The sequence below is a fragment of the Actinacidiphila acididurans genome (assembly GCF_016918855.1).
GTDB lineage: Bacteria > Actinomycetota > Actinomycetes > Streptomycetales > Streptomycetaceae > Actinacidiphila > Actinacidiphila acididurans.
In genome coordinates this window covers 1-459,571 of the sequence record NZ_JADKYB010000005.1, presented here as the reverse complement: position 1 = coordinate 459,571, position 459,571 = coordinate 1, and the positions used below count along the sequence as shown (strand labels likewise).

At 72.1% G+C, this 459,571-nt stretch carries 377 protein-coding genes, 4 tRNA genes, 1 rRNA gene, 3 pseudogenes and 1 riboswitch (1 of these 386 cut by a window edge); of the genes and pseudogenes, 216 read left to right on the top strand and 169 right to left on the bottom strand.

The window, feature by feature from the left end:
• A protein-coding gene (locus tag ITX44_RS12190) for a helix-turn-helix domain-containing protein (protein WP_205357136.1) crosses the window boundary here: on the bottom strand, positions 1-4 show its 5' end (the start). The gene continues 1,655 nt to the left of window position 1, outside the view; the window shows 4 of its 1,659 coding nt (coding positions 1-4); the start codon lies at positions 2-4; the stop codon falls past the left edge of the window.
• Between the two features lie 473 nt (positions 5-477).
• Here ITX44_RS12190 and ITX44_RS12185 point away from each other — a divergent pair, with 473 nt between their 5' ends.
• From ITX44_RS12185 to ITX44_RS12175, 3 genes are all read left to right on the top strand, one after another.
• Positions 478-657, top strand: a complete 180-nt coding sequence (locus tag ITX44_RS12185; protein ID WP_205357135.1) for a hypothetical protein — start codon at positions 478-480, stop codon at positions 655-657.
• A 408-nt stretch (positions 658-1,065) separates the two neighbouring features.
• Positions 1,066-2,190, top strand: coding sequence for a ParB/RepB/Spo0J family partition protein (locus ITX44_RS12180; RefSeq protein WP_205357134.1), 1,125 nt, complete (start codon positions 1,066-1,068; stop codon positions 2,188-2,190).
• A 137-nt stretch (positions 2,191-2,327) separates the two neighbouring features.
• Complete coding sequence (locus ITX44_RS12175) at positions 2,328-2,681, top strand: DUF488 family protein (RefSeq protein ID WP_205357133.1); 354 nt, start codon at positions 2,328-2,330, stop codon at positions 2,679-2,681.
• Positions 2,682-2,837: 156 nt separating this feature from the next.
• Here the strand turns inward: ITX44_RS12175 and ITX44_RS43000 are convergent, their stop codons facing one another.
• Entirely contained in the window at positions 2,838-3,257 is a 420-nt protein-coding gene (locus ITX44_RS43000; protein WP_372440891.1) for an HNH endonuclease, read from the bottom strand.
• 536 nt (positions 3,258-3,793) lie between these two features.
• Positions 3,794-5,575 (bottom strand): ParB N-terminal domain-containing protein, encoded by a 1,782-nt coding sequence (locus ITX44_RS12165; RefSeq protein WP_205357131.1) that lies wholly within the window; start codon positions 5,573-5,575, stop codon positions 3,794-3,796.
• A 262-nt stretch (positions 5,576-5,837) separates the two neighbouring features.
• Here ITX44_RS12165 and ITX44_RS12160 point away from each other — a divergent pair, with 262 nt between their 5' ends.
• The gene (locus ITX44_RS12160) at positions 5,838-6,371 is read left to right on the top strand and encodes a hypothetical protein (protein ID WP_205357130.1); all 534 of its coding nucleotides are present in this window, start codon (positions 5,838-5,840) and stop codon (positions 6,369-6,371) included.
• A gap of 454 nt (positions 6,372-6,825) precedes the next feature.
• Positions 6,826-8,556 carry an ATP-binding protein gene (locus ITX44_RS12155; RefSeq protein ID WP_205357129.1) on the top strand — a complete coding sequence of 577 codons (1,731 nt, stop codon included), beginning with the start codon at positions 6,826-6,828 and terminating at the stop codon, positions 8,554-8,556.
• A gap of 71 nt (positions 8,557-8,627) precedes the next feature.
• Here the strand turns inward: ITX44_RS12155 and dndE are convergent, their stop codons facing one another.
• The 4 genes from dndE to dndB are packed head-to-tail and all read right to left on the bottom strand — an operon-like array spanning position 8,628 to position 13,626.
• A complete protein-coding gene (gene dndE, locus ITX44_RS12150; protein WP_205357128.1) occupies positions 8,628-9,005 on the bottom strand; it encodes a DNA sulfur modification protein DndE in 378 nt (125 codons plus the stop codon).
• Entirely contained in the window at positions 8,995-10,992 is a 1,998-nt protein-coding gene (gene dndD, locus ITX44_RS12145; RefSeq protein ID WP_205357127.1) for a DNA sulfur modification protein DndD, read from the bottom strand. The genes dndE and dndD overlap by 11 nt, the downstream gene beginning before the upstream one ends.
• Before the next feature lie 4 nt (positions 10,993-10,996).
• Entirely contained in the window at positions 10,997-12,499 is a 1,503-nt protein-coding gene (gene dndC / locus ITX44_RS12140) for a DNA phosphorothioation system sulfurtransferase DndC (RefSeq protein WP_205357126.1), read from the bottom strand.
• Positions 12,496-13,626: a DNA sulfur modification protein DndB gene (dndB, locus tag ITX44_RS12135; protein ID WP_205357125.1), complete on the bottom strand. Its 1,131-nt coding sequence runs from the start codon at positions 13,624-13,626 to the stop codon at positions 12,496-12,498. The genes dndC and dndB overlap by 4 nt, the downstream gene beginning before the upstream one ends.
• A gap of 83 nt (positions 13,627-13,709) precedes the next feature.
• Between dndB and dndA the strand changes: the two genes are divergently transcribed.
• A complete protein-coding gene (dndA, locus tag ITX44_RS12130; protein ID WP_307795222.1) occupies positions 13,710-14,852 on the top strand; it encodes a cysteine desulfurase DndA in 1,143 nt (380 codons plus the stop codon).
• Here the strand turns inward: dndA and ITX44_RS12125 are convergent.
• Entirely contained in the window at positions 14,844-16,295 is a 1,452-nt protein-coding gene (locus tag ITX44_RS12125) for a DNA phosphorothioation-associated putative methyltransferase (protein ID WP_205357123.1), read from the bottom strand. The genes dndA and ITX44_RS12125 overlap by 9 nt on opposite strands.
• Positions 16,296-16,608: 313 nt before the next feature.
• Between ITX44_RS12125 and ITX44_RS12120 the strand changes: the two genes are divergently transcribed.
• From ITX44_RS12120 to ITX44_RS12105, 4 genes are read left to right on the top strand one after another with little or no spacing between them, the layout of a single operon-like run.
• On the top strand, positions 16,609-17,949 hold the full coding sequence (locus tag ITX44_RS12120; RefSeq protein WP_372440887.1) for a putative antirestriction adenine methyltransferase: 1,341 nt from the start codon (positions 16,609-16,611) through the stop codon (positions 17,947-17,949).
• Between the two features lie 2 nt (positions 17,950-17,951).
• Positions 17,952-18,872: a ParB/Srx family N-terminal domain-containing protein gene (locus ITX44_RS12115; protein ID WP_205357121.1), complete on the top strand. Its 921-nt coding sequence runs from the start codon at positions 17,952-17,954 to the stop codon at positions 18,870-18,872.
• Positions 18,873-18,890: 18 nt separating this feature from the next.
• Complete coding sequence (locus ITX44_RS12110) at positions 18,891-19,424, top strand: hypothetical protein (protein WP_205357120.1); 534 nt, start codon at positions 18,891-18,893, stop codon at positions 19,422-19,424.
• Positions 19,421-20,914: a terminase large subunit domain-containing protein gene (locus tag ITX44_RS12105; RefSeq protein WP_205357119.1), complete on the top strand. Its 1,494-nt coding sequence runs from the start codon at positions 19,421-19,423 to the stop codon at positions 20,912-20,914. Before ITX44_RS12110 ends, ITX44_RS12105 begins: the two co-directional genes overlap by 4 nt.
• A gap of 29 nt (positions 20,915-20,943) precedes the next feature.
• Here the strand turns inward: ITX44_RS12105 and ITX44_RS12100 are convergent, their stop codons facing one another.
• A complete protein-coding gene (locus ITX44_RS12100; RefSeq protein WP_205357118.1) occupies positions 20,944-21,465 on the bottom strand; it encodes a DUF4062 domain-containing protein in 522 nt (173 codons plus the stop codon).
• Positions 21,466-21,625: 160 nt separating this feature from the next.
• On the opposite strand from ITX44_RS12100, the gene ITX44_RS12095 reads away from it, so the two are divergent.
• Positions 21,626-23,452 (top strand): hypothetical protein, encoded by a 1,827-nt coding sequence (locus ITX44_RS12095; RefSeq protein ID WP_205357117.1) that lies wholly within the window; start codon positions 21,626-21,628, stop codon positions 23,450-23,452.
• A 245-nt stretch (positions 23,453-23,697) separates the two neighbouring features.
• Here the strand turns inward: ITX44_RS12095 and ITX44_RS12090 are convergent, their stop codons facing one another.
• Positions 23,698-24,177 carry a SigE family RNA polymerase sigma factor gene (locus ITX44_RS12090; protein WP_307795221.1) on the bottom strand — a complete coding sequence of 160 codons (480 nt, stop codon included), beginning with the start codon at positions 24,175-24,177 and terminating at the stop codon, positions 23,698-23,700.
• Between the two features lie 179 nt (positions 24,178-24,356).
• Between ITX44_RS12090 and ITX44_RS12085 the strand changes: the two are divergent.
• Positions 24,357-25,351, top strand: a pseudogene (locus ITX44_RS12085) (epimerase).
• 148 nt (positions 25,352-25,499) lie between these two features.
• On the opposite strand, the gene ITX44_RS12080 reads toward ITX44_RS12085, so the two are convergent.
• Positions 25,500-26,402, bottom strand: a complete 903-nt coding sequence (locus tag ITX44_RS12080) for a YceI family protein (RefSeq protein ID WP_205357115.1) — start codon at positions 26,400-26,402, stop codon at positions 25,500-25,502.
• A 284-nt stretch (positions 26,403-26,686) separates the two neighbouring features.
• Between ITX44_RS12080 and ITX44_RS12075 the strand changes: the two genes are divergently transcribed.
• Complete coding sequence (locus ITX44_RS12075) at positions 26,687-27,565, top strand: helix-turn-helix transcriptional regulator (protein ID WP_205357114.1); 879 nt, start codon at positions 26,687-26,689, stop codon at positions 27,563-27,565.
• Between the two features lie 41 nt (positions 27,566-27,606).
• Here the strand turns inward: ITX44_RS12075 and ITX44_RS12070 are convergent, their stop codons facing one another.
• Positions 27,607-28,494, bottom strand: a complete 888-nt coding sequence (locus ITX44_RS12070; RefSeq protein WP_205357113.1) for an aldo/keto reductase — start codon at positions 28,492-28,494, stop codon at positions 27,607-27,609.
• 306 nt (positions 28,495-28,800) lie between these two features.
• Here ITX44_RS12070 and ITX44_RS12065 point away from each other — a divergent pair, with 306 nt between their 5' ends.
• Positions 28,801-29,247 (top strand): nitroreductase family deazaflavin-dependent oxidoreductase, encoded by a 447-nt coding sequence (locus ITX44_RS12065; RefSeq protein WP_205357112.1) that lies wholly within the window; start codon positions 28,801-28,803, stop codon positions 29,245-29,247.
• 732 nt (positions 29,248-29,979) lie between these two features.
• On the opposite strand, the gene ITX44_RS12060 is transcribed toward ITX44_RS12065, so the two are convergent.
• The 4 genes from ITX44_RS12060 to ITX44_RS12045 all read right to left on the bottom strand — a co-directional run bounded on the left by ITX44_RS12060 (position 29,980) and on the right by ITX44_RS12045 (position 35,235).
• The gene (locus ITX44_RS12060) at positions 29,980-31,254 is read right to left on the bottom strand and encodes a vWA domain-containing protein (RefSeq protein WP_205357111.1); all 1,275 of its coding nucleotides are present in this window, start codon (positions 31,252-31,254) and stop codon (positions 29,980-29,982) included.
• Positions 31,251-32,573 carry an AAA family ATPase gene (locus ITX44_RS12055; RefSeq protein WP_205357110.1) on the bottom strand — a complete coding sequence of 441 codons (1,323 nt, stop codon included), beginning with the start codon at positions 32,571-32,573 and terminating at the stop codon, positions 31,251-31,253. Before ITX44_RS12055 ends, ITX44_RS12060 begins: the two co-directional genes overlap by 4 nt.
• A gap of 364 nt (positions 32,574-32,937) precedes the next feature.
• Complete coding sequence (locus tag ITX44_RS12050; protein ID WP_205357109.1) at positions 32,938-34,371, bottom strand: hypothetical protein; 1,434 nt, start codon at positions 34,369-34,371, stop codon at positions 32,938-32,940.
• 225 nt (positions 34,372-34,596) lie between these two features.
• Entirely contained in the window at positions 34,597-35,235 is a 639-nt protein-coding gene (locus ITX44_RS12045) for a phosphatase PAP2 family protein (protein WP_205357108.1), read from the bottom strand.
• Positions 35,236-35,459: 224 nt separating this feature from the next.
• On the opposite strand from ITX44_RS12045, the gene ITX44_RS12040 reads away from it, so the two are divergent.
• Both ITX44_RS12040 and ITX44_RS12035 read left to right on the top strand, forming a co-directional pair.
• Complete coding sequence (locus ITX44_RS12040) at positions 35,460-35,603, top strand: hypothetical protein (protein ID WP_205357107.1); 144 nt, start codon at positions 35,460-35,462, stop codon at positions 35,601-35,603.
• 93 nt (positions 35,604-35,696) lie between these two features.
• Positions 35,697-36,095 carry a BlaI/MecI/CopY family transcriptional regulator gene (locus ITX44_RS12035; RefSeq protein WP_205357106.1) on the top strand — a complete coding sequence of 133 codons (399 nt, stop codon included), beginning with the start codon at positions 35,697-35,699 and terminating at the stop codon, positions 36,093-36,095.
• A 182-nt stretch (positions 36,096-36,277) separates the two neighbouring features.
• Here ITX44_RS12035 and ITX44_RS12030 read toward each other — a convergent pair whose 3' ends face one another.
• The gene (locus ITX44_RS12030) at positions 36,278-37,228 is read right to left on the bottom strand and encodes an undecaprenyl-diphosphate phosphatase (RefSeq protein ID WP_205357105.1); all 951 of its coding nucleotides are present in this window, start codon (positions 37,226-37,228) and stop codon (positions 36,278-36,280) included.
• A 737-nt stretch (positions 37,229-37,965) separates the two neighbouring features.
• Here ITX44_RS12030 and ITX44_RS43200 point away from each other — a divergent pair.
• On the top strand, positions 37,966-41,421 hold the full coding sequence (locus ITX44_RS43200; protein ID WP_205357104.1) for a discoidin domain-containing protein: 3,456 nt from the start codon (positions 37,966-37,968) through the stop codon (positions 41,419-41,421).
• A 12-nt stretch (positions 41,422-41,433) separates the two neighbouring features.
• On the opposite strand, the gene ITX44_RS12020 is transcribed toward ITX44_RS43200, so the two are convergent.
• Positions 41,434-42,375: a LysR family transcriptional regulator gene (locus tag ITX44_RS12020; protein WP_205357103.1), complete on the bottom strand. Its 942-nt coding sequence runs from the start codon at positions 42,373-42,375 to the stop codon at positions 41,434-41,436.
• Positions 42,376-42,535: 160 nt separating this feature from the next.
• Here ITX44_RS12020 and ITX44_RS12015 point away from each other — a divergent pair, with 160 nt between their 5' ends.
• The 4 genes from ITX44_RS12015 to ITX44_RS12000 all read left to right on the top strand — a co-directional run bounded on the left by ITX44_RS12015 (position 42,536) and on the right by ITX44_RS12000 (position 50,030).
• Positions 42,536-43,888 carry an MFS transporter gene (locus tag ITX44_RS12015; protein ID WP_205357102.1) on the top strand — a complete coding sequence of 451 codons (1,353 nt, stop codon included), beginning with the start codon at positions 42,536-42,538 and terminating at the stop codon, positions 43,886-43,888.
• 219 nt (positions 43,889-44,107) lie between these two features.
• Positions 44,108-45,790, top strand: coding sequence for an alkaline phosphatase family protein (locus ITX44_RS12010; RefSeq protein WP_307795220.1), 1,683 nt, complete (start codon positions 44,108-44,110; stop codon positions 45,788-45,790).
• 180 nt (positions 45,791-45,970) lie between these two features.
• Positions 45,971-48,127, top strand: coding sequence for a hypothetical protein (locus ITX44_RS12005; protein WP_205357101.1), 2,157 nt, complete (start codon positions 45,971-45,973; stop codon positions 48,125-48,127).
• A 349-nt stretch (positions 48,128-48,476) separates the two neighbouring features.
• A complete protein-coding gene (locus tag ITX44_RS12000) occupies positions 48,477-50,030 on the top strand; it encodes a CpaE/TadZ family protein (RefSeq protein ID WP_205357100.1) in 1,554 nt (517 codons plus the stop codon).
• A gap of 260 nt (positions 50,031-50,290) precedes the next feature.
• Here the strand turns inward: ITX44_RS12000 and ITX44_RS11995 are convergent, their stop codons facing one another.
• Complete coding sequence (locus tag ITX44_RS11995; RefSeq protein ID WP_205357099.1) at positions 50,291-53,365, bottom strand: SCO7613 C-terminal domain-containing membrane protein; 3,075 nt, start codon at positions 53,363-53,365, stop codon at positions 50,291-50,293.
• A gap of 141 nt (positions 53,366-53,506) precedes the next feature.
• Here ITX44_RS11995 and ITX44_RS11990 point away from each other — a divergent pair, with 141 nt between their 5' ends.
• From ITX44_RS11990 to ITX44_RS11980, 3 genes are all read left to right on the top strand, one after another.
• Positions 53,507-54,619, top strand: coding sequence for a collagen-like domain-containing protein (locus ITX44_RS11990; RefSeq protein ID WP_205357098.1), 1,113 nt, complete (start codon positions 53,507-53,509; stop codon positions 54,617-54,619).
• Between the two features lie 54 nt (positions 54,620-54,673).
• The gene (locus ITX44_RS11985; protein WP_205357097.1) at positions 54,674-55,507 is read left to right on the top strand and encodes a maleylpyruvate isomerase family mycothiol-dependent enzyme; all 834 of its coding nucleotides are present in this window, start codon (positions 54,674-54,676) and stop codon (positions 55,505-55,507) included.
• Between the two features lie 144 nt (positions 55,508-55,651).
• Entirely contained in the window at positions 55,652-56,512 is an 861-nt protein-coding gene (locus ITX44_RS11980; protein WP_205357096.1) for an LLM class F420-dependent oxidoreductase, read from the top strand.
• Between the two features lie 63 nt (positions 56,513-56,575).
• On the opposite strand, the pseudogene ligD reads toward ITX44_RS11980, so the two are convergent.
• A pseudogene (ligD, locus tag ITX44_RS11975) lies at positions 56,576-57,580 on the bottom strand (non-homologous end-joining DNA ligase); the annotation flags it as partial.
• A gap of 235 nt (positions 57,581-57,815) precedes the next feature.
• Between ligD and ITX44_RS11970 the strand changes: the two are divergent.
• The 3 genes from ITX44_RS11970 to ITX44_RS11960 all read left to right on the top strand — a co-directional run bounded on the left by ITX44_RS11970 (position 57,816) and on the right by ITX44_RS11960 (position 60,600).
• A complete protein-coding gene (locus ITX44_RS11970) occupies positions 57,816-59,189 on the top strand; it encodes an MFS transporter (protein WP_307795219.1) in 1,374 nt (457 codons plus the stop codon).
• 59 nt (positions 59,190-59,248) lie between these two features.
• Complete coding sequence (locus ITX44_RS11965; protein ID WP_236060391.1) at positions 59,249-59,863, top strand: TetR/AcrR family transcriptional regulator; 615 nt, start codon at positions 59,249-59,251, stop codon at positions 59,861-59,863.
• 260 nt (positions 59,864-60,123) lie between these two features.
• Positions 60,124-60,600, top strand: a complete 477-nt coding sequence (locus ITX44_RS11960; protein WP_205357095.1) for an SPW repeat protein — start codon at positions 60,124-60,126, stop codon at positions 60,598-60,600.
• Positions 60,601-60,686: 86 nt separating this feature from the next.
• Here ITX44_RS11960 and ITX44_RS11955 read toward each other — a convergent pair whose 3' ends face one another.
• Positions 60,687-62,339, bottom strand: coding sequence for an MFS transporter (locus tag ITX44_RS11955; protein WP_205357207.1), 1,653 nt, complete (start codon positions 62,337-62,339; stop codon positions 60,687-60,689).
• A 100-nt stretch (positions 62,340-62,439) separates the two neighbouring features.
• Complete coding sequence (locus ITX44_RS11950; protein ID WP_205357094.1) at positions 62,440-62,964, bottom strand: MarR family winged helix-turn-helix transcriptional regulator; 525 nt, start codon at positions 62,962-62,964, stop codon at positions 62,440-62,442.
• Between the two features lie 49 nt (positions 62,965-63,013).
• On the opposite strand from ITX44_RS11950, the gene ITX44_RS11945 reads away from it, so the two are divergent.
• Together ITX44_RS11945 and ITX44_RS11940 are read left to right on the top strand one after the other, a co-directional pair.
• Positions 63,014-63,796, top strand: a complete 783-nt coding sequence (locus ITX44_RS11945; protein ID WP_205357093.1) for a dienelactone hydrolase family protein — start codon at positions 63,014-63,016, stop codon at positions 63,794-63,796.
• A gap of 2 nt (positions 63,797-63,798) precedes the next feature.
• Positions 63,799-64,065 carry a DUF6295 family protein gene (locus ITX44_RS11940; RefSeq protein WP_205357092.1) on the top strand — a complete coding sequence of 89 codons (267 nt, stop codon included), beginning with the start codon at positions 63,799-63,801 and terminating at the stop codon, positions 64,063-64,065.
• 38 nt (positions 64,066-64,103) lie between these two features.
• On the opposite strand, the gene ITX44_RS11935 is transcribed toward ITX44_RS11940, so the two are convergent.
• The gene (locus ITX44_RS11935) at positions 64,104-67,010 is read right to left on the bottom strand and encodes an AfsR/SARP family transcriptional regulator (RefSeq protein WP_205357091.1); all 2,907 of its coding nucleotides are present in this window, start codon (positions 67,008-67,010) and stop codon (positions 64,104-64,106) included.
• 518 nt (positions 67,011-67,528) lie between these two features.
• On the opposite strand from ITX44_RS11935, the gene ITX44_RS11930 reads away from it, so the two are divergent.
• The 3 genes from ITX44_RS11930 (at position 67,529) to tatA (ending at position 69,506) form a co-directional block, all read left to right on the top strand.
• On the top strand, positions 67,529-68,041 hold the full coding sequence (locus tag ITX44_RS11930) for a SigE family RNA polymerase sigma factor (protein WP_205357090.1): 513 nt from the start codon (positions 67,529-67,531) through the stop codon (positions 68,039-68,041).
• Positions 68,042-68,092: 51 nt separating this feature from the next.
• Complete coding sequence (locus tag ITX44_RS11925; protein ID WP_205357089.1) at positions 68,093-69,016, top strand: hypothetical protein; 924 nt, start codon at positions 68,093-68,095, stop codon at positions 69,014-69,016.
• A gap of 196 nt (positions 69,017-69,212) precedes the next feature.
• On the top strand, positions 69,213-69,506 hold the full coding sequence (gene tatA, locus ITX44_RS11920) for a Sec-independent protein translocase subunit TatA (protein ID WP_205357088.1): 294 nt from the start codon (positions 69,213-69,215) through the stop codon (positions 69,504-69,506).
• Between the two features lie 121 nt (positions 69,507-69,627).
• Here the strand turns inward: tatA and ITX44_RS11915 are convergent, their stop codons facing one another.
• Complete coding sequence (locus ITX44_RS11915; RefSeq protein WP_205357087.1) at positions 69,628-70,245, bottom strand: MarR family winged helix-turn-helix transcriptional regulator; 618 nt, start codon at positions 70,243-70,245, stop codon at positions 69,628-69,630.
• A 115-nt stretch (positions 70,246-70,360) separates the two neighbouring features.
• On the opposite strand from ITX44_RS11915, the gene ITX44_RS11910 reads away from it, so the two are divergent.
• On the top strand, positions 70,361-70,915 hold the full coding sequence (locus ITX44_RS11910; RefSeq protein WP_205357086.1) for a YceI family protein: 555 nt from the start codon (positions 70,361-70,363) through the stop codon (positions 70,913-70,915).
• Positions 70,916-71,041: 126 nt separating this feature from the next.
• Here ITX44_RS11910 and ITX44_RS11905 read toward each other — a convergent pair whose 3' ends face one another.
• Both ITX44_RS11905 and ITX44_RS11900 read right to left on the bottom strand, forming a co-directional pair.
• Positions 71,042-71,446: a rodlin gene (locus ITX44_RS11905; protein WP_205357085.1), complete on the bottom strand. Its 405-nt coding sequence runs from the start codon at positions 71,444-71,446 to the stop codon at positions 71,042-71,044.
• Between the two features lie 150 nt (positions 71,447-71,596).
• A complete protein-coding gene (locus ITX44_RS11900) occupies positions 71,597-72,367 on the bottom strand; it encodes a DedA family protein (protein ID WP_205357084.1) in 771 nt (256 codons plus the stop codon).
• A gap of 115 nt (positions 72,368-72,482) precedes the next feature.
• On the opposite strand from ITX44_RS11900, the gene ITX44_RS11895 reads away from it, so the two are divergent.
• The 3 genes from ITX44_RS11895 to ITX44_RS11885 all read left to right on the top strand — a co-directional run bounded on the left by ITX44_RS11895 (position 72,483) and on the right by ITX44_RS11885 (position 75,532).
• The gene (locus tag ITX44_RS11895; protein ID WP_205357083.1) at positions 72,483-72,887 is read left to right on the top strand and encodes a BlaI/MecI/CopY family transcriptional regulator; all 405 of its coding nucleotides are present in this window, start codon (positions 72,483-72,485) and stop codon (positions 72,885-72,887) included.
• Complete coding sequence (locus tag ITX44_RS11890; protein WP_205357082.1) at positions 72,884-73,813, top strand: M56 family metallopeptidase; 930 nt, start codon at positions 72,884-72,886, stop codon at positions 73,811-73,813. Before ITX44_RS11895 ends, ITX44_RS11890 begins: the two co-directional genes overlap by 4 nt.
• 675 nt (positions 73,814-74,488) lie before the next feature.
• Complete coding sequence (locus tag ITX44_RS11885; RefSeq protein WP_205357081.1) at positions 74,489-75,532, top strand: DUF2786 domain-containing protein; 1,044 nt, start codon at positions 74,489-74,491, stop codon at positions 75,530-75,532.
• A 19-nt stretch (positions 75,533-75,551) separates the two neighbouring features.
• On the opposite strand, the gene ITX44_RS11880 is transcribed toward ITX44_RS11885, so the two are convergent.
• The 5 genes from ITX44_RS11880 to ITX44_RS11860 form a co-directional block, all read right to left on the bottom strand.
• Positions 75,552-76,625 carry a rod shape-determining protein gene (locus ITX44_RS11880; protein WP_205357080.1) on the bottom strand — a complete coding sequence of 358 codons (1,074 nt, stop codon included), beginning with the start codon at positions 76,623-76,625 and terminating at the stop codon, positions 75,552-75,554.
• Between the two features lie 139 nt (positions 76,626-76,764).
• The gene (locus tag ITX44_RS11875) at positions 76,765-76,977 is read right to left on the bottom strand and encodes a dodecin (protein ID WP_205357079.1); all 213 of its coding nucleotides are present in this window, start codon (positions 76,975-76,977) and stop codon (positions 76,765-76,767) included.
• 70 nt (positions 76,978-77,047) lie between these two features.
• A complete protein-coding gene (gene gad / locus ITX44_RS11870) occupies positions 77,048-78,448 on the bottom strand; it encodes a glutamate decarboxylase (RefSeq protein ID WP_205357078.1) in 1,401 nt (466 codons plus the stop codon).
• A gap of 133 nt (positions 78,449-78,581) precedes the next feature.
• Entirely contained in the window at positions 78,582-78,947 is a 366-nt protein-coding gene (locus ITX44_RS11865) for a YbjQ family protein (RefSeq protein WP_205357077.1), read from the bottom strand.
• Positions 78,948-78,988: 41 nt separating this feature from the next.
• Positions 78,989-80,452 carry an ABC transporter ATP-binding protein gene (locus ITX44_RS11860; RefSeq protein ID WP_205357076.1) on the bottom strand — a complete coding sequence of 488 codons (1,464 nt, stop codon included), beginning with the start codon at positions 80,450-80,452 and terminating at the stop codon, positions 78,989-78,991.
• A 245-nt stretch (positions 80,453-80,697) separates the two neighbouring features.
• On the opposite strand from ITX44_RS11860, the gene ITX44_RS11855 reads away from it, so the two are divergent.
• Entirely contained in the window at positions 80,698-81,426 is a 729-nt protein-coding gene (locus tag ITX44_RS11855) for a DedA family protein (protein WP_205357075.1), read from the top strand.
• Positions 81,380-83,011, top strand: coding sequence for a threonine/serine exporter family protein (locus ITX44_RS11850; protein WP_205357074.1), 1,632 nt, complete (start codon positions 81,380-81,382; stop codon positions 83,009-83,011). Before ITX44_RS11855 ends, ITX44_RS11850 begins: the two co-directional genes overlap by 47 nt.
• Before the next feature lie 276 nt (positions 83,012-83,287).
• On the opposite strand, the gene dacB is transcribed toward ITX44_RS11850, so the two are convergent.
• Positions 83,288-84,685 carry a D-alanyl-D-alanine carboxypeptidase/D-alanyl-D-alanine endopeptidase gene (gene dacB, locus ITX44_RS11845; RefSeq protein ID WP_205357073.1) on the bottom strand — a complete coding sequence of 466 codons (1,398 nt, stop codon included), beginning with the start codon at positions 84,683-84,685 and terminating at the stop codon, positions 83,288-83,290.
• Positions 84,686-84,772: 87 nt separating this feature from the next.
• Between dacB and ITX44_RS11840 the strand changes: the two genes are divergently transcribed.
• From ITX44_RS11840 to folE, 6 genes are all read left to right on the top strand, one after another.
• The gene (locus ITX44_RS11840) at positions 84,773-85,264 is read left to right on the top strand and encodes an inorganic diphosphatase (protein WP_205357072.1); all 492 of its coding nucleotides are present in this window, start codon (positions 84,773-84,775) and stop codon (positions 85,262-85,264) included.
• Between the two features lie 566 nt (positions 85,265-85,830).
• Positions 85,831-86,988 carry an Rv3626c family coenzyme F420 biosynthesis-associated protein gene (locus ITX44_RS11835; protein ID WP_205357071.1) on the top strand — a complete coding sequence of 386 codons (1,158 nt, stop codon included), beginning with the start codon at positions 85,831-85,833 and terminating at the stop codon, positions 86,986-86,988.
• A 168-nt stretch (positions 86,989-87,156) separates the two neighbouring features.
• Positions 87,157-88,152, top strand: a complete 996-nt coding sequence (gene tilS, locus ITX44_RS11830; protein ID WP_205357070.1) for a tRNA lysidine(34) synthetase TilS — start codon at positions 87,157-87,159, stop codon at positions 88,150-88,152.
• 21 nt (positions 88,153-88,173) lie between these two features.
• Positions 88,174-88,728, top strand: coding sequence for a hypoxanthine phosphoribosyltransferase (gene hpt / locus ITX44_RS11825; protein WP_307795234.1), 555 nt, complete (start codon positions 88,174-88,176; stop codon positions 88,726-88,728).
• 195 nt (positions 88,729-88,923) lie between these two features.
• The gene (gene ftsH, locus ITX44_RS11820) at positions 88,924-90,978 is read left to right on the top strand and encodes an ATP-dependent zinc metalloprotease FtsH (protein WP_205357069.1); all 2,055 of its coding nucleotides are present in this window, start codon (positions 88,924-88,926) and stop codon (positions 90,976-90,978) included.
• Between the two features lie 123 nt (positions 90,979-91,101).
• Positions 91,102-91,710: a GTP cyclohydrolase I FolE gene (gene folE / locus ITX44_RS11815; RefSeq protein WP_205357068.1), complete on the top strand. Its 609-nt coding sequence runs from the start codon at positions 91,102-91,104 to the stop codon at positions 91,708-91,710.
• 71 nt (positions 91,711-91,781) lie between these two features.
• Here the strand turns inward: folE and ITX44_RS11810 are convergent, their stop codons facing one another.
• A complete protein-coding gene (locus tag ITX44_RS11810) occupies positions 91,782-92,885 on the bottom strand; it encodes an alpha/beta hydrolase (protein ID WP_205357067.1) in 1,104 nt (367 codons plus the stop codon).
• Between the two features lie 218 nt (positions 92,886-93,103).
• Between ITX44_RS11810 and ITX44_RS11805 the strand changes: the two genes are divergently transcribed.
• The 8 genes from ITX44_RS11805 (at position 93,104) to ITX44_RS11770 (ending at position 99,510) form a co-directional block, all read left to right on the top strand.
• Entirely contained in the window at positions 93,104-94,966 is a 1,863-nt protein-coding gene (locus ITX44_RS11805; protein WP_236060389.1) for a phosphatidylglycerol lysyltransferase domain-containing protein, read from the top strand.
• Between the two features lie 16 nt (positions 94,967-94,982).
• Positions 94,983-95,861 (top strand): dihydropteroate synthase, encoded by an 879-nt coding sequence (folP, locus tag ITX44_RS11800; RefSeq protein WP_236060388.1) that lies wholly within the window; start codon positions 94,983-94,985, stop codon positions 95,859-95,861.
• The gene (locus ITX44_RS11795) at positions 95,858-96,337 is read left to right on the top strand and encodes a nuclear transport factor 2 family protein (protein WP_205357066.1); all 480 of its coding nucleotides are present in this window, start codon (positions 95,858-95,860) and stop codon (positions 96,335-96,337) included. The genes folP and ITX44_RS11795 overlap by 4 nt, the downstream gene beginning before the upstream one ends.
• A gap of 135 nt (positions 96,338-96,472) precedes the next feature.
• Positions 96,473-96,832 (top strand): dihydroneopterin aldolase, encoded by a 360-nt coding sequence (gene folB, locus ITX44_RS11790; RefSeq protein ID WP_205357065.1) that lies wholly within the window; start codon positions 96,473-96,475, stop codon positions 96,830-96,832.
• The gene (gene folK, locus ITX44_RS11785) at positions 96,829-97,470 is read left to right on the top strand and encodes a 2-amino-4-hydroxy-6-hydroxymethyldihydropteridine diphosphokinase (protein WP_307795216.1); all 642 of its coding nucleotides are present in this window, start codon (positions 96,829-96,831) and stop codon (positions 97,468-97,470) included. Before folB ends, folK begins: the two co-directional genes overlap by 4 nt.
• A gap of 59 nt (positions 97,471-97,529) precedes the next feature.
• Positions 97,530-98,030 carry a DUF3180 domain-containing protein gene (locus tag ITX44_RS11780; RefSeq protein ID WP_205357064.1) on the top strand — a complete coding sequence of 167 codons (501 nt, stop codon included), beginning with the start codon at positions 97,530-97,532 and terminating at the stop codon, positions 98,028-98,030.
• 452 nt (positions 98,031-98,482) lie between these two features.
• Complete coding sequence (locus tag ITX44_RS11775; RefSeq protein ID WP_205357063.1) at positions 98,483-99,010, top strand: cupin domain-containing protein; 528 nt, start codon at positions 98,483-98,485, stop codon at positions 99,008-99,010.
• 2 nt (positions 99,011-99,012) lie between these two features.
• Positions 99,013-99,510: a rhodanese-like domain-containing protein gene (locus ITX44_RS11770; RefSeq protein ID WP_372440883.1), complete on the top strand. Its 498-nt coding sequence runs from the start codon at positions 99,013-99,015 to the stop codon at positions 99,508-99,510.
• Positions 99,511-99,555: 45 nt separating this feature from the next.
• Here the strand turns inward: ITX44_RS11770 and ITX44_RS11765 are convergent, their stop codons facing one another.
• The gene (locus ITX44_RS11765; protein WP_205357061.1) at positions 99,556-100,713 is read right to left on the bottom strand and encodes an ABC transporter ATP-binding protein; all 1,158 of its coding nucleotides are present in this window, start codon (positions 100,711-100,713) and stop codon (positions 99,556-99,558) included.
• Positions 100,714-100,804: 91 nt separating this feature from the next.
• Between ITX44_RS11765 and ITX44_RS11760 the strand changes: the two genes are divergently transcribed.
• The 4 genes from ITX44_RS11760 to ITX44_RS11745 are packed head-to-tail and all read left to right on the top strand — an operon-like array spanning position 100,805 to position 104,472.
• Positions 100,805-101,614, top strand: a complete 810-nt coding sequence (locus tag ITX44_RS11760) for an ABC transporter permease (protein ID WP_205357060.1) — start codon at positions 100,805-100,807, stop codon at positions 101,612-101,614.
• Complete coding sequence (locus ITX44_RS11755; RefSeq protein ID WP_205357059.1) at positions 101,611-102,369, top strand: ABC transporter permease; 759 nt, start codon at positions 101,611-101,613, stop codon at positions 102,367-102,369. Before ITX44_RS11760 ends, ITX44_RS11755 begins: the two co-directional genes overlap by 4 nt.
• On the top strand, positions 102,366-103,382 hold the full coding sequence (locus ITX44_RS11750) for an ABC transporter substrate-binding protein (RefSeq protein WP_205357058.1): 1,017 nt from the start codon (positions 102,366-102,368) through the stop codon (positions 103,380-103,382). Before ITX44_RS11755 ends, ITX44_RS11750 begins: the two co-directional genes overlap by 4 nt.
• Before the next feature lie 55 nt (positions 103,383-103,437).
• Positions 103,438-104,472 carry a hypothetical protein gene (locus tag ITX44_RS11745; RefSeq protein ID WP_205357057.1) on the top strand — a complete coding sequence of 345 codons (1,035 nt, stop codon included), beginning with the start codon at positions 103,438-103,440 and terminating at the stop codon, positions 104,470-104,472.
• Between the two features lie 39 nt (positions 104,473-104,511).
• On the opposite strand, the gene ITX44_RS11740 is transcribed toward ITX44_RS11745, so the two are convergent.
• Positions 104,512-105,654 carry an NADH-quinone oxidoreductase subunit D gene (locus tag ITX44_RS11740; RefSeq protein ID WP_205357056.1) on the bottom strand — a complete coding sequence of 381 codons (1,143 nt, stop codon included), beginning with the start codon at positions 105,652-105,654 and terminating at the stop codon, positions 104,512-104,514.
• 384 nt (positions 105,655-106,038) lie between these two features.
• Here ITX44_RS11740 and ITX44_RS11735 point away from each other — a divergent pair, with 384 nt between their 5' ends.
• Entirely contained in the window at positions 106,039-107,016 is a 978-nt protein-coding gene (locus tag ITX44_RS11735) for an NAD-dependent epimerase/dehydratase family protein (protein ID WP_205357055.1), read from the top strand.
• 12 nt (positions 107,017-107,028) lie between these two features.
• On the opposite strand, the gene ITX44_RS11730 is transcribed toward ITX44_RS11735, so the two are convergent.
• Positions 107,029-107,964, bottom strand: coding sequence for an SAM-dependent methyltransferase (locus ITX44_RS11730; RefSeq protein ID WP_236060458.1), 936 nt, complete (start codon positions 107,962-107,964; stop codon positions 107,029-107,031).
• Positions 107,965-108,187: 223 nt separating this feature from the next.
• Between ITX44_RS11730 and ITX44_RS11725 the strand changes: the two genes are divergently transcribed.
• On the top strand, positions 108,188-109,177 hold the full coding sequence (locus ITX44_RS11725; protein WP_205357053.1) for a CBM35 domain-containing protein: 990 nt from the start codon (positions 108,188-108,190) through the stop codon (positions 109,175-109,177).
• 22 nt (positions 109,178-109,199) lie between these two features.
• Here ITX44_RS11725 and ITX44_RS11720 read toward each other — a convergent pair whose 3' ends face one another.
• From ITX44_RS11720 to ITX44_RS11710, 3 genes are all read right to left on the bottom strand, one after another.
• Complete coding sequence (locus ITX44_RS11720; RefSeq protein WP_205357052.1) at positions 109,200-110,135, bottom strand: 1-phosphofructokinase family hexose kinase; 936 nt, start codon at positions 110,133-110,135, stop codon at positions 109,200-109,202.
• A 91-nt stretch (positions 110,136-110,226) separates the two neighbouring features.
• On the bottom strand, positions 110,227-111,387 hold the full coding sequence (gene nagA, locus ITX44_RS11715) for an N-acetylglucosamine-6-phosphate deacetylase (RefSeq protein ID WP_205357051.1): 1,161 nt from the start codon (positions 111,385-111,387) through the stop codon (positions 110,227-110,229).
• Entirely contained in the window at positions 111,387-112,319 is a 933-nt protein-coding gene (locus tag ITX44_RS11710) for an ROK family protein (protein ID WP_205357050.1), read from the bottom strand. Before ITX44_RS11710 ends, nagA begins: the two co-directional genes overlap by 1 nt.
• A 304-nt stretch (positions 112,320-112,623) precedes the next feature.
• On the opposite strand from ITX44_RS11710, the gene ITX44_RS11705 reads away from it, so the two are divergent.
• From ITX44_RS11705 to otsB, 3 genes are all read left to right on the top strand, one after another.
• Positions 112,624-113,907, top strand: coding sequence for an extracellular solute-binding protein (locus tag ITX44_RS11705; RefSeq protein WP_307795215.1), 1,284 nt, complete (start codon positions 112,624-112,626; stop codon positions 113,905-113,907).
• 32 nt (positions 113,908-113,939) lie between these two features.
• Entirely contained in the window at positions 113,940-114,236 is a 297-nt protein-coding gene (locus ITX44_RS11700; RefSeq protein ID WP_372440882.1) for a DUF3263 domain-containing protein, read from the top strand.
• Between the two features lie 98 nt (positions 114,237-114,334).
• Entirely contained in the window at positions 114,335-115,183 is an 849-nt protein-coding gene (gene otsB, locus ITX44_RS11695; protein ID WP_205357048.1) for a trehalose-phosphatase, read from the top strand.
• A gap of 14 nt (positions 115,184-115,197) precedes the next feature.
• Here the strand turns inward: otsB and ITX44_RS11690 are convergent, their stop codons facing one another.
• Entirely contained in the window at positions 115,198-116,622 is a 1,425-nt protein-coding gene (locus ITX44_RS11690; protein ID WP_205357047.1) for an alpha,alpha-trehalose-phosphate synthase (UDP-forming), read from the bottom strand.
• A 184-nt stretch (positions 116,623-116,806) separates the two neighbouring features.
• Positions 116,807-117,772 (bottom strand): glucosyl-3-phosphoglycerate synthase, encoded by a 966-nt coding sequence (locus ITX44_RS11685; RefSeq protein ID WP_205357046.1) that lies wholly within the window; start codon positions 117,770-117,772, stop codon positions 116,807-116,809.
• Positions 117,773-118,023: 251 nt separating this feature from the next.
• A riboswitch (SAM riboswitch) is annotated at positions 118,024-118,155 on the top strand.
• Positions 118,156-118,174: 19 nt separating this feature from the next.
• Here ITX44_RS11685 and thrC point away from each other — a divergent pair.
• The 4 genes from thrC to groL all read left to right on the top strand — a co-directional run bounded on the left by thrC (position 118,175) and on the right by groL (position 122,499).
• On the top strand, positions 118,175-119,515 hold the full coding sequence (thrC, locus tag ITX44_RS11680) for a threonine synthase (RefSeq protein ID WP_205357045.1): 1,341 nt from the start codon (positions 118,175-118,177) through the stop codon (positions 119,513-119,515).
• Entirely contained in the window at positions 119,512-119,787 is a 276-nt protein-coding gene (locus tag ITX44_RS11675) for a MoaD/ThiS family protein (protein ID WP_205357044.1), read from the top strand. Before thrC ends, ITX44_RS11675 begins: the two co-directional genes overlap by 4 nt.
• Positions 119,788-120,257: 470 nt before the next feature.
• Complete coding sequence (locus ITX44_RS11670; RefSeq protein ID WP_205357043.1) at positions 120,258-120,461, top strand: cold-shock protein; 204 nt, start codon at positions 120,258-120,260, stop codon at positions 120,459-120,461.
• A gap of 415 nt (positions 120,462-120,876) precedes the next feature.
• Positions 120,877-122,499, top strand: a complete 1,623-nt coding sequence (groL, locus tag ITX44_RS11665) for a chaperonin GroEL (protein ID WP_205357042.1) — start codon at positions 120,877-120,879, stop codon at positions 122,497-122,499.
• Between the two features lie 190 nt (positions 122,500-122,689).
• On the opposite strand, the gene murQ is transcribed toward groL, so the two are convergent.
• Complete coding sequence (gene murQ / locus ITX44_RS11660; protein WP_236060387.1) at positions 122,690-123,619, bottom strand: N-acetylmuramic acid 6-phosphate etherase; 930 nt, start codon at positions 123,617-123,619, stop codon at positions 122,690-122,692.
• 269 nt (positions 123,620-123,888) lie between these two features.
• Positions 123,889-124,860 carry a MurR/RpiR family transcriptional regulator gene (locus ITX44_RS11655; protein ID WP_205357040.1) on the bottom strand — a complete coding sequence of 324 codons (972 nt, stop codon included), beginning with the start codon at positions 124,858-124,860 and terminating at the stop codon, positions 123,889-123,891.
• 87 nt (positions 124,861-124,947) lie between these two features.
• Between ITX44_RS11655 and ITX44_RS11650 the strand changes: the two genes are divergently transcribed.
• The 3 genes from ITX44_RS11650 to ITX44_RS11640 all read left to right on the top strand — a co-directional run bounded on the left by ITX44_RS11650 (position 124,948) and on the right by ITX44_RS11640 (position 126,486).
• Entirely contained in the window at positions 124,948-125,295 is a 348-nt protein-coding gene (locus ITX44_RS11650; RefSeq protein ID WP_205357039.1) for a DUF8819 family protein, read from the top strand.
• A 6-nt stretch (positions 125,296-125,301) separates the two neighbouring features.
• Positions 125,302-125,580, top strand: a complete 279-nt coding sequence (locus ITX44_RS11645) for a DUF4031 domain-containing protein (protein ID WP_205357038.1) — start codon at positions 125,302-125,304, stop codon at positions 125,578-125,580.
• Between the two features lie 99 nt (positions 125,581-125,679).
• Positions 125,680-126,486, top strand: a complete 807-nt coding sequence (locus ITX44_RS11640) for a hypothetical protein (protein ID WP_205357037.1) — start codon at positions 125,680-125,682, stop codon at positions 126,484-126,486.
• Positions 126,487-126,622: 136 nt separating this feature from the next.
• Here ITX44_RS11640 and ITX44_RS11635 read toward each other — a convergent pair whose 3' ends face one another.
• Complete coding sequence (locus ITX44_RS11635) at positions 126,623-127,297, bottom strand: HD domain-containing protein (RefSeq protein ID WP_205357036.1); 675 nt, start codon at positions 127,295-127,297, stop codon at positions 126,623-126,625.
• A gap of 112 nt (positions 127,298-127,409) precedes the next feature.
• Here ITX44_RS11635 and ITX44_RS11630 point away from each other — a divergent pair, with 112 nt between their 5' ends.
• Positions 127,410-128,120 carry a copper homeostasis protein CutC gene (locus tag ITX44_RS11630; RefSeq protein ID WP_205357035.1) on the top strand — a complete coding sequence of 237 codons (711 nt, stop codon included), beginning with the start codon at positions 127,410-127,412 and terminating at the stop codon, positions 128,118-128,120.
• 197 nt (positions 128,121-128,317) lie between these two features.
• Here the strand turns inward: ITX44_RS11630 and ITX44_RS11625 are convergent, their stop codons facing one another.
• Positions 128,318-130,405, bottom strand: a complete 2,088-nt coding sequence (locus tag ITX44_RS11625) for a HelD family protein (RefSeq protein WP_307795232.1) — start codon at positions 130,403-130,405, stop codon at positions 128,318-128,320.
• A gap of 460 nt (positions 130,406-130,865) precedes the next feature.
• On the opposite strand from ITX44_RS11625, the gene ITX44_RS11620 reads away from it, so the two are divergent.
• Positions 130,866-131,054, top strand: coding sequence for a hypothetical protein (locus ITX44_RS11620; protein ID WP_205357034.1), 189 nt, complete (start codon positions 130,866-130,868; stop codon positions 131,052-131,054).
• Between the two features lie 46 nt (positions 131,055-131,100).
• On the opposite strand, the gene ITX44_RS11615 is transcribed toward ITX44_RS11620, so the two are convergent.
• Entirely contained in the window at positions 131,101-132,768 is a 1,668-nt protein-coding gene (locus ITX44_RS11615) for a DNA repair helicase XPB (RefSeq protein ID WP_205357033.1), read from the bottom strand.
• 325 nt (positions 132,769-133,093) lie between these two features.
• Between ITX44_RS11615 and ITX44_RS11610 the strand changes: the two genes are divergently transcribed.
• The 4 genes from ITX44_RS11610 to ITX44_RS42140 all read left to right on the top strand — a co-directional run bounded on the left by ITX44_RS11610 (position 133,094) and on the right by ITX44_RS42140 (position 136,776).
• Positions 133,094-135,031 carry an LPXTG cell wall anchor domain-containing protein gene (locus tag ITX44_RS11610; protein WP_205357032.1) on the top strand — a complete coding sequence of 646 codons (1,938 nt, stop codon included), beginning with the start codon at positions 133,094-133,096 and terminating at the stop codon, positions 135,029-135,031.
• Between the two features lie 322 nt (positions 135,032-135,353).
• The gene (locus ITX44_RS11605; RefSeq protein ID WP_236060386.1) at positions 135,354-135,896 is read left to right on the top strand and encodes a VanZ family protein; all 543 of its coding nucleotides are present in this window, start codon (positions 135,354-135,356) and stop codon (positions 135,894-135,896) included.
• 133 nt (positions 135,897-136,029) lie between these two features.
• Positions 136,030-136,602: a Uma2 family endonuclease gene (locus ITX44_RS11600; protein ID WP_205357030.1), complete on the top strand. Its 573-nt coding sequence runs from the start codon at positions 136,030-136,032 to the stop codon at positions 136,600-136,602.
• Between the two features lie 51 nt (positions 136,603-136,653).
• Positions 136,654-136,776 (top strand): hypothetical protein, encoded by a 123-nt coding sequence (locus tag ITX44_RS42140; protein WP_265934204.1) that lies wholly within the window; start codon positions 136,654-136,656, stop codon positions 136,774-136,776.
• A 6-nt stretch (positions 136,777-136,782) separates the two neighbouring features.
• Here the strand turns inward: ITX44_RS42140 and ITX44_RS11595 are convergent, their stop codons facing one another.
• Entirely contained in the window at positions 136,783-139,377 is a 2,595-nt protein-coding gene (locus ITX44_RS11595; RefSeq protein ID WP_205357029.1) for a helicase C-terminal domain-containing protein, read from the bottom strand.
• Positions 139,378-139,794: 417 nt separating this feature from the next.
• Between ITX44_RS11595 and ITX44_RS11590 the strand changes: the two genes are divergently transcribed.
• On the top strand, positions 139,795-140,838 hold the full coding sequence (locus tag ITX44_RS11590; protein WP_205357028.1) for a hypothetical protein: 1,044 nt from the start codon (positions 139,795-139,797) through the stop codon (positions 140,836-140,838).
• Between the two features lie 196 nt (positions 140,839-141,034).
• Positions 141,035-141,652, top strand: coding sequence for an HAD family hydrolase (locus tag ITX44_RS11585; RefSeq protein WP_265934209.1), 618 nt, complete (start codon positions 141,035-141,037; stop codon positions 141,650-141,652).
• On the opposite strand, the gene ITX44_RS42595 is transcribed toward ITX44_RS11585, so the two are convergent.
• A complete protein-coding gene (locus ITX44_RS42595; RefSeq protein ID WP_307795214.1) occupies positions 141,631-141,966 on the bottom strand; it encodes a hypothetical protein in 336 nt (111 codons plus the stop codon). The genes ITX44_RS11585 and ITX44_RS42595 overlap by 22 nt on opposite strands.
• Positions 141,967-142,121: 155 nt before the next feature.
• On the opposite strand from ITX44_RS42595, the gene ITX44_RS42590 reads away from it, so the two are divergent.
• The gene (locus ITX44_RS42590) at positions 142,122-142,505 is read left to right on the top strand and encodes a cold-shock protein (RefSeq protein ID WP_205357026.1); all 384 of its coding nucleotides are present in this window, start codon (positions 142,122-142,124) and stop codon (positions 142,503-142,505) included.
• 147 nt (positions 142,506-142,652) lie between these two features.
• On the opposite strand, the gene ITX44_RS11570 is transcribed toward ITX44_RS42590, so the two are convergent.
• From ITX44_RS11570 to ITX44_RS11555, 4 genes are all read right to left on the bottom strand, one after another.
• On the bottom strand, positions 142,653-143,588 hold the full coding sequence (locus ITX44_RS11570) for a 1,4-dihydroxy-6-naphtoate synthase (protein ID WP_205357025.1): 936 nt from the start codon (positions 143,586-143,588) through the stop codon (positions 142,653-142,655).
• Complete coding sequence (locus ITX44_RS11565; protein WP_205357024.1) at positions 143,581-144,249, bottom strand: futalosine hydrolase; 669 nt, start codon at positions 144,247-144,249, stop codon at positions 143,581-143,583. The genes ITX44_RS11570 and ITX44_RS11565 overlap by 8 nt, the downstream gene beginning before the upstream one ends.
• Before the next feature lie 67 nt (positions 144,250-144,316).
• Entirely contained in the window at positions 144,317-144,805 is a 489-nt protein-coding gene (locus tag ITX44_RS11560; RefSeq protein ID WP_205357023.1) for a hypothetical protein, read from the bottom strand.
• Between the two features lie 132 nt (positions 144,806-144,937).
• On the bottom strand, positions 144,938-146,377 hold the full coding sequence (locus tag ITX44_RS11555; RefSeq protein ID WP_372440881.1) for an MFS transporter: 1,440 nt from the start codon (positions 146,375-146,377) through the stop codon (positions 144,938-144,940).
• 270 nt (positions 146,378-146,647) lie between these two features.
• Here ITX44_RS11555 and ITX44_RS11550 point away from each other — a divergent pair, with 270 nt between their 5' ends.
• Positions 146,648-147,730 (top strand): DUF3027 domain-containing protein, encoded by a 1,083-nt coding sequence (locus tag ITX44_RS11550; protein ID WP_205357022.1) that lies wholly within the window; start codon positions 146,648-146,650, stop codon positions 147,728-147,730.
• 213 nt (positions 147,731-147,943) lie between these two features.
• A complete protein-coding gene (locus ITX44_RS11545) occupies positions 147,944-151,117 on the top strand; it encodes a sacsin N-terminal ATP-binding-like domain-containing protein (protein ID WP_205357021.1) in 3,174 nt (1,057 codons plus the stop codon).
• A gap of 82 nt (positions 151,118-151,199) precedes the next feature.
• Here ITX44_RS11545 and ITX44_RS11540 read toward each other — a convergent pair whose 3' ends face one another.
• Together ITX44_RS11540 and ITX44_RS11535 are read right to left on the bottom strand one after the other, a co-directional pair.
• On the bottom strand, positions 151,200-153,605 hold the full coding sequence (locus ITX44_RS11540; RefSeq protein ID WP_205357020.1) for an HAD-IC family P-type ATPase: 2,406 nt from the start codon (positions 153,603-153,605) through the stop codon (positions 151,200-151,202).
• Positions 153,606-153,721: 116 nt separating this feature from the next.
• Positions 153,722-154,003: a DUF2530 domain-containing protein gene (locus tag ITX44_RS11535; RefSeq protein WP_205357019.1), complete on the bottom strand. Its 282-nt coding sequence runs from the start codon at positions 154,001-154,003 to the stop codon at positions 153,722-153,724.
• Positions 154,004-154,203: 200 nt separating this feature from the next.
• Here ITX44_RS11535 and ITX44_RS11530 point away from each other — a divergent pair, with 200 nt between their 5' ends.
• On the top strand, positions 154,204-155,658 hold the full coding sequence (locus tag ITX44_RS11530; RefSeq protein WP_205357018.1) for an NCS2 family permease: 1,455 nt from the start codon (positions 154,204-154,206) through the stop codon (positions 155,656-155,658).
• A gap of 385 nt (positions 155,659-156,043) precedes the next feature.
• Positions 156,044-157,063 carry a hypothetical protein gene (locus tag ITX44_RS11525; RefSeq protein WP_205357017.1) on the top strand — a complete coding sequence of 340 codons (1,020 nt, stop codon included), beginning with the start codon at positions 156,044-156,046 and terminating at the stop codon, positions 157,061-157,063.
• Here the strand turns inward: ITX44_RS11525 and ITX44_RS11520 are convergent.
• The gene (locus ITX44_RS11520) at positions 157,053-157,280 is read right to left on the bottom strand and encodes a hypothetical protein (RefSeq protein WP_205357016.1); all 228 of its coding nucleotides are present in this window, start codon (positions 157,278-157,280) and stop codon (positions 157,053-157,055) included. The two genes, ITX44_RS11525 and ITX44_RS11520, sit on opposite strands and share 11 nt — an antisense overlap.
• A gap of 189 nt (positions 157,281-157,469) precedes the next feature.
• On the opposite strand from ITX44_RS11520, the gene ITX44_RS11515 reads away from it, so the two are divergent.
• The 3 genes from ITX44_RS11515 (at position 157,470) to thpR (ending at position 160,133) form a co-directional block, all read left to right on the top strand.
• Complete coding sequence (locus ITX44_RS11515; RefSeq protein WP_205357199.1) at positions 157,470-157,847, top strand: MarR family winged helix-turn-helix transcriptional regulator; 378 nt, start codon at positions 157,470-157,472, stop codon at positions 157,845-157,847.
• A 195-nt stretch (positions 157,848-158,042) separates the two neighbouring features.
• Positions 158,043-159,470 (top strand): MFS transporter, encoded by a 1,428-nt coding sequence (locus ITX44_RS11510; protein WP_307795213.1) that lies wholly within the window; start codon positions 158,043-158,045, stop codon positions 159,468-159,470.
• A gap of 45 nt (positions 159,471-159,515) precedes the next feature.
• Positions 159,516-160,133 (top strand): RNA 2',3'-cyclic phosphodiesterase, encoded by a 618-nt coding sequence (gene thpR, locus ITX44_RS11505; protein ID WP_205357014.1) that lies wholly within the window; start codon positions 159,516-159,518, stop codon positions 160,131-160,133.
• A gap of 181 nt (positions 160,134-160,314) precedes the next feature.
• On the opposite strand, the gene ITX44_RS11500 is transcribed toward thpR, so the two are convergent.
• On the bottom strand, positions 160,315-161,310 hold the full coding sequence (locus ITX44_RS11500) for an aldo/keto reductase (RefSeq protein WP_205357013.1): 996 nt from the start codon (positions 161,308-161,310) through the stop codon (positions 160,315-160,317).
• Between the two features lie 66 nt (positions 161,311-161,376).
• A complete protein-coding gene (locus ITX44_RS11495; protein ID WP_205357012.1) occupies positions 161,377-162,057 on the bottom strand; it encodes a GDSL-type esterase/lipase family protein in 681 nt (226 codons plus the stop codon).
• Between the two features lie 47 nt (positions 162,058-162,104).
• On the opposite strand from ITX44_RS11495, the gene ITX44_RS11490 reads away from it, so the two are divergent.
• Positions 162,105-163,133 carry a hypothetical protein gene (locus ITX44_RS11490; RefSeq protein WP_205357011.1) on the top strand — a complete coding sequence of 343 codons (1,029 nt, stop codon included), beginning with the start codon at positions 162,105-162,107 and terminating at the stop codon, positions 163,131-163,133.
• Positions 163,134-163,225: 92 nt separating this feature from the next.
• Here the strand turns inward: ITX44_RS11490 and serC are convergent, their stop codons facing one another.
• The gene (gene serC, locus ITX44_RS11485; protein ID WP_205357010.1) at positions 163,226-164,344 is read right to left on the bottom strand and encodes a phosphoserine transaminase; all 1,119 of its coding nucleotides are present in this window, start codon (positions 164,342-164,344) and stop codon (positions 163,226-163,228) included.
• 222 nt (positions 164,345-164,566) lie between these two features.
• Between serC and ITX44_RS11480 the strand changes: the two genes are divergently transcribed.
• Positions 164,567-167,512 (top strand): FAD-binding and (Fe-S)-binding domain-containing protein, encoded by a 2,946-nt coding sequence (locus tag ITX44_RS11480; protein ID WP_205357009.1) that lies wholly within the window; start codon positions 164,567-164,569, stop codon positions 167,510-167,512.
• A 146-nt stretch (positions 167,513-167,658) separates the two neighbouring features.
• On the opposite strand, the gene ITX44_RS11475 is transcribed toward ITX44_RS11480, so the two are convergent.
• Entirely contained in the window at positions 167,659-168,759 is a 1,101-nt protein-coding gene (locus ITX44_RS11475) for a citrate synthase 2 (protein ID WP_205357008.1), read from the bottom strand.
• A gap of 331 nt (positions 168,760-169,090) precedes the next feature.
• Here ITX44_RS11475 and pdxH point away from each other — a divergent pair, with 331 nt between their 5' ends.
• A complete protein-coding gene (gene pdxH, locus ITX44_RS11470; RefSeq protein WP_205357007.1) occupies positions 169,091-169,792 on the top strand; it encodes a pyridoxamine 5'-phosphate oxidase in 702 nt (233 codons plus the stop codon).
• A 366-nt stretch (positions 169,793-170,158) separates the two neighbouring features.
• Positions 170,159-171,502: a PAS domain-containing protein gene (locus ITX44_RS11465; protein WP_307795212.1), complete on the top strand. Its 1,344-nt coding sequence runs from the start codon at positions 170,159-170,161 to the stop codon at positions 171,500-171,502.
• Positions 171,503-171,568: 66 nt separating this feature from the next.
• Here ITX44_RS11465 and ITX44_RS11460 read toward each other — a convergent pair whose 3' ends face one another.
• A complete protein-coding gene (locus tag ITX44_RS11460; protein ID WP_205357006.1) occupies positions 171,569-172,357 on the bottom strand; it encodes an SIS domain-containing protein in 789 nt (262 codons plus the stop codon).
• A gap of 139 nt (positions 172,358-172,496) precedes the next feature.
• On the opposite strand from ITX44_RS11460, the gene ITX44_RS11455 reads away from it, so the two are divergent.
• The 3 genes from ITX44_RS11455 (at position 172,497) to ITX44_RS11445 (ending at position 175,287) form a co-directional block, all read left to right on the top strand.
• Positions 172,497-173,189 carry an iron-dependent transcriptional repressor DtxR gene (locus ITX44_RS11455; protein WP_205357005.1) on the top strand — a complete coding sequence of 231 codons (693 nt, stop codon included), beginning with the start codon at positions 172,497-172,499 and terminating at the stop codon, positions 173,187-173,189.
• Between the two features lie 455 nt (positions 173,190-173,644).
• Positions 173,645-174,646, top strand: coding sequence for an alpha/beta fold hydrolase (locus ITX44_RS11450; protein ID WP_205357004.1), 1,002 nt, complete (start codon positions 173,645-173,647; stop codon positions 174,644-174,646).
• A 185-nt stretch (positions 174,647-174,831) separates the two neighbouring features.
• Complete coding sequence (locus ITX44_RS11445; protein WP_205357003.1) at positions 174,832-175,287, top strand: hypothetical protein; 456 nt, start codon at positions 174,832-174,834, stop codon at positions 175,285-175,287.
• 86 nt (positions 175,288-175,373) lie between these two features.
• Here the strand turns inward: ITX44_RS11445 and ITX44_RS11440 are convergent, their stop codons facing one another.
• Entirely contained in the window at positions 175,374-175,970 is a 597-nt protein-coding gene (locus ITX44_RS11440; RefSeq protein WP_205357002.1) for a CGNR zinc finger domain-containing protein, read from the bottom strand.
• Positions 175,971-176,073: 103 nt separating this feature from the next.
• On the opposite strand from ITX44_RS11440, the gene ITX44_RS11435 reads away from it, so the two are divergent.
• On the top strand, positions 176,074-177,330 hold the full coding sequence (locus ITX44_RS11435; RefSeq protein ID WP_205357001.1) for an MFS transporter: 1,257 nt from the start codon (positions 176,074-176,076) through the stop codon (positions 177,328-177,330).
• A 136-nt stretch (positions 177,331-177,466) separates the two neighbouring features.
• Here ITX44_RS11435 and ITX44_RS11430 read toward each other — a convergent pair whose 3' ends face one another.
• The 3 genes from ITX44_RS11430 to ITX44_RS40920 all read right to left on the bottom strand — a co-directional run bounded on the left by ITX44_RS11430 (position 177,467) and on the right by ITX44_RS40920 (position 181,047).
• Entirely contained in the window at positions 177,467-179,152 is a 1,686-nt protein-coding gene (locus ITX44_RS11430; protein ID WP_205357000.1) for a transporter, read from the bottom strand.
• Positions 179,149-180,072, bottom strand: a complete 924-nt coding sequence (locus ITX44_RS11425; RefSeq protein WP_205356999.1) for an ABC transporter ATP-binding protein — start codon at positions 180,070-180,072, stop codon at positions 179,149-179,151. Before ITX44_RS11425 ends, ITX44_RS11430 begins: the two co-directional genes overlap by 4 nt.
• 231 nt (positions 180,073-180,303) lie before the next feature.
• Complete coding sequence (locus ITX44_RS40920) at positions 180,304-181,047, bottom strand: bifunctional DNA primase/polymerase (protein ID WP_307795211.1); 744 nt, start codon at positions 181,045-181,047, stop codon at positions 180,304-180,306.
• Positions 181,048-181,291: 244 nt separating this feature from the next.
• Between ITX44_RS40920 and ITX44_RS11415 the strand changes: the two genes are divergently transcribed.
• Positions 181,292-182,671: an NsdA family TPR-like regulatory protein gene (locus ITX44_RS11415; protein WP_205356997.1), complete on the top strand. Its 1,380-nt coding sequence runs from the start codon at positions 181,292-181,294 to the stop codon at positions 182,669-182,671.
• 342 nt (positions 182,672-183,013) lie between these two features.
• Entirely contained in the window at positions 183,014-184,552 is a 1,539-nt protein-coding gene (locus ITX44_RS11410) for a hypothetical protein (protein WP_205356996.1), read from the top strand.
• A gap of 201 nt (positions 184,553-184,753) precedes the next feature.
• Here ITX44_RS11410 and ITX44_RS11405 read toward each other — a convergent pair whose 3' ends face one another.
• A complete protein-coding gene (locus tag ITX44_RS11405) occupies positions 184,754-185,890 on the bottom strand; it encodes an ABC transporter substrate-binding protein (protein ID WP_236060384.1) in 1,137 nt (378 codons plus the stop codon).
• Positions 185,891-186,176: 286 nt separating this feature from the next.
• Here ITX44_RS11405 and ITX44_RS11400 point away from each other — a divergent pair, with 286 nt between their 5' ends.
• Entirely contained in the window at positions 186,177-186,623 is a 447-nt protein-coding gene (locus tag ITX44_RS11400; protein ID WP_205357197.1) for an SCO4402 family protein, read from the top strand.
• Positions 186,624-186,776: 153 nt separating this feature from the next.
• Positions 186,777-187,652, top strand: a complete 876-nt coding sequence (gene purU, locus ITX44_RS11395; protein ID WP_205356994.1) for a formyltetrahydrofolate deformylase — start codon at positions 186,777-186,779, stop codon at positions 187,650-187,652.
• A 61-nt stretch (positions 187,653-187,713) separates the two neighbouring features.
• Here the strand turns inward: purU and ITX44_RS11390 are convergent, their stop codons facing one another.
• Positions 187,714-189,201 (bottom strand): maleylpyruvate isomerase N-terminal domain-containing protein, encoded by a 1,488-nt coding sequence (locus tag ITX44_RS11390; protein WP_205356993.1) that lies wholly within the window; start codon positions 189,199-189,201, stop codon positions 187,714-187,716.
• Positions 189,198-189,797 carry a sigma-70 family RNA polymerase sigma factor gene (locus tag ITX44_RS11385; RefSeq protein ID WP_205356992.1) on the bottom strand — a complete coding sequence of 200 codons (600 nt, stop codon included), beginning with the start codon at positions 189,795-189,797 and terminating at the stop codon, positions 189,198-189,200. Before ITX44_RS11385 ends, ITX44_RS11390 begins: the two co-directional genes overlap by 4 nt.
• A 268-nt stretch (positions 189,798-190,065) precedes the next feature.
• Here ITX44_RS11385 and ITX44_RS11380 point away from each other — a divergent pair, with 268 nt between their 5' ends.
• The 3 genes from ITX44_RS11380 to ITX44_RS11370 all read left to right on the top strand — a co-directional run bounded on the left by ITX44_RS11380 (position 190,066) and on the right by ITX44_RS11370 (position 191,797).
• Entirely contained in the window at positions 190,066-190,461 is a 396-nt protein-coding gene (locus ITX44_RS11380) for an STAS domain-containing protein (RefSeq protein ID WP_307795229.1), read from the top strand.
• A gap of 62 nt (positions 190,462-190,523) precedes the next feature.
• Positions 190,524-191,030 carry an O-acetyl-ADP-ribose deacetylase gene (locus tag ITX44_RS11375; protein WP_205356990.1) on the top strand — a complete coding sequence of 169 codons (507 nt, stop codon included), beginning with the start codon at positions 190,524-190,526 and terminating at the stop codon, positions 191,028-191,030.
• Positions 191,031-191,389: 359 nt separating this feature from the next.
• Positions 191,390-191,797, top strand: a complete 408-nt coding sequence (locus ITX44_RS11370) for an ATP-binding protein (RefSeq protein ID WP_205356989.1) — start codon at positions 191,390-191,392, stop codon at positions 191,795-191,797.
• A 99-nt stretch (positions 191,798-191,896) separates the two neighbouring features.
• Here the strand turns inward: ITX44_RS11370 and ITX44_RS11365 are convergent, their stop codons facing one another.
• The gene (locus tag ITX44_RS11365; protein ID WP_205356988.1) at positions 191,897-192,943 is read right to left on the bottom strand and encodes a GlxA family transcriptional regulator; all 1,047 of its coding nucleotides are present in this window, start codon (positions 192,941-192,943) and stop codon (positions 191,897-191,899) included.
• A 70-nt stretch (positions 192,944-193,013) separates the two neighbouring features.
• Here ITX44_RS11365 and ITX44_RS11360 point away from each other — a divergent pair, with 70 nt between their 5' ends.
• Positions 193,014-194,342, top strand: a complete 1,329-nt coding sequence (locus tag ITX44_RS11360) for an MFS transporter (protein ID WP_307795210.1) — start codon at positions 193,014-193,016, stop codon at positions 194,340-194,342.
• 81 nt (positions 194,343-194,423) lie between these two features.
• Here the strand turns inward: ITX44_RS11360 and ITX44_RS11355 are convergent, their stop codons facing one another.
• From ITX44_RS11355 to ITX44_RS11345, 3 genes are all read right to left on the bottom strand, one after another.
• On the bottom strand, positions 194,424-195,593 hold the full coding sequence (locus ITX44_RS11355; protein WP_205356986.1) for a flavin-containing monooxygenase: 1,170 nt from the start codon (positions 195,591-195,593) through the stop codon (positions 194,424-194,426).
• Between the two features lie 62 nt (positions 195,594-195,655).
• Positions 195,656-196,657 (bottom strand): trypsin-like serine peptidase, encoded by a 1,002-nt coding sequence (locus ITX44_RS11350; protein WP_236060383.1) that lies wholly within the window; start codon positions 196,655-196,657, stop codon positions 195,656-195,658.
• Between the two features lie 326 nt (positions 196,658-196,983).
• Positions 196,984-197,631, bottom strand: a complete 648-nt coding sequence (locus ITX44_RS11345; protein ID WP_205356985.1) for a TetR family transcriptional regulator — start codon at positions 197,629-197,631, stop codon at positions 196,984-196,986.
• A gap of 458 nt (positions 197,632-198,089) precedes the next feature.
• On the opposite strand from ITX44_RS11345, the gene ITX44_RS11340 reads away from it, so the two are divergent.
• Both ITX44_RS11340 and afsK read left to right on the top strand, forming a co-directional pair.
• On the top strand, positions 198,090-198,884 hold the full coding sequence (locus tag ITX44_RS11340; protein ID WP_205356984.1) for a VOC family protein: 795 nt from the start codon (positions 198,090-198,092) through the stop codon (positions 198,882-198,884).
• Between the two features lie 373 nt (positions 198,885-199,257).
• On the top strand, positions 199,258-201,702 hold the full coding sequence (afsK, locus tag ITX44_RS11335; RefSeq protein WP_205356983.1) for a protein serine/threonine kinase AfsK: 2,445 nt from the start codon (positions 199,258-199,260) through the stop codon (positions 201,700-201,702).
• A 406-nt stretch (positions 201,703-202,108) separates the two neighbouring features.
• On the opposite strand, the gene ITX44_RS11330 is transcribed toward afsK, so the two are convergent.
• Both ITX44_RS11330 and afsR read right to left on the bottom strand, forming a co-directional pair.
• Positions 202,109-202,324, bottom strand: coding sequence for a hypothetical protein (locus ITX44_RS11330; protein WP_205356982.1), 216 nt, complete (start codon positions 202,322-202,324; stop codon positions 202,109-202,111).
• A gap of 182 nt (positions 202,325-202,506) precedes the next feature.
• Positions 202,507-205,455, bottom strand: coding sequence for an SARP-family global regulator AfsR (gene afsR, locus ITX44_RS11325; protein WP_205356981.1), 2,949 nt, complete (start codon positions 205,453-205,455; stop codon positions 202,507-202,509).
• Between the two features lie 349 nt (positions 205,456-205,804).
• Between afsR and ITX44_RS11320 the strand changes: the two genes are divergently transcribed.
• A complete protein-coding gene (locus ITX44_RS11320; protein WP_307795209.1) occupies positions 205,805-206,638 on the top strand; it encodes an AMP-binding protein in 834 nt (277 codons plus the stop codon).
• Between the two features lie 66 nt (positions 206,639-206,704).
• Here ITX44_RS11320 and ITX44_RS11315 read toward each other — a convergent pair whose 3' ends face one another.
• Positions 206,705-208,225 carry a CehA/McbA family metallohydrolase gene (locus tag ITX44_RS11315; RefSeq protein ID WP_205356980.1) on the bottom strand — a complete coding sequence of 507 codons (1,521 nt, stop codon included), beginning with the start codon at positions 208,223-208,225 and terminating at the stop codon, positions 206,705-206,707.
• 301 nt (positions 208,226-208,526) lie between these two features.
• On the opposite strand from ITX44_RS11315, the gene ITX44_RS11310 reads away from it, so the two are divergent.
• From ITX44_RS11310 to ITX44_RS11300, 3 genes are all read left to right on the top strand, one after another.
• The gene (locus ITX44_RS11310) at positions 208,527-211,097 is read left to right on the top strand and encodes a bifunctional FO biosynthesis protein CofGH (protein WP_205356979.1); all 2,571 of its coding nucleotides are present in this window, start codon (positions 208,527-208,529) and stop codon (positions 211,095-211,097) included.
• A gap of 197 nt (positions 211,098-211,294) precedes the next feature.
• Positions 211,295-212,599 (top strand): phosphodiester glycosidase family protein, encoded by a 1,305-nt coding sequence (locus ITX44_RS11305; protein WP_372440878.1) that lies wholly within the window; start codon positions 211,295-211,297, stop codon positions 212,597-212,599.
• 451 nt (positions 212,600-213,050) lie between these two features.
• Positions 213,051-214,154, top strand: a complete 1,104-nt coding sequence (locus ITX44_RS11300; protein WP_205356978.1) for an ADP-ribosylglycohydrolase family protein — start codon at positions 213,051-213,053, stop codon at positions 214,152-214,154.
• A 146-nt stretch (positions 214,155-214,300) separates the two neighbouring features.
• Here the strand turns inward: ITX44_RS11300 and ITX44_RS11295 are convergent, their stop codons facing one another.
• The 5 genes from ITX44_RS11295 to ITX44_RS11275 form a co-directional block, all read right to left on the bottom strand.
• Positions 214,301-215,845: a sodium:solute symporter family protein gene (locus ITX44_RS11295; RefSeq protein ID WP_205356977.1), complete on the bottom strand. Its 1,545-nt coding sequence runs from the start codon at positions 215,843-215,845 to the stop codon at positions 214,301-214,303.
• Positions 215,846-216,175: 330 nt separating this feature from the next.
• Positions 216,176-217,363, bottom strand: a complete 1,188-nt coding sequence (locus ITX44_RS11290) for an aminotransferase-like domain-containing protein (protein ID WP_205356976.1) — start codon at positions 217,361-217,363, stop codon at positions 216,176-216,178.
• Between the two features lie 222 nt (positions 217,364-217,585).
• Positions 217,586-217,795, bottom strand: coding sequence for a DUF397 domain-containing protein (locus ITX44_RS11285; RefSeq protein WP_205356975.1), 210 nt, complete (start codon positions 217,793-217,795; stop codon positions 217,586-217,588).
• Positions 217,796-217,994: 199 nt separating this feature from the next.
• Positions 217,995-218,849 (bottom strand): helix-turn-helix domain-containing protein, encoded by an 855-nt coding sequence (locus tag ITX44_RS11280; protein WP_205356974.1) that lies wholly within the window; start codon positions 218,847-218,849, stop codon positions 217,995-217,997.
• Positions 218,850-219,351: 502 nt separating this feature from the next.
• Positions 219,352-220,053 carry a GOLPH3/VPS74 family protein gene (locus ITX44_RS11275; protein WP_205356973.1) on the bottom strand — a complete coding sequence of 234 codons (702 nt, stop codon included), beginning with the start codon at positions 220,051-220,053 and terminating at the stop codon, positions 219,352-219,354.
• 1,456 nt (positions 220,054-221,509) lie between these two features.
• On the opposite strand from ITX44_RS11275, the gene ITX44_RS40915 reads away from it, so the two are divergent.
• Entirely contained in the window at positions 221,510-223,003 is a 1,494-nt protein-coding gene (locus tag ITX44_RS40915; RefSeq protein ID WP_205356972.1) for a D-alanyl-D-alanine carboxypeptidase family protein, read from the top strand.
• A gap of 45 nt (positions 223,004-223,048) precedes the next feature.
• Here ITX44_RS40915 and ITX44_RS11265 read toward each other — a convergent pair whose 3' ends face one another.
• The 4 genes from ITX44_RS11265 to ITX44_RS11250 all read right to left on the bottom strand — a co-directional run bounded on the left by ITX44_RS11265 (position 223,049) and on the right by ITX44_RS11250 (position 227,855).
• Positions 223,049-224,236, bottom strand: coding sequence for a winged helix DNA-binding domain-containing protein (locus ITX44_RS11265; protein WP_205356971.1), 1,188 nt, complete (start codon positions 224,234-224,236; stop codon positions 223,049-223,051).
• Between the two features lie 160 nt (positions 224,237-224,396).
• On the bottom strand, positions 224,397-226,730 hold the full coding sequence (locus ITX44_RS11260; protein WP_205356970.1) for a heavy metal translocating P-type ATPase: 2,334 nt from the start codon (positions 226,728-226,730) through the stop codon (positions 224,397-224,399).
• 201 nt (positions 226,731-226,931) lie between these two features.
• Positions 226,932-227,144 (bottom strand): heavy-metal-associated domain-containing protein, encoded by a 213-nt coding sequence (locus tag ITX44_RS11255; protein WP_205356969.1) that lies wholly within the window; start codon positions 227,142-227,144, stop codon positions 226,932-226,934.
• Between the two features lie 171 nt (positions 227,145-227,315).
• Positions 227,316-227,855 carry a MarR family winged helix-turn-helix transcriptional regulator gene (locus ITX44_RS11250; RefSeq protein ID WP_307795208.1) on the bottom strand — a complete coding sequence of 180 codons (540 nt, stop codon included), beginning with the start codon at positions 227,853-227,855 and terminating at the stop codon, positions 227,316-227,318.
• Positions 227,856-228,244: 389 nt separating this feature from the next.
• Here ITX44_RS11250 and ITX44_RS11245 point away from each other — a divergent pair, with 389 nt between their 5' ends.
• Positions 228,245-230,758 carry an FUSC family protein gene (locus tag ITX44_RS11245; protein WP_205356967.1) on the top strand — a complete coding sequence of 838 codons (2,514 nt, stop codon included), beginning with the start codon at positions 228,245-228,247 and terminating at the stop codon, positions 230,756-230,758.
• A 106-nt stretch (positions 230,759-230,864) separates the two neighbouring features.
• The gene (gene panD, locus ITX44_RS11240; protein ID WP_205356966.1) at positions 230,865-231,287 is read left to right on the top strand and encodes an aspartate 1-decarboxylase; all 423 of its coding nucleotides are present in this window, start codon (positions 230,865-230,867) and stop codon (positions 231,285-231,287) included.
• Positions 231,288-231,371: 84 nt separating this feature from the next.
• Here panD and ITX44_RS11235 read toward each other — a convergent pair whose 3' ends face one another.
• Positions 231,372-231,575 (bottom strand): hypothetical protein, encoded by a 204-nt coding sequence (locus ITX44_RS11235; protein ID WP_205356965.1) that lies wholly within the window; start codon positions 231,573-231,575, stop codon positions 231,372-231,374.
• Between the two features lie 209 nt (positions 231,576-231,784).
• Here ITX44_RS11235 and ITX44_RS11230 point away from each other — a divergent pair, with 209 nt between their 5' ends.
• Entirely contained in the window at positions 231,785-232,591 is an 807-nt protein-coding gene (locus ITX44_RS11230; RefSeq protein WP_205356964.1) for a VOC family protein, read from the top strand.
• On the opposite strand, the gene ITX44_RS11225 is transcribed toward ITX44_RS11230, so the two are convergent.
• From ITX44_RS11225 to ITX44_RS11210, 4 genes are all read right to left on the bottom strand, one after another.
• Entirely contained in the window at positions 232,566-233,540 is a 975-nt protein-coding gene (locus ITX44_RS11225; protein WP_205356963.1) for a pseudouridine synthase, read from the bottom strand. The two genes, ITX44_RS11230 and ITX44_RS11225, sit on opposite strands and share 26 nt — an antisense overlap.
• 159 nt (positions 233,541-233,699) lie before the next feature.
• Complete coding sequence (locus tag ITX44_RS11220; protein WP_205356962.1) at positions 233,700-234,719, bottom strand: phospholipase D-like domain-containing protein; 1,020 nt, start codon at positions 234,717-234,719, stop codon at positions 233,700-233,702.
• A gap of 202 nt (positions 234,720-234,921) precedes the next feature.
• Positions 234,922-236,199: a permease gene (locus ITX44_RS11215; RefSeq protein WP_205356961.1), complete on the bottom strand. Its 1,278-nt coding sequence runs from the start codon at positions 236,197-236,199 to the stop codon at positions 234,922-234,924.
• Positions 236,200-236,451: 252 nt separating this feature from the next.
• Positions 236,452-236,524: transfer RNA gene (locus ITX44_RS11210), tRNA-Arg, on the bottom strand.
• A 247-nt stretch (positions 236,525-236,771) separates the two neighbouring features.
• On the opposite strand from ITX44_RS11210, the gene ITX44_RS11205 reads away from it, so the two are divergent.
• From ITX44_RS11205 to ITX44_RS11190, 4 genes are all read left to right on the top strand, one after another.
• A complete protein-coding gene (locus ITX44_RS11205; RefSeq protein WP_205356960.1) occupies positions 236,772-237,875 on the top strand; it encodes an LLM class flavin-dependent oxidoreductase in 1,104 nt (367 codons plus the stop codon).
• Entirely contained in the window at positions 237,872-238,543 is a 672-nt protein-coding gene (locus ITX44_RS11200) for an FMN reductase (RefSeq protein WP_205356959.1), read from the top strand. Before ITX44_RS11205 ends, ITX44_RS11200 begins: the two co-directional genes overlap by 4 nt.
• A gap of 285 nt (positions 238,544-238,828) precedes the next feature.
• Complete coding sequence (locus ITX44_RS11195) at positions 238,829-240,349, top strand: MFS transporter (RefSeq protein ID WP_205356958.1); 1,521 nt, start codon at positions 238,829-238,831, stop codon at positions 240,347-240,349.
• A gap of 125 nt (positions 240,350-240,474) precedes the next feature.
• Positions 240,475-241,335, top strand: a complete 861-nt coding sequence (locus ITX44_RS11190; protein WP_205356957.1) for an ABC transporter ATP-binding protein — start codon at positions 240,475-240,477, stop codon at positions 241,333-241,335.
• A gap of 17 nt (positions 241,336-241,352) precedes the next feature.
• Here the strand turns inward: ITX44_RS11190 and ITX44_RS11185 are convergent, their stop codons facing one another.
• Entirely contained in the window at positions 241,353-241,829 is a 477-nt protein-coding gene (locus ITX44_RS11185; RefSeq protein WP_205356956.1) for a MarR family winged helix-turn-helix transcriptional regulator, read from the bottom strand.
• 225 nt (positions 241,830-242,054) lie between these two features.
• On the opposite strand from ITX44_RS11185, the gene ITX44_RS11180 reads away from it, so the two are divergent.
• Together ITX44_RS11180 and ITX44_RS11175 are read left to right on the top strand one after the other, a co-directional pair.
• Positions 242,055-242,723 (top strand): TetR/AcrR family transcriptional regulator, encoded by a 669-nt coding sequence (locus ITX44_RS11180; protein WP_307795207.1) that lies wholly within the window; start codon positions 242,055-242,057, stop codon positions 242,721-242,723.
• A gap of 355 nt (positions 242,724-243,078) precedes the next feature.
• Entirely contained in the window at positions 243,079-244,587 is a 1,509-nt protein-coding gene (locus ITX44_RS11175; RefSeq protein WP_205356954.1) for an MFS transporter, read from the top strand.
• 160 nt (positions 244,588-244,747) lie between these two features.
• Here the strand turns inward: ITX44_RS11175 and ITX44_RS11170 are convergent, their stop codons facing one another.
• The 3 genes from ITX44_RS11170 to ITX44_RS11160 form a co-directional block, all read right to left on the bottom strand.
• Positions 244,748-245,359, bottom strand: a complete 612-nt coding sequence (locus ITX44_RS11170) for a hypothetical protein (protein WP_205356953.1) — start codon at positions 245,357-245,359, stop codon at positions 244,748-244,750.
• 20 nt (positions 245,360-245,379) lie between these two features.
• Entirely contained in the window at positions 245,380-246,162 is a 783-nt protein-coding gene (locus tag ITX44_RS11165; RefSeq protein WP_205356952.1) for a dioxygenase family protein, read from the bottom strand.
• Between the two features lie 116 nt (positions 246,163-246,278).
• The gene (locus ITX44_RS11160; protein WP_205356951.1) at positions 246,279-246,800 is read right to left on the bottom strand and encodes a GNAT family N-acetyltransferase; all 522 of its coding nucleotides are present in this window, start codon (positions 246,798-246,800) and stop codon (positions 246,279-246,281) included.
• A 214-nt stretch (positions 246,801-247,014) separates the two neighbouring features.
• Here ITX44_RS11160 and ITX44_RS11155 point away from each other — a divergent pair, with 214 nt between their 5' ends.
• Both ITX44_RS11155 and ITX44_RS11150 read left to right on the top strand, forming a co-directional pair.
• Entirely contained in the window at positions 247,015-248,010 is a 996-nt protein-coding gene (locus tag ITX44_RS11155) for a sigma-70 family RNA polymerase sigma factor (RefSeq protein ID WP_205356950.1), read from the top strand.
• A 116-nt stretch (positions 248,011-248,126) separates the two neighbouring features.
• Positions 248,127-248,873 carry a VIT1/CCC1 transporter family protein gene (locus ITX44_RS11150; protein ID WP_205356949.1) on the top strand — a complete coding sequence of 249 codons (747 nt, stop codon included), beginning with the start codon at positions 248,127-248,129 and terminating at the stop codon, positions 248,871-248,873.
• On the opposite strand, the gene ITX44_RS11145 is transcribed toward ITX44_RS11150, so the two are convergent.
• Together ITX44_RS11145 and ITX44_RS11140 are read right to left on the bottom strand one after the other, a co-directional pair.
• Entirely contained in the window at positions 248,834-250,063 is a 1,230-nt protein-coding gene (locus ITX44_RS11145; protein ID WP_205356948.1) for a low temperature requirement protein A, read from the bottom strand. The two genes, ITX44_RS11150 and ITX44_RS11145, sit on opposite strands and share 40 nt — an antisense overlap.
• Before the next feature lie 81 nt (positions 250,064-250,144).
• A complete protein-coding gene (locus ITX44_RS11140; RefSeq protein ID WP_205356947.1) occupies positions 250,145-251,311 on the bottom strand; it encodes a PLP-dependent cysteine synthase family protein in 1,167 nt (388 codons plus the stop codon).
• Between the two features lie 113 nt (positions 251,312-251,424).
• On the opposite strand from ITX44_RS11140, the gene ITX44_RS11135 reads away from it, so the two are divergent.
• A complete protein-coding gene (locus tag ITX44_RS11135; RefSeq protein WP_205357219.1) occupies positions 251,425-251,682 on the top strand; it encodes a hypothetical protein in 258 nt (85 codons plus the stop codon).
• Here ITX44_RS11135 and ITX44_RS11130 read toward each other — a convergent pair.
• From ITX44_RS11130 to ITX44_RS11110, 5 genes are all read right to left on the bottom strand, one after another.
• The gene (locus ITX44_RS11130) at positions 251,654-251,962 is read right to left on the bottom strand and encodes an MscL family protein (RefSeq protein ID WP_205356946.1); all 309 of its coding nucleotides are present in this window, start codon (positions 251,960-251,962) and stop codon (positions 251,654-251,656) included. The genes ITX44_RS11135 and ITX44_RS11130 overlap by 29 nt on opposite strands.
• Before the next feature lie 896 nt (positions 251,963-252,858).
• Positions 252,859-253,716, bottom strand: a complete 858-nt coding sequence (locus ITX44_RS11125) for an S-methyl-5'-thioadenosine phosphorylase (protein WP_205356945.1) — start codon at positions 253,714-253,716, stop codon at positions 252,859-252,861.
• Positions 253,717-253,823: 107 nt separating this feature from the next.
• Entirely contained in the window at positions 253,824-254,132 is a 309-nt protein-coding gene (locus ITX44_RS11120) for an FmdB family zinc ribbon protein (protein ID WP_205356944.1), read from the bottom strand.
• A gap of 66 nt (positions 254,133-254,198) precedes the next feature.
• On the bottom strand, positions 254,199-255,347 hold the full coding sequence (locus ITX44_RS11115) for an MFS transporter (RefSeq protein WP_372440875.1): 1,149 nt from the start codon (positions 255,345-255,347) through the stop codon (positions 254,199-254,201).
• A 363-nt stretch (positions 255,348-255,710) separates the two neighbouring features.
• The gene (locus ITX44_RS11110) at positions 255,711-257,204 is read right to left on the bottom strand and encodes a potassium/proton antiporter (protein ID WP_205357192.1); all 1,494 of its coding nucleotides are present in this window, start codon (positions 257,202-257,204) and stop codon (positions 255,711-255,713) included.
• 174 nt (positions 257,205-257,378) lie between these two features.
• On the opposite strand from ITX44_RS11110, the gene ITX44_RS11105 reads away from it, so the two are divergent.
• The gene (locus ITX44_RS11105; protein WP_205356943.1) at positions 257,379-260,108 is read left to right on the top strand and encodes a penicillin acylase family protein; all 2,730 of its coding nucleotides are present in this window, start codon (positions 257,379-257,381) and stop codon (positions 260,106-260,108) included.
• A gap of 63 nt (positions 260,109-260,171) precedes the next feature.
• Here ITX44_RS11105 and ITX44_RS11100 read toward each other — a convergent pair whose 3' ends face one another.
• Complete coding sequence (locus ITX44_RS11100) at positions 260,172-260,765, bottom strand: 5-formyltetrahydrofolate cyclo-ligase (protein WP_205356942.1); 594 nt, start codon at positions 260,763-260,765, stop codon at positions 260,172-260,174.
• A gap of 81 nt (positions 260,766-260,846) precedes the next feature.
• Between ITX44_RS11100 and galU the strand changes: the two genes are divergently transcribed.
• The 10 genes from galU to ITX44_RS11050 all read left to right on the top strand — a co-directional run bounded on the left by galU (position 260,847) and on the right by ITX44_RS11050 (position 271,052).
• Complete coding sequence (gene galU, locus ITX44_RS11095; RefSeq protein ID WP_205357191.1) at positions 260,847-261,755, top strand: UTP--glucose-1-phosphate uridylyltransferase GalU; 909 nt, start codon at positions 260,847-260,849, stop codon at positions 261,753-261,755.
• Positions 261,752-263,077 carry a molybdotransferase-like divisome protein Glp gene (gene glp, locus ITX44_RS11090; RefSeq protein WP_205356941.1) on the top strand — a complete coding sequence of 442 codons (1,326 nt, stop codon included), beginning with the start codon at positions 261,752-261,754 and terminating at the stop codon, positions 263,075-263,077. Before galU ends, glp begins: the two co-directional genes overlap by 4 nt.
• An 85-nt stretch (positions 263,078-263,162) precedes the next feature.
• Entirely contained in the window at positions 263,163-263,645 is a 483-nt protein-coding gene (gene moaC / locus ITX44_RS11085; protein ID WP_205356940.1) for a cyclic pyranopterin monophosphate synthase MoaC, read from the top strand.
• Positions 263,642-264,256 carry a MogA/MoaB family molybdenum cofactor biosynthesis protein gene (locus ITX44_RS11080; protein WP_236060382.1) on the top strand — a complete coding sequence of 205 codons (615 nt, stop codon included), beginning with the start codon at positions 263,642-263,644 and terminating at the stop codon, positions 264,254-264,256. The genes moaC and ITX44_RS11080 overlap by 4 nt, the downstream gene beginning before the upstream one ends.
• Positions 264,253-264,870 carry a GNAT family N-acetyltransferase gene (locus ITX44_RS11075; RefSeq protein WP_205357189.1) on the top strand — a complete coding sequence of 206 codons (618 nt, stop codon included), beginning with the start codon at positions 264,253-264,255 and terminating at the stop codon, positions 264,868-264,870. The genes ITX44_RS11080 and ITX44_RS11075 overlap by 4 nt, the downstream gene beginning before the upstream one ends.
• Before the next feature lie 122 nt (positions 264,871-264,992).
• Positions 264,993-266,039, top strand: coding sequence for a divisome protein SepX/GlpR (gene sepX, locus ITX44_RS11070; protein WP_205356939.1), 1,047 nt, complete (start codon positions 264,993-264,995; stop codon positions 266,037-266,039).
• Positions 266,040-266,123: 84 nt separating this feature from the next.
• A tRNA-Ala gene (locus ITX44_RS11065) sits at positions 266,124-266,197 on the top strand.
• A gap of 285 nt (positions 266,198-266,482) precedes the next feature.
• Complete coding sequence (locus ITX44_RS11060) at positions 266,483-267,115, top strand: GTP cyclohydrolase II (protein ID WP_205356938.1); 633 nt, start codon at positions 266,483-266,485, stop codon at positions 267,113-267,115.
• Positions 267,116-267,510: 395 nt separating this feature from the next.
• Positions 267,511-268,107, top strand: a complete 597-nt coding sequence (locus ITX44_RS11055) for a TetR/AcrR family transcriptional regulator (protein ID WP_205356937.1) — start codon at positions 267,511-267,513, stop codon at positions 268,105-268,107.
• Positions 268,108-268,406: 299 nt separating this feature from the next.
• The gene (locus ITX44_RS11050) at positions 268,407-271,052 is read left to right on the top strand and encodes a YfhO family protein (RefSeq protein WP_205356936.1); all 2,646 of its coding nucleotides are present in this window, start codon (positions 268,407-268,409) and stop codon (positions 271,050-271,052) included.
• Positions 271,053-271,172: 120 nt separating this feature from the next.
• Here the strand turns inward: ITX44_RS11050 and ITX44_RS11045 are convergent, their stop codons facing one another.
• The 5 genes from ITX44_RS11045 to ITX44_RS11025 form a co-directional block, all read right to left on the bottom strand.
• The gene (locus ITX44_RS11045) at positions 271,173-271,676 is read right to left on the bottom strand and encodes a methylated-DNA--[protein]-cysteine S-methyltransferase (RefSeq protein ID WP_205356935.1); all 504 of its coding nucleotides are present in this window, start codon (positions 271,674-271,676) and stop codon (positions 271,173-271,175) included.
• 75 nt (positions 271,677-271,751) lie between these two features.
• Positions 271,752-273,269: an AlkA N-terminal domain-containing protein gene (locus tag ITX44_RS11040; protein WP_205356934.1), complete on the bottom strand. Its 1,518-nt coding sequence runs from the start codon at positions 273,267-273,269 to the stop codon at positions 271,752-271,754.
• A gap of 256 nt (positions 273,270-273,525) precedes the next feature.
• On the bottom strand, positions 273,526-273,840 hold the full coding sequence (locus ITX44_RS11035) for a GNAT family N-acetyltransferase (RefSeq protein WP_205356933.1): 315 nt from the start codon (positions 273,838-273,840) through the stop codon (positions 273,526-273,528).
• Entirely contained in the window at positions 273,837-274,103 is a 267-nt protein-coding gene (locus ITX44_RS11030; RefSeq protein ID WP_307795206.1) for a DUF2630 family protein, read from the bottom strand. Before ITX44_RS11030 ends, ITX44_RS11035 begins: the two co-directional genes overlap by 4 nt.
• A 107-nt stretch (positions 274,104-274,210) precedes the next feature.
• Complete coding sequence (locus ITX44_RS11025) at positions 274,211-275,017, bottom strand: MerR family transcriptional regulator (protein WP_205356932.1); 807 nt, start codon at positions 275,015-275,017, stop codon at positions 274,211-274,213.
• Positions 275,018-275,200: 183 nt separating this feature from the next.
• Here ITX44_RS11025 and ITX44_RS11020 point away from each other — a divergent pair, with 183 nt between their 5' ends.
• The 4 genes from ITX44_RS11020 to ITX44_RS11005 all read left to right on the top strand — a co-directional run bounded on the left by ITX44_RS11020 (position 275,201) and on the right by ITX44_RS11005 (position 279,014).
• Positions 275,201-276,706, top strand: coding sequence for a flavin-containing monooxygenase (locus ITX44_RS11020; protein WP_205356931.1), 1,506 nt, complete (start codon positions 275,201-275,203; stop codon positions 276,704-276,706).
• Positions 276,703-277,731 (top strand): alpha/beta fold hydrolase, encoded by a 1,029-nt coding sequence (locus ITX44_RS11015; RefSeq protein ID WP_205356930.1) that lies wholly within the window; start codon positions 276,703-276,705, stop codon positions 277,729-277,731. Before ITX44_RS11020 ends, ITX44_RS11015 begins: the two co-directional genes overlap by 4 nt.
• Positions 277,728-278,630, top strand: a complete 903-nt coding sequence (locus tag ITX44_RS11010) for an SDR family oxidoreductase (RefSeq protein WP_205356929.1) — start codon at positions 277,728-277,730, stop codon at positions 278,628-278,630. The genes ITX44_RS11015 and ITX44_RS11010 overlap by 4 nt, the downstream gene beginning before the upstream one ends.
• Positions 278,631-278,735: 105 nt before the next feature.
• Entirely contained in the window at positions 278,736-279,014 is a 279-nt protein-coding gene (locus ITX44_RS11005) for a hypothetical protein (RefSeq protein WP_205356928.1), read from the top strand.
• A 115-nt stretch (positions 279,015-279,129) separates the two neighbouring features.
• Here ITX44_RS11005 and ITX44_RS11000 read toward each other — a convergent pair whose 3' ends face one another.
• Together ITX44_RS11000 and ITX44_RS10995 are read right to left on the bottom strand one after the other, a co-directional pair.
• Entirely contained in the window at positions 279,130-282,906 is a 3,777-nt protein-coding gene (locus ITX44_RS11000) for a S41 family peptidase (protein ID WP_205356927.1), read from the bottom strand.
• A gap of 165 nt (positions 282,907-283,071) precedes the next feature.
• Positions 283,072-284,742, bottom strand: a complete 1,671-nt coding sequence (locus tag ITX44_RS10995; RefSeq protein ID WP_205356926.1) for an FAD-binding dehydrogenase — start codon at positions 284,740-284,742, stop codon at positions 283,072-283,074.
• Positions 284,743-285,019: 277 nt separating this feature from the next.
• Between ITX44_RS10995 and gltX the strand changes: the two genes are divergently transcribed.
• The 5 genes from gltX to ITX44_RS10970 all read left to right on the top strand — a co-directional run bounded on the left by gltX (position 285,020) and on the right by ITX44_RS10970 (position 291,200).
• Positions 285,020-286,408 (top strand): glutamate--tRNA ligase, encoded by a 1,389-nt coding sequence (gene gltX, locus ITX44_RS10990; protein ID WP_236060428.1) that lies wholly within the window; start codon positions 285,020-285,022, stop codon positions 286,406-286,408.
• A 121-nt stretch (positions 286,409-286,529) separates the two neighbouring features.
• Complete coding sequence (locus ITX44_RS10985) at positions 286,530-286,934, top strand: cupin domain-containing protein (RefSeq protein ID WP_307795205.1); 405 nt, start codon at positions 286,530-286,532, stop codon at positions 286,932-286,934.
• Between the two features lie 302 nt (positions 286,935-287,236).
• Complete coding sequence (locus ITX44_RS10980) at positions 287,237-288,919, top strand: glycoside hydrolase family 6 protein (RefSeq protein ID WP_205356924.1); 1,683 nt, start codon at positions 287,237-287,239, stop codon at positions 288,917-288,919.
• A 252-nt stretch (positions 288,920-289,171) separates the two neighbouring features.
• Positions 289,172-290,347, top strand: coding sequence for a serine hydrolase domain-containing protein (locus ITX44_RS10975; protein ID WP_205356923.1), 1,176 nt, complete (start codon positions 289,172-289,174; stop codon positions 290,345-290,347).
• A gap of 4 nt (positions 290,348-290,351) precedes the next feature.
• Positions 290,352-291,200 (top strand): SDR family NAD(P)-dependent oxidoreductase, encoded by an 849-nt coding sequence (locus ITX44_RS10970; RefSeq protein WP_205356922.1) that lies wholly within the window; start codon positions 290,352-290,354, stop codon positions 291,198-291,200.
• 57 nt (positions 291,201-291,257) lie between these two features.
• On the opposite strand, the gene ITX44_RS10965 is transcribed toward ITX44_RS10970, so the two are convergent.
• From ITX44_RS10965 to ITX44_RS10885, 17 genes are all read right to left on the bottom strand, one after another.
• A complete protein-coding gene (locus ITX44_RS10965; RefSeq protein ID WP_205356921.1) occupies positions 291,258-292,895 on the bottom strand; it encodes a penicillin-binding transpeptidase domain-containing protein in 1,638 nt (545 codons plus the stop codon).
• Between the two features lie 161 nt (positions 292,896-293,056).
• The gene (locus ITX44_RS10960; RefSeq protein ID WP_205356920.1) at positions 293,057-294,031 is read right to left on the bottom strand and encodes an NAD-dependent epimerase/dehydratase family protein; all 975 of its coding nucleotides are present in this window, start codon (positions 294,029-294,031) and stop codon (positions 293,057-293,059) included.
• 371 nt (positions 294,032-294,402) lie between these two features.
• Positions 294,403-295,668 (bottom strand): tyrosine-type recombinase/integrase, encoded by a 1,266-nt coding sequence (locus ITX44_RS10955; protein ID WP_205356919.1) that lies wholly within the window; start codon positions 295,666-295,668, stop codon positions 294,403-294,405.
• Between the two features lie 83 nt (positions 295,669-295,751).
• Positions 295,752-295,991 carry a helix-turn-helix domain-containing protein gene (locus ITX44_RS10950; protein ID WP_205356918.1) on the bottom strand — a complete coding sequence of 80 codons (240 nt, stop codon included), beginning with the start codon at positions 295,989-295,991 and terminating at the stop codon, positions 295,752-295,754.
• A gap of 486 nt (positions 295,992-296,477) precedes the next feature.
• Positions 296,478-297,953, bottom strand: a complete 1,476-nt coding sequence (locus ITX44_RS10945) for an AICE element replication initiation protein (RefSeq protein ID WP_205356917.1) — start codon at positions 297,951-297,953, stop codon at positions 296,478-296,480.
• 2 nt (positions 297,954-297,955) lie between these two features.
• Positions 297,956-298,789 (bottom strand): bifunctional DNA primase/polymerase, encoded by an 834-nt coding sequence (locus tag ITX44_RS10940; protein WP_205357186.1) that lies wholly within the window; start codon positions 298,787-298,789, stop codon positions 297,956-297,958.
• Between the two features lie 112 nt (positions 298,790-298,901).
• The gene (locus tag ITX44_RS10935) at positions 298,902-299,759 is read right to left on the bottom strand and encodes a phosphoadenosine phosphosulfate reductase (RefSeq protein WP_205356916.1); all 858 of its coding nucleotides are present in this window, start codon (positions 299,757-299,759) and stop codon (positions 298,902-298,904) included.
• A 212-nt stretch (positions 299,760-299,971) separates the two neighbouring features.
• Positions 299,972-302,143: an FtsK/SpoIIIE domain-containing protein gene (locus ITX44_RS10930; protein WP_205356915.1), complete on the bottom strand. Its 2,172-nt coding sequence runs from the start codon at positions 302,141-302,143 to the stop codon at positions 299,972-299,974.
• 83 nt (positions 302,144-302,226) lie between these two features.
• Entirely contained in the window at positions 302,227-302,415 is a 189-nt protein-coding gene (locus ITX44_RS10925) for a DUF6257 family protein (RefSeq protein ID WP_205356914.1), read from the bottom strand.
• A complete protein-coding gene (locus ITX44_RS10920) occupies positions 302,412-302,804 on the bottom strand; it encodes a hypothetical protein (RefSeq protein WP_205356913.1) in 393 nt (130 codons plus the stop codon). The genes ITX44_RS10925 and ITX44_RS10920 overlap by 4 nt, the downstream gene beginning before the upstream one ends.
• 23 nt (positions 302,805-302,827) lie before the next feature.
• Positions 302,828-303,340, bottom strand: coding sequence for a hypothetical protein (locus ITX44_RS10915; protein ID WP_205356912.1), 513 nt, complete (start codon positions 303,338-303,340; stop codon positions 302,828-302,830).
• A gap of 20 nt (positions 303,341-303,360) precedes the next feature.
• Complete coding sequence (locus tag ITX44_RS42985; RefSeq protein ID WP_372440873.1) at positions 303,361-304,473, bottom strand: MFS transporter; 1,113 nt, start codon at positions 304,471-304,473, stop codon at positions 303,361-303,363.
• Positions 304,470-304,709: a hypothetical protein gene (locus ITX44_RS10905; protein WP_205356911.1), complete on the bottom strand. Its 240-nt coding sequence runs from the start codon at positions 304,707-304,709 to the stop codon at positions 304,470-304,472. Before ITX44_RS10905 ends, ITX44_RS42985 begins: the two co-directional genes overlap by 4 nt.
• The gene (locus tag ITX44_RS10900) at positions 304,706-305,044 is read right to left on the bottom strand and encodes a hypothetical protein (protein ID WP_205356910.1); all 339 of its coding nucleotides are present in this window, start codon (positions 305,042-305,044) and stop codon (positions 304,706-304,708) included. Before ITX44_RS10900 ends, ITX44_RS10905 begins: the two co-directional genes overlap by 4 nt.
• A complete protein-coding gene (locus ITX44_RS10895) occupies positions 305,041-305,340 on the bottom strand; it encodes a hypothetical protein (RefSeq protein ID WP_205356909.1) in 300 nt (99 codons plus the stop codon). Before ITX44_RS10895 ends, ITX44_RS10900 begins: the two co-directional genes overlap by 4 nt.
• A gap of 85 nt (positions 305,341-305,425) precedes the next feature.
• A complete protein-coding gene (locus ITX44_RS10890; RefSeq protein ID WP_236060425.1) occupies positions 305,426-305,854 on the bottom strand; it encodes a transcriptional regulator in 429 nt (142 codons plus the stop codon).
• Positions 305,855-306,182: 328 nt separating this feature from the next.
• A complete protein-coding gene (locus tag ITX44_RS10885; RefSeq protein ID WP_205356907.1) occupies positions 306,183-306,569 on the bottom strand; it encodes a RapZ C-terminal domain-containing protein in 387 nt (128 codons plus the stop codon).
• 861 nt (positions 306,570-307,430) lie between these two features.
• Between ITX44_RS10885 and ITX44_RS10880 the strand changes: the two genes are divergently transcribed.
• Positions 307,431-308,561, top strand: a complete 1,131-nt coding sequence (locus ITX44_RS10880) for a helix-turn-helix domain-containing protein (protein WP_307795204.1) — start codon at positions 307,431-307,433, stop codon at positions 308,559-308,561.
• Here ITX44_RS10880 and ITX44_RS10875 read toward each other — a convergent pair.
• The 4 genes from ITX44_RS10875 to ITX44_RS10860 all read right to left on the bottom strand — a co-directional run bounded on the left by ITX44_RS10875 (position 308,545) and on the right by ITX44_RS10860 (position 312,920).
• Positions 308,545-309,333, bottom strand: a complete 789-nt coding sequence (locus tag ITX44_RS10875) for a GntR family transcriptional regulator (RefSeq protein ID WP_205356906.1) — start codon at positions 309,331-309,333, stop codon at positions 308,545-308,547. The genes ITX44_RS10880 and ITX44_RS10875 overlap by 17 nt on opposite strands.
• A 71-nt stretch (positions 309,334-309,404) precedes the next feature.
• Positions 309,405-309,815 carry a hypothetical protein gene (locus tag ITX44_RS10870; RefSeq protein ID WP_205356905.1) on the bottom strand — a complete coding sequence of 137 codons (411 nt, stop codon included), beginning with the start codon at positions 309,813-309,815 and terminating at the stop codon, positions 309,405-309,407.
• Positions 309,816-309,822: 7 nt separating this feature from the next.
• Positions 309,823-310,938, bottom strand: coding sequence for a GNAT family N-acetyltransferase (locus ITX44_RS42585; RefSeq protein WP_205356904.1), 1,116 nt, complete (start codon positions 310,936-310,938; stop codon positions 309,823-309,825).
• Between the two features lie 242 nt (positions 310,939-311,180).
• The gene (locus ITX44_RS10860) at positions 311,181-312,920 is read right to left on the bottom strand and encodes a dolichyl-phosphate-mannose--protein mannosyltransferase (RefSeq protein ID WP_205356903.1); all 1,740 of its coding nucleotides are present in this window, start codon (positions 312,918-312,920) and stop codon (positions 311,181-311,183) included.
• Positions 312,921-313,198: 278 nt separating this feature from the next.
• On the opposite strand from ITX44_RS10860, the gene rsmI reads away from it, so the two are divergent.
• The 12 genes from rsmI (at position 313,199) to ITX44_RS10800 (ending at position 327,940) form a co-directional block, all read left to right on the top strand.
• Positions 313,199-314,080, top strand: a complete 882-nt coding sequence (gene rsmI / locus ITX44_RS10855; protein WP_307795203.1) for a 16S rRNA (cytidine(1402)-2'-O)-methyltransferase — start codon at positions 313,199-313,201, stop codon at positions 314,078-314,080.
• Positions 314,081-314,532: 452 nt separating this feature from the next.
• A complete protein-coding gene (locus ITX44_RS10850; protein ID WP_372440872.1) occupies positions 314,533-314,952 on the top strand; it encodes a hypothetical protein in 420 nt (139 codons plus the stop codon).
• Between the two features lie 283 nt (positions 314,953-315,235).
• A complete protein-coding gene (locus ITX44_RS10845; RefSeq protein WP_205356902.1) occupies positions 315,236-316,114 on the top strand; it encodes a TatD family hydrolase in 879 nt (292 codons plus the stop codon).
• Between the two features lie 113 nt (positions 316,115-316,227).
• A complete protein-coding gene (gene rsmA / locus ITX44_RS10840; protein ID WP_205356901.1) occupies positions 316,228-317,088 on the top strand; it encodes a 16S rRNA (adenine(1518)-N(6)/adenine(1519)-N(6))-dimethyltransferase RsmA in 861 nt (286 codons plus the stop codon).
• Between the two features lie 136 nt (positions 317,089-317,224).
• Entirely contained in the window at positions 317,225-318,154 is a 930-nt protein-coding gene (locus ITX44_RS10835; RefSeq protein ID WP_205357182.1) for a 4-(cytidine 5'-diphospho)-2-C-methyl-D-erythritol kinase, read from the top strand.
• A gap of 366 nt (positions 318,155-318,520) precedes the next feature.
• Positions 318,521-320,320, top strand: coding sequence for an ABC-F family ATP-binding cassette domain-containing protein (locus ITX44_RS10830; protein ID WP_205356900.1), 1,800 nt, complete (start codon positions 318,521-318,523; stop codon positions 320,318-320,320).
• Positions 320,321-320,664: 344 nt separating this feature from the next.
• A complete protein-coding gene (locus ITX44_RS10825) occupies positions 320,665-322,320 on the top strand; it encodes an outer membrane protein assembly factor BamB family protein (RefSeq protein ID WP_205356899.1) in 1,656 nt (551 codons plus the stop codon).
• 277 nt (positions 322,321-322,597) lie between these two features.
• On the top strand, positions 322,598-323,269 hold the full coding sequence (locus ITX44_RS10820; RefSeq protein WP_205356898.1) for a helix-turn-helix transcriptional regulator: 672 nt from the start codon (positions 322,598-322,600) through the stop codon (positions 323,267-323,269).
• A 374-nt stretch (positions 323,270-323,643) separates the two neighbouring features.
• Entirely contained in the window at positions 323,644-324,687 is a 1,044-nt protein-coding gene (gene galT / locus ITX44_RS10815; RefSeq protein ID WP_205356897.1) for a galactose-1-phosphate uridylyltransferase, read from the top strand.
• Between the two features lie 5 nt (positions 324,688-324,692).
• Positions 324,693-325,673, top strand: a complete 981-nt coding sequence (gene galE / locus ITX44_RS10810; RefSeq protein WP_205357181.1) for a UDP-glucose 4-epimerase GalE — start codon at positions 324,693-324,695, stop codon at positions 325,671-325,673.
• Positions 325,670-326,806, top strand: a complete 1,137-nt coding sequence (gene galK, locus ITX44_RS10805; RefSeq protein WP_205356896.1) for a galactokinase — start codon at positions 325,670-325,672, stop codon at positions 326,804-326,806. The genes galE and galK overlap by 4 nt, the downstream gene beginning before the upstream one ends.
• A 336-nt stretch (positions 326,807-327,142) precedes the next feature.
• Positions 327,143-327,940: a response regulator transcription factor gene (locus ITX44_RS10800; protein ID WP_205356895.1), complete on the top strand. Its 798-nt coding sequence runs from the start codon at positions 327,143-327,145 to the stop codon at positions 327,938-327,940.
• Here ITX44_RS10800 and ITX44_RS10795 read toward each other — a convergent pair.
• On the bottom strand, positions 327,899-328,396 hold the full coding sequence (locus ITX44_RS10795; protein ID WP_205356894.1) for a MarR family winged helix-turn-helix transcriptional regulator: 498 nt from the start codon (positions 328,394-328,396) through the stop codon (positions 327,899-327,901). The genes ITX44_RS10800 and ITX44_RS10795 overlap by 42 nt on opposite strands.
• A gap of 192 nt (positions 328,397-328,588) precedes the next feature.
• On the opposite strand from ITX44_RS10795, the gene ITX44_RS10790 reads away from it, so the two are divergent.
• Together ITX44_RS10790 and ITX44_RS10785 are read left to right on the top strand one after the other, a co-directional pair.
• Positions 328,589-329,500 carry a trans-aconitate 2-methyltransferase gene (locus tag ITX44_RS10790; RefSeq protein ID WP_205356893.1) on the top strand — a complete coding sequence of 304 codons (912 nt, stop codon included), beginning with the start codon at positions 328,589-328,591 and terminating at the stop codon, positions 329,498-329,500.
• The gene (locus ITX44_RS10785; protein WP_205356892.1) at positions 329,497-329,868 is read left to right on the top strand and encodes a VOC family protein; all 372 of its coding nucleotides are present in this window, start codon (positions 329,497-329,499) and stop codon (positions 329,866-329,868) included. Before ITX44_RS10790 ends, ITX44_RS10785 begins: the two co-directional genes overlap by 4 nt.
• Before the next feature lie 79 nt (positions 329,869-329,947).
• Here the strand turns inward: ITX44_RS10785 and ITX44_RS10780 are convergent, their stop codons facing one another.
• From ITX44_RS10780 to ITX44_RS10755, 6 genes are all read right to left on the bottom strand, one after another.
• Positions 329,948-330,424: a hypothetical protein gene (locus tag ITX44_RS10780; protein ID WP_205356891.1), complete on the bottom strand. Its 477-nt coding sequence runs from the start codon at positions 330,422-330,424 to the stop codon at positions 329,948-329,950.
• Between the two features lie 101 nt (positions 330,425-330,525).
• Positions 330,526-331,119, bottom strand: a complete 594-nt coding sequence (gene pth / locus ITX44_RS10775; protein ID WP_205356890.1) for an aminoacyl-tRNA hydrolase — start codon at positions 331,117-331,119, stop codon at positions 330,526-330,528.
• 158 nt (positions 331,120-331,277) lie between these two features.
• Positions 331,278-331,886, bottom strand: a complete 609-nt coding sequence (locus tag ITX44_RS10770; protein ID WP_205356889.1) for a 50S ribosomal protein L25/general stress protein Ctc — start codon at positions 331,884-331,886, stop codon at positions 331,278-331,280.
• 378 nt (positions 331,887-332,264) lie between these two features.
• Entirely contained in the window at positions 332,265-333,242 is a 978-nt protein-coding gene (locus tag ITX44_RS10765) for a ribose-phosphate diphosphokinase (RefSeq protein WP_205356888.1), read from the bottom strand.
• Between the two features lie 254 nt (positions 333,243-333,496).
• Complete coding sequence (gene glmU / locus ITX44_RS10760; RefSeq protein WP_205356887.1) at positions 333,497-334,960, bottom strand: bifunctional UDP-N-acetylglucosamine diphosphorylase/glucosamine-1-phosphate N-acetyltransferase GlmU; 1,464 nt, start codon at positions 334,958-334,960, stop codon at positions 333,497-333,499.
• Positions 334,961-335,156: 196 nt separating this feature from the next.
• Positions 335,157-335,228: transfer RNA gene (locus ITX44_RS10755), tRNA-Gln, on the bottom strand.
• 240 nt (positions 335,229-335,468) lie between these two features.
• Between ITX44_RS10755 and ITX44_RS10750 the strand changes: the two genes are divergently transcribed.
• Together ITX44_RS10750 and ITX44_RS10745 are read left to right on the top strand one after the other, a co-directional pair.
• Complete coding sequence (locus ITX44_RS10750; protein ID WP_205356886.1) at positions 335,469-336,491, top strand: acyl-CoA desaturase; 1,023 nt, start codon at positions 335,469-335,471, stop codon at positions 336,489-336,491.
• A gap of 108 nt (positions 336,492-336,599) precedes the next feature.
• Positions 336,600-337,202: a TetR family transcriptional regulator gene (locus tag ITX44_RS10745; protein ID WP_236060414.1), complete on the top strand. Its 603-nt coding sequence runs from the start codon at positions 336,600-336,602 to the stop codon at positions 337,200-337,202.
• A gap of 122 nt (positions 337,203-337,324) precedes the next feature.
• Here ITX44_RS10745 and ppc read toward each other — a convergent pair whose 3' ends face one another.
• The gene (ppc, locus tag ITX44_RS10740) at positions 337,325-340,060 is read right to left on the bottom strand and encodes a phosphoenolpyruvate carboxylase (protein WP_205356885.1); all 2,736 of its coding nucleotides are present in this window, start codon (positions 340,058-340,060) and stop codon (positions 337,325-337,327) included.
• Between the two features lie 298 nt (positions 340,061-340,358).
• On the opposite strand from ppc, the gene ITX44_RS10735 reads away from it, so the two are divergent.
• A complete protein-coding gene (locus tag ITX44_RS10735) occupies positions 340,359-341,738 on the top strand; it encodes a sensor histidine kinase (RefSeq protein ID WP_205356884.1) in 1,380 nt (459 codons plus the stop codon).
• Between the two features lie 314 nt (positions 341,739-342,052).
• Here ITX44_RS10735 and ITX44_RS10730 read toward each other — a convergent pair whose 3' ends face one another.
• The 5 genes from ITX44_RS10730 to ITX44_RS10710 all read right to left on the bottom strand — a co-directional run bounded on the left by ITX44_RS10730 (position 342,053) and on the right by ITX44_RS10710 (position 349,123).
• Complete coding sequence (locus ITX44_RS10730; protein ID WP_205356883.1) at positions 342,053-343,087, bottom strand: DivIVA domain-containing protein; 1,035 nt, start codon at positions 343,085-343,087, stop codon at positions 342,053-342,055.
• Between the two features lie 295 nt (positions 343,088-343,382).
• Positions 343,383-345,896, bottom strand: a complete 2,514-nt coding sequence (locus ITX44_RS10725; protein ID WP_205356882.1) for an SUKH-4 family immunity protein — start codon at positions 345,894-345,896, stop codon at positions 343,383-343,385.
• Positions 345,897-345,903: 7 nt separating this feature from the next.
• Positions 345,904-346,920, bottom strand: coding sequence for an HNH endonuclease (locus ITX44_RS10720; protein WP_205356881.1), 1,017 nt, complete (start codon positions 346,918-346,920; stop codon positions 345,904-345,906).
• A gap of 384 nt (positions 346,921-347,304) precedes the next feature.
• On the bottom strand, positions 347,305-348,039 hold the full coding sequence (locus ITX44_RS10715; RefSeq protein ID WP_205356880.1) for a hypothetical protein: 735 nt from the start codon (positions 348,037-348,039) through the stop codon (positions 347,305-347,307).
• 208 nt (positions 348,040-348,247) lie between these two features.
• Positions 348,248-349,123 carry a sensor domain-containing protein gene (locus tag ITX44_RS10710; RefSeq protein ID WP_205356879.1) on the bottom strand — a complete coding sequence of 292 codons (876 nt, stop codon included), beginning with the start codon at positions 349,121-349,123 and terminating at the stop codon, positions 348,248-348,250.
• Positions 349,124-349,436: 313 nt separating this feature from the next.
• On the opposite strand from ITX44_RS10710, the gene ITX44_RS10705 reads away from it, so the two are divergent.
• Together ITX44_RS10705 and ITX44_RS10700 are read left to right on the top strand one after the other, a co-directional pair.
• A complete protein-coding gene (locus ITX44_RS10705; protein ID WP_205356878.1) occupies positions 349,437-349,946 on the top strand; it encodes a YwqJ-related putative deaminase in 510 nt (169 codons plus the stop codon).
• A gap of 76 nt (positions 349,947-350,022) precedes the next feature.
• Positions 350,023-350,508, top strand: coding sequence for an SUKH-3 domain-containing protein (locus tag ITX44_RS10700; protein WP_205356877.1), 486 nt, complete (start codon positions 350,023-350,025; stop codon positions 350,506-350,508).
• A 58-nt stretch (positions 350,509-350,566) separates the two neighbouring features.
• Here ITX44_RS10700 and ITX44_RS10695 read toward each other — a convergent pair whose 3' ends face one another.
• Positions 350,567-352,225 (bottom strand): MFS transporter, encoded by a 1,659-nt coding sequence (locus tag ITX44_RS10695; RefSeq protein ID WP_236060378.1) that lies wholly within the window; start codon positions 352,223-352,225, stop codon positions 350,567-350,569.
• Between the two features lie 493 nt (positions 352,226-352,718).
• On the opposite strand from ITX44_RS10695, the gene ITX44_RS10690 reads away from it, so the two are divergent.
• From ITX44_RS10690 to mfd, 3 genes are all read left to right on the top strand, one after another.
• A complete protein-coding gene (locus ITX44_RS10690) occupies positions 352,719-353,528 on the top strand; it encodes an ABC transporter ATP-binding protein (RefSeq protein ID WP_372440889.1) in 810 nt (269 codons plus the stop codon).
• Positions 353,525-356,098, top strand: a complete 2,574-nt coding sequence (locus tag ITX44_RS10685; RefSeq protein ID WP_205356875.1) for an ABC transporter permease — start codon at positions 353,525-353,527, stop codon at positions 356,096-356,098. The genes ITX44_RS10690 and ITX44_RS10685 overlap by 4 nt, the downstream gene beginning before the upstream one ends.
• 471 nt (positions 356,099-356,569) lie before the next feature.
• Positions 356,570-360,136 carry a transcription-repair coupling factor gene (gene mfd / locus ITX44_RS10680; protein ID WP_205356874.1) on the top strand — a complete coding sequence of 1,189 codons (3,567 nt, stop codon included), beginning with the start codon at positions 356,570-356,572 and terminating at the stop codon, positions 360,134-360,136.
• Positions 360,137-360,175: 39 nt separating this feature from the next.
• Here the strand turns inward: mfd and ITX44_RS10675 are convergent, their stop codons facing one another.
• Positions 360,176-361,189, bottom strand: a complete 1,014-nt coding sequence (locus ITX44_RS10675) for a DUF5954 family protein (protein WP_205356873.1) — start codon at positions 361,187-361,189, stop codon at positions 360,176-360,178.
• A gap of 151 nt (positions 361,190-361,340) precedes the next feature.
• Between ITX44_RS10675 and ITX44_RS10670 the strand changes: the two genes are divergently transcribed.
• On the top strand, positions 361,341-362,267 hold the full coding sequence (locus ITX44_RS10670; protein WP_205356872.1) for a TolB family protein: 927 nt from the start codon (positions 361,341-361,343) through the stop codon (positions 362,265-362,267).
• 11 nt (positions 362,268-362,278) lie between these two features.
• Here the strand turns inward: ITX44_RS10670 and ITX44_RS10665 are convergent, their stop codons facing one another.
• Entirely contained in the window at positions 362,279-363,832 is a 1,554-nt protein-coding gene (locus ITX44_RS10665; RefSeq protein WP_205356871.1) for a DUF2079 domain-containing protein, read from the bottom strand.
• Positions 363,833-364,056: 224 nt separating this feature from the next.
• Positions 364,057-364,755, bottom strand: coding sequence for an Rv1352/Rv1906c domain-containing protein (locus ITX44_RS10660; RefSeq protein ID WP_205356870.1), 699 nt, complete (start codon positions 364,753-364,755; stop codon positions 364,057-364,059).
• Between the two features lie 231 nt (positions 364,756-364,986).
• Between ITX44_RS10660 and ITX44_RS10655 the strand changes: the two genes are divergently transcribed.
• The 17 genes and pseudogenes from ITX44_RS10655 (at position 364,987) to ITX44_RS10575 (ending at position 384,959) form a co-directional block, all read left to right on the top strand.
• Positions 364,987-367,035: an N-6 DNA methylase gene (locus ITX44_RS10655; RefSeq protein ID WP_205356869.1), complete on the top strand. Its 2,049-nt coding sequence runs from the start codon at positions 364,987-364,989 to the stop codon at positions 367,033-367,035.
• A gap of 128 nt (positions 367,036-367,163) precedes the next feature.
• The gene (locus tag ITX44_RS10650) at positions 367,164-367,730 is read left to right on the top strand and encodes a hypothetical protein (protein WP_205356868.1); all 567 of its coding nucleotides are present in this window, start codon (positions 367,164-367,166) and stop codon (positions 367,728-367,730) included.
• On the top strand, positions 367,727-369,259 hold the full coding sequence (locus tag ITX44_RS10645; protein ID WP_205356867.1) for a serine/threonine-protein kinase: 1,533 nt from the start codon (positions 367,727-367,729) through the stop codon (positions 369,257-369,259). Before ITX44_RS10650 ends, ITX44_RS10645 begins: the two co-directional genes overlap by 4 nt.
• Positions 369,260-369,395: 136 nt before the next feature.
• Positions 369,396-370,190, top strand: coding sequence for an HNH endonuclease family protein (locus ITX44_RS10640; RefSeq protein WP_205356866.1), 795 nt, complete (start codon positions 369,396-369,398; stop codon positions 370,188-370,190).
• Between the two features lie 162 nt (positions 370,191-370,352).
• Positions 370,353-371,009 carry a SurA N-terminal domain-containing protein gene (locus ITX44_RS10635; protein ID WP_205356865.1) on the top strand — a complete coding sequence of 219 codons (657 nt, stop codon included), beginning with the start codon at positions 370,353-370,355 and terminating at the stop codon, positions 371,007-371,009.
• A 99-nt stretch (positions 371,010-371,108) separates the two neighbouring features.
• Positions 371,109-372,266, top strand: a complete 1,158-nt coding sequence (locus tag ITX44_RS10630) for a nucleoside triphosphate pyrophosphohydrolase (protein WP_205356864.1) — start codon at positions 371,109-371,111, stop codon at positions 372,264-372,266.
• A 5-nt stretch (positions 372,267-372,271) separates the two neighbouring features.
• A pseudogene (locus ITX44_RS10625) lies at positions 372,272-372,964 on the top strand (endonuclease V); the annotation flags it as partial.
• A 170-nt stretch (positions 372,965-373,134) separates the two neighbouring features.
• Positions 373,135-374,613 carry a cytochrome P450 family protein gene (locus ITX44_RS10620; RefSeq protein ID WP_236060377.1) on the top strand — a complete coding sequence of 493 codons (1,479 nt, stop codon included), beginning with the start codon at positions 373,135-373,137 and terminating at the stop codon, positions 374,611-374,613.
• 198 nt (positions 374,614-374,811) lie between these two features.
• Positions 374,812-375,912, top strand: coding sequence for a LysM peptidoglycan-binding domain-containing protein (locus ITX44_RS10615; protein WP_205356863.1), 1,101 nt, complete (start codon positions 374,812-374,814; stop codon positions 375,910-375,912).
• A 505-nt stretch (positions 375,913-376,417) separates the two neighbouring features.
• Positions 376,418-377,122, top strand: coding sequence for a LysM peptidoglycan-binding domain-containing protein (locus ITX44_RS10610; RefSeq protein WP_205356862.1), 705 nt, complete (start codon positions 376,418-376,420; stop codon positions 377,120-377,122).
• 209 nt (positions 377,123-377,331) lie between these two features.
• Positions 377,332-378,612, top strand: coding sequence for a phosphopyruvate hydratase (eno, locus tag ITX44_RS10605; protein WP_205356861.1), 1,281 nt, complete (start codon positions 377,332-377,334; stop codon positions 378,610-378,612).
• A 218-nt stretch (positions 378,613-378,830) separates the two neighbouring features.
• Positions 378,831-379,352, top strand: coding sequence for an FtsB family cell division protein (locus tag ITX44_RS10600; RefSeq protein ID WP_205356860.1), 522 nt, complete (start codon positions 378,831-378,833; stop codon positions 379,350-379,352).
• Between the two features lie 202 nt (positions 379,353-379,554).
• Positions 379,555-380,217, top strand: coding sequence for a DUF501 domain-containing protein (locus tag ITX44_RS10595; protein WP_205356859.1), 663 nt, complete (start codon positions 379,555-379,557; stop codon positions 380,215-380,217).
• Positions 380,214-381,173 (top strand): Ppx/GppA phosphatase family protein, encoded by a 960-nt coding sequence (locus tag ITX44_RS10590; protein WP_205356858.1) that lies wholly within the window; start codon positions 380,214-380,216, stop codon positions 381,171-381,173. Before ITX44_RS10595 ends, ITX44_RS10590 begins: the two co-directional genes overlap by 4 nt.
• Positions 381,174-381,579: 406 nt before the next feature.
• Entirely contained in the window at positions 381,580-382,980 is a 1,401-nt protein-coding gene (locus ITX44_RS10585; protein ID WP_205356857.1) for an NAD(P)/FAD-dependent oxidoreductase, read from the top strand.
• Between the two features lie 285 nt (positions 382,981-383,265).
• On the top strand, positions 383,266-384,606 hold the full coding sequence (locus tag ITX44_RS10580; RefSeq protein WP_205356856.1) for an SAM-dependent methyltransferase: 1,341 nt from the start codon (positions 383,266-383,268) through the stop codon (positions 384,604-384,606).
• Positions 384,607-384,876: 270 nt separating this feature from the next.
• Positions 384,877-384,959: transfer RNA gene (locus ITX44_RS10575), tRNA-Leu, on the top strand.
• Positions 384,960-384,963: 4 nt separating this feature from the next.
• Here ITX44_RS10575 and ITX44_RS10570 read toward each other — a convergent pair.
• On the bottom strand, positions 384,964-385,833 hold the full coding sequence (locus tag ITX44_RS10570) for a bifunctional DNA primase/polymerase (protein WP_205356855.1): 870 nt from the start codon (positions 385,831-385,833) through the stop codon (positions 384,964-384,966).
• Positions 385,834-386,078: 245 nt separating this feature from the next.
• On the opposite strand from ITX44_RS10570, the gene ITX44_RS10565 reads away from it, so the two are divergent.
• Entirely contained in the window at positions 386,079-388,160 is a 2,082-nt protein-coding gene (locus ITX44_RS10565; RefSeq protein ID WP_205356854.1) for a tetratricopeptide repeat protein, read from the top strand.
• A 225-nt stretch (positions 388,161-388,385) separates the two neighbouring features.
• Here the strand turns inward: ITX44_RS10565 and ITX44_RS10560 are convergent, their stop codons facing one another.
• Positions 388,386-388,619 (bottom strand): DUF4287 domain-containing protein, encoded by a 234-nt coding sequence (locus ITX44_RS10560; protein ID WP_205356853.1) that lies wholly within the window; start codon positions 388,617-388,619, stop codon positions 388,386-388,388.
• A 245-nt stretch (positions 388,620-388,864) separates the two neighbouring features.
• Between ITX44_RS10560 and ITX44_RS10555 the strand changes: the two genes are divergently transcribed.
• Complete coding sequence (locus ITX44_RS10555) at positions 388,865-389,191, top strand: hypothetical protein (protein ID WP_205356852.1); 327 nt, start codon at positions 388,865-388,867, stop codon at positions 389,189-389,191.
• Between the two features lie 136 nt (positions 389,192-389,327).
• Here ITX44_RS10555 and ITX44_RS10550 read toward each other — a convergent pair whose 3' ends face one another.
• From ITX44_RS10550 to ITX44_RS10540, 3 genes are all read right to left on the bottom strand, one after another.
• The gene (locus ITX44_RS10550; RefSeq protein ID WP_205356851.1) at positions 389,328-390,131 is read right to left on the bottom strand and encodes a hypothetical protein; all 804 of its coding nucleotides are present in this window, start codon (positions 390,129-390,131) and stop codon (positions 389,328-389,330) included.
• A 298-nt stretch (positions 390,132-390,429) separates the two neighbouring features.
• The gene (locus ITX44_RS10545; protein WP_205356850.1) at positions 390,430-391,650 is read right to left on the bottom strand and encodes an acetyl-CoA C-acetyltransferase; all 1,221 of its coding nucleotides are present in this window, start codon (positions 391,648-391,650) and stop codon (positions 390,430-390,432) included.
• 152 nt (positions 391,651-391,802) lie between these two features.
• Complete coding sequence (locus ITX44_RS10540; RefSeq protein WP_205356849.1) at positions 391,803-392,861, bottom strand: SGNH/GDSL hydrolase family protein; 1,059 nt, start codon at positions 392,859-392,861, stop codon at positions 391,803-391,805.
• Between the two features lie 225 nt (positions 392,862-393,086).
• On the opposite strand from ITX44_RS10540, the gene ITX44_RS10535 reads away from it, so the two are divergent.
• On the top strand, positions 393,087-394,475 hold the full coding sequence (locus tag ITX44_RS10535; protein WP_205356848.1) for a cystathionine beta-synthase: 1,389 nt from the start codon (positions 393,087-393,089) through the stop codon (positions 394,473-394,475).
• 468 nt (positions 394,476-394,943) lie between these two features.
• On the opposite strand, the gene ITX44_RS10530 is transcribed toward ITX44_RS10535, so the two are convergent.
• On the bottom strand, positions 394,944-395,369 hold the full coding sequence (locus ITX44_RS10530; protein ID WP_205356847.1) for a hypothetical protein: 426 nt from the start codon (positions 395,367-395,369) through the stop codon (positions 394,944-394,946).
• A 102-nt stretch (positions 395,370-395,471) separates the two neighbouring features.
• Here ITX44_RS10530 and ITX44_RS10525 point away from each other — a divergent pair, with 102 nt between their 5' ends.
• The 3 genes from ITX44_RS10525 to ITX44_RS10515 all read left to right on the top strand — a co-directional run bounded on the left by ITX44_RS10525 (position 395,472) and on the right by ITX44_RS10515 (position 400,377).
• The gene (locus ITX44_RS10525) at positions 395,472-396,824 is read left to right on the top strand and encodes an acyl-CoA synthetase (protein WP_205356846.1); all 1,353 of its coding nucleotides are present in this window, start codon (positions 395,472-395,474) and stop codon (positions 396,822-396,824) included.
• A gap of 202 nt (positions 396,825-397,026) precedes the next feature.
• Positions 397,027-399,210 carry an MMPL family transporter gene (locus ITX44_RS10520; protein WP_205356845.1) on the top strand — a complete coding sequence of 728 codons (2,184 nt, stop codon included), beginning with the start codon at positions 397,027-397,029 and terminating at the stop codon, positions 399,208-399,210.
• 225 nt (positions 399,211-399,435) lie between these two features.
• Entirely contained in the window at positions 399,436-400,377 is a 942-nt protein-coding gene (locus ITX44_RS10515; protein ID WP_205356844.1) for a MurR/RpiR family transcriptional regulator, read from the top strand.
• A gap of 231 nt (positions 400,378-400,608) precedes the next feature.
• On the opposite strand, the gene ITX44_RS10510 is transcribed toward ITX44_RS10515, so the two are convergent.
• Positions 400,609-401,163 (bottom strand): hypothetical protein, encoded by a 555-nt coding sequence (locus tag ITX44_RS10510; protein WP_205356843.1) that lies wholly within the window; start codon positions 401,161-401,163, stop codon positions 400,609-400,611.
• Positions 401,164-401,335: 172 nt separating this feature from the next.
• Positions 401,336-402,658 (bottom strand): type III PLP-dependent enzyme domain-containing protein, encoded by a 1,323-nt coding sequence (locus ITX44_RS10505; protein WP_205356842.1) that lies wholly within the window; start codon positions 402,656-402,658, stop codon positions 401,336-401,338.
• A gap of 156 nt (positions 402,659-402,814) precedes the next feature.
• On the opposite strand from ITX44_RS10505, the gene hutU reads away from it, so the two are divergent.
• From hutU to hutI, 4 genes are all read left to right on the top strand, one after another.
• Complete coding sequence (hutU, locus tag ITX44_RS10500; RefSeq protein ID WP_205356841.1) at positions 402,815-404,479, top strand: urocanate hydratase; 1,665 nt, start codon at positions 402,815-402,817, stop codon at positions 404,477-404,479.
• A gap of 203 nt (positions 404,480-404,682) precedes the next feature.
• Positions 404,683-405,885 (top strand): allantoate amidohydrolase, encoded by a 1,203-nt coding sequence (locus ITX44_RS10495; RefSeq protein WP_205357176.1) that lies wholly within the window; start codon positions 404,683-404,685, stop codon positions 405,883-405,885.
• Positions 405,879-407,219 (top strand): formimidoylglutamate deiminase, encoded by a 1,341-nt coding sequence (locus ITX44_RS10490; protein WP_205356840.1) that lies wholly within the window; start codon positions 405,879-405,881, stop codon positions 407,217-407,219. The genes ITX44_RS10495 and ITX44_RS10490 overlap by 7 nt, the downstream gene beginning before the upstream one ends.
• Positions 407,220-407,272: 53 nt before the next feature.
• Positions 407,273-408,508, top strand: coding sequence for an imidazolonepropionase (hutI, locus tag ITX44_RS10485; protein WP_205356839.1), 1,236 nt, complete (start codon positions 407,273-407,275; stop codon positions 408,506-408,508).
• A gap of 73 nt (positions 408,509-408,581) precedes the next feature.
• Here the strand turns inward: hutI and ITX44_RS10480 are convergent, their stop codons facing one another.
• A complete protein-coding gene (locus ITX44_RS10480; RefSeq protein WP_205356838.1) occupies positions 408,582-409,433 on the bottom strand; it encodes an RNA polymerase sigma factor SigF in 852 nt (283 codons plus the stop codon).
• Between the two features lie 239 nt (positions 409,434-409,672).
• Here ITX44_RS10480 and ITX44_RS10475 point away from each other — a divergent pair, with 239 nt between their 5' ends.
• Positions 409,673-410,041: an STAS domain-containing protein gene (locus tag ITX44_RS10475; RefSeq protein WP_205356837.1), complete on the top strand. Its 369-nt coding sequence runs from the start codon at positions 409,673-409,675 to the stop codon at positions 410,039-410,041.
• Positions 410,042-410,226: 185 nt separating this feature from the next.
• Entirely contained in the window at positions 410,227-410,715 is a 489-nt protein-coding gene (locus ITX44_RS10470) for an ATP-binding protein (protein WP_205356836.1), read from the top strand.
• Positions 410,716-410,752: 37 nt separating this feature from the next.
• On the opposite strand, the gene ITX44_RS10465 is transcribed toward ITX44_RS10470, so the two are convergent.
• A complete protein-coding gene (locus ITX44_RS10465; protein WP_205356835.1) occupies positions 410,753-412,285 on the bottom strand; it encodes a peptide MFS transporter in 1,533 nt (510 codons plus the stop codon).
• 180 nt (positions 412,286-412,465) lie between these two features.
• Between ITX44_RS10465 and ITX44_RS10460 the strand changes: the two genes are divergently transcribed.
• Together ITX44_RS10460 and ITX44_RS10455 are read left to right on the top strand one after the other, a co-directional pair.
• Positions 412,466-413,140 carry a response regulator transcription factor gene (locus ITX44_RS10460; RefSeq protein WP_205356834.1) on the top strand — a complete coding sequence of 225 codons (675 nt, stop codon included), beginning with the start codon at positions 412,466-412,468 and terminating at the stop codon, positions 413,138-413,140.
• A gap of 12 nt (positions 413,141-413,152) precedes the next feature.
• Positions 413,153-414,421, top strand: a complete 1,269-nt coding sequence (locus tag ITX44_RS10455) for a sensor histidine kinase (protein WP_205356833.1) — start codon at positions 413,153-413,155, stop codon at positions 414,419-414,421.
• A 47-nt stretch (positions 414,422-414,468) separates the two neighbouring features.
• Here the strand turns inward: ITX44_RS10455 and ITX44_RS10450 are convergent, their stop codons facing one another.
• On the bottom strand, positions 414,469-415,014 hold the full coding sequence (locus tag ITX44_RS10450) for a GtrA family protein (protein WP_205356832.1): 546 nt from the start codon (positions 415,012-415,014) through the stop codon (positions 414,469-414,471).
• Between the two features lie 223 nt (positions 415,015-415,237).
• Between ITX44_RS10450 and ITX44_RS10445 the strand changes: the two genes are divergently transcribed.
• The 3 genes from ITX44_RS10445 to ITX44_RS10435 all read left to right on the top strand — a co-directional run bounded on the left by ITX44_RS10445 (position 415,238) and on the right by ITX44_RS10435 (position 418,208).
• On the top strand, positions 415,238-416,377 hold the full coding sequence (locus tag ITX44_RS10445; RefSeq protein ID WP_205356831.1) for a 5-(carboxyamino)imidazole ribonucleotide synthase: 1,140 nt from the start codon (positions 415,238-415,240) through the stop codon (positions 416,375-416,377).
• Positions 416,370-416,903 (top strand): 5-(carboxyamino)imidazole ribonucleotide mutase, encoded by a 534-nt coding sequence (purE, locus tag ITX44_RS10440; protein WP_205356830.1) that lies wholly within the window; start codon positions 416,370-416,372, stop codon positions 416,901-416,903. The genes ITX44_RS10445 and purE overlap by 8 nt, the downstream gene beginning before the upstream one ends.
• A gap of 120 nt (positions 416,904-417,023) precedes the next feature.
• Positions 417,024-418,208 carry a dipeptidase gene (locus tag ITX44_RS10435; RefSeq protein WP_205356829.1) on the top strand — a complete coding sequence of 395 codons (1,185 nt, stop codon included), beginning with the start codon at positions 417,024-417,026 and terminating at the stop codon, positions 418,206-418,208.
• A 100-nt stretch (positions 418,209-418,308) separates the two neighbouring features.
• On the opposite strand, the gene ITX44_RS10430 is transcribed toward ITX44_RS10435, so the two are convergent.
• Positions 418,309-418,674 carry a VOC family protein gene (locus tag ITX44_RS10430; RefSeq protein ID WP_205356828.1) on the bottom strand — a complete coding sequence of 122 codons (366 nt, stop codon included), beginning with the start codon at positions 418,672-418,674 and terminating at the stop codon, positions 418,309-418,311.
• Between the two features lie 113 nt (positions 418,675-418,787).
• Here ITX44_RS10430 and ITX44_RS10425 point away from each other — a divergent pair, with 113 nt between their 5' ends.
• Positions 418,788-419,354, top strand: coding sequence for a CGNR zinc finger domain-containing protein (locus ITX44_RS10425; protein ID WP_307795201.1), 567 nt, complete (start codon positions 418,788-418,790; stop codon positions 419,352-419,354).
• 74 nt (positions 419,355-419,428) lie between these two features.
• Here the strand turns inward: ITX44_RS10425 and ITX44_RS10420 are convergent, their stop codons facing one another.
• Both ITX44_RS10420 and ITX44_RS10415 read right to left on the bottom strand, forming a co-directional pair.
• Positions 419,429-420,256: a COG4705 family protein gene (locus ITX44_RS10420; protein WP_205356827.1), complete on the bottom strand. Its 828-nt coding sequence runs from the start codon at positions 420,254-420,256 to the stop codon at positions 419,429-419,431.
• 207 nt (positions 420,257-420,463) lie between these two features.
• Positions 420,464-421,804, bottom strand: a complete 1,341-nt coding sequence (locus ITX44_RS10415; protein ID WP_205356826.1) for a UDP-glucose dehydrogenase family protein — start codon at positions 421,802-421,804, stop codon at positions 420,464-420,466.
• A 115-nt stretch (positions 421,805-421,919) separates the two neighbouring features.
• On the opposite strand from ITX44_RS10415, the gene ITX44_RS10410 reads away from it, so the two are divergent.
• Both ITX44_RS10410 and ITX44_RS10405 read left to right on the top strand, forming a co-directional pair.
• Positions 421,920-423,257, top strand: coding sequence for an LCP family protein (locus tag ITX44_RS10410; RefSeq protein WP_205356825.1), 1,338 nt, complete (start codon positions 421,920-421,922; stop codon positions 423,255-423,257).
• A 290-nt stretch (positions 423,258-423,547) separates the two neighbouring features.
• The gene (locus ITX44_RS10405) at positions 423,548-424,270 is read left to right on the top strand and encodes an LAETG motif-containing sortase-dependent surface protein (RefSeq protein WP_205356824.1); all 723 of its coding nucleotides are present in this window, start codon (positions 423,548-423,550) and stop codon (positions 424,268-424,270) included.
• 172 nt (positions 424,271-424,442) lie between these two features.
• Here ITX44_RS10405 and ITX44_RS10400 read toward each other — a convergent pair whose 3' ends face one another.
• Positions 424,443-425,675: an LCP family protein gene (locus ITX44_RS10400; RefSeq protein ID WP_205356823.1), complete on the bottom strand. Its 1,233-nt coding sequence runs from the start codon at positions 425,673-425,675 to the stop codon at positions 424,443-424,445.
• Between the two features lie 276 nt (positions 425,676-425,951).
• Here ITX44_RS10400 and ITX44_RS10395 point away from each other — a divergent pair, with 276 nt between their 5' ends.
• Positions 425,952-426,419, top strand: a complete 468-nt coding sequence (locus ITX44_RS10395; protein WP_236060400.1) for an acyl-CoA thioesterase — start codon at positions 425,952-425,954, stop codon at positions 426,417-426,419.
• A 51-nt stretch (positions 426,420-426,470) separates the two neighbouring features.
• Here ITX44_RS10395 and ITX44_RS40900 read toward each other — a convergent pair whose 3' ends face one another.
• Positions 426,471-428,066 (bottom strand): LCP family glycopolymer transferase, encoded by a 1,596-nt coding sequence (locus tag ITX44_RS40900; protein WP_307795200.1) that lies wholly within the window; start codon positions 428,064-428,066, stop codon positions 426,471-426,473.
• 509 nt (positions 428,067-428,575) lie between these two features.
• Between ITX44_RS40900 and ITX44_RS10380 the strand changes: the two genes are divergently transcribed.
• Positions 428,576-429,688, top strand: coding sequence for a glycosyltransferase family 2 protein (locus ITX44_RS10380; protein WP_205356821.1), 1,113 nt, complete (start codon positions 428,576-428,578; stop codon positions 429,686-429,688).
• 38 nt (positions 429,689-429,726) lie between these two features.
• Here ITX44_RS10380 and ITX44_RS42135 read toward each other — a convergent pair whose 3' ends face one another.
• The 4 genes from ITX44_RS42135 to ITX44_RS10360 all read right to left on the bottom strand — a co-directional run bounded on the left by ITX44_RS42135 (position 429,727) and on the right by ITX44_RS10360 (position 435,782).
• Entirely contained in the window at positions 429,727-431,427 is a 1,701-nt protein-coding gene (locus ITX44_RS42135) for an LCP family protein (protein ID WP_307795199.1), read from the bottom strand.
• A gap of 108 nt (positions 431,428-431,535) precedes the next feature.
• Positions 431,536-433,332, bottom strand: coding sequence for an LCP family protein (locus ITX44_RS10370; RefSeq protein WP_205356820.1), 1,797 nt, complete (start codon positions 433,330-433,332; stop codon positions 431,536-431,538).
• A 52-nt stretch (positions 433,333-433,384) separates the two neighbouring features.
• Positions 433,385-434,659, bottom strand: a complete 1,275-nt coding sequence (locus tag ITX44_RS10365; protein ID WP_205356819.1) for an LCP family protein — start codon at positions 434,657-434,659, stop codon at positions 433,385-433,387.
• Between the two features lie 355 nt (positions 434,660-435,014).
• Entirely contained in the window at positions 435,015-435,782 is a 768-nt protein-coding gene (locus ITX44_RS10360; protein WP_205356818.1) for a TIGR03089 family protein, read from the bottom strand.
• A gap of 133 nt (positions 435,783-435,915) precedes the next feature.
• Between ITX44_RS10360 and manB the strand changes: the two genes are divergently transcribed.
• Together manB and ITX44_RS10350 are read left to right on the top strand one after the other, a co-directional pair.
• Entirely contained in the window at positions 435,916-437,133 is a 1,218-nt protein-coding gene (gene manB / locus ITX44_RS10355; protein ID WP_205356817.1) for a mannose-1-phosphate guanylyltransferase, read from the top strand.
• Between the two features lie 378 nt (positions 437,134-437,511).
• Positions 437,512-438,375, top strand: a complete 864-nt coding sequence (locus ITX44_RS10350) for a DNA-3-methyladenine glycosylase family protein (protein ID WP_236060397.1) — start codon at positions 437,512-437,514, stop codon at positions 438,373-438,375.
• A 214-nt stretch (positions 438,376-438,589) separates the two neighbouring features.
• Here the strand turns inward: ITX44_RS10350 and ITX44_RS10345 are convergent, their stop codons facing one another.
• From ITX44_RS10345 to ITX44_RS10335, 3 genes are read right to left on the bottom strand one after another with little or no spacing between them, the layout of a single operon-like run.
• A complete protein-coding gene (locus tag ITX44_RS10345) occupies positions 438,590-439,972 on the bottom strand; it encodes a coenzyme F420-0:L-glutamate ligase (protein ID WP_205356816.1) in 1,383 nt (460 codons plus the stop codon).
• Entirely contained in the window at positions 439,969-440,925 is a 957-nt protein-coding gene (gene cofD / locus ITX44_RS10340) for a 2-phospho-L-lactate transferase (RefSeq protein ID WP_205356815.1), read from the bottom strand. Before cofD ends, ITX44_RS10345 begins: the two co-directional genes overlap by 4 nt.
• 49 nt (positions 440,926-440,974) lie before the next feature.
• Positions 440,975-441,478, bottom strand: a complete 504-nt coding sequence (locus ITX44_RS10335; RefSeq protein ID WP_205356814.1) for a cysteine dioxygenase — start codon at positions 441,476-441,478, stop codon at positions 440,975-440,977.
• 813 nt (positions 441,479-442,291) lie between these two features.
• Between ITX44_RS10335 and ITX44_RS10330 the strand changes: the two genes are divergently transcribed.
• The 3 genes from ITX44_RS10330 (at position 442,292) to ITX44_RS10320 (ending at position 448,258) form a co-directional block, all read left to right on the top strand.
• Positions 442,292-442,555, top strand: coding sequence for a WhiB family transcriptional regulator (locus ITX44_RS10330; RefSeq protein ID WP_031519519.1), 264 nt, complete (start codon positions 442,292-442,294; stop codon positions 442,553-442,555).
• Between the two features lie 349 nt (positions 442,556-442,904).
• Entirely contained in the window at positions 442,905-446,747 is a 3,843-nt protein-coding gene (locus tag ITX44_RS10325; protein ID WP_205356813.1) for a glycosyltransferase, read from the top strand.
• A complete protein-coding gene (locus ITX44_RS10320) occupies positions 446,744-448,258 on the top strand; it encodes a DUF5719 family protein (RefSeq protein WP_205356812.1) in 1,515 nt (504 codons plus the stop codon). The genes ITX44_RS10325 and ITX44_RS10320 overlap by 4 nt, the downstream gene beginning before the upstream one ends.
• Positions 448,259-448,445: 187 nt before the next feature.
• Here ITX44_RS10320 and ITX44_RS10315 read toward each other — a convergent pair whose 3' ends face one another.
• A complete protein-coding gene (locus tag ITX44_RS10315) occupies positions 448,446-448,889 on the bottom strand; it encodes a metallopeptidase family protein (protein WP_205356811.1) in 444 nt (147 codons plus the stop codon).
• Positions 448,890-449,181: 292 nt separating this feature from the next.
• Here ITX44_RS10315 and ITX44_RS10310 point away from each other — a divergent pair, with 292 nt between their 5' ends.
• The 9 genes from ITX44_RS10310 to ITX44_RS10270 all read left to right on the top strand — a co-directional run bounded on the left by ITX44_RS10310 (position 449,182) and on the right by ITX44_RS10270 (position 459,494).
• Complete coding sequence (locus ITX44_RS10310) at positions 449,182-449,598, top strand: DUF3499 domain-containing protein (RefSeq protein ID WP_205357171.1); 417 nt, start codon at positions 449,182-449,184, stop codon at positions 449,596-449,598.
• A 106-nt stretch (positions 449,599-449,704) separates the two neighbouring features.
• The gene (locus ITX44_RS10305) at positions 449,705-451,063 is read left to right on the top strand and encodes a phosphomannomutase/phosphoglucomutase (protein ID WP_205356810.1); all 1,359 of its coding nucleotides are present in this window, start codon (positions 449,705-449,707) and stop codon (positions 451,061-451,063) included.
• A gap of 303 nt (positions 451,064-451,366) precedes the next feature.
• Positions 451,367-451,549, top strand: coding sequence for a Trm112 family protein (locus tag ITX44_RS10300; protein ID WP_205356809.1), 183 nt, complete (start codon positions 451,367-451,369; stop codon positions 451,547-451,549).
• Between the two features lie 93 nt (positions 451,550-451,642).
• Positions 451,643-452,773 carry an SIS domain-containing protein gene (locus ITX44_RS10295; RefSeq protein WP_205357170.1) on the top strand — a complete coding sequence of 377 codons (1,131 nt, stop codon included), beginning with the start codon at positions 451,643-451,645 and terminating at the stop codon, positions 452,771-452,773.
• Positions 452,774-452,778: 5 nt separating this feature from the next.
• The gene (gene manA / locus ITX44_RS10290; protein WP_205356808.1) at positions 452,779-454,005 is read left to right on the top strand and encodes a mannose-6-phosphate isomerase, class I; all 1,227 of its coding nucleotides are present in this window, start codon (positions 452,779-452,781) and stop codon (positions 454,003-454,005) included.
• A gap of 94 nt (positions 454,006-454,099) precedes the next feature.
• Positions 454,100-455,059 carry a cation diffusion facilitator family transporter gene (locus ITX44_RS10285; RefSeq protein ID WP_205356807.1) on the top strand — a complete coding sequence of 320 codons (960 nt, stop codon included), beginning with the start codon at positions 454,100-454,102 and terminating at the stop codon, positions 455,057-455,059.
• 235 nt (positions 455,060-455,294) lie between these two features.
• Positions 455,295-456,746: an adenosylhomocysteinase gene (gene ahcY, locus ITX44_RS10280; protein ID WP_205356806.1), complete on the top strand. Its 1,452-nt coding sequence runs from the start codon at positions 455,295-455,297 to the stop codon at positions 456,744-456,746.
• Between the two features lie 90 nt (positions 456,747-456,836).
• Positions 456,837-457,463 (top strand): hypothetical protein, encoded by a 627-nt coding sequence (locus ITX44_RS10275; RefSeq protein ID WP_205356805.1) that lies wholly within the window; start codon positions 456,837-456,839, stop codon positions 457,461-457,463.
• 506 nt (positions 457,464-457,969) lie between these two features.
• Positions 457,970-459,494: ribosomal RNA gene (locus ITX44_RS10270) — 16S ribosomal RNA — on the top strand.
• Positions 459,495-459,571 lie beyond the last annotated feature (77 nt).

Genomic DNA, 459,571 nt, shown 5'->3' with positions numbered 1-459,571 from the left:
CCATGGCAACGTGCACCCCCACTGTGCCGCCCCAAGCCGAGCGGGTGTGCCGACGCACAGTGAGTCCGCTCGATGGCGCCAGCCAGAGACGCCAGCGGCAGGTTGATCGAACAACGAGTGACCGAGGCAGCTAAATCGCTGTCCAACGGTATGTCAATGTTGCGTAGAACACGGCTTGATGGAGACATGTTCCTGGTGCTCGTGGGTAGTCGTGGTGCGCATGATGGGTCAACGGCCGCCGTCCTGGGCGCCGTTGCGGCCCCGGGCATATGCCTCTTGGTTATCCTGTGCAACCTGACAGGTGCAGCGTTGTCTGTTGGGCGCCCGAGAGCGAGCGACGCCGACGGGATTCGGGTTAGCGTCATATGCGGCACAGCCTGTTGCTCAAGGAGGGGCGGCGGTGGCGCGATAGCGCACGTCCTGACGAAGACGCCGGTTGGCAGTGCCGCAGGGGTGGGTCATCAGGGGAGGGTCGGCATGGCCGAGTTGGACGTGGAACGCATCACTGAGATCTCGAAGGAGCCGGCCCGCGTCCTCCCCGCAGGGCAGGTACAGGAGGAACCCGCCGAGGGTGCGGCCCGCAGAGCGGTCGACCTCCTGTCGGTGATGCCGGAGGCGCCGCGTTCCTCCGGACGAGTGGGCAAGACATCCTCGTAGATAGATGACATTATTAGAAGAGTGCTGTAGCTTCTGTGTTACCACCCGGCGGTGCGAGCGCGCCGCACGGGTGCGGGGCGCCGATCCTGTGCGGCGCCGTCCCTGCTCCTCGCGGGTGGCCGACCCCCGCGCCCCGCCTGCGAGGAGTCGGCCGCGGTCGGTGCGGCCGTCGGGGTGCGTGTAGGGAGTGGAGCCCGCCGCGGTTTGAGGCCACGGCGGGCTCCCTAATGTTTCGCCGAGGTCCAGTTTCTGCATTCCGCATCGCGGAGTTCGTTCTGAATTCACGCGAGAAATAAGAATTAAAAAGTGAATTCCTCTTGCATTGGTGGTGTTTGCAATTAAGATATAAGTACAGAAATAAAAACAACCCATTCAATTGGGTTCTCGGTTTAGAAAGGCGCGGGAATAGTGTTCGCAGACCTCGGTATCGACGAGATCGCCCCCAACCCCGACCAGCCCCGCAAGTACTTCGACGAGGCCAAGCACAAGGAGCTCATCAGCAGCATCCAGGAGAACGGCCTGCTGCAGCCGGTGGTCGTCCGGCCGGTCGAGGGCGGCGAGGCCCCGTACATGCTGATCGCGGGCGAGCGGCGCTGGCGGGCCTGCACGGAGGCCGGCCTCAAGTCGATCCCCGCGAAGGTCATCAAGGACGCCAGCGACGAGCGGGCCTACGTCCTCAGCATCGCCGAGAACGTCGGCCGCGAGGACATGACCATCATGGAAGAGGCCGGCGCGTACGCCGACCTCGCGGCGGCCGGCTGGACGCCGGAGAAGATCGCCAAGCAGTTCGGCAAGACCGAAACGCACATCAAGTGGCGGCTCGGGCTGCTGACCCTGCGCGAGGAAGTCGCCGCCATGGTCGACAAGGGTGACATCAAGCCCAACCTCGCCTGGCACATCGCGCAGCTCAACCCCGGAAACCAGATGGTCGCCGCCACGCGCTACGTCCGCGGCGACTTCGACTCCGAGGCCGAGGCCCAGCATTTCGCCAATGGCCTGAAGATGATGGAACGCCAGACGTCGCTGACCGGCGAGAAGGCGCCGGACGCCGAGGAGCAGGAGAAGCGCAAGAAGGACAAGGCGAAGGCCAAGGACGGACTCGGCAAGGCCGAAGAGGTTCTGCTGCCCCTGCTGGAGGAACTGGCGGCGAAGAAGCCCGAGGACCTGGCCGTCATCCTCGGGGACGACCTTGATCGCCACGTGAAGGTGGTCGGCAAGCTCTACGGCCAGGTCCAGCTGGTGCGGAACCTGCTCAGCAAGGCGCAGGGCATCCAGCGGGCGATGGCAGCCGAGTTCAACAAGAAGGCAGTCGAGGCGCAGAAGGAGATCGCGCCCAAGTCGGAGGCCAAGGGCGGGGCTACGCAGGCCAAGCCGAGCCCGAAGAAGACCGCGAGTGCGGCGGCGGGCAAGCCCTCGCCCGCCGCGCAGGCGAGGTCGCGCGCCAAGGCCGGGGCGGCCAGCCGCACCGCCAAGGAAGGCGCGGCCGCGCGGGGTGAGAGCACGGCGAAGGCGGAAGCCGCCGCCACGAAGTGAGGCAGGCGGGCGCGGCCGGGAACTTCCCGGCTGCGCCCGTGTGCGCCGTGCCCCTGCAATCCGCCAAGAATGGAGTCAGATTGCTCAGCCTGTTCACGAATCGCTACCAGGAATTCCGGCCGGCCCAGGGAGTGCCGGTGCGCATCACGCGAGGCGCACCCCGCTTCAAGCTCCCCTATCCGCTCGCGCACTCGGTGCGCGAGCTTGCGCCACGGGGGGACTACTTCGACAAGCCCCGCCCCGAGTTCACCGCGGCTTACCGTGCCGACCTCGATCACCTCGGCTCCCAGACGGTGGCGGAGCTACTGCGGGCCATCGCCGACGCATCAGGGGATCACAGGCTGGTGCTGCTGTGCTTCGAGGACCTCGCCGACCCGGCCCAGTGGTGCCACCGGCGAATCTTCGCCGCATGGTGGAAGGACACCACTGGTGACGATGTGCGGGAGCTGGGCCCGCTCTCCGACCAGTACGAGCAGGGCACTCTCATGTGAGGACCCTGTTTTGCTTGAGGGCCAGCGTCATTGCGCGCAGGCACGTTGCAGACCACCGCCCCACCGGATATCTCTGGTGGGGCGGTCAGGTCTGTGTTCGGCTTCACAATATGCTAGTCCGTGGGGACCCTGGTGAACGATTGCAAGATTCTGCTCTTAGCTGGCGGTAGACGCAGCAAGGCGCTTGGGGCCGATCCATCTGTCGAGGCGCCAAGGATCGTGCTGCTCACAGAATACGGCCAGATTGACCGGAGTGAGCGCACCGTTGGGATTCCGAGGTCCAGCGAAGAGTTCACTGACCTCGATCTTGGCGGTGCAGCCATCGGGGGATTCACACCTTCTCCGAGTAGCCACTGTCCGTAGCACCCAAAGCGGCTGGGGCTGCGTCACAGGACCAAGGGCTTGATGGTCGAATATTCCGACAGACCACGGAATCGTGTCATATATGTTCGTGTATCTGTTCTTCACGGAATTGCACCAGCCACAGGCAAGGCGCAGATTTTCAACAGACGTCTTCCCGCCTTCTGCAACCGGGATTACGTGATCCACCTCGATGCACAGTTGACTCGCGCGCATGCCTCGGGGGCGCGTGAAATCAACTAGCGGTGGGATAGGCGGCTCATCTTGGGTGATGCCGAGGAATTTATCTCGGGCGCGATCTCCGAACAGGTAACCGCAAAGGTAGCAGCGAGGTTCTGGCTGCCCCGTGGCCCACAGTTCTTCGCGCGTGGCGAGTCCGATCGCGGACCGCTTCCGCCCCCTCCGCGCTGAGACCAATTGCCAAGCAAACTTCGTCAGCACGCGCGCATACTTCTTTCGTTCGTCCAAGGGGACTTGCGGGCTGACGGCGTTGAAGTAGTCGAGTATGGGAGCGTGGAGGTGTCCGATGCTCAGTTCGGTGTCCAGTTCGTACGGAGCTAGGTCAACGAGACTTTCAATGAACCAACGGCCCCAGACCGTTGACAGGTCTCCGCGCAGCAGCCATCCGTGATTTCCAGATACGACCTCTGGCACAGTGTATTTCGAGAGGGACTTCAAGGCTTCGTCCGACCAGTTGCTGTCCAGGGCCCTTTTGATCTCGGCGAAGAACTCGCCGACCTCCTGTGGCTGCATCACGCCCCAGCAGCGGGGTTGTACTCGCCCTCCTTGGGAAGGGACTCGGGGTTCCTTCGGTAGTCGTACCAGAGGCGACTCCAAGTCCTGCGAATGAGTGGGGTGTCCTTCTTCTCGACGTTCCAAAGTCGATTGAAGTACGCGGGATTGACGTCCGTGAGCCACGCCTCCATAGTGGCGTCGACATCGTCGAGGCTATTGAGCGTCTTCTTCTGCATGCGGAGGAACTCAAAGTAGTCAGCCGCCAGAATCGTGAGGCTGATCTTGTTGTACAGGTTGCTGCGGGTGGTTCCCCATGCGTTCTTTGCTTCCGGATCTTCAGCGCCGAACTTTTCCCTGATGTTCGAGTAGAACCTGATGAAGACGACCCGCCAGGGACCGTCAGGCCTGGCCCATGCCGCGACCTTTTCGTCGTGAGTGTCGAAGTCTGCGACGAACGCACTTTCGTCAAGGTGGTACTTGCCCCAGAGCTTGGCCCAGTCGCCCTTCTGTGAGTAGAGCTTGCCCCCGGACAGCTCTCGGAAGATCCCTACGAGTCCCTTGAGGACCGGCCACTGCAGCAGGGTCCTGTTGTCTCCCGCGATACCGGTCTGTACGAAGTTCTTGAAGGGGCTCTCTTCCGCCCGTGTGAGGTAGGCGATGGCCTGAGAGTCGTCCAGTTTGATGCCGGCGTCTTTGAGTCGCTGTGCCACCGGGTCCAGCTCGTCCTTGCTCAAGCTCGTCGACACGATCGTGCCCAAGAGGGCCTTGCCCATCGGCGTGGCCTTCTGGTTCACGACCACGAACTGGAAGACATGTTCGCTTGGGCTGGGGTCGAGCAAGAGCGAGACGGGCAGCCGGCGAGCGTGTGTCGAGATGAAGTCGGCCTTGGCCTGAGCCGGGTCCAGGCCGTTCTCTGCTGCCTCAAGCAGGAATGTCTCTCCGTCCTGACTCTCAGCCAGGCTCGCCGCAGCCAACACCGCGCCCTTCAGGCGGTGCTGTCCATCGACGAGCATGATGGGCTTGAGGTAACTGATCATCGCTTCCCGGTCGAACCCAAGGATCTTTTTCGGGTTCACGTCGGCGTCGAGGGCTTCGAGGACCTTGATTCGCCCTTTGAGCTCGGTATAGAAGTCGATCAGGTGGGTCTCGTCGGTGAGGAGCACGCTCGCTGCATCTGCCTCATCTCCGTTCCCGGCCTCCTCCGCTGCTACCTCTTCTTCGTCGTCGCCTTCATCTCCAACGGCATCAAGCCCGTGCTCTTTTCGAGCCCGATCTATGATCGACGAAAGTCGCTCCTGATCCAGCACGGTTTTTTTGAGTTCTGGCATGCGTGACTCAAGGCGTGCAACTACTCGGGACATCAACTCCAGCAAGGACGTGTCGCTGAAGTCCTCGCTTACGATCTCCAGCATGCCGAACTCAGGAGTGCCGTCCAAAGGCTTGAAGCTGACGGAGGTCTCGCTCTGCGGGGCAGCCAGGAGGGGGTTCTGCACGATGTTGCGCTCATCGTGATAGAAGCTGGACAACTCCCTGATCCTTGACCTGCTCTCCTGTCGCTGGAAGCCAATGGTTTCCTCGTCATTGAGACGACTGCGCTGAGGTACGCCGACCCACTGATCAATCTGCGTAGCCGGCGCTGCGAAGAAGACCAGGGGCTTGCCCGACGGGGTCTGCTGCGTGATGTGGGCTGGGTACGTGTAGGTGATCGTCTTAGCGTTCACGCAGGGGCCTCCAGAAAGCATGATCCAAGATGCCTCCAACGCTACCTGCTGGGGGCCGATCTGCACCGCAAGTCTCACAAATCCTGTTCCTAGTCCTGCCCTTGGCCCTGCGTCGACCGCTTGCACTGGATCGACCGGGCAACTGCCGTGAGGGGATGCGCTGTTGGGCTGTCCCCTAGGTGGTGTGAGCGTTCCACCGCCGACTGTCGGTGGCGGGCTCTACAGTTTCAACACCTGCTCATGCCGAAGTCGACCGAACGGCGACGACGGCCAAAGGGCGAGCGGGTCACAACTGAGTGGGTCCGGCATATAGCAGCCGGGCACCCGGAGAGGGGCATTGATGCTCCAGCTCAACGACGTGCGCGTCGAGACGATGTGCCGTCTGTACAGGAAGAACAAGGCGAGGGCGTGGGACGGCGAGTACCTCGACGTTCTCGACACCGCTCTGAACTTCGCACTTGGCCACAAGCGTGTGGCCGAAGATCCCGACCTTCTGTGCCGGAACGTCATCCGGGACGCACGCCGTACGATCCGCCGCTCGGAGGCCAACGCCCGCCGGAGTGCCGCTTGCCGGCCGCTGGCTGACGCTGCTCGCCGCCGCGTGTCCACGACCGCAGCGGACGGTTCGCCCGTCATCGAGATGGTCACGTACGACACCCCCGAGGCGCGTGCACTCGCAACCGAAACCATCCAGGAGCTGACCGCCTTCGCCGCGACGCTTGGTCCTCATGGCCTCGGTTGCCTCCAGGGCATGTTGGACATGGCGACCGTCCCTGACTCGGCCAGGCAGACTGGCGTCTCTGTGGCCACGGTTGAGCGTGCCCGACGCGCCCTCCGGACCCATGCCCGCGCACTGATCAGCGGCACGGCATGACGACGTCCACCAACGTTCACGTCCGGGTGGCTGAGCCGTACGAAGGCACCTCCCGTGTGGCTCTCCGGTTCACACGCAGCGTCGTGAACATGCAGATACCGACCGGGACCATCGGCGCTTATCTGTTGATGGAGCACGAGCAGGAAGGTGCGCGCCCGCTGTACGTGGGACGCTCGGACACCTGTCTCCGCCGGAGGTTATCCCGACATCCACTCCGCGGGCGTGCAACCCACTTCGTCGTGGCCCCAGCCCGCAACTCCCACCAGGCCTATGCAATCGAGTCCTACTGGTACCACCAGTACCGGTCCGCGGGCCGCATCATTCGGAACCAGATACACCCCGCCAGTCCCGCCGGAACGGGCTGCCGCTGCCCGTTCTGCTCTGAAACGGCCATCGAACGCGCCTTGAGCCGGGCTCTGCTTCGACCACGCCTTTCTGACACCAGGAGCACATCATGACCACCGCCGACATGGACATCGTCCCGGTCGTCCTCTCCGGCCAGGCCCTTCTCAGCCTCCGCGAGTCCGGCCACAACTTCCCGTCTGCTGTCGGGGAGGTGATCGACAACAGCATCGAAGCCCGTGCGAACCACATCCAGATCATCACCGAAGAAGCGATGGTGGGCCGCAAGAAGACCCTCGCGCAGGTGTCCTTCATCGATGACGGTGAGGGCATGGACGACGAGACGCTGCAGCACTACCTGCAGCTCGGCTTCTCCAAGAGGTTCATGTCCGAGAAGACCATCGGGAAGTTCGGTGTCGGTGCGAAGCTCGCCAGTCTCAGCGTCGGTATGCGCATCGACGCCTGGTCCCGCGTCGAGGGCAGCGAGCGGATCAGGCATGTGTTCTTCGACCTCGAAGAGGGCATCGAGGCCGAGAAGCGCGGCGACACGGTTGGAATCTACCCCCCCGATGACGAGCCTCTGCCCGCACACCTTGAGGTCTACTTCCCGGAGGGCTCGGGCACGATGGTGACGTGGTCGAAGATCGACCGAGTCTCCGACGGCCATGGCCGGAGCACTCCGGACCACGTCCGCAACGAGATGAACAAGGAACTGGCCCGGGTTTTCCGGGGGTTCCTGAGCGGTGGCATCCGGATCACCGTCGACCACACGGACTTGAAGCCCCACGATCCGACCTTCCTCCGGAAGGGCACTTGGGCCGATCAGGTGCTTACCGAGGAACTCGCACGCACCAGCGGCGAATCACGTGCTGAGGCCCGGCACTTCCACGGTCAGGTCTTCTTCAACGAGGAGGTGAAGGTCCAGGGCACCGATCACAAGATCCGCGTCGTCATCGCTCTGGCACCGCCCGAGATCCTGCGCTTCAAGGGCGCCGGCGGCGACGCCTTGGCCAAGCGGCTGCGGATCCCGGACAACGAGGGCGCCATCAGCTTCATGCGGCTTGACCGCGAGATCAGCTATACCCCCGTAGCCAAGCTTTTTCCCTCCGGGATCCAAACCAAGGACCGTTACATCGGCTTCGAGGTCTACTTCACCCCGGAGCTCGACCGCATGATGGGCGTTCGCAACGTGAAGCGCGGGGCCGTCCCCGCTGACGAGCTCCGCAGGACCCTGCGGGCCATCGCGGAGAGTGTCATCCCGAAGGCGCGTGACGAGATCGACCGCGTATGGGGCGAGGTCAACCGCGACGACGCAGTGAAGTCCGGCGAGCACGCTCCTATCACGAAGGCGCTCAAGGACGCGGACCGCACCATGCCCAAGGCCCGAGTCAAGCAGGTCCCCACGCCGGCCCAGCAGGAGAGGGAGTACGACAACCTGGCGAAGGACGCTGGACGGAACGCGACCGAGGAGGAGAAGGCCGCCTACGTGCAGGAGATCAAGGACCTTCCGTTCGTCATCGAGACGGTGGACGTACCCGGAGATGATCTCTTCCAGCTCACGCACCTCAAGGACCAGACGATCATCCGGCTGAACCAGCGCCACGTCTTCTACCAGGAGATGTACGAGCCTCTGCAGCTGCTGTCGAAGGAGGGCGGCACGGGCACCGGCCCCAATGTGTCCGCAACGGCTCGCCGAGCCATCGAAGCGATCACCTTGCTCCTGGTGGCGTACGCGAAGGCCGAATCGATGCACGAGACGCCGGTCGACCAGTACAAGGAACTGCGGAAGTGGTGGGGCAGCTTCACCGAGCAGTACCTCACGAAGATCAAGGACGTCCTCTGAGGCCATCTGACGGCTCGCGGACAGCATGAGGGGCCGGCGCGCCACATGGGTCGCGCCGGCCCATCGGTCTGCTAAGCCACTGCGAGCGCCACGAAGTCGCTGATGCTTCTCAGATCGCGTCGCCCGTGGAGGAAGCCGACACCGCGGTGAATGTGGACGATCAAGGTTCGGGATACGACCTCGTCCGTAGGCTCTTCGCCGTCTGCGAGGCACCGTTGCTTCAGCAAGGCGAGGTATACGTCCCCATATGCTCCAGCGAACGTCTTCCAGCTCATCTCTACGTTCGAGTCGGTGACGATGTCCTTCACCAGCGGAGTCGAGGTGTCACGCAGGGACAGTCCGAGAGCCCAGCGGCACAGGACATTCCAATGCGTGATGCCAGTGTGGCGCTTGAGCCAGACGAGCTGGTCTTTCGCCGTCTGCGAGAGGCGGATGGTCTCAAGCGACATGCGCTGCTCCTGCGGTCCACCAGTAGCCCGGTTCGACGCTAGTGGTGAAGGTCTTGTCGTCGTGGACGAGCCTGTACGTGTGCGAGAGATAGGGCTTCAGGCGACCGAGCAGCTTCTCGTCGATCTCCTCGTCCGTGGACAGCAGCAGTACCTGGCGGCCAGCCTTGGGGAAGTAACGGTCCACGAGGTGCTCCCGGTGCTTGCTGTCCAGACGGCCGAGAGGGGTGTCGATGACGCTCGGCAGCCGGTTGCCTGCCGTCTTGGCCAAGCCCCACAGGAGGGAGACGGCAAGCAGCTGTCGCTCGCCGGCACTCAACCGGCCAGGGTCGATGGTTTCGCCATCCGGGCCGGTGAGGACAAGGGCGAACTTGTCGTCCGTGTTGATTTGGATATCTCGGATGAGACCCTGCTTACGCATAAGCGTGTTGAAGCTGTGCAACACGGCGGCTTCGACGTTCTCGATGTGGTGAGCGAGGAGATCATCCCCGAGCTGCTCAAGGGTGCCACGCGTCTTCTCTGAGTACTTGACCACTCGCTCGAGCCACGCAGAACGCCACTCCGCCGCACGGCGGGAACGATGAGCACGATCAAGCTCCTCCTCCAGCCGTTGGCGCCGTGCGACTGCTTCAGCGTGGAGGTTTTCGCCTCGCTGGAATTGCACCTGCGCGACCGCCATCCTGTCGATCGCGGTTTGGCGCTCTGCAACGAGCCCTCCGATGAACTCATCGTCAGGCACGGCTTCCACCCGTTGCTGCGCGACGTCGAGGTGCTCCGCGATGTCGGCAGCTTCCTTTAGGAGATCGCGGGCACGTGCAGAGTCGCTGGCCAGAGCTTGGTCCAGTGCCGACAACTGCAGCAAGGCGTCGTGCGGCAGACCGAGGCTGTGCTCCAAGTCCGCTGCCGCTGCACGCTTCTTGCGATCGCCGGTCAACTTCCGCTTCAGTACTGAGCGGGCACTAGCTGGCAGCTCGTCAGTGATCTGCTGGAGTAGCCACTCGTCGCGTTCCTGTAGGACTCCGAGGAAGCGCGAAGCATCGTCGGCCTCCTTTTCCAGCTCTGCCTGCTTCTTGACACCGGTGAGCTGATCCTGCAGGAGTAGAAGCGGAAGCGGGCCCTCGGCTAGAAAGATCAAGGCCTTGTTCGTAGCCACCGCTTGGTTCTTGACGCGGTTACGGTCGGCCTCCAGTTCCTTCCTGCGCTCGTACTCCTTGCCGCCTGCTTGCTCAAACTTGTCTTCGATGTCACCCAATTCCTTTTGACGTACGAAAAGTTCAGAGCGGGCGGCCGCCATGAGCTGGTGGGCGTCTGATGCGGCTTGGGTGGCCTGCTCCAACTCAAGTTCCTGCTTGCGGATCTTGTCCAGTACGTCTTGGTCGGCTTCGGACAGCCGCTGTCGGTTCTCAAGAGTTTTGAGGAGCTGGCGCAGTCGTTCTACGGCACTGACGCCGAGGAGGGAGTGAATGGCCGACTCGATGACCCTGGCTGCGCTGCGTGGGTCGGCAAGTTCCTCAATCTTCTCTCCATCGAAGAAAAAGAGTGTGGCTACGTCGAGCGGAAGGATCGTCTCAACGTGATCGGCCCAGCCCTCTGTCAGTGAGCGACTGAACTCTCCGTCGACCAAGACAGTCAGGAATTCGCGCAGCGTCTTGTTGCCGGTGAAGTACCAGTTTCTGACGACACGGTAGTAGTGCTCTTCGCCCTCGATGGTGATGGAGAATTCCAAGGCAATGGATGCGCCTTCGGCGGGATCTGCCTCCCGGTTGATGCACTGCTGGAGGTAATCGTTGTAAGGGCGGCTGCCCCGGCCACTGCAGTCCGCTTTGGGCCCGTAGAGTACGAGCTGGATGGCATCGAGAAGCGTGGTCTTACCACAGCCGTTCAGCCCGCCGATGAGGACGATGGGGCGCCCGGGCTCTGTGCGCAGGTCGAGCCGCTGCTCGCCTCGGTAAGCCCCAAAGTCACGCAGCGTGATATTATGCAGGAGCATTGTTTTACTCTTCGTCCAATGTCGGTGCCTGGGGCTGGTCTGTGAGCTCAGGGCGGGCGCCACCCTCGTGCATCGCTTGCTTAAGCTGTGCGAACTCCAGCGCGTCTTCTTTGTTTTCGTAGAATCCCTTTTCGATCACCTTCTCAAGGGCCTCGTAGAGACCCTTGCGCCGCGTCTTGGTCCTGTATTCACGTTCAACGGCCAGTAGTTCACGGACCATGGTGAAGTGGATTTCGTCGTCGCCGCAGATGTTGCGGAGGAGATCAATCTCGCTTGCGCGGATGACCAGGCTTTCCTCAAGGTCCTGCCCGGGGAACTTCTCGCCGGTCTCCTCCTCGTAAATCCGCGGGACGAGGTCTTCGACCTCGTGCTTCTTGAACACCCAGATCCGACGGATTTCGTGTAGCTCTTCCATCGTGATCAGCTCGATGGAGCGGGCCTCCTCGGGACCTTCCTTACGGACGTGCGCTTGGGCGCGAAGCAGCTTCCGTAGCCAGTCCTCACGAGCCTTCTGGGTGTACGGGCCCTGGATGATGCGGTCGTTGAACAGCTGCACGCGACCGTTCATCCGCCGGAAGTCCCGTGTCTCCTGCTCCTTCGACACATCGTCCAGCTCGTTGCGAAGAGAGAGGAGTGGACGCATCCACTTCTTCTGCTCCGGGTCGTTCTGGATCATGGCGGTCATGGACTTGTCCTGGTCCACAAGCGTGCATGTCCAGCAGCCGAACCTGCTGTCGCCGCAGGACGGGGTGGTATCGTCCACGACCAGGGGGCATTCAGAGTCGCTGGATGCCCCCTGATACATGGTGAGCAGGTCCTTGTTCTTGTAACCCCATGGATTGGCTTGCTGCATGAGGAAGGCCCAGACTTCGTCGTTGGTCCATTCCTCGATAGGGCTGTAAACGAGCGAGTTTGGGAGGTTGCCGTTGGGGGACAGGCGGTCACGCACGCGCCGCTTCTCGTGCTTTGCCATGGCTCGGGCGCGGGCCTGGCTTTCAGCCTTGCGGATACCGAGGACGAGAATGGCTTCACCGTGACGACGCACAACCTGACGGATGAAGCGGTTGGATGGCTTGATCTTCATGCGCTCAGTGCACCAACGGAACTTCGGCCGAGGGGCCGGGTATCCGCGGCCAATCAAGTTGACCCAGAAGGTGTCCTCCACCTTGGGGGTGAGCCGGTGCGGTTCGATCGGCAGGTTCTGCTCGGCCGCGGCCTTCTTCATCGTCTCAAGCGATTGCGACACCCAGGCAGCAACGATGGGATTTTCGACCAGGGTGTCAGTGCTGATCACATGTACCGGCTTGGTGCGCTGCTCGGCCGGCAGCCCTTGCAGAGCAAGCCATACGAGTTGAAGGACGGCGGTGGAATCCTTTCCGCCGCTGTAGCCGATGACCCAAGGCACCTCGTCCGCGGTGTAGAGCTCACGTACTTCATCGGTCAGCTCGTTCACGACCTCGGAAAGGCCCCGGCCCTGGAAGGCCACGGGACGTGTCACGGTGCTCATGCATCTCCTCGTACGTATGCGTCCTCGACACGCTGTTCTTCGGGGCTGAGCCGAAGGTCCATGTGGTGTCGGAGGTAGTTCACAGTCAAGGTCAGGTTCTGGTGGCTCTTCGACACGCGGCCACCCACGAGTGCTCGGCCTTCCCAGTCGGTGTTGCTGCGCGTCCAGTCCACGGACTTCAAACGGGCCAACTTCGGCTTCCACGCCTTGGGAGCATTTGCGCTCCTTATGAGGGTGTTACCGATCCGCCCTAGGGCATGCAGTGCGATGCCATGGCTATGAATGAAGTCACGGCGAACCTCGGGGGCCGTCAACTCGCGGCGACGCACCAGAGACCATTCCGGGATGACCGCGTCAATGGCCTCCCAGTACTGCTCGGCCAGCGTCTGCGCTTGTTCCTTCTTAACCTCAAGTCCTTGAAGAAGAGACTGAGTTGCGTAATACACTGCACTGAGAGTGAACAGCTTGCGGGACCGTTGGGAGAGGGTGCTGTTCTCCATCTCCACGTGTCCCTTGAAAACGGGCGACTTCATGGCAAGAAGTCGGGTGATGATGGCCAGGTCGTCTCTGTGGTCATAGAGCACACCGATGGACCGGGCCGGGCGAACGGCATGACGGTTGAGGTCGGCGAACATCTGCTGGCAGCGGGCGAGCCCGGCATCGTGGAAGAAGACGACGGCGATGGTCTCCTCGCCGAGATCCGGGTTCTCCTTCAGTGCCTGTTCGATCGCAGCTCGACGGTGCTGGCCGTCGTTGATGAGGAAGCGAGCGGCCATGGGGATGCGGATCTGCCCTGCGCGCATCCCAACACCGGAGTCAGAGATGCTCTCGAAGTGCATCTCGCCATCCACAGAGGCTGTCAGTGCACTAAAGACATAATCGTCCGGATTGTCCACGATGTACCGAGTGAGAGCCGGGAGTCTCCCCTTGTTCAGCACCCGTTGCGCGCGGACTTCAGGGGCCAGCTCGTCTTCATCGAACAGGAAGATCTTCGGGATGAGCCGAAGCGGACACATGGACACGTAGAACTCGCGCCCCGCCTGGACCCCTCTGATGGCTGGAAAGATGTACTCGAAGCCTGAGGAGGTAGTGGCGTCCGCGAGCTGCGTAGGTGGCTGTGATCGCACCTAGGCAAGGGTATCGTACTTGTACGTCAGAGATTAGACGTACAGGCTACGCAGGAATAACGCACAGAGGTGTGGTGGGGCTAGTGGTGACGTATCTCGATGCGGCAGCGACCACGCGCGTGGACCCGCGCGTGGCCGAGGTTGTCCTGCACTGGATGACTGAGGAGTTCGGCAACCCGGGCAGTCGCACCCACGAGTATGGCTCCCGGGCGAAACGTGCCGTGCAGCAGGCGCGTCAGTACCTTGCCGGCACGTTCGACGCCGAGGTGGACGAGCTGATCTTCACCAGCGGTGCGACCGAGAGCAACAACATCGCCCTGCTGGGTCTGGCCCCCCATGGTGAAGAGACTGGCCGGCGTCACATCATCACCTCGGCAATTGAGCACAAAGCGGTCATCGAGCCTCTTGAGTACCTGCAGACACGAGGCTTCGAGGTCGACTTCATCGAACCCGGCCCGTCAGGACGCGTCAGCGCCGATGCCGTGATGGAACGCTTGCGTCCAGACACTCTTCTGGTATCGCTCATGCACGTCAACAATGAGACAGGGGTCGTGCAGCCTGTGGTCGAGCTCGCTCACAAGCTGCGTGAGACCTCTACGTACATGCACGTGGATGCCGCACAGGGCTACGGGAAGCTGACGCAGGATCTCACGGCGCCGATCGACATGATCAGCGTCAGCGGGCACAAGATCGGCGGGCCCAAGGGCGTCGGGATGCTCCTGGCCCGCCATCGCGGCTGGGACACCCTGCCCCTCAAGCCGATCATGTTCGGCGGCGGTCAGGAGCGGAATCTGCGGCCGGGTACCCTCCCGGTTCCGTTGATCATGGGGTTGGCTGAAGCGGCGAGGATCTTCCACAAGGAACACGCCCAGTGGAACAAGGAAGCGGCTGCCTTCCGTGCTCGCCTCCTGGACGCACTCGCGAAAACCCGCTTCCGTATCAACGGCGACCAAGACCACACGGTTCCTCACATCCTCAACCTGACCTTCGGCGGCGTGGACGCCGAGGCGCTCATCGTGATGCTGAAGGACCAGGTCGCCGTAGCGACGGGCTCCGCCTGCACGAGCGCCTCCTACACCCCCAGTCACGTCCTGAGCGCCATGGGCCTGCCTGAAGAAGTGGCTTCCAACGGGCTCCGCCTGTCGTGGTTCCCCAGCCAGACTACGGACCTGGACCCCACCGAGCTGGCAGACGCGATCATGCGCTTGCAGCCGGACTCAGCCTGATCTGTCATGCGGTGCCCGCCGGACAAGGCGATGCCCCCGCAACTTGCGCCCACAGCGGAGGAGCTCGGCTTCCCAGCCGTTCTCCGTACCGATGAGGTGAGGGTGCTCATACAGTCCCGCCTTCACCTCTGCTGCCGTGAGTCGTTTGTAACGCTCGACGTCCGGATCGTCCGGAGCCAGGAACTCGTGTTTGCGGTGCAATAGCGGCCGGTTCTTGGATTCGGCGTATGAAGTGTGGGAGGTCTCGAGAGTTTTGAGGTCTACCTGGTACGACGACAGGATCCGCGGGTGCGGGTCGCCGTCGAAGTCGGGGTAGTCCAGCCAGCTCAGGGCGCGTCCCTGGTGACGCAGCTTGGCCACAGTCCAGTCCTGTGGGCGGCCGGCCGCGATCGAGGCGCAGTGCTCGTACAGGCGCAGGATGGTGGGCATTCGGTCGAGGGCGCGCTGGTGCACGTACAACGCGGTCGGGGTCAGCTTCCCGACCGAGGAGGCGTTCATGGCTCCGCGGAGGTACGTGTCGTCGCGGAGTTTCAGCAGAAGACGGTCGGATCGCTGGCATGCCTCCTTGTAGGAGGTGAAGAAGGCGCGGACGTCGAGCTGGACACTCAGGGGGAGGCTGCTGAAAGGGCCGCGGCCGTTGAAGAGTTCGACGGCCAGGAAGAGCAGCGTATTGAGAGTGGTCCGCTTGCAGCCCTCCTCGACCTTGGCCTGCTCGGCGGAGTCCCGGACCAGGCGGCGCAGTTCATTGGGGCGTAGGTAGCCGAGAAGCTCAGCCATCGGCTGGGGCACTTCCTCCATACGGGGAAGGCGGCCGCGCCGTTCCACGTAGTCGACCACCGCGGCGATCGCCGAGGTCGTGTCTTCGGTGGCGAGCCACTCCGCGTCGGGAACGATCCGTTGAGCGAGGTAGCTCAGGCGCGCCGTCTCATCTTTGAAGGCATAGACAATCCCTGGTGCCGCGGAGACAGTCCGTACACCCGTTACTTCTTCGACGTAGTTGCGCAGCTCACTCGCCCCGAAGAGGTGCTGGAACGTTTGCCGGCTGGTGAGCAGGCCGTCACCGAACGCCTCGCCGCGGACCTTCGACCTCTCCCAGGTCAGTCGTGCTGAGGCGACCAGGACTGTTCCCGCCAGTTCCCAGGCTGCCTTCAGCGTCTTTCGCCGCTCCTGCGGATCTTCGATGACATTGAGGACGTAGGTAAGAAGAACAACGTCCGCGGGCTCCAGCCTCGCCTCGGGCAGGTAGAACGGATCCCAGCCAACGGCGCGGTAGTCCAGCCGCTGAAGGGTGCCCACGTCACCACCGCGGCCGCAACCGTAGTCAAGGACAGTACGTCCGGGGAGTACCTGCCTGTCGATCACCGCCTGTCTGGCGGGCACGGAGAGGCTTGTACGGCTGATCGCGGTCAGTCTGCGGTCGCTGTTCCATGCCTGCTGCTCCATGCTCACGCCCTTGCATAACTGGGGGACACGCGGAGAGTAACGTCGGGCGCTCCAAGGACTGGGCCCAACTCGGGAAGACGACCGCTGCCGGCGACGGGCGTCGACGTCTACAAGCCTGGGCAGGGCCAGTGACCTGCAGAGTCGTCACTCACAGCCCGCCATGGTCGGTGTGGAGCACACACTCGATAGATAGATGACATTATCTCAAGATGTTGTCAGATAGAGGTGTTAAGTTCCGACGTGACGCCGGGTCCGGCAATACGCCGACCAGGCGCTGCGACTGATCCGTCCAGCGCGCACTTCGGAGGCGAGGTTGTTCCAGGGCACCATCCCCGGTCCCATGCGCGCCATCGTGCGCGAGACGGCCTCAACGTGGCCGCGGGGTCCGGTCTATGTGCCGTGCTGCGGGAACTTCACCATCGAGAGGTCGCTGGCCGGGCTCGGCTTCGCACTGCACTCCTCCGATGTGTCCATTTACACCACGGCGATTGGCCGATGGCTCACCGGCCAGTCGGCCGGCATTCGGCTCCGCGAGGACAGCGTGGACCGGCTCGGCTGGCTGGCCGGCTCTCTGGACGACGGGGTGGGCACCGTCGCTACCCTGATGCTGGGTACCCGGTTCCTGGCCAGCGTGGACCGTGAAGGGCTCTGGCACGAGCGGGTGGTGCGCTCCTACCGTGAACAGTGGAAGGCCAAGCACGCCGAAACCGTCGAGAGGCTATCCCGCACTGACGTGGCCCTGGCCTCGTACGAGGCCGAGGATGTGCGCTCCTGGCTGCGCAAGGTGCCCCGCGAGGCTCCGGTGTGCTCCTTCCCTCCTTTCTACGGCGGGGGCTACGAGAAGCTGTACGAGCCGTTGAACCAGCATTTCGCCTGGGACGCGCCCGCGTACGAGCTTCTGTCGGACGCCGACGTGGTCGACGTGCTCGGTGCCATCACCGACCGCCCGTACTGGCTGACGGCCTCCAACCACGACGTTCCCGAGCTGCGGCGCTTCCTGTGCGGCGTCATCAAGGCCACCCCGCGCGCCGCACCGTTCTACGTGTACGCCTCGCAGGCCCCGACCCGGATCGTCGCACCCCGCCAGCCCATCGAACCCGTAACGGCCCCGAGGCTCGGGCGCGGTGAGGAATTGAACGGGCCGCTGTCCCTGGCCCTGCTCAAGCCGGGGCAGTTCAACGCCCTGCGTTCCCGGTACCTCAACCCACGTATCGCGCCGGGCGCGGCGAACCTCGCGGTCGCGGTCAAGGACGGCGCCGGCCGGGTGCTCGGTGTATTCGCCATGGCGCCGAGCAGCTACACGCCGGACGAGGCGTATCTTCTGTCGGACTTCGCGGTCGCGCCGACGGACTACCGGCGGCTATCGAAGCTGATTGTGCTCGCGGCCACCAGCAGTGAGGCGCGGCTGCTGTGCCAGCGGGCGTTCTCCCGCCGTATCCGGGCGGTGGCCACCACGGCGTTCAGCAACAACCCGGTGTCGATGAAGTACCGCGGGCTGCTGCGGCTGACCAAACGCGGCCCTTCGAACGAGGACGGCTGGACGTACCAGCTGCAGTACCAGGGCGCGATGGGCGGCCACACCCTCACCGAGGCCCTGGCGACGTGGACGAAGCGGTGGGGTACCCGGACAACGGAAGAGACGGCAGGAACCTGACCATGGACGAGACAGCCGATACGACCGGGACGGCGCCGCTGGCCCCGCCGCAGATGGTGGAAGGCGACCCGCGCACGCTGACCCTCCTCGACGTCAACGCTCGGTTCCTGCCGCACGAGCAGTTCCGGCAGTTGGTGACGAACATCAAGCGGGACGGGCACCTAACGTCCACCCCGCTGGTGTGGAACGACACCGGCAGCGGCCGGCTGATCGTGCTGTCCGGCAACCACCGCACCCTGGCGGCGATCGAAGCCGGCCTGGAACTGATCTGGTGGATGCAGATCGACCAGCCGCTGCCCTGCCAGCGGCAGATCGCGCTCCAGCTCTCCCACAACGCCATCGCGGGCCAGGACGATCCGGCGATCCTGCGGGAGCTGTACGACGAGCTGGAGTCGGTGGAGTGGCGGCAGTACACGGGCCTGGACGACAAGGCCCTGGACCTGCTGGAGAAGGTCGACGTCTCCAGCCTGGGCGAGGCGAACCTGGACTTCGCCTCGGTGCAGCTGATGTTCCTGCCCGACGAGCTGGAGCGCGCCGAGGCGGCATTCGACGCCGCGCGGGCCACGGCTACGGCGGACCGGCGGTGGACGGCGGGGCTTGAGCAGTACGAGCCGGTGCTCGACGCGCTGGAGACCTCACGGGCCGCGCACAAGATCGGAAACTCGGCGACGGCGCTCGGGGTGATCCTCGCAGTGTTCGAACGGCACGTGGGTGAGCTGGCAGACGGCTGGTACGACCCGGCGAGCGGCCAGGCGCACCGCAGCGGCACGGCCCCGCTGGAGACGGTGTTCGGCGTACGGGAGATCCCGGTAGCTACGGCCGCCGCCGTACGCGCGGCGATCGACCGGCTGGTGGAGGACGGCAGCGTCCCCGCGTCCGAGCCGTGGCGTGCCCTGGACGTCCTGGCCGGCCAGGACCGGTAGAGGCCGGAGAGGTGAGCGGTGGCCGCAAGCCGCGCTGAACCCTGGGAGCGCCACGATGGTGAATCGCCCCAGGCGTTCGAGGCGTTCGCGGCCTACCGCGACCTCGGCCCCGCACGCAGTGTCACGAAGGTGGCACGGGAGTTGGGCAAGTCACGGACCCTGCTGAGCCGGTGGTCGCGGCAGTACGCCTGGGTGATACGGGCCGGGGCGTACGACCGCGAGCAAGACCGGCTCTTCCTCGCCGAACAGCACCAGGCGCGCCGCGACATCGCCCGCCGGCATGCGAAGCTCGCGCAGGCGTTCCTCGGGAAGGCCGTCGTCCGGCTGCAGAACCTCGACCCGAGGGAACTGACGCCCGGCGAGCTGCTGCGCTACTTCCAGGTCGCGGCGGAGATCGAGCGCCGGGCGGTCGGCGAGGAACCGACGACCGCCGATGCGGCGGACGGCGCGGAGTCGGCGGACGTAGAGGCGCTGACCGACGAGGAGCGCCGGAGCCGGATGGAAATGCTGCGCCGGGAGCTGGAGCGGCGGCTGTCGGAGGACGACAGGTGAGCGGAGGCTGGGCCAAGCGCCGCGCGATCGAGGCCTTGTCCGATCCGGGCATGATGAGTCTGGAGCAGTTGAAGGCCGAGGTCGCTGCTCTGGTCCGGGCCGACGAGACGTCCGCGCGCCGCTGGGCCTGCGAGGTGCCGGACTGCGATGGCCTTCCGCACGAGGGCTGGCTGCACCATCACGCCCGTGCCTCGCAGCGCCCGCCGGCGTGGCTGTGGACGGTGTGGAGGCTGCTGACCGGCCGCGGCTGGGGCAAGTCGCGGACGGCCGCCGAGCTGGTGCGGTCGTGGGCGAAGACGCCGGGACTGCAGATCGCGGTGGTGGCGAAGAACGCGATGCTGGTCCGGGACATCTGCTTCGACTCCCCGAAGTCGGGCCTGCTGTCGGTGTTCCCGCCGCAAGAGGTCGCGAAGTACACCTCATCGCTGGGCGACACGACGCTACGGCTGACCAACGGCACGCTGATCCGGGGCTTCGGGGCGGAGACCCCGGACAACCTGCGCGGGTGGGCCTTCGACAAGGCGTGGTGCGATGAGTACGCGGCCTGGTCCCGGCATACAGCCCAAGAGGTCTACGACATGCTGTGGTTCTGCCTGCGCGAGGCGGCCACGCCGCAGGTCGTGATCTCCACGACCCCGAAGCCGCTGCCGCACGTGAAGCGACTCGTGGAGCGCGGCCGGACCCAGGAGAAGCAGGCCCGGGAAGGCGGCCTGCAGCCGCGGGTGGTGCTGACGCGCGGGCACATGCGGGAGAACGACGCGAACCTGTCGCCGGCGGCCCGCGCGGAACTGGAGGAGGAGTACGCCGGCACCCGGCTTGGCCGCCAGGAGCTGTCCGGCGAATTGCTGGAGGACGTGGAAGGCGCTCTGTGGCAGGGCTGGATGCTGGAGGTTGAGGGCTTCCGGCCCCGCCCGGAGCACTTGCCGGACATGCAGCGCCTGGTCGTCGCCGTCGATCCGGCGACCAAGAGCCACGAGAACGCTGACATGACCGCCTTCACCGTCGCCGGCCGCGGCTCCCCGGTCGAGACGACGTTCCGCGACGACCGCCCCCGTGGCTACCTGCTGCACTGCGAGCAGGGCCGCCATACCCCGACCCAGGCAATGAAGCGCGCCGCCGTCCTGTACCACGAGCATCGGGCCGACTGCGTGGTCATCGAGGCGAACAACGGCGGCGACTACCTGCCCGCGCTCCTGGGACAGGTCGACCCGACCGTGAACTGGCGCATCGTCCACGCCACCCGCGGCAAGCGGGCGCGTGCTGCGCCAGCCGCACAGCTCTACGAGCAAGCCCGCATCCACCATGCTGGCCCGGCCCGGACCTTCGCCGAGCTGGAGGAACAGATGACCACCTTCGTTGGCCAAGGCGAAACCGAGGACTCCCCGGACCTGCTGGACTCCGCCGTTTGGGCGCTGTGGGACCTGTTCCTCGACCCTACGATGCCACCTCCAAGGTCCACAGATGACCGGCGTCTCGGCGGCCGTCGGTGAAGCATGTAGCAAAGAAGTCCGCGGCTTAATTATCGTCCGTTGTATTCGTCGGCTATCTCATTGAAGAGACGCCTGAGCTGTCTCTCTAGTGAGTCCTTTGTTGTGTAGTACCCAATGATCCCAAAGTCGATATCGCGCATCTCTCGCTGGAAGTCCAAAACTGCATTTGCTTGGTCGAGTTTTTCTTTGTCGTCCCAGTTGATTTGGCGTTGACAGAAATACAGGGACACGCGCTTACCTGTTGAGTGGAATCTCGTGACCTCCTCGATTGTGCCGGATAGTGCAACGCTCGTCGGTGTACCTAGCCTCGCCCAGATGAGGGCGAGTAGGATGTCGCACGGATCTAGAAGCTTTCTATTGATGAGCTCCTGTCCCCGGGCGCGTGAGTCGGCGGTTGACTGCCTTTCCCACATAACGGGTTGAAGGCGGATTTGTGTCCGTCTTGCGTTCTCCTCGTTCCACTCATTCATGTATTCTCTGGCGAAATTGCGTTCTCTTACGTCGCTCGGAGAGCCGATGAAGATATCAACCAACTTCGCGTCGTGGGCCATGGAGTGATTGTGGCCGCATGCCTGGCTGTCGGCCACTGCTGATGCTCCCATCGAGCGGATAGCCTGGATAGCGGGCGTGGGGCCGACTGTCTGAGGAGCATCCGTGGGCCTGCGTCAATTCGTCATCGATGCCTGGTCGTGGCTGTCGTACAAGCCGGTGATGGCCGACGCCGGCCGACCGGGCAACAGGGTCTTCCCCGAGCTCGCGTCGTCGTGGTTGCCGCCGTACGAGATGCGGCGGCTGGCGGCCTACAAGGTGCTGGCTGCGTACGACAACAACCAGGCCGGGCAGCTCGCGGCGGCGTCGGGGGACGAGGCGGCTTTTGAACGGCGTGAGTTGGGGGACGCGGCGAAGCTCGTAGACACCGCGCTCGGCTACCTGCTCGGCTCGGACCAGCAGATCGTGGTGACCGGCGGGGAGCACGCGGACGAGGAGCCCCCGCCGCCGGGAGCGGCGGAGGCGGCCGGGGCGCAGGAGCGGTTGCGGCAGTGGGCGGAGAAGGAGCTGTTGCCGTTGCGGGTGCAGCAGGCGGAGCGGAACGCGGTGCTGCTCGGCGACGCTGTGTATGTGCTGGCGTGGGATCCGGACAAGGGCCGGCCGACGCTGCGGACGTACGATCCGGGCTTCTACTTTCCGCAGTGGGACGACGACCAGGACCAGGACTACCCGACTCGGGTCCATCTGGCGTGGGAGCTGCCGGAGGACCCCGAGATGGGGTTGAAGGCTCGCGTGCGGCGGGTGACGTACGAGCTGAGCCCGATCTCCGAGGACGGCTCGGTGGTGCGACGGTATCCGTGGGAGCCGGGGCGTGAATCCTCGGTGACGTGCTTCCTGACTGATCCCGAGTGGCTGCTGGAGGACCTGAAACGCGGGGAGACGGTGGACCGGTTGCCGCTGGACAAGGCGACGTTCCGGATGCGGCCGGACGGGACGGTGCTGGACCGGCTGGACCTGCTGATCGACTTCGTGCCGGTGGTGCATGTGCCGAACACGGTCCCGGACGCCGGGGAGCACTGGGGCCGTTCGGTGCTGGCGAAGGTGCTCCAGGGGCTGGACGAGTTGGCGGCGACGGACTTGGACAGCTCGGCCGCCTCGGCGACGACCGGTACGCCGATCATCGGGCTGGCGGGTGCGCGGCTTCCCGTGAACCGGGCGACCGGCAAGCCGGAGCAGTTGAAGGTCGAGGCCGGCGCAGTGTGGCAGCTCGGGGACACCGGGCGGATGGACGTTCTCGATACTTCCTCGCAGTTGGCGGAGCTGCGGGCCCGGGTGGAGCACCTTCTTGACCGGGTGGCATCGAACTCGCGAATCACCCCTGCGGGGTTGGGGACGCTGGATGCTACGCAGGTGCCTTCGGGGTACGCGCTGAAGCTGGCGCTGGGACCGCTTCACCTGCGCCTGACGCGACAGCCCCGCGGTGAGAGTGCGGGGCTGTCGCTGTGTCGCTTTGGGCTGCTACAAGCGGTACGGCTGTCCGGTCTGCTCGGAGGTGACCTGGTCGGTGGGGACCTGCTTGAGGGCGGCCATCACCTGCGGATCGGAGACGAGGGAAATCAGCTGCGTCTCGGTGAGGGGGTTGCCCTTCTCCAGGGTCATCGTTGTGGGGTCCACCTCCGTGGCGCTGTCCGACAGTCCCCATGCCTGGCCGTCCTGCGTGTCCACCACCACCGAAACGGCGTGTCCTTCTTCCTGACCGGCGTCGGTTTCCCAGGCCCAGCCCCGGGAGCCGTCCGCCAGGGAGACGGGACGGCAGTTGGTGTTGTACGGGGAACCTGTGCACGGACTTTTCATGCCGCCCAGTTCCTGCAGCCCGACTTCCGCCCCCAGCGATGTCACCGTTCCGTCGGAACGCACCAGCCGGAAGTCGGTGGGACCGGAGCCGTCCTCCAGCGTCATGCCCGCAGGCAGGCGGCCGGCCAGCGCCGCCCGCACAGCAGCGTGCGTCCTGTCGAGGTTGGCATGGCTGTTGTCGTGGGGCGGAAGTGACGGCGTTCGGGCCTGACCTGCCAGGCCGGGCGCCACGCTCCGGCTGCCCGGGCCGGTCCGGGTGTGCGTCAGGCCGTAACTCACCCCCAGTCCGGCAACGGCCAGCACAGCCGCCCCGAGCGCGGCCTTCCGCATGACCGCGCGACGCTGCCTCCTGCCGCCCTGAACGATCACCTCAAGGTCCGGCTCGCCGTCGGGCTCAGCACGAAGAGCCTTTTTCATGGCGTTCCTCACGTCGTTCTCGTTCACCACGTGACGGCCCCTTTCTCTGCCAGCGTCTCCCGCAGTGCGGCCAGGCCCCGTGCCGCGTCCGAACGCACCGTGGCGGTTTTGCGGCCCACCAGGCGCGCCACCTCTTCCACCGGGAGGTCCTCCCAGTACCGCAGCACCACCACCGCGCGCTGCACGGCGGGCAGTGCCGCCAAAGCGGCCAGCAGCGCATGCCGCAGCGGTACGTCGCTGTCGTCAACGGGCCGGTCGGCCACGTACTCGGCGGGGACTTCCCCCGTCGATCGCTTGCGCTGCCAGTCGATCCAGGTACGGGTAAGAGTCGTACGCGCGAAGGCTGCGGCTCTTGCGGGCCGGCGCAGCGTCCACCAGCGGGCGTACACCTTCATCAGCGTGGCCTGAGCCAGGTCCTCAGCCGTATGCCAGTCCCCGGACAGCCAGAACGCCGTACGCCGCAGCGCCGGCCATTCCGCGCGGGCGAACTCCTCGAACTCCACGCAGCTCCTCCTCATCGGACATCCATCAGACGAGGCGGCCTGCCCGAAGCGTTGCAGCAGTGGGTGCGTCCCATTCGGGTGCACGGGGCTGTCTTGATCCGGCCCGGCCCGGACCCTCCGAACTGAACGTGTTCAAAAAAACGGGTACGCTCATGCCGAGGGAAACCGAGGGGGGTTCGATGAAGGTAGTGCTGCCCGGGGGAACCGGACAGGTGGGCACGATTCTCGAGCGCGCGCTGACGGCGTCCGGCCACGAGGTCACGGTCGTGACCCGGCGCCCCACGCGGGCGAATCAGGTCGGCTGGGACGGGGTCACCCTGGGCCCCTGGGCCCCTGGGCCGCGGCGGTCGACGGGTGCGATGTGGTGATCAATCTGGCCGGGCGCAGCGTCTCCTGCCGCTACACCCCCGAGAACCTGCGGGCCATGATGGACTCCCGGGTGCATTCGGCGCGGGTGGTCGGCGAGGCGATCGCCGTGGCCGCGCGGCCACCGCGTGTCTGGCTCCAGATGAGCACGGCGACGGTCTACGCCCACTCCTTCGACACGGCACAGGACGAGGCGACCGGGGTGATCGGCGGCTCGGAGGCCGGGGTGCCGGACTACTGGGCGTACAGCGTCGACATCGCGAAGAACTGGGAGCGGGCGCAGGCCGAGGCGCCGACACCCGCGACTCGTAAGGTGGCGCTGCGCTCGGCGATGGTCATGAGTCCGGACCGCGGCGGGGTGTTCGACGTCTTGTCGTGGCTGGCGCGGCTCGGACTGGGCGGTCCGGTGGCCGGTGGCGCGCAGTACGTCTCCTGGATCCATGACGAGGACTTCGTGCGAGCGGTGGAGTTCCTGATCGCCCGGGACGACATCGAGGGGGCGGTGAACCTCGCCTCGCCCGGTCCCCTTCCGCAGCGCTCCTTCATGCGGGCGCTGCGCACGGCCTGGGGCGTCCCCGTGGGGCTGCCGGCCACGCGCTGGATGGCCGAGGTGGGAGCGTTCGCGCTGCGCTCGGACACCGAGTTGCTGCTCAAGAGCCGCCGGGTGGTGCCGGGCCGGCTGCGCGCCGCCGGGTTCGCCTTCACCCATCCCGAGTGGGAGAAGGCCGCCGCGTCCCTCGTCCAGCGGACCAGGCGGGGTCGGGGGGCGACGGGCCGGGCCCGTCAAGCGAGCAGCCACGCTTCGTAGACGGCTGGAGGACCGGGACGCGGCCCCGGCGCGGGGCGGTGAACGGGGCGGTGAACGGGCCGGCTCGCGTCGTACGGCCGATTCGTACGGCCGCGTCCTGGTCCGGCGCGGGACCGGGACGCGGCTCAGCGCGGGTTCTGGCTCGGCGTCACTTGAATTCGAGTTCGGTGCCCTTGGGGACGATCTGGATGTCCAGCTCGATCTTGATGCTCGAACCGACCACCGCGATGCCGCGGGCCAGCATGGACTGCCAGTTGATGGTGTAGTCCTCGCGGTGGAGCTCGGTGGTGGCGCGGACGGCGGCGCGGGTTTCGCCCTCCATGCCGACGCGGATGCCGTTGTACTGCGCGTCGAGGTTCACCGTGCGGGTGACGCCGTGCAGGGTGAGGCCGCCGGTGATCGCCCAGTTGGCGCCGCCGCGGTGCACGAAGCGGTCGCTGTAGAACTCCAGCGTCGGGAAGTGCTCCACGTCCAGGAAGTCCGCGGAGCGCAGGTGGTCGTCGCGCATCCGGACGTTCGTGTTGATCGACGCCGCGTCCAGGACGACGTGCATCGCGGAGTCCTCGACGGCGCCGCCGATCCTGATGGCGCCGGCGAAGTTGTCGAAACGGCCGTACACCCGGCCGAGGCCGATGTGCCGGGCGCTGAAGCCGATCCGGGTGTGGGCGGCCTCGATCTCCCACTCGCCCGCTTCGGGCAGCGGCAGCGTGGGCGCGAACTGGAGGGTGACATCGCCGAGGGTGACGAGATTCCCGCCCTCCGTCACGGCCACGTTTCCCCGGTACGGGCTGAAGCCGTCGGCCGAGACCGACATCCGGTACTCGCCGACCGGCACCATCGTGGCGACCCCGCCGAACGGGTCCGTCTCCCCCTTGACGATCTTGCGGCCCTGACCGTCGCTCAGCGTGTACTCCGCCTGCCGTACAGGCTCGCTGACGGGGTCGAGCACGCGGCAGGTGAGGAGACCGGCGTCCGGTGGTACGGAGAGGCCGGAGAGCGGGTTCTTCCTCTGCTTCGCGGTTGTGCCCCGGCCCAGCAAGCGGCTGATCATCGTGTACGTACCCCTGTGCGATCGGTCCTGCGAGGGGAGAAGCTCGCCGTCACCGTCAACGTCGGTTGACGAAAAGGCACTCGACCACCTCGCTCCGTCCGAGGCCAACATAGCCTGGACCTGGGATTAAGCTCCCGGCCGGGGTGCGAAGAGCTCCGCCGCGGGCTCGGATCCTGGGGCCAGCGCGTCGGGGGGTGCTCGGTGGAACCCCTGCGGCGGGTGGGTGGTGGTCATGGGACCAGCCGTCCCAGGTTGCCCGGCGGGTTCTCGCCGAGAATGGACCCATGGCTGCTTCTGACATTCATTCGCTCGGTGGGCTGTTGCGCACGTGGCGTGAGCGGCTGCATCCGGCGGACGTCGGGCTGGAGTCCGTCGGGCACCGGCGGGCCAAGGGGCTGCGGCGCGAGGAACTGGCACTGCTGGCCGGGGTGAGCGTCGACTACGTCATGCGGCTCGAGCAGGGGCGGTCGGTCACGCCGTCGCCGCAGGTGGTGTCCGCGCTGGCCCGGGCGCTTCAGCTCGACCGCACCGAGACGGAGCTGCTCTACCGGTCGGCGAACCAGCTTCCGCCCGGGCCCGGGAAGGTGTCCGACCACATCCCGCCGGGCGTGCAGCGCATGATCGCCCGCATGGCGGACCTGCCGCTCGCGGCCTTCGCCGCCGACTGGACCCTGCTGAGCTCGACACCGCTGTGGTGCGCGCTGTTCGCCACGCCGTCGGCGACCGATCTTCCCGGGCAGAACCTGATCGTCGCGACGTTCGTCGACGGCACTACGGCCCGGGTCGCGACCCCCCACGGCGGTGCCGAGGTGTTCGAGCGGGCGATGGTCGCGGACCTGCGGCGCTCGGCCGCGCGGCTGGGGGACGATCCGCGATTCCGCTCGCTCGTCACCACCGTTCGAGCGAAGAGCCCGCGTTTCGCCGAGCTCTGGGACGAAGGCCGCGCGGCCACGCACCGCAGCCTCGTCAAGACGGTTCACCACGCTCTGGTCGGGGACATCACGCTCAACTGCGACGTGGTGACGGTCCCGGACTCCGACGTCAAGCTCGTGGTCTACACGGCGCCGACGGGCAGCGCCGACGCCGAGAAGCTCGACTTCCTCCGCGTCGGCGCCGTGCGGGCCGACATCCCGGCGCGCGCCGACAGCCCGGCCGAGGGCTGAGGGCGAGACCGGTGCTGTCACCGTACGGGAACGCGCCCCGGTCAGGCCCCCAGCGGGACGGGCTCGACCGCGTCGAGCAGCGCCAGGTCCTCCGCGTCAAGGGTGACAGCGTCGACCGCGAGATTCTCCTCCAGGTGCGCGATCGAACTGGTGCCCGGAATGAGAAGCATCCGCTCGTACCGCGCGAGCAGCCAGGCGAGGGCGACCTGCGTCGGGGTGATGCCGTACTTGGCCGCCACCGCGCTCACCTGCGGGTCGGCGGCGAGATGCTTCGGGCCGCCACTGCCGAATGCCGAACCGAGCGGGAAATACGGGACGAACGCGATGGCGTGCGCGCGGCACAATTCCAGGATCGCGTCGTCGGTACGGTTCAGGATGCTGTACGCGTTCTGCACCGCGGCAATTCCGGCCGTATCGATCGCGGCCCGAACCGTATCCGCCTTCACGCTCGAGATGCCGATCAGGTCGATCTTTCCCTCGTCGCGCAGTTCGGAAAGCGCGCCGAGTTGATCGGCCAGTGGCGGCTCGGTGCCGTCGGGAATGTCCCGCTCGAAACGGCGCAGGTTCACCAGATCCAGCCGCTCCACCCGCAACGAGCGCAGGTTCTGCTCCACCTGGCGCTTGAGGTCGGCGGGGTCACCGCTGGGCAGCCAAGCGCCCTGCTCGTCGCGGACGGCACCGACCTTGGTGGCCAGCCGCAGACTTTCCGGATACGGGTGAAGCGCCTCGCGGATGAGGTCGTTGACGACATCGGGGCCGTAGAACTGGGCGGTGTCGATGTGGTCCACCCCGTGCGCGACGGCGTGACGGAGTACGCCCTTCGCGGCTTCCGGATCAGCGGGCGGACCGAAGATATTGGGGCCCGCGAGTTGCATGGCACCGAAGCCGACACGGTGAACGGATTTGTTGCCGAGGAACGAAATGCTCATGCATTCACCGTAGGCGCGGGATTGCCGCCGCAGCCAGGGAAGGCCTGTCGGTAGGAATGGCGGTACTACCCAGCACTACCTGGCCGAGGCGCCCGAAAGGACGAGGGTGCCGAAGCACTGCGCCGGCTCCGGGGCGGGGTCTCCGCGCGGAAGCTCGTCGTCACCCTCCTCTGAACTCGCCCTTCTTTGAGGGCAGTTACCGAGTCGTGGTCCGGCGGATCCGCCGCGCGGTCGTGAGTGGCCGGGTAGTGTTCAAGCCGCACGTCCAAGCGCCCGGTCGGCACGTTCTGAGCGTAGGAGATGATGATGTCGGAGTCGGCACGGGACGAGGCCGTCGTGGCCAGCCCCTTCAACCGGCGGATCGTCGACGAGTTCCGGGCCAACGGCGGGCGGGTGGGCGGCGCGCTGGCCGGCACGCCGATGATCCTCGTCCACCACTTCGGCGCCAGGACCGGCATCGAGCGCGTCACTCCGGTGGCCTGCACCCCGCAGGACGACGGCCGTTACGTCGTCATCGGCAGCAACGGCGGCGCCCCGGCCCACCCGCACTGGGTGCACAACCTCCGCGCCCACCCCAGCACCACGGTCGAGTTCGGCACCGAGACGATCCCCGTACTCGCCGAGGAGCTGGCCGGCGCCGAGCGCGCCGAGGTGTGGGCCCAGCAGGTCGCGCGCTATCCGCAGGTCGCGGACTTTCAGGCCAGCACGGCCCGGGAGATTCCGCTCTTCATGCTCACGCCGAGGGAGGGGTAGGCCCCGGGAGGGGTCGCCTCGGGTGAAGTGGGGCCCGCGGGCAGGACCGGTGAGCAGCACCCGGGCAGAAGCGGAGGCCGGGCCCGGCCCGCACCTGGAGGCCCGACCGGCTCGGGCGGCAGCCCGAGGCCAGGCGGACCGAGCCCGGAGGCGGAACAGGACCTGGCGGCACTCGGAGGCCGGGTCAGGCCGGGCAGGGCCTTGGCCCGCACCTGGTGGGCCGGACCAGTCCCGGCCCGCACCCGGAGGCCGGGTCAGGCCGGGCAGGGCTTCGTATCCCGGGGCCAGAGCAGCCCCGACCCGCACCCCGACGCCAGGCCAAAGCGGGCGCGGCCCCGCACCCCGAGGCCAGCCCGGGCCGGACAGGGCCTTGGCCCGCACCCGGAGACCAGGCCGGACCGAGTCCGGCTTCGTATCCCGGGGCCAGAGCAGCCCCGACCCGCACCCCGAGGTCAGGCCAAAGCGGGCGCGGCCCCGCACCCCGAGGCCAGCCCGGGCCGGACAGGGCCTTGGCCCGCACCCGGAGACCAGGCCGGACCGAGTCCGGCTTTGTATCCCGGGGCCGGACCAGCCCCGACCCGCACTCCGAGACCTGGCCGGACCGAGCTGGCCTACGCCCCGACGCCAGGCCAAAGCGGGCGCGGCCCCGCACCTCGAGGCCAGACCGGACAGGGCCCCCGCCGGTAGCCCGAGGCCGGGCCCGGCCAGGCCAGCTCCCGCAGGGCCCGCACCTCACCACCCCGCTCCGATCTCCACCACCCGCGCCCAATCCGGCGGCGAGTCCGGCACGTACCCGTACCCGTACCCGTATTCGTCCTCGTCCTCGCTCCTCGGCGGTCGGGCGAACAGGCCGACGACGGTCCGGCACGGCGGCCGGGTGTCCGGCCACGGCGTCTGCCCGTCGGTCAGGAGCACGACGACGTCGGGCCCGGGGCGGAGCCGGAGCGCCGCGGCGAACCCGGTGCGCAGATCCGTACCGCCGCCGCCGATCAGCGGGATCCCCTCGGCCTGGCACAGCGAGTGCGCGACGTGGGCCGCCGCGTCGCACGGCAGGACGACGACCTGGTCGCGGCGGCCGCCCACGGAACGCGATATCGCGGCCACTTCCAGGAGGGCGCTGCCGAGTTCGGCGTCGCTGACCGAGGCGGAGGTGTCGATGACCACGGCGACCCGCGGCGGTCTGCGGCGCAGGCTCGGCAGGACGACGCCGGGCACCCCGGCCGAACGACGCGACGGGCGGCCGTAGCTGTAGTCCTCGCCCGCGCCCGAGGCGGACGCCGCCGAGCGGACCGCGGCGCCCAGCAACTCCCGCCAGGGCTGCGGCGGATGGAACGCCGTCTCCGCCCATCGCTGCCACCCCCGCGGGGCGCGGCCGGGCCGGCCGGTGATCGCCCGGGCCACCCGGAAGCGGACCGCGTCGCGCTCCTGGTCGCTGAGGCCGTCCGAGCCGTACGGTCCCAGGTCCCAGTCCCGCGCCAGGCCGTCGGCGCCGCTGCCGCAGTCCAGCCAGGCCGCACCCGCGGTATGCGGCCCGAGCCGGAATCCGCGCAGGTACTCCTCCATCAGCTCGCCCTCGGGCAGCCCCAACATCGCCGGCTGGACGGCCCCTTCGGGCCGGACCAGGCCGTCGCCGTAGACGTCGTCGTTGATCTCGCAGTCCGCCGCGATGTTCATCCGCAGCCGTTCCCCCGGGCCGGTCAGCCCGCGCTCCCGGGCGACCCGGTCGCTGCGCCCGTGGTGGTCGCGCAGCAGGTGCGAGACCTCGTGCACCCACACCGAGGCCAGCTCCTCCACCGGCGTACGGTCCACGAAGGCGGGGGAGACGTAGCACCGCCAGTACGGGTCGACGGCCATCGTCGGTACGGTCCGCGACTCCACGGTGTGCAACGCGAACAGCGCCGTCGCCAGGTACGGCCGGGCCCGGGCGGCGTGCAGCCGTGCGGCGAACAGCTTGTCGAGGTCCAGAGGCCGCGGCGCGTCCACGGGCGCCTTTACGTTTCCGCTCATCGCCCACCCCGCGCCGCGAGCCCCACCCGGGCCGCCGCCTGAGCGGCCGCCTGAGCCGCCGCCCGGTCCGCCGATCGGTCCGCCCGCCGGGACAGGGACACCGCCCCGGCAAGCCGTTCGACCGCCGCCGGAACGTCCCAGTCCGCGCGGCGCAGTGCGGCAAGGGCGGTGGCGGGGGCGACGACCAGGTCCGGGGCGCCGGTCTCCAGCGCCCGGACCAGCAGCGCCCACGCGGCGTCCCAGCGGGACCGGTCCGGACGGGCCCGGACCGCCTCCACCACGCCGTCGAGCACGGCCTGCCGCAGATCGCCGCGCTCGGGCAGAGCGGCGCCGGCCGGGTCGGCCAGCAGCTGTTCGGGATCGGGGAGGTCCATCCGGTCCAGCCAGGCCAGCAGCTCCAGGCCGGGGCCGTCCCCCACCGTGCCCCTGACCAGCAGGGACAGTACGTCCCGGGCGGAGCCCGCAGCGGTCGCGAAGGCGATCAGGCACAGGGTCATCTCCCAGCTCCGGGGCGACGGCCAGGGGCCGCCCCGGGCGCCCTCCCGGTTCGGCAACCGGTGCACCAGCCCGGGGCGGGCGGCCAGCAGCCCGCACACCGCGCGGCGGGCGAAGTCGACGGCCGGCGCGAGCTTTTCCGGGTCCAGCCGGGGCAGGGTCGCCCGGGGCCAGGTCCCGCCCAGGCCGCGTACGACCACCTCGTGGTCGTGGGTCCACTGGAGGTGGACGAAACGGTTGGCCAGCGGCGGGCTCAGCTCCCAGCCGTCGGCCGCCGAGGAACGCGGATTGGCCGCCGCCACGATCCGGATCCCCGGGGGCAACTTCAGCGCGCCGATGCGCCGTTCGAGCACGAGCCGGAGCAGGGCGGCCTGCACGGCCGGCGGCGCGGTGGACAACTCGTCCAGGAACAGCAGCCCCCGGCCGGCCTTCACCAGGCGCACCGCCCAGTCCGGCGGGGCCATCGGGACCCCCTGCTCGGCCGGATCGGCGCCCACCACGGGCAGCCCGGAGAAGTCGGACGGCTCGTGCACGCTCGCGATCACCGTGGTCAGCGGCAACTCCAGCGCCGCGGCAAGCTGCGTCAACGCCGCGGTCTTCCCGATCCCCGGCTCCCCCCACAGCAGTACGGGCAGGTCAGCGGCCACGGCCAAGGTCAGGGCCTCCAACTGCTCATCGGTGCGCGGCTCGGTCCCCGCCGCGCGCAGCAGGGTGAGCAACTCACCCGCGACATCGAGCCGCGAGAGGGGGGAGGGGGCGGGATCGGGTTCGGTGTCGGAATCGGCAGGTACGGAAGTGGTGGCGGTCCGGGTGCTCATGGGCATGGGCGATCACCTTTTCTGGTCGAGTGGGACTACGGGCGGGGGTGCGGTTGGCCCGGTCGGGCGTGCGGGGTGCGGGTCCTGGTGGGTGGGAGTACGGGCGGAGGTGTGCGGCCGGCGGTCGGGCGTGCGGGGTCCGGGCTCCAACGGACGGGGGTGCTGGTTCAGGCCGGCGGGAGGGCAGTTCGGGTGCTGGACCGAGTCCGAGTGAGGACGGGCGGACGCACGGAACGGGCGCGGGGCTCCGGTTGAGGTGCGGCTACGGAATCGGCGGTGGACCGGGCCGGAGCGCGGGCTGACGTACGAGACGGCGTGCGGGCGTACGAGAACCAGGCCCGGGTCCCCCGGGCGGAGGTGTGGGAACGGATCAGCGGAAAGCGGCTTGCCGGGGGTGGGAGCGGTGGTAGGGGGAAGGGCGACGGCGGTTCGGGCGGTCGCGGCGGGGGGCAGGGCCCGGGGACGGGCGAAGGAACGCGGCCGGTATGGGCAAGCCGGGGCCGGGGTCGGTGAGTCCGGCGCGGAAGAGGCCATAGGTGATGCGGCGGCGGGCGGCCGCCTCGAGTTCGTCGCGCAGGGCACCGTCCCGCAGCAGGGCGGCCGGGCCCAGCAGGTCCTCGACGACGGCGAGTGCGCCGGCGGTGTCGCCGTGGTCGAGGCGGGCGCGGACGTCGGGGAGCCAGTCGGGGCGGCGGTGGGCCCGGTCGATCTCCTGGAGGCAGGGCAGCGGGGTGCCGGTGAGCGCGGCCAGCAGCTCCTCGCGGCGGAGCTCGGCCGGGTCGTGGTCCAGAGCGGTGAGTACGCCGCCCACCAGGCCGATCCGGTGGGTGGCGCCGCGGCACTGCACGAGGCGCGGTCGCCCGGCCGGGTCCGGGGGGCCGGACGCGGGGGGCGGTACGACGTGGTCCGGTACGAGCGCGGAGGCGACCAGCGGGTGCAGTGCGCCGGGCTCGATCAGTCCGGCGCGCAGCAGTTCCAGGTCGGGCAGCACCCAGGTCGCCGCGTCGGGCAGGACCGGTCCGGCGGAACCGCCGCGCGCCGGGGCCACCGCCGCGGTGCGCAGGACGGGCGGCCCGTCCCCCTCGGCGGCCACGTCCAGGTCCAGCCGTTGCCGCGGCCCGAGCCGTACGGTGACGCGGCCGGCGGACAGCCCCTCCGCACGCAGCAGGATCGCCGCCTCGGCGGCCCACCGGGCGACGGCCCAGTGGGACTCCGGTGGCGCCGCGCCCGGCGGACCGGCGGTCGGCGCGGCACCGTACCCGGCCCGGACCCCCAACTCGTCCGCCCGGTGCGCGTCCCACAGGTGACGGTGCAGGTCGAGGCGGAACCGCCGGTCGGGGCGCGGATGCGGATGGCGGCCGGCCGCGGCGCCGTACGAAGACGCAGACCCGTCCCACAGCGCGAGGGCGATCCGCTGACCGCCGTCGGCCCAGGCGGGCGGGGTCCGGGCCACAAGGTGCACCGGGCCGGCGCGGCCCTCGGTGCCGTAGCGGGCCAGCGTGGTCGTCAGCCCGGGGCGCAACAGCCCGTCAGGAGCGATCCTCGGCATGTGCCAGCGCAGCAGATCGGGTGCCAGCCGGCGCAAATCCGCCCGCACCCGCGCGGCCAGCTCGCTGCCGTGCGCCCGTGCCACGGACCGCAGTCGGAATTCGACGTCGATTCCCGCGGCGGCACAGGCCCCGGCCCAGTCGCCGACCCGGCGGCGGGCACTCGCGGTCTCGATCATCAACGGCGGCACCGCGAACCGGCGCACGCTCGACCAGAAGGAAAGGCGGGTCTCCTCGTCCACGACGTGAGCGCTCATCAGCACTCACCTTGCGTGGACGGGACCCCCAATCTCATGAGGGAGTCATTCATCGCGGGAATCGTAACCCGCCCCGCCCGTACCTGTCATGGGCCCCCGGTCCCGGAGTCCGGCCCCGGAAGCCTCGAACCCCGGAGCCCAAAGCCCCAAAGGCCCCCACCTCATGCCGGTGCCCCGACCGCACGGGGGTGGCGGCCGGGGCACCGGGTCCGGGAGAGCGGCAGCTCAGTGCGGGGTGGAAGGCGCCGCGGTGAGCACCGACTTGAGCGCCCCCGCGCTGAGGCGTTCGACGAGGGGGACCGCGAAGCGGCCGAGGAGGCGGCTGATGGCGTAGGCGACGGGGATGGCGATCACGGCGGCGCCGAGCACGTCGTGCGGGTAGTGGTCGCCGAGGTAGACGCGGGTGAAGCCCTCGAAGAGGGCGAAGACGGCGGCTATGCCGGCCAGGCGGCGGTCGACCAGCCACAGCGCGGCCACCGCGGCGAAGGCGAAGGTGCTGTGGCCGCTGGGGAAGGCGTAGTCGCTGCGGCCGGGGCAGGCGTCCACGAAGTGATCGTGCGGCAGCGAGTAACAGGGGCGGGTCTCGGCCACCAGCTTCTTGATCACCTCGGCGACGGCGAAGGCGGCGACCGAGGCCACGGGTGCGGCCAGCGCCAGCGTCATGGCGGCGGTGCCGCGACGCCGGGCGTTCCACCAGCCGATGACCATCAGTACCGCGAACACGACGAGCCCGGCGTTGGTCCACATCTTGAGCGGGCCGTTCAGCCAATGGGTCTGGTGCGCGAAGTCGGTGACTCTGGTGAACAGCGAGCCGTCGATGCCGGAACCGTCGAAGGCCAGCGGGACCGCGGAACTGACTGTCATCGGGGTGGGTCTCCCAGGGGTCGGTGGACCTGCGTCTCCGGGCCGGCGGCGCCTGCGTGACCCCCTGCGTCTACACTTGTGTAGATGTTGAGGACGAGCCCGGTGGTGCTCCTGGTGCGGATGCGCCGGGACCGGCCGGCGTGGCAGACTCGGCGTCGACTCGGCTTCTACTTTCGGTAGAAGTTCTACTCGACTGTAGACGGTAAATCCGAGGGGATCAAATCATGAACGCCGGGGATACGCGGCGGGAACGACGACCGCTCGGCTCACTGGAGGCCGAGGTGCCGGCGCTGCTCCAGTCCGCCCGGCGGCCGGCCACGCCCGGGGCGGTGCTGGACCGGCTGCGGCGATTGCTGGGCGACGCGTAGTACCTTGTGGCCGGAAACAGCCGGTTGCCGTCGTACGGTCGTACGAATACGTGACGCGAAAGACCGGCGGGGCGCTGGGCGGAGGAGTACGGCGTGGCAGGCGGCACGGCGACGGGTACGCACGACGGCGCCGCCCCGCGGCGGGCGCGCGGCGCGCTGGAGGGCGAGGTGCTGGCCGCGCTGTGGCGGGCGCGGGGCCCGGTGGCCGCGGCGGTGGTGCAGGCGGACGTGGCCGGCGACATCGCGTACACCACGGTCCTGACCGTGCTGACCCGGCTGTGCGACAAGGGCATCGTGCGCAGGGAGCGGGCCGGGCGCGGATACGCCTACACGGCCGTGCAGGGCGAGGTCGACCTCGCGGCCGCCCGGATGCACTCGGTGCTCAACGACGGCGGCGACCGGGCCGCGGTGCTCGCCCGCTTCGTGTCCGACCTGTCGGCCGACGACGAGCGCCTGCTGGAACGGCTGCTGCGCGGCGAGGCCACCGACTGACCCCGGGCACGGCCCGAACCGAGCCCCCGAACCGAGCCCCCGAACCGAGCCCCCGAACCGAGCCCGAGCCGAGCCGGGACAAGGCCGGGGGCGGAACAAGGAAGCACCCCACCCGCACCCCCGGGACCGGTGGGGGCGCGGGCAGGGCGCGCGGAACCGCCTGCCGACCGTGGGCCGGAGTGTCAGGCGAAGTTGACGATGCCCGCCGCTCCGACGACCAGGCAGTAGATCGCGAACGGCGTCAGCGTGCGGGTGGTGAAGTACCGGGACAGGAAGCGCACCGCGATGTACGCGGCGATCGCGGCCACGATGAAGCCGGCGATCACCTGGCCGTGGATGCCGGAGGCGGACGACCCGGCCAGGGTCGGCAGCTTCAACACGCCGGCGGCCAGAATGACCGGAGTGGCCAGCAGGAAGGAGAACTTGGCCGCGTCCTCGTGGTCCAGGCCGCGCAGCAGGCCGCCGACCATGGTGATGCCCGAGCGGCTGATGCCGGCCAGCAGGGCGAGGGTCTGGAACAGGCCGATGACACCGGCCTCGCGGAAGCTCAGGGTCGCCAGGTTCCGCTCGGTGCGGGACCCGTCCTGGATGTCGGAGGCCAGCGCCGCGCCGGGGCCGCCGACCGTTGCGGGAACGGGAGCGTCGGCGGTCCGCCGGGCCTCGGAATTGCGCCGCAGGCGTTCGCCGAGCAGCAGGATCAGGCCATTGATCGCCAGGAAGATCGCGGCGGCCAGCGGTTTGGCGAACAGGGTACGGAAGGTGTGCTCCAGCACGAGGCCGGTGATGCCGACCGGGATCGTGGCGACCACGATCAGCCAGGCCAGCCGTTCGGAGGAGTTGGTGATGGCGCGGGTGCGCAGGGTGGTGAGGAAAGCGCCGATGATGCGCGCCCAGTCCTTGCGGTAGAAGACCAGCAGGGCGCCGGCGGTCGCGACGTGCAGGGCGACGATGAAGGCCAGATAGGGGGATCCCTCGGAGTTCGAGGTGGCGTTCTCGGTGACCAGGTGCTGCCAGGAGCCCCCGATGAAGGCCGGCACGAGGACCGAGTGGCCGAGGCTGGAGACCGGGAACAGCTCGGTCACGCCTTGCAGCGCGCCGATGGTGACGGCCTGGAGATAGGACAGATCGCTCACGGGAATCCTCGTCGGAGGCGGGCCGGGGCGGCAGCCCGTGCGGCCGATTGGTCTACAGGACTGTAGACGTTCTACGCGAATGTAGAAGGTGTTCGGAGGCTTCGCAACCCGCCCCGCCGAGGGCGGTACGTCCCACCGTGCACCGAATTGCCGCCAGGTGAACAGGTGATGCGGGCCGTATGGCTGACCGGTGAACATCTGTGCGGAGAGTGATGTCCCGGCGGGTCCCGGCCGGGCGGACCGGTGGCGCGAATCCTCTTGACGGCGGGGGAACGGGCGTGCTGAGATCCGGGCTTGGAGAGCGCTCTCCGAGATGCTCCGGGGTGGTCCGAGCCGATCCGCAGGGATCCTAGGTCGTCCGCGAGCCTCCCGGGCCGCTCTCCCCGGGCGCACGCCCGGCGCACACCGGGGTCTTCGAGTTCTCGTCACAGGAAGGGCGAGCGCACATGGGGCACGCGACCGCACCGCCCGACAGCCGCTCCGTACCGCGCGCGCATCCCCGTATCTGAGGCCGCCGCGGACCCCGGTCCCACCGGCGGCGACCCGGCACGCGACCGCGCACCACGCGGAAACGCGGAACCCTCGACCGGCTCCGGCCGACACGGCGCCGCCACCCGGCGCCACGGTCCGGACCGCCGCCGCCCCCGCGGCGCGCCACGCGCCGCATCCGGGTGCCCCACCACCCGTTTCCTCCTGTCCCGCGGGCCCGCCGGGCCCGCCACCCCCCTGGGAGCACCATGCATGCCAGTGCTCGGGCGACGCGCCGCGTCGCCCGACAACCTCTCGTCCTGTGGCAGGCCGCGGCAGTGGTCCTCGCCCTGATCGCCGCCCTGTTCAGCACCTCCGGATCCGCGCACGCCGATGTCTCCCTGCTCTCGCAGGGCAGGCCGGCCACCGCCTCCTCCACCGAGAACGCGGGCACCCCGGCGTCCGCCGCCGTCGACGGCAACACCGGCACCCGCTGGTCGAGTGCCGCCTCGGACCCGCAGTGGCTCCAGGTCGACCTCGGCGCGTCCGCGACCGTCTCGCAGGTGGTGCTCAACTGGGAGACCGCCTACGCCACGGCCTTCCAGATCCAGGTCTCCAGCGACGCCAGCACCTGGACGTCCGTCTACTCGACCACCACCGGCACCGGCGGCACCCAGACGCTGAACGTCTCGGGCACCGGCCGGTACGTGCGGATGTACGGCACCGCGCGCGCCACCGGCTACGGCTACTCGCTGTGGGAGTTCCAGGTCTACGGCACCGGCGGATCGGGCGGCACCGGCGGCACCTGCGGCACGCAGAACGCGGCGCAGAACCAGCCGGCCACCGCCTCCTCCACCGAGAACGCCGGTACCCCGGCGTCCGCCGCCGTCGACGGCAACACCGGCACCCGCTGGTCGAGTGCCGCCTCGGACCCGCAGTGGCTGCAGGTCGACCTCGGTTCCAGCGTCCCGGTCTGCCAGGTGATCCTGAACTGGGAGACCGCGTACGCGACCGCCTTCCAGATCCAGGTCTCCACCGACGGCACCACCTGGACACCGGTCTACTCCACGACCACCGGCACCGGCGGCACGCAGACGCTGAACGTCTCCGGGACCGGCCGGTACGTGCGGATGTACGGCACCGCGCGCGGCACGGGTTACGGCTACTCCCTCTGGGAGTTCCAGGTGCACACCGGCGGCTCCGGCACCACTGGAGGCGGAACGGGAGGCACCACTGGCGGCACCACCGGTGGCGGCACCGGCGGCAACTGCGGCCCGAACAACGCCGCCCTCGGCCACCCCGTCACGGCCTCCTCGATCCAGGACAACGACCCCGGCTACTCGGCCTACTACGCCGTGGACGGCGCCGACATCACCCGCTGGGCGAGCGCGGCCTCCGACCCGCAGTGGCTCCAGGTCGACCTCGGCGCGGCCCTGCCGGTCTGCCAGGTCGTGCTGCGCTGGGAGAACGCCTACGCCACCGGCTTCCAGATCCAGCTCTCCAACGACGGCGCCAACTGGACCTCGGTCTACTCGACCACCACCGGCACCGGCGGCGTCCAGAGCGTCAACGTCACGGGCACCGGCCGGTACATCCGGATGTACGGCACCGCGCGCGCCACGGCCTACGGCTACTCGCTGTGGGACTTCGAGGTCTACACCGTCGGCGGGGTGACCGCGACGATCCCGCCGCCGCCCTCGCAGCCGGCCCCGGGCAACTGCCCCTGGATCAACTCCACGGCCGCCACCTCCACCCGGGTCGCGCAGCTCATGGGGCAGATGACGCTCCAGCAGAAGGTGTCGATGCTGCACGGCACCAACGACCCCGACTACATCGGCAAGATCGTCGGCATTCCGTCGCTGTGCATCCCCGACCTCAACCTGGAGGACGGCCCGTCCGGCGTCGGCGACGGCCTGGGCGGGGTGACCCAGATGCCCGACGGCATGGCCTCCGCCGCGACCTTCGACACCGCCTGGCAGCGCGCCTACGGCAACGCGGTCGGCGAGGAGTTCGCCGGGAAGGGCGTGAACGTCGCGCTCGGCCCGACCATCAACATCGTCCGCGACCCGCGCTGGGGCCGGTCGTACGAGACCTACGGCGAGGACCCGTACCTGTCCGGCCAGATGGGCTCGGCCGACATCCTGGGCATCCAGGACAAGGGCGTGATGGCCGAGGTCAAGCACGCGGCCGCGTACAACATCGAGCAGCCGGCCGGCACGATCAACGTGGACGCGCGCACCCTCCAGGAGATCTACCTGCCCGCGTTCCAGACCTCGATCAAGCAGGGCGGGGCCGCGGCGGTGATGTGCGCGTACAGCAACGTCAACAACGTGCCGTCCTGCCAGAACCCCGACATCCTCAACAAGGGCCTGTACCAGCAGGCCGGGTTCACCGGGTTCGTGACCTCCGACTGGGGCGCCATCCACTCCACGGTGGAGTCGGCCAACGCCGGGCTCACGGTGGAGATGCCCAGCGGCTACTACTACGCCGACTACCTGATCCAGGCCGTGCAGAACGGCCAGGTCAGCCAGGCCACCCTGGACACCATGGTGTCGCGGGTGCTCACCCAGATGTTCCGGTTCGGCATGTTCGACAAGGCGCCCACCGGCAACACCAAGGCCGTCGTGACCACCCCGGCGCACCGCCAGGTCGCGCTCCAGGGCGTCGAGGAGGGCACGGTGCTGCTGAAGAACAACGGCACGCTGCCGCTCAACTCCGGCTCCCTGTCCTCGCTGGCCGTGATCGGCGTGGACGCGGGCCCGGGCACGCAGACCATCGGCGGCGGCAGCGGCACGGTCACCAGCAGCGGTACGTACACCCCGCTGGTCGGCATCCAGGAACGGCTGGCCGGCACCAACACCAAGGTGACCTACAACGACGGCTCGGACGTGAACGCGGCCGCGGCCCTCGCCCAGTCCTCCGGCGTCGCGGTGGTGTTCGCCAGCGACAACTACGGGCACGAGGAGGCCGACAACCCCTCCCTCAACCTGCCGAACAACCAGGACGCGCTGATCTCGGCGGTGGCCGCGGCCAACCCGCACACCATCGTCGTGCTCAACAACAACTCGACCGTCCTGATGCCGTGGCTGAACCAGGTCGCCGGCGTCTTCGAGGGCTTCTACGACGGTCAGGAGTACGGCCAGGGGATCGCCGCGCTGCTGTTCGGCGACGTCAACCCCTCGGGCCACCTGCCGGTCACCTTCCCGACCTCGCTCTCCCAGGTCCCGGCGAACACCACCGCCCAGTGGCCCGGCCAGAACGGCGCGGTGGACTACTCCGAGGGCCTGAAGGTGGGCTACCGCTGGTACGACAGCAACAACCTCACGCCGCTGTTCCCGTTCGGGTACGGCCTGTCGTACACCAGCTTCTCCTTCGGCAACCTCCAGGTCGGGGCGCTGAACAACGGCCAGGCCACGGTGACCGCGACCGTCACCAACACCGGCAGCCGGGCCGGCACCGATGTGGCCCAGCTCTACGTGGGCGACCCCGCGTCGGCCGGCGAACCCCCGCACCAGCTCAAGGGGTTCCAGCGGATCACCCTCAACCCGGGGGCCTCGGGCACCGTCACCTTCACGGTGAAGGCCCATGACCTCGCGTCCTGGAGCACCACCGCGGGCCACTGGGTGGCGAACGCCGGCACGTACCAGATCCTGGTCGGCGACTCCTCCCGCAACCTCCCGCTGAGCGGCAACCTGAACAACCCCACGACGGTCACCGCCGACTGACCGATCACGCAATCACCGTCCGCCCCGGGTTTCCCGCCCGGGGCGGACGCGTGTCCGGACCTGCTGCGCAGCCGGGTCGAACATGCTCAGCACGAGGTCGGCCAGGGCGCGGGCGGCGGCGGAGAGCCGGCGGGTCGCCGGGGTGACCAGGGAGACCGCGAACTGCGGGGTGGGCCGGACCGGGCGCAGGGTGATGGCGGGGGAGTCCCGGGTCAGGGAGGCGGTGAGGAAGGCGAAGCCGAATCCGGCCCGGACCAGTTCCGTCACGGTGGGGATGTCGGTGACCTCGACGGCGATCACCCGGCGCAGCCCCTCGGCCAGGAACAGCCGGTCCACGCTCAGCCGGGTGCCCCAGCCCGCGGGGAAGTCCACGAACCGCTCCCCGTCCAGCTCGGCGAGCGGCACCACGGAGCGGCGGGCGAAGGGGTGGTCGTCCTGGCAGGCCAGCAGCAGCGGCTCGGTGGCCAGCGGATGCACGCTCAGGCCCGGTGGACGGCCGCCGGGCAGCGAGACGAAGGCCAGGTCGAGCCGGCCGTCCGTCACCTGAGCGGCCAGCTCCACCGACCCGCCCTGCGCGGTGCTGGGCACGATCTGCACCTCCGGGTGCTCCCGGTGGTAGCGGGTGAGCAGCGCCGCCAGGTCGATCAGCGTCAGCGAGTGCATGATGCCGACCCGTACGGTGCCGCGCAGCCCGCCGTGCACCGCGGCCACCGCGTCCCGGGCCGCCTCCACCGCGGCGAGCGCGTGCCGCGCCTCGACCAGCAGAGCCCGGCCCGCGTCGGTCAGCGCCACATGATGCGTCGAACGGTCGAACAGCGGGCCGCCCAGCTCCTTCTCCAGCGACTTGACCGACACCGACAGCGTGGACTGCACCAGGTGCAGTCGCTCGGCGGCGCGGGTGAAGCTGCCCTCCTCCGCGACGGCCACGAAATGTTCGAGGTTGCGCAGTTCCATCGGCTCTTCCCGCGGTCCGGCTCGCCGGCGTGCGCTTATTCATGCGCTTCATAGCCGTCATCGAAACTCTTCGTTGGACAGCATAACCGTGCCGGGCCGACCCTGAGATGCGGAGGACCGCGGAGCGCCGCGGGACCGACGAGGAAACGAAGGACGCATCATGACCGCTGCGACCACTGCCGGCACCGCGCCGGAGCACCACGCCGGGCTCCGGCGCCGGCGACGGCATCACTCGTTCGGGTTCTGGGTCGCCATGCTCGCCTTCCTGGTGAACATGGGCTTCTCGGCGGTCCCGACCCCGCTGTACGTGCTCTACCAGCACCGCGACCACTTCTCCACGATCATGATCACGGTCGTGTACGCGGTGTACGCGGTCGGCGTGATCGTCAGCCTGTTCCTGGGCGGCCATGTGTCGGACTGGATCGGCCGCAAGCGGGTGCTGGTGCCCGCGCTGCTGATCGACGTGGTCAGCGCGACGATCTTCCTGACCGAGCCCAGCCTGCCCGGGCTGCTGGTGGCCCGTGTGGTCAACGGGATCTCGGTCGGGCTGACCACTGCCACCGCCACCGCGTACCTGGCCGAACTCCACCAGGGCACCGTCAAGGGCGCGCCCGCCGGGCCGACCCGCAAGGCCCAGGTGGTCGCCACCGCCGCCAACCTCGGCGGCATAGGCGTCGGCCCGCTGGTCGCCGGGCTGCTCGCGCAGTACGCCCCGCAGCCGCTGCACCTGTCGTACGTGGTCTTCGGCGCCGCGCTGCTGCTGCTCGCGGTGCTGGTGGCGGTCGCCCCCGAGACCGCGACGCGCCCGGACCCCGCGCCGCCGTACCGCCCGCAGCGGATGGCCGTCCCGGCGCACGCCCGCCGGATGTTCTTCGCCGCCACCGCCGCGGGTCTGGCCGCCTTCGCCGTCTTCGGCGTGTTCAACTCGCTCGCGCCGAGCTTCCTGGCGGGCACGCTGCACCAGAGTTCGCACGCGGTGGCCGGCGCGGTGCCGTTCTCGGCCTTCGCCGCGGGCGCCGTCGCCCAGATCGCGTTCAGCCGGGCCGGGCTGCACCTGATGCTGCGGGTCGCGCCGCTGCTGCTGGTCCCGGGGCTGGCCCTGCTGGCCGCCGGCATGTGGTTGCCGAACCTCACGGTCTTCGTGGTCGGCGGTGTGCTCAGCGGCGCCGGCGGCGGCCTGGCCTTCCGCGGCGCACTGGGCGCGGCCGGTGCCACCGCCCCGCCCGAGTCCCGCGCCGAGGTGCTGGCCGGCTACTTCCTCGGCGCCTACATCGGCCTGTCGGTCCCGGTGGTGGGCCTGGGCGTCGCCACGCAGTACGTGGCCGCGCGCACGGTCATGCTGGTGTTCGTCGTGATCGTGGCCGTCGCGCTGGTGCTGTCCACCCGGATGGTGCGGGGCGCCGCCGCGTCGGGCTCGTTCGTGGTGACGGGTTCACCGTCCGGTACCGAGCGGGCCGCGGACACCGAGCAGGCCGGGGAAGCGGACCCGGCGTCCCGTACCCCCGGCCGCTGAGCGCCCTCCCGCCCACAAGCTCCGCGCCACCCGGTCTTCACCTTCTACGTCTTGTCTGAGCACGGACAAGATGTAGAAGATGGCCTCGCCCCGTCGTCAGGCGGCGAGGCGCGGCCCGCGGTGATCCACGGGCCGGTTCCGCATGCGCTCGAACCGGAGTTCGGCCCGTGCTCCGAGGCAATCGGTGCACGAGGACTGCACAAGGACGAGGAGACCACCGTGCGCGCGAAACGTATGAGTTCGGCCCTGGCGACCCTGGGGCTGCTGGCGGGCCTGTCCGCCGCCCTCACCACCGCGGCCGCCGCCCAGCCCGCCACCGCCGCGAAGTCCGCGACCGCCGCGAGGACCGTGACGACCGCCGCCGGGAAGGCACCCGCAGCCACCGCCGCGGTGCCCCGCCCCGACCACGTCGTGATCGTCGTCTTCGAGAACACCTCGGCCGGCTCGATCGTCGGCAACTCCAGCGCCCCGTACTTCAACCAGCTGGCCTCCAGCGGGGCGAACTTCACCAACTCCTACGCCATCGAGCACCCGAGCCAGCCCAACTACCTGGACTTGTTCTCCGGGTCCAACCAGGGCGTGACCGACGACTCCTGCCCGCACACCTTCAGCACCACCAACGAGGCGTCGCAGCTCATCGCCAAGGGCCTGACCTTCACCGGCTACTCCGAGAGCCTGCCCTCGGCCGGCTCCACGGTGTGCACCTCCGGCACCCACGGCTACGCCCGCAAGCACAGCCCCTGGGTGAACTTCAGCAACGTGCCGGCGGCCGACAACCAGCCCTTCACCGCCTTCCCCACGGACTACACCCAGCTCCCCACCGTCTCCTGGGTGATCCCGAACCTGTGCGACGACATCCACGACTGCTCCATCGCCACCGGTGACACGTGGCTGAAGACCCACCTCGACGGCTACGTGCAGTGGGCCAAGACCCACAACAGCCTGCTGATCACCACCTTCGACGAGGACGACAGCACCGGCCCGAACCGCATCGCCACCTTCTTCAACGGCCAGCCCGTCAAGCCCGGCACGTACACCGAGCACCTCGACCACTTCGGCGTGCTGCGCACCGTCGAGGACATGTACGGCCTGCCGTACGCCGGTTCCGCCGCGACCGCCACCCCCGTCACCGACGCCTGGACCACCGGCGGCACCACGGGCAGCGTCACCGTCACCAACCCGGGCAGCCAGACCGGCACGGCCGGCACCGCCGCCTCGCTCCAGCTCGGGGCCACCGACACCGCCGGCGGCACGCTGAGCTGGACCGCCGGCGGCCTGCCCGCGGGCCTGAGCATCGCCCCGGCGACCGGCCTGATCTCCGGCACGCCCACCACCGCCGGCACGTACACGGTGACCGCGACCGCCACCGACAGCACCGGCCCGAGCGGCACCGCCACGTTCACCTGGACCGTCGGCTCCTCCGGCGGCACCGGCTGCACCCCGTCCCAGCTGCTCGGCAACCCCGGTTTCGAGACCGGCACCGCCGCGCCCTGGACCGCCAGCAGCGGCGTGGTCAGCAACTCCAGCAGCGAGGCCGCCCACTCCGGCTCCTGGAAGGCGTGGATGGACGGCTACGGCAGCACCCACACCGACACGCTCTCCCAGTCCGTCACCGTGCCGGCCGGCTGCACCACCGCGAGCCTGAGCTACTGGCTGCACATCGACACCGCCGAGACCGGCTCGACCGCCTACGACACCCTCAAGCTCCAGGCGGTCGTCGGCAGCACCACCACCACGCTCGCCACGTACTCCAACGCCAACGCCGCCACCGGCTTCCAGCAGCGCACCGTCGACCTGTCCTCGTACGCGGGCAAGACGGTCACCCTGAAGTTCACCGGCGCCGAGGACTCCACCCTCCAGACCAGCTTCGTCGTCGACGACACCGCGCTGAACGTGTCCTGACCCGGGCCGGGACCCGCTGTCCCGACCCGCGGCGCCGGCCCGCCACCCCCGGCGGACCGGCGCCGCTGTCATGTTTCTGTAAACCCGCTGTGTGACCGGCGCCACTGTGGCACGCTGCCCGCCGTACCTCGTTCTACGCGCGTTGTGACAGTCCGCGAACACCAGGGAGCAGGGAACGCGATGCGAAGATCACGGGTGGTGGCGGCCGCGCTGGCCGCCGGTCTGGGACTCGGGCTCGGCCTCGGCGGGGTGGCGGTCTCGCCGGCCGCCGCCAACGGGCAGGCCGCACCGGGCACGGCCACCGCACACACCGAGGCGGGCTGCGACCTCGCCCCGGCGAACCCCGGCCTGAAGCATGTGATCTACCTCCAGTTCGACAATGTGCACTTCACCCGGGACAACCCCAACGTCCCCTCCGACCTGGAGCAGATGCCGCACCTGCTGAACTTCCTCACCGGCAACGGCGTGCTGGACGACAACCACCACACCCCGCTGATCGCCCACACCGGCAACGACATCCTCACCTCGCTGACCGGCCTGTACGGCGACCGCCACGGCCAGCCGGTGTCGAACGCGTACCGCTACTACAACCCGGACGGCAGCAGCAACAGCGCCAGCACCTTCGCGTACTGGACCGACGGTGTCGCCGACTCCTCCGTGCCGGCGCCGAGCGACAAGGCGCCCACCATGGTGACCCCCGACGGCAAGAACACCCCGGCGCCCTGGGTGCCGTTCACCCGGGCCGGCTGCGACGTCGGCGCGGTGTCGGCGGCCAACACCATCCTGGAGAACACCACGGTGGACATCACCAAGGTGTTCGGCGCCAACTCCGCCGAGGCCGCCGAGGCCAAGGCCACCCCGGCCAAGGCGCAGGCCGACTTCGTCGGCATCGGCGTGCACTGCGCGAAGACCTCCCCGCTGTGCACCGGCGCCGGCCCCGCCGCGCACGACGACCTGCTGCCCGACGAGCCCGGCGGCTACACCGGCTACCAGGCGCTGTTCGGCGCCAAGTCCGTCGACCCGGCGATCACCGGCGGCGCCGCCGCGGTCCGCTCCACCGGCGGCACCCCGATCACCGACCCGGCCGGCAACCCCGGCTTCCCCGGCTTCGACTCGATGTCCGCGGCCAACTCCCTCGGCTACGTCGCCCAGATGCAGGAGGCCGGCGTCCCGGTCACCTTCGCGTACATCTCCGACGCCCACGACCGGCACGTCGCCCCCACCGGCGCGTACGGCCCCGGCGAGGCCGGTTACGTGGCGCAGCTCAAGTCCTACGACGACGCCTTCGGCACCTTCTTCGACCGGCTGGCGGGCGACGGCATCACCACCGCCAACACCCTGTTCGTGGTCACCGCCGACGAGAACGACCACTTCGTGGGCGGCGCCCCCACCCCGGCGAACTGCGACGGCGTGACCGTGCCCTGCACCTACGGCCAGATCGGCGAGATCAACGCCAACGCCACCGGCCTGCTCGCCACCCAGCAGGGCGTGACCACCCCCTTCGGCGTGCACGCCGACTCCGCGCCCAACTTCTACCTCACCGGCAACCCGGCGCAGACCGCCGCCACCACCCGCGACTTCGAACGCGCCTGGTCCAAGGTCACCGCCGTCAACCCCATCACCGGCCGCACCGACAAGGTCAACAACTACCTCGCCGACCAGGCGGAGATGAAGATCCTCCACATGGTCACCGGCGACCCGGCGCGCACGCCCACCTTCACCTCCTTCGCCGACCCGAACTACTACGTCTACGGCGGCGCCGCCAACTGCGCCTCCCCGTGCGTGGCCCTCGGCCCCGGCTTCGCCTGGAACCACGGCGACTTCGCCGGCGACATCACCACCACCTGGCTCGGCATGGCCGGCCCCGGCGTCAAGCACCTCGGCGTCAGCGACGCCGTCTGGTCCGACCACGCCGACATCCGGCCCACCCTCCTTTCCCTGCTCGGCCTGCACGACGACTACCGCACGGACGGCGTGGTCCTCACCGGGCTGCTGAACCGCTCCGCCCTGCCGGCCGGCCTGCGCACCCACACCGAGAGCTACGAGAAGCTCGCCGCCGCCTACAAGCAACTCAACGCTGGCGTCGGTGACTTCGCCGCCGCCACCCTCCAGTTCTCCGACCGGGCCGTGTCCTCCGCCTCTCCCGGCGACGGCGTCTACCGCGCCGACGAGGCCGCCCTCACCGGCCTCGGCACCGCGCGCGACCTGCTCGCCGCCCGCATCGCCACCGTGCTCGACGACGCGGCCCTCACCCCGGACCCCGTCTCCTCCGCCACGGCGGCCCACCTCACCCGCGCCGCCGACCTCCTCGTCGCGGCCGCCCAGCACCTCGGCTGACCCCTTCCTCCAACCCGGCGCCCCGGAACCCCCGTTGTTCCGGGGCGCCGGCCTGTCCCCGGCTCCTTCCCGTCCCTGATAGGTTCCGATGAATGGTGTACGTGGGGCGGCGGGGGACCAGCCGGATGAGCCTTTCTTCTCACGGCGTCCCACGGGAGTGGGCGCCGTTGTGCCGTGATTTCGCCGGCCGTACGGAAGCACTGCCGGTACGGATCGCCACTTGTGCGCCCGCCCGGGTACGCCGCGCCACCCGGCCCGCCGCTTCCCGCCCGAGCCTGCCGCCGACCACCCGCCTCGCCGGCCTCCGCCCGGCCCCCGCCCTCTGACAGCGGAAGGGAACCCCACGACGATGGACCACCCCGCCGACCCCGAGGGCAAGCTCCCCCACCCCCTCACCCCGGCCGCCCCGACCGGAGGTCCCCGCGCCGAGGGGGTGACCCCGGAGACGGCCGCGCCCGACCCGGCGAGTACGCCAACGCCCCCGGCACAGAGCCCTGTTGCCGCCGAGGAGACGGCACCGGACAAGGCCCCCGACGCAGCCGCTCCGCCCGTTGTGCCCGCACCTTCCGCCCCGGCGCCGGAGACACCCGCTCAGCCCGAGCCGTCCGTGCCGGACGCCCCACCGGCGCAGGACGTGGCCGTCCAGGTCGAGCCCGCCACCGGCCCGGCACCGGACAACGACGCCGCAGCCCCGACCCCGGCTCCCGAGGAGCCGGTCCCGGCCGCGGTGGCCGTACCCGTGGCGTCCAGGACCGTACCGCCGCCGCCTTCCCACCCACCGGTCGTGCCGGCCACCGCCCCGGCGACGTACCCGCAGCAGCAGACCCAGCAGCAGCCACACCCGCAGCCGTACCCACCCGCCCAGGCGCAGCCGCAGGCCCAACCGCGGCCGTATTCAGGGCCGCCGACCCAACCCCACCCCCAGACGTACGCTTACCCCTCCACCACGCGTCAGCTCCCCGCGTCGCCCAACCCCGTGCCCGCGGTGGACCAGGGAGCGGCGGCCGTGCGGCGGGGGGAGCGGCACGGGGACTCGGTGGTACGGCGGGCCGGCGACGCGGTGCTGCGCCTGGTGGCGCCGTCGGGGTCCAAGGAAGTGGCCGGGGGCAAGGAGATCGCGCAGGCGATCCAGCAACCGGTGAACGGCGGCGGCCGCCAGATCGCGGTGACCAGCATCAGGGGCGGCGCCGGGAAGACAACGGTGGCCGCACTGCTGGGCCTGATGTACGCGCACTACCGCCCGGACCCCGTGCTGTCCGTCGAGGCGGACGCCGCGCTCGGCACGCTGCCGGCCCGGCTCGGCGCCGACACGGTCCGCTGGACCTGCGCCGATCTGGCCCATGTCGTCACGCCCACCATGCAGTTCATGGACATAACCGGCTACCTGCTGCACACCCGGAGCGGCGGCTGGCTGCTGCCCGGCAGCCAGGGCCAGGTGGGCGCACGGCTGGACATCCCGGCCTACCGCAAGGTCACGACCGCGCTGCGACGCTGGTTCGGCGTCACCGTCGTGGACTGCGAGTCCCTGCCGGGCGAACTGGCCCGTACCGCCATCGACACCGCCCAGGCCCGGGTCCTCGTCGCCCCCGCCACGGTCGAGGGCGTCAACAGCACCCGCACGGTCCTGGACTGGATGGCCGGCGTCCCCCACATGCTCCAGGGCACGGTCGTCGTCCTCAACGCCGCCGCCCCCCACCCCGCGATCGACGTCACCGCCGCCACCCACTACCTCGCCCACTCCGGCGTCACCGTCCTCACCGTCCCCCACGACCGCCACCTCGCCGCCGGCGGCCCCGTCCGCATGCCCCTCCTCGCCCGCGCCACCCGCGAATCCGCCGGCCACCTCGCCGCCACCCTCCTCACCCGCGCCAACGGCCGCGCCCCGAGCGGCTTCACGGACTGAGCCCGCGCTCGTACGTCGCCCGACGTAGGCAGCAGTCCCCCTGCGCGGCGGGGGCGGCAGGAGCCCCAGCGACTGCACGGGGGCGGGTTCATGGGGGCACCTTCACCGAGTGAACGCTCGGCCGTCCTGCCCCGAGCCGCCGCTCGTACATGCCGCCCCGACACGCGGCGGCAGAGGCACGCATCGCGACAGCGGCCCCGACAACTGCTCGACGACCGGGACGGGTCCGTGGACGGGCGCCGTCACCGACCACTCCCGCCTCACTCCATCCGTCGCACGTTCTCCCGCAGCCGCCGCCCCGCCGCGAGCCGCCGCTCATACGTGGCTCCGACGTACAGCAGCAGTCCCCCCGCGGCGGCCAGTGGCACCCACCTCGGCAGCACCCCCAGCGACTGCACGACAGTCGGAGCCAGTTCGTGCAGGCCGTCCACCAGCAGCACCCCAGCACCCACCAGCAAGGGCGCCCGCAACCGCAGCCGCGCCCCGAACAGCGTCACCACCAGCGCGACCGCCCCCAGCACCAACGGCCGCACCCACGACACGTCGTCCCACGCCGCCCACAACGCGGGCAGCATCCCCATCCCCAACCCCGACCCGTACGCCGCCCACGACCCCATCCCGGGCTCCCGCCGCCGCCGCACATGCCCCAGCACCAGCACCACAACCGCCGGCGGCACGGTGTACGGCTCCGGCGCCTCCACCCCACCCATCACCAGCCGCACCCACGACGCCGCCGTCAGCAACACGGTCGCCCCCACGACCCCGACCCCCCGCCGTTCCGCCCGCAACGCCACCCCCAGCGCCGCCACCCCGGCAATCGCGAGCGCCAAGCCGAACGTGTCGGCGTCGACCGCAGCCATCACCAGGGCAAGCCCCGCGGCGACGTAACCGGTGATCTCCACCTCAAGCCCGCGAGCCGGGCCGACGGACCCCACCACGGAACCCTCCGGCCGACCACCCCCAGAGCGACCGGACCGACCGACCGCAGACCCACCGCCATGGCCACCGGCCCCACCGACGCCAGACGTACCGCCCAAGTGACCGGACCGACCCACGGGTCGGGACCCACCGTCGGCGTGAGCCGACCCACCGGCGGGTTGGGACCCACCGTCGGCGTGAGCCGGCCCACCGGCGGGTTGGGACCCACCGTCGGCGTGAGGTGCCCCACCGGCAGGTGATCCGGCGGCCCCGGCCTCGCCCGGGTGGACCTCGGGAGGGGCCGGAGGCGTGGGGGTCCGAAATGCTGACTTATATTTGTGGGCCGCCAGGCCCGTAAATATGAGATTTCGGACCCCCATGCCGGAGGCACCGACCCCGGCTCGCAAAGCCCCCGCCCCGCCCCGGCTCAGCCCCGCCGCAACCGGCACGGTCAACACCGCGACCCCCAGCACGGCAAACGCCCCCACCTGCGGCGCAAGCCCCGCCGTATCGGCCCCCCGCGCCGCGGTGACCGCGAGGGCGCCCACGGCGAAGGAAGCGGCGCCCGGAGCGCTACGGGCAAGGGCCGCACCCAGGACGGACGCCGCCCCCCATACGGTCAGAGCCGCCGCAGCGCTGGGCAAGGACCAGGTGAGCCCGACCAGGCCACCGCACAGGAGGACGTTCCAGGCGAGGTCACGCCCCTCCCGGAGCGGCCCGAGCAGAAGCAGGGCCGCAGCAAGGAGCGCGGGCAAGCACGCGAGGGCCACGACGGAGGAGTACGGCAACCCGCCCGCCAAAGGCGAAAGCACGGCTCCACCGACCCCAACGAGAGCCACACCATGAAGCACGGCCCGCTCCCCCAACCGCACCCCCACCACGCCCCCGACCCCGGCGACCACCAAGAACACAACGGGCACGACCCCACCGACGCCCCACTCACCGGGCTCCCACCGCTGCCCGGGCAACGCCTCCAGGAACGGCCGCACGAACGCCTCCCCGGCATAGGGCACCACGCGGAGGAACGCCACCAGCAGCCCCAGCCCCCCGGCCACGGCGAACCCACCCCGCACGGGCCGCTCCCCGAGGGCGAAGGCCGGGCCGGAGAAAGCAACCGCACCCACGACCAGAAGGGCCGCTGGAAGAGCCGGGGCCAAGGGGGCCCAGGAAGCGGCGAAGGCGAGCCGGGGAAGAGCCGCGGCGGCGGCGAGGAGCGCGAGGCCGCCGCAGACGGCGACGAGCGGCCGGGCCCAGGCGGGCAGAAGCGAAAGACGGGAAGCGACGGCCACAGCGAAAAGCGCGAGCAGAAGAAGCGGCACGCACGCGCGTAACGCCCCGCCGTACGTGGTCGCGGAGGACGCGAGGTCGGCGGCGTAGGACCCGCCGAGGACACCCCAGAGTGCGCCGAGCCCGAGGGCCGTACCGGACAGGGCCTTCGCCCCGCGGCCCGCACGCCCGACGAAGGGCCCGGCGAAGAGCGCCATGGCAACGTCGAGCGCGGCGAGGCCGACGGAGCCGGTGGCCCGTACGACCGGCCCGGCGTCGTGGGCGGCCACGGTGAGCGGGACGGTGAACTGGAGGAGGGCGAGCGCGGCGTAGGGCAGGACGGTGGACCGCGTCCACCAGGCGTAGCCGGCGGCGCCGAGCGCGGTGGCGGCGGTGGCCGCGGCCCAGTAGCCGGTGACGCCGGCCCGGTCGAGCCCGGCCGGCCCGGCGGCGCGGGCCGCGTACCAGTCCAGCAGCACCAGGGCGAAGCCGACGGAGCCGGCCGTCTCGGCGGTGGCGGTGAGCCCGCGGCGGCGCAGCGGGAAGGGTACGGCCAGGGCGAGCGCGGTGAACGCGCCGAGTACGGCCGCGCGGCCCCCGATCCCGAGCCGGCCCCAGTTCACCAGGGTGAACACCAGCCCGGCCACGGTGACCAGCAGCCCCCCGAGCACGAGCAGCACGGTCTGCACGGAGGGCGCCGAGGCGTCCCCGCCCGCCCGCCCGCCCCGGAAGGCGGCACCCCAGCCACCACCGGCTCCGGCACCCGGTCCGGAACCCCAGCCGCCGCCCGCACCGCCCCACCGGGCGCCGGACGCCTGCCCCCACCGGGCCTCCCCGGCACCACCCCAGGCGTGAGCCTGCGTCACGCCGGCGAGCGAACCCTCCGGGCCGCCCACTTGACCGAGGCCCACGACCTCGCGGACCCGCTCCAGCCGCAGATCCCGCAGCGCACGTAGCAGATCCATTCGGCGCTGCACCAACTCCGAGCGCTTGGAGTCGAGTTCGGCCAGCTCCGCGGCGACCGCGCGGAACTCGTCCGCGAGGGGCCCGGTCAGCGGCAGCCGACAGCGCGGGCAGTCGGCCGTACCGGAGGGCAGAGGGGACGGCAGGGGCTGCCCGCAGTCGGGGCAGAACGACACGTCGGTGTCCATACCGCGAGTGTCGGCATGCCCGGGATGCGGCACATGAGTACCCGTACTCAGCCGAGTTGAGCTTCACCCGCGGGCATCGCCCGGGGGCAACGACGGCGCCGGACCGTAGGCTGGTCGAACCGGGACACGAGGGGGCGGACGGTGATCACTGAACCGGAGATGGCGGGCGACGAGCCGGGCCCGGACGGACCCGCACCGGCAAGTGAGTTCGCCGGCCCCGACCTGCTCGGCAACGGTGAGCGCCGCCGCTGGCGGTCCCGTGGCGCGCGGCGCCGGACGGGCGAGGAGCCCGAGCTGGAAAGGACCGGGTCCGGGCCGGAATCCGGCGGCCCGGAGGTCATGCGCGACCCGACCGGCGACGGAGAGGACCGGTCGTGGTGGTCCCGCGGCGAGCGGGGCCGGGTGGGCGAGGAGCCCCGGCCGGACGGGCCCGCGGTGGAGTTCGGCGGCCCGGAGGTGAGGCTCGGACCGGACGGGTCCGGGCCCGGCCCCGCGGCGGAATTCGGCGCCCCCCACACCGGCCCCGACCTGATCGGCGACCCCTACCCGCGCCCCTGGTGGACCCGCACCGAGCGGCGGCGGCTGTGGACGGGCGTGGTGGCCGGCGCGGTCGTGGCCTCCGCGATATGGGGGGCGGCGCTGCGCGGCGCGGACTACGGACATCACGCGCCGCCCGACACGTACGGCTACCGCATACCCGGCGACCTGTGCAGCAGCCTCAACCTGGAACCGCTCACGGACGCCCTGCCCGCGGGCGGCTTCGACGGCAACGACCCGGAGATCCGCCGCGGGTCGGCGCTCGACCAGGCCCGCTGCGACCTGGAGTCGACGTTCACCACCGGTGACGGCTGGCTGGCCGACTACACCGTCCGGGTCGTCGTCGAACTGCACAAGAAGACCGATCCGCGGGCGGAGTTCGCCGACGTCTACGGTCCGCCCGGCCCGCCCGAGATCCCGCTGGCCATCGGCGGCGACCTCATCCGCACCGGCGCCCGCTCGGTGACCCGGCCGTACCCGGGCCTCGGCGACCTCGCCTACCTCACCTCCGGCGACTACCAGCAGACCCTCAGCGTCCTGCGCGGCGGCGCCGTCATCTCCCTCGCCGTCGCGGGCCACAACGTCTGGCAGGGCGACGGCCCGCCGCCGACCGACCGGCACGGCGCGCCCGATCGTCCCTTCTTCATCGACACCTCGGGCCTGCGCAAGGTGCTGCCCGTCACGATCGGCCACATGATGCGGGTTTTGTCCCGCTGACCGGGCGCCTTGCGGTCTTGCGGAGCGAGGTCGTGATCTCCCTAACCTTGGGCCATGACCACATACGCCACAGCAGTGCTCACCGAACGGACGGGACTCAACCTCGGCCCCCAGATGATCCGCGAGGCCTTATACGGGCACCGCAAGCGCCTGCTGGAACGGCTCGCCGACCTGACGCCGGATCAATGGGCGGCGGCGACCCGATGTACCGAGTGGAATGTGCACCAGGTGATCCGCCATCTGGTGGACTTCGGGCAGTACCACGTCGCCCGGCTCAACGGCTGGCCCGAACGCGCGTACTACGAGGCGGTCACCTTCATCCCGGCGAGCACTCCCGACGTCTGGCTCGCCCGTTCGGAGGACCGGACCCCGAAGGACACCATGGCCGCGCTCGCCGACCTCGCCGAGGCGGAGTACGCGGCCTTCGCCGTCCGTATCCGCGAGGGCGACGACGACCTGATGGGAGCGGTGCCGGCCCGGCCGATGCTCTGGTCGGTCCGCGCGCTGCACGCGCTGTGGGACGCCTGGCTGCACGAGCGCGACCTCGCCGACGTCCTCGGTGACCGCCCCTCCGAGCCGGACACCCTGCGCCTGGTCACCCTCTACAGCCTGCTCCTGGCCGGCGGCGCGGCCGTCACCTCCGGCCCCCTGCTGGAGACCTCGATCCGGCTGACCGGCGCCCCCGACCCCCTCTACCTGATCGGCGGCACCCCCTCCGACGTCGCCGTCTCCTCGGCGCCGCCCTCCGACGACCCGCGGCACGTCACCGGCCACATCGACTACGTCCTGGACAGCCTGGCCGGCCGCGGGCTCCCCCTCCCCGAGGCCCTCACCGGCCCCGACGACAAGATCTTCGCGCTCAGCAAGCTGCGCCGCTTCATGACCTGACGGCCGGTCAGATGGCGAGCTGCTGCTCCATCACAGCACCGGCGGCACCGGCGGGCCCGGCGGAGCCGGGGGGCGGGAGCGGACGCGACGGGTTAGCGTGAGGGCGGCCACTGCCCCCCGTTCGTGAATGAAGGAGCAGCTCGTATGGAACTCGGCCTGCACATCGCCGACTTCACCTGGACCGGCGGAGCGCCGGTACTGGGACCGACCCTCGCCGACTTCGCCAAGGGCGCGGAGCAGGCGGGGGTCACCCGTATCACCGTGATGGACCACTTCTGGCAGCTCGGCGGCGACCTGGGGCCGTACGAGCACGACATGCTGGAGGCGTACACAACCCTGGGCTTCCTGGCGGCGCACACCTCGACGGTGAAGCTGCACACCCTGGTCACCGGCGTGATCTACCGGGAGCCGGCGATCCTGGCCAAGCAGATCACCACGCTGGACGTGCTGTCCGGCGGCCGGGCCGGGCTGGGCGTCGGCGCGGCCTGGAACGAGGACGAGTCCCGGGGGCTGGGCATCCCGTTCCCGGGCACCGCCGAGCGGTTCGAGCGGCTGGAGGAGGCGCTGCAGATCTGCCTCCAGATGTGGAGCGACAGCGAGGAGCCGTACGAGGGCACCTACTACAAGCTGGGCCGCACCCTCAACTCGCCGCAGAATCTGTCCCGGCCGCACCCGTTCCTGATGATCGGCGGCTCGGGGGAGAAGAAGACGCTGCGGCTGGTCGCCCAGTACGCGGACGCCTGCAACATCTTCGGCTCGCCCGAGGCCGGCCACAAGCTGGAGGTCCTCAAGCGGCACTGCGAGACGCTGGGCCGGGACTACGACGCCATCGAGAAGACCACCATCATGTCGGTCGCCCCCGGCACCACCGCGGACGAGCTGACCGCCCGCCTGGAGGAACTGGGCGGCACCGGTTTCACCGCGACCTACCTGTTCTTCCAGCAGGCGAGCGAGCCCGCCAAGGTGGTGGACCTGCTCGCCGAGGTGGCGCCGCGGGTCCGGTGACGTACCGGATCCGATGATGCACCGGGGCCGGCAGTGCCGCCGGTCCGGTAACACGCCTCGGGCCGGCGTCTCGCGGACGACCTCGTCGGGCCGTTTGTCGTCCCGCAGGCCCAGATAACGGGGATGGCGGAGCATGCCGTCACGGGTCCACTCGGTGAAGCCGACCTCGGCGACCAGCACCGGGTGGACCCAGTGGGCGCGGCGCTCGCGCACCGGGCCGGCGAAGGGCGAGCGCTCGGCGGCCAGCGCGTCGAGGCGGTCCCGCAGGGCGCGCAGGGTCCGCTGGTCGTAGCCGGTGCCGACCTTGCCGGCATAGACCAGCCGGCCGTGCCGGTCGTAGTAGCCGATGAGCAGCGCGCCGAAGCCGGCCCGCGAGCCGGTCGGGTCGGTGAAGCCGCCGACCACGAACTCCTGCCCGGCCGCGCACTTGAGCTTGAGCCAGTTGGGGGAGCGGCGGCCGGCGTACGGGGCGTCGGCCCGCTTGGCGATCAGGCCCTCCCAGCCGTGTGCGCAGGCCTGCGCCAGCAGGGCCTGGTTGCGGTGCGGGGTGAACCGCAGCGGCCCGCCGAAGTCCAGCGCCGAGCGCAGCAGCGCCTTGCGGGTGCGCTGCGGCAGCCGGGTGGTGTCCTGGCCGTCCAGGGCCAGCACGTCGAACAGGTAGTAGAAGACGGCGACCGGGCTCGCGGCCACCGCGCGCGGGTCGGTCAGCCCCATCCGCTGCTGGAGCAGCGAGAAGTCGGTGCGGCCGGCCTTCATCGCGACGATCTCGCCGTCCACCGTGAAGTCCGGGCACTCCTGCCCGGCCAGCGCGGCGACCACCTCGGGGTAGGTGGCCTCGATCCCGTGGCCGGTACGGGACAGCAGGTGCGTGGCGTCGCCCTCGCGCACCGCCAGCGCCCGGACGCCGTCCAGCTTCCGCTCGAACAGCCAGCGCTCGTCAAAGGCGCGGCGGTCGGTGAGGGTGGCGAGCATCGGCGGCACCGCGTGGGCGATCCGGTCGGCCGGCGCAGGGCGCAGCCGGGTCCGCTGCTCGGCGGACAGACGGTCCAGCGGCCCGTTCCCGCTCATCGGTCGTCGCCTCCCGTACCCCCTGTTCCGACCGTACGGGCCCGTCGGCCGCCGCGCCCGTCGGGACCCGCCCCCCCGCCCCGGACCGCCCCCGCCCGGTGGCCGCGAGGTGAGCAGACAGCCCGGTGGACCCCTGTGACCTGGCTCATGGGCCACCGGCTTGACTCGCTTAGACAGGTCTGTCTATTGTCTGGAGCCGTACTAGACAGGTCTGTCCAACTCTGGGGAGTCATCCGTGAGCACCGCGTCCGCCAAGTCCGCCGCAGTCGCTTCCTCCCGTACGTCCTCCGGTCCGTCCTCCCGTACGTCCGACTCGCCGCGCGGGAACGGGGGCGCCGGGCCCGCCGCCGGCACGCCGCGCGAGATGCCGCCCGATACCGCCGCCGGCAGGCGACGAGGACTGGGGCCCACCGCCTCCCTCGCCCTGCTCGCCTCGATCATCGTGTCGCTGCTGGCCGCCTCCAGCGCCCCGACCCCGCTGTACGCGGTCTACCAGCAGCACTGGGGCTTCTCGCCGATCACCACCACCGTCGTCTTCGGCGTGTACGCGCTCGCGGTGCTGGGCGCGCTGCTGGTCTTCGGCAAGATCTCGGACCACACCGGCCGCCGGCCGGTGCTGATCGCGGCGCTCGTGGTGCAGGCCGCCGCCATGGTCGTCTTCGCCGAGGCCGGCAGCGTGGGCGCGCTGCTGACCGGCCGGGTGATGCAGGGCGTGGCCACCGGCGCCGCGCTCGGCGCGCTGGGTGCCGGGCTGCTCGACGTCGACCGGCTGCGCGGCGGCTTCCTGAACTCCCTCGCCCCCGCGATGGGCACCGCCAGCGGCGCCCTGGTCTCCGGCCTGGTCGTGCAGTACCTGCCCGCGCCCACCCACCTCGTCTACTACCTGCTGCTCGGCGTCTTCGCGCTCCAGGCGCTCGGCGTGCTCGCGCTGCGGGAGACGGTCACGCCCAAGCGGGGCGCGCTGCGCAGCATGGCCCCGGAGATCAAGCTGCCGCGGGTGGCCCGTACGCCGTTCGCCATCGCCGCGCCGGTGCTGTTCGCGGTCTGGGCGCTGGCCGGTTTCTACGGCTCGCTCGGCCCGGCCATCACCCGCATGCTGGTGCACTCCGACTCCGAGGTGTGGGGCGGGCTGCCGCTGTTCGTACTGGCCGGCGCCGCGGGCCTGTCGGTGCTGGCGCTGCGCACCACCCCGACCCGCACCGTCATGGTGGTCGGCATAGCCGCATTGGTCGTGGGCGTGGCCATCACCGTGTTCTCGATCGGCTCGGGCACCGGCGGCGCGGGCGCGGCCACCGGGTTCTTCGTCGGCAGCGCGATCGCCGGCTTCGGCTTCGGCAGCGGCTTCCAGGGCGGCATCCGGATGGTGGCGCCGCTGGCCCAGCCGCACGAGCGGGCCGGCCTGCTGTCCCTGCTGTACGTGGTCTCGTACCTCGGCATGGGCGTGCCGTCGGTGATCGGCGGATTCCTGGTGGTGCACGGCGGCGGGCTGCTGGACACCGCCCGGGAGTACGGCGCCGCTGTCGTGGTGCTGGCCGCCGCGGCGCTGGCCGGACTGCTGCTCGCCCGCCGGCCGCACGCGATCGAGGTGGCACCGGAATCCCGGTCCTGACCCCGTTCGGGGGCCGGAGGCATTAGGATAGACAGACCTGTCTGAGAGGGTGAATCGTGATGGTGGCCAAGCCCATGGTCAAGCCGTCCGCACGGGACCGGCTCCTCGCCTCCGCGAACGAACTCTTCTACGGCGAGGGCGTGCAGACCGTCGGAATCGACCGGATCATCGAGCACGCCGGAGTGGCGAAGGCGTCGCTGTACAACAGCTTCGGCAACAAGGAGGGGCTGGTCTGCGCGTACCTCCGGTTCCGCAACGAGCGCACCCGGGACCGGATCACGCGGACGCTGACCCGCTTCCGCACCCCCCGCGAGAAGCTGCTGGGCATCTTCGACGCGCAGGGCGAGACCATCGCCGCCGCCGACTACAACGGCTGCGCCTTCCAGCGGGCCAGCGCCGAGGTGCCGAACGACAGCGGGATCGGCCGCGAGGTCGACAACTACCGGAGCTGGCTGCGGGACCTGATGGCCCGGCTCGCCACCGAGGGCGGGTACGCCGACCCGGACGGCATCGCCCGGCAGCTCCAACTGCTCTACGACGGGGTGCCCGTCGCCGCCCGGATGGACCGTGACCCGACCGCCGCCACCACGGCCCGCGCCATCGCGGAGGCGGTGCTCGCGTCCGCCCCGCTCGCGGCCCCGGCGCAGTCGGAGCCCGCGGCCGTCCTCGCATGACCGTCCTCGCGTGACCCCCGCGATTCCGCGGCCCCGGCCCCTGTGGCCGGGGCCGTCCCGTTTTCGGCCGATTTTTTGGCCTGAGGGACTGGCCATAAGGGCGGGATAAGTTCTACGCTGAGTAAGGATGTGACTGCTTCGGACCGCTCTCCGGACCGCCCGCGAACCGATCCGCGGACCCCTCGGAGGGAATCCCGAGCACGACGGTCCGAGGCCATCCAGCGGCAGTAATGACCTGCACTGCGAAGGAGGTGGCTTTCATGGCCACCCATCCGACCGAATCACACATCGACACCCATCCCGATCTCGTCTCCCTGCGGGCGCGCTACGAGGCGGTGTCCGACCGGCCGACCACCGGCGTCATCGAGGGGCTGTGCCTGCTGGCCGGCCTGTATCTGGCGATCTCGCCGTGGGTCGTCGGCTTCCAGAGCACTGCCCCCGCGCTTCGGGTGAGCAACCTGATCACCGGTATCGCCCTCGCGGTCCTGGGCATGGGCTTCGGCTCCGTGCTGGAGAGGACCCACGGGCTGGGCTGGGTGGCCAGCGCCATCGGTGTGTGGACGATCGTGGCCCCCTGGGCCGTATCGGGCACGGACAGCGTGTTCAAGAACATCGTCAACAACTCGATCGTCGGCGGCGTGGCCTGTGCGCTCGGCCTGGCCACGATCGGCATCGGCCTGATGAAGCGGCGGGCTCCGCGCGGTATGCCCGGCACGGTTCCGCCCACCGCCACCTGACCGATCGTCCGGCGTGAACACCCGTGCGGGCGGCTCCACGAAGGAGCCGCCCGCACGGCATGTCCGCGAGGCCCGTCAGGGCCCGGTCACTGCTTGGCGGCCTTCGCCCCGGCGCGGCGGCCGGCCGGCGGGAGCTCGACCGGGCGCGGGTTGCCGCGCAGCGCGGAGGCGGTGGCGGCCAGCAGGGACATGGCGGCGGCCGTCGCGAACACGATGATCAGGCCGTGGTGGAAGGGCCCGGAGATCAGGTTCGGGAAGAACTTGTTGCCGGTGAGGACGGCCTGGTTGCGGGCGGGAAGGGTGTGCAGGACGCCGCTCGGGCCGAGCAGGGTCTGCACCGGGTTCACGCCGAGGAAGGCGGAGAACACCGTCGAGACCGGCGGCAGGCTCGCCGCGTGGTGGGCCACCGAGGCCGGCACGCCCTGGGCCCGCAGGCCCGCCTCGAGGGTGCCGGGCAGCCGGTGGGCCAGGCCCACGATCAGCAGGGAGAAGAAGACACCGATCGACAGCGACGTACCGGAGTTCTGGAAGGTCGAGCGCATGCCGGAGGCGGCGCCCCGGTACGCGGCCGGCACGCTGCTCATGATCGCCGAGGTGTTCGGCGCGGAGAACATGCCCGACCCCATGCCGTTGCACATGATCAGCAGCGCGAACGCCCAGTACGGGAAGGTGATCGGGAGCAGCAGCAGGCCGATGAAGCTGCCGCCGAACAGCACCAGCCCGCCGGTGGTGAACCAGCGCACCCCGAACCGGTCGGACAGCGCCCCCGACAGCGGCCCGGACAGCAGGAAGCCGGCCGTCAGCGGGAGCAGGAAGATGCCCGCCCACAGCGGCGTGTCGGCGAAGTCGTAGCCGTGCAGCGGCAGCCAGATGCCCTGCAGCCAGATGATCAGCATGAACTGCAGGCCGCCGCGGGCGATCGAGGCCAGCAGCGAGGCCGCGTTGCCGGCCGCGAAGTGGCGGTTGCGGAACAGGCCCAGATGGAACATCGGCTCCGGCACCCGGGTCTCCACGATCCCGAACACCACCAGCAGCGCCGCCCCGCCGATCAGCCCGGCCAGCACCTTCGGGCTGGTCCAGCCCATGGTGTCGCTGCCGTAGGGCTGGATGCCGTAGGTGATCGACACCAGCAGCAGCCCGCAGCCGCCGGCGAAGGCGATGTTGCCCCACCAGTCGATCCGGGCCTTGCGGCGCGCGGACAGCTCCCGCAGCGAGCGGTACGCCCAGATCGTGCCGAACACGCCGACCGGCACGTTGACCCAGAACACCGCCCGCCAGTCCCACGCGGACAGCAGGCCGCCCAGCACCAGGCCGACGAACTGCCCGGACAGCGCGGAGATCTGGTTGATGCCGAGCGCCATGCCGCGCTGGTGGGCGGGGAAGGCGTCGGTGAGGATGGCCGCGGAGTTGGCCATCAGCATTGCGCCGCCGAGCGCCTGCACCACCCGCCACAGGATCAGCCACAGCGCGCCCGCGCCGCCGTGCATCGGGTCGAAGGACAGCGCCACCGAGGCCGCGGTGAACACCACGAAGCCCAGGTTGTACATCCGGACCCGGCCGACGATGTCGCCCAGCCGGCCCAGCGTGACCACCAGCACCGCTGTGACCAGCAGGTACCCCATGATCATCCACAGCAGGTAGCTGATGTTGCCGGCCGCGAAGGGGTCCAGGTGGATGCCGCGGAAGATGGCCGGCATTGAGATGATCACGATCGAGGAGTCCACGGTGGCCATGAACATCCCGAGGCTGGTGTTGGACAGCGCCACCCACTTGTAGCGGGAGGGGCGCGCCTCCCCGGAGGTGCCGGGCGGGGCCTCGGCGGTCCGGGTCTCCTGCTGCTCAGACACGGCGGGTGATCCTTTCCAGCAGGGGTATCGCGGCGGCCAGTTGCTCCTGCTCCGGCCCGGTCAGCTCCTCGGCGATGGCCGCGGTCAGCCGGCGGGCCCGCTCCCGGCGGGCGCCGTGCAGGCCGTCCAGGCCGGCCGGGGTGAGCGAGATCATCAGCCGGCGGCCGTCGCCCGGGTCGGCGGCCTTGCTGACCAGCCCGCGCTCCTCCAGTGCGGCCACGATCGCGCACACCGACTGCGGGCGGATCCCCTCGGCCGCGGCCAGCTCCGACGAGGTCGCCGGCCCCTCCCGGTCCAGCCGCACCAGCACGGACGTCTGCGACAGGGTGAGCTCGCCGTCCGGCTTGTACGACCGCAGCCGCCGTACCAGCGGCCCGAGCGCGGCCCGCAGATCGGCGGCGATCGTTACGGCCGCGAGCTCGTCGGGGGAGTCGGGGCCGGTCGTGGGCCCGGGTACGGTGCCGGGCCCGGCGTCTGCCGCGGGCCGGGGGACGGCGACTGAATCGTTGGCTGCCATACCCATCAGGGTAAACTTATCAGTCCAGGCTTATGGTATAGCTGGCCGCATGAGTGAAACCCCTGCTTCCTCCCTGACCGCGACCGGCGCTCTGACGGCCGGTTCCGTCAAGATCAGCGGTGACGGCGGCGACGAGATCGAGGCGTACCTCGCCCGTCCCGAGGGCGACGCCCGGCGCGGCGGTGTCGTGGTCATCCACCACCTGCCCGGGTACGACCGGGCGACCAAGGAGATCGTCCGGCGCTTCGCCGAGCTCGGCTACGACGCGATCTGCCCCAACCTGTACTGGCGGGAGGCGCCCGGCGCCGCCGCCGACGACGCGGCCGCGGTGGCCCGCGCCAACGGCGGCATCCCCGACGAGCGCCTGGTCGGCGACGTGGCCGGCGCCGCGGCTCACCTGCGCGCGCTGCCCACCTCCAACGGCAAGGTCGGCGTGATCGGCTACTGCTCCGGCGGCCGGCAGAGCGTGCTGGCCGCGTGCAGCACCGACGTGGACGCGGCGGTCGACTGCTACGGCGCCTTCGTCACCGGCACGATCCCCGAGGGCCTGCCGCTGAAGGTCACCACCCTGACCGACCTGCTGCCGCAGCTGCGCACCCCGCTGCTCGGCCTGTTCGGCGACGACGACAGCCACCCGAGCCCCGCCGAGGTCGACGAGCTGACCCGGATCCTCGCCGACAACGGCAAGGACTTCACCAAGCACTCCTACCCGGGCGCCGGCCACGCCTTCTTCGCCGTGGACCGCCCCAGCTACAACGCGGCCGCCGCCAACGACGGCTGGGAGCGCATCACGGAGTTCTTCGGCACCCACCTGACGGCCGCCGGGAGCTGACCATGTGCACGTACACCACTGTCAAGGACACCGTCGACGGCAGTGCCAAGGGCCCGGGCGGCTCCTGGTTCCACGTCACCGACGTCACCGTCTACTTCGACCACCCGGTGCACGCGATGGCCGAGCACACCCTGAACATCGACTTCGCGGCCCCGGACAGGGGCCCGGCTGCCCGGGTGGCGCTCGAGCTCACCGCCGACTCCGCGCGCAAGCTGGTCGCCGCCATCCAGGAAGCGCTGGACGCGGTCCCGCTGGAGATGCAGGTCTGAGGCAGGCGTGAACCGCTGCCGGCCGAGGTCGGCAGCGGTCAGTGCTGGTCCGCCGCCTCCTGGGCGTCGAGGCGGGCCAGGTCCTTCAGGACGGCCTCGGTCTCGCCGGGGAGGCGGTGGGCGCGGGCCAGGTCCAGGGCCTCCTCCCAGCAGGCGCGGGCGGTGGCGGTGTCGCCGCGCTCCTCGTGGGTGCGGCCGAGGATCTCCAGTACGTCGGCGGCCGTGGCCCGGTCGCCGAGGCGGTCCAGCAGGGCCAGCGTCTCCTCCAGCGCCTTGATCGCCTCGCAGTGTCGGCCCTGGGCGCGCAGCGTCTCGCCGAGCGAGGTCAGCATCCGCGCGCTGTTGACCAGCGAACCGCGCTCCCGCCAGGCCGCCAGCGCCTGCCGGTAGCAGGTCTCGGCCGCCGTCAGGTCGCCCGCGCCCAGGTGCGCGTCGCCGAGGTTGCCCAGCACGGTGGCCACCCGGTCGCCCTCGCCGAGTTCGCGGTGCAGTTCCAGCGACCGCCGGCCGTACTCCAGCGCCCGGTCGTACTCGCCCTTGATCCGGTGCATCCCGGCCAGGTTGGTGAGCATCGCGGCCCGGCCCTGGCCGTCGCCGACCTCCTCGAAGTGCCGGTAGGCGACGGTCAGATGGCGCTCGCAGTCCGCCAGCCGGCCGGCCATGCCGTGCGCCACGCCGAGCCGGCTGTGCATCCACGCCTGCCCCAGCACGTTGCCCTGGTCGCGTACGCAGGTCATCGCGGTTTCCAGGCAGTCCAGCCACTCGCCGGTCCACCAGTACACCTGCGCCCAGCCGAACAGGCCGGCCGCCAGCCGCCAGGCCGCGTCGGCCCAGCCGTTGCGGGCGCAGGTGTCGATCGCCTCCTTGATCGCGGGCAGTTCGCGCACGCACCAGCGCATCGCGTCCTCGTCGCCGGTGAACTCCGGTGCAGGCACGGCCGGTTCCTCGGGCAGCGGCGGCATCTCGTGGCCCTCGGGGGTCAGGACGCGCGCCGTCGCGGTGACCGTGGCGGTGTACCAGACCACCAGGCGGCGCAGTGCCCGCGCCCGCTCCTCCGGCAGCGTCTCGGCCGCGCAGGTGGCCGCGTACTCGCCGAGCAGGTCGTGGAAGGTGTAGCGGCCCGGCTGCGGGGTCTGCAGCAGGTGCGCGTCGACCAGCGCTTCGAGTACGTCCTCGGCCGCGGCCCGGGAGCGGCCGAGCAGCGCGGCGGCCGGTGCGGGTTCCAGCGGGTGCCCGGGCCACAGGCCCAGCGTGCGGAAGGCGGCGGCCGCGTCCCGCTCGGCGGGCAGCGGGCTGTTCCGCATCGCCACGTAGCTCATCGCGAAGGTGTCCTGGACGGCCAGGCCGCCGGCGGACAGGGCGTGCAGCCTGCCCCCGCCGCGCGCCGGGTCCAGCCGTTCGGCCAGCGCGGTCAGCGGCCAGGCGGGCCGGGCGGCCAGCCGGGCCCCGGCGATCCGCAGCGCGAGCGGCAGCCCGCCGGTGGCGGCCAGCACTCCGGCCGCGGCCTCCGGTTCGGCGGCGACCCGGCCCTGCCCGCACAGCCGGCCCAGCAACTCCCGCTGCTCATCCGGGCCCAGCGGCTCCAGCGTGATCCGTGCCGCGCCGGGCAGCCCGGCCAGCGCGTGCCGGCTGGTGACGATCACCGCGCTGTTGCCGTCGCCCGGCAGCAACGGCAGCACCTGGGCGGCGTCCCGCGCGTTGTCCAGCACCGCCAGCACCCGGCGCCCGCTCAGCGCGTCCCGCCACACCCCGGCCAGGTCGGCCGGGTCGTCCGGCAGGTGCTTGCCGTCCACCCCGAGGTCGCCCAGGAACCGGGTGAGCAGGTCGGCCGGCCGCCGCGCGTCACCGGCTCCGAAGCCGCGCAGGTCCGCGTAGAGCCGGCCGTCCGGGAAGTACGGCGCGAGCAGGTGGGCGGCCCGCACCGCCAGCGCGGTCTTGCCGATGCCGCCCATTCCCGAGACGACCGCCACCCGGGGGCCGGTCGCGCCGTCGGTCCCGCTCCCCGCACGGGCGCCCGCGCCGGTCCTCCCGCCGGACCCGCTCCCGGACTCCGCCGCCGCGCCCGGCGGCCGCAGCGCGCACAGCAGCGCGGCCAGGTCGCGGTCGCGGCCGGTGAAGTCGGGGATGTCGGCGGGCAGTTGGGAGGGGGCCGGGGCGGCGGGCGCGGGGGCCGCCGGGGCCGGGGCGGGCGCGGCGGGGGGCGGCGGGGCGGACAGGATCTCCTGGTAGGCGGCCTGCACGGCGGCGCCCGGCTCCACCCCCAGCTCCTCGACCAGGGTGCGGCGCAGGGCGTGGAAGGCGGCCAGCGCCTCGGCCTGCCGGTGGGTGCGGTGCAGCACCAGCATGCGCTGGCGGTGGAAGGTCTCCCGCAGCGGATGCGCCTCGGTCAGCGCGCCCAGCTCCGCGGCCAGCCCCGAGTGCCGGCCGAGCGCCAACTCCGCGTCGAACCGCCACTCCAGCACCTGGAGCCGGGCCTCGGACAGGTGCCCGGCCACGGCCCGCAGCGCGTCGGAGCGCAGCCGCACCCCGGACAGCGGCTCGCCCCGCCACAGCGCCAGGCCCGCGCCGCACTCGCGCAGCACCACGCCCCACTCGCGGTCCCGGTGCGCGGCCCCGGCCGCCGCGTGGTGCGCGGCGAACACCTGGGCGTCCAGTTCACCGGACCGTACGTCCAGGACGTAACCCGGCGGGACGGCGCGCAGCCGGGCCGCACCCGGCGCGGACAACTCCTTGCGCAGCCGGGCCACATGATTGTGCAACGAGGCGGTCGCGGTCGGTGGCGGCTCCTCGCCCCACAGCGCGGCCTTCAGCGTCTCCAGCGACACGACCCGGCCGGGCGTCGCCAGCAGCGCCGCCAACAGGGCCCTGACCTTGGCCGATCCCAGTGCCCGGAATCCCGATTCGCCCTCGGCCACGCTCACCGCACCGAGCAGGCCGAACCGCATCACAGGGCCTCCTCGGCCGGGTCGGTCGGGCCGTACCGCACTCCGCGGGCCCGGCGTCAGGTCCATGGCAAAGATCCGTTAGCCGTATGTTAGCGCCCGGTTGGCCCCGCTCCCCATCCTTTGCTGCGGCGGTCACGCCGGCAGCGCATGTGGCCCGGAATCGGACGGGGGTCGGTTCCGGGCCACCCGCTGTGCCTCCGTACGGTCCTGCGGCCCACCCCGGTCGGTACGTCCACCTCGCCGCTCCCTCCGTGCGTCCCTGCCCGCGTCGCGTCCGGTACGGACTGCCGCGCCCACGGCCCGCCGTACGCCCGCCTTCAGCAGCGTCCCCGACTCCCGACGCATTCCCGGGCGTTGCTCCTGTCCCATTGCTCCCTTCGCTCGACGTCGCTCCCGGCCGTTGCTCCCGGCCGTCGCCGCCGTCCGCCGCTTCGGGGCCGCTTCGGGGCGTGCGTAACATCGCCCGGCCCCCACCGCGTCGAAGGGGTGGAGAACCCAACGGGGAGGGGGCGTACGGGATGCGGAAGGCGCAGACCGAGGCGTATCTGGAGTTCGCCGGCGCGCGGGCCGGGCACCTTTACCGCTCGGCGTGCCTGCTGACCGGAGGCGACACGCATCTGGCCGAGGACCTGGTGCAGGAGACGCTGGGCCGGATGTACGTGGTCTGGGGGCGGCGCGGCAAGGTCGCCAACCCCGCCGCCTACGCCCAGACCGTGCTGGTGCGCGCGTTCCTGACCCAGAAACGGCGGCGCAGCAGCACCGAGAGCCCCAGCGCCGACCTGCCCGACCGCCCGGCGGCCGGCCAGGACGGCGACACGACGCTGCGGGTCACCCTCCTCCAGGCGCTGGCCCGGCTCGCGCCCGCGGACCGGGCGGTGCTGGTGCTGCGGTACTGGGAGGACCGCAGCATCGAGGAGACCGCCACCGTCCTCGACGCGAGTTCGGGCGCGGTGCGCACCCGCTCCAGCCGCGCCCTGGAACGGCTGCGCACCGAACTCGGCGGCTCGCTGGCCGATCTCAGGACTCGCTGACCCGCCGGCCCGCTCACCACACCCCACGACCGACAAGAACGGTGGTAACCCATGTCGTACGACCACGACGAGCCCTTCGCCGACCCGGCGGACCTCGACCTGGACCCGGACCTCGGCGACGCCATGCGCCACGCCGCGGGCTCCTATCGGCCCGACACCCGCGGCCTGGTCGCGGACGGGCACCGGCGCGGGCGCCGGATGCGCCGCCGGCGTACCGCCGTGGCCGCCGCGGCGGTGGCCGCGGTCGGCGCGGCGGGCCTGGGCGGACTGGTGGCCGCCACGAGCGGCTCGGCGAGCGGCGGACCGGCCGCCGGGACCGGGGTCGCCGGCGCCCCCCGCCCGGCCGCCTCCGCAACCCCGCTCCGGACCCCGCACCACCCGCCGATGAACGCCCATCAGGTCGAGGCGGTCTTCCTCTCCCTGCTGCCGCCGCAGGGCAAGGTCTCCGGCGTCACCGGGCGCGGCACGGAGGAGGGCATCCCCTACGCCCACGTGGTCTACGACGACGGCCACGGCAAGGCCGCGATCGAGGCCGGCGCGCAGCGGGAGGGCCAGGTGCCGGACTGCCCCTCGCCCAACCCCGACCCGACCACCTCGTGCCACCTGACCCACGTCAAGGGCGGCACCCTGATGATCTTCCAGGGCTGGGAGTACCCCGACCACCGGGCGCAGACCAAGGACTGGATGGCCGAGTTCCGGACCGCGTCGGGCGCGCTGGTCTCGGTCAGCGAGTGGAACGCGCCACAGGAGAAGGACGCCGGGGTGACCCGGCCGAACCCGCCGCTGAGCCCGGCGCAGCTCGCCGCGATCGTCACCAGCCCGGCCTGGCAGCGGGTCATCGACGCCCTGCCGATCGCGCTGTCGCCCAAGGACGTGCCCGGTAAGCAGGGCAGTGCGGCCGGCAAGGACACGAAGGACGACCCCGCGGGGAAGGGCGCGGCGGCCGCCAAGGGAACGCCTCCGGCGGTCCGGTAGGCACGGGGTACGGAAAGGGCCGCTGAGCTGGCCCGACCCCGGCGCGGGCCAGCTCAAACATGGGAAGGGTCTTCCCGTTCACGAGCTTTTTGCGCATGCTTTGGGTACCCGGGTTGCCGTTGTCGGCGGCTGCCGGGTGACAATGCGACAGTCGAAGCAGTGGCAAACCGGCCGCTCCGAACGAAACGAGGATCCCATGTTGCGAAACGGGCTGGAGCCCTGGCACCTGATCGTGGTGGCGATCGTCGTCATCGTGCTGTTCGGTTCCAAGAAGCTGCCCGAGGCCGCTCGCGGGCTGGGCAAGTCGATGCGCATCCTGAAGTCCGAGGCCAAGGCGATGAAGAGCGACGACGCCACGGCCGCGAGCAGCACCCCGGGCTCCTCGCCCACTCCCGCTGCGCCCGACGCCATCACGCCCAGCGACATCAAGACGTCCGCGGAGGCCACGGCCAACGTCACGGCCGAGCAGCCGGCGGCCACCGCCAAGTAAGCCTCGCGGCGTCCATCCCGCCACGCGTTCCCCCCACCCGCCGCCGGCCCCCGCGCACTCGCGCCAGGGGGCTTTCGGCGGTTGTGCCCACGCGGCGCGGACCGACCGCCCCGCGGCCGGATCAGCGGGTCGCTGCCTCGGCGGGTGCGCCGGCCTCGGCGGTCGTGCCGGTCACGGCAGGTGCCTCGGCCGCGGTGGGCGGGCAGGCGGCCGCGGCGTCCGTGTCGCAGGCGTCGCTGTCCGCCGCGTCGCAGGGGGCGTCCTCCGCGCGGGCCTCGTCGCAGGCGGTCTTCAGGCCGGCGCTGATCGCGCGGCCGATGTCCCGCAGGGTGGCGAGCTGTTCGGCGGTGAGGACGTCGAACAGGTGCTCGCGGACCGTGGTGACGTGGCCGGGTGCGGCCTCGGCCAGGGCGGCGAAGCCCTGGTCGGTGAGCTCGCAGACCCAGCCGCGGCGGTCGTCGTCGGCCGGCCGGCGCAGCACCCAGCCGGACTTCTCCAGGGCGGAGACGGCGTGCGAGAGCCGGCTGCGGGAGTTCAGCGAGGCCTCGGCCAGATCGCTCATCCGCAGGCACCGGCCGGGCGCCTCGGAGAGCCGGACCAGAATCTCGTAGTAGGCCATCGGCATGCCGGAGTCACGGCGCAACTGCCGGTCGACATGAGCCGTGAACTCCGTGCTCGCGGTCATGTACGTCCGCCAGATCTCCTGTTCCTCATCGGTCAGCCACCGCACATCGTCCATGTGTCCCAGTATAGGTATGGTTGAACTCTCAACACCAGAGCGGGTATATTGCGTGAGCGCTCAACCAACCCGCATGTGCCGGCTTGCACTGCCGCTCAATCGCTGAGGAGCTCCCATGTCCACGCAGACCGACGTCATCGACGGGTACGTCGCCGGCACCTGGACCATCGACGCCGTCCACTCGGACGTGTCCTTCTACGTCCGCCACCTGGGTGTCTCCAAGGTCCGCGGCCACTTCGCCACCTTCGAGGGCACCATCGTCACCGCCGAGAACCCGCTCGACTCCACGGTCGAGGCCGTCATCAAGACCGCCTCGGTGAGCACCAACAACGAGATGCGCGACGACCACGTGCGCGGCGGCGACTTCCTCGACGTCGAGACGTACCCGGAGATGACCTTCACCTCCACCGCGGTCCGCCCGCAGACCGCCGAGCTCTTCGAGGTGGACGGCGACCTCACCCTGCACGGCGTGACCAAGACCGTCACCCTCCAGCTCGAGCTCAACGGCTTCGGCACCCACTACGAGGGCCACGCGATCGCCGGCTTCTCGGCCGCCACCGAGATCAGCCGCAGCGACTTCGGCGTGACCGGCGGCGCGGCGGGCGCGGCGGTCGGCGACAAGATCAAGATCGCCCTGGAGATCGAGGCCACCCAGGCCAAGCAGGGCTGATTCCCGGGGCCCGGTCGCCGTTCCACGGTCCGGCCCCGGTCCCGTACGGCTTTCCGGCCGCCCTCCGCGTACGAGCGGGAGGGCGGCCGGTGGCGTGTACGGGCTCAGTACGGGCTCAGTACGGGCTCAGCGGTTGCGGGAGCCGTTGCCGGAGAGCAGCGGGATGTTGTCCAGGATGTGGGAGAGCGGCTCGTCGCCCTTGGCCTGGGTGGAGTTGTCCGCGCACTGCTCGTCCTGCGGCGCCGACAGCAGGTCGATGCCCTGTGCGGTGATCGGGACCAGGCCGATCAGCGATCCGACGTCCGCCTTGACCGGCAGGGCCACGCAGGGCTTGTTCAGGCTGCCCTGGACCAGGCCGATCTCCGGGCTGTCGGTGCCGCCGGTGACGGTGTTGCCGAACGCCTGGGTCGAGCCGTTGCCGTTCACCGTGCTGGGGCCCGACTGCTGCGGGGCGGCCGTGGCGGTCCCCGCGCAGCCGGTGGCGACGGCGACGGCGAGGCCACCCGCGGCCAGGAGGGTACGAATGCGCATGTCTCTCCGATCAGCGATGAAGATGCGGAAATGCGACGATCGCACCCGGATTCGGGCGACCCCGGTCAATGCTCCGGGCGAGGGCGTGTCAGGCCGGCCCGCGGGATCGGTGCCCGCGGGCCGGCGCCTGCGGGATCGGTGCCCGCGGGATCAGTAGCGGTCCGAGTCGGCCGCCGACCGCTGCGCCGCGTGCCGGCCGCCGCCCTGCCGCGGGTTCTCGCCGCCGGACTCGCCGTACGTGCCCGGGCCGCCGTACTCGCCCCGGCCGGACCCGCCGCCGTCGCCGCCGCGCCCGCGGCCGCGCCGCATCTCCAGCACGAGCGGGATCAGGGACAGGATCACGATCAGCGCGACCAGCGGCAGCAGGTAGTTGTCCACGTGCGGGATCGACGAGCCGAGCGCGTATCCGCCGAGCACCAGGCCGAGCGACCAGACCGCGCCGCCGATGACCTGCCACAGGGTGAAGGTGCGCGCCGGCACGCCCAGGGCGCCGGCCAGCGGGTTGAGCACGGTACGGACCACCGGGATGAAGCGGGCCAGCACCACCGCCTTGGCGTGCCCGTACCGGCCGAGCAGTTCCTCGGCCCGGGCCGCGCCCTCGTGCAGCTTGCGGCTGCGGCTGCGGGCCAGCAGCGCGGGTCCGCCGCGCTTGCCGATCACGTAGCCGGTCTGCGCGCCGAGCAGGGCCCCCGCCGCGGCGGCGATCAGCACCTGCCACAGTGAGAGGTGCACCGCCTTGGAGGAGCCGTTCACGCAGAACAGCCCGGCGGTGAACAGCAGCGAGTCGCCTGGCAGGAAGAAGCCGATGAGCAGGCCGGTCTCGGCGAACATCACCACGGCGATGCCGAGCGCCCCGAAGGACGACAGCAGCGAGGTCGCGTCCAGAACGTTCACGGCCTGGTTCAGCGCGGGCAGGGGCATGGTGGTGGAGCCCTCCCATAATGGGTTCCGGGGAGCGCGGTGCGGCGCCCCTGCCGACTACAGTCGTGTAGTCGGTCTACAGCACTGTAGACGAACGAACGGGAAGGGGCGATTCATGGCGGACGCCAACGCGGCTCGCCGCCCGTCGGGCGAACTGGAGGCGAGTGTGCTCGCCGCCCTGTGGGCGGCCGGCGGCCGTGCCCTGACCCCGGCGGACGTTCAGCGCGACCTCGGCATGGAGCTCGCCCGTACCACGGTCACCACCATTCTGGCCCGGCTGTACGAAAAGGGCTCGGTCAGCCGCACCCGTGCGGGGCGCGGCTACGCCTATCTGCCGGTGCAGGACTCGCCGGGCCTGGCCGCCCGGCGCATGCGCAGCGAGCTCGACAAGTCCGCGCAGGACGACCGGGGCACGGTGCTGGCCCGCTTCGTCTCCGGGCTCGGCCCGGACGACGAGGCGCTGCTGCGCGCCCTGCTGGCCGAGGAGCCGGGCGGCGACGACGGGGGGCGGGGCGCGTGAACACGGTCGTCTGGCTGCCCCTCGTCCTGCCGCTGCTCGCCGCGCCCGCCGCGCGCCGGCTCGCCGAGGCGCTGCCGCCCCGGGCCGCGGCCTGGCTGATCGCCGGCTCGGCGGTGCTGCTCGCCGCGTGCAGTACGGCGGCGCTCGCCCTGCTGGCCGGGGCCGGCGCGCTGATGCTGCCGCCGGTGGCCGCGCTGGGCCACATGGTGCTGCCGCTGGTCGGCGACCAGGTGACCGGGCCCGCCGCGTGCGTGGCCTGGGCGCTGCTGGCCGCGGTCGTGGTCGCGGTGGCCCGTACCGTCCGCGCCCACCTGGTGACCGTCGCCCGCGCCCGCCGCGTCGTGGCGTCCGCCGGTACCCACGCCGGGGACCTGACGGTGCTCGCCGATCCCGGGCCCGACGCCTACGCGCTGCCCGGCCGGCCCGGGCGGATCGTGGTCACCTCCGGCATGCTCAAGGCGCTGGACTCCGCCGAGCGCGAGGCCCTGCTCGCCCACGAGCGGGCCCACCTGTCCGGCCGCCACCACGCCTTCCTCACCGGCCTCGCGCTGGCCTGCGCCGCCCACCCGGCGCTTCGGGTGCTGCGCGCGCCCCTCTCCTACGCCCTGGAGCGCTGGGCCGACGAGTCCGCCGCCGCCGCGGTCGGCGACCGGCGGCTGGCCGCCCGCGCGATCGGCCGCGCCGCCTTGGCCGCCCGGCCCGCCCCGCGCCCCTACGCCGCCCTCTCTGCGACCACCGGCCCCGTCCCGCGTCGCGTCGCCGCGCTTCTGGCCGCTCCCGCGCCCGTCTCCGCCCGCCACACCGCCCCCCGCGCCATCGCCGCCGTCCTGGCGGCCTGCCTCACCCTCTCCGCGGCCGCCGCACTCGACGCCGCGCAGGATCTCCACGGCTCCATCGAATCGGCCCAGTCCCTACGGGGTCGCTAAGGGCTGTGCCTTGAGCGGGTGTCTCCCCTCCTCCCGGCTCGGGCTTTCGCCCTCAATCGCCGGGCGGGCTTGGTTTTTGCTCGGGCAGTGCTTTGGGATCTTGCTCGCGCGGTGCTTTGGCGGCCGGGGGCCAGCCGGGGGCGCCCCGAAGGGGCGCGGGGAACTGCGCGAGCAACCACGACGGCGGCGCGGACCGGCATGGACCGTGCATGGCAGACGGGTCGGCAAGGGGTCGACGAGGCGCCGCCGGGCGGGCTTGGGAGGGTGCGGGCCGTACGTTTCGGGCAGCGGGCGAAGGCGCCCCGAAGGGGCGCGGGGTCCCCCAGACTCCGTCCGGGGGTGCCCCCACGCGAGCAACCACGACGGCGGCGCGGACCGGCATGGACCGTGCATGGCAGACGGGTCGGCAAGGGGTCGATGAGACGCCGCCGGGCGGGCTTGGGAGGGTGCCGGCCGTACGTTCGGGCAGCGGGCGAAGGCGCCCCGAAGGGGCGCGGGGTCCCCCAGACTCCGTCCGGGGGTGCCCCCACGCGAGCAACCACGACGGCGGGGCGGACCGGCATGGACCGTGCATGGCAGACGGGTCCGCAAGGGGCCACCGGGACGCAGGCTTAGCCGGCGTCGAGGCGCCCGCCTCGTGGACCTCCGCGCCTTCGGCGCTCCCCGCAGCGGACAATGGACGGCGTGGACGACTTCGAGCAGGCGTTGGGGCGGGTCCTCGCCGCCGGGGCCGCGGGGCGGGACGGTGACGCCGAGACCGACGGCGCGGCATCGGTACTGGCCGGCGCGGGGGAGCGGTGGGTCGACGTGGCCGCGGAGGCGTACGCGCGGATCCGGCAGCAGGCGCACGCACGCGGCTGGGAGGCCCCGGATCTGGTACGGATGGCCGGGCGCGAGCTGACACCGAGGCACCTCAGGCTGGCCGAGGGGCTGGAGCAGGGGCGCGACCTGGCGGAGTTCGTCGCGCGGGAGCGGCTGGACCGGTTCTCCGGGGCGACCGCCTTCGTGGAGGTGCTGCACCTTTACGCACGGCTGCCCCGTATCCCGGCGCTGACCGGTGGGGGGCCCGCGCCGGCCACTCCCGGCCAGGGCAAGGTGCTCGGGCGGATCAGGGCGCTGCTGGCCAAGGCCGAGTCGACCGGGTACCCCGAGGAGGCCGAGGCGCTGACGGCGAAGGCGCAGCACTTGATGGCCAGGCACAGCATCGACGCGGCCCTTGCGGCGGGCGGGCACACCGGTCCCGGCTCCCGGCGCATCGGCGTGGACCGGCCGTACGAGGGCGCCAAGGCCCTGCTGCTGGACGCCGTCGCCACCGCGAACCGCTGCGCGACCGTCTGGTCCGCCGACTTCGGCTTCTCCACGGTCGTCGGCCACGACGGCGACCTGGAAGCGGTCGAGCTGCTCTACACGTCCCTGCTGGTCCAGGCCGACCGCGCGCTGCACGGCGGCCGCGTCTCCCGCTCCCGCGACTTCCGGGAGTCCTTCCTGGTCGCCTACGCCTCCCGGATCCGGCAGCGCCTCACCGAGGCCGCCGGCGAGGAAGAGGCAGCCGGCACCCGTACCGCCCCCGACCTGCTCCCCGTCCTGGCGGCCCGCGACCTGGCCGTCCAGCGGGAGACCGAGCGCCTCTTCCCGGCCACCACCACCTCGCGCCTCAAGGGCCGCGACGCCGATGGCTGGGTCCAGGGCGAACGGGCCGCCGACCGCGCCCGGCTGTGACCGCCCGTACGCCCGGTCGCTAGACCTCGGCCAGTGGGTCCAGGGGGATGGCGCGGACCTGGCCCTCGATCAGGGCGCCCAGGCCGCGGACGGCGACCGTGTCGGGGTGGGGTGCGGTGTGGACGGGGATGCCCATGGCGTGGCGGAGCATGTGGTCGAGGCCGGGCATGTGGGCGCTGCCGCCGGCCAGCATGATGCCGCGGTCGGCGAGGTCGGCCACCAGGTCGGGCGGGGAGTGCCGCAGGACGCCGGTGATCGCGTCCCGTACGGCGGTCAGGGGCGCGTGCATGGCCTGCCGCAGGCCGTCCGTGCCGACCGCGACCGTACGGGCCAGGCCGCTGACCACGTCCCGGCCCTGGACCTCGATCGTGTCCGGCGCGCCGGCCGGGCCGGACAGCCTGCGGTGCAGCGGCCGTACCCCGTGGCTGGGCAGGATCAGCTCGTGCTCGTTGCGCAGATGGGCCACCACCGCGCGGTCGATCGCGTCGCCGCCGACCGCCACCGTCTCGGCGGCCACGATGGCGCCCAGCGACAGGATCGCCACGTGCGTCGTACCCGCCCCGCACACCACGATCATCGTGGCCTCGGGCTGTTCCACCGGCAGCCCGCAGCCCACCGCGGCGGCCAGCAGCGTGTCCACCAGCTCCACCTGCTTCGCGCCGAGCCCCAGCAGGGTCTCGGTCGCGGCCCGGCGGGCGGTCGGCTCGCTGCCGTGCGGCATGCACACCGCGGCCCGCAGCGTCCGCATGCCGCGCAGCATCAGCCGCAGCCGGCGGCGGCCGAGCTTGTTGCCGAGGATGTGCCGCAGCATCCGCTGGGCCATCCCGACGTCCACCACCACGCCGGCCGCGACCGGCCGGACCACCCGGATGTGGTCCGGGGTGCGCCCGGCCATGTGCTCCGCGCTGGCGCCCACGGCGATCAGCGCGCCGGTGCGCACGTCCACCGCGGCCACGCTCGGCTCGTCCACCACCAGGCCGCCGCCGCGTACGTACACCCGGGTCCGGGCGGCGCCCAGGTCGACGGCCACCGTGCAGCGGCGCAGCGCCTCCAGCGTCGGCGCGAGCGGCCCGGGCGGTTCCTGATGGCTCATGACGGCTCCCGAATGCGTCGGCTCGGCGGAACTCGGCGGAACACGACACAACAATTGACGCATTGTCGGATTTGGCGACCGATATTGCGCCGTCCGGGGCGCCACTGTCCGGGGAAAGGCACCCGTCCGGCGCAGGCGGCTACGCCTCCTCCAGCCGGAAGCCGACCTTCAGCCCCACCTGGTAGTGGCCGATCTCGCCGTTCTCGATGTGTCCGCGCACCTGCGTGATCTCGAACCAGTCCAGCTCGCGCAGGGTGCGCGAGGCACGCTGAATGCCGTTGCGGATCGCGGCGTCCACCCCGTCGGGGGAGGAGCCCACGATCTCGGTGACGCGGTAGGTGTGCTCGGACATGACCGGTCCTTTCGTCAGGTGCCCCCCGAATCGGTTCAGCGATGGGTCCAGTGATGGGTTCAGCGGCGGGTCAGTGATGGAAGGCCGTCGCCACGTTCTCCGGCCGGTTCAGCGGGTGCGGCTGGCGGCGCAGTTCGGGCAGCAGCCGGCGCAGGTCCTGGATGAGCAGGTGCGCCAGGTCCGAGGAGAAGCCGTTGCGGCAGACGAACCGCAGGACGGCCAGGTCCTGCCGGTTGGCGGGATAGGTGTACGCGGGCACCAGCCAGCCGTGCTCGCGCAGCCGCCGGGAGATGTCGAACACGTCGAAGGCCGTCACGTGCGGCGCGGTGGTGACCGCGAACACCGGCAGCTGGTCCCCCCGGCTGATCAGGCGGAAGTCCTCCTGGCCGGCGAAGAAGTCGGCGAGCTGGCCCGCCACGTCCCGGCTGGCCTGCTGCACCGCGCGGTAGCCGTCCTTGCCCAGCCGCAGGAAGGTGTAGTACTGCGCGACCACCTGGGCGCCGGGCCGGGAGAAGTTCAACGCGAAGGTCGGCATGTCGCCGCCCAGGTAGTTCACCCGGAAGACCAGCTCCTCCGGCAGCGCCTCGGTGTCGCGCCACAGCGCCCAGCCCACGCCCGGGTAGACCAGGCCGTACTTGTGGCCGGAGGTGTTGATCGAGGCCACCCGCGGCAGCCGGAAGTCCCACACCAGGTCCGGGTCGAGGAAGGGCGCGATCATCCCGCCGGAGGCGGCGTCCACGTGCACCGGGATGTGCACGCCGGTGCGTTCCTCGTACGCGTCCAGCGCCGCGCAGATCTCCGCGACCGGCTCGTAGGACCCGTCGAAGGTCGAGCCGAGGATCGCCACCACGCCGATGGTGTTCTCGTCGCACAGCGCCAGCGCCGCCTCGGCGTCCAGGTGCAGCCGGTCGCCGCTCATCGGCGCCAGCCGCGGCTCGACCTCCCAGAACGCGCAGAACTTCTCCCAGCACACCTGCACGTTGGCGCCCATCACCAGATTCGGCCGGGCGGTGGCCGGGTAGCCCGGGGTGCGCCGGGACCAGCGGCGCTTGAGCGCCATGCCGGCCAGCATGCACGCCTCGGAGGAGCCGGTGGTCGAACAGCCCACGACGGAGTCCGGGTCGGGCGCGTTCCACAGGTCGGCCAGCATCGCCACGCAGCGCCGCTCCAGCTCGGCGGTGCGCGGGTACTCGTCCTTGTCGATCATGTTCTTGTCGGCGCACTCCGCCATCAGGACACTGGCCTGCGGCTCCATCCAGGTGGTGACGAAGGTCGCCAGATTCAGCCGGGCGTTGCCGTCGAGCATCAGCTCGTCGTGCACGAGCTGGTACGCCGCCGAGGGCGCCATCGGCCCGTCCGGCAGCCGGTGCTGGGGCGGAGCGGCGGTCATGCCGCCGACCGGGTCGGCCTCCCCGTAGAACGGGTTCACGGCCACCTTGCGCTCCGTGCCCGACCCCTTGTGCAGCGACATTCCGTTCCGTCCTCTCCCGCCTGGCTTCCCGCTCGGCTTCCGCCGGCCGCACCGGCAGTGCGCCGTCCCGCTGGTCCTGCCCACCCGATCCGGGGTGTACGCCCCCGCGCTCACGCCGGCGCGCGGGCGCCGCTCACGCCCGCGCCAGGATCACCGCGGTGCCGTACGCGCAGACCTCGGTGCCCACGTCGGCCGCGTCCGTGACGTCGAAGCGCATCATGAGCACCGCGTTGGCGCCGCGCGCCCGGGCCTGGTCGACCAGGCGCTCCATGGCCTGGTTGCGGGTCTGCACCAGCGTCTTGGTCAGGCCCTTGAGCTCGCCGCCGATCATGGACTTCAGGCCCGCGCCGATCTGGCTGCCCAGGTGCCGGGAGCGCACGGTCAGGCCGAACACCTCGCCGATCACCCGCTCCACCCGGAAGCCCGGCGCGTCGTTGGTGGTGACGACCAGGACGTCCGCGCCCTGCGCCTGGCCGCCGCCGAAATCGTCGATGCTCATGTCCGCAGCCTGCCCGGGCCCGGGCCGGGGCGCACCCGTGACTACTCCAGTCGCGCGTGCCCCTGCGGCGCCGGGCAGATCCGGGTGCCCGTGTGGTCGAAGACGTACAGGTGCGCCAGGTCCACCAGCAGCGGGACCCGGTCGCCGCGCCGTACCCGGATGTCCGGGCCGGTCCGCACCACCAGGTCGCCGGTCTGCATCGCCGGCCCGTCCTGGCGGTCGGCCACCGGGAGGTTCGCCTGGTCGGTGTCGTGCGCGGCGCCGTTCGCCCCGCCGTGGCCGTTCACCCCGTTCTGACCGTTCGCGCCTGCCGCGCCGTGCGGTGCCGCGTGCGCGCCCGACGAGCCGCCTGAGGACTCGCGGTCCATCACCGTCGCCTGGATCCGCCGGGCCGCCTTCTGGGCCAGCTTGCCGAGCCCGCCCGAACCGTTCGCCGGCCGCTTGGTGCCCGGCCGGGTGTCCGCGACCGTCGGCCGGGGCGCCTCCAGCTCCGGCACCACCGCCGGGCGCGACCCGGTGTTGAGGTGCACCAGCGACTCGTGCCCCTGGTACTCCACGTGCTCCACGATTCCGCTGAGCACCACCTCGCCCGGCTGCGCCTGGCTGGGCTGGGCGATCCGTACCGCCTCCGAGCGCAGGCCCACGATGATCCGGCGGCCCTGCTGGATGCGCAGCAGCTGGTGGTCACGGCTCAGCGGCTCCGGGAGCCCGAGCCGCTGCCGCCCGAAGTCGATCCACATCCCGCCGCTGAGCGGGGCCAGCACGGTGGCCTGGAGGAGGTTGATCCGCGGGGTGCCGACGAAGGCCGCCACGAACACGTTCTCCGGCAGGTGATACGCCTCACGCGGGGTGGAGACCTGCTGGAGCACCCCGCTGCGCATGATCGCCACCCGGTCGCCCAGCGACATCGCCTCGGCCTGGTCGTGCGTGACGTACACCGTGGTCACGCCCATGCCGCGGGTCAGCCGGGCTATCTCGGCCCGCAGGTGCGCGCGCAGCTTGGCGTCGAGGTTGGACAGCGGCTCGTCCATCAGGAACACCGACGGGTGCCGGGAGATCGCCCGCCCCATCGCCACCCGCTGCCGCTCGCCGCCGGAGAGCTGCCCCGGGTAGCGGTCCAGGATCTCCTCGATGCCCAGGATCCGCGCCGTCTCGTCCACCCGCGGCCCGTGCTCCGCGCCGGGCATCTCGAAGCGCAGCGGGAAGCCGATGTTCTCCCGGCTGGTCATGCTCGGATACAGGGCGAAGTTCTGGAAGACCATGGCCATCTTGCGGTCGCCGGGGGCCAGGTCGTTGGAGTATTCGCCGTCCAGCAGCAGTTCGCCGGTCGTGATGTCCTCAAGACCGGCGATCATGCGGAGCACGGTGGACTTCCCGCACCCCGAAGGGCCGAGCAGCACCAGGAACTCCCCAGGAGCGATGTCGAGCGAGAACCTGTCCACGGCCGGCTGCGGCTGCTTCGGGTAGTACTTGGACACTTCGTGCAGTGTGATGGCGCGAGTCATAACGGGAGCCGCCAGGTTGGTCGGACATGGTGACGGGGCACGTGGGGGGAGCTCCGGGGTCGTACGGGGCGTGCGGGGGGCGAAAAAGGGGGCTGCTGGTGGGGTGAACGGGACATGAAGACGCTGCTGGGGGAGAGGGTGACGGAATACGTGCGGTGCCGCGCGGGTGACGCTGCGGAGAAGGTAGTCCACTCCTTGCAGGTTGCGGAACGTTTGTGTCAACAACGCATTGATACTTTTGGACCGTGACGAACCTCGCGCTGGGCCCGAGCTGGCTCAACCCGGATCATCTGATCAACACGTACGGTCTGTGGGGCGTCCTGCTCGTCGTCTTCGCCGAGTCGGGGCTGCTGATCGGCTTCTTCCTGCCCGGCGACTCCCTGCTGTTCACGACCGGTCTGCTGGTGGCCTCCGGCACCCTGCACCGGCCGCTGGCACTGGTGGCCGTCTCCATCGCGGTGGCCGCGGTGGCCGGGGAGCAGGTCGGCTACCTGTTCGGGCGCAAGGTCGGCCCCTCCCTGTTCCGGCGGCCGAATTCCCGGCTGTTCAAGGCGGAGAACGTGGAGAAGGCGCACGCCTTCTTCGAGCACCACGGGCCCAAGGCGATCGTCATGGCGTGCTTCGTGCCGGTGGTCCGTACCTTCACCCCGATCGTCGCCGGGGTCAGCCGGATGAGCTACCGCACCTTCGCCACGTACAACGTGCTGGGCGGCACCCTGTGGGGCGCCGGCGTCACCGTGCTCGGCTACTGGCTGGGCCAGATCGACTTCGTGCACAAGAACATCGAGGCCATGCTCGTCCTGGTGGTGCTGATCTCGGTGCTGCCGCTGGTCGTCGAGTACCTGCGCTCCCGCCGCAAGGGCGAAGCCGCCGCCTCCGCCGAGCGGCCCGCCACCGACCACGACGCGATGTCCAACCCCATGGGCAATGCCCCCCGCCCCGGCGGCGGCCGGCACCGGGCCCAGAAGCGCTGATCCCTTGAGCACGCACGACTCCGCCGCGATACCCGACGGCCCGGACCCCCGCAACGGCGGCGGCCCGGCCCGCCGTAACGATTCCGCGGGCGGAGCGGTCGGTCCGGCCGGCCCGGGCGACCGGGACGCGGCGCGGGAGCGCATGCGCTCGGCGTTCACCCCGCCGGAGGGCATACCCCTGGTCGTCCTGCCGCCGGAGGACGCGCGCTGGCAGGACCGGATGCGGGCCATGATCCGGCTGCCGGCCACCGAACGGCCCGCCCCGGCCGGACGCGGCGAGGGCACCCCCGCGCTGTCCGCGCCGCGCGTCCTCGACCTCACCCTGCGCATCGGCGACCTGCTGCTGTCCGGCGGCGAGGGCGCCGAGGACGTGGAGGCCGCGATGCTCGGCGTCGCCTACGCCTACGGCCTGGCCCGCGTCGAGCCCAACGTCACCTTCACCCTGCTGGGCATCTCCTACCAGCCGTCGCTGACCGAACCGCCGCTGACCATGAGCCGTACCGTCCGCCGGCGCGGCACCGACTACACCCGGCTCGCGGCCGTCTTCCAGCTCGTCGACTCGATCACCGAGCACGAGACCACGCTCGAGGACGCGTACCGACGGCTCGCCGACATCCGGCGCAACCGGCACCCGTACAACTCCTGGGTGCTCACCGGCGCCGCCGGCCTGCTCGCGGGCGGCGCCAGCACCCTGGTCGGCGGCAACCCGGTGATCTTCCTGGCCGCGGCCCTCGCCGCCATGCTCGGCGACCGCCTGGCCTGGCTGTGCGCCGGGCGCGGACTGCCCGAGTTCTACCAGTTCGCCGTCGCCGCGATGCCGGCCGCCGCCATGGGCGTGCTCATCGACCGGTACGCGCACTGGATCCCCGGCGCCACCGGAGTGCAGTCCTCCGCCGTGATCACCGGTGGCCTGTTCGCCCTGCTGCCCGGCCGCGCCCTCGTCGCCGCCGTCCAGGACGGCCTGACCGGCTTCTACATCACCGCCTCGGCCCGCCTGCTCGAAGTGGTCTACCTCATCGTCGGCATCGTCATCGGCGTCACCCTCATCCTCTACGCCGGCCTCGCCCTCGGCGCCCAGCTCAACCCCGACCAGGCGCTGCGCACCTACGACCACCCCTGGGTCCAGCTTCTCGCCTCCATGGCGCTGACCCTGGCCTTCGCCGTCCTCCTCCAGTGCGAACGCGCCGTCCTTCCGCTCGCCACCCTCAACGGCGGCGTCGCCTGGACCGTCTACGGCGTCCTGCACCAGCAGGCCCACGGCAACCAGGTCGCCTCCACCGCCGCCGCGGCCGGCCTCGTCGGCCTCTTCGGCCAGCTCATGGCCCGCTACCGCTACGTGTCCGTCCTCCCCTACGTCACCGCCGCCATCGGCCCGCTCCTCCCGGGTTCCGCCGTCTACTTCGGGCTCCTCGCCCTCACCCAGCACCACACCTCGCAGGGCGCGACCCAGCTCACGAAGGCGGCCGCCCTCGCGATGGCCATCGCGATCGGCGTCAACCTCGGCAATGAGGTCGCGCGTCTCGCGCTGAGGGCACCCGGTCCGCCCGGGCCACGGCGTGCGGCGAAACGTACCCGCGGCTTCTAGCGGGCGGCTCCTCCGGGGTGCGGGTCGTTTTCCGCCCGGAGGGGTTGTTGCTGTCGTGCCCGGACCTTCTGTCCGTGCGTGGCTGATCGCGCAGTTCCCCGCGCCCCTGATGGTTGCCGCCCGCGGCAGGGGCGCCCCGAAGGGGCGCGGGGTCCCCCAGACTCCGTCCGGGGGTGCCCCCGGCGCGAGAAACCCATCACCGGGCCGAAGGCCGGGAGACCAGCGCAACCACCCCTCCCGGGCGGAAAAGGGACCCGCACGCGCGGCGAACCGCGCTCAGGAGCCGGCGAGGGCCGTGGCCAGCCGGTCGAGGGCCGACTGCGCGGCTGAAGGGTCAGGCGCCCCCTGCGTCATGAAAGAAAAGGCGAGGAGCCGGCCCTCGGGGGTGACCGTGGTGCCGGCGATCGTATTCGTACCGGTGAGGGTGCCGGTTTTGGCGTGGACGACGCCGGCGCCGGGGGTGGCGCGGAAGCGGGAGGAGAGCGTGCCGGTGAAGCCGGCGACGGGCAGGCCCGTGAGGACCGGGCGGAGCTCGGGGTGGTCGGGGGCGGCGGCCAGGGCGAGGACGCGGGCCAGGATCTGGGGGGAGAGGCGGTCGCGGTGGTCGAGGCCGCTGCCGTCGGTGAAGACGGCGCCGGTGAGGGGGACGCCGTACCGGCCGAGGACCCGCCGTACCGCCTGGGCGCCGCCGGCGAACGTGGCCGGGAGGCCCAGCGCGCGGGCCGTCTGCCGGACCAGGGCCTCGGCCAGGTCGTTGTCGCTGTTGGTGAGCATGCGCTCGACCAGGTCGGACAGTGCGGCCGACTGCTGGGTCGCGAGGACGGTGCCGCCCTTGCCGCTGCCGGGCTCCGGCTCGTCCCGCACGGTGACGCCGTGGCCGGCCAGCAGGCTCGCGAAGGACGCGGCCGCGGAGGCCGCCGGGTCCTGGGCACGGGGGGCCGGGCCGCTCGAGCTGTTGTCGAGCCGGCCCTCGTCCGCCATGAGGGCGGTCACCGGCGCGAGGTTGTCGTTGTAGCCGATGGTGTGGAGCGCGGGTGCGCCGAACCACGAGGTGTCGTAGGTCAGGGTGACCGTACGCGTGCCGCCGGACTTGAGGGCGGCGGCGGTGTCGGCGGCGAGCTGCGTCAGGTCCAGCGTGGGGTCGCCGCCGCCCACCAGGACGATCCGGCCGGGACCGGTGGAGACCACGGAGGTGGTCAGCCGGTGGTCGGGGCCGAGCACGCCGAGCGCGGCGACCGCGGTGGCGAGCTTGGTGGTGGAGGCCGGGGTGGTGGCGGTGGCCGGATCGTGCCCGTACAGCAGCCGGCCGCCGGCCACGTCGATCACCGCGCCGGTGGTCAACGGGCCGAGGCCCGGGGCCGACATCAGCGGATTCAGGCGGGGGGCGAGCGGTGGGGCGGTGCCGGTGCCGCCGGCCGACGCCGGGACCAGCACCGGCGCGGCGGCCCGCGCGGGCGGCAGCGCCCAGGCCGCGGGACCGGCGCCGTGCCCCGGGGCCGCGTGGGCGCCGCCCGCCGGGCGGTCCAGCCGCCGGTCCCGGGCGGCGGCGTACGCCCGCTCGGCCGTACGCTGTCCTGACTCCCACGGACCGGCGGTGGCCACCGCCCCGACGGCCACCGCCAGACCTATCGCGGCCGACCCCGCGACGATCGGCCACGTCCTGCCCACGGGCACCGGCAACCAGCCCCTTTCGCAACCACTCGTGTGCGTGGGAGACACTTAATCACCCGCAGTACGCGCTGATCATGGAGGAGTAGGGCCTTGGAGTTCGACGTCACGATCGAGATCCCTAAGGGTTCGCGGAACAAGTACGAGGTGGACCACGAAACCGGGCGGATCCGGCTGGACCGCAGGCTCTTCACCTCGACCAGCTACCCGGCCGACTACGGCTTCGTCGAGAACACCCTCGGCGAGGACGGCGACCCCCTGGACGCCCTGGTCCTCCTCGACGAGCCCACCTTCCCGGGCTGCCTCATCACCTGCCGCGCGATCGGCATGTTCCGCATGACCGACGAGGCCGGCGGCGACGACAAGGTCCTCTGCGTGCCCGCCTCCGACCCCCGCGTGGAGCACCTGCGCGACATCCACCACGTCTCCGAGTTCGACCGCCTCGAGATCCAGCACTTCTTCGAGGTCTACAAGGACCTCGAGCCCGGCAAGTCCGTCGAGGGCGCCGACTGGGTCGGCCGCGCCGAAGCCGAGGCCGAGATCGAGGAGAGCTTCCGCCGCCTCAAGGAGCGCGGCTCTCACTGATCCCCCCGGGCTCGCCCTCCCCGCCTCCGCCCCGCCCTCCCGGCTTGGACCCGCCCAACTCGTCCTTCGCCGGGCGGGCGGGGCGTTTCCTTTGCGGACCTTGGTGGGGTTCCGGCGGCTCGTTCCGGCCGTTCCGGCCGGTGGTCCGGACACGACAGCAACTGCCCCTTCGGGCCGGTGACGACCCGCGCCATGGAATGGGGCTGGTCGCGCAGTTCCCCGCGCCCCTGGGTATCCCCGGCGAGCCCCGCGTCCCAGCCGCGGCCGCCAAAGCACTGCCCGAGCAAAATCCCAGCCCGCCAGGCGTTCGAGGGCAGAGGGATGCACGACCCGCACCAAAACTGAGCCCGCCCGGCGATTGAGGGCAGAGGGATGCACGACCCGCACCAAAACTGAGCCCGCCAGGCGTTTGAGGGCAGAGGGATGCACGACCCGTACCAAAACTGAGCCCGCCCGGCGATTGAGGGCGCAAAGCCCAAGCCGGGAAGAGGGCGAGGCAGCGGGCGGAGGGGAGGCGTAATCGAGGTGGAACCCCCAAAGCGGGAGCGGCACCGTACCGTGAAAGCATGACGAGCATCGGTGGAACCGACATGGTCGACTGGAACCTCGCCGTGGCGACCGCGCAGCGGCTGACCCGGCCCGGCCCGGAGGTGAGCCGGGACGAGGCACGCGCGATCGTCGCCGAGCTGCGCCGGCACGCGCAGGACTCCGAGGGGCACGTCAGGTCGTACACGAAGATGTACGGCGACGCCGAGCCGAGCCCGCACGGCACCCCGGTGCTGATCGTGGACCGCCCCGGCTGGGTGAAGGCGAACGTCGCCGGCTTCCGGGAGATCCTGAAGCCGCTGCTCGGCAAGATGCAGGCCCGCCGCCCGGGCGGCCCCGGCGGCGCGGTGCTGGGCACCGTCGGCGGCAAGGTCACCGGCGTCGAGGTCGGCATGCTGCTGAGCTTCCTGTCCTCGCGGGTGCTGGGCCAGTACGAGACCTTCGCCCCGCCGACCCGCGACATGCCGGCCGGCCCGGTCAAGCCCGGCCCCGGCGAGTCCAAGGCGGGCCGGCTGCTCCTGGTCGCCCCCAACATCGTGCACGTGGAGCGCGAGCTCGACGTGGACCCGCACGACTTCCGGCTGTGGGTGTGCCTGCACGAGGAGACCCACCGCACCCAGTTCTCCGCGGTGCCCTGGCTGCGGGACCACATCGAGGGCGAGATCCAGACCTTCCTCGGCGAGACCGACCTGGACGCCTCGACGGTGATCGAGCGGTTCCGCGAGGCCGTGCAGTCCTTCACCGGCTCCGGCCGGGACGCCGGCGACGGCGACGAGGACGGCCGCAGCCTGGTGGACCTGGTGCAGACCCCCACCCAGCGCGAGGTGCTGGGCCGGCTGACCGCGGTGATGTCGCTGCTGGAGGGGCACGCCGACTACGTGATGGACGGCGTCGGGCCCGACGTCGTACCGACCGTCGCCGAGATCCGGGAGAAGTTCACCCAGCGCCGGGCCAGCGGCGCCGGGCGGCTCGACCAGGCGCTGCGCCGGCTGCTGGGCCTGGACGCCAAGCTGCGCCAGTACCGCGACGGCGAGCGTTTCGTGCGGGCCGTGGTCGACGAGGCCGGCATGGACGGCTTCAACCGGGTGTGGACCTCGCCCAACACCCTGCCCACCAAGGCCGAGATCGCCAAACCCGCGGACTGGATCGCGCGGGTGCACAGCCGCGGCGACGGGTGACCTCAACACCCACCCGGTTCACCCGTCCGAGGGACCGCTGCGCGGGGTGACGCGTGCGATGCTCGGGTAAGGCGCGGGCTTCTGTCACCATCTGAACACCCTGCGTCATCGCCCCGAGCCCAGCGCAGCACCCGCAGCACCCACGATTCCGCCAGGAGGGAACCGGACATGGGACCCCACCCCACGGTCGCGGCGATACGTCTGGCCGTCCGCCGCGTCCTGCACGACGTGCTCACCACGTCCGCCGACCCGCACCCGCTGGTGCTCGCCGCGTGCAGCGGCGGCGCCGACTCCATGGCGCTGGCCGCCGCGCTCGCCTTCGAGGCCCCCCGGCTCGGCGTGCGGGCCGGCGCGGTCACCGTCGACCACGGCCTGCAGGCCGGCTCCGACGTCCGGGCCCGCGAGGTCGCCGACCGGCTGTGCGCGCTCGGCCTGGACCCGGTCGACGCGGTCGGTGTCACCGTCGGCCGCCAGGGCGGCCCCGAGGCCGCCGCCCGCGACGCGCGGTACGCCGCGCTGGACGCCACCGCCGAGCGCCGCGGCGCCGCCGCCGTCCTGCTCGGCCACACCAGGGACGATCAGGCAGAAACGGTGCTGCTGGGCCTGGCCCGCGGCTCCGGCATCCGTTCGCTGTCCGGGATGGCCGCCGTCTCCGGCGTCGGCGGCCGCTACCGCCGCCCCTTCCTGCTGCTGGACCGCGACACCGTACGCCGGGGCTGCCTGGCCCAGGGGATCACCGTCTGGGAGGACCCGCACAACCACGACCCGGCGTACACCCGCTCCCGGGTCCGCCACGAGGCGCTGCCGGTGCTGGAGAAGTCGCTCGGCAAGGGCGTGGTCGAGGCGCTGGCCCGTACCGCGCAGCTATCCCGGGACGACGCCGACGCGCTGGACCAGTGGGCCGCCGACGCCCAGGGCGAGGCCGCCTGCGAGGACGGCAGCCTGGACGTGGCCCGGCTGCACACCCTGCCGCCCGCGGTGCGCCGCCGGGTGATCCGGCGGGCCGCGGTCGCCGCCGGCTCCCCGCCGGGCTTCCTGTTCGCCCGGCACATCGAGGAGGTGGACCGGCTGGTCACCGGCTGGCGCGGGCAGAAGGCCATCAACCTGCCCGGGGGCGTCGCCGCCTTGAGGTCGAATGGCAGACTGTTCTTCACGCCGTCGTAGACCTTGAGGATGTACCGCGCAGTGAACGAGATCGACATGGGTGCCGAGCTGGAGAAGGTGCTCATCACCAAGGCAGAGATCGACGCGAAGCTGCTGGAGCTGGCCGCCGAGATCGACCGGGACTACGCGGGCAAGGACCTGCTGATCGTGGGTGTGCTGAAGGGCGCCGTGATGGTGATGGCCGACCTGGCCCGCGCCCTGTCCTCGCGTGTCACCATGGACTGGATGGCGGTGTCCTCCTACGGAGCCGGTACCAAGTCCTCCGGAGTGGTCCGCATCCTCAAGGACCTGGACACCGACATCGCCGGCCGGGACGTCCTCATCGTCGAGGACATCATCGACTCCGGGCTGACGCTGTCCTGGCTGATCAGCAACCTGGGCTCGCGCGGCCCGGCCTCGCTGGAGGTGTGCACGCTGCTGCGCAAGCCGGAGGCGGCCAAGGTGGAGATCGACGTCAAGTACACCGGTTTCGACATCCCCAACGAGTTCGTGGTCGGCTACGGCCTGGACTACGCGGAGAAGTACCGCAACCTGCCGTTCGTGGGCACCCTTGCCCCGCACGTCTACGGCGGCTGAGGCCGGGGGGAACCCTTCCCGGTTTCCCGGCGTTGGAGCAGGGGAAAGCGGGTTTGTTAACGGTCTGCGGCAACCTCGGGTGACAATGCTGGGGTACGGTCCGAAGGTCGGGTCAATACACCGGATGCACGCGCGGCCGACCGGACGCGGTGCCTCACAGTGGCAGGAGGGACGGGGCGTGATCGCCCCGCATGGATGGACGTGAAGCGCTATTTCCGTGGGCCAGTCATGTGGATCGTGCTGGCTGTCCTCGCCGTGGTCGTGTTGATGCAGGTCGTCGGGTCCGGCGGCGGCTACAAGACGGTTGACACCGGCGTGGTCATCAATGCGATCGAGACCAACAAGGCCGACAACGCCCAGCTCACCACAGGCGACGACAACTCCGTCAAGGTGCAGCTCAAGGACGGCATCAAGATCGAGGGCAGCAGCAAGATCCGCGCGTCCTACATCGGCGATCAGCAGGGCTCCAACATCGCCACGACGCTGCAGAACATCGAGAACGGCAAGGTTCCGGGCGTCTCCCTCCCCGGTCACTACACCGTCTCGCAGTCCAAGCAGAACGCCTTCGTCGGCATCCTGCTGTCGCTGCTGCCGTTCGTCCTGATCGTCGTGGTCTTCCTCTTCCTGATGAACCAGATGCAGGGCGGCGGTTCGCGCGTCATGCAGTTCGGGAAGTCCAAGGCCAAGCTGATCACCAAGGACACCCCCAAGACCACCTTCGCCGACGTGGCCGGCTGCGACGAGGCGGTGGAGGAGCTCCAGGAGATCAAGGAGTTCCTGCAGGAGCCCGCCAAGTTCCAGGCCGTCGGCGCCAAGATCCCCAAGGGCGTGCTGCTCTACGGCCGCCCCGGCACCGGCAAGACCCTGCTGGCCCGGGCCGTGGCCGGCGAGGCGGGCGTGCCGTTCTACTCGATCTCCGGCTCGGACTTCGTCGAGATGTTCGTCGGCGTCGGCGCCAGCCGGGTCCGCGACCTGTTCGAGCAGGCCAAGGCGAACGCCCCGGCGATCGTCTTCGTGGACGAGATCGACGCCGTCGGCCGGCACCGCGGCGCGGGCCTCGGTGGCGGTCACGACGAGCGTGAGCAGACCCTCAACCAGCTGCTGGTCGAGATGGACGGCTTCGACGTCAAGGGCGGTGTGATCCTGATCGCGGCCACCAACCGGCCCGACATCCTGGACCCGGCGCTGCTGCGTCCGGGCCGCTTCGACCGGCAGATCGCGGTGGACCCGCCGGACCTCCAGGGCCGCCTGGAGATCCTGAAGGTGCACCAGAAGGGCAAGCCGATCGCCCCGGACGTCGACCTGATGGCCGTCGCCCGCCGCACCCCCGGCTTCACCGGCGCCGACCTGAGCAACGTGCTCAACGAGGCCGCCCTGCTGACCGCCCGCAGCGACGGGAAGCTGATCGACAACGGCACGCTGGACGAGGCCATCGACCGCGTGGTGGCCGGTCCGCAGAAGCGCACCCGGATCATGTCGGACAAGGAGAAGAAGATCACCGCGTACCACGAGGGCGGGCACGCCCTGGTCGCGGCGGCCTCGCCGAGTTCCGACCCGGTCCACAAGGTGACGATCCTCTCCCGCGGCCGCGCCCTGGGCTACACCATGGTGCTGCCCGACGAGGACAAGTACTCCACCACGCGCAACGAGATGCTCGACCAGCTCGCGTACATGATGGGCGGCCGGGCCGCGGAGGAGCTCGTCTTCCACGATCCGACCACCGGCGCCTCCAACGACATCGAGAAGGCCACCGCGACCGCCCGCTCCATGGTCACGCAGTACGGCATGACCGAGCGGCTGGGCGCGATCAAGTTCGGCTCCGACCAGTCCGAGCCGTTCCTGGGCCGTGAGATGGGTCACCAGCGCGACTACTCCGAGGAGGTCGCCGGGCTGGTCGACGAGGAGGTCAAGAAGCTCATCGAGACGGCGCACAACGAGGCCTGGGAGATCCTGGTCGAGAACCGCGACGTCCTGGACAACCTCGTGCTGGCGCTGCTGGAGAAGGAGACGCTGAACAAGCAGGAGATCGCCGAGATCTTCGCGCCTGTCGTCAAGCGTCCGCCGCGTCCGGCCTGGACGGGCTCCGCCCGGCGGGCCCCCTCCACCCGGCCGCCGGTGCTCTCGCCGAAGGAGCTGGCGCTGACCAACGGCTCCCAGCCCGCCAACGGCAGTGCCCGTCCCACGGTCTCCACCACCAAGCCCGGTGCCGAGCCGGTGGAACTGCCCGAGGACGGTCGGGGAGAGAGCTGAATCACCCGAAACATCGCAGGTCCGGGCGATACCGGAATGCAGTTCGCGGCCCCAGGGTTCTAGCCTTGGGGCCGCGGTCGTGCAAGGGACCGTGCGCTTGCACAGCAGGAGGACGAGACAGCCATGACCGATCCCGTGACGCTCATCGGTGACGGACCCGCCGGCGAGTTCGACGAAAAGCGAGCCGAGGCCGCGATCCGTGAGCTGCTCTACGCGGTCGGGGAGGACCCGGACCGGGAGGGCCTGCGGGAGACCCCGGCGCGGGTCGCCCGCGCGTACCGGGAGATATTCTCCGGGCTGTGGCAGTCCCCCGAGGACGTCCTGACCACCACCTTCGACCTCGGCCACGACGAGATGGTGCTGGTGAAGGACATCGAGGTGATGTCGTCCTGCGAGCACCACCTGGTGCCCTTCGTCGGTGTGGCGCATGTCGGCTACATCCCGGCCGTCTCCGGCAAGATCACCGGGCTGTCCAAGCTGGCCCGCCTGGTCGACGTCTACGCCCGCCGCCCGCAGGTGCAGGAGCGGCTGACCACGCAGATCGCCGACGCCCTGATGCGGATCCTCGAGCCGCGCGGCGTGATCGTCGTCGTGGAGTGCGAGCACATGTGCATGACCATGCGCGGAGTGCGCAAGCAGGGCGCCAAGACCATCACCTCGGCCGTCCGCGGGCAGCTCCGCGACCCCGCCACCCGGGCCGAGGCGATGAGCCTGATCATCGGCCGCTCCTGAGGCCGTAACCGCTCCTGAGGCCACCGCGGCCCGGCGGCGTAAGGCGGCCCGGAACCGTACCGGCACGGCGGTCAGGGCGACAGGTGCCCGGCCAGCCACTGCATCGCCGGCGGTATCTCCCGCGACCAGGTGCCGAAGTTGTGGCCGCCACTGGGCAGGATGATCGAGGAGACCCGGGTCGGGCCCTTGACCTGGGCGATGAAGCGCAAGGTGGCGCGGTAGTTCTTCTCGCCCTTGCGGCTGCTGGTCACCAGCAGGCTCACCTTCGGCTGCGGCAGGTTGCGCAGCCGCCAGACCAGGTCGTTCTGCTCCCGGACCGCCTTGCTGCCGCCGAACAGGTCGCCGGTGGTGGCGTCCTTGGGCGCCGCGTAGTCCCCGGACAGCGCGACCGCCGTGGAGAAGTCCTGCGGCTCCTGCAGGGCCAGCTTCAGGGCGCAGTAGCCACCGGTGGAGTCGCCGATCACGCCCCAGCTCGCCCCCGTGGCACCGATCCGGTAGCGGGCGGACAGCGCCGCCCGCAGGTCGGTGGCGAAGAACGTCTCGGTCTGCGGGCCGCGCGGCACGTTCATGCACTCGGTGTCCCGCGGCGGCACCACGGTGGGCCGCAGCATCACCAGCACCATCGGCTGCGCCCGCCCGCCCCGCACCTGGCCGGCCGCGACCTCGGGGTAGTGCATCTTCTTGAACAGCGCCTCGGCGGTGCCCGGGTAGCCGGTGAGCACCACGGCGGCCGGGAAGCGGCGCTGCGGCTGCTGGAAGTACTGCGGCGGCAGGTACACGTACGCGGTCGAGCTGATCCCCGACGCGCGCCCGTACACCACCACCTTCTGGATCTGGCCGCCGGTCATCGGCACCCCGCCGCCGGGCACGTTCACCTGGAGCGCGGAGATCATCCGTACCGAGGTGTCGCCGCTCGCGTGGTCCACGATCACGCCCGGGGTGGTGTTCTGGCCGAACAGGTCGGCCCAGGAGGCGTAGAAGCCGAAGGAGTAGTTCGCCCACAGCGCCAGCGCCGCGATCAGGGAGAGCTGCGTGCCCAGCAGCACCCCGACCCGGCTCAGCACCGGGACGACCCCGCGGCGGGACAGCCTCGGCCACAGCCAGACCGTCAGCCCGAACAGCACTGTCGCGAGGACGAATGCCAGGAGCAGCACCTTCTTGCTCGTGAGACCCATGTCGGCAGGTGTACTTTCCGTGTCGCGCCCACTTGCGCCCTCGGGGAGGGAACCCGGTGGCCCGGGTAGCCGTCCTAGAGGGCGCAATTCTTCCTACTGGAGCAGATTGCGGGCAGTTCCCCGGAAAACCCGTGATTCCGCTGATGCTGGATTTTGGTGACCGATGTCTGTACAGGTAGAGGGCGAAAGCCTGGTCCGGGTTCCGTGGGCGGTCGCACATGTCCGCTGACCGCGCCTGCGGCCGCCGGCGCAACCGGTGGTTGCTCAAGCCCTCCGCCGTACCCGCGATCATGGGCACCGGCGCCGCCGTGATCGGCCTGCTGGACGTGGTGGGCGCGGTCTTCCCCGCCTTCCGCAACGGCCGGATGCACCACATGGCCGCCGTCTTCCCCGGCACGGTCAGCTCGCTGGCCGCCGCCACCTCGGTCGTCACCGGCATCCTGCTGCTGATGCTGGCGCACGCCCTCAAGCGCGGGAAGCAGCGCGCCTGGTGGGCGACCGTGGTGCTGCTGCCGGTCGGCGCGGCCACCCAGATCGTCTACCGCCACTCGATCTTCGGCGTGATCGTCTCGCTCGGCCTGCTGGCGCTGCTGCTGGTCCACCGCGATCAGTTCACCGCGCTCGGCGACCCGCGCACCCGCTGGCGGGCCGCGGCCAACTTCGTCGGCCTGAGCGCCTTCGCGTTCGCCCTGGGCCTGGTCATCACCAGTGCCCACCCGGCCTCCGAGCGCGGCACCCCGAGCTTCCTGGACCGCTGCCAGCACGTGCTGTACGGCCTGTTCGGCGTGGTCGGCCCGGTGCAGTACACCAGCGACCGGGTCAACGACATGGTCGCCTACTCCCTCGGCGGCCTCGGCCTGCTGATCGCCTGCTCCACCGGCTACCTGCTGCTGCGCCCGGCCCGCCCGGTCGCCGAGCTCAGCGAGGCCGAGGAGGAGCGGCTGCGCGCCCTGCTGGCCCGGCACGGCCGCCGCGACTCGCTCGGCCACTTCGCGCTGCGCCGCGACAAGTCCGTGGTGTTCTCGACCAGCGGCAAGGCCGCGGTCTGCTACCGGGTGCTGTCCGGGGTGATGCTGGCCGGCGGCGACCCGATCGGCGACGTGGAGGCCTGGCCCGGCGCGATCGAGCAGTTCATGGACCTGGCCCGGGCGCACGCCTGGCTGCCGGCCGTTGTCGGGTGCAGCGAGACCGGCGGCGAGGTGTGGACCCGTGAGACCGGCCTGGACGCCCTGGAACTCGGCGACGAGGCGATCGTGCGGACCGCGGACTTCACCCTGGAGGGCCGCGCGATGCGCAACGTCCGCCAGATGGTCAAGCGCATCGAGCGCTCCGGCTACGAGACCCGGGTCCGCCGGGTGCGCGAGCTCACCGAGAACGAGAGGCAAGCGGTGCGCCTGGCCGCCGACGCCTGGCGCGGCACCGACACCGAACGCGGCTTCTCCATGGCGCTGGGCCGGTTCGGCGAGGAGGCCGACGGCGACTGCGTGGTGGTCACCGCCCACAAGGAGCGCGAGCCCGGCGCCCCGCACCCCGAGCTCGGCGACCTGCGGGCCGTACTGCACTTCGTGCCCTGGGGCGAGGACGGCATGTCGCTGGAACTGATGCGCCGCGACCGCGCCGCCGACCCGGGCCTGAACGAGCTGCTGATCGTCGCCGCCCTGCGCGGCGCGCCCGAACTGGGCGTCGCCCGGGTCTCGCTGAACTTCGCGATGTTCCGCTCCGCGCTGGCCCGCGGCGAGCGGATCGGCGCGGGACCGGTACTGCGCACCTGGCGCGGCCTGCTGGTCTTCCTCTCCCGCTGGTTCCAGATCGAGTCGCTGTACAAGTTCAACGCCAAGTTCCAGCCCGAGTGGGTGCCGCGCTTCCTGGTCTTCCCCAACTCCCGCGACCTGCCCCGGATCGGCTTCGCGATCATGCAGGCGGAAGGATTCGTCACCCTGTCCCTGCCGCTGCCCGCCGCCGTCCAGCGGTTCCTGCCCGGCCGGGCCTCGCGGGCCCCGCACCGGCAGGGCGCCGGGTACGCGGCGGCGCCGACGCCGGCCGAGGAGGAGGACCCGCACGAGGAAAGCCGGGTCGCCTGACCCGTAGGCTGGCCCTATGAGCCCTACGAGTACGGCACCGGGCCGGATCCGGCCGCAGGGGCTGCCGGACTGGGACCGCTGCGCGGTCATGGGCGTGGTGAACGTCACGCCCGACTCCTTCTCCGACGGCGGCCGGTGGTTCGACCGGGAGCTCGCCGTCAAACACGGCCTGGACCTGGTGGCGCAGGGCGCGGACCTGGTGGACGTCGGCGGCGAGTCCACCCGGCCCGGCGCCACCCGGGTGGACGAGGCCGAGGAACTGCGCCGGGTGGTGCCCGTGGTCCGCGAGCTGGCCGCGGCCGGCGTCCTGGTCAGCGTGGACACCATGCGCGCCACGGTCGCCGAGCAGGCGATAGAGGCCGGTGCCCGGCTGGTCAACGACGTCAGCGGCGGCCTGTCCGACCCCGCGATGGTCCCGCTGGTCGCCGCCGCGCACGTCCCGTTCGTGGTCATGCACTGGCGCGGCCGGAGCATCGACATGAACAACCGCGCCGTCTACGACGACGTCCTCGCCGAAGTGCTGGCCGAACTGCGGGCCGGCTTGGACCGCGCGGTGGCCGGCGGCATCGACCCGGACCGGATCGTGCTCGACCCGGGCCTGGGCTTCGCCAAGAACGCCGAGCACGACCTGACCCTGCTGGCCCACCTGGGCGAGCTGCGCCGCCTCGGCCGGCCGCTGCTGGTCGCCGCCTCCCGCAAGCGGTTCCTGGGCCGGGTCCTGGCCGGCGAGGCCGGCGACCCGCCCCCGGCCAGGGAACGCGACGCGGCCACCGCCGCCGTCACCGCGATCGCCGCCCACGAGGGCGCCTGGGCGGTGCGCGTCCACGAGGTGCACGCCAGCGCCGACGCCGTACGGGTGGCGCGCGCGATCCAGGCCCGGGAGGAGACCCCGTGACCGCCCAGACCGCGGAGACGCGGGCCGTCGAGGCGGCCAACCAGGCGTTCTACGACGCGGTGGAGACCTCCGACCTGGACGCCCTGGAGAACATCGTGCTGACCGGGCCGCTCGCCGAGTCGGTCAGCGTGGTGCACCCCGGCTGGCCGGTGCTGCGCGGCCGCGGCGAGGTCATGCGCTCGTACGCGCTGATCATGGCCAGCACCGACTACATCCAGTTCTTCCTCACCGATGTCGAGGTCGCCGTGGACGGCGACACCGCGCTGGTGACCTGCACCGAGAACATCCTCACCGGCGGGCCCGCCGAGGACGACGGCTCGGCCGGCTCCCTGGTCGGCGGGCTGGTCGTGGCCACCAACGTCTTCCGCCGCACCTCCGCCGGCTGGCGGCTGTGGGTGCACCACGGCTCCCCGGTGCTGGCCGAGCAGGAGGAGGGCGACGAGGGCGAGGACGGGCCGGAGGAGCCGGCGCTGTGAGAGCGGCGGGTGAACGGGGCACTAGCGCCGGGTGACGGCCCGGAAGCGGCCGGTGCGGGCGGTGGGACCGGCCCGAGGACGCCGCGACCGGTGCCGTAGATTCGTCGGGCGCACGGAAGGCGGGAGGCAATCGCGGTGGACAAGATCACCTTGCGCGGCCTGAGCGTCCGCGGCCACCACGGGGTGTTCCCGCACGAACGGGAGAACGGCCAGACCTTCGTCGTGGACCTGGTCCTGGGCGTGGACACCTCGGCCGCCGCGGCGACCGACGACCTGGCCCGGACCGTGCACTACGGGGTGATCGCCGAGCAGGTCGCCGCCGTGGTGGCCGGCGAGCCGGTCGACCTGATCGAGACCCTCGCGCAACGCATCGCCGACACCTGTCTGGGGCACGAAACGGTGGAGGAAGTCGAGGTGACGGTGCACAAACCCGAGGCACCGATCACCGTGCCCTTCGAGGACGTGACCGTCACCATCACCCGGAGGCGCCCGTGAGTTCCGAGTCGCCCGAGTTCGCACCTTTCCCCGACGAGTCCGACCAGCCCGCGGTGGACCCCACGGTGCAGCCCGTGCCGGCCTCGGTGGTCGCCCAGGTGGACGCGGCCGACAGCACGCTGCAGAACCCCAAGATCGCCGTCGTCGCGCTCGGCAGCAACCTGGGCAACCGGCTGGAGACGCTCCAGGGGGCCGTGGACGCGCTGGAGGACACGCCCGGAGTGCGGGTGAGATCCGTCTCCCCGGTGTACGAGACCGAGCCGTGGGGCGTGCCGCCCGGCAGCCAGGGCAGCTACTTCAACGCGGTCGTGCTGATCCGCACCACCCTGCCGCCGGCCGCCCTCCTGGAACGCGCCCACGCCATCGAGGAGGCGTACCGGCGGGTGCGGACCGAGCGCTGGGCGCCGCGCACCATCGACGTGGACATCGTCGTCTACCAGGACGTGGTCTCGGACGACCCCCTGCTGACGCTGCCGCACCCGCGGGCGCACGAGCGGGCCTTCGTCCTCGTACCGTGGTACGACGTCGACCCGGCCGCCGTACTCCCCGGCCGCGGGCCGGTGGCCGATCTGGTGGCCGTCGTCGGCGTCCAGGGCGTGGCGCGCCGCGGGGACGTGGAACTCCGGCTGCCGGAGTAATCGTTGAGCACGTACGGCGCGGGATGCGTTTGGACAGTGGAGCTGGAGGCGGGCAGCCGGTGAGGACGCTGCGGATCAGGACACTCGCGGGACTGTTCGCGGTCGCGGTGGTGCTCGCGTGGGCCATCGCGCACCTGTGGGACAGCGCCGGCACCCTTCCCGGGGTCCCCCTCGCCGCACCCATCGTGCTCGCCCTCATCGCGGTCGCCCTCTTCGCCACCGCCCTGTCCATCCGCGCCCGCCTCAGGGCCCAGCGTGAACGCCGCCCCGGCGCCAAGGGTGTCGACCCCCTCGCTGCCGCCCGCGCCGTCGTCTTCGGCCAGGCCAGCGCCCTCGTCGCCGCCGTCGTCTCCGGCCTCTACGGCGGCGCCTGCGTCTACCTCATCATGTACAAGCTCGACATGTCCCCCCGCCGCGAACAGGCCATCTACTCCGGCGCCGCCGTCCTCGCCGGCATCGCCGTAGTCGCCGCCGCCATCTTCCTCGAACGCATCTGCAAACTCCCCGACGACGACAACACCACCCCCCACGCCCAAGCCCACCACCGCCAGCCGCGCTGACGCTTTTTGTTTTTGTCCCCGGACGGGGTTGCCCTCTGCGCTCCGCGCGGGGTGTGGGGGGCCCGCGCGGAGGGGCCCCCACATGCCGGCGCGGCGGCGCGCAACCACGACGGCGGTGGTCGCCGGTGCCGAACCGGCATCACGGGGCAAGGCTGTGCCCGGGGCGAACCCGCAGCGAGGGGCAGGGCCAACCCCCTCGGGCCCAAGCCGGGAAAAGAGAGGCACAACGGGGCGAAGCTCGCTTGACCCGGACCCCACGTACGTGGTTCCTTACGGCTGTGACCGGAAAAAGCCTGCGTCTGCATCGGAGGGTCCATCTGGACCTGCTCCGGTACGCGGGTTGCGTGTGTACGGCCGCGCGCTGAGCGCGCGCTTCCGACCCCTCCGTTCACCCTCGCGCACGGCCTTACCCGCAGGAAGAGTCGGCGCGACCTTCTCCCGGTTGGTGCACCGTGTCGACCTCCGCTTCCTCCGCCAAACCCTCCCTCGCCGCCCCCACCGCCGCCGACCTGCTGGACTTCGCCCGCCGGACGGCCGCCGATCGCGATCTGGTCGCCAATCTGCCGCTCGACCCGGAAGGGCGGACCTGGGTCCGCCTGGAAGGCCCCGGCGGCGCCGAGGCGTGGCTGCTCGGCTGGCCGCCCGGCGCCGAGACGGGGTGGCACGACCACGGCGGCTCGTACGGCGTGTTCGTCACCGCCGCGGGCGAACTCACCGAGGACTCCCTCTCGGTCCCGCTGCCCACCGAGGGCTGGCGCTCGCTGGAACTGGCCGAGGGCCTGGACCGCCGCCGGATCCTGCCGGAGGGCAAGGGGCGCGCGTTCGGCCGTAACCACGTCCACCAGGTCGTCAACCGTTCGCAGACCGGCCACGCCGTCTCCGTGCACGCCTACTACCCCCCGCTGCCGCTGATCAGGCGCTACAGCCGCAAGGGCAGTACGCTGCGGCTGGAAATGGTCGAGCGCCCCGAGGAATGGTGACGGTGAGCCTTACCGCCGACAGCACCGCCGAGAACGGCCGGACGTCCCCGGCCGCCCACCCCCGCCCCCGCTCCATCGACGAGCACCTCGCGGCGGTCCGCGCGGGCCTGCACCGGCTGACCCCGGCCGAGGCCGCACAGGCCGCGGCCGGCGGCGCCCTGCTGGTCGACATAAGGTACGGCGCCCTGCGCGACCGCGACGGCACCATCCCCGGCTCCGTCATCGTCGAGCGCAACGAACTCGAATGGCGGCTGGACCCGGCCAGCCCGCACCGCGTGGCCGGCGCCACCTCCCACGACCTGACGATGGTCCTGATCTGCAACGAGGGCTACGCCTCCTCGCTGGCCGCCGTCGCCCTGCACGCCCTGGGCCTGTCCGCGGCCACCGATCTGGTCGGCGGCTTCCAGGCCTGGCGCGCCGCCGGCCTCCCGGTCACCCCGCCCGACGGCACCCCGACGAAGCCCACCGCGCACATCGCGGCAGAGCAGAGCGGTGCGTAGCACCGTACGACCGCGAAGCCGTACTCCCCTGAAAGCCTTGCCTCTTCACCCCACCGACTCGATCCGCACGTCCTCCCGCGGCACCCCCGAGGAGTCCGCCTCCACCGAGCGGCGCAGGGCCATGTGGAGGCGGGTCGGGGTGAGGACGCCGAGGAAGCGGTCGCCGTCGGTGACCGCGATCCATCCGGCGTCGTGCCGCAGCATCGTGCCGAACGCCTCCTTCAGGGGCGCGCCGACCGGTACCCAGGCCGCCATCCGCCGGGCGTGGCCGCCGACCGTGCCCTGCGCGCCGGGCGCCGACAGGGCCTCCGCGGGCACCCAGCCGTGCAGGCCGCCGGCCCGGTCCAGTACCACCGCCCAGCGGGCGCCGCGGGCTGCGAGGTCGGCCGCGGCGGCGCCGACCGGATCGTCGAGCCGCAGCGTGGGGGGCTCTTCGAGGTCGCCGGGCAGCACCGGGGTCACCGCCAGCCGCTTCAGCCCGCGGTCGGCGCCCACGAACTGGGCCACCCAGGGCGTGGCGGGCGCCCCGAGCACCGCGGCCGGCGTGTCGTACTGCTCGATCCGGCCCTCCCCGTAGACCGCGATCCGGTCGCCGAGCCGGACCGCCTCCTCGATGTCGTGCGTCACGAACAGCACCGTCTTGCGCAACCGCCCCTGGAGGTCCAGGAATTCGCGCTGCAGCCGGTCGCGCACCACCGGGTCCACCGCGCCGAACGGCTCGTCCATCAGCAGCACCGGCGGGTCCCCGGCCAGCGCCCGGGCCACCCCGACCCGCTGCCGCTGCCCGCCGGAGAGCTGGTCGGGGTAGCGCGGGCCGAACACCGCCGGATCCAGCCCGACCAGTTCCAGCAGTTCCGCCGCGCGGGCCCGGGCGGCGGCGCGCGGCCGGCCCAGCAGCAACGGCACCGCCGCGGTGTTGTCCAGCACCGACCGGTGCGGGAACAGCCCGCCCTGCTGCACCACGTAGCCGATCCGCCGCCGCAGCGCGACCGCGTCGGCCTCGGCCACGTCCCGGCCGTCCAGCAGCACCGAGCCCGAGGTGGGCTCGACGAGCCGGTTGACCATCCTCATCGTCGTGGTCTTGCCGCACCCGGACGGCCCGACCAGCGTGACCAGTTCACCCGCCCGCACCTCGAACGACAGTGCGTCGACCGCGGTGGTGCCGTCCGGGTACCGCTTGCTGACATTCTCGAATCGAATCATGGGTCCTCGGTATTCGGATCGGTTCACCGTACTATTCGCTGCGGCCGTCCCCGTACCCGCCGCCGCGTCCGGTGAAGGAGGTGGAACCCGCATGGCCGAATATCCGGAGCTCTTGGAGTTTCCGCGGTTCTGGCAGTCCCGGCCGTTACGGCAGCCCGGGCGGAGCTGCCTGACCGAGAATTCCTGGATCTGCGGGAAATACCTGCGCGTCTACCGGCAGGAGTTGACCGGCTCCCTGGTCCAGCACCTGTGGATCACCGCGACCGCGGTCGCGATCGGCCTGGTCGTGGCGCTGCCGCTGGCCCTGCTGGCCCGCCGGGTACGGTCGCTGGCCGGTCCGGTGCTCGCGGTCACCACCGTCCTGTACACCATTCCGTCGCTGGCGATGTTCTCGCTGCTGCTGCCGTTCTGGGGAATCTCGGCGGCGCTCGTCGTCACCGGATTGGTGCTGTATTCGCTGACCATTCTGGTGCGCAACACACTCGCCGGACTGCGCGCCGTTCCGGCCGAGGCAGTGGAATCCGCGAAAGCGCTCGGATACGGCCCCGGACGGCTGTTGTGCACCGTCGAACTCCCGCTCGCGCTGCCCGCGGTGATGGCCGGACTGCGGCTGGCCACGGTCTCGACGGTCGCGCTCACCACGGTCGGTGCGATCATCGGCTACGGGGGCCTGGGCAATCTCCTCCTCGACGGCATCAACCGCGACTTCAAGGCGCAGGTGCTGGCCGCCACCGTGCTGTGCGTCCTGCTGGCGCTCGCCGCCGACGCCGCGCTGGCCGTCGTGCAGTGGCTGCTGACCCCGTGGGTCCGCCGCGGACGGGTGGCCGTACGGGTCCGGCGGCGGCGGGGGCCGCGCAACCCCGCGTCCGGGTCGGGCAAGCGTCAGGCGGCGCCCTCGTGACCGCGGTGTCCGGCGCCTGGCACTGGCTGACCACGGCGGCGCACTGGACCGGCCCGGACGGGGTGACCCACCGGCTGGCCGAGCACCTCTACTTCAGCGGGGTCGCGCTGGGCCTGGCCGTGCTGCTCGCGCTGCCCGTGGCCGTCGCCCTCGGGCACGCCGGCCGCGGCGGCACCCTCGCCTTCGCGCTGGCCGCGGCCGGCCGGGCGGTGCCCACCTTCGCCGTGCTGACCCTGCTGCTGGTCCAGCTCGGCTCCGGCAGCGACTGGCCGGTGATCATCGCCCTGGTGCTGTTCGCGGTGCCGCCCATGCTGGCCAACACCTGGGTCGGGATGCGCGAGGTGGACCGCGACGTGGTGGAGGCAGCCCGCGGCATGGGGATGACCGGCGGTCAGCTGCTGCTGCGGATCGAGTTGCCGCTCGCGATGCCGCTGATCTGGACCGGCGTCAGGTCCGCCGCCGTGCAGGTGGTGGCCACCGCCACACTCGCCGCCATGGCCGGGTTCGGCGGGCTCGGCCGCATCATCACCGCCGGCTTCAGCCGCCAGGTCACTGCCGAGGTACTGGCCGGCGCGGTGCTGGTCGCCGCCCTCGCGCTGCTGGTGGAGGGGGCCTGCGCGGGCGTGCAGCGCCTGGTCGACCCGGGAGGCCGGCCGCGCGCCCGGTCGGCCGGCGACGGTCCGCGCGACCGGGCCCGTACGACCCCCGGTGACAGGTCATCGGCGCCCGGACCGGAGGAGGTGCCGCAGCGATGACCACCGCCCGCAAGCGCCGTACCGCGGCCGCCGCCCTGCTGCTCGCCGCCTGCGCCGGCGGCTGCGTCACCGGCTGCGGGCAGAGCCTGGAGCAGCGGGCCCGCGCCCACGCCTCGGCCGGCACCGGCGGCGGCGCGCACGGCGCCCTGGTGGTCGGTTCGGCCGGCTTCACCGAGAGCGCCGTCCTCGCCCAGCTCTACGCTCATGTGCTCGCCGCCGCCGGCCATCCGGTCGCGGTGCGCACCGTGCAGACCCGGGAGCTGTACGAACCCGCGCTCGAAAATGGCCGGATCGATGTGGTTCCCGAGTACGCGGCGACCCTCGCGGAGTTCCTCAACACCAAGACGCACGGTCCGAAGGCCGCGCCCGTGGCCTCTCCCGACCTTCCCGTCACCATGGCCGCGCTCGGCCGGCTCGCGGTTCCCCGCGGTCTGAAGGTGCTGCCGGCCGGGCAGGCGGCCGACCGGAATGCCTTTGCCGTCTCCAAGAAGTTCGCCGCCGCGCATCACCTGAAGACGCTTTCCGATCTTGGCGCGGCCAAGCTCAAGATCAAATTGGCGGCGGGTGACGAATGCGCCGACCGGCGGTTCTGCGAACCGGGCCTGAAGTCCGTCTACGGCATCGACATCACCTCCGTGGATCCCAAGGGAGTGGCCACCGCGCAGTCCAAACAGGCCGTCGCCGACGGCACCGACCAGATGGTGCTCACCACCACCACGGACGCCACGCTGGACACGTACGGCCTGGTCCTGCTGGCCGACGACAAGCGCTTGCAGAACGCCGACAACGTGGTGCCCGTGGTCAACGCGCGTACCGCGGGTGACCCTTCGGTGGCCGCCGCGCTCGGGCGGCTGACCGCCGTTCTCACCACCGCCGATCTCGCCGCACTCGACCGCAAGGTGGACGCGGAACGGCTCAAGCCCGCCGATGTCGCGGCCAGTTGGGTGAAGTCCAAGGGGCTGGCGGACCGGACCTCTTATTACGCGCCACCGACCGGTGGTCAAAGCACCTGAAAATAAAGGGGCCCCGATGCCCCACTCCCGTGGCGCGCACGCTAAATTTCTGGCCATGCCCCGTGGACGTCACCGCCATTCGCAGCCCTTGCACCGGATGCTGCCGCCGTTGACCGTCGCGGCCTGTGCCGCGGCATTCGCCGTCGCCGCTCAGGTGACAAGCGATACGGGCGTGATCCGGACACTGGCCGTCGCCACCGCGGTGGCCGCCGCCGCGGGCGCGGCGCTGGCCCGTACCTGGGATCGCTCGGCCGGCCGCGAGGTCGCCGAACTCAACGCGGCGCGGGTGCGCGAGGAATGGCGCACCGACGAACGGGTCGCGGAGCTGGAGACGGACCTGGAGGAATCGCGGGAGATCCGCGGCAAGCTGGAGACGAAGCTGCGCGCCAAGCGGTCCGAACTGGCCCGGCTGCGCAGCGAGCACGCCGACCTGCTGCGCCGGTACGCCACCGCGGAGAGCGAGCGGGCCCGGGCGCTGGAGGCGAGCCGGCGGCGGCCGCAGGACGCGCCGAAGCAGCAGGCGCAGTCGTCGCAGCAGCTCGTGCTCGCCGCCAAGCCGTCCCCGGTGGGGCCGGCCGCCTTCCTTAAGGCCGAGCAGGCGCTGAAGGACCTGCCGCGCAACGCGGCCCGGCAACAGGCGCAGCGCACGGTCGACGACGCCCGCCGCCGCGAGGCCGCCGCCCCGGAGGAGCAGCAGGGCCGGCACGCCGCCGACCCGGCCGCCCCGAAGGACGCGCCCGCCCGCACCGCGGCCGGGCTGCCGGTCCGCGAACACCGGCTGGTCCCCGCCGTCGCCGCGGCCGTACTGCCCTACGCCCAGCCCACCCGGTCCGCCGCGCAGCCCCCGGCGCAGCGCGCGGTCGGCGGCTTCGACTTCTTCGGCACCCACAAGCAGCCCGCGCTGCCGGCCGGTACGCAGGACAGCGCGCCCGCCGAGGGCGCAGCCAGTGGCGAAGGCCCCGACGCCGACGACGCCGAACACTCCCGCCCCACCGAACCCCCGCGCGCCGCCGCCTCCGAGGTCATCGACCTCACCGTCCACGACGACACCGAACAGCTCGACGTGACGGAGCTGCGCGCCAAGGCGTGAGTTCGGCTTCCGCGGCCTGCTCGGCGGCCTACGGGGCGGCTACTTGTCGATGTCGCCCACCACGAAGAACATCGAGCCCAGGATCGCCACCATGTCGGCCACCAGGGTGCCGGGCAGCAGCACCGTGAGCGCCTGGATGTTGTTGAACGACGCCGAGCGCAGCTTGAGCCGGTACGGGGTCTTGTCGCCCTTGGAGACCAGGTAGTAGCCGTTGAGGCCGAGCGGGTTCTCGGTCCAGGCGTAGGTGTGGCCCTCGGGCGCCTTGAGCACCTTCGGCAGGCGCTGGTTGACCGGGCCCGGCGGGAGGCCGGCCAGCCGGTCCAGGCAGGCGTCGGCCAGGTCCAGGGCGTTGTGGGTCTGGTCGAGCAGCACCTCGAACCGGGCCAGGCAGTCGCCTTCGCCACGGGTGACCACCTTCAGGACGTCGCCCAGCTCGCCGTACGCCAGATACGGCTCGTCGCGCCGCAGGTCGAAGTCCACGCCCGAGGCCCGGGCGATCGGCCCGCTCACCCCGAAGCCGTGCACGTCCTGCCGGGACAGCACGCCCACCCCGCGGGTGCGGCCGCGGAAGATCTCGTTGCCCAGCACCAGGTCGTCGAAGCGGTCCATCCGGGCGCGCACCGAGGCCACCGCGTGCCGGGCCCGCTCGGTCCAGCCGGCCGGCAGGTCCTCCTTCAGACCGCCCACCCGGTTGAACATGTAGTGCATCCGCCCACCGGAGATCTCCTCCATGACGTGCTGCAGCTCCTCGCGCTCGGTGAACGCGTAGAAGATCGGCGTGATCCCGCCCAGCTCCAGCGGATACGACCCCAGGAACATCAGATGGTTGAGCACCCGGTTCAGCTCCGCCATCAGGGTGCGGGTCCACACCGCCCGGACCGGCACCTCCATCCCGAGCATCCGCTCGACCGCCAGCACCACGCCCAGCTCATTGGAGAACGCCGACAGCCAGTCGTGCCGATTGGCCAGCATGACGATCTGCCGGTAGTCCCGAGCCTCGAACAGCTTCTCCGCCCCCCGGTGCATGTACCCGACCACCGGCTCCGCGCTCCGGATCCGCTCCCCGTCCAGCACCAACCGCAACCGCAGCACCCCATGCGTCGACGGATGCTGCGGCCCGATGTTGAGCACCATGTCCGTGCCTTCGGCTGCGCCACCGACCCCGATCACCGTCTCCGTCATGCCCCCATCCTCTCAGGGCGCGCGGAGGCTGTCGGCGCATGGCTCGGGCCCGCCAGGGCCCGGCCCAAAAGGGGCGCGGGGTTGCGGGGCTCGGGCCCGCAAGGGCCCGGCTCCGAAGGGGCGCGGGGCTGTGCCTGATATGCGGCTGGCGCCGCGTGGGCGCGACAAGCCACGACGCATCCGCACCCGGCCGACCACAGCAACCTCCCGAGCCGGATGCCGCAGCCGCACCCCGGCAGACCCGCACCAATGGCCGCAAGCCCGACACGGGCGAACCCGCACCAATGAGCGAACCCCCACCAAGCGCACCGCTCAGCTCTGAGCGGATCCGCTGTGGGCGAGCGAGCCTTCCCCGGCCCAGGAAACCCCGTGCAAGGTTGCCGCATGAAACTTCTGGTACTGGGCGGAACGGAATTCGTCGGACGGGCGGTAGCCCAAGACGCACTGCGGCGCGGCTGGGAGGTGACCGTCTTCCATCGCGGCGTCCACCCGGCACCGCCGGGAGCGCGGGTGCTCACCGGCGACCGGGAGACGGGTGACCTCAAGGCATTGGCCGAGGGCACATGGGACGCGGTGGTGGACACCTGGGCGCGGGCGCCGCGCGCGGTCGAGGACGCGGCGGCGGCGCTGGGCAAGCGGGTCGGCCGCTACGCGTACATCTCCAGCCGCTCGGTGTACGCCTACCCGGCGCCGGCCGAGGCCGACGAGAGCGCGCCGGTGGTCGAGGGCGGCGACGGCGACTACGCGGCCGTGAAACGCGGCGGGGAACTGGCTGCGCAGGCGGCGTACGGGGACGCGGCGCTGCTGGTACGGGCCGGGCTGATCCTCGGGCCGGACGAGAACATCGGGCGCTTGCCGTGGTGGCTGAACCGGATCGCCCGCGGCGGCGACGTGCTGGCGCCCGGGCCGGCCGACCTGGGGATCCAGTACATGGACGTACGCGACCTGGCCGCGTGGACGTTGACCGCCCTGGAGGAGGGGCGCTCCGGCCCGTACAACCTGGTCAGCCCGCCCGGCCACACCACCATGGGCGAATTCCTGCGGACCTGCGTCGAGGTGACCGGCTCGGACGCGCGCCTGCGCTGGGCGGCCCCGGAGGTGATCGCCGCGGCCGGCATAGAGCCCTGGACGCAGCTCCCGGTGTGGCTGCCGCCGGGGGAGGAGTACGACTTCCTGCACCGCGGCGACGTCGGCAAGGCCCTGGCCGCCGGCCTGCGCTGCCGCCCGGTCGCCGACACGATCCGCGACACCTGGCACTGGCTGCGCACCCTGGACGGCGCCGCCCCGCAGCGCCCCGACCGCCCAGGCGTGGGCCTGGACCCGGAGGTCGAGGCCCAGGTCCTGGCCGGACTCGACGACTGAGGCTGCCCCAGCTCAAGGCAGCAGGTGACCGCAAGCCGCTCCCACAGGTGTCGCGAGCCAGGTGAAGGCGCCCAAGCCGCGAGGATCGGTGAGCTCGGCGGCCTCGCCGGCCTCGGCGAGGGCTCGTACGTACCCGGCCGGGTCGGACGAGGCGAGCGACAGCGGGGGGCGGCTGCCGGCGATGCCCAGTGCGTGCAGGGCGTCGCGCTGGGTGGTGCGGGTGCCGGGGAGGGTGTCCATGGCGACGTGGGCGGTCAGGTCGCGGGTGCCGTCGGGGACGGGCGGGACCTGGCGGCCGTCGCGGTAGCCGGTGAGGGTGCCGTACGGGGGGCGGTCCGCGCGGGTGTGGCCGTAGTCGGCGGCGACCGCCAGGCCCTCGTTCAGGCAGCCGGTCGCGGCGGCCCAGGCGGCCTCCCGGGGGGCGCCGATCTCGGCGCGGGTGCCGGGTTCGCCGGATGGCCACCAGCGGCGCAGCCAGTCCGCGTCCGCGCCGCTCACCGGGTCGCCCAGCCGCTCCTCGCCGTCGGGCCGGACCAGCACGTAGCGGGGCGTCCCCGCGTCGTCCGTCTCGGTCACGTCAAGCGGTACGTTGTCCAGCCACTCGTTGGCGAACAGCAGGCCGCGTACCCCCTCGGGCGGCCGGTCGGCCCAGGTCACGCGCGGGGCGAGGTCCGGTGGGCGGGGGGCGCGCTCGACCGCGTGGACGCGCACCCGCTGCTCCGGGCCGGGCGGCAGCGCGGCCAGCACGCCCAGGCACAGCTCGCCGCGCCCGGCCCCCAGGTCCACGAATTCCAGCGGGTCGGGGTGCCCCAGCGCCTCGTCCACCCGTAGCAGCAGCTCGGCGACGGCCCGCGCGAAGAGCGGTGACGCGTGCACGGAGGTGCGGAAGTGCGCCGCGGGCGCCTGGCGCAGGAAGAAGCCGTCCGGCCCGTACAGGGCGCGTTCCATGGCGGCGCGCCACGGGACGTACGAGGTGTCCACCCGGCCAACGGTAGGTGACGCCCCGAATCGGGCCGACCACGGGATGGCTGGTGGGGAACCTTCAGCGGCGGGCCGTACGTACCAGTACGAGGCGGGTGTCACCCGGGGCCGGTAGTGTTCCCGCATACCACGGAACCGCAACGGACCACGCGGCGCGTGGCGGCAAGGCAATCGAGGGAGTGGACAGCGGATGACGGCCGGACACGACGGCACCCCGGAGAACGACGACCCGTTCGGGTACCTGTACCGGTCCGAGGGCGGGGAACAGCCGGACCCCAGCGCCGGTCAGCCCGCCCAGCCCGGCGTGCCCCGTACCTCCTACCACCAGGTCCAGCGGGTCGGCGAGCGCCGCTCCCCGCAGGCGCCCGGCGGCTACGGGTACCCGCCGCAGGGCTACGACCAGGGCGGCCAGGGACCCGGCGGCCAGGGCGGCTACGGCTACCCGCCGCAACAGCAGCCGTACGGCGGCGCCACCCGGGAATTCGCCGGGCCCGGGCAGCCGCCCCCGCAGGGCGGCGGGCACCGCGGCGGTGCCGGCGGCCAGGCCGCCCCCAACCGCAAGGGTCTGCTGATCGCGGCCGTCGCGGTGGTGGCCGCGGTGGCCGTGGGCATCGCGGTGGCCATGGCCAACGGCTCGGGCGACACCGGCAAGCAGTCGGCCGCGGACGGCAAGCAGACCGGCGCGCCGGCCGCCACCGCGCCGACCAGCGCCCCGCCGAGCACGTCCGCGTCGCCGACCGCGACGCCCTTCGACTCCAAGCAGGTCGACGCCTCCACGCTGACCCTTGGCGGCGGCGCCCAGAAGAGCAACCAGTGGCCCGGCGCCAGCGCGGCCGGCGGCACGTACGTGGACCACATGGGCGCCGTCGGCGCCAGTGTCACCTGGAACGTCACCGTGCCGGAGGACGGGCCGTACACGTTCTTCATCAACTACGGCAACGCCGGCCAGGACGCCAACCTCACCCTGGTGGTCAACGGCACGCCGCGCACCGACCCGGTGAACCTGAAGAACTACGGCAGCTACACCGACTGGTCCAAGGCGTGGCGCAACCACACGTACAACTTCGTGGACCTCAAGGCGGGCGCCAACACCCTGACGCTGAGCTGCAGCGCGGGCCAGAACTGCGGGGTCAACCTGGACCAGGTGGAGCTGAAGAAGGGGCAGGTCACGAACTACTGACCGGGCAGGCCGGCGGGCCCGGTCAGGGGGCGGTGACCGTCACCCGGGGGAGCAGCTTGTCGTACGTCGGCCGGTCGTACTCCCCGGCGGCCGGTGCCGCCACGGTCGCGGCCGACAGCGCCACCGCGCGGGCCAGCCGGTCCGGCCAGGGCAGGTGCTCGGCGAAGCCGGACAGCAGCGCGGCGACCGCGGAGTCGCCGGCGCCGGTGGGGTTGCCGGCCAGCCGGCCGCCGGGCGGCGCGGCCCGCCACTCGCCGTCCTCGGCCACCGCGAGCATGCCGTCGGGGCCCAGCGAGGCGGCCACCGCGCGGGCCCCACGGCGGCGGGCGACCTGGGCCGCGCGGACCGGTTCGGAGATGCCGGTGAGCGCCGTCAGCTCCTCGGCGTTGGGCTTGATCAGGTCGGGCCGGGCGGCCAGTCCCCGGCGCAGCGGCTCCCCGCTGGTGTCCAGCAGCGTGTACAGGCCCGCGGACCGGGCCTCGCGCACCAGGTCGGCGTACGCGCCCACCGGCACTCCGGGCGGGAGGCTGCCGCACAGCGCGACCGCGTCCACCCCGCCGGCGGTCAGCAGTTCGCGGTAGCCGGCCAGGAAGCCGGCCCACTCGGCGGCGCTCACGGTCGGGCCCGGCTCGTTGAACTGCGTGGTGTCGCCGGTGCGTTCGTCCACCACGGCGACCGTACGGCGGGTCGGTCCGGCGATCGGCACCAGCGCGTCGGTGAGCAGGCCGGCCCGCGCCGGGCCGGCCAGTTCGCGGCGCAGTTCGTCTCCGGTCGCGCCCCCGGCGAAGCCGGTGACGACCACCGGGTGGCCGAGCGCGGCCAGCACCCGGGCCGCGTTGATGCCCTTGCCGCCGGGCCGCTGTGCGGTGTCCAGGACCCGGTGGGTGGCGTGCGGACGCAGAGAGGCGACCCGGTAGGTCACATCCAGTGCGGCGTTGAGCGTGACGGTGATGATCACCCGTTGATTTTGGCAAATCAACGGCGGTCGGCCCAGACCCGGGCCGACCTCCTTTTTTCCGCCCGCCCACCGGCCCGTCCCCGCCGCCGGCTCAGGCGGGCCGGACCACCCACTCGCCCCGGCGCATCACGCCGACCAGGTCGTAGGCCTCGTCGAGCACCACCAGGTCGGCGTCCTTGCCCGGCTCCAGGGTGCCGATCCGGTCGGACAGGCCGAGCAGCCGCGCCGGGTTGGTGGAGATGGCGCGGACCACGTCCGGCAGCGCGATGCGGTCCACGGTCACCGCGCGCTTGAAGGCCGCGTCCAGGGTGAGGGTGGAACCGGCGATCGAGCCGCCCTCCACCAGGCGGGCCACGCCCTCGCGCACCTCGACCTTCATCGGGCCCAGGTCGTACATCCCGTCGCCGAAGCCGGCCGCGTCCATGGCGTCGGTGATGAAGGCGACCCGGTCCGCTCCCGCGCTGCCGAAGGCGAGTTCGAGGACCGCGGGGTGCAGGTGGGTGCCGTCGTTGATGAGTTCGACGGTGACCCGCTCGTCCTCCAGCAGCGCCGCGATCGGCCCGGGCTGCCGGTGCTGGAGCGGCGGCATCGCGTTGAACAGGTGGGTGGCCACGGTCGCGCCGGCGTCGATGGCCTCGCGGGTCTGCTCGTACGTGGCGTCGGTGTGCCCGACCGCGGCGACCACGCCGAGACCGGCCAGCAGCCGCACCGACTCGATGCCGCCGGGCAGTTCGGCGGCCAGCGTCACCATCCGGGCGTGGCCGCGGGCGGCCTCGACCAGCTTGCGGACGTCGGCCGGGTCGGGGTGGCGCAGCAGCGCCTCGTCGTGCGCGCCCTTGCGGCAGGGCGAGATGAAGGGCCCCTCGTAGTGGATGCCGGCCAGGTCGCCCTGCTCGACGAGTTCGGCCAGCAGGCCGGCCTGCCGGGCCAGCGCGTCCAGCGACTCGGTGACGGTGGAGGCGACCAGCGTGGTGGTGCCGTGCTCGCGGTGGGTGCGCACCCCGGTGAGGATCTCCTCGGCGGTGCCGGAGGTGAACGAGGCGCCGCCGCCGCCGTGATTGTGCAGGTCCACGAAGCCGGGCACGATCGTGCAGCCCTGCCCGGCCAGGTCCACGGTGGCCTGCTCGCCCGGCTCGTCGGCCGCGATCCGGGTGCCCTCGACCGTGATCCGGCCGCCTTCCACCACGCCTGACGGCAGGACCACACGGGCCCCGGACAGCACCGTGCGCTGCGTTGTCGTTACGGGGGCCATCAGGCGGTTACCTCCACGGAGATCAGATCCCAGGCGAGCAGGCCCGCGCCCAGGCATCCGGCGGTGTCCCCCAGCGCGGCGGGGACGATGAGGGGGAGTTTCTGGAAGGTGATACGGGCCTCCACCGCCGCGCGCAGCGGCCCGAACAGCACGTCGCCGGCCTCGGCCAGGCCGCCGCCGATGATCAGCACCCGCGGGTCGAGCAGGGTGAGACCGGTCACCAGTCCGGCCGCGAGCGCGTCGACCGCCTCCTGCCAGACCGTCACCGCCCGTGGGTCGCCGGCCTCGACAGCCACGGCGCAGTCGGCGGCGTCCGCCTCCGGGTCGCCGCTCGCCACCGCCCAGGCCCGGGAGACCGCGGCGGCCGAGGCCAGCGACTCCAGGCAGCCGCGCTGGCCGCAGCCGCAGACCGGGCCGTCCGGGCGGACCACGATGTGGCCGATCTCCCCGGCGTATCCGTGCGCGCCGGCCTCGATGCGCCCGTCGATGCCGATGGCGCCCGCGATGCCGGTGCCCAGCGGCAGGAACAGGAAGCGGTCGGCGCCGTTGCCCGCGCCGATCCGGCCCTCGGCGAGGCCGCCGGTGCGCACGTCGTGGCCGAGCGCGACCGGCACGCCGCCCAGCCGCTCGGACACCAGGGCCCGCAGCGGCACGTTGTCCCAGCCCAGGTTCGCCGCGTAGACCGCGACGCCCGCCCGCTCGTCGACGATGCCGGGCACGGCGACCCCGGCCGCCGCGGCGGCCTCGCCGTATGCGCGCAGGCCGTGCTCGCGCAGGTCGGCGGCGAAGTCGAGGATCCCGGCCACCACGGCGTCGGGCCCGCGGTCCCGGCCGGTCGGGCGGCGCGCCTGGTGCAGCAGGGTGCCGTCGGCGCCGACCAGGGCGGCCTTCATCCCGGTGCCGCCCACGTCGAGGGCGATGACATGTCTCACGGGAGACAGTCTCGCGTCTTACCCCCGGAAAGGTCTAGTCCACTCGACCGGAAGATCACTCCTGGCCCCGGTTTCCGGGCCCCCGATGCGGAAGCGATATCACTCAAGGTGTAGACCTTGGGCAAAGGTGTGGGAGACTCTGCCAACCTCGACATCCGTCCGGAGCCCGTGCCGTGCGCGGCAGTTCGCCGACGGCGCGTCCGGCGCCCGGCACGGTGGCGCGCGGCGGTTCGGATCGGTCGCGGCGGCCAGCACGGGTCGGCGCGATCAGTACGGTCAGTACGGTGACAAAGGCGGGTATGCGGTGCAGCGGCGACTTCTGGGCCTGGCGGCGGCCGGGCTCTCTTCCGTACTGTCCCTCGGCGCCCTCACCGGGTGCGGCGCCGGCTCACCGCTGAGCGGCGACGTCACGTTGCACGTGGTCGCCGCGGACTACGGCGACCCGAAGACGCACAACAGCTCCACCGCCTACTGGGACGCCCTGGCCCAGGCCTTCGAGAAGCAGAACCCGCACATCAACGTCGACGTCCGGGTCATCGACTGGACCCACGTCGACGACACCGTGGCCACCATGGTCAAGCAGGGCAAGGCGCCCGACGTCGCGCAGATCGGCTCGTACGCCTCCTACGCCGCGGCCGACCAGCTCTACAGCGCCGACGACCTGTTCCCGGTCAGCGAGCAGGCCGACTTCCTGCCGTCGCTGGCCGCCGCGGGCTCGGTCGACCGCACCCAGTACGGCATACCGTGGGTGTCCAGCTCCCGGATGTTCTTCTACAACAAGAAGCTCTTCTCGCAGGCCGGCATCTCCAAGGCGCCGCAGACCTGGGCCGAGCTCAAGGCCGACGCGGTCAAGCTCAAGGCGGCCGGGGTACGGATGCCCTACGGGCTGCCGCTGGGCACCGAGGAGGCACAGGCCGAGTCGCTGATGTGGATGCTCGGCGCGGACGGCGGCTACACCGACACCGTCGGCAGCTACACCTTCGACTCCTCCGCCAATGTGCAGGCGTTCAACTGGGTGAAGAAGAACCTGGTCGACGCCGGGCTGGTCGGCCCGACCGACCCGGCCACCACCAACCGCCAGGACGTGTTCACCGCGTTCCTGGCCGGCAAGGCCGGCATGATCAACGGCCACCCCACGCTGCTCGCCCAGGCCAAGCAGGCCGGCATCGATGTCGGCGTGGTCCCGCTGCCGGGGCTGGCCGGCCCGAGCCCGAACACGCTGGGCGTCGCCGACTGGATGATGGCCTTCAAGCAGAACGGCCACTTGGACGCCGACGGCAAGTTCCTGCAGTACGTCTTCCAGGAGAAGAACACCCGGAAGTTCCTGGACGAGTACGGCCTGCTGCCGGTGACCACCTCGGCACTGACCTCCATGCGCAAGGACCCCAAGGACCGCGACCTGGTGCAGTTCCTCAACCTGCTGCCGGAAGCGGTGTTCTACCCGGTGAACAAGACCTCGTGGGGGCCGGTCAGCGACCAGGTCAAGAAGAAGATCGGGCAGGCGGTGCACGGCGACCCCAAGGCGGTGCTCAGCGATCTGCAACGATTTGCCATATCGGCGGACGCGCAGAACGCGCAGAAGCAGTGAGGCACTTCTAGGTTTCCGGGCAGGGGGCGGCCGTGATCGTCGAGGGACCGTGGACGGACGAACCGTCGGGCGGGGGCGAAGCGCCGCCGCCGGACCGCACGTTCGGACTGTCCGAACGGGACCGGGCCGTGCTGGACCTCGCGGCCCGCACCTTCAGCGGCCCCGGCCCCCGCGAACGGGCGGTCCGCGAGCGCCTCGGGCTGTCCCCGACCGCGTACTTCCAGCTCCTGAACGCGCTGCTGGACGACCCGCGCGCGCTGCGCTACGACCCGCTGACGGTGGGCCGGCTGCGGCGGGAGCGGCAGCGCGGGCGCGACGAGCGGGACTGAGCGCGGCGCCGCCCGTCACCCGTTCGGCGGCCAGTTGCCGGTCCCGGTGCGCCCGTACGCCGGGCATGCGCCCGCGGACCCCGGGTAGGGTCGAGGCCATGGACGTCGCCGACATCCTCACGCCCCGCACGCCCGAGGGCAAGGAAGGCCTCGCGGCACTGCTCGCGCGGCCGGCCGAAGCCGTGGTCGCGCTCGACTTCGACGGCACCCTCGCGCCCATAGTCGCCGACCCGGAGCAGGCCAGGGCGCACCCCGGCGCGGTGCCGGCGCTCGCCCGGCTGGCCCCCCGGCTCGCCGCGGTCGCGGTCGTCACCGGACGCCCGGCCGGGGTCGCGGTGCGCTACGGCGGCTTCGCCGGCGTGCCGGGCCTGGAGCACCTGGTCGTGCTCGGCCACTACGGCGCCGAGCGCTGGGACGCGCACACCGGCGAGGTCCGTACCCCCGGCGCACACCCCGGCGTGACCGCGGTCCGCGCGGAACTGCCCGGCTTCCTGGACCGGATCGGCGCCTGGCGCGGCACCTGGATCGAGGACAAGGGCGGCCGCGCGGTCGCCGTCCACACCCGCCGTACCGAAGATCCCGACGCGGCCTTCGAAGCCCTGCGCGGCCCGCTGTCCGACCTCGCCGACCGGCACGGCCTCATGGTCGAACCCGGCCGTTACGTGCTGGAACTGCGTCCTCCCGGCGTCGACAAGGGCGTCGCCCTGTCCGCCTACCTCCGCGAAGTCGGCGCCTCATCCGTCCTCTACGGCGGCGACGACCTGGGCGACCTCGCCGCCTTCGCCGCCGTCCGCGACCTGCGCGACCAGGGCACCCCCGGCCTCCTCGTCGCCAGCGCCGGCACCCCCGAGACCCCCCAGGCCCTGCTCGACCGGTCCGACCTCACCGTCCCGGGCCCCGAAGGAGTCGTCGCGGTCCTGGAGGCCCTGGCGGACGCACTCGCCTGACGGCCGCCCGACTGTCAGCCGCCCAGGGCCGTGAGCTGGTCGAGGAACCAGCGGGAGGGCGGGAGGGCGGTGGACGCGTCGGCCAGGCGCTTGGTGCGGGCGGCGCGTTCGGCTTCGGGGAGGGTGAGGGCCGTGTTCAGGGCGGCGGCCGTCGCCTCGATGTCGAAGGGGTTGACGGGGATCGCGTCCTCGCCGAGTTCGGCGAAGGCACCGGCCTCGCGGGAGAGAACCAGGGCGACTCCGGTGTCGGAGACGACCGGGACCTCCTTGGCGACCAGGTTCATGCCGTCCCGGATGGGGTTGACGAGGGCGACATCGGCCAGCCGGTAGGCGGCCAGCGACCGGGCGAAGTCGTCGTCGACCTTGAGCAGGACCGGGGTCCAGTCCGCCGTGCCGAACTCGTCGTTGATCTCCGCGGCCAGCCGGGCGACCTCGGCGGTGTAGTCGCGGTAGACCGCGAGGTCCTGCCGCGAGGGGTAGGCGAAGGCCACGTGCACCACGCGGCTGCGCCAGCCGGGGTGCTCGTGCAGCAGCCGCCGGTACGCCAGCAGCCCGCGCACGATGTTCTTGGACAACTCGGCGCGGTCCACCCGTACGATCAGCCGCCGGCCCGGTCCGACCTCCGCGCGCAGCGTCTCGATCCGCTCGGCCACATCCGGCCGGTGCGCGCGCTCACGCAGGAAGTCCCCGTCGGCGCCTAGCCCGTGCACCCCCAGCCGGGTGGTGCGCCCGGCGTGGGTGACCGACCTTCCGTCCTCGGCGACCTCCGCGCCGAGCACCGCGGCGCAGCAGGCGGCGAAGGCGTCGGCCCACCGCCGGGTGAGGAAGCCGGCCCGGTCCGCGCCGAGGATCCCGGTCAGCACCCGCGCGGCCACGTCGTCCGGCAGCAGCCGGTAGTAGTCCGGCGGCGCCCAGGGGGTGTGCGAGAAGTGCCCGATGCGCAGGTCGGGGCGGCGCTCGCGGAGCAGTTCGGGCACCAGCGCCAGGTGGTAGTCCTGCACCAGCACCGCCGCCCCCTGCTCCGCCTCCTCGGCGAGCGCGTCGGCGAAGGCCGCGTTGTACGTCTCGTACGACGCCCACTGGCCGCGGAACTCCGCGTCGAAGACCGGCTCCAGCGGGGTCTGGTAGAGCATGTGGTGGACGAACCACAGCACGGAGTTGGCGATCCCGTTGTACGCGTCGGCGAACACCGCGGGGTCCACCGCGATCATCCGCGACCCCGGCTCGGCCACCGCGCGCCGGACCGCCTCGCGGTCCCCGTCGGACAGCGCCGCGCACACCCACACCGCGCCGGCGTCCGGCCCGATCGCGCTCAGCCCCGAGACCAGCCCGCCGCCCCCGCGTCTCTTCGCCAGGCTCCCGTCGCCCGCCACGGAGAACGAAACCGGTCCCCTGTTCGAGGCGACCAGGATGCGGGCAGCGCCGCGCGTTACCTCCATGCCCGGCAATCTAGCCAGGTACGAGCGCTCTCAAACGTGGTGCGGCGCCGAACAGGGGGTGGCGGAGGTCACGTCGAGGCGCCCTTGTGGGAGCGCTCCCGCACACTCTTCGCGCGCTCCGGGTCAGCCCGTGGGCCGCCGGTCCGGGTCGACCCGGACCAAGGCCCCGCGCCCCGGCGAGCCGTCAGGCCGCGCGCCGCTCGACGTATTCCGGCACCGTCCGCATCGGCGGCCGCTCCTCCGTGTCGACCGGGTACGTCCGGGGCACGAAACCCTCACCCGCGCGGGCGAACTGGGTCAGGCGCGGGCGCACCAGGTGGCCGCGGGACAGCCGCAGCTGCGCGGTGCGGTAGATCGCCGCGGCCATCCGGCCCAGCGCCTGGCCGTCCTGGTGCCGGTGGTGCCGCACCCCCACGTCGACCTGGGCGAGCGCGTCCAGTCCGACCAGGCCGAGCGCGTCGATCAGCAGACCCAGCTCCACCCCGTAGCCGACCGGGAACGGCAGCCGCTCCAGCAGCGAGCGCCGCGCCGCGTACTCCCCGCCCAGCGGCTGGACGAAGCCGGCCAGCCGCGGCCAGTGCAGGTTCAGCAGCGGGCGCGCGACCAGCTCGGTGACCCGGCCGCCGCCGGCCGGCACCACCGCGCCGCCGGTCTCCAGCGGCCGGTCGTACATCGCCTTGACCAGCTGCACCGCCGGGTCGGTGAGCAGCGGCCCGACGATCCCGGAGACGAACCGCGGGTCGAAGTCGCGCAGGTCGGCGTCCACGAAGCAGACGATCTCGCCGCCGGTGACCAGCAGCGAACGCCACAGCACCTCGCCCTTGCCGGGCAGCGCGGGCAGCCGCGGCAGGATCGTGTCGCGCGCCACCACCCGGGCGCCGGCCGCGGCAGCGACCTTCGCGGTGGCGTCGGTGGACCCGGAGTCGACCACCACCAGCTCGTCCACCAGCGGTGTCTGCGGCGTCATCAGGGTGCCGCGGATCGCCTCGACGATCGGCCCGACGGTGGCCTCCTCGTCGAGCGCGGGCAGCACCACGCTCACCGTGCCGGCCGCGCCCGCCGCCCGTTTGGCCGCCAGCAGCTGCTCCAGCGGCCGGTCGTCCGCCGACCACGACCGGCGCGCCAGCCAGCGCTCCACCTCATCGAGCACGTGTGCTTCTCTCCCCGGTCTCCCCGGTCTCCCCGGCTCCGCCCCGGCTGTCCCGGGTTCGCGCCCAGTACGTCCCGGGTTCGCCCCGGTGTTCCCCGCCGGTCCGGCCGGTGTTCCATCTCGCGGTGCGGACGGGCGGCTCAAACCATGACGCATGTCGGTTACAGTCTTGAGCAACGTCCGCGACCACCGCACGCCGGGGGCCGTACGACGTTCTCACAAATGCCCGGACCTGCTGGTCCGCGCCATACCGCTCATCCAGAGGGGCAGAGGGAACGGCCCGTTGAAGCCCCGGCAACCCTCCCGCCGACCGCGAGGTCACCACGGTGGGGAAGGTGCCAATTCCGGCTCGCCCCGCAACCGCGTGGCGAGGAAGATGAGGAGAGAAAGGGCCTCGCCATCATGGCTGTGCAGTCGACCGCCGCCGCAGCGACGCAGTCCGCCACCGTATCGCCCGAATCCCCGGGAACATCCCCGTCCGCCGACGCGGGCTACGGCACGTCCTTCGGCCCGGCCGCGGCGTTGTCCTGCCGCGAGTGCGGCACCCGGTTCCCGCTGAGCCCGATCTTCGCCTGTCAGGAGTGTTTCGGGCCGCTCGAAGTGGCGTACGACCTCCCGCTCGGTGACCCGGACGAGCTGCGCCGGCGGATCGAGGCCGGCCCCGCCAGCATCTGGCGGTACGCGCCGCTGCTGCCGGTGCCCGCGGACGTCGCCGAGCGGCCCAACCTCAACCCGGGCTGGACCAAGCTGATCAAGGCCGACAACCTGGCCCGCGAACTGGGCGTCACCGGCGGCCTGTACGTCAAGGACGACTCCGGCAATCCCACCCACTCCTTCAAGGACCGGGTGGTGGCCATCGCCTTGGAGGCGGCCCGCACCTTCGGCCTGACCACGCTGTCCTGCTCGTCCACCGGCAACCTGGCCGGCGCCGTCGGCGCCGCCGCCGCCCGGGCCGGCCTGCGCAGTTGCGTGTTCATCCCGCACGATCTGGAGAGCGCCAAGGTCGTCATGGCCGCGGTCTACGGCGGCGAACTCGTCGCCATCGAGGGCTCCTACGACGACGTGAACCGGTTCTGCTCCGAACTGATCGGCGACCCGATCGGCGAGGGCTGGGGCTTCGTCAACGTCAACCTGCGGCCGTACTACGGCGAGGGCTCCAAGACCCTGGCGTACGAGATCGCCGAGCAGCTCGGCTGGCGGCTGCCGGACAACCTGGTGATCCCGATCGCCTCCGGCTCCCAGCTCACCAAGATCGACAAGGGCCTGAAGGAACTGATCGCGCTCGGCCTGGTCGAGGACAAGCCGTACAGGATCTACGGCGCGCAGGCCGAGGGCTGCTCGCCGGTCTCTGCCGCCTTCAAGGCCGGGCACGACGTGGTGCGCCCGGTCAAGCCGGACACCATCGCCAAGTCGCTGGCCATCGGCAATCCGGCGGACGGCCCGTACGTGCTGGACATCACCCGGCGCACCGGCGGCACGGTGGAGGACGTCACCGACGAGCAGATCGTCGACGCGATCGCGCTGCTGGCCCGGACCGAGGGCGTGTTCGCCGAGACCGCGGGCGGAGTGACGGTCGGTGTGCTGCGCAAGCTGATCGAGACCGGGCAGCTCGACCCGGCCGCCGAGACCGTCGTGCTGAACACCGGCGACGGCCTGAAGACCCTGGACGCGGTGGCCGGCACCGGGCCCACCGCGACCATCCGCCCCACCCTTTCCGCGTTCCGAGAGGCTGGCCTCGCATGAGTGCTTCCGTACGTATTCCCACGATCCTGCGCAGCTACACCGGCGGCCAGGCCGAGGTGCCGGCCGACGGCGCGACGCTGGCCGAGATCATCGAGTCGCTGGAGAAGAATCACGCGGGCATTTCCGCCCGGGTTCTCGACGACACCGGAAAACTCCGGCGCTTCGTGAACGTTTATGTCAACGATGACGATGTCCGTTTTTCCGACGGGCTCGCCACGGTTGTCCCGGACGGTGCCAGCGTCTCGATCATTCCCGCGGTGGCGGGCGGATGACGCACTTCTGACCGTTTCCGGTGCCGCCGACAAGGGCGGCAGGCCGCGGCGGTCCGGTGTTCCGGTGCCCCGTTCACCCTTCCGGGTGGGCGGGGCACCCGCGTGCCGGGCGTCGGACGGCCGCCGGTACAGTTGCCGGGGGCAAGCGTGTCGTCTGCACGGTCAGTGCGGCGATTTATCGCCAAATTCACGGGGAATATGTCCCGTTCATCCCTTTTGCTCGGTCCGAGATGCCCCGCATTATCGTTTTTTCCTGCGTTATATCCGATGGGTCGCACCGAGATTTCTCGTCCGATTGACCTGTTGCGGTGGGCATCCGTGCAGATACATTCAGCCGCGGTCGACGCGTTCCGGCGCACGCCCCCCAGGGCTCACACCTGTTGAAGGTAAGGGCCGCACCGGGGGGTGAGGTCTGACCCGGGCCCGCGGAGTGCGGGGCCGCGATAGGGCCAGCAATAGGGGAGTTAGGAATGGCTCAGGGCACCGTCAAGTGGTTCAACGCGGAGAAGGGCTACGGCTTCATCGCGGTCGACGGTGGTGCGGATGTTTTCGTCCACTACAGCGCGATTCAGATGGACGGATACCGCACCCTCGAGGAAGGCCAGCGGGTCGAGTTCGAGATCTCGCAGGGTCAGAAGGGGCCGCAGGCGGACATGGTCCGGCTGTCCGGCTGACGTCCCGGCGCGTTCGGCCACCGACGCGACGCTGCACGCAAGCACACGCAGGACCCGCACCCCCCGCGCCCAGGACGCGGCGGGCGCGGGTCCTCCGTGTGTTCGGCGTGCGTTCGGCACGTGTACGGCATGCGTCCGGCAGGTGTTCGCGACTCCCGCGCGGACCGTCCGGAGCGGGGTCGCTCCGCCATGGCGGGAGGGCTCTGTGCTTGCACTCGACAGGGGAGAGTGCTAATCATGAGGCTAGCGCTCTCCATGGGAGAGTGCTAAAGCTGGACCGGGTCGGTGAGGCCCCGTCCGGGCGCCGGGGAAGGAACCGGCGGCCGGGGGGCCGTCCGTCGCGGGCGCCACCGGGTCCGATCCACCGCCCCCTGCCTCGGCGGGGGAACCCCCAGTCCGCGGAGGACACTTCACCATGGCAAAGATCATCGCGTTCGACGAGGAGGCGCGGCGCGGCCTTGAGCGCGGGATGAACCAGCTCGCCGACGCTGTCAAGGTCACCCTCGGCCCCAAGGGCCGGAACGTCGTCCTCGAGAAGAAGTGGGGCGCCCCCACGATCACCAACGACGGTGTCTCCATCGCCAAGGAGATCGAGCTGGAGGACCCGTACGAGAAGATCGGCGCCGAGCTGGTCAAGGAAGTCGCGAAGAAGACCGACGACGTCGCCGGTGACGGCACGACGACCGCGACCGTCCTGGCCCAGGCCCTGGTCAAGGAGGGCCTGCGCAACGTAGCCGCCGGCGCGAACCCGATGGCCCTCAAGCGCGGTATCGAGAAGGCCGTCGAGGCCGTCTCCGCCGCCCTGCTCGAGCAGGCCAAGGACGTGGAGACCAAGGAGCAGATCGCCTCCACCGCCTCCATCTCCGCCGCCGACACCCAGATCGGCGAGCTGATCGCCGAGGCCATGGACAAGGTCGGCAAGGAAGGCGTCATCACCGTCGAGGAGTCGCAGACCTTCGGGCTGGAGCTGGAGCTCACCGAGGGCATGCGCTTCGACAAGGGCTTCATCTCCGCCTACTTCGCCACCGACCTGGAGCGGATGGAGGCGTCGCTCGACGACCCGTACATCCTCATCGTCAACTCCAAGGTCTCCGCGGTGAAGGACCTGCTCCCGCTGCTGGAGAAGGTCATGCAGTCCGGCAAGCCGCTGCTGATCATCGCCGAGGACGTGGAGGGCGAGGCGCTGTCCACCCTCGTCGTCAACAAGATCCGCGGCACCTTCAAGTCCGTCGCCGTCAAGGCGCCGGGCTTCGGTGACCGCCGCAAGGCCATGCTCGGCGACATCGCCATCCTCACCGGCGGCACGGTCATCTCCGAGGAGGTCGGCCTCAAGCTGGAGAACGCGGGCCTCGACCTGCTCGGCCGCGCCCGCAAGGTCGTCATCACCAAGGACGAGACGACCATCGTCGACGGTGCCGGCGACACCGACCAGGTGGCCGGCCGGGTCAACCAGATCCGCGCCGAGATCGAGAACAGCGACTCCGACTACGACCGCGAGAAGCTGCAGGAGCGGCTGGCGAAGCTCGCCGGCGGCGTCGCGGTCATCAAGGCCGGCGCCGCCACCGAGGTCGAGCTCAAGGAGCGCAAGCACCGCATCGAGGACGCGGTGCGCAACGCCAAGGCCGCCGTCGAGGAGGGCATCGTCGCCGGTGGTGGCGTGGCCCTGCTCCAGGCGTCCGCGGTGTTCGACAAGCTGGAGCTGGAGGGCGACGAGGCCACGGGCGCTTCCGCGGTCAAGCTGGCCCTGGAGGCCCCGCTGAAGCAGATCGCGGTCAACGCCGGCCTCGAGGGCGGCGTCGTGGTGGAGAAGGTGCGCGGCCTGACCCCGGGTCACGGCCTGAACGCCGCCACCGGCGAGTACGTCGACCTGGTCGCCGAGGGCATCATCGACCCGGCCAAGGTCACCCGTTCCGCGCTGCAGAACGCGGCCTCCATCGCGGCCCTGTTCCTCACCACCGAGGCCGTCATCGCCGACAAGCCGGAGAAGGCCGCCCCGGCCGCTCCGGGCGGCATGCCCGGCGGTGACATGGACTTCTGATCCACCCGGATCAGCTCGTCCGGCCGCGGCACCCCCGCGGCACCCGCAGCACCAGGCGGCGCCCCTCGCCGTACCGCACCCGTGGTCTCGGGCCGGTACGGCGGACGGGCGCCGCCCGCGTTCTCGGCGTTTCTCCGCGTTTCCGGTACGACTTACGGTGCCGGTACGGCTTACGTTTCCGTACGGACCGTCAGGCGTGGGCCGCGGCCAGGGCCTCGCGCAGCCGGCCGCCCGAGGCCGCCAGCAGCCGGTCGGCGGTGGCGGCGTCCACCTGCGCGAGCAGGGTCAGGATGGCCGGCTTGACCTCGCCGTCGGTGGCGATGAGCGCCGCCTCGATGGCCTCCTCGCCCGCGCCGGTGGCGAGCGCGACGATCCGCCGGGAGCGGGCCCGCAGCTTCTCGTTGGAGGCCCGCACGTCGACCATCAGATTGCCGTAGGTCTTGCCCAGCCGGATCATCGTGATCGTCGAGAGCATGTTGAGCACCAGCTTCTGCGCGGTGCCGGACTTCAGCCGGGTGGAGCCGGAGAGCAGCTCCGGGCCCACCACCACCTCGATGGCGTGGTCCGCGGCGGCGGCCAGCGGCGAGCCCGCGTTGCAGGACAGACCCACCGTCAGAGCCCCGAGCTTCCGGGCGTGTTCGACCGCGCCGACCGCGTAGGGCGTGCGGCCGGACGCCGAGACGCCCACCACGCTGTCCGCCGCGGTCAGCCCCAGCCGGTCCAGGTCCGCCGCGGCCAGCTCCTTGCTGTCCTCGGCGCCCTCCACGGAGGTCACCATCGCCTCCGGGCCGCCCGCGATCAGGCCCACCACCTCGACGCCCGGGGTGGTGTTGAAGGTCGGCGGGCACTCGCTGGCGTCGAGCACCCCGAGCCGGCCGGCGGTGCCCGCGCCCGCGTACACCAGCCGTCCGCCGCCCGCCATCCGCGCGGCGATCGCGTCGATGGCGGCCGCGATCGCCGGCAACTGCCCGGCAACGGCGGCGGGCACCATCGTGTCCTCGGTGTTCATCGTCCGGGCGATCTCCACCGTCGGCAGCCGGTCGATCTCGGCGAGCTCCGGCCGGAACGCCTCGGTGGTCAGCGTCTCCAACTCGCGACGCAGATCGGTGTACTGGGACATATGCGGTTCGTTCATCCTTCTCGCGCAGCCTGGGGGGATGGGTGATGCGGGTGTCGCGGGTGCCACCGATGGCGCTGCGGCGGCGCCGCCGGCCGGCGGTCGGGGACGGTTCGTCGGGGTTCGGGTTCGGGTTTGGGCTCGGGGTGGCGAAAGCCGGGGTCCGGGACGGGATCCACGGACGACGGCCGGACGGAGCCGGGCGCGCCCGGGGACGCGGAACCGGCGGCGGACCGTACCGAGTGGTACGGGCGCCGGGGACGGTGCCGGGATCAGTCCCCGTCGCGTCGGCGCGGTGCGTGGCGGTGGGCGAGGGCCTCGTACGAGGCGGACAGCGCCGGGGCCGCCTCGTCGTACGTCCGCTGCGCCACGCCTATGAACAGGCAGTCCACCACCAGCAGTTGGCTGGTCCGGCTGGACATCGCCGCCGGTCTCAGCTCGCTCTCCCGGGAACAGGAGGTGGTGAGCACCAGGTCGGCGTACTGGGTGACGGTGCCGTCCGGCCGGCCGGTGATGGCCAGCGTGGTCGCGCCGCGGTCGAAGGCGGCCCGCAGCGGTTCGACGACGTCGTGGGTGGAGCCGGAGTGGGTGACGGCCACCGCCACGTCGCCGGCCCGCAGCTGTACGGCGTTGGTGACGGCCAGGTGCGGGTCGGAGTGCGCGTGGGCGATCAGCCCTATCCGCAGCAGCTTCTGCGCCAGGTCCTGGGCGACCAGGCCCGAGGCGCCGATCCCGTACACGTCGATGCGGCGCGCCCCGGCCAGCGCCCCCACCGCGGCCTCCAGCTGCGTCATGTCGAGCTGGGCGGCGGTGTCGGCGAGGGTCTGCTGCTCCTCCAGGGCGAGCTTGGTGACCACGTCGCCCAGCGGGTCGTCCACCGCGATGTCGGCGGTGACCGCGGGCGGCGCGCCGGTGGCCTGCTGGGCGGCGAGCGCGGCCAGCGCCAGGCGCAGGTCGCGGTAGCCGGGGTAGCCCAGCAGCCGCGCGGTGCGCACCACGGTGGCCTCGCTGGTGCCGGTACGGACGGCCAGTGCGGTGACGGTCAGGTGGGCGCAGCCGGCCGGGTCACCGGCCAGGGCCTCGGCCACCCGCTGCATGGACCGGGTCATCGAGGGGGCGAGGGTGCGGACCTTGGCGGCCAGGGCCCCCGGATCGGGGGTCGTGGCGGAGCCCGACGGGGTGCCGGGTGCGCCCCGGAGGGCGCGGACACCCTGGGGGAAAGTTTCCTTCAGGCTGTAGGTCACACGATGAAAGCTATTTTCAGCGGCTCCGCACGTCAAGAGGGGCCCGCGCTCCGGCCGCCCTCGGGACCGTCTTGCGACAATGGACCCATGACCGCCGCCGCCGAAACCGTCCTGCACCGGGCCCGCGCCCAGGTCCTCGCCGACCTCACCGCCCGCGACGTCGCCGCGGCCGACATCGTGTCGTTGCTGGAGGAGGCGCTGAGCAAACGCCGATGGTGGCTGGAGCAATGGCCGGACGGCGCCGCCTACATCGCCGGTCTGCTCGCCCAGGACGTGCAGGACGCCCTGCTGGAGACGCACGGCCGCTGGCCGCTGTGCCCGTTCTGCCTGGACCCGCACGCCCTGAGCGTCGAACCCGAACTCGGCCCCGACCCGCACTGGGTCTGCGGCGCGAGCGGCACCGTCGTCGCCCCCGTCGGCTCACTGGGCGCGTAGGTCTTCGTGGCCGTCTACATCGACCCCCCGACCTGGCCCGGCCACGGCCGCCACTGGTCCCACCTGGTCAGCGACATCTCCTACGCCGAGCTCCACGCCTTCGCCGCCCGCCTGGGCTCTCCGCCCCGCGCCTTCGAACGCGACCACTACGACATCCCGGCCGCCCGTTACGCCGCCGCCGTCCGCCTCGGCGCGATAGAGGTGTCCTCGAAGGAGATCGTTCGCCTCCTGACGGCGGCGGGCCTGCGGCGGAGGAAGCACCCGGGGCCGCGCGACGGGACGTAGCGGCGGGCCGTGGCGTTTGCACCCGCGCCGGCAACCGACCCGTCGGCCCCGGGCGTCCCCGAGAGGGAAGGTTCGGGGGGCCGGGGAGAAGGGGGCCGGGTGGCGCGGGACGCGGGGATCGAGGTCGGGCACGAGACGTACGCGCCGCTGGGGGAGATGGGCGGGGCGTCGGTGCTGCGGCTGGTGGGGGCGGGGGTGGACACGCCGGTGCGGCTGCGGCTGGAGACGCCGCTGGCCTGCGCCGTCGCCGCGGTGCGGTTGGTGCCGGACCAACCCGACGCACAGGGCGTGGTGGTCGAGCCGCGGGTGCGGGTGGCGGCCCGGCGCGTGCTGGACTACCCGGCGGTGACGGCGCCGGTACGGTACGAGGTGGTGTGGGACGTGCCGCCGGCCGACACGCGGTTCGGGATGGCGGGGGAGGAGATGCTGCTCGCCCGGGCGCACGCGGTGCTGGAGGCGTCCGGCGGCGAACGGGTGGTGGCCACGCGGTTGCTGACCCGGCGCTGGTACGACGCGATCGACCCCGGTCTCGACCCCTCGATGGCCGGCCGCGCGGGCGCCTTCTGGCGGCTGCCGGCCCCGGTCGCCGAGCCCCTGGCGGACTTCCAGCGGGCCAACGCCGAAGCGGTGCCGGCCTGCGGCTACTGCGTCCTGCGCTGGGAGCTGGACCTGCTCGACCGGATCGACGCCCTGCAACGGGCGGCCCGCGTGCACGGCTCCCCCCGGGTCACCGCCCTGCTCGGCCGCTGGTCCGCCGCGCCCGAGCAGCGCACGCACCGCCGGCCCTGCGACTGCCGGCGCCAGAACCCCGGCCGCGTCCTGCCCCCGCAGACCCCCGAGCACGAGCTGCGCCGGCGCCTGACCGCCGCCCGCGCCCGCCGGGCGGGAGGACCCGGGGGCGTCTGACGGGAGCGTACGGACGTCCGTCGGCCACCGGCGGGGGGCGACCGTACGCCACGGATCCCGGGCGGGGTCCGCCGACGCCGGCCGGTCGTACGCGGGTACGCACCGAGCCGGACCCGCCGGGAGCGGCCGACCCCGCTCAGGACTCCAGCAGTTCGAGTTCCGTCGTCATGTTGCGCCGCGCCGTCGCCTCCCAGCGGTCCTGGCCGTACGCGGTGCGGAAGAGGGTGGGCAGGTCCAGCAGGCGGCGCAGGATGTCGGCGCGGGCCGGGCGGAAGCGCTCGTCGGGGACGAAGCCGTACTCCTCCCGTACGGCGGCGGCGTACGCGGCGTAGTCGGCCGGGTCGCCGGCCAGGACCGCGAGGTCGGCGTCGCACAGCACCTCGCCGTTGCGGTCGTCCGAGGCCGGGTTGTGGCTGACGGTCAGCCGGACCAGGCGGGCCACCTCGGCGATCTGACGGCCACTCAGCCCCGCCTCGTCCAGCGCGCGTTCGGCCAGGGCGGCGCTGCGCTCCTCGTTCTCGCTGCGGTCCGGGCGGTAGACGGCGTCGTGGAACCAGGCCGCGAGCACCACCGTGTCGGGATCGCCCGCGTACGCCGTCAGCTCCGTGACCCGGGACAGGACCGCCACGAGGTGGTCCATCGTGTGGTAGTGGCGCTGCGGTTCGGCCCATCGCTCGAGCAGTTCTCTCCCGTACGGGGCGGGGTCCGGCGCGGCATCGGGATCGCTCTGGCAGCGGCGCAGCACCTCACCCCACTCCGCGAGCAGGGCGTCGTAGCGCGGGTGAACGGCGGCGGCGGAAGTCGGCGGCATGCCCGTTATTGTGCGGCACGTGAGTGACGGGAGGGGAAGTGGGCGAGGTACTCGGGCTCAATAATGCCCCGGCCCCTCGCGCGGAAGTGACGCATGTGGCACCCTAGCTCATATGTCTAGACCAATCTTCGAGGTCATCGCTCTCGGTGCGGACGATGCCGTGGTGGCCCAGGAAGGCGGTGCGGACCGCCTCGAACTGGTCACCGACATGGCGGCCGACGGACTGACCCCCACGAGGGAGACGTTCGCGGAGATACGGGCCGCCGTGACGATCCCGCTGCGCGTCATGCTGCGGCTGGCCGACGGCTTCAGCGCCGGCGACGACCGCGACCTGGACGCGCTGTGCGAGGCCGCGCAAGGGCTGCGCGCCGAAGGGGCCGAGGAGTTCGTGCTCGGTTTCCTCGACGGGCGAGGGCGAGCCGACCTCGACGCCGTCGACGCGCTCGTGGACGTGCTGGACGGCTGCGCCTGGACCTTCCACCGGGCGATCGACCGGGCCAGCGACCGCGACGCCGTCCGGCTCCAGCTCGCCGGGCAGCCCGGCCTCGACACGTATCTCACCGCCGGTTCGCCGTACGGGGTTTCGGCCGGGCTCGACGTGCTGTGCGCCGAGGCCGCGCGGGCCGGGGAACCCGGGTACGAACCCGCACTCCTTGTGGGGGGCGGGCTGCGGCTGGACCATGTGCCCGCCCTGCGCGCGGCCGGGCTCGAAGGGTTCCACGTCGGTGGGGCGGTTCGCCCTTCGGGCTGGGGCGGGCCGGTGGACGTGAAGGCGGTTCGTCTGTGGCGCGATGCGCTGGATCAGCCGGTGGTTGTGGGGTGAGCCGGGTAGGGGCTGCCCCTTGATGTCTGTTGCGGGCCGCCGGTCGGTGTTGGGTTGCTCGCGCAGTTCCCCGCGCCCCTTAAAGGTGCCGTCTGCGGTGCGCTGACGCGCCCATGCGGCGCCAGCCGCATATCGGCGACAGACCGCGCCCCTTGGGTTGCCGCCCCTTCGGGGCGCCGGCCCCTCCCTGAAGCGCCCTACGCCAGTTCCTCCGGCAAGGGCTGGGCGTGGAGGACGGTGAGGCCGGAGACCGCGCGGGTGAGGGCGACGTAGAGGCGGCGCAGGCCGGTGCGGGGGTCGGGTTCGGCGGCGACGAGGGTGGCGGGGTCGTCGAGGACCACGTAGTCGTATTCGAGACCCTTGGCGAGGGACGCGGGGACGAGGGTGAGGCGGGCGGTGGCGGAGGTCTCCTCGCCGGGGGCGAGGAAGGGGAGGCCGGCCGCGGTGAGGGCGGCGGAGAGGGCGGGCAGGCGGGGGTCGGCGGCGATCAGGCCGACGGAGCCCTCGTGGGTCAGGGCCTCGCGGCAGGCGGTGACGACGGCGTCGTCGAGGGCGGCCGGGGGCACCTCGCGTACGGACAGGGCGCCCGCGGACTCGCGGACCGAGGTGGCCGGGGCCAGCCCGGGGGCGATCGCGGGCAGCAGCCGGGAGGCGTAGCCGATGATCTCGAGCGGCACGCGGAAGCCGCGGGTCAGCTCCTCGACCCGCGCCTCGGGTTTGCCCAGGTGGGCCAGCGCCTCGGCCCAGGACGCCGTCGCCCAAGGGGTGGTGCCCTGCGCGATGTCGCCGAGGACGGTCGCCGAGCCGGTGGAGCAGCGCCGCCCGACCGCCCGGTACTGCATCGGGGACAGGTCCTGCGCCTCGTCCAGCACCACATGGCCGAGCGAGGGCGTACGCCGTACCAGGTCCTGCGCCTCGTCGATCAGTACCGCGTCGGCCGCCGACCAGCGCGCCGAGCCCAGGCCGCGGGCCGGCCGGGCCCACAGGATCGTCTCCTGTTCCTCCGCGGTCAGCAGCCCGTCCGCGCAGGACGCCAGGAACTGCCGGTCCGACAGCAGCCGCAGCACCGTGCGGGCCGGATCGACCGGCGGCCAGCACTCCTTGACCACCGCCTTCACCGCGGGGTTGCGGGCCACCGCGTCCTGCACCCGGTCGTCGGGCGCCTCGCCGGCGCGCTCCATCTGCACCAGCACCGCGTGGGCGATGCGCTGCGGCAGGGCCTCGCGCGCGGCACCGTACCGGATGTCGCGCGCGGCCAGCTCCTGGACGATCTCCTGCAGCTCGTACGCCGGGACCCGCCAGCGCCGCGAGCCGCGCACCACGACCGCGGCCTCCTTCGGGGTGGCGATCCCCGAGCGCACCGCCCGCCGCAGCACCTCGGCCATCCGCGCGTCGCCCTTGATCCGGGCCGCGTCCGCCGAGTCCGTGCCGCGTACGGTGACGTGCGCCACCAGGTCGTCCACCGTGGCCTGCTTGACCTGCATCTCGCCGAGTGCGGGCAGCACCTGCTCGATGTAGCGCAGGAAGGACGCGTTGGGGCCGACCACCAGGGTGCCGGTACGGGCCAGCCGCTCACGGTGCGCGTACAGCAGGTACGCCACCCGGTGCAGGCCGACCGCGGTCTTCCCGGTGCCGGGCGCCCCCTGCACGCAGACCGTGCCGGACACGTCCGCGACCACGATCTCGTGCTGCTCGGGCTGGATGGTGGCCACGATGTCGCGCATCGGGCCGACGCGGGGCCGCTCGATCTCGTCCTGGAGCAGCCTGCTGGCCGTCGCCGCCTCGGCCGGATCGGTCAGGTGCTCGTCCTCGTACGCGGTCAGCTCGCCGGCGGTGTAGCCGAAGCGGCGGCGCAGCGCGACGTCCATCGGGTCGGTGCGCGAGGCGCGGTAGAACGGCTGGGAGACCGGGGCCCGCCAGTCGATCACCATCGGGTCGCCGTCGGCGTCGTGCACATGGCGGCGGCCGATGTAGAAGTTCTCCCCTGATGCCCCTTCGGCCAGGTCGGCGCCCGGCGCGTGCCGGTAGTCCAGGCGGCCGAAGAACAGCGGCAGGTCGGCGAGGTCGGCCAGCGCGGTGATCCGGGCCTCGATGCCGGCGGCCAGCACCTTGGCGTTCACCCAGTTGCCGGTGACGTCGGAGATGTCGAGCGCTTCCACGTCCTGGCGCATGGCGCGCAGCGCGGCCCGGGACGAGCGCAGGTGGGTGCGTTCGCGCTGCAGCGGGTCGTCGGCGGTGTGGTTCGTGGTGTCGTTCGTGCTGGCGGTGCTGTCGGGATCCTGGATGGGGGCGTGCGAGGGCACGGCGTAGCCTCCGGCGGACACGTCGGTTCACGGTCGGACCCGCGCGGGCGCGGGCCTCCTCGGTCGGTGAGCCGGCCGGTTTCCGTCCGGGCGGCGGCACTCCCTGGCGGCCGGCCGCGAGAACGGCGGGCACGCGGCGCTGGGAGGCGGGCAGACGCGCGACTATACGCGGACCGGGCGCGGCACGCGAACTCTTTTTCCCGGGGTCTTTCCCGGGGCGCCGCCGGGAGTCCGTCCGGACGCGGCCGTGCCGTCACCTGGTGCCGCGGCCGTACGGTTCCGCATCCCGGCGGTACGTCCCCTGCCCGCCGGGCGTACGCCTCGGGGTCGACCCGGAGCCGTACGTCAGGGTCGCGGGTCCCCCTGAGGTCGCAGTCGCGCGCCGTGAGGTTCCGCCCTCGGCGCGACGTCGACCGCACGGGTGGCTACGTACCGTGGAGACATGTCCACCACCACTGTTTCCCCAGGTCCGGCGGCCCACGGCGGCACCCCGCTCGGCACCGCGCCGCAGCACCCCCGGCACGTCCTCGGCAGCGCACTGCACGCGATCCGGGTCTTCGCGGTCACGGCCGCCGAGGTCGTGCTGCTCGGCAGCTCGGACGGGGCCGCGCGGCGCCCCGACAGCCGCTGACCCCGCCGTACCCCGGGCGTGCCGTCGTGACGCTTGACGCTTCCGGTCAGACGTCCTGCGCGCCCTCGTCCTCGTCGGCGCCGCTGAGCAGGTCACCGGCGTCCACGATCCGGTAGGCGTAGCCCTGCTCGGCCAGGAAGCGCTGGCGGTGCGCCGCGAAGTCCTGGTCGATGGTGTCGCGGGCGACCACCGAGTAGAAGCGGGCCTCGTGGCCGTCGGCCTTGGGTCGCAGCACCCGGCCGAGCCGCTGGGCCTCCTCCTGGCGGGAGCCGAAGGTGCCGGACACCTGGATGGCGACGGTCGCCTCCGGCAGGTCGATCGAGAAGTTGGCGACCTTGGAGACCACCAGGACCGAGAGCTCGCCGTTGCGGAAGGCGTCGAACAGCTTCTCGCGCTGAGCGGGGGTCGTCTCGCCCTTGATCACCGGCGCGTTCAGGTGCTCGCCGAGCTCGTCGAGCTGGTCGATGTACTGCCCGATCACCAGCGTCTGCTGCCCGGCGTGCTTGGCCACCAGCGCCTCGGTGACCTTGCGCTTGGTCGCGGTCGTCGCGCAGAAGCGGTACTTCTCCTCCGTCTCCGCGGTCGCGTACGCCAGCCGCTCGGACTCGGTGAGGTCGACCCGGACCTCCACGCAATCGGCCGGCGCGATGTAGCCCTGGGCCTCGATCTCCTTCCAGGGCGCGTCGAACCGCTTCGGGCCGATCAGCGAGAAGACGTCCGACTCGCGGCCGTCCTCCCGTACCAGCGTCGCGGTCAGCCCCAGCCGGCGGCGGGCCTGCAGGTCGGCGGTGAACTTGAAGACCGGCGCCGGCAGCAGGTGCACCTCGTCGTAGACGATCAGGCCCCAGTCCCGGGAGTCGAACAGCTCCAGGTGCGGGTAGATGCCCTTCCGCTTGGTCGTCAGCACCTGGTACGTGGCGATGGTGACCGGGCGGATCTCCTTGCGCGTCCCGCTGTACTCGCCGACCTCGTCCTCGGTCAGCGAGGTGCGGCGGACCAGCTCGTGCTTCCACTGCCGGGCCGAGACCGTGTTGGTGACCAGGATCAGGGTGGTCGCCTTGGCCTCGGCCATGGCGCCCGCGCCCACCAGCGTCTTGCCGGCGCCGCACGGCAGCACCACCACGCCCGAGCCGCCGTGCCAGAAGCCCTCCACGGCCTGCCGCTGGTACGGACGCAGCGCCCAGCCGTCCTCGTGCAGCTCGATCGGGTGCGCCTCGCCGTCCACGTACCCCGCGAGGTCCTCGGCCGGCCAGCCCAGCTTCAGCAGCACCTGCTTGATCTGCCCCCGCTCCGACGGGTGCACGGCCACCGTGTCCGGGTCGATCCGCGCGCCCACCAGCGGCTGGATCCGCTTGGACCGCAGGATCTCCTCCAGCACCGGCCGGTCCGTGCTGGTCAGCACCAGCCCGTGCGCGGGGTCCTTGGTCAGCCGCAGCCGCCCGTACCGGGCCATCGTCTCGGCCACGTCCACCAGCAGCGCGTGCGGCACCGGATACCGCGAGTACGCCATGAGCGCGTCGATCACCTGCTCGGCGTCGTGCCCGGCCGCGCGGGCGTTCCACAGCCCCAGCGGCGTCAGCCGGTACGTATGGATGTGCTCGGGGGCACGTTCCAGCTCCGCGAACGGGGCGATGGCCCGGCGGCAGGCGTCGGCCTCCTCGTGGTCGACCTCCAGCAGGAGGGTCTTGTCGCTCTGGACGATCAGGCAGGACACCCGGTGCCTCCGGCGGTTTTCGGGGAAACGGGGAACGCAGAATTCTACGTCAGGTGGGGGTGGGGAGTGGGTGGGGCAGGTCACGTCCCGTGCGGGTCCCTCCGGCTCGGGCCGCGCTGCCGCCGCGGTTGCCGTCTTCTCCAGGGTGCGGCTTCTTCCGGTGCCCCGGGGCGACCTCTCCGCTTTTGGGGTCCGGGCCGAGTTCAAGGCAGCGGAGTGCGTGGCCCTACCCCGAGGAAAAGCATGCGCGCCGTTCGGGGGAAACGGCGCGCTCCGTGGTCGTGGCGTGGCGGGCGGATAGTCCTATTTGATGTGTTGTGTTCATATGGATCACGCTCAGCAGTCGCTTCCCCAGGCCGAGCCGCGCGGCCGGGGGAAAGTCCGTGTTGTCGCGGCGTCCACGGCAGTCGTCGGAGTGGCCGTCATGGCCGCGGCCGGGCTGCTGCTCCCCGCGTCGCCGTCCGTTGCCGCGCCCTTGGGCGGCGAGTGGTCGGACACCGGATTCGCCCAGGGACATCAGGGGCCGCAGGGTTCGCAGCCTTTCGGTCAGTCCGACGCGGCCATGTCCCACGTACTCGGGAACATGGGGTGGGTCGGCGAGGTGGCCGGCCTGCGCCCAGGCCCGGACAACGGGCATCAGGAGGGAGACCAGCAGTCGGAAAACCAGCAGCAAGGAGGCCAGGAACAGGGAGACCAGCAGCAAGGAGGGCGGCAGGACGCCCAGCAGCAGGAGAACGGGCGCCAGGACGCCGGTTCTCAGGAAGGGGACACCCAGGCGAGCGGCCAGCAGGCCGACACTCAGGAGGCCGGTAACCAGGAGGCCGGTAACCAGGAGGCCGGCGCCCAGCAGTCCGGCGGGCAGCAGCCCAGCACCCAGCAGTCCAGTGGGCAGGAGGCCGGCCAGGACGCCGGGCAGGAAACCGCCGCCCCGCAGAACACCGACCCGCAGCAGGGCGCCCAGTCCAACGGTGGCTTCCAGCAGGGCAACCACCACCACGGCGGGCAGATGCCCGGGACCGGCTGGCCGTTCCTGAACCTGGGCGTGCCAGTGGCCCAGCCCACCGGCACGACCGGCACGACCGGCACCACCCAGTCGGCCGCCCCGAGCGCGACCGCCAACCCGAACCGGCCCGCGGGCCACAACTGGCAGAACCAGGGCCAGGGCCAGTCCGGCCAGCACAATCGACAGGGCCAGGGCCAGGCTCAGGGCCAGTCCAGCCGCCCCACGCAGCACAACTGGCAGAGCCAGGGCCAGGGGCAGAACCAGGGCCAGAGCCAGGCTCAGGGCCAGACTCAAGGTCAGGGCCAGGGTCAGGGTCAGTCCGGCCAGCACAACTGGCAGGGTCAGGGCCAGGCTCAGGGTCAGGGTCAGTCCGGGCAGCACAACTCGCAGAGCCAGGCTCAGGGCCAGACTCAAGGCCAGGGTCAGTCCGGCCAGCACAACTGGCAGGGCCAGGGTCAAGGTCAGAGCCAGGGCCAGAACCAGTCCGGGCAGCACAACTCGCAGAGCCAGGCTCAGGGCCAGACTCAAGGCCAGGGGCAGGGTCAGTCCGGCCAGCACAACTGGCAGGGCCAGGGTCAAGGCCAGAGCCAGGGCCAGGGCCAGTCCGGGCAGCACAACTCGCAGAGCCAGGCTCAGGGCCAGACTCAAGGCCAGGGTCAGGGTCAGTCCGGCCAGCACAACTGGCAGGGCCAGGGTCAAGGCCAGAGCCAGGGCCAGAACCAGTCCGGGCAGCACAACTCGCAGAACCAGAGCCAGGGCCAAGGTCAGGGCCAGAACCAGGGCCAGTCCGGGCAGCACAACTGGCAGGGCCAGGGCCAGAACCAGGGTCAGTCCGGGCAGCACAACTGGCAGGGCCAGGGCCAGAACCAGGCCCAGGGTCAGTCCGGCCAGCACAACTGGCAGGGCCAGAACCAGGGCCAGCCCGGCCGACCCTCGGAGCACTCCTCCTGGTCCTCGGACCACTCGAACTGGCCGAAACCGACCGAGAAGTGCCCGCCGAAGCACCACAAGCCGTCCACCAAGCCGCCCACGAGTCCACCGACCAAGCCCCCGACGACACCGCCCACGAATCCGCCCACGACCCACCCGACCCCGTCGACCACGTATCCGACGAACCCGACCACGCCTCCCGGCGACCACCGCCCGCACCTGCCGAACACTGGCGCGTCGGTCGGCTGGACCGCGGCGGCCGCAGTGGGCGTGCTCGGCACGGGCGGCGGCCTGATGGTCGCGACCCGTCGGCGCGGCCGGCACAGCTAGGGCCCGAACCGGGCCGGTGCAAGAGCCGTAGTACGTACGGCGATTACCGGCCGTCGGCGGCGCGTGGCGGCGTACGACGGCCGGCCTCGGGTAGGCGCCGGAGGACGGTGCCTACCCGAGGGGGTTACGTTCGATGGCAGTGCGCAACGCGCTGTTCCGGGCGGCGGCGCCGAGCCGGAAGGCCGGTTCCGCCCGTACGCAGGCCACGGTCGCGCAGCCCAAGAAGAAACCGGCTGCGAAACCGAAGACCAAACGGAGGCTGCCCGGCGCAGCCGCGGGGCAGGGGGCGAAACCAAGAACCGCCGGAACCGGGACCAAGCCGATGCCGGCCGTCGAAACCAAGGACCGGCCCCCGCTGCTCCAGCGCCGCGCCCTCGGGCCGGTGCTGGCCCGCGCGGCGGTACTGGCGGTGGCCGTCGTGGCCATGATCGGCTTCGCCGTCGCGCTGGCCCGGGTCACCTTGGTGCCTTCGCCCGCCTCGGACGCGCTGGTCCACACGAACCTGCGGCCCGGCGCCTCGATCCGCGCCTACCTCGACCAGCCGAACGTGCGCGACAGCATCAAGCAGATCGGCGGCAACATCCTGCTCGGCGTCCCCTTCGGCGTCCTGCTCCCCGCCCTCTTCCCGCGCGCCCGCGGCCTGGTCCGCACCGCCGCGGTCACCGCCCTCGTCATGATCCTGGTCGAATCAGCCCAGGGCGCCCTCGTCGAAGGCCGCGCCTTCGACATCGACGACGTCATCCTCAACACCCTCGGCGCCCTCCTCGGCTACCTCATCATCGGCCGCCGCTTGGGCCACGCCCTCCACCCCCGCCGCCCCCACTGGTGGCAACGCCTCCGCCCCCGCGACCGCCACCCCTCGTAATCCCTTCGAGCGAACAATCTCCCCTTTGTGCGAATAGCCCGCCCGGCTCCCTGATCCTGTGATCAGGGAGCCGCCCCTTGCCCGTGGCCGATGCCAGACTGGGGGACGAGGTTCCCGAGGAAGAGGTGACGACATGGGCACCGCGCACGACCCCCACTACGGTCCGTGGACCGTCGAGCAGGTGCTGGCGCTGGGGGAGGACCGCGGACAGCGGCGGGAACTGATGGGGGACACACTCGTCATGGCACCAGCACCAGGAGCGACGCATCAGAGCGCGTCGTCACTCCTCTGGCTCGCGCTGCGCTCGGCGGCGAAGGCAGCGGGCGCCCAGGTGCGCGTCTTCGAAGCCGTGAATGTCCGGCTCCCCGACGCCCTCCTCATCCCCGATGTTGTCGTCGTGGACGCGGGCGCGGGCTATCCGGTGGCCTTCGACGCGGAGGCCGTCCAACTCGTCGTGGAGATCGTGTCGCCCTCGTCCATGGGCCGGAAGACCGACCGCCTCCTCAAGCCGCCCTACTACGCGGAAGCCGGCATCCCGTACCTGTGGCGGCTGGAGTTCGAACCGTCGCCCATCCTGGTCGTCGCCGAACTCGAAGCGGGCCGGTACGTCGACAAAATCGTCGCCAAGGCCGGCACCCGCACCCTGATCGAAAAGCCCTTCCCCGTCTCTCTCGACCCCGCCGACCTGATCGACCCGCAGGACTGAAGCTCAGCATTGCGAGATCCAGGCGCGGAGACGACGACATGAACTCTGCCCATGACGACCACCACGGTCCATGGACCGCGCGGGTCGTGGCGCGGGCCGGGGGGCGCGACGCCGGTCGAGAAGCCGTTCCCGGTGGAGCTGGACCCGGGGGCGCTGGTGCGGCCGCGGGGCTGAGCCGGGCTACGCCGGGTCGTCCGCTAGGGCGGAGACGCCGGTGATGCGGTGGAGGGCGAAGGTGCGGACCTCGTCGGAGGTGTGGTCGTAGGCGGTGATGTAGCCGCCCTCGACGCGGACGGGGGCGATGACGCGCTGGCTGGCGGCGCCTTCGGCGTTGACGTAGCCGATCCAGAGGGACTCGCCGGAGAGGGCGGCGGCCTGGACGGTGGCCAGGGTCTCGGCGGTGGAGGTGCGGGGCAGGCCGTCGGCGGCGGGGGAGGCGGGCGCGGGGGTGCGGCGTACGGCGGTGGCGGCGCGGTCGCCGGCGCGGATGGCTTTGACGGCGAGACCCAACAGGGCGGTGTCCGGGGTGGGCGGGCCGTCGGTGACCGGGACCGGTGGCGTACGGGGCGGGGTGCGGCGGGCGTCCGGCCGGGTGATCAGGACGTCGCCGTCGGCGGACTCGGCGGCCGGGGCCAGGCCCATCGCGCGCAGCCGTTCCAGCAGGGTGGCCGGATCGGCCTGGGCGGCCACCACGGTGGGGGCGAGCCGGCGCAGGCCCAGGCCCGCGGCCCGGCGGTCGGCGAGGAGTTCGGTGAGCAGTGCGTCGTCGTCGCAGCGCAGATACGCCGCCGCCGCGCCGACCCGCAGCACACCGTGTTTGCGGGCCACGTCGTCGATGAGATAGCTGAGCGGCTGCGGCATCGGCGTACGGGAGTGCTCGGTGAGGAACTGCCGCAGTTCCGCGGCGGTACGCCCGGCGTCCAGGGCGCGCCGTACCGAGTCGGGCGTGAAGCGGTACACCGTGGCGCCGCCCTTGGACTCCACGTCCGCGAGGACGCCCAGCGTCTCGGCGAGCGGCGAGATCAGCGGACCCGGCGCCACGGCCGTCAGGTCGGCCTGGAGCAGCACGTGGTCCAGGGGTTCGGGCAGCAGCGGTGCCAGCAGCCGCGCTGCCTGCTCGGCGGCGGCCGAGGCGTCGTGCTCCCGGCCGTCCGGCCCGGCGGGGGCGATCAGCGGACGCGCGTGTGCGGCCAGCGCGCCCCGGCCGGTGAGTCCCAGCGTCTCGGCGTCCCGCAGCGTCCAGCGCAGCAGGTCCGTACGCAACGCGTCTGCCCCGGGCCGCAGCGGCCGCAGCCAGCGCAGCCGGGCCAGCAGGTCTTCCTCCGAGGCCGCCGTGCCCTTCGGCAGTTCGCCCAGCAGCCGCAGCGCCCGCCGCCGCACCTGCGGGGTCAGCGACCGGTCCAGGTCCGGGCCGAGCGCGGACAGGGCCCGGCCCTTCGCGTCACGCGTGCCGACCAGCCCGGGCGTACGGGTCGCCGTCAGCCAGGCCGTGACCAGGACGGCCCACTGCCGCTGCGCGGGCGCCTGGAGCCATTCGTCGGCGGTGGGCGTGGGCGCGTACGCCTCGTCCACCTCGCCGTCGGTGGCGATCAGCCCGGCGCCGTAGGCGAGTTCGAGCCAGAACGCGGTCTCCGGCTCGGGCAGGTCGAGGGCCGCCGCGGTCCGCTTGAGGTCGCGCACGCTCAGGCCGCCCGCGCGCAGCACCGGGGGCCCGCCGGTCTGCCACTCGGCCAGCAGTTCGGAGACGGTGCGCACGGCGGTGAACGCCTGCCCCGCCGCCGTACGGTCCACCGTCCGCTCGGGCCGCTCCACCGGCGTCATGGCGGGCGGCGACGGTTCGGGCGTACGGTGCGCGCGGCCGCCGCGCAGGGCCAGCGCCGCCTCGCGCGGCAGCAGGACGGTGTGCGCCCCGGCCGGCAGCAGCAGGCCGCGGGCCAGCAGCCACTGCACGGGGGTGGTCGCGTCCGCGGCCCGTATCGCCGCGCCGGCGTCCCGTACCTCCCCGTAGGGCGGCCCCCACACCAGGCGGTCCAGCACCCCCGGTACGCCCTCCGGCGCCTCGGCCAGCAGGTCCGCCAGCCGGGAGGCGTCGGTGAACAGCTCGCCCAGCGCCTGCACCGCGCTCGTCGGGTCGTGCGTCGCGGGCAGCCCCGCGTCCGCGACGATCTCCTGGAGCCGGGCCGGCGACATCCCGGCGGTGGCCTCGCCCACGCTGGGACCCAGGCCCGTACCGGAACCGCCGCCGGCGCTCGGCGCCAGCAGGTCCCGGGCGGTGCGCACCAGATGCAGCGTCTCCTCGTCGCCCCAGACGATGCCGCGCACCCGCAGCGTGTGCACGGCCTGGGGCAGCCCCTCGGCGACGGCCTCGGCCAGCTCGGCGGGCAGCGGCCCGGCGGGTACGGCGGGGCGTGCGAGCACGGCCGCGGCCGCGGTGTCCCGGGCGTCCGATTCGGCGAGGGCCGCCGCCGGCTCGGCAATGGTCACCGCGAGCACGCCCGTACCCGTCATGAGGGCGCGCAGATCCTCGTACGGGCACGGGTCGGGGGCCACCGCGAGCGCCTCGGCGACCTGATGGGTGAACCGGTCGAGCCGGTCCAGGGCGCGCAGCACCGACGAACGGGTCGAGGCGCGCGTCGCGAGCTGCGTCAGATCCGGCGGCACCGGGGCCAGCAGGTCCGGCCGGGCACGCAGCAGGAGGGCCAGCGCGGCGTCATCACGCGCGCGCAGGTCCTCCGCGAGCGAACGCGGGCCGGTGCCTCTGCCTCCGTCGGTCATCCGTCCCACAGTAGCCGCAAGCCCCGTCACCGCGGGTGCGGTGCCCCGGGTTCCCACTGGTCGGGGGCGGCGTGGTGTCGCGGGGCGGCGCCCCGCACGGGCGCGGGCCTTTCGTCGATGTGCGGCCGGCGCCGCGTGGGCGCGTATCCCCACACCGTGGTGCGGGTCGTCGCCGGCCCGATGGGGTAGTTGCTGTCGCCTCCGGACCGTCGGCCGCATGTGGTTGCTCGCGCAGTTCCCCGCGCCCCTTTGGGGCACTCCCGGCGAGCCCCCATCCGCGGCAGCGGGTTCGCCGGGAGTCCCGGGGCCGCCTGGCGGTGGGCGCGCCCCGGGGCCACGTCGGATGACGACAGCGCGGGGGCGGGGCCGGTACCGTCGGCGGGAGGCCAAGGCGGGGCCGGGGAAAGGGGCTTGACGGTGGGCGTCGAGAGCGACCGACTGGTGTTCGACTACCTGAGCAAGGTCGGCGACCTGGCCCAGACCGCGCTGCCCGCGGCCCAGCGGATGCGGCTGGTGGCGCAGCTGCGTACCGACATCGACCGCGAGCGGGGCGACGCCGACAGCCCGGCCGCTGTACGCCGCATCCTCGGCCGGATCGGCACACCGGACGAGGTGGTGGAGGCCGCGGCCTCGGGCGTACCCGCCGCGCCGCCCCCGGTGCCGGCCGCGCCGCCTGCTCCGTCCCGGCCCGCCCCGGACGCGGACGACCCCGGCACCACCGGCGGGAGCGGGGAGCGGCCCAAGGGGTACGGGCCCTACGCCGGCCGCGTACCGCCTCCTGGACGCCGCCCCGGGGCGCCGCGCAAGAACGCCGACGACTGGTGGCAGGCCGCGCCCGACGGCGGTGACGGCATGCGGGCCGGGGACGAGCTGATCGACCTGCCGGGGATGACCGGCCGGATCTTCATCCCGGTCGACGACGAGGAACTGGCCGGGATCCGGCCGCCCGGCACCGGCCCGCAGGACGCGGCGGCGGCCGGGCAGAAGGGGCCGGGAGCGGCCGGGGAACAGGACCCGGCTGCGGAAAAGGCGGACAAGGGCGCCGCGGCGGGAGGCGGCGACAAGGCCGCGCCGGGCAAGAAGCGCCGGCTGCCGCGGCTGCCGTTCGCCGGGGGCGGCCTCAAGGGCTGGGGCAGCCCGGTGCTGCTGCTGGCCGCCGCCCTGCTGGTGGCCGGCGCGGCCATCGGCTCGTGGATCCCGCTGGGCCTGGGCTGGCTGACCGGCTGGCTCACCCGCAAGCTCACCCCCGCCCAGAAGAAGTTCGGCATCCTCGGCATCCCGGGCGCGGCGGCCATCGGCATGCTGGTGTGGCTGTGGGGGCGCGACGCCGGCAAGTGGAGCACCCCCATCGCCCAGGGGCAGATGGGCCAGGCCGTCCAGGGCGCCCTTCCGGGCACCGTCCGCCTGGCCGCCCTGGGCTCGGCCCTGTACCTGGTCTGGCGGGCCCGCCGTACGGCCTGACCAGCGCCGTAGCCGATTCCCGGCGGAGCCCCGGGCCGGGCCCCGAACCGCCCCCTTGACCCTCCGGGCGAGAATGGGTGCCGTGACCAACGACCCCGGCCGCGCGCCCCTCACGTCCGCACCCGTGTCCGCCCCCGTGACCGAGACCGCTTCCGTACCCGCCCCCGCCGCCGCCCCCGGGCCCGTCGCGGGGCTCCTGACCGGCCCCTTCACTGTCGGGTTCGACCTCGACATGACGCTGATCGATTCGCGGCCGGGGATCAAGGCGGTGTACGACCGGCTGGCCGCGGAGACCGGTGTGTTCATCGACTCGGATCTCGCGGTCACCCGGCTGGGGCCGCCGCTGGACGAGGAACTGGCGTACTGGTTCCCGGCCGACCGGATCGCCGCGATGGGCGAGCGTTACCGCGCGCTGTACCCCGAGCACGCCATCCGGCCCACCCCGGCGATGCCGGGCGCGATCGAGGCGGTGGCGGCGGTGCGCGCCGCGGGCGGGCGGCCGTTGGTGGTCACCGCGAAGTACGGCCCCAACGCCCGCCTGCACCTGGACCACGTCGGGATCGAGGCGGACCTGCGCGGCTGGCTGTGGGCGGAGGCCAAGGCCGAGGCGTTGATCGAGTTCGGCGCCTCGGTCTACGTCGGCGACCACGTCGGCGACATACGCGGCGCCCATGCCGCGGGCGCGCTGTCCGTCGCGGTGGCGACCGGGCCGTGCAGCGCCGCCGAACTGCGGGCGGCCGGCGCCGACATCGTCCTCGACGACCTCACCGAATTCCCGGAATGGTTCGCCGACTACAGCTCCGCGGCGGCCTGAGAAGCCCGATCGGAGTCACCCGAAGCATCACCCGAAGCGTCAGCGGAAGAGCGGGAAGACCGGGAAGAGGAGGAAGCGGCGGAAGAAGCCGCGCTCGGCTGCCGCTGCGCCATGGCCGCTTTCAGCAGCCCGACCAGCGCCACCGCCAGTCCGACCCCCATCAGCATGGACACGAAATACGCCGGGGTGGGCAGCCGGCTCGTGCCCAGCAGCAGCGGCGCCATGGTCGCGAGAGTGCCGACCGCTCCGACGATGAAGAGGACCGCGCCGATCCGGACGAGCAGGTCACCGGCGCCCCTGGTTTGTTTGCTCACCGGACAAGGGTAGGTCGCAGGAGTGGACCCGATGGAACGGGACCTCGGCGTCTTGCCAGGCGGCACCAGGCCATTAGCCTGGTGCCAGCGGGTCTCCGACGGACCCGCTGCAGTCTTATTCGGAGCGGTTTCGAGCAATGAGGACGAGGACGGACGTGCCTACCGGCAAGGTCAAGTGGTTCAACAGCGAGAAGGGCTTCGGCTTTCTCTCCCGCGATGACGGCGGTGACGTCTTCGTGCACTCCTCTGTGCTGCCCGACGGAGTAACGGCCCTCAAGCCCGGCCAGCGGGTCGAATTCGGCGTTGTCGCTGGTCAGCGTGGTGACCAGGCGCTTTCGGTGACCCTGCTCGATCCCGCTCCCTCGGTCGCCGCGGCTCAGCGCAGAAAGCCCGACGAGTTGCTGCCGATCGTGCAGGACCTGACCACCCTGCTGGAGGACGTGGCCCGTTCCCTCCAGCGCGGCCGGTATCCCGACAAGGCGCACGGCCACAAGATCGCTTCGGTGCTGCGCGTCGTGGCCGACCAGCTCGACGTCTGAACAGGCCGGCCTGTCCATCGTCCGGGTTTTTTAGCGGTGCTTTACCGGAGGAGTGCCCTCCGGTAAAGCTGCCGCGAAAATGCCGGGGCCGAGCGTGTCCGTGGCCGGTGCACTGAATTCCCGCCGCGATTAAGGGTGTTCCGCGTTTCAGAAAGCCAGCGCCTCGGCGCTGAGCGCCGGCACCAGGCCCTCCGCGGCGGCGCGGGTGAGCAGCCCGCGGACGGCGGCGTAACCGTCCTCCCCGAGGTCGGCGGTGAACTCGTTGACGTACAGCCCGATGTGCTGGTCGGCGACCGACGGGTCCATCTCCTGGGAGTGCGCGAGCACGTAGCCGCGGGAGGCGCCCGGGTCGTCCCAGGCCATCCGGACCGAGGCGCGGGCGGACTCGGCCAGCGCGTGCAGCCGCTCCTTGCCAAGCGAGCGCTTGGCGATGATCGCGCCCAGCGGGATCGGCAGCCCGGTGGTGGCCTCCCAGTGCTCGCCCATGTCGGCGAGCTTGTGCAGGCCGTAGTTCTGGTACGTGAAGCGGGCCTCGTGGATGACCAGGCCGGCGTCCACCCGGCCGTCGCGCACCGCGGGCATGATCTCGTGGAAGGGCAGCACCTCGATCCGGCCCACCCCGCCCGGCACCTCGGCGGCGGCCCACAGCCGGAACAGCAGGTACGCCGTCGAGCGCTCGCTCGGCACCGCGACGGTCTTCCCGGCCAGCGACGTGCCCGGCTCCCGGGTGAGCACCAGCGGCCCGCAGCCGCGGCCCAGCGCGCCCCCGCAGGGCAGCAGCGCGTACTCCTGGAGCACCCACGGCAGCACCGCGTACGACACCTTCAGCACGTCCAGCTCGCCGCGCTCGGCCATGCCGTTGGTGATGTCGATGTCGGCGAAGGTGACGTCCAGCGCGGGCGCGCCCGGCACCAGGCCGTGCGCCCAGGCGTGGAAGACGAAGGTGTCGTTGGGGCAGGGGGAGTACGCGATCCGCAGCGGACCGTCGCCTCCCGCGCCGTCGCCCGCCGCGCCACCGGTCCCGTACCGCTGCTCGCCGGTCTCCCGCTCGGTCCCCTGCTCGCCCTGCTGCTGCTCAGCCATGGTCCGCCTCCACTTCCAGGGCGGCCGGGAGCTTCCCGAAGGCCGCCGTCAGCGCCGCCAGTGCCTCGCCGATCCGCCACGCCGCCCGGTCGCGGGGGCCGACCGCGTTCGACACGGTACGCAGCTCCAGCACGGGCACGCCATGGGCCCGGGCCGCCTCGGCCACCCCGAAGCCCTCCATGGCCTCGGCGACGGCGCCCGGGTGACGTGTCCTCAGTTCGGCCGCCCGCCGCTCGGTGCCGGTCACCGTGGACACCGTCAGCACCGGCCCGTACGCCGCGCCCAGCGCCTGTGCGACGGCCGCGCTCAGCGGCGCCGCCTTGTGCTCGCTGCGGCCGAAACCCAGCTCGGCCAGCGGCGTGAAGCCGTCCTCGGTCGCCACGCCCAGGTCCGCGGCCACGATCACCTCGGCCACCACCACCGAACCCACCGGCGCCGCCGGGGCGAAACCGCCGCCGATCCCGGCCGAGATCACCAGGGTGTACGGGTCCGCGTCCGCCGCCGCCCGCGCGAGCGCCGTGGCCGCGCCGACGGCTGCCGCGGCCGGACCGGCGCCCGCCGCGATCACGGTCGCCCGGGGCGCGCCTGCCCCGGCCAGACCCGCGGCCACCGCCGCGCGTTCGGCGTCCACCGCGGTCACCACCAGCAGCCGCGCGGTCATGCGCCGCTCCGCGGCCCGGTCGCGTCGCCGCGCCGCCGGACCGGGTGCCCGTACCGCCTGCCGCCGGTCAACTCTTGACGAGCTTGATCTTCCAGACACCGAAGATGTCCGAGCCCGCGGGGTCGGGGGACTCGACGATGTTCAGGGTGACCTCGTTCACCGGGACGGTCTGTCCGGTCTGCGGGTCCTGCTGCTCGAAGAGGGTCGTGCTGTCCAGCGTCCAGTACGTCTTGCCCTTGAGGTCCTGCGGGGGGTTCAGGGTGGTGCCGTTCGCGATCAGCCAGCCCTTGTTGGCGATCTTCGGGTCCACCCCGACGCGCACCGTGTCGCCGTACCCGACCGTCAGGTGGTGCTTGGGCGCCGCCTCCAGGCAGGACCGGAAGATCGTGCTCGGCAGCTTCGCGCCGTTCGCGTAGCACTTGGGGAAGGCTTCGGCGGTCACGGACCGGGAACCCACGGTCACCGTTGCCAGCGGGGTCGGCTTGTCGCAGGCGGAAAGGGCGACCAGCCCCAGGGAGATGGCACCGATGGTGGTGGCGGCGCGGCGAATGCTCATGGGGGTGAGGCTACCGGGGCAGGTCCGGGGCACCTGCGCGGGGGTGCGACGTGTTCGCCGGCGCCGAGCCGGAGGAGCGGGCCGCGGGTTTCCCGGCGGGGAGGCGGGCGTTGCCCGCGCGGGCCCCCCGGCTCAGGCCACCCGGGCGCGCGCCGTACCGCCGCGGCGGGCGCCGCCGAACAGGCCGCGTACCGACAGCGCGAAGCCCACCAGAACGAGCGCGGCGGCCACCGCCATGCCCAGCGAGCCGTTGAGCGGGAGCACTATGCCGATGCCGCCGCCGACCACCCAGGACAGCTGGAGCGCCGTCTCGGAGCGGGCGAACGCGGAGGTGCGGACCTCCTCGGGCACGTCCCGCTGGATAAGGGCGTCCAGCGACAGCTTGGCCAGCGCCTGGGAGATGCCCGCGACGGACACCACCGCGGCCACCGTGAACAGCCCGAACCAGCTCGCCGCGATCGTGGCCGCGGACAGCGCGCACAGCATCACGGCGGTGATGATGACCTCGGGGCCGCGCGCCTTGAGCCAGGCGCCCAGCGCGGTGCCCAGGCCGTTGCCCACGCCGGCCGCGGTGACGGCCACGCCCAGCGACATCGCCGGGGTCAGACCGCCCAGCGGGTGCTCGCGCAGCATGAACGCCAGGAACATGGTCAGGAAGCCGGACAGTGCCCGCAGCCCGCCGTTGGCCTGGAGCGCGTGCAGCACCGAGGGGCCGACCCCGAGCAGGCCCTGCTCCTTGCGGTTCGACGCGCCGGCGCCCTCCTCGGCGGGCTCCTTGCCGGTCTTCGGGGCGGCCACCGTGTCCGTCGCCCCGGCGGCCTGGTCGCCGGCCTCCTCGTCGGCGGTCAGCCGGGCCTTGGCCTCGCCGCGGGCGGAGTCCACCTTCGCCGGCAGCGCGATCGACAGCAGCGCCCCGCACGTGAAGATCACGAACGCCCCGTACAGCGGCCACTGCGGCCCGATCGCGTGCAGCCCGCCGGCCATCGGCGCGGCCACCGCCGTGGCGAGCAGACCCGCGAGGGTGACGCGTGAGTTGGCCTTGACAAGGGTGGTGCGGCCCGGGAGCAGACGCGGGACCACCGCGCTGCGTACCACCCCGTACGCCTTGGACGCGACCAGCACGCCGAGTGCCGCCGGATAAAGCCCCAGCCCGGCGGTGGAGATGACGCCGGCCATCGTCCAGGCCAGAACCGCGCGGGCCATCATCGAGGCGGCCATCGCGGCGCGGCGGCCGTGCTGCATACGGTCCAGCAGCGGGCCGATCACGGGGGCGAGCAGCGCGAAGGGCGCCATGGTGATCAGCAGGTAGAGCGCGACCCGGCCGCGGGCCTGGCCGCTGGGCACCGAGAAGAACACCGTGCTGGCCAGCGCCACGGTGATCATCATGTCGCCGGCGGAGTTGACGGCGTGCAGTTCGATCAGCTTGGCCAGACCCGATTCGCCCGCGCCGCCGGCATGGGTGGACCGCCGCACTCGGCGCACGGCGGCCTGGACCGACCGCCCCACGCCGCCGGCGAGAGCGCGGCCGGCCCTGCGTGCGGGCCCGGGGCCCGCGGTCACCGTTCGTGCCACGACGCAATCCTGCCCCAATCGGGAGTGTGCGCACCCCCATCCTTTGCCCGCGTGGTGCGCACCGGTACCGTGCCATCGCGCAGAATGGACTCAGCAGGTGCGCCCGGGGACGCTCGGGCGGTCCGGGGATGCCGGGGAATGAGCGCGTTGCAGCGGTCCACAGGTCCGCTCCGCCGCCGCCCCTCGTCCGTCCCGGGTACGCCGGGCGTGAGCCCGCGAGCGCACACGTGAGACGGCGTAGAGAGAGAAACGATTTCTGTGAGCCCTGCGATGCGAAGCCGTACCCCTGACCGTCTGTGCGCCGAGGCGGTCGACGTCGCGCTCGCCGTCACCCTGGAGGCGGCCGGACCCGACTCCGTGGGCGAGCACCTCGGTGTCGTCGCCGAGGGCGACCGCGTCGTCACTCACCTCTTCGCGTGCAAAGAGCCCGCCTATCGCGGCTGGCAATGGGCCACGACTCTGACCCGGGCCGCCCGCGCCAAGAACATCACCATTGACGAAACGGTGCTGCTGCCCGGCGCCGACGCCGTACTCGCGCCGGAGTGGGTGCCGTGGAGCGACCGGCTGCGCCCCGGCGACCTGGGCCCGGGTGACCTGCTGCCCACCGAGGCCGACGACCTGCGCCTGGAGCCGGGCTGGACCGGCGAGGGGGCGCAGCAGCCCGCGCCGTGGCACAGGCCCCTGGTGCCGCAGGGACCGGCGGGGGAGGCCGTCTCCATGGCGCCGGGCGCGCCCGCCGCACAGGAGCCGGCCGAGGCCCCGGCCGAGCCCGTTCCAGGGCCTGCGGCGGAGTCTGCGACGGGACCTCTGACGGGGCCTGCGACGGGGCCTTTGACCGAGGCGGACATCGAGGTCGTCGACACAAAGGCGGCGGGCGGGGCGGGCGCCGAGGGCGGCGGCAATTATGTCGTGGAGACGCCGTCCATCGCCGAGATCTCCTCGGTGGCCGCGCAGCTCGGCATGGGCCGCGCCCGGGTGCTCTCGCGGTTCGGCCTGCACGTCGCCGCCGACCGCTGGGAGGAGCAGTTCGGGCCGAAGACCCCGATGGCGCAGGGAGCGCCCGCACCCTGCGCGAGCTGCGGCTTCCTGGTGCCCATCGGCGGCTCGCTCAGCCAGGCGTTCGGCGTGTGCGCCAACGAGTTCTCGCCCGCCGACGGCCGCATGGTCTCGCTGGCCTACGGCTGCGGCGCCCACTCCGAGGCGGCCGTCATGCCCGCCCCGCCGCACCCCGTGCCCATGGTGCTGGACGAGTTCCGCGACACCGAGCCGATGCCCCTGCACCCCGACCGTGCCTCCTCCGTGGACGAGGAGGAGGCCGCGGCGCCGGCCGAGGACGACCTCGGGCACTCGTAGGTTCTCCGGCGCCTGGGCCCGGGGTTCGCGTTTCCCGGCGCCAGGTGCCGCGGGCGTGCCGCTTCCCGCTGGTCCGGGCCCGCTCCGGGCGGCCGGCCGCGGTCGTACCGGCCCCGCGCCCGCGACGGGCCGAATGGCGGTACCGTCAGGCGGTGCAGGGCCCCGCCAGGGGCCGGACCCCGCAACGGAAGGCCGTACGTGACCCGCGCAGGCGTGATCCGCACATCCCCGGAAGGCCACCCCGATCCCTTCCGCACGGCAGCGCTGCGCCAGGCCGTTCTCACTTCCTGGTCCGCCTCGGCGGCCCGCTTCCGTGAGGACGCCAACGCCGAGGAGGACCTCGCCCTCGGCGGCCACCGCGACCGGCTGGTCGTGGAGCTGGCCCAGAACGCCGCCGACGCCGCCGTACGGGCCGGCGTGCCCGGGCGGCTGCGGCTGACCCTCCACGAGGCCACCGCCGACGAGCCCGCGGTGCTGGCCGCCGCCAACACCGGCGCCCCGCTGGACCCGGCGGCCGTGGAGTCGCTGTCCACCCTGCGCGCCTCCGCCAAGCGCGACGACGGCGCGGCCGCGGTCGGCCGCTTCGGTGTCGGCTTCGCCGCGGTCCTGGCGGTCAGCGACGAGCCCGCGGTCGTCAGCCGCACCGGGGGCGTGCGCTGGTCGCTGCCCGAGGCCCGTGACCTGGCCGCCGCGATCCCGGGCCTGGCCGAGGAACTGCGCCGCCGCGACGGCCACGTACCGCTGCTGCGGCTGCCGTTCCCCGCCGAGGGGCGTGCGCCCGAGCCGTACGACACCGTGGTGATCCTGCCGCTGCGCGACGGGGCCGCCCAGGACCTGACGAACCGTCTGCTGTCCGCCGTGGACGACGCCCTGCTGCTCGCCCTGCCGGGCCTGGCCGAAGTGGTGATCGAGACCTCCGCCGGCGTGCGGACGCTGAGCCGCCGCGAACTCGACGGCGGCGACGTGGTGGTCGAGGACAGCGCGCGGCCCGAGCCGGTGCGCTGGCGGGTGACCTCCGCCGCGGGCGCGCTCGCGCCGGAACTGCTCGCCGACCGCCCCGTGGAGGAGCGGCTGCGCCCGGTCTGGTCGGTGACCTGGGCCGTGCCGGTGGACGCGGAGGGCGCCCCGGTCGCCCCGCACACCGCGGACGTGGTGCACGCCCCGACGCCCACCGACGAACCGCTCGGCCTGCCCGCGCTGCTGCTGGCCACCTTCCCGCTCGACCCGACCCGCCGGCACGCCGCTCCCGGCCCGCTCACCGACTTCCTGCTGGCGCGCGCCGCCGAGTCCTACGTGACGCTGCTCGCCACCTGGCGGCCGGTGTCCACCGGGGTGGTGGACCTGGTGCCCGGCCCGCTCGGCAAGGGCGAGCTGGACGCGGAACTGCGCCGCCGCATCCTCGCAGAGCTGCCGCGCACGCCCTTCCTGCCGCGCGCCGCCGAGACCACCGGGGCCGAGCCGGAGACCGTCTCCTGGGACGAGGACGGCGGGCCGCTGGCCGGCGAGGGCCGCGCGCTGCGGCCGCGCGAGGCCGAGATCGTCGAGAGCGCCACCGCCGAGGCCGTGCGGGTGCTGGCCGAGGTGCTGCCCACCCTGCTGCCTTCCACCCTCGAACGGCGCCCCGCGCTGCGCCAGCTCGGCGTCGCCCGCCTCACCCTCGCCGACGCCATCGACCGGCTGGCCGGCGCCGAACGCCCCGCCGACTGGTGGTACCGGCTCTACGACGCCCTGGCCGGCACCGACGCCGAGGTCCTCAGCGGCCTGCCCGTACCGCTCGGCGACGGCCGTACGGTGGTCGGCCCCCGGCAGGTGCTGCTGCCGGTGCGCGGCGAGGACGCCGCCGACCTGGAACCGGAGGTGCTGGCCCGGCTCGGCCTGCGGGTCGCCCACCCCGACGCCGCCCACCCGCTGCTGGAGAAGCTGGGCGCCGCCCCGGCCACCCCGCGGGCCGTACTGAACACGCCGCAGGTACGGGCCGCCGTCGCCGCCTCGCTGGACGAGGACCGCCCCGCCTGGGACGACGAGGGCGGACTGGACTCCGAGGAGCTCGCCGACACCGTGCTGAGCCTGGCCAGGGCCGCCGGGCTCGCCCCCGGCGACGAACCGTGGCTGTCCGCGCTCGCCCTGCCCGACGAGGACGGCGAACTCGCCCCGGCCGGCGAACTCGTGCTGCCCGGCAGCCCGCTGGAGGCCGTGCTGCGCGAGGGCGAACTCGCCGCGGTGGACGCCGAATTCGCCCAGCGCTGGGGCGAGCAGCCGCTCACCGCGGTCGGGGTGCTCGCCACCTTCGCCCTGGTGCGCGCCGCCGACGTGGTGCTCGACCCCGACGACCTCGAACCGCGCGACAGCGACTGGGCCGAGCCGGACGACGTCGGCCTGCTGGACGCGGTGGACGTGTGGTGCGAGGACGTCCTCGACCAGTTGCCCGAGACCGATGTGCCGCCGGTGGCCACCGAGATCGTCGGGGTGCGCGACCTGGACCTGGTGGACGACGACGCCTGGCCGCAGGCGCTGGCCCTGCTGTCCCGGCCGCCGCTGCGGGAGGCGATCACCGCCCCCGTACGGGTGCTGCTGCCGGACGGCACCACCGAGTCGGTACGCCCGCACGCCGCCTGGTGGCTGCGCGACCACCCCGTGCTGGACGGCCGCCGGCCGGTCGGGCTGCGCGCGGCCGGCGGCGACCGGCTGCTGGCCGGACTCTACGACGAGGCCGAGACCGACACCGAGGTGGACGAGCAGGTGCTGCGGGCCCTGGGGGTACGCACCTCCGTGCCGGCCCTGCTGTCCGAGCCGGGCGGCCCCGCCGAACTCCTGGCCCGGCTCGCCGACCCGGACCGTCCCGTCACCCCCGCCCAGCTCCACCGGCTCTACGCGGCGCTGGCCGACCTCGACCCCGAGCAGATCAACCTGCTCCCGGAGGACCTGCGGGCCGTCGTGGACGGGGTCCCCGAGGTGGTGGACGCCGCCGACGCCCTGGTCGCCGACGCCCCCGACCTGCTCCCGCTGACCGCGGGCCGGCCGCTGCTGCCGGTCCCGCCCCGGCTGGCCGGCGCGCTGGCCGAGCTGTTCCAGGTCCGGCGGCTCAGCGAGGCGGTGGAGGCCGAGGTGATCTCCGAGGGCGAGCCGCACGAGGTGCTGCCGGCCGTCCACGACCTGCTGCCCGGCGCCCCCAGCGAGTACATCGAGCACGAGGAACTCCTCGTCACCGGCAACGTCGAACTCGACTGGCGCTGGATCGACGGCACCCTGCACGCCGCCACCGTCGAAGGCGTCGCCGCTGGCCTGGCCTGGGCCACCGGGCACTGGCAGCGGCGCTTCGAACTGGCCGCGCTGCTGGAGGACCCGACCCGCACCGACGAACTGGCCGAGGCGCGCTGGTTCGACTGACCGGCGCTGTCCGGCTCGGGCGGCCCGGGGCGAGCGGCCCGAGCGGGTCGGGGCGGCCGGGTGCCCCTCTCGTCAGGACGATTCAGGACGACGCGGCCGCCGCCGCGAGGGCTTTGGGCTCGCGGCGGCGCACCCAGGACCACGCCACCTCCAGGGCCACCCCGGCCACGGCCACGATGGCCACCGCCGTCCACGGCACCTGCTCGCCCACCAGCTTCAGCGCGAAGAACCGCTGCAACGCGGGCACCACCAGCACCACCCCGAATCCGGCCACCATCGCCAGCACCAGCACGATCCGCCACCAGGTGTAGGGGCGGGCCACGATCGCCAGCACCCACAGCTCCAGCAGGAACAGCGCCAGCGTGGCCGCGCTGGTCTCGGCGTTCAGCGCCCCCGCACCGGTGTAGTGGTGCCGCGCCACCAGATACGTGGCGAAGGCCGCCAGCCCGCAGATCACCCCCGCGGGCGTCGCGTACCGCAGCACCCGCCGCACGAACTGCGGTCTGGCCCGCTCCCTGTTCGGCGCCAGCGCCAGGAAGAACGCCGGCACCCCGATGGTCAGTGTCGACAGCAGTGTCAGATGCCGCGGCAGGAACGGGTACGGGATCTGCCAGAACACCACCAGCAGCGCCAGCAGCACCGAGAACACCGTCTTGGTCAGGAACAGCGTGGCGACCCGGGTGATGTTGCCGATCACCCGCCTGCCCTCGGCCACCACCGACGGCAGCGACGTGAAACTGTTGTCGAGCAGCACGATCTGCGCCACCGCCCGCGTCGCCTCCGAACCCGAGCCCATCGCCACCCCGATGTCGGCGTCCTTCAGCGCCAGCACGTCGTTGACCCCGTCACCGGTCATCGCCACATGGTGACCGCGCGACTGGAGCGCCCCGACCATCTCCCGCTTCTGCTGCGGCGTGACCCGGCCGAACACCGAGCCCTCCTCCACCGCCGCCGCCATCGCTTCCCGCTCCCGGGGCAGCCGCCGCGCGTCCACCGGGCGCTCGGCCCCCGGCAGCCCCAGCTTGCCCGCCACCGCGCCCACCGACCGCGCGTTGTCCCCCGAGATCACCTTCGTCCGTACGTCCTGCTCGGCGAAGTACCGCAAGGTGTCCGCCGCGTCCGGCCGCAGCCGCTGCTCCAGCACGACCAGCGCCTGCGGGTCGACCGCCCGCGCCGCCCGCGGGTCGCCCGGCGCCCGCTCGGACCGGGACAGCAGCAGCACCCGCAGCCCTGTGCCGCCCAGCCGGTCCGCCTCGGCCAGTGCCGGGTGCCCGTCCGGCAGCAGCACGTCGGGCGCGCCCAGCAGCCAGGTGCCCGCCCCGCCGCCCGGCTCGGCGAACGCCGCCCCGCTGTAGCCGCGCGCCGAGCTGAACGGCAGCGCCGCCGTGCACCGCCAGCCGTCCGCCCCGGCCGGCGGGTAGGCGTCGATGATCGCCTGGAGGCTGGCGTTGGGCCGCGACTCGACGCCGCCCAGCGCGGCCAGCGCCCGCGCCGCGCGGTCCCGGTCGGCGCCGTCGAGCGTCCGCAGCTCGGTGACGTCCATGCCGCCCTCGGTGAGGGTGCCGGTCTTGTCCAGGCACACCGTGTCGACCCGGGCCAGCCCCTCGATCGCGGGCAGCTCCTGCACCAGGCACTGTCTGCGGCCGAGCCGGATCACGCCGATCGCGAAGGCCATCGAGGTCAGCAGCACCAGCCCCTCCGGCACCATCGGCGTGATGCCACCGATCGTGCGCCGCACGGACTCCCGCCAGTCGTGGCTCTCCACCGTGAACTGGCTGATGACCAGCCCCACCGCGGTCGGCACCATCAGCCAGGTCACGTACTTCAGGATCCGGCTGATGCCGCCGCGCAGCTCGGAGTTCACCAGGGTGAACCGGGACGCCTCCTCGGCCAGCCGCGCCGCGTACGCCTCCCGGCCTACCCTGGTCGCGGTGAACGCCCCGCCGCCGGCCACCACGAAGCTGCCCGACATCACCGGATCGCCGTCCCGCTTGATCACCGGCTCCGTCTCCCCGGTGAGCAGCGACTCGTCGATCTCCAGCCCGTCGGCCTCCGCGGTCTCGCCGTCGACCACCACCTTGTCGCCCGGGCCGAGCTCGATCAGGTCGCCGAGCACGATGCCGGAGGTGGGGATGCGCACGGCCGCGCCGTCCCGCCGCACGGTGGGCCGGGCCTCGCCGATCACCGCCAGGCTGTCCAGGGTCCGCTTGGCCCGCAGCTCCTGGACGATGCCGATCGCGGTGTTGGCCACGATGACGATGCCGAACAGCCCGTCCTGGATGGGGCCGACCATCAGGATGATCAGGAACAGCACACCGATGATCGCGTTGAACCGGGTGAACACGTTCGCACGCACGATGCCGGTGACCGAGCGGGAGGACCGGACGGGTACGTCGTTGACCTCGCCGCGTGCCACGCGCTCCGCGACCTCGGCCGCGCTGAGCCCGGGACGGCGGGCGGCGACCTCGGTGTGCGTGCGTTCCGTCATGGGTTCGACGGTACGTGGGCCAAGTCGCTTCCACCCCTTGTGAGGGCTTGCGACCGTTTCGCGGTGTCGGACGTGCCGCTGGAGGCGGTGTCAGCCGGGTCGGCGGGCCGGTGGGGTCAGCCGGATATGCGGCCGTCCTCCTGCGCGCGGGCGGCGGCGGCCCGGCGTATCGCGTCACGGCGGGAGGTGACGTACTTCAGGCCGACCAGGCCCAGGCAGCCACCGGCCAGGCAGGTCCAGATGAACCAGGTGTGGCCGTGGTCGGAGTACCACCCGTAGAAGGGGAGCTGCACGACGAACAGCACGAACCACACCGCGGTGCCGACCATGACGGTGGCCACGTCGTTGGCCTCCAGGGGCTCCGGGGCCTCGCGCAGGGGAGTTCGCTGCTTGCTCATGGGGCCATCGTATGCGGGGGGGCGGTGGCGGCGCCGGAGTGCCTGTGGATAACCGGGGCGACCGCGGCGCCAGGTGTCTACACGCGGAGATTCGCATTTTTGTTCATTGTCTGTTCAACTGAAGCGGTCAGGTGTTCGGCCTGGATTATTCGTACGATCGCACAAAGCGAGCGTCCCCGTACCCCCAGAGGACCTTTCGCATGTCCATATCGGCCCCCGCTCCGGTCGACACGCGGCAGCCGTCCGGCCGCCCGCCCGCCACCGGCCTGGACCGCTATTTCCGCATCTCCGAACGCGGCTCGACCATCCCCCGCGAGATCCGCGGCGGTCTGGCCTCCTTCTTCGCGATGGCGTACATCATCGTGCTGAACCCGATCATCCTCGGGTCCGCGGTGGACAAATACGGCCACCACCTCAGCGGCGGCCAGCTCGTCACGGCCACCGTGGTCACCGCCGCATTCACCACCCTGCTGATGGGCGTGATCGGCAATGTCCCGATCGCCCTCGCCGCCGGCCTCGGCGTCAACACCGTGGTCGCCCTCCAGCTCGCCCCCAAGATGAGCTGGCCCGACGCGATGGGCATGGTGGTCCTCGCCGGCCTGGCGATCATGGTGCTGGTCGCCACCGGCCTGCGCGAGCGGGTCATGAACGCCGTCCCGCTCGGCCTGCGCAAGGGCATCGCCATCGGCATCGGCCTGTTCATCATGCTCATCGGCCTGGTGGACTCCGGTTTCGTCACCCGGATCCCGGACGCCGCCCACACCACGGTGCCGCTTCAGCTCGGCACCGACGGCCATCTGCACGGCTGGCCGGTACTGATCTTCATCCTCGGCGCCCTGCTCACCCTCGCCCTGATGATCCGCAAGGTGCCCGGCGCGATCCTGCTGTCCATCGTCGGCATGACCGTGCTGGCGCTGATCGTGAACGCCGCCGCCCACGTCCCCGCCGCCTCCTGGGGCCTGACCGTCCCCAAGTGGCCCGGCAAGCCGGTCTCCACCCCCGACTTCGGCCTGATCGGCCACGTCAGCCTGTTCGGCGGCTTCCACGAGGTGGGCGTGCTCACCGGCGTGCTGTTCGTCTTCACGGTGCTGCTGTCCTGCTTCTTCGACGCCATGGGCACCATCCTCGGCGTCAGCGACAAGGCCGGCCTGCTCGACGCCAGGGGCGACCTGCCCGGCATCAACAAGGTGCTGATGATCGACGGCATCGCCACGGCCGCCGGCGGGGCCAGCTCCTCCTCGGCCAACACCTGCTTCGTGGAGTCCACCGCGGGGGTCGGCGAAGGCGCCCGGACCGGACTGGCCAGCGTCGTCACCGGGCTGATGTTCGTCCTCGCCCTGTTCCTCACCCCGCTGGCCACCATGGTGCCCGCCCAGGCCGCCACCCCCGCGCTGGTCGCGGTCGGCTTCCTGATCCTGGCCGGCTCGGTGCGGGAGATCGACTGGAGCGACTTCACCATCGCCGTTCCGGCGTTCCTGACGATGGTGCTGATGCCGTTCACCTACTCGATCACCAACGGCATCGGCATCGGCTTCCTCACCTTCTGCCTGCTGCGCCTGGCCACCGGCCGCTGGCGCGAGGTGCCCGTCGCGCTCTACGTGGTCAGCGCGGTGTTCGCCTTCTACTACCTCATGCCGTCCCTCGGCCTCGTGTGAGGTCGAGGAGTTCGGGGAGCTCATAGTTCGGGGAGTTCGTAGCACTCACCCGTCATGCTCGTGCGGAACGGCGCCGCACAACCGCACCGGTTCGCGTGCGGTTGTGCGGCGCATTTATCTGCCGGTTCCTTGCGTTCCTGCTATTCCGTTGTGATTCGGCTCACGTCCCGCCCTCTTGTGGCGAGTCGTGTTGGTAATCTGCGCGACGCGACGAAAATGCGCTGTTCGCGGCGCACAGTACGGAGGTGCGGGAACCGGGGCAACATTTTCGGAATCCGTCCTCCGGCTTCCACGGGGGAAGTGATCCGTCATGAGAGTTGCCGTTGTTGGACTAGGTGCGGCGGGCGCCCGCTGCACCGCACAGTTGAGGGCAGAAGGTCACCGCGTGCTGACCGTCGCCCCTGGTGGCGCCGCCGATGCCGGTGACGTCACCGAGGTGGCCGCGCCCGGCTCGGTCGACGCCTGGGTCGTCGCCGATCCGGGGCCATTGCATCTGCCGCTGGTCCGCCGCCTGTTGCGGCTCGATCCGGCGGCCCGGGTGCTGCTCGAACAGCCCGCCTGTCCGCCCCGCGACCTGCCCGCCCTGCTCCGCCTGCTGGCCGAGCACCCCCGGGCCCGGGTGGCCGTCAACGACATCTACGCGCACAGTCCCGCCGTCCACCACTTCGCCCGGATTCTCCGGTCCGCGGTCGATTCCGGGCCCGGCGACCGTATTACGCGGATCACGGTGGAATTCACCAAGAACCGCGACCGCGACATCGCCCGCGGCCGATTCGTCGACGCCCACTACGGAGCCGTCGGCTATGAATGGCTGCATATGCTGGCCGTCGTCCGTGCCATTGTGCCCCGCACCGAATACGAGCGTTATCTGCGTACCCCGCCCGTGCTGGTCACCCCGGAAATGCGGGTCGTCGGCGGGGGCGGGGATCTGCCGGAGATCGAGTTGTACTCCTCCGTGCACGGCCGGGTCGGTCATCCGCGCGCCGCCGGCGACGCCTTCAGCTATTCGGTGGCCCGGCGCCGTATCGCCCTCGGCCACATACCGTTCGGCTCCGAGTTGCGCTACCGGTTCGCCGAGGCCGTCCTCGCCTCCGGGACCCGGGTCACCCTGGTCTTCGAGCCCGGTTACCAGACCGGCCACGACTACAAGAACACCCACGCCATCCACGTCCGTGACGGCGCCGGGCAGCGCACCGAGGTGGTCGCCGGCAACCACCTGCGCCAGGCACTGACCGCTCAGCTCGCCGTGCTCACCGCCCCCTCGGGCGGCCACCGGGACCTGACCGGGCTGCGGCTGCCCGAGCACCACCACCTGGCCGCCCTCGCCGGCTATCCGCAGGCGCACGACTGCGGCGGGTGCCTGGGCGTCGGCGCCACGGCCGGGGAGCACCGGCTCACCGGCTGACGGTCGGATCACCCCGGCGGCCGGCCGGGTCGCCGGGCCGGCCGCCGTAGAAGCGCTCGGTCTCGTCCACTGCGGCCTCGAAGCGCTCGTCGAAGTCGTCGCGCACCAGTGTCCCGATCACGTAGTCCTGGGCGCTCATCCCGCGCCGGGCGGCCCGGGCGCGGATCCGGTCCCACAGATCCTCGTCCATGCGGAGGCTGAGCACTCTCGTCGCCATGGGCCCACGGTCTCCGTACGAAGGGGGCGCGCGGGCCGCTTTCCGCTGCTGGCTCACCCGAACGGATGAGTTCCCTGGGGCTGATGTTTGCCCAATTGTCGTTAGGCTAGGTAATGAGCTAACCTAACTACTGTGACCGAACTCTCCGATGCCGACCGCACCGCCGTCAGTGACCTGCGGGCCGCTGTCATGCGGCTGTCGCGGCGGCTGCGCAACCAGCGCGTCGACGAGTCGCTCAGCCCGACCGAGATGTCGGTGCTCGCGACCCTGGCCCGCTGCGGCTCCGCGACCCCTGGGGAGCTGGCCCGCAAGGAGCACGTCCAGCCCCCCTCCATGACCCGCATCGTGGCCATGCTGGAGGGCAAGGGCCTGGTCCGCCGGGAACCGCACCCCGAGGACCGCCGCCAGGTGGTGGTCAGCAGCACGGAACAGGCCGCCGCGATGCTCGAGGAAAGCCGCCTCAAGCGCAACGCCTGGCTGGCCGGCCTCGCCGAGAGCCTCAGCGAGGAGGAACTGGCCGTACTGCGCCAGGCCGCCCCCGTCCTGGAGAAGCTGGCACACCTGTGACGCACACCAGCGACGCACGGAGAACAGGACATCCGGCACCGGCCCGATCGGGCCGGTGACCCGTACCGCCCGGCGCGACCGCGCCCGCGGCGGACCGTAACGACCCGGGGCCCCGAGGGTCACGTTGAAAGGCAGGCGAGAACCGAATTGAGTTCGGCAGCCGGAACATCACCCGCAACCGAACCTGGCCGCCCTGTGGAACAGCGCACCGGAACCTTCAGCTCCCTGCGTTTCCGCAACTACCGTCTCTTCGCCACCGGCGCCGTGATCTCGAACACCGGCACCTGGATGTCGCGGATTGCCCAGGACTGGCTGGTGCTCAGCATCACCGGCTCGTCCTTCGCGGTGGGCATCACCACCGCCCTGCAGTTCCTGCCGATGCTGCTCTTCGGCCTGTACGGCGGCGTCATCGCCGACCGCTACCCCAAGCGGCAGATCCTGCTGTTCACCCAGGCCGCGCTCGGCCTGCTCGGCCTGACCCTGGCCGGCCTCACCCTCGGCGGAGTCGTCCAGGTCTGGCACGTCTACGCCATCGCCTTCCTGCTCGGCATGGTCACCGTGGTGGACAACCCCACCCGGCAGACGTTCGTGGTGGAAATGGTCGGCCCCGCCTCGGTGCGCAACGCCGTCTCGCTGAACTCCGCCAACTTCCAGGCCGCCCGCCTGGTCGGCCCGGCCATCGCCGGCGTGCTGATCACCGCGGTGGGCAGCGGCTGGGCCTTCCTGATCAACGGCCTGTCCTTCCTCGCCCCCCTCACCGGCCTGCTGCTGATGCGCACCTCGGAACTGCACCGCATCGAACGGGTGCCGCGCGGCAAGGGCCAGCTCCGCGAAGGCCTGCACTACGTGGCCGGCAAGCCCGAGCTCATCTGGCCGATCGTCCTGGTCGGCTTCATCGGCACCTTCGGCTTCAACTTCCCGATCTGGCTGTCCGCCTTCGTCAACAAGGTCTTCCACAGCGGCGCCGGCACCTACGGCCTGCTCAACACCCTGATGGCCGCGGGTTCGCTGATCGGCGCCCTGCTCGCCGCCCGCCGCAGCCGCACCCGGCTGCGTGTGCTGGCCGGCGGCGCCCTGCTGTTCGGCGTCCTGGAGGCCGCGGCCGGCCTCGCCCCCGCCTTCTGGCTCTTCGCCGTCCTGCTGGTGCCCATCGGCATCTTCGGCCTGACCTTCAACACCACCGCCAACGCCACCGTGCAGCTCGCCAGCGACCCCATCATGCGCGGCCGGGTGATGAGCCTGTACATGATGGTCTTCGTCGGCGGCACGCCCATCGGCGGACCGCTCATGGGCTGGGTCACCGACACCTTCGGCGCCCGGGCCGGCTTCGTGTCCGGCGGCCTGATATCCGCCGCTGCAGCGCTGGGCGTGGGCCTGATCCTGGCCCGGACCGGCGGTCTGCGGCTGAAGCTCAACCTGCGCCGCGGTGCGAAACAGCCGATCATCTCCTTTGTGCCCCGCACCACACCGACCGCCGAGGTCCCCGACGCCACCGCGCTCCCCGAGCCGCCGGCGCCCTCCGAGCCCACCGATCCCGCCGACGCCACCGAGGTGGCCGACCCCGGTGCGCCGGACGAACCCGCCGCCCCCGGGCTGGCCCCGGCCGCGCGGCCGCTCGTATGAGGACGGCACGACCTATGAAGCCCGCCGGATGACGACGCCCGCGCCATGAGGCTGTTCGTCGCGCTCCTGCCGCCGCCCGCCGCGCTCGCCGAGCTGACCGCGGCGCTCGCTCCTGTACGCGCCCAGGAGCACGCAGGCGCCCTGCGCTGGACCGCGCCGGAGAGCTGGCACTTCACCCTGGCCTTCCTGGGCGAGGTGCCGGACGAGGCCCGGCCGGGGCTCGACGAACGCCTTGCCCGCGCCGCCCACCGCCACAGCCCCGGCGAGCTGCGGCTCTCCGGAGCGGGGCGGTTCGGCGACCGCACCCTGTGGACCGGCGCCGAGGGCGACCTCACCGGCGTGGGCCGGCTGGCGGACACCGTACGGGCCGCCGCCCGCCGGGCCGGCGTCCCGGCCGACGAGGAGCACGGCTTTCACCCGCACCTGACCCTGGCCCGCGCCCAGCGCCGGTCCCACGTGGCGCTTCGGCCCTTCGCCGACGCCCTGGCGGGCTTTCGCGGCTCACCGTGGCCGGTGACCGACCTCCACCTGGTCGCCAGCATTCCACCGCGCTCCGGGGTGCCCGGCGAGCAGCCCCACTACCGGACCGTCGCCTCCTGGCCGCTCGGCCGCCGGCCCGGGACGGGCGGCCCGCCGGCCGGAGCTCCGGGCGGCGCCGGTTAACCTCAAGGGGTGGACCCGAAGACCCGTACCCGCGTGATGACCGCCGCCTTCGTCCTGCTGCTCGTGGTGGTGGTCGTGGCCGCGGCGGTGCGCTGACCCGACGCGACCGGCAGCCGGTCCGGGCCGGCGCCGACGGGACCGCCCGGCCGGATCACCGGCGCGGGCGGCCCGCGTCACCGTGTCACCAGGCGAAGGCCTCCGGGGAAGCGCCGGGCCCCGGGAAGATCTCGTCCAGCGCGGCCAGGAACTCCTCGGACAGCTTCAGCTCCGCCGCCCGCAGCGCCGAGTCGAGCTGGTCCTGGGTACGCGGGCCCACGATCGGACCGGTCACGCCCGGCCGGGTCAGCAGCCAGGCCAGACCCACCTCACCGGGCTGCAGGCCGTGCTTGTCGCACAGGTCCTCGTACGCCTGCACCTGGTCGCGCTGCTGCTGGCTCTTCAGCGTGTCCGCGGATCGGCCGCTGGTGGAGCGGGCGCCGCCGCCCTCGCGCTGCTTGCGCAGCGCCCCGCCGAGGAGCCCACCGTGCAGCGGCGACCAGGGGATCACCCCGAGGCCGTACCCCTCCGCCGCCGGGATCACCTCCATCTCGGCCCGGCGCTCCATCAGGTTGTACAGGCACTGCTCGCTGACCAGGCCCAGCGAACCGCGCCGTGCCGCCGTCTCGTTGGCCCGCGCGATGTGCCAGCCGGCGAAGTTGCTCGACCCGGCGTAAAGGACCTTGCCCTGGGCGACCAGCACGTCGATCGCCTGCCAGATCTCGTCCCACGGGGTGAGCCGGTCCACGTGGTGGAACTGGATCAGGTCGACGTACTCGGTGCCCAGCCGCCGCAGGCTCGCCTCCACCGCCCGGCGGATGTTCAGCGCCGAGAGCCGGTCGTAGTTCGGCCAGTCCTGGCCCTCGGCGGCCATGTTGCCGTACACCTTCGTGGCCAGGACGGTCCGCTCGCGGCGCTCCCCGCCCTGCGCGAACCAGCTGCCGATGATCTCCTCGGTACGGCCCTTGTTCTCGCCCCAGCCGTAGACGTTGGCGGTGTCGAAGAAGTTGATCCCCGCGGCGAGCGCCGCGTCCATGATCGCGTGGCTGTCGGCCTCGTCGGTCTGCGGACCGAAGTTCATGGTGCCGAGCACCAGGCGGCTGACCTTCAGGCCCGTACGGCCGAGCTGTGTGTACTCCATACCGTCCAGCCAAGCCCTTGGAGTGCGCTCGAATCAAGAGCTGCCCCATGGACGTGAATCGCGTCGTCAGGCCGCTTCGTACGGCGTCCCGATGCCCCACGCCTGGTGCATCGCGTCCGCGAAGGCCGCCGCCAGTTTGTGCTCGCCCGAGACGTTGGGGTGCGTCCCGTCATAGGTGTCGAGCAGGATGTCGTAACCCGGCGGGTACGAGGCCATCAGCAGCGACGAGCCGGGGGAGTCCAGGTCGGCCACCACCTTGGCCAGCAGGGTGTTCAGCTCCGCGCACTGGTCCGCGAAGTACGGGTCGAGATCCGCCCGGCTGTTGGGGATCACCGGCAGCAGCACCATCCGCAGCCCCGGCCGGGCCGCCCGCGCCTCGGCGACGAACCGCGCCGCATTGGCCGCGGTCTCCTCGGCGTCGGTGTAGAAGCCCAGGTCGATCAGGCCCAGCGAGACCAGCAGCACGTCCGGGCGGTGCTCGCGCACGGCGTCGCCTATCAGCGGGACCATGTGCCGCCAGCCCTCGCCCCACCCCGCCAGATGGCGGCGTGCGTGCGGGGGAAAGCCCGGATCGGCGTAGTCCGACGAGACCGCCGCGTCGGCCGCCCTGTCGTACAGCGTCACCCGCGGCCCCACCACCGAGAACGGCTCACCCAGACCCCGCAGGTGCTGCCACATCCGGTAGCGCCAGGTGTAGTCGCCGGCCGCACCGACGGTCATCGAGTCGCCGACGAAGAGGTAACGCATGCGGGGCATCATCCATGACCAGGACGCGACCGGGGACACTGGGGGGCATGCGTGCGTATCTTCCCGTGGCCTGCGCCTGTGCCGCCCTCGCCCTGGTCGGGGTTCCGGCCGCCTCCGCCGTCGCCGACAGCGGGCCCTCGGTGGCCTTCACCATCGGCGACTCGCGGATCGCCGAATCCAGCGGCCTGGCCGCCAGCCGGCTCCACCCGGGCGTGTACTGGACGCACAACGACAGCGGCGACGGGCCGTACGTCTTCGCCATCGACTCCCGCACCGGCAAGACCCTCGCCAAGGTGACCATGCGCGGCATCCACGCCCGCGACTGCGAGGCGATCTCCCTCGGCCCCGACGGCGACCTCTACGTCGGCGACATAGGCGACAACCTCAACGGCGCCTGGCCCGAGGTGTGGATCTACCGCTTCCCCGAACCACGGCAGCTCCACGACCAGACCGTCGACGTCACCCGCTTCACCGTCCGCTACCAGAACGGCCCCCGCGACGCCGAGGCGCTGATGGTCCATCCCAGGACCGGGCGGGTCTACATCGCCAGCAAGAACGACAACGGCGGCCATCTGTACGCCGGCCCCACCACCCTCAGCGCCAAGGGCGTCAACGTCTTCCGGCCGATCGCCGACGTTCCGTGGGTGACCGACGGCGCCTTCTCGCCCGACGGCTCCCGTCTGGTCCTGCGCGGCTATTTCTGGGCCACCGACTACCGCTGGGTCAACGGCAGCCCGCAGAAGATCGGCAGCCTCGACGTCCCCGTGCAGCCGCAGGGCGAGTCCGTCACCTACACCACCGACGGGCGGGCGTTGATGTACGGCAGCGAGGGCCACGAGAGCAAGGTCTGGCGTGCCCCGCTCAGCGGCGCCGACCTGCCGGACAACGTCGCTCCGGCCTCCGACGCCAAGAGCGGCGGCCACAACGGCAAGGGCGGGGCGACCGAGAGCACCACCAAGGACACCAAGACCACCAAAGGCAGCAAGGTGGCCGGAGTGGCCCTGGTCGTCGGGATCGGCCTGCTGGGCATCTGGGTGCGCAACGCGGCCCGGCGCCGCCGCAGGCAGAACGACTGACCGCCGCCCGGCCCCGGCCGACGAAGCCGCAGGGGCGCTTGGTGCCGGGGGGTCCCGGCACCAAGCGCCCCTGAAGGCGGCTCGTCAGCGCCTCAGAGCTTGCCGATGACGTAGTCCACGCAGGCGGTCAGCGCCTCGACGTCGGCCGGGTCAACCGCCGGGAACATCGCGACCCGCAACTGGTTGCGGCCCAGCTTGCGGTAGGGCTCGGTGTCCACGACGCCGTTGGCCCGCAGCACCTTGGCCACGGCCGCCGCGTCGATGCCGTCCTCGAAGTCGATGGTGCCGACGACCTGGGACCGCTGCGCCGGGTCCGTGACGAACGGCGCGGCGTACGACGCCTTCTCCGCCCACGCGTACAGGCGCGAGGACGAGTCGGCGGTGCGCTCCACCGCCCACGGCAGCCCGCCCTGACCGTTGATCCACTCCAACTGCTGGTTGAGCAGGAACAGGGTGGCCACCGCCGGTGTGTTGTACGTCTGGTTCTTGCGCGAGTTGTCGATCGCGGTCGGCAGGTCGAAGAACGCCGGGATGTGCCGGCCGGACTCCGCGATCCGGGCTGCCCGTTCCAGCGCGGCCGGGGAGAAGACCGCCAGCCACAGCCCGCCGTCGGCCGCGAACGACTTCTGCGGCGCGAAGTAGTAGACGTCCGTCTCGGTGATGTCCACCGGCAGGCCGCCCGCGCCCGAGGTGGCGTCCACCAGCACCAGCGCGCCCTCGTCGGCGCCGGCCACCCGGTGCAGCGGCGCCGCGACACCGGTGGACGTCTCGTTGTGCGTGAAGGCATACACGTCCACGCCCGCCTCGGCGGCCGGCTCGGGGTGGCTGCCCGGCTCCGACTTGATCACCGTGGGCTCGGCCAGCCACGGCGCGAGCTGCGCGGCCTTCGCGAACTTCGAGGAGAACTCCCCGAACGACAGGTGCTGGGACTTGTTCTGGATCAGTCCGTGCGTGGCGATGTCCCAGAAAGCCGTGGAGCCGCCGTTGCCGAGCACCACCTCGTAGCCCTCGGGGAGGGAGAAGAGCTGCCGGATGCCGTCACGGACCTGTCCCACCAGGTTCTTCACCGGAGCCTGCCGGTGAGAGGTGCCGAGCAGGGACGTCCCGGTGGCGGCCAGCGCGTCCAGCGCCTCGGTCCGCACCTTGGAGGGGCCCGACCCGAACCGTCCGTCGGCGGGCTTGATGTCAGCGGGAATCTGAATATCGGCCACGCCCGCAGCGTAGTGCGTAACCGCAGTGTTTCCGCCAGTGTTCCATCGGGTGAGACGGGCCGGAGGCGCCTCAGTGCCGGGCCGCAGGTGGGCGGTACTTCCCCCGGGTGACACCCTGACGAGTGGCCCGGCAACGCTCGCCTTTGACGGTGGGGGCTGCCGGCTCCCGGCTGCCGGTGGCGGGCGGCATCCGGCGCGGCCGGACTGGGCAGGCATGTGCGCATGACGGTCGATCTCGCACATGAGGTGGAGCGGGCGCTGCGCGGCGCGGTACGCGGGGAGGTCGCCTTCGACGCGGCGAGCCGGGCGCTGATGACCATGGACGCGTCGAACTACCGGCGCGAGCCGATGGGGGTCGTCGCCCCCGAGGACGCCGACGACGTGGCCGCCGCGCTCGCCGTGTGCCGCCGCCACGGCGTGCCGGTGGTGCCGCGCGGCGGCGGCACGTCCATCGCCGGCCAGGCCACCGGCACCGGGGTGGTGCTGGACTTCACCCGCCGGATGAACCGGATCCTGGACATCGATCCCGGTTCGCGGACCGCCCGGGTGCAGCCCGGTGTCGTCCTGGACGACCTGCGAACGGCCGCCGCCGTGCACGGCCTCACCTTCGGCCCCGACCCCTCCACCCACAGCCGCTGCACCCTCGGCGGCATGATCGGCAACAACGCCTGCGGCTCGCACTCGGTCGCCTGGGGGACCACCGCGGACAACGTGGTTGCCTTGGACGTGCTCACCTACCGGGCCGAACGGCTCCGGCTCGACCGCGGCTTCACCACTCTCCCCGCCGCCACCGCGATGAACGGCGCCTCCGCCCCGGGCGCCGCGGCCGGCCCGGCCCGGCTGCGCGAGGGCATGCGGAAGCTGGCCGACGGTCACCTGGCCCTGCTGCGCACCGGCTTCCCGGACCTGCCGCGCCGCATCTCCGGCTATGCCCTGGACCGGTTGCTGCCCGAGCACGGGCGGGACGCCGTGCGGGCCTTCGTCGGCAGCGAGGGCACCCTCGGGGTGCTGACCGAGGCCACCGTGCGGCTGGTCCCGGTTCCTGCCGCCAGGGTGCTCGCCGTCCTCGGTTACCCCGACGAGTCCGCCGCGGCGGAGGCCGCTCATCTGCTGCTGCCCCTGCGTCCGCTGACGGTGGAGGGGATGGCGGCGGACCTCGTCGGACCGGCCGCCGGTGGGCTGCCGCGTGGCGGGGCGTGGCTGTTCGTCGAGGTCGGCGGCGACGACCCCGAGGACGCACTGGCCCGGGCGCGCGACCTGTGCCGGCACGCGGGCGGCACGACGGACCACAGCGTGATCGCCGATCCCGCCGGCCAGCGGGCGCTGTGGCGGCTCAGGGAGGACGCGGCCGGGACCGCCACCCGCCTGCCCGACGGCAGCGAGGCATGGCCGGGCTGGGAGGACTGCGCGGTGCCTCCCGCCCGGCTGGGCGGCTACCTGCGGGAATTCCGGGCCCTGCTGGGCCGGTTCGGGCTGCGCGGCGCGCCCTACGGCCACTTCGGGGACGGCTGTGTCCATGTGCGGATCGACTTCGACCTCATGGACCGGGAGGGCGTCGCCCGCTTCCGCCGCTTCTCCGAGGCCGCCGCGGACCTGGTCGCGGCGCACGGCGGTTCGCTCTCCGGCGAGCACGGCGACGGGCAGGCGCGCGCCGAACTGCTGCCGAGGATCTACGGCCCGGAACTGATCGCACTCTTTTCAGATTTCAAGGATCTCTGGGATCCGGACGGCGGACTGAATCCGGGGATGCTCGTGCGTCCCGACCCCATTGATAGCAACCTGCGGTTCGCCGTGCTCGCCCCCGCGGGCTCCGGTCCGGTCGATGTCGAATTCACTTATCCGGGTGATGGAGGTGATTTTCCTACCGCGATCCGGCGGTGCGTCGGCGTGGCCAAATGCCGTACGGCGACGGTCCCGACGGGGGGCTCCGCGGTCATGTGCCCGTCATTCCGGGCGACCGGCGACGAACGCCATTCCACCCGCGGCCGGGCCCGCCTGCTGCACGAGATGCTGGCCGGCCGGGTGATCACCGACGGGTGGCGGTCCACCGAGGTCCGCGACGCACTTGACCTGTGCCTTTCCTGTAAGGGATGCCGCAGCGACTGCCCCGTCGAAGTGGACATGGCCACGTACAAAGCGGAGTTCCTGCACCACCACTACCGACGTCGGCTCAGGCCCCGTTCCCACTACGCGATGGGATGGCTTCCGGTCTGGCTGCGGGCCGCCGCGCCGTTCGCTCCGGCGCTGAATCTCTTTGGCCGGACCCGGTCAACCGCCTGGCTGGCGAAGCGCGCCGCAGGCATCGCACGGGAACGCGAATTGCCCGAACTCGCGTCCGAAACATTCACTCGATGGTGGGATACCCGCGCCACGAATGAAGGACAAGCCAGCGCCGGACCGACCCGTTCCGAATCGTCCGGACCCTCCGTCGTCCTGTGGCCCGACACCTTCACCGACCACCTCTCGCCCCAGGTCGGCCGCGCCGCCGTCCGGGTCATGGAGGCCGCCGGACTGACCGTACGCACCCCGCCGGAGCCGGTGTGCTGCGGCCTGACCTGGGTCTCCACCGGGCAGCTCACCCGGGCGAAGGCCGTCATGCGGCGCACCCTCGACCACCTGGGCCCCGTACTCGACCAAGGGCTGCCCGTCGTCGTCCTCGAACCGAGCTGCGCCGCCGCCCTGCGCACCGACCTGCCCGAACTGCTCGGGGCCGACGAACCGCGAGCCGCCCGGCTCGCCGCGTCGGTCCGGACCTTCGCCGAGGCGCTGGAGGAGTTCGCGCCGCACTGGGCGCCGCCGCGCCTGGACACCGCGGTGGCCGGGCAGACCCACTGCCACCAGCACGCGGTGCTCGGCGACGCCGCCGACCGCCGGCTGCGGGACAAGGCGGGCCTGACCGGCGAGCTGACCGGCGGCTGCTGCGGCCTGGCGGGCAACTTCGGCTTCGAGGAAGGCCACTTCGAGGTCTCCGCGGCCTGCGCGGAGGAGGCTCTGCTGCCCGCCGTACGCGCGGCCGGCCCGGACACCGCGATCCTGGCCGACGGCTTCTCCTGCCGCACCCAACTCGCCCAGCTCGGCGGAGTCCACGCCCGCCACCTCGCCGAACTCCTCGCGGAAGGCCTGGACCGACAGACCGGGACAACGCCGGGAGCCCAGGGCGACGGGTAAGCCCCGGGCTCCATGGACGGCGCCCCTTACGGGTGCGGCCCGGGGCCTCGCCCCGGGCCGCACCCGTCACAAGGCGTCGCGCTGTCGTCGGTGTCGGGCTCGTTCACCGCAGCTCACGGTGCCGCGCGTCGCAGCCACGCCGGACCTCAGTGCACGATGCCCTCGTACCCCTCCACGTCCCGCACGCTCCGCTCGGCCGGCCCCACGTACCGGGCGGAGGGCCGTACCAGCCTGCCGGTGCGCTTCTGCTCCAGGATGTGCGCCGACCAGCCCGCCGTGCGGGCGCAGGTGAACATCGAAGTGAACATGTGCGCCGGCACCTGCGCGAAATCCAGCACAATGGCGGCCCAGAACTCGACGTTCGTGGCCAGCACCCGGTCCGGGCGCCTGGCGTGCAGCTCCTCCAGCGCCGCCTTCTCCAGCGCCTCGGCGACCTCGAAGCGTGGCGCGCCCAGTTCGCGGGCGGTGCGGCGCAGCACCCGGGCCCGGGGGTCCTCGGCCCGGTAGACGCGGTGGCCGAAGCCCATGAGGCGTTCGCCGCGGTCCAGCGCGGCCTTCACGTAGCCGACCGCGTCGCCCGTGCGCTCGATCTCCTCGATCATGCCGAGCACCCGGGAGGGCGCCCCGCCGTGCAGCGGTCCGGACATGGCACCGACAGCGCCGGACAGGGCCGCGGCCACGTCCGCGCCGGTCGAGGCGATCACCCGGGCGGTGAAGGTGGAGGCGTTCATGCCGTGCTCGGCAGCCGACGTCCAGTACGCGTCCACGGCCGCCACGTGCTTCGGGTCGGGCTCGCCGCGCCAGCGGATCATGAAGCGCTCGGTGATGGAGTGGGCCTTGTCGATCTCGCTCTGCGGCACCATGGCCAGCCCCTGGCCGCGCGCGGACTGGGCGACGTACGACAACGCCATCACCGCGGCGCGCGCGAGGCCGTCCCGGGCCTCCTCCTCGCCGATGTCCAGCAGCGGCTTCAGGCCCCACACGGGGGCGAGCATGGCCAGCGCGGACTGGACGTCCACCCGGATGTCGCCGGAGTGCACCGGGATCGGGAACGGTTCGGCGGGCGGCAGCCCGGGCGCGAAGGTGCCGTCGACCAGCAGCCCCCACACGTTCCCGAAGCTCACATGCCCGACGAGTTCTTCGATGTCGACACCTCGGTAGCGCAGCGCGCCGCCTTCCTTGTCCGGCTCTGCGATCTCCGTTTCGAACGCGACGACTCCTTCGAGCCCGGGTACGAAGTCGGACATGAGGCGGCTCCTCTTGAGGACTCTCGACGGTCTGGCGATCCAGCGGTTGTGTGCCGATCCTGCTGACGGTGCGCCGCGCGGCAGCCGGGGATGATCCCGACACCGCGCTGACTGCGATGTGCCCCGTTCGGGCGATTGTCATCCTGCTCCATCCGGTCCAATCGGTCCCGTCCGATCAGGCCCGGTCGGCGCATCCGGTGGCCAGCCATTCTTCCGTCCGCCGCCGTCGCCGGACACCGTGAGATGTGGCACACCGAGGCCCTGCCAACGAGCGCGCCGGGTCCTGCAAGATGTGCCCGTGCGAGCAATCAATCAGGCTGACGGGACAGGCATGGCGGGTGCGACAGGAGAGGCGGCGCGGCGGCCGGGTGAGCAGGCCACCGATCCGGCGGCCATGCGCCGCCAGTATCGCGCGGCCGGCCTGACCGAGGCGGACCTGGCGGCCGATCCCTACGAGCAGTTCGCCCGCTGGTTCGCGGACGCCGTACGGGCCACCGGGAGCGGCCTGATCACCGAACCCAACGCCATGGTGGTGTCCACCGCGGACGCCGAGGGCGTACCCAGCTCCCGGACCGTCCTGCTCAAGGGCTACGACCCGCGCGGATTCGTCTTCTTCAGCAACTTCACCTCCCGCAAGGGCCGCGAGCTGACGGTGAACCCGCGCGCGTCGCTGCTCTTCCCCTGGCACCCCATCGCCCGCCAGGTGGTCGTCGGCGGCACGGTGGAGCGGGTGTCGGCCGAGGAGACCGCCGCGTACTTCAACAGCCGCCCGCACGGCTCCAGGATCACCGCCTGGGCCAGCGCGCAGTCCACCGTCGTCACCTCGCGCGAAAGCCTGGAGCAGCGGTACGCGGAACTGGCCGCCCGCTGGCCGGAAGGCACCGAGGTGCCGGTCCCGCCGCACTGGGGTGGCTTCCGGGTCGTCGCCCGCACCGTCGAGTTCTGGCAGGGCCGGGAGAACCGACTGCACGATCGGCTGCGGTACGCCCGCAGCGGCGAGAGCGGGTGGGCGGTCGAGCGCCTGGCGCCGTAGTCGGTCGACGTCCAGGTGGCCGGTACGTCCAGGTGCCCCGGGACGTGCCGGCGGCCGTAACCGCCACAAGGGCGCGGAAAACAAAAAACGACCCGCGGGCTGCTCCTCGGAGCCGGGTGGCTCCGAGCACCGGCCGGACAAGTCCGACGAGCCCGCGGGTCGGGTGACTGCGTGGGATTGGCGCGCTACGCGCACGCCGAGTGCGCGGAGCTAGCCCGCAGCCACCTCACGTGTCCGAGTGCAACTCATGCTTCGAACCACCTCCCTTCTGTGTACCGCCCACCCTAAGAAGGGATGCCGGAATGAGACAAGCTATTTATGGAAATCTCGTGTGACCCCCGGCACATCAGGGTTGAATGATCTGACGTGCAGCCTTTCGACGCGCAATCCAAGGGTGACGAGCAGTTGCTGGCGGCGCTGCTGGACGGCATGGAGGCGGGATTGTGCGCCCTCGACCGTGACGGCGTCGTGACGCACTGGAACGCCGAGGCCGGGCGGATCCTGGGCTGGAGTGCTGCGGAGGCGATCGGACGCCAGGGCTTCGCGGGGTGGGCGGCGCGTTCCGCCGACGCCAAGGAGGCCGAGGAGCGGTTGCTCGCCACCATGGAGGCGCCCGGGCGCCATGTGCACGAGTTCGCCCTGCTGACCAAGGACGGCCGCCGGGTCCTGGTCCGCGTCCAGGCCGCGGCAGTGGCGGGCGCCGACGGCCTGCCGGCCGGCGTCTACTGCGCGTTCTCCGAGGTGCACGCACAGATCGACCTGGAGCGCTCCATCGCGCTGAGCGAGTCGCTGTTCGCCGACGCCTCCTGGGGCGTGGTGCTGATCGACGCCGACCTGCGCCCGGCACAGGTCAACGCCCAGGCGGCGCGAATGCTGCGGGCCGGTCGCGAGGCACTGCTGGGCCGCCCCCTCGGCGAAGTGCTCGCCGAGGGCGCGGAGGAAGTGGAGGGCGCCCTGCAGCACGTGCTCGCCGAGGGCGCGCCGCCGGCCATCGCCGAACTGTGGGTGAGCCTGCGCGGCGAGGACACCGGGGCGCGGCACTGCTGGCGCAGCGGCTTCGTACGGCTCGGCTCGCCGCTGGGCGACGAGCCGGCGCCGCTCGGCGTGGGCTGGCTCTTCTGGGACGTCACGCGGCAGAAGGCGGCGGAAAAGGACGGCGCCCGTATCCGTTTCCGCTACCAGCAGCTCCACCGCGCCGACCGGGCCGCCGCCGAGTGCGAGGACGGTCTCGAGGCCGCGGCCCTCCATCTGGATTTCGCCCTCGCCGGATTCGCCGACCACGCTCTGCTCGACCTGGCCGACGCCACCGGGCGCATGGTCCGGATCGCGGCCACTCCCGAGGGCGAGCCGGGCCCCTGCGAGCCGGTGGCCGGCGGCGGCATACCGGTCGGGTACACGCCCGCGCACCCCGTGCTGCAGGCCGTGGAGCGGCTCGGCACCGTACGCACCAGCCTCGGCGCCCAGCGCGGGCAGGAGGCTCCGGCGCAGGCCCTTGTCGACGCGTGGGCGGCGGACCGCCGGTGGCCGGCCGGCACCGTCCATGGACTGGCGACGGTTTTACGCAGTCGTGGCCGTACGGTCGGGGCGCTGACCTTCCTGCGCGGCTCCGGGCGAGCGCTGTTCGACCGGGCAGACGTCGCCTACGCCGAGGACGTCGCCGCCCGGGTCGCCTCGGCCCTGGACCTGGCCGGGCTGGCCGGCCGCCGCTGAGGGACGCCCGGGACGTCACCTGGTGCTGGAAAACGGCGACCCGGGTGACGGGATCGGCGCCGCCGCTCAGCGGCGGAAGAAGATCCGGTCCCGGTACTCCTCGAAGACCGCCGCGTTCCACTCCAGGCCGCCATCCACGTTGCCGGAGCGGATCATCGGCGGGGTGATGCCGCGGGTCGCGAGATCGGTGGCCGCGGTCGCCATGACCGCCTGCATCAGGGCGCTGGTCACCACCGTGGAGGCGGGGCCGAAGGGCGCAGGGATGCGCGGGTCGGACAGTTCCGCGTCGCCGACCGGGATCTTGGAGTCCAGCAGGATGTCGCAGTTGTCCTTCAGGAACGTCCCGGACGGATGCCGAGAGCTGGTTTCCGCGGCGTACGCGACAGAGGTCACGGCGATCACCGTCAGGCCGAGCGCGCGGGCGTGCCGGGCCATTTCCACCGGCAGGACGTTGCGGCCGGACAGGGAGATCACGAACAGGACGTCGCCGCGCTGCACCGGGCTGGTGTCCAGCACCGCGGTGGCCAGGCCCTCGACCCGCTCCAGGGCGCTGCCCAAAGTGGCGGGGACCACATCGACGCCGACCGCGCCGGGCACCGGCAACAGGTTGACCGGCGCCAGGCCGCCCGCCCGGTAGACCACGTCCTGGGCGGGCAGCGCGGAGTGGCCGGCGCCGAAGGCGAAGATCCGGCCGCCGCCCGCGAGGGCGTCCGCGACGGCGGTCGCCGCGGCCTCGACGCCGGCGCCCTCCTCGTCGCGCAGCCGGTTGAGCAGGGCTATTGCGGCGTCGAAATACCGGTCGGCGAGATCTCCGGGTGCCGGGGAATCCCAGGTGCCGGCGGCGGGCTCAATCATGGCGATCACCGTGCTGCCCGGTCCCGGCCGATGTCAAGAAAGGTCCGGCCAAGGTCCGGACTTCCCGTGCCGGGGCCCTTTGTCGGCGGCATGCGTCAGAATTGACACAGGGCCACGCACGAGTACACGAGGGGCGCGCATGTCCGGACTGATCGACACGACGGAGATGTATCTCCGCACCATCCTGGAGCTGGAGGAGGAGGGTGTGGTCCCCATGCGCGCCCGAATCGCCGAGCGGCTCGACCAGAGCGGCCCGACGGTCTCCCAGACAGTGGCGCGGATGGAGCGCGACGGGCTGCTGCACGTCGCGGACGACCGTCATCTGGAGCTGACCGACGAGGGCCGGCGCACCGCCACCCGCGTGATGCGCAAGCACCGCATCGCCGAGTGCCTGCTGGTCGACGTGATCGGCCTGGAGTGGGAGCAGGTGCACGCCGAGGCCTGCCGCTGGGAGCACGTGATGAGCGAGGCGGTGGAGCGGCGCGTGCTGGAGCTGCTGCGGCACCCCACCGAGTCGCCGTACGGCAACCCGATCCCGGGCCTGGAGGAGCTGGGGCAGAAGGGCGAGCCCGATCCGTTCCTGGAGGAGGGCATGGTCAGCCTTACCGAGCTGCAGCCCGGCCCGGCCGGTGCGAGCGTGGTGGTGCGCCGCATCGGCGAGCCGATCCAGACCGACGCCCAGGTGATGTACACCCTGCGGCGGGCCGGTGTGCAGCCCGGCGCCGTGGTGAGCGTCACCGACGCGCCCGGCGGGGTGCTCGTCGGCAGCGGCGGCGAGGCCGCCGAGCTGGACGCCGACATCGCCTCGCACGTGTTCGTGGCCAAGCGCTGACCGGTCGCCCGCCCGTTTTTCAGCCCTTGTGACCCGCCGGCCCGAGCCCGTCCCGGGCCGGCCGGATCCATGCCGCGCCGAGGCCCGGGACCGCGTGGCCATGGCGCCCCGGCTCGGCGACCTGCTCCGATCCCTTTCTGCCGCGACCCGCCCTGACGCCAATCGTCCTGCCTGATCCGGGGAGCCCCGACGCCGTGTCCGCGGCGCCGGGGCCCATCCCTCCCTGCCCTCCCCGGTGGTCCCCCGTGAAGGACCCGGGACCCCGAGCTTCCCGAGTGCCTCCCGCGACCCGCTTCCCCATCGCGCCGCGTCCCGCTCAAGTCCTCCCCTCGGTCCCGGCCGCCAATCCTTGAGCGCCGTCACTCGAACGAGCGGTGTTGGTCGCGCCGCCCGCTTGTTCGAATAAAAGTTCGATAGCGTGGCTCCCGGAACGACATCGGAAGGAGGTGTGGCAGATGATCCGGCGGTACGAGCTCACGGGCGCGGACGGCATCCCGCTCGTGGCCTGGGACTATGCGGCCGAGCACGGGTACGGGGCCCGGCCCGGCGCGGACCCGGCGGGACGGACGGGGTGCCGAACGGAAGCGGGTGCGGAGGCGACCGGGCGGGCCGGACAGTGGGACCCGGCCGCGGGCACGCCGGGCGGCCGGCGCCCCGGCGCGTTGCTGCTCCACGGACTGCTGGGCCGCGCCTCGCACTGGGCGGCGACGGTACGGCGCCTTGCCCCGCGGTACCGCGCGATCGCCCTGGACCAGCGCGGCCACGGCCACAGCCGTCGTCCGGGGGCACCGTGCGGCCCGGACGCGTACGCGGCGGACGCCATCGCCGCGGTCGAACAACTCGGCTTGGCCCCCGTCACGCTGATCGGCCACTCCACAGGCGCTCTCACCGCCTGGCAGGTCGCCGCGCGCCGCCCGGACCTGGTCGCGGCCGTCGTCATCTGCGACATGCGGGCCTCGGCCCTGGGCGAGACCGACCAGCGGCGGTGGGAGGACTGGCTGCGGTCCTGGCCGCTGCCCTTCGCCACCCTCGGGGACGTGCGCCACTGGTTCGGCGCGGAGGACCCCTGGGCCGACCCGCCCGGCCCGGGGCGCGGCGACTTCTACGCCGAGATCATGGCCGAGGGGGAGGACGGCTGGCGCCCGCGCGCCGCCCCCGGGCAGCTGCTGCGCTCGCGGGAGCTGTGGATACGCGACGCGCACTGGGACGAGTTGGCACAGGTGCGCTGCCCCGCCCTGGTGGTACGCGGCCCCGACGGCGAACTGGGCCGGGCCGAGGCCCAGGAGATGGTCCGCGTCCTGCCCGGCGGCCGTTACGCGGAGATCCCCGACGCCGGCCATCTGGTGCCCTGGGACCAGCCGGAGGCGTGGTACGGGACGGTCGAGGAGTTCCTGCGGGAGGCGCTGCCGGAGCGGCTGGGCACCGGCTCGGCGGCGACCACCGGGCCCGGGATGTAGGCGGTGCCGCCCGGCGCGCGGGCCCGGGCGTCACGGTCCTGCGACAGGTGCGCCGCAAGGCGAATCAGGCGGGGCGCGGGCGGCTGACCGGCTGGTAGCTTGCGGTCGGCTGGTTCCACATGCGACATGGGGGAGTACAGGTGCCTTGGCGTAGTCGGACTTTCATGGGAGCAGGACTGGCCGCTATGGCTGCCGCGTGTGCGCTGGCGCTCAGCGGATGCAGCAGCGACAGCGGAGACCAGGCGAAGACGCAGCCGACGCAGAGCGCCACCTCGTCCACCACACAGCCGAAAACAACATCTTCACCGAGCGGGACGGCGCCGACCACGCCCTCCTCGACCCCGCCCCCGAGCGACACCGCGAGCAGCCAGGGCGTCGCCGGAGTGTGGCTGGCCATGCACGGCGCCACCAAGGTGCAACTCGTGCTGGGCAAGGGCAAGGCCGCTCTGACCACCACCTCCCTGTGCGGCGGCGGCTACACCGACAACGACGGTGTCGGCATCACCCTGACCTGTATGGACGGCAACAAGGACCGCACGGTCGGACACGGCGTCCTGGCCTCGGACGGCAAGACCCTCACCGTGGAGTGGAACGGAGGCATCACCGACACCTTCACCCGCACTGGACTCCCGAGCAGTTGACCACTGCACGGCCGTAATCCGCCGCCCAGCGGCCCAGCGGCCCGGCGACCCCGCGGACACGGGCCGGAGTGCCCGCTGCGCGCGGCTCATGCCCGGGCGCGCAGCCCCGCCCTCTTCGCCTGATTGCCGCAGATGTCCATTGAGCACCAGCGCCGGGTGCCGGGCCGGGAGTGGTCGAGGAAGAGCGCGCCGCAGGCCGGCGAGGCGCAGGCGTGGACGCGGGCCAGCAGGGCGGGCGAGGCGGCCAGTTCCAGCGCGTCGCGGGCGACGAGGGAGAGCGTGGCCGGTACGGGGTCGTCGGCCAGCCAGCGCAGCTCGCCGGACGGAGCGAGCCGGGGTGTGGGTACGGCAGCGGCGGCGGCGCGGTTGAGCCGGTTGCGCGCCGAAGCGCCCACGGCGGCCGGCCCGCCATCACCGAGTGAAGCCATGAGCAGGGCGTGGACCGCCTCCCGCAATGCCTTCGCCTCGTCGACCTCGGACTGCACGGGAAGCGGTACGCGAAGGGTGCCGTCGAAGGGGCCGCACTGAGTGACCCACGCCACCAGCGCCTCGGGGCCGGTCAGCTCCTCGGTGACCTCCGGCGTACCCCGATACCGCAGTGTGCGGACGAAGTCGAGGCACAGCCGCCCTGCTCCCTGGCGGAATCGCACCGGCACTGTGCCAGCGCTCACAGTGGCGTTCATGGAGGTCAGAGTACTGGGGAACCGTTACGACTGATACCTTTGAGAACCGGTCAAACCGGTTCCGGAATGTGCCCGGATCCACCGCTCCCGGAGAAAGGCACCGATGTCCCGACCTGCCGATCTCTCACGTTCGGCCACCGCCCGGTCCGCAGAGGGAGAAGGGACAGGGACCGCTCCGGCCGGCCCGCCCCGCAGGCTGATCGTGCTGCTCGCGGTCTCCTGCGGTCTCACCGTCGCCAACCTCTATTACGCGCAGCCGCTGCTCAGCGAGTTGCGGCACGACTTCGGCATCTCGTCGGTCACCGCGGGCAGTCTGGTCACCGCCACGCAGATCGGGTACGCGCTCGGCCTGTTGCTGCTCGTCCCGCTCGGCGACGTCATCGAGAAACGCCGACTGGCCACCGTCCTGCTCACCATCACCATCGCCGCCCTGGTGCTGTCCGGCCTGGCACCGGGATTTCCCGTACTGCTGGTCGCGTCCCTGGTGTCGGGCACCACCTTGGTGGTCACGCAGATCCTCGTGCCCTTCGCCGCCGATCTCGCGCCCGACGAGAGCCGCGGCCGGGTCGTCGGACAGGTGATGAGCGGGCTGCTCGCCGGGATACTGCTGTCCCGCACCTTCGGCAGCATGCTGGCGAACGTGACCAGTTGGCGGGTGGTCTACCTGACTTCCGCCGTCCTGATGACCGTTCTCACCCTGGTGCTGCGCTCGGCGCTGCCCAGCCGGGCCCCGGGCGGAGCGCAGGCGGGACTCACTTACGGCGGGCTGCTGCGCTCGACGGTGCGCATGATGAAGGTGCACCCGGCGCTGCGGCGCCGCGCGCTCTACCAGGCGGCGATGTTCGGAACCTTCTCCGTCTTCTGGACCACCATCTCCTTCGTGCTGACCAGTGCCCCCTTCGACTACGCCCAGTGGCAGGTGGGCCTGTTCGCGCTGGCCGGAGCCGGGGGCGCGCTCGTCGCGCCGTTCGCCGGGCGCTGGGCCGACCGGGGAATGGTGCGGCCCATGACGGCAGTCGCGTTCGCCGTGGCCGCGGGGGCCATGCTCCTCGCCGGGCTCGGGCGGCACAGCGTGATCGTGCTCGGCGCCGCGGCAGTGCTGCTCGACATGGCCGTGCAGACCACCCTCGTGCTGGGCCAGCAGGTCGTCTACCGGCTCGACAACACCGCCCGGGCCCGGCTCAACAGCGCCTTCATGGCCACCTTCTTCGTCGGCGGCGCCATCGGCTCGCAGGCCGGTTCCTTCGCCTTCCACGCCGGCGGCTGGACCGCGGCCACCGTCCTCGGCGCCGCTCTTCCCGTACTGGCCCTGCTCGGCTGGTGCACCGAATTGCGACCGGGCCGCCGCCGCTCCGACTGAGCCAAGGCCGGCCGGACGCCGGGCGAGGGCGGCACGCGACCGACCGGCAGGCCGATCACGAGGTCGCGCGAACCCGCGCCTGGGCACAGAGGCCAACGCCCACCCCGGGCACGCTGCGAAGGCCGGCCCACCGGCCTCAGACCTGCGCCGCCACCGCCAGGATCTCCGGCAGCCGGTCCAGCAGTCGCGGCGCGGTGAAGCGCAGGAACGCGGCGACCACGGCGAGCCCGTACGCCGCCCCGACCGGCAGGACCGTCCACAGCAGGCCATGGCGGCCGGTCACGTGCAGCGCGACGGCGAAGGCCAGCAACGGCAGCCACAGCACCACGCCGGCGAGCGTGCCGCCGAGGACGTTGAGGGTGACCACCCCGGTCTGCCCGGGTGCGGCGTTGGCGAACGGGTTGCTCTGCGCGACCGCATACGGGAAACGGACGCCGATGAAGACGCCGGTGGCGATCAGAGTTCCGGCGAAGGCCAGGGCCAGGCCGAGCACTTCCGGCAGCGCGGATATGCGGTGCAGCAGGAGCGAGACGCCCGTGCTCACCACGGTGATGTACGGCACCGCGACCACGGCCATCGCCAGGGCGCGGCCGCGCAGTTCGAGGGCGGCGTCCCGGCGGGTGGCCGTCGTGGCCGCCACCGTCCAGAAGGCTGAGCCGTCCAGCCCGAAGGTGTTGAACATCTGCGTGCTCAGCAGCCCGGCCGACCACAGGCACTGGTAGACGCTGCCGCCGTGCTGCGCCATGGCAACCACCGGCAGTAGCAGTCCCAGCGTCAGGGCCGTCGCCCAGGCGGCCCGGGACCGCGGGTCGCGCCACACATAGCGGAACTGCCGTCCCATGACGGTGCCGGTGCGGCCCGCGACCAGCCGCCTGGGCAGCAGCAGCGCCGCCACCCGCGCCGGTCCGTCTGCCGCCCCACGGCCCAGCAGGCCCGAGCGCCTGGCGGAGTCCGGGTCTTCCCGGCGGTCCCGGTCCGCCCCCGCGGGCCCGGCGGGCAGCGTGGAGGCGTCCGGCGAGACCATCAGCCGCACCAGGCTGTGGTGCCACCAGCGCAGGACGAGCGCGACGACGCAGGCCGCGTAGAGCAGTTGGACGGCGGCGAGCCCGTAGCTGCCGCGCGAGACGGAGCGTACGGCGTCCACGGCCGGGGCCGGCGGTATCCAGCGCACCACGGCGGCGATCGATGTCGCCCGGTGCAGACCGCCGTCCGAGGACAGCGAGTTGATGCCGAGGCTGATTCCCTGGGAGCCGACCGCGATGAACAGGCCGCTGAGCAGGGCCAGATCCCGGCCTCGGCGGCTGGTGAGCAGCCGGGTGTTGGCGGCGGCGACCGCCCGGGCCAGTGACACGCAGGTCAGCAGGGTCAGGGCCACCGCGATCACCGCGACGGGCACGGCCGGCCCGCTGTGCGCCACCGCGACGACGGCCCCGGCCGACACCAGCACGGCGCACAGCGGGCCCACTCCGATCAGGGAGGAGGCCAGCAGACCGGTCACCAGCGGGCGCGGGCGCAGCGGGAGCATCGCCAGCCTCGTCGGGTCGAGGGTGTCGTCTCCGCCGAAGAAGAACAGCGGGGCCACCGCCCAGCCCAGCGCCATGCAGGCCGTGACGGTCACAGCGGCGGCCGGGCCGTAGTGGTTGTGCCGCAGCGAGGCCATGCCGACGCCGAGTCCCACCGCGTAGAGCAGGGCGAAGACGGTGCCGGCCGTCCAGCCCGCGGCACGCCCGCGGGACTGGCGCAGGCCGTTGCGGATGAGCGTGATCTTGAGCCGGACGAAGACCGGGACCACGGACGGTGGCCGCGTCGCCGTGGCGGTCATCTCGCACTCCCGCCCAGCCAGTCGAGGTCCTCGCCGCCGCGGCGACCGGCGCCGACCAAGGAGAGGAAGGCGTCCTGGAGGGTGGGCGCCGCGCCACGCACCTCGGCGATCGGTCCGTGGGCGACGATCCGGCCGGCGGCCATCACCGCCACCCAGTCGCACAGGCTCTCCACCAGCTCCATCACATGGGAGGAGAACACCACGGTGCCGCCCGAGTGCGTGTAGCGCTCCAGCACACCGCGTATGACCTGCGCGGACACCGGGTCCACGCCCTCGAACGGCTCGTCCAGGAAGAGGACTTCGGGATTGTGCAGCAGGGCGGCGGCCAGACCGATCTTCTTGCGCATGCCGGTCGAGTAGTCCACGACCAGCTTGTGCCGGTTCGCCGACAGGTCCAGGACCTCCAGCAACTGGTCGGCCCGCCGGTCCACCTCGGCGCCGGGCAGGCCACGCAACCGTCCGGTGTACGCCAGCAGTTCGCGGCCCGAGAGCCGTTCGAACAGCCGCAGCCCCTCGGGCAGGATCCCGATCCGGGACTTCGCGCCGACCGGATCGGCCCACACGTCGTGCCCGACCACCCGCACGGTCCCGTCGTCCGGCCGCAGCAGCCCGGTCACCATGGACAAGGTCGTGGTCTTTCCCGCGCCATTGGGACCGACCAGCCCTATGAAGCGGCCGGCCGGCAACTCCAGGTGCACACCGGCGACCGCCACCTGCGAGCCGAACCGCTTCCACAACCCGCGCACCTGCACCGCCGGCTCGCGCCCCGGCTCCGGCTCCGATTCCCTGTCGGCGCCCTCACCGACGGGCCCACCCGAGGGCGGGCCGCCGAAGGGTTGTCCGTCGGCGTACGGCACCCCGTAGACGGGCAGTGGCCCCCGCTCGCCGCCCTCCCGTCCCTTCCACTCCTGCTGCGCCATGTCCCGGCACCCTTCCCCCCGTGTCCACGCACGCCTGTCGACGTACGGACACAGTAGAGCCAGCCACTGACAGTGACGGTCGATCCGACCAAGGCTTGCGGTCGAGACCTTCCCCACCTGGCCGGACAGGGAGAAAGGGGCCCGGCCGGTCACGCAGCGGATACGGGGAGGCGGCCGGCCGGGCGTCGAGAGCCGGGCATGGAAAACCGGGCGTCGAAAGAGGGAAAGGGGTCAGCGGCGCCGGGCCTGCGCCGCCTCCCGCCCGCACACGTAGGCCAGCGGTCCGGCGACCGCGTCGGCGTCGGGCAGCCACCGGCCGGCGGGGGCGGGTTCGCGGGCCCACAGAGCCACACCGAGGCGGCCGGTGCGGGTCGGCGGGGCGGCCACCCAGTCGCCGTCGCCGCGCAGCACCAGGTCGAGCGAGGCGGGCGGAGCGCCGTGCCGGGCCAGCAGGTCGGGCAGCTTGGCGGCGGTGCCGGGCTGGGCGAGGAACACCAGGCGGCGGGCCGGGGTGGCGATCACCGGGCCGAGCCGGACGCCGAGGCGTTCCATCCGGGCCAGCGCGTGCAGCCCGGCGCTCTCGGAGACGTCGATCGCGTCGAATCCCCGCCCGGTGGGCAGCAGGACCGAGGCGCGCGGCTCCTCGCGCCACATGCGCCGTACCGCCGCGGTGCCGCCGCTCGCCTGGGCGGCCCAGCCGGGCCCGGCCGGGTGGGCGCCGGGGGCCGGGCAGGCGGGCGAGGCGCAGGAGCACCGCGGTGCGCCGTCCGGACCCGCCTCCAGCCAGGAGCCGGCCACCACGTCCCAGTGCCATTCCTCCGCGTACCGGAGCGCGGCGTCGAGCAGTCCGGACCCGGCCCGCGGTCCGTCGGCCGCTCTCGCCCCGCCGGCCGGTCCGGACGTGCCGGTCGGTCCGGGAACGCCGAGCGGCCCTGGAACGGCGAGCGGCCGGGGAACTCCGAGGGTGTCTTCCACGCGCTGCACAACTTCCTTCCTCCGGGATGGGTGGTTACGGGTTGAACGCCGGGGGCTCGCTCTCCGTCGCGGGTCATGGCGGGCGCACGGGAGCAGCCCGGGGGCGCGCGCGAGGACCGTCCCCGGAACCGGGTAATCACCTGAAGGAGCTACAGCCCACCTACGGGTGAATTGCCGTAATGGGGGGCTTTGTTGTTCTCCGGGCGGGAAAGGACAAGCGTCAAGGACGACGAGGGGGGATCCGATGGCCGCTCGACCACTTGTGGCGCGGCAGCCCAATGAGAGGCTGCAGGCGCTCATCCAGGAGGCCGCCTGCTCGAACGCGGGGCTGGCCCGAAGAGTCAACATGTGCGGGGCGGAACACGGCCTCGATCTGCGGTACGACAAGACGTCCGTGGCCCGCTGGCTGCGCGGCCAGCAGCCGCGCGGGCGGGCCCCGGCCATCATCGCCGAGGCACTCGGCCGCAAGCTCGGCCGCGCGGTCTCCATAGACGAGATCGGCATGGCCAACGGCAAGAACCTGGCCACCGGCATCGGCCTGCACTTCGCGCCCACCGTCCTCGGCGCGATCGAGCAGGTCTGCGAGCTGTGGCGCAGCGACGTCGGCCGCCGCGACTTCCTCACCGGCTCCACGGTGGCCGCCTCCGCCCTGGTCGAGCCCAGCCGGGACTGGCTGATCACGCGCCCCGACCAGGGAGTGGCGCGCAACGGCGGGGCCAAGGTGGGGATGTCGGACGTCGAGGCGGTCCGGGCCACCACCCAGGCGCTCACCGACCTCGACCACCGCTTCGGCAGCGGCCATGTGCGGCCGGTCGTCGTCCACTACCTCAACAGCGTGGTCTCCGGCCTGCTCGCGGGCAGTTACCGGGAGCAGGTGGGCCGTGAACTGTTCGCCGCCGTGGCCCGGCTGACCGAGCTGGCCGGGTACATGGCGGTCGACACCGGCCAGCCCGGCCTGGCCCAGCGCTACTACATCCAGGCCCTGCGGCTGGCCCAGGCGGCCGGCGACCGCGGATACGGCGGCTACATCCTGGCGGCCAGCATGAGCCACCTCGCCGCCTCCCTCGGCAACCCCCGCGAGATCGCCCAACTCGCCCGCGCCGCCCAGGAAGGCGCCCGCGGCCAGGTCACCGCCACCGCCGAGGCGATGTTCTACGCCGCCGAGGCCCGCGGCCACGCCCTCCTCGGCGATGCCCGCGCGTTCTCCGCGGTGGCCGCGCAGGCGGTGTCCGCGATGGAGCGCTCCGACCCCGCCGCCGACCCGGACTGGATCGCCCACTTCGACCACGGTTATCTCGCCGACGAACTCGCCCACTGCCACCGCGACCTGGGCCAGGCCGCGCCCGCCGCCCGCCGGGCCGAGGAGGCGCTGGCCGCCCACCCGGCGACCCGCGCCCGCCGCCGCGCGATAGACATGCTGCTGCTCGCCGACGCCCAGGTGCAGCAGCGGGATCTGGAGCACGGCGTCCGCACCGGCACGCAGGCGGTCACGCTGCTCGCGGGCCTGCGGTCCAACCGCGGCGCCGAATACCTGGACGACTTCCGCCGCCGCCTGGAGCCGTACGGCAACGAGCCGGTGGTACGGGAGTTCGGCGCCCGGCTGGAGGAACTGGAGGCGGCCTGACCGTAACTGACGGGCGGTGGCGTCCGCCTGCACCGAATCGTTACCGGACCGTCACTGTTCCCCCGCGGCGCCGCCAAAGTGCTGGAGAAGCCGGGGACGACCGGGCCACCGGGTCGGGGGGTGGGCGCTCCCCGAGTGTGCCGTTGCGCTCACTCGTTCGGGTGGACGTGGTCGCTGCCGGGATCGACCGGGTAGCGTTGGCGGACGGTTCCGACGGCGGGGTAGAGGCGGGAGTGGGCGGCGATGCACAGCAGCGGACGCGGGGAGGAATCGCCGGAAGCGTACCGGGGCGTAGTGCTCCCCTCGGCGCAGCACCAGCAGCAGGCGCCTTACGGTGACCAGGTGCAGCCCGCCGGTGGCACCCCGTGGGGATCCCCGCAGGCCCCGGCCCTGCCGCAGCAGACGGACGCCGCCGACGCCACGCAGATGATGCCGCCGTATCCGGCCGGACCCCACGGCCCGGCCGGTCCCGCCCCGGTGTCGGACGCGACCCAGATGATGCCGCCCTACCCGGGCACCATGCCCGGGCCCGGCCCGGTGCCGGGACCCGGAGCGTACGGTCACGGCAACCTTCATGGCGCCGACCTCCACGGCGGCGCCGATCCCCACGGCTCCGGCGCCCCGGCCGGTCCCGCCCCGGTGGCCGACGCCACCCAGATGCTGCCGCCGTACCCCGGCGCCGACCCGTTCGGCCAGGCCGGCCCGCAGCAGGGCGCGATGCCCGGCGCCGTACCGCCGCTGCCGCCCATGCCGCCGCAGGCGCCGCCCACCGGGCCCGAGGCGTCCCAGCAGGGGCCCGGGAGCCACCGGATGCCCAGCGGCGACCCCAGGGCCCCGTACGGCTTCGACGGCCAGCCCGGTCAGCCGGGCCAGCCGCCTGCGGGGGCCTCCGACGGCACCCAGGTGCTGCCGCTGTCGATCTTCGAAGAACAGCAGCAGCAACAGTCCTTCGAGCAGGCGTACCCGCAGCACGACTACGGCCAGGACCCGTACCAGCAGCAGGGCGCTCAGTCGCAGACGGAGCACGACAGCGACTACGACCACCTGTTCCGCAACGACGTGCCCGGCCCCCCGCCGATGCGCCAGCGGATCATCCAGCCGCCGTCCGCGCAGCAGCAGCCCGCAATGGCCGGCCCCGGCGCGATGGGCGGTCAGCCGCCGTACGGCGCGCAGGGTTACGACAACGGGTACGGCTACGACGACGGGCTCGAGGACGGCGGCCGGCGCCGGCTGTCGCCCAAGGTGCTGATCGGGATCGTGGTCGCCGGATGCGTGGTGGCCGGCCTCGTCGTCGGCGGCCTGCTCAACAGCGGCGGCAGTGCCAGCGCGAACAACACCCCCACGACCTCGGCCACGCCCTCGGCGGGCACGAGCGCGTCCGCGAGCGGCAGCGGCAACAGTCCCGCGGCCGCCGGCAACGACGCGGCCAAGCAGCAGGCACAGGCGCTGGATTCGCTCCTCAACACCAGCGGCAACAGCCGCAGTTCGGTGGTGAACGCGGTCGGTTCGGTCAAGAACTGCCGTGACCTGGGGGGCGCCGCCTCCGCGCTGCGTACCGCGTCCGGCCAGCGCACCGGCTTGGTCACCAAGCTCGGCTCGCTGTCGGTGGACAAGCTCCCCAACCACGCGGCTCTCACCGACGCCCTCACCAAGGCGTGGACCGCGTCGGCCGCCGCCGACAGCCACTACGCGAACTGGGCCGACCAGGCGCAGAGCAACCACCACGTGTGCAAGGGGGGCACCGCCCGGAGCACCGGTGAGGCGCAGGCCGCCAACCAGGCGAGCGGCACCGCGACCGAGCAGAAGAAGCGCGCCGTGAAGCTGTGGAACGCGATAGCCCGTCAGTACGGGCTCACCCAGCGCGAGTTCAGCCAGCTCTGACCCGGAGGCCGCGGCGTGGGCGGCGGACACGCCCCGCGCGGCACCCGTGCCCTGGGCGGCGGCCAGCGCATGGCCGCCGCCCGTTTCCGTACACGGAAAGGGGCGGGCCGCTCAGGAAATACGGTGATCAGCCCGTCTCGGGTTCGACCGGCCGCAAGAGCCATCGACCTCAAGCGCGACCGGCCCGAGGAACTGCCCGCCTCAGGAACCCTGGTCCTGGCTGCGCAGGATCGAGGTCATGTCCACGAAGCCGGGCCGGGCGGCGACCAGCCGCCCCTCGCGCACGGCCTGGTAGGTGACCTTCGCGTTGACCATGCGGGGGTGGCCGGGGACGCCCAGCATGTCCGCCTGGGTCCAGCCGAGGTCCGGGGTCAGGCCGCCGGTGGACAGGCGGGTGGTGGCGTCCATGGCGCGCCGCACGCTGTCGTTGGTGATGCTCGCCTTGTCGCCCATGCCCCGGACGACCTTGGCGAAGACCGTGTAGGCGATCCAGGTGGTCTGCACGCCGGGGTCGCTGACGTTGATCCGGTCGTCCCCGAAGGCGTACTTGTTGATCACCGACTTCATCTCGTCCCACTTGGGGTCCGAGGCGGGCGGGTACCAACCGGTGATGTAGGCGTTCTCCAGCGGGCTGTCGGCGCCGCCGGTGGAGTCGATCACCGACTGCTGCACACTGCCTATCACCGAGGACAGCCGCACCTTGGGCTTCTCGTCGGGGCCGAGCCGCCGCAAAGCGTCGAAGAACGTGCTGGTGTGGTCGCCGAGCACCGAGGAGACGCAGGAGGACGGCTTGTCGTCGCCCAGGGCCTGCTCGGCGACGGCGTTGTAGTCCGAGGCGTCGTCAGGGGTGAGCAGGTCGGTGGCCGGGGCATGCTGGGCGGCCTTCAGCCCCTGATCGAGGAAGAGCGGGAACTGATCGCCGGTGATCGAGTCCGGCCGCACCAGCGTCACCTTCTTGCACAGGTCCGCCAACTGGCGCCCGCTGCCGGCCAGTAGTGAGGGCAGGCCGCCGTTGACGGGGTACGACACCAGGCTCTGGAACTCGTCCTGCGTGATGCCGTAGCCGCCGATGTACGGGATGTCGTCCGCCTCGAGCGCGGAGGTGAAGCTGTTGCCCTCCTCGCTGTACGAGCCGACGACCGCGACGGCGCCCGCCTTGTCGGCCTGCTCCGCGCAGTCCGTGACGGCGATCGAGTCGTTCTGCTCGTTGCAGGTGAGGACCTTCAGCTTGCGGCCGTTCAATCCGCCCTGGTCGTTGACGTAATGCTCAAAAGCCTGCGCCATGGCCAGCATCCCTGGCATATTGGTCGCCTTGGTGTCGACCGGCGCCCACGTCATCACCGTGATGGGACCCTGGGAGCCCCCCGCGCCCCCCGGAAGCACGCCGCAACCGCTGAGCAGCGCGGATGCGGCCAGCAGAGCCGCGGCGGCGTGGTGTCTCCTGCGGCTGCCCCGAGCATTCATGTATCGGGAAGATTCCGGTTCGCCCCCAACGTGAGGGTTCCCGCAAGGGAACGATCGGCCACATTCGGGTGAATTGCAGGCGCCGGTGTTCGAGTGCGTACGATCGGACGTTGTGCAAGCTTCGGAGAACTCTTCCCGTCGTGGCCGCCGCTCCTCCACGATGGGAGGCATGCCGCTCAACGACATGCCGTGGTGGCGCTGGCGCAGCAATGTGCGTTCCGCGCTGCACATGATCAGCGACCCGGTGTTCCAGCGGGAGGTCTGGGGGACCGGGCGCCCGGGCTACGGGGACGTCACCGACGCCGTGTACCGGCTCGTCGAGGACACCTGGCTGGACAACTGGTCCGCCGAGAAGTACGTCGGGACGATCTTCCGCGACTCGCAGGAGGCCGCGCTCGTCGACGTGGCGGTGCTGCGGGTGCTGAAGATCCTGCACCAGGTGGGCGCCGACGCTCCGGCCGCCTCGTACCTGGAGCACCACGGCTGGCCGGAGGCGGTCCGCGCGGCCCGCGAGGCGCACCTGCGGCTGGCGGTGGCCGACGGCGACGACCCCGACTCGCCCCCGCGCTCCCTCGAGGTGCTGGCGATCTACACCCGGTCCGCCTGAGCGGGCACCGCCTCAGCGGGCACCCGGGCGGTACTGCGTCGTGCGGGCCGTGTCGTACGTCCTCGTGCGCGACGCCTGCTACGACGCCGGCCGAGGCGTCCCGCTGTACGGACAGCGGGGCGCGGGTGCGGGCGGGTGTGCGAGGCTGGCCGGGTGAACGCTGAGCCGCCGCGGTCCGCCGACCCGCAGTACGTCCTGACGCTGTCGTGCCCGGACAAGCAGGGCATCGTGCACGCGGTGTCCAGCTACCTCTTCATGACCGGCTGCAACATCGTGGACAGCCAGCAGTTCGGCGACCGCGACACCGGGCTGTTCTTCATGCGCGTGCACTTCTCCGCCGAGTCGGCGGTGACCGCGGACAAGCTGCGGGCGAGCTTCGCGGCGGTGGCGGAGGCCTACCACATGGAGTGGGCGATCCACCCGTCCGAGGAGCGGATGCGGATCGTGCTCATGGTGAGCAAGTTCGGCCACTGCCTGAACGACCTGCTGTTCCGGGCCAGCATCGGCGCGCTGCCGGTGGAGATCGCGGCCGTCGTCAGCAACCACACCGACTTCCGCGACCTGGCCGGGTCCTACGGCGTGCCCTTCCACCACATCCCCGTCACCAGGGACAACAAGGCCGAGGCCGAGGCGGAGCTGCTGCGGCTGGTGGAGAAGGAAGGCGTGGAACTCGTCGTCCTCGCCCGCTACATGCAGGTCCTGTCGGACGACCTGTGCGGCCAGTTGTCCGGGCGGATCATCAACATCCACCACTCCTTCCTGCCGAGCTTCAAGGGCGCCAAGCCGTACCACCAGGCGCACGCCCGGGGCGTGAAGCTGATCGGCGCGACCGCGCACTACGTGACGGCCGACCTCGACGAGGGGCCGATCATCGAGCAGGAGGTCGAACGGGTCGGCCACGGGGTCACCCCCGAGCAGCTCGTCGCGATCGGCCGCGACGTGGAGTGCCAGGCACTGGCCCGGGCGGTGAAGTGGCACAGCGAGCACCGGGTGCTGCTCAACGGCCGCCGCACTGTGGTCTTCGCCTGACGGGTTCCGCGCGCGCCTGAGCAACCTGAACCGCTCGTTTGCGCATGTCGGTTGCGCACGCTCACATCCGTGACAACGAAGCGGTCGCGAAGAGCACATCTCTGATCACCGCGCGGTCACCGAGCTGACCGGCCGCGATCTGTTCCGGCTCGATGCGACCGGCGGCGAGCCGGCAGAACTCCACGCTGTCCATCGCCACGTGCGCCACCGTCTCCTCGGGAGAGGCGAGCGCGCCCGGGGAGTCCAGCGGCAGATACCATTCGCCGCCGCCGGGGCCGTCGATCTCCAGCAGCAGGGAACGTCCCGGCCGCCCCGCCGCCACCAGGCGGGACGGCGAAGTGGTCAGCCCGGCCCGGCGCCGCTCGGCGAGCACGTCCGGCAGCAGCCGCGCTGCCAGGTCGACCATCCGGTTGAGGCTGCGCGGCGCGGGCGGCTCGTACGGGTAGTCCACCGCCTCGGCGATGTCGGCGGCGTGCATCCAGCACTCGAACGCCCGGTCCACGAAGGCGTCCCGCAACGGGAGCGCGGCCACGCCGTACTCGACCGTGAGTGCGGCCACTCCCTGTCCTGCAAACGACACGGTACGGACAAGGTTGTGGGTCTGCTCCCGCCACAGGGAGCGCAGGGTCGCGCCGGGCAGGTGGTTCTGCGCCGCCCAGTGGGCCGCCGTGCGCTCCCACGGGTCGAGGGGGAGCTCGTGCTCGGGGCGTACCCGGCGCAGGCGCCCCCGGCTCGCGCGCTCCGGAGGTGCCGCCGGGTCCCCGCCCGGCTCCGGCAGTCCCAGGGGCCGCCCGACCAGGCTGTCCAGGGCGGTCAGGTGCGCGATGACCTGCTCGACGGTGACCCGGCGGGACACCGGGGCGCCCTCGAACCAGCGCAGTTCCACCGGCGCCTTCCAGTACGAATCGCCGAGGTCGCGCAGCAGCGCGTCCAGCCGGGCGGCCTCCGCGTCGTACGGCCCGGCCCACTCCGGCACCGGGATCCGCGCCGGGCGCCGCCCGAGGCACCCCTCCAGCACCCGGGCCCGCAGCAGCGGATCGAGGTCGAGGGTCTCCTCACGGTGCAGCAGGCTCACCGCGTCGCGCAGCCGTAACGCCTCCTCGGCGCAGGCGGCGCAGCCGGTGAGGTGCTCCTCGACGGCCAGCGCCTCCTCCCGGGAGCACGCGGTCAGCGCCCAGGCGCCGAGCAGCGACTTGAGCGTGTGGTGGTCGAAGCCCGCGTCGGGGCGCGACTGCCGCGGCGTCACGGCCGGCCCCTGCGGACCGTCGCCCGTCTCGTCCACCGGTCGGGGGCCGTACGGGGGGCGGTACGTGGCGTCGCGCGCCGGATCGTAAGCGGGGTCGTACGCGGGACCGCGCGGCGAACCGTACGCCGGATCGCGCGCCGGGTGGTGCGGCGGCCGGCGCCGGGTGTCGTCGTCGGGCGGCCTGTTGCGGGCGCTCCGGTCGCGCTGGTACGGCACGCGCGGCACGCCGTCGTCACCGCTGCCCCCGCGTCCGCCACCGCCTTCACGTCCGCCGTCGCCGTCCCGGAACGCAGGGCCGCTCACCGCTGTCCCCGTCGGCTCCGGTACCCGATCGGGGGCGGGACCCGGTGCCGCAGCGGGTCCGCCGCCTCGTCGGCCGGCTCCATGGCCGTGGACAGCAACTGCAGGCCGAGCCGCAGCCGGCGGCGCGCCTCGGCCTCGCTGACGCCGAGTCCGGCAGCGGCGGCGCGGTAGTCCAGCCGCTCGCGGTAGGCGAGTTCGAGGGCGGCGCGCAGCGGCTCGGGCATCGAGGTGACAATGAAGTCGGCGCGCGCCGCGGTGTTCGCCTCGCGCACCCTGGTCTCCACCTCGTCCGGGTTCGACCGGCCCCGGCTCTCGTTCTGCCGCAGCCGGTGCACCGCCTGCCGCTGGGTGATCGCCGCTATCCACGAGCGCAGCGAACCGCCCTTGGGGTCGTAGGCGTCCGGGTTCTCCCATATGTAGCCGAAGACTTCACGGGTGATCAGGTCGGCGGCGTCGTGGTCGGCCGTCACCCGGTGCGCCAGGCCGTGCACGAGCGAGGCGTACCGGTCGTAGAGCTCGCCGAGCGCGGCTTCCTCGCCCCGCGCGAGCCGCTGCTGCATCCTGCGGTCCCAGCGCGGTGGTGCGGGTGTCGCCATCTCCCGGCCCCCTCGGCCTCGTCCCACCCTCTCGACACCCACCGTAGCCAATCGTGTTCGGCTCGTCCGGATGCTTTCCCGACGGTACCGGGCACCTGATGAGGCGTACCCTGCTTTGCCGCAACCCGTTCGCCGGGGCGACCGCTTTTGGCGGTCCGTTATCCGGGTGTGACCGGAAGACGGCAGAGTTACGACCGAGAACGGGCATAGGGTCGGTGTGATGACGACTCCGGAGCCGACGGCGAGGCGAGGTGGGAACCGCGTGGAGGTGACCCGGGCCGAGCGGGACGGCTGGGTGGTGGTGACGGTCGCGGGCGAAATGGACCTGATCTCCTCACCCGCGGTCCGGCAGAACGTGCACGACGCGGTCGCCGAGGGGCGGCGGCAGGTGGTCCTCGACCTGGCCGGAGTGCGCTTCTGCGACTCCAGCGGGGTGGGCGTGATGATCGGCGCACGTCGGCTGATGCGGTCGTGCGCCGGGCGGTTGCGCATCGTGCTGCCGCAGGACGCGCCGGGCGCGCCCCGCTTGGGCGCCGGTGCGAGCGCCGGCGGAGAGGCGCATGTCAACCGGGTGCTGGCCGCGCTGGGCGTACGCCGGCTGTTCGAGGTCTATCCCGATCTGACGGCTGCCACCGACGACTCGGCCCGCCCGCTGTCCGCCTGACGCTCGGCGGGTACGGGAGTCATGCGCTCGCCCGAGGCCCGCCGCCGGGCCACCATGGCCTCATGGTTCAGGTCGAATTCGTACAGGGTGACATCACCGAACAGCAGGTTGACGCCGTCGTCAACGCCGCCAATTCCTCGCTCCTGGGCGGCGGGGGCGTGGACGGCGCCATCCACCGCAAGGGCGGCCCGGAGATCCTGAACGCGTGCCGTGATCTGCGCGCTTCCCACTACGGTTCCGGGCTGCCCACCGGGCAGGCGGTAGCGACCACCGCCGGACGGCTGCCCGCGCGCTGGGTGATCCACACGGTCGGCCCGGTCTGGCGGGCCGGCGAGGACCGCTCCGGCCTCCTCGCCTCCTGCTACCGCGAGTCCCTGCGGGTCGCCGACGAGCTCGGCGCCGCCACGGTCGCCTTCCCCGCCGTCTCCACCGGCATCTACGGCTGGCCGATGGACGACGGTGCGCGGATCGCGGTCGGTACGGTCCGCGCGGCCGACACCGCCGTACGTGAAGTCCGCTTTGTCCTCTTCGATGCCGCCGCATATGAGGCTTTTGTCGTCTATATGTAATTCACGCGTGCCGTCGATGGCCTGATTACTGAGCGTCCGCACGGTGTTGTGTCCGATGCGTGACTTGTTACGCCGTGGCATGGGGACTTCGCTCGGGTACGCTCCGTCGAGTGCGTGTATGTACCCGCTTCCTCCAAGGCTCCGTCCGGCCCCGCCGGACGCGGGCCGCGACGGCGCACGCGGTACCGCCCCGGAGGGGCCGCACAGTATGCAGCATGCCTGCCGTGTCGCGCCGGAATATGCCCGAAGCGCTTGTTGGGGTGACAGCGGGTCAATCATGCTGTGTCAGGCCGGGATCACGCTCGGTGATCGCGGGTCGCCATGGGGCGTCGTATCCGCCGGTTCGGATGGTGTGAGCAGTGCAGGTGCTTCAGGTGCAGCTTGAGGTGGGCGCGGACCCCGCGGAAGTGGGCCGGGCCCGCCGATGGGCGCGGTCAAGGCTGGCGGGTTCCGGAATACGAGCCGACGAGCCGGTGGCCGAGACCCTGATCCTGCTCATCTCGGAGCTGGTGACCAACGCGGTCGTCCACACCGGCTGTCCCGCCGTACTGCGCGTGCTCTTCCCGGTCGCACCGGCCGCGCCCGTCCGGGTCGAGGTGACCGACGTGAGCCAGGCCGCGCCCGCCCCGCGCCACGCCCGGCGTGACGACACCGGCGGCCGCGGCCTGGAGCTGGTCGACGGCCTCGCCGACCGCTGGGGCTGGCACCCCGAGGGCACGGGCAAGCAGATCTGGTGCGAGGTCGACCGCGCCACCGTCCTGTCCTGATCCGGCCCGACGGCCTACGGGCCGCCTCTCCCGCGGCGATCCGAAGAGCCCGCGCCCGTCCCCGGGCCGGACCCTCCCGCTGTCCGGCCCCGGCGTGGGCTACGCGCGGGCGCCGGCCCGGAAGGTGCGGCGGTACGCCGTCGGTGACACGCCGAGCGCCGCCTGGAGGTGCTGCCGCATGGAGGCGGCCGTGCCGAACCCCGCCCTTTGCGCCACCTGATCGATGCCCAGGCCGGTGGACTCCAGCAGCTGCCGGGCGTGCTCCACTCGCTGCTGGGTCAGCCACTGGCCGGGGCTCATCCCGACCTCCTCGCGGAACCGCCGGGTGAAGGTGCGCACGCTCATCGCCTCGCGGTCGGCCATCTGCCGCAGGGTCAGTGGCTGGTCGAGACGGTCCAGGGCCCAGGCCCGGGCCTTCTCGGTGGTGGCCAGCCGCGGCTCGGGCAGCGGCCGCCGGATGTACTGCGCCTGCCCGCCCTCCCGGTGCGGGGGCACCACGGTGCGGCGGGCGATCGAGTTGGCCACCGCCGTACCGAAGTCGCGCCGCACGATGTGCAGGCACAGGTCGACGCCGGCCGCGACCCCGGCCGAGGTCAGCACGTCGCCGTCGTCCACGTACAGCACGTCCGGGTCGACCCGGATCCGGGGGAACAGCCGCTGGAAGAGGTCGGCGCTGGACCAGTGGGTGGTCGCGGGCCGGCCGTCGAGCAGCCCGGCCGCGCCCAGCAGGAACGAGCCGGTGCAGATGGACACCACGCGCGCCCCCGGCCGGATCGCGCCGAACGCCTCGACCAGCGGGGGAGTGAGCAGGCCCTGGGTGTAGACCGGGCCGAGCTCGTGCGAGGCCGGGAACACCACGGTGTCCGCTTCCCGCAGCGCGGCGAGGCCGTGCTCCACCATGATCGAGAAGTCGGCGTCGGTCCGCACCGGCCCGGGCCGCAGGCTGCACGTCGCGATCTCGTACAGCGGGCTCTCGTCGTCCGGATGTCGGGCGGCGCCGAAGATCCGCAGCGGAATGCCCAGCTCGAACGGGATCACCCCGTCCAGCGCGAAGACCGCGATGTGGTGCCGGTCCGGGTGCCGGAAGACCGCGGACCCGGCGGCGGCACCCGGGCTCGGGACGGCGGGATTCGGTGATTCGGCCATGGCCCGATCCTTTCACATCATGGCCTTTCGGCCACTCGTTCGCGTTGATCAGGTTCCTGACACTGTGTGGGTGACGCAGACATCCCACGCTCCCGCGCCCCTCGCCGACCGCGGCCCCGCGGCCGGCCGGCCCGCTCGGCGGCCCCGCGTGCACCGCGCCTGGGCGGTGGCGGCCGTCACCTTCGTGGCCCTGGTCGGCGCCGCCGCCTTCGCCTCGCTGCCCGGCCTGCTCATCGACCCGCTGCACACCGAGTTCGGCTGGTCCCGCGGCATGATCGCCTTCGCGGTCTCGGTCAACCTGGCCCTGTACGGGCTGACCTCGCCGTTCGCCGCCGCGCTGATGGACCGTTTCGGCATCCGGCGGGTGGTGAGCTGCGCGCTGTTCACCATCGCGGTCGGCGCCGGGCTGACCGTCTTCATGACGCAGAGCTGGCAACTGGTGCTGTGCTGGGGCGTCCTCGTCGGGCTCGGCAGCGGCTCGATGGCGCTGGCCTTCGCCGCGACCGTCGCCAACCGCTGGTTCGTGGCCCGGCGCGGCCTGGTCACCGGCATCCTCACCGCCGGCGGCGCGGCCGGCCAACTGGTCTTTCTGCCGCTGCTGTCCTGGATCACCGAACACCACGGCTGGCGGCCCGCCGCCCTCACCGTGTCCTTCTCGGCGATCGCGGTCGTGCCGTGCGTGTGGTTCCTGCTGCGGGACCACCCCGCGGACGTGGGCCTCGCGGCCTACGGCGCGGCCGAGTTCACGCCCAAGCCGCCGCCGGTCACCGGCGCGGCCGGCCGCGCGCTGCGGGTGCTGCGGGACGCCTCGCGCACGGGCACGTTCTGGCTGCTGTCCGGGGCCTTCGCCATTTGCGGCGCGTCCACCAACGGCCTGGTGAAGACGCATTTCGTGCCCGCCGAGCACGACCACGGCATGCCGGTCACCACCGCGGCCTCGCTGCTGGCGGTCATCGGTGTCTTCGACATCGCCGGCACGGTGGCCTCCGGCTTCTTCACCGACCGCCTCTCGCCCAGGCGGCTGCTCGCGATCTACTACGGCCTGCGCGGCCTTTCGCTCGTGTTCCTCCCCATGCTGCTCGCCGACAGCATCCACCCGCCGATGGTGCTGTTCATCGTCTTCTACGGTCTGGACTGGGTGGCCACCGTGCCGCCGACCATCGCCCTGTGCCGAGAGCACTTCGGCGCGGACAGCGCGATCGTCTTCGGCTGGGTCCTGGCGGCCCACCAGATAGGCGCGGCCCTGGTCGCCTACCTCGGTGGCGTCGCGCGTGACGCGTTCGGTTCCTACGACATCGTCTGGTACACCTCCGGTGCGATGTGCGCGGTCGCCGCGCTCATGTCCCTGGTCATCCGCCAGCGGCCGGCCGCCGCCGCGCCGGTCCCTGTCGCCGTGTGAACGCGTGCGAAAACGGCGGATGTTCCGGACATCAGCCGTTTTCACCCGTACCGGTGACGGGCCCCGGCCCCACGGGGCGGCTCACACGGTCCGGGCCACCGCTCGGGCGATCCGCCGCGCGTCGAGGGCCATTTCGCGGAACATCCCGCTGATGGGGTTGGTGAAGCCGGTGAAGTACAGCCCGGGCGCGTCCGGCGGCGTGCGCGGACCGCGTACGACCGGCCGCCCGCGTTCGTCGAGCACGCCGAGATGCCCGACCAGCGGCTCCAGGCCCCGCCGGTAGCCGGTCGCGGCGATCACCGCTTCCGGCCCGATCTCCGTGCCGTCGGCCAGCCGCACCTTGTCGCCCTCGAACCCCTCGACCGCCGCCACCGGTTCGACCCGCCGGGCCCGTATTGCGCTGATCAGACCCACGTCCTGCACGGGGATCGCGCCCTCCAGCACCCGCGCGTACAGGCCGGTCCGCGGGCGGGGCAGACCGTACGCCGACAGGTCCGGCACGGCGAGCCGTTCGACGTACGGCGCCATGCGGTCCACCAGCCCGACCGGCAGGCGCCGCACCAGGATGCCGCTGGCCTGCGCGGGCCAGCCGAGCGTGGAGCGGCGCTGGATGTGCGGCGGGGTGCGCACCGCGAGCCGCACCCGGGCCGCACCGCCCTCGGCCAGATCCACCGCGATCTCGGCCCCGGTGTTGCCGACGCCCACGACCAGCACGTCGCGCCCGGCGTACGCCGTGGGCTCGCGGTAGCCGGACGCGTGCACAAGATCACCCTGGAAGGTGTTTCGTCCCGGCCAGTCGGGTATGTACGGTGTGTGATTGTGGCCGGTGGCGATCACGACCACGGGGGAGGTCAGCACCCGGCCGCCGGTGGCGGGCAGTTCCCAGCCGGAGTCCGACCGCTCCACCCGGTGCACCTCGATGCCGGTGGCGATGTCGAGGGCGTGGTGCTCCGCGTACTGCTCCAGGTAGCGCACCACATCGGTACGGGCGACCCAGCGACCGTACGCCCGGGGGATCGGCAGCCCCGGCAGGGCCGACAGCCTGCGGGTGGTGTGCAGGCGCAGCCGGTCGTAGTGGCCGCGCCAGGACGCCCCGAGCCGCTCGGCGCGTTCCACGACCAGGGCCCGTACCCCGTGCTGCCCGAGCGCCGCCGCCGCGGCCAGCCCGCCGGGACCGGCGCCTATGACGATGGCGTCGGGGGCCGCCGTGCTCGCGGGTGCGTCCGGGCCGGCGGAAGAGGGGTCGGACATGTGGAACTCCCGAGACCGATGAAGATCGTACGAAGAAAGAGTGGTGATATCGGAAGCCAACGTTAAGGGGTCTTCGCGCCCGCGATCGCCGGATGCGTCGCGCCCGTCTGCGCCCGAACCGCCGTGTGGTACAGCGCCAGCACCGCGTCGTCGAAGAACGGGCTGTACGAGATCCGGTCGTCGGGTCCGCCGCCGCCTAGTCCGCCGATCAACCCGACGACGGTGCCGCTCCTGGTACGGGTGTTGTAGTCGATGATCCAGGGGCCGCCGGAGGTGCCGGTGTAGAAGCCGCCGCAGGCCATCTGCATCTGGTGCAGCCCCGGCAGCGGTCCCGTGGTGGTCGTGCAGGTGACGGCCTGGTCGGCGGGGTTGTCCTCGGCGTGCGGGTAGCCCATGACGGTGACGCGGATGCTGTAACCCGGGGTGCGGGCGAGCTTGTTGGCGCCGGTGACGTCCTCGACCCGCTGCCCGTGCGGGCCGGGGCGCACCCGGGCGAAGGCGAAGTCGTAGTCCGAGCCGGTGTCGTCGTCCGGGGTCCAGTGCGGGTCGGTGAAGACCTGGCTCACCGCCCAGATGCCGTACGGCTGCCGCGTCGCGCCCGCGCGGTAGTCGGGCACGAAGCCGATGTCGGTGCCCAGTTCGCAGTGGGCCGCGGTCAGGATCAGGTCCCGGCCCGGGCTGTCGATCACGCTCGCCGAGCAGAAGTGCGCCGTCATGTCGCCGCCGACGGAGAAGAGCATGCCCACGGTCGGGATCCCGGCGAAGTGCACCGCCGCGCCCTCCGCCGGCAGTGTGCCCAGCGCCCCCGGCCGGGCCGGCGGGGCGGCCGGGCGCCCGGATGCGGGCATGGAGTCGGCCATGCGCTCCGGCGTCCAGAACCGGGAGGCCGCCTCATTGGTCCAGCCGTCCGAACTGCGCGCGTGCCCGGCGACCGGCAGCAGCACCGCGGCCGCCGTGAACGCGGCCGTGCAGGCGAGCGGCAGCAGAAGTCGTCGCAGCACGCGCAGCCTCTCGGTCACGGGGGCGGGGTGCCGCGACATCCGGTGGAACCGGCTGCCGGTCATGCGGCTCATGATGCCCCCTGCCGGGCACGGGCGTCGCGTGCCGGCCGCGGCGCGCCGTCCGCGGCGCGCGTCCGGGTCACGCGCCTGCCTCACGCGCTGCGTGCGATCGGTCACCGCGGCATGTGGCACCGGTTCCGGACCGGCCACCTGCGGGGCATGCCGCCTCGTGCCGGCGCGTACGTCCCCGTATACGAGGACGCGGACGTCCCACGACCTCCCCCGAGGAGCGTGCGACGCCCGCGCGGGCGTGCGGTGCGGCAGGACAGCAGCGCCTGCGTCGGCCGCGGCGGCTGCTGGGCGCGGACCGGCGGGCCGCGTACGGGCGGCTACTTCGCGGGCTTGCGGCCCGTCACTCCCAGATGCACCAGGAGGGCCAGGTTCGGCTTCAGGTCGGCCTGCTTGACGCCGGTGCCGCTGAAACCTTTCTGGTGGGCCGCGACGGCGGCGAGCATGGCCACCAGCGAGGCGGCGACGGCCGGGGCGCTGACATCCTTGTCAACCCTGCCTTTGCCCTGCAGCTCCTTGATCGACTCGGTGAGGGAGCCGGTGACGGCGTTGAGGATTCTCATGCGGATCCGGTTGAACCGCTTGTCGCCCTCTGCGGCGCCGAGGTCGACGACGCGCAGGATGGCGTCGTTCTTGCGCCAGAAGGAGAGGAAGCCGTCCACGAGGTCCTCGGCCGCCTGCGTGCCGGACTTTCCGGCCCAGGAACGGCCGGCGACCAGGTCGGTCAGGCTCGCCCCCTCCTTGGCCATCTCGTCGGCGAGCTCCAGCACGGCGCCCTCGACGTCGGGGAAGTACTGATAGAACGTTGCGGGGGAGGTGCCCGCCATCCGTGCCACGTCAATGACCTTGACGTCGCGGTACGGCGACGTGCTGAGCATCTCGCCGAGGCAGTTGAGCAGCTTCTGCCGCGTCGCCTGCCCGCGGCGGCCCGCCACGCGGCCGTCGACGGTGCGAACTTGTCCTGTCATGCCGTCAGTTTACCTTCGGGTGATCAGCGCGCGATTTGACCGCGTGCAAACGGGGAGGGCCCGCTCGGGCCGGTGAATCCGCAGCTCACAGAGGCTTTTCCGGGCATTTTGAGGGCTGCCGGCGGGCGGTCGATTTGGCGTGAATGGGTGTTTTGTTACGCACTGGAGGGCGGAATTCCGGGGGCTGTGCCCGGTCGCCTCCCGGCCGTCCGGTGCGTCCCGGGCCCGGCCTCGGCCCGGTTCCGCCGGTCCCGCGCGAGCTCCTCGCCCCGCCCGGAATCGACGCATTCGACCCGCTCGAAAAATTGACCATATGTTCGATTCTTTCTCCGTGCAGTGGGGAAGATCACTGACTAACGTGGTTCACGCAGCACGACGGGCCGGCCGCCGGACGGGACGGCGGCGGCACCGGGCACCGCCACGCACGGCATGCACGCACTCACGGGAGGGACCAGGCAATGTCCGACTTCAAGGAAGGAGCGCCCTGCTGGGCGGACGTGTCCCTGCCCGATCTGGCGGCGGGACGGCGTTTCTACGGCGAACTGTTCGGCTGGACCTTCCAGGACCAGGGCGAGGAGTTCGGCCATTACACGATGGCCCAGCGGGACGGGAAGAACGCGGCGGCCCTGATGGAGAAGATGGACCCCTCCATGCCCACTGCCTGGAGCGTGTACATCGCCTCGGACGACGCGGCCAAGACCGCGGCCAAGATCACCGAGGCCGGCGGACAGCTCGCCTTCGGCCCGGACGCGATCGGCGACACCGGCGTCATGCTCGGCGCGATAGACCCCGGCGGCTCCTTCTTCGGCGTCTGGCAGGGCGGCGCCCACCCCGGCTTCGACGTCGTCAACGAGCCCGGCGCCTTCTGCTGGACCGAGAACCACACCCGCGACGCGGACGCCGTCGACGTCTTCTACGAGGCCGTCTTCGGCTACGACGCCCGGCAGATCGGCGACGGCGCCGGCTTCGACTACAAGGTCTGGACCCTGCCCGGCGACCCCGAGGCCCAGGTCGGCGGACGCATGCGGCGCGGCGAGGACCTGCCGGCCGACGTCCCCTCCGCCTTCCAGATCTACTTCGTGGTCGCCGACTGCGACGGCGCCGCGGACACCGTCCGCCGGCTCGGCGGACAGGTGGTCATGGAGCCGCAGGACTCCCCCTTCGGCCGGATGGCCATCGTCGCCGACGACCAGGGCGCGCACTTCGCCGTCATAGACGTCGAGCGCCGCACCGGCGAGATACCCGGCCAGTAGCCCCGGCGGGACACCGGCCGCCACATCCGGGCGGGCACTGTTCTCCCCGGCCGTCTTCGGCGACTCCTCGCTGCCCCCTGCTCCCTCTCGGCCCGCCCTCGGCTCAGGCTCCTGCCCGGCCTGCGCCGGGCACCTGTCACCCCATCCCGGCGACCCGCTCGGCGCGGCACCCCGGTGCCGCGCTCCCGGCGGCGGATGATAACGAGTTCGCTTTCGGGGCGTGTCGCGGACGCCCCGGGTTCGCAACCGACGCCCATCCCAGGAACAATCAGGCCCGTACCCTGGCGCGTGAGCCGGCGACGGGCCGGGGCGGGGCAGCAGAACACGGGGGAAACATCCGCGGCGACGCGGGGCACGGGGAGGTGGCAGGGCAGTGGTGGAGCAGCTTACGCAGCACGACCCGAGGCGGATCGGCCCTTTCGAGGTGCTCGGCAGGCTCGGCGCCGGCGGCATGGGGCTGGTCTATCTCGCCCGCTCGGCCTCGGGCCGCCGTGTGGCGATCAAGACCGTCCGGGCCGAACTCGCCGAGGACCAGCTCTTCCGGGTGCGGTTCACCCGTGAGGTGGAGGCCGCCCGCGCCGTCTCCGGCTTCTACACCGCCGCCGTGGTGGACGCCGACCCGCGCGCGGCCGTGCCCTGGCTCGCCACCGCCTATGTGCCGGCCCCGTCCCTGGAAGAGATCGTCAACGAGTCGGGGCCGCTGCCCGCCCAGGCCGTACGGTGGCTCGCCGCGGGCATCGCGGAGGCGCTGCAGTCGATCCACGCCGCCGGACTGGTGCACCGGGACATGAAGCCGTCGAACGTCCTGGTGGTCGAGGACGGGCCGCGGGTCATCGACTTCGGCATCGCCTCGGGAGTCTCCAACACGCGGCTGACGATGACGAACGTGGCGGTCGGCACCCCGGCCTACATGTCGCCCGAGCAGGCCCGCGACTCGCGCAGCGTGCGCGGCGCGAGCGACGTGTTCTCGCTGGGCTCCACCCTGGTGTTCGCCGCGACCGGTCACGCGCCCTTCCACGGCGCCAACCCGGTCGAGACGGTGTTCATGCTGCTGCGCGAGGGCCCGGACCTGACCGGCCTGCCCGACGAGCTGCGGCCGCTGATCGAGTCGTGCATGCGGATGGAGGCCGAGCGCCGCCCGACCCCGGCCGACCTGCAGGCGCAGCTCGCCCCGCACCTGTTCTCGGCCGGCGGTGACGACACGGGCACGGCCTCCGCCTGGCTGCCGCCCGGAGCGGTCGCGCTGATCGAGCAGCGGCGCAGCGGGCGCGGCGCGGTGCCTTCGGGTGGCCGGCGCGGCGCCCATGCCGCCGGCCCGCAGGTGCCGGTCAACGTGCCGCCGCCACCGCAGCAGCCGCCCCGGCCCGTGCAGCCGCCGCGTACGGCACCGGCCCCGGCGCCCACCCCGTTGCCGGCGGCCGCCGCCAACGGGTCCAACCACCAGAAGCCCGCCGCCGCGGGGTCCGGCCCCGCGGCGGCGGTACGGCTGGCCGGGTCCGCGCCGATCGGCCCCGGGCTGCGGGTGACCGAGGCGGCCGAGCACAAGGCGCCGGCCGGCCCGGCGCCGGGCACCGAGTGGGTGCGCCGCCGCGGGGCGCACCGGGCCGCCGACCCGGCGGTCGTACAAGGGCCGCCGTCGCAGGTCCAGGCGCCGGTGCCGCCCACCGTGCCGCCGCCGGGGGAGTGGCGCCCGTGGCGGTTCCGGATGTCCAACGACGTCTGGGGCACGCCGGTGGTGGCGAGCGGCCTGCTGTACGTCACCTCCTTCGAGGTGCACGCGCTCGACGTGGCCAGCGGGCGGCGGCAGTTCAAGACCCGGGACGTGGCCTGGACGATGGCGGTGGCCGGCGGCCGGATCCACGCCTCCGACGGCCCGCGGCTGTTCGCGCTCGACGCGGGCGACGGCGCCGAGCGGTGGCGGACCACGGTGGACGGCTGGGTGTACGCGGTCCACGCGGACGGCGGCACGGTGGCCACCGGCACGCGCGGCGGCGGCGTACAGGCGTGGGACGCCGGCACCGGCGCCCTGCGGTGGGAGCGCACCGGCGCGCAGGCGGAGTACGAGTCGCCGGACTCCGGCCCCGCGGTCGTCGGGCGCGCGGTGTACTACCAGGGCGGCGGCCGGCTGTACGCGGTGGACGCGCACAGCGGCGCGGAGCTGTGGTCGTACCCGGTGGGCGAGCCGGCGGCCGCCGGCGCCGTGCCGAGCCGGCCGGTGGTGGCGGACGGCACCGTGTATCTGGCCGCGGGGACCCGGGCGTTCGCGCTGGACGAGCGCACGGGCGCCGAGCGGTGGCACTTCGACGCGCCCGCGGTGATGTTCGCGCCCCCCACGTATGTGGCCGGGACGGGCGGTTCCGGTGGCGGCCTCTACGCGGTCGACCACCTCGGTACGGTCTACGCGCTCGATCCGGCCGACGGGCGGGACCGCTGGCGGGTGGCCACCGAGCCGCGCCAGTCGCTGGACCCGGTGCTGGTCGCCGACGGCGCGGTGTACCTCGGCGCCGGCAGCGCGCTCTACACCCTGGACGCGGTGACCGGGACCCCGAGGTGGCGGTTCGCCGCGCAGGGCGAGGTCGTGGGGTCGCCCGCGGTCGCCGCGGGGCGGGTCCACTTCGGTTCCAAGGACCACTGCCTCTACACGGTCGACGCCCAGGGCGGCCAACTCCGGTGGCGGCTGGAGACCGGCGGCGAGATCACCGGTTCCCCGGTGGTAGCCGACGGCGTGGTGTACGCCTGCTCCAAGGACCGCTGCGTCTACGCCCTCGACGCGGCCAAGGGCACCGGCGGCAGCGCCCGCCGGGCGACCCAGGCGTAATTCCGGCTCCGCATCCGCGGGTCCGCACGTACCGCACCGTGCTGCCGGAACGCGGCCCGTACGCTGCTCGTTCGCGGCCCGCCCGTACCGCCCGCCCGCCCGTACCGTACGCCCGCTCGTATCGTTCCCCCGTAGCAGCCGCCAGCACCGTCCGCCCGTACCCGCTCGCGCCCCGGCCCCCCTTGCACGCAAAAGGGACTGACCGCGGCGCCCCCTCCGCGCCGCGGTCAGTCTCGTGAACGGCCCCCCGGGACATGTGCTTGGCCCCCCAAGCATTCCCGGGTTCCCCTGGGCCGCTTCCCCCTTGGTCCCCCCGTTTCCCCCTTGATCCCCCGTCTTCCCCGTGGCCCATCCCCCGGTGACCCCGGCCCCCCTTGAACGGCTCGGGTGTCAGTGGGTAGGTCGGTCAGCCCTTGGGAGCGGAGTCGTTGTACTGGTTGTTCGGCTGCACGCCGCCCGGCTTCGCCGTCTTCGGCGCGGTCGGGGCCGTGACGCCCTCGGCCAGCTCAGGGGCGATGATGTCGTTGTACTGGTTGTCGGGCTTGTTCGTGCCGTCCGTCGGGGCCGTGGCAACCGGCTCGCCGGGCACGCTCGAGTCGGCCGGCGGAATGTCGTTGCTCATGATTTGCTCCTGTGCTTTGGGGACGTGCAGTTGCCGCGCGCCCGCCCGGTGGCAACCCCCGTGTGCCGCCGGGCGGGCAGCTCATGTGCAGTGATGGAATCGTGGCAGGCGCCGATAATCAACCGATAAACGGACCCGTTGCCTACCGTGGGCAGTGCTGTTACCGGGCCACGAGGTTGTTGTTATACGGCCACAGACGCCGACGATGACGACGCCTCACCACCGAGCAGGCGGCGCACCTCGTCCGCCTCCGGGGACCCGAGAGCTGCGTAGATGCCCAGCGCGTCGCGCCAGCAGGCGTGGGCGCGTACCGGCTGGTCCAGCCGGGCCAGCGCACGGCCCAGCATGGTCAGGGCGTTGGCCGTCCGCCATTCGCCGCCCACCTCGCGCAGGATCACCAGGGCCTGCTCGACGTGCGAGGCGGCCTCACGCCACCGACCCGACGCCAGATATACGCCGGCCAGCCGGTAGAGGGTCATGCCCTCCCAGAACTGCTGCCGGGACTCCCGGAAGATGGGCAGCGCCTCGGTCAGGCAGGCCATCGCCTCGTCCAGCCGGCCGGTCGAGGTCAGCGGAATGCTGAGCGCGTACAGCCCGTTGCCCAGGCCCCGCCCGCTGTCGAGTTCCCGGTGGATCGCCAGGACCTGCTGGCAGGTCGCCACAGCGGCGACCGGGTCGTTCAGACCGAGCTGCGCCCACCCCAGGTTGGCCAGCGCCGACGCCTCGCCGTGCTTGTTGTGGTCCGCGCGGAACGCCTCCAGCGCGGCGGTGTGGAAGGCGGCGCACTCCTCGAAGCGGCGGTCCTTGTACGCGATGATGCCGCGTACGTTGGGGGCGTAACTGCACGTCAGCGGATCCGCGGCGGCCTGCCCGACCACCTGGGCGAGCCGTGCCTCCTCGTCGCTCTCGGCGAACAGGCCGTTCATCCTGAGCAGTTGGGCGACCAGCACCCGGGCCCGGCCCTCCACCAGCTCGTCGGCGCAGTCGTGCGACGTCGTCACCAGGGCGCGCGCCGCCTGCTCGTACTGCCGGGGGTAGATCCCGGACTCCATCAGGTCCCACGCGGCCAGCATCAGGTCCACCGCCCGCCGGGTCCGGCCCTGGCAGCCGCCGTCGGCCGCCTGCTGGACCGCCGCGAGCAGCGCCTGCCCCTCGGCGAACAGCCAGTCCAAGGCGCCCTCCCGAGTGGCGAAGGACAGGCCGGTGCGCCGGGTGGGCGCCAGGTGGTCCAGCATCCGGTCGCCCGGGCTCTCCAGCGCGTAGGCGTTGGCGGCGGAGGCGAGGTAGAAGTCCAGCAGCCGGGAAAGCGCCTCGCAGCGTGTGATGTCGCTCTCGTCGTGTTCGGCGCGTTCGCGGGCGTAGAGGCGCAGCAGGTCGTGGAAGCGGTAGCGGGCGGGCGCGGCGGATTCGATGAGGCTGATGTCGACCAGGGCCTCGAGGAGTTCCTCGGTGGCGTACGGGTCGAGGTCGAGGACGGCCGCGGCCGCGTCGAGGGAGATGTCGGGGCCGTCGGGCAGGGACAGCAGGCGGAAGGCGCGGGCCTGGGCGGGGGAGAGGTGGCCGTAGCCGAGGGCGAAGGTGGCTTTGACGGCGAGGTCTCCGGCGCGCAGTTCGTCCAGGCGGCGGCGGTGGTCGGCGAGCTTGCGGGCCAGGACGGAGACGGTCCAGGTGCGGCGGGCGGCAAGGCGCGCGGCGGCGATGCGGATGGCCAGCGGCAGGAAGCCGCAGGCGGCGACCACGTCCAGGGCGGCCTGGCGCTCGGAGCGGACGCGTTCCTCGCCCACGATCCGGGTGAAGAGCTGCAGGGCTTCTTCCGGCGACATCACGTCGAGGTCCACCAGGTGCGCGCCGGCCAGGTCCACCATCCGCACCCGGCTGGTCACCAGCGCCGCGCACCCGGGCGTGCCGGGCAGCAACTGCCGAATCTGCGCGGCGTCGTAGGCGTTGTCCAGCAGCGTCAGCACCCGGCGCCCGTTCAGCGTCGAGCGGTAGAGCGCCGCCCGCTCGGCCAGCGTCTCGGGGATCGCGGCGTTGGGCACGCCGAGCGCGCGCAGGAAGGCGCCGAGTACCGCCTCGGGCTCGGCCGGGCGGGCGTCGGTGCCCTGGAGGTCCACGTACAACTGCCCGTCGGGGAAGTCGTCCTTGGCCGCGTGCGCGACGTGCACCGCCAGCGTGGTCTTGCCCACCCCGCCGATGCCGGCGACCGCGGAGACCGCCATCACACCGCCGTCGTGCTGCGACGCCGCCGAGAGCTGCTCGCCCAGTTCCCGCACCATCGTCACCCGCCCGGTGAAGTCCGGGACGGTGGCCGGAAGCTGCGCCGGCCGGACGATCTCGGCCGGGCCCGCCTGGGCCGAGGGCGGTGCGGCCAGCGCCGGATCGGCCTCCAGGATGCGCTGGTGGAGTTCGGACAGCTCGGCCGACGGGTCGATGCCGAGGTCGTCGGCGAGCAGGCGGCGGGTGTCGGCGTACAGGCCCAGCGCCTCGGCCTGGCGGCCGCTGCGGTAGAGCGCGAGCATCAGCAGGGCGCGCAGGCGCTCCCGCAGCGGGTGTTCGGCGGACAGGGCGGTCAGTTCGGAGACGGCCTCGGCGTGGGCGCCCAGATCCAGGTCGAGTTCGAAGCGGGTCTCGATCAGGCTCAGGTGCCACTCGGCGAGCCGGGTGCGCTGGGTCTCGGCGTACGGGCCGGGCAGGCCGGCCAGCGGCTCGCCGTGCCACATCTCCAGGGCGGTGCCCAGCAGTTCACGGGCCCGGGCCGGATCGGCGGCGCGGACCTTGTCGGCCTCGCCGGCCATCCGCTCGACCACCGAGTGGTCCAGCCGCTCGGGGGCCACCCGCAGCGCGTAGCCGCCGGAGTCGGTGACCAGGGCGGTGGGGCCGAGCGCCTTGCGCAGCCGGAAGGCGTACGAACGCAGGGCGGCGAGCGCGGTGTTGGGCGGTGTCTCGCCCCATACGGCGTCCACCAGCTCCGACGCGGTGGCCGTGCGGCCGCCGCGCAGCAGCAGCGCGGCGAGCAGGGCACGCTGCTGCGGCGCACCGGTGACGATCGGCTCGTCGCCACGCCAGGCACGAACCGGACCGAGGACCGCGAACCGCAGGCCGTCGTCGCCCGGCTCCGTCCTGGTATGCATCTCTGCCCCCTGAACCACCCGCGGTCCGGTGTCCCCCGAGCCCCCGGCTCTGCGCGCGTATATCTATCGTTCATCGCTCGACGGAACAGTGTCCGCATGGCACGTGGAGCCGGGAGTTCGGCCCCGTCCGTGTCAGTTTGCCGTGTCCGGCCGTTCAGGTCACCCCGTGCCGGGTCCTGATCCAGCCGTACGGCCAAAGTTGGTCCGAATCGAAGGTTCCGTCTGTGCGTGCGCGGAGGTTGTGCTGTGTGGGGGTCGTTCGTGCCCGTGTGTCGTCGGCGACTGGGCGGGTGACGGGGACGTCATGTGCGCATGGTGCGAGGGGGCCTCGGGGGCCCCGGAACGGACGGTGCGCCCGCTCACGGCGCCGGCCTCGGCGTTCGGGCCCTGGGCGGCGGACGCGGTGAGCGGCGACGGGGAGGACCGGCCGGAGGGCAGGTCCGGCCGGTCCGGCCGCGGCGGCGGCGGTCCGCGCGCCCGGTCCGGCGACATGGTCCGGCTGCCCGGCCCGATGCTGCGGTACCGCGCCGCCCGCCGCCCGCAGGGCGTGCCCGTGCTGCCCTACGACGGCGACGCGGCCACCGGAACGGCCGGGTGCAACTTCGCCGAACTCGACCGGCGGGCCCGGGCGATAGCCTCCCGCCTGGGCAGCCGGCTCCAGCCCGGCAGCCGCGTGATGCTGGTCTACCCGCAGGGCCCGGACCTGGCCGGCGCCTTCTTCGGCTGCCTGTACGCGGGGATGGCCGCGGTGCCGCTGGTGCTGTCCTCGCCGGGCGCCACCGAGGGGGTCTCCCGCGCGGTGCGCCGCTGCCGGCCCGACCTGGTGCTCACCGGCTCCGACCGGTGGACGCCGCTGGCCGTGGACCGCAGCCGCACCGAGGTCGTGGAGGCCGACGGGATACGGGTGGACGGCGAGCCGGTGTGGCGGCTGGCCCAGCAGTGGAAGCCGGTCGGCGTCCTGCCGGCGGCGGCCGCGTACCACCGCTACCACGACGACGGCGCGGCCGGCGGGCGCCTGGAGGCGGCCATGGCGCACTGCGATCTGTCGGACGTGATGGGCGAACTCGCCCAAGCCGTCCGGCTGGGCACCGACGAGGAGAATGTCGGCTGGATTGCGGCGGTGCACGGCGTCGAGGACGCGGTCTGGCGCATCCTGCTGCCGATACGGACCTTCACCGGGTGACGGCCGGGGTGCGGGCGGCCCTCTCTGCCGGCCGCCCGCACCCGCCCGTCATCGTTTGTCCCCGCGCTACTGCCGCCCGAGCCAGATCGGGTTGGTGATCGCCGCCGCGCCGCCCGGCAGCAGGCTGCCGGGGGACACCGGGTGGCGCAGTTCGGCGCGGACGTAGGCGGCCAGCGACGCGGTGGTCCGCCACTCCAGGACGCCGGATTCCGGCAGCGGCTCGGCGAGCATCTGGCCCTCGTCGGTGAGCAGCCGCACCAGGGCGCCGGGGACGCCGCCGCCCGTCACCCGTACGGTGACCGGCGCGTCCGGGCCGACGGGCAGCCGGCCGCCGATGTCCGCGTGCTCGCCGTTGGGGCCGGTGGCGGTGAAGGAGAGTTGCACCGCGGAGGACTCGGCGATCCAGGAGCGGCCGGCCCGGATGCCGGCCAGCAGGGAGCGGCGGTCCAGGCCGTCGGCGAGCACCACGGTCTGCGGCAGGCCCACCACGTCCGGGTCGCGGTGGGCGTCGGAGTTGCCCATCGCCGGGATCCAGTGGCCGTCGCCGCGCCGGGCCGCGCCGGTGAGCAGGTTGTCCCAGGTGAGCAGGGTCGCCTCGTCGTCCAGCGTCCAGGTGCCGTTCCACACCTCGACGGCGTCGGCGTTGTCGTAGCCGAACTTCCACTGGCTGGCCAGGCTCATCCCGTACGGGTGGGCGGGCACCACGATGCCGCCGGCCCGCCGGATCTGCTTGGCGAACCGGTCGAACGCGTCGTCACGGGCCCGGTAGCGCCAGTCGATCCACTCGCCGCCGTCCAGGCCGATGGCCAGGTAGTGGCCGTTGCGGGTGGTGACCTCCTCGCCGGTGAGGATGAGCAGGTCGTCTCCCGCGTGCGGGCCGAGGTAGGCGTGCGCGCCATTGGTGTTGTGGTCACTGGAATTGATGAAGTCCAGCCCGGCGGCCCGGGCCAGCGCCGCCAGGTCGTCCAGGGTGCGCTTGCCGTCGGAGTAGACGGTGTGCAGGTGGCAGTCGCCGCGGTACCAGTCGCGGCCGCGCCCGGGGGCGTGGTCCGGCGGATACTGCGGCGCCACCGGGGTGGCCGGCTCGCCCATGCTCAGCGTCACCGTCACCGAGTAGTCCATGCCCTGCGGCGCCACGGTGTACGGGCCGAGCACCACGTGCCAGGTGCCGGGCTGCACCGGCCCGGCCAGGTAGCCGGGCGTCGCCTGGTCGGCGGCGATGGCGAACTCGGTGCGGGCCCCACCGGACCAGCCGCGGAAGCCCTTCCCGCCCAGTTCGGTGCCGCGCTGGTCGAAGATGCCGATGTCGCACGCGTTGCCGAGGGTGCCGGCCGGCACCTGCGGGGTGTCGTAGCCGTACGACACCGCGATCTGCCGCACCCCGCGCGGCACCTCCACCGGCAGGTACACGAAGTCGGCCACGCCGGTGGGCAGATGGCCGGTGACGGTCCTGGTCACGTCGGAGCCGCTGCCGCCGCCGGAGGGCGAGGCGGGCCCGGTTGCGCCTGCGAAGTCCACAGGAGCCAGGGTAAGGACGCCGGTCGCGCCGGCAAGAGCGGAGAGCTTCAGTACGTCGCGTCGGTCCATGACGGTACGGTCCCGGCGGCGGGTGACGCGGGCGTGGCGGCGCCGCGTGCGACAGGCTGCGGGGAAGTGGACTGCTGCCGCACCCGTCCCGCCCGTATCACCCGTGACCGGTCCCGGACTCACTCGCGGGGATGATCCGGTGACGCCTCGTCCGGTGCGCAGCGGGCCTGGTGGGCGCCGCAATCGGCGTCCTATTCCCGCAACTACCCCGTTCGCCGGGTGAGAATGGCGACAGTCGTACGACCGCGGTCCGGCTTGTCGGGCACCCCCGAATGTCGGTGGGGCCACCTATATTCGGGGAATGACCGTGCCGCCCACCGCAACCGCCATGCGCCGCGCCCTGCACCGCGCTGAAGGAGGCGTCGCCCTCGACGTCTCCGAGGCCGCGGTGCTCCTCCAGGCCCGCGCCGAGGACCTGACCCGGCTGACCGCCACCGCCGCCCGGGTGCGCGACGCCGGCCTGGCGGCCGCCCGCCGCCCGGGCGTCATCACGTACTCCCGCAAGGTGTTCATCCCGCTCACCCGCCTGTGCCGCGACAAGTGCCACTACTGCACCTTCGTCACGGTCCCCGGCCGGCTGCGCCGCGAGGGCCACGGCATGTACCTGTCGCCGGACGAGGTGCTGGACATCGCCCGCCGCGGCGCCGAGATGGGCTGCAAGGAGGCGCTGTTCACCCTCGGTGACCGCCCCGAGGACCGCTGGCCCGAGGCCCGCGAGTGGCTGGACGCGCACGGGTACGACGACACGCTCGCCTATGTGCGCGCCATGTCCGTGCGCGTGCTGGAGGAGACCGGGCTGCTGCCGCACCTCAACCCCGGCGTGCTCAGCTGGACCGACCTGCAGCGCCTGAAGCCCGTCGCGCCCTCCATGGGCATGATGCTGGAGACCAGCGCCACCCGGCTGTGGTCCGAGCCGGGCATGCCGCACTACGGCTCGCCGGACAAGGAGCCCGCGGTGCGGCTGCGCGTCCTGGAGGACGCCGGCCGCTCCAACGTGCCCTTCACCACCGGCATCCTGATCGGCATCGGCGAGACGTACGAGGAGCGCGCCGAGTCGCTGTTCGCGATCCGCCGCACCTCCCGCCGCTACCACGGCATCCAGGAGGTCATCGTCCAGAACTTCCGGGCCAAGCCGGACACCGCCATGCGCGGCATGCCCGACGCGGAACTGGAGGAACTGGCCGCCGCCATCGCCGTGGCCCGGATCGTGCTCGGCCCGGCCGCCCGCATCCAGGCGCCGCCGAACCTGGTGGACGGGGAGTACGCGCGCTTCATCGAGGCAGGCATCGACGACTGGGGCGGCGTCTCCCCGCTCACCCCGGACCACGTCAACCCCGAGCGGCCCTGGCCGCAGATCGACGAACTCGCCGCGCACACCGCCCGGGCCGGCTTCACCCTCAAGGAACGCCTCACCATCTACCCGGAGTTCGTCCAGCGCGGCGAGCCCTGGCTCGACCCGCGGCTGCTGCCGCACGTACAGGCGCTGGCCGACCCGGTCACGGGCCTGGCCCGCGAGGACGCGGTCGTCGAGGGCCGGCCCTGGCAGGAGCCGGAGGCGCCGCTGACCACCTCCGGCCGCGCCGACCTGCACCGCACCATCGACACCACCGGCCGCAGCGCGGACCGCCGCGAGGACTTCGACGAGGTGTACGGCGACTGGGCCGAGCTGCGCGAGCAGGCCGCGCCCGGGCTGGTGCCCGACCGGGTCGACGCGGACGTCAAGGCCGCGCTGTCCACCGCCGCCGACGACCCCACCCGGCTCACCGACGCCCAGGCACTCGCCCTGCTGCACGCCGACGGCCCGGCCCTGGACGCCCTGTGCCGCATTGCCGACGACCTGCGCCGGGACGTGGTGGGCGACGATGTCACCTACATCGTCACCAGGAACATCAACTTCACCAACGTCTGCTACACCGGCTGCCGGTTCTGCGCCTTCGCCCAGCGCCGCACCGACGCCGACGCGTACACCCTGTCGATGGACCAGGTCGCCGACCGGGCCGAGCAGGCGTGGCAGGTGGGCGCCACCGAGGTGTGCATGCAGGGCGGCATCCACCCGGACCTGCCCGGCACCGCGTACTTCGACATCGCCCGCGCGGTCAAGGAGCGCGTGCCCGGCATGCACGTGCACGCCTACTCCCCGATGGAGGTCGTCAACGGCGCGACCCGCACCGGGATGTCCATCCGCGACTGGCTGACCGCCGCCAAGGAGGCGGGCCTGGACTCCATCCCCGGCACCGCCGCCGAGATCCTGGACGACGAGGTGCGCTGGGTCCTCACCAAGGGCAAGCTGCCCACCGCCACCTGGGTCGAGGTCGTCACCACCGCCCACGAACTGGGCCTGCGCTCCTCGTCCACCATGATGTACGGGCACGTGGACCAGCCGCACCACTGGCTCGGCCACCTGCGGCTGCTGGCCCGCATCCAGCAGCAGACCGGCGGCTTCACCGAGTTCGTGACGCTGCCCTTCATCCACACCAACGCGCCGGTCTACCTGGCCGGCATCGCCCGCCCCGGCCCGACCGCCCGCGACAACCGCGCGGTGACCGCGATGGCCCGCCTGCTGCTGCACCCGCACATCACCAACATCCAGACCAGCTGGGTCAAGCTGGGCACCGAGGGCGCCGCCGAGATGCTCCGCAGCGGCGCCAACGACCTGGGCGGCACCCTGATGGAGGAGACCATCTCCCGGATGGCCGGCTCCAGTTACGGCTCCTACCGCTCCATCCGCGACCTGGTCGCCATAGCGGAGGCCGCCGACCGCCCGGCCCGCCAGCGCACCACCCTCTACGGCGAGGTCCCGGCCGAGCGCATCGCGGCCGGCCTGGCGTCCGACGGGCACCTGCCGGAGCTGCTGCCGGTCCTGGGCGACTGAGCAAGAGGCCGCCGCGGCCGTGTCACCGGTACGGACCGGTGGCACGGCCGCACGCTCCGGAGAATTCCGCGGCTCCTCACGAGCTCGTCCCCCGGCGTTCCTTGGCCCGGCGGCACCCGGCGTGATGAAGTCCTGGGACGGCCGCACCGAAGCCGGTGCGGCACACCGGAGTCGACCGGGCGAGCAGGGGGGATCTCGTGACCAGGACCGATGCGGGGGCCACCCGTGTCCCGGCCCGTGTGCCGGACCGCGTCCGGGCGGCCCGCACCGCGCCCGCCCGGGGCGTCCGGGCCGCCGTGGTGGCCCTCGCGGTGCTCGGCACCGTCGCCGGGGTGGGGGTCACGGCGGCCGACGCCGACAGCCCGTTCCCGTACGACAGTGTGGAGCGCCTGGCGCACGGCGTGGAGTACCGGCAGTTCACGGTCACCGGCAGCAAGGGTGTCGTGCACGGGCACGTGCTGGTGGCGGACCTGCGCGACCGGCGGGTGCGGGTGGACCTGCTGACGCCGGGAGCGGTCGCCGGCCGGCAGGCGGTGTCGGTGATGGCCGGCGCCCGGCACGCGGTGGGCGCGGTCAACGGGGACTTCTTCGATATCACCGAGGACCAGCACCCCGGGGTCCCGCCGACGGGCTCCGCCGACGGGCCGGAAATCGCCTCGGGCCGGGCCCTGAAGGCCGCCGTGCCGGACGCCCAGCGCTTCGGCCCGGCCCGGCCGCCCGGCGAGACCACGCGGGACGTGCTCGCCATGGGCACCGACCACCGGATGCGGCTGGACCGGCTGACCCTGACGGGCGAGGTGCGCACGGCGGCGGGCACGTATCCGCTCGGCGGGTTCAACCAGTACGCGCTGCCGGTCGGCGGCATCGGCGCGTACACCGCGGACTGGGGGAGCGTCTCGCGGCAGCGGGCGGTGTGCGGCAGCGACACCTCCCGGGGCGCGGGGTGCAGCATGGACACCTACGAGGTGGCGGTACGGCGCGGCCGGGTCGTGGCGGTGGCCGCCGCCCCGGGGGCGGGCACGATTGCGCGCGGCACCACTGTGCTGCTCGGCCGGGACGCGGGCGCGGACACCCTGCGCGCCCTGCGGGTCGGCGACCGGGCGGCGGTCGGCGAGCACCTGACGCCGGCCGCGAGCCGGGTGCCGTACGTCTTCGCGGTCGGCGGCTTCCCGGTGCTGCGCGACGGTGCGCCCCTGGCCGGGCTGGACACGAAGACCGCGGCGACCCGTACGGCGGCCGGTTTCGGGGCCGGCGGGCATACCCTCTACCTGCTCGCGCTGGACGGCGCGGCCGAGTCGAACGCCGGGCTGACCATCGCCGAACTGGCCGCCGTCCTGCACCAGATGGGCGCGGACGACGCGGTCGACCTGGACGGCGGCGGCTCCACCACGCTGGTCGCCCGCGATCCGGGCGCCCGCGCGGCCACCGTCCGCAATCACCCCTCGGGCGGCGCCGAACGCCCGGTCGCCAACGCGGTCGCGATCCTCGCCCCGGCCCGCTGAGCCCGACCGCTGAACTCGATCGCCGAACTCGACCGCCGAGCCCAGCCGCTGAACTCGATCGCCGAACTCGACCGCCGAGCCCAGCCGCTGAACTCGATCGCCGAACTCGACCGCCGAGCCCAGCCGCTGAGTCCGATGGCTGAGCCTGATCACTGAGCCTCGCCGAGAACCTCCACGGCAGCTCCACGGCGACTTCATCGAAATCTCAGGAATCACCGCTAAGGGCACCTGGGAAACGTGGGAAAACCGGTCCGGAAATGGGCCGGGCGCGCTGCGAAAAGCGCCCGAATACGCGCCCCCGCGCGCCGGAAGAATCGGCGCCATCTGCCCGATGGCGGGGATTCGCGGACAACCTTCGCCTACCTGCGGGACCCCTTCCTTCCGCGCTGACGTCGGATATCGTGCAGCGAAGCACGTGTTTCAGATCGGGGGATGATCGAAGGGGACCGCTTTGACCGCTGTCTGGGGACGCGCGCAGCAGCAGGATTTCCGCAGCCGCGTCCGTGGCTGTCTGCTCGGCGGTGCGATCGGGGACGCGCTCGGCGCAGGGGTGGAGTTCGAGTCCCTCGAGGCGATCCAGCGGAACCACGGCCCGGAGGGCGTGACCGACTACGTGCCCGCGTTCGGCAGGCGCGGCGCGGTCACCGACGACACACAGATGACGCTGTTCACCATGGAGGGCCTGATCCGCGCCCAGGTCCGCCGGGACACCGGCGCCTGGCACCCGCCCACCGACGTGCACCGCGCCTACCGGCGCTGGTCCGCCACCCAGACCGAGTGGGGCCCCGACGAGCGGCGCAAGGACACCGGCTGGCTGGCCCGCGAGGAGTGGCTGTACGCCCGCCGCGCCCCGGGCAACGCGTGCCTGACCGGCCTGGCCGACGATCGGATGGGCACCCTGGACGAGCCGAAGAACCCCGGCTCCAAGGGCTGCGGCACCGTGATGCGCTCGGCGCCCTTCGGGCTGCTGGTCGGCTGGGAGCCGCACCTGGTGTTCCAGCTCGCCGTCGAGTGCGCCGCGCAGACCCACGGCCACCCCACCGGCCAGCTCGCCGCCGGCGCCTTCGCGGTCATCGTGCACGGTCTGGCCCGCGGCGAGGCGCTGGACGGCTCGGTGCAGCACGCCCTGGCCCTGCTCGGCGCCCGCCCCGGCCACCAGGAGACCACCGACGCGCTGCAGAGCGCCCTGGGCGCGGTCCGCCAGGGCATGCCGTCCCCGCAACGCGTCGAGGCACTGGGCGAGGGCTGGACCGCAGAGGAGGCGCTGGCCATCGGCGTCTACTGCGCCCTGGTCGCCGAGGACGTCCGCCACGGCCTCCTGCTGGCCGTCAACCACTCCGGCGACAGCGACTCCACCGGCTCCATCTGCGGCAACCTCCTCGGCGTCCAGCACGGCGAGACGGCGCTGCCCCCGGCGTGGATCGCCGAGCTGGAGGGTCGCAGCACGATCCTCCAGCTCGCCGATGATTTCGCTATGGAGATGACGCAGGCTCCTGCCCTTCACGGTCCTTCCGGGGCCAGTCCGGCTTGGCTCGAGCGGTATCCCGCGGCTTGACGGCTGTTGCCGCCGTCCCGGAGGGGTGGCTGCTGTCGATCCCGGATCACCGGCTGTCGCCGGTTCTCGCGCCCACGCGGCGCCAGCCGCATATCAACTGCGGCCTCGCGCCCCTGGGTAGTACCTCCTTGCCGTACTCCCTCCGGTCAGCCCTGCACCGCTGGTTCTGCCACGACCGTTGCCGAGGCGGAGCCCGGGCCGTCGGTGTTGACCTTGGACAGGATGGCGTCGCGTTCGGGCGTGTCCTCGGGCTTGATGTAGCCGATGGCGACGTAGAGGACCAGCGAGACCAGGAGCGGAAGCGAGATCTGGTACTCGAGGTCGACGCCGCCCGAGACGGCGTCGTTGACGGGGTAGTTGAGCAGGTAGAAGGCGAGCAGGCCCAGGGCCCAGCTGGTGAGGGCGGCGGTCGGGCCGGAGCGGCGGAAGCGCGGCATCAGGCCGAGCATGAAGGGTATGGCGATCGGGCCCATCAGGCCGGCCACCCACTTGATGACCACGGTGATGATGTCCTTGAACGTGGGGGAGTTGACCTGCGTGGCCACCGCCATGGACAGGCCCAGGAAGGTGAGGGTGGTGATCCGGGCGGCGATCAGGCCCACCCGGGCGGTCCACTCGCGGGCGGCGCGGGAGAAGGCGGGTGCGATGTCCCGGGTGACCACGGCGGCGATCGCGTTGGCGTCCGAGGAGCACATGGCCATGGTGTGCGAGAAGAAGCCGACCACGACCAGGCCGAGCAGCCCGTGCGGCAGGAGCTGCTCGACCATCAGGCCGTAGGAGTCGGAGCCGTCCGGCTTCTTGGCGTGCACCAGCAGCGGCGAGACCCACATCGGGAAGAACAGCACCAGCGGCCAGACGAACCACAGCACCGAGGACAGCGCCGCCGAGCGGCTGGCCTCGCGGGGGGAACCGGTCGCCATGTAGCGCTGCGCCTGGTTCCACATGCCGCCGTTGTACTCGAAGGTCTTGATGAACAGGTACGCCAGCAGGAAGACGGTGGTGTACGGGCCGGCCACCGGGTGCCCGTGGTGGTGCAGGGCAGGCTTGTCCCACACGTTCCAGATCCCGCTGATCCCGCCGATCTTGCCCAGCGTCGCGATCAGCATGGCCAGGCCCGCGCAGAGCTGGATCACGAACTGGCCGAGCTCGGTGAGCGCGTCCGCCCACAGGCCGCCGACCGTGCAGTACACGGCGGTGATGGCACCGGTGATGACGATGCCCTGAGTGATGGTCACCCCGGTGAACACCGACAGCAGCGTCGCGATGGCCGCCCACTTGGCGCCCACGTCCACGATCTTGAGCAGCACCCCGGACCAGGCCAGTGCCTGCTGTGTGGCCAGGTTGTAGCGCACCTTGAGGTACTCCAGCGGCGAGGCCACGTGCAGGTTGGAACGCAACCGGTTCAGTCGCGGCGCGAACAGCTTGGCGCCGATGGCGATCCCGATGGCGATCGGGAAGGACCAGGTGACGTAGGAGGTGATGCCGTACGTGTACGCGATGCCGGCGTAACCGGTGAACATCACCGCGCTGTAGCCGGACATGTGGTGCGAGATGCCCGACAGCCACCACGGCATTCTGCCGCCGGCGGTGAAGTAGTCGCCGACGTCGCCGACCCGTGCGTGCGACCAGACGCCGATCCCGATCATCACACCGAAGTACGCGACGAGGACGAGCCAGTCGAGACTGTTCATGTCCCCTCCTGGGGGTCCGCCTTGTGAACGTGAGCGCACTTCGCTGCGACGCTCCCTCGGGCCCTCGGACGGCTGTCCCCGTGCGGGAGTTGGGGACTTGCCGGGATTGAACTCTGGTCCGGCGGCCCCGGTCAAGAGCCCGTCGTTCATATGTCTGAACTCAGATCAGTCAGACGAACGATTTTGCTTCCTCTTTACGTGTCTTGGCATTGTGATGACCCTGATCGCGAACCCACCATGAGCGGGCACTTCGCTGGACGTCCGCCCGTCGTGGGCATGACGAAACGGCCGCACGGGACACGGGATCCCGGCGGCCGCGGAGAGGAGGCCTCAGAACACCTTCGCCAGCCGGGCCAGACCCTCGCGGATCTCCTCGGGCGTGTGCGTGGTGAACGACATGCGCAGGCTCGCCGGATCGGGGGAGCGCGTGAAGAACGGGGCGCCGGGCACGTACGCGACCTCGTGCCGGACCGCCTCGGGCAGCAGCGCGGTCGCGTCCCGGCCGCCGCCGAGCCGCACCCACACGAACATGCCACCCTCCGGCCGGTTCCAGGTGCTGCCCGGGGGCAGCGCCGCGGCCAGGCCCGCCAGCAGGGCGTCCCGGCGGTCCCGGTACGCGCTCCGTACCCGGGCCAGGTGTGCGTCCAGGTCACGGTCCGCCAGATAGCGGGCCGCCGCTGCCTGGTCGACGGTCGAGGTGTGCAGGTCGGCCGCCTGCTTGGCGACCACGCAACTGCGCCGCAATGCCGCCGGCGTGCGCAGCCAGCCCAGCCGCATCCCGGGTGCCATCACCTTGGAGAAGCTGCCGAGCAGCACCGTACGGTCCGCCGCGGCCTCGTGCGAGGCGATCCACGGCTGGTGCGCGCCCTCGAAGCGCAACTCGCCGTACGGGTCGTCCTCGGCGATCCACAGCCCGTGCCGTCCGGCCACCTCCGCGACCGCCCGCCGGCGCTCGGCCGGCAGTGTACGGCCGGTCGGGTTCTGGAAGGTGGGGATCAGGTAGAGCAGCTTGGGGCGTTCGCGGACCACCAGCTCCTCCAGCGTGTCCGGCAGCACCCCGTCGTCGTCGGTCGGCACCGGCACCACCCGGGCGCCGGCGAAGCCGAAGCACTGCAGGGCCGCCAGATACGTCGGGTTCTCCACCAAGACCACGTCGCCCGGCTCCAGCAGCGCGGTGGCCAGCAGCGTCAGCCCCTGCTGCGAACCGCCGGTCACCAGCAGGTCCTCGGCGCCGGTGGCCAGCCCGCGGGCGGTCAGCCGGGCCGCGACCGCCGCCCGCAGCTGCGGGTCGCCCTCGGTGGTGGAGTACTGGAGCACCTGCCCCGGCCGCTCGGCGAGCACCCGCTCGAACGCGGCCCGCAGCCCCTGCGCGTCGAACAGCTCCGGCGCCGGCAGCCCGCCGGCGAACGAGATGACCTCCGGCCGCGCGGTGAGCGCCAGGATGTCCCGTACCGGCGAGGAGCCCACCTGCCGGGCACGGGCGGCGAGCGGAGGCAGGGCGGCACGGGTGGCGGTCATGGGCGGCACTCTACGGAGGGATCGTTGCCGCGTACAGGTACTTTCCACGATGCGGTCGGCGGTCCCGATCGCCGTACGCACAAGGAGAGTTATGGGGGCTTCGGGCCGGGACGACGCCCCCTGAACGGTGGTGAGCCGAACAGCGGCGAGCCCCCTCGGCCAGGACGGCGGCCAGTCGAGAGGGCTCCTGTGCCGGTTGCCGACCCTGCCGTCGGCAGCGGGTCAGCGCAGGTCGAACGAGCCGTGGTCCACGTCGGTGACGAACGCCGACCACGCCTGCGGGGAAAAGGTCAGGACCGGGCCGTGCGGGTCCTTCGAATCGCGGACGACGACGGATTCGGTGGCCGGCGACTTCACTTCCACGCAGGCCCCGTTGCCCGTGGACCGCGAGGACTTGATCCAGGCGGGGGTGCTGCCCAGTTTGATTGCCATCTCTGCTCCGGTCTGTGCTGCTGGTGGCTGCCGCGCTGCGCGGGACAGCGTGGCGTTTTTCGGCTGACACGATCGACGCTACTCGCCACCATCACGCCTCTGAGGCGTACATCACTCAACCGGATGGCATATTCCCAACGGTTCTTCCCTGCGCAATAAGCGGAGGTGTAATCTTCCGCGTCACACGTACCGCCCGGCGTCACACGTACCGTTCGGCGGCCTCCGTGATGAACTGCCGGGTCTGCTCGGCGCTCAGCGCCTGGGCGCGCAGGTGCTCGTACATGAGGCTGTACGCCTGTACGTCGGTGTCCTTCTCCAGGTACAGGTCGCTGTTGACGCCCTCCAGGTACACCACCGTGGCATCCGTGGCGTCGGTGAACTCCAGCACCGCGAACTGGCCGGACAGCCCCGGGTGGGCGCCGGCGTCGAACGGCAGCACCTGGACCGTCACATGCGGCAGCCTGCTCACCTCGACCAGCCGGTCCAGTTGCGCGCGCATGATGTCCGCGTTCCCGACCTTCCGGCACAGCGCCGCCTCGTCGACGACCGCCCACATCCGCAGCGGCGCGTCCAGTTCGGTGATCCGCTCCTGACGCCGCATCCGTACGCTGACCCGCTTCTCCACCTGCTCGGGCGTGGCCTCCGGCAGGTTGCCCGCGATCATCGCCGCCGCGTACTCCGGGGTCTGCAACAGCCCGGGCACCACCTGCGGTTCGAATACGCGCAGGGAAGCGGCCTCCGTCTCCAGGCCGATGTAGACGCTGTACGGAATGTCGCCGAAGGCGTGCCACCAGCCCTGCTGGCGCGACTCCTTGGCCATCTGCATCAGCGAATCGACGATACGCATGTCCTCGACGCCGTACACCCCGCACAGGTCGCGCACGTCGCGCTGGCTGATGCTGCGCCGGCCGTTCTCCAGCCGGCTGATCTTGGACTGGGAGACCAGCAGCCGGGCCGCGACCTCCTCGGCCGTCATCCCCTTCTGCTCACGGAGCTTGCGCAGCTCCGAACCCAGCCGGCGGCGCCTGACGGTGGGGTTGACGTTGGCGACCACGGGCACTGCACCTCCACGCTGAACCTACTGATGGTCAGCAGCCTGCCACTACCCGTCAACATGTGCTGGCGAATGGGCGTAACAAGGTTGTCCGGGCGCTCGGTTCACGCCGGTCGGAACCCGCGGTTCGGCCGCGCTGGTCCGGGCGCCGGCGTGCGCCCCGGACGGACGCGCGGGGCGCCGGCCGCCCGGACGGATCCGGGAGCGGCCGCCGCCCCGCGCGTCACAGCGGCTCCCGGAACCGGGTCGCTGCGGACGGCTCCTGCCTGCTGGTGTCCGGTCCCTGCCGACGGACACCGCGCTGCCGTCCCTTGCCGTGCAGTGCGAGAGGTGCGCGTGGTGCGGTGCTGTGCGTACTGTGCCTGCTGTGCGTGGTGTTACGGGATGTGCGCGCCGTACGAGCGCCGCGTGCGCCGCTCACTGCGCCTGCGCGCCGCGTCCGCCGTACGGATGGTGCGCGCCGGAATCCGTGCCGGCCGGTCCGCGGACCGTACCGGTGCGTTCAGCGGACCCCGGCCCGGGCCATGGTGTTGTGCGCCGCCGGACGCTGCGCCTGGGCCGGCGGCCGCTTCGGCTGGGCCGCCACCCCGTTCTGGACGTCCATCACCGCGTGGGCCACCAGGCCGCCCATCGGGTCGTACCTGATCAGGTCGCGCAGGCGCGATCGCGACGACCGGCCCTCGTTACCCGGGTACAAGTGCTTGCCGAGCCCCACGGAATGGGCGAGCGCGGCGAGCGCGGCGGTCCGCGGGTCCGGCGGCACGCCGGTGCGGATCGCGCTGTCCAGCCGGGCCCTGATCTCCCGGCTGACCGCGCTGTCGGTCGCCTGGTACCGCGTGGTCGGCAGTATTCCGCACATCTGTCCCGGCACGGCGTGGACCATGCCGCACCGCTCCAGGTGCGCGAGATACGTCTGGCGCAGCCCCAGCCGGGGCCCGCCGATCCAGTGGACGGCACGCACCGGACTGCCGCGGCGTCGCAGCAGTTCGAGCGCGGAGTCCAGGGTCGGATCTCCAGTCGGCCGTGGGTGCACCACGGCGATACGATCCCCGTCAGGGGCTATCCGCCCGGCCAGGGCCAGCTCGACGAGCTGCGCCCCGGCGAGGCCGAGGTCGAGCGACTGCGGCTGCGCCGTGGTCCCGGTCGTCGGGTCCAGGGCGAGCAGCAACAGCTCTTCCGGAATTGTTCTGCGGCTCTTGCCCATCCATGCCTCCCCGCGTGGATGAATGACAGGGTGACGCCTCTCACACCGGCCTGTCGAGAGCGCCTTTGCCTTATCGGCGGGAACCGGGTGGTATGTCGTTCTCGTCTACGGGGTGGACGGGGTGTCGCGGCGGACGGGCCGCGGGCCTGTCGCGGGACACTGTCGGTGTCGATTCGCAATGGTCAGGGGCGCCTCACGCGGGTGCCCATCACGATGTGTACATGTCGTATCACCATGAGTGCGGTACGAGGAGGAGGTCTGCGTGGCGGGCGAGTCCCCCGGCAGGGAGCAGCGGCAGGAGACGACGGGGGAGCCGGTCGACCGGGTTGCCCCTGATCCGAGGCTGGCGGTGTTCCGCGGGTCCACCGGGGGGTCGAAGGGGCGCACAGCGGAGGACGTAGGCGACCGCCGCCCGGCCGTGTCCGACGGCCAAAAGGGCCCGCACGCTGCGGAAACGCCTCACGGGCGGGACGCCGGGACCGGTTCCCGCCCCGCCCCGGAAGTCGCGTCCGCCGCGCCCTCCACCAACGGGCCGAAGGGGAATACGGCCGACGACGAGGCGCCCGTGGACGCGCCGTCCGGCCCTCCTGCGACCCCCGCGGCGCCCGCTGTCCGGCCCGCGGACGCGGCCCCCCGGAAACCGGAATCGAATCGTGACCAAGCCCCCGGGACGGACGAGGCTCCTGGGAGTGCCGGTACGAATGGGGCTGACGGGGCGTCACGGCCGACCCCCTCCTCCCGCTCCGGGAAAGGGCCGGAACCCGCTCCTGCGGACCGCCCCTCCGTGACCCCGGTGGACCAGCCGACCATCCGGACGGCTGCCCCCCGGACGAAGGAAACTCCGGCGAAGGCCGCTCCGGCCTCGCCGGCTGCTTCGGCTGATCCCGTTGCTCCGGCCGCTTCGACCGCCTCGGCCTCCGCGGCCGCCCGGGAAGAGGACGCCGAGCCGGCGCCGAAGCGCGGGTCCGGTGCGGGTGCCCGCACGGACGCCGAGGGCACGCCTGCCGCGTCCGGAAACGGTGGCCCCGGGCCGAAGCCGGCGCCTGACGCGGAGTCGAAGGCCGCGGAGCCGACTCAGAAGCCGAAGACGGCGGAGCCCGCCGCGGACCGGAAGCCCGTATCCGCGAAGCCCGGCGCAGGCGAGGAGTCGGCCGCGGACGCGAAGACCGCATCCCCGAAGCCCGCATCCCCGAAGCCCTCCGCCGGACCGGAGCCGAAGTCCGCCGAGCCGGCAGCGGACCGGAAGCCCGTGACCGAGAAGCCCGCGGGGGACCCGAAGCCCGTACCCACCGCGCCCGGCGCAGGCGAGAAACCGGGGACTCCCGCAACGGACAAGCCCGCCGGGGGCGGGAAGGGCGACTCCGGGTCGCGACGGGTCGTCAAGCCGCTTGTTTCGGACCTGCCGGAGCGCCCTGGCGGGGCCGACGAGGGCCGTACGGGCGGGAGCCGGGCCCAGGTGGCCTTCGGGGCACCCGGGCGGCCCGTAGCGGCGCGTACGCCCTCCAGCGCGCCCCCCAAGTCCACTGCCGCGCCTCTGCCGCCCGCCGCGCCGTCGCTGCCCCCCGCCGCGCCCCCTCGGCAGGCCGGCGAGCCTGCCGAGGAGATCATCGGACCGGAGGGCACCCGCGGGATGCCCGTGCCGCCCGCGCCCGGCGAGGAGAAGTCGCCGCTCAAGCTGCTGGCCGAGCTGACCAACACCCCGCCCCCGCCGCAGACCGCGCTGCGCTCCACCGTGCGCCGGGTCAAGATCTGGACCCCGCTGGTGGTGCTGCTCGCCGTCGTGTTCGTGATCGTGCAGGCGGTGCGCCCGCTGCCGTCGCCGAAGCTGACCCTGACCGCGGCCCCCTCGTACACCTTCTCCGGCGCCCCGCTGCCGCCGTCGCTGCCCTGGCCGTCCGAGGGCGAGTCGGTCGCCGAGGTCGAGGGGCTCGGCACCCTGGGCGAGCACGGCGCCCAGACGCCCGCGCCGATCGCCAGCGTCACCAAGGTGATGACGGCGTACGTCGTCCTGCGCGACCACCCGCTCAGCGGCAAGCAGAACGGCCCGCTGATCACCGTCGACCAGCAGGCGGCCGCCGAGTCCGCGTCCACCGACGAGTCCACCGCACATGTGAAGGCCGGTCAGAAGTTCAGCGAGCGGCAGATGCTGCAACTGCTGCTGATCCCGTCCGGCAACAACATCGCCCGGCTGCTGGCCCGCTGGGACGCCGGCACCCAGGACGCGTTCGTCACCCGGATGACCAAGGAGGCGGCCGCGCTCGGGATGGCGCACACCACCTACACCGGCGCGAGCGGCTACGAGGAGACCACCGTCAGCACCGCCGCCGACCAGCTCAAGCTGGCCCGCGAGGTGATGAAGAACGAGGTCTTCCGCTCGGTCGTGGCCATGCCCAACATCGACATCCCGGGCGTCGGCAAGATCTACAACAACAACCAGGACCTGGTGCACGTGGGCGTGGTCGGCATCAAGACCGGCTCCAGCACCCCGGCCGGCGGCGCCCTGATGTGGGCCGCCCACAAGACGGTCGACGGCAAGGAGCAGCTGATCCTCGGCGTGATGCTCCAGCAACGCGGCACCAAGGTGACGCCGTTCGACATGCTCAGCGTCGCCCTGCAGCGCAGCCAGACCTTCATCGACGCCGTCCAGGCCGGCCTGACCTCGGCGGCGATAGTGCACAAGGGCCAGGTCGTCGGCTACGTCGACGACGGCATGGGCGGGCACACCCCGGTGGTCGCCGCCAAGGACCTCAAGGCGATCGGCTGGGCCGGCATGCGCACTGCCGTCGGCCTCGCGACCGACCCCAAGGGCGTTCCGCACAACGCCGCTTCCGGCACCCAGGTCGGCACGATCGGCTTCGGCACCGGCCCGGCCCGCACCTCGGTCCCGGTGGTGCTCCAGAACGACCTGCACGCCCCGTCGTTCGGCAGCAAGCTGGTCCGGCTGGGCTGACCCCGCCGTCCGCCCGCTGTGAACTGTCCGTTCCGCCGGCCCCGATCAGGCCGGCGGGGCGGACAGTTCGCGTTCCAGCGGGGTACGGAACCGCGGGGTGATCCGTACCCCGGCCAGCAGCGCGGTGAGGTGCGCGGCCCGCTCGTCCACCGCCGCGCGGGCCTCCCGGCCCCGGTCGGCCAACTGCCGCCACACCACAGTGCCGTCGGGCGGCTGCGCCCAGCCGCCGATCACCTCGCCGCCCCACCACACGGTCGGCCCCACATTGCCCGTACGGTCGAACAGCGCGGCCCGGTGGTCCGGCGGCAGGAACCAGTCCCGGTCCCGCCAGCCCATCGGCGTCGGGTCCAGCGCGGGCAGCAGCCGCGCGGCAGGGCCCGGGCCCTCCTCGGCCGCGTCCGCGTCCCCGGACAGCACCCAGCCCGGCCCCTCCGCCAACTGCACCGGTTCGGCACCGACCGCCCCGAGGGCCCTGCGGACCACGCCCAGCGCCCAGCCGGTCCACCAGGCGAGGTCGGCCTCGGTTCCGGGCCCGTACGCCCGCAGCCACGCCCCCACCACCTCGGCCCGCGCCTCGTCCACCGGCCGCGGCGGCAACGGCTCCGCGACCGCCCACCGGAACTGGCCGCTGATCCACGACCCCACCGGCCTGCGCCGCTCGATCCGCCCCTCGGCGGCCATCGTCCGGATGATCCGGCTCGCCACGTTCTGCCTGGTCTCGTACGGCTTCCCGCGCGCGACCACCACCTGCTCGCGCAGCCCGGGCACCAGCCGGGCCAGCTCCGCCCCGCTGCACTCCCCGCGCTCGCCGAGGGCCGCGACGACCTCCGCCTCTACCGCGGCGAGCCACGCCTCGTCCCAGCCGCCGCCCTCGGCGAGACGGGCCAGCAGGCCCGTGCGTTCGCGGGCCGCGATCTGCTGCCCGGCCGCCGCGTACACCGCGGGGGCGTCCTGCCTGGTCACCACGAACATCGTCCGCCGCATCGCCAGCATCCGCACCAGCGCGGGCGGCCGCCCGTACAGCGCCTCGTCCATCAGCGCGGCCATCCGCTCCGGCTGCCGCAGCCTGGCCGCCACCGACAGGTGCACCGTCGCCGGGTCGGTGGCGTGCAGGGCCACCAGCCGCTCGACCACTTCCGTGACCGACCCGGCCCCGTCGCCCGCATCGAGCAGATGGCGTGCCGCGAGCCGGGCGATGCGCTCCGCGCGGGGGATCGGCCGTCGAGCGTTCATGGGGTCATGGTCGCGTACGGGCAAGGGCGGGTGGCGGGCGTACGGGCGTACGGGTACGGCTTCGGCATCTGCCGGCGGCCGGGCCGACGCCGACGTACGGCGACGGCCCGGGCGTACGGGAGGGCGTGCGGACGAGGCACGGGACGGCGGACGGCCGGCGTCAGAGCGCGGCCGGGCCCGCCGGCTCCGCCGGGGTCGCGGTGAACGTCCGCAGCCGCAGGCTGTTGCCCACCACGAAGACCGAGGAGAACGCCATGGCCGCGCCCGCGATCATCGGGTTGAGCAGGCCGGCCGCCGCCAGGGGGAGCGCCGCCAGGTTGTAGGCGAAGGCCCAGAAGAGGTTCGCCTTGATCGTCGCAAGAGTGCGGCGTGAGAGCCGGATCGCGTCGGCCGCGACCCGCAGGTCGCCGCGTACCAGCGTCAGGTCACCCGCCTCAATTGCGGCGTCCACGCCGGTGCCCATGGCCAGGCCCAGGTCGGCCTGGGCGAGGGCGGCGGCGTCGTTGACCCCGTCGCCCACCATGGCGACGGTCCGGCCCGCCGCCTGGAGGTCGCGTACCACTGCGACCTTGCCCTCGGGCAGCACCTCGGCGTGCACGTCCTCGGCGGCGATCCCGACCTCCGCGGCGACCGCTCCCGCGGCGCGCGCGTTGTCGCCGGTCAGCAGCACCGGCCGCAGTCCCAGCGCGCGCAGTCGCCGTACCGCCTCCGCGCTGCCCGGCTTCACTGTGTCGGAGACGGTGAGCACTCCGCGGGCGGCGCCGTCCCAGGCGACGGCCACCGCCGTACCACCGCGTTCCTCGGCCGCGTCCTTTGCGGCGGCCAGATCCGCGGGCAACTCCACGCCGGCGTCGCGCAGCAGCCGCTCCCTGCCCACCATGACGTCGTGCCCCGCGACCTGGCCGCGCACGCCGAGTCCCGGCACCGCGGTGAACCCGGCCGGCGCGGGCAGGTCCCCGGTCGCGTCGGCCGCCGCACGGGCGATCGCGCGCGCCACCGGGTGCTCGGAGGCGTGCTCCAGCGCCCCTGCCAGGCGCAGTAGTTCCTTCTTGTCGACGCCGTCGGCCGCGTCCATGGTGACGAGTGTCATCACGCCGGTGGTGACCGTGCCCGTCTTGTCCAGCACGATCGTGTCCACCGCCTGGGTGGACTCCAGCACCTCGGGCCCCTTGATGAGGATGCCGAGCTGGGCGCCGCGCCCGGTGCCGACCAGGAGCGCGGTCGGGGTGGCCAGGCCCAGCGCGCACGGGCAGGCGATGATCAGGACCGCGACAGCCGCCGTGAAGGCCGCGGTCGGGCCCTGGCCGAGCGCCAGCCACACCCCGAGAGTGCCCAGCGCCAGCACGATCACGGCCGGCACGAACACCGCGGAGATCCGGTCGGCGAGCCGCTGGGCGGCGGCCTTGCCGTTCTGCGCGTCCTCCACCAGGCGGGCCATCCGGGCCAGCTGGGTGTCCGCGCCGACCCGCAGCGCCTCCACCACCAGGCGGCCCCCGGCGTTCACCGTCGCCCCGGTCACCGGCGAGTCCGGCCCGACCTCCACCGGCACCGACTCCCCGGTGAGCATCGAGGCGTCGACCGCCGAACTGCCCTCGCGCACCACTCCGTCAGCCGCGATCTTCTCGCCCGGGCGCACCACGAACAGGTCGCCCACCGCGAGCTGCCCGACCGGTACCCGCACCTCACGGCCGTCCCGGAGCACCGCCACGTCCTTGGCGCCCAGTTCCATGAGCGCGCGCAACGCCGCCCCGGCCCGCCGCTTGGCGCGCGCCTCGGCGTACCGCCCGGCCAGGAGGAACGCGGTGACACCCGCCGCTGCCTCCAGGTAGATCTGGCTGCCGCCGTCGGCCCGCGAGACGGTCAGGTCGAAGGGATGGGTCATGCCGGCCATGCCCGCGGTCCCGAAGAACAGCGCCCACAGCGACCAGCCGTACGCCGCAAGGGTGCCGACCGACACGAGCGTGTCCATGGTGGCGGCGCCGTGCCGGGCGTTCACCCAGGTGGCCCGGTGGAACGGCCAGGCGCCGTACACCACCACCGGGGAGGCCATGGTCAACGCCAGCCACTGCCAGTTGGTGAACTGGAGAGCCGGGACCATGGACAGGACGACGACCGGGACGGCGAGCACGACGGAGGCCGTCAGGCGCTGGCGCAGGGCGGTGAGTTCGTGGTCGGCCGTAGTGTCGGCGTCCGGCGCCGCGGCCGCTGCTGAGCCGGGCGCCTGGGCGGCGGGGGGCACGGGCGGCGGGGGGAGCTGGGCGGTGTACCCGGTGGCCTCGACGGTGGCGACGAGGTCCCCGACCTCGACCCCCTCCGCGAACGTCACCTTGGCCTTTTCCGTGGCGTAGTTGACGGTCGCGGTCACGCCGTCCATCCGGTTGAGCTTCTTCTCGATCCGGGTCGCGCAGGACGCGCAGGTCATCCCCCCGATCGCCAGCTCGACCCACCGCTCGCCGGGCGCGCCCTCGGCCCGTGCGGTCGTGGTGGTCGCCATGGCCACTCCCCTCGTCTGGTGCGGTACGGCGTGCCGTACGTGGTGCGGTGTTTCCTTCTGCCCCGCCGCTGGCTCGGTGGTCCTGCGAGCCCCCGGCCGGGCCGATCCGGTCGGCCCGGCGGGTCCGTAAAGGCGGGTCCGAACGCTCCGGCAGTGCTCCGGCAGTGCTCTGGTGGCGCTCCGGTGGCGCTCCGGCAGGCGTCAGGCGCGGCCGACGAGTTCGTACCCCGCCTCGTCCACGGCCGCGCGTACCGCCTCGTCGTCCATCGGCTGCGCGGAGGCGATGGTCAGCAGGCCGGTCTGCGCGACGGCGCTCGCCGAGGTGACGCCGGGAATCGCGCCGACCTCCTTGGCGATTGCGGACTCGCAGTGGCTGCAGCTCATCCCCGACACGGTGTAGACGGTCTCGCTCATGACGTGCTCCTCGCTGGTGGTCGTCCTGCCTGCTGCCGGGAGAACGGCTTCCCCGTTCCCACGCCCCCCACCATATACCCCCTAGGGGTATTGAGAACCATGCCCGGGCCCAAGATTCCTACCCGCTGGTACGGCGCAACGACCGCTTGCCGGTCCAGCTGCCCGTACCTCTCACTCCTCCCCGCCGGCGGCCTCCTTCTGCGGCGTCCCCGGCGCCTTCGAGTGGGCCCCGGTCCGCCCGTCGCCAGGGGTCCGGCCTCGCGATCGGCCGGGCTCGTCGTCCGCGTCCTCCCGGTCCTCCCGCTCGTCCTCCCGCTCGTCCTCGTCCTCGTCCTCGGCCAACCGGTCGAGCAGCCTTGCGGCCAGGCGCAGCAACTCCCGCTCGGTCGGGGTCAGCTCCGCCGCCATCCGCCGGCGCAGCCACCCGTCCCGGTACTCCACGTCCCGGGCCATCGTCTCGAATCCCCGCCGGGTCAGCTCGATCCGGTACTGCCGTCCGTCCGTGGCGTCCTTCGTTCGGGTGACCAGCCCGTCCTCCTCCAGCGCGGCCAGCGTCCGGGTCAACGACTGCGGCTGTACGTGCAGGGCCGCGGCCATCGCCCCCGCGGTCCCCGGTCCCGACCGGTACAGGTGCGCCAACGCCGCGAGCTTGCCGTTGGGCAGCCCGTCCGGCAGCCGCTCGGCACGCAGCCGCCGGCTCAACCGGTTCACCGCGCGGCGCACCACGGCGGCGTGATCCAGGGGCGGGGGAGGAAACATGGCGGCCCATTTCTTAAGCAAGGCGTACTACCTGAGACGCTGTCGGACGGGAGTACGGCTCGAACCGCTTGCTTTTCCTACGCTCTGCGTAGGAAAGACGGTGACCGAGCGGCGATCCCGCCCGCCGACTTGTGCACCGTACGACGCACGACCCGCACCAGTGGACCGGCCGAGCGAGCTGAACCTGCCGGCCGGACCGAGCAGGCCGAACCGACCCGACTACTCCGAACGGCCGGACGGGCTCTACCCCGGCGACCCGCAGGCGCAATGCGGCCCGGTCACCGGTTCGGCAGCGCACGCCGGGCAACGCCACGACGACCAGGACGACCAGGGGGACACGAATGCCGATCTGGGTGCGCACGCTCGACCCCGGCAGGGTGAGATTGCGGATCGCCATGCGTACGATCATCGCCGCGCTGGCCGCCCTCCTCGTCACCGGGGGCGTGGCTCGGGCGGCCCACGTGTCCGGCGGCATGATGATCATCGCAACGGTGGTCGCCGTCATGGTCGCGCGGACCCTCCACGGCGCCTCCCTGTCCCACCGGCTGTCCGCCCTGGCCTACGTTCCCGTGATCGGCCTCCTCGCCGCCTTCATCGGCCGCTTCATGGTCCACCACCCCTGGCCCGGCGCCGCCCTCTACGTCGCCGCGGTCTGGACCTCCCGCTACCTGCTGCGCTTCGGCGGCACCGTCCGCCGCCTCGGCCGCCTTGCCCTCACCCCGATCATCGCCGTCCTGGTCACCCCCGTCCCGCCCGGCGCCGCCAAGGCCACTGGCCCCCTGTGGGGCGGCGTCGCCGCGCTGATCGCCGTCCTCTGCGTGATCGCCGTGCAGACCCTCTTTCCGTCCCGCCCCACCCGCGAAGCCGCCGGCGCCGCAACCGACTTCCTCCACGTCGCCGCCCGCCTGCGCGCCCTCCCGCCGACCTCCCCCGCCCACCGCCGCCTTGCCCGCACCCTTCACCACGTCGCCCTCACCGCCGACGACCGCCTCGCCGCCACGGCACCCATCCCGCTCGAGCCCGAACCGAAGGGGCGGCGGCCGCTTTCTCCGGACCACCAGCCGTCTGGGACGGCTCGCACAGTTCTCCGCGTCCCCAGGTTTTCCCCGCGCACCCTCCTCCCGGCCCGGGCATCGGACCTGCGGCACCGGGCCCTGGGCGGGCCTACTTCCTCCGCCCTGACCTCCCTGTCCGCCGCCCTCCTCACCGCGGAGTCCCTCCTCCTCTTCCCGCCGGCCTCAGCCTCCGAGCCGGCTGCACCCTCTCCCACTGGGCGCGCCATCGACCGGCATCCGGCGCCCGGCACAGCGCCGGACGTGCTCGTTCCGGCCGACGGCAGCGCGGGGCAAGGATCGGCGCAGGCGCAGGCCGGGACGTTGCACGACGCTGCCGTCACGACATCCGTCACGAAGGCGGACCGTGCCCTTGACGGCGGCACCCCGCAGGGCACCCCGAACCGACCGCCGGACCACACCCCGTACGAGGCCCCTGGCAGCGCCGCCAACGATCCCCACCGCCGCCAGGACGACGCCACCGGCAACGCCCCCGCCCTCGGCCGGAGCCCTGTCCCCGAAAGCGCCCGCGACCGGACCCTCGACCACGCCCTCGACGACGTCGCCCACTGGGCACAGGCAGTGCGCGAGGTGCGAGCCGGGGAGCGGCCCGCGGCGGAGCAGCCCGCACCGGCCCGGCGGCCGGGCGGGTGGCGGGACCCGCAGCCGCAGGCCCGGCTGTCGCTCCAGATGGCCGCCGCCATGGCTGCGGCCTTCGCACTCGGGCACCTGGTGTTCCACGAACGGTGGGCCTGGACGGTGATCACCGCCTTCGTGGTGAGCGTCGCCGCCCGCGGCCGGGGCGACGTCGTCCATCGCAGCGGCCTGCGCGTGGCCGGCGCCTTCACCGGGGCGGTCACCGGCACCTTGGTCGCTCACCTGGTGGCGGGGACTCCGGTCCTGGCGGTCGCCGTGATCTTCGGTTATCTCCTGGTCGGGCTCTGGCTGCGCGACATCGGCTACGCGGTCTGGGCGTTCTGCGTCACGAGCCTCCTCGCCGTCCTCTACTCCCTGAACGGCGAGCACGGCTCCACGCTCCTGGTCCAGCGCCCCGAGAGCATCCTGATCGGCTCGGCCTGCGGCATCGCCGCCGCCTTCTTCGTCCTGCCGCTGCGCACCGAGACCGTGATGCGCGGCCGCGCCGCCCGTGCCCTGCGGGTGCTCCAGGACCTGGTCGCCGCCGCCCGGGAACCCGCACCCCGGCCGGCGGACCTCCACGCCCTGGCCCGGACCCTCGACCGCGCCGTCCGCGACCTGGCGGACGTCTCCGCCCCGGCCCGTGCCCACCGCGCCCTGCTCCGTCACCGCTCCAGCCGCAGCTCCCTTCTTCCCCTTCTCCCCTTTATTCGGTCCCTCCCGTTCCCGCCGGCCATCGCGCGCCGGACCGCACCCGCGGTCACTCGAGCCACCGTGCCCACCCCGGACGGTCCGCGCTCCTCGCACGCCGCCGACTGGGCCGACACCTTGGCCGAGTGCGCGCACGCCGCCCGCGCGCTGGCCGTCACCGAGCCCGCCGAACTCGTCGCCGCCCGCGCCGCGTTGGGCCTGACCGCGCTCAACGTCGGACAGGTGCGCCGCCGTCTCGGCCACCGGCAGGACGCCGCCCCTCCCCGGCCGGTCCGCACCGGCCCCGCCGCCGTGATCCGGCTCAACACCGCCCTCGCCGAGCTCTACCGCCGCCTCCCCGCATCACCTGCGTCCGTGTCCGAACCGCCCACCCCTTCCTCTTCTTCTCCCGCCCCTTCGACGCCGCCGCCCCCGGCACCTCCCACGACGCCCACGGCGCCGGCCGCGACCGGCTGAGACGTTGCGCACTCCCGGCGGACCCGCGCCGACCGCGGGCCCTACTCTGGAGGGCGTCGGCGCGTACCCCACGAGGACGCGACCTGCTCATCGGAAGGGCGGCATCGTGCTGCGCACCATGTTCAAGTCCAAGATCCACCGGGCCACCGTGACCCAGGCCGATCTGCACTATGTGGGCTCCGTGACCGTCGACCGCGACCTGATGGACGCCGCGGACCTGCTGCCGGGTGAGCTCGTCCACATCGTCGACATCACCAATGGCGCGCGCCTGGAGACCTACGTCATCGAGGGCGAGCGTGGCTCCGGCGTGATCGGCATCAACGGCGCGGCCGCCCACCTGGTCCACCCCGGCGACCTGGTCATCCTGATCAGCTACGCCCAGGTCGACGACGCGGAAGCCCGCACGATGCGACCCGCCGTGGTCCACGTCGACGCCGCCAACCGGATCACCGCCCTCGGCGGCGACCCCGCCGAACCCGTCCCCGGTACGGACACCGTCCGCCCCCCGCACGCCATCGCGCACATCTGACCGCTCCCGCGGCCGGCCGGTCCGCCGGGCCCTTCCTTATGGCTGAGGCTGTTCCTTGCCGTTACGGCTCGGGGCCATTACGGCTCAGGCCGCGGTCACCACCGCGGCACCGGCGACCGGACCGGCCACCGGGCGTATCTGCACACGAACGCCACGCGCGGCCGCGGTCCACTCGGCGCGCAACCGCGCCAGTTCCGCGAGTTCCTCGGCCGTCCAGGGCCGGTCGCCGTGCTCCCGCACATACGCGCGCAGGGCCGCGTTCGCCTGATCGAGACTTCCCCCGTACATGCGAACAACCCTAGACGGCACCACTGACAATGCCGAATCCGTTTGTACTCAGCGTGTCCGCCCCGGCACCTCACGGCACCCCCTGAATCGGCCGTGACCTGCTGCGAAGGGCGATTGTCAGTGGGGGCTGCCATGCTGAGTGTGAGAGAGGACACGTCGACCGAATCCGGAACATCCGGCAGAAACCCACAGCTCACGGAGGACGCACCATGCTCACCAACGACTACGTCCCCGGTGCCCCCGACTGGATCGATCTGGGCAGCCGTGACACCGAGGCCGCCGCTGCCTTCTACAAGGCACTGTTCGGCTGGGAGTTCCGGTCCGCCGGTCCCGAGGCCGGCGGTTACGGAATGTTCCAGCTCGCCGGACAGACCGTCGCCGCGCTCGGCCCGCTCCAGGACGAGACGGCCACGCCCGCGTGGACGGTCTACTTCGAATCGGCCGACGCCGACACCACCACCAAGACCGTCGAGCAGGCCGGCGGCAGCGTCCGCTTCCCGCCGATGGACGTCTTCGACCAGGGCCGCCTGGCCGGCTTCACCGACCCGGGCGGCGCGGACTTCGCGGTCTGGCAGCCCGGGACCAACAAGGGCCTGGACCGGGTGGGCGCCGGCGCCCTGTGCTGGACGGAGCTGTACACGACCGACGCGGAGCAGGCCAAGCGGTTCTACGGCACGGTGCTCGGCTGGGACACCGAGGACATGCCGCTGCCGCCCGGGCCCGAGGGCAGCAGCCCCGGCACGTACACCGTGGTCTCCCGGGCCGGCGGCGGCCAGGAGGGCTCGCACGGCGGCATCATGCAGCTCCCCGCCGACATGCTCCCGGCCGGCACCAGCTACTGGCAGCCGTATTTCGCGGTCTCCGACGCCGATTCCGTCGTCGCCACGGCACAGGAGAAGGGCGGCACCGTCCTCATGCCCGGCACGGATCTGGCGGGTGTGGGCCGCATAGCCCTGCTGCGGGACCCGGAAGGCGCCTTCTTCGCGGTGCTCAAGCCCGAGGAGTCGGCTGCCTGACGCCTCCGGCTTCCGCCCATGCGGCGAGCTCGCGCCGGCTCTCGAAGCGCACCGCCCGGCCCGTCACCGGATCGGTGAACTCCAGGGCCCGCGCGAGCAGTTGCAGCGGACGGTCCCAGTCGTCGGGCTCACCCGCGGCCGGTTCCGGCCGTACCTCGGGATACACCGGGTCGTTCAGCAGCGGCAGTCCCAGCGCGTTCATGTGCACCCGGAGTTGGTGGGTGCGGCCGGTCTCCGGCACCAACCGGTAGCGGCCGAGGCCACCGCGGTGTGCCAGCAGCTCGATCCGGGTGACCGCGTTGACCGGGCCCGGTTCCTGCCGGGCGGCGATCGTCCCACGCTCCTTGACGATGCGGCTGCGTACGGTCCGCGGCAGCGCGACCGCCGGATCGTAGGGCGCCACCGCCTCGTACTCCTTGCGCACCAGGCGGTCCCGGAAGAGCGTCTGGTACGCGCCGCGGTCCTCGGGGCGTACCACGAACAGCGCCAGCCCCGCCGTCAGCCGGTCCAGCCGGTGTGCGGGGGACAGCGCCGGCAGGCCGAGGTCGCGGCGCAGCCGGGCCAGCGCGCTCTCGGTGACGTGGCGGCCGCGCGGCATGGTGGCGAGGAAGTGCGGCTTGTCGGCGACCACGATCCGTTCGTCGCGGTGGAGGACGGTGACCGGGAAGGGCACCGGCCGCTCGGGGACGAAGTCGCGGTGGAACCACAGCCAGGAGCCGGGCACGTAAGCGGCCTCCGCGCGCACGGGACCGTCCGTGGTCACGAAGCGGCCGCCCGCCAGCATGGCATCGACGGTCGCCTCGCCGACCGCCGCGCCGTACCGGGCGAGCAGGAAGTCGCGGACGGTCGGCCAGGTGCCGTCGCCGGGCAGCCGGACCCGTACCGGGTCCACGCCGTCGCGCTGCGCGAGCGGGGCCGGCGGTGCCTTGGGGCCCGCCCGGTGCGCCACCGTACCGTCACCTCTTCCGTCGCCCGGGTCCGTACGCCTGCCGTCGGGACCTTTCGTGACCTTTCAGGTTACGCGGCGGCCCGTACGGCCCGGACCGAGACCCGGACCGGGCTGCCCGCCGTCCGCCGAGGACGGGCAGCCCGGGGACCGGGGCAGGGATCAGCCGGTGAAGGGCGTGCCGCCGGCGAAGTCGGAGCCGAAGGTCGTCTCGATGCCGCCGAGCACGGCGGAGTCGTTGATGATCAGGCCGAGTTCACGGTTGTGGTTCAGGGAGTTGTCGGAGAAGTTCTCCGAGCCGGCGAAGACCTTCGCGGTGGAGGTGCCGTTGTCGGCGACGATCGCCTTGGCGTGCACGTACAGGCCCCCGCTGCTGCTGTACGTGACGACGGTGCCGCCGGCCGCGCGCACGCTGTGGAACTCGGAGCGGTAGCTGTTCGGGTCCATGCCGACCACGCGGACCGTCACGCCGCGCTTCTCGGCCGAGACGATGGCGTTGACCAGGGCGGTGTCGCTGAATTCGAGCTGTTCCACGTCGAGGGAGTGCTGGGCGCCGTTGATCAGGCCCAGCAGCCGGGTCTGGGAGTCGGTCGGCGACCAGACCAGGTTGTCGCCGTCGCCCGGGGTGATGGAGGTCTTGGCGAAGTCGGCGTTGAAGACCTGTTCGATCGCGGCCACGTCGGCGGCGTCGTTGTCGAAGACGCCGTAGTCCCGGTCGCTGGAGTAGTAGGTGGAGTCCAGGTTGCCGGTCAGGATCAGCGACTTGGTGCCGTCGACCGTGATCGACTTCTGGTGGGTGTAGACGAAGGACGAGGAGGAGTAGGTGACGCCGGCGCCGGCCGCCTTGAGGGTGTTGTAGGCGGAGCCGTTGACGGAGGTGTGGGCCCCGTCGAGGATCACCCGGACCTTGACACCGGCCTTCTGACGGTTCACCAGGTCGTTGACTGCGGTGGTGTCGCGCAGTTCGTACATCGTCACGTCGACGCTGGACGTGGCCGAGTTGATGAAGTCGTACACCGCGGTGTGGCCCTGGTCGGGGAAGACCAGCAGCGAGTACGTGCCCGCCGCCTGTGCGGTGGCGGTGGTCACGGCGGTGACGGCGGCGGTGGCGCAGGCGGTGAGGGCGAGGGCTATGCGGCGCTTGGCGGAGCGCGCGGCAGGGCGCCCGGCGGAACGAGGCATGGGGGTCTCCCGACGATGCGTGGTGCAACGGCGCCGAGACCCGCGGCGGTGGGGGCGCCTGGCGGGCTGTCGGCCTGGTGATCAGGCGGTGCGCGAGGAGCTTTCGGGAGTGTGGCAGAGGGGAGTTGACGCGCATAGATTGCGTACATGACAAGCGTGTGAACCGTACGGGTCCAGGTACGCGGGGGATGCCCGGCCGGGGTCAGTGGTGGTCGTGCGGTGGCCGGGGTCCGCCGCCCGGCTCCTGGTGGTGGTGCGCGTGACCGCCGGAGCCGGGACCTGCGGCCGGGGCCGTATCGCCGCCGGCCCGGGCGTGGGCGTGGTCGTGGGAGGTGTCGCCCGAGGAGGAGTCCGGCGACCCGCCCATCATCCGCAGCATCGGCCCGCCGCCGGTGCGCAGGAAACGGATCAGCAGCGCCGCGCCGAGCAGCAGGAAGACGATGTTGAGCCAGGTCGTGTAGTTCCAGCGGACGCCGCCCGCCGGGATCGTCGCGTCGGCCTGGTCCGGGACGAGCCCGGCGCCGCTGAAGACGAGTTCGACCACGTAACCGGCCACGACCATGGCGACGTAGAAGGTGCCGGCGAGGTAGAGCGCGGTGCGCAGCCCGTAATAGCGGCGATAGATGGCGAGGATCGGCAGGATCAGCAGGTCCGCGAAGATGAACGCCACCACGCCGCCGAAGCTGATGCCGCCCTTCCACAGCACGACGGCCAGCGGCACATTGCCGATCGAGCAGACGAAGGACACCACCGCCACCAGCGGCCCGAACAGCGGGCCCCACACCTTGGAGAGCACCGGGTGGCCGGAGAAGAAGAAGTGCCGCCAGAAGGAATCGGGCACCCAGGCGGCGATCGCCCCCGCGATCAGCAGCCCCACCACCAGGTCACGCAGGATGGCCGCCCACTCCATGACGAAGACGTGGGCCACCGAGGTCGTCCCGTCCCGCGACAGCAGCCGCCGCAGGAAGGAACCCTCCCCGGTCACGGACATGTCCATCGCCGCGTGGCCCTCCATGGACCCGGCCACTCCGCGGTCCGCCTGCTGCCGCGCCTCCCGCAGCAGCCTCTCCCGCAGGGTCAGCCGGAAAAGCAGCGCCAGTACGACGATCATGACGGGCCCGCCGGCGAATTCGGCGACCGTGAACTGCCACCCCATGAGCAGCGCCAGGATCACCCCGAGTTCGACCACCAGGTTCGTCGAGGCGATCTCGAACGCCATTGCCGCGGTGAAGTCGGCGCCCCTGCGGAACAGGGCCCGAGCGAGCGCCACCGCCGCGTACGAGCACGACGACGACGCCGACCCCAGCAGCGCCGCCACCCCCAGCGTCCGCGGCCGGTCGTCCCCCATCAGCCGTACGATCGTCGCCTTGCGCACCACCGCCTGCACGATCGCCGACAGCAGGAACCCAAGAATCAGCGCCCAGGTGATCTCCCAGGTCATCGCCCCGGTGATGCTCAGTGCGTGTGCTACGGCATGCATCCCTGCCCCTCTCTCCGGCCGTGCCGCCCCCGTCTCCACCTATATACCCCCGGGGGGTATGAGGGGAAGACGTTGGGTGTGCGTGTCACGAATCCGGGGCGGGGTGGGGCGGTTCGGGAGGCGCGGATCCGGGCGGCCGGGCGATGGCTGCCGGTGGCGGGGCGGAGGGCTCGGCGGCGGCGCGTGATCGGCCGGATCGGGGGAGTGGCCGCCGGTCTGGCGGTCCGTCCGTGTTCGGGCCGGTGGGGAATGTGCCCCAGGCAGGATTCGAACCTGCGACACCGGCTTTAGGAGAGCCGTGCTCTATCCCCTGAGCTACTGGGGCGGGGACGGTACGCGGCCGGATCGGCTCCGCCGTGTCGTACCGCGCGTGCCGGGGCCCGGCCGGGCCCGCCCGACAGCGTACCGGATCGGGGTCCGGCCGAGCGCGGCGGTTTCGGGGGTGCAGGGAGGGGGTGGAGGTTCAGGTGTCGGGAAGGGGGGCGGGGGTGGGTGGGTGCGGGTGCGGGAATAGCCGGGAGCCGTCCCCTGTTCGGGTGGTTGAACAATCAACAAACAGGACGGTGGGAGCGATGCAGTTCGGAATCTTCACGGTCGGCGACGTGACCGCGGACCCGACGACGGGACGGACGCCGAGCGAGCACGAGCGGATCAAGGCGATGGTCACCATCGCGCAGAAGGCCGAGGAGGTCGGGCTCGACGTGTTCGCGACCGGCGAGCACCACAACCCGCCCTTCGTGCCGTCGTCGCCCACGACCATGCTCGGGTACATCGCCGCGCGGACCGATCATCTGATCCTGTCCACGTCGACCACCCTCATCACCACCAACGACCCGGTGAAGATCGCGGAGGACTTCGCCATGCTCCAGCACCTGGCCGACGGCCGCGTCGACCTGATGATGGGGCGCGGCAACACCGGCCCGGTCTACCCGTGGTTCGGCAAGGACATCCGCCAGGGCATCCCGCTCGCGGTCGAGAACTACGCGCTGCTGCACAAACTGTGGCACGAGGAGGTCGTCGACTGGGCGGGCCGGTTCCGTACGCCGCTGCAGTCGTTCACGTCCACACCGCGCCCGCTGGACGGCGTGCCCCCGTTCGTGTGGCACGGCTCGATCCGCAGCCCGGAGATCGCCGAACAGGCCGCCTACTACGGTGACGGCTTCTTCGCCAACAACATCTTCTGGCCCAAGGAGCACTTCCGGCGGCTGATCGACCTCTACCGCGACCGCTTCGAGCACTACGGTCACGGCACGCGCGACCAGGCGGTCGTGGGGCTCGGCGGCCAGGTGTTCATGCGGCAGAACTCGCAGGACGCGGTGCGCGAATTCCGGCCGTACTTCGACAACGCCCCGGTGTACGGGCACGGGCCCTCCCTGGAGGAGTTCACCGAGCAGACTCCGCTGACCGTCGGCTCGCCGCAGCAGGTCATCGAACGGACCCTGAGCTTCCGGGAGACCTTCGGCGACTACCAGCGGCAGCTCTTCCTGATGGACCACGCCGGCCTGCCCCTCAAGACCGTGCTGGAACAGCTCGACATCCTGGGCGAGCAGGTCGTCCCGGTGCTGCGCGAGGAGTTCGCCAAGGGCCGGCCGGCCGAGGTCCCGGACGGCCCCACCCACCAGGCGCTGGTCACCCGGCGCGACACCGAGGCGCGCGAGCAGGAGGTGACGGCATGACGACGGCAAGCAACGACGCGGTGACGCACCGTGCTACAGGCGCTGATACGGGCGTCGCGCGCACGCTCGTGGTGGTGACGGCCGGCCTCAGCCAGCCGTCCTCCACCCGGCTGCTCGCCGACCGCCTCACCGACGCCACCCGCCGCCAGGTCACCGGTACGAGTGACCTGACCGTCAGGGTGATCGAACTGCGCGCCCTGGCGACGGACATCGCGCAGAGCATGGTCACCGGCTTCCCGGGCCCTGCCCTGCGCGACGCCTTGGACGCGGTGACGTCCGCCGACGCGCTGATCGCCGTGACCCCGGTGTTCACCGGCTCCTACAGCGGGCTGTTCAAGTCGTTCTTCGACGTGATCGACAAGGACGCGCTGGCCGGCACGCCGGTGCTGATCGGCGCCACCGGCGGCACCGCCCGCCACTCCCTCGTCCTGGAACACGCGATGCGGCCGCTGTTCAGCTACCTGCGCACCGTCGTCGTACCGACAGCGGTGTACGCCGCCTCGGAGGACTGGGGTACGGGCGGCGGCGACCACGACCTCGCCGCCCGCATCGACCGCGCCGCCGCGGAACTGGCGGCACTGATGCAGGCGCGGTCACCTGCACGGGTGACCGAAGAGGCAGTGGTGCCGTTCGCGCAGCAGCTTGCCGCCCTCGCGGTGGACGGGTGACTTCCGCGGCGCGTTGTTGACGCCGGCGCGGATCACTCCGGACGAGTGGCGCAGCATTTGACAGCACAGCCCGAAGGGGCCGGCCCGGACCACGAATCCGGCGCCGGCCCCTTTCCGCTGCCCGGGTTACCGGCACGTCGCAGTGGCCTCCCCCGCCACCTGCGCGTTCTCGTACCGCGAGGCCGTTACGACTCGAACTCCCCCACATGGCGGACCCACGGGGTTGCCCTTAGCGTGGGGCGAAGGGACAGGGGGGCGCGCATGTGCGCCGAGGAGACCTACGTCATGGCCCGAAGCACCCACGACACCTCCACACCCGCAGCCACGGCAGGCGACCGCGCTGATGCCGTGGTCGACCACCGCTGGCTGGTGCTGTGCGTCATCGGCCTCGCGCAGCTCATGGTGGTGCTCGACGCCACGATCGTGAACATCGCCCTCCCCTCCGCCCAGCGCGCCCTCGGCTTCTCCGACGGCGACCGGCAGTGGGTGGTGACGGCCTACGCCCTGGCGTTCGGTTCGCTGCTGTTGTTCGGTGGCCGACTCGCCGACCTGGTCGGACGCAAGAGGACCTTCCTGATCGGCCTGGTCGGCTTCGCCGTCGCGTCGGCCATCGGCGGCGCGGCGCCCAGCTTCGAGATCCTGATCATGGCCCGCGCCCTGCAGGGCGCCTTCGGCGCGGTCCTCGCCCCGGCCGCCCTGTCGCTGCTGACCACCACCTTCACCGACGCCAAGGAACGCGGCAAGGCGTTCGGCATCTACGGCGCCATCGCCGGCGCCGGAGCCGCCGTCGGCCTGCTCCTCGGCGGCATCCTCACCGAATACCTCGACTGGCGCTGGTGCCTGTACGTCAACCTTCTCTTCGCCGCGGCCGCGTTCTTCGGCGGCATGCGCCTGCTGCGTTCGGGCACCCTGCCCGACCGGCCCTCGCTGGACGTCCCGGGCACCCTCATCGTCTCCACCGGCCTGTTCTGCATCGTCTACGGCTTCTCCAACGCCCAGCGCCACCACTGGAACGCCACCAGCACGTGGGGCTTCCTGCTCGCCGGGGTTGTCCTGCTGGTCGCCTTCGTGCTGTGGCAGCGGCGCGCCAGGCAGCCGCTGCTGCCCATGCGCGTGGTGGGCGACCGTGACAGAGGGGCGTCGTACATCGCCATGTTCCTGTCCGGCGCCGGGATGTTCGGGGTGTTCCTGTTCCTGACCTTCTACCTGCAGCGCACGCTTCTGTACTCGCCGATCAAGACCGGCGTCGCGTTCCTGCCGCTGGTCGGCATCCTGGTGATCACTTCCCTGGTGACGACCAATGTGCTCGTGCCGCGACTGGGCGCCAAACCCATTGTGCCCACCGGCATGCTGCTGTCCGGCGGTGCCATGGCGTGGCTGACCGCGCTGGACCGCAACAGCACGTACGCCGCCCACGTCCTTCCGCCGCTGCTCCTGCTGGGTCTGGGGCTCGGCCTGATCTTCGCCACCTCGATGAACCTGGCGACGGCCGGCGTGAAACCGCGCGACGCCGGGGTGGCCTCCGCCATGGTGAACACCAGCCAGCAGGTCGGCGGCTCGGTGGGCACCTCTCTGCTCAACACCCTGGCCACCAGCGCCGCCACGAACTTCCTGGTGGGCAAGCGGCCCTCCCCGGCGGTACTCCAGCAGGCCCAGCTGCACAGCTACTCAGTCGCCTATTGGTGGTCCGCGGGACTCTTCGCCTTCGGCTTCCTCGTCACCTTCCTGCTCTTCCGCCCCGGCCCCCCGCGTACCGCCCAGACGGTGCCCTCCGCCGACGAGGCCCCCGCTCCCGCCGCCATGTGACGGTTTTCCCCGGCGCCCTTTCCCGCCTCCTGGGCGCCGGTTCCGTTGCCCCGTCACCCTGGGCGTGCGGACCACATCGCGGAACACGGCGACGACAAGGTGGTCCGTACAGCTACCGTTCGCGCATGGCAGCCGACGGCACGCACTCCACCAACGCTCCGGATCCGCTGACGGCCAAGGCGACGCCTGCGCCGCCGCCGCACGTCGTCGCCTCACTCGATCAGGTGAGTGTGCGCCGCTACACCACCGGTCAGGTGATCCTCGACGACATCACCTGGACCGTGCGCGCCGGCGAGCACTGGGCGCTGCTGGGCGCCAATGGCGCCGGCAAGACGACGATCCTCCGGCTCATCGGCGCGCTCATGCACCCCACCACCGGAACGGTCGACGTCCTCGGTCACCGCCTCGGCCGTGTCGACATGCGCGAGTTGCGCGCCCGCATCGGCCTGGTCTCCTCCGCGCAGAAAGTCCCCCTGGACGCCACCGCTCACACGGTCGTGCTGACCGGCCACACCGGCACCGTGCAGCCCCTGTGGCGGAAGTACGACGCAGACGTGCGCGATCGCGCCCACGCCCTGCTGGCCGAGCTGGAGATCAAGGAGCTGGCCGACCGCCCGTACGGCGTGTGCTCGGGCGGTCAGCGTGCCCGCATCCTGGTGGCGCGTGCGCTGATGGCCGACCCGTCGCTGTTGCTGCTCGACGAACCCTTCAACGCCCTTGACCTCCCCTCCCGCGAGGACCTGATCGACGCCATGCACCGCCTCGCGGTCACCCGTACGGGTCTGGCGACGATCACCGTCACCCATCACCTGGAAGAGCTGTCACCGGCCATCGACCACGTGCTGCTCCTCAAGGAAGGCCGCGTCCTGGCGTCGGGTACGGCCGTCGACGTCCTGATCGCCGACCGCATGACCGAGTGCTTCGGCCGCCCCATCGCGGTCAGCCGCCACGAGGGGCGCTGGCTCGCCCGCTCCGGCCGCCACTGACGACCGGCGTGACGAAATCACCGCAACCAGGGCACGTCCGAGCCGTGCGGCTCGTGCAGCCCGTCGGCGATGATCCGGGAGATCTGCCCGAGGGCGGCGGTCTGCTCGGGGGTGAGCCGGTCGAAGATCGCCGTCCGGACGGCCGTCACATGCCCGGGCGCGGTACGCACGAGCTCCTCGTAACCGGCGTCGGTGAGCACGCACACCTGGCCGCGGCGGTCGGAGGCGCAGCTCTCGCGCCGCAGCCAGCCGTTGCCCTCCAGGCGTGCGACGGCGTGCGACAGCCGCGAACGGGTGATCTTGGTGCGCTCGGCGAGTTCCGTCATCCGCAACTGCCGGTCCGGAGTCTCGGAAAGGGTGCTCAGCAGCGCGTAGTACATGTGCGGGATGCCGGCATCGCGCTGAAGCTGACGGTCGAGATGGTCCTCCAGCAGGGTGGTGGCGTCCAGGAACGCCCGCCACGTGGCCTGCTCCTCCTCAGTCAGCCACTTCATGTGCTCATGGTACGAGCCTCTTGAAGCTTCAATGAGCAACGATCGGCGCTTTCGGTCACTCTCGTGTGATGTACCTCACAAGAGTGAGTCGAAATAACGGGGATCGACTCCCCGTTTAGCATGTTGAACGGAAGCGGGGAGTTGTTGTCCGGTTCCCGCTCACGTCACCCTTACGAGTGGCATGAGCCGCAACTGCACACCAGGTACCAGGGGAGGGAGCCCGTCGTGACGGTCGACATCGACACCGCGGCCGGGCCGCGTACCGCACCGGCACGCGCCGTACGACTGCGCGCGGACGCCACCCGTAACCGCGAGCGCATCGTCGCCGCCGCGAGTGAGGCCCTCGCCGAATTCGGCCCCGACGTACCCCTGGACGAACTCGCCCGCCGGGCCGGCGTCGGCAACGCCACCCTCTACCGGCACTTCACCGACCGTACGGAGCTCATCCGCCAGGTCACCCTTTCGGTGATGGCCCGCGCCACCGAGCGCGCCGAAGCCGCCCTCGCCGAGGAACCCGACGCCTTTGCCGCGTTGTGCCGTTTCGTCTTCGAAGCCGCACAGGAACGTATCGGCACGCTCTGTACGATGCTCTCCACCACCTTCGATCACCACGACCCGGCGGTTGCCGCCCAGGCCGAGCGACTGCAGAATGCCGTCGCCGCCATCATGGGCCGCGCCCAGAGCGATGGGCTGCTGCGCGACGACATCGCTGTCGGCGATGTGATGGTCGCACTGACACAACTCACCCGACCGCTGCCGGGCACCGGCTGCGTCGGCATGGACCGATTCGTCCACCGCCACCTGCAACTATTCCTCGACGGGCTGCGTGCCCCGGCAAGGTCGGTGCTGGTGGGAAGCCCCGCGACCTTGGAGGACCTCAAGGACCAGCACTGACAGCGACCACCGATAATTCGATCGCATTGTCGATCGGCAGGGCTATAGCGTTGGCAAGTTCGCCCGGGGTGTCCCAGGCCGCGGCGTGACCGCGACCAGTGCGATGACCGTACGACCCGGCGATGTCCGCGCCGACCCGAGCCCGACCCGAGGAAACGGACCGAGACCGAGAACCACCCGGATCCACCGGACCGAGACCCAACCGACGTCACCGAAGACCGCTCGTCCTCCCGGACGCCGGCGCCGGATCCCCGACCACGATCCATGGCGATCCACTGCCGGGCCCGAAGGCCGGACCGCAGCTGACACACGTCCCCACGTCCTGTCACTCCGCATCCAATTAGTGAGACCTGTCATGCCAGAAACGCTCCAGCCGGATCCAAAGCGCTGGACCGCGCTGATATTCATCGCGATCGCCCAACTCATGGTGGTGCTCGACGCCACCGTCGTGAACATCGCACTGCCGTCCGCGCAGACGGCACTGCACATCTCCGACAGCAACAAGCAGTGGGTCGTCACCGCGTACACCCTGTCCTTCGGCGGTCTGCTGCTGTTCGGCGGCCGGATCTCCGACCTGTGGGGACGCAAGAACGCCTTCATCATCGGCCTGGTCGGCTTCGCCGGGGCCTCGGCGCTCGGCGGCGCCGCCGCCAATGAGGCCATGCTCTTCGGCGCCCGCGCCCTCCAGGGCATCTTCGGCGCCCTCCTTGCGCCGGCCGCGCTGTCGCTGCTCGCGGTGATGTTCGTCGACGCCAAGGAGCGCGCGAAGGCGTTCGGCATCTACGGCGCCATTGCGGGCGCCGGCGCGGCCGTGGGCCTCATCCTCGGTGGTGTCCTCACCCAGTACCTGAACTGGCGCTGGGCACTGTTCGTCAACATCGCGTTCGCCGCGATCGCCGCTCTGGGCGCGCTGGCGTACATCCACGAGCCCGCCCAGGGCCGCAACCGCGACCGCCTCGACATCCCCGGCGTGCTCCTGGCCAGCGGCGGCCTGGTGGCGCTCGTCTACGGCTTCAGCCTGGCCTCCACGGACGGCTGGAAGGACGCCAAGACCCTGGGTCTCTTCGTCGCCTCTGCGCTGCTGCTCGTGGCCTTCGTGTTCGTCGAGGGCCGGGTCAAGGCCCCGCTGCTGCCGTTGCGTGTCGTCACCGAGCGCAATCGCGGCGGCATCTACCTGGGCCTGGGCCTGGCCGTCATCGCGATGTTCGGTCTGTTCCTGTTCCTGACCTTCTACCTGCAGCGCGTCATGGGCTACAGCGCCCTGAAGTCCGGCTTCGCGTTCCTGCCGATGGTCGCGGGCATGATCGTCGGCTCCACCCAGATCGGCGCCCGCCTGATGCTGAGGGTGCGGCCCCGTTACCTGATGGCTCCCGGCTTCCTGGTCGCCTCCCTCGGCATGCTCATCCTGGCGCAGATCAAGGTCGACTCCAGCTACGCGACCGTCCTGCTGCCCGGCCTGGTCCTGATGGGCCTCGGCATGGGTACGGCGTTCATGCCGGCGATGAGCCTGGCCACCCACGGCGTGCGCCCCGAGGACGCCGGCGTGGCCTCCGCCATGGTGAACACCTCCCAGCAGGTCGGCGGCTCCATCGGCACCGCTCTGCTGAACACCCTCGCCGCGAGCGCGACCACCTCCTGGGTTCACGTGCACGAGAAGACCAAGGCCGACCTGACGAACAAGCTCTTCGTCGCCCAGAGCAGCGTGCACGGCTATGTCGTCGCCATCTGGTGGGGCATGGGCATCCTGCTGCTCTCCTCGGTCCTGGCCTTCGTCTTCGTCAACGCCGAGGTCCAGAACCACGCCGAGCGCCCCGAGGGCGACGACGCCGCGGCCGACGCCGTGGTGCCGGTCATCGCTCACTGAGCATCTACGTCACCAGGATTCGCGGCGCCATTGCCGCGGGTTTCGTGACGACAAAGGTCCCCACTTCTCCGGATCACCCGGAGAAGTGGGGACCTTCTCGTTGCGTCGTACGAGCCGTGGCCGTCGCTGTACGCGCCTTGTGCCGCGGCCCAGGCGACGGTCAGAGGCCCTGCGGCCAGTTGTACGACGTCGGTACGTGCACCTGCTCGCCCGCCGTGCCGTAGACGACGGCGATCTCGTCGTGCGCAACCAGCTTCAGCGAGGCGGGGTCACCCGTCTGCTCCTTGCCGTTGACATAGACGTGCAGCTCCTTGCCGCCGCCCGTCTTCAGCGGGCCGAGCGCGGCCTTGCTGATCGGCACGTTCCACTCGGTCATGAACTCGCCCAGCGTGAAGTCCTTCTTCACGGGCGACTCGATGTGCACGACGCCGGAGGTGTCGTGCGTGTGCAGCGGGCTGATCCGCTGCTTGACGAGGTCGATGCCGACGTCCGCCGGCACTGTCACAGCCTTGCCGTCCACATACACGTCCAGGTGACTGTGGATGTGCAGGACTTGACCCTCCTGGCCGAGCATCGGCAGCCCGGCTGCCTGTGCCTGCGCGGTGGCGTCCGTGGGCGCCGGCCAGGAGACGGCCGAGGCCGCCGGCTTGTTGTCAGAAGGCGTCGCAATGGCGGCGGAGTGCTTCGCGCCGGAACCGCAGGCCGCCAGACTCACCGCGCCCGCGAGGGCGGCCGCGGCGATCACAATGCGTCGCTTGTGGGGGAACTGCATGAGGTGGTGATGCTTCCTGTTCAGCCGAGCTGGATGGAACGTTTTGCCAGGCCCATCCAGAAACCGTCGATGATGCTGCGCTGGTGGCCCAGATCGGACTCCGCAGCACCGAGCGTAACGAACAGCGGGGCGAAATGTTCGGTACGCGGGTGAGCCAGCTGTCCGGCCGGCGCGGTGTGCTCGAAGTCCAGCAGTGCGTCGACGTCCTGCCCGTCCAGCGCCCGCCGCCCCCAGTCGTCGAACTCCGCCGACCAACTCGGCGTGCCGTGCGCCGCGTACCGGAGCGCCGCCAGGTTGTGCGTGAAGAACCCGCTGCCGACGATCAGCACGCCCTCGTCCCGCAGTGGTGCCAGCCGCCGCCCGATCTCCAGCAGCCGTTCCGGCTCCAGCGTCGGCATCGACACCTGAAGCACCGGGATGTCGGCACCCGGGAACATCTCCACCAGCGGCACGTACGCCCCGTGGTCGAGCCCCCGGTCCGGTACGTCCTGCACCGGGTGACCGGCGCCGCGCAGCAGCTTGCGCACGTCCTCGGCGAGCGTCGGCGCACCGGGCGCCGGGTAACGGACGCGGTAGTAGTGCTCGGGGAAGCCCCAGAAGTCGTACACCAGCGGCACGGTCGTCGTCGCGCCGATCGCCAGCGGGGCCTCCTCCCAGTGGGCGGAGACGATCAGGATCGCCTTGGGACGCGGCAGGTCCGCCGCCCAGGCGGCGAGTTCTGCCGGCCATACCGGGTCGTCCGCGAGCGGCGGGGCGCCGTGCGAGAGGTAGAGCGCGGGCATGCGCTCCGGTGCCGTGGTCATCGGGACCACCTCCTTGAATGTTCAATCATACGGGAGTGGTCCACGATCCGGGCCCCGGAGCTGCGGGTCCTGCCTGGAATGCGGTCGGCCACCCGAGCCGCCGGCGCAAGGCTGCGTCAGTTCAGCGGCTTCTCGAACCACGCCACATCGTGATAGACGCCGAACTTGCGTCCCACCTGCTCGTACACCCCGATCCGCCGGAACCCGAACCGCTGGTGGATGCGTATCGACGCCTCATTCGGAAGAGTGACTCCCGCGTACGCGCGGTGAACGTCTTCACCCTCCAAAGCGTTGAACAACCGTCGGTACAGCGCAGTGCCGACCCCGCGGCCGCCCGCACCCGCCGCGAGGTAGATGCTCGTCTCCACCGACGTGCTGTACGCCGCCTTCGCGCGGAACGGGCTGCTGGTCGCGTAACCGAGGATCTCGCCCGCCGGGCCCGGCGCCCGGGCAACCATCAAGCGGTACGGGCCGTCTTCCGGGTGGGAGAGCAACCACGGCCGTCGCTCCTCCGGGGTGACCGGCACTACATCGAACGTGACGGGCGTCTCGCGGATGTAGTGGTTGTAGATCTCGGTGAGCGCGGTCAGATCGGCCTCTTTACCCGGACTGACCTGCACGTTCATACGTTCCGGCATCGCGTGACCTCACTATGCGGCGGCACAGGGTACTGCATGATCATAAAAAACAGGTGACGACATGGGAATTGTGTCCGGATTCCAGTCGTTATCCCGATCGGATGGGGCAGCCGGTAGGCAGGAGCCACAAGGAGGCGAACGCCGAAACGGGGCGGCCACCGACCCGGCAGCCCGATCCGACCGAGACCGATCGCACCTTCGTAAGGGAGCACGCATGGCAACCCGTGCCGTCGCCCGTCGTCAAGCAGGCGAGACCAGCAGTGTTCGCGCCGCAGGCGGGGAAGTCGCCGACCGCGACCTTGTCGGCATGTACCTGGACGAGATCGCGCGCACGCCGCTGCTCGATGCCGCCCGGGAGGTCGAGCTCTCCCGGGACATCGAAGCGGGCGTCTACGCCGAGCGCATACTCGCCGCCGACACCGACCTGCCCGAAAGCGCGGGCAGTGACGCCACTCGCGAGGAACTGGAGAGGCTGGTCGCCGCCGGCGAACGCGCCAAGGACATCTTCATCCGGTCCAACCTGCGGCTCGTCGTCGCCGTCGCCCGCCGCTACCCGCGCAGCGGCCTGCCGCTGCTCGACCTGATCCAGGAGGGCAACGCGGGCCTGGTCCGCGCTGTCGAGAAGTTCGACTACGCCAAGGGCTTCAAGTTCTCCACCTATGCGACCTGGTGGATCCGCCAAGCCATCACGCGGTCCATCGCCGACCAGTCCCGTACGATCCGGCTGCCCGTGCACCTGGTCGAGGAACTGGGGCGGATCCGGCGCGTGCAGCGCGAGTTCAGCCGTGAGCACGGACGGGACGCGGAGCCGGCGGAGATCGCCGCCGAACTCGGGACCAACCCCGAGCGCATCACCGACGTCCTGGACTGGGCGCGCGACCCGGTGTCGCTGAACATGTCCGTGGACGCCGAGGGCGAGACCGAGTTCGGCGACCTCGTCGAGGACGGCGCCGCGCCCTCCCCGGAGGACTCGGTGCTGGTCATGCTCCGCCGTGAGGAACTCGACGGGCTCATCGACCGCCTCGACGACCGCACCGCCTCGATCATCCGCGCCCGCTACGGGATCGTGGACGGCCGCGAGCGCACTCTTACCGAGGTCGGCAAGGAGCACGGCCTCACCCGCGAGCGCATCCGCCAGATCGAGAAGCACGCCCTGGCCGACCTCAAGCGCATGGCCCGAGCCACCGGCCTGGACTACGAAGCCGCCTGATACCGAGCCCGGCCCCGTCACGAGGCCGTGAACCCGAACCCCGGTGCACCCCCCCGCGCCGGGGTTCGGCCTGTCCCGCTCACACCCTCGGACGCCGGGGTGAGACGCTGCGACGCATGAGTGACGCGAGCCCGCAGCCCCCGGACGCCGACGAACCCGGACCGCACCCGCACGAGCCGCACCAAGAAGGTCTCGGCACCCGCCTGAACTGGCTGCGGGCTGCCGTCCTGGGCGCCAACGACGGCGTGGTCTCCACTGCGGGCCTCGTCGTCGGCGTGGCAGGCGCCACCGACTCCCGTTCCGCGCTGCTCACGGCCGGGCTCGCGGGGCTGTTGGCGGGCTCGCTGTCGATGGCCGCGGGCGAGTACGTCTCCGTCAGCACCCAGCGCGACTCCGAACAGGCAGCCCTCGCCGTGGAACGCGAAGAACTCGCCACCACCCCGCAGGCCGAACTCGACGAGCTCGCCGGCCTCCTCCAGGACCGCGGCATCAGCGCCGACCTCGCCCGCGAAGTCGCCGAACAACTCACCGCCCGCGACGCCCTGGGCGCCCACGCCCGAGTGGAACTCGGCATCGACCCCGATGAACTCGCCAACCCCTGGCACGCGGCCTGGGCCAGCTTCCTGTCCTTCACCATCGGTGCCCTGCTGCCGCTGCTGGCCATCGTTCTGCCGCCCCAGGACTGGCGCCTGGCGATCACCGTCGCCGCCGTCCTGATCGCCCTCGTCAGCTGCGGCTGGGGCAGCGCCCGCCTCGGCAGCGCCCCTGTCCGTCCCGCCGTCATCCGCAACGCCGCCGGCGGCGCCATCGCCATGGCCGTCACCTACGCGGTCGGCTCCTTGCTGGGCGCGACCGGCGTGTGAACCGCGGCCCGCGCCACCAGAATGACCCCGAGCGCCACCGCCCCCGCACTCACGAGCCCCGCCCACAGCACCGCGTGCGACCCACTGAACGTGCACGCCACGACCGCCGCAGCCGTCACCGGCAAAGTGGACTGCTGCGCCGGACCGCGCTTGGTGTGCCGCGCGTGGAGCGCCCAGACCGAGAGCAGAAATACGGCTGTCGGCAGCGTGACCGCCGCAGCAGCGCCGCGCATCGACACCCCGCTCGCACCCACCGCCTGCTCCACGGCGATCTCCAGCCCCGCCCCGATCGCCGCAGCCGAGCTGAACACGGCGAAATGACCGTAGCCCCACAAGAAGGCCTGCCGGTTGGACGCCAGGTGGCCGTGAATGGGAACGGCGAAGTAGATCCACCAAGCGGAGAACACGATCAGCAGCCCGCCGACCGCGATCGGCACGAGATCACCGAGTGCCCGGTGCGCGTCGACCGCGGACTGCACCGCCACCGTGGCGGCCGACACCGACTCACCCAGCACGATGATCGTGAACAGGCCATACCGCTCGGCGATGTGGTGCGGGTGCCAGGCTGTGGGCGCCGATCGCTCCGCCAGCGTCGGAACGGACAATTCCGCCAACGCCATCACAAGGAACGCCCACACCGGCGGCGCCCCGAGCGGCAGCAGCAAAATCACCCAGCCGACCTGGCAGACCACCACCCCGACCGCATACTTCAGCGCTGTCGCCCGCGCTCCACCGGTCTCCGACCGCGCCGCCCGTAGCCATTGCGTCACGAGCGCGAGCCTCATCACCACGTAACCGATCACGGACAGCCGGAAGTCACCGTCGTCGAACGCACGTGGCACCCCCGCGGCCAGAATCAGTGAGCCCACGATCTGCACCAGCGTTGTCACCCGGTACGGCACGTCGTCGGTGTCATAGGCCGAGGCGAACCACGAGAAGTTCATCCACGCCCACCAGATGGAGAAGAAAACCATCAGGTACCCGGTGACTCCGTGCCCTGGGTGCCCGTCACCAGCCGCATGGACCAGCCGCGCGCCTGCCTGCGCCACCGCGACCACGAAGCACAGGTCGAAGAACAACTCCAGCGGAGTGGACACCCGGTGCGACTCACCGCGACCGCGCGCCGTCATCTGCCGCAACGCCCCGCTCGCCCGCGCAGCGGCAATGGGTGCCTTCAGGGGATCACTCATGCACGCAACCTTGCGCCAGCCCACCCATTGTGTGCAGCCCAACGGGCGGGTCCCGGTGTCGCACTCCTCGGCACCCGGCCGTCACCGATCACGGATCGGCTCCGGCCCACTCAGCGAGCCCGTGCCCAGAAAGGCATCCAGCCGCTCCAGATACGGCGTGATGTCGAGGCCCTGCACCGCCAGCCAGCGGTCCGAGTAGTACTTCTCCACATAGCGCTCGCCCGGATCGCACAACAGCCCGACGACACTCCCGCGCTCGCCGCTCTCACGCATCTCGGAGATGATCCGGAACGCCGCCCATAGTCCGGTTCCGGTTGACGCGCCGGCCCTTCGCCCGAGGAGGCGTTCGAGGACGTGGACGGACGCGACGGACGCGGCGTCCGGCACCCGCATCATCCGGTCGATCGCGTTCGGCACAAAGCTCGGCTCCACTCGCTGCCGGCCGATCCCCTCGATCCGCGACGCCGTTCCCGTCGTCACCGCGGGATCGTCGTCCCGCCACCCCGCGAAGAACGCCGAGTTCTCCGGATCCGCCACGCAGATCCCCGTCGTTGCCTGCGCGTACCGGACGTACCTGGCCAGCGTCGCCGACGTGCCGCCGGTCCCCGCCGTGGCCACGATCCACGTCGGCACCGGATACCGTTCCGCCGACATCTGCCGGAAGATCGACTCCGCGATGTTGTTGTTGCCCCGCCAGTCCGTCGCCCGTTCCGCGTACGTGAACTGGTCCATGTAGTGACCGCCAGTCTCCCGGGCCAGCCTGGCCGCCGTCCCGTACACCTCGGACGGATCGTCCACCAGATGACATCGGCCGCCCTGGAACTCGATCAGGTCCACCTTCGCCCGCACCGTCCCGCGGGCCATAACGGCCACAAAGGGGACACCGATCAGCCGGGCGAAGTACGCCTCCGACACCGCCGTCGACCCACTCGAAGCCTCGATCACCGGGCGCCCCGGCCGGATCCAGCCATTGCACAGCGCGTACAGGAACAGCGAGCGGGCCAGCCGGTGCTTGAGAGAGCCGGTCGGATGCGTCGACTCGTCCTTCAGATAGAGGTCGACGCCCCAGTCCGCCGGGAGCGGCACTGACAGCAAATGGGTATCTGCCGACCGGTTGGCGTCGGCCTGGACCTTCGCCACGGCCTCGCTCAACCAGCGGCGGTACGCGAGGTCGCTTCGGTCGATGTCCGCTTCCTGCGCTGCTGCGGCCGGAGAGTTGGGTGAAGGGCCGGGCCGGGGTGTCTTCATGCGGCCAGGTATATCCGCCCGAGGCCCTCAAATCGTCACTTGGGGCATCTCCCCGCTGCCGCTTGGGTACGGAGGGTGAGCGCAGTGCGGTGCGGTTTTCGTATTCTTGAGGCATGAGCACCGTTCCAGAATCCGGTCGTACCGAGGACGGCCGCCCCGCCTCCGAATCGAGCGACGGGCCGTCCGCGGCGCCCGGCGACGGTTCTGCTACGCCGCCCCCTCGGGCCAAGGCTGCCGCACTGATCTTCGACGACCCGCTCGACCGGCCCTCGGCCGACGACTCCGACCGGGGTTGGGGGGACTCCCCTTCCGGTGCGGCGGACGACGACTTCGTCCGGTTCCTCAACGAGAAGCCCCCGCACCACCTCTGAAGCCGCCGAGCACTGCTTCGAGCGCGTGAATCCGGATGCTGCTGATGGCCTCCCATTTGCCGTTCACCGAGCACGGGCCTTTGAGACAGGATGAGTACCCAGCGAGGTCCTTCGTACCGAAGGCTCCGACGAGCGGGTTGATCACAGCATTGACCTCGGCGTTCACAACGCTCGTGAACGCCGCACCCATCACCACCGCAACCGCCGGATCGATCACGTTCCCCCGCACGACGAAATCCTTGAGCCCCGCCAGCAGACACGGCTTGCTCGCCTCGCTCAATCGACTGCGCCTTGCCTGAACCCGGCGTGACTGAACGATGGATTCCGCCGTCCAAGCCAGTCGAGGAGCGGGCTGTCCAATCGCCTTCCACGGACGGGTGATTCAGCACCATGTCACCGCCAAGGGAGACGCTGTCGAGGCACCGGACAACGCGGCGGCGGTGAGGCGCGGCACCGACAGGACGACCAGCGCACCGCTCGTACCCCCGCTGTCTACCGTGACGGGCGCCTGCTGTTCCTGGGCGGGCTTCGGGACGGTCACCACAGGCACGCACCGGGCAACGATCCGGCCGGCGGCCAGTACGTCCACCCGGTCGCCGGGCCGCAGTAGCGCCGCGACCGCAGCGTCTGCGATCCGTACCGGGTCCTTGACCGGGGGCGGAGGTGCGGCAGGGTAGGACGCTGCAGGATTGGGAGCGCGTGGCGGCGGGGGCGGCTGCCCCGGCGGGGCGCCCTGAGCAGCGGCGGACACCGCCAGTACGCCGGCCGCCGTTGCCAGACCTGCGGTCAGGGCGCGCCGCCTTCGGCGTACTGCCTGTCGCAGCAGTCGTTTTCCGCCACGTCCGCTCACTCTGATCGGCGGGAACATCGGCACATCACAGCGTGGAGGTGTGTACGGAAGCGGAGGCGCCAGCCCGAGAGCGGAATCCGAAGGCGGCTCATTCGCCTGCGATGACGAAGTCGAAGAAGAAAACGGAAGGGGAGGGAAGGAGGACACGGCAAACACCGCCTGACGTGAACGACCCGACCAGGACCGGTCGGCCCGTCCACCATCGCGCAATCCCAGCCGATCCCGTTCGGGCGCCTGTGGAAAACTCCGCACCTGTGGAAAACCCGACCGCACATGCGAGTGAAATCCTGAGTGAACCTCTTCCCCGCAGGGGAATGAGGCGCGTTCTACGGGAGGGCGATCCCCGGTTCCTGGCCGCCGAGCGCCTTCTGGCACAGGCAATCGCGGTCGGCATTGTCCGGGAGCACGCGGACCACGTCGAAGAGCACATCCCGCATGCGCCCGACGTTCGCTGCGAACACCTCAAGGACTTCCTCGTGCGAGACGCCCTCGCCCGACTCCGCTCCCGCGTCCAAGTCGGTGACCAAAGTCAGCGACGTGTAGCACAACCCCAACTCACGGGCGAGCACGGCCTCCGGGTGCCCGGTCATCCCGACCACCGACCAGCCCTGCGCGGCATGCCAGAGCGATTCCGCACGAGTGGAGAAACGCGGCCCCTCCACGACGACCAGTGTCCCGCCGTCGACCGCTTCCCAGCCCGCCGTCCTGGCGGTCCGCACCGCGGCTTGCCGCCCCACCGGGCAGTACGGGTCGGCGAAGGTCACGTGCACCACGTTGGGCACCTGGCCGTCAACGCGCACCTCGCCGTCGAAATACGACTGGGCGCGTGACTTCGTGCGGTCAACGAGCTGGTCCGGTACAAGCAGGGTGCCGGGTCCGTATTCCTGCCGAAGGCCGCCTACTGCGCACGGCCCGAGGACCTGGCGTGCACCAACGGATGCCAAAGCCCACAGATTGGCCCGGTAGTTGATCTTGTGTGGCGGCAGGTGGTGCTTGCGGCCGTGGCGGGGGAGGAATGCCACCCGTCGGCCGGCCACCTGGCCGATGAACAGCGAGTCGCTGGGCATACCGTAGGGGGTCTCGATCGTGATTTCGGTCACGTCATCGAGGAAGGAGTAGAAGCCCGACCCGCCGATGACGCCGATCTCGGCCTGCGCCTGCTCTTCGCCGCTGCTTGTCACCATGATTGATCACCCTATTCCGGGTGCGCGCTTGCGGCGAACCCTCCGCCGACGAGGCAGCGGAGGGTTCGTGAAGGTCGCCGGCGTCCCGGAGGAGCGAACTGCGGCGCTCAGGCCGCAGACGTGTTGCTGGACGACGAGGAACCGGTCGACGGCGTGCTCGACGACGAACTTCCGCTGTCGGAGGACTTGCTGTCCGAACTGCCGCTGCCCTTCCCCGCCGGAGCGCTGCTGGAGGACGAGCCACGGCTGTCGGTGCGGTAGAACCCGGAACCCTTGAAGACCACGCCCACGGCCGAGAAGACCTTGCGCAGGCGTCCGCCGCAGTTGGGGCACTCGGTCAGCGCGTCGTCCGTGAACTTCTGCACCGCCTCGAGGCCCTCGCCGCACTGGGTGCACTGGTACTGGTAGGTCGGCACTTGCTCCTCCTGGCACTCTCACTCGATGAGTGCTAACGACGCTCCATAGTGCAGTATTTCCTGCCGTCAGTCCACCACGACCGGCCTACGGTGACCGATCACACCCGCAGCCGTAACCGGACGCGTCCGGGTCACCAGCCTCCCGCGCATGACGACGAGCACGCCAAGCGCCACCGCTGTCCCGGCCAGCGGCACAGTGAACCCGACATGCGAGCCGAACCGGTCGGTCAGCACACCAGCCGCCGTGACTGCCACGGCCTGGCCGAACGCGACCGACCCTGTCATCCAGGTGAACGTCTCGGTGCGGATGGCCGACGGCACCAAGGCGTCGACAAGCGTGTATCCGGTGATCAGCGCGGGCGCGACGCACAGGCCTGTCACCAGGCCGAGCGACCCCAAAGCCGGCACCGTGTGCGCCGCCCACAACGGCGCGCAGGCCAGCGCCAGGGCCACGTACGAGCCCAGCAGCCGGATCCGCGGTCCCCGTCCCCAGGAGATCGCGCCGTACACCACGCCGGCCAGCATGTTGCCGGCGGCGAAGACCCCGTAGAGAAGCCCACTGATTCCGGGGCGGCCTATCTCGTGGGCGAAGGCAGCCAGCGACACCTGCATGCCGCCGAAGACGGTTCCGATGCCCAGGAACGCCGCAGCAAGGGCGCGTACTCCAGGCACCGACAGCGCGGTCGGATGATCAGTCCGAGTCCCGGTCGCCATGCGTTGCGGCACCGAAGTTGTATTCCGTTGCGCCGCGAACAGGATGCCACCCGCCAAGGTGAGTGCCCCCTCCGCGCACAGTCCTGCCGCCGGATGCACACCGGTACACAGTGCGGTGGCGAGTACGGGTCCGATCACGAAGGTGAACTCGTCGGTGACCGACTCGAAAGCCGCCGCAGTGGTGACCAGCGAGGGGTGTGCCCCCTGCAAGGCCGCTGCCCAACGGGCTCGCACCATCGGTCCGATCTGCGGGACCGTGGCACCAGCTGGTACGGCCGCAGCGAGGAGTGCCCAAACCGGCGTCTGCGCCAGGGCGAGGGCGATGAGCCCCGCGACCGACGCCGAGTGCAGCACGACGCCTGGAAGCAGCACAGTCCGCTGGCCGTACCGGTCGGCGAGACGTCCTGCCCGCGGGGCGCACAACGCCATCGACACTCCGGTGACGGCCGCGACAGCGCCGGCCGTGCCGTATGAGCCGGTGGTGTGCTCGACGAGCAGCACCAAGCTGATGGTGAGCATGGCGAACGGCTGACGGGCGGCGAAGCCCGGCAGGAGGAATGTCCACACGTCAGGCGTGCGCAGAAGCTGCCGGTAACCGGGCTTTCCGGCTGTGCTCGCCGCTGGTGCGTCGGCCGACGGCGTGGAGGTGGGCACCTTGGATGCCACTTACTGAACTTTCTGCCGCCTGGTAGCGCACGCACGGGTCACCGTGTCGTTGCGCCGAAGACCGTCCGCTTTGCGCGGGTCACCCGCGCCGGTCCTGCATCAGGCAGAGGTCGTACTCAACAAATGCCTGATCATCGTACGCAACCCTCGCGGATGATCCGCCCCCGCGTGCTTTGCGTCACAAGCGGCCCGACGAGGTCACCGTTCTCCCAGCCACGCGGCCAGCTTGCCGCCGCGGCCCACCGCCCGCAGCCGCTCTTCGGCGGCGTCCCGTACCGGATCGATCGCCACGACCAGCAATTCGTCGCCCCGTCGCAGGACAGTGGTCGGGAGCGGCACGAAGCTGGAGCCGTCACGCACGACCAGGGTGACGGCCGCGCCCGTCGGCAGCCGCAACTCGTTCACCTCGACCCCATGCATCCGGGAGCCCTTGGGGATGGTCAGCGACAGGAGGTGCCCCTGTACCCGTTCCAGGGGCGCCGATTCGATGCCCAGGTCGGCCGCGTCTGCGGGCGCCCCTTGGGCGAGCTGCAGTGAGCGTGCGGCCCACGGCAGCGTCGGCCCCTGCACCAGGGTGTAGATGATCACAAGAACGAACACGATGTTGAAGATCCGCTTGCTGTCGGCCACCCCGGACACCATCGGGATCGTGGCGAGCACAATGGGCACCGCACCCCGCAGCCCCGCCCAGGACATCAGCGCCTGCTCGCGCCAAGGCGTCCGGAAAGGCAGCAGGCTCAGCATCACCGAGACCGGGCGTGCCACGACGGTGAGGAACAGCCCGATGACGATCGCGGGCACCACGTCGTCGTACAGCTCGTGCGGCGTGACCAGCAGGCCGAGCAGAACAAAGAGCCCGATCTGCGCTATCCAGCCCAACCCCTCGGCAAAACCCCGTGTGGCGGGCCGGTGCGGCAGCTTGGCGTTGCCGAGGATGAGCGAGGCGAGGTACACGGCGAGGAAACCGGAACCGTGCGCCATGGCGCCGGCCGCGTAGGCACCCACCGCGATGGCCATCACGGCGATCGGGTAGAGCCCGGACGCGGGCAAGGCGACGTGCTTGAGGCTGTATGCGCCGAGCCACCCGACCGCGATGCCGATCGCCGCGCCGATGGCCAACTCCAGCGCCATCTCGCCGATCAGCTTGTACCAGTGGTCGACCGGCCCCGTGGTCGAGAAAGCCGCAACAAGGATGACGACAGGTGCGTCGTTGAACCCGGATTCCGCCTCCAGGACGCCGGTCACCCGTTTGGGAAGCGGGACGTTCCGCAGGACCGAGAAGACGGCTGCCGCGTCCGTGGACGACACCACCGCGCCGATGATCAGTGACTGCTGCCACCCCAGACCCGCCACAAAGTGCGCCGCGGCCGCTGTGATGAACACGCTCGCCAGGAGGCCGACCGTGGACAGCACCGCCGCGACCGGCACCACCGGCTTGATCTCGTGCCACTTCGTGCCCAGGCCGCCATCGGCCAGAATCACCACAAGTGCCGCATATCCGAGCACTTGGGTGAGCCGCACGTTGTCGAAGGTGAAGCCGAACACGCCGTCCTGGCCTATGGCGACACCGATGCCGACGTAGATCAGCAGGGTGGGCAGGCCGCTGCGCGAAGCGAGGCGCACGGCGACGACCGCGACCAGGAGCACGGCGGCGCCGATCAGCAGGATCTCGTTGAGGTGGTGGACAGTCAGGGCACCGGTCCTTTCAACTTCATTGCCTTATCTAATATTTTACCCTCCCTTGACATTCCCTGGTCCACCGCCCAGCGACCGGGCACCGTGTCCGGCGCCCACAACGTGTGCCCCTATGGTTGCCCTTGCACAACGAGCACCTGGATCACCGCCCTGCCCCCTCGAAGGACAGCGATGCCCGAACGGAAGAAGTCCCGCCGCGTACGCCTCATCGTCGTCGCGCTCGTGCTGCTGCTGGTGGGGGGGCTCGGCTACGGGTCGTACTGGACCGTCAGCACCGTTCGCGACTCCTTCCCGCAGACATCGGGATCGCTCAAGCTCAAGGGCCTCACGGCGCCGGTGGACGTCAAACGCGACGCCAACGGCATCCCGCAGATCTACGCCGACACCCCGGAGGACCTTTTCCGCGCCCAGGGCTTCGTCCAGGCGCAGGACCGCTTCTACGAGATGGACGTCCGCCGCCACCTCACCGCCGGCCGGCTGTCGGAGATGTTCGGCAAAGGGCAGGTCGAAACCGACGCCTTCCTGCGCACGCTCAACTGGCGAGGCACGGCGCAGTACGAGTACGACCACCTGCTCGACCCGAGCACCAAGCGGTACCTCCAGGCGTACACCGAGGGCGTCAACGCGTACCTGAAGGACCACAGCGGCGCCGCGCTCTCACTGGAGTACGCGGATCTGTCGCTGAGCCACAGCTACAAGCCGGGACTGTGGACGCCGGTCGACTCCGTCGCCTGGTTGAAGGCGATGGCGTGGGATCTGCGCGGCAACATGCAGGATGAGATCGACCGCACTCTGATGACCAGCCGCCTCAGCCAGGCGCAGATCAAGCAGCTTTACCCGGAGTATCCCTATAGTCGGAATTCTCCGATCGTCGACGACCCGGGCACGGTCAACACGGCCACCGGAAACTACGAGCCGTCCACGGCGACGAGCGGCAGCGTGCCGCAGGGGCTCAACAGCACGGTGACCGGCCAGCTCGCCGGGATTTCTCAGATCATCGACCAGATGCCGGCGCTGCTCGGGCCCAATGGCAGCGGCATCGGTTCCAACGCATGGGTCGTGTCCGGTACGTACACGACGACTGGCAAGCCGCTGCTGGCCAACGATCCGCACCTGGCGCCGGAGCTTCCGTCCGTCTGGTATCAGATGGGTCTGCACTGCCGCACGGTGAGTGCCTCCTGCCCGTACGACGTCGCCGGCTACACCTTCTCCGGGATGCCCGGTGTGGTGATCGGCCACAACCAGGACATTGCCTGGGGAATGACCAACATGGGCGCCGATGTCACCGACCTGTACCTCGAAAAGGTGACTGCGAACACGTACCTGTACGACGGCAAGCAGCACCCGTTCATCACCCGCCAGGAGACGATCAAGGTTGCCGGCGGCAAGCCCCGTACGATCACCGTTCGCGAGACCAACAACGGCCCGGTGATCTCCGACCGCAGCGACGAGATCCGCCAGGTGGGGCAGGCCGCGCCGGTCACGAATTCGCCGGGTGGCGTCAGTAGCGGTTACGCGGTCTCCCTGAAGTGGACGGCGCTTACCTCGTCGAAGACCATGGACGCCGTTTTCGAGTTGGACCGGGCGCGCGACTTCAAGGAGTTCCGCAACGCGGCCGCGGACTTCGCCGTGCCGTCGCAGAACCTCGTGTATGCCGACACCAAGGGGAACATCGGCTACCAGGCGTCGGGCATGATCCCGATCCGCGCCAAGGGCGTCGACGGTACGTACCCGGTGCCGGGCTGGGACTCGCGCTACGCGTGGAAGGATACGGCCGTCCCGTTCAAGTCGCTGCCGTGGGAGCTCAACCCCACGCGCGGCTACATCGTCACCGCCAACCAGGCCGTCATCGACCAGAGCAAATACCCGTACCTGCTGACGAGCGACTGGGACTACGGCACCCGCAGTCAGCGCATCGAGAGCCTCATCCAGTCGAAGATCCAGGACAACGGCAAGATCTCGATGGACGACATGCAGTCGATGCAGAACGACGACAGCAGCGAGATCGCCAAGCTCCTGGTGCCCTACCTCCTGAAGATCAACATAACGAACGACAAGGGCGACTACGTCCGTCAGGCGCAACAGCTGCTCGAGGGCTGGGACAAGAACCAGGACTCCGACTCGGCCGCCGCAGCGTACTTCAACGCGGTGTGGCGCAACGTCCTCAAGCTCGCCTTCGGTAACAAGCTGCCCAAGGAACTACGCCCCAAGGGCCAGTGCCTGCGCGTGCCGCCGGCCGGGCAGACCGGCCCCGTGGACAACCTGGACGGCAGCGGCGGCACGGTCCAGGAGTGCGGCGAGCGCGATCCCGACATGGCCCAGCCCGACGGAAGCGACCGCTGGTTCGAGGTGGTCCGCAACATCCTCCCGGACCAGAACAACCCCTGGTGGACCATGTCCACCACCGCCTTCTTCAGCGGCGACCCGAACAAGGCCCACCACAGCAGCCGCGACCAGTTGCTGGAGCAGGCCATGAAGGACGCGCGCTACGAGCTGACCGCCAAGCTCGGCAAGGACATCAACACCTGGAGTTGGGGCCGGCTGCACAAGCTGACCCTGAAGAATCAGACGCTGGGCACCGACGGATCGAGCATCGTCAAGTGGCTGCTCAACCGCGGCCCCTGGCAGCTCAGCGGCGGTGAGGCGGCCGTTGACGCGGCCGGCTGGGACGCGGCCGGCGGCTACGACGTGATCTGGGTGCCGTCCATGCGTATGATCGTCAACCTCCAGGACTTCGACAAGTCCCGCTGGATCAACCTCACCGGGGCGTCGGGCCACGCGTACAACGCGCACTACACCGACCAGACCAGCAAGTGGGCGAACGGTGAGCTACTGCCGTGGTACTTCTCCGACGCCCAGGTCGACAAGGCGGCGAAGCAGAAGATGGCGCTGACCCCATGAGCGCCTGAAACCGGGCTCCATGGACGCGGGAATCGAAACCGACGCCCAGGTGACGGACAACAGTCACCCTCCGAAGTGACGTACTCCCTCAGGAGTGATCACGGCGTCCACGAGGTGGTCGTGCGGTTCCCGCGGAACCGTGTCGACCGCCTCGTGCGCGTACAGCAGCACCACGAGCACGGGATGCGCGTCCGCAGCCTGTAGGCGCGCCAGCACCCGGTCGTACGAGCCTCCACCGCGCCCCAGTCGCACACCGTGTACGTCCACGGCCAGGCCGGGCAGCAGTACAGCGTCGGCTGCGGTGACGGCCTGCGGGCCGAGTCGTTCCCCGGTGGGCTCGATCAGGCCACGGGAGGTGCGTTCCAGGGCGGCGGGGCCGCGGTATTCGGCCCAGTCCAGGTCGTTGTCGGGCAGCAGGACAGGCAGCAACACGCGGGTGCCGGCCTGGCGCATGGCCTCGACGATCTCGTGTGTCCCGGGCTCCGTGCCGATGGACATGTACGCAGCAACCGTCCCGTGGCTTGCCAGCACCGCCAGGTCACGTACTCTCTTCCCCAGTGCCGCGCTCGCCGCCTCGCGTTCACCGGCAGTCAACCCGCGCCGGACCTTCAGGAGCTGCGCTCGCAACTCCGCCTTCTGTGCTCGGGTTCGGCTCATACCACGCACAATCGTCACCTATCAGCCATAAGCAAACTGTTCTTCACCTTCTGCACATACTCGGCCGCTATGGTGCCCGCCATGACGCACTCACGTACACGGATCAACAAGGCTGTCATCCCCGCGGCCGGCCTCGGCACGCGCTTCCTGCCTGCCACCAAGGCGACGCCCAAGGAGATGCTTCCGGTTGTCGACAAACCGGCAATCCAGTACGTGGTGGAGGAAGCCGTGTCCGCGCGGCTGTCGGATGTTCTGATGATCACCGGCCGCAACAAGCGTGCCCTTGAAGACCACTTCGACCGCAACTACGAGCTGGAAGAGGCACTCACCCGCAAGGGTGACGAATCCCGCCTCGCCCGCGTGCGTGAGTCCAGCGACCTCGCCACGATGCACTACGTCCGCCAGGGCGACCCCAAGGGCCTCGGTCACGCGGTCCTGTGCGCCGAGCCGCACGTAGGCGACCAGCCCTTCGCCGTACTCCTGGGCGACGACCTCATCGACCCCCGCGACCCGCTGCTCCCGCGCATGATCGATGTCCAGGAGCAGTACGGCGGCAGCGTCATCGCGCTCATGGAGGTCGATCCCGCGCACATCCACCTCTACGGGTCGGCCGCCATAATCCCGACCGCCGACCAGGACGTGGTGCGCGTCACCGACCTCGTCGAGAAGCCCGAGCCCGGGCAGGCGCCTTCGGCGTACGCCGTCATCGGCCGCTACGTCCTCGACCCCGCGGTGTTCGAGGCGATCAAGAAGACCGAGCCCGGCAGGAACGGTGAGATTCAGCTCACCGACGCCCTGCGCGAGCTCTCCGGCCGCAACGACAACGGCGGCCCGGTACACGGCGTGGTCTTCAGCGGTCGGCGGTACGACACCGGCGACCGAGGTGACTATCTGCGTGCGATTGTCCGACTGGCATGCGAACGTGATGACCTGGGCCCGGATTTCCGGACCTGGCTGCGTTCGTATGTCAATGAGGAGATGCAAGAGTGAGTCACGGCGCCGACCGCGTGTGGTCCGTCACAGAACACCTGCAGAGCATCCTGGGGCAGCTGGCCCCACTGGAGCCGATCGAGCTGCAACTGCTCGACGCACAAGGGTGCGTACTGGTCGAGGACGTGACAGTGCCGGTGGCGCTTCCACCCTTCGAGAACAGCTCCATGGACGGATACGCCGTACGGGTCGCCGACGTGGCTTCGGCGACCCAGGAGCACCCTGCCGTCCTCGACGTGATCGGCGACGTGGCGGCCGGCAGCGGTGAGCCGCCGCTCGTCGGTCCCGGCCAGGCCGCCAGGATCATGACGGGCGCGCCGCTGCCGCCCGGCGCAGAGGCCGTCGTTCCCGTCGAGTGGACCGACGGCGGCACCGGCGGCGGCCCGGCCACCGCCATGAGCCCGCGCAGCACCGATCCGGCGGGGGCCGGCGGCGAGGTACGGGTGCACCGGCCCGCGGAGGCGCGGCAGTTCGTACGGGCCCGCGGCAGTGACGCGGCCGTCGGCGAGATGGCGCTGGCTGCCGGTACCGTCCTCGGGCCCCCGCAGATCGGCCTCCTGGCGGCGATCGGCCTCGGCACGGTCACGGTACGGCCGCGCCCGCGCGTCGTGGTGCTCTCCACCGGCAGCGAACTCGTGCAGCCCGGTGACGCGCTCGCCCCAGGCCGCATCTTCGACTCCAACAGCTTCGCGCTCACTGCCGCCGCCCGTGCCGCGGGCGCCATCGCCTTCCGGGTCGGCGCCGTCACCGACGAGGTCGAGACCCTGCGCGACACCATCGAGGACCAGCTCATCCGCGCCGATGTCGTCGTCACCAGCGGTGGCGTCAGCGTGGGAGCCTACGACGTCGTGAAGGAGGCGCTGTCCACGCTCGGGGGGTCCTTCGAACAGGAGGCTGGGGACAGTGGCGGGTTCGTGGACTTCCGGCGGCTCGCCATGCAGCCGGGCAAGCCGCAGGGGTTCGGCCGCATCGGCCCGGACCGGACGCCCCTTTTCGCGCTGCCCGGGAATCCGGTGAGCGCGTACGTTTCCTTCGAGCTGTTCGTACGGCCGGCGATCCGCACGCTCATGGGGTCGGCCGACATCCACCGGGAAGTCGTACGAGCCGTGTGCGGTGGCGGCATCGAACGGTCACCTGCGGGCAAGCGGCAATACTTGCGCGGGCATTACGACCGTACGACCGGTACGGTCACCCCTGTGGGTGGCGCGGGCTCGCACCTGGTGAAGGCACTTGCGCATGCCGACGCGCTGATTGTCGTACCGGAAACCGACACCTCTGTTGCGGCCGGGGCCGAGGTGGACGTCATCCTGCTGGACCAGTAGCGCGGTCACCCGTCCCAGGACCGGCGGGGCAGGCATCCCAACGTGCCGGTACGGTGTCTGCCCAAGAGACCGCACCGGGAGAACGATGAGCAGCGCTCAGCATCACCTCACCCACCTCGACGAGGCCGGCGCCGCACGCATGGTCGACGTCTCCGGGAAGGACGTCACCGCGCGTACGGCCAGAGCGACGGGTCGTGTCCTGGTCACCCCGCGCGTGATCGAGCTGCTGCGCGGCGAGGGCGTCCCCAAAGGCGACGCCCTGGCCACCGCCCGGATCGCCGGCATCATGGGTGCCAAGCGCACCCCCGACCTGATTCCGCTGTGCCACCCCTTGGCGCTGTCCGGGGTCAGCGTCGACCTTGCCGTTACCGACGATGCCGTCGAAATCACCGCCACGGTGAAGACGACCGACCGTACCGGCGTGGAAATGGAAGCGCTCACAGCCGTCAGCGTCGCCGCGCTCGCCGTCGTCGACATGGTGAAGGCGGTCGACAAGGGAGCGGTCATCACCGACGTACGGGTCGAGGAGAAGACCGGCGGCAAATCCGGCACCTGGCGTCGGGCATGACCGGCTCGACGACAATGCGGGCGCTCGCCGTCACGGCTTCCAACCGAGCGGCGGCAGGGGTGTACGAGGACCGCGGCGGCCCGCTGATCGTCGCCGCTCTGGAGAAGCTCGGCTTCGCGGTGGACGGACCCAGGGTCGTGCCCGACGGCGAGCCCGTACGGGAGGTGCTGCGCGAGGCGGTGGCCGCCGGATACGACCTCGTGGTCACCACTGGCGGTACCGGTATCTCGCCGACGGACCGCACCCCGGAGGTCACCCGGGACGTGCTGGACTACGAGATCCCCGGCATCGCGGAGGCGATCCGCGCCGCCGGGCGCGAGAAGGTGCCCACAGCCGCGCTGTCCCGTGGCGTCGCGGGGGTCAGTGGACGCACTCTTGTGGTGAACCTCCCGGGTTCGACCGGAGGAGTGAAGGACGGCCTGGCCGTGCTCGCCCTTCTGGCCGTACACGCCGTCGACCAGATCCGCGGCGGCGATCACCCGAACGAGAAAGCAGATGATCAGCGGGCTGACCGCCCGCACGATCACCCGAACGAGCGAACTGGTGATCACTCCAGTGACCACCGCACAAAGGACCATCCGAATGATTCCGCGATGGGGAGACCGAGCTGAACGGGTCCTGGCCGGCTGAGCTGGTGGACGGTGACATCACCCTCCGCCCGATCCGGATGCGTGATCAGCGCGCATGGCGCGAGGTCAACCGCCGCAACCGCGAGTGGTTGCGGCCGTGGGAGGCCACCGTGCCGCCCGCTCCCCCCGGTCATGTGGCCCAGCGCCCGACATACCGTCAAATGGTGCGACACCTGCGCCGGGAGGCCAACGCCGGCCGCATGCTGCCGTTCGTCATCGAGTACCAGGGACGGCTGGCCGGTCAACTCACCGTTGCGGGAATCACCTGGGGCTCGATGTGCTCGGCGCACATCGGCTACTGGGTCGACGAGGCCGTCGCCGGCCGCGGCGTGATGCCCACCTGCGTCGCGCTCGCCGTGGACCACTGCTTCCGTCGCGTCGGGTTGCACCGGATCGAGGTCTGCATTCGCCCCGAGAACGCCCCCAGCCGCCGGGTGGCGGAGAAACTCGGCTTCCGCGAGGAAGGGCTGCGCCCGCGCTATCTGCATATCGACGGCGGTTGGCGGGACCACCTCGTCTACGCCCTCACCGCCGAGGAGGTGCCGGAGGGCCTGCTGCACCGCTGGCACCAGGCAGGCACACAGCGCACCACGTAAATAAAACCTTTGTTCGAAAAATAGCTTCGATCGCAAAAAATTCTCGGCATATCAGCCAGATCGTGCGACACACCGAGCCAAATTCCGGATGGCGTGTCTCGATCACCCCTACCGTGTAGCGGGTGAGCAGTAGTGGCCTCATTTACGCAGTCATCGTCGGGGCCTGGGCTGCCTACTTGGTGCCGATGTGGCTCCGTAGGCAGGACGAACTCAACGAAGCGCGTCCGACGGAACGCTTCAGCACCGCCATCCGGCTCCTGTCCGGACGGGCGGCGATGGAGCGGCGCGTCGCGAAAGCGCGGGGTGAGGCCGTCGATCCCGAGACCGACATGGATGCGGACGACATCGACCTGGCCGGTTCCGTGGACGTCCGCGGCCTCGCCGTGCCCGTCACCGAGGTGCGGCCCGCCGCTCCACGCCCCGCGCAGCCTGCGGCGGCCACTCCGGCCGGCACGCACGCACCGAATCCGCGCGCCAGGGTACTGGCGCGCCGGCGGCGAACCACGACGCTACTGTTCCTCGCCTTCACCATCGGCGCCATTGCCGCGGCCGTCGGCGGCGTTGCGCTCCTCTGGGCGCCTGCCGTCCCCGCTGTCCTGCTCACCCTGTACATCGGCCAGATGCGCCGCCAGGAACGTCGCCGCTACGAGGTACGGCTCGATCAGCGCCAGGCAGCCGAAGCCGCACGACGACTTCGCGCGCGCCAGGCCGAGGAGCCCGCTCCCGCCCCGCGCCCGGAGCGCGAGCGCCCAGTGCCCCCGCACGCCGCCTCCGCGTCTCCGGCGCCGAAGCCCGCACCTTCTCCGCGTACCGCGGACCGGCGCGCTCTGGTCGAGCAGACCGACCACGCGGAGTGGGTCGATCAGCAGCGCGTCCAGCAGTCGGGCGACGACGGCTGGGAGCCCGTACCCGTGCCGCTGCCGACGTACGTCACGGCGCCCGTCGCTCCCCGTACCCCTGGCGGCGTCGATGCCGGCGCACCTGACACGTGGAGCTCCGCGCGCTCCGGTACGACTCCGACCGAGCCTTCCGCGCGTACGGAGCGACCCGAGCGGGCCCCTGAGCGTCCAGGCGGCCAGCAGCCCCCCGTCAAGCGCCCGCGCAGCGCCCGAACGCCCTTGTTCGACCAGTACGCCGACCCCGACCGCCCCCGCGCCGCCAACGAGTGACCGCGGCCCCGCTGTCCGCCCCGGCCAGGCGGAATCGCGTTCACGATCACCGTCGCCGGGGTGCTAGAGTCTTCCTCGTTGCAAGGGCCTGTGGCGCAGTCCGGTAGCGCACCTCGTTCGCATCGAGGGGGTCAGGGGTTCGAATCCCCTCAGGTCCACACCTTGTTCGGTTCTTTTGAGCCATTCAGGCTTGAACAACAGATCCTGCCGGTCATCACGATCTGGCGGGATTTTTGTTTTCCCCTGGCTCCTGTCGCTGCGGGCGGGCACCTTGGTGCTTGCCTGTCTCTGAACGCGGATTCGGACACCAAGGCGCCGCCGTCTTGTGTACACACGGCGGCTGAGCTGGTCATGTGACCTGAAGCACACTCCCAGGTGGCTGGAAATAATCAGACCCTCTCAAGAGCTTGAGCTTTCAAGATTCTTCTGAGGGGGTCACACCCATGACGGTTGACGCAGTCCCGGCGCCCAGCGCCGGAATCCGAACGAAGGTGCGCGTGCCGCTCAGGTTCCCCGACGGGTGGGGCACCACCGCCGACGTGTTCACCTTCAACGGGCTTGCGGACGGCAAGGAGCACCTTGCGCTCGGGCTCGGCGACTACGCCAACGCCGACGTGCCGTTGGTCAGGCCGCACTCGGAGTGCATGACGGGCGACGTCTTCGGTTCCGAGCGCTGCGACTGCGGCCCGCAGTTGCGCGAGGCGGTTGAACGTATTTCGCAGAGCGGCGGCTACCTGCTCTATCTGCGCCAGGAAGGCCGCGGCATCGGCCTTTACGCGAAACTCGACGCCTATGCGCTCCAGGACCAGGGGCTGGACACCTATGAGGCCAATGTGGCGCTCGGTCGTGGTGAGGACGAGCGTGACTACACCGCCGCCGCTCAGATGCTCACTGTCCTCGGTGCCCAGCGCATCCGGCTGCTCAGCAACAACCCCGACAAGGCCGCACAGCTGAGCGCCCTCGGCGTGAGCGTGGTCGAGCGGATCCCGACCGGTGTGCACATGTCAGCGGCCAATGTCCGCTACCTGCGCGCAAAGGTGGAGCGCACCGGCCACTCGCTGGCGTTGCCGGCCTGAGCCCAGGGTCGCCTCTGGCGCGAAGGGCCCCGGGAGCGGGGTCATGCGCAACGGAGGAACCCGGGTGCCGGGTCAGTGTCCTTTCCGTCGTCCATGCGCGGACACAGTCCGAACTGGCACACTTACGACGGGTGTGAACGCACCCGTACGGGTGAGCGATGCCGGTGTGCGTTTGACCGGGGTCTCATGCGGCTGGGCGGTGTGACGGACGTGACGTGAGCCACCACCGAAACGATGGCGTTTCGATGGCGGGCGCACTATTCTTCAGGTGTACGACATCGTTTCGATCGGCTGATGTCGGAGGCCCGAGGGGGGTCTCCGGATGAGGCCGGGGGCGTGCCCCGTCGTACGCAGTCGTTTGTCCGCATGACGACCAGCAGGACGGAGGACAGGACATGCCCACGGAGACGCCCGCCGCGCGCCGCACGCGCCTGACTCCCGAACGCGAGCAGGAGCTGTACGAGGCCGTGGTCGAGCTGCTGCGGGAGGTCGGCTACGAGGCGCTCACCATGGACGCCGTCGCCGCCCGGACGCGTTCCAGCAAGGCCACGCTCTACCGGCAGTGGAAGGGCAAGCCGGAACTGGTCGCCACTGCGCTGCGTCAGTGCAAGCCGGTGTCGGCCGCAACTATTGACACCGGTTCGCTCGCCGGGGACCTGCACGAGCTCGTCCGGGCGCACGACACGAACGAGACCAAACGCGATCAACAGTTGATGCGCGGGCTCGCCCACGCCGCGTTCCAGAACGAGGACTTGTTCCGGGCGCTGCGTGAACTGCTCGTCGAGCCGGAGCTGGAGAGTTTCCGCACCCTGGTGCGGCGTGCCGTGGACCGCGGTGAACTGGCCGCCGACAACCCCGCGAGCGAATTCCTTCCGCACATGCTCTTCGGGGGTGCCTTCGCCCGGTCCGTCATCGAGGGTGTCGACCCGGACCCGGAGTACAACCACCGTTACCTCGACGCGGTGGTCATTCCGGCGCTCGGCCTCTCGTAACTCCCGCCCACCTGGGCGTCGCCTATTACCACCCGTGCCGCCGTGCGCCCTTGTTGTCGGCGACGCCGCTGGCGGGTGTCAATGGCGTGATCCGGCGCCGGAGAGGGGCGGATGAGATATCGGGCCCAGTGGTTCCATTTCCGTTTTCACGATTCTGCAAAAGATGACGAGCGGCAGGGTCTATTACTCGCCGAAGACGGGCCGTTAACCTTGCCGTCGATCGCCATACACCGTTGCGTACTGACCATCCGAATAACATGTGGTGACATCAAGGGAATCATGTGCACCGGGGGAAACCGATGGCGCCGAAGACATTTCCCCCGGGCGCTGTCGCGCGACTGCGCGCGGCCCTGCTGGCGGCCTGCGTCACTGCGGTCACCTTCTGCGCCGGGGACGCGATAGCACGGCAGTATCCCTTCGGATTCCGCACCCGTGACGTCAACGACCTCGGCAACCAGTTCGTCCCGTTCCACGCCCACCTGTGGGACCTACTGCACGGCAAGGCCGACGGCGGCATCCTGCTCAACTGGCAGTCGGGCTACGGCACCAGTTTCCTGCCGGACCTGGGAACGTACGTCTCCAGCCCGTTCGCCCTCCTCGTCGGCCTCTTCCCGCGTGATCAGATCGACCTTGCCGTCTACGTCATCACCGTCCTGAAGACGGCTTCCGCGGCCGCCGCGATGGCCTGCCTGTTGCTGGCGCTGCGTCCCGGACGGTGGTGGGCGGCTGGCCTCCTCGGCACCTCCTACGCGCTGTGCGGCTGGACGCTGATGCAGGCGTCGTACAACCCCATGTGGCTGGACGGGCTGATCGCGTTCCCGATGCTGTGCATGGTCGGCGAATGGGCGCGGCAGAGGCGGCGGCCGGTGCTGTCCGTGGTGGTCGTCGCCTTGTGGTGGACCGCCAACTTCTACACCGCATACATGGCCACCATGGGGGCGGCTTTGGTGCTGATCGCGCGCCTGATCACCGACACCGAATCCGGGGCGACGGTGTGGGAGAAGCTGTTCGCGGTCGGCCGGGCTGCCATCAGTGTCGTCCTGGGCATCGGGCTGACCGCGCCATTGCTGCTCACCATCGTCAAGGGCACCAAGCTGGCGTACCCCGGCCTGGTGCGTGATTTCCAGCCGGTCAACGGTTCCGACCTGCTGATACGACTGCTGCCCGGCACATATGGGTTCTCCACGCCGTCGATGTACGTCGACGCCGCCGCTCTGCTGCTCGCCTTTGCGCTGCCTTTCCACCCGCAGGTGCCGCGACGCACTCGCGTCGTGTGGTCGGTGATGGTGGTGGCGGTGGCCGCGTCGTTCGACTGGAAACCGACGCATCTGCTGTGGCACGCCTTCACGACGCCCAATGGCAGCCCGTACCGGCAGACGTTCGTCTTCAGCGGGATGCTGGTGATTGCCGCCTGGTTCGCGGTCGCCCATGGGCTGCCCAGCCCGCGGCAGATCGGTGGGGCCGCCGGTGTGCTGGTCGCTGTCGTCGCGGTTGCCGTACTGACCGCCGACAAGGGGCTGGCGGGTCCCGGGGCGTATCCCGGAGTGGCACTCGGGCTGGCCGCGAGCGCTGGGGCCCTGCTTCTGCTGCGGCGTTCCGAGCGCCTGGGTCGTGCGGCGCCCGCCGCAATAGCGATCGGTGTGCTTCTGGTCACCCAGATGGGGCAGTCCGCACTCAGCAACGCCTGGATGGACCGCAAGCGGGTCGCCGCCTTCGACAAGTACCCCGTGTGGGGGAAGCGCCAGACGTGGCAGCGGCAGCAGATCGAGACGGCCGACGCGTGGCCGGACTACCGCACGGACCCTGGACGCGAGCAGACCGTCGGCAACGACCCATTGGCTGTCGGCGGCCAGGGCGCGCAGTACTACAGCAGCCTGACGCCCGACATCTGGACAAACACGCTCGCCTCCTTGGGCGGCGGTTGGACGTCGCGCGGTCGGTCCCTGCAGAGCCTGGACAACCCCGTAACCGACATCCTGTTCTCGGTGGGCGCCCGGCTGCATTCGGTGCCCGGACCGAACCGCAAGGACGCCGTGCCCGAGACCGCGCCTCCGACCGTCACACGGGAGCAGGTGCCGCCGCTGGTCACCGTGCACGAGAAGGCGCCCGCAGCCGCGTACGGGGTGTCGCCGTACACCAATCAGCAACTGCTGCTGGGCTCCCGCGTCTACACGCCGGGCAAGATGCGGCTGTTGGATCCCCAGGGGCACCTGCTGCACCCAGATGCCTTGGGGCACTACGCCGTGACCGGTACCGTCGGCGACGCCCAGGGCAGCACCTACAAGGTGGAGTCCTCCTGCCCGGCTGGCACCCGGATCTACTTCTGGGCGCCCTATGCGACGGCTGACGTCCACCTGACGGGGCACCAGCAGGTGAAGTACATCGGCAGCTATCCCACGCACCGGGCCGTGGTGCAGCAACTCGGTACGGCCTCGCGGCACCGGAAATTCACCGCCTGGGTGCGGGTGTACGAGCCCGGAACGCTCAACGCGCTCGGTGTCGGCTGCCTGGACATGCGGCGGCTCGCTGCGGCGGAACGGCGGCTCGCGGCGGGAGCGGCCACCCAGGTGCACGTCACCGACGACGGGATCAGCGCGCAGTTGCCCGCCGGGTCCCGCGGTTACGCGGTGGTCGCCACACCCGACATCAGCGGGTGGAACTGCAGTACCACAGGTGGCGGTGCCTCGCGGCCGGCGCAGCCGTACCTGGGATTGCTGTCGGTGCCGCTGGACGGGCGCGCGACCGGCATCTCCTGCTCCTTCACGCCGCCAGGGCTGCGCGCCGGAGAGGCGATCGGCGGGGCGTCACTCGTCGGAGTGGCCGCCGTCGCGGCGTACACGTGGTGGCGCGGGCGGCGGCTTACCCGGAATGGTGAATCGGAAGTGCCCGAGGAAGAGAAAGAGATGACCGTGGGCACGGCGATGGCGGACCATCCGGTGGTGTGAGTCGCGCGGCGCCCCATTGACGTACGGATGAGGGTGATGTGCGCGGCGTCGACTTGACGTCCGGTCACCCTTACGGTGCCCGGCGCAGAGGGTGATGCGCCGGGCGGGCGTCGCTTGGTGTCAGACCAGCACCGGCTGCTGGGCGCCGCTTTCGAAGGCAAGCAGCCACCGCTTGCGCTCGATGCCGCCGCCGTAGCCGGTCATGCTGCCGTTGGAGCCGATCACCCGGTGGCAGGGCACGACGATGCTGATCGGATTGCGGCCGTTGGCCAGCCCCACCGCACGGGAGGCGTTCGGCTGCCCGATGGCCTCGGCGAGTTCGCCGTACGTGACTGTCTCGCCGTACGGGATGTCGCACAGCGCCGCCCACACCCGCTGGCGGAAGGGAGTGCCCGCCATGGCCAGGCCGAGGTCGAAGTCGGTGCGCTCGCCGGCGAAGTACGCAGCGAGTTGCTCGGTGGCCTCGGCGAAGACCGGCAGCGTGTCGTCGCGCGGCCCGAAGGTCTCCTGGGCCGGCCGGTGCCGCTGATCGGTCATGTAGAGACCGGCGAGCGCGCCGTCGCGCGCCACCAGGGTGAGCGGAGCGCAAGGGCTGTCCACAACGGTGTGGACGGTGGTCGTCATCGTGACGTGCCTTTCATCGGTTCGGTAATGCGTGGTCGGGGGTGCGTGGTCGGTCATCCGCAGCCATTGCCGCGGTCAGCGAGTGGCAGCCATTGGTGCGGGTTGGATCGCGGGTGGGGTGTCGTCGCGGGGCATCACGTTGATCGGATGGTCGGCCGTTGCCCACAGGTATTGCGTCGCGTAAGCGCGCCATGGCTGCCAGGCGTCGGCGTGCCGGGTCAATGCCGCAGGGGTGGACGGCAGGCCCAGGTCGCGTGCGGCGTACCGTACGCCGAGGTCGGTGGGCAGGAAGGCGTCGGGGTCGCCGAGGGCGCGCATGGCGATGGTCTCGACCGTCCAGGGGCCGAAGCCCGGCAGGGCGGCGAGCTGCGTCCGCGCCTGCTGCCAGTCGCTGCCGACGTCAAGGTCGAGTGCGCCGTCGGTCAGGGCGTGCAGCAGGGCGGCCAGGGTGGCGCGCCGGGTTCGCGGCATGGCGAGCTGTTCCGGGTCGTGTGCCGCCAGCGCTTCGGGTGAGGGAAACACGTGGGTGAGGTTGCCACCCGGATCGGTGATGGGCTCGCCGTGAGCGCGTACCAGGCGGCCGGCGTGGGTACGTGCGGCGGCTGTCGAGATCTGCTGGCCGAGCACGGCCCGGACCGCGAATTCCGGGCCGTCCGCGACCCTGGGCACCCGGCGGCCGGGCGCCTTGGCGACGAGCGGTGCCAGTACCGGCTCCTCGGACAGCAGCGAGTCCACGGCGACCGGGTCCGCGTCCAGGTCGAGCAGACGGCGGCAGCGGCTGATCGCCTGGGTCAGGTCGCGCCAGTCGGTCAGCCACAGCCGACACGCGACGTGATCGGGTTCCGGGCGCAGGGCGACGATGCCGGTGCCGTTCGGCAGGCGCAGCGTGCGCCGGTACGCGCCGTCGTGCCACTCCTCGACGCCCGGGACGGCGGTCGCCACCAGGTGCCCGAAAAGGTTGTCGGGGGTCAGCGGTCGGCGGAAGGGGAGCCGCAGTGACAGCGCGCCACTGGTGGCTGCCGGGCGGCCCTTGGCGACGCGGGCCCGAAGGTCGCCGGGAGAGAGGGCGAAGACCTCCCGGACAGTGTCGTTGAAGGCGCGGATGCTGGCGAAGCCGGCGGCGAACGCGATCTCGCTCATCGGGAGCGTGGTGGTCTCGATCAGCAACCGGGCAGTCTGCGCCCGCTGGGCCCTCGCCAGGGCGAGCGGCCCTGCGCCCAGCTCCGCGAGCACCTGGCGCTCGATGTGGCGCGCGCTGTAGCCGAGGCGGGCGGCCAGGCCCGGCACTCCTTCACGGTCCACCACACCGTCGGCGATCAGTCGCATGGCGCGCGCGACGAGGTCGGCGCGCTCGTTCCACTGCGGGGAGCCGGGGGTGGCGTCCGGGCGGCAGCGTTTGCAGGCGCGGAAGCCCGCCTGCTGGGCGGCTGCCGCGCTCGGGTAGAACGTCATGTTCTGCGGCTTGGGCGGCACGACCGGACAGCTCGGGCGGCAGTAGATGCGGGTGGTCAGCACCGCGGTGAAGAACCATCCGTCGAAACGGGCGTCCTTGGACTGCACGGCACGCACGCAGGCGTCGAAGTCACTGTGCACCCCACCAGCATCGGCCACGTCAGGCGGCCGGTCTGGCAGGAATCCGACATGGAGGTCGGCCGCCGCGTGTTGGTTCCGTACGGTGCCGGCCGGAGGGGGCGTGCGCCGACGTTCGGGTGTACAGGTGCCTCGGGGCGCACGCCGGAATCCGTACCGGCGTGCGCCATACCGTGTGCCGCTTCCCGCTGCCCCCGCAGCTACCTGCTTCCGCGGTGCCGGCGTGCTGGGGTCGGGCGGGGTTCCCGGTGGCCGTCGCCTAGTCGCTGACCTGGCTGGTGGGCACGTACTCCAGGTCCTGGTACTCCGGGTGCTTCTCCAGCCAGCCCTTGATGAAGGGGCAGATGGCCAGCACGCGCAGTCCTCGGTCCCGGGCGTCGTCCAGGGCGGCGCGGGCCAGCGTGGATCCGATGCCGCGACCTTCGAAGGCGTCACCGACCTCGGTGTGGACGAAGGCGATGATCTCCGGGGTGCGGATGTACGCCGCCACGCCCGCCACGGTGTCGCCGATCCGGGCCTCGTAGCGGTGGTCGTCGGGGACGTCGGTGACGGCGACCTGCTCCGCCGCGGTCACGACCGGTAGCCCTCGATGGTGGACGAGGGGCGCACGCGCGCGGTGCCCGGGTCCTCACCGGCCTCCAGCAGGGCGCGGCGCTGGCGGAGCAGGTCCCAGCACTGGTCGAGCTCGCGTTCCAGGGCGTCGAGCCGCTCGCGTTCGGTGGAGCCGTCGATGCCGCCGTTGGCGAGGAGGTCGCGCAGGGCCTTCTCGTCGGCGACCATCTGGTTGATCCGGCCGAGTATGGCGTGTTCGGCGCTGGCGTCATTGGGCTGTTGCACGAGTACCTCCCGATCGGTGTTACTGCTCCACTCTTGCAGGTCGCGGCACAGGATGCGCGATGCGGGTTGCGAGTGACCCGCGCCCTGGGACGCGGGGCCCCGGACGCTCAGTCTCCCCCGTTGTGCGGCGCCATGGGCGCGGGTTCGGTGTCCATCGGAGGCGGGGCCAGCTGCAGCCAGGCGTCGGCCTCGGCACGCATGCGGCGGTCCATGGCGAGCGACATCTCCGCGTCGACGACGTTCTTGGCCAGGGGGCGCAGCCGGTCCAGGGTGTCGGCGATGCGCTGGGCGCCGCCGGGCGGCAGGTCTTCGGGCGAGCCGAGCACGTGGTCCCTGATGACGTGGGCGAAAAGGTCCGCCATGGCGTCGACGTGCTCGCGTACGACGCGGCCGGCCGCGAGTACCGCGGACAGGGGGACGCCTTCGCGCACCAAGGCGGCTGAGGCGTCCAAGAGGCGGCGGCTGATGTGGACGACGTGCTCGCCGTCGACCGCGATGTAACCGATCTCCAGGGAGGCGGTGAGGCTGTCGGCGCTGACTTCCTCGCCGAAGTAATCGGCGAGCTCCTGGGGAGTGAGTCTTACCGGCGTCTCGTCGGACCACGGGGTGGTGAGGGCGCCCTCGAGGCCAAGGAGTTCCGCGACGCCGTCCAGGGTGCGGCCCTTCTCCCAGGCGGCGATCAACTCGGAGATGCCGCCCAGGGTGTGGCCGCGTTCCAGGAGGGCGGCGATGGTGCGCAGCCGGCCCAGGTGCTCCTCGGAGTACCAGGCGATACGTCCGTCGCGGCGCGGTGGCGGCAGCAGGCGGCGTTCCCGGTAGAAGCGCAGGGTCCTCACGGGGATGCCGGCCGCCGAGGCCAGCTCCTCCACCCGGTATTCCCGGTTCTCGTGAGGCTGGGTGCCGTTGTCGTCCACACGGCCAGCCTATGCGGTGGGCTGTGCGCCAGGTCACCGCCAGCGTGTCGGGAGGTGCGCCAACGCCGGGCCGGGGTGGCCTATGCGGTCGATTTCGGCACGCCCCCTACCGCTGGTAACCCATCTGCCCTACAGTCCATCGTGCCAGTGAATGCTGGCGCGGTTGATCGGGAAGGCGGTGCCATGGACGACGATCTCGAGCACGTGCGGGTGGCGGTGATCGGGTCCGGGTTCGGCGGTCTGGGGGCCGCCGCGCGGCTGCGACGGGAGGGGATCACCGATTTCGTCGTCCTGGAGCGCGCCGACGCCATCGGCGGCACCTGGCGCGACAACAGGTATCCCGGCTGCGCCTGCGACGTGCCGTCGTACCTCTACTCCTTTTCCTTTGCGCCCAATCCCGACTGGCCGCGGGCGTTCTCCGGCCAGGAGCACATCCGCGCCTACCTTGAAAGAGTGACTGACGTGTTCGGACTTCGTCCGCATGTGCGGTTCGGTGCCGAGGTGAAAGAGGTGCGCTGGGAGGGTGACGCGCGGCGCTGGCGGTTGACGACAACGGTCGGCGACCTGACTGCCGACGTGGTGGTCTCCGCGACCGGGGCGCTGTCCGACCCGAACATTCCCGACATCCCGGGGCTGGCGTCCTTCCCCGGGCGCGTCTTCCACTCCGCGCGCTGGGACCACGACTACGACCTGCGCGGCAAACGAGTCGCCATGGTCGGCACCGGAGCGTCGGCGATCCAGATCGTGCCCTCCATCCAGCCACAGGTGAAACGGCTGACAGTCATCCAGCGCACCCCGCCATGGGTGCTGCCGCGGGTGGACCGGCCGATAGGGGCCGCGGAACGGTGGCTGCACGCAAAGGTGCCGGCGACCGCGCGGGCGCGGCGCGGGCTGCTGTGGCTGATGCGGGAGTTCCAGGTGGGCGCCTTTGTGCGGCAGCCGCGGCTGATGAAGGCGGCCGAGCGGATCGCCCGCAGCCATCTGCGGCGCTCGGTGCCGGATCCGCAGCTAAGGGCGCGGCTGACGCCGGACTACACGATCGGGTGCAAGCGCATCCTGCTGTCGAACACCTACTATCCGGCGCTCGCACAGCCGAACACCGAGGTCGTCACCGCTGCGCTGACCGAAGTGCGCGGGTCGTCGGTGGTGACGGCGGATGGCACCGAGCGCGAGGTCGACGCGATTGTCTTCGGCACCGGCTTCCACGTCACCGACATGCCGATCAGTGAGCGGGTGTTCGGCGCAGACGGACGGAGCTTGGCCGAGCATTGGCGCGACGGTATGGCGGCGCTGCGGGGCTGTGCTGTCGACGGCTTCCCGAACCTGCTGTTCATCGTCGGGCCCAACACCGGCCTGGGGAACAGCTCGATGATCCTGATGATCGAGTCGTCGCTCAATTACATGGCCGATTACCTGCGCACACTGGAGCGCATGGGGGCGGCGGCGCTGGACGCCCGGCCCGAGGCGGTCACCGCCTGGAACGAGGAGTTGCAGCGGCGGCTCGCGCGCACAGTGTGGAACACGGGTGGCTGCCGGAGCTGGTACCTGGACGCGCGCGGCCGCAACACAACCGTTTGGCCGGGCACGACCACGGAATTCCGGCGGGCGACGCGGCAGGTGAACCTGTCGGAGTACGAGATACTGGTGGGCGCCGGCGACCGGGTGCGGACCCCGGAGGTGGTGTCGTGAGCCTCCCGTACGAGAAGGTGCCGGCGCTGCGGGAGCTGACCGCCGTGTCCGCAGACGGAACCCGGATACATGTCGAGGAGTACGGCCGGAGCGACGGCCCGACGGTCGTCCTGTCGCACGGATGGACCTGTTCCACGCTGTTCTGGGCGCCGGTGGTACGGCTGCTGGCCGACGGCCACCGGGTGATCGCGTACGACCAGCGCGGTCACGGCCGCAGTGGGGTACCGATCACCCGCAAGGGTTACAGCACCGAATGTCTGGCCGATGACCTGGAAGCCGTTATGGAGGCGACCGTTCCCGACGGTCAACGTGTGGTGCTCGCAGGTCACTCCATGGGGGGCATGACCATCATGGCGGCGTCGGGGCGGGCCGCCGTGCGTCGCCGTACGGCCGCCGTACTGCTGGCCAGCACCGGCAGCAGCCGGCTGCTCGGCGCCACCGAGGTGCTATCGCCGAGGTTGAGTTCACGCCGCCTACGGCGGTATCTCCACCGTCAACTCCTCGTGTCGCGCATGCCACTCGGACCGGTGACCGCGTTGTCCCGGGCGGCACTGAAGTACGGCGTCCTGGCGCCGGGCGCGTCACCCGAACAGGTGGCGTTCACCGCTCGCATCGTGCATGCGTGCCGGGCGGGGCAGCGGTCGGCGTGGGGAAGGATGCTCGCCGAGTTGGACATCGACGCCGAACTCGCCGCACTTGCCGCACCCACCGCCGTACTAGTGGGCACCGCAGACAAACTCACCCCTGCGGTGCACGCCCACCGCTTGGCTGACGCACTCCCGCACTGTGTCGGCCTGCACGAACTCCCGGGCCTGGGACACATGACGCCGATCGAGGACGCCCCCGCGGTGAGCGCCGTTGTACGGCAACTGGTCGCCGATCACCTGACAGGTGGCGAACGGGCGGTCGCCGGGGCAGGCGCAGAGAATCTCCGGCCGGCGGATCGTCGTACGCATGCGGTCACCGACGTCAACACGACGGCCGGTGCGGTCACCCGGGCCGCAGGAGAGGAGAAGAGCGCATGAGCGGAGCGGCGTTGGACGGCCGGGTCGCGGTGGTGACGGGCGCGGCCCGCGGGGTGGGCGCGCAACTGGCCCGCAGACTTTCCGCGCGCGGTGCCCGGGTGGCACTGGTCGGCCTGGAACCCGAAGAGATGAAGAAGGTGGCCGCGTCACTCGACGGCGAAGCCGTCACCTGGGCGGCTGATGTCACCGACCGGCAGGTGATGGCACGCGTCGCCGAGGAGGTCGTCGGGCGCTTCGGGCGGGTGGACGTGGTGGTGGCCAACGCGGGTGTGGCGACCGGGGGGACGTTCCTTGACGGTGATCCCGATGCCTTCGACCGGGTGATACACGTCAACCTGCTGGGCAGTACGGTCACCGCCCGGGTGTTCCTGCCTGCGCTGCTCGCCTCGCACGGCTACTTTTTGCAGATCGCATCGTTGGCCGCCATCACGCCCGCGCCCATGATGACGGCGTACTGCGCAAGCAAGTCGGGAGCGGAGGCGTTCGCGCACAGCCTGCGCGGCGAACTCGGTCACAAAGGCGTCGGTGTCGGCGTGGCGTACCTGAGTTGGACCGACACCGACATGGTGCGCGGCGCCGACGAGGACGAGGCGATGCGGCGGATGCGGGCGCGGCTGCCCTGGCCGGCCAACCGCACCTACGCCCTCGACCCGGCTGTGGAGCGGCTCGTGGACGGGATCGTCCGGCGATCGCCGCACGTGTACGCGCAGTGGTGGTTGCGCGGGATGCAGCCGGTGCGAGGGTTTCTGCCGTTGCTGCTCGGCGGAGCGCTCGCGCGGCGCGAAATGCGGCGAGCGGAACCGGAACTGGCGCGCGGCCTGGCGGTGCGCCGCGGTCTGGTGGGCCTGGGCGGGGCGGCCGATGAGTCGGCACGAACGTCGTCGCATCACGCTCCGTGACTGTAACTGGTCGCTGACCTGGGGTTATTGTCCCAGGATGCGACGGTCGTACCCGCATGTCACTCTTGTCGAGGCCCCATCCCCACCACTCCAGGAGGAGTAACCATGGGTGCTTACGACCAGATCGACGACCAGTCCCAGGAGCGCGGCGACCGGAGCCGTGAGGGCTCCGGGAAACGCCGCCGGGGCACGCCGGACGACAGCCAGCAGCGGATGGACGGCTCCGAGCGCTCCGTGCCGCGCGAGCGGCGTGAGCGCCCGTCCGGCCAGGGCGCCGACTCCGGCCGCGAGTCCGGCTCCGAATTCGACGAGCGCGCACAGCGCCGCTCCCAGCAGCGCATGCGCGACGCCGAGTCCGGCCGGGACGAGGGCGACTGGTCCTGACGCGGGCCTGACGCAAGCTTTGACTGAAGGCGGTGCCGTGACCGCCGGAACACCGTGACAGGGAAGGGGCGTCCCCCGGGGGCCGCCCCTTCACCCGTTCCCGGCACGGAACGGGTCAGACCTGCCGGGGCGGCAGCAACGGCCGGGAACGGTCGGGCCGGTGGGAGAGGTCGGGCGGGGCGGCGGCCGCGTGCTGCTCCAGCAGCGACAGCGCGGTGCGGACTGCGACCGCGAGTTGGCCGGGCCGGCCCTCGGCCCAGTCCACCGGGGTGCGCATGCTCTCGATGTCCGGCGCGACACCATGGTTCTCGACCGACCAGCCGTACGCGTCGAACCAGGCGGCGTTCATCGGCACCGTGATCACCGTTCCGTCGCCCAGGCGGTGGCGGCCGGTAACACCGACGACCCCGCCCCAGGTGCGCAGTCCCACCACCGGTCCCAGCCCCAGCAGTTTGAAGGCGGCGGTGATCATGTCGCCGTCCGAGGACGTCGCCTCGTCGGCGATGGCGACGACCGGGCCGCGCGGGGCACCGGAGGTGTACGAAACCGGCTGCGCGTTACGCGTCAGGTCCCAGCCCAGCACCGAACGGGTGAGTTTCTCGATGACGAGTTCACTGATGTTGCCGCCCGCGTTGCCGCGCACATCGACGATCAGGGCGTCGTAGGCGACCTCCTTGCGCAGGTCGCGGTTGAACTGCGCCCAGCCGGAGCCGCCGAGGTCGGGGATGTGCAGGTAGCCGCATCGCCCGCCGCTCAGGTGACGGACCACCATGCGGCGCCTGGCGACCCAGTGCTGGTAGCGCAGCGGCCGGTCGTCGGTGAGCGGCACCACGGCGACCCGGCGCGGCGGTCCGCCGTCACCGGACCGCGCGAAGGTCAGTTCCACCGTGGTACCGCCCGCGCCCGAAAGGAGCGGATACGGGCCCGCGTGCGGGTCCACCGGCCGACCGTCGACATGGGTGAGGACCGCGCCCTCCCGGATGCCGGTGCCGGCCAGCGGCGAACGCGCCCTGGAGTCCGACGACTCGCCCGGCAGGATCCGGATCACCTGCCAGGCGCCGTCCTTGGTGGGCCGGAAGTCCGCACCGAGCAGGCCGATGGGCCGCTGGTAGTGCGGCGGGCCCTCGTTGCGGCGGGCGGGCTGCACGTACGCGTGCGAAGTGCCGAGTTCACCCAGCACCTCGCGCAGCAGGTCGGCGAACTCGTCGGGGGTGGCGACCCGGTCCACCAGCGACCGGTACTGGTCCAGGACGGCCGGCCAGTCCACGCCGCACATGTCCGGCGCCCAGAAGTAGTCCCGGATCAGCCGCCCGGCCTCGGCGTACGACTGCCGCCACTCCGCGGCCGGTTCGACCTCGTGCAGGACGCGGCGCATGTCGACGTGCACGGCCGACTCCTCGTCGCCGCGCTCCGTGGCGGGTACGACCCCGAAGTCGCCCTCGTCGACCACGGCCAGTCGCAGGCCGTCGCCGCTGACCGCGTACCAGTCCATGTGGTGGACGAGTTCGGTGCGCCGGGAGCGGCCGAGGTGGAAGTACTCGAGGGTGGGGCGGGCGGAGGGGTCGGCGGGGTTGACGAAGGTCTCGCCCAGGGCGCCGGAAATCGGCCAGCGCAGCCACACCAGGCCGCCGGCGACCGGCTCCAGGGCGCTGTATTTGGAGGCGGGCACCGGGAAGGGGGTGACCCGGCTCGGCAGCCCCTCGGCCTCCACGACCACCGGGCCGCCGCCGGCGCCCTCGCCCGGGTCCAGGCCGGTGCCCACCGGGCTGCCCTCGACCCGCAGTGCGAAGGGGGAGGGGGTGGCCGAGTTGAGGGGCACCAGGTAGGGGCGGCAGCCCAGCGGGAAGGACAGGTCGCCGGTATGGACGTCGTAGACCGGGTCGAAGCCGCGCCAGGACAGGAACGCCAGGTAGCGGCCGTCGCGGGTGAACACCGGCTGCTCGTCCTCGAACCGGCCACTGGTGACGTCGATGATCGTACGGTCGGCCAGGCGCGCGATCCTGATGCAGCGCAGTGAGCGGCCCACCCCGGGCTGCGACCAGGTCAGCCAGGCCGAGTCGGGGGAGAAGGCCAGATCGCGGACCGGACCGTTGGTGGAGCGGACCAGTTCTATGACGCCGCCCGGTGTCGTGGCCACCGCGCCGGAAGCAGCGGCCTCTGTGGCGTTTTCCGTCGCCATGGTGTCGGGCGCGCCGGTGGCCTCCATGGCGTCGGCCGCGTTCCCCGCCTCTTTAGCCGCGGCCGGTCCGACCGAATCCGCCGCAGTGGCCGCGATCGCGCCCTCCTCGGTGTTGTCCAGCGACCCAGCCGGCTCCGGTTCGCCCTCATGCAGCCCCGTGGCGACCAGCAGCAGGCGCCCGTCGTGCGCCGCCACCGCGAGCGCGGAACCGTCCGGCGAGCAGACGAGCTCCAGGACCCGGCCCAGTTGCCCGACGGCCAGCCGCACCCGGGCGCCGTCCGCCTCAGCCGTTTCCGGCGCCGCGAACGCGTCGAACTCCTCGTACGCCCCCTGCCCGCCGCCCGGTGCTCCGGGCTGCGTCCCCTCGGTCAACCACTCCCGCTCCTCGGGCCGCGGCCCCCAGCGCGTCGCCCCGGCCGGTACGGGCACCGGCTGCGCGCCTTCCTCGCCGGGTACGGCTTCCGGGCCTCCCGCCGGCTCTCCCGTCCCGCCCGGCTCCTCCGCCGGGCCGCCGCTCGCAGCGCCCGGAGCTTCCGAGGCGCCGGAGCGCCCACCCGCGCCCGTCACGGCCCGGCTCACCGCCCGCGCGACGGCCTGCGACGCCCGCCCCGGCAGCGGGGCCAGCTCCACCCCGTCCTCGCCCTCGGCGTCCGTCACATAGGCGACGAGTCCGGTCTCGCCCACCATCACCGGCAGCCGCACGCGCGCGCCCGGCTCGTCGGCGATAGTGCGGGCGGGGCCGTCGCGGTGGGTGAGCCAGTACAGGCTGCCGCGGACGCACACCGCGCTCGCCCGGCCCGTCCGGTCCATGGCCAGCCCGTCCAGGTTGGCGGCGGCCGGCACCTGGTAGGGGCGGCGGCCGTTGCGCGGACCGCCGAGCCGTATTTCCAGCCGGCGCGATTGGGCGCCGGGCGCCAGGTCGTTCACCAGCCACAGGCCGCCGCCGCAGCCGTAGACCACCCGCTCGCCGTCGGTGGCGGCGTCACGGGCGTAGAAGTCGGCGTGATCGGTGTGCCGGCGCAGGTCAGTGCCGTCCGGGCGCACCGAGTACAGGTTGCCGATGCCCTCGTGGTCGGAGAGGAAGGCGATCCGCCCGGTGACGAACATCGGTGACGACAAGTGACCGCCGAGGTCCGCGACAAGGCGCTGCCCGTGCAGCCACAGGCGTCCGGTGGCCCCGCCGCGATAGCGCTTCCAGGCGAACGGCTCGTGCGGCGGGGTGCCGGTGAGCAGCAGGGTGCGGCGTTCGCCGTCCTCGGTGTCGTGCACCGCGATGTCGCTCACCGGCCCCCATGGCAGCGGCCCACCCGGACCGCCGTCCCGGGGCACGCTGTACGCCCAGGTGTGGTGGGCGAAGGGCTGGCCGTGCGAGGAGACGGCCAGCGCATGACCGTCCGGCGCCCAGGAGCAGACGCGGGTGTCGGCGCTGCCCCAGTACGTCAGCCGTCGCGGGGGAGCCCCGCCGTCCACCGGGACCAGGTAGACCTCCGGGTCGAGGCTGCGCCAGTTGGTGAAGGCGATCACCGTGCCGTCGGGCGAGAAGCGCGGCGGCCCCACCCGGGTACGGTCCGCCGTCACCCGCCAGGCGCGGCCCGGTGCCTTTTCCGGCGTCCCGAGGGGCGCCACCCAGATGTCGTCCTCGGCGGCGAAGCACAGGAGGTCGCCGGCCAGGTGCGGGAACCGGAGGTACGCGGCATCACTCACCTCTCCCATGGTTCGGTTCCCGGCGCCCATGGGCAACTTTTGTCCGGTTGTCCCACTTTTTACCGCTGTGCAGGCCGCGGCACGCGTTTCCCCGGCACGGTTGTCGCCGCCTCCGGCGGGCCGCGCCCATTGCGTCGGCGAACGCTTCTGCGACGACCTCCGTGACGCCCCCTGCTACGCCGTCGCCTCGGCCGCCGCCCGCCCCGCCGTACGTCCGGAGAACAGGCAGCCGCCGAGGAAGGTGCCCTCCAGGGAGCGGTAACCGTGCATCCCGCCGCCGCCGAAACCGGCCGCCTCACCCGCCGCGTACAGCCCCGGCAGCGGTTCGCCGCGCTCGGCGGTGCCCTCGGGGACCGGCCGCAGCACCCTGCCGGCGAGATCGGTCTCCAGGCCGCCGAGCGACTTGCGGGTCAGGATGTTCAGCCGCACCGCGATCAGCGGGCCCGCCTTGGGGTCGAGCAGCCGGTGCGGGGCGGCGGTGCGCATCAGCCGGTCACCGATGTAGGCGCGTGCCCCGCGTATGGCTGTGATCTGCAGGTCCTTGGCGTACGGGTTGGCGATCTCGCGGTCGCGCGCCTCGATCTCGCGGCGCAGTTCCGACTCGTCGATCAGGTCCTGGCCGGTGAGCGCGTTCATTCCGCGCACCAAGGCGCCGAGTTCGCGCTCGACCACGAAGTCGGCGCCATGGCGCTTGAAAGCCTCCACCGGCCCGGTCGCGCCCGGCAGTGCGCGCTTGAGCACCTCCCGCACGCTCTTGCCGGTCAGGTCCGGGTTCTGCTCGGAACCCGACAGCGCGAACTCCTTCTCGATGATCTTTTGCGTGAGCACGAACCAGGTGTATCCGTGGCCGGTCGACATGATGTGCTCCAGGGTGCCGAGCGTGTCGAACCCGGGGAAGTACGGCACCGGCAGCCGCCGGCCGGTCGCGTCCAGCCAGAGCGAGGACGGGCCGGGCAGGATGCGGATGCCGTGCCGGGCCCAGATCGGGTCCCAGTTCTCGATGCCCTCGGTGTAGTGCCACATGCGGTCACCGTTGACAAGGCTGGCGCCGGCCCGTTCGGCGACACCCAGCATCAGCCCGTCCACGTGCGCCGGAACCCCGGACAGCAGCTTGTCCGGCGGGGTGCCCAGCCGCTTGGGCCAGGCGGCCCGGACCAGTTCGTGGTTCCCGCCGATGCCGCCGCTGGTGACGATCACCGCTTGGGCGCGCAGCGCGAACTCCCCGGCCGGCTCCCGGGAACTGCCCTCGCCGCGGGCCGCGCCACTGGGCACCAGGATCTCGCCGGCCACGCCGTCCACGGCGCCGTCGGTGGTGGTCAGGGCGGTGACCCGGTGCCGGAAGCGCAACTCGACAAGGCCCCTTGCGGCGGCCTCGCGCACCCGCTGCTCGAACGGTGCGATCACCGCGGGGCCGGTCCCCCAGGTGATGTGAAAACGCGGCACCGAGTTGCCCGGGCCGGTGGCGAGCAAGCCGCCCCGCTCGGCCCAGTTGACCACGGCCAGCAGGCGGATCCCGCGTTCGCGCAGCCAGGCGCGTTTCTCGCCGGCCGCGAAGTCCAGGTAGGCGCGCGCCCATTGCCGCGGCCAGTGGTCCTCCGGCCGGTCGAAGCCGGCTGTGCCCAGCCAGTCCTGCCAGGCCAGTTCCGGGCTGTCCTTGATCCGCATCCGCCGCTGCTCGGGGGAGTCGACCAGGAACAGCCCGCCGAAGGACCAGAACGCCTGGCCGCCGAGCGACGCCTCCGGTTCCTGGTCCACCAGGATCACCTTGCGCCCCGCCGCCGCCAGTTCCGCGGTGGCCACCAGGCCGGCCAGCCCCGCGCCCACCACTATGACGTCCGCGTCCATTCCTACTCCCCGGTCAACCCGTCGGTAGCCACGTCAGGCGGCCACGTTACGCGCCCGGGCCACGCAGGTCAGCGGTCCGGACACGAGAGAACGCGGACCGGGCGGCGATGCCGGGTGCGCGCCACCGGGTGTCGCGTGCGCGCGTCACCTCGGCGGCCGACCGGCGCAATGGCGCCGCGCCGGGAAACACGGATGCCCGCGCCCATGGCGTCGGCCTAGGCTGACCCGCATGTCCAGCACTGCGCCCCGTGTCCGTTTCGCGCCCTCCCCGACCGGCATGTTCCATGTGGGCGGCGCGCGTTCCGCGCTCTACAACTGGGCGGTGGCCCGACAGTCCGGCGGCACCTTTGTGCTGCGGATCGAGGACACCGACGCGGCGCGCAACAAGCCCGAGTGGACGCAAGGGATCATCAGCGCGCTGGCCGCCATCGGCATCTCCGCGGCCGACCCCGCCTTCGAGGGGCCGTACTTCCAGTCCGCCCGCGGGGAGCGGCACCGCGCGGCGGCGCGTGAGCTGTACGGGGCGGGACGCGCGTACTACTGCGACTGCACCCGGGAGGACGTGGCCCGGCGCACCGGCTCGCAGCACTCCGGTTACGACGGGTACTGCCGCGACCGGGGCCTGTCGCCGGAGGCCGGGCGGGCGCTGCGCTTCCGTACCCCGGACGAGGGCGAGACGGTGGTGGTGGACCTGGTGCGCGGCACGCCCGCCTTCCCCAATGCCGCCATCGAGGACTTCGTGATCGCGCGCGGCGACGGCTCACCGGTGTTCCTGCTGGCCAACGTGGTGGACGACCTGGACGAGGGGATCACCGAGGTGATCCGCGGCGAGGAGCACCTGTCCAACACGCCCAAGCAGCAGTTGCTGTGGCAGGCGCTGGGCGCCCGGCCACCGCGCTGGGCGCACCTGCCGGTGATCGTCAACGACAGGCGGCAGAAGCTGTCCAAACGCCGCGACAAGGTGGCCCTGGAGGACTACCTCGCTGAGGGCTACCTGCCGGACGCGCTGGTGAACTACCTGATGCTGCTGGGCTGGGGGCCGGGCGGAGACCGCGAGATCATGCCGTGCGAGGAGCTGGAGCGGCTGTTCCGCATCGAGGACGTGACCGCCTCCTCGGCGTACTTCGACGTCCGCAAGCTCACGGCGTTCAACGGCGAGTACATCCGCGCCCTGCCGGAGGAGGAGTTCGCCGCCGCGTGCGCGCCCTGGCTGCGGGCGCCGCATGCGCCATGGGACCCGGCGGACTTCGATCCGGCGGCCTTCGCCGCCCTCGCGCCGCTCGCCCGGACCCGGGTCGCCGTCCTGTCCGAGATCACCGCCTACGTGGACTTCCTCTTCCTGCCCGAACCGGTCCACGACGACCCGTCCTGGGCCAAGGAGATGACCCCGGCCGCCGGGCAGTTGCTGGCCGACGCGCACGCCGTCTTCTCGGCGCTGGCTTCCTGGGAGCCGGACACCCTGAAGGCGGCGCTGGAGGGGGTCGCCACCGGCCACGGGTTGAAACTCGGCAAGGCCCAGGCACCGGTCCGGGTCGCCGCCATGGGCCGTACGGTGGGCCTGCCGCTGTTCGAGTCGCTGACCGTCCTCGGCCGGGACCGCACGCTCGCGCGTATCGCCGCGGCCAGGCAGAAACTCGCCGCAATGGAGGCGGGCGACGCAGGCTGAGCCGCGGTCAAAGCCGTCGCCATGGGCGCGGGTTGCGCCCGTACGCCACCGGTACGACCATGCGGCCCGGCCGTAGACTCCCGCTCCGGTGACGCTACGGCGGAGGCGGCGCAATGGTGACGTGCGACTCGCGACCCGTGACGGCGACGCAATGGCGACGGCCACGAGAGGCAGTGTCCCGGTGAAGGACGAGCACGAGTTCTACGACCCAAACACGCTGCGCTGGGTGCCGGATTCGGCCGCGCCCGGGGTGAGCGAACGGGTGCTGTCGGCCGGTCCGGACCGGGCGGTGGAGATGACGCGGCTGGCCCGTTGGGCGCCCGGACTCGACACCACTGCGGCGGGGGTGATCCGGCACGCGTACTACGAGGAGGTCTACCTCCTCGAGGGTGAACTGGAGGACCTGACGCTGCGCCGTACATTCACCGCCGGGCACTATGCGTCGCGGCCGCCGGGGATGCCGCACGGGCCGTACCGCACTGTGACGGGGTGTCTGATGCTGGAGATCCGCAGGCCGGCGGGGTGATCGGCGGACGGCCCGGGCACGGGGCGGCGGGGCCGGGCAGCAAGCGGTGCTGCTTCAAGCATTGACAGGGCCGAACCGACTCCCCACTATGGGAGCGCTCCCACGTTAAGAGCCTGTAACCGAACCATGAATCACCGCACCACCTCCCTTGACCTTTCGAAGCGGGCACAAGCGCGTCGGCGTCGAAGGTCCATCCCCCCTATGGAGGTCGTACGCACATGGCACTTCCGACAGTCCGTCGTAGAACCGCCGCATTTGCCGCAGGGGCGCTCGTCGTCGCCTCCGGCGCGGTGGCCGCTGCGATGAGCACCACCACGGCCTCGGCGGCCACCGCCGGCTGCGCGGTGACGTACCACGTCGACAACCAGTGGGACACCGGCTTCGGGGTGACGGTCACCGTCACCAACACCGGTGACCCGATCAGCAGCTGGAACGTCGGCTGGACGTACGCGGGCAACCAGAAGGTGACCCAGGGCTGGAACGCCAACATCACCCAGTCCGGCCAGAAGGTCACCGCGACCAGCATGTCGTACAACGGCTCGCTGGCCACGAACGGTTCGACGACCTTCGGCTTCAACGGCTCGTACAGCGGCACCAACACCGCTCCGACGTCGTTCACGGTCAACGGCGTCGCCTGCGGCGGCACCACTCCCCCCACCACCCCGCCGCCGACCACCCCGCCCCCCACGACGCCGCCGCCCACCACCCCGCCGCCGACCAGCCCGCCGCCCGGGCAGAAGCTCGACAACCCGTACGTGGGCGCCAAGGGTTACGTCAACCCGGAGTGGTCCGCCGAGGCCGCGGCCGACGGCGGCCAGAAGATCGCCAACCAGTCCACCGCCGTCTGGCTGGACCGGATCGCGGCGATCGCGGGAGCCAACGGCGGCATGGGCCTGCAGGCCCACCTGGACGCGGCCGTGACGCAGGCGGCCGGCCAGCCGCTGACCGTCGAGTTCGTGATCTACGACCTGCCCGGCCGGGACTGCGCGGCCCTCGCCTCCAACGGTGAGCTGGGCCCGACAGACATCGACAAGTACAAGTCCCAGTACATCGACCCGATCGCGGCGATCGAAGCCAACGCCAAGTACTCCGGCCTGCGCATCGTCAACATCATCGAGCCCGATTCGCTGCCCAACCTGGTCACCAACGCGGGCAGCCAGGCCGGCGCGACCGCGGCCTGCGCGACGATGGCGGCCAACGGCAACTACGAGAAGGGCGTCTCCTACGCCCTGGCCAAGCTCGGCGCGCTGCCGAACACGTACCAGTACATCGACGCCGGTCACCACGCCTGGCTCGGCTGGGACACCAACCTCGGCCCCTCCGCGCAGGAGTTCTACAAGGTCGCCACGACCAACGGCGCCGTCCTGGCCGACGTGAACGGTTTCATCACCAACACGGCCAACTACAGCGCGACCGTGGAGCCGTACGTCAAGATCACCGACTCGGTGAACGGCACCACGGTGCGGCAGTCCAAGTGGGTCGACTGGAACCAGTACATCGACGAGCAGTCGTACGCGCAGGGCTTGCGCAACCAGCTCGTCTCCGACGGCTTCCCGTCCAGTATCGGCATGCTGATCGACACCGGCCGCAACGGCTGGGGCGGCACGGCACGGCCGACCGGACCGGCCGCCAAGACGGACGTGGACACGTACGTCAACGGCAGCCGGATCGACCGCCGCATCCACGCCGGCAACTGGTGCAACCAGTCCGGGGCGGGCATCGGCGAGCGGCCGACGGCGGCTCCCGCGGCCAACATCGACGCCTACGTGTGGATCAAGCCCCCGGGCGAGTCCGACGGCTCGAGCTCGGCCATCTCGAACGACGAGGGCAAGGGCTTCGACCAGATGTGCGACCCGACCTACACGGGCAACGCGCGCAACGGCAACAACCCGACCGGCGCCTTGCCGAACTCGCCGCTGGCCGGTCACTGGTTCTCCGCCGAGTTCCACCAGCTCATCCAGAACGCCTACCCGCCGCTGTCGTAACAGGTCATCCGTGACCTGACAGCGGGTCCCCCCACCGGGCCTGTGACGGGGCCGCCTCCTCCCGGCAGCAATGCCGGGCCGGCGGTCCCGGCACGGGCCCGCCCGCATGTCCGCCCTCCGTCTTCTCGCTGTCTTCCCGGTTGCCCTCGCCGGTGGGGCCGGGAGGGAGTGTCGGATCCGTCGTGCACCATGGAGAGGAGTCCGTACGGCGGGTGGCGTCGGTGCGGCGGGAGGCGCGGGAGGGCACCACTCATGGACTTCGGGGACGTCCACGGGACGGCGGAGGACGGCTGGGAGCCGGTCCGCGCCGCTTTCGCGCGCAACTTCGGGCAGCGCGGCGACCGGGGCGCGGCCTTCGCCCTCTACCACCGGGGGCGTGCGGTGGTGGACCTGTGGGCCGGCAGCACCGATTTCGACGGCGGGGGGCCGTGGCGGCAGGAGACGGCGCAGACCGTGCGCTCGGCCACCAAGGGGGTGGCCGCGGCCTGTCTGCTGCTGCTCCACCAGCGCGGCCAGCTCGACCTGGACGCGCCGGTGGGGGCGTACTGGGCGGAATTCAAGGCCCGCGGCAAGGAGCGGGTCACGGTACGGGACGTGCTGGCGCACCGGGCCGGGGTGCCGGCGCTGGACGTACCGGTCACGCCCGAGCATGCGCTCGACGGGGTGAGCGGGGCGCGGGCGGTCGCCGCGCAGGCGCCGCTGTTCCCGCCCGGCGAGGCGCACGGCTACCACGCCCAGACGTACAGCTGGCTGCTGGCGGAGCTGGTGCTGCGGGCCGGCGGGCGCACCATCGGGAGGTTCGTCGCCGAGGAGATAGCCCGCCCGCTGGGCCTGGACCTGTGGATAGGGCTGCCGCCCGGCGAGGAGCACCGGGTGGGGCGGATCGGCGACATCGCCACCCCGCCGCCGCCCGCCTCCGGGGGGCTGCGGGCCCGGGCCAAGCCGGCGGTGCACGACGCCTACGCCGACCCCGGCTCGCTCACCCGCCGCGCCTTCGCCGCGATCACGCCGCTGCCGGACGAGAACGACCCCGCGTACCGGGCCGGCGAACTGCCCGCGTCCGGCGGGATCGCCACCGCCCGCGCGCTGGCCCGCTTCTACGCCGCGCTGGTCGGTGACGTGGACGGCGGGCGGCGGCTGTTCGTGCCGGCCACTTTGACCGCGGCCCGCACGGTGGAAGCCGACGGGCCGGACCGGGTGCTGGTGGTCAACACCCGCTTCGGGCTGGGCTACATGCTGCACAGCCCGTCCTCGCCGATGCTCGGGCCCGGCTCCTTCGGTCACCCTGGACGCGGCGGCTCGCTGGCCTTCGCCGACCCCGAGAACGGCATCGGCTTCGGCTACGTCACCAACGGCATGCAGAAGAACGTCACCGCTGACCCCCGCGCCCAGGCACTGGTCAGGGCCGTGCGGGAGTGCCTACGCTGACCCGATGACGGGACTTGTGACACGTACGGGACAGGTGGGGCCGGCGCCGTTCGCCTCGCTGCCGGGCCGTTTCGACGGCTACGGCGTGGTGGTGACCGGCGGGGCCCGGGGGATCGGCGAGGTCACGGCCCGGCGGTTCGCCGCCGAGGGCGCCGCGGTGCTGATCGCGGACATCGACGCCGAGTCCGCAGAGGCAACCTCCGCCTCGATCCGAGCCGCCGGGGGCCGCGCGCTGGCCGCGGCCTGCGATGTCGCCGACCGCGCGACCGTGGACGCCGTGATCGGGCAGGCCGCCGACGCCTTCGGCACACTGGACGTACTGGTCAACAACGCCTACGCGTGCAGCTACCACCAGGAGGACTTCGCCGCCGAGTCCGACGAGGACTGGTACCGCGACCTGGACGTCTCTCTGGTGGGCGCTATGCGCTGTGCCCGGGCCGCGCTGCCCCACCTGCGCGCCGCGCCGGGGCGGCGGGGCGCGATCGTCAACATCGGCTCGGTCAACGGCATGTCCTACTTCGGCAACCACGCCTACAGCGCCGCCAAGGCGGGCCTGGTCTCACTGACCCGCTCTCTCGCGATACGGGGCGCGTCGGACGGGGTGCGGTGCAACCTGGTCGTGCCCGGTACGGTCCGCACGCCCGCCTGGTCCGGCCGTGAGGCGCAGGTCGACGCGGCAGCCTGCGCCTACCCGCTGGGCCGGGTCGGCGAGGCCGTGGACATCGCCGCGGCGATCACCTTCCTCGCCTCGCGCGACGCGGCCTGGATCACCGGGGCGACGCTGCCGGTGGACGGCGGGATCCTGGTCGCCAACCCCGCCTTCACCGATCTGCTGGCGGAGGCGGGGGAGTGACGACTGCCGGGTGACCCGGTGGGCCCTGACCCAGGCGGGCCCGCGGGAGTGTGGCGGTCAGCTCGCGCGCAGCACCGCCGCCACGATCGGGCCCGCCGAGGCGTTGCCGTGGCCGCCGCCCTGCACCACGGCCGCGGCGGCGACGTGGCCGGAGTAGCCCAGGAACCAGCCGTTGGGGTTGGCGGCCCCGTCGATCTCGGCCGATCCGGTCTTGGCTCCCGAGTCCGAGCCGAAACCGCTCATCACACCGGCGGCGGTGCCGTAGCTGATCGCGCTGTGCATCATCGAGCGCAGCTGGTGCGAGGTGGTGTTGGGTATGCCGGCGGCGTGCGCGAGCGGCCCGTCGATCAGGTGCGAGGGCACGATCCGCGGCTGGTGGAAGTCGCCGGTCCGGGCGGTCGCGGCCACCGAGGCCATGATGAGCGGGCTCATCTGCAACTGGCCCTGGCCGATCATCTCCGAGGTCAGCTCGTCGCCCGAACCGCCGGGGACGGCGGGCTGCTCCACCGGCGTACCCACGTTCCACCGCTGGGTGAGGCCGAACTGCGCGGCGGTGGCCACCAGTCCGTCGCTGCCGAGCCGGCCGGCCTGGAGGATGAAGCCGGTGTTGCAGGACAAGGCGAAGTCCCAGTCCAGGGTGGCGGAGGCGTTGTTCATGCCGTTGTCGTTACGGTAGGGCTTGCCGTAGCCGTAGTTGGCGCCGTTGCGGCAGGGCGCCGACGAGCCGGGCGTCATGCCGTGCTGGAGCAACGCCGCCGCCGTGACCACCTTGAAGGTCGAGCCCGGCGCCACGTCGTCCTGCAGCGCCCAGTCCACTCCTTCGGCCGGGCTGTAGGCGACCGCCAGGATGCCGCCGGTGTCGGCGTCCACCGCGGTCACGCCGGCCTGGGTCTTTCCGGCCACCGCACGTTCGGCTGCCGCCTGCACGTGCGCGTCCAGGGTGGTGTTCAGCCGGGCGCCGCGGCCCTTGCGCAGGATCTCCAGAGTCTTGCCCTGCTCGCCGGCCGAGGTCTGTATGTACGTCTCGATGCCGGGGGTGCCGCCGCTGAGCTTGTCCCCGTAGCGGTTGCGGAAGTCGTCGAAGATCCGGGTGAGCGACGGGTACTGGGCTTCGGTCATCACCACGCCGTTGCGGTCCCGGACCTCCAGCTCGGGGGCCTTGGCCGAGCCGGTGACGATCGAGTCGCCCTCGGTCAGGGCCGGGTTCAGCACGGAGGGCGCCCAGCGCACCGCGGGCTTGCCGTCGGGGCCGTGGCCCACGGTGAGCGAGGAGGCGTAGGTCCAGTGGTCGGTCAGGCCCTGGTAGGAGATCGTCGCGTCCACGGTGAACGGGACCGTGTCGGACGCAGCCTCGGTCGTCGACCGGGTGCTCGCCATGGCCTGGACGGCCGTGACGTGCGCGCCGGTGCGGAAGCCGGTCAGGTCCTGGGTCGCGGTGGCGGAGGCGTCGGTGAACTTGGCAGCGCCCGCGAGGTCGCCCTGCGACCAGGCGGTCAGGAAGTCCGCCGCGGTGTCGGTGACCTGCTTGGCGGTCAGCGGAGCCTGGGTCGTGGGCGTGCTGGATGCCTGGGCGCCGCTGCTGCTCCCGCTTCCGCCACCACCGGAAGAACCGACGGCCGAGACGATGTTGTACGCGCCGAATCCGGCGACGCCGATCATGCCGGCGAAGACCGTTGAGACAATTCCGATCTTCACACCCCGTGGTACGGGCATGTAACCGGTCCCCCTCCCCTTTTTGAACGCGTTCAATGAACACGCTGGCTCGCACTCTACGTCAGCTCGCCCTTGCCGAAGGTCTCGTTCCGGGCACGGCTGTGTACTGACTGGGCGCCAACCGCCGCCCCTCTCGGCCGACTTCAGCCCAGGTCGGCGTCGTGCGCGGCCAGCACCGCACGCTCCTGCTCCGGCGTCCAGCCGTTGGTCAGCGGTGGCTCGCCGCGGGCGCGGTCCCAGGCCAGGACGTCGGCGGCGGTGACCGACAGCGGGGTCGCGGTCAGTCCGGCCGCCCACGCGCGGGCGGCACTGCGCTGCTGGGACGGCCAGTGGGCGCGGATCAGTGGGAAGAGGGGCGGCACCTGCGCCGGCGTCACCGGCACCACCTCGACGCTGCTGCCCGCGACCCGCGCGCAGGTCTCGATCAGCCCGCCGAGGGTCACCGGCTCGGCCGGGCCGACCGCGTGGAAGACCCCCGGCCGGTCGTCGGCGGCCAGCCGTACCAGCAGTGCGGCCAGGTCCCGGGAGTCCACGACCTGCACCGGTTGGTCCGGATCGCCCGGCAGTGCGATCCGGCCGCCCCGGGCGGCCCTGCGTACCCAGTAGGTGAAGCCGGCCGACGGGTCGTGCGGCCCGGCGACCTTCCCCGGCCGCACGATCGTGGCCCGCTCCCCGTACGTGGCCAGCACGTCGTCCTCGCAGGCCACCTTCGACGGCCCGTACGTGTCCCCGTCCAGGTCGGCGTGGTGCCGGACCGACCGCACCGGCGGCCGCCGCGGCGCGTCCTCGTCCGATCCCGGCGCCAGCCCCTCGGCCTCGTACACCGCGTGGCTGGATATGAACAGATACCGCCCGACGCGGTCGTCCAGGGCCGCCATGGCCTCCCCGACGTGCCGGGGTACGTATCCGCTCACGTCCACGACCGTGTCCCAGCTCTCGCCGGCCAGCGCCGCGTACTCCCCTTCCTCCCGGTCGCCGACCAGTCGGCGCACGCCCGGAAAAAGGTCAGGGCCCGTCTTTCCCCGCCCGAACAGCGTCACCTCCATTCCCCGTGCGAGCGCGCGCTCGACCAGCGCGCGTCCGATCAATCCCGTCCCGCCCATCACGAGCATTCGCATGGGACCGACGATAGCCAGCACGGACCGACCGGCCGCGGAAGTTATCCACAGGCCGGATCGTCCGGGAGGGGTTTTCCACAGGCGGCCCGCCGCGTGGGCGATCTGCCGTTGTAGAACAGGAGGGCAGTGCCGGGCAGCGCGGGACACTCGGCCGGTCCCGACGAGGCCGGGCACTGCCTCAAGGCTCCGGCCCCGGCCGGCCGACGGCGGCGTCCGGCCCGGGCTAGATCCAGGAGTCGAACCACATGCGGGCCTGCCAGCCCGAGTAGGGGATGGTCATGCCGGTGTAGATCGGGAAGAAATAGATGAAGTTTAGGCAGGCCGGGGCTGTGGGGCCCCGGCCTGCACGTATGGCCCCTGCGTTGCCGCAGCTACGCTGCTTGGGCCGTCTGTGGGCCGTGATCTTGAGTCGTTGACGCCAGATACACGCTCTCGACAGCCCGCCGGGTCCGCCCCTCGCTGCTCGGCATCAGGTGCGTATACGTCCGCAAGGTGAACCCCGGATCGGCGTGCCCGAGGTACTGACTCAGGGCCCGGATGTTCTCGCCAGCGTCCAGCAGGACCGAGGCATAGAAGTGCCTCAGAGCGTGCATACCGTGCTCACGTGCCGCCGCGTAGCGTTCACCCTGCTCGGCTTCGGGGATGACTCCAGCGACCGATAGGGCAGGCTTCCACATGAAGTCGTTGAAGTAGCTTGCCCGAATGTGCTCGCCGCTGCTGCCGGTGAAGATGAGCTGCTTCGTCACCGGCGGCCCGTCTGGAGTACGCCATGGGAGAGTGATCTCCACGGGAGGGAATTCCTCCGAGTGAGCGCGGAGAGCAGCGGCGACCGCAGGCGGGAGCGGTACGTCACGCACTTTTCCGCCCTTGGGAAGCGCGAAGACGTGCTTTCCCCGTACGCGCTTGAGTTGGTGGTTCACGGTCACCCAGCCTCCCGCGAAATCAACCTCGTCAAGCGACAAACCGAAGACCTCGCCCTGTCGAAGTCCGCACCCTGCTCCGGGGTCAACGGTCGCTTGCATGCGTGCCGGCAGAGCCTTGCGCACCGCGAAGACTTGTGCGGCTGTCCAGGGGATGACGCGCGGCTTTCCCGGTTTTGGCAGTTGCACGGTACGTGCCTGGCACGGGTTTTTCGAGATCAGCCCGTCATCGACAGCAGCGCTCATCGCAGCCGAGACCGTGCCCACGATGATGCGGCGATGCGATTCCGCGGGCACCGTTTTCTCAAGTTCGCTGATCCAGGCGCGGATGTGTTCCGGCTTGAAGGACCCGAGCGGACGGGACCCGATGTGGGGGTAGGCATGCAGCCGCAACCGACGCTCGGCAGCCTCACGGCTGTTGATTTCGCCGGTGTGCGACTTCACCCAGCGTGCGGCGTACTGCCGGAAAGTCGTGCGCGCGGCTTTGGGGTCAACGTACTGGCCCCGCATCATGTCGGTCTCGGTCTGTGCGAGCCACTGCTCGGCGAGTCGCCGTTGACGGTCGGGGAAGCTCTTTGACTTCTCGGTGCCGTCCGGGCCGATGTAGCGGGCCCGGTAGCGCATGCCGCTGCCGTAGCGATCGGTTTTGACGCGGCGGGGTTTGTCATCCGGGCCGGTTTCGGTCTTGTACCAGCGGTCTTGGATGTGGCCTGCCACTGAGTGGGATCTCCTTGCGGAACGGGTGCGGCCCGTGGCGGGCGGGTGCTCGCCACGGGCCGCTGGGCGGTTCGGGGGTGGGGTCAGGCTGCTTCGTTGGCCATCTGCTGTGCTGCCCAGGCGTGCACGGCGGCGGGGTCGTAGCGCAGGTGCTTGCCGACGCGGAATCCGGGCGGGCCGGTGCGCTTCTTGCGCCAGGCGTAGACGGTCTCTTTGGGCACGCCGAACATCTCGGCGAGGTCGTCCGGGGTGAGGTAGCGGTCCGGAAGGCCACCGCGGAGGGTGGCGCGGGGGTCGTTGTGGACAGGGGCGCGTGCGCTCACTTGTCCTCCGCAAGGTCGCAGTACATTGCGCTGAGTCGAATGGGGACGCGGCTTCGAAGCTCGCGTCTGTCCGAGGTTCGGATTTCTGCGTCATTGCGTCATGTGCGTCATGCGGGCTTTTGACCTGCGGGTTTGCATGACGCAGCGGTGAGGGGGTGCGTCATCCCTGCGTCATGGGCTGCGTCATGACGTGACGCAGCACATGACGCACATGACGCAGGATGACGCAGGGTCCGTCGTCTGCGTCATGGTCTTTGCCGCAGGTGGGAGGCGGTTTTTCGGCCCGTATGACGCACATGACGCAGCGTCTTCCCTCTTAGGACAAAAGAGGGGGTGCTGTTGTCGTTGGGTGCGCCTTACGGCGTGAAGAAGGAGCCGCTGCGCGGCGCGACCTTCAGGCGGCCCATGGGCCGAACAGCAAGAAGAGCACCCTGGGCGCAGCGCGGGTGGTGCTCTTCTTGCTTGTCCGCGTGCCGGCAGTGCCGGTCAGAACGCCCGCTGTTGCTCGGGTGGGGGAGGCGCGGCGGGGCGTGCGATTTCGAGGTAGCGGCCTTCGAAGGTGCGGCCGGTGTCGATGAGGACTCCGCGGGCGGCGAGGGTGGGCTGGAGGCGTTTGAGGCGGTCGGAGAGGACTTTGCCGGTGGTGGGCCAGCCTTTGGGCAGGGAGCGCAGTTCGTCGCCGGCGTAGAGGCGGCTGAGGCAGTGCAGCCAGTCGGTGGAGGTCATCCGCTGCTCGGTGCCGGGGGCGATGGTCTCGGCATGGCGCAGGACGGTCTGTGCGAGGAGGTCTCCCTCGATCACGTCGTCGTTGAGGTCGTCCAGACTGGCCCGGTAGGCGCCCAGCGCCCCGAGGCCGGTGGCCGCGTCGAGCTGGGCGCACAGGTGGGCGAAGTCCGCCATCCGCAGATCGGTGGGAGTCTCCGCGGCGACCGCGCGAACCTCGACCGTGAGATCCAGTAGCGAGCCGAGGACGACGGGCAGTACCTCCGCGTACTCCGCCCACAGTTCCGCCTCGGTGCGGCGGACGCGGGGGCGTTCCAGCCGCAGGGGCAGGAGCCGTTCGGCCAGGTCCGGGCGGATGACACCCACGTCGATCCCGGTCAAGAGCAGCGGCCGGCGGTAGCGGGCGCGGAAGACGTCCCCGTCGGTGAACAGGGCCCGCTTGACGTTCTCCGCACCTGTGACGATGCAGCACATCGCATCGGACAGGTCCGGGGTCATGTGGGAGAGGTTGTCCAGGGCGGTGACCCAGCCGGCGGCGACAGCGGCGATCAGGTTCTCCTCGTCCTTCGGGGCCCGGCGCAGGTCCCCGCTCATGCCCTCGATGATCCGAATCAGCATCCGTCCGCCGGTGGACTTGCCCGCGCCCTGCGGGCCGGTGAGGAACGGCGCGGGCACCGGGACGGAGGGTTCGAGGCAGCCGATCAGCCAGGCGATGGCCAGGCACTCGGTCTGAGCGGTGGCGAAGTTGCACAGCCTCAGCAGCAGATCGATGCCCTTACCGTCGGTGTCCTTGGCGGGCAGGGGGAGTTCCCCGGTGAGCTGCGTGCGGCGCCAGCAGACTTCGCGGGGGTCGGGGGTGAGGATGTCCCATCCTTCGGGGTGGATGCGGACCGACTGTCCGTCGTTGCGGCCCAGGTCCAGCCATGTCGCCCCGTCGAATCCGGGGGCCACGCGGATGTGGACCGGCTGCACGTCCTCGGACAGCGCGAGGGCTTCGATCAGGTCCAGCGCCTCTTTCAGCGCGGTGCCGTTGAAGACGCCGTACCCGTCGCGGAACAGGCCGACCATGAGTTCCTGCCGGTGGCTGCCGGTGGTTCCCTGCGAGCGGATCGGCCGGGCCACGGGGTGGCCGTTCTTCTGCGCATATACGGTCCCGTCAGCGGTGCGGAAGTACCGGAAGTGCTCCCGGGCGTAGTCGGCGATGACCTCGCGAGCGGGATTCTTCTCGTCGTCGGACACGGTCACATCCCCAACCGGGCACGCGCGTTGGTCCAAGCGTCGGCGCAGTGCCGGGCGGTTTCGCCCTTGGCCTGCGCGGTGGCGAACAGCCGCGCCACGTGGGCGTCCGTGAGGCAGCCGCACCGGCCGTGCGCGGACAGCACCGCCAGGAAGGTCGCGTAGACGGTGGCGTGCACCCCACTGGACGCGGCCGTGATGCGCTGCTCGGCCATCGTGATGCCCCGCTCCAGATAGGCGGGCGTGCGGTGACGACACGGGCCGCCCCCGGTGGGCGCGGGCACGCCCGCGCCCACCGGCCGGATCGGGGCGGGGTCTTTCACGGCCAGGGCGCGCACAGCCCCCGGCAGGGCCGTGACGGTGCCGGTGCCGGGCCCGAGCCACCGGGCGTAGGCCATGGTCGATTTGATGTCCACACCGGGCCGTACCGCGTTGGCGGAGGGCATCGCCCCGCGGTAGATCCAGTGCTGACCCCGGGTCGTCGGCACGGTGCGGGTGGCGGGCAGGGTCGCACGGGCCCACGCGATGGCTTCGGCGTGGTCGAGATCCACGACGGTCAGGCCGGCGCCGCCGGGGTGGTAGGCGACCGCCGCCGCGTCGCGCCACGCCTGCGCCCAGGCGGGTGAGTCGATGACGTGGGGGTCGGTGGTGGCGGCGGCCCAGCCGTGGCACGGGCGCGGGCAGACGCAGGGCCCGGGGGTCTTCATGTTCGGCCGCCCACCGCACACGTTGCGCGCGCAAGCGGGGCAGTTCCCGAAGGGCACCTTGCCCTTGCGCAGCGGCAGGACGGGCACGGCCTCGGCCGCCAGACGCAAGGCGGCATGCAGATGCTCGCTCATGCCGCGGATCGCCGAATAGGTCATGCTGGGGTCTCCAGTTCCGTTGATGGGTTCTGGGGTGCCGGGACGGCCGCGCATCTTTGGCGAGAGCGGGCGGCCGTCCCGGGCGAGGTCAGGTCCAGCACCAGCCGGAGTCGCAGCCGTTGTCGACGTCGTCGAGGTCTTCGAGGTCGAACAGGGCGTCGACGCCTTCTGCGATGGCTTGGCGGAGGGGTTTGCCGTAGCGGGTGAGGTAGACGTGGTCTTTCTTTCCGTGCGCGTCGCGGCGGCGGTTCAGCTCGTCCTCCAGCGCGCAGGCGCGCTCGAACAGCTCCGGTTCGGCACGCCGCATCTCCTGCCAGCTCTCGGCGCGGCGGAGCGGGCAGAACCAGCAGCTCGACTTGGGCGGGATTGGGAGGCCGGCGGTGCGGATGATGCGGGGGCAGTCGGCGCGGCGGATGCCGCGTTCCAGCAGGGGGTATTCCAGCCGCTCGTACGGTTCGTGCTTGCTGGGGTTGGCCCGGGCGATCTCGTCCAGGGTGATGCCGATCCCGACGGTTGCGGGGTGGTCGGCGGTGGCGCCGCGGCGTCGGAGTTCGTCGCCGACGACCTTGATTTTGAACTGTGCGGTGCACGAGCGGGTGCCGGGGGCCCCGTTGGACATCCGCACCGGGATCTTCACCGACATCCCGCCCGGACGAGTCAGGTCTTGCAGCAGGGTGCGGGTTTCCTTGGTCCGCTTCATCACGCGATCGACCACGACCAGTTCCAGGCCGTGCGCCTGCGCGTAGGGGATGGCGTAGCGGTTCAGGTAGGTGAGGGTGGCGGGGTTCTCGGAGTCGTCGCCGACGTTGGCCATGACGAAAGTGCGGTAGTCCAGCTCACCTCGCGCGGCCAGCACGAGAGCAGCCATGGACTGCCAGCCCCCGCCGAAGCTAAAGGACTTCAGCGGTTCGGCAGGGGCGGTGGTGGTTGTCGTGGGGTGGTCCATGTGCGGTGTGCTCCCAACGGAAGATTCGTCACTGTCCGTACAGGGAGTGGGGCAGGGGTCACCCATCGGGACCCGTGTTTTCGGGGGTTTCCGCAGGTCGTGGCGGGGTGCTCCACTGCCCCACTGGGGTGCCGTTGTGGCACGTCAAGGCCAGTGGGGTGGGCTCAGTGGGGTGGTCAGTGGAACTCCACTGACCACCCCATGCCCCACTGTCACTCTGCGTTGTCGTCCGGGGTGGTGTGGCGGTTGTTGATGGCGTCGCGGACGTGGTCGCGGGAGACGACCGCGTACCCGTCGCGCAGGGGTGCCTCGGCGCCTGCTTCGGCCAGGATCCGCTTGAGGTCGCGGGGGCCCCAGTCGCGGTAGGCGGCGGGGTTGTGCTCGGCGAGCCGCTGCAACACCTCGGTCGTGCGCGCCCGGGGTTCATCGCGGAGCACGGTCAGGATGTCGGCAAGCGGGTCAGCCTGCTCCCGGTCCTGCCCGCCCGCCACGGTCGCGGGGGTGATGCCCTGGCGCAGCGCAAGGGCGCGCTGGACGACGGGGGTGACCTGGTCGGTGTCGGCGTCCTTGCGGACGTAGTAGGCACGGACCAGCTCGAACGCATTCGAGGTGAACCCGACTGTCAGGGCGGTGCCGATGTTCTCGGCGGGGTTGAGGGTGGTGGCGGTGATGCCGGCGCGGTGCTTGCCGGTGCCCAGCAGTCCGTCGTTGGCGACGTGGTCGCCGACCGCGAACGCCACCCGGTGAGAGGTGTTGCGGGTGACATCCTTGGGGATGCTGGACGCGGTCGGCGAGACCGTGACGAACATCAGGGTGATGCCGACCTTGCGGGCCTTCTTGAGGACCTTGACGGCCAGTTCGGCGGCCTCTGCCCCGTACTTCTTGTGCTCGAACAGTTCGTGGCACTCGTCGTAGACCACCACTCGCGGGTGCATCCGCGGGTCCCGCTGCGCCAGCTCGCGGGTGAGCTTGACGGTGTCCCCGCCCAGGGCTTCGAGGAGCTTGCCGCGTTCGGTGACCTCATCCCGCAGGGCGCGCAGGGATTCCAGGGCGGCTTCGGCCTGCTCGTCGTCGTCGCCCTTGACCAGGACGCGCAGGCGTTCGCGCATGGGGTCGTAGTCGACGTTGTAGGCCATGACGTACACGTCGATCTCGACCAGCGGGTCGAGCATCGCCCCGAGCAGCAGGCCCACGACCAGGGAGGACTTTCCCGAGCCCATGATGCCGCCGACCATGTAGTTGGACGCCATGAGCTTGCCGAAGACCGGTTCCCCGCGCTGGGAGACCCCCACCGGGACGCCCTTGAAGTAGTCCGCCGCGCCGTCCGTGAGCAGTGGCCACGGCGGGACCGCACCGGAGAGCGAGCCCTGGTCGGCCACCCACAGGTCCAGGGTGCCGGGGGCGTTGCGGGGTTCGGTCGGCCAGACCTCGACGGGCAGGCGCAGCAGGTTGTGGGCGAGGACGTCCTTCTTGCCGTTGATCATCTCAACGGTGACACCAAGGGGAAGCTGCAACTGTGTGTGCCAGCCCTTGCCGAGGCGGGTGGTGGGCTGCACCCAACGGGCCTGCCAACCGGCCTTGAACGCCTGGTTCAGCGGGCCGATGCCCAGGTGCCGCAACGCGTCCAGGATCGCTCCCTCATCGGGGACCATGTCCCGGGAGTCCTGCTCGGACGCGGGCAGGGCCCAGTTCGGTGCGGCCTGTCCCTTGCGGCCGGTGTTCCACACTCCGAGCAGGGCCAGCCACGGGCCGAGCAGCACGGCCGGTCCCCACACCATGTGGATGATGAGGACGGCCCAGCGGATCGCGTTGATGGTGAACACGATGGGGGCGATGACCTGTGCGGGGTCGTGCTCGCCGATCGCCAGCACCATGCCCAGCCCGAGCAGTCCGCCTGCGGTGCCGGCGGTGCCGACCGCAGCGGACCTGACGATCTGTTGCGGGGCCGTGAGCAGGTCCATGCGGCGCTGGTGACGCTCCTTGCGGAACGCTGCGGCGCGCTGCTCCCACTCCAGCGCGGTTTCGTGCTGGCCTGCGGCTTCGGCGGCGCGCATCATCCGCTCGTGCCGGGCAACGGTCCGCCCGTCCCAGGCGCGTTTGGCCAGGATGCGGGTACCGCCCAGCACGTAGGAGCCGTGCCGCACGGCAAGCCGTACACCGGCCCGGGTGCGGTCGTCGGTGGCCACCACGCGCACGGTGCGGGCCGCGTGGCGCAGCCCCGCCCGGCCCGCGGCGGCCTTGCCGGCGCCCGGGATGCCGGAGGGGATGACGACCCCTTCCAGGACCGGCCGCGGTGCCTGCTCGGAGTCGGGGGCGGGGACGGGTTTCGTCAGATCCGGGGCGCGTCGGGCCCGGTGGTCGTCAAGGTCGATGATCTCGGTCATGCTGGGGTTCCTGCTCTCCTGTGGAGGGTGTGGGCCCGGACCGGCCGGTGTCTTGGCGGATGTGCGGCCGGTCCGGGGCGGATTCACTTGCCAGCCGCAGCAGCGGCGGCCTGCTCGGCGCGCTTGCGGGCGCCGTCGAGGATGCGATCGATGGTGTTCTGCTGGGCGGTGGTGAGGATGCCGCCGCGGATCATGGCCAGAGCGGTGATACGTGCGATACGGGCCGCTTCCACGGTCGTGAGCGGCGGGTCGTCCTTGTGGGTGCGGATCATCGGGCCTTGTCCTCCTCGGGGGTGGGGCCGACGATCCGCAGAACCTGTTCACGGGTGCGGATACCGTCGTCGTCGGTGGTCTCGACGTACTCCCGGACAGCGGCGAGCAGGGCGGCGGGGTTGTCCGCGCGGTTGCCGTCGTCGTCCATTGAGGGGAGGCATCGCGCGCAGCGCTGGCCGAACTCACCGTTGGGCGCGGCGTGCTGGTGGGCGTAGCAGAAGTAGCCGCCGCACCCGAACTCGTCACCGCCCGGCGTCTGGCCGCACAGGAAGTCCAAGCCGCGGTCGATCGGTTCCGCGCAGCCGGACTCCTCGCAGACGACCTCCACGGCGTATCCGGCTTCGATCTCCTCACCGTTGCGATGCACGGTGTAGCGGGCGTAGCCCATGGTCAGCTCCTTTGAAGTGCAGGTCAGTGGCGGGTGATGGTGCCGCCGGTGGCGCGTCCGAACAGGCCGTGGGAGGTGACGTGCTGGTGGACGACCGTGGTCGACCGGTCAGCGGAGCGGGCACCGGAGCCGAGCAGCAGGCGCAGCAGCGTGGCCGATCCGGTGGCGATGGCCAGGGCAATGGCGGCGGTGAGCAGTCCGGGGCCGGCGGTGGCGATCAGACCGAGGCCGTAGCCAATGCCGGCGGTCGCACCGCCCACACCGATCCCGCCGGAGGCGATGACCAGCGCGGCGCCCTTCGCGCGGCCCGACACGCGGGTGTCGACCACCGGGAGCGGCGCGGGCTGTGCGGTGGTGTAGCCGGTGACGACCTGGCCATCGGGCAGGACCACCGACGTGACCGAGGGAACGGGCTGCGGGGCGTGCGGCGGGTATCCGGTGAGCGGCTGCGGCTGGTACACCGCCGGGATCGGCACCTCGGTCTGGCGGTCGGCGAACTGTTCCGGGGGCTGGTGGGGTGCGGGCAGGGGGGACATGGGATGGGTCTCCTGTCGTGTCACAGGGCGGCGGGGGTGTCCGGCTGCTCGCCGTCGTTGCCGGGGCGGACGAGGGACAGCGGCCGGCGGGCGGTGACCTCGGCGAGCAGTTCCCGCAGGGTCTCCGGGCGGCCCCCGATCGCCTTGCGCAGGTCGGTGACGGTGGCATCCGGGTGCGCTTGCAGGTGCGCAGTCACGGCGTCACGGCGCTCGTCACGGCTCATGCGCCGCGCCACCTTCCCCGAACCGGTGACCGGCGTGCGAGAAGGCTTGGTGACGTGTTCCGTGCGGGGCTTGGTGACGGGAGCGTGACCGGAGTGAGCTGCGGAAACCTCCGCACCGGTGACGCCCGCACCACCATCACCGGACACTGGCTCGGCAGCGCCGGTGACGGGGGCGGTGACGTGTTCCCGGTGCGCGTTCGCCGGTGCGTCCAGGGCCGGTACGGGGTCGACCGGGCCCCAGACGGGCAACTCCCACCGGGGCTGTGACTCGCACGTCACGGCGGTCGTCACACTGGCAAGAGCTTGCCCGGTGTCTTGTCCGGTTCGGGTCTTCTCCAGCGTCGACCACGCACCGGACAGGGTCGCCGCGGTCCTGGCCTGGACACGCGCGATACGGGCCCCTGCCTGCGTCACGGCGGTCAGCCGGGTCTCCTCGGCGGTCGCTTCGGCCCGCAGCCGGGCCCGGGCAACGGCCGCGGTGTCGCGGGCTTCCTGCTGAATACCGCGGATCGCAGCGAGCGCGTCCGGGGTCAGCGCGGTGCGCTCCCACATGCCGTGCACCAGCCACAGCGCCTTGGCCGCAATCGGCAGCCAGGCGACGGCCAGCCATGCGCCCGGGGAGGACTCGCCCAGCGCGTGCGCCACCAGAACGCCGGTGGCCAGCAGGCCGAAGCACCAGCCCACGGCGGTCACGGCGGCGGAGTGGTCGCCCTGCGCGGCAAGGCGCCGTTCGTAGGACAGGGTGGCCAGCCATCCGCCGTCCAGACCGAGGCCGACCACCAGGGCCACCTGCCAGGGCATGGACGCCCCGAGCCACATCACGATCACGGCCAGCGTGAGGACCATGGACACGACCGTCATGGCAACGGCCGGCAACAAGGTCAGCAGCCTCTTCACCGCGGCCTTCATCGCTCATCACCTCCCGGTCGGCCCCAGCCGGTGAGCTGCACCGGCCCGGGACGCATCCCGGCATCGGCGGCCAGATCCAGAACCAGAGCGACGACGAACACGCCGACCAGCACCAGCCGGACGATGACCGGTGGGTGGATGCCCAGCAGCCACGCCCAACCGGCGAGGATGGCCAGCAGCCGCACCCGGCGGGCGGCCAGCAGCAGCGCGCGGCGCAGTATGAAGTGCGAGTTCACTGCTGCTCGCCCCCCGCCTGCTCGGGCACGTCGGAGTAGCCGGTCAGCTCGATCCGTACGCCCGCGTAGTCGCAGGTGGCCTTGAGCACCCACGTGCGACCGTTGCCCTGGGTGCGGCAGGTGACCGTGTGCGGGTCGATGCCCAGCCTCGAGCGCCAGGTCTCGAACGCCGACAGGTCGTTGTGCAGGCTCACGTCCAGCCGGTCGGGGAAGAGGCTGGTGACGCCGATGGTCCCGGCGGGCAGGTTGGAGTGTTCCGACAGCAGCGCCCGCAGCGCCAGCAGCGGCTCGCTCACCTCGGCGAGCGTCGGGCCGGTGAAGGTCTCGGCGTTCATGCCGCAACTCCCTTCCGGGAGGTGCGGCGGCGCACGGCCACGGCCGGGCGGTTGGTGGGGGCCAGGGCCAGCAGCTCCGGCATGGTGCGGCCGATCGTTTCGACCGCGAGCGCGGTGGTGCGGTCGAACAGGGTGGGGTCGTCGGCGAGGATGTCCCGCGCCGCAGCCTCGCGCGCGGCGCGCTCCTCATCGCTCTCGTCCTCGACCCCGAGCCACAGCTCCAGAGGGGTACCGAGGGCCAGTTCGAGGAAATCAGCGGTATCGGTGGCCTTGTGGGGGCCGATGAAGTCGTACATGGGAAGTCTCCGGGGATGGGTGTGGGCCCGGACCGGCCGGTGTCATGGGCGGATGTGCGGCCGGTCCGGGGCAGTAGGCGAAGAGTCAGATGAGGGTGATGAGCAGGGCTGCGACCAGCAGCGACAGGTGGTGGAAGGACTGGTCAAGCGCGTACGCGCCGGTTCCCAGGTGCGCCGCGGGCTTGCCGTTGGCGGTGACCGGGTGGGCGGGGTGTTCCGGAGTGCCCAGCGAGTAGAAGCCACCCAGACCGAGAGCAGCGGCCAGGGCGGCGAGGGTGGTGCGGCGGTCGGCCCACCAGTGGGTGACCGCGTCCACCCCCAGACCGGCCACCAGCCCCCACACCGACAGGTGCAGTCCCAGCAGCACGGCGGTCGGCAGCAGCACGGCCAACTTCGTGATCGTGAGAGTGGCCACGTGGCGGGTGTCGGCGAGCCTGCCGGGCCACCCCGGACGGCCCTTGGTCATGGCCTGAGCGTGGGTCTGCACCCAGTGGTCACCCACCGAGTGCGCCATGAACAGCGCGGCGAACAGGGCGGCGAAGATGCCCGGGTTCACCGGCCGCTGCCCTTCTCGGATCGCTCGTTGGCCTCACGGACCTTGTCCGACAGTTCCTTGTGCTGTTCGTCGTCCAGGCCCAGCGGGGCCAGCGGGGAAACGTCGATACGATCCATGACGGATCGCCTCCTGAAATCGGTCAGGTGGGTGGTCAAGTCCCGTCGCGGTGTTCCAGCACTGCGGCGGGGCCGTGTATGTACGGGCGGAGCGGGGTTTCCCGGCGCTCCCCACCGCCCCCCGACCGTGGCCGGGGGGCGACTGGGCAACACAGGGCGAGGCTTTCGGGTCAGCGGTTGACGACGGGCTTGGCCAGGTCGCGGTGGTGCACGGTGACGGTGTGGCCGTCCGCCCGCAGGCGCTCGGCCAGGGCGTTGGCGAAGGTGGGTGCGCGGTGTCGGCCCCCGGCGCATCCGTCGGCGACGGTGACCTTGCCGGCGCTGGGGCCCGAGGCGAATGCGGTGACGGCCGCGGCCACGGAGGTGACCAGGTCGGCGATGCCCGGGGTGTTCATCACCGCAACCCGTACCGGCTCGTCCAGGGCGGTCATGTACCGCAGTTCCGGTGAGACGTGCGGGTCGCGGAAGTGCTCGCGCAGGTCCACGGTCAGGTGCGCGGCCGGCGGAGCGTCGTGCAGATACCCGAACGAGACGATCTCGACAGTGCCTAAGCTCACTTCTGGTCCTTCCAAAGGATCGAAGGACGCACCCCGCACGCTGCCAGGCACCGGGGTGCGTCCGCTGTGTGACGCTGCTGCTCAGCGGCTTCGAGCAGCCACGCCCCCCGACACCCCTAGCGGCATGTCGGGGGGCGTGCGTGCTCGACGCAGGCGCGCCACCGACCGGAGGGGCCCGTGGGCCGGCCGGTCGGTGGCGCGCACGTGACGCGGAGGGTCACGGCCAGTGGGTCAGGTCCCGGCCGCGCCCGGCGTATGTCGGCGACCCATTGCGGGTCTCCTCTCGGCTGGTTCGCTGGTCTGGGAACCGGCGTGATCGTTGGCCGTGCCATTGGCGCGACCCCTGTCCACTCCCGGGTGACTCGGTGGACAGCGCCCCTTTTCTCGCCCCCGGGAGGTTGGTGGCCCGGGACCGGTTATCCACGACCGGCGACGTGCGGCCCGGGGCTCACCCCGGGCGGCCTCCCGAGCCTGGTACTGCTGGGCTGGAGGCGGCTCCATCGACCACCCGAGTGCAGGTGGCTGGAGCAGCACCCTGTTCAGTTCTCAAGCAACCAGCGCTCCCCTCCCGTCCGTGACCGGACGTTCAGGCACGCTCCTACAGACCGTCAGGCGAATCGCTTCGCCATCTGGTGCGCACCAGAAGACTGACATCTGGTGCGCACCAGAGTCAAGCGGTGAGGCCGGATGAGTGGCCCCGCCGTGTCCGGCGCATCCCCAGAACACCGCGCAAAGAGCCGAGCCGGTAGCCAACAACCCCGCATGACCAGGGCAGTTAACTCCGGGGTTAACCCCTTTTGAGCTGCGGCGATGTGAGGCATGCTTGTTGCGGCCAACCGTCGATAGCTGGGGAGGGTGGCCGTGAGTGAGGGCTTAAGGGACGCACGGCGGGCCCGCGGGTGGTCGCAGGACCGCCTCATTGCCGAGATCGAGTTGTACGCGCGCCGCCATCTGGCGGACGTGGCGTCGAGGGCGAGCCTGCGCGTCTACGTCTCGGAGTGGGAGAACGGCCGACGCCCGATCTCCGACCGCTACGCGGCCATCCTGCGCGGCCTGCTCGGGGTGACGGATGCCGAACTGCGGGGGGCCGCCCACCGGGAGGCACCGCCAGCGGCGGACGGCTACGCCGATCTGCTGGCCCGGATCGATAAGGCCAGCAGCGTCAGCGAGTCGATGGTCAACACCTTCAACGACCAGACGGAGCTTCTGCGGACGTTCGACCGGCAGATGGGTGCCGCGGGGCTGGTCGACCAGATGACGGGGCACCTGGCGGCGCTGGAAGACGCGCTCAACTTCGCGGTGCTGCCCGGTACGCGGCAGCCGGTTGCGCTGGCCCTTGCGGGCGCCTCAACGCTGGCCGCATGGCAGGCACTCGACACGGGCGCGGTCGAACGAGCCTGGCGACACTACGAGTTGGCGAAGCGGGCGGCGCAGGATGCCGACGCGCCCATGTACCTGGCCCATGCGATGGCTGAGCAGGCATACGTGCTGTGCGAGGCCGGGCGGCCGGCGCTGGGCGTCGACCTCGTGAGAGACGCGCGGCGTACGGTCGCGGGACGGGCCTCGGCACGGCTGACGGCGTGGCTGTGGGCAGCCGAGGCGGAACTGTGTGCGCAAGCAGGCAGACCGGATGACTGCCGGCGTGCGCTGGACGCTGCGACTGCGGCCATTCCGGAAGGGCCCGAAGACAGGGACCCGGACATGCTGAGCATCTTCCTCAACGGCACACACCTGGCTCGGTGGCAGGGCAACGTGCTGGCGATGCTCGGCGACGACGAAGCGGTGGGGCGGTTGTACGCGGGGCTGAAAGCACTGGACCCTACGTTCGTGCGGGCGCAGGCCGGCGTGCGGTACGACCTCGCGCACGCGCACTTGGCGCGCGGCGAGTACGACCAAGCCGATGCCCACCTACGGCAGGCCCGGTTGCTGGCCAACCGCACCGGCTCGGTCCGTCAGATGCGGCGCATCGACATGCTCAGCTCTCGCCTGTAGCGGGGTACTTGGCTCGGTTAGCGAGGACGTGCAGCAGCGCAACCAGCGTCCCAGAACCCATCAGGTCACCCTTGGCCATCAGACCTGGAATGTCTGACAGTGGGACCCACTGCACGTGCCCTGCCTCTTCCAGGTCGGTCGGCTCGCCCACCTTCTCGGCGCCGCGCCCGACGTAGATCTCGTGCGGCGAGTCCACCATGCCGATCATCGGCTGGAACGTCACGACGTGCTCAAGCCCTGCTGGCCGCCATCCGGTCTCTTCCTCGACCTCGCGCAGCGCGGTCGTCAGACCGTCCTCGCCGGCATCCACGATCCCGCCCGGCAGTTCCCACCCGAACTGATCTGGCACGAACCGGTACCGCCACAGCATCAGCACACGATCCTGATCGTCCAGCACAGCCGCGATCGATACCCGCTGCAACGTCACCACATGATGGTCAAACCGCTGCACCCCGGGCGGCTCGACGTCCCACAGTTCTAGCCGCACCCATCGGTTGTCGTAGAGGGTTTGCTTGCCGTGCGTCTGCCAGCGCTCAAGCCCGCCCGGAGCCTCTACGGTTGGTCTGCCTGGGACGCGGTAAGAGCTCCGCCCATGGACCTCTAGGGCGCCCTCGGCGACAAGCCGCGCAAGGACTTGGCGGAGGGCGGTGCGGCCGATTCCCAGCTCTTCTACCAGCACGCGCTCGGAGGGGAGCTTATCGCCGGGCATAAGTTCGCCTCCAGCAAGGCGAGCACGAATCGTCGCGTAGACCTTCGCCGTTTTCGGGCCCATTTACGGAACACACTCCGTTCACTCGATGATTACGAACTATTGTACCGTCCATACTGGAGGTGCGCGGCGGCCTAAGACGGGCGGTCGGAATCGGTATCGACAGGTTCGCCGTCTGGAAGATCTATCGAAACTCGCCTTATCACCTCACCATTGGGTCCCCAGATAACTCGTACCATTCTAGGGCGGGGCTCCAGTCCGGTATTCTCTTCTCTATCACGTTTCCAGCGATCGCGTGCCCACTCGATTGTCTTCTTGACTACTACCCCGCTGGCATAGCCTAGGGCTCCTTTAGCGCTGGCTCCGCCTATGAATATGAGCAAGTCGATGCATTCTGTTGCGTCGGCGCCGTATCCGCGTTCGCTCTGGGGCTTCACCTGAATCGATGAGTTGCGGTCCTCGGTTTGCAGGGTCTCCGCCAACTCCGTCAGCTCTGAAAGCTCGAAGTCATACGGGTTTGGTGGTGTGATGAATACTGTGGTCATCTTGCTCCTAATCGTCTTCGCCTTGAGCGTGGTGGATGCTAGCAGGCGGGACTTGGAGAACTGTTTGGCCGCGCCAGTTGGGCCGAGTTCTCCCGTATTCCATCCATTCGCAGCCAAGACTACCTGCGAATTTTTTTGCTCGCTCGATTCCGAGTTCACTCGCGTCTGCCTCGTGAAGCAGGAGGCGGACGAGCCTTGATCCGAACCTTCTGGCCAAGAGCACGCCATACGCAGTCAATGTGCTGCCATGTCCCTGCCGTCGCACTGCTGGGTGAATCCAAAGTTCTTCGATGGAGCTTATTCGTTGCTTTCGGCTATGCAGTATGTGCATGCGGCCGACAAAGCGTCCATTCTCGCGAGCCTCGACCACTTCGAGTGGGGTATTGTCCGAGAAGCGGTAGAGCATCCTCTTTGCTAGTTCGACTCGGTGTCCATTCCGAGTTGCTGGTTCTTGGCTGGGGCGATTTGGAGTCATCCAGGCATCGAGATATATATCCGGATCTTTAAGTTCTTTGTTCCTTTCTTTCGATAGCTCGCGGATTCGATTGTCCATTTTCGGTGACGGTCCGATCCATGCCGGTCTCAGTAGCGCCGCGGAGTCGACGTGGTTTTCGAAGTATTCCCGCGAGATGCTACCTTTTCCGTCTTTCCCCCACCTAGCTCCCCAGTTGTTGACGAATATTATTGAGTCTTCTTTCGGGTCCCATCGCTCGGCCGCCACTGAGTGTCGGCCTCTGAATGGTTCGCCCTTGCGTGCCCTCGTTAGTCGGCCGTCTGGGGAACGTAGCGCTCCGTCGAATATGTCGAATCCCAGGGCGACATTCAAGCCTAAGAGCCCGGCGATTCCTCTGCTTCGTAGTTTTTCGCCGATGACCAAGGCGGCTATGACGTCATCCCACCTGCTCAAGTTCTCGTAGGTGAAACTCAGTCCGTGCTCGCTGCAAGCCAGTGACCTGTGAATCATTGATGTGAAAGTCCAGCGCTTTTCTGGCTCGTCGCTAAGCAGGCGTGCTGAGCGCCAGACCGCCTGATTGCCGGTAGGTATATCCGGAAGCGTCCATGGAGGGCGTTCCAGTTGCCCCATGGTGTTGGGCTCTTGTGCGTTGGGTTCGGAGCGTGCCACGTACCAACGATAAGGAGTGGTTCCTCACTCTGTGCCAACACCTGCAAAGTGTGTGTGGGGACGCAAGCCCTCCATCCCTCGGATCGTTGAGCAACGCCGCGCGATGGATCTCAGTGGTGTATGCGCGGGCCGTCTGTGGGCCGTCCGGCGACGGCCCAGGGCCACCGAGGACGACCAACAACGACCGCGGGGCCCCGGGCCGGCGTACCGGCACAGGGCCCCGCGCCAGGGCGCCGACCTGGTCAGATCCAGGAGTCGAACCACATGCGGGCCTGCCAGCCCGAGTAGGGGATGGTCATGCCGGTGTAGATCGGGAAGAAATAGATGAAATTCCAGACGATGAGGAGGACGAGGGTGCCCGCGCCGACCGCGCCCCACATGCGGCGGGACTCGGAGGAACCGGGTGGGCCGAGGAAGGCGCCGATCATCATGGTCACGGCCAGGCACAGGTAGGGGACGAAGGCGACTGCGTAGAAGTAGAAGATCGTCCGGTCCTGGTAGGCGAACCAGGGCAGCCAGCCCGCGGCGGCAGCGGTCACGATCGCACCGGCCCGCCAGTCGCGGCGCAGGATCCACCGGTAGAGGAGGTAGAGCAGGGCGAAGCAGGCGGACCACCACAGCAGGGGAGTACCGAGCGCGAGGATCTCGCGGGAGCAGCCGGAGGCGGTGTGGCAGCCGTCCTGGCCGTTCTTCGGGGACTCGAAGTAGTACGACACCGGGCGCCCCAGGACGATCCAGCTCCACGGATTGGACTGGTAGGGGTGCGGGGTGTGCAGGTTGACGTTGAAGTCGTAGACCTGCACCTCGTAGTGCCACAGGCTGCGGATCGGGGCCGGGATCCAGGACCAGGTGCCGCCCCGGTGATCGGCCCAGTGCCGCCCGTAGGCGTTGTCCGAGGCGAACCAGCCGGTCCAGGTGAGCAGGTACGTCACCACGGCCGTGGGGAACAGCGAGAGGAGCGACCAGCCGGCGTCCTTGCGCAGGACCGTCAGGTACGGGCGGCGGGCTCCGGCGAGGCGGCGGGCGCCGATGTCCCAGGCGACCGTCATGACGGCGAAGACGGCCAGGAAGTACAGGCCGTTCCACTTGCTGGCCGCGGCCAGGCCCAGGAAGAAGCCGGCCGCGATCCGCCAGGGCCGCCAGCCCAGGCCGGTGCGGGAGGCCGCGTACTGGTCCGGGCCCGCGAAGCCGTCCTCGTTGACCGGCAGCGCGGCGGCCAGGCGGGCGCGGGCCCAGTCGCGGTCGATCAGCAGGCAGCCGAAGGCGGCCAGCGCGAAGAACATGATCACCAAGTCGAGGAGGGCGATCCGGCTCATCACGAACTGCAGGCCGTCCACGGCCATCAGCAGACCCGCCACGCAGCCCAGCGCGGTGGAACGGAACAGACGGCGCCCGATCCGGCACAGCATCAGCACGGACAGCGTGCCGAGCAGGGCCATCATGAAGCGCCAGCCGAAGGGGTTGAGGCCGAACATCCACTCGCCGACCGCGATCACCCACTTGCCCATCGGCGGGTGCACCACGTAGCCGGGTGCGTCCGACAAGGGGATGGTCTGCGGGTGGCCCAGGATCTGCGGGTTGGCGACCTTGCCGTCCGGCCAGGTGCCCTCGTAGCCGAGCTTCAGCAGCGACCAGGCGTCCTTGGCGTAGTACGTCTCGTCGAAGACGACCTCGCGCGGGCTGCCCAGGTGCCAGAAGCGCAGGCCGCCGGCCAGCACCGCGACGAGCAGCGGGCCGAGCCAGCCGGTCGCCTTCGCGGCACGCCGGGCGAGCGCCGGGCCGAGGCCCAGCCTCTCCCACACCCGGGTGCCCGGTTCGGGGAACGGAGGGACCAGTCGCTCGCGCGTGTCCCGGCGCGGCCGTTCGCTGTACCCGAACCTGCGAAGCCGGCGCGCCCACGGGCTCTGCTCCTGCGCCGCCTCGTCCGGGGCGCCCTCGTCGGCCCGGTGCAGCGTCGACTCCGTCGCGGTCTCACTCGTCACCGGGCCATCGTAGGGAAACCGCCTGAGATTGCGATGAGGTGTGCGAGGGGCGAGGGGAGATTGTCCCGTATCCGCGGCATGTCATGGCCGGGGGAGGGGCCGCGGGTGGTGGTGGGCGGCCCGGGGAGGGGGCGGATTTCGGGGTTCGGGGGTCAGTCGGCGAGGCGCCCGGCGGTGCGCGGGCGGGTACGGCCGGGGGTGCCACAGAGGAGGCGGTGAGCGGGGAGGCGAGATGGCGTGAGGACGGTGGGGATCCGGCGGGCGGATACGGTGGCGGGGTGACCGAGATCCGTGGCGACGATTCCGTTGGTGTGCTCGTGCTGGCCGGGACCCCGATCGGGGATCCGGCGGACGCGCCGCCGCGGCTGGCCGCCGAACTCGAGGGCGCGGACGTGGTGGCCGCCGAGGACACCCGGCGGTTGCGGCGGCTCACGCAGGCGCTCGGGGTGGAGGTGCGCGGGCGCGTGGTCTCGTACTTCGAGGGGAACGAGGCCGGGCGCACGCCGGAACTGGTGGCGGCGCTCGTGGACGGCGCGCGTGTGGTGCTGGTCACGGACGCGGGGATGCCGTCGGTGTCGGATCCCGGTTACCGGCTGGTAGCCGCGGCTGTGGAGGAGGGCATCACGGTGACCGCCGTGCCGGGGCCCTCCGCGGTGCTCACCGCCCTGGCCGTCTCGGGGCTGCCGGTGGACCGGTTCTGCTTCGAGGGCTTCCTGCCGCGCAAGCCCGGGGAACGCCTCGCCCGGCTGCGCGAGGTCGCCGCCGATCGGCGCACCCTGGTCTATTTCGAGGCCCCGCACCGTATCGACGACACCCTCGCGGCCATGGCCGAGGTTTTCGGCGCGGACCGGCGGGCGGCCGTCTGCCGGGAGCTCACCAAGACGTACGAGGAAGTACGGCGCGGCCCGCTCGCGGAACTCGCCGTGTGGGCCGCCGAGGGGGTGCGGGGCGAGATCACCGTTGTCGTCGAGGGTGCGGCGCCCGCGTCGCCCGCCTCCGTCGAGCCCGAGGAACTCGTGCGCAGGGTCCGGGCACGGGAGGAGGCGGGGGAGGCGCGCAAGGAGGCGATTGCCGCGGTGGCCACGGAGGCGGGGGTACGGAAGCGGGTCGTCTTCGACGCGGTGGTGGCGGACAAGCGGGGGAGCGGCTCGGCCTCGTAGCGGTCACGGCTGCGCTCGAGCGCTGCGCGGGCTCGTGGGGTACGTGCGGCGTAGGCCGCGGTGACTGTGTGCGGGTACGCCGTTGGTCTGCGCTCAATCGCCGGGCGGGTTTGTCTTTGTGCGGCTCCTTGCCCGTTCGGGCGTGATTTCGCTCGGGTACGCCCACCGGCCGCGCTCAATCGCCGCGCGGGCTTCGATCGGCTGGGGCTCATCCCGTGTTACCCGGGGATGCGGCTCGCGTTCATCTGGGGGCGTGCGCGGGTGGGTGGCCGGGGTGCGGGGGGTGCCTAGACTTGGGACAGGGCAAAACAATAAGCGCCATCTTCCACAAAGAGGCCAAATGTGGCCCAAGAGTGGGGAACGGCGGGGACGGACGGGGGAGGAGAGGCGTTCGCTGGGGGTGGGAAAGTCCCGGTCCGGGCACGGTGCCCGGAGGGCGCGCAGGAGCTGCCATGAGCGAGACCATAGGCACCGACAGTGGCGTAGGCAGGAGCAGCGGAGGCGGGGCGAAGGGTACGGAGGCGTACTCGTTCGCGTGCATGAACTGCGGTTACGGGTGGGAGCAGAGCTACGAGATCGAGCACCACACGGACCCGACCGGGCGGCCGTACGTGACGTACCTGGCCGGCGGCCGCACGGTGCCCTCGCCCCTGACCCGGCCGACGTGCGAGAACTGTGACGGGCACCATGTGCGGATCATGCGCTCCGGCCAGGTGTCGGGCGCGGTGGCGTCGCGATGGTCGGTGGAGCACGCCGAACGCGGCGTTCACCGGGCCCGGCACTGGCCGACGCTGCACTTCCTGCGCCGCAAGGAAGCGCTGCCCCCCAAGGACGAGGACCCCTCGCGGCCGAGTTGGCGCCTGACCCCGTGACACCGCCTACCCACGACACTGCTCACCCCGTGACGCTCGTCCAGTGCGTCGCGTTCATGGGCGTCGCCCGTCCGTGACGCCCAGGCGTCCGCCGACTACCGGGCCAATACCGGCCGATACGGCGGGCGCGGAACCAGGGACCTGTCCCCGTCCCTGGGATCCGGCACCGAGGGCCGGCCGCCCGTGCGAGGCCGGCCCGTCCGCAGCCGCACCGGGCTACCCGAACGGCTGCGGTCGAAAAGCCCCGCGTACCACCCCCGGGTCCGACCCTAGGATCGGACCCATGGCGAAGAAGAAGGACAGCGGCGAGGCCCCTCCGGCGCCCGAGCCGCTGAGGATCGCGGTCGCGGACTCGCACACCCACCTGGACATGCAGGGCGGCACCGTGGCGGCGGCGATCGCGAAGGCGGCCGCGGCCGGGGTGGACACCCTCATCCAGGTCGGCTGCGACCTGGCCGGTTCGCGGTGGGCGGCGCGGACCGCGGAGGAGTACGAGAACGTGTGGGCCACGGTGGCCCTGCACCCCAACGAGGCGCCCAGGATCCTGTTGGGCGATCCCGACAACTGGTCGCGGCAAGGGGAGCGGGCCGCGGGCGGAACGGCCGCGCTGGACGCCGCGATCGACGAGATCGCCGAGCTGGCCGCGTTGCCGCAGGTGCGGGGGGTGGGCGAGACCGGCCTGGACTACTTCCGGACCGGGCCCGAGGGCGTGGCCGCCGAGCAGCACTCATTCCGCCGGCACATCGAGATCGCCAAGCGGCACGGCAAGGCGCTGATCATTCACGACCGCGAGGCGCACGACGACGTGCTGCGCATCCTGCTGGAGGAGGGCGCGCCGCAGACCGTGGTGTTCCACTGCTTCTCCGGCGACGCCGAGATGGCCAAGGTGTGCGCCGAGCGCGGCTACTACCTGTCCTTCGCCGGCAACGTCAGCTACAAGAACGCGCAGAACCTGCGGGACGCCGTCGCCGTCGCCCCGCTGGACCGGCTGCTGGTCGAGACCGACGCGCCCTTCCTGCCGCCCGCGCCCTACCGGGGCCGGCCGAACGCGCCCTACCTGATCCCGCTGACGCTGCGGACCATGGCCGAGGCCCGCGGTGCGGACGAGGACACCCTCGCCGCCGCGATAGCGGCCAACACGGCCCGCGCCTTCGGCTACTGAAAACCCGCTACTGAAAACCCCCGGAAGACCCGCGGCTCCTTCAAAGCCCCAGCTCCTGGCCCCGGCCGCCGCGCGGGTCAGGAGCGGCCCACCCCGCCCGTTAGCCTTGCGGTGTGAGTACGACAGACCCCGGCGCCCTGCTCGGGCCGGCCGACGTGCGTGAGCTGGCCGCCGCGCTGGGGGTGCGGCCGACCAAGCAGCGCGGCCAGAACTTCGTGATCGACGCGAACACCGTACGGCGCATCGTGCGGACCGCGCAGGTGCGCCCCGACGATGTCGTGGTGGAGGTCGGCCCGGGGCTCGGCTCGCTCACGCTGGCGCTGCTGGAGGCGGCCGACCGGGTCACCGCGATCGAGATCGACGACGTACTGGCGCAGGCGCTGCCGGCCACGGTGGCGGCGCGGCTGCCCGAGCGGGCGGAGCGGTTCGCGCTGGTGCACCGCGACGCGCTGCTGGTGGACGAACTGCCGGGGCCGCCGCCGACCGCGATGGTGGCGAACCTGCCGTACAACGTGGCGGTGCCGGTGCTGCTGCACATGCTGGCCACCTTCCCGACCATCGAGCGGACGCTGGTGATGGTGCAGTCCGAGGTCGCCGACCGGCTGGCCGCGACGCCGGGCAGCAAGGTGTACGGGGTGCCGTCGGTGAAGGCGAACTGGTACGCCGAGGTCAAGCGGGCCGGAGCGATCGGGCGGAACGTGTTCTGGCCGGCGCCCAACGTGGACTCCGGCCTGGTGTCCCTGGTCCGGCGCGAGCCGCCGGCCACCACGGCCTCCCGGACGGACGTGTTCGCGGCGGTGGACGCGGCCTTCGCGCAGCGCCGCAAGACGCTGCGGGCGGCCCTCTCGGGCTGGGCTGGGTCGGCGGCGGCCGCCGAGACCGCGCTGCTGGCGGCTGGCGTGTCACCGCAGGCGCGCGGCGAGTCGCTGTCCGTGGCGGAGTTCGCCGCCATCGCCGAGCACCGGCCCGCGTGATGTGTACGGTGTGGCCGTGCCCGTACGTCCCGAGGAGTCCCTGCCCGTGAGTCCCGCGAGCCCCCTGAGTCCCGCAAGCCCCGCCGGCCCGGCGAGCCCCGCGGAAGCCGCGCCCTCGCCGAGCCCCGTGCCGGCCGTGCGGAACCAGGCCGACCCGGTCGACGGGGCCGTCACCGTACGGGTCCCCGCCAAGGTCAACGTGCAGCTCTCCGTCGGCGGGCGCCGCCCCGACGGCTTCCACGACCTGGCCACGGTCTTCCTCGCGGTGGGACTGTACGACCGGGTCGTCGCGGCCCCCGCGCCCGAGCTGCGGATCACCGCCGAAGGGCTGGGCGTCGACGGCATCCCGCTGGACGGCACGAACCTGGCGGCGCGGGCCGCGGCGGCGCTGGCCGCCCGGTACGGCCTCGAGCCCCGGGTGCACCTGCACATCGTCAAGGACATCCCGGTGGCCGGCGGCATGGCCGGCGGGTCCGCCGACGCGGCCGCGGCGCTGCTGGCCTGCGACCGGCTGTGGGGGCTCGGGGCCAGTGCCCAGGAGCTGCGGTCGGTCGGCGCGCAGCTCGGCAGCGACGTGCCCTTCCCGCTGCTCGGCGGCGCGGCGCTCGGCACCGGGCGCGGCGACGTCCTGACCCCGCTGGAGGTCGGCGGCAGCTTCCACTGGGTGTTCGCGGTCGCCGACGGCGGCCTGTCCACCCCCGCTGTGTACGGCGAGTGCGACCGGCTGCGCCGCGAGGGCGGGGACGGCGACCTGGCCGGCCAGGTGCCCGAGCCGGCCGCCGACCCGGGCCTGGTCGAGGCGCTGCGCTCCGGCGACCCCTACGCGCTCGCCGGCTGCCTGGCCAACGACCTCCAGGCGGCGGCCGTCTCGCTGCGGCCCGGCCTGGCCGACACCCTGGACGCGGGTACCGAGGCCGGCGCGCTGGCGGCCCTGGTGTCCGGTTCCGGACCGACCTGCGCCTTCCTTGCGCCCGACGCGGACACCGCGGCCAAGATCGCCGCCACCCTCGGGCCGGCCGCACGGGTCGCGCTCGCCCCCGCGCCCGGGGCGACCGTCGTGGACTGATCGCGGGTTCCGGCCGGGGTTCCTCAAGGGGGCTCCCGGCCGGAGCTCCCGACCGCGGCCACCGTCCCGGGTGGTGGCGCGCGTACCGGAAGTGCGGCCCCGCACCACCGCCGACCTGCGGATACGCGCGTTGTCCACAGGCGGCCCCGGCACGTACCGTCCGACAGGCCCTAGGCTGGAGAGCCCGACCCCGTCCGCCGGCCCGCCCGCCCATCGCGTGCCCGTCGCGCAGCCGGGAACCCGGCACGGCGCCCGGCCACCCGGTCGCCGGACCGTACGCCGCCGAAAGCGCCAACCGCCCGCACCGCCCCCACCGCCCCCACCGCCCGAAGAGCCGAAGAGCAGAAGAGCTGGAGAACAACGCAAGTGGCCGTCAACCTGGTCAACGTCGAAGCCGTCGGCAAGACATACGGCACCCGGCAGCTCCTGGACGCCCTGTCCCTCGGCGTCTCCGAGGGCGACCGCATCGGGGTCGTGGGCCGCAACGGTGACGGGAAGACGACCCTGATCCGGATCCTGGCCAAGCTGGAGGAGCCGGACAGCGGCCGGGTCACCCACGTCGGCGGGCTGCGGCTGGGCGTGCTGGCGCAGGCCGACAGCCTCGACCCGAAGGCCACCGTCCGGCACGAGGTGGTCGGCGACCGGCCCGACCACGACTGGGCCGGCGACGCGCGGATCAGGGACGTGCTGACCGGCCTGTTCGGCGGCCTCGACCTGCCCGGCTTCCCGCAGGGCCTGGACACCGTGATCGGGCCGCTGTCCGGCGGCGAGCGGCGCCGTATCGCGCTGGCCCGGCTGCTGATCGGCGAGCAGGACCTGATCGTGCTCGACGAGCCGACCAACCACCTCGACGTGGAGGGCATCTCCTGGCTGGCCGGGCACCTCCAGGCGCGGCGCTCGGCACTGGTCTGCGTCACCCACGACCGCTGGTTCCTGGACCAGGTGTGCACCCGGATGTGGGACGTGCAGCACGGCGTGGTGCACGAGTACGAGGGCGGCTACAGCGACTACGTGTTCGCCCGCGCCGAACGCGAGCGGATCGCCGCCACCGAGGAGGCCAGGCGGCAGAACCTGGTCCGCAAGGAACTGGCCTGGCTGCGGCGCGGCGCCCCGGCCCGTACCTCCAAGCCGCGGTTCCGGATCGAGGCCGCCAACGCGCTGATCGCGGACGTGCCGCCGGTACGGGACAGCGCCGAGCTGATGGGGTTCGCGAACTCCCGGCTCGGCCGCACCGTCTTCGACCTGGAGGACGTGACCGTCACCGCCGGGCCGAAGGAACTGCTCAAGCACATCACCTGGCAGCTCGGCCCCGGCGACCGGATCGGCCTGGTGGGGGTGAACGGCGCCGGAAAGACCTCCTTCCTGCGCGCCCTCGCCGACGCCTCGGCCAGCGAGGGCGACCGGCAGCCGGCCGGCGGCCACGTGACCGTGGGCAAAACGGTCCGCCTGGCCTACCTCTCCCAGGAGGTCGCCGAACTCGACCCGGGGCAAAGGGTGCTGCAAGCCGTGGAGTCGGTGCGGCAGCGGGTGGATCTCGGCAAGGGCCGGGAGATGACCGCGGGTCAGCTCTGCGAGCGGTTCGGCTTCGGCAAGGAGAAGCAGTGGACGCCGGTGGGCGACCTGTCCGGCGGCGAGCGGCGCCGGCTGCAACTGCTGCGGCTGCTGATGGACGAGCCCAATGTGCTGTTCCTGGACGAGCCCACCAACGACCTGGACATCGAGACGCTGACCCAGCTGGAGGACCTGCTCGACGGCTGGCCCGGCTCGATGATCGTGATCAGTCACGACCGCTACTTCCTGGAGCGCACCACCGACCGGGTGTTCGCGCTGCTCGGGGATTCGACCCTGCGGATGCTGCCGCGCGGGGTGGACGAGTACCTGGAGCGCCGTCGCGCCGTCCAGGCCGCTGCCGCCGCCGCGGTGCCCGCGCCCGCCGCCGCCAAGGAGAAGCCGGCCGCCGACACCCGCGCGGCCAAGAAGGAACTCCAGCGCATCGAGCGGCAGTTGGACCGGATCGGCGAGAAGGAGAGCACGCTCCACGGCCGGATCGCCGACAACGCCACCGACTTCGAGAAGGTCGCGGCCCTCGACGCGGAGCTGCGCGCCCTGCGGGACGAGCGCGAGGAACTGGAGTCGCGCTGGCTGGAACTGGCCGAGGACGTGTGACGCCCCGAAGGACGTACGACCCCTTCGGGCGGCGGGATGTGACGGCGGGTCGGGGAGGACCTGTAGCAGGCCGGTAACGGAACAGCTGCGGCACGGCGGTGTCAAGGGTGCCCGGTGATAGAAAGACTTTCCGTTCATCCGCCCTTGTCTGACGGTACGAAGAGGAATTGATGTCGCAGCCGCCGCCCCCGCCGCCCGGAAACCCGCCGCCACCGCCAGGTGGTTACGGCTACCCGGCGCCCGCGCCCGGCCCGGCGGCGGGTGGCAACAACCCGGGTGGCAACAACCCTCCCCCAGCCCCAGGGGGCTGGGCGGTGCCCCCAGCCCCCCCGGCGGCGGCCCCCGTGCCCCCGGGACAGAACCCGTACGCGCCCACCCAGGCAGCCTTCCCGCAGGCCAAGGCACCGCAAGGACCGCCCCCGCCGGGTCAGGTCCCGCCGGCGCCGTACCCCCCGGGACCGCCCGCGCCCCCGCAGGGCCCGCCCCCGCCGCCCGGATACGGCTACCCGACCCCGCAACCGCAGCAGGGTGGCTGGGCGCAGCAGCCGTACGCGCCGGGCCCCCAGACCCCGCCGCCCCCGCCCGGCTACGGCTGGCCCGGGCAGCAGCCCCCGCCGTACCCGGGCGCGCCCACCGGCGGCGGCCCGTCCCGCAACAACCGGCTGACGGTGATCGTGGCCGCCGCGGTGGCGGCGGTGCTGCTGATCGGCGGCGGGGTGTACTTCGCCACGAAGGGCGGCGGCACATCCAACGACGCGAAGCCGTCGGCGCCGGCGAGCACAGGCGCCAAGAACGGCGCGAACGGCGGGACCAAGGGCGCCGGAGGCGGCGGCCACAACACGAACCTGGCGTTCAAGTGGGACAAGGCCGCGGACCCGGTGGCCCAGGCGGACAACCTCAAGGACGCGCTCGGCCTGTGGTTCACCGACACGTACGCGGTGAAGAACGAGATCGACAAGGTCGTGGCCTACGACCTGACCACCGGCGCCCCCGCCTGGACCGTCCCGGCGCCCTCGCGCGGCGACTGCACCGCGGCGCGCGACACGTACCAGAACCGGGCCGCGATCCAGTACGGCCCGACCTGCAACAAGATCATGGTGATCGACCTGGCGGCGGGCAAGCCGCTGTGGACGGCCACGCTGCCCGGCTCCACCGGCCGCAAGACCGAGTTCGACTACTCGGAGATGGCCATCAGCGGGGACACCGTCGGCGTGGACTGGCTCGAGGGCTCGATCGGTTACCGGATCAGCGACCAGAAGGTGCTGTGGCAGTCCGGCAACGGCAACTGCGAGGACGACGGTTACGCCGGCGGCAAGCAGTTCGTCGCGGTCGTCAACTGCGATTACCAGACGTACAAGGTGCAGGTCGTCGACCCGGCCAACAACGGCGCCGCCAAATGGACCTGGACCGCGCCCGTCGGTACCGAGGTCAACGCGATCGTGTCCACCGATCCGGTGGTGGTGCTGCTCGGCACCCAGGACCGCACCTACACCGACGTGGCGACCATCGTGAACGGCCGCCTCCAGTCCCGGGTGTCGCTCGGCACCGAGAAGTACGACATCGCCGACGACGGCACCGAGAAGCAGTCCGTGCACAATGTGCTGGTCAGCCAGGACACCCTCTACTTGTCGCTGAGCAGCAAGAGCGACAGCAACGGCCAGGTGCTCAGCGGCATCGTGGCCTTCGACCTGGCCAGCGGCAGGCAGAAGTGGATCTCCAAGCCGGGCGGCAAGCACGACATCACCGGCCTGGACTTCGTGGACGGCAAGGTGCTCGCGTACGAGCCGGCCGACTACGAGGTGCAGGGCGCGCTGGTCACCCTGGACCCGGCCACCGGCGCGACCAGCCCCTACGCCTCCTTCCCGCAGGGCGCCTACGACCAACTCGACCCGGGCGCGCTGCACAGCTACTACGTGTGGCACGGCGGGCAGTTCTACATCGTCAGCAAGACCGTGTACGCCGGGGAGAGCGGCCAGAAGTACGTGGTCGCCTTCGGCTGACCGGACTCCGGAACGGCCCCGGACCGGCTCCGGACGGGCGCGGCACGACCGGCCGCGCCCGCCGGCACCGCGCCCCCTGCCGGTGGACGCCCGGCAATTGCCCGCGGATGTTCCCGGTTGGGGGCGCATCGGTTCCACGGACCGTGTAGCTTCGCGGCCACACGGTACGCCGTCCCGGTGGCGACACGGTTGGGACGTGAATGGGCGCGGTATGCACAGGGGAACAGGGGGCCGGCGGCAATTCGGGCCGGTCCCGGGGGGATAGGGGATACCCGACATGGGCGTACGGCTCGTCGTGGTCGACGACCACCGGCTGCTGGCCGAGGCATTGGCCTCGGCTCTCAAACTGCGCGGCCATCGAGTGCTGGCGGCCGCGGCACCGGCCGGCGGCGCGGCCGAACTGGTGCTCAGCAGATCCCCCGAGGTGTGCCTGTTCGGCACCGCGGCCCCGGCCGAGCCGGGCGCCTTCGACGCGGTGGCGCGGATCAAGCGGGAGCGGCCGGCGGTCGCGGTGATCGTGCTCGGGCCGGTGCCCGACCCGCGGGGCATCGCGGCGGCGTTCGCGGCCGGCGCCTCCGGTTACGTCCGGCACGACGAGCGGATCGAGGGCGTCGAGCGGGCCATGGTCAAGGCCCGGGCCGGCGAGGTGGCGATCGCGCAGAGCCTGCTCCAGGGCGCGTTCGCGGAACTGCTCAACCCGGCGCGGCAGCCGGACGACGAGGGCGCGCGGCTGCTGGAGATGCTGACCCCGCGCGAGATCGAGGTGCTGGTCCGGGTCGCCGAGGGTGAGGACACCCGGGTCATCGCGGCCGGGATGCGGATCGCCCCGAGCACCGCCCGTACCCACGTCCAGCGCGTCCTGATGAAGCTCGGCGTCGGCTCCCGTCTGGAGGCCGCCGCCCTGGCCGCCCGTACCGGCCTGCTGGAACGCGCCTCGGGCGCCGAATAGCCTCCGGCTTCCCCGCCGCCGCCCGCCGTCTCCCGCCGCCCCTTCGGCGGCACCACGGCCGGTCCGCGGCCGGTCCGCGGCCTGTCCGGGATCCGCCCCGGATCCGCCCCGGATCCGCCCGGCATCCGGACGCAATCCGCCCGGCGAACCGCCCGCCCGCACCTCCGACCTGTCCGGCCGTGATGCCGGGCTGTGCGGCCGCCGTCGGTTCCGTCGCACTCTGTTCGGCTTTGTTTGATTACTCCCCCGGGGACCCTCGCCCGCCCGATACTGAGCCCGAGAACTTCACAGCGCTCGCTGCATTGACTGTGCTGTTCTGTTGTGATTCATTGTGTGCGGTTGTGTTGGGTGATTGTGGTGTGAGGTGCCCGAGGGTGAAGAAGACGACGACCTTGCTCGCGGACGGCCGCGAGCTGATCTATTACGACTCCGCCGACGCGGTGGTCCGCGACGCCGTGGACCGCAGACCCCTGGAGTCCGTCGCCACCACCTCGGAGCTCCGATACGACCGGCTGCTGGGTGACACGGTCGCCATCGCCTCGCACCGGCAGGGGCGGACGTACCACCCGCCGGCCGACCAGTGCCCGCTGGACCCGACCCGGGACGGCAGGCTCACCGAGATCCCGGCGGCGGACTACGAGGTGGTGGTCTTCGAGAACCGCTTCCCCTCGCTCACCGGCGACCAGGGCCGCTGCGAGGTGGTCTGCTTCACCTCCGACCACGACTCCTCGTTCGCCGACCTCACCCCGGCCCGGGCCCGGCTGGTGCTCGACGCCTGGACCGACCGCACCCAGGACCTGTCCCAACTGCCGGGCATAGTCCAGGTCTTCCCGTTCGAGAACCGCGGCGAGGAGATCGGCGTCACCCTCGGCCACCCGCACGGGCAGATCTACGGATACCCGTTCGTCACCCCGCGCACCAGCCTGATGCTGGCCCGGCTCGCCGAGCACCGGGAGCGCACCGGCGGCAATCTCTTCGACGACGTCCTCGCCGCCGAGATCTCCGACGGCAGCCGGATCGTGCTGGCCGGCGAGCACTGGACGGCGTTCGTGCCCTTCGCGGCGCACTGGCCGTACGAGGTGCACCTGTACCCCAACCGCCGGGTGCCGGACCTGCTCGGGCTGGACGAGGACGCGCGGGCGGAGTTTCCGCACCTGTACCTGGAGCTGCTGCGCCGGTTCGACCGGATCTTCGGTCCCGACCAGCCGCGCACCCCGTACATCTCGGGCTGGCACCAGGCGCCGTTCACCGCCCCCGATCGCCGCGACTTCGCGCTCCACCTGGAACTTTTCACGATCCGCCGGACGTCGGGCAAGCTGAAGTTCCTCGCGGGCTCCGAGTCGGGCATGGGCGCTTTCGTCAACGACGTGCCTCCGGAGTCCGCTGCCCAGCGACTGCGAGAGGTAGCGAGCAAGTGAGCCAAGTGAGCACCGGTCCCAAGAAGCTGTTGGTCACCGGTGGTGCCGGTTATGTCGGGAGCGTGGTGGCCGCGCACCTGCTCGAGGCCGGGCACACCGTGACCGTGCTGGACGACCTGTCCACGGGCTTCCGCGCGGGCGTGCCCGAGGGCGCGGACTTCGTCGAGGGCCGGGTCCAGGACGCCGCCAAGGTGCTCGACGGCTCCTACGACGCGGTGCTGCACTTCGCCGCCTCCTCCCAGGTCGGCGAGTCGGTGACGAACCCGGAGAAGTACTGGCGCAACAACGTGGCCGGCTCGCTCGAACTGCTCGCCGCCATGCGCGAGGCCGGCGTGCGCACCCTGGTGTTCTCCTCCACGGCCGCCACCTACGGCGAGCCGGCCGAGGTCCCGATCACCGAGACCGCCGCCACCGCGCCCACCAACCCCTACGGCGCCACCAAGCTCGCCGTCGACCACATGATCGCCTCGGAGTGCGTCGCCCACGGCCTGGCCGCGGTCAGCCTGCGGTACTTCAACGTCGCGGGCGCGTACGGCGCGTACGGCGAGCGGCACAACCCCGAGTCGCACCTGATCCCGCTGGTGCTCCAGGTCGCCCAGGGCCGCCGCGCCGCGATCTCGGTCTTCGGCGACGACTACCCGACGCCGGACGGCACCTGCCTGCGCGACTACATCCACGTCGCCGACCTGGCCCGGGCCCACCTGCTGGCCCTGGACCACGCCGCCGCGGGCGAGCACCTGATCTGCAACCTCGGCAACGGCAGCGGCTTCTCCGTCCGCGAGGTCGTCGAGGCCGCCCGCGCGGTCACCGGCCACCCCATCCCGGCCGTCACCGAACCGCGCCGGGCGGGCGACCCCGCGGTGCTGGTCGCCTCGGCCGACCGGGCCCGGGAGCGGCTGGGCTGGCAGCCGACCCGTACCGATCTCGCGGAGATCATCCGCGACGCGTGGACCTTCGCACAATCCCTGGGAGAGGACGCCCCGTGACGGACACCGCGTTCGAGATCGCGTTCAAGAACGCCTACGGCCGGGCGCCGGAGGGCGCCTGGGCCGCGCCCGGGCGGGTCAACCTGATCGGCGAGCACACCGACTACAACGACGGCTTCGTGCTGCCCTTCGCCATCCCCCAGACCACCCGCGCCGCGGTCGCCCGCCGCGACGACGGCCTGCTGCGGCTGCACTCGGCCGCGATGGAGGACGGGGTGGTCGAGCTGCGGATCGCCGACCTCGCCCCGGGCGCCACCGAGGGCTGGGCCCGCTACCCGGCGGCCGTGCTGTGGACGCTGCGCGAGGCCGGGCACGACGTGGGCGGCGCCGACCTGCACTTCGACAGCACGGTGCCGGTCGGCGGCGGCCTGTCCTCCTCCGCGGCCCTCCAGGTCGTCACCGCGCTGGCGCTGACCGAGCTGTACGGGGTCGAGCTGTCCCGCCAGGACATGGCGGTGCTGTGCCAGCGCTCGGAGAACCGTTACGTCGGCGCGCCCGTCGGGGTGATGGACCAGACGGCGTCGGCCTGCTGCACCGCCGGGCACGCCCTGCACCTCGACGTGCGCGCCCTCGCCCAGCGGCAGGTCCCCTTCGACCCCGAGGCCGAGGGGCTGGTGCTGCTGGTCGCCGACACGCACGTCAAGCACGCGCACGCCGACGGCGCCTACGGCGAGCGGCGGGCGGGCTGCGAGCGGGCCGCTGAGCTGCTCGGCGTCCCCGCGCTGCGCGACATCGCCCCGGCCGACCTGGACGCGGCCCTGGCCGCTCTCCCCGACGACACCCTGCGGCGGCTGACCCGTCACGTCGTCACCGAGGACCAGCGGGTCCAGGACGTGATCGAGCTCCTCGACGCGGGCCGCACCGCCGAGATCGGGCCGCTGCTGACCGCCGGTCACGCCTCCCTGCGCGACGACTTCCAGGTCTCGTGCACCGAGCTGGACGTGGTGGTCGAGGCGGCTCTGGCGGCGGGCGCGCTCGGCGCCCGGATGACCGGCGGCGGCTTCGGCGGCTCGGTCATCGTGCTGACCACGGCGCCCACCGCCCCGGACGTGGCACAGGCCATCACCAGGGCGCTGCCGCAGGCGGTCCCCTTCTCGACCGCGCCCGCCGAGGGCGCGCACCGGCTGTGGTGACCGGAGGCGGAGTGCCGCCGGTCCGCTGACCCGGGCCGCGGCACGGCGACGACCGGCCACGCCGGCGGGTACGCAATTGCCGCGCGCACGGCAACGCGCTCTCCTGCGCGAAGCAATTGCGCGCGGCAGGAGGAAACTTCCGCCAACACGGCGCCAACCCCGTTGGGAACCCCTACGCTTTTCACCACAGCGCCGGTGGGGGCCGGCGCTCATCAGGGGGCGAGACGCGCGGGGTCCGGCACCCGGTGCGAGGGACGGCGGTCCCGAACACCGGGTGCCGGGCTCCAAGCGAAGGTCGCCCCAGGGGGAGTGGGTCAACCACCGGGAGTGGTGTCCGTGGGACGAATCCGCGTTCTCGTCGTCGATGACCACCGCATCTTCGCCGAGTCGCTCGCCGCCGCTCTCGCGGCGGAGCCCGACGTCGACGTCTCGGCGGCCGGCAGCGGCCCGGCCGCGCAGCGCTGCCTCGACCGGGCAGCAGTCGACAACCGCCGTTACGACGTCGTGCTGGTGGACGCGGACCTGGGCTCCGGGCCCCGGCCGCAGACGCTCCAGGCGGTACCGCCGCTGACGGAGCAGCAGCGCTCGCCCGAGCCGCGCGACCCCGTCCTGGACGGGCTGGCGCTGGTGGAGCGGGTGCGCGCGCAGTATCCGACGACCCGCACGGTCGTACTCGCCGAGCGCGACGACCCGACCCGCGCGGCCCGCGCGCTCCAGGCCGGTGCCAGCGGCTGGGTGGCCAAGGACTGCTCGCTGTCCCGGCTGCTCGCGGTGGTCCGCGGGGTGCTGCGGGACGAGACCCACCTGCCGCCGGCACTGCTGACCGGGGTGCTGCGGGAGCTGACCGCCGCCCGCCGGCACCGCACCGAGAGCGAGCGCCTGGTGGAGTCGCTGACCCCGCGCGAGCAGGAAGTGCTGCGCTGCATGGTCGCGGGCCTGGGCCGCAAGGCGGTGGCGGAACGTTTGTTCCTGTCCCCGCACACCGTGCGCACGCACATGCAGAACGTGCTGGGCAAGCTCGGGGTGCACTCCACGCTCGCCGCGGTCGCGCTGGCCCGCCGGGCCGGGGTGGGACCGGTGGAGCTGGTGCCGTCAGCCGGGGACGTTGTCGAACGGCGCGGTCAACTGTCGTAGCAGCGAGGCCAGTTCGGCCCGCTGCCGGTCGGTCAGCTCGCCCAGGATGGCACGTTCCTGGGCGAGCAGCCCGGCCAGTGCCTCGTCGGCCCGGTCCTGCCCCTCGGGGGTGAGCCGGACCAGCACCCCGCGCCGGTCGGTGGGGTCGGGCAGCCGCTCGACCAGCCCCTTCTGCGCCAGCCGGTCGATCCGGTTGGTCATGGTCCCGGACGTCACCAGGGTCTGGGTGAGCAGTTGCCCGGGCGAGAGCTGATACGGCGCGCCCGCCCGCCGCAGCGATGTGAGCACGTCGAACTCCCACGGCTCCAGGCTGTGCTCCGCGAACGCCAGCCGCCGGGCCCGGTCCAGATGCCGGGCGAGCCTGCTGACCCGGCTGAGCACTTCCAGCGGCTCGACGTCGAGGTCGGGGCGCTCCCGGCGCCAAGCAGCGACCAGCCGATCGACCTCGTCCTCCATGCCGATCAGTGTAGTAGGTCTGTCGATATGAAGTCTCTTGACATCAAGATATATGGGGAGGAGCCTGGAACGGCAAGAGGCAGAACGTTGCCTTCCGCTTCGGCGCGTCCGGCTCGTTGGACACGTTCCGTACGGCCGGCATGTCCGCCTCGTTCGGCAAGGGCTCCGTGACATCCCCAGGGAGTACGAACCATGCAAGCAGTGCCCACATGGGACCCGCAGCAATATCTTCGCCACGCCACCCACCGCACCCGTCCGTTCCTCGATCTGCTCAGCCGGATCACCGAGCTGCCCGGGGGCGGGTCCCCGCGGATCGCCGACATGGGCTGCGGGCCCGGCAACGTCACCGCGCTGCTCGCCGGCCGCTGGCCCGGCGCCCGGATGACCGGTTACGACTCCTCGCCGCAGATGCTGCGCTCCGCCGCCCCGTACGCCGGCCCCACCCCGGGCGGCGGCTCCCTGGACTTCCGCCGGGCCGACGCGTCCCAGTGGGTCCCGGACGAGCCGTACGACCTGATCGTCTCCAACGCCGCGCTGCAGTGGGTGCCCGGGCACGCCGACCGCTTCCCGGCGTGGCTGGCCGGCCTGACCCCCGGCGGCACCCTCGCCTTCCAGGTGCCCGGGAACTTCCAGGCCCCCAGCCACGCGCTGCTCGACGAGCTGTGCGACGCCCCGCAGTGGCGCTCCCGGCTCGGCGGTCACGGCCGCCGGTACGTGTACGTCCTCAGCCCCTCGGACTACCTGGAACGGCTGACCGGACTGGGTTGCGAGGTGGTGGACGTGTGGGAGACCACCTACGTCCAGCTCCTCCAGGGCGAGGACGCGGTGCTCGACTGGACCAAGGGCACCGCGCTGCGGCCGGTGCTCACCGCGCTCGAGGACGACCCGGAGGGGGCGCGGGAGTTCGTCGCGCAGTACCGCGACCTGTTGCGCAAGGCGTACCCGCCCGGCCCGCACGGTACGGTCTTCCCCTTCCGGCGGATCTTCGCGGTGGCCCGCACCGCCGCGGAGCCGACAACCGACCCGGCCGCTCGTACCGAGGCGACCGCAACGTCGACCACGTCGACCACGTCCACCACGTCCACCGAGGGGCCGCACGCATGATCACCGCCGTCGACCACGTCCAGCTCGCCGCGCCGCCCGGAAGCGAGGACGAGCTGCGCGCCTACTACGTCGGGGTGCTCGGGATGACCGAGCTGACCAAGCCGCCTGTGCTCGCCGCGCGCGGAGGCTGCTGGTTCGCGGCCGGCGGCGCGGCGGTCCACCTCGGCATGGAGGAGGACTTCCGCCCGGCCCGCAAGGCCCACCCGGGGCTGCGCGTCACCGGCATCCACGCCTTCGCCAAGCAGCTCCAGGCGCACGGCGCCCCGGTGGTCTGGGACTACGACCTGCCCGGCCACGAGCGGTTCTACTCGCAGGACCCGGTGGGCAACCGGCTGGAGTTCCTGGAACCGCTCGCCGTACGCGGCTGACGCGGTTCACGCGCCGACGCGGGCACGGGACGACGCGGGTACGCGGGGCCGTGCGCAGGCCGTACGGCCCCCTGCCGCGTCACAGTGTCAGGAAGGCCCCGAGCAGCACCGCCACGCCCGCCGCGCCGAGGCTCCACGCGGTGCGGGCCATCCGCAGGCCGCCGCCGACCACGATCGCGGCGAGCAGGAAGGCACCGCCCAGCGGCACCCAGGAGAAGATCATGCCGCCCCAGCCGGAGCGGATCGCGGTGTCCGTGCCCGGCTTCATCACCACCGGCACCTGGTCGCCCACCTTGTGCCGTACCGGGAGGCTTACGGTGACCTGTGTGCGAGCGGTGCCGGCGCCGCCGGACGGCGCGAAGGGGCCGGTGCAGGTGGAGTCGGCACAGTTCATCAGTGTCACGGTGCCGCGCTCGCGGCCCTTGGTGAGCATCACGTAGTGCGCGGTCTTCCACGACTCCCAGCCCGCGGACACCAGGATCAGCAGCGTGAGCAGCGTCAGACCCAGCGCGCGGAGCGCGTTCACCAGCCACGCCCCGGCGTTCCGTTCACCCATGCGGGTGATCTTTGGGCATCGTGCACCATGCGGTCAACTTCCGCGCACGAGCCGCCCGGTCAGCCGCCGTACGTCCTCGGTCAGCTGTTGTACGTGCCCGGTCAGCTGTTGTAGGTGCTCTGGGCGCGCTCCAGGCCGTCGGTGATCAGCGCCTCCACCGCGTCGGCGGCCCGGTCCACGAACCAGTCCAGGTCCTTGCGTTCCGTGGCCGAGAAGTCCTTGAGCACGAAGGCGGCCACGTCCATCCGGCCGGGCGGGCGGCCGATCCCGGCCCGCACCCGCAGGTAGCCCGGGCCGAGCGACTTGGTGATGGACTTCAGCCCGTTGTGCCCGTTGTCGCCGCCGCCGAGCTTGAGCCGCAGCGTGGCGTAGTCGATGTCCAGTTCGTCGTGGACCACGATCAGCCGCTCCAGCGGCACCTTGTGGAAGTCCTTGAGCGCGGTGACCGGGCCGCCGGAGACGTTCATGAACGACTGCGGCTTGACCAGCACCACCCGGTGGCTGCCGGGTCCGGGCGGGCCGATCCGCCCCTCGACGACCTGTGCCTGGGCCCGCCGGTCGCGCTTGAAGGTGCCGCCCATCCGCTCGGCGAGCAGGTCGGCCACCATGAAGCCGATGTTGTGGCGGTTGCGCGCGTACTCCGGCCCGGGGTTGCCCAGGCCGGCCACCAGCCAGGGCCCTGCGGTGTCGGTCATCCAGGTCTCCCTGCTCGTCGGGGTGTGCCGGGGCGGTGTCGGGGGGTGCTTCGGGGGGCCGGGTGCTTCAGGGGCGGGGTGTGCGGCCGGCGGTTGCCGCGGGCGCGGCCGGAACCGAGGTCCCGGCCGCGCCCGTACGTCCGTACTCGGGGTCCGGCTCAGGCCTCGGTGGCGGCTTCCGCGGCTTCCTCGGCCTCGGCGGCCTCCTCGCCCTCCGGCGCGGCCTCGGCCTGGGCGGCGACGACCTGGAGCACCACGGCGTCCTCCTCGACGGCCAGGGTGGTGCCGCGCGGCAGCGCCACGTCCTTGGCCAGGATGGAGGCACCGGCCTCCAGGCCCTCCACGGACACGCTCACGGACTCGGGGATGTGGGTCGCCTCGGCCTCGACCGGCAGCGCGTTGAGCACGTGCTCCAGCAGGTTGCCGCCCGGGGCCAGCTCGCCCTCGGTGACGACCGGCACCTCGACGGTGACCTTCTCGCCGCGCTTGACGGCCAGCAGGTCGACGTGCTCCAGGAAGCCCTTCAGCGGGTCGCGCTGCACCGCCTTGGGGATGACCAGCTCGGACGTGCCGTCGATCTCCAGGGAGATCAGCACGTTGGGGGTGCGCAGCGCGAGCAGCAGCTCGTGGCCGGGCACGGACACATGCTTGGGCTCGGCGCCGTGACCGTAGATGACGGCGGGCACCCGGTCGGTGCGGCGGATGCGGCGGGCGGCGCCCTTGCCGAACTCGGTGCGCGGCTCGGCGGGGATCTTGACCTCGGCCATGATGCTCGACTCCTCGTGAGGGACGTACGGTGAATGTCGCCCGGCCCACGACGGGCTGGTCCCGCACAACGAGGAGCGCGTCGATAACGGAGTCGCCCCCTTCCGCCCGGCCCGCCGCCATTACCTGCCGCGGGTCGTCCGGCAGGGGCCTCCCTCGCCGAGCAACCCCGACAGCGTAACCGGCGCCCGGCCGCGTACCCAAACCGGGCCCGTACCTGTCCCGTACCTGCCCCGCACGGCGGACCGGCACCGTAAACCGAGCGGCGGCCCGCGGAAGCGGAACGGCCCCCCGAATCGCCCGGGCGGGGGCGGATCGGGGGGCCGGTCGGCGATCGGACGGGGGCGCCGCGGGTCAGTGCGCGGGCCCGCGGCGGCGGATCAGTGCGCGTCCTCGAAGAGGCTGGTCACCGAACCGTCCTCGAACACCTCGCGCACCGCGTTGGCGATGGTCGGCGCCATCGACAGCACGGTGATCTTGTCGAGGTCGGTCTGCCCGGGGGTGGGCAGGGTGTCGGTGAGCACGAACTCGCTGACCTTGGAGTTCTTCAGCCGGTCGGCCGCCGGGCCGGACAGCACGCCGTGCGTGGCGGTGACGATCACGTCCTCGGCGCCGTTGGCGAACAGCGCGTCCGCGGCGGCGCAGATGGTGCCGGCGGTGTCGATCATGTCGTCCACCAGCACGCAGACCCGGCCCTTGACGTCGCCGACCACCTCGTGGACCTTGACCTTGTTGGCGATGCTGGGGTCGCGGCGCTTGTGCACGATGGCCAGCGGCGCGCCGAGCCGGTCGCACCAGCGGTCGGCGACCCGGACCCGGCCGGCGTCGGGGGAGACCACGGTGAGCTTGTTGCGGTCCACCTTGGCGCCCACGTAGTCGGCGAGCACCGGCAGCGCGAACAGGTGGTCCACCGGGCCGTCGAAGAAGCCCTGGATCTGGTCGGTGTGCAGGTCCACGGTCAGGATCCGGTCCGCGCCGGCGGTCTTGAACAGGTCGGCCATCAGCCGGGCCGAGATCGGCTCGCGGCCCAGGTGCTTCTTGTCCTGCCGGGCGTATCCGTAGAACGGCACGATCACGGTGATGCTCCGCGCGGAGGCCCGCTTGAGGGCGTCCAGCATGATGAGCTGTTCCATGATCCACTGGTTGATCGGGGTGGTGTGGCTCTGGATGAGGAAGCAGTCGGCGCCGCGCGCGGACTCCTCGAACCGTACGTAGATCTCACCGTTGGCGAAGTCGTAGGCCCGGGTGGGAGTGAGCTCGACCTCAAGTTCTCGCGCCACCGCCTCCGCCAGATCGGGGTGGGCGCGGCCGGAGAAGAGCATCAGCTTCCTCTCACCGGTCGTCTTGATCCCGGTCACTGCACCGTCTCCTATGTGTTCGACTGGTGTTCGACACAGCGACGCCCCGAGTTGGGCGTGCTGGCGGAATTGTGTGCACCACACACGGTACGCCCCGTGCAGTGCACCTGTGCACCTCAGCGGCGGTGGTGAGACCACCCTCACTCGCGCGTGCGCAGGCCTCACCCGCGGGTGGGAATCTCCTTCACCCGCAGGTGGGACGGCGCACCGGTGTTCTGTGACTGTTGTTGTCCGTGCCGTGCCCGCCGCAGCGGCTACTGCGCGGCCGGCCCGGACTCCTGCCGCGCGCGTTCGGCCGCCTGGGCGGCGGCGCTGCCCGGGCGCTTGCGGGCGACCCAGCCCTCGATGTTGCGCTGCTGGCCGCGGGCGACGGCCAGCGAACCGGCCGGTACGTCCTTGGTGATCACCGAACCGGCCGCCGTGTAGGCGCCGTCCCCGACCACGACCGGTGCGACGAACATGTTGTCCGAGCCGGTCTTGCAGTAACTGCCGATCGTGGTGTGGTGCTTGGTCTCGCCGTCGTAGTTGACGAAGACACTGGCCGCGCCGATGTTGGTGTACTCGCCGATGGTGGCGTCGCCCACGTAGCTCAGGTGCGGCACCTTGGTGCCCTCGCCGATCGTGGCGTTCTTCATCTCCACGTACGTGCCGGCCTTCGCCTTGGTGCCCAGCCGGGTGCCCGGCCGCAGGTACGCGAAGGGGCCCACGGTCGCCTGCGGGCCGATCTCGGCCTGGTCGGCGACGGTGTTGGAGACGCTGGCGCCGGCCCCCACCGAGGTGTCGGTCAGCGTGCAGTTGGGGCCGACCTCGGCGCCCTCGGCGAGCGCGGTGGCGCCGCGCAGCTGCGTGTTGGGGTGCACCACCGCGTCCGGCGCGAAGGTGACGGTGACGTCCACCCAGGTGGTCGCGGGGTCCACCACGGTGGTGCCGGCCAGCATGGCCTCGGTCAGCAGCCGCTCGTTGAGGGTCCGGCGCGCCTGCGCGAGCTGCACCCGGTTGTTCACCCCGGCGATCTCGCGGTGGTCGGCGGCGGTGTACGCGCCCACGCCGTGCCCCTTGGCGCGCAGGATCGCCAGGGTGTCGGTGAGGTACTCCTCGCCCTGGGCGTTGTCCGTGGTGACCTCGGCCAGCGCCTGCGCGAGCAGCGCCGCCTCGTACGCGTACACACCGGAGTTGATCTCGGTGATCGCCCGCTGGGCCGCGTCGGCGTCCTTCTGCTCCACGATGGCGGTCACCCGGCCGTCGGCGCCGCGCACGATCCGGCCGTAGCCGGTCGGGTCGGGCACCTCGGCGGTCAGGACGGTGACCGCGTTTCCCGCCGCCTGGTGCGCGGCGGTCAGTTCGGTGAGGGTCTCGGGGGTCAGCAGCGGGGTGTCGCCGTAGGTGACCACCACGGTGCCGCTGTCGGGCAGCAGCACGCCCTGCCGGGCGAACTCCTCCAGCGCGGTACGGACCGCGTGACCGGTGCCGTGCTGCTCCTGCTGCACGGCGATCAGCGCCTTGGGGTCCACGGTGCGCAGATGGTCGGCGACCTGCTCGCGCGCGTGCCCGACGACCACCACGAGGTGGTCGGGCTCGAGGGCGCGCGAGGCCGCGACGACATGGCCGACCAGGGACCGGCCGCAGATGGTGTGCAGAACCTTGGGGGTGGCCGACTTCATGCGCGTGCCCTCACCCGCGGCGAGGATGACGACGGCTGCCGGGCGATTCGGGCTCACGGGGGAGACTCCTCGGCTTCGGGTGCTGGACATCCGCAGCTTACCGAGGGGCTCCACCATCGACGTACCGGCTCGGGTTCCCCCGGGCGGGGCCCCAGCCGCAGCCGCGGTCGAGCGGCCGTTCCCGCGCCCCGCGTTCGTACACCGCATACGTACGTACGGTGCTCCGTGCTCTGCTCCGTACTCCGCGTTCGTGCTCCGCCGCCAGGACTCGAACCCGGACTTAAGGCACCAAAAGCCCCAGTGCTGCCAATTACACCACGGCGGATCAACTCGACGATTCCGGCGCACGGCCGGGCCAGGTCGGGCTGGTCGCCCCCATCATGCCGTACCGGACGCCTTCCCCGCGACGGTGATCCCGGCCGATCCGGGGTAGGGAACACCGGTCGGCGGACCACGGCACTGCCGGTCCTGTTGCACGACGTGCGCCACTGCAATACTTACGGATCCGTAGGTTCCGACACGAGCCGGCCCGACGGGCCACCATCACTTCCGACAAGGGACGGACATGACCACACAGACGGACGTGATCACGGAGTCCCGGGAACCCGGGCCCTCCGGTCAGGACCAGACGCCGGCGCCCTCAGCCACCAGGGGCGGTGAGAGCAAGCGGTCGATCGAGCAGATCGCCCTGCTGATCTTCATCCTCGTCCCCTTCGCCGCGCTCGTCGCGGCCGTGCCGCTGGCCTGGGGCCGCGGCCTGAGCTGGCTGGACGTCGGCCTGATGGTCGGCATGTACTTCCTGGGCTGCCACGGCATCACCATCGGCTTCCACCGCTACTTCACCCACGGCTCCTTCAAGGCCAAGCGCCCGCTGCGGATCGCGCTGGCCGTGGCCGGCTCGCTGGCCGTCGAGGGCCCGGTCGTGCGCTGGGTGGCCGACCACCGCCGCCACCACAAGTTCAGCGACGCCGAGGGCGACCCGCACAGCCCCTGGCGCTACGGCGAGACCCTGCCCGCCCTGATGAAGGGCCTGTGGTGGGCGCACATGGGCTGGCTCTTCGACGAGGAGCAGACCCCGCAGCAGAAATACGCGCCCGACCTGATCAAGGACCCGGCGATCCGCCGCATCTCCCGCGACTTCTGGCTGTGGACGCTGATCTCGCTGCTGCTGCCCCCGCTGATCGGCGGCCTGGCCACCATGTCGTGGTACGGCGCCTTCACCGCGTTCTTCTGGGGGTCCCTCGTCCGGGTGGCGCTGCTGCACCACGTGACCTGGTCCATCAACTCCATCTGCCACGCGGTCGGCAAGCGCCCGTTCAGGTCCCGCGACCGGTCCGGCAACGTGTGGTGGCTGGCCGTGCTGTCCTGCGGCGAGTCCTGGCACAACCTGCACCACGCCGACCCGACCAGTGCCCGGCACGGCGTGATGCGCGGCCAGATCGACTCCAGCGCCCGCGTCATCCGCTGGTTCGAGCAGGCCGGCTGGGTCTACGACGTGCGCTGGCCGTCCGCCGAACGGATCGCTTCCCGCCGCCAGGTCGAGGCCACCGACAGCGACGACCGGGAAGGCGTCAAGGAAGCCGCCTGACGGACGCGGCATGATTGACATGTGAGCGACGCAAGGGACGGCAGGGAAAACGCCGGGCCCACGGCTCCCGCCGTGGGCCCGTCCGCACGGCGGGCCCGGCGGGTCCGGATGACCGGCAAGGAGCGGCGTGAGCAGCTCCTCGACGTCGGCCGCACCCTCTTCGCCGAGCGCGGTTACGAGGGCACCTCGGTGGAGGAGATCGCCCACAAGGCGGGCGTGTCCAAGCCCGTGGTGTACGAGCACTTCGGCGGCAAGGAAGGGCTCTACGCGGTCGTGGTGGACCGCGAGATGAGCCGCCTGCTCGACATGGTCACCGGCGCGCTGACCGGCGGCCACCCGCGCGAGCTGCTGGAACAGGCCGCCTTCGCGCTGCTGGACTACATCGAGCAGTCCACCGACGGTTTCCGGATCCTGGTGCGCGACTCGCCGGTCGCCCAGTCCACCGGCACCTTCGCCTCGCTGATCAGCGACATCGCCACCCAGGTCGAGGACATCCTGGGCCACGAGTTCAAGCAGCGCGGCTTCGACGCCAAGCTCGCCCCCCTCTACGCCCAGGCACTGGTCGGCATGGTCGCCCTCACCGGCCAGTGGTGGCTCGACGCCCAGCGCCCGAAGAAGGCCGACGTGGTCGCCCACCTGGTGAACCTGTCCTGGAACGGGCTGTCCGGCCTGGAACCCAAGCCGCGGCTGATCGGGCACCGCAAGAACTGATCGGGCACCGTAAGAGCTGAACCGAACGGGGCCGGGCGTCCGCCCGGCCCCGTTCGGCCCAAAGGTCCCGGGGCAAAAGACCCGGGGCGAAGAATCGGGTGCAAAGGACCCGGTGCGAGAACTCAGCCCGTGTTGCGCAGCCCCGCGGCGACGCCGTTGACGGTGAGCAGCAGCGCCCGCGACAGCAGCGGGTCGGGCTCCTCGCCGGCCGCGGCGGCGGCCCGCTGCCGGGCCAGCAGGCTGACCTGGAGGTAGGAGATCGGGTCCAGGTACTGGTCACGGATCCGGAAGGTCTGCGCCAGCACCGGGTTGTTGGCCAGCAGCTCCGGCTCCCCGGTGATCCGCAGCACCTCCTGCACGGTCAGGTCGTGCTCCGCCTGGACCGCGGTGAAGACGTGCTTGAGGTTGTCCGGCACGAGCGTCTCCACGTAGTGCCGGGCGATCCGCAGATCCGTCTTGGCCAGCGTCATCTCGACGTTGGACAGGAAGTTGCGGAAGAAGTGCCACTGCCCGAACGCCTCGGCGATCACCGAGCCGAGGCCGGCCTCGCGCGCCGCCCGCAGACCCGAGCCCACCCCGAACCAGCCGGGCACGATCTGCCGGGACTGGGTCCAGCCGAACACCCACGGGATCGCCCGCAGTCCGTCCAGGCCCGCGCCCGAGTCGGGCCGCCGCGAGGGGCGCGACCCGAGGTGCAGGTCGGCGAGCTGGTCGACCGGGGTGGCGGCGAAGAAGTACGACGGCAGGTCCGGGTCCTCCACCAGCGTCCGGTACGCGGAGTGCGCGGCCTCGGAGACCACGTCCATCATCCCGTCCCACCGGGTCAGCGCCTCGTCGGACTGCCGGGGCGCGGTGTGCAGGGCGGACGCCTGCAAGGTGGCCGCCACGGTGAGCTCCAGGTTCTCCCGGGCCAGCGAGGGGATCAGGTACTTGTCCGAGATGACCTCGCCCTGCTCGGTCACCTTGATCTCGCCCTCCAGGGTGCCCCACGGCTGGGCCAGGATCGCGGTGTGCGAGGGGCCGCCGCCGCGGCCGACGGTGCCGCCGCGGCCGTGGAAGAGCCGCAGCCGCACCCCGTGCCGGTGCGCCACGTCGCGCAGCCGCCGCTGGGCCCGGTGGATCTCCCACTGCGAGGTGGTGATGCCGCCGAACTTCGAGGAGTCGCTGTAGCCGAGCATGACCTCCTGCACGTCCCCGCGCAGCGACACCAGCCGCCGGTAGGAGGGATCGGAGAGCATCTCGTCCAGCAGCTTGTCCGCGATCTTCAGCTCGTCGGTGGTCTCCAGCAGCGGCACGATGCCGATCCGGGCCACCCCGGCGTGCAGGTCGATCAGCCCGGCCTCGCGGGCCAGCACGGTCGCGGCGAACACGTCGTCCGAGCCCAGGCACATGGAGATGATGTACGACTCCACGACCTCCGGCCCGAACCGCTCGAAGGCCTCCCGCACCGTGTGGAAGACGCCCAGTGTCTTGGCGCCGGCCTCGTCCAGCGGCGCAGGAGTGGGGGCCAGCGGCCGGCGCGAGCGCAGCTCCTTGGCCAGCAGCTTGCGCCGGTAGTCGCGCGGCATGTCCGCGTACCGCCAGGACTCCTCGCCGAGCCGGTCGAAGAGCTGGCCGAGCGCGTGGTGGTGCGCCTCGGCGTGCTCGCGCACGTCCATGGTGGCGAGCTGGAGCCCGAACGCGGACATGGTGCGGATCGTCCGGTCCATCCGCCCGTCGGCGATCAGGCCGCCGCGGTTGGCCCGCAGCGAGTCCTGGATCAGCCGCAGGTCGTGCAGCAGCTCGGTGGTGCCCAGGTAGTCCCGGCCGGGCACGTGCGGGGTGCCCTTGGCCAGCCGCTCCCGGGTGTTGATCAGCTTCTGCCGCACGCAGGTGGCCTTCAGCCGGTAGGGCTCCTCGGCGTTCAGCCGCTTGTAGCGCGGGCTGATCTCCGGCAGCGTCACCAGGTCGTCCGACAGCGAGTCCAGCAGCTCCTGCGAGGCACCGGAGTTGCGGATCGAGTTGGACAGGGCGCCGCGCAGGTCGTCGATCATGTCCAGCGCGTCGGTGATGCCGTGCTCGTGCTGGAGGATCAGCACGTCCCAGGTCACCTCGGGGGTGACGTTGGGGTTGCCGTCCCGGTCACCGCCGATCCAGGTGCCGAAGGTCAGCGGCCGGGTGGCGGCCGGCAGCGGCACCCCGACCCGTTCCAGCTCGGCGGCCAGGTCCTCCAGCACGTCGCCGACCGCGCCGGCGTGCAGCTCGTCCAGGTAGTAGATCGCGTTGCGGGCCTCGTCGGCCGGCTCGGGACGCACCACCCGCAGCTCGTCGGTCTGCCACAGCAGGTCGATGCTCTCGGCCAGCCGCAGGTCCACCCGGCGCCGGTCGCCGCTGCCGCGGGAGTCGTCCAGCAGCCGCGCGATCCGGCGCAGCTTGTTCAGGACCGAGCGGCGGGCGGCCTCGGTGGGGTGCGCGGTGAACACCGGCCGCACATTGAGGTTCGCCACGCTCGCGCGCACGTGCTCCGGGTCGCCGTCCTTGAGCAGGTCGGCGGTCTGGGCGAGCAGGCCGCCCTCGACGGCGCGGCGGGTCCGCAGCTCGCGCCCGCGGTGCACCTGCTCGGTGACGTTGGCCAGATGGAAGTAGGTGGAGAACGCCCGCACCAGCTTGGCGGCGGTCTCCACATCGGTCTCCCCCAACAGCGCTGCGGCGGCCTCGCCGTCGCTGCGGGTCAGGGCACGAACCTTCTCCACGAGGTCGAGGAGGTCCTGGCCCTCCTGCCTCACCAGGGTGCCGCCCAGCAGCTCACCCAGGCGTCGGATGTCGGCTCGCAGGGCGGTGCTGCTGTCCGGGGCGGCGGTGTCGGCGCTGCTGCTCACAGGTGCGGCTCCTTGATGCAGTGATGGGTCGACGGAACGGGTGGAGTGGTCGACGGCGGACCGCGCTGTCCGACGGCTCCAGGATAGGTCGGGGTACTCTCCGCACGGCCGTCCGCCCACCTGCCGGACGCCGGGGCGGGGCGACGCGCAGGTGGCGTGGCGCACCTCGGCCGGGCCGGGACACCGGGAGTCCGGCGCCGGGACATCCGGACGATGGGGACCGGACATCCCGACGCCGAGGCCAGGGGATCGCGACGGGGCCGTATCCCCCGGCGGGGCACCACTTAATCTGGACGCCATGAGTACGACGGGGGCGCGCGTACCGGACGAGGGGGTCGGCGGACCGTCCCGGCCGGGCTGGTGGTGGTGGCCGCGGCGGCGCAGTGCCGTGCTGGACGTGGCACTGGCCGCGATCTCGGCGGTGGAGGCCGCGTTCGAGGGCGCCACCTTCGCCCAGCGGATCGGGCTGGTGCCCGGCGCGGGCGCGCTGCTCGGGGTGCTGGTCGGCAGCGTGCTGGTGCTGCGCCGCCGCTGGCCCGTCGCCGTGGTGCTGGTCGCGATCGCGGTCACCCCGGCCCAGATGGGCTTCCTGCTCTCCCTGGTGGGCCTGTACACCCTGGCCGCCTCCGAGGTGCCCCGCCGCATCACCGCGCTGCTGGCCGGCATGAACGGCCTGGGCACCATGGTGGTCGCCTTCGTCGGCTTCGAGGACAACCTGCACGACTCCGGCGCCGCCACCCGCATGTCGGTGCCGCTCACCCTGATCGTCTCGGTGCTGATGGCCCTGGGCCTGACCGCCCCACCGGTGTTGCTGGGCTTGTACGTACGGGCCCGGCGCCGGCTGGTGGAGAGCCTGCGCGAGCGGGCCGACGGCCTGGAACGCGAGCTGGAGCTGCTGGCCGAGAAGGCGCTGGAGCGGGCCGAGCGGGCCCGCGCGGACGAGCGCACCCGGATCGCCCGTGAGATGCATGACGTGGTCGCCCACCGGGTGAGCCTGATGGTGGTGCACGCCGGAGCCCTGCGGGCGACGGCCCTGGACGACCCGGCCAAGGCCGCGGCGAGCGCCGAACTCATCGGCGACATGGGCCGCCAGGCGCTCACCGAGCTGCGGCAGATGCTGGGGGTGCTGCGAGCGCCGGCCGCCTCCGCCGCGGCTGCCCCCTCTGCGCCTCGCCCGGCGCCCGGGCCGGCCGTGCTCACCGCCGCCGCGGACAGCGCCGTAGGGGCCACCGGGGCCCCGTACCTCGCCCCCGGTGGCGATTCCGGCGAGGGCGAGGGGCCGTACGAGGAAGGGCCGGTCCTGGATCAGCTCGGCGCCCTGGTACGGGAGTCGCAGGCGGCCGGCACGGTGGTGGAGCTGACCGTCGAGGGGGAGTCCCGCCCGTGCGGGGCGCGCATCGAGGCCACCGTCTACCGGGTGGTGCAGGAAGCGCTCACCAATGTGCACAAGCACGCGGCCGGCGCCCGCGCCCAGGTACGGCTCGCCTACCGGGACAAGGAGATCGCCGTCCTCATCACCAACGGCCCCTCCGACGGCTCCCCCCGCACCGCCCTGCCCAGCGGCGGCCACGGCCTGATCGGCATGCGCGAACGCGTCACCGCCCATGGCGGCGGTTTCGCCGCGGGCCCCACTCCCGAGGGCGGCTTCCGGGTGTCGGCGATGGTGCCGCTCCCCTGAGGCGGGCTTTGCCGGGTCCGGCCGCCGCGGCAGGGGGCGCCGATTCGGCTCGCGGCAATTGCCGCGGCTTCGACCGTGAGCGGTCGCGGCGTCAGGGGCCGGGGAACGATTTTCCGGCTCCCGGTCCGCCGCCGGGACGCCGGGTGTTCGGGGGGCGGTGGTTCGGCGGCCTGCGGGCCGCCGGCGTTCGGTGGGGCTGGAGGAGGCCGGGCGCTGCCTTGGCGCCCGGCGGCAGTGCGTCACTGCGGCTCGAACTGTTCCGGGAGGCCGGTCGCTCGGGCGTCAAGTGCTGCCGGGAAGCCCGGCGCCACGCGTCACTGCGACTCGGGCTGTTCCGGGAGGCCGGTCGCTCGGGGTTGGGGAGGCTCGGTGGCCGCGGGGCGCCGGGGCTCGGCGGGGGGCTGGAGGGCGTCAGGGGCGTCGGAGGCGGCCGGGACGGCCTGGCCTTCCGGGGCGGGGAGGCCGCGGCCGGTCAGGGCGGCCAGGGTGGCGCGGATGTGGGCGAGGTGGGCCCGGATCTCGTCGCGGTGCTGCTCGTGCTCGCGCAGGGCTCGTTCGGCGTCCCGGCGAACCCGGTCCTCGTGCAGCCGGGCCTGGGCGAGCATGGCCGCGGCGCGCGCCTCGGCGTCGGCCTGCTGGGCGCGCTGGGACTCCTCGGCCTCGGCCCGTTCACGGTGCGCCGACTCCAGCCGCCGTTCGGCGTCCCCGAGCAGGCCGGCCAGGCCGCCCTCCACCCCGGCCTCGCGCTCGGCGAGTTCGCGCTCCAGCCTTTCCAGCCGCTCGCGCCGCGCTGCGTCCGCCTCGGCCGTCTCCCGCTCCGCGGCGCCGCGTACCGCCTCCACGGTGCGTTCGGCCTCGCCGCGCACCGCGTCGGCCTCGGCGCGGGCCTCGGCCAGGATCTCCGCGGCCCGCGCGCACGCCTGGTCCAGCAGCTGTTCGGCGTGTTCCTCGGCGGCGCGCAGCCGGTCCGTGGCCGCCGCCCGCGCCTCGTCCTGGAGGGTGCGCCGCGCGGTCTCGGCGGCGTCCCGCGCGTACTGCGCCTCCGCCTCCGCGCGTTCGCGGACCGCGACGGCCTCCTCCTCGACCAGCCGCAGCAGTTCGGCCGCGCCCGGGCCCAGTTGCTCGAACGCGGCCGCGCCCAGCGCCTCCACCTGTTCGCGCAGCGCCGTCAGCTCGGCGTCCATCTCGTTGGCCAGGACGGTCAGCCGCGCGGCCCGCTCCCACGCCGCATCGCGGTCCTCGGACAGCTCGTCCAGGAAGCGGTCCACCTGCTCGGGCCGGTAACCGCGGCCCCGAACCACTTCGAACCCTGCGCCATGCGCCGCCGACGCTGTGGTGTTGCTGCTCATCGCCTCTGCCCCTCGCCTCGCGGGCCGCTTCGAGTCGTGGCCGTACGGCCGCCGCGGTGATCGCCGTGCGTGCTCCCTATTTTTGGCTTATGCCCGAATTGTACGGGCGCCGACACTCCGACCTGTCTCCTACCCGGAAAACCCCGCGGCCGTGTCCGGGGGCCCGTGTGCTCCCTCACGTCGGGCGTATCCGATGCCGGCAGCGGCGGCCTCCCCGTGGCCCGACACGGCGGAGGGCCGGGCGGGGAAACGAATCCCCGCCCGGCCCTCCGAACGGCAGACGACCTGCGAACCGCTACAGCAGCCCGTCCCACATCTGCTCGATCAGCACTGCCCACCAGTGGTCCGGCGAGGCGATCGCCGCCGGGTCCTGCGCGGCCAACTGGGCCTGGAAGTCGACAGTCCAGCGCCCGGCCTGCTCGGGCGTCAGCCCGATCCGCAGCCGCCACATCCGCCCCAGCAGTGCCAGGCAGCGGGCGAACTCCGGCAGGCTGGAGTTGACGAACTGCGGCGGCACCGGCTGCCCGCCGGGACCGGCCTCCAGCGGCACCGCGACGATGTGCGCGGTGCCGTACTGCACGCAGAGCTGGCGCCCGAAGTCATTGCCCATGACCAGGTACGAGCCCGCGTCGGCGGCCGGCCGCACCCCGCGCTGCGCGGCGAGTTCGGCCAGCGTCGGCACCGGCTGGCCGGGCTGCGCCTGCGCCCAGAAGAACGGCCCGCAGTCCAGCGGCAGTCCGGACCACATCAGCGTCTGCGCCACGATGTCGGGCACGCCCTGCCGGGACACCGCCCGCTGGTCGAACCGGAAGATCCCCTGCGGCCCGAACGCCGCCGCCAGTTCCTGCCCGATCACGTCCAGGCCCACCGGCGGCACCCTCATCACCGTGTGCGGGTCCGGCATCGGCACCCGCTGCGGCTGCGGCCGGGCCGGCGCGCCGGCCACCTGGTGCAGCTCGCCCTGGTGGGTCAGCAGATGCTGCACGCCCTGCCGCCGCCCCGCGTGGTCGCGGCCGTACGGCGCGGTGTGGCTGATCCGCACCTGCGGCCAGGTCTCCCGGATCATGCGGGCGCAGTACCCGCCGGGCAGGTCGCACGGCTCCAGCTCGGTGTGCAGCTCCAGCACCTGCTCCGGGCGCACGTTCAGCGATCGCAGCTCGTGCAGGATCTGCCACTCCGGATGCGGGGTGCCCGGCGCCGAACGCCGTATGAGCTGCTGCTCACTGCCGTCCTGGCCCCGGTAGCGCAGCACCGCCATGTATCCCGGGCCCACCGTCGGCACGCCGCCCGGCTGCGGATAGCCGTACCCCGGCGGCGGAACCGCCCCGGCGCCGGGCGGCGGCGCCGCGGGTCCGGCCAGCATGGTCGCCGCGTAGTGCGGGTTGCCGGCGCCGGGCGGGGGCGTGCCGGCACCGGGGGGTGGCGGCACGGGAGCTCCGGGCGCGCCGGGTGCTCCTGGGGCGCCGGGGGGTGGTACGGCGGGGCCGGCGAGCATGGTGGCGGCGTAGTGGGGGTTGCCCGCGCCCGGTCCGGGCGGCGGCGGGGTGTTTCCACCGGGCGGCGGCACCGGAGCGCCAGGGCCCGGCGGAGGGGGTACGGGTGCGCCGGGAGGCGGCGTGCCGGGTCCCGGGGGCGGTACGGGTGCTCCTGGGGCTCCGGGTGCTCCTGGGGGTGGTACAGCGGGGCCGGCGAGCATGGTGGCGGCGTAGTGGGGGTTGCCCGCGCCCGGTCCGGGGGGCGGCGGGGTGTTCCCGCCGGGGGGCGGCACCGGAGCACCGGGCGGGGGAGGGGCGTCCGGGCTGCGCCGGGGCTGCCCGGTACGCGGCGGGACACCGCGCGGCGGCGCCTTGGCCGTCTCCAGGTCCGCCAAATCGGCGGCTCCGGGCGCGCCCGGTACGGCCGGGGTGTCGGGGCCCGGCGGCGGCAGTTGTACGGCCGGTCCGGCCGGCGGCGGGTATTCGGAGCCGCCGATGGTGTGCGGCACCCCGGGCCGGGGCGCGGCGGGCGGCGGCGTGCCCGGCCCCTGGTGCGGCGGGGGCGCGATCACCGTTCTCGGCAACTGGCTGCCGCCGGGCAGCAGTTCGGTCTTCGCCTCGGCGCCCGGCGGGATGTCCTCCGGCTCGTCGTCCGCCCCCGTGATCGGCGGCGCGAACACGGTCGCGGGCACCGCGACGGACTGCCCCTCACCCGAGTCGGTCACCGTCTTGCCGGCCCAGCCGCCGCCGGACGGTGCGGGCGCACCCGCGGGCGTACCCATGGACGCACGGGGCGGCGCATCCGAAAGGGCGGTCGGCACCGCGGAGTCGGCGGGTTCCGCCGCCGAGGCGGGCGACACGGGCGGCAAGGAGGGCGACGACGCGTCGGACGGCACCGAGGACGAGGACGAGGACGAGGAGGACGACGGGGAAGCGGGCGGTGACGAGGACCCGCGGCGGTCCGGGATGCCCATCCGGTCGGCCGCGTCCTGCAGCCATTGCGGCGGACTCAGCAGGAAGGACGTCGCCTCCAGGTCGATGCGCTGCGGCGGCTCCGGCACCGCGTCGCTGGGCGCGGGGCCGTACTCCTCCTCGTAACGGCGGATCAGTTCGCCGATGGGCAGGCCCGGCCAGAGGGTGGCCTCGCCGCTGTCCCGGGCGATGATCACCCGGACCGAGCCGCCGTCGGAGGTCGGCCCGCCGTCGCGGCCCTCGGACCAGACCACGAAGCCCGACTCGAACTCGCGGACCCGGATCTCGCGGATCTCGTAGCCGGACACCCCGCCGTTGATCCAGCGTTCGGCCCGCTCCTGCGCCTGCGCGAAAGTCACCACGGTCTGCTCACCCCTCCACGGACACCGGTACGGCCACGGCGAAGCCGCCGTCCACCATCAGCCCCGCCACCGTCTCCAGCTCCGGCGGGTTGCCGGCCAGCCGCAGCAGGAAGTCGTCCAGCGAGTCGCCGCAGGGCAGCAGCAGTTCGGCCACCCGGTCGGCGGGGGCGGCCCAGCGGTCGCCGTCGCGCACGTCGTCGTAGGCGCAGAACCACACCGAGCCGCCGCGCTCGCCCTTCACCTTCACCGCCAGCACGCCGCCCTGGGCGTAGGCGATGGCCAGGTAGTCCTTGGTGAGGTGGTCGCGCAGGCACTTGTTGACGTACACGAGGTCGTTGACCGCGGCGTCCTCGCGGACGGTGAAGAACGGCTGGTCGATGAGCAGCCCGAGCTCCGGGTCCAGGGCGACGCCCTTGGGCGCGCAGCCGCCGGCCGCCTTCAGGAAGGCACGGTAGGCGCCGGGCAGCCGGTACCCCAGCTCCTCCTCGACCTCGCGCACCTGTGTCTCGGTCACCGACAGCGGGTCCTTCGGCAGTCCGAAGTGCACCGGCCGGGTCTCCTGGAGCGGCCGGGTGCCGCGCTTGTCGTGGTCGGCCGAGGAGCTGGCCAGCCCGCCGTGGTGCCGCAGCAGCGCCTTGACCTCGACGGGTATCAGCTCCAGCCGCCGGGTGCCGGCCACATGGTGCCAGGTCCAGCCGTGCGGGGTGGCGACCGGCGGCAGGCTGCCCCACAGCTCGTGGCCGGCCGCGTGCAGCGCCGCGTTGGCCGACACGTAGTCGGTCAGCCGCAGTTCGTCCACGCCGAAGCCCTCCGGCGGCTCGGCGATCTCCGCGGCCGCACGCGCGTAGGGCGAGAAGTCGGGGTAGCCGCGCTCGTCCACCCACACCCCGCGCGGATGACGGGCGGCCCGTACGGGGTCCGGGAAGTGCACGACCTGCCCGGCATAGGCCGCGTTGGGCGGCGCGGACTGTCCGTGGGCGCCGGGCCCGGGAGGTGCCCCCAGCCCCTGCCGGCCTGTCGTCATGGCGGTTGCCCCCTGCTGCGTCTGGCTGTTGACGTAAGCCTAGGGCCTGTCTTGTGGGCCGTGCCGGGCTCACGTGCCGTGGCACGCACGCTCTCCCCCTGCCTTCGGCGGGAGGTGCCCCCGGCGTTGTCGGTCGTCGGCGCAGCCCGCTGCGCTCTCTCCCCCTGGGCCTGGCGGCCCGGGCGGTGCCCCCACCCTCCGCCTTGCGATCTGGGGGCACCCCGGGCGAAGCCCGGGGGAGCACCAGACCCCGCTCGCTGATCCGGCCCGGCCCACAGGACAGGCCCCGGGGGTACGGCAACCCCGTTCCCCGCCCTGGCTGCGGTCCGGCCGGGTCAGCACGGTGTCGGCGCCGGGGCGCCGAACGGCGGGCCGGGCGGGCGGTCAGTGGCCGCCGGCCGTCGTGTGGAGCTTCGCGGCCTGGGCGAGGGGGATCGCCGGGCGCAGGGTGGCCGGCTGGTGGTCCTGACGGAGCGTCTCGTACGCGGCAATGGTGTCGCCCGTGCGCACCACCGTCACCAGGACGATGCCCTTCGCGCCGCCGGAGGTGTCGGCGACGGTGTACGCGACCTGCTGGTCGCCGAGGCGGGTGCCGCCGTCCGCGGCGGGCTGCACGCTGATGGTGCTGGTCGCGGTGCCCCTGGTGACGTGATAGTTGCGGCAGCCGCGCACCGCGGTGGTCAGCTCGTCCAGCACCGCTTTCGCCTCGCCGGGCCGGTAGGAGGCGATCAGCTCCAGCGAGATCGTCTTGGACGCCTGCGCCTTGGCCGCGGTGTCCGTCACCATTGCGCCGGCATACGCCTGCCGCGGGCGGGCGGGATGCGCGTTCCACTGGTCGGCGATCGGCCGGCACGCCGCCGGGGTCACCTGCTGCGCCCCGCCGAGCAGTTGGTCCGTGCTCGTCGCCGGCACCACTGTGACGCCGGGCACGTCCTTGCTGGTCAGCAGGGACCGGGTCAGGCCGGTGGCCGCGTCCTTGGGGTCGCCGCCGCCATTGCCGCTGCTTTTCCCGCCGCCCCCGCCGCATCCCGCGGCCAGGGCGAGAGCGGGCACCATGGCGGCGGCCACCAGCAGCGGCCGGCTACCGGTCAGTAGGCGACTGCGCGGACGTATCGGCATCGGCGTCCTCCCCGTGGTCGTGTACGGCGCCGCGCTGCGGCCCCGCGCCGCCGTGACCCGGCGGTCCGTCCCGGGACCACGCGGGCGACGGCCCGTTGCCGCGCGACTCTACGCCACCAGGGGCGCGCCGCCGCCTGTGCGGCCGCTCACCACGGTCGCGGCAATGGTGACGGGAGGGGTCCGCCGTTGCCGGGCGCCGGGCGACGGCTCAGCGCCGTCCCTGCGCCGCCCGCAATTTGGCGTCCTGGGCGCGGATCACGTCGCCGGGCACTTCGCCGGCCCGCCCGGCGGAGGTCACCGACAGGTAGGCGGTCACCGTGTTCCCGGTACGCACGACCGTCACCCGCGCCGCCCCGCGGGTGCCCGCCTGCTCGGTCAGCACGTACGACACCGCCTGGTCGCCCGCCGCCGGCGCGGCACCGGTGCCCACGGTGAACGGCGTCCTGGTGCCGTGGGGGTCGACCGCGGTGAACGAGCGGCATTCGGTGAGCGCGTCGCGGACGGAGGCGATCACCTTGGCCGCGTCGCCCGGTGCGTGGCTGGAGACCAGCATCTGGTTGACGGTGTCCACCCGCGTGGCGCCGGTGCGGTGGGCGAACGCCGCCCCGACCACCGCGACCCGGTGAATGTGCGGCCTGACGCTGGTCACGTCCGTCAGCGGCTGGCACTGCGACCGGTCCGTGGTGAGCCCGGCATTCCGGGACGAGTCGTCGGTGCGGGCCGGCGCGATCACCCAGCCGGGCACGTCCTTGGAGGTGACCAGGGCGGCCGCCAACTGAGTTCTGTTCAGCGCGCCACCATTGCCGCTCGTTGTGCCGGCGCCGCCCGGTGCCGGGGACGAAGCAGCGCCGGCCGTGCCCGGGTTCGGCCCGTCGGCCGCCGAGCCGCCGGCCCGGGCGCCGCCGCCCGAGGTGCAGGCCGCGGCGAGCAGAAGCGCGGGCAGCAGCAGGGCGGCGGCGCGTACCGTACGGGCGGCGGCCCGGGCCGCGGGGGCGGCAGGGGGCGGCGGAACGGCCGTACCGGATACGGGGATCGCGGCACGGCGGGCCGGGGCGGCGTACGGGCTGCGGGCGGGGTGGTGCATGCGGAACGTCCTCGGTCTGCGCGTCGGGGCCCCGCCGGGATGCGGGCCCGGCCCGTCCCTGCTTGCCGGGCCTGAGACGATCCTTCCGGTTCGTCCGGTGCCGGGGCAATCGCAGGCAGCCGCTGTACCACGATCGTGTGCACGCACTGTGGCCGCGCTGCCGACGTACCGTCACGCGACGGTGACATATCCCACACAGGATGGGCGGCCGGGCGCGTTCCGCTTTCCCATCGGACGGCGCGTTTGGCACTCTGATCGACGCACGGGGGAACGCCCGCTGCCCGCGGGCGGACGGAGGGACGCGACGGACACGATGACCACGACCACACCGCAGGGGCCGGCCGCCGACCCCAGGCTGAACTGGAGTTCCGCCCGGGACGGCGCGGGTGCGCCGGTCCTGCGGCACCGCAGGGACGGCATCCTGCCGGCGATCGCCGCCGCCCTGTCGGTGCGCGACGACGTACTCACCTGCACCGGCGCCAAGGGGGACCAGGCGCCCGAACTTCACCCGATCGTGCGGGATTTCCTTGATGCCCTTCCGGTCGCACAGCGTGAGCGGTTCACTGGACGTTGCCCCGAGCCGGTGCTCCTGTCCCGCCACCTGAGCGCCGTCGAGGCCAACCGCGGCAAGCGTGCCTCCCGCAAGCCGCTGACCAACGGCGAGGCCCGCAAGGCGCTGCGCGGCGCGAAGCTGACCGCCCGCCGGATACGCGAGGACGGCGACCCCGCGCACGGCACCTATGTGCCGCCCTGCCGCTCCTGCGCCCCGCTGCTGGCGCACTTCGGGGTGCGGGCGATCGACCCCGGCGCGGACCGGAAGTGACGTACGGGGACAGGAGCGCAGGGTGCCGGCACGTCTGTACGGGCGTACCCGATGAGCACGAGGACGTGAGGGCGTGATGGGGGGCACCACCCGGTTCCCGGTCGGCGTGGACGCGGCGCTGCGGGCGGCGGGCTGGCAGCCGGGCCGCTGGGACATCAAGCAGGCCGAGGAGTGGGCCGACCGGCTGCGCGCGTACGAGTCGCCCGGCGGGCACCGGCACGCCGTCTTCCCCGCCGCGGTGGAGGCGTGGGCGGAGTTCGGCGGCCTGGCCGTCCCGGCCGCCACCGGGCCGGGCCGGCAGATCGCGCCCAACGGCATCGTGATCGACCCGATCCGCGGCCTGCACCTGGCGCGTACCTTCGGCGACCTCGGCCGCGCCCTGGACACCGAGGTCGCCCCGCTGGGCGAGGAATCCGGCTCCGGCGCGCTGCTCGCCATCGACGCCGAGGGCCGCGTCTACGCCGTGGACCACACCGGCGACTGGTACGCCGGCCCCGACATCGACCGTGCCCTGGCCACCCTGATCGGCGGGGCCAAGCCGGTGCGCCTGACCACGGGCTGAGCCCGGGCGGTCCGTTCGGTACGGGTGCGGCCCGTGCCGCACGTGGCGGCCCGCGGGCTCAGGCGTCCGGTCCCGGGCCCTGCGTCCGGGCGGCCGGGTCCCCGTCCAGGGGCCGGTCCGGGCCGGCGGGCTGCGGCTGATCGTGGCGCCGGGCCGGTTCGTCCTGGGCGATGACCGGGAAGCGGCGAGGGGCCAGCAGGGCGAGCACCGCGACCGCGAAGAGGGCGGCCACGGCGGCGCCGACGAAGACGTGGTCGACGGCCGCGGAGACCGCGTGCCGGGCGGCGTCGGACAGCACGGTGCCGCCCAGGTCGTCGAGGGAGGCCCCGGAACCGCCCAGCCGGTGCGCCAGCGTGGCGTTGGCCACCGCGCCGAACAGGGCGGCGCCCACGCTCTGCCCGACCTGGCGGCAGAACAGGATCGAGGACGTCGCGGTGGCCCGCTCGGACCAGCCCACGCTGGACTGCACGCCCACGATCAGCGGCAACTGGAACAGGCCCAGCACCATGCCGAGCACCAGCATCAGGCCGGCCGGCTGCCAGCCGGGCCCGGCGTACGGCAGCAGTTGGAAGCCCGCCAGCACCAAGGCGGCGCAGGAGACGCCGATCAGCGCGCAGTTGCGGAAGCCGATGCGCAGGTAGACGCGCGGCGAGAGTGCCGCGGAGATCGGCCAGCTCAGCGTCATGGTGGACAGCACGAAGCCGGCCGCGATCGGCCCGAGCCCGAGGACGTCCTGCGCGTAGGTCGGCAGGAAGACGGTCGGGGCCACCATCAGCACGCCCAGCGCCGCCATCGCCAGGTTCACCGAGGCGATCTGGCGGCGCCGCCACACCCAGCCCGGGATCACCGGCTCCGCAGCGCGCTGCTCGACCGCCACCGTGACCGCTCCCGCGAGCACGCTGCCCGCCAGCAGGCCCGCCGACGGCCAGGACAGCCAGGGCCAGGCCACCCCGCCCTGCACGAGCGCGAACAGCAGCAGGCCGCCGGTCACGAACAGCCCCGCCGCGCCCGCCCAGTCCACCCGTGGCCGCTCGCGCACGCCGTCCCGTACGCCGGCCTTCGCCCGTACGCCGTCGCCTTCACCGTCCCGCGCGCCGTCGTCCGCCGTCCGTCGGCGGTCCGAGTGCGGCCGGATCTCGGTGAGGTGACGCAGGATCAGGGCCAGCGCCGCCGCGCCGATCGGCACGTTGACCAGGAAGATCCAGCGCCAGTCGGCGTATCCGGCGAGGAAGCCGCCGAGGAGTGGGCCGGCCACGGCGGCGGTGGCCCACACCGAGGACAGCGCGGCCTGGATCCGGCCGCGTTCGCGCAGCCCGTACAGGTCGGCGGCGATGGTCTGCACCGTGCCCTGGATCGCGCCGCCGCCCAGGCCCTGGACCACGCGGAAGGCGATCAGGGCGGCCATGTTCCAGGCGCCGGCGCACAGCACCGAGCCGACCAGGAACAGCGTGATCCCGGTGATCAGCACCGGCTTGCGGCCGAAGGAGTCGGCGAGCTTCCCGTACACCGGCAGCGCCACTGTGACGGCCAGCAGGTAGCCGGAGAACAGCCAGGAGAAGAGCGAGAAGCCGCCGAGGTCGCCCACGATCTGCGGTACCGCGGTGGAGATCACCGTGGAGTCCAGTGCGGCCAGTGCCATGGCGAGCATCAGGGCCGCCACGACCGGGCCCCTGCGGGTCGTGCCCGTCATCGCCCCTCCCCCTGAAGTACCGGACATTCCCGATGAAGTAGTGCTGAATCGGGCCGGTTCGTCCGCGGGAGAAGCCGTGCGGGCCACCCCTGCCCACCCGATACCTTCGCACGTCAGCGCGCCGGTGTCGGCACCCGGTCCCCGGCGGCGGCCCGACCCCGACCTCCGGTATGAGTCCCAGGTATCGGACCCCTAGGGGGAGTGACCTACCTACGGCGCCCCCCGATTCGTACCGGCGGATGACGATCCGGGCTTACGCGATCCCTACCTTCATAGAGCGGGGGGAGCGCGGCCCACCACCGGACGCGGGGGTGGGGAAAGCCCCACCCCTTGACGGAGACCTGCCCCATCGTGACGGGCCGTGGGCTCCGGCAGGCTCGTACGTACCGAGGCACCCCGCGCCACGGGGAGACCGGCGGCCACCGGCGATCGGCTGACGATCACCGGCGAAGACCACCGAAGACCAGCCAGGTTCGCCCAGGTTCACCGAAATGAAACGGAGACAGCAGTGACAACGCCAGTGACGGTTCCCAGGGCCGGGGGCAGCGGAGAACGTTCGGCGATTGCCGCGGCGGGCCGGGCGGTGACCAAGGCGTACGGCAGCGGCGAGACCCGGGTGGTCGCCCTGGACGCGGTGGACGTCGACATCGCCCGCGGCCGGTTCACCGCGATCATGGGCCCCTCGGGCTCCGGCAAGTCCACCCTGATGCACTGCCTGGCCGGCCTGGACACGGTGACCGGGGGCCGGATCTGGATCGGCGACACCGAGATCACCACACTGAAGGACAAGAAGCTCACCCGACTGCGCCGGGACAAGATCGGCTTCATCTTCCAGTCGTTCAACCTGCTGCCCACCCTGAACGCGGCGGAGAACATCACGCTGCCGATGGACATCGCCGGCCGCAAGGTCGACCGCGACTGGCTGGACCGCGTGGTGGAGACGGTGGGCCTGGCCGGCCGGCTCAAGCACCGTCCGACCCAGCTCTCCGGCGGCCAGCAGCAGCGGGTGGCCGTGGCGCGGGCCCTGGCCGCCCGGCCGGAGATCATCTTCGGTGACGAGCCGACCGGAAACCTCGACTCCCGGGCCGGTGCCGAGGTGCTGGGCTTCCTGCGCCGCTCGGTGGACGACCTCGGCCAGACCATCGTGATGGTCACCCACGACCCGGTCGCCGCCTCCTACGCCGACCGCGTCCTGTACCTCGCGGACGGCAGGATCGTCGACGAGATGCTCGCCCCCACCGCGGACGCCGTCCTGGAACGTATGCTGCGATTCTCGGGGGGCGACCCCCGGACCCCCGAGACCTTCGACGGTCGCGGGAGGACGTCGTGACCGTCCTGAAGACCTCGCTGCGCAACTTCTTCGCGCACAAGGGCCGCATGGCCCTCTCCATGATCGCGGTGCTGCTGTCGGTGGCATTTGTCTGCGGCACCCTGGTGTTCACCGACACCATGACGGCGACTTTCGACAAGCTCTTCGGCTCCACCGCCTCCGACGTCACCATCAGCGCGCCGAAGGTGGACGACGCCCAGCACACCGGCATCCCGGACACCGTGCCGGCCTCGCTGCAGAAGACGCTGGTCCACGTACGCGGCGTCGCCTCGTCCTACCCCGACGTCACCAGCCAGGATGTCACCGTCGCGGACGCGCGGAACAAGAGCATCAGCCCGTCCTCCGGCGCCCCCACCATCGTCAGCAACTGGGACCCGACCGAGACCAAGGCCGTCGAGATCACCTCCGGTCACGTCCCGGCGAACGGTTCGCAGGCCGTGCTCGACAAGGACACCGCCGACAAGCACCACCTGAAGATCGGCGACACCCTGCGGATCATCGCCGAGCCCGGCGACTTCAAGGTCACCGTCTCCGGCATCGCCACCTTCCGGACCACCAACCCGGGCGCGGCCGTCGTCTACATCGACACCGCCACCGCCCAGACCCGACTGCTCGGCACCACCGGCGCCTACACCGGGTTCGGGCTGTCCGCCGCCAAGGGCGTCAGCGACGAGCAGCTCAAGGCCGACGTCAAGGCGGCCATCGGCGGGCACTACACGATCGACACGGCCGCCGAGACCAAGAAGAAGAACCAGGACGACGTCGGCGGTTTCCTGAACTTCATGAAGTACGCCATGCTCGGCTTCGCCGGCATCTCCGTCCTGGTCGGCGTCTTCCTCATCGTCAACACCTTCTCGATGCTGGTCGCCCAGCGCACCCGCGAGATCGGGCTGATGCGGGCGCTCGGCTCCAGCCGCCGCCAGGTCAACCGGTCGGTGCTGTTCGAGGCGGTGCTGCTCGGCGTGACCGGCTCGGTGCTCGGCATCGGCGGCGGCGTGGGGCTGGCCGTCGGCCTGATGAAGCTGATGGGCAACGTCGGCATGAAGCTGGACACCTCCCAGCTCACGATCAAGGTCACCACCCCGGTGGTGGGCCTGCTCATCGGTGTGGTCGTCACCGTGCTCTCGGCGTGGATCCCGGCCCGGCGGGCCTCGAGGATCTCCCCGATGGCGGCGCTGCGCGACTCGGGCACCCCCGCCGACGGCCGGGCGGGCCGGATCCGGGCCGCGATCGGCGTCCTGGTGGGCGCGGCCGGTGTCCTCGCCCTGGTCGGCGCGGCCAACACGGACAAGGCGTCCTCGGGTGGCGGCCTGCTGGGCCTGGGCGTGCTGCTGACGCTGATCGGCTTTGTGATCGTCGGACCGCTGCTGGCCGGTGTGATCGTCCGAGCGGTGAGCGCGGTGGTGCTGCGGCTGTTCGGCCCGGTCGGCCGGCTCGCCGAGCGCAACGCGCTGCGCAACCCGCGCCGTACCGGAGCAACCGCCTCCGCGCTGATGATCGGCCTGGCCCTGGTGGCCGGCATGTCGGTGGTCGGCTCCTCGATGGTGGCCTCCGCCGACGACCAGCTCGACAAGTCGGTCGGCGCGGACTTCATCATCCAGTCCGGCTCCGGCGACATGCCGCTCACCCCGGCCGCGATCACGTCGCTGAAGGCAGTGCGCTCCTCCGGCGCCGTCGAGCGGTTCACCGACTACACCATCGTGAGCACCCGGATCGTGACCCCGACCGGGACGGTCACCGAGCGGATCAGCGCCGCCGACCCCTCGTACACCCAGGACCTGCGGCTGAACACCACCCAGGGCCGGCTCGCCGACGCCTACCGGCCGAACGCGATGTCGGTGCCGGCGGCCTTCGCCAAGGACCACCACATCGCGCTCGGCGACACCCTCACGGTGACCCCGGTCTCCGGCCGGACCGCGCACCTGAAGGTCGCGGCGATCACCAGCGACGACACCGCCATCGAGAACGGCACGCTGTTCACCGGCATCGCCACCGCCCGGCAGTACCTGCCGGCCGGCAAGATGCCCGGGGACTTCCTGCTCTTCGCCAAGGCGGCGAGCGGCCAGCAGGACCGCGCGTACACCGCGCTCAAGGCGGCGGTCGCCGACTACCCGCAGGTCAAGGTGCGTAACCAGGCCGACTACAAGTCGCTGATCCACAAGCAGGTCAACCAGCTGCTGTACATGATCGACGGCCTGCTGGGCCTGGCGATCATCGTGGCGATCCTGGGCGTGATCAACACCCTGGCGCTGTCGGTGGTCGAGCGCACCCGGGAGATCGGTCTGCTGCGGGCGATCGGGATGTCGCGGCGGCAGATGCGGCGGATGATCCGGCTGGAGTCGGTGGTGATCGCGCTCTTCGGCGCGCTCGTCGGCCTGGGGCTGGGCCTGGGCTGGGGCTCCACCGCCCAGCAGGTGCTGGCCTCCCAGGGGCTCGGCATCCTGCGGGTGCCCTGGGCCACGATCGTCTCGGTGTTCATCGGCTCGGCCGTGGTCGGCCTGTTGGCGGCCCTGTTGCCGGCCTTCCGGGCCGGTCGGATGAACGTACTGAACGCGATCGCCACGGATTGACTCTTACCTGGCAGGTCTGCTCGGGGGCGACACCTTCGGATGCCGTTTCCGTCCAGGCCCGCCGCGCGGGGCCGGAACCCCGCGTGTGCCTCCCCCTGCCGCGGCCCCGGAGCGCAGCCACTGCGCGCCGGGGCCGCGGTGTGCGTACGCGATACGTAACGGGGCGTATACGCCACGGGGGGCCCGTACCCAGCCGTGCGCCCCGTACGCCGCGGTGCCGCGTACGGATACCGGCGGTACGTCGTAGGCTGGTGGAACACCCGGCCCGTGACACGTGTCGGGCGGTTCGCGTTGCCCGTACGGCGGCGCGACACCGGGTGATCACGCCCGGCGACCACGCGCAGCGGTACGGCGGTGACGCCTCGCGCACCGAACGTGCCGCCGCGCCTGCCGACGCACACGCCAAGCAACCGCACACGCAATGGCCACGCAAACGCCACGCGGAACCTCCGGGACGGGACGGAAAGCTTCATGAGTCTGAACGGTCTGGTCGACGTCGTCACCGAGGACGCCGCCCTCGCCGAAGCGGTCGAGGCCGCCGCCTCGGGCGCCCGGCCGCAGGTGGACCTGGTCGGTCCGCCCGCCGCCCGGCCGCTGGTGGTCGCGGCGCTCGCGGCGCGCGCCCGCCGCACCGTACTCGCGGTGACCGCCACCGGCAGGGAGGCCGAGGACCTCGCCGCGGCCCTGCGCTCGCTGCTGCCGCCGGACGCGGTGGTGGAGTACCCGGCGTGGGAGACGCTGCCGCACGAGCGGCTCTCGCCGCGCAGCGACACCGTGGGCAGGCGGCTGGCGGTGCTGCGCCGGCTGGCCCACCCGCGGGCCGGCGACTCGTCGGCCGGGCCGGTGCAGGTCGTGGTCGCGCCCATCCGCTCGGTGCTCCAGCCGCAGGTCAGGGGGCTCGGCGACCTGGAGCCGGTGGCCCTTGCCGGCGGGCAGAGCGCGGACCTGGAGAGCGTGGTGGACGCCCTGGCGGCGGCCGCCTACGCCCGGGTGGAGCTGGTGGAGAAGCGCGGCGAGTTCGCGGTGCGCGGCGGGATCCTGGACGTCTTCCCGCCCACCGAGGAGCACCCGCTGCGGGTGGAGTTCTGGGGCGACGACGTCGAGGAGATCCGCTACTTCAAGGTCGCCGACCAGCGCTCCCTGGAGGTCGCCGAGCACGGCCTGTGGGCGCCGCCCTGCCGGGAGCTGCTGCTCACCGACCAGGTGCGGGAGCGGGCCGCGGCGCTCGCCGCCGACCACCCCGAGCTGCACGAACTGCTCGACAAGATCGCCCAGGGCATCGCGGTGGAGGGCATGGAATCCCTCGCCCCCGTCCTGGTCGACGACATGGAACTGCTGCTGGACGTGCTGCCGGCCGGCGCGCTGGCCGTCGTGTGCGACCCGGAGCGGGTACGGACCCGCGCCGCGGACCTGGTGGCGACCTCGCGGGAGTTCCTGGAGGCGTCCTGGGCGGCCTCCGCGGGCGGCGGCGAGGCGCCGATCGATCTGGGCGCGGCCTCGCTGCGGTCCATCACCGATGTCCGCGACCACGCCCGTGAGCTGGGCATTCCGTGGTGGTCGGTGAGTCCCTTCGCCGCCGATGAGACCTACGAGGGCCGGCTCGTCGGGCCCGAGGTGGAGTTCGGCGACACGCTGCGGCTGGGCATGCACGCGCCCGAGCTGTACCGGGGCGACACCGCCCGCGCGCTCGCCGACACCAAGGGGTGGCTGGCCGAGGGCTGGCGGGCGGTGTTCGTCAGCGAGGGCCACGGGCCGGCCGCCCGGATGGCCGAGGTACTCAGCGGCGAGGGCATCGCCGCCCGGCTCGACGTGGATCTGGCCGATCTCGCGCCGTCCGTCGTGCACGTGGCCACCGGCTCCCTGGACGGCGGCTTCGTCGACCCGGCGCTGAAGCTTGCCGTGCTCACCGAGGCCGACCTGTCCGGGCAGAAGTCCTCCACCAAGGACATGGGCCGCATGCCCTCCCGGCGGCGCAAGACCATCGACCCGCTGACCCTGGTCAGCGGCGACTACATCGTGCACGAGCAGCACGGCGTGGGCCGCTACGTGGAGATGGTGCAGCGCACCGTGCAGGGCGCCACCCGCGAGTACCTGGTGGTCGAGTACGCCCCGGCCAAGCGCGGCCAGCCCGGCGACCGGCTGTTCGTGCCCACCGACCAGCTCGAGCAGATCACCAAGTACGTGGGCGGCGAGGCGCCGTCGCTGCACCGGCTCGGCGGGGCCGACTGGACCAAGACCAAGGCGCGGGCGAAGAAGGCGGTCAAGGAGATCGCGGCGGACCTCATCCGGCTGTACTCGGCGCGGATGGCCGCGCCCGGGCACGCCTTCGGCGGCGACACCCCCTGGCAGCGCGAACTGGAGGACGCCTTCCCGTACGCCGAGACCCCGGACCAGCTCACCACCATCGCCGAGGTCAAGTCGGACATGGAGAAGTCCGTGCCGATGGACCGGCTGATCTGCGGCGACGTCGGCTACGGCAAGACCGAGATCGCGGTGCGGGCGGCCTTCAAAGCGGTGCAGGACGGCAAGCAGGTCGCGGTGCTGGTGCCCACCACGCTGCTGGTGCAGCAGCACTTCGGCACCTTCTCCGAGCGGTACGCCCAGTTCCCGGTGAACGTGCGGGCGCTGTCCCGCTTCCAGACCGACGGCGAGGCCAAGGCGGTGCTGGAGGGGCTGCACGACGGCGCGGTGGACGTGGTGATCGGCACCCACCGGCTGTTCTCCTCCGAGACCCGGTTCAAGGACCTGGGACTGGTCATCGTCGACGAGGAGCAGCGGTTCGGCGTCGAGCACAAGGAGCAGCTCAAGAAGCTGCGGGCCAACGTGGACGTGCTCACCATGTCCGCCACCCCGATCCCGCGCACCCTGGAGATGGCGGTCACCGGTATCCGGGAGATGTCCACCATCACCACGCCGCCGGAGGAGCGGCACCCGGTGCTGACCTTCGTCGGCCCCTACGAGGAGAAGCAGATCGGCGCCGCCGTCCGGCGCGAACTGCTGCGCGAGGGCCAGGTCTTCTACATCCACAACCGGGTCGAGTCCATCGACCGGGCCGCCGCCCGGCTGCGGGAGATCGTGCCCGAGGCGCGGATCGCCACCGCCCACGGCCAGATGAACGAGGCCCAGCTCGAACAGGTCGTCGTCGACTTCTGGGAGAAGAAGTTCGACGTACTGGTGTCGACCACGATCGTCGAGTCCGGCATCGACATCTCCAACGCCAACACCCTGATCGTCGAACGCGGCGACACCTTCGGCCTGTCCCAGCTCCACCAGTTGCGCGGCCGCGTCGGTCGCTCGCGCGAGCGCGGCTACGCGTACTTCCTGTACCCGCCGGAGAAGCCGCTCACCGAGACCGCCCACGAACGCCTGGCCACCATCGCCCAGCACACCGAGATGGGCGCCGGCATGTACGTGGCGATGAAGGACCTGGAGATCCGCGGCGCCGGCAACCTGCTCGGCGGCGAACAGTCCGGGCACATCGCGGGCGTCGGCTTCGACCTGTACGTCCGGATGGTCGGCGAGGCCGTCGCCGACTACCGGGCCACCCTGGAGGAGGGCGGCGGCGCGGCCGAGGAGGCGCCGCTGGAGGTCAAGATCGAACTGCCGGTGGACGCGCACGTCCCGCACGACTACGCGCCGGGCGAGCGGCTGCGCCTGCAGGCCTACCGGGCCATCGCCGCCGCCAACTCCGAGGAGGACATCGCCGCGGTCCGCGAGGAGCTCACCGACCGCTACGGCAAGCTGCCCGAACCCGTGGAGAACCTGCTGCTGGTGGCCGCCCTGCGGCTGCTGGCCCGCAAGGTCGGCGTCACCGACGTCACCCTCCAGGGGGCGAACGTCCGCTTCGGCCCGGTCGAACTGCGCGAGTCCCAGGAACTGCGGCTCGGCCGGCTCTACCCCCGTTCGGTGATCAAGCACGTCACCAAGCAGGTGCTGGTGCCGCGCCCGGCCACCGCCCGCATCGGCGGCAAGCCGGTGGTGGGCCGGGAACTCCTCCAGTGGACGGCGGAGTTCCTGTCGACCGTGCTCGACAACTAGCAGGGAGGTTCGGCCGCTCTCCGCCGGGGAGCGGCCGGATCAGTCGTAGGTCAAGGCGCCCTCCTCGTCCATGGTCGGGTGGATCTTGACCGGGCCGTAGTCGTCCTGGTCGGAGGGCCGCGGCGGCTCCGGGCCGTCCGGCCCGCACCGGACCATGCGCTCGGCGCGGCAGATACGGAAGCGGCGGCCGTCCACCCGCATCTCGTCCGCGCGGCCCCGGGCCCTGAACTTCTCGGCCGCCCGGCCGTACAGCTCCTTCTCGCGCCGGCCGAAGTTCTGGATCAGGGGCCAGGTCTCGGTCAGCGCGGAGTACAGCAGGCGGCGGGCCCCGTGCGGCGTGGACATGAACGTGCCGTGCGAACTCCATCCGTGCCCGCTGTTCTCGACCACCCTGAAGGTGACGGGCAGCAGCGCCACCTGCGGGTGCGTCACCACCGCCCGCTCCGAATCGCGCCGCACCCGCGCGGGGAACCTGGCCCCGGCGTAGGTGAAGTCCTGCATCGCCAGCCGCAGGGCGCCCGCCATGAGCCCCGCCGGGCCGGTGGGGTCGAGCGGGTGTCCCAGGTCCGGCGACGGCCCAGCGTCCGGCCCGTCCCAGGAGATGTCGGGCGGCTCGGCGTCGGTGGGGCGCGGCGGCTCCAGCCCCTCCGGGCCGGTGCGGGCGAACTCGTCCCCGCGCACCACCCGGTACCGCACGCCCAGCACCTCGAGCTCATTGACCGGTTCGCGCTCCAGCACGTCCACCGCGGCGAGCAGTTCCCGCCGTACCGCACGGTCCTGCGTACCGTCCTTGGCGGTGAACCACAGGTGGGAGTTGAGCGCGTCCCTGGCCTGCTGGGGCATGCCGTCCATCACCGGCTTCAGCAGCCGCCAGCCGGGCCCGGCGGCGGGGTCCAGGGCGGCGACGCCGAACAGCGGCCCGCGCACCGCGACGTCCGGATAACGCTGCGAGGCGTCCATCGCGTCCATCTCGGTCACCCACGCCGCGGGGTCGTCGCGCCGCACCAACCCGTCGTGCAGCGCGTCCAATTGTTGCTTCCAGTCACCGTCCATGTACACATTGTGGTCCATCGGCGATGTGCGTAGCGGGCGGTTCCGGCAACCTGTGGACAACCTCGGACGGAGTCGGACACTGCCTGCCAGAAGCCCCGCGCTTCTCCGCCACCCCTCGTGACCGGGCCCGGCCCGCGGTTACAGTGCGGCTGTGACGATCACGGGCAAGGGCACGAACGTACGGCCGCTGGCCCCCGGGCAGCGCGCGCGGCTGCTGGTGGCCGACATCGACGGCGGTGAGCCGCGGCTCGTCCACGAGACGTCCGACAGCGCCCTCGAAGCGCCCAACTGGTCCCCGGACGGCCGCTGGCTGGTCTTCAACCAGGACGGGCTGCTGCTGCGCATCGCCGCCGACGGGTCCGCCGACGGCTCTGCGGCGGGGCCCGGGGTGATCGACACCGGCGGCATCACCGACGCCAACAACGACCACGTGCTCTCCCCGGACGGGCGCACCGTCTACCTCTCGGCGGGCGACGGCCACATCCACGCCGTCCCCTTCGACGGCGGCCCGGCCCGGCGGGTCACCAACGACCGCGGGCCCGGCCCCTTCCGGCACTTCCTGCACGGCATCTCACCGGACGGCCGCACCCTGGCCTACGTCGGCGTCGAACCCTACGGCGGCGACGAATGGGGCTACCGCAACATCTTCACCATTCCGGCCGCCGGCGGCCCCGACACCCGCCTGACCGACAGCCCCGCCCCCGCCGACGGCCCCGAGTTCAGCCCGGACGGCGCCTACCTCTACTTCAACTCCGAGCACGGCGCCGCTGCGCCCGGCCACGCCCAGCTCTTCCGGATGCGTCCCGACGGCACCGGCCTCACCCGGCTCACCTCCGACGAACGCGTCAACTGGTTCCCCCACCTCTCACCCGACGGCCGCCACGTCCTCTATGTCAGCTTCCCGCCCGGCACCGAGGGCCACCCGGCCGACCGCGAAGTGCTCCTGCGCCGCATCGACCCCGACGGCGGCACCCCGCGCGACGTCCTCACCCTCTTCGGCGGCCAGGGCACCCTCAACGTCAACAGCTGGGCCCCCGACAGCCGCCGCTTCGCCTACGTCGACTACCCGCTCTCCTGACCCCGGCGCCCTCAGCCGCGCCGCATGATCACGTAACCCTCCGAGCTCGCGATCACCGTGTACGTCGCCGCCGGGTGCAACTGCCTGGCGTACGTCGCCGGGTCCGGCACCCACCCCGACGTGTTGTCCAGCGCGATGTAGTCCGGCGTCACCCCCGGCGTGTCACCCACCCAGTACACCGTCGTCCGGTGCACCAGCCGGCTGATCGGGCCGACGTTCGCCTCCACGGTCGCCCCGTTCGGGATCTCGTCCAGCAGCTTCTCCACTGCCTTGGTGTGCGCGTCAATCTTGTACGTGGCGCCCTGCGTCAGCGACCACAACGGCATGCTCATCGTCAGCGCCACCGCCGCCCCCGCCACCGCGGCCGGCGCCCCCGCCGCATACGACCGCAACCACGGCCACGAACTCTCCCGGGACCGCGCGGCCGCGTCCACCAACGCCAGCGTCACCACCGGCATCAGCACCGCGCTGTAGTGCCAGTCGGTGCCCCAGTAGTGGTCGTCGTGCGAGATGAAGCGCCACCCGATCGTCGGCAGCGCCGCCAGCAGCAACGGCGACCGCAGCGCCAGCAGGCCGCTCGTCGGCAGCAGAATCCACAACAGGGTGTGCACCGCGGTGGCCAGCGGTATGTGCCCCGGCATGGGTGCGCCGTTCCCGCTGAGCTTGTTCCAGTAGTCGTACGCGCCCCCGCTGTTGAACGCCGGGATGATCACCCCGAACTCCAGTGCCGACGCCGCCACCCCGAACCCGATCAGCCCGATCGCCCACGGCCCGTACCGCAGCGCGTCACTCAGCCGCTCCCGCCCCTCGCCGTCCTCCTCGCCCGGCGCGGGCTCCGGCTCCTGCCGCAGCCGCCACCACACGATCGCCCCGATGGCCGCGGCCGTCACCCCCATGTCCTCCTTGACGAAGACCAGGGGCAGCGCCCACACGACGGCTGCGGTCCACCGCTTGCGGAGCACTGCTTCGAGTGAGAACGCGATCATCGGCATCGCGAACGCGATCTCGTGGAAGTCGAACTGAACCGCCTTCTGCACGCCCCACGACAGTGCGTAGGCCGTGCCGACCGCGAGTCCCTTGCCCCGACCCAGCAGTTGGGCCGTGACACGGGTGATCGGGATGATCGAGAGGGCGAACAGCAGCGCCTGCGCGGTGAGGAGCGTGACCGGTGTGGGGAACAGCCGGTAGAAGGGAGCGAGCAGGGCGGTGACGGGGCTGAAGTGGTCGCCGAGGATGTCGAAGCCGGGACCCTTGAGGTCGGCGACCGGCGCATGGAAGTGCGCGTAGGACTTCACGGCCTGCTCGAAGATGCCCAGGTCCCAGGACATGGTGAGCATCTGCCGGTAGCGGGTGATCGACAACATCGCGTACAGGACGAAGAAGCCCCCCGCCAGCAGGTACGGGTCCATCCGCACCCCAGGCGCCCGCAGCCACCGTCCGGTCCCGGTCGCGCCACCGGTGCCCGCGGCCCCGGGCTCGCCCGCCCCGCCGGCCCCTTCCTGGGCGTCGGCGTTCTCGGCGGCTCCGGTGCCCTGCGCCGGTATGACGGCCTCGGCCCTGTCCATCGTCGTCCTCCCGTGGAAGCGGGTCGGGGTCTGCCGGAAAAGATACGGGACGCCGCTGTGCCCAGGGGACCCACCGGACACCCCTATCACCTCCCCTGGCCGTAACTGACCCGTCACTGGCCGGTCACCCGCGCCGCGCACCCCCAGGCCGACCCGCACGACCTGCCCTGGAGCCCGGTCACCGCCATGCCCCGTTGCGTTGCTGCGGTGCGTGAAAGATCCGGTCAGCCGGTCTTGCGCCAGTCGCCGCAGCCACTGCTCTTGAAGTAGGCGTCGGTGTGGGCGATCGTCACGATGGCGGTGCCGGTGACATTGTCGTTCGCGATGATCGAATCGGTGCCGTGCAGCGCGTCCTTGGCGCGCTCCCAGTAGCAGTTGCCATCGGCGTTGCCGGTGCTCCGGTAGGTGCCGGGCTGCATGTCGGCGCCCACCTTGTACATGCCGTCGCCGGATATCTGCGCCTTCGGGGACTTCGGGGCGCCTGCCTTCGCCGGCACGGCGTACCAGTCCTTGCAGTCCGTGGTCTTGAAGATCTTGTCGGCCCTGGTGATCGTCACGTAGCTGCTCCCCGTGACGTTGTCGTTGGCCAGGACCGAGTCCATGTCGCCCGAGGCGTCCTTGGCCCGCTCCCAGTAGCACATCCCGTCGCCGTTTCCGCTGGTCAGGTACGTGCCGGGGGCTATGTCGGCGCCGACCCGGTACGTGCCGTTCCCCTTGAACGCCGGCCGCGCGGTCGGCGTACCGCTCGTGCCGGAGCCCTTGTCGTCCTTGTGTGTCGCGGGCGCGGAAGCGGTGGCGCGGGTGGTCGCGCCGGCCGGCGGTGCCGAGGAGTCCTTCGCGGGACCGCACGCTACGGCGCCGGCCGCCACCGCCACGACGACGGCACCGAAGGCGGCGAGCGAGGTGATCGTGGACCTGGACATGGTGATTCCCCCCTGTGATCGAGCGGGCCGGGCGGCCCGTGAACCGTTGCGTCAATGAGAGCATCTGCTGTGAACCGAGTCAACATGATCTCTCGAAGGAGTGAAGTTCACGCCGTGAAGCGGTCGGGCGCGGATCGCTGGGTATGCTCGATGTCACATGCGCGGCAGGCGTGCACGGGGAGGTGGCGCGGGCACCGGACACGGGCCGGCCAACGGGGAAAGGAGTGGGCGGTGTCGGAGAACTCGACCGAGGTGACCTCGGCGGCCATCGCCAGGCTGGCCGGCGTGGGGCGCGCGGCCGTCAGCAACTGGCGGCGCCGGCACGACGACTTCCCCAAACCCGTGGGCGGCACGGAGACCAGCCCGACCTTCGAGCTCTCCGCGGTCGAGCGCTGGTTGCGCGAGCAGGGCAAGCTGTCCGCCGTTCCCATCCGGGAAAGGGCCTGGCAGCAGGCCGACGGCCACCCCGCCGGCACACCCGCCGCCCTGCGGATCGCGGGCTCGTTCCTCCTGCTGATCCACGAACGCCCGGGCCTGTCGGTCAGCTACACCCCCGACACCCCGGCGGGAGCACGACTGCCCGATGACATGGATGCGGCGCTCACCGCAAGACTCGGCTCACGGCATCCCGTTCGGTTGCCCGAGTCGTTCGGGGACGATGCCGCATTGCTGACCGCGGCCGCCGAGCTGGCCCGCGACACCAGCCCCGGGCAGGCCTACGAGTTCCTGCTCGGTCGTTATCTCGATGCCAACCCCCGACAGTTCACCCTCACCCCGCCCGAGCCCGCCGAGCTGATGTCCGCCCTGGCCGGCGGCTCACCGCGCAGCGTCCTCGATCCGGCCGCCGGCACCGGCTCCCTGCTGCGGGCCGCTGCCGCGACCGAGGAGGTGCACGCGCAGGAGACCGATCCCGACCTGGCCGCCCTCACGGCACTCCGGCTCGCCCTCGCCACCGACCCGGCGATCCGAATCCGCGTTCACACCGGCGACAGCCTGCGCTCGGACGCTTTCAGCGGTCTGAACGCGGATGCCGTGCTGTGCCATCCACCGTTCAACGACCGCAACTGGGGCCACGACGAGCTCGGTTACGACCCCCGGTGGGAGTACGGCTTCCCGGCCCGCGCCGAGTCCGAGCTGGCCTGGCTGCAGCACGCCCTGGCCCATGTCCGGGACGAGGGCACGGTCGTGATGCTCATGCCGCCCGCCGCCGCCTCCCGCCGGTCCGGCCGAAGGATCAGGGCCGATCTGCTGCGCCGCGGCGCGTTGCGTGCCGTGATAGCGCTGCCCGCCGGGGCGGCGCCGCCCTACGGCATTCCTCTGCACATATGGGTGCTGCGCCGGCCCGGTGCCCAGGCCCGTCCCGCGCCGGACCTGCTGCTCGTCGACGCCTCTGCGGTGCCGGGTCAGGCCGCCGAGAGGGTGCCCTGGCACGCCGTCAGGTCGGCGGTGCTCGACGCGTGGCAGGCCTTCGACCGACACGGCACTGCCGAGGCCCGCCCCGGGATATGCCGGACGGTGCCCGTCATCGAGCTGCTCGACGACGACGTGGACCTGGCCCCGGCGCGTCATCTGCCGCCGCCCGCCGCGGCCGGAGCCGCCGGGCTCGCCGAGGTCCGGGACCTGCTGGCCGCCACCCTGCGCCGCACCACGGAACTGGCCCCGCCACCGGCCACGCCCGGCGAGCCGGCCCGCTGGCCGACCACCAGCATCGGTGAACTCGCCCGCGCCGGGACCCTGCTGATGCGAGCGGGCGGCACCGGTACCGCCGCGGTGGACGGCACGACTCCAGCGCCCGCGGTCCTCACCGAGCACGACGTGATCGCCGGCTCGGGCCCCACCGGCACGCTCCCGGCCGCCCAGCCGGACGCGTCCGCCGAGGAGCCGGTGCTCACCGAGCCCGGTGACGTGGTCGTCCCCGTGCTGGGCGGCGGCGCCGTGGCCCGGGTTGTCGGCGAGGCGGAGGCGGGCGCGGCGCTGGGCCGCAACCTGTACCTGTTGCGCGCGGACACCACCGCCCTCGACCCGTGGTTCCTCGCGGGGTTCCTGCGGGGCACGGCCAACAACCGGCAGGCGAGCAGCTATGCGTCCACGGCGACCCGGCTCGACGTCCGCCGGCTGCAGGTGCCGCGCCTGCCGCTGGCCGACCAGCGCCGGTACGGCGAGCGCTTCCGGACCCTGGCCGGGTTCGAGGAGGCGCTGCGCCAGACAGCCCAGCTGGGGGAGCAACTGGTCCAGGGGCTGTACGACGGGCTGACCGACGGCACGGTGCGGCCGGAATAGTTGTCCACAGGCCGGTGGTCGACCGGGCACCGCCCGTCGCCGCGGGCCGCTACGCTCACAGCATCCGGGACCTCGGGCCCCGCCCAGCAGACCACCGACCACCGAGCAACCACGTCCAGGAGCACAGGATGTACGGCCCCGGCATCGCGCCGCCACAGCCCCCTCCCGCCCGCCGCGGGACGGTCATCGGGCTGCGCGTGCTCTTCGCGGTGCTCCCGGTCGTGACCCTGGGAACCGGCGCGTGGGGGTCGGTGCTGCGGCTGGCGGTGGTGCTCCGGCGTCCACTGGACTGGGTGCTGGTCCCGCTGGTTGCCCTGATCGGGATCAGCGGGTTCGTGATGGTCGGCACCGCGCGCGACGAGCGCAGTTGGCAGAGCAACCTCGGCACGTCATTGGTGCTGCTGTGCATGGTGGCCACCCCGACCTACTTCCTGATCATGGACATCCGGGGCACCCGGCGGCAGTCGCAGCCGGCACCGCTGCCCGTTCCGCCGCACCTCTATCCCTACGGCTACGTACCGGGTCCGATACCCGGAGCGGCGCCCGGCAACGGCCCCGGCATATCCGTTCCGCCGCCGTACGGCTACCCCCAGCAGCCGCCCGTGCCCCCGCCGCCGACCGGCCCGAGGATCGATCAGGTCAAGGCGGAACTGGACGAGTTGAGCGACTACCTGCGCAAGGAGGAAGGCAGGTGATCGGCCGGCTCATCGCCGGCCGGTACGAACTCGCCACGGTCATCGGCCAGGGCGGCATGGGCCAGGTGTGGACGGCGTACGACCGCCGGCTGGACCGTCGGGTCGCGGTGAAGCTGCTGCGGCCCGACAAGGTGGCCGACGGCGACGACGCGGAGGAACTGCGCCGGCGCTTCGACCGGGAGTGCCGGGTCACGGCGCAGGTGGACCACCCGGGCCTGGTGACGGTTCACGACGCGGGAGCGGACGGGGACGAGCTGTATCTGGTGATGCAGTACGTCGAGGGCGCCGACCTCGGGGACCATCTCGCGGAGCACGACCCGTACCCGTGGCAGTGGGCGGTCGCGGTGGCCGCGCAGATGTGCGCGGTGCTGTCCGCGGTGCACGCCGTGCCGATCGTGCACCGCGACCTCAAGCCGCGCAATGTGATCGTGCGGCCCGACGGTACGGTCACCGTGCTCGACCTCGGGGTGGCGTCCGTACTGGACACCGACACCACGCGGCTCACCCACACTGGCTCGCCGATCGGCAGCCCCGCTTACATGGCGCCGGAGCAGGCCATGGGCGGCACCGTGGGACCGCGCACGGACCTGTACGCCCTCGGGGTGCTGCTGCACGAAATGCTCAGCGGCCATGTGCCGTTCGCCGGATCGACTGCCCTCGGCGTACTGCACCGCCACCTGTACGAGGCGCCGGTGCCGTTGCGTCAGGTCCGCCCGGAGGTGCCCGAGCCCCTGGAGGCGCTGGTGCTCCGGCTGCTGGCGAAGGACCCGCAGCACCGCCCGGCCGGCGCGCAGGACGTCTACCGGGAACTGGCCGCGCTACTGCCCGTGCCCGGGGCGCACCACGGGCCACTCGGCCCGATGGACCCGACCCGGCCTTTCCTGCACCCGCACGCGCCCTGGCCCGACCGCGCCGGCGCTCCGCAGCCACCGCGGCCCGCCACCGCGCCGACGGCCCCGCCGCTCGCCGGTGACGACCTGGCCACAGCGGTGGAGGAGGTCAAGCGGCTGCTCGACGCCGGCCGGATCACCCAGGCAGTGGACCTGCTGGGCGGCATCATCCCGGCCGCCGCCGGCAAGCACGGCGAGCACTCGCCGGTGCTGCGGGCACTGCGCAAGCAGTATGCGGCGACGTTGATGGAGGACGGCCAGTACCGCAGGGCGCTGCCGGAACTCAGGCGGCTGGGGGAGGAGTTCGCGTCGCAGTACGGCGGGGCGGACCGGCAGGCGCTGCGGTTCCGGTACGAGGCGGCCCAGTGCCTGGAACAACTCGGCGACACCACGGCGGCGCTGAGCGAGTACCGGGTGCTGCTGCCGTACTTCGAGCAGTGGGCGGCCACCGATCCGGCCACGCCGCTCGGGATCCGCCGGCGCATCGCCCACCTGCTGCTCTCGGCGGGCGACCGGGCGGCGGCGCACGAGGTCCTGACCCGCCTGCTCTTCGACGCGCAGCGGGTGCACGGGCACGCCCACCCGTTCCCGGCCGAGATCCGCCGGACCCTGGCGTGGCTGAGCCGGGTTCAGGGCTGAGGCGCGGGGCGCGGAAGCCTTGGCGGTTCGCACATCAGTTCAGCCGTGCCTTCCAGCGGAGGGCGCGGAGGCAAGAACGCCGTAACCGCAGCGGGTTGGGGCAGAAACAAGGCAAAGGGCAGGACGGGAGGGGCACATGGACAAGCGGGCGAGGCAAGGGATCGTCTGCGCCGCGGTACTGGCCACGGCGCTCGGCGCGGCCGGATGCAAGGACACCACGATCGGTGCCGGAAAGGACCCGGGCACACCCGGGCAGAGCGGCCCCGCGACGACAGGGGCACCGGTGGTGAGCGACGGGCACGCGGTCAGCCCGCTCGCCAACCCCGACGGCACCAAGCCGGGCCTGGCGGCAATCACCACCGCCACCGACCGGGCCCGCGCCCGGGCACTGATCGTGCAGGTGACGACCAAGGGACGCGGCCCGAAGACCGGCTACAGCCGCGACCAGTTCGGATACGCGTGGATGGACTCCGTGCCGGACGTGCCCTTCGGCCACAACGGCTGCGACACCCGCGACGACCTGATCAAGCGCGACGGCCAGGACCTCGGCTACCGCAAGGGTTCGAACTGCGTGGTCACGTCGATGACGCTGAACGACCCGTACACCGGGCGGGTCATCCACTGGATCAAGGCCAAGGCGACGACGGTGCAGATCGATCATGTGATGCCCCTGTCGTACGACTGGCAGATGGGCGCCGCGCAGTGGTCGAAGACCAAGCGCGAGGAGATAGCCAACGACCCGCTCAATCTCATCCCGGTCGACGGGCCCTCCAACGGAGCCAAGAGCGACTCGGGACCGGCCACCTGGCTGCCGCCGAACAAGCAGATCCGCTGCTCGTACGTGGTGCGCGTGGCACAGGTGTCACTGAAGTACCACCTGCCGGTGACGTCCGCGGACAAGCAGGCGATGCTCGCGCAGTGCGCCGGGTGACGGCACGCCGGTAGGGCTTCGGCAGGGACGGGTCGGCACTCCGCGGCGATCAGCTTGCGCCGAGTGCTGGATATCAGTGGCCCGGCCTCAATATCCTCGTGCTCGATCACCGCATCAGCACCGAACGAGGCCCGTTCCCTGCGTTCCCTACCGGGAGGCACCATGGTCCGCCGTCGTACCGCCGTCGTCTCGATCGCTGCCGTCGGGCTGCTGCTCGCCTCACCGGCCCTGACCGCATGCGGATCGGGCCCGGCCAGGGCGGGCGCCGCCGCGGTCGTCGGCGACCACAGGATCACGGTGTCCACGCTGGAGGCGAAGGTCAACGAGGTCCGCTCGGCCGAGGCCAAGTCTCCTCAGGGCGCCCAGCTCATCGACAACAGCGGCAAGCTGTCCACCCAGACGCTGAGCACGCTGGTGCAGAACGAAGTGATCGACAAGGCCGTTCGCAAGGCCGGCGTCACGGTCAGCGAGACCGAGGTGCAGCAGAACCACGCGCAGGCATTGCAGCAGTTCGGTGGCAGCGAGGCCCAGCTCGAGGCGGCACTGCTCACCCAGTACGGGATCGCGCCGTCCGGGGTCGACGAGTTCTTCCGGACCAACGTCGAGGTCGGCAAGCTGATCCAGAGCCTCGGCTTCCAGCCCGGCAGCGACAACGGCAACGCCGCCGTCCTCGCCGCACTCTCCAAGACCGCCGACTCGCTCGGTGTGCGGATCAACCCCCGGTACGGGACGTGGGACGCCAAGAAGGCGGTCATCGGCACGGCCACGGACGCCTGGGTGGTCGACAAGACGCCGCCCGCTGCCGATCAGTCCGCCTGAGTCCGCCCTGAACAGGTAGTTCGTCCCGCCTCGCGAAGTTATCCACAGGGCGGTCGAACGAGGACGCGGCGTGACGGCGGTCCGGGGTACGTTCGAGGCATGAAGGACACGGACGACGACACGACGGGCACCGCCGCCCCGGGACGGCTGGTGCTGCTCACCACCAGCCACCGGGTGGCGCCCGGCCAGCTCTCCTGGCAGGCCTGGCAGACCCTCCAGGGCGCCGACCAGGTGGTCTGCCCCGACCCGGACCACCCGCAGTTGCCGTACCTGCGCGAGGCCGGGGTGCGGGTCGAGGTCGCCGCCCCCGGCGGGCGCGAACTGGCGGAGGCCACCGCGGGCTCGCGCACGGTGGTGTACGTGGCGCCGTCCGGCGGGGCCGACCCGGCGGTCACCGACGAGCTGGCCCGGCTCGGCGGCTCCGGCCGGATCGCCATGCCCGACCTGGAACTGCTGCCCGGCTCCTACGACCTGCCCGGCGCCCGGCTGCTCGACCTGGTCCAGGTGATGGAGCGGATCAGGGCCGAGTGCCCGTGGAGCAGCCTGCGCACCCACGAGGACCTGGCCAAGTACGGCATCGAGGAGATGTACGAACTGGTCGAGGCGATCGAGGAGGGCGACCGCCCGGCCATGCGGGAGGAACTGGGCGACGTGCTGCTCCAGGTCGTCTTCCACGCCGCCATCGCGGAGGGCGACCCGCAGGAGCCGTTCGGGATCGACGACGTCGCCGCCGGGCTCGTCGACAAGCTCGTCCACCGGCACCCGCACATCTTCGGGGACGAGATCGCCGAGACCCCCGAGCAGGTGCAGGCGAACTGGATACGACTCAAGGGCGAGGAGAAGGCCCGCGAATCGGTCACCGACGGCATCCCGCTCGCCTCGCCCGCCCTCGCCCTGGCCGCCAAGCTCGCCGGACGCGCCCGCGGCGCCGGTCTGCCCCTGCCGGCCGCCCCGGCCGCACCCGGCGGCCAGGACCCCGCCCTCCGCTACGACGACGAGACCGCACTCGGCGACCACCTGCTGGCCGAGGCCGCCGCCGCCCAGTCCACCGGCGTCGACCCCGAAGCGGCACTGCGGCACGCGGCACGCCGCTACCGGGCGGCGATCCGCGCCGCGGAGGGCATAGCCGAGGACGGCCCGGCGGCGGAGGACGACGTGGAACTGGGCCCGGCGGCGGGCGGCTCGCTGCACGGCGACGCGGTGGACGGTGACGCGGTGCACGGCGGTCCGGCGCAGGCCGATCCCGGGCCCTGGTGACCGGCGTGCGGGTGGAGGTGCCGTACGCCTGGCCCACCGGGGAGGCCGAGGCGCTGGCGTTGCAGGAGCGGCTGCGTCCGCTGGCCGACCACCGGGGCCCCGGGCCGCGCCGGCCCAGGTACGTCGCGGGGCTCGACGTGGCCTATGCCGGGGACGGCCGGGGGACCGGCGACCTGGTCGCGGCGGCGGTGGTGGTCGTGGACACCGAGAGCCTGGCGGTGGTGGAGCAGGCCACGGCCACCGCGTGGACCACGTTCCCCTACATACCGGGGCTGTTCGCCTTCCGGGAGCTCCCGGTCCTGGTGGAGGCGCTGCGGACGCTGCGGGGCACGCCGGACCTGCTGCTGTGCGACGGTCACGGGCTGGCGCACCCGCGCCGGTTCGGGCTGGCCTGCCACCTGGGGGTGCTCACCGGGCTCCCGACGGCAGGGGTCGCCAAGACCCCGTTCACGGGCGAGTACGACCCCGGGGCGCTCGGGCCCGACCGGGGCGCGTACGCGGACCTGGTCGACCGGGGCGAGACGGTGGGGCGGGCGCTGCGCACCCAGAGCGGCGTCAAGCCGGTCTTCGTGTCCACCGGCCACCTCGTCGACCTCCCCACCGCCACCGCCCACGTCCTGGCCCTGGCTCCGCGGTACCGCCTGCCGGAGACCACCCGCCGGGCCGACCGACTCTCGCGGGACGCCCTGGCTGGAGCCGGAGCCGGAGCCGGAGCCGCGGCCCAGGCCCATACCCGGGCTGACGCCCGAGCGGCCCCGGAAGCCGCCGCAGCCCCCGCCGGGGCGGCGGCAGCGGACGGACCGGGAGCGCCGGGCGAGGGCCGGGGTGTGCCGACCGGGGCGGGCGCCGGGCGGGATACGGTCGGCGGATGACCCACCCCGCGCCTCGGCCCCGGCCCGGCTCGCCGACGCCTCCCGCATCGTGTCCGGCGGCCGGGTCCACCGCCGGGCCGGCGGCGGTCGTACCCGCGGCCAGGGCCGCGGCCGGGCGTACCGCCGGAATTGCGGCCGGAGCCGCGGACCGACCCGCGGCCGGATCCTCCTGCGAGCCCGCGACCGGCACCGCGACCGGCACCACGGCCGGCACCACGGCAACCCCCGGCGCCGGCGCAGAGCCGGAATTGTTCACCTGGGAGTTCGCCGGCGATCCGTACCCGGCGTACGCGTGGCTGCGCGAGCACGCGCCGGTGCGGTGGACGACGTTGCCGAGCGGGGTCGGGGCCTGGCTGGTGACGCGGTACGGGGACGCGCGCGAGACGCTGGCGGACGCGCGGCTGAGCAAGAATCCGGTCCATCACACGGAGGAGGGGAAGGCGAGGAGCAGGACGGGTATCCCGGGGGAGCGGAGCGCCGATCTGATGACGCATCTGCTCAACATCGATCCGCCCGACCACACGCGGCTGCGGCGGCTGGTGTCGAAGGCGTTCACACCGCGGCGGGTGGCGCAGTTCGCGCCGCGGGTGCAGGAGCTGACGGACCGGCTGGTGGACGGTTTCGCCGGGCGGGGGGAGGCGGACCTGATCCACGAGTTCGCGTTCCCGCTGCCGATCTACGCGATCTGCGACCTGCTGGGAGTGCCGGCCGAGGACCAGGACGACTTCCGGGACTGGGCCGGGATGATGATCCGGCACGGCGGCGGGCCGCGTGGCGGGGTGGCGCGGTCGGTGAAGCGGATGCGGGCGTATCTGGGGGAGCTGATCCACCGCAAGCGGGGCGACCTCGGGGACGACCTGATCTCGGGGCTGATCCGGGCCAGCGACGACGGCGAGCACCTGACGGAGAACGAGGCGGCGGCGATGGCCTTCATCCTGCTGTTCGCCGGTTTCGAGACGACCGTCAACCTGATCGGCAACGGGGTCCACACGCTGCTGCGTCACCCGGAGCAGCGGGCCGCGTTGCAGGACTCGCTGGCCCGCGGCCAGAGCGCGCTGCTGGAGACAGCGGTGGAGGAGCTGCTGCGGTACGACGGTCCGGTGGAGCTGGCGACGTGGCGGTACGCGACCGTGCCGGTGACCATCGGCGGCCAGGCGGTCGCGGCCGGCGACCCGGTGCTGGTGGTGCTGGCGGCGGCGAACCGGGACCCGGAGCGGTTCGCCGCGCCCGACACCGTGGACCTGGCGCGCCGGGACAACCCGCATCTGGGGTACGGGCACGGCATCCACTACTGCCTGGGCGCGCCGCTGGCCCGGCTGGAGGCCAGGACCGCGCTGGCCTCGTTGCTGACCCGGCTGCCGGACCTGCAACCGGCGGTGGCGGAAGAAGAGTTGAGGTGGCGCGGCGGACTGATCATGCGGGGGCTGCGGTCGCTGCCGGTGACGTTCACACCGGAGCATCCGCAGGCGCGGTGACGCGGCGTCAGCTCCGTGATCCCGACGTGATGATCGCTACATCGGCTTGTGATCCGCTGCCGGGGCCCGCTACGTTCTGCGGTCAACGCGAGGAACCAGGGCTCGCGGGACGCGCCGTACCCCGACCGACGGGCGGGGGCCGCGGCCGAGCGGTGGCGGCTCACCCGGGCGCGTACTGACTCGACGGAAGGCGACCCCATGCTCACGTCCGGGAACGGTCGGCACCGACGCCCCCGGCAGGCACCCGCGGCCATGGTCACCGTGGCCGCGACCGGCGCCGGAATCGCGCTCCCCCTGCTCGGAGCCGGCGCCGCGCACGCCGCCGACAACAGCACCTGGGACAAGGTCGCGGTCTGCGAGACCGGCGGCCTGTGGAGCGCCAACACCGGCAACGGTTTCTACGGCGGTCTGGCCATCACCCAGGACACCTGGGACGAGTACGGCGGCGGCGCGTACGCCAAGCGCCCGGACCTCGCGTCCCGTTCGGAGCAGATAGCCGTCGCCGAGAAGATCCTCGGCGACCTCGGCCCGAACGCCTGGCCGGGCTGCGAGAGCGGCACCGGCCTGCTGGAGGACTCCGCGCCGCCCAGCGTGGACCCCGGGAGCACGGCCCCGCCGAAGCACGACGGGAAGACCACGCCCGTACCGCCGGCGCCGACCTACACGCCGCCGCCCGTCCCGTCGGCCCCCATTCCGGGCACGCAGGACGAGCCCGGCGCCACGCCCCCGTCGGCGACCCCGACCACCCCCGCGACCCCGTCGACTCCAGCGGCCCCGACGACCCCGGTCACTCCCACGGCGCCCACCGGCACCGTCCCGGGCGTGCCCGGCACCCCGCCCACGGCCGGCACGGGCCCCGGCGACGGTTCCACCGCGTCCACCACGCCCGGCACCCCGGGCGCCCCCACCGGCCCCGCCACGCCGTCCGACGGCGCCGCCGGGACCCCCACCGCCCCGTCGGACGGCCCGAGCGCCGGCGGCCGGCACGCCAAGCCGTACAGCCCGACCGACGAGCAGCTCGCGGCGGCCGACCGGGCGACACGTACCGAGGTCTACTCGCTGGCCGGGAAGCCGGCCGGGGCCGATACCACGGACAATGCCAACAGCAGTGGCAAAACGGGCACTTCGCCATCGACCGGCGCGGACTCGTACACCGTGGGCTCCGGCGATTCGCTGTCCGGGATCGCCTCGGCGCAGCATGTCGACGGCGGCTGGCGGCACTTGTACGACGCCAATCACGGTGTCGTCGGCGACGATCCGAACCTCATCAAACCAGGACAGATCCTCAACCTCGGCTGAAATGGCGGCTGCTGACGCCCGGACGACAAATCCGGGCGTACCGCCCACAAGATCGCCGCGACAATGTGACAAGCCTCTCGTCGGGCCCTGTGACCGCCCGCTCGCGGAGCGCTGAAACCGACCGCTGCGACCTGCGGCGATGCCCACCCTCCGAGCGACCGACCGGAGTTGATGCCCCAAACGCGAGTGTTTGTTCTCCTCGCCGCCTTGTGCTTACCGTCTTCTCGCTCGCCACAGCGAGCCCCGCCGAAGCCGGAACGCCGAGTCCTGCCGCCGGTCCGACGGGATCACTCGACGCGAGAGCGCCGCAGGCAGGAGCGGGGGACCCAAGGTCTTCCGCCGGACCACCCGGCCGTACGCCGCGCAGCAACGCCGCTGCGGTACGTACGGGCCACCGGTCCGGCTAGGGGTGAAGCCGATGTGCCGCGGGACGCGGCCCGGCCGGGCAGCTCACGTCCGAACCCGACAGCTCACCTCGCAGGCGTCGGTGAGGGACCACAACACCATGGCTAAGCACCGTCGTGCCTCCAAGAAGACGATCGTCCGTCTCGCTTCGCTCGCCGGCGTCGCCGGCACCGCCATCGCGGTTCCGCTGATCGGCGCCGGGACCGCCTCGGCCGCCTCCGTCGCCACCTGGGACGCGGTCGCCCAGTGCGAGTCCGGCGGCAACTGGCACATCAACACCGGCAACGGCTACTACGGCGGCCTGCAGTTCGCGCAGTCGAGCTGGGCCGCGGCCGGCGGCCTGCAGTACGCCCCGCGCGCCGACCTCGCCACCAAGGACCAGCAGATCGCCGTCGCCGAGAAGCTGCTCGCCATGCAGGGCCCGGGTGCCTGGACCTGCGCCGGCGCGGGCGGCCTGACCGCTGGCGGCCCCGCCCCGGCCGTCAGCACCGGCAGCGGCTCGTCCTCCGGCAGCTCCTCCTCCGGCAGCGGCAGCTCCACTGGCTCCTCGAGCCACACCGGCAGCAGCTCCGCCTCGTCCGCGGCCTCCTCGTCGCACACGTCCACGCACACCACCCACACGTGGCACCAGGTGACCTGGAGCAAGGGCCACGGCAGCTACGTCGTCCGCCAGGGCGACACCCTGTCCAAGATCGCCAACGCCCACCACGTGGTCGGCGGCTGGCGCAAGCTGTACGACCTGAACCAGGACGCCGTCAAGAACGCGGACCTGATCTACCCCGGTCAGCACCTGCGCCTGGCCTGATTCCCGGCGGGCCGCGTCCGGGCCCCGGCAGGGCCCGGACCGGCGCCGCGACCGGCGCTCTCCCTCTCCCCGGCCGGGCACGCGACTCCCCCGAGCGTGTCCGGCCGGGGTACTTGTGTCTCAGGGGCCGGGCCGACCGCCGAACCCGGTGGTGCCGCCGGTTAGGCTCGTCCCGTTAAAGAAGAGAAGACATCCCAGAAGGAGACACCGTGCCGTCCATCGACGTCGTCGTAGCCCGGGAAATCCTCGACTCACGAGGCAACCCCACCGTCGAGGTCGAGGTCGGCCTCGACGACGGAAGCACGGGCCGTGCGGCCGTTCCGTCCGGCGCCTCCACCGGCGCCTTCGAGGCCCTCGAACTCCGCGACGGCGACACCAACCGCTACCAGGGCAAGGGCGTCGAGAAGGCCGTCCTCGCCGTGATCGAGCAGATCGGTCCGGAGCTCGTCGGCTACGACGCCACCGAGCAGCGGCTGATCGACCAGGCGATGTTCGACCTGGACGCCACCCCGGACAAGTCCAGCCTCGGCGCCAACGCCATCCTCGGCGTCTCGCTGGCCGTCGCCCACGCCGCCTCCGAGGCGTCGGACCTGCCGCTCTTCCGCTACCTCGGCGGCCCGAACGCGCACGTCCTGCCGGTCCCGATGATGAACATCCTCAACGGCGGCTCGCACGCGGACTCCAACGTCGACATCCAGGAGTTCATGATCGCCCCGATCGGCGCGGAGTCCTTCTCCGAGGCCCTGCGCTGGGGAGCCGAGGTCTACCACACCCTCAAGGCCGTGCTGAAGGGCCGCGGCCTGTCCACCGGCCTCGGTGACGAGGGCGGTTTCGCGCCGAACCTGGGCTCCAACCGCGAGGCCCTGGACCTCATCATCGAGGCCATCAAGCAGGCCGGCTACGCCCCCGGCCAGGACATCGCGCTGGCCCTGGACGTCGCCGCCTCCGAGTTCTACAAGGACGGCAAGTACCTCTTCGAGGGCAAGGAGAAGTCCGCCGCGGAGATGACCGAGTACTACGAGGAGCTGGTCGCCGCCTACCCGCTGGTCTCCATCGAGGACCCGCTGTTCGAGGACGACTGGGCCGGCTGGAAGGTCATCACCGACCGGATCGGCGCCAAGGTCCAGCTCGTCGGCGACGACCTGTTCGTCACCAACCCCGAGCGGCTCCAGAAGGGCATCGACACCGGCGCCGCCAACGCCCTGCTGGTCAAGGTCAACCAGATCGGCTCGCTCAGCGAGACCCTGGACGCGGTCGAGCTGGCCCAGCGCAACGGCTACAAGTGCATGATGTCGCACCGTTCCGGCGAGACCGAGGACGTCACCATCGCCGACCTGGCCGTCGCCACCAACTGCGGCCAGATCAAGACCGGCGCCCCGGCCCGCTCCGAGCGCGTTGCCAAGTACAACCAGCTCCTGCGCATCGAGGAGATCCTGGACGACGCGGCCGAGTACGCGGGCCGCTCCGCGTTCCCCCGCTTCAAGGGCTGAACACTGGCTCGACAGGCCCGTTTCGCGGGCTTCAAGAGCTGACCGGATGCCGCGGCGGGACCGCTCGTCCCGCTTCCGTACGTCCCCGCCCACGGTCCCGTACCGTGGGCGGGGACGTACCGGCATGGCGTGGCGTACGGCGACGGCCGACGGGAACCGACGGCAACTGGTGACGCGGCACGACGGCAGGACGTGCGGCAGGCGAGGGGAGGCACGGCGTGGGGGCGGACCGGTTCTCCACCAGCGCCCGGCTCAAGGCGTTCGGCCAGGAGGCGCAGGCACGGGTCTACCGGGCCGCGGGCCTGCCCCGGCAGGGCGCGACGGGGCCGGTGCGGCGCAACAAGCTCACCGGGCGCGCGGCCCTGCTCGGCCTGGTCGTGTGCGCCCTGGTGGTCGCGCTGGCCTACCCGATGCGCAGTTACGTCGCCCAGCGCTCCGACATCGCCGACCAGCGCCGCGCCGCCCAGCAGGCCAAGCAGAAGGTGGAACAGCTCCGCCGGGAGAAGGCCCGCTGGCAGGATCCGGACTACGTACGCACGCAGGCGCGCCTCCAGCTTCATTACGTGATGCCGGGCGAGACCGGCTACTCGGTCGCCGCGGGTCCCTCGCCGACCCCCGACCCGGCCGCCGACCACGGCAAGGGCAACCAGGCGGCAGCCGTCCGCCCGTGGTACGACAATCTGTGGGACAGCGTCGACCACGCCGACGCCGCGGGCGCGCCGCCGGCCGCCGCCCGCTGACCCCCGCCCCCCGGCGGAGCACACGGGCGACCGTTCGCCCGTGCCGAACCCGCGCCGACTTGTGCCGGACCCACGACGCCGACCCCCCGGCGCCGGAGCCGGCGAACCGCCCCGACCCCTCGACCGACCCCGCCTCCCCCGACCCCGACCTCGCGCCCCTCGCCGCTCGCCCGCAGACCGGCTCACACCCGCAGAACGGCTCATGGACAACCACCCGCACCCCCTCACCGCCCCGCACGCCGAGCCCGCGTCCGCCGCCGACGTGGCCGCCGTCCACGCCCAGCTCGGCCGCCCCCCGCGTGGCCTGCGCGCGGTCGCCCACCGCTGCCCCTGCGGCAATCCCGATGTGGTGGAGACCAGCCCGCGGCTGGAGGACGGTACGCCCTTCCCGACGCTGTACTACCTGACGTGCCCGCGCGCCGCCTCGGCGATCGGCACCCTGGAGGCGGACGGCGTGATGAAGCGCATGACCGAGCGCCTGGGCAGCGAGCCGGAACTGGCCGAGGCCTATCGCGCCGCCCACGAGGACTACATCGCCCGCCGCGACGCGGTGGAGGTGCTGGCGGGGTTCCCCAGCGCCGGCGGCATGCCGGACCGGGTCAAGTGCCTGCACGTACTGGCCGCCCACTCGCTGGCGGCCGGCCCCGGCGTCAACCCGCTGGGCGACGAGACACTCGCGATGCTGCCCGAGTGGTGGGCCAAGGGCCCGTGCGTGCCCCGCGAGGACACCGCCGCCGGCGAGAGCACCCACGCGACCGCCGACCGGACCGCCCACGACACCGCCCACCACACCGCCCACGACAACGACGACCTGTCCGGCAACCACGACCTGCCCGGCAACGGCGAAGGGGAGGAACGGAAGTGACCACGCGCGTCGCGGCCGTCGACTGCGGCACCAACTCGATCCGGCTCCTGGTGGCCGACATCGACCCGAGCACCGGCGAGCTGAAGGACCTGGACCGCCGGATGCGGATCGTCCGGCTGGGCCAGGGCGTGGACCGGACCGGCCGGCTCGCCCCCGAGGCGCTGGAGCGCACTTTCGCCGCCTGCCGGGAGTACGCCGCCGTGATCCGGGAGCACGGCGTGCCCGCCGAGCGGATCTCGTTCGTGGCCACCTCCGCCTCCCGGGACGCGGAGAACCGTGAGGACTTCGTTCGGGGCGTACGCGACATCCTGGGCGTCGAGCCCGAGGTGATCACCGGCGACCAGGAGGCCGCGTTCTCCTTCACCGGCGCCACCCGGGAGCTCGGCCCCGAGCACGGGCTCGAACCGCCGTATCTGGTGGTCGACATCGGCGGCGGCTCGACGGAGTTCGTGCTCGGCACCGAGCAGGTGCGCGCGGCCCGTTCGGTGGACGTCGGCTGCGTCCGGATGACCGAACGGCACCTGGTGCACGACGGCGTGCTCGCCGACCCGCCACCCGACGACCGGATCGCCGCCATGACCGCGGACATCGACGCGGCCCTGGACGAGGCGGCCCGCACGGTGCCGCTGGAGCAGGCCCGCACCCTGGTGGGCCTGGCCGGTTCGGTGACCACCGTGGCGGCCCTGGCGCTGGAGCTGCCGGCGTACGACTCCTCGGTGATCCACCACTCGCGCGTCTCCCTGGCGAAGGTCCGCGAGATCACCGCGCGGCTGCTGGCGGCCACGCGCGCGGAACGGGCCGCGCAGCCGGTGATCCACGAGGGCCGGGTCGACGTGATCGCCGCGGGCGCCCTGGTGCTGCTGCGGATCATGGAGCGCACCGGCGCCCAGGAGGTCGTGGTGAGCGAGCACGACATCCTCGACGGCATCGGTTTTCACGCCGCAGGCACGGTCTGAGCCGCCCGCGCGCCGCTCACCTGAGATGCCGTCATTGCTGGTGAGCGGCCTGCGGGCGGCCCAAGAGGGGCCTGCGGGCGGCCCCGCGGGCGGCGCGAAAAAACCTTTGTGAAACTCTTCACATGAAGTTCCCGGTTCGTGGCCCAACTTTCCAAGGCCCGGAGCCTCAATTCCCCTGGAATCCCTAGGGTGTCGGCGCCTTCTCGGCGCGCCACGGTGGCCGGTTCTCGCTCCCCGCGGGGCGATCGGCGCTGCTCAGGGGCATGTATAACGACGGGGGGCGCTGGGTGGCCGGGACCGGCTCCGTACCCCTCTGACGTGCGGCGGCGCAGTGTAGCAGAGGGTGTCCAGACCCTTGTGAAGGGGCTCACGAGGGGGCCCTCCCACCGTGCTGGATACTCGAAGCATGAGCACCACGGAGCGTCCACGGATCCTCGTAGTAGGCGGCGGTTACGTCGGCCTGTACGCGGCGCGCCGCATCCTGAAGAAGATGCGGTACGGGGAGGCGACCGTCACGGTCGTCGACCCGCGCTCGTACATGACGTACCAGCCCTTTCTTCCCGAAACCGCAGCAGGCAGCATCTCCCCGCGGCATGTCGTCGTCCCGCTGCGACGCGTGCTCCCGGGCGCCGAGGTGCTCACCGGCCGGGTCACCTCCATCGACCAGGACCGCAAGGTCGCGCTGGTCGAGCCGCTCGTGGGCGAGTCCTACGAGCTTCCCTTCGACTACCTCGTGATCGCGCTCGGCGCGGTCTCCCGCACCTTCCCGATCCCCGGCCTGGCCGAGAACGGTATCGGCATGAAGGGTGTCGAGGAGGCCATGGCGCTGCGCAACCACATGCTGGAGCAGCTCGACAAGGCCGACTCCACGACCGACGAGGACGTCCGCCGCAAGGCGCTCACCTTCGTCTTCGTCGGCGGCGGCTTCGCCGGTGCGGAGACCGTCGGCGAGGTCGAGGACATGGCACGCGACGCGGCCAAGTACTACCCGAACGTGAAGCGCGAGGACATGCGCTTCATCCTGGTCGACGCCGCCGACAAGATCCTGCCCGAGGTCGGCCCGCAGTTGGGTGCCTGGGGTCTGGAGCACCTGCGCGAGCGCGGCATCGAGGTCTACCTCAACACGTCCATGAAGAGTTGCGTCGACAAGCACGTGGTGCTCGCCAACGGTCTTGAGGTCGACGCCTCCACCATCGTGTGGACGGCCGGCGTGAAGCCGAACCCGGCGCTGGCCCGCTTCGGCCTGCCGCTCGGCCCGCGCGGTCACGTGGACACCGCCGCCACCCTCCAGGTGCAGGGCAGCGACTACATCTGGGCCGCCGGCGACAACGCCCAGATCCCGGACCTGGCCGCCGGCGAGGGTGCCTGGTGCCCGCCGAACGCCCAGCACGCGCTGCGCCAGGCCAAGGTGCTCGGTGACAACGTGATCTCCGGGATGCGCGGCTTCCCGCAGCACGAGTACCGGCACGCCAACAAGGGTGCGGTGGCCGGCCTCGGCCTGCACAAGGGCGTCGCCATGATCGTGGTCGGCAAGAAGACCAAGATCCGCCTCAAGGGCCGGCTCGCCTGGTACATGCACCGTGGCTACCACGGCCTGGCGGTCCCGACCTGGAACCGCAAGATCCGGGTCCTGGCCGACTGGACGCTGGCGATGTTCCTCAAGCGCGAGGTCGTCTCCCTGGGTGCCGTCGAGAACCCCCGCGAGGAGTTCTACGAGGCCGCCCGCCCGGCCCCCGCTCCGGCCGCCGTCGCCGAGAAGCCGCGCAGCGGCGGCGACAAGCCGGCCGAGACCGCCGCGGCGTCCTGACGCCCGCGCCGCGCCGCCCGTCGGACCCCTGACGGGCACCGGCTGACATACCGTCGGACAACGAGGTCCGCGCGCTCGCTTCACAAGGGCGCCCGCCATCCGTGGTGCGGGCGCCCTTTTTCTTTCGGCTGTACCGACTGGCCGTACCGCCGCCGTACACCCTCCGTACTCCCGGCCGCCTTCCGTGTGTCACAGCGTGACCGGCGCGCCCTTCCGGCGTAAGTACGTGTATCCGGTCGGCAGATTTGCATGGCGCGGGTGAAATTCAGTCGTACGCTCAGAAACATGGCTGACGCGGCTCCCAGACTTGTCGAACTCGCCGAACACGCCCTCTCGTCCTCGTTTCCGCTGCGGCTGCGTGCCTGGGACGGAAGCGAGGCCGGGCCGTCCGGCGCTCCGGTGCTCGTCCTGCGCAGGCGCCGGGGCCTGCGCCGGCTGCTGTGGCGCCCCGGCGAACTCGGTCTGGTCCGGGCCTGGGTGGCCGGCGACATCGACATCGAGGGCGGCCTCTACGCCGCGCTCGACCTGTTGTCCGGGCTGGTGTGGGAGCGCGGCGAAAACGCTCCCGGGTTCGGCTCGGGGTCGTCATCGGCGGCGGCGTCCGGGCCGCGCGCCGTCCTCAAGGCGCTGCGCGATCCGGCCACCTACCGCTTCGCCCGCGACGTGCTGGCCCTGGCCGGCCCCGGCCTGCCGCCCGCGCCGCCGCCCGAGGAGGTCCGGGTGCGCAGCGGCCTGGCGCACACCAAGCGCCGCGACAAGGCCGCCATCGCGCACCACTACGACGTCGGGAACGACTTCTACGAGCTCGTGCTCGGCCCCTCCATGGTCTACTCCTGTGCCCTGTGGGCCGGCCCCGACGGCACCCTGGAGGACGCGCAGGGGGCCAAACTCGACCTCGTCTGCCGCAAGCTGGGGCTGCGCCAGGGAATGCGGCTGCTGGACGTCGGCTGCGGCTGGGGCTCCATGGTGCTGTACGCGGCCGAGCACTACGGCGTACGGGCCACCGGCGTGACCCTGTCCACCGAGCAGGCCGCGTACGCCCGCAAGCGGGTGGCCGACGCGGGCCTGACCGACCGGGTGGAGATCCGGGTCCAGGACTACCGCGACGTCAGGGACGGGCCGTACGACGCGGTTTCGTCGATCGGGATGGCCGAGCACGTCGGCTCGCGGCAGTACCTGGAGTACGCCCGGACCCTGCACGACCTGCTGCGGCCGGGCGGCCGGCTGCTCAACCACCAGATCGCCCGCCGCCCGGTGGCCGACGAGGAGGCGTACCACGTCGACGAGTTCATCGACCGGTACGTCTTCCCCGACGGCGAGCTCGCGCCGCTGGGTGCCACGGTCTCCCGGCTGGAGGACGCCGGGTTCGAGGTGCGGGACGTGGAGGCGCTGCGCGAGCACTACGGGCGCACGCTGCGGGCCTGGGTGCGCAACCTGGAGCAGCGGTGGGCCGAGGCCGCCGCGGTCACCTCCGAGGGGCGGGCCCGGGTGTGGCGGCTCTACATGGCCGCTTCCGCACTGTCCTTCGAGCGCAACCGGATCGGCGTCAATCAGGTACTGGCCGTCCGCACGGCCGACGGCGGTGCATCCGGGATGCCCCGCACGCGCGCCGAATGGCTGTCTTGATGCGGTCGCTCTCATGGATTTATGCACGTACAAGGGCTGCGGCGGGGTGGTCGAGGCCGAAAATCGCCGGTAGCTGAGAGCGATTTCACGTCACTTCTGTGTGAAGGGAGGGCCGGGTTCCGGAGTGGGAATGAGAGCCGTCTGCCGTGCACCGGGGCCATGCGGAGGTGCATGACGGTCCGTCAGTAACCCCTAAAATAAGACAACATGGCCACTTGGCCGTCCTGCTTGCGTGTCGCAAGCCGGATACGCTTTCACTGCGCCCCGCCGGCCCGGATGGTGGAACGCAGACACGGCGAGCTTAAACCTCGCTGCCCCCAGAGGGCGTGCCGGTTCGAGTCCGGCTCCGGGCACACATCAGGGCTCAGCGGAGGACCTGAGCCGCCCGGCCGAAGCCACCGTGGCGGCTGCCTCCCGCTCGCTCAGCCCCGTGTGCACCGCGGCCGTCACCAGAGCCGGCGCCAGCGCATCACCCATGCCCGCGTCATAGGCGCGGCAGGCGGCCCAGAACAAGCGTCCATTGCGCTCGCCCTCCCGTGAATCCAGGACGAACCGGACGAGCGCCGCGGCCCGCTTCTCCGCCGGGTGGCGCGGCGCGCCGGCCCCTGGAGCGGGCGGCGGAGGGGGCGGTGGGGCCGCCAGTTTCAGCAGCTGCGCAGGCGCGGCGGCCAGCGGGTGCCCGTCCGAACCCGGCGCCAGGAGGTAACGGCCGGCCAGGGTGCGCGAGCCGGGGCCGACCACGTAGCCGCCCAGCCCCCGCACGTCTATTCCGCGGCCCAGCCGGCCGACCGAGTTGGGCACCGGACCGGGCGCGGAGAACCACAGGTGACGACCCCCGCTGGGGGTGAGCACGGTAACCGTTTGCGGCAGCGCGAAGCCCTGGGTCCGCGCCAGTGAGTGCAGGGCGGCGACCCCGTCGAAGCCGTGCTTGACGTCGAGGTCCACGCCGACCAGGTGGTACGGCGCCCGGCCGCAGGCGACGCCGTACCCGGTCGCCCAGGGCGCTACGGCGAACAGCGCGCGGATCCGGTCGGGGTCGGTGGTGGCGTCGTGCACGCCGTGCCCGGGGCGGCCGCACTCCCCGCGGCAGGCGGTCAGCCGCGGCTCGTCGCGGTGCGGGGACCGCACGGCGGGCAGCTTGGTACGGGACAGGGGGATGACGGGCAGGCCGCGCGCGGCGGTGAGCAGGGCCGCGTGCAGCGCTCGGATGTGGTCGGGGCGTGGCATCGCCTGCTCCCTGGAGGTCGCCTGCTCCCTGATTTTCGAACGGACGTTCGCTTCCACTCCTCAGTGATACCTCGCGGGGCCGCCGCAGTCCACCGTGAATCGGGCCGTCCGGCGGGCGCCCGCGTGCGTCGCCGGGCCGACCGCGGCCCCTGCGACGGGCGTTGTCAGTGGTGGGGGCTACCGTCTGTCGCGACGGCGGTCCGTCCGCCGGGCCGGCCGGGAACGCACGGGAGGGGTGCCAGCCGATGGACGAACTGCACGAGGGGGACGCGGAGTTGCGCGCGGGCGCCGGTGAGGCGCGGTCCGCGGCCGAGGGCGAGACGGCCCTCGCCCGGCTGATCATGCACGGCGGCGACCTGTCGCACGCCGCGAGCCACCTGGGCAACGCCATGGCGATGGACCCCCTCCTCCCCGAGACCCACGAAGCGCTCGCCGAACTCGCCACCCGGTCCGGCGGAGCCTTCGCCGCACTCGAACTCTTCCCCGCGGACAGCGGGTTCACCGGCGCCGTGGCCTGCCGCGCCCACCTGGAGGCCGCCTGCGGCAACTGGGCGGAGGCGCTGATGCTGCTCGCCGCCGTGGTCCGCGCCGAACCCGAACGGCCGTGGACGCATGTCGCCTGGCTCGGCCGGGACGAACTGCCCGGCCTGCTGCCCCCGGCCGTGCTGACCCAGGCGCTGGCCCGCGTGGTCGGCGGCGCCCTGCCCGACCCGCTGCCCGAGGCCGTCCGCGGCGCGCTCGACCCCTTCTACGCGCTGACCCGCGCCGCGGTGCGGGAGCACCCGGAGGACGGCCGGCTCGCCGCCATAGCGTCGGGTCTGGCCCGCCGCATGGGCGACGCGCCGACCGCCGTCGCCTGGGCCGAGCAGGCCCGCGCGATCCGGCCCGACCACGTCTCGGACGTCATGCTGGGCTACGCGCTGCGCGCCGCCGGCCGCGCCGACGACGCCCTGCGGATCTGGCAGGAGGAGGCCGAACGCGACCCGTCGGACCTGTCCTTGATGGTGGACATCGCCGAGCTGTGGACCACCACCGGCCGCGCCGCCGAGGGGCTGCCCTGGGCCGAACGCGCGGCGGCGGCCGACCCCGGCCACCCGCAGGCCGCCCCGGCCGTCCACGGGGTGCGCTATGCCGCGGACGGCGACCCGGCGCACCTGCTGGCCCTAGCCGACCATCTGCGCAACCGCCCCGACCACCCGTACGCCGCCACGGTGCTGGCCCGGCACAGCGAATGGGAGCCCTGGCTCGGCGTGGTCGCCCAGGCCACCGAGGCGACCGTCAACGTGCTGCACCAGATGCTGGAGAGCCCGGGCGCCGACGGGACCCGCGGCCACGAGATCCAGCTCGCCACCTCCGCGATCGAGCCGCCTTCTGCGGCGCTCGCCTTCCTCGCCGCCTTTCCCGCCGGGGACCTCGTCAACCAGTCGGTGGGCCATCCCGACCCCCGCGAACCGGTCCGGCCGGTCACCACCCAGGTGTGGCGGTACGAGGGCCTGCGCGCCCTGCCGGCCGTGCCGCCGTCCTCCCCGCGGGCCGCCGAACTGCTGCGGGACACCGCCTCGGTGAACTGGCCGCACATCCCCGCCGCCTACGACCACGCGGTCCGGCTGTCCGGCCTGGCCGTGGCGGACCTGCTCGGCGTCCTGGTGCACCCGCCCGCCGCGCCGGACGACAAACAGGGCCGCTTCCTGCGCGACCACCGTCCCGAGCTGTGGATACGCGCGGTGCAGGCGTTCGCCTGCCTCGGACTCGCGCACCACCGCACCGACCAGCCCTGGCCGGACTCCGACCGCCGCCGGGTCCTGCTGGACCTGCTGGACGGCCCCGAGGACTGGGTGTGCGAGGCGGCCGCCTTCGCCCTGGTCGCCACCGCCTGGATGCAGCCGGAGACACGCGCCGAGGCCGGCGAGCGGGTGGCCGCCCGGCTGGTGATGGCGGCCCAGGCCTGGCAGACCCGCGAGGTGACAGTTCTCGCCTCGCTGTGCCGCCTGGTGCTGCTCTGCCCGTGGCTGGAGGAGTCCTGGACCCGGCTGGCCCGCGAGATGCTGGCCGCGGTGCGCCGCGCCGAGGAGGGCCCCGAGCCCGAGGACGCCCGGGAGCGCGCCGAGGAGATGGCCGAGGCCGCCCGCGCCGCGTCCCGCGACCGGAAGGACCGCGGGGGGCCCGAGGGCCCCGGAGGACGCGCGGACGGCACCGGAACCGGCCGCCCGACCCCGGCCCACGGCGGCGCGCAGAGTACGGATCCGGCCGGTGCCGCGGGCTCCGGCGCGGGCCGGGAGGAGCCGCGCGGGAAGCGCCGCGGCCTCTTCCGCCGCCGGCGCGGCTGACCGGACGCCGGGCGGCGTTCCGTACCGCCGCCTCCGGCCCGCTCACCCGCGGTGATCCGGCGAGCCGCCCGGCACACGACGGGCCGCCCGGAAGCGGAATGGCTCGCGGGCGGCCCGGGGCCGTCACCGGCGGCGGCGGACGGCGTCGTGTCGTGGAGTCGAGTCAGTCGAGTCGGCGTGAAGAAGCTGTGCGAAGTGTGGGGAGAGAGTGGCGAAAACGGGCGGCTAGAGGAGATTCCGGGCGGCCCGGCGCAGGTCGTACTCGTGGACGAGGGCCTTGGCGTGCCCGTAGGAGAGGTCGTGCTCGGCGCGCAGCCAGCTCACCTTCTCGTCGAAGCGGAGGAAGGAGGGACCGTCCGCGACGGCTCGCAGCCAGTCGCTGACCTCGCGGCCCGTGCAGGAAGGGATGTGGTCGAGCAGGTTCCGGTGGGTTTCCTCGGAGTAGTGCGTGTGGTACATCGGCGCCTCCGGTATGTGGTCCGGTCACCCCACCGTGCCCGAGCGGTCGGTTCTTGGCAACCATCGGGGACGGCCGGATCTCGATATGCGCGAGCGCGCCGGAGGATGACGCGATACCGACGGGGCAGTGGCCGAAGCCTGCCGCGGGCCGTATCGGCGGTCCGCCGGGGGAGGTTGGGGAGAGGTCCGGGCGCGGCGGGGGTTCTGCGGGGGCTCGTGCGGGCCGCCCGGGTAGGGTCGCCGGTATGTCCGACACCAACGCGCTGCACGCCGGCGTGGAACGCCTCGCCGGGAGGCTGCGCTCGCTGCCGCAGCGCCGTCTGCTGGCCGGTGCCGCCGCCGAGGGCCTGGACACGGCCCGCTGGCTGACCTGGCGGGCCCAGCTGCTCGAGTTCCCCGGACGCGAGCCGTACGAACTGCCGGACGACGGGATCTTCACCGTCGGCGATCAACTGGCCGTAGCGGGCCACGACTTGGTGGCGGCGCTGGCCGGCGCGGACCGGGATCGCGCGGACGAGGTGCTGGCCGAGGCGCTGGAGCGGATGGAGCGGGCCGCGAAAGCGGTGGGCTAGGGATCGGTCGGCCGGCCGCGAAGGCGATGGCTCGGCGACGGGTCGGCCGCGGATGCGGTGGATCAGCGGTCGACAGGCCGGTCGGAAGCGATGCCCGGCCGATGGTGGGGCCGCGGAAGCTTTCCCGCCGCAGCGGTCAGAGCGAGGCGACGACGCGGTCGGCGAGGACGTACACGCTCTCGTCGCCGAAGGCGAAGGTGAGCGCGTAGGCGCCGGCTATCGCGGAGCCGCCGCGCAGCACCGGGACCTCGCCGCGGTCGAGCGCGTCGGTCAGCCGCCGGGCGGTCTCGCGGTGGCCGGGGGTCATGCACAGCGTGGTGCCGTCGGCGAAGACGTAGACGTCGAGGGTGCCGAGCGGGCCGGGCCGCACGTCGGAGAGCGGGATGCGGCCGTCGGCGAGGTCGGCGAGCCGGTCCGCGGTCTGGTCCTGCGAGGCGACGACCGGGGCGGGCACGAAGTCCGGGCCGGAGGGGTGCGGAATCGCGCCGGGGACGGGGGACGCGGTGTCCTGCTCGGGCTCCGGACGGTCGCGGCGGTCCAGATGCTCCAGCCCGGCGAAGTCGGACTGCCGGGGCAGGAAGGGCAGCACCGGGGGCACCTCGTAGTCCGCCGGGCCGGTGTCGGCGCTGTCGCCGGTGGTCGCCCCGTACAGGCCGCCGCGGAAGAAGACGCCCTCGCCGGCGGTCTCGCGGGCCTCCTGCTCGGCCCAGAAGGCGCGGGCCTCGGCCAGTTCCCGTTCCCGTTCGTCGGCCAGCGCCTCGGCCACCGCGGCCCGGATCTCGCCGGCGGACGCCCGCTGTCCAGGCAAGCGCAGCCCGGCCACTTCCCGCCGCAGCGCGGCCAGCTCGCGGCGCATGCCACGGGCCGTGAACAGGGCGGCTGACCCCCCGGCCGCGGCGATCCCCGCGGCGACCAGCAGGACGGTGACGTTGGCACTCACTGAGGTACTCCCGACTGACGCGACCCGAGCAATGCCCACCACAGCGGTGGACGAAACTTGTCCCTCACCTCACTTTGCCGGTAAACCCCTGGCCCTCGCAGTACGGAAAGTCGTGAACTGTCCGGTTCCAGGGATCCGATGTATCCGTATACGTACCGTCTGAGCTGCGCAAACGGTACGCCCCCGGGCAACGTCACGGCCCGGGGGCGATTTCGTTGCGACTTACGTCACAGCCGACCCGCGTCACGTCCGGTACCGGCTCCGGTACGGGCGCGGACGGCGAGGATCACGCGGCCGGTCAGGACAGCCGTTCGATCACCATCGCCATGCCCTGGCCGCCGCCCACGCACATCGTCTCCAGGCCGAACTGCTTGTCGTGGAACTGAAGGCTGTTGATGAGGGTGCCGGTGATCCGGGCGCCGGTCATGCCGAAGGGGTGGCCGACCGCGATGGCGCCGCCGTTGACGTTCAGCCGGTCCAGGTCGATGCCGAGGTCCCGGTAGGAGGGGATGACCTGGGCGGCGAACGCCTCGTTGATCTCCACCAGGTCGATGTCGCCGATGCCCATGCCGGCCCGCTTCAGCGCCTGCCGGGACGCCTCGACCGGCCCGTATCCCATGATCTCCGGGGAGAGCGCGGAGACGCCGGTGGACACGATCCGGGCCAGCGGGGTGATGCCGAGTTCGCGCGCCTTGGTGTCGGACATGATCACCAGGGCGGCGGCGCCGTCGTTGAGCGGGCAGCAGTTGCCGGCGGTGACCGTGCCGTCGGGGCGGAAGACGGGGTTCAGGGCCGCGACGCCCTCCATGGTCACGCCCGGCCGCGGGCCGTCGTCCTTGGCCACCACCGTGCCGTCCGGCAGCGTCACCGGGGTGATCTCCCGCTCCCAGAAGCCGTTCTTCAGCGCCTCCTCGGCGAGGTTCTGCGAGCGCACCCCGAACTCGTCCTGGTCCTGCCGGGTGATCCCCTTCAGCGCGGCCAGGTTCTCCGCGGTCTGGCCCATGGCGATGTACGCGTCCGGCACCGCGCCGTCCTCGCGGGGGTCGTGCCACTCGCCGCCGCCCTGCTCGGCGCGCCGCTCGGTGCGGGACATCGCCTCGGCGAACACCGGGTTCACCGTGTCGGGCAGGCTGTCGGAGTTGCCCTTGACGAAGCGGGAGACCATCTCGACCCCGGCCGAGACGAACACGTCGCCCTCGCCGGCCCGGATCGCGTGCAGCGCCATCCGGGTGGTCTGCAGCGAGGACGAGCAGTAGCGGGTGACCGTACAGCCCGGCAGGTGGTCCATGCCCATCCGCACCGCGACGATCCGGGCCATGTTGAAGCCCTGCTCGCCGCCGGGCAGGCCGCAGCCCAGCATCAGGTCGTCGATCTCGCGCGGGTCGAGCTGCGGCACCTTGTCCAGCGCGGTCCTGATGATCGTGGCGGTCAGGTCGTCCGGGCGCAGTTCCTTCAGCGAGCCCTTGTAGGCGCGCCCGATGGGCGAACGGGCGGCGGAGACGATGACGGCTTCGGGCATCGCGGCACTCCTCGGCGAGCGGCGGGCGGTCGGGACTCCCAGGGAAGTTACCCGCACGTAGCCGGGCGGTCAGCAGACCGGGGCTGTGATGCGGGCTACTTTCTGAGCGCTTGCTTACCCAGTGTGCACCCGAGCCGCCCACTGCGCGGGCGCTACGCCGACTCGTGCGAAGCCCCGGTATCGGCGTCCGCGTTCTCGCCCGGCGCCCCCTCGGCCGCGGCCTCGCGTTCCAGCGGACGGCGCCGCCGCCGCTTCAGCAGGGCCCAGCGGCCGCGCGGACCGGCGGCCGGCTGCGCCGCGGTGACCTCGGTGCCGCCCTCGGCGGCAGCCTCCGCCGCCGCTTGGGCGACCGGCAGGAAGCCCTCGCCGCGCCGGGCGTCCGGCCGCTCGTCGGCCTCCGGCCACAGGCCGAGCGACGCGCACAGCGTGGGCAGTACGGCCATGGCGGCCGTCGCGTAGCCCTCCGCCGACGGGTGGAAGTTGTCCGGGCCGAACAGCTCGCGCGGGCGCGCCTCGAACTCCGGCCCCAGCAGGTCGCCCAGCGAGACCGTGCGCGCGCCCAGCTCCACCACCGCGATGGTCTGCGCCGCCGCGAGCTGCCGGCTCGCCCGCCGGGCCAGCCACCGCAGCGGCTGGTAGACCGGCTCGACCGAGCCCAGGTCCGGGCAGGTGCCCACCACCACCTCGGTGCCGGCCGCGCGCAGCACCCGTACCGCGTCCGTCAGCAGCCTCACCGAGGTGGCCAGCGGCATGCGGTGGGTGACGTCATTGGCGCCGATCATGACGACGGCGACGTCCGGGGGCGTCGCCGAGGGACCGGCCAGCAGGTCCACCTGCCGGGCGAGGTCGTCGGACCGGGCGCCGGGCTGGGCGACGTTGAGCAGCCGCACCGGCCGCTCGGCGACCGCCGCGAGCCCCGAGGCCAGCAGCGCGCCGGGCGTCTCCCGGGCCCGGTGCACGCCCTGCCCGGCCGCGGTGGAGTCGCCGACCATGGCCAGCGTCAGCTCCGGCTCGCCGCCGGGGTGGGCGAAGGCCGACCCGTACCGCCCGTCGGCGCGCGGTGGCACGTCGCCGGAACCGCCGACCATCCGCTTGGCCAGTCGCGCCTCCGTCAGCAGCACCCCGACCGCGGCCCCGCCCAGCAGGCTGATTCCGCCGCTGCTGAACGCCGCCGCCGTCGCGATCCGCCGTGCCACCCTCGCTCTCGACATCGAGCCGGCCACCTCCTGTGCGATTGCCCGGTACGAGAACCTGTTGCCCTGCCCCGGCCAACCTCTATCAACCGTCCTGCAGCATCTGTGCAGCGTCCCTGCAGTGTCCTTCAGCGTCCTTCAACGTGCACCGACGTCAACAATGTCCGCAACATCCCTGTTTCGTGCGGACTCGGTGCGAGACCTAGGCTGGCCCCACCATCACGGAGAACCCGGAGACAAACGGTGCAGTATCACGATTCGATGATCAGCCTCGTCGGCAACACCCCGCTGGTGCGGCTGCACAGCGTGACCGAGGGGATCCAGGCGACCGTCCTGGCCAAGGTCGAGTACTTCAATCCGGGCGGGTCGGTCAAGGACCGGATCGCGCTGCGCATGATCGAGGCCGCCGAGGAGTCCGGCGCCCTCAAGCCCGGCGGCACCATCGTGGAGCCGACCTCCGGCAACACCGGCGTGGGCCTGGCCCTGGTCGCCCAGCGCAAGGGCTACCGCTGCGTCTTCGTCTGCCCCGACAAGGTCTCCACCGACAAGATCAACGTCCTGCGGGCGTACGGCGCCGAGGTCGTGGTCTGCCCGACCGCCGTCGCCCCGGAGCACCCCGACTCGTACTACAACGTGTCCGACCGGCTGGTGCGGGAGACGCCGGGCGCCTGGAAACCGGACCAGTACAGCAATCCGAACAACCCGTTGTCGCACTACCACTCCACCGGCCCGGAGCTGTGGACCCAGACCGACGGGCGGATCACCCACTTCGTGGCCGGCGTCGGCACCGGCGGCACCATCTCCGGCACCGGGCGGTACCTGAAGGAGATCAGCGACGGCCGGGTCCAAGTGATCGGCGCCGACCCCGAGGGCTCGGTCTACAGCGGCGGCTCCGGGCGCCCGTACCTGGTCGAGGGCGTCGGTGAGGACTTCTGGCCGGACGCGTACGACCGGGGCGTGGCCGACGAGATCGTGGCCGTCTCCGACAAGGACTCCTTCCAGATGACCCGGCGGCTGGCCCGGGAGGAGGGCCTGCTGGTCGGCGGCTCCTGCGGGATGGCGGTGGTGGCCGCGCTGACCGTGGCCCGCCGGCTCGGCCCCGACGACGTGGTGGTCGTCCTGCTGCCGGACAGCGGCCGCGGCTACCTGTCGAAGATCTTCAGCGACGAGTGGATGAGCTCGCACGGCTTCCTGGACGAGGGGGAGGGCGAGGCGCGGGTCGCCGACGTGATCGCGCACAAGCAGGGCGACATCCCGAACCTGGTGCACATGCACCCCGAGGAGACGGTCGGCCAGGCCATCGAGGTGCTGCGCGAGTACGGCGTCTCGCAGATGCCGGTGGTCAAGCCCGGCGCGGGGCACCCCGACGTGATGGCCGCCGAGGTGGTCGGCTCGGTGGTCGAGCGGGAGCTGCTGCACGCGCTGTTCACCAAGCGCGCCGACTTGATGGACCCGCTGGACCGGCACATGTCCCCGCCGCTGCCGCAGGTCGGCTCCGGCGAGCGGGTGAGCGACCTGATGCCCGTCCTGGAGGGCGCGGACGCCGCGATCGTGCTGGTCGAGGGCAAGCCGACGGGTGTGGTGAGCCGCCAGGACCTGCTGGCCTTCCTGGCCGTGCACGCGGGCGCCTGACGGCGGGGCTCGGGCCGTATCGGCCGGTGCCGGGAGAGGTGCCGGCCGGTGCGCGGGGGCGCGCGTGCGGTCGTACGTGCGCCGCGCGAGTCGTACGCGGGCTGGTGCGCGCGCTGTACGTGCCGTGGCTCCTGAGTCGTACGGGATTCGCGGAAACGGTACACCCGTGACACGTTGGCGCAGCACGCGCTTAACACGCGTCCGGCACATTGAACATGTCGAACCGAACGGGTCCACCGGACGGATCGGCCGAAGATGTGGCGCCAAGGCTTCCGGAGCGGCTCCCGGATCCATGGTGACCCTGGACGCGCACGGCCCGGCCCTGACCCGGCCCGCGTCCCGGCGGGAACCGCCGTCGTCCCGCCCTCCGGGTGCGAATCCCGGGGGTGCGGCGGTTCCCGCCCTTTATCTTTTGCGCGGGCCCTTCGCCCAGCGCTTCCTCAGGTCCTCGGCGGCCCTCGGAGGTTCTCAGGACCAGTCGTCGTCCTTGGCCTGCTTTCCGGCGTGCGGGCCGAAGATCTGGCCCAGGCTCTGCGCGACGTTCACCCCGACGATGCCGGCCCAGGTGATGAACAGCCCGCCTGCGCCCGCGTTGACCGCGCCGATGGCGGACAGCGGGATCGCGGCGATCATCGTGAAGCCGGCGAAGCCGTAGCGCGCGAAACGGGCACTGGGCTGCGGCGGGCCGATCGGGCGGCGGTCGGCGCGGGCGGACGACGTCTGCTGCTGCGCGAGCTCACGGCGCACCCGTTGCTCCACGCGGCTGTCGACACGCTCGGCCACCTTGTCCATGAAGGAGTCGACGAGTTCCGACTCGTACTCCGCCCCGAGGTCCTTGCGTGCCTGCAAGGTGGCGGAGAGGTCCTTGCTCAGTTCGGGGTCGCGGGCGTCCATGGGGCCACCGTAGGCAGCGGACGGGTACGCCACTATGGGGGTAGCCCCCGGTTTCCCCCGGGGGTCCGCCGTCCAAGCCCCAGGATCGCCCAGGAGGACCCCATGCCCGAGGTGCCCGAGGCGCCTGTGCTCACCGCCCTGTACGGGGGCACGGACCGGGCCGACGCGGTGACCGTGGCCGGGCGGGCCTGCTCCTACGAGGAACTGCTGGGCGCGGCGGGCGCGGTGGCCCGGCGGGTGTCGGGCATGGCGGCCTTCGCGGTCGAGGCCACCGCTTCCCTGGAGACGGTCGCCGCCGTGGTGGGCGGCCTGCTGGCCGGCGTGCCGGTGGTCCCGGTCGCGCCGGACGCGGGGCCGGCCGAGCGCGAGCACGTCCTGAAGGACTCCGGCGCCGAGGTGGTGGCGGTGGACTTCGCCGAGCGCGCCGACTTCGGTACGGAGGGCGCGGGGGACGACGGCGACGCGCCCGCGCTGATCCTCTACACCTCCGGGACCACCGGGGCGCCCAAGGGCGTCCTGCTCTCCCGCAAGGCCGTCGCCGCCGACCTGGACGCGCTGGCCGAGGCCTGGCAGTGGACCGCCGAGGACACCCTGGTGCACGGCCTGCCGCTGTTCCACGTGCACGGCCTGGTGCTGGGGGTGCTGGGCGCGCTGCGCACCGGCAGCCGCCTGGTGCACACCGGCCGGCCGACCCCGCAGGCGTACGCGGCGGCCGGCGGCAGCCTCTACTTCGGGGTGCCGACGGTCTGGCACCGGGTGGTCAAGGACGAGGCCGCGGCGCGCGCGCTGACCGGCGCGCGGCTGCTGGTCTCCGGCAGCGCCCCGCTGCCCGATCCGGTCTTCGCGGACCTGCGTGCGCTGACCGGCCACGAGCCGGTGGAGCGCTACGGCATGACCGAGACGCTGATCACCGTGAGCGCCCGGGCCGGCGGGCCGCGGCGGCCGGGCGCGGTCGGCACCGTGCTGCCCGGCATCGCCACCCGGGTCGCGGAGGCGGCCGACGGCATCGGCGAACTCCAGGTGCAGGGCCCCACCCTCTTCGACGGGTACCTGGGCCGGCCGGAGGCGACCGCGGCCTCGTACACGGCCGACGGCTGGTTCCGTACCGGCGACATCGCGGCGATCGAGGCGGACGGCACCCACCGGATCGTCGGCCGGGCGTCCACCGACCTGATCAAGTCCGGCGGCTACCGGATCGGCGCCGGCGAGGTGGAGAACGCGCTGCTGGCCCACCCTGCGGTGCGGGAGGCGGCGGTGGTGGGCGCACCGGACCCGGACCTCGGGCAGCGGATCGTGGCGTACGTGGTGGCCGACGGGGTGAGCGGGCAGGAGCTGACGGACTTCGTGGCGGCGCGGCTGTCGGTGCACAAACGGCCGCGCGCCGTACGCTTCCTGGCCGAATTGCCGCGCAATGCCATCGGGAAGCCGCAAAAGCACTTGCTGCCGCCGGTGTGACCTCGGTAGTGGTAGGGGACGGGCCGGGGGCTCGGCTTGCCCCTTGTCGGGCGGCAAGTAAGCTACGGCTGGTACCACCGACCCTGGTACGCCAAACCCCTGACGAAAATCACTTCCGGGCGGATGTTCGCCCGGGTCGCCGATGCCCTGTGCCCGCTCCAGAGGGCGGCGGTGATACCACCTGCCATGGAGGCACCACCGCATGTTCCACCGCATCGGACGCACAGTCGTCCGCCATCCGGTCTGGACCCTTGTGGCCTGGATCGTTGCCGCGGTCGCGATCGTGGCCACCGCACCGAACCTCCCGTCCAACAGCGACGAGAGCAGCTTCCTGCCGTCGAGCTACGAGTCGATCAAGGCGATGAACCTCCAGGAGAAGGCCTTTCCCCAGGCCTTCACCCCGGCCGCGATCGTGCTCTACCAGCGCACCGACCACGGCGCGCTGACCGCGGCCGACAAGGCCGACATCAGCCGGATCACCACCGCCCTCGGCAAGAAGGGCATCGATCAGGTGCAGGCGGTCGTCGCCGGCACGCCGTCCAAGAACGGCGACTACGACACCGCGCTGGTCCAGATGGACAAGAAGTCGCAGGGCCAGCCCAAGCAGGCGGACGCCGCCAAGGCGTTGCGCGTCGACGCCGCGGCGCTGGCGCACGGCACGCACCTGAAGACACTGGTCGGCGGTCAGGCGGCGCAGAACCTCGACCAGCAGGACGCCGGCAAGACCTCGGACGCGGTCGCGCTGTTCGGCTCCCTGCTGATCATCATCATCACGCTGTCGATCATCTTCCGCTCGCCACTCGTGGCGATCCTGCCATTGGTGCTGCTCATCGGCGTGGTCTTCACGGTGGCGAACTCGCTGATCGCGGACGCCACCAAGGTGTTCGGACTCCAGGCCAACAGTTCGATCTCGGCACTGCTGATCGTGGTCGTCCTCGGCGTCGGCACCGACTACTTCCTGTTCCTGATGTTCCGCTACCGGGAACGGCTGCGCGCCGGTGACGAGCCGAAACAGGCGATGATCAACGCGGTGACCCGGGTCGGCGAGGCCATCGCCTCGGCCGCCGGCGCGGTCATCATCGCCTTCTGCGCGCTGGCACTGTCCACCCTGGGCTTCCTCACCCAGCTCGGCCCGGCCCTGGCCATCCTGGTCGCGGTCACCCTGATCGCCGGCCTGACCCTGTTCCCGGCGATCTGCTCGCTGATCCCGCCGCGGGCGCTGTTCTGGCCCGGCAAGAAGTGGCACCAGGAGCCGAACAACGCCCGTTTCGCCGCCATCGGCCGCGTGGTCGGCCGCCGGTCCGGCCTGGTGGCCATCGTCTCCGGCTTGGTCATGCTGCTGCTGGCGATCGGCACCCTGGGCTACAAGGCGTCGTACGACCTGGCGTCCGGCTCCATCCCGAAGACCAAGGAGTCGATGGTCGTCCAGGACACCATGCAGAAGGCGTACTCCGCGGGCGCGGCCGAGCCGACCGACGTCTACCTCAGCAGCACCGACGGCAAGCCGCTGTCCGGCGTGGACTTCAGTGCCTACGCGAACAAGCTGCGGCAGGCCCCCGGTGTCGCCGATGTCGCCTTCGACCAGTCCAAGGACGTCAACAAGGCGGGGTCCACCGCGGACTACACGGTGACGCTGAAGTACGAGGCCTCCAGTGACCAGGCGATCTCGGCGGTCGGCGGCATCCGCACGGTGGCCCACGACAACGCCCCGCCCGGCACACAGGCGCTGGTCGGCGGCACCTCGTCGGTCTACAAGGACATCAACGCGGCCGTGAACCACGACTACCGGACGGTCTTCCCGGTGGCGGCGATTCTGATCATGGTCATCCTGGGGCTGCTGCTGCGCAGTGTGGTCGCGCCCTGGTACCTGATCGCCTCGGTCGGCCTCGGCTTCGGTGCCACCCTGGGCACCACCGTGCTGATCTTCGGCCGTGGCTCGGGGCTGATCTTCCTGCTGCCGATCATCATGTACCTGTTCGTGGTCGCCATCGGCACGGACTACAACATCCTGATGATCGCCCGGCTGCGGGAGGAGGCCCGTGAGGGCCGGCAGCCGCGGGAGGCGGCGGCCGAGGCACTGCGGCACGCCGGTCCCACCATCGGCGCGGCCGGGCTCATCCTGGCGGCGACCTTCGGCACGCTCATGCTGTCCGGGAACTCCTTCCTGACCCAGATGGGCTTCACGGTCGCCTTCGGCATCGTGGTCGCGGCCTTCGTGATGGCGATGTTCTTCACGCCGAGCCTGACCGCGCTCATCGGGCACGCCGCCTGGTGGCCGGGTCACGCCGACCGGTCCGACCGGCCGCAGGCCCTGACGGGCAAGCTCGGCGGGCAGGCGGCGTCGCCGGAGCAGTCGGAGCTGGATGACACGAGTCGGCGGCGGTAGCCGGTACCGACACCACGGCCGGGGCCGGGCGGACGACGATCGTCCGCCCGGCCCCGGGCTTTGCGGGTTGCACGGGCTGCATATGGCCATGCAGAGTCAGGTGCCGTTGAATAACGGCAGGGGACGAAGGCAGCGGCTGTGACGGTGGCTGTCACGACGGCTGGCACGACGGCTGGCACGGCGACGGCAGCGACGGCGACGACGGACGGGACGGGGAGCGCGGCGATGGGAAGCGCAGGCGGCGGCAGCGGTGGCGCCGGAAGCGGCCTCGGCGGCGGTACGACCGGTGACGCGGGGGCGGGCGCGGCTTTGCAAAGCGGTACGGCGACGGCCGAGGGGGCCGCGGCGGCGCGGCTGCTGAAGCTGTTCGAGGCCCACCGGCTGACCCCGACCCAGCGGCGCATCGCGCACTGCCTGGTCCGCCGGGCGGCGGAGGCGCCGTTCCTGTCCAGCGTGGAGGTGGCCGAACTGGCGGGCGTCAGCCAGCCGTCGGTGACCCGGTTCGCAGTGGCGCTCGGCTTCGACGGCTACCCGGCGCTGCGCCGCCACCTGCGCGAGGTCGCACCGGCCCCGGCCGACGCGCGCGAGGCCGCGTACAACGAGTACCAGCAGGCCGTGCACGCCGAGATCGAGAACCTGCGGCACCTGACGGCGCTGCTCGCCGACCCCGAGCCGGTGGTGCGGGCCGGGGAGGTGCTGGCCGGCTCCCGGCCGCTGCCCGTGCTCGGGCTGCGGGCGGCCGGCGCGCAGGCCCGCGGGTTCGCGTACTTCGCCGCCAAGGTGCATCCGGACGTACGGCTGCTCGACGAGGGCGGCTCGCAACTCGCCGACCGGATCGACGCGGCGGTACGGGCCGGGGCCGGCGCGCTGATGTGCTTCGCGCTGCCGCGCCACCCCAAGGAGGTGGTGGACGCGCTGGCGTACGCCCGGCAGGCCGGGCTGACCGTCGTCACCGTGGCCGACAGCGCATTCGCCCCGGTCGCCGGCTACAGCGACATCCTGCTGCCGGCCGCCGTGGGCACCGGCCTCGCCTTCGACACCGCCTGCGCCCCGATGATGCTGGGCCGGGTGCTGCTGGAGTCGATGTGCGACGCGCTACCGGACGCGCAGGCCCGGCTCGAGGAGTTCGACGCGAGGGCGGCGGCGCGGGGGTTGTTCACGGAGTGAGGGCCCTCGCGGGGCGGGGGTCGTTGACGGAGTGAGGGCTGCTGCTGCGGGGGCTGTCGGGCCGCTCGCCCCCCTGGCCGCCACCTGCCGCCGGCGAGGGCCGCTCGTGGAGTGCGGGCTCCTCGCCGGGCGAGGCGGTGACGGCGGGGGCGGTGACGCCGGCCCGTGGTACGACGGGGCTCCGGCCGGGACTCGTCCGGGACTCCGCCCGGGGCTGATCCAGGCGCTCGGTCAGGCGATGCGTGCGCGCCGGCGCGGGCCGCCGCCGGGGGCCGCGTCGCCCGCCGCGATGCCGGTGAGCTGGTAGGCGGCCTGGTCGCCGTCCGGGCGCACCCACAGCAGCGCGTCGCGGGAGCGTTCGATCCGGGCCAGGCGGCGGGACTTCGCCCACAGCCCGGCGCCGATCCCGGCCAGCAGCATGCCCCCGGCGCTGGGCAGGGCCGCGCAGGAGCCGGCGGCCACGACGAGGGCCGCCAGCAGCCACCACCGGCGGCGCCGTACCCAGATCCGGGCGGTGATCCGGCGGTCCTCCAGGGCCACCGCCTTCGCGGCGCGGGAGGCGGCCCGCGCGCGTTCGTCGTACTTCCGGCCACGGACCAGGTACGCGACCGCCGCCGCGACGATGAACGCCGCCGCACCCGCCATGACCCCGATCCTGCGGCCGGTCGGACTGAAGGTGACGGCGGTGCCGGCCGCCGCCGCGGCGACCCCCAGCCACCAGCACCAGCAGGCCGCCGTCCGGACCCGTACCGCTACCCGTGCCAACGTGTAGGCCTCGCGCACCACGGCCCGCTCCCTCCTCCTCGTCGTCGCGTCGTCGCGACCCGGCTGTCGTGTCCGGGGAGATTAGTCCGGGATTCTCAGATTTTCGTTAAGACGGCGGGGCATGGCCGACGGGTTCACGCCGGATTTCCGGTCGGTGCGCCGGGTGGTGGTGGGCCGGCGCAGCGCGGCCGCCTCAGGGACGGGCCAGTGGGGGCAGGCCGGCGCCGCTCTCGGCGAGGAGTTCGGCGCGGGTCTGGGCGTGGCGGACGGGTGCGAAGGCGACGGTGCCGTCCGGCCCGACGGTGTAGCCGACGACGGCCGGGCGGGGCAGCGAGTTGTAGGCGAAGTGGGTGGAGAAGTAGTACGCGCCGGTGTCCAGCAGGGCCACGTGATCGCCCGCGGCCAGCAGCGGCAGGGCGCGGCCCCGGGCCACCAGGTCCCCGGCGAAGCAGCAGGGCCCGGCGACGTCCTGGACCACGTCCGGGCCCTGCTTGGGCTGCCCGTGGCCGTCCAGCGCGAGCACCCGCAGCGGCCAGGCGTCGGGCGCGAAGACCGTACGGGTCGCCACCTGGGCACCGGCGTGGGTGACCGCTATCGGCAGGCCGCCGGCGGACTTGGCGTACTCCACGCGGGCCAGCACCGTGCCGTGCTTGGCCAGCAGCGAGCGGCCGAACTCCGTCACCAGGCCGTAGCGGCCGTCGAAGAGGCCGGGCACCTCGGCGCGCAGCAGGTCCGCGTAGTCGGCGAAGGAGGGGGTGATCGCGTCGGAGCCGAAGTTGACGGGCAGGCCGCCCCCTATGTCCAGCACGGTGATCTGCTGCCGGCCGGCGGCGGCGTTGACCTGCTCGGCCAATTCGTACGCGGCCCGCACCCCGGCGGCCATCAACTCCAGCGGGACGCCCTGGGAGCCGGTGTGGGTGTGCAGCCGGTTCATCCAGGGCCGTTCGGCGTAGGCGCGCAGCACCCACTCCCGCGCGCCCGGATCGCGCAGCGCCACCCCGAACTTGGAGGTGGCCGTGGCGGTGCTCATCGCGCCGATGCTGCCCGCGCCGACCTGCGGATTCACCCGCAGGCCGATCGGCGAGACGGACGGGGTGCGCTCGAGCAGGGCTTCGATCCGGGCGAGTTCCTGCGGGTTGTCGGCGTTGACGGCGATGCCCAGGGTCAGCGCCTCGCGCAGTTCGGGCACGGTCTTGGCGGGGGAGTCCAGCACGATCCGGTCGGCCGGGATGCCGGCCGCCCGGGCCTGGGCCAGTTCGCCGGGGCTGGCCACCTCCGCGCCCATGCCGTACCCGCCGAGCAGCGCCAGGACGGGCACGAGCGAGGCGGCCTTGACCGCGAAGCAGTGCGTGACCGGCACGCCGGGGACGTCGAAGGCCGCCTGGAGCGCGGTCACCGACTCACCGATGCCCGCGACGTCCAGCAGCCCCAGGACCGGTTCGTCCTCGGACACCAGCCCGTGCCCGACCGCCGCCCGCAGCGCCTGCTCCCGGCGTCTTCCCAGCTCATCGCTCATGCGCGCCATCCCATCACCTGTCCTCGGCACGGTGCCAATGCGCACTGCGGACAATCACGGCCGCGCAGCGCGCCCCGGCGTCCACTTGTTGACCAGGATTATTCAGCCCGCCAGGATATGAATGAACAGCATCATGGTGGACGAGGAGGCCGACCGATGGCGGGACCGAGGCCCGTCCGCGCACCGCGCGGCACGGAACTGAGCGCTCAGGGGTGGCAGCAGGAAGCCGCGCTGCGCATGCTGCAGAACAACCTCGATCCCGAGGTGGCCGAACACCCCGATCAGCTCGTCGTCTACGGCGGCACCGGCAGGGCCGCCCGCGACTGGAACTCCTTCGACGCCATGGTGCGTACCCTGCGCGGTCTGAAGCAGGACGAAACCATGCTCGTCCAGTCCGGTCGCCCGGTCGGCGTGATGACCACCCACGAGTGGGCGCCGCGCGTGCTGATCGCCAACTCCAACCTGGTCGGCGACTGGGCCACCTGGGAGGAGTTCCGCCGCCTGGAGGCCCTCGGCCTGACCATGTACGGCCAGATGACCGCCGGTTCGTGGATCTACATCGGCACCCAGGGCATCCTCCAGGGCACCTACGAGACCTTCGCAGCGGTCGCCGCCAAGCGATTCGGCGGCTCGCTGGCCGGCACCATCACCCTCACCGCGGGCCTGGGCGGCATGGGCGGCGCCCAGCCGCTGGCCGTCACGATGAACGACGGCGTCGTCATCTGCGTCGACTGCGACCCGCGGGCCATCGAGCGGCGCATCGCCCACCGCTATCTGGACGTGCGGGCCGACTCCCTCGACCACGCGCTGCGCCTGGCCGTCGAGGCCCGCGACGCCCGCCGGCCGCTGTCCATCGGCGTGCTCGGCAACGCCGCCGAGGCCGTCCCCGCGCTGCTGGCCATGAAGGCGCCCATCGACATCGTCACCGACCAGACCTCCGCGCACGACCCGCTGGCGTACCTGCCGGTCGGGGTGGACTTCGCGGAGATGCGGGACTACGCCGCCGAGAAGCCGGCCGAGTTCACCGAGCGCGCCCGGGAGTCCATGGCCCGGCACGTCGAGGCGATGGTCGGCTTCCAGGACGCGGGCGCCGAGGTCTTCGACTACGGCAACTCCATCCGCGGCGAGGCCAAGCTGGCCGGCTACGAGCGGGCGTTCGCCTTCCCCGGCTTCGTCCCCGCGTACATCCGCCCGCTGTTCAGCGAGGGCAAGGGCCCCTTCCGCTGGGCCGCGCTGTCCGGCGACCCCGCCGACATCGCCGCCACCGACCGGGCGATCCTCGACCTGTTCCCGGAGAACGAGTCGCTGGCCCGCTGGATCCGCCTGGCCGGCGAACGCGTCCACTTCCAGGGCCTGCCCGCCCGCATCTGCTGGCTCGGCTACGGCGAACGCGACCGCGCCGGCGAGCGCTTCAACGAGATGGTCGCCGACGGCACCCTCAAGGCCCCGATCGTCATCGGCCGCGACCACCTGGACGCCGGCTCGGTCGCCTCCCCGTACCGCGAGACCGAGGCGATGCTCGACGGCTCCGACGCCATCGCCGACTGGCCGCTGCTCAACGCCATGGTCAACGTGGCCTCCGGCGCCTCCTGGGTGTCCATCCACCACGGCGGCGGCGTCGGCATGGGCCGCTCCCTGCACGCCGGCCAGGTCACGGTCGCCGACGGCACCGCGCTGGCCGCCGAGAAGATCCGCCGCGTCCTCACCAACGACCCCGGCATGGGCGTCATCCGCCACGTCGACGCCGGTTACGAGCGCGCCGAGGAAGTCGCCGCCGAACGCGGGGTCCGCATCCCCATGCGCGAGGGCACGCCCTCGTGACGGCCCACGACTCCGGCCGGGGGCCGGGCGCCGGGGAAGCGCGGGCCGCGGGAGCCGGGCAGGTGCCCGGGCCCGGCCGGGGCGCCGCCCCGGGAGCCCGGCCCGACTCCGCCGGCGACCCCGACTCCACCGGCTCCGCTGCCGACCAGGGATCTCGCGATCCCGGTACGGCCCGGGTGCCGCGCGGCCCCGGCTTCCACGAGATGTGGCGCGACCTGGCCGCCATCGGCCGGCACTCCGGCTCCGGCGGTTACCGGCGCTACGCCTGGACGCCCGCCGACACCGATTGCCGCGCCTGGTTCGAGGCCCAGGCCACCGGCCGCGGGCTCAACTACGAGGTGGACCGCAACGGCAACCAGTGGGCCTGGCTCGGCGACCCCGGCGCCGGGGACGCGGTGGTCACCGGTTCCCACCTGGACTCCGTCCCGGACGGCGGCGCCTTCGACGGCCCGCTCGGCGTCGTCTCCTCCTTCGCCGCACTCGACGAACTGCGCGCCCGCGGCGCCGCCTTCCGCAAGCCGCTGGCCGTCGTCAACTTCGGCGACGAGGAAGGCGCCCGGTTCGGCCTGGCCTGCGTGGGCTCGCGCCTGACCGCCGGCCGGCTCGACCCGGACGACGCGCGGGCCCTGCGCGACGCCGACGGTGTGACCCTGGCCGAGGCCATGACCCGGGCCGGCCGCGACCCCGGCGCCATCGGGCCCGACCCCGAACGCCTGGCCGGGATCGGCGCCTTCGTCGAGCTGCACATCGAACAGGGCCGCGCCCTGGACCTGGAGGACCGCCCGGTCGGCGTGGCCTCGGCGATCTGGCCGCACGGCCGCTGGCGCTTCGACTTCCGCGGCGAGGCCAACCACGCGGGCACCACCCGCCTGGCGGACCGTCACGACCCCATGCTCACCTACGCCACCACCGTGCTGGCCGCCCGCAAGAAGGCACGCCTGGCCGGCGCCCTGGCCACCTTCGGCAAGGTCGACGTGGCCCCCAACGGCGTCAACGCCATCGCCTCCCGGGTACGCGGCTGGCTCGACGCGCGCGCCGCCGACGAGGCCACCCTCGCCGCCCTGGTCGCCGCCGTCGAACAGGCCGCCACCGAGCGCGGCGACCGCGACGGGGTCGGCGTCACCGTCACCCGCGAATCGTTCACCCCGGTGGTGGAGTTCGCGCACGACCTGCGGGACCGCCTCGCCGCCCTGATCACGGCCGCGGGCCCGGGCGGACCCGTACCCGTCCTGCCCACCGGAGCGGGACACGACGCCGGAATCCTGGCAGAGGCCGTGCCGACCGCCATGCTGTTCGTACGCAACCCCACCGGCGTCTCGCACTCCCCGGCGGAGTCGGCGGCCGAGGACGACTGCCTCGCCGGGGTGACCGCACTCGCCGACGTACTGGAAGGTCTCGCGTGCTGACCTACTGGCTGGAGCACGCCTGGCTCGGCACCCACGTCGAGCCGGGCGTCGCCCTGACCGTCGCCGACGGCCGGATCACCGCCGTGCGCACCGAGGCCGACACCCCGCCCCCGGGGGCGACCGTGCTGCGCGGCCTGACCCTGCCGGGCCTTGCCAACGCCCACAGCCACGCCTTCCACCGGGCGCTGCGCGGCACCGTCCAGGTCGGCTCGGGGACCTTCTGGACCTGGCGCGACATCATGTACTCCGTCGCCTACCACCTCACTCCCGACTCCTACTTCGACCTCGCCCGAGCCGTCTACGCCGAGATGGCGCTGGCCGGCATCACCTGCGTCGGCGAGTTCCACTATCTGCACCACCAGATCGACGGCACCCCCTACGACAACCCCAACGCCATGGGCGAGGCGCTGATCGCCGCCGCGGGCGAGGCCGGCATCCGCATCACCCTCCTCGACACCGCCTACCTGCACGGCGGCCTGATCCGCGGCGGCTACCGCCCGCTGGAGGGCGCCCAGGTCCGGTTCGGCGACGGCACCGCCGACCGGTGGTACGAGCGGTGGGCCCAGCTCAAGGGCGGCGACCGGGTGCGGATCGGCGCCGCCCTGCACTCGGTGCGCGCCTTCTCCGACCGCGACGGCTACACGACCTTCCGGCTGCGCACCGAGGGTGTGCCCACCCACATCCACCTGTCCGAGCAGCCCGCCGAGAACGAGGCGTGCCTGGCCGTGCACGGCCGCACCCCCGCCCGGCTGCTCGCCGACTCCGGCTTCTGGGGCCGCGGCACCACCGCGGTGCACGCCACCCACCTCACCGGCGAGGACATCGCCCTGCTCGGCGGCTCCGGCAGCACGGTGTGCATGTGCCCCACCACCGAACGGGACCTCGCCGACGGCATCGGCCCGGCCCCCCAACTGCGCCGCGCCGGCTGCTCGGTGAGCCTGGGCAGCGACAGCCACGCCGTGATCGACCTGCTGGAGGAGGCGCGGGCGATGGAGCTGGACGAGCGGCTGCGCAGCCGCACCCGCGGCCACTGGACGGCGTCCCAACTCCTGCGCGCGGCCACCGAGGACGGTCACGCCGGCCTGGGCTGGCCCGAGGCGGGCCGGCTGGAGGCGGGCGCGCTCGCCGACTTCACCACGATCGCGCTGGACACCGTACGCACCGCGGGGCCCGTGCCCCGGCTGGGCGCCGAGACCGCGGTATTCGCCGCGACAGCGGCGGACGTCCGGCACACCGTGGTCGGCGGCCGGCAGATCGTCCGCGACGGCCGGCACCTGCTGGTGGACGACGTACCGGGCGCCCTGGCCCGGGCGATCGCCGCGAGCCGGGGCTGAGCGCGTGACCGCCGGGCGCACGACAACCCCCGAAAGGCAGGAGTGAGAGGACGATGACGGCCAGTACGGTCATCACCGGCATCGGCAGCCTGGTCACCAACGATCCCTCCCTCTCCGCGTCCGGCGGCGGCACCCGTGGCCCCCGCGACCCCCGTGATCTGCTCGGCCTGATCCAGGACGCGGCGGTCGTCGTCGAGGGCGACCGCATCGCCTGGGTCGGTGAGTCCAGGAAAGCACCACCCACTGACAATCGGGTCGACGCGGCCGGCCGGGCGCTGCTGCCCGGCTTCGTGGACTCCCACTCGCACCTGGTCTTCGCCGGTGACCGCACCGAGGAGTTCGCCGCGCGCATGTCCGGCCGCCCGTACACCGCCGGGGGCATCCGTACCACCGTGGCCGCCACTCGGGCCGCCTCGGACGCCGAACTTTCCGCCAACGTGGCCCGGTTCGTCGCGGAGGCGCTGCGGCAGGGCACCACCACGCTCGAGACCAAGTCCGGTTACGGCCTGACGACCCGTGACGAGGTCCGCGCGCTGCGGATCGCCGCCGAGCACACCGACGAGGTCACCTACCTCGGCGCCCATGTGGTCGCGCCGGAGTTCGCCGACGCCGATGACGCGGCCGGCTACGTGGACCTGGTCACCGGCGAGATGCTCGACGCCTGCGCGCCGTACGCCCGCTGGATCGACGTCTTCTGCGAGGAGGGCGCCTTCGACGGCGACCAGGCCCGTACCGTCCTCACCGCCGGCCTCGCCCGCGGCCTGATCCCGCGCGTGCACGCCAACCAACTCGGCTTCGGCCCCGGTGTGCGGCTGGCGGTGGAACTCGGCGCGGCCTCCGCCGACCACTGCGCCCACCTCACCGACCAGGACGTGGACGCCCTGGCCGGCGCCCGCGACACCGTCGCCACCCTGCTGCCGGGCGCGGAGTTCTCCACCCGCGCGGTCTACCCCGACGCCCGCCGCCTGCTCGACGCGGGCGCCACGGTCGCGCTGTCCACCGACTGCAACCCCGGCTCGTCCTTCACCACCTCGATGCCCTTCTGCCTCGCGGTCGCCGTGCGCGAGATGGGCATGACGCCCGACGAGGCGGTTCGGGCCGCGACGTACGGCGGCGCGCGCGCCCTGCGCCGTACCGACATCGGTACGGTCACCCCGGGCGCGCGCGCCGACCTGCTGCTTCTGGACGCGCCCAGCCACGTGCACCTGGCTTACCGGCCGGGCGTGCCGCTGACGGCGGCGGTGTGGCGGGCGGGAAAACTCGCGTACGCGGCGCCGCACGCCGCGTGACGGACCGGTTACCCGAGTACTGGGAGTGGCGGTCCGGACACCCGGACCGTTGTCACTCCTCGGTCGACCGGCCTCACTCCTCGGCCATCAGCCCCCGCCGCAGCCGCGACAGCGTGCGGCTGAGCAGCCGGGAGACGTGCATCTGGGAGATGCCGAGCCGTTCGCCGATCTCCGACTGTGTGAGATTTCCCACGAAACGCAGCGAGAGGATCTCCCGGTCGCGCTCCGGCAGCTCGGCGATGAGCGGCTTGAGGGACTCGACGTACTCGACGCCTTCGAGATCGTGGTCCTCGTAGCCGATGCGGTCCGCGAGGGCGCCCTCCGGGTCGTCCTCGGCGGGCTGGGCGTCCAGCGAACTGGCGGTGTAGGCGTTGCTCGCCGCCATTCCCTCGACGACGTCGTCCTCGGGCAGCCCCAGCCGCTCGGCCAGTTCCCGTACGGTCGGCGTCCGGTCCAGTTGCTGGGCCAGCTCGTCCCCGGCCTTGGCCAGATCCAGACGCAGCTCCTGAAGGCGGCGCGGGACCCGTACCGACCACGAGGTGTCGCGGAAGAACCGCTTGATCTCCCCGACGATCGTCGGCATCGCGAAGGTCGGGAACTCCACCTCACGGCTCAGCTCGAACCGGTCGATCGCCTTGATCAGGCCGATCGTCCCCACCTGGATGATGTCCTCCATCGGCTCGCTGCGGGAGCGGAACCGGGTGGCCGCGAACTTCACCAGCGCGAGGTTCAGTTCGACCAGGGTGTTGCGGACGTAGGAGTACTCGTGGGTGCCCTCGTCGAGCGACTGGAGACGGGCGAAGAGCGTCTTGGACAGCGCCCGCGCGTCAACTGGTCCGATCTCGTCGTACGGGGGAATTTCCGGGAGCCCCTCAAGACCCTCGAACTGCTCCACCTCTTGATCCAGGCCGAGCCGGGGTGTCATGTGCTCATCCCTCTCTTGCGGCGGTTGGCCGTGCCGATGCCGTACTCCACCCCTACCCCGTGGCGAGGCGGGGCCGCAAGTCCGGCGGCCCGCTCCCGGCGCGCCGCGGGGGCGACGGTCACGCGGGGCACTTGCGCAGGTCGCGTGGGTGACCGCCGATGAATGGCGGCGGCTATCCCTCGGGCAGTGATTCGGCGTAGGGTCGGGACCGCGTGACCAGGGATGCAAGAAGGAGCGTTATGGACCGCGAAGCGGTGGGCACGGCCGACCTGGGACGGCTGCGGGTCGAGGTCAGCCAGCACGGCCACTCCGCGGTGTTCGCTCCGGCCGGAGAGCTGGATCACCACACGGCGGATCTGCTGGCCCAGCCACTGGCTGATGCCGTGGACGGCGGGGCGACCCGTCTGGTGATCGACTGCTCGCAGTTGGAGTTCTGCGACTCCACCGGCTTGAACGTGCTGCTGAGCGCCCGGCTGCGGGTGGACGCCCTGGGCGGGGCGGTGCACCTGGCGGCGATGCGTCCATCGGTCGCCCGGGTGTTCGAGATCACCGGCGCGGAAACGGTGTTCACCCTTCACGACACGCTTGACCAGGCACTTCAGGAGTAATCGCGGTACGGGGGGCGGGGGGCTGTGCGCGTGATTGAGAGGAACCGGCGACGGCGAGCTTTCCTGGCGGCCGGGACGTGTTCCCGGAGATCGACCGGGCAGGAGACAGACGGACCCAGGCCGGTCGGGCCGCAGGCGGCCGGAATCCAGCCGGACAGGCGTGACATCCGTGAGGTGAGGCCCTGATGAGCACCACCCGGCCCTTCGCCGCGGACGACCGTGGCCCGGACTCGGGCGATTCGGACGGCGTGTCCGACGTGGACGCGCAGGCGGTACGGCGACTGGCGCTGTCCGGTGAGAGCGGTGTCGTACCGCGCGCCCGCGACTTCACCCGGCAGGCGCTGCGGGACTGGGGCTGGCTGCCGGCCTCCACCGCCGACCGCCGGGCCGCCGCCGAGGACGTGCTCCTGGTGGTCTCGGAACTGGTCACCAACGCCTGCCTGCACGCCGGCGGCCCCGAGGAGCTGCGGCTGCGACGGGGCCCCAAGGCGCTGCGGATGGAGGTCGTGGACGCCGGCGCGGGCGACCCGGCCCCGCGCACCCCGCACCGGGCCGGGCGGCCCGGCGGGCACGGCATGTTCATCGTCCAGCGGCTGTGCCTCGACTGGGGCGTGGTGCGCAACGGGGACCGGCCCGGCAAGACGGTCTGGGCGGAGCTCGCCGCGCCCGTGTGACGGCCGGCCCCCCGCGGCGCCGGCCGCTGTCAGGCGGTCAGTGCACGCCTCCCATCAGCGCGGCCACCCGCTTGCGGTACATCCACACCGCGTAGCCGGCCAGGCACGCCAGCGCCGCCTCCACGGCGACGACGCCCGTGCCGTTGAGGTTCACCCCGGCCAGTGACAGCAGGCTGGTGGTGCAGTCGCCGGCGGTCACCGCGAGGAACCACACGCCCATCATCTGGCTGCCGTACTTCGCGGGCGCCATCTTGGTGGTCACCGACAGGCCCACCGGCGACAGACACAGCTCGCCGACGGTCTGGATCAGGTAGATGGACACCAGCCACATCGGGCTGACCTTCGTGCCGCCGGTCGCCATGGCCATCGGCAGCACGAAGACGAAGAAGGACGCGCCGATCAGGAACAGGCCCATGGCGAACTTCACCGCCGTGCCCGGCTCGCGGCCGCGGCGGGACAGCCACAGCCAGATCCAGGCCATGACCGGGGCCAGCGCCATCACCCACAGCGGGTTCACCGACTGGTACCAGGAGGAGGGGAAGTGGATGCCGAACAGCTTCCCCGACGCCTTGGTGTCGCCGAAGATCGACATGGTGGAGCCGCCCTGGTCGTAGATCATCCAGAACACGGCCGCGGCCACGAAGAACCAGATGTAGCCGCTCATCCGGGAGCGTTCGACGGGCGCCAGTTCCTTGTCCCGCTTGATCCGCGCCAGCACCAGGACCGGGATCACCAGGCCCACGACGGTGATCGGGACCAGCGCCCAGTTCAGGGTGTAGGTGCCGCTGAGCACCACGATCGCGTAGAAGACGGTGGCAGCGGCCAGCCACAGCAGGCCCTTGCGCAGGGCGGTGTTGCGCTCCTGGCGGGTCAGCGGCTGGGGCACGAGGTCGCTGCGCGGGCTGAGGTGGCGGGTGCCCAGCAGGAACTGGACCAGGCCGAGACCCATGCCGACCGCGGCCAGCGCGAAGCCGAGGTGCCAGCTGTAGTTCTGGCCCACCGTGCCGATCACCAGCGGCGCGGCGAAGGCGCCGATGTTGATGCCCATGTAGAAGACGGTGAAGCCGCCGTCCCGGCGCGGGTCGTCCGGGCCGTCGTAGAGGTGGCCGACCATGGTGGAGATGTTGGCCTTGAGCAGGCCGGAGCCGAGCGCCACCAGGGCCAGGCCGGCGAAGAACGAACCCTCGCCGGGCAGTGCCAGCGTCAGGTGTCCGGCCATGATGACCAGCGCCGCGATGGCGACCGTCTTGCGCGGTCCCCACACCCGGTCGCCGAACCAGCCGCCGGGCATGGCCAGCAGGTACACCATCGCCATGTAGATCGAGTAGATGGCGGTGGCGGTGGCCGCGGTCATCGCCAGGCCGCCGCCCTGCCCGCCCTTGCCCGCGGCGGGGCCGCCGGCGATCAGATACAGCGGGAGCAGGGCGCGCATGCCGTAGAAACTGAAACGCTCCCACATCTCGGTCATGAAAAGGGTGGCCAGTCCGCGGGGGTGGCCGAAGAAGGTCCCGCCGGGCGTGCCGCCTGAGCGGCGCGCGCCGACGTCCCTCGTCGTCAGGCTGGTCGCCATGGATGTGTCCTCGTGGGGAAGGTCCCGGAGTCCGGGATGGGGCATTTGGATACTTTATGGCAGATAACTGTGTGGTATAGACCCATATGAGATACAGATCACATTCACGCCCCACGGGTGCGCTTCCGCCTGCGTGCACCACCCCGTCGCGGCCCCCCGGTGCGGACTACCATCAAGCCCATGACCCGCGTACTTCTCGCCGAGGACGACGCATCCATCTCGGAGCCACTCGCGCGCGCCCTGCGCCGCGAGGGATACGAGGTCGAGGTGCGCGAGGACGGACCGACCGCGCTGGAGACCGCCCTGCTGGGCGCGGTCGACCTGGTGGTGCTGGACCTGGGCCTGCCCGGCATGGACGGCCTGGACGTGTGCCGCCGGATCCGCACCGAGGGGCACACCTTCCCCGTCCTGGTGCTGACCGCCCGCGCCGACGAGGTCGACACCGTGGTCGGCCTCGACGCCGGCGCCGACGACTACGTCACCAAGCCCTTCCGCCTGGCCGAGCTGCTCGCGCGGGTCCGCGCCCTGCTGCGCCGTGGCACCACCGAGCCCGCCCAACCCTCCACCCACGGCGTACGGATCGACGTCGAGTCGCACCGCGCCTGGATGGGGGACGACGAACTCCAGCTCACCGCCAAGGAGTTCGACCTGCTGCGCGTGCTGGTACGGGACGCCGGCCGGGTGGTCACCCGCGAGCAGCTCATGCGCGAGGTCTGGGACACCACGTGGTGGTCGTCCACCAAGACCCTGGACATGCACATCTCCTGGCTGCGCAAGAAGCTCGGCGACGACGCGGGCAACCCGCGCTTCATCTCGACCGTCCGCGGTGTCGGTTTCCGCTTCGAGAAGAACTGACCCGCCGCCTCCATGCGCCGCCGCCTGATCTCCTCCACGCTGGCCGTGGTGCTCGTGGTGATCGCGGTCTTCGGGCTCTCGCTGGTCGTGGTGGAGACCAGGACCATCGAGAGCAGCGCGAAGGACGGAGTGCAGTCGGAGGCCGTCCGGCTGGTCGGCATCGTGGAGAACCGGATCCTGGCCGGTGAGCCGGTCGACGCCAAGAGCCTGAACCCGCAGATCGCCGAGGACCGCTACGCGGTGGTACGTGTCCCCGGGCGCCCCGAGGTGCACCTCGGGGGGCACCCGCGCGGCAAGGTGATCTCCTCCGTGCAGGACGGCGACCACGGCGAGTCCGTCACCGTGGCGGAGCCGCGCTCGGTGGTCAGCGAGCAGATCGGCCGCACCCTGCTGGTGATCCTGGCGGTCGCCCTGCTGGCCGTGCTCGCCGCGGTGGCCCTGGCGGTACGCCAGGCCCGGCGGCTGGCCAGCCCGCTCACCGACCTCGCCGAGACCGCCGAACGCCTCGGCTCCGGCGACCCGCGGCCCCGGCACCGCCGCTACGGGGTGCCCGAACTGGACCGCATCGCCGACGTCCTGGACGCCAGCGCCGAACGCATCGGGCGAATGCTCACCGCCGAGCGCCGGCTGGCCGCAGACGCCTCCCACCAGTTGCGCACCCCGCTGACCGCGCTGTCGATGCGGCTGGAGGAGATCGTGGCCACCGCCGACGACCAGGACACGGTCAAGGAGGAAGCCACCATCGCCCTCGGCCAGGTGGAACGGCTGACCGACGTCGTGCAGCGGCTGCTGACCAATTCCCGCGACCCGCGCACCGGCTCGGCCGTCGACTTCGACCTCGACGAAGTGATCAAGCAGCAGATCGAGGAGTGGCGGCCCGCCTACCAGGCCGAGGGCCGCTCCATGGGGCTGTCCGGCACCCGCGGCCTGCGGGCGGTCGGCACCCCGGGCGCGGTGGCCCAGGTGGTGGCCACCCTCATCGAGAACTCGCTCATGCACGGCTCCGGCACCGTCACCCTGCACACCCGCGTCACCGGCAACCAGGCGGTCGTCGAGGTCAGCGACGACGGACCCGGCGTCCCCTCGGACCTCGGCGCGCGGGTCTTCGAGCGCACGGTCAGCGGCCGCAACTCCACCGGGCTGGGGCTGGCGGTCGCCCGCGACCTGGCCGAGGCGGACGGCGGGCGGCTGGAACTCCTCCAGCAGCGGCCACCGGTCTTCGCGCTCTTCCTCGCGCAGGAGATGCCGCCGCACCCGCGCCGCGAGCAGATCGTCATCTAGATCGGCTGGATCGGCTCGGCCACTGGGCGGTCGGCGCCGCCCCGGGCTCAGCGGCGGTTGATACCGGCCTGCTTCCCCTTCTTCTGGCCGGCCCGCTCGCCCGCCCGGCCGCCGGAGCCGTCCGCCAGGAAGGACTCCGCCTCCTCCACGGCCTCCCGGGCCGGCACCGCCCGGAACACCCAGGTCCGGTAGGACCAGAAGCGGAAGAGGGTGGCCACCCCGATGCCGAGGAACTTGAAGATGTTGCTCTGCAGCCCGCTGTCCCAGCCGAAGCCGTACGTGGCCGTGTAGAGGATGCCGTTCTCGATCACCAGGCCGATGCCGCTGAACAGCAGGAACAGGCTCAGTTCCTTGGCCCGCCCGGCCATGTCGCGGTCCCGGTAGGTGAAGTACCGGAAGCCCACGTAGTTGAAGGCGATGGCGATCAGGGTGGCCAGGATGCTCGCGCGTACGGTCTGCAGACCGGTGTGCTGGCGCAGCAGGTTGAACACACCAATGTTCACCACGACGCCCGCACCGCCGACCGCGCCGAACTTGGCGATTTCCCGGTACATCAGGCCAAGCTTGGTACGCAGCGTGCGCATGAGGCTCATGATGATTGATCGGCCCTGTCTGTGGGGGGTCGGATGCCGGGTGAGGTCCCGTCGTCTGTGATGTCGGTGTGTCCTCGCTCATGCTAGCCAAGTGCCGCGATGATGCCCGCACGGAGCGGGTCATTCGTGTGGTCGTACGCGAACCTGTGCGACAGATACCCTGGTAAGGCCATCCTGGGGCGCCGCCCCGGCGATCCCCGTGTACCACCGGCAGGAACCAGACGTGACATTTCCCGTAGTCGGCATGGTCGGCGGCGGCCAGCTCGCTCGCATGACCCACGAGGCGGGTATCCCGCTCGGCATCCGGTTCAAGATTCTCAGCGACACACCGCAGGACTCCGCCGCCCGGGTGGTGCCCGACGTCACGGTCGGCGACTACCGGGACCTGGAGACGCTGCGCGCCTTCGCCGCCGGGTGCGACGTGATCACCTTCGACCACGAGCACGTGCCCACCGAGCACCTGCGCGCCCTGGAGGCGGACGGGATCGTGGTGCGGCCCGGGCCGGACGCGCTCGTGCACGCCCAGGACAAGGGGGTCATGCGGGAGCGGCTGGCGCGGATCGGGGCGCCCTGCCCGCGCAACCGGATCGTGGCCTCGCCGGCCGACGTCGCGGCCTTCGCCGCGGAGGTCGGCGGTTTCCCCGTGGTGCTCAAGACCGTGCGCGGCGGCTACGACGGGAAGGGCGTGTGGATCGCCCGTTCCGCGGAGGACGCCGAGGAGCCGTTCCGCGCCGGTGTGCCGGTGCTCGCCGAGGAGAAGGTGGCCTTCGTCCGCGAGCTGGCCGCCAATGTCGTGCGCTCGCCGCACGGGCAGGCGGTGGCCTACCCCGTGGTGGAGTCGGTACAGGTGAACGGGGTGTGCGACACCGTGATCGCGCCCGCGCCCGACCTGTCGGACGAGCTGTCCGGTCAGGCCCAGGCGCTGGCCCTGACCATCGCGCGCGAGCTGGGCGTGGTGGGCCATCTCGCCGTGGAGCTGTTCGAGACCACGGACGGGCGGATCCTGGTCAACGAACTGGCGATGCGCCCGCACAACAGCGGTCACTGGACCATGGACGGCGCCGTCACCTCGCAGTTCGCCAACCACCTGCGGGCCGTGCTGGACCTGCCGCTGGGCGACCCGCGGCCGCGGGCCCGCTGGACGGTGATGGCCAACGTCCTCGGCGGCGACTACCCCGACATGTACCCGGCGTACCTGCACTGCATGGCGCGCGACCCGGGGCTGAAGATCCACATGTACGGCAAGGACGTGAAGCCGGGCCGCAAGGTCGGGCACGTCAACACCTTCGGCGACGACCTGGCGGACGTGCGCGAGCGCGCTCACCACGCGGCCGGCTACCTGCGAGGAACGATCGATGAGTGACGCCACCCAGCCCCTGGTCGGCATCGTCATGGGTTCCGACTCCGACTGGCCGGTCATGGAGGCCGCGGCCGGGGCCCTGGCCGAGTTCGACGTGCCGTACGAGGTCGACGTCGTCTCCGCCCACCGCATGCCGCACGAGATGATCGCGTACGGCGAGCAGGCCGACGAGCGGGGCCTGCGGGTGCTGATCGCGGGCGCGGGCGGCGCCGCGCACCTGCCGGGCATGCTGGCCTCGGTGACCCCGCTGCCGGTCATCGGGGTGCCGGTGCCGCTGAAGTACCTGGACGGCATGGACTCGCTCCTTTCCATCGTGCAGATGCCGGCGGGAGTGCCGGTGGCGACCGTCTCGGTGGCGGGCGCCCGCAACGCCGGGCTGCTCGCGGTGCGGATGCTGGCCGCGCACGACGCCGAACTGCGGGCGCGCATGCGTGAGTTCCAGCGGTCGCTGAACGAGCAGGCCACGGAGAAGGGGAAGCGGCTGCGGGCCAAGGTCGCCGGCGCCGCGGGCTTCGGATTCGGAAAGTAGCAGTCGGCCGGGACCGGGCCGCCGGAGTTGTCCACAGGGCCCGGTCCGGTCCGGGCGGCCCCGCGAAGTTTTCCACAGGCCCGAATCGCGGGTCCGGGCCGACTTCATAGAGTGGTCGGCATGGAACCGCTGACTCACGCCCGTGAACTGCTCGCCGCCCACCCCGTCGTGGACGGGCACAACGACCTGCCCTGGGCCCTGCGCGCGCAGGTCTCCTACGACCTGGACCGGCTCGACATCGCCCTCGACCAGCGTGCCCGCACCCATACGGACCTGCCGCGGCTGCGGGCGGGCGGGCTCGGCGCGCAGTTCTGGTCGGTGTACGTACCCTCGGACCTGCCCGGCTCCGCCGCGGTCACGGCGACCCTGGAACAGGTGGACGTGGTCCACCGGATGACGGAGCGCTACCCCCAGGACCTGATGCGGGCGTTGACCGCCGACGACATGGAGACCGCCCGGGAACAGGGCCGGATCGCCTCGCTGATGGGCGCCGAGGGCGGCCACTCCATCGACTGCTCACTGGCCGCCCTGCGGGCCCTGTACGAGCTCGGGGTGCGGTACATGACGCTCACCCACAACGACAACACCCCGTGGGCGGACTCGGCGACCGACAAACCCGAGGCGAACGGGCTGACCGCCTTCGGCGAGGAGGTCGTTCGGGAGATGAACCGGCTGGGCATGCTGGTGGACCTGTCCCACGTCTCGCCGGACACCATGCGGGACGCGCTGCGGGTGACCGAGGCGCCGGTGCTCTTCTCCCACTCCTCCGCCCGCGCGGTCTGCGACCACGTCCGCAACATCCCCGACGACGTGCTCGCGGCGCTGCCGGCCAACGGCGGGGTCGCCATGGCCACCTTCGTCCCCAAGTTCATCCTTCCGGCGGCCATCGAATGGACCCTGGCGGCCGACGAGAACATGCGGGCGCACGGCCTGCACCCGCTCGACACCACGCCCGAGGGCATGGAGGTGCAGCGTGCCTTCGAGACGGCCCACCCGCGCCCGCGGGCCACGGTGAGCACTGTCGCGGACCACCTGGACCACATGCGCGCGGTGGCCGGCGTGGACCACATCGGCATCGGCGGCGACTTCGACGGCACCGCCTTCACCCCCGACGGCCTGACCGACGTGGCCGGCTACCCCAACCTCGTCGCCGAACTCCTCGGCCGCGGCTGGTCGGACGCCGACCTGGCCAAGCTGACCTGGCAGAACGCGGTACGGGTGCTGCGCGACGCCGAGCGCGCCGCGGCGGAGATACGTACCCGCCGCGGCCCGTCCATCGCCCGGATCACCGACCTCGACGGCTGAGCGGGCCCGGCACGGACCCGCTCCGGCCCCTGGCGGGCCTGCCGGGGCGCCGGGCCGTCCCCCGGAAAGCGGCGCCGTGTGGGCGGTCGGGCGCCGTGTGTCAGCAGCCGCAGAGGCAGAAGGGGTGCCCGGCGGGGTCCGCGTACACGCGCCAGTTGCGGGTGCCGTCGAGGTCTCCCTCGAGGAGTTCGGCGCCGAGTTCGACCACCCGCTTCTCGGCGGCCGCCATCTCGGCCCGGGGCACGGCGATGTCGAGGTGGAACTGCTGGGGGCGCTCCGGGTCCGGCCAGGCGGGCCGGCGGTGGTCCGGGGCGAGTTGGAAGGACAGCTGCTGGCCGTCGCGGTTGAGTTCGACCCAGGTGTCGTCCTCGACCTCGACGGTGCCGCCGACCAGCTCGGCGTAGAAGGCGGCCAGGGCCCGGGGGTCGGGACAGTCCAGGACGACGGCGCTGAGAGTGCCGATCATGGTGGTTCCTCTCCGTGGGTCACCGCATGGGTGCTTGCGGGTGGTTACTGCTTGATGGTGTTCAAGCGGTAACTGTTACTCCATGATTGCGGGATAGAGGTAACGTGGCAAGAGTGGAGCAGCCGGGAGTACGTGAGCCGGCGCCGGAGGCGCTGCAGTTGGTGCAGGACCTGGTGAACACCGTGGACCTGGAGGCCGGCGCCGAGGAACTGCGGACGCCGGCGGAGCTGACGCGGTGGGTGCGCGGGCGCGGGCTGGTGGGCCGGGGTCTGGACGAGGACGCGCTGCGGGACGTACTCGCCCTGCGCGAGGCGCTGCGGGAGGTGTGCCTGGCCCACACGGGGACCGAGGTGCCGCCGGCCACCAGGGAGCGGCTGGCCGGGCTGCTGGAGCGCGGGCCGCTGCTGCTGGAGGTCGACGCGGAGGGAGCCGCGCGGATACGCCCGCAGCCCGGCCTGACGGGGGCGGCTGAGCTGGTCGCGCACACGGCCGCCGCCGTCGCGAGGGCCACCGTCGACGGCACCTGGCCCCGGCTGAAGGCGTGCGCGTCGGACACCTGCCGCTGGGTGTACTACGACCGCAGCCCGGCGGGCCGCAGTCGCTGGTGCACGATGGCGATCTGCGGCAGCCGGGCGAAGATGCGGACGTACCGGAAGAACAAGGGGGCGGCGACGGGCTGACCGGGCGGCCGAGCCGGACCTCCGATTACGAGGTAGAGCCGGCCGACAGGCAGGGCGGCCGGAAGCGGGAGGGGTCAGGCGCTGGTGGGGCGCTGGCGGGCGGCCAGGTAGCCGACCGCGGCCACGATGAGGACGGCGAGGGCGAGGCTGACCGGGCCGGTGCCCCAGCCGAGGCCGCCGCGGGAGCGGTTGACCCCCATCCAGTCGGCGAAGGAGGCGCCGAGCGGGCGGGTGAGGATGTAGGCCCACCAGAAGGTGGCGACGGCGTTCAGACCGAGCAGCCGGGCCACCGCGGGGACGGCGATGAGGAACGCGAAGAGCACGCCGGAGGAGAAGTAGCCCAGGTGGATGGAGGTGGCGGTGAGGTCACCGGTGGCGGTGCCCAGGGCGAAGGTGGTGAGGACGGTGGCCCAGTAGAAGCGTTCGCGGCGCTGGGTGCCGATGCTGTGGATCGAGAGGGTGCCCTCGCTGCGGTACCAGGTGATGAGCACCGCGGCCAGCAGCAGGGAGAAGAAGACGGTGGAGACGGCGTAGGGGATGCCGCCGATCACGTGGATCACGTCGGCGGCCATGGTGCCGAAGACACTGACCATGACGACGGCGAACCAGTAGATCCAGGGCGAGTAGCGGCGGGCCCGCAGTTGCAGCCGCAGGGCTACGACCAGGCCGATCAGGCCGATGAAGCCGGCCACCGCAGGGTTGAGGGAATGGCCGAGGAAGTCCGAGGTGGTCTCGCCCATGCCGGTGGTGAGGACCTTGGTCACCCAGAACCCGGCGGTGATCGCCACCGGCACCTTGGACAGTGCCTGGCCGGTGCCCTCGGTGCGACGGTGCCGGGTCGGGCCGGCGGGCGCGGCCCATTGCGGGGACTGAGTCGCGCTCCCGTATCCGGTCTGCTCCATCGGTTTCTGCCGCCCCTTCCGGCGCATCGAGCGCCGAGTCCGCGCTTCGACTGACTACAGGAATGTAGACGCGCCGGGCGGGCCGCCGCGAATCGGGACGAGCGGCATGACCAGAGCTTTACGAGGAGCGGTTGCGGCGTTTACCCGGCCGGGCAGGCTCGGGCCGCCCCGACCCGGGCGGGGCGCGGTGCCGCGTGGGGACGGCGGTCAGGCCGAGGGGCGGCCCATGGCGCGGTAGGTCCAGCCGGCCTTGCGCCAGAGGGTTGGGTCCAGGGCGTTGCGGCCGTCCAGGATGCTGCGCTGCCGGGTGACCTCGGCCAGGGCCGCCGGGTCGAGTTCGCGGAACTGCCGCCATTCGGTCAGGTGCAGTACGACGTCGGCGCCGCGGACCGCGTCCAGGGCGGTCGGGGCGTAGCCGAGGGTGGGGAAGAGGCGGCGGGCGTTGTCCATGCCCTTGGGGTCGTACACGGTGACCTGGCCGCCCTGGAGCTGGATCTGCCCGGCGACGTTGAGGGCGGGGGAGTCGCGGACGTCGTCGGAGTCCGGCTTGAAGGTGGCGCCCAGCACCGCGATGCGCCGGCCGAGGAAGCCGCCGCCGACCGCGTCGCGGGCCATCTCCACCATGTGGGTGCGCCGCCGCATGTTGACCGAGTCGACCTCGCGCAGGAAGGTCAGCGCCTGGTCGGCGCCGAGCTCACCGGCCCGGGCCATGAAGGCGCGGATGTCCTTGGGCAGGCAGCCGCCGCCGAAGCCGATGCCTGCCCGCAGGAACTTGTGGCCGATCCGGTCGTCGTAGCCGATGGCCTCGGCGAGCTTGGCCACGTCGCCGCCGGCCGCCTCGCTGACCTCGGCCATCGCGTTGATGAAGGAGATCTTGGTGGCGAGGAAGGCGTTGGCGGCCGTCTTGACCAGCTCGGCGGTCGGGTAGTCGGTGACGACGAAGGGGGTGCCTTCGGCTATCGGCCCGGCGTAGACCTCCCGCAGCAGGGTCTCGGCGCGTTCGCCGCTGACGCCGACCACGATCCGGTCCGGGTGGAGGGTGTCCTCGACCGCGAAGCCCTCGCGCAGGAACTCCGGGTTCCAGGCGAGTTCCGCGCCCTCACCGACCGGCGCCAGCTCGCGCAGCACCCCCGCGAGCCGGGACGCGCTGCCCACCGGCACGGTCGACTTGCCCACCACCAGCGCCGGCCGCTTCAGGTGCGGGGCCAGCAGCGAGAAGGCGCTGTCGACGTAGCTCATGTCGCACGCGTACTCGCCGTGCTTCTGCGGGGTGTTCACGCACACGAAGTGCACGTCGCCGAACTCGCCGATCTCCTCCCAGGAGCTGGTGAAGCGCAGCCGGCCGCTGGAGTCCGGCAGTCCCGCCACGTGGCGGGACAGCAGTTCCTCCAGGCCCGGCTCGTACATCGGCACCCTGCCCTGCTGGAGCATCTCGATCTTGCCGCGGTCGATGTCCAGGCCGAGCACGTCGAACCCCAGCTCCGCCATGGCGGCGGCGTGGGTGGCACCGAGGTAGCCGGTGCCGATGACGGTGAGCTTCAGAGGCATGGGCCAGAGCATAGTCCGCATGCACTGCTCCAAATCAGGGGTGGCGATGTCCCCGCAGGTCCACAATGCGTGCATACATCTATGGGGTGGGCTATGGGGTGGGGGTCGGTCGGCCATGGGCGGCGGCATCGGTGGACGAGCGGACGCAGGCGGCATACGCCCGGACGACGACGCTGAGGGTACGGGGGACGGCGCCACCCCACCCGGGCCCCCGGCGGCGCCCGCCCAGGACTCCAGCCTCCTCGACGACCTGCTGGCCGGCGCCCGGCACGCAGCGGACGCGGACGACGTACGGGACGGCGTACGCGACCACTCGGACACAGAGGACATAGGAGAGGACACAGAGGACACAGAAGAAGAGGACGGCGAGGGGCCGGCGGAACCGGGGGAGCCCGGGGAGAAGGGGCGGCCGGACCGGGCGGCGCGGCGGCGGCGCCGTACCCGCCGGGTGCTCTACGTCACCCTCGGCCTGTTGTGCGCCGCCGCGCTGCTGGTCGCCGGCACCGCCTACTGGGCGTACGAGCACTACACCGGCCGGGTGCAGCGCATCGCCAACGTCTTCCCCACCAATGTGCCGCCGGCCGCGCTGCCCCCGCCGTCCAAGGGCGGCGAGACCTTCCTGCTGGTCGGCCTGGACTCCCGGTCCGACCTGCCGACCACCGGGAAGGACGCGCGGGCCCCGGAATGGAAGCCCGGCGCCCAGCGCAGCGACACGATGATGCTGGTGCACCTGCCGGCCGACCACAAGCACGTCTATGTCGTCTCGCTGCCCCGCGACTCCTGGGTGAGCATCCCCGGCCACGGCAGCGCCAAGCTGAACGCCGCCTTCTCCTGGGGCGGCCCGCCCCTGCTCATCGACACGATCCAGCGGCTGACCAAGGTGAACATCGACCACCTCGCCGTCATCGACTGGAGCGGCTTCAAGAAGCTGACCGACGCGGTCGGCGGCGTGGACATCACCGTCGACAAGACCGTGCCCCGCCGCAACGGCCCCGGCGGCGTGTGGACGGCCGGCACCCATCACATGAACGGCTCCGAGGCGCTTGACTACGTCCGCGAGCGCTACGGGCTCCCGCGCGGCGACCTCGACCGTACCCACCGCCAGCAGAACTTCCTGCGCGCCGTGCTGTCCAAGCTGCTGTCCGGCGGCACCTTCAGCAACCCGCTCAAGCTCAAGCGCGCCCTGGACCAGGTCACCTCGGTGGTCAGCGTGGACGACCGGCTGTCCAACGCCGACCTGCGCGACCTGGTGTGGAACATGCGCCATGTCCGCTCCTCCGACATGGTCTTCATGAACGCGCCCGTCGCCGGCTTCGACACGATCCAGAAGCAGTCCGTCGTCCTGCTCGACCCCAACGGCACCTCCGCGCTCTGGGAGGCGATGCGCAACGACACGATGGATCAGTACGTCGCCACCAACACGCTCGACAAGCTCGGCGACCGAGTGTCCTGATCCGGTAACAGTTCCCCCGGGCCGCCGTTACCCCGCGCGGCCCCCGGGAAACGTCCCGGATGCCCCTCCTTGCCCACCCACCCCGCGCAAATCGGCCACGCTGTGACCACTGATGAATGATCGACACCGCGTCCTGACGTGTCGTGACGCGACCGAATTGGCGTCGTTTTGCAGCCAATTGACAAGCCGTTGCGGCAGCTTGTAGAGGTGTGTGAGCCAATCGGCGGATCGACGGGGGTCACCGCCGCCCGGCACTCCACGCTTCTGCTCCGATCCCGCGAAGGGAAGACGTGTCCATAAACCGACGTACCGCTATTGCGGTGCGCTCCATCGGCGTCGCCTCCGCCGCAGCCGCGCTTGCGGTCGGCGTTGCAGGCAACGCGTTCGCGTGCAACATCGGTGACTTCAGCTCCACGCTGACCTGCGACCAGCAGACCGGCAAGGGCACCCTGGTCGTGCACGACACCGACGGGACCCGCCCCGTCAGCATCACCGTCAAGTCCGGCGGCACCGACGTCCTGCCCACCGCCACGTGGAAGGACCAGGGCGACTACACCGTCTCGGTCCCGTGGACGCAGGGTGCCATGTACGAGGTGTACGTCGAGGTTCCGGGCTTCTTCAAGAGCGCGCCCGTGACCAAGGGCGACCTCACGGTCCCGGCCGAGTCCTGCGGCACCGAGACCGCGCCGCCCACCACCCCGGTGACCTCGCCCACCCCGTCGGACACCCCCACGGCAACGCCGTCGGCCACCCCGTCCGACTCGGCCTCGCCGACGCAGTCCGCCCCGGGCAGCGCGCCCTCCGCCACGCCGACCACCTCCGCGTCCTCGCCGGCCGCCGCGGTCGCCGACACCAACGCGCCCTCCCCGGCCGCCGGTGGCAGCTCCAACCTGGCCGAGACCGGTGGCGGCAGCAACACCGGGATGATCGCCGGCATCGCCGCGGTCCTGGTCGCCCTCGGTGGTGGCACCGTCTTCATGATGCGCCGCCGCAAGCCGGCCGCCCACAACTGACGCACAACTGACGCACGGCTGACCACGCCCGGCGGGCACCCGGTGCGTCACGCACCCGCCCACCACGCGAACGGCCCCGGTTTCCGCGGAACACTCCGCGGAAACCGGGGCCGTCGCCGTACAGCCGTGCACGTACAGGAAGCGCGGTACCGGGGGGACCCGGAAAGGCGCGTTACTTCGTCACCGTGACCTGCTGGTCGTTCTGCAGCTCGCCGAAGAGCGTCTTCGCCTTCGTCATGTCCCACTTCACGGCGTCGCCGTCGTTCGAGGTCATGTAGTTGGCGTTGGCTATGGGCACGGTGATCGAGTGGCCGCTGCCGCCCGAGATCCCCTTCATCGCCCAGAACATGTGGACCAGGTCCAGCAGACTCATCTTCTTGTCGACGATCAGCGTGTCCAGGCCGGAGCCGATGACCGGGTAGAGCTTGAACGGGTTGAGGACGGTGCTGGGCGACGCCGCCGAGTGCGCCAGGGTGGACAGGAACTTCTGCTGGTTGCGCATCCGGCCGAGGTCCTGGTCGGCCTCCTGGTGCCGCTGCCGGACGAAGGCCAGCGACTGCGCGCCGTTCAGCTTCTGGCAGCCCGCCTTGAAGTCCGCGCCGGACGCCTTGTCGTGCACCGCGTGGTCCAGGCACATGTTGACGCCGCCGAGCGCGTTCACCAGGTTGACGAACCCGGAGAAGCCGATCTCCGCGTAGTGGTCGATGTGTATGCCCGTGTTGTACTCGACGGTCCGCACCAGCAGCTGCGGACCGCCGTCGGAGTAGGCGCGGTTGAGCTTGTGCGTGGAGGCCGCGTACCGCTTGTGCGTCTGCTGGCCGGTGAACGCCGGAATGGTGACGTACGAGTCGCGCGGCAGGCTCATCATCGTGGTGCCGCCGCTGCCGGTGTGCAGGATCATCATCGAGTCGGTGCGCTGGCCCTGCGCGGCACCGGTGTGCAGCTTCTTCTCGTCGGCGGAGGTCAGGCCCTCGCGGCTGTCGGAGCCGACGATCAGATAATTGGTGCCCTTGCCGGCCGGCATCTGGTCGTGGCCCTCGACCTGGCTCAGGTCTACCTCGCGGCGGACCTTGGAGTCGGCCCAGAAATACGTGGAGACGGACACCACGAGCAGCACCACCACCAGGCCGAGCACGGAGTACCCGATCTTCTTGCGGGTGCTCCAGCGCCTGCGCCCCGGCCCGCTGCCGGGACCACCGGGCGTGGGCGGGCCGTACGGGCCACCGGGAGCTCCGCCCGGCCCCGTTGCCTGTCCGGGGATCGGTACCTGGCCCGGGCCCGCCTGGCGGGTGGGCTGCGGCGGGACCCCGCCGTGGGCGGCGGCGGCCCGGCGCGGCGACAGTTCAGGGGGCAGCTGCGGCTCCACCAGCCGGCGCCGCTCGGTGTCATCGCTCCAACCGTTCATGCCCGCCAGTCTGCCCGCCGCGGCCGTGCGACCTGCAATCCGAGGCCGTTCTGTAGCAGAGCCGATGCATAGCGGAGGAGGTGGCGGCCGTTTCGTGACGGACCTGTGGACGGACATACAGTGGGTGTCATGATCGAGTCATCCGCCACCCCCGAAAACCGGGGCATCCCGGACTCCCCGGGTACGTCGGCCGGCACGGAACCGCTGGAGACCCCGGCCGTTCCCGTCGTGCCGGACAAGCCCACCGCCGCGTCCCGCATCACCCTCTCCCACATCATGTCCGCGCACGACACGAACCTGCTGGGCACGGTGCACGGCGGCGTGGTGATGAAACTCGTCGACGACGCGGCCGGCGCGGTCGCCGGGCGGCACTCGGAGGGGCCGGCGGTCACCGGCGCGATGGACGAGATGGCGTTCCTCGAACCGGTCCGGGTGGGTGACCTGCTGCACGTCAAGGCCCAGGTGAACTGGACCGGCACCACCTCGATGGAGGTGGGGGTACGGGTGATGGCCGAGCGCTGGAACGAGTCCGGGCCCGCGACGCACGTGGCCAGCGCCTACCTGGTCTTCGTCGCCGTCGACGCCGAGGGCAAGCCGCGGCCGGTGCCGCAGGTGGTCCCGAAGACCGACCGCGACCGGCGCAGGTTGCAGGAGGCGCAGATCCGGCGCACCCACCGGCTCGCCCGCCGCCGCGCCATCGTGGAACTGCGCAGGCAGCGGGCCGCGGAGGGGCTGGGGGACTGACGCCGACGGACGGCCGGTCACCCGGCGGAACCCGTACGGAACGTCCGCGCCTCAGCCGCAGCTCACCTCCTGGTCCCCGCTCACCGGGATCCCGGCGGGCGTCGCGACAGCGCCGACGGCCGTGACAGGAGTGACCCGAGTGAAGTCCGAGCCCAATGTGACGTTCATCACCGGCCCTTGGCCCGGAGCCGCCACCAACTGCGCGCCCGGCAGCGCGGCGGCCAGCGACCGTGCGGAACGGTCCCAGCGCGGGTCGTAACGGATCAGCGTCCGCTGCGTACGCTGCGCCGAGTTGGCCGGCAGGCCCGGCGTGACGAAGCCGGACGCGGCGAACTGCCGTTGCGCGGTGGCCGCCAGGCCACTGGTGTCGGTGCCGTTCTCGACGACGACCCGCACCTGGGCCGGAGGAACGTCCACATGGACCGGGGCGGCCGCCGTACCGGCGCCCGGCTCGGCGATGTCCGGCGGGACGGATGTGCCCACCGGCGGGCGGCCGGACGACGGACCCGGCGCCGTACCGGAGGGCGAACCGGCCGCCGGGCCAAGGGACGGCCCCGCCGGGCCGACGGACGGATCCGCGGGCGGCGCGGATGCGGCACCCGGCCGCGTGGACGGCGCACCCGGTACGTCCGCGCCCCCCGGCTGCCGCACCGCGAGCGGTTGGTCCGCGCGGATCGAGGTCCACAGCCGCCCGGCCTGCTGCCGGTCCCACTTCACGGTCGAGCCGATCCCGGGCACGTGGTAGGCGACAGCGCTCAGCGGCACCTGCACGAACTCCGAGGAGCCCGGCGAGAAGCCCTTCATTGCCTCGGCGAGCCCGATCAGGTCGGCGGCCCCGAGCCCATGGTCGGCCCGGACCGAACCGAGCACAGTGGTCGCGATCCGGCGCAGCTCCAGCGGGTTGCGCAGCGTGTTCCCGCTGGTGATCCGGTGGATGACCTCGGCAAGGAAGTGCTGCTGGCGCTGCATCCGGCCCAGGTCAGCCGCGCCGTCCACATGCCGGGACCGCACGTACTGCAACGCCTGCCCGCCGTTCAGCAGCGACGTGCCGGCCGGCAGCCGCAGCCCCGAGTACGGGTCCTTCAGCGCCTTCGGCGTGCACACCGGCACTCCGCCGATCACGTCCACCGTCTTCATGAAGCTGCCGAAGTCCACCTCGACGTAGTGGTCGATGTGGACCCCGGTCAACTGCTCCACCGCGTGCACGGTCAGCTTCGGCCCGCCGTCGGCGTACGCCTCGTTGAGCTTGGCCGGGTGGCTCGTGGCGATGGGGGTCGGTACGGGGGAGCCGGCGGTCGTACGGGCCCCTGTTCGCCGCCTGGCGGCTGCCGCGACCGCCGCCCGCGCGGGCCCCGGCAGCGTGACGTACGTGTCGCGCGGCAGGCTCACCACGGTCGCCCGCCGCCAGTCCCGCGACAGGTGTACCAGCATGATCGTGTCCGTGCAGTGACAGGCCACGCCGCCCAGGTGGTATTTGTGGCGCTCGCCCGGTGCGATGCCGTCGCGGCTGTCCGTGCCCACCAGCAGGAAGTTGGTGCCTTTCGATCCGGCAGGCCGGCCCCGCATGCCGCCGAAGGCGTCGACCCTGGTGATCGCGTCGTCCACGCCGTTCATCAGGGAGTGGCCCAGGCCGCTCGCGGTGATCACCAGGAGGGCCAGGCCGCCGGCGATCCGCCGTCCCAGCCGGCGGCGCGGCCCGGTCCGCGGGCGGGAGCCGGGGGCGGGCCGGGGGTCGGGCCGGGGTGCCGGGCGCGGTCCGGAGCGGGGGTACGGAAGGCGCCCGCCGGTCTGCGGCGGGGGACCGTACGGCCCCACGTACGGCTGACGCGTGCCGGCCGGGGGACGAGGCGCTGGTGGCCGGGGCGCGGGGCGCTGCGGTCGGTCGGCCGGCGGGCGTCGTCTGGTGGGCGGCACGCGGGTGACCTCCGCTCGCGGGGACGGACCGGGATGGATCGGGACGGAACGGGATGAAGCTGGACAGTGTCGGGACTGGACCGGCTGGACCGGGACGGAGCCCGGGCCGGGGTACGACCAGGGCAGGGCCGGACCAGGATCCCGGGCAGGCCGGTGCAGACCCGTTCAGGCTAGGGACAAGTAGGACTGTCGGAGTTGACCCCACGCGCTGGTGTCCCCCGATGGCGGTAACGTTTGCCACGATGAACGCCGCATCCCACCCCGTGAACAGCGCCGCCGCCACCGCGAACCCGGCTGTCTCCGTGATCATGCCGGTGCTCAACGAGGAGCGTCACCTGCGCAACTCCGTCCGGCACATCCTGGATCAGGACTACCCGGGGGAGCTCGAAGTCGTCATCGCGCTCGGCCCGTCCAAGGACCGCACCGACGCGATCGCCGCGGAACTGGTCGCCGAGGACCCCCGGGTCCACACGGTGCCCAACCCGACCGGCCGCACCCCCGCTGCCCTGAACGCCGCCATCGCGGCCTCGCACCACCCCGTGGTGGTACGCGTCGACGGGCACGGCATGCTCTCCCCCGGCTACATCGCCACGGCCGTGCGCCTGCTGGCGGAGACCGGCGCGGCCAATGTCGGTGGCATCATGCACGCCGAGGGCGAGAACGACTGGGAGCACGCGGTCGCCGCCGCCATGACGTCGAAGATCGGCGTCGGCAACGCGGCCTTCCACACCGGCGGCGCCGCCGCCCCCGCCGAGACCGTCTACCTCGGCGTCTTCCGCCGCGAGGTGCTGGAGACGCAGGGCGGCTACAACGTTGAGTTCATCCGCGCCCAGGACTGGGAGCTCAACTACCGGATACGCGAGGCCGGTCATCTGATCTGGTTCTCGCCGGAGCTGAAGGTCTCCTACCGGCCGCGGCCCAGCGTGCGCACCCTGGCCAAGCAGTACAAGGACTACGGCCGCTGGCGCCGCGTGGTCACCCGCTACCACCGCGGCTCGGTCAACCTGCGCTACCTCGCGGCCCCCGTGGCGCTGGTGGCCAATGTCGCCGGCATCGTCGTCGGCGCCGCGCTGACGCCCTGGGCGCTGCTGGTGCCCGCCGCCTATGCGGCGGCGATCACCGTCGGCTCCCTGCCGGCCGGACGGGGTCTGCCGTTCGGCGCCCGGCTGCGGATTCCGCTCGCACTGGCCACCATGCACATGTGCTGGGGCTACGGCTTCCTCACCAGCCCCCGTTCGCTGGCCCGCAAGGTCATCGCCAGCCGCCGCCCGGCCGTGCTCACGGCCGGAGAACCGGCGGCCGGCGACGACGCGGCAAGCCGGCGGGAGACCAGCACCCAGCCGTCCCAGCGCTGACCGGCGCCCGGCCGTACGCCGTTCAGCCGTACTGCCGCTCAGCCGTCCCAGCGGTAGATCGGCTCCACGTCCATGCAGCCCTTGTCGTTGCCGTTCATCGCGTCCGCGTTGTCCGGCACGGTGCCCGCCTTGGGCAGCGTGGCGCCGTAATCCGTGCCCGTTTTCCAGTCCGCGCCTATGGTGACGGTTATCGCCTGCGCGGTGGTCGACGCCTTGACGCCGGTCACCGGGATTCCCAGCGCCTTGGCGACGGCAATGGCGTCGGATTTGCCCTGCGCGCCCCTGGTCGCCGGGTAGACCAGGGTGGTGCCCTGGCTGGGCGCGGCCTGCTTGCTCGCCGTCGCCTGGGTGAAGCCCGCGGTGTGCAGCGTCTGCGCGATGCCGCCGGCCCGGCCGGGGGTCGCCACCCCGGTGTCGGTGCCCGCCGTGCCGTTGACCACGGTGACCGGGATCACGGACGCGGCGCGGGCGGGCGGTCCGGCCGGGGCGGTGGTGGGGGCCGTCGTCGTGGGCGCGGTGGTTGTCGCCGTGCCGTTGGCCTTCATGGCGACGTCGTTGCGCAGCAGTGACCAGATCGTCGCCGCCTCCGGCGCCGGCAGGTAGTGCGCGTTCGGGGCCTGGGGGTCCGCCATGTGCGGCATGGTGAGCATGGTGATGCGGTCCGACGGCACCGTCTTGAGCTGCATGCCCAGGTCGTACAGCTTCTTCGGGGTGCCGATCTCGTCGGAGACCTCGAACGCCGACATCGCGGTGGTGGCGATGTGGTTCAGCCGGGCCGGGTTGCCGAACAGGTTCTGCGTGCGCAGGGTACGGATCAGCGAACTCATGTACATGTGCTGGGCCTTGGCCCGTCCGGCGTCGCTGCCGAACGCGTCCCGGGTGCGCAGCCACTGCAACGCCTGTTGATCCTTGATGACATGGGTGCCCGCGGTCAGCTTCAGGCCGGAGCCGCCGTGCTTGATGTACGCGGTCGGCCGGTCCCACACGCTGTTCTTGACGCACACCTCGACACCGCCGACCACGTCGGCCATCTTCACCACGCCCGCGAAGTCGATCATCAGCCAGTGGTCGATGTAGACGCCGGTGAGGTTCTGCACAGTGGCCAGGGTGCAGCCCGGACCGCCGCGCCCGAGCGAGGCGTTGATGATGTTGTTGGTGGGCGCGTAGACCTGCTTGGTCTTGGGGTCGGTGCACTCGGGTATGTCCACGCGGGTGTCGCGCGGGATGCTCACCACCGACATGTTGCTGCGGTCCGCCGACAGATGGGCGATCATGATGACGTCCGCCCGGGCGCCCTGACTGTCCGCCGCGCCGGCCAGCTTGACGTCGGCCGGGCTGTTCCGGGTGTCGGAGCCCAGGATCAGGATGTTCATCGCGGTGTCGCCCTGGGCGTCCGCCTTCGGCTTGGCCACGTTCGTCTTGCCGCTGACCCGCTCCCCCTTGCGGATCTTGCTCGCCAGGTACTCGTAGTAGCCGTACGCCGCCCCGGCCGTGCCCAGCACCCCCACCGCGGTGGCGATCGCCGTCCACTTCAGGAACCGGCGCCCCCTGCTCGCCTGTCTGCGGCCCTGTTTGCGGCGCGGTCCGCCGCGCCGGTGGCCACCGCCGCCTGTCCCCTCCGGCCGGCGCTGGGCGGGCACGGAGGGCGCGTCCGGCGGCACGGACGCGGCGTCCTCCCGATACGGGCCGGGATCGTACGTGCCGCCGTAACCGGTCCCGCCCATGCCCTCGTCGCGCACGCGACTCCCCTCCCCTGCCCCCCGCCGGCAACCCCTGTCGGTGGCCGTCGATCTTCAAGACGGTTCAGGGGCGTGCACAGTTGCACCGGCGCGGGGAAGGGGCGTGGATCAGCCTGCGCACGCCGTGCTGTCGGCCTGCGACTTCTGCACGCCCTTGGGCAGCGTGGTGGGTATGGCGATGGGGACGCCGGGGCGGGTGTAGTCCTTGCCCAGGGTGAGCGTCATGTATTGCAGCGGCTGGGCGTTCACCGTGCCCAGGTGCAGGGCGGAGGCGGGCAGCCCCATCATCGCCGCCAGGCTGCGGGCCTGGTCGGCCTGGTTGGGCGCGTAGTCCAGCACGGTGTGCGCGATGGGCGTGGGCGCGTTTCCGCCGTTGGCCGAGCGGTTGACGCCCTTGTCGTTCTGCAGCCAGTTGACCATGTCCTGGGCGGCGCCGAAAGTGCCGCTGCCATTGAGCACGGTGACCCGGGTGTCGTGGGGCGTCGCCTTCGGGCCGACCAGCCGCGGGTCGGGCTTGGCGGGCGCCTTGCCGACCGGGGACAGCGGTATGTCGTTCTTGATCATCGCCAGCACCTGCGGCGCCCGCGTCGGGTCGGGCACGACCGTGGCGTGCACCTTCTCGTTCGGGTTGTCCATCACCGGCAGCGTGGTGAACGTGATGTGCTTGGTGTCCACCTTGCCCAGGTCGTTCGCCAGGCTGTTCAGCTTGGTCACGCTGCCGATCGCGGTGTCCACGGTGAGCGCCTTGGTGGCGGCCTCCGCCAGCGTCCACAGCTTCTTCGGATTGCTCAGCGTGCCGCCGGACTTCATCCTGCGGATCAGCGCGCCGAGGAACGCCTGCTGCAGCTTGATCCGGTCCAGGTCGCTCTGGTTCTGCAGCGCGTGCCGGGTGCGCACGAACTCCAGCGCCTGCTCGCCCTCTATGGTGTGCGGCCCGGCGCTCAGGTTCAGGTGCGACTTGGGGTCCACCAGCGGGCGGTTGAGGCACACCGGCACCCCGCCGACCGCCGTGGACAGCGTCTTGACCGCCTCGAAGTTGACCATCATGAAGTGGTCCACCTGGATGCCGGTGAGCTGCTTGACGGTACGCATCGTGCAGCCGGGGTCGCGCCCGTCCTGTCCCAGGCTCTCGTTGAACTTCGGGTAGGTCAGGTGCTTGGGCGAGGCCGGGATCACCTTGATGCTGCCGTTCTTCTGCCGCGTCGGGCAGTCGGGGATCGAGGTGACGATGTCCCGCGGGATGCTCAGCACCGTGGCGTTGCTGCGGTCGGCCGAGACGTGGAACAGGATCGTGGTGTCCGCGTGGCCGATGCTGCCCGCGTCGCCGTACTTGTCGCCCAGGCCCTGCCGGCTGTCGGTGCCGATCACCAGGATGTTCATCGGACCGGAGTGGGTGACGCCCTTGCTGCCGGCGTCGCCCACGTCGACCGTGGTGATGTTGTTGTTGAAGTGCTGGTAGATCAGATAACCGGCCACCGAGGTCACCACGACCACGAAGCCCAGCGATCCCGCGGTCCACGCCAGGATCCGATTGCGCCGCGACATCCGCGGCTTGGCCTTGCGGCGGCTGGGCGGTCCGGCCGGTCCGCCGCGGGTCCCGCCCGGTCCGGCCGCTGCGGTGGTACGGGCCGCCCGCCGGCCCTGCGAACGCGCCGCTGCGCGCGCCTGGGCCCGGCCCCCGGTACGACTGCCGGGGATACGCGGGGTTTCCGTACCGGCGGGGTCGGCCGCCGGGGCTGCGGCGCCGGTCCCGGCGGTGTCGTGCGGCCTGCCCTGCGCGGGGACGCCGGGGGCCGGCGGCTGCGCCTGTTGCCCGGGATCCAGCCGCAATTGGTACGTGCCCGTCGCCGGATCGAGCACCCACTGGTCCGCCGGGTCGATCTCGCCACGGCCTTGCGCGTCCACGGTCCCTCGGGTCCTCCATCCGATCCGGGCTCGGCCGGACGCTCACATTAGCTCATCGTTCTTTGCCGCAGATGTCGCGGTTGGCCGTCGTCCCTCGATACGTGGGAGCGGCCGACGGCGTACCCGAAGGCGTATTCGCCTGCACGCCGGAAGACGTACTGGTGGGCGAACCAGTGGGGCTGGGGGAGTTGGACGAGGCGGAGGAGGTGGGGGAGGCGGACGGCGAACCCGTGGGCGTACCGGAGGCCGTGGGCGTACCGGATGCCGGGGAGCCGGGTGCTGCCGTACCGCCGGCAGCCGATGTCGCGGAGTCGCCGGTCACGTTCACCGGGAGGTCGTCGCGCAGTGCGGTGAACAGCTCGTCGGCGTCCGGCTGGACGAGCTGGTCGCGGTTGCGGTCCTGGACCCAGGGCTCCTCGGGGAGGGTGAGGAAGTGCACGGCGCCGGTGGGTATGCGCTGGATGCTGTGCGCGAGGCCGTACAGCTCGCTGAGCGAGTCCAGGCCCGGGTCGGCGGTGAGTGACGAAGTGGCCGCGTCCAGCACCGGGTAGAGCTTCATCGGGTTGAGCAGGACGCCGTTGCTGCGCACCTTCTTCAGCAGCGAGGCGAGGAAGTCCTGCTGACGGTCCATCCGTCCGGTGTCGCTGCCGTCGCCGATGCTGTAGCGGGCACGCACGTAGCCCAGCGCCTGCTCGCCGTCGAGCTTCTGCCGGCCGGCGGGCAGGTCGAGATGGGCCTTGGCGTCGTGCACCGGCTCGGTCAGGCATACGTCCACGCCGTCGACCGCGTTCACGATCCGCTTGAAGCCGGTGAAGTCCACGATCAGGTGATGGTCGATCCGCACCCCGGTCATGTCCTCCACCGCGCGGATCGTGCAGGCCGCACCGCCGCGTTCGAAGGCCCAGTTGAACTGCTCGAAGCGGGCCGGGACCGGCGAGCCGCCGGGGCTGGTGCAGCTCGGCACGTTCACCATCAGGTCGCGCGGGATGCTCATCGCGGTCGCACTGCGCCGGTCCGCCGCCAGGTGCAGCAGGATCGTGGTGTCCGAGCGCTGCGTGCCGGTGTCCTGGCCGTACTTCTCGTTGCCGTTGCCGCGGTTGTCCGAGCCGATGAGCAGGATGTTCTCGGCGCTGGTCGGCCCCTCGGCCGGGCGGTCCGACGCGTGCACCTTCAACTCGTTCTCGGTGACCGTGTCGGTGGTGATGTTCCCGTTGAGTCGCTGGTACAGGTACCAGGTGCCGCCGGCCAGGACCAGCACCAGCAACGCGGTGACCCCGGCCAGGATGCGCAGCCACCGGAACCGGCGCCGGGGAGGTACGGGAGGCATGTCCGGCGCCGGTTCCGGTGGCTGCGGAGACGTTTCGGCTGCCGTATCGGCCTCTGCCGGCGCGGCCGTTCCGGAGGTGTCATCGGTCGAAGCGGCCGCAGCCCCCTGCTCCGGATCGTTGCGCTCAGGCCCGTCCTGCTCAGGCTCCGCCGGCGTCGTCACGTCGCTGCCCGTCCCCCCGAAGGTCACCGGTCCCCGGGGAGGGCGCCGGCGCGGCCGGGCCCGAATGCCCGTCCGGCACTCGATCAGACTGTCGAAGACGGCCGTTGGTTGCCTGAGCAGGCGAAACGTCCTGTTACGTTCTGTTACGTTTGTGCATTGCCGGGCCGGTGTCGCGCGGCCGGGAAAGCCGGGGTCAGGCCCGGTGCGTGACGCGTTCGGCGGCGACGCGGTTGTCGAGCTGATCGGCCGGCAGCTTGTCCAGGTGCCGACACAGCACCACGGACGCACCGGCGGCCAGCGGTGCCAGCAGGCCCGCTGCCAGGCCTTCCCAGTCGTCGAACGCCAGCCCGGACAGCAGCCGGGCGCCCCGCTCCAGGCCGAGCGCGCCGGCCGATCGCCGGGCCCGGGCCACCACTTCGGCGGCGTCCAGCACCTCGCCGGCCAGTTCCAGCGCGGGGGTGCGCGGCCCGACGGGCGTATACGGAACGAACCTGTCGCCCTGCGTCGGAACCTCGACCGCGTAGTCGGCGAACCCGGCCGGCGGGGTGGGGAACCGCCCGCCCAGCGGGCGCAGCGCCAGCGCCATCCGCTCCCCGCCGCAGGCCCGCGCCTGCTCCAGCGTGTCCGGCCCGCTCGCCACCAGGTCGGCGCCCGCCGGGTCGCCGCCGGGCACGGCCACCACCCCGGTGGAGAAGGCCGCCATCAGCCACACCGCGGTCTGCCAGTGGCCCGGCAGCAGCAGCGCGAGCCGGTCGCCGGGCTGCGCACCCAGTTCGTTCTGGATCAGATTCGAGGTCTTGGCCACCCAATTCGCAAAAGTAGCGACCGACAACTCAACCCGTTCCCCGGTTGCGTCGTCATAGAAAGTGATGAGCGGGCGACCGGGATCACCACGCAGCGCCTCGGCCAGCAGGGCCGTGGGCGTCTGGGCGGTTTCGGCGGAATCGGCAGGTGACGTCACGCCGTCAGGCTACCGGCCGCCGTCCGGCCGTCCCCCGCGCGGGGGACCCGGGGCGTGTTCCGGGCCGACGGGCAGTCAGTTGCCGGTAGACGCTGGTTCGTCGCGCTTTACGGCTTATGCCACTATCTTCCCCATGCGCGCACAGAGCCTGCCGACACTGAGCTTCCCGGCCCAGAGCGCCCGGGACGTCCGCCCCCGCGAGGACCGCGAGGACGGCGTCCAGGCCGAGGGCCGACCGGCTTCCACCGCCCGGCCCGAGCACCGGCCGGCGACCGAGGCGATCCTTCTGGTCGGCGGCAAAGGCACCAGACTACGGCCACTGACCGTGCACACGCCCAAACCGATGGTGCCCGCCGCGGGGGTCCCGTTCCTGACCCACCAGCTGGCCCGCGCCCGGGCCGCGGGCGTGGAGCATGTGGTGCTCGCCACGTCCTACCTGGCCGAGGTGTTCGAGCCCTATTTCGGCGACGGCTCAGAACTCGGGCTGCACCTGGAGTACGTCACCGAGACCGACCCGCTCGGCACCGGCGGCGCCATCCGCAATGTCGCCCACAAGCTGCACTCGGCGCCCGGCGACCCGGTGCTGGTCTTCAACGGCGACATCCTCACCGGCCTGGACATCCGCGCCCTGGTGGCGACCCACCGCAGCACCGGCGCCGACATCTCCCTGCACCTGACCGCGGTCGAGGACCCGCGCGCCTTCGGCCTGGTCCCCACGGATGCGACCGGCAGGGTCACCGCCTTCCTGGAGAAGCCGCAGACGCCCGAGGAGATCGTCACCGACCAGATCAACGCCGGCGCCTATGTCTTCACCCGTTCCGTCATCGACTCGATCCCGGCCGGCCGGCCGGTGTCGGTGGAGCGCGAGACCTTCCCCGACCTCCTCGCGGCCGGCGCCCACCTCCAGGGCATGGTCGACTCCACGTACTGGCTGGATCTGGGCACCCCGCAGGCGTTCGTGCGCGGCTCGGCCGACCTGGTGCTGGGCCGCGCCCCCTCGCCCGCGGTGCCCGGCCGGGGCGGCGAACACCTGGTGCTGCCCGGAGCCATGGTGGCGGAGGACGCCAAGCTGTCCGGCGGCAGCGCCGTCTCGTCGGGCGCCCGCGTCGACTCCGGTGCCCGGATCGAGGGCAGCGCGGTGCTGACCGGCGCGCACATCGAGTCCGGCGCGGTGATCAAGAACTCCCTGGTCGGCGAGGGCGCCCGGATCGGCGCCCGCACGATCCTCGACGGCGTCGTCGTCGGCGACCACGCGCACGTGGGCCCGGACAACGAACTGCTCACCGGGGTCCGCGTCTGGTGCGGCGCCCACGTCGAGGCAGGGTCGATCAGGTTCTCCTCCGATCAGTAGGGCGCGGCAGTAGGAGGCGGTTCGCTCCGGATACGGCGCCCTGGTCGGACCGTGGTTCGACGGCGGCCCGGCCGGTACGAGTGCGGGGCGATTCGTGGCCGGGCCCGTACGGCGGCCGGTACGGGGCCGGCTGCGGCCCGGGCGGCGCCGCGCGGGCGGCGACGGGAAGCGATCCGCAGCGCCGGAACGGGCGCGGGGCGATTCCGCGGACCGGCCTCGTACGGACGGTACGGGCCCGATATACCGGCTCGGGGCGCCGGAGCCGGGCTGCGGCGCCCCGGGTACCCTCGGCGGGTGCCTCCCATCCCCGCGAGCCGCATCGGCGGCACGGCTCCCGCGCTGTCGCGCACCTGGGTGCCCGACGGCCCGCTGGACGTGATGCTGACCGTGTCGCCGTTGCGCCGCGGCGGGGGCGACCCGTCCTTCCGGGTCACCCCCGACGGCGCGGTCTGGCGGGCCAGCCGTACGCCGCAGGGCCCGGCCACACTGCGGATCACCGGCAGCCCGGCGGCCCTCGAGGGGCACGCCTGGGGCCCGGGGGCGCAGTGGCTGCTCGACGCCATGCCGGGGCTTCTGGGCGCGGACGACGACCCGTCCGCGTTCGTGCCGCGCCACCGGCTGGTGCACGCCGCGCATCGGCGCCATCCCGGGCTGCGGCTGACCCGTACCGGGCTGGTGCTGGAGGCCCTGATCCCGTCGATTCTGGAGCAGAAGGTCACCACCACTGAGGCGTACCGCGCCTGGCGGCTGCTGCTGTTCCAGCACGGCGAACCCGCGCCCGGCCCGGCGCCCAGGATGCGGGTGATGCCCGACGTGCGCGGCTGGGCCCTGGTGCCGTCCTGGGACTGGCACTGCGCGGGCGTGGACGACAAGCGGGCCAGTACGGTCATGCGAGCGGTACGGGTCGGAGCGCGGCTGGACGCGCTGGCCGCCATGGACGCGGTCGAGGCCGCGCGGCGGCTGCAGACCCTGCCCGGCATCGGGCCGTGGACCGCCGCCGAGACCGTGCAGCGCAGCCATGGCGCCCCGGACGCGGTGACCGTCGGCGACCTCCACCTGCCGCACCGGATCGGCTACGCCCTCACCGGCGCCCGCCGCAGCGACGACGCCACCATGCTCGGCCTGCTCGCCCCCTACCCGGGCCAGCGGCACCGGGCGACCCGCCTGATCTGCCTCCAGTCCGCGGCCCCGCCCCGCCGCGGCCCCCGCCTGGCGCCGAACCCGCCGACCCGGCACGCGTAACCCCGGCGCTCAGGGTGCGCGGGACTTACCGGCCGGGGTACGCACAAAACCCCGCCTGTACGACGGCCCGTGGGCGATGCCCCCGCCTGCCGAACCTGCCGAACCTGCCGACCCGGCCCGCGTAGGCCCTGGCGCCCGGGTGCGCGGGCCTCACCGGGCGGGGTACGCCCAGAACTCCACCCCTACGCCCCGCTCTCGGGCCCGAATCCGCCGCCTAGCGCACGGCCACGAACTCCCCGGGGTCGCGCGGCGGGCGCGCGGTGGGCGGCGCGGCCGGGCGGCCGACGGCGACCGTGCCCATGGGGTCCCAGGACGCCGGCAGGTCCAGCACCTCGCGCACCACGTCCCGGCAGAACATGGTGGAGGACACCCAGGCCGAGCCGAGTTGTTCGCCGGCCAGCGCGATCAGCAGGTTCTGCACGCCCGCGCCCATGGCGACGACGAACATCTCGCGCTCGGCCGCGCCCCGGCGTTGGTCCGGGTACGGGTGCGCCCCGTCCGCGACCAGGCAGGGCACCACCAGATAGGGCGCCTTGCGCAGCACGTCGCCGCGCCGCAGCCGCTTGGCGATGCTCTCCTCGGAGAAGCCGTCGGCGCGCAGGTCCGCCGCCCAGGCGTCGCGCATGGCGTCCAGCAGCCGTACCCGCGTCTGCGGCGACTCCACCAGGACGAAGCGCCATGGCGTCGTGTGGTGCGGCGCGGGCGCGGTCACCGCGAGCGCGACCGCCCTGCGGACGGCCTCCGGATCGACCGGCTCGTCGGTGAACTCCCGTACGGTGCGCCGCAGCGCCACCGCCTCCCGTACCGCCTCGGAGGTGCCGAGCCGGAACATGTCGTCGGCGGCCCGCCGTACCAGCGCCCTGGCGCCCGGGTCGGCGGCGTCGGGGTCCGCGGCGTTTTCCGCGTCCTGGGACGCGGGAATGCCGTCGTTCGGGTCCGTCACCCGCGGCCGGGCGGCGGTCAGCACCAGCGAGCCCAGGCCCCGTACCACCGCGACCGGCAGTCCGGACGCCTTGCCCTTCACCAGGTCGCCGGCGGCGGCCAGTTCGTCGGCGAGGGCGGTCACGGTGGCGTTCAGCTCATTGCCGTGGGTGTCCTGGCCGCCCCTCAGGTCCTCCAGCACGCGCACCCCGGCGGCGCCGATCGCGACGTCGGTCAGGCCCTCCCGCCAGGGGCGGCCGAAGGTGTCGGTGACCAGGACGCCGACCCGTACCCCGAGGGCGTCGCGCAGGCCGTCGCGGATCCGCCGGGCCGAGGCGTCGGAGTCCTCGGGCAGCAGCAGGACGGTGCCGGCCGGGGTGTTGGAGGCGTCCACGCCGGCCGCGGCCATCACGAAGCCGTGCCGGGTCTCCACGATCCGGGTCCGGCCGCGCCGGGCGACCAGCCGTACCGTCTCGGCGTCTATGGCGGCCTCGCGGTCGTCGGCGCGCACCAGCCGGCCCTCCGCCTTGCTGACCACCTTGGAGGTGACCAGCAGCACGTCCCCGTCGGCGAGTTCGACTCCGGTGGCGGCGATCAGCTTGGCCAGGTCCGCGCCGGGCGCCACCTCGCCGATGCCGGGGACGGCGAACACCTCGTAGCGCGGCGCCGCGCTCATGCCCGTACCTCCTCGGCCAGCGTCAGCGCCTCGCGGGCCATCCGGGTGGTGGCGTCGAGGTCCGCCATGAGCAGCGGCACCGCACGGCAGCGGATGCCGGCCGCCTCGACCTCCTCGACCGCGCCGGCGTCCACGGTGTCCACCAGCCAGCCGTCCAGCAGCCCGGAGCCGTAGTGCGCGGCCACCGCGGCGGCGGTGGACTCCACGCCCACGGCCGCGAGCACCTTGTCGGCCATGCCGCGCACCGGCGAGCCGCCGATGATCGGCGACAGGCCCACCACCGGCACCCCGGCCTCGGCGATGGCCTCCCGGACGCCGGGCACCGCCAGGATGGTGCCGACGCTGACCACCGGGTTGGACGGCGGGAAGAGGATCACGTCGGCCTCGGCGATCGCCTCCAGCACCCCGGGCGCGGGCTTGGCGCCCTCGGCGCCGACCGGCACCACCGCGTGGGCCGGCACCGAGGCGCGCAGCCGCACCCAGTACTCCTGGAAGTGCACCGCCTTGCGCGTGCCGTCCAGCTCCACCAGGACGTGCGTCTCGACCCGGTCGTCCGACATCGGGATCAGCCGCACCCCGGGCTTCCAGCGGGCGCACAGCGCCTCGGTGACGGCGCTGAGCGGATAACCGGCGCCCAGCATCTGGGTACGGACGATGTGGGTGGCGAAGTCGCGGTCGCCCAGGCCGAACCACTCCGGCCCGACACCGTAGGCGGCCAGCTCCTCCTTGACGGCGAACGTCTCGTCGGCCCGGCCCCAGCCCTGCTCCTCGTGGATGCCGCCGCCGAGGGTGTACATGACGGTGTCGAGGTCCGGGCAGACCTTCAGCCCGAACAGATGAATGTCGTCTCCGGTGTTGCCGATGACGGTGATGTCCGCCGCCGGCTCCGCTGCCTTCAGGCCGCGCAGAAAGCGCGCCCCGCCGATTCCTCCGGCCAGAACCACGATTCGCATGGACCCCAGTCTGTCAGCCCGCCGCGGCGGCCCGGACGCTTCGGGACGGTTACCGGCCCGCGGGGGCCGCGCAGGCGCGCGGGCCGGCGGCGTACGGCGTCATCTCGGTCAGCCCCGGGAAGTACACGTGCAGGCTGACGGCGGGCTCCAGGGAGTCGTTGACCACCTCGTGCACATATCCGGGGGCGAAGGCGCGCTGCGTCCCGGGCACCAGGGAGCGGCGGGCCTCGCCGGCGGCGGTCAGGGCGCGCTCGTGCAACTCGCCGTCCAGTACGGTCAGCACACCGCAGGAGCCGCCGTGGTCGTGCAGGCCGGTGCCCTGGCCGGCCAGCCAGCTCAGCAGCCACACCTCGTAGCCGGGGCCGGTGCGCATCCGGGCGTACCAGCGGGTGGTGGCGTCGTAGCGCACCAGCGGGGCCCAGCTCGCCCGGTCGGCGGCGACGGCGCGCGCGAGCCCGGCGAATTCCGCGACCGTGGCGGGGTGTTGCGGCACCGGGGGGAGCAGGTGGGGCAGGGCGAGCGGGTCACCGGCGACAGAGATGTCGGAGTACATGGGTGGCGTGTTCCTCGTCAGGAGCGTGCATCGGATCGCGGGTCCCGGACCGGGCGGCGCAGAGGCGTCGGGAAAGCAGAGGCGTCGGGAAAGCAGAGGCGTCGGGAAAGCAGAGGCGTCGGGAAAGGTGACGCGCGGCGGCGCGACGGTCGCGGGGGAGCGGCGGCGCCGGGACCGAGCGGACCCGGCCGGGGGCTCTGCGGTTCAGCGACAGCGACAGGAACAACAACAACAGCGCGCGAGCAGGGCGCGGCGGGACTCGCGGTGGCGGGTCCGGGCGGGCGCGTGCGGCTCGGCGGTCATGCGGACCAGCAGACCCGGCGCGGTGGCCGGTTGTCAACTTCACGGCCGGCCCGCCGACGACGTTCACCTGATCCGGGAAGGTCGGGCACCGAAAGGTTTGCGCCACCAGTTATGGGGACAGGTGGTGCTGCATCCGTGCGGATCCCATGGAGATCGGCGGAAACCGTACCTGGTCCGGGAGTACCTGCCGCTTCGGTGGCGTTGTGCTTCCGTGACCGAACTGTGATCCACAACGCTTCGCCCGGCCGGGCGGAACGCGGCGCTCGGCCGCGGCGTCTGACGGAGTGTGGGCGGTGGACCAGCCGGGCCAGGGTCGGCGGATACGGGCTTTCGGGCCGATATCAACACTTTCCGTCACCCCTTGGTTCAGCGGAGTGAATAACGGGCTCAATAGCAGAACTCGGCTTGACTGGCCCGGATCGGCACACTTGTAATTTCACTCGTGTCGTTCAGCCGCACATGCATGGTGACGGCCGCATCACGGGGAAGCACGACAGACGAGGGGCGCGCATGACCGAGCAGTTCCAGCTGCTGCTGGCCGAAGAAGCGGACGAGGAACTCGGCTGGCAGGAGCGCGCGCTGTGTGCGCAGACCGACCCCGAGTCTTTCTTCCCCGAAAAGGGCGGTTCCACGCGCGAGGCGAAGAAGGTCTGCCTCGCCTGTGAAGTCCGCTCCGACTGCCTCGAATACGCCCTGGCCAACGACGAGCGCTTCGGCATCTGGGGCGGCCTGTCCGAGCGGGAGCGCCGCCGGCTGAAGAAGGGCGTGGTCTGACAGGACGTCGACCGTCGGTGACCCGGCGGTGGTTCGACGGCGGTCCGGCCGACCGCCCGGCGCACCCGCGCCCGCCCTGCTGAGGGCGCTGCCGACGGGTGTACCGGTGCCGGGCCGTCGTCGGCCCGCCCGCCCGCGTCGCCGGCGCGATCCGCCCCTGTTCGTCGCGTGCATCCGACTCGTCCCTGCTTGTACCTACTTGTCCCTGACTGTCCACAAGTTGTCCACAGACCCCGGCGGCCGGACGGGCGTGAGCCGTTAGTGTGGGGGGCCGTCCGAGACGCAGGAACCCGCGGGCAGCGGGAGCGAGCGTCGTACCGCAGTCCAGCGAACCGGGGCCCGAACCTCGATGTCCGTGAACAGCCCAGCACCGGCCGCCAGCCCGGCCGGCGTCCCAGAGTTTCCGCGCCACGTCGTCACCGCCGTGCTGGTCGCGCACGACGGCGCGCGCTGGCTGCCCAGAGCGCTCGAGGGGCTGCTCGCCCAGGAACGCCCGGTCCAGGACGTGATCGCCGCCGACACCGGCAGCGGCGACGACTCCGCCCGGCTGCTCTCCGAGTCCCTCGGGGACCAGCGAGTGCTGCACCTGGCCCGCCGCACCGGCTTCGGCGCCGCGGTCGAGGAAGCCGCGCGCGCCGCCGCCCCGGTGACCGCCGAGCAGCTCCCGTATCTGCGCGCCCGCACCAGCGGCGGCTGGGACCCTGTCACCCGCACCTGGGACGACGGGGACCCGGCCGCCGAGGCGGAGCCGCCGCACGGCGAGCCCGTGCAGTGGCTGTGGCTGCTGCACGACGACTGCGAGCCCGACCCCGGCGCGCTCGCCGCCCTGCTGCGCGTCGCCGACTCCTCGCCGTCCGCCGCGATCGTCGGACCCAAGCTGCGGAGCTGGTACGACCGCAGGCAACTGCTCGAAGTCGGCGTCAGCATCGCCCGCAGCGGCCGCCGCTGGACCGGGCTGGAGCGCCGCGAGCAGGACCAGGGCCAGCACGACCAGGTACGGCAGGTGCTGTCGGTCTCCTCCGCGGGCATGTTGGTGCGCCGCGACGTGTGGGAGCAGCTCGGCGGCTTCGACCGCCGGCTGCCGCTGATGCGCGACGACGTCGACTTCTGCTGGCGCGCCCAGGCCGCCGGCCACACCGTGCTGATCGCGCCCGACGCGGTGCTGCGGCACGCCGAGGCCGCCTCCCGGGAGCGCCGCCCGGTGGACTGCGCCGGCCGCTCCGCGGTCAACCCGCACCGGGTCGACAAGGCCGGCGCCGTGTACACCCTGCTGGTCAACACCCGCGGCCCCCTGCTGCCGTACGTGGCGCTGCGCATCGTCGTCGGCACCATGCTGCGCACCCTCGCCTACCTGGTGGGCAAGGTGCCCGGCCAGGCCGTCGACGAGATCGTCGGCCTGCTCGGCGTGCTGCTGCGGCCCGGCCGCATCCTGAGCGCCCGGCACCGGCGCGGCCGCGGCGCCGTGCCGCCCTCCGAACTGCGCCCACTGTTCCCGCCGCCCGGCGCCACCGTCCGCGCCACCGTCGACCAGGTGGTCAGCAACTTCTCCGGCCGCGCCGACGCCGCCACCGCCGCGGCCGGCCGGCACGGCGGCGCGGTCGAGTCCGGCCCCGGTGACGAGGACGGCGACTTCCTGGAGGTCGAGCAGTTCGCCCGGCTCAAGCGGATCGCCCGCAAGCCCGGGCCGGTGCTGTTCGCCGTGCTGCTGCTCGTCTCCCTCGCCGCCTGCCGCTCACTGCTGGGCGGCGGCACCCTGTCCGGCGGCGCCCTGCTGCCAGCCGACCCCGGCGCCTCCGACCTGTGGCGCAGCTACGCCGGCTCCTGGCACGCGCTCGGCACCGGCGGCACCCAGGCCGCACCGCCCTACCTCGCGGTCCTGGCGCTGCTCGCCACCGTGCTGTTCGGCTCCACCGGGCTGACGCTCACTCTCTTCCTGGTCGCCTCCGTGCCGCTGGCCGGTGTCGCCGCCTACTTCGCCTCCCGGCCGCTGGTGGAATCCCGGCTGCTGCGCGCCTGGGCGTCGGTCGCCTACGCCTTCCTGCCCGCCGCCACCGGCGCGCTCGCCTCCGGCCGGCTGGGCACCGCGATGCTGGCCATCCTGCTGCCGCTCATGGCCCGCGCCGCCGTCGCCATGGCCGGGCTCCAGCTCAGCGACGCCGCGATCGAGCGCGGCGCCCGTCCCGGCTGGCGCGCCGCCTGGGCGCTGGCCCTGATGCTGACCTTCACCACCGCCTTCACCCCGGTGACCTGGCCCATCGCCTTGGTGCTCGCCGCGGGCACGCTGGCCTGGCGGCTGGTGCGCGGTCAGCGGCAGCTCCTGGTCCCGCACCTGCTGCGGTTCGCCGCGCTGCTGGTCACCCCGATGGTGCTGCTCGCCCCCTGGTCGCTGACCCTGCTCTCCCACCCGGGCCGGCTGCTGCACCAGGCCGGGCTGCCGTACGCCACCAAGAGCGCGTCGGGCCTGCACCTGCTGCTGCTCAGCCCCGGCGGCCCCAAGGGGTCCGGCGGCCTGCTGCTGATCGGCGTGGTGCTGGCCGCACTGGCCGCCCTCATGCGCGGCACCCGGCGCACCGCGATCCTCGCCGCCTGGGCCGTCGCCGCGACCGGCCTGCTGTTCGCCGCGATCGAGAACCACTCGGACTGGGCCGGCCCCGCCACCCTCGTCTACGGCCTTGCGCTGCTCTCCGCCGCCACCATCGGCGCGGAGGGCGCCAACGAGCGCATCGCCGCCAGCGGTTTCGGCTGGCGCCAGCCGGTCGCCGGCCTCATCGCGGTGGCCGCCGTGGCCGCCCCGCTGCTGGCCGCCTTCACCTGGGTCGCCGACGGCGCCAAGGGCCCGATCCGGCGCGGCGACCCGCAGCAGGTGCCGGCCTTCGTCGCCGAGGAGGCCACCACCCGCGACCAGCCCCGCACCCTGGTGCTCGACGGCACCCCCGGCCAGGTCACCTACGCCCTGGTCCGCGGCTCCGGCGCCCGGCTCGGCGACGCGGAACTGGCCGCCGAGGCCGGCGACGACCCCGGCCTGGACTCGGTCGTCGCCAACCTGGTCGCGGGTTCCGGCGCCGACCAGGGCAGCCGCCTGGCCGGCTACGCGGTGCGGTACGTACTCGCGCAGAAGGGCGCGCCGCGCTCCTTCGGCCGCGTTTTGGACAGCACCCCGGGGCTGTCCCGGGTCAGTCAGGCCGATGGCAGCGAACTGTGGCGGGTGGACACCCCGGTGTCCCGGATGACCATCACCAGCAAGGGCGCCCTGCCGGTGAACGTCGCCTCCGGCAAGGTCGAGGCGCACACCACCGTGCCGGCCGGCCCCGACGGCCGCGTCCTGCGGCTCGCCGACTCCGTCGCCTCCGGGTGGCGCGCCACGCTCGACGGCAAGGCGCTCACCCCCACCACCGTGGACGGCTGGGCCCAGGGCTTCGAACTCCCGGCGTCCGGCGGTCACCTGGACGTCAGCTACTCCGAGCCGGTCGCCCACACCGGCTGGCTCGGCGCCCAGGCCTTCCTGCTGCTCGTCGTGGTCGTGCTCGCTCTGCCCGGCCGGCGCCGCGAGATCGACGACGACCTGCCCGACGCCGAGGGCGCGGCGGAGATCCCCGCCCAGGCCTCCGGCGAGGGCCGCCGCGCCCGCCGCCTCCAGGCCGCGGCCCAGGCCGCCGCCGCTCCCGAGGAGCCGGCCCCCGCACCGCAGCCGGGCGCAGAACCGTACGGAGAGCAGTACGGACAGGCCGCCGCCGAGGCGTACGAGCAGCAGGGCACGGAGCCCTACCAGCAGCCGGGCGACGAGCCGTACGAGCACACCGGCGGCGACTCGTACGAGCAGCCGGGTTACGACCCCTACGGCGCACCGGCCGGCGAGGGCGGCGGCTACGGCTACCAGGAGCCGGCCTATGCCGGCGGCGAGCCGGGCTACGGCGGGGGATACCCGGCGGAGCAAGGCGGATACGAGCAGCAGGGCTACGGCGACGAATACGGCTACGCGCCGCCCCGGCCGGGCTACGACCCCTATGGCGCGGACCAGGGGTACGGCGAGGGCTACGGCCCCGGCCAGGGTTACGGCGAGCAGCCCGAGGGCGCACCCGGCGCACCCGGTTACCCGGGCGAGGGCTACGGGGAGCCGCCCGCGTACGCCGACCCCGCCTCGTACTACGCACAGGGCGACCAGCAGCGCCGTGACGGGAGCGACCACCAGTGAACCGCAGCACCATCTCCCTGGCCGGCGCGGTCGCCGTGCTCCTCGCCCTGACCGGCGTGGCCACGCTGACCGGCGGGAAGTCGCAGGCCACCCCGGCGGCCGCCGCCGAGCGGCTGCCGGTGCAGCGCAGCAGCCTGCTGTGCCCGGCACCGTCCTCCTCGGACTTCGCGACCACCACATACACCTCGTTCACGCCGCAGGGGACGCCGGACGCGTCGGGAGCGGGCGCCGATTCGGGTTCCGGCTCCGGCACGTCGGACTCCGGCGCCACGGGCGCGGGGTCGGCGCGGCTCGTGCCCGCCACCTCCAACGGCAAGCCGCTCGCGCCGCTCACCCAGCCCGGCAAACCCGCCACGTACACCAACGGCCGCACCGACGCGCCCGCACTGATCGGTACCGCGGACGGCGCCATGGCGCCGGGCTGGACGGCGCAGCAGACCACCGTCGTCAGCAGCGGCACCACCCACGCCCTGCTGGGCCTGTCCTGCCTGACCCCGGACAGCGAGTTCTGGTTCCCCGGCGCCAGCACCGCCGACGGCCGCACCGACTACCTGCACCTGGTCAACCCCGACGACACCCCGGCGGTCGTCGACGTCGAGCTGTACGGCAAGGACGGCCAGCTCAAGGCGTCCACCGGCGACGGGATGACAGTCGCCGGGCACAGCGCCGATCCGGTGCTGCTGTCCACCCTGGTCGCGGACAAGCTGCCCGACCTGACCGTGCACGTCGTGGCCCGCAGCGGCCGGATCGGCGCCGCGCTCCAGGCCACCGACGCCAAGCTCGGCGCCGACTGGCTGCCCCCGGCCGCCCAGCCGGGTACCACCCTCGTGATGCCGGGCATCCCCGCCGACGCCACCGATGTGCGGCTGACCGTCTTCACCACCGGCTCCGACGACGCCGACCTGACGCTGAAGCTCGCCACATCGAGCGGCTCCATCACCCCCGCCGGCCACGAGACGCTGCACGCCAAGGCCGGGATGACCACCGCCGTCGATCTCGCGGACGTCACCAAGGGCGACGCGGGCTCGCTGATCATCGGCTCCAGCACCGTGCACTCCCCTGTGCCGGTGGTGGCCGCGCTGCAGATCACCCGCGGCAAGTCCGGCAACCGGGAGATGGCATTCCTGCCCGCCACCGCGCCGATCGACACCCGGGCGACGGTCGCGGACAACCGCGCCAAGGGCTCCACCCTGGCGCTGACCGCCACCGGTCACGACGCCAGCGTGAAGATCACCGCGTCGGCCGGCTCCACCGGCGGCACCGCGGTGAGCAGGACGGTCACCGTCAAGGCCGGCACCACCCTGGCCGCCGCGCCCCCGGTGCCCTCGGGCCTGGGAGGCACATATGCCGTGACCGTCGAGCCGGTGTCCGGCGGCCCGGTCTACGCCTCGCGCACCCTGGCCCTGCCGCAGAACGGCGTGCCCATGTTCACCGTCCAGCCCATGCCGGACGACCAGGGACTGGTGGAGGTGCCCAAGGCGGGGTCGGACCTGCGGATACTCGACCGCTGAGGGGGCCGGCGCGCGGGGCGTGAAAGCGGTGAGCCCGAGGCGTGGATCCGGGGCGTGGATCCGAGGCGTGAACCCGGGGGCGTGAAGGCGCCCGGCACACCGGCCCGCCCGCCGCCCCGCCGCTCGCCCTCGGGCGCAACGGCCGGGCGCGATGGCCAGGCGTAGGCAGCCGGCCCCGCGCTCGGCGTCAGTCCTCGCCGTACTTGGGATCCACGTTCTCCGGCGAGAGCCCCAGCAACTCGGCGACCTGCTCGACCACCACCTCGTGGACCAGCAGCGCCCGCTCGTCCCGGCTCTTGGCGCGGATCTCCACCGGCCGCCGGTAGATCACGATCCGGCTCGGCCGGTCCTTGGCCGCCCCGATCAGCCGGCCCAGCGGCACCGCGGTGCCGTCCGAGGCCGGGCCGTCCTGCGGCCAGGGGACCTCCTGCACGGCGAACTCGACGTCGGCCAGTTGCGGCCAGCGCCGCTCCAGCCGGTCGGCCGCGTCCCGCACCAGATCGTCGAAGGCGTCCGCGCGGCTGAGCGCCAGCGGCACCTGCGGGGGCGCGATCGGCCCGCGCATGCCGCGCCCGTGACGGTCGCGGTGACGCGGTCGCGGCGCCGGAGGGATCGGAAGCGAGCTGTCCATCATCGAGAGCGTAGCCCCCGCCGACCAGCCGACACAGCAGGACAGCTTGCGCTCCTCACCGAAAGGGCGAACCTGGCCCGCCACGCGCCCCCGGCGCCCCGGCGAGAACGTGTTCCGGCCACCGAGGTGACGCATATGCGCCACCTGGCGAACGGACCCGCCACGCGCCCCGGCCCCGCCGGACCGTCGCGCTCGGTGACGCGCCACGCGGCCGCGTACCGTACCCGCAGGTCAGTCGCAGCACCGCGGAGCGACCCCTTCCGGTGGGTGACATACGACACGACAGGGTGACCTGCCGGAGAGTCGTCGCGGCCCGCTCAAGAGTGCGGTACCGTCCAACCTCGTGAGCCCTGTACGTCGCTGTTCGCGAACCGCCTGCGGCCGACCCGCCGTCGCGACGCTGACGTACGTCTACGCGGATTCCACCGCCGTCCTCGGCCCGCTGGCCACCTACGCCGAGCCGCACTGCTACGACCTGTGCTCGGAGCACTCCGAGCGGTTGACGGCGCCCCGCGGCTGGGAAGTGGTCCGCCTGGCCACCGACAACGGCCCGGTGCGGCCCAGCGGCGACGACCTGGAAGCGCTTGCCAACGCCGTCCGCGAGGCGGCCCGCCCGCAGGACCGCGGCCAGGGCGGCGCCCGCGACATCGACCCGCTCGAGGTCGCGCGGCGCGGACACCTGAGGGTGCTGAGGTCCCCCGAGTCGTAGCCGGTCGTTGGATAGGTTGGGCCCCGGCACCGCCGTACCGGCAGCCAGCCCCCGACGCGCTTCGAGTCGCCCCCGGCTCGTTCGACATGTTCAACAGAGGTGTGCAGTGGCCGATTTGTCGCAGATCGTCAAGGCTTACGACGTACGCGGCGTCGTACCCGACCAGTGGGACGAGTCGCTCGCCGAGATCTTCGGCGCCGCCTTCGCCACCGTCACCGACGCCGAGGCCGTCGTGATCGGGTACGACATGCGGCCCTCCTCGCCCGGTCTGGCCGGCGCCTTCGCGCGCGGCGTGACCTCGCGGGGGGCCGACGTGACCGTGATCGGCCTGTGCTCCACCGACGAGCTGTACTTCGCCAGCGGCCACCTGGGGCTGCCCGGCGCCATGTTCACCGCCAGCCACAACCCGGCCCGCTACAACGGCATCAAGCTGTGCCGGGCCGGCGCCGCGCCCGTCGGCCAGGACACCGGGCTCGCCGACATCCGGGCGCTGGCCGAGAAGTGGACCGAGACCGGCGTCCCGGCCTCCGGCGCCGTCCCCGGCACGGTCACGGCGCGCGACGTGCTCGGCGACTACGCGGGCTACCTGCGCTCCCTGGTCGACCTGGCGGGCATCCGGCCGCTGAAGGTGGTCGTCGACGCGGGCAACGGCATGGGCGGCCACACCGTGCCCACCGTCCTGGCCGGCCTGCCGGTCGACCTCGTGCCGATGTACTTCGAGCTCGACGGCACCTTCCCCAACCACGAGGCCAACCCGCTCGACCCGAAGAACCTGGTCGACCTCCAGGCCGAGGTCCGCCGCACCGGCGCCGACATCGGACTGGCCTTCGACGGCGACGCCGACCGCTGCTTCGCCGTGGACGAGCGCGGCGAGCCGGTCTCGCCCTCCGCCGTGACCGCCCTGGTCGCCACCCGCGAACTGGCCCGGCACCCCGGTGGCGTCATCATCCACAACCTGATCACCTCCCGCTCGGTGCCCGAGATCGTCGCCGAGCACGGCGGCACCACCGTGCGCACCCGCGTCGGGCACTCCTTCATCAAGCAGGAGATGGCCGCCACCGGCGCCGTCTTCGGCGGCGAGCACTCCGCGCACTACTACTTCCGCGAGTTCTGGAACGCCGACACCGGCATGCTCGCCGCCCTGCACCTGCTCGCCGCGCTCGGCGCCCAGCCGCGCCCGCTCTCGGAGCTGGTCGCCGACTACGACCGCTACGCCGCCTCCGGCGAGATCAACAGCACTGTCGCCGACCAGGCGGAACGCACCACCGCCGTACGCGCTGCGTTCGCCGGCCGCGAGGGCGTCGGCTTCGACACCCTCGACGGGCTCACCGTCACCGGCCCCGACTGGTGGTTCAACCTGCGCCCCTCCAACACCGAACCGCTGCTGCGGCTGAACGTCGAGGCCCGCGACGCCGCCACTGTCGCCCTCCTCCGGGACGAGGTCCTCGCCATCGTGCGGGCCTGAGGCCGGCCGCGCTCGGCCCACGCGACCGGTCCGCAGGCCCTACGGATACGGCCGCGGCCGGTTGCGGTACGCAGCTTCCCCGTACCGGCCGGCCCGGTACGGAGCGCGGTGACCGGCCGGTACGGGCCCGGGGGCGCGGGATCGTGCCCCCGGAAGCGCGGCGATAGGCTGAGGGCACGCAGGGCCGGTCACCGGTCCGGCCCACCCGACGCCTCCCGGTCACCGGCCGGCCGCCGGCCGGTGCCACGGCCGTGGTGGCCGTGGCCGCAGGCGCCCGCCGAGACCCGCCCGGAGGACACCGTCATGCCGCTCGTCGAACCCAGCCTGCTGGAGATCCTCGCCTGCCCGGCCTGCCACGCCCCGTTGCGCGAGGACGCGGACGCGAGCGAACTCGTGTGCACCTCCGACACCTGCGGCCTGGCCTACCCGGTGCGCGACGAGATCCCCGTACTGCTCGTCGACGAGGCCCGCCGCCCCACCGCCTGACCCGCAGCCCTACTGCTCTGCCTGGACCAGCTCCACCGCCGTACCCGGTCCCGCCGTACCCGGGACCGATCCGCGTCCGACCGGGAGGTCGTGTTGTTCGACGAGTCGCTGCTGGAGGACCCGGAAGCGCTGGGCCGCGCCGACTCCCACGGGCTGCTGCGCGCGGTGGCCGCCGCCGGCGCCAGAGTCCGCAACGCGCTCCGGCTCGCCGAGGAAGCCGGCATCACCGCCCTGCGCCCGGACGGCCGCCCCCGCGCCATCCTGGTCGCCGGCACCGGTACGGAAACCGCCGCCGTCGCCGACCTGCTGGCCGCACTCACCGCCGGCAGCTGCCCGGTGGAACACATGCGGCCCACCGGGTCCAACCCGCGGCAGCTGCGCTGGGCCCTGCCCGGCTGGGCCGGCCCGCTCGACCTGCTGCTCCTGCTCAGCCCCCGGGGCACCGAGGAGGGCCTGACCGACCTGGTCGAACAGGCCTACCGCCGCGGCTGCAGCGCCGTCGCCGTCACCCCCCTGCGCACCCCGCTCGCCGAAGCGCTGGAACAGGTCCGCGGCATGGCCCTGCCCTTCGCCGTCCCCGGCGCCGCCGGCAGCGACCTGGCCGACCCCGCCGACGACACCGGCGCCCTGTGGGCGCTGCTCACCCCGCTGCTCGCCCTCCTGGACCGGATAGGCCTGATCAGCGCGTCGGCCGAGGCACTCCATGCCGTCGCCGACCGGCTGGACGACGTCGCCACCCGCTGCGGGCCCGCCGTCCCCACCTACACCAACCCGGCCAAGACCCTCGCGGCCGAACTCGAGGATTCCCTGCCCCTGCTGTGGAGCCAGGGCCGGATCGCCGCGGCCGGCGCCCGCCGTTTCGCCGCGGTCCTGGCCACCCGGGCCGGTCGGCCCGCGCTCACCGCCGAACTGCCCACCGCGCTCACCCTGCACGGCACCCTCCAGTCCTCCGCCGCGGCCCTGGCCGCCGACCCCGACGACTTCTTCCGCGACCGTGTGGAGGACCCGGGCGGACTGCGGCTGCGCGTCGTGCTGGTCCAGGAGGCCCCTGACCAGCCGGCCTCCGCCGTGCCCGCCGCCCGCGAACAGGCCTACGCCCACGACACCCCGCTCAGCGAGGTCTCCGCCGACGGCGGCACTCCGCTCGACACCGCGGCCGAATTGCTCGCCCTGACGGATTTCGCCGCCATTTACCTGGCCGTCGCTTCGACCGAGAGACCATGACCGGCATGAACCGCCTCACCAACACCGTCCGGCCCTACGCCTGGGGCTCCACCACCGCCATCCCCGAGCTCCTCGGCACGGCGCCGACCGGCGAACCCCAGGCCGAACTGTGGATGGGCGCCCACCCCGGCGCGCCCTCCCGCATCGACCGCGGCGCCGGCCCGATCGCCCTCGACGCCGTCATCGACGCCGACCCGGTCGCCGAACTCGGTGAGGCCACCGTCAAACGCTTCGGCCCCCGCCTGCCCTTCCTCCTCAAGGTGCTGGCCGCCGCCGCACCGCTGTCCGTCCAGGTCCACCCCGACCTCGCCCAAGCCAAGGCCGGCTTCGCCGACGAGGAGGCGCGCGGCATCCCCCTCGACGCGCCGCACCGCAACTACAAGGACCCCAACCACAAGCCCGAGATGATCGTGGCCCTGTCCCCGTTCGAGGGACTGTGCGGCTTCCGGCGCCCCACCGAGGCCGCCGACCTCCTCGACGCCCTCGGCGTCGGCGCCCTCGCGCCCTACGCCGACATCCTGCGCGCCCACCCCGAGGACCGGGCGCTGCGCGAGGTCCTGGCCGCCGTCCTCGGCGCCGAACCCGAGGCAATGGCCGCCACCGTGCACGCCGCCACCGAGGCCGCCGCCCGCCTCGCCGACACCCCGGGCACCCCGTACGCCGCCGACTACGCCGCCTACGCCAGGGCCGCCCACCACTTCCCCGGCGACCGCGGCATCATCGCCGCGATGCTCCTCAACCACGTCCGGCTCCAGCCCGGCGAGGCCCTGTTCCTCGGCGCCGGTGTGCCGCACGCCTACCTGGACGGCCTCGGCGTCGAGATCATGGCCAACTCCGACAACGTGCTGCGCTGCGGCCTCACCCCCAAGCACATCGACGTACCCGAACTCCTGCGCATCGTCCGCTTCGAGGCAGGCGACCCCGGAGTGCTCCGCCCCGAGGCCGGCCCCGACGGCGAGGAGCTCTACGCCGCCCCGATCGACGAGTTCCGCCTGTCCCGCTACGTCGTCGCCCCCGGCTCCGAACCCCGCACCCTCGACCACGGCACCCCGCAGATCCTGCTGTGCACCGACGGCCGGATCCGCCTGCGCACCCTCGCAGCCGCCAACGCCGAGGCTACGGACGACGCCGAAATCACCCTGGCCCGCGGCGAATCCGCCTACGTCCCCGCGAGCGAACGCACCGAACTCACCGGCGAGGGCACCGTCTTCCGGGCCACCGTGGCGGCCTGACCCACCCGGCTCCCGCGACGGCTGCAAGAATGACCGTCCGCGACGCCCGTAAAGGCGGAGCAAAGAACCGGGCGACGGAAGGGACACCCAGCTCATGAGCGCGTCAGGAGGAACCAGGGCGATCATCGCGGCCCTGAGCGCCAACCTCGCCATCGCCGCGTCCAAGTTCGTCGCGTTCGCCCTCAGCGGCTCCTCGTCGATGCTCGCCGAGGGCGTCCACTCCCTGGCCGACTCGGGCAACCAGGCCCTCCTCCTCATCGGCGGCAAGAAGGCCAAGCAGGCCGCCGATGAGGAGCACCCCTTCGGCTACGGGCGCGAGCGCTACGTCTACGCCTTCCTCGTCTCGATCGTCCTGTTCTCCGTCGGCGGCATGTTCGCCCTCTACGAGGGCTACGAGAAGATCCGCCACCCGCACGCCATCGACCGCTGGTACTGGCCGGTCGGTGTCCTGGTCTTCGCCATGCTCGCCGAAGGCTCCTCCTTCCGTACCGCCATCAAGGAGTCCAACCACACCCGCGGCTCCCAGTCCTGGATCGAGTACATCCGCCGCGCCAAGGCCCCCGAACTCCCCGTCGTCCTCCTGGAGGACTTCGGCGCGCTCATCGGCCTCGTCTTCGCCCTGGCCGGCGTCGGCCTCGCCCTGGCCACCGACGACGGTGTCTGGGACGGCATCGGCACCCTCGCCATCGGCACCCTCCTGATCACCATCGCCCTGGTCCTGGCCGCCGAGACCAAGTCCCTGCTCATCGGCGAGAGCGCCCGCCCCGAATCCGTGGCCCGCATCCGCGCCGCCGCCGTGGACGGCGCCACCGTCACCGGCGTCATCCATATGCGCACCCTCCACCTCGGCCCCGAAGAACTCCTGGTCGCCGCCAAGGTCGCGGTCCGGCACGAGGACACCGCCACCGAGGTCGCCCGGGCCATCGACGCCGCCGAGGAGCGCATCCGCGCCGCCGAACCTTTCGCCCGCGTCATCTACCTCGAACCCGACATCTACAGCGAGACCGCCGCCGCGGCGGGCCCCGATCCCGCCCAGACGCCCGGCGGCCGGTGAGCCCGGCGCCCTGCGGCCGATGAGCCGCCCGGTGTAGATTCATTCGTAGCCAGACGTCGCTGCTGATGGCGGTCGGGCGGTCACCCTGTGGTGACCGGCCGAGGGAGAGAGGGCCTCCGACGGATTGCGCTGCCAGAAGGGGACAGGTGCGTCCGAACGACGCCGCACCCGGTGCCGTCCCCCGGCCGCGCCTCACCCCTGTCCACCTCGACCTCACACGCGAGGAGCAGCCCGAATGACCACCACCGCCACCGATTTCAAGGTCGCGGACCTGTCCCTTGCCGCCTTCGGGCGCAAGGAGATCACCCTCGCCGAGCACGAGATGCCCGGCCTGATGTCCCTCCGCCAGGAATACGCCGCCAGCCAGCCGCTGGCCGGAGCCCGCGTCACCGGCTCCCTGCACATGACCGTGCAGACCGCCGTCCTCATCGAGACCCTCGTCGCCCTCGGCGCACAGGTCCGCTGGGCGTCCTGCAACATCTTCTCCACCCAGGACCACGCCGCGGCCGCCATCGCCGTCGGCCCCAACGGCACCCCCGAGGACCCCCAGGGCGTCCCGGTCTTCGCCTGGAAGGGCGAGACCCTCGAGGAGTACTGGTGGTGCACCGAGCAGGCCCTCACCTGGCCGGACGCCCCCACCGGCGGCCCCAACATGATCCTCGACGACGGCGGCGACGCCACGCTCCTGGTCCACAAGGGTGCCGAGTTCGAGAAGGCCGGGGCCGTGCCCGACCCGGCCATCGCCGACAGCGAGGAGTACGCCCACATCCTGCGCCTGCTCGGCCGCACCCTGGCCGACAGCCCGCAGAAGTGGACCCAGCTCGCCTCCGACATCCGCGGTGTCACCGAGGAGACCACCACCGGCGTCCACCGCCTCTACGAGATGCAGCAGGAAGGCACCCTGCTCTTCCCGGCGATCAACGTCAACGACGCGGTGACCAAGTCGAAGTTCGACAACAAGTACGGCTGCCGGCACTCCCTGGTCGACGGTATCAACCGCGCCACCGACGTCCTGATCGGCGGCAAGATCGCCGTCATCTGCGGCTACGGTGACGTCGGGAAGGGCTGCGCCGAGTCCCTGCGCGGTCAGGGCGCCCGGGTCGTCATCACCGAGATCGACCCCATCTGCGCCCTGCAGGCCGCCATGGACGGCTACCAGGTCACCACCCTGGACGAGGTGGTCGAGACGGCCGACATCTTCGTCACCTGCACCGGCAACCGCGACATCATCATGGCCTCCGACATGGCCCGGATGAAGCACCAGGCGATCGTCGGTAACATCGGCCACTTCGACAACGAGATCGACATGGCCGGCCTCGCCAAGATCCCCGGCATCGTGAAGGAAGAGGTCAAGCCCCAGGTCCACACCTGGACCTTCCCCGAGGGCAAGTCGATCATCGTGCTCTCCGAGGGCCGCCTGCTCAACCTCGGCAACGCGACCGGCCACCCGTCCTTCGTGATGTCCAACTCCTTCACCGACCAGACCCTCGCCCAGATCGAGCTCTTCACCAAGCCCGAGGAGTACCCGATCGGCGTCTACGTGCTCCCCAAGCACCTCGACGAGATGGTCGCCCGGCTCCACCTCGACGCCCTCGGCGTCAAGCTCACGACGCTGCGGCCGGAGCAGGCCGCGTACATCGGCGTGACGGTGGAGGGCCCGTACAAGCCGGACCACTACCGCTACTGAGCCCCACGGGTCCCGCCACCGCGGGCCCGCGCACAACGGCCCCCGTCTCGCACGCGAGGCGGGGGCCTGCCCGATTGCAGAGAACCCACCATGCCCCGCGGCCGCTACTCGTTCCATGACACGCACGACGACACCCCCCTCGGTCACGAACACTTCCACTGCGCCACCGGCCCGTCCGGCTGGCGCTACACCGCGCAGACCACCACTCCCACCGGTGAGCACGCGGGCTCGGTCGACCTCACCGTCGACGACCTCGGACGGCCCATCCGCCTCGAACTGCACGCCGGCGGATGGCAGGTCCGCGGCGCCGCACTCGACGGCCTCACCTGGGTCCGTACCGACCCCACGGGCGAGCACGCCCAGCAGGGCAACGCCCGCGCGCACACGTTCAGCGGACTGTCGCCGGCCTTCCTGATCGCCACCGCGCGACTGCTCCGCCTGGCCCCGGGCGGCCCGGCGACCCGCGTTCGTCTCGTCTCGTTCCAGTCCCCCGTCCTCGCTCCACTGACCATCGACCAGTCGTGGTCGCTGATCACCAGGACAGCACATCCGACGGACAGCGGGGATCTGCCTGTGGACAACTACCGGATCGACGACCTCTCGACCGGTGAGCAGCACGACATCCACCTGGCCGGCGACGTCGTCCTCGCGGCCCCGGGCATCGAGCTGGAGGACCTGGACACCCCGCCCTCCACCTTCCGGGACACGCCGGGCTGACGGATGTGCACGCGGCCCCCGCAGCCTGCTAGTGTTCACGTCACTCCGGGACACCCGTTGACACGGTTGGATCGGGGAGGTAGTTTTGACGGGTTGCGGCGGAACCGGGTTGACCCCGGACGCGAAGCAACCAAGATCGATTACCGCAGCATCTGTGGAAGAACCCCGAGCCGACTGAGAGAAATCTCAGGCGGGTTCGTGCGTCTCCGAAACAGGTGGTGGTAATTCCGACCGGAAAGCATCTGCTAAAGTCGGAGACACAACGAAGGGAAAGCCCGGAGGGGTGCTGGGGACAGCAACCGAAGGCAGCTTCCGTTCTTTGAGAACTCAACAGCGTGCCAAAAGTCAACGCCAGATATGTTGATACCCCGTCCGGCGCGGTAATCGCGTGGGATGTGGTTCCTTTGAAGAAATACACAGCGAGGATGCTGTGCGCGGGTCCGGACTATTCCTCCGGATGCCGTGCCGCTCTCGTGATGTGGCCGGGCTTGGTTCCGGCGTAAGCATTCACGGAGAGTTTGATCCTGGCTCAGGACGAACGCTGGCGGCGTGCTTAACACATGCAAGTCGAACGGTGAAGCCCTTCGGGGTGGATCAGTGGCGAACGGGTGAGTAACACGTGGGCAATCTGCCCTGCACTCTGGGACAAGCCCTGGAAACGGGGTCTAATACCGGATATTACCTGGTTGCGCATGCTTCCGGGTGGAAAGCTCCGGCGGTGCAGGATGAGCCCGCGGCCTATCAGCTTGTTGGTGGGGTGATGGCCTACCAAGGCGACGACGGGTAGCCGGCCTGAGAGGGCGACCGGCCACACTGGGACTGAGACACGGCCCAGACTCCTACGGGAGGCAGCAGTGGGGAATATTGCACAATGGGCGAAAGCCTGATGCAGCGACGCCGCGTGAGGGATGACGGCCTTCGGGTTGTAAACCTCTTTCAGCAGGGAAGAAGCGCGAGTGACGGTACCTGCAGAAGAAGCACCGGCTAACTACGTGCCAGCAGCCGCGGTAATACGTAGGGTGCGAGCGTTGTCCGGAATTATTGGGCGTAAAGAGCTCGTAGGCGGCTTGTCGCGTCGGATGTGAAAGCCCGGGGCTTAACTCCGGGTCTGCATTCGATACGGGCAGGCTGGAGTGCGGTAGGGGAGATCGGAATTCCTGGTGTAGCGGTGAAATGCGCAGATATCAGGAGGAACACCGGTGGCGAAGGCGGATCTCTGGGCCGTTACTGACGCTGAGGAGCGAAAGCGTGGGGAGCGAACAGGATTAGATACCCTGGTAGTCCACGCCGTAAACGTTGGGAACTAGGTGTGGGCGACATTCCACGTTGTCCGTGCCGCAGCTAACGCATTAAGTTCCCCGCCTGGGGAGTACGGCCGCAAGGCTAAAACTCAAAGGAATTGACGGGGGCCCGCACAAGCGGCGGAGCATGTGGCTTAATTCGACGCAACGCGAAGAACCTTACCAAGGCTTGACATACACCGGACACACCCGGAGACGGGTGCTCCCTTTGGGCTGGTGTACAGGTGGTGCATGGCTGTCGTCAGCTCGTGTCGTGAGATGTTGGGTTAAGTCCCGCAACGAGCGCAACCCTTGTCCTGTGTTGCCAGCAGGCCCTTGTGGTGCTGGGGACTCACAGGAGACCGCCGGGGTCAACTCGGAGGAAGGTGGGGACGACGTCAAGTCATCATGCCCCTTATGTCTTGGGCTGCACACGTGCTACAATGGCCGGTACAATGAGCTGCGATGCCGTGAGGCGGAGCGAATCTCAAAAAGCCGGTCTCAGTTCGGATTGGGGTCTGCAACTCGACCCCATGAAGTCGGAGTCGCTAGTAATCGCAGATCAGCAGTGCTGCGGTGAATACGTTCCCGGGCCTTGTACACACCGCCCGTCACGTCACGAAAGTCGGTAACACCCGAAGCCGGTGGCCCAACCCCTTGTGGGAGGGAGTCGTCGAAGGTGGGACTGGCGATTGGGACGAAGTCGTAACAAGGTAGCCGTACCGGAAGGTGCGGCTGGATCACCTCCTTTCTAAGGAGCACATGGCCGGTTGCAGGCGAGTGTCCTGCACGGTTGCTCATGGGTGGAACGTTGACTATTCGGCACGG

What these genes read in the sequence shown, in the direction of transcription:
- ITX44_RS10895 (WP_205356909.1), bottom strand. Translation starts at nt 305,340, where the DNA reads ATGTACGACTTCATCGGCCCCCACAAGGCCACCGATACCGCTGATTTC.
- ITX44_RS10900 (WP_205356910.1), bottom strand. Translation starts at nt 305,044, where the DNA reads ATGAACGCCGAGACCTTCACCGGCCCGACGCTCGCCGAGGTGAGCGAG.
- ITX44_RS10400 (WP_205356823.1), bottom strand. Translation starts at nt 425,675, where the DNA reads ATGAACGGTTGGAGCGATGACACCGAGCGGCGCCGGCTGGTGGAGCCG.
- ITX44_RS10890 (WP_236060425.1), bottom strand. Translation starts at nt 305,854, where the DNA reads ATGGCGCACTCGGTGGGTGACCACTGGGTGCAGACCCACGCTCAGGCC.
- ITX44_RS11020 (WP_205356931.1), top strand. Translation starts at nt 275,201, where the DNA reads ATGGACGACGATCTCGAGCACGTGCGGGTGGCGGTGATCGGGTCCGGG.
- ITX44_RS10995 (WP_205356926.1), bottom strand. Translation starts at nt 284,742, where the DNA reads ATGGACGCGGACGTCATAGTGGTGGGCGCGGGGCTGGCCGGCCTGGTG.
- ITX44_RS12040 (WP_205357107.1), top strand. Translation starts at nt 35,460, where the DNA reads ATGAACGCCGGGGATACGCGGCGGGAACGACGACCGCTCGGCTCACTG.
- ITX44_RS10975 (WP_205356923.1), top strand. Translation starts at nt 289,172, where the DNA reads ATGGACTTCGGGGACGTCCACGGGACGGCGGAGGACGGCTGGGAGCCG.
- ITX44_RS11005 (WP_205356928.1), top strand. Translation starts at nt 278,736, where the DNA reads ATGGGTGCTTACGACCAGATCGACGACCAGTCCCAGGAGCGCGGCGAC.
- ITX44_RS11735 (WP_205357055.1), top strand. Translation starts at nt 106,039, where the DNA reads ATGAAACTTCTGGTACTGGGCGGAACGGAATTCGTCGGACGGGCGGTA.
- ITX44_RS12005 (WP_205357101.1), top strand. Translation starts at nt 45,971, where the DNA reads ATGCGAAGATCACGGGTGGTGGCGGCCGCGCTGGCCGCCGGTCTGGGA.
- ITX44_RS11650 (WP_205357039.1), top strand. Translation starts at nt 124,948, where the DNA reads ATGACCGCCGCCGCCGAAACCGTCCTGCACCGGGCCCGCGCCCAGGTC.
- folE (WP_205357068.1), top strand. Translation starts at nt 91,102, where the DNA reads ATGACCGATCCCGTGACGCTCATCGGTGACGGACCCGCCGGCGAGTTC.
- ITX44_RS11415 (WP_205356997.1), top strand. Translation starts at nt 181,292, where the DNA reads ATGGCCGCTCGACCACTTGTGGCGCGGCAGCCCAATGAGAGGCTGCAG.
- ITX44_RS11960 (WP_205357095.1), top strand. Translation starts at nt 60,124, where the DNA reads ATGGCCACCCATCCGACCGAATCACACATCGACACCCATCCCGATCTC.
- ITX44_RS11175 (WP_205356954.1), top strand. Translation starts at nt 243,079, where the DNA reads ATGCCAGAAACGCTCCAGCCGGATCCAAAGCGCTGGACCGCGCTGATA.
- manB (WP_205356817.1), top strand. Translation starts at nt 435,916, where the DNA reads ATGCGCGCACAGAGCCTGCCGACACTGAGCTTCCCGGCCCAGAGCGCC.
- ITX44_RS11045 (WP_205356935.1), bottom strand. Translation starts at nt 271,676, where the DNA reads ATGACGACCACCGTCCACACCGTTGTGGACAGCCCTTGCGCTCCGCTC.
- ITX44_RS10470 (WP_205356836.1), top strand. Translation starts at nt 410,227, where the DNA reads ATGAGCACCACCCGGCCCTTCGCCGCGGACGACCGTGGCCCGGACTCG.
- ITX44_RS10850 (WP_372440872.1), top strand. Translation starts at nt 314,533, where the DNA reads ATGAGCGAGACCATAGGCACCGACAGTGGCGTAGGCAGGAGCAGCGGA.
- ITX44_RS11765 (WP_205357061.1), bottom strand. Translation starts at nt 100,713, where the DNA reads ATGATTCGATTCGAGAATGTCAGCAAGCGGTACCCGGACGGCACCACC.
- ITX44_RS10960 (WP_205356920.1), bottom strand. Translation starts at nt 294,031, where the DNA reads ATGCGAATGCTCGTGATGGGCGGGACGGGATTGATCGGACGCGCGCTG.
- ITX44_RS11730 (WP_236060458.1), bottom strand. Translation starts at nt 107,964, where the DNA reads ATGGAACGCGCCCTGTACGGGCCGGACGGCTTCTTCCTGCGCCAGGCG.
- ITX44_RS11635 (WP_205357036.1), bottom strand. Translation starts at nt 127,297, where the DNA reads ATGCCGCCGACTTCCGCCGCCGCCGTTCACCCGCGCTACGACGCCCTG.
- ITX44_RS11935 (WP_205357091.1), bottom strand. Translation starts at nt 67,010, where the DNA reads ATGCGGTTCGGCCTGCTCGGTGCGGTGAGCGTGGCCGAGGGCGAATCG.
- ITX44_RS10615 (WP_205356863.1), top strand. Translation starts at nt 374,812, where the DNA reads ATGCTCACGTCCGGGAACGGTCGGCACCGACGCCCCCGGCAGGCACCC.
- ITX44_RS10275 (WP_205356805.1), top strand. Translation starts at nt 456,837, where the DNA reads ATGCCCCGCGGCCGCTACTCGTTCCATGACACGCACGACGACACCCCC.
- ITX44_RS11520 (WP_205357016.1), bottom strand. Translation starts at nt 157,280, where the DNA reads ATGGCGACGAGAGTGCTCAGCCTCCGCATGGACGAGGATCTGTGGGAC.
- ITX44_RS10935 (WP_205356916.1), bottom strand. Translation starts at nt 299,759, where the DNA reads ATGGACCACCCCACGACAACCACCACCGCCCCTGCCGAACCGCTGAAG.
- ITX44_RS10790 (WP_205356893.1), top strand. Translation starts at nt 328,589, where the DNA reads ATGCAAGCAGTGCCCACATGGGACCCGCAGCAATATCTTCGCCACGCC.
- groL (WP_205357042.1), top strand. Translation starts at nt 120,877, where the DNA reads ATGGCAAAGATCATCGCGTTCGACGAGGAGGCGCGGCGCGGCCTTGAG.
- cofD (WP_205356815.1), bottom strand. Translation starts at nt 440,925, where the DNA reads ATGCGAATCGTGGTTCTGGCCGGAGGAATCGGCGGGGCGCGCTTTCTG.
- manA (WP_205356808.1), top strand. Translation starts at nt 452,779, where the DNA reads ATGAACCGCCTCACCAACACCGTCCGGCCCTACGCCTGGGGCTCCACC.
- ITX44_RS11265 (WP_205356971.1), bottom strand. Translation starts at nt 224,236, where the DNA reads ATGAACGCTCGACGGCCGATCCCCCGCGCGGAGCGCATCGCCCGGCTC.
- ITX44_RS11435 (WP_205357001.1), top strand. Translation starts at nt 176,074, where the DNA reads ATGTCCCGACCTGCCGATCTCTCACGTTCGGCCACCGCCCGGTCCGCA.
- ITX44_RS11750 (WP_205357058.1), top strand. Translation starts at nt 102,366, where the DNA reads ATGACCACCGCCCGCAAGCGCCGTACCGCGGCCGCCGCCCTGCTGCTC.
- ITX44_RS12095 (WP_205357117.1), top strand. Translation starts at nt 21,626, where the DNA reads ATGGCCGACGCCGGCCGACCGGGCAACAGGGTCTTCCCCGAGCTCGCG.
- ITX44_RS12100 (WP_205357118.1), bottom strand. Translation starts at nt 21,465, where the DNA reads ATGGCCCACGACGCGAAGTTGGTTGATATCTTCATCGGCTCTCCGAGC.
- ITX44_RS11315 (WP_205356980.1), bottom strand. Translation starts at nt 208,225, where the DNA reads ATGGACCGACGCGACGTACTGAAGCTCTCCGCTCTTGCCGGCGCGACC.
- hutU (WP_205356841.1), top strand. Translation starts at nt 402,815, where the DNA reads ATGGCGGGACCGAGGCCCGTCCGCGCACCGCGCGGCACGGAACTGAGC.
- ITX44_RS10780 (WP_205356891.1), bottom strand. Translation starts at nt 330,424, where the DNA reads ATGGGTGAACGGAACGCCGGGGCGTGGCTGGTGAACGCGCTCCGCGCG.
- ITX44_RS11000 (WP_205356927.1), bottom strand. Translation starts at nt 282,906, where the DNA reads ATGGGAGAGGTGAGTGATGCCGCGTACCTCCGGTTCCCGCACCTGGCC.
- ITX44_RS12060 (WP_205357111.1), bottom strand. Translation starts at nt 31,254, where the DNA reads ATGAGCGGAAACGTAAAGGCGCCCGTGGACGCGCCGCGGCCTCTGGAC.
- ITX44_RS10925 (WP_205356914.1), bottom strand. Translation starts at nt 302,415, where the DNA reads ATGATCCGCACCCACAAGGACGACCCGCCGCTCACGACCGTGGAAGCG.
- ITX44_RS11150 (WP_205356949.1), top strand. Translation starts at nt 248,127, where the DNA reads ATGAGTGACGCGAGCCCGCAGCCCCCGGACGCCGACGAACCCGGACCG.
- ITX44_RS42140 (WP_265934204.1), top strand. Translation starts at nt 136,654, where the DNA reads ATGACGACCACCACGGTCCATGGACCGCGCGGGTCGTGGCGCGGGCCG.
- ITX44_RS10710 (WP_205356879.1), bottom strand. Translation starts at nt 349,123, where the DNA reads ATGCACCACCCCGCCCGCAGCCCGTACGCCGCCCCGGCCCGCCGTGCC.
- ITX44_RS10350 (WP_236060397.1), top strand. Translation starts at nt 437,512, where the DNA reads ATGCTGACCGTGTCGCCGTTGCGCCGCGGCGGGGGCGACCCGTCCTTC.
- ITX44_RS12125 (WP_205357123.1), bottom strand. Translation starts at nt 16,295, where the DNA reads ATGGAGCAGCAGGCATGGAACAGCGACCGCAGACTGACCGCGATCAGC.
- ITX44_RS42985 (WP_372440873.1), bottom strand. Translation starts at nt 304,473, where the DNA reads ATGAAGGCCGCGGTGAAGAGGCTGCTGACCTTGTTGCCGGCCGTTGCC.
- ITX44_RS10585 (WP_205356857.1), top strand. Translation starts at nt 381,580, where the DNA reads ATGAGCACCACGGAGCGTCCACGGATCCTCGTAGTAGGCGGCGGTTAC.
- ITX44_RS11995 (WP_205357099.1), bottom strand. Translation starts at nt 53,365, where the DNA reads ATGGACACCGACGTGTCGTTCTGCCCCGACTGCGGGCAGCCCCTGCCG.
- ITX44_RS12080 (WP_205357115.1), bottom strand. Translation starts at nt 26,402, where the DNA reads ATGATCAGCCGCTTGCTGGGCCGGGGCACAACCGCGAAGCAGAGGAAG.
- ITX44_RS11865 (WP_205357077.1), bottom strand. Translation starts at nt 78,947, where the DNA reads ATGAGCATCGACGATTTCGGCGGCGGCCAGGCGCAGGGCGCGGACGTC.
- ITX44_RS12070 (WP_205357113.1), bottom strand. Translation starts at nt 28,494, where the DNA reads ATGAGCATTTCGTTCCTCGGCAACAAATCCGTTCACCGTGTCGGCTTC.
- ITX44_RS12065 (WP_205357112.1), top strand. Translation starts at nt 28,801, where the DNA reads ATGTCGGAGTCGGCACGGGACGAGGCCGTCGTGGCCAGCCCCTTCAAC.
- ITX44_RS10430 (WP_205356828.1), bottom strand. Translation starts at nt 418,674, where the DNA reads ATGATCGGCACTCTCAGCGCCGTCGTCCTGGACTGTCCCGACCCCCGG.
- ITX44_RS11285 (WP_205356975.1), bottom strand. Translation starts at nt 217,795, where the DNA reads ATGGCAATCAAACTGGGCAGCACCCCCGCCTGGATCAAGTCCTCGCGG.
- ITX44_RS10720 (WP_205356881.1), bottom strand. Translation starts at nt 346,920, where the DNA reads ATGACGACAGGCCGGCAGGGGCTGGGGGCACCTCCCGGGCCCGGCGCC.
- ITX44_RS11205 (WP_205356960.1), top strand. Translation starts at nt 236,772, where the DNA reads ATGCAGTTCGGAATCTTCACGGTCGGCGACGTGACCGCGGACCCGACG.
- folP (WP_236060388.1), top strand. Translation starts at nt 94,983, where the DNA reads ATGAGCCCTACGAGTACGGCACCGGGCCGGATCCGGCCGCAGGGGCTG.
- ITX44_RS11540 (WP_205357020.1), bottom strand. Translation starts at nt 153,605, where the DNA reads ATGACGGAACGCACGCACACCGAGGTCGCCGCCCGCCGTCCCGGGCTC.
- ITX44_RS11245 (WP_205356967.1), top strand. Translation starts at nt 228,245, where the DNA reads ATGCCGATCTGGGTGCGCACGCTCGACCCCGGCAGGGTGAGATTGCGG.
- ITX44_RS11810 (WP_205357067.1), bottom strand. Translation starts at nt 92,885, where the DNA reads ATGGGTCTCACGAGCAAGAAGGTGCTGCTCCTGGCATTCGTCCTCGCG.
- ITX44_RS11405 (WP_236060384.1), bottom strand. Translation starts at nt 185,890, where the DNA reads ATGACGTGGGCGCCGGTCGACACCAAGGCGACCAATATGCCAGGGATG.
- ITX44_RS10450 (WP_205356832.1), bottom strand. Translation starts at nt 415,014, where the DNA reads ATGAGCCTCATGCGCACGCTGCGTACCAAGCTTGGCCTGATGTACCGG.
- ITX44_RS10630 (WP_205356864.1), top strand. Translation starts at nt 371,109, where the DNA reads ATGAAGGACACGGACGACGACACGACGGGCACCGCCGCCCCGGGACGG.
- ITX44_RS11480 (WP_205357009.1), top strand. Translation starts at nt 164,567, where the DNA reads ATGACGGTCGATCTCGCACATGAGGTGGAGCGGGCGCTGCGCGGCGCG.
- ITX44_RS11915 (WP_205357087.1), bottom strand. Translation starts at nt 70,245, where the DNA reads ATGGACGATGTGCGGTGGCTGACCGATGAGGAACAGGAGATCTGGCGG.
- dndE (WP_205357128.1), bottom strand. Translation starts at nt 9,005, where the DNA reads ATGTCGCTTGAGACCATCCGCCTCTCGCAGACGGCGAAAGACCAGCTC.
- ITX44_RS10570 (WP_205356855.1), bottom strand. Translation starts at nt 385,833, where the DNA reads ATGCCACGCCCCGACCACATCCGAGCGCTGCACGCGGCCCTGCTCACC.
- ITX44_RS11010 (WP_205356929.1), top strand. Translation starts at nt 277,728, where the DNA reads ATGAGCGGAGCGGCGTTGGACGGCCGGGTCGCGGTGGTGACGGGCGCG.
- ITX44_RS11925 (WP_205357089.1), top strand. Translation starts at nt 68,093, where the DNA reads ATGTCGTACGACCACGACGAGCCCTTCGCCGACCCGGCGGACCTCGAC.
- ITX44_RS11965 (WP_236060391.1), top strand. Translation starts at nt 59,249, where the DNA reads ATGGTGGCCAAGCCCATGGTCAAGCCGTCCGCACGGGACCGGCTCCTC.
- ITX44_RS11365 (WP_205356988.1), bottom strand. Translation starts at nt 192,943, where the DNA reads ATGGCCGAATCACCGAATCCCGCCGTCCCGAGCCCGGGTGCCGCCGCC.
- ITX44_RS11500 (WP_205357013.1), bottom strand. Translation starts at nt 161,310, where the DNA reads ATGGAGTACACACAGCTCGGCCGTACGGGCCTGAAGGTCAGCCGCCTG.
- ITX44_RS11050 (WP_205356936.1), top strand. Translation starts at nt 268,407, where the DNA reads ATGGCGCCGAAGACATTTCCCCCGGGCGCTGTCGCGCGACTGCGCGCG.
- ITX44_RS10820 (WP_205356898.1), top strand. Translation starts at nt 322,598, where the DNA reads ATGGGCGTACGGCTCGTCGTGGTCGACGACCACCGGCTGCTGGCCGAG.
- dndC (WP_205357126.1), bottom strand. Translation starts at nt 12,499, where the DNA reads ATGAGCACCGTGACACGTCCCGTGGCCTTCCAGGGCCGGGGCCTTTCC.
- ITX44_RS43200 (WP_205357104.1), top strand. Translation starts at nt 37,966, where the DNA reads ATGCATGCCAGTGCTCGGGCGACGCGCCGCGTCGCCCGACAACCTCTC.
- ITX44_RS11895 (WP_205357083.1), top strand. Translation starts at nt 72,483, where the DNA reads ATGGCGGACGCCAACGCGGCTCGCCGCCCGTCGGGCGAACTGGAGGCG.
- ITX44_RS11850 (WP_205357074.1), top strand. Translation starts at nt 81,380, where the DNA reads ATGCCCCCCGCCCCGGCGGCGGCCGGCACCGGGCCCAGAAGCGCTGAT.
- ITX44_RS11235 (WP_205356965.1), bottom strand. Translation starts at nt 231,575, where the DNA reads ATGTACGGGGGAAGTCTCGATCAGGCGAACGCGGCCCTGCGCGCGTAT.
- ITX44_RS11455 (WP_205357005.1), top strand. Translation starts at nt 172,497, where the DNA reads ATGTCCGGACTGATCGACACGACGGAGATGTATCTCCGCACCATCCTG.
- ITX44_RS11515 (WP_205357199.1), top strand. Translation starts at nt 157,470, where the DNA reads ATGCGGCTGTCGCGGCGGCTGCGCAACCAGCGCGTCGACGAGTCGCTC.
- ITX44_RS10465 (WP_205356835.1), bottom strand. Translation starts at nt 412,285, where the DNA reads ATGGCGACCAGCCTGACGACGAGGGACGTCGGCGCGCGCCGCTCAGGC.
- ITX44_RS10565 (WP_205356854.1), top strand. Translation starts at nt 386,079, where the DNA reads ATGGACGAACTGCACGAGGGGGACGCGGAGTTGCGCGCGGGCGCCGGT.
- ITX44_RS12015 (WP_205357102.1), top strand. Translation starts at nt 42,536, where the DNA reads ATGACCGCTGCGACCACTGCCGGCACCGCGCCGGAGCACCACGCCGGG.
- ITX44_RS11275 (WP_205356973.1), bottom strand. Translation starts at nt 220,053, where the DNA reads ATGGGCAAGAGCCGCAGAACAATTCCGGAAGAGCTGTTGCTGCTCGCC.
- ITX44_RS11885 (WP_205357081.1), top strand. Translation starts at nt 74,489, where the DNA reads ATGGACGGCGTGGACGACTTCGAGCAGGCGTTGGGGCGGGTCCTCGCC.
- ITX44_RS11560 (WP_205357023.1), bottom strand. Translation starts at nt 144,805, where the DNA reads ATGAGCATTCGCCGCGCCGCCACCACCATCGGTGCCATCTCCCTGGGG.
- otsB (WP_205357048.1), top strand. Translation starts at nt 114,335, where the DNA reads ATGGACGTCGCCGACATCCTCACGCCCCGCACGCCCGAGGGCAAGGAA.
- ITX44_RS11725 (WP_205357053.1), top strand. Translation starts at nt 108,188, where the DNA reads ATGACGGCCGGACACGACGGCACCCCGGAGAACGACGACCCGTTCGGG.
- ITX44_RS11675 (WP_205357044.1), top strand. Translation starts at nt 119,512, where the DNA reads ATGAGTGCTTCCGTACGTATTCCCACGATCCTGCGCAGCTACACCGGC.
- ITX44_RS12050 (WP_205357109.1), bottom strand. Translation starts at nt 34,371, where the DNA reads ATGAGCGCTCACGTCGTGGACGAGGAGACCCGCCTTTCCTTCTGGTCG.
- ITX44_RS10580 (WP_205356856.1), top strand. Translation starts at nt 383,266, where the DNA reads ATGGCTGACGCGGCTCCCAGACTTGTCGAACTCGCCGAACACGCCCTC.
- ITX44_RS10335 (WP_205356814.1), bottom strand. Translation starts at nt 441,478, where the DNA reads ATGTACTCCGACATCTCTGTCGCCGGTGACCCGCTCGCCCTGCCCCAC.
- afsR (WP_205356981.1), bottom strand. Translation starts at nt 205,455, where the DNA reads ATGCATACCAGGACGGAGCCGGGCGACGACGGCCTGCGGTTCGCGGTC.
- ITX44_RS10920 (WP_205356913.1), bottom strand. Translation starts at nt 302,804, where the DNA reads ATGGGCTACGCCCGCTACACCGTGCATCGCAACGGTGAGGAGATCGAA.
- ITX44_RS12000 (WP_205357100.1), top strand. Translation starts at nt 48,477, where the DNA reads ATGGACCACCCCGCCGACCCCGAGGGCAAGCTCCCCCACCCCCTCACC.
- thrC (WP_205357045.1), top strand. Translation starts at nt 118,175, where the DNA reads ATGGCTGTGCAGTCGACCGCCGCCGCAGCGACGCAGTCCGCCACCGTA.
- ITX44_RS11610 (WP_205357032.1), top strand. Translation starts at nt 133,094, where the DNA reads ATGGATCACGCTCAGCAGTCGCTTCCCCAGGCCGAGCCGCGCGGCCGG.
- ITX44_RS10505 (WP_205356842.1), bottom strand. Translation starts at nt 402,658, where the DNA reads ATGAGCGATGAGCTGGGAAGACGCCGGGAGCAGGCGCTGCGGGCGGCG.
- ITX44_RS11860 (WP_205357076.1), bottom strand. Translation starts at nt 80,452, where the DNA reads ATGACTCGCGCCATCACACTGCACGAAGTGTCCAAGTACTACCCGAAG.
- gad (WP_205357078.1), bottom strand. Translation starts at nt 78,448, where the DNA reads ATGTCGCTGCACAAGGGGTCGGGCACGGAGCGCAAGGTGGCCGTGAAC.
- ITX44_RS10560 (WP_205356853.1), bottom strand. Translation starts at nt 388,619, where the DNA reads ATGTACCACACGCACTACTCCGAGGAAACCCACCGGAACCTGCTCGAC.
- ITX44_RS11950 (WP_205357094.1), bottom strand. Translation starts at nt 62,964, where the DNA reads ATGGCAGCCAACGATTCAGTCGCCGTCCCCCGGCCCGCGGCAGACGCC.
- purE (WP_205356830.1), top strand. Translation starts at nt 416,370, where the DNA reads ATGAGTGACGCCACCCAGCCCCTGGTCGGCATCGTCATGGGTTCCGAC.
- moaC (WP_205356940.1), top strand. Translation starts at nt 263,163, where the DNA reads ATGAGCAGCGCTCAGCATCACCTCACCCACCTCGACGAGGCCGGCGCC.
- ITX44_RS11460 (WP_205357006.1), bottom strand. Translation starts at nt 172,357, where the DNA reads ATGATTGAGCCCGCCGCCGGCACCTGGGATTCCCCGGCACCCGGAGAT.
- ITX44_RS10525 (WP_205356846.1), top strand. Translation starts at nt 395,472, where the DNA reads ATGCCCGAGGTGCCCGAGGCGCCTGTGCTCACCGCCCTGTACGGGGGC.
- ITX44_RS10715 (WP_205356880.1), bottom strand. Translation starts at nt 348,039, where the DNA reads ATGCCGATACGTCCGCGCAGTCGCCTACTGACCGGTAGCCGGCCGCTG.
- nagA (WP_205357051.1), bottom strand. Translation starts at nt 111,387, where the DNA reads ATGGCCCCCGTAACGACAACGCAGCGCACGGTGCTGTCCGGGGCCCGT.
- ITX44_RS10705 (WP_205356878.1), top strand. Translation starts at nt 349,437, where the DNA reads ATGACCACGACCACACCGCAGGGGCCGGCCGCCGACCCCAGGCTGAAC.
- ITX44_RS10845 (WP_205356902.1), top strand. Translation starts at nt 315,236, where the DNA reads ATGGCGAAGAAGAAGGACAGCGGCGAGGCCCCTCCGGCGCCCGAGCCG.
- ITX44_RS11940 (WP_205357092.1), top strand. Translation starts at nt 63,799, where the DNA reads ATGTGCACGTACACCACTGTCAAGGACACCGTCGACGGCAGTGCCAAG.
- ITX44_RS11985 (WP_205357097.1), top strand. Translation starts at nt 54,674, where the DNA reads ATGACCACATACGCCACAGCAGTGCTCACCGAACGGACGGGACTCAAC.
- ITX44_RS11875 (WP_205357079.1), bottom strand. Translation starts at nt 76,977, where the DNA reads ATGTCCGAGCACACCTACCGCGTCACCGAGATCGTGGGCTCCTCCCCC.
- ITX44_RS11980 (WP_205357096.1), top strand. Translation starts at nt 55,652, where the DNA reads ATGGAACTCGGCCTGCACATCGCCGACTTCACCTGGACCGGCGGAGCG.
- ITX44_RS11345 (WP_205356985.1), bottom strand. Translation starts at nt 197,631, where the DNA reads ATGACAGGACAAGTTCGCACCGTCGACGGCCGCGTGGCGGGCCGCCGC.
- ITX44_RS10315 (WP_205356811.1), bottom strand. Translation starts at nt 448,889, where the DNA reads ATGGACAGCTCGCTTCCGATCCCTCCGGCGCCGCGACCGCGTCACCGC.
- ITX44_RS11200 (WP_205356959.1), top strand. Translation starts at nt 237,872, where the DNA reads ATGACGACGGCAAGCAACGACGCGGTGACGCACCGTGCTACAGGCGCT.
- ahcY (WP_205356806.1), top strand. Translation starts at nt 455,295, where the DNA reads ATGACCACCACCGCCACCGATTTCAAGGTCGCGGACCTGTCCCTTGCC.
- thpR (WP_205357014.1), top strand. Translation starts at nt 159,516, where the DNA reads ATGAGGCTGTTCGTCGCGCTCCTGCCGCCGCCCGCCGCGCTCGCCGAG.
- ITX44_RS10530 (WP_205356847.1), bottom strand. Translation starts at nt 395,369, where the DNA reads ATGGACGCCCGCGACCCCGAACTGAGCAAGGACCTCTCCGCCACCTTG.
- ITX44_RS11425 (WP_205356999.1), bottom strand. Translation starts at nt 180,072, where the DNA reads ATGGCGCAGCAGGAGTGGAAGGGACGGGAGGGCGGCGAGCGGGGGCCA.
- ITX44_RS11620 (WP_205357034.1), top strand. Translation starts at nt 130,866, where the DNA reads ATGTCCACCACCACTGTTTCCCCAGGTCCGGCGGCCCACGGCGGCACC.
- ITX44_RS11945 (WP_205357093.1), top strand. Translation starts at nt 63,014, where the DNA reads ATGAGTGAAACCCCTGCTTCCTCCCTGACCGCGACCGGCGCTCTGACG.
- ITX44_RS10455 (WP_205356833.1), top strand. Translation starts at nt 413,153, where the DNA reads ATGCGCCGCCGCCTGATCTCCTCCACGCTGGCCGTGGTGCTCGTGGTG.
- pth (WP_205356890.1), bottom strand. Translation starts at nt 331,119, where the DNA reads ATGACCGACACCGCAGGGCCCTGGCTGGTGGCCGGCCTGGGCAACCCC.
- ITX44_RS11125 (WP_205356945.1), bottom strand. Translation starts at nt 253,716, where the DNA reads ATGGTGACAAGCAGCGGCGAAGAGCAGGCGCAGGCCGAGATCGGCGTC.
- ITX44_RS11490 (WP_205357011.1), top strand. Translation starts at nt 162,105, where the DNA reads ATGCGTGCGTATCTTCCCGTGGCCTGCGCCTGTGCCGCCCTCGCCCTG.
- ITX44_RS10345 (WP_205356816.1), bottom strand. Translation starts at nt 439,972, where the DNA reads ATGAGCGCGGCGCCGCGCTACGAGGTGTTCGCCGTCCCCGGCATCGGC.
- ITX44_RS11155 (WP_205356950.1), top strand. Translation starts at nt 247,015, where the DNA reads ATGGCAACCCGTGCCGTCGCCCGTCGTCAAGCAGGCGAGACCAGCAGT.
- ITX44_RS11080 (WP_236060382.1), top strand. Translation starts at nt 263,642, where the DNA reads ATGACCGGCTCGACGACAATGCGGGCGCTCGCCGTCACGGCTTCCAAC.
- ITX44_RS11600 (WP_205357030.1), top strand. Translation starts at nt 136,030, where the DNA reads ATGGGCACCGCGCACGACCCCCACTACGGTCCGTGGACCGTCGAGCAG.
- ITX44_RS11605 (WP_236060386.1), top strand. Translation starts at nt 135,354, where the DNA reads ATGCCGGCCGTCGAAACCAAGGACCGGCCCCCGCTGCTCCAGCGCCGC.
- ITX44_RS12160 (WP_205357130.1), top strand. Translation starts at nt 5,838, where the DNA reads ATGCTCCAGCTCAACGACGTGCGCGTCGAGACGATGTGCCGTCTGTAC.
- ITX44_RS10675 (WP_205356873.1), bottom strand. Translation starts at nt 361,189, where the DNA reads ATGGACGGTGACTGGAAGCAACAATTGGACGCGCTGCACGACGGGTTG.
- ITX44_RS10515 (WP_205356844.1), top strand. Translation starts at nt 399,436, where the DNA reads ATGGGAAGCGCAGGCGGCGGCAGCGGTGGCGCCGGAAGCGGCCTCGGC.
- ITX44_RS10285 (WP_205356807.1), top strand. Translation starts at nt 454,100, where the DNA reads ATGAGCGCGTCAGGAGGAACCAGGGCGATCATCGCGGCCCTGAGCGCC.
- ITX44_RS10970 (WP_205356922.1), top strand. Translation starts at nt 290,352, where the DNA reads ATGACGGGACTTGTGACACGTACGGGACAGGTGGGGCCGGCGCCGTTC.
- ITX44_RS11310 (WP_205356979.1), top strand. Translation starts at nt 208,527, where the DNA reads ATGACCGTGCCGCCCACCGCAACCGCCATGCGCCGCGCCCTGCACCGC.
- ITX44_RS10665 (WP_205356871.1), bottom strand. Translation starts at nt 363,832, where the DNA reads ATGGACAGGGCCGAGGCCGTCATACCGGCGCAGGGCACCGGAGCCGCC.
- ITX44_RS11290 (WP_205356976.1), bottom strand. Translation starts at nt 217,363, where the DNA reads ATGACCGCCACCCGTGCCGCCCTGCCTCCGCTCGCCGCCCGTGCCCGG.
- ITX44_RS11595 (WP_205357029.1), bottom strand. Translation starts at nt 139,377, where the DNA reads ATGACCGACGGAGGCAGAGGCACCGGCCCGCGTTCGCTCGCGGAGGAC.
- ITX44_RS10730 (WP_205356883.1), bottom strand. Translation starts at nt 343,087, where the DNA reads ATGAGCAGCAACACCACAGCGTCGGCGGCGCATGGCGCAGGGTTCGAA.
- ITX44_RS11430 (WP_205357000.1), bottom strand. Translation starts at nt 179,152, where the DNA reads ATGACCGCCACGGCGACGCGGCCACCGTCCGTGGTCCCGGTCTTCGTC.
- ITX44_RS10300 (WP_205356809.1), top strand. Translation starts at nt 451,367, where the DNA reads ATGCCGCTCGTCGAACCCAGCCTGCTGGAGATCCTCGCCTGCCCGGCC.
- ITX44_RS11055 (WP_205356937.1), top strand. Translation starts at nt 267,511, where the DNA reads ATGCCCACGGAGACGCCCGCCGCGCGCCGCACGCGCCTGACTCCCGAA.
- ITX44_RS10980 (WP_205356924.1), top strand. Translation starts at nt 287,237, where the DNA reads ATGAGCACCACCACGGCCTCGGCGGCCACCGCCGGCTGCGCGGTGACG.
- pdxH (WP_205357007.1), top strand. Translation starts at nt 169,091, where the DNA reads ATGGCGGGTGCGACAGGAGAGGCGGCGCGGCGGCCGGGTGAGCAGGCC.
- ftsH (WP_205357069.1), top strand. Translation starts at nt 88,924, where the DNA reads ATGGACGTGAAGCGCTATTTCCGTGGGCCAGTCATGTGGATCGTGCTG.
- ITX44_RS10700 (WP_205356877.1), top strand. Translation starts at nt 350,023, where the DNA reads ATGGGGGGCACCACCCGGTTCCCGGTCGGCGTGGACGCGGCGCTGCGG.
- ITX44_RS11170 (WP_205356953.1), bottom strand. Translation starts at nt 245,359, where the DNA reads ATGCAGTTCCCCCACAAGCGACGCATTGTGATCGCCGCGGCCGCCCTC.
- ITX44_RS10595 (WP_205356859.1), top strand. Translation starts at nt 379,555, where the DNA reads ATGGACAACCACCCGCACCCCCTCACCGCCCCGCACGCCGAGCCCGCG.
- ITX44_RS11100 (WP_205356942.1), bottom strand. Translation starts at nt 260,765, where the DNA reads ATGAGCCGAACCCGAGCACAGAAGGCGGAGTTGCGAGCGCAGCTCCTG.
- ITX44_RS12055 (WP_205357110.1), bottom strand. Translation starts at nt 32,573, where the DNA reads ATGCCCATGAGCACCCGGACCGCCACCACTTCCGTACCTGCCGATTCC.
- galU (WP_205357191.1), top strand. Translation starts at nt 260,847, where the DNA reads ATGACGCACTCACGTACACGGATCAACAAGGCTGTCATCCCCGCGGCC.
- ITX44_RS10875 (WP_205356906.1), bottom strand. Translation starts at nt 309,333, where the DNA reads ATGGGCCCGAAAACGGCGAAGGTCTACGCGACGATTCGTGCTCGCCTT.
- ITX44_RS11570 (WP_205357025.1), bottom strand. Translation starts at nt 143,588, where the DNA reads ATGGCTGAGCAGCAGCAGGGCGAGCAGGGGACCGAGCGGGAGACCGGC.
- ITX44_RS11230 (WP_205356964.1), top strand. Translation starts at nt 231,785, where the DNA reads ATGCTCACCAACGACTACGTCCCCGGTGCCCCCGACTGGATCGATCTG.
- ITX44_RS12155 (WP_205357129.1), top strand. Translation starts at nt 6,826, where the DNA reads ATGACCACCGCCGACATGGACATCGTCCCGGTCGTCCTCTCCGGCCAG.
- ITX44_RS11630 (WP_205357035.1), top strand. Translation starts at nt 127,410, where the DNA reads ATGTCTAGACCAATCTTCGAGGTCATCGCTCTCGGTGCGGACGATGCC.
- ITX44_RS11375 (WP_205356990.1), top strand. Translation starts at nt 190,524, where the DNA reads ATGGTTCAGGTCGAATTCGTACAGGGTGACATCACCGAACAGCAGGTT.
- ITX44_RS10650 (WP_205356868.1), top strand. Translation starts at nt 367,164, where the DNA reads ATGTACGGCCCCGGCATCGCGCCGCCACAGCCCCCTCCCGCCCGCCGC.
- ITX44_RS10930 (WP_205356915.1), bottom strand. Translation starts at nt 302,143, where the DNA reads ATGACCGAGATCATCGACCTTGACGACCACCGGGCCCGACGCGCCCCG.
- tatA (WP_205357088.1), top strand. Translation starts at nt 69,213, where the DNA reads ATGTTGCGAAACGGGCTGGAGCCCTGGCACCTGATCGTGGTGGCGATC.
- ITX44_RS11745 (WP_205357057.1), top strand. Translation starts at nt 103,438, where the DNA reads ATGCCCCGTGGACGTCACCGCCATTCGCAGCCCTTGCACCGGATGCTG.
- ITX44_RS10410 (WP_205356825.1), top strand. Translation starts at nt 421,920, where the DNA reads ATGGGCGGCGGCATCGGTGGACGAGCGGACGCAGGCGGCATACGCCCG.
- ITX44_RS10795 (WP_205356894.1), bottom strand. Translation starts at nt 328,396, where the DNA reads ATGGAGGACGAGGTCGATCGGCTGGTCGCTGCTTGGCGCCGGGAGCGC.
- ITX44_RS11495 (WP_205357012.1), bottom strand. Translation starts at nt 162,057, where the DNA reads ATGCGTTACCTCTTCGTCGGCGACTCGATGACCGTCGGTGCGGCCGGC.
- ITX44_RS12185 (WP_205357135.1), top strand. Translation starts at nt 478, where the DNA reads ATGGCCGAGTTGGACGTGGAACGCATCACTGAGATCTCGAAGGAGCCG.
- ITX44_RS10695 (WP_236060378.1), bottom strand. Translation starts at nt 352,225, where the DNA reads ATGTCCGGTACTTCAGGGGGAGGGGCGATGACGGGCACGACCCGCAGG.
- ITX44_RS10785 (WP_205356892.1), top strand. Translation starts at nt 329,497, where the DNA reads ATGATCACCGCCGTCGACCACGTCCAGCTCGCCGCGCCGCCCGGAAGC.
- ITX44_RS11140 (WP_205356947.1), bottom strand. Translation starts at nt 251,311, where the DNA reads ATGAAGACACCCCGGCCCGGCCCTTCACCCAACTCTCCGGCCGCAGCA.
- ITX44_RS11535 (WP_205357019.1), bottom strand. Translation starts at nt 154,003, where the DNA reads ATGAGCAAGCAGCGAACTCCCCTGCGCGAGGCCCCGGAGCCCCTGGAG.
- gltX (WP_236060428.1), top strand. Translation starts at nt 285,020, where the DNA reads ATGTTCCATGTGGGCGGCGCGCGTTCCGCGCTCTACAACTGGGCGGTG.
- ITX44_RS11400 (WP_205357197.1), top strand. Translation starts at nt 186,177, where the DNA reads ATGGGAGGCATGCCGCTCAACGACATGCCGTGGTGGCGCTGGCGCAGC.
- ITX44_RS11190 (WP_205356957.1), top strand. Translation starts at nt 240,475, where the DNA reads ATGGCAGCCGACGGCACGCACTCCACCAACGCTCCGGATCCGCTGACG.
- ITX44_RS11195 (WP_205356958.1), top strand. Translation starts at nt 238,829, where the DNA reads ATGGCCCGAAGCACCCACGACACCTCCACACCCGCAGCCACGGCAGGC.
- ITX44_RS11260 (WP_205356970.1), bottom strand. Translation starts at nt 226,730, where the DNA reads ATGGCGACCACCACGACCGCACGGGCCGAGGGCGCGCCCGGCGAGCGG.
- ITX44_RS11330 (WP_205356982.1), bottom strand. Translation starts at nt 202,324, where the DNA reads ATGAGCAACGACATTCCGCCGGCCGACTCGAGCGTGCCCGGCGAGCCG.
- ITX44_RS11385 (WP_205356992.1), bottom strand. Translation starts at nt 189,797, where the DNA reads ATGGCGACACCCGCACCACCGCGCTGGGACCGCAGGATGCAGCAGCGG.
- ITX44_RS10495 (WP_205357176.1), top strand. Translation starts at nt 404,683, where the DNA reads ATGTGGCGCGACCTGGCCGCCATCGGCCGGCACTCCGGCTCCGGCGGT.
- ITX44_RS11565 (WP_205357024.1), bottom strand. Translation starts at nt 144,249, where the DNA reads ATGACCGCGCGGCTGCTGGTGGTGACCGCGGTGGACGCCGAACGCGCG.
- ITX44_RS10545 (WP_205356850.1), bottom strand. Translation starts at nt 391,650, where the DNA reads ATGCCCGAAGCCGTCATCGTCTCCGCCGCCCGTTCGCCCATCGGGCGC.
- ITX44_RS10660 (WP_205356870.1), bottom strand. Translation starts at nt 364,755, where the DNA reads ATGTCCAGGTCCACGATCACCTCGCTCGCCGCCTTCGGTGCCGTCGTC.
- ITX44_RS11740 (WP_205357056.1), bottom strand. Translation starts at nt 105,654, where the DNA reads ATGACGGAGACGGTGATCGGGGTCGGTGGCGCAGCCGAAGGCACGGAC.
- ITX44_RS11900 (WP_205357084.1), bottom strand. Translation starts at nt 72,367, where the DNA reads ATGCCCCTGCCCGCGCTGAACCAGGCCGTGAACGTTCTGGACGCGACC.
- ITX44_RS11690 (WP_205357047.1), bottom strand. Translation starts at nt 116,622, where the DNA reads ATGGAGGTAACGCGCGGCGCTGCCCGCATCCTGGTCGCCTCGAACAGG.
- ITX44_RS10330 (WP_031519519.1), top strand. Translation starts at nt 442,292, where the DNA reads ATGACCGAGCAGTTCCAGCTGCTGCTGGCCGAAGAAGCGGACGAGGAA.
- mfd (WP_205356874.1), top strand. Translation starts at nt 356,570, where the DNA reads ATGAGTCTGAACGGTCTGGTCGACGTCGTCACCGAGGACGCCGCCCTC.
- ITX44_RS10460 (WP_205356834.1), top strand. Translation starts at nt 412,466, where the DNA reads ATGACCCGCGTACTTCTCGCCGAGGACGACGCATCCATCTCGGAGCCA.
- ITX44_RS11450 (WP_205357004.1), top strand. Translation starts at nt 173,645, where the DNA reads ATGATCCGGCGGTACGAGCTCACGGGCGCGGACGGCATCCCGCTCGTG.
- ITX44_RS11135 (WP_205357219.1), top strand. Translation starts at nt 251,425, where the DNA reads ATGAGCACCGTTCCAGAATCCGGTCGTACCGAGGACGGCCGCCCCGCC.
- ITX44_RS10540 (WP_205356849.1), bottom strand. Translation starts at nt 392,861, where the DNA reads ATGTCGAGAGCGAGGGTGGCACGGCGGATCGCGACGGCGGCGGCGTTC.
- ITX44_RS11550 (WP_205357022.1), top strand. Translation starts at nt 146,648, where the DNA reads ATGCGAAGCCGTACCCCTGACCGTCTGTGCGCCGAGGCGGTCGACGTC.
- murQ (WP_236060387.1), bottom strand. Translation starts at nt 123,619, where the DNA reads ATGTCCCAGTACACCGATCTGCGTCGCGAGTTGGAGACGCTGACCACC.
- ITX44_RS10870 (WP_205356905.1), bottom strand. Translation starts at nt 309,815, where the DNA reads ATGACCACAGTATTCATCACACCACCAAACCCGTATGACTTCGAGCTT.
- hutI (WP_205356839.1), top strand. Translation starts at nt 407,273, where the DNA reads ATGACGGCCAGTACGGTCATCACCGGCATCGGCAGCCTGGTCACCAAC.
- ITX44_RS10380 (WP_205356821.1), top strand. Translation starts at nt 428,576, where the DNA reads ATGAACGCCGCATCCCACCCCGTGAACAGCGCCGCCGCCACCGCGAAC.
- ITX44_RS11905 (WP_205357085.1), bottom strand. Translation starts at nt 71,446, where the DNA reads ATGCGCATTCGTACCCTCCTGGCCGCGGGTGGCCTCGCCGTCGCCGTC.
- ITX44_RS11215 (WP_205356961.1), bottom strand. Translation starts at nt 236,199, where the DNA reads ATGCATGCCGTAGCACACGCACTGAGCATCACCGGGGCGATGACCTGG.
- ITX44_RS12115 (WP_205357121.1), top strand. Translation starts at nt 17,952, where the DNA reads ATGGACGAGACAGCCGATACGACCGGGACGGCGCCGCTGGCCCCGCCG.
- ITX44_RS10940 (WP_205357186.1), bottom strand. Translation starts at nt 298,789, where the DNA reads ATGAGCGAGCATCTGCATGCCGCCTTGCGTCTGGCGGCCGAGGCCGTG.
- ITX44_RS12020 (WP_205357103.1), bottom strand. Translation starts at nt 42,375, where the DNA reads ATGGAACTGCGCAACCTCGAACATTTCGTGGCCGTCGCGGAGGAGGGC.
- ITX44_RS11445 (WP_205357003.1), top strand. Translation starts at nt 174,832, where the DNA reads ATGGCTGCCGCGTGTGCGCTGGCGCTCAGCGGATGCAGCAGCGACAGC.
- ITX44_RS11105 (WP_205356943.1), top strand. Translation starts at nt 257,379, where the DNA reads ATGCCCGAACGGAAGAAGTCCCGCCGCGTACGCCTCATCGTCGTCGCG.
- ITX44_RS11530 (WP_205357018.1), top strand. Translation starts at nt 154,204, where the DNA reads ATGTCCATATCGGCCCCCGCTCCGGTCGACACGCGGCAGCCGTCCGGC.
- ITX44_RS10435 (WP_205356829.1), top strand. Translation starts at nt 417,024, where the DNA reads ATGGAACCGCTGACTCACGCCCGTGAACTGCTCGCCGCCCACCCCGTC.
- dndD (WP_205357127.1), bottom strand. Translation starts at nt 10,992, where the DNA reads ATGCTCCTGCATAATATCACGCTGCGTGACTTTGGGGCTTACCGAGGC.
- ITX44_RS10735 (WP_205356884.1), top strand. Translation starts at nt 340,359, where the DNA reads ATGAGTACGACGGGGGCGCGCGTACCGGACGAGGGGGTCGGCGGACCG.
- ITX44_RS10610 (WP_205356862.1), top strand. Translation starts at nt 376,418, where the DNA reads ATGGCTAAGCACCGTCGTGCCTCCAAGAAGACGATCGTCCGTCTCGCT.
- ITX44_RS11165 (WP_205356952.1), bottom strand. Translation starts at nt 246,162, where the DNA reads ATGACCACGGCACCGGAGCGCATGCCCGCGCTCTACCTCTCGCACGGC.
- ITX44_RS11670 (WP_205357043.1), top strand. Translation starts at nt 120,258, where the DNA reads ATGGCTCAGGGCACCGTCAAGTGGTTCAACGCGGAGAAGGGCTACGGC.
- ITX44_RS10420 (WP_205356827.1), bottom strand. Translation starts at nt 420,256, where the DNA reads ATGGAGCAGACCGGATACGGGAGCGCGACTCAGTCCCCGCAATGGGCC.
- ITX44_RS11880 (WP_205357080.1), bottom strand. Translation starts at nt 76,625, where the DNA reads ATGAGCCATCAGGAACCGCCCGGGCCGCTCGCGCCGACGCTGGAGGCG.
- ITX44_RS11145 (WP_205356948.1), bottom strand. Translation starts at nt 250,063, where the DNA reads ATGAGTGATCCCCTGAAGGCACCCATTGCCGCTGCGCGGGCGAGCGGG.
- ITX44_RS11060 (WP_205356938.1), top strand. Translation starts at nt 266,483, where the DNA reads ATGACGGTTGACGCAGTCCCGGCGCCCAGCGCCGGAATCCGAACGAAG.
- tilS (WP_205357070.1), top strand. Translation starts at nt 87,157, where the DNA reads ATGGGACCCCACCCCACGGTCGCGGCGATACGTCTGGCCGTCCGCCGC.
- ITX44_RS11475 (WP_205357008.1), bottom strand. Translation starts at nt 168,759, where the DNA reads ATGTCCGACTTCGTACCCGGGCTCGAAGGAGTCGTCGCGTTCGAAACG.
- ITX44_RS11295 (WP_205356977.1), bottom strand. Translation starts at nt 215,845, where the DNA reads ATGAACAGTCTCGACTGGCTCGTCCTCGTCGCGTACTTCGGTGTGATG.
- ITX44_RS10770 (WP_205356889.1), bottom strand. Translation starts at nt 331,886, where the DNA reads ATGGCCGAGGTCAAGATCCCCGCCGAGCCGCGCACCGAGTTCGGCAAG.
- ITX44_RS12075 (WP_205357114.1), top strand. Translation starts at nt 26,687, where the DNA reads ATGGCTGCTTCTGACATTCATTCGCTCGGTGGGCTGTTGCGCACGTGG.
- ITX44_RS43000 (WP_372440891.1), bottom strand. Translation starts at nt 3,257, where the DNA reads ATGCGCGCGAGTCAACTGTGCATCGAGGTGGATCACGTAATCCCGGTT.
- ITX44_RS11930 (WP_205357090.1), top strand. Translation starts at nt 67,529, where the DNA reads ATGCGGAAGGCGCAGACCGAGGCGTATCTGGAGTTCGCCGGCGCGCGG.
- ITX44_RS11910 (WP_205357086.1), top strand. Translation starts at nt 70,361, where the DNA reads ATGTCCACGCAGACCGACGTCATCGACGGGTACGTCGCCGGCACCTGG.
- ITX44_RS10640 (WP_205356866.1), top strand. Translation starts at nt 369,396, where the DNA reads ATGGACAAGCGGGCGAGGCAAGGGATCGTCTGCGCCGCGGTACTGGCC.
- ITX44_RS10635 (WP_205356865.1), top strand. Translation starts at nt 370,353, where the DNA reads ATGGTCCGCCGTCGTACCGCCGTCGTCTCGATCGCTGCCGTCGGGCTG.
- ITX44_RS11340 (WP_205356984.1), top strand. Translation starts at nt 198,090, where the DNA reads ATGTCCGACTTCAAGGAAGGAGCGCCCTGCTGGGCGGACGTGTCCCTG.
- ITX44_RS10750 (WP_205356886.1), top strand. Translation starts at nt 335,469, where the DNA reads ATGACCACACAGACGGACGTGATCACGGAGTCCCGGGAACCCGGGCCC.
- ITX44_RS10325 (WP_205356813.1), top strand. Translation starts at nt 442,905, where the DNA reads ATGTCCGTGAACAGCCCAGCACCGGCCGCCAGCCCGGCCGGCGTCCCA.
- ITX44_RS10555 (WP_205356852.1), top strand. Translation starts at nt 388,865, where the DNA reads ATGTCCGACACCAACGCGCTGCACGCCGGCGTGGAACGCCTCGCCGGG.
- ITX44_RS10520 (WP_205356845.1), top strand. Translation starts at nt 397,027, where the DNA reads ATGTTCCACCGCATCGGACGCACAGTCGTCCGCCATCCGGTCTGGACC.
- ITX44_RS10745 (WP_236060414.1), top strand. Translation starts at nt 336,600, where the DNA reads ATGACCGGCAAGGAGCGGCGTGAGCAGCTCCTCGACGTCGGCCGCACC.
- ITX44_RS11955 (WP_205357207.1), bottom strand. Translation starts at nt 62,339, where the DNA reads ATGTTCATGGCCACCGTGGACTCCTCGATCGTGATCATCTCAATGCCG.
- ITX44_RS11760 (WP_205357060.1), top strand. Translation starts at nt 100,805, where the DNA reads ATGGCCGAATATCCGGAGCTCTTGGAGTTTCCGCGGTTCTGGCAGTCC.
- ITX44_RS10365 (WP_205356819.1), bottom strand. Translation starts at nt 434,659, where the DNA reads ATGCCTCCCGTACCTCCCCGGCGCCGGTTCCGGTGGCTGCGCATCCTG.
- ITX44_RS11185 (WP_205356956.1), bottom strand. Translation starts at nt 241,829, where the DNA reads ATGAAGTGGCTGACTGAGGAGGAGCAGGCCACGTGGCGGGCGTTCCTG.
- ITX44_RS11835 (WP_205357071.1), top strand. Translation starts at nt 85,831, where the DNA reads ATGACGAGCATCGGTGGAACCGACATGGTCGACTGGAACCTCGCCGTG.
- ITX44_RS10480 (WP_205356838.1), bottom strand. Translation starts at nt 409,433, where the DNA reads ATGACACCCCGGCTCGGCCTGGATCAAGAGGTGGAGCAGTTCGAGGGT.
- ITX44_RS10395 (WP_236060400.1), top strand. Translation starts at nt 425,952, where the DNA reads ATGTCCGCGCACGACACGAACCTGCTGGGCACGGTGCACGGCGGCGTG.
- ITX44_RS11350 (WP_236060383.1), bottom strand. Translation starts at nt 196,657, where the DNA reads ATGACCGGCAGCCGGTTCCACCGGATGTCGCGGCACCCCGCCCCCGTG.
- ITX44_RS11255 (WP_205356969.1), bottom strand. Translation starts at nt 227,144, where the DNA reads ATGAGCGAGACCGTCTACACCGTGTCGGGGATGAGCTGCAGCCACTGC.
- ITX44_RS11805 (WP_236060389.1), top strand. Translation starts at nt 93,104, where the DNA reads ATGTCCGCTGACCGCGCCTGCGGCCGCCGGCGCAACCGGTGGTTGCTC.
- ITX44_RS10620 (WP_236060377.1), top strand. Translation starts at nt 373,135, where the DNA reads ATGACCCACCCCGCGCCTCGGCCCCGGCCCGGCTCGCCGACGCCTCCC.
- ITX44_RS10415 (WP_205356826.1), bottom strand. Translation starts at nt 421,804, where the DNA reads ATGCCTCTGAAGCTCACCGTCATCGGCACCGGCTACCTCGGTGCCACC.
- ITX44_RS11355 (WP_205356986.1), bottom strand. Translation starts at nt 195,593, where the DNA reads ATGTCCGACCCCTCTTCCGCCGGCCCGGACGCACCCGCGAGCACGGCG.
- ITX44_RS10475 (WP_205356837.1), top strand. Translation starts at nt 409,673, where the DNA reads ATGGACCGCGAAGCGGTGGGCACGGCCGACCTGGGACGGCTGCGGGTC.
- ITX44_RS11440 (WP_205357002.1), bottom strand. Translation starts at nt 175,970, where the DNA reads ATGAACGCCACTGTGAGCGCTGGCACAGTGCCGGTGCGATTCCGCCAG.
- ITX44_RS10915 (WP_205356912.1), bottom strand. Translation starts at nt 303,340, where the DNA reads ATGTCCCCCCTGCCCGCACCCCACCAGCCCCCGGAACAGTTCGCCGAC.
- ITX44_RS11160 (WP_205356951.1), bottom strand. Translation starts at nt 246,800, where the DNA reads ATGCCGGAACGTATGAACGTGCAGGTCAGTCCGGGTAAAGAGGCCGAT.
- ITX44_RS12045 (WP_205357108.1), bottom strand. Translation starts at nt 35,235, where the DNA reads ATGACAGTCAGTTCCGCGGTCCCGCTGGCCTTCGACGGTTCCGGCATC.
- ITX44_RS11220 (WP_205356962.1), bottom strand. Translation starts at nt 234,719, where the DNA reads ATGCCTCGTTCCGCCGGGCGCCCTGCCGCGCGCTCCGCCAAGCGCCGC.